Below are 461,373 nucleotides of genomic sequence, written 5' to 3'. Positions count from 1 at the left end.
TGTCCGGGTTGGGAGGATTCTACCATGGGTAATATTTTTGCTTCTTACGTTTTAAAAGGAGAATTAAAAGCAAGCACTGTAAAATCTGGAATTGAGTACATGACGTTTCTTGCAGATTGGTATACAAACAATTCTGAAAATGGAATTGGATTCTTTCAAATAGGAGGAGGGATTGCAGGAGATTTTCCTATTTGTGTGGTGCCAATGTTGTATCAAGACATGGAAAAACCAGAAACACCATTTTGGAGTTATTTCTGTCAGATTTCAGATTCTACAACAAGTTATGGTTCGTATTCTGGAGCAGTACCTAATGAGAAAATTACTTGGGGTAAGTTAGACATTGATACGCCAAAGTTTATTATAGAAAGTGATGCTACTATTGTAGCTCCATTAATTTTTGCTTATTTATTAGAAATGTAGCATTGCAGATGCTTTTTTTATAAAAGCTGAATTGCTAATTTTTAACTTATAATTAAAAAATTACAAAATAAGTGAAGTGTCATTCCGAAATGAGTCTTTTTTGACGATTGAGGAATCTCATACTAATTGAATAAATGATTATAAAATGAAAAGAGTAATCGTAGAATACGCAAAGTTAACTACAGACATATTAGATATGTTGGTAGAAAAGTATCCTGACGGATATGACTATGAAGACATTATTTCCTTTAAAAATGCAAAAGGAGAAACTGTAAAAGCGGTAGAAGTGAAGACAGAAGATACTATTTATCTTGTAAAAATCAGTTCTAAACTAGAGCAAACGATGGAAGATTATGCAGAGGATGAAGATTCTTTTGACGAGGATGAAGATTTAAATGTTGATGATTTAGAAGACGAGATATAAATAGTGGATTAAAAATAGCTTGAAAATTTTTCAAGCTATTTTTATTTTAGACTACTGTGTTTTTATTCTATTAGTTCTAAAGCTTTCAACGTAATTTCTTTTCTTAATTTAGGGAAGCCCTTAATATCTGTAGTTTCTTTTGGCGATATATTAGTTGCAAAAAAGAGTGTATTTTCTTCTGATTGAGCATACCCAACAAACCAACCATTTTGTTGCTTATTTCTAACAGATAACCCTGTTTTACCATATAAGGTGTACTTTTTGTTTTTTTCGATGAAAAGTATTTTTCTCATAATAGCTTCAGTTCTCTTTGATATTTTAAGTTCCGATTTGTAAAAACGTTTTAAGAAGTCTATTTGTTCAAATTGATTAATTTTAGAAGCACCTTCTAACCAGAACAGATCTAAGTTTTCAGAATTTACAACCATATTTAGATAGTTCAGTTTTTCTAAATAGGCATTCATTCTTTTTTTGCCTATTTTTCTAGCTATTTCCTGATAACACGGTACGCAAGAATATTTAAAAGCATCTTTTAAGATTAAATCTTGTTCCCAAACTTTATAAGCTCTTTTTTCACCATTCCATTTAAACAAAGTACTATCATTGTCTACTACTTTTGTTTCTAAGGCAATCATAGAATTCGGAATTTTAAAAGTAGAAGCAGGTAAGCGACCCGTTTTTGCCCATTTAAAATCATTAGCGTAAAAAAGGTCTTTGTTTAAGTCGTACATAAGAATAGCACCATGTACATTATGGGTGTCTATTATTGTTTGAAATGCGGGTTTTACTATTTCATTTTTTATTATTTCATTTTTTTGCTCCTTTGCCGTTTTCTTATCACAAGAATAGATAAGCGTTAGTATTAAAATAATGTTTACAATTTTCATTTATAATAATTTGGTTTGTTTAAAAGAGGTTTTAGCTTACCTATTGTGTGTTTTGATGAAATCCTGTCAATTCGAGTAAATTTTACGATTGTAATGAGTAGAATTTGTATCGAGAATACGAATTTTAAGTTATTAAATTGTTCTCGATACAATTTTTCGTACCTCAAAATCACTCGAACGGACATTTTGATTTTATTCTTCTATTGATTTTGTAAGATCAATAATTGTATTTATTGTTTTATTAGGATCGTTTTTTCGCCAATTGACAAATAAGTCTATTTTTTCATGTAGCTCAATAAATCGAACATTTTGAAACTCGGCATGTTTGTAAGAAAGCGGTAAAATAGAAATTCCCAATCCACGAGAAACTAGGTTTAAAATCATTCCTCCAAAATCAGATTCAATAATCGTTTTAGGTTCAAAACCATACGTATCAAAAAAGTTTCTTAAAAGTGAAGCAAAAAACGTTGTTTGATGTAAGCCAGCAATAATAAATTTCTCGTCTTTTAATTCTTTTAAATTATCTAAAGATTCTTTAGTTAGCCAATGATTTTTAGGAACGACCAAACAGATGGGTTCTGATGACAATTTATGTGAATTTATGTTGATGTTTTTGATGGAGTCTCTACTAAAAGCGATATCCGTGTCGTAATTTAATAATAGTTTTTCGTGTGTTTTGTCTGTAGGTTCTATCAATTCTAATTTTAAGTCAGGCAAACTAGCATTTAAAATTTCAAGAAAATTGGGTAGAAATTTAAAAGCAATAGAACCAGGATAACTGATAGAAACAAAACCAGCTGTTCCTTCATCAATTTTTTTTGCTTGTCTATGAACTTGATCAAGTTCTTTTATGGTTGCTGTCCATTTTTTTTGTAGAAATTTACCCGCATCTGTTAGCTTTACATTTCTTTTATCTCTTTCAAAAAGCTGAATTCCTAATTCGTTTTCTAAAGCTTGAATTTGTCTACTTAAAGAAGATTGAGAGATAAACATCTTTTCAGAAGTTTTCCAGAAATGAAGTTCATTTGATAACGTTAAAAAATACTTTATTTGTTGAATCGTCATAGTTTAATGCGTTTTTTGCATTAATCAATCAAAAATAAGTATTTTTAAGATACCAACATAATAGTTTCTTTGTACTCAGTTTTATTTCAATTATTTAAAACACGATAAAGATGGGAATTGAGAATTTTATTACTTTTATGTTCACGGCATTGGTTTTTGTAATGACTCCAGGAATTGACACCGTATTTGTGTTAAATAAATCTATTGTACAAGGAAGAAAATCTGGAGTGCAAGCAGCATTTGGTGTAAATACAGGTGTCTTAGCACATACTGTTTTTGCTGCTTTAGGTTTGTCTGTATTGTTGTCTAAATCTGATATTGCTTTTACAGCAATTAAATATATTGGGTTTGTTTACTTAATTTATTTAGGATATTTAAACCTTAAAAATAATAAAGAAGTTTTATCCATTAAGACAGATACACCTCAAAATAAAAAAGTAAAAAGCGATTTTTGGTCAGGTTTTTTAACCAACACCTTAAATCCCAAAGTAGCATTATTCTTTTTAGCGTTCTTTCCTCAGTTTATTGCACCAGATCAAATAGAAAATCCAGTTCCTTTTATATTATTAGGTATCACTTTTGCGCTTATTGGCACCGTTTGGTATGTAGGTTTAACCTTTTTTGCAACTACTTTTACAGAGAAAATTAAAAACAACCCTAATTTTAATAGATATTTAAATAAGATAAGCGGAATTGTTTTTATCTTAATGGGTATTAAAATAATATGGATTTAAAAGTATTGGTTGTTTGTTTTAAAAGGATCTATAAGAATACCAGGTCTTTTAAGTAATAAAAGACTTCTTTTTTTCTTGATTTTTTTAATCAAAGAGAAAAAGAAGTATAATCTAAATAATTTTATGCAATCGTTTAAAATTATTGACAATAAAATTAGCATTTTTTAAAGTCTGATCTTCTGCCATTGGGTTTTTAAAACCAAAAACAAAAATACCAGCATCATTGGCAGCTTTTACTCCGTTATCAGAATCTTCAATTACTACACAGTTTTCTTTTGGGGTAGCACCTAAAACAGCTGCTTTTTCAAAAATTTCTGGATGAGGTTTAGATTCTGTTAAATCTGCACCACTAATTTTAGCTGTAAAATATTCATTTAAATTAAATCGATTAAAAACTCTGTCGATGTTTACCATTGCAGAAGAAGAAGCTAAAATTAAGGTTAATCCTTTGTTGTAGCAATGTTTTATCAATTCTTCTACACCTTTTACCAAATGTAAAGTAGGATCGTTTTCAAAGAAATTTACGTAGCGTTTTCTTTTATCTAAAACCAATTCTTCTGGATCTAAATCTAAGTTAAAATGTGCCACCAATCTCTGAAATGCATTAATGGTAGAAGAACCAGTTAAGGTTTTGTATAAATCATCAGAAACAGAAACACCAATAGAAGTAAAGGTTTCGTAATAGGCTTTTTTATGGATTTCTTCAGAATCTATAATTACACCATCCATGTCAAAAATAACACATTTTATTTCTTTTGGTAAGTTCATGTTTTGTTAAGAATTTGATATTATTAAATAAGAGTATAGGGTTAAAAAAAATAAATTTATTAAGAAAGCAAAAATTATTTGAAACTTTCTAGGTTCTTTAATACTCTTTGTAGCTTTAATCAATCCAATAATTGATAAAATTAAAATTACATAAGAAAGCAAACCAACGATAGTTGATACAAAATAGGAATTACTTTCATTATTTTTTAATGATAAGATGGCAATCGCTATTGTTAATACAATGGAAAATAAAGAATATTTTATGGATAATAATGAGTTCATATTAATCTAAAAATTTCTCTTTTAATTCAGGTGTTGGTATCATGCAACTTTCTTTTTTGCCAAACCATTTGTATCTGTTTTTGGCAATATAATCATAGACGTAGTTTCTAAAACCTTCTGGTAACACTATAAAAATCTGACTTAAAGTCCAAATTCCGCCAAAAGCATACATAATTTTTAAAGCAGCCGTAGATTTTATATCATAAGAAACACCAGGTTCGTATAAAATTATAGAATCTATTTTAGAAATATCAATACCTAATTGTTTAATTATTTTTTTTCCATTTTCGGACTGTAAAGCTGTAAATAAAAAGACGTTTTTTGTATCGTATTTTATCACTTTTAAAACAGCATCGTTGCAAAGGTTACAAACTCCGTCAAATAAAATAATTTTTTTGTTTTTTGGTAAATCAATCATTTAGGTACTTCTAAATTTAAGTAAAACAAAGATACTTTAACTTTCTCTCTAATTAAAAAGAATTTACGATGGTTTATACAGAATTTTTTAAGAACTTTAAATTTTAATAGGCTTATTTTTTTTAAAAATAAAGTAGCTTTAAAAAAAAATATATTTTATTGTAACAATTAATTTAATTGCTCGTCTTATGTTTGTAATCAAATAAATTGGGTCTTTGTTTTAACAAAAAATTAATAAAGGCAATCAATAGCTTTCGATACTTTAGTTTAAAATTAACCAACCAATGATTAGAATAGAAAAACTACACAAATCTTACCCAATTGGTAAAGATTCTCTACACGTTTTAAAAGGTATAGATTTACATATAAAAGAAGGCGAATTTGTTTCTATTATGGGGTCTTCTGGGTCTGGTAAATCTACATTATTAAATATTGTTGGTTTATTAGACGAGCATGATGAAGGTGATTATTATTTAAATGGCCAATTAATAAAGAACTTAAATGAAAAAAAAGCGGCCATTCTAAGAAATAAATTTTTAGGATTTATTTTTCAATCCTTCAATCTTATTTCCTACAAAACGGCTTTAGAAAATGTAGCGCTGCCTTTGTATTATAAAGGTATCAATAGAAAAGATAGATTAAAGTTAGCTTTAGATTACTTAGATAAAGTAGGGTTAAAAGATTGGGCTAATCATTTACCAAATGAGCTTTCTGGAGGACAGAAACAGCGTGTAGCAATTGCAAGAGCTTTGGTTACAAAACCAAAAGTTGTTTTGGCAGATGAGCCAACAGGGGCTTTAGATTCTACAACAACAGATTCTGTTATGGATTTATTAAAGGATATTAATAATGAAGGAATGACGGTTTTTGTAATTACCCATGAAGAGGAAGTTGCAGAACAAACAAAAAGAATTGTGCGTTTAAAAGATGGTCTAATTATTAGTGATGAATATACTAATAATACAAAAGCTGTTTAATTATGTTTGATTTAGATCGTTGGAGAGAAATATTTCAAAGTATCAGTAAAAATAAGTTGCGTTCTGCCTTGTCTGGATTTACGGTTGCGTTTGCTATTTTGCTTTTTACCTTATTATTTGGTATTGGTAATGGATTGCAAAATACTTTTAAAAATGAGTTTGCTAAAGACGCCATGAACTCAATTTATATCTGGACAAACAATACTACAAAAGCATTTAAAGGAAATCAAATAGGAAGAAAGGTTCAATTTAAAAATGATGATTTTACCTACATTAAAGAAACTTTTGGAGATAAAATTCAAACGATAAGTCCGCGAATTCAAAGATCTGAAAATGTTGTTTATAAGGATGAAAAAGACAATTACTCGGTAAGAGGAGTATATCCAGAATATTATGTTTTAGAATCTGCAGAAGTTACCGAAGGACGATTCTTAAACTATAGAGATATTCATGAAAAAGCAAAAGTTGTTGTAATTGGTAGAATGGTTGAAAAGGATTTATTTGGTCAAATAAGTGCGTATGGTAAACAACTAAATATTGGAGGCATTATGTATCAGGTAATTGGTGTTTTCTCTGATCCAGGAGGAGATAGTGATGAAAGATATATTTACACACCTTTTACAACCATGCAAAAATTATATGGTAATAATGACCATATAGATGATTTTGGTATTACGTATAATCCAAATTTAAGTATCGATGAAGCAATTGCTTTTAGTAGTGAAATGCATAGAGAATTAAAGAAAAAACACAATGTTTCTCCTAATGATCAAAGAGGAATTGGGTTAGATAATTATGCTACAAATAACAAAGAAGTTTCTGGGATGATGTTTGGTTTAAGTATTTTAATTCTTGTAATTGGTTTTGGTACTTTAATAGCTGGTGTTGTTGGTATTAGCAATATTATGGTGTACATTGTAAAAGAAAGAACAAAAGAATTAGGAATAAGAAAGGCAGTTGGTGCTACACCAAAAATGATTGTTGGTATGATTATGCAAGAAGCTGTATTTATAACTGCAATTTCTGGTTATGTTGGATTGTTAATTGGAGTTGGAATTTTAAAACTTGCAGGTCCTAGTTTAGAAAAGTATTTTATTTTAAACCCTAGTGTTTCTCAGCCCGTAGTTATAGGAGCAACCTTAACACTTGTTTGTGCCGGTTTAATTGCAGGATATTTACCTGCCAAAAAAGCAGCAAGAATTAAACCCGTTGAAGCATTAAACGCAGATTAACTATGATATTTTTATTCGAAAAAGATACTTGGCAAGAAATTTATGGTAGTATTCGTAAGAATAAAACCAGAACTGCAATTACCATTTTTGGTGCATTTTGGGGAATCCTTTTATTGGTAGGTTTATTGGGTGCAGCTAAAGGAATTGAAAATAGTTTTAATAGCATGTTTGGCGATTTTGCTACCAACAGTGTTTTTATGTCTGGAAGTAGAACTTCTATGCCTTTTAAAGGTTTTCAAGAAGGAAGACAAATTAATTTAACATTGGGAGATGTAGATAAAATTAGAACAGAAGTAGATGGTATTCAGTTTGTAGTGCCAAGAAATGCAACTGGCGGACAAGTAATAAATGGATTAAAAACTGGTAATTTTACCGTTTTTGGAGATTTTCCTCTAATAGACAGAGTTCAAAAAAAGAACTTAATAGAAGGCAGGTTCATCAACCAAAGTGATATTGATGAGAACAAAAAAATATGTGTAATAAGTGAAGGTGTTTATAAGGAGTTGTATGATAAAAATGAAGAAGCTATAGATACTTATTTAAAAGTAAGTGGCATCAATTATAAAGTAGTTGGTGTGTATACTGCTGGTAGATTTGAAGGTAAAAATAACGTTCATATTCCTTTTAGTACTTTTAAAATAGTGTATAATAAAGGAGACAAATTCGAATGGATGGTGGTTACTGGTAAAAAAGAATTCGACATTGTTCAGGTAGAGGCAGATGTAAAACTATTATTAAAGAATTTACATAAAATTCATCCAGAAGACAACAGAGCTTTTAGAGGTTTTAATTTAGGAAAAGAAATCTCTAAAGTAACCGGATTTTTAACAGGAATGCAGTTTTTAACTTGGTTTGTGGGTATTGCAACTTTAATAGCAGGGGTTTTTGCTATTGGTAATATTTTATTGATTACAGTAAAAGAACGTACAAAAGAAATAGGAATAAGAAGAGCGTTAGGAGCAACACCTAATAAAGTAAGACAACAAATTATATTAGAATCATTGTTTTTAACATTATTAGCAGGTTCTTTAGGAATCATTGCTGGAGGACTCATTTTAATGGTTATAGATTATTTTGAGTTATTAGTAAACCCAACCGTTAACATACCTATTGTTTTAATTGCGTATGGAGTTTTAGTAGTTTTAGGAACGTTAATTGGCTTTATACCTGCTTATATGGCAACTGTAGTAAAACCAATAGACGCATTAAGAGAAGAATAAAAAATCAACTAACAAGAATAAATAGAATATAAATGAAAAAAGTAATCATTTTTGGAGGAATAGCTGTCGCACTAATAGCGGTATTAATTTGGTTTGGTAAAAAGAACAGTGCATCACCAATAGAGTACAAAACAGAAAAGCCTTTTAAAGCAACTATTGTTAAAAAAAGTGTGGCTACAGGTAAAGTTACTCCGTTAGAAGAAGTAGAAATAAAACCACAAATAGCAGGTATTATAGATAAAATTGTAGTTGAAGAAGGTGCGATTGTTAAGGCAGGAGATTTACTAGCAACAGTAAGAGTTGTGCCAAACGAGCAATCTTTAACAAGTGCAAAAGGACGTATTAATTCTGTTCAAATTCAATTAAATAACACAAAAATACAATACGACAGAAATAAGAAATTATTTGAGAAAGGAGTCATTTCTCGTCAAGAATTTGAAACACTAGAGCTTTCGTACAATCAAGCAAAAAACGATTTGCGTAATGCACAAAATGATTATCAAATAATTAAAAAAGGATCTGCAGGTTCTTCTGGGGCAAATACAAATATTAGAGCAACAACTTCTGGTATGGTAGTAGAAATCCCTGTTAAAAAAGGGTATCAAGTTGTAGAAACAAATGGTTTTAGTGCAGGTACAACAATTGCTACCATTGCAGATATGACTAAAATGATTTTTGAAGGTAAAGTTGATGAGTCTGAAGTTGGTAAATTAGTAAAAGGTACTGAAATAGAAATCTCTTTAGGTGCTATCGAAAACAAGAAATTCCCAGCAGTTTTAAACTTTATTGCACCAAAAGGAACAGAAGAAGCAGGAGCAGTTCAATTTAAAATAAAAGCAGATGTTTCTTTAGATGATGAGCATTTTATTAGAGCGGGTTATAGTGCCAATGCAGAAATTGTTTTAGAAAGAAAAGACAGTGTTTTATCTATTAAAGAATCTTTATTGCAATTTGATAGAAAAACAGAATTACCATTTGTAGAAATTAAAAATGCCGAAGGAAAATTTGATAAGAAAGATGTTAAATTAGGTACTTCAGACGGTGTAAATGTGGAGATTTTAGAAGGAGTTACCAAAGATGATGAAATTAAAATTTGGAATAAAACCTCTAAAGAGGATGAAGAAAAAGACAATAATTAAAAATTATTAATAGTATTTAAAAAAAAAGGAACTCAATTTGAGTTCCTTTTTTTTGTGCTTAAAAACCAATGTTTAAATAGTAAGATTGCTTTAAGTTTATTGCGTTCTAAGCAACATTAGATACTCTTTAATATATTAATAATTACTCCAGAATTCAAAGAACTTTCTAAAGCTCCATTGCAAAATCTATCATTTCTAAAAATAGCTGTTAAAAGCTTGCGTTTTGTTTCAATATCTATTGTAGAATAATCAAATTCTTTATTTCTTAGGATACTTCTTCCTTCATCCCAAGAACTCCAATTAAACCCAATCATCCAACCTTGTTGACGAAACAATTTTGTAAAATCACTTACTATTTTCTCATCAACTTTATATAAGTTAGGGAAAACACCATTTTCAATTTTAGTTATATCAATAGATTCAATCACATTAGAAAGGTTAACTATCATGCTTTTTTTCAATAAAGATAAAGCTAAAAACCAGTCGCTTATAAGAATTCAGTAAAAAAACAAAAAACTTTTTTATCCAAGGCAACCTTTTTAAAACATCTGTAGTCTATATATTTGTAAGGCAGTAAAAACAGAATAAAGAGGCTTGAAAATTATATCATTACATAACAAAGAAAAATCGTTAATTAAAAAAGCGATTGACAACAATAGAGAAGCGCAACAACAATTGTTCGAGCAATTTTCGCCTAAAATGTTGGGTGTTTGTAGGCAATATGTAAAAGATTTGCATCACGCAGAAGATTTAATGTTACAAGGGTTTCTAAAAGTTTTTACGAACTTAGATAAATTTAAACACGAAGGTAGTTTTGAAGGTTGGATTCGCAGAATTATGGTAAACACTTGTATTTCTTACCTCCGTAAAAAGAATTTAATCGATCTATCTGACGAAGAATATGTTTTTAACGACGCGGCTACAGAAAGTTTAGAAAACACTTCTGTAGAAGATATTCAGAAATTGATAGATCAATTACCAGAAGGTTACAAAATGGTGTTTAATTTATTCGCCATAGAAGGGTATAAACATTCAGAAATTGCAGAAAAATTAGGCATTTCTGAAAGTACATCTAAATCGCAATTATTTAAAGCACGTAAATTATTGCAAGAAAATTATTACAAAATGAATAAAAGAGTTCATGAAAACAAATAAGTTAGATAATAGTATAAAAGATAAGTTACAGCACAGAACGATTAATCCATCGGCTTCTGCTTGGGAACGTTTGTCATCACAATTAGATGAACAACCAAAACAAAAGAAAAAAGGTTGGTTTTTTTATATAGGTGTAGCAGCAAGTATTTTATTGCTAATTAGTGTCGGTTTTCTGTTTTTAAATAAAAATGAAGTTGTAAAACCATCAGAAATTATTGTTGAAAACCCAATTGATACGATTTCTATTGATACTAAAATAGATCAATTTATCAATGAGATTCCTACTGAAAAAGCAATTGTTAAAGTGGATGAAATTGAAGAGAAGCAAATTGTAAAGTCTAATAGCAGAGTTATTGCAAGCAAAGTGAAGCAATCTGTTTCTATTGATAAGATTACTTCGTCGAAAACTCCTCGTAATGACATTGTAATAGCTAAAGTAGAGGAGAAATCAGAAAATCATCCGACGAAGGAGAAAACAATTAAAAAAGAATTCTTAAAACAAGACCCAAATAGTAGCATAAAAATTAATAGTGATGATTTGTTATTCGCGGTAACACATTCGTCTGCAGAGGTAAAAGAATACTACGCAAAGTATGATATTACGAGGGAAGATGTTTTAAGAACCATTAAAGGAGAACTTAAAAAAGGGAACCTTAAAGTGAATCCGAATGCTATTTTGGCCGAAGTAGAACGCTCAATCGGAGAAGAAGATTTTCAAAATAACTTCTTAAAATCTTTAAAGAAAAGAGTAACAGATATTGCAACTGCTATTGCAAGTAGAAATGATTAAAAAGAAACACCTTAAGGAATAGTGAAATTAGAAGACGTTTTAATTGAAACTAGTTAACGATAAGGTTTTTATCAAAAAAAAATAATAAATTTTAAAAACATATAAGATGAAAAGAATACTACTAATATTAGTGTTGTTTAGCACAACTATTGCCGTATCTCAAGTAAAAACATTTGAAAAGGAAGTGAATAAAATTTCTAAAAGAATAGAACGAATTACAGAAAATCAGAAAGATTCTTTAAAGGTAAAAGTGATTGCTATAGATAAAAGATTAGAAAACGGAGAAATTACAAAATTAACTGCAAATACTTTAAAAAGCGAAGTTGCTTCGTATCATGCCAGAAGAATTGAAAAATTGGTGGGAGAGCAAGAGCGTCTGTTACAATTGTTGGTGCAAGATAAAACAAATGGAAAAATAGCAAGCTCTAACGAATTAGATGATAATGATGATGAAAATACATTTACTGTTGGCAATAGTACTTTTCGATTAAATATTAATAAAAGCGATGACGATGATGACGATGATGATGAAAGCAAAGAAAAAAGAAATAGAAGATTACAAAGAAGAACAACATCTCAGTTTGTTTTTGCAATGGGGGTAAATAATGTATTGAAAGATAATGAGTTTTCTTCTTTAAATGATACTGAATACAAGTTTTGGCAATCTCATTTTTATGAATTAGGATGGACCTGGAAAACCCGTTTTTCTAAAGAACCTTCTCAATTGTACTTTAAATATGGTGTTTCTTTCCTTTGGAATAACTTACGTTTAGATAATAATAGTGTACATGTAAAAAATGGAGATTTAACAGAAATACAAGTTTTTGATGATAAATTATCTGAAAGTAGATTACGTCATGTACAAATGAATTTTCCGATGCATGTTGAGTGGGATCTTTCTAAAAATAAAATTTATAAAGACGGAGTTAAAAGAGATAGAATACATAATTCTGTTCGATTAGGAGTTGGTGGTTTTGTTGGGTTTAAATTAGGTACAAGACAGTATTTAGAATATAAGGATGCAAGCGGGGTGGATCAAAAATTGGTTCAAAAAGATAATTTTAATATGAATACCATTAATTATGGGTTAAGTGCTTATGTAGGGTATAAATCTACCAGCCTTTATGTAAAATACGATTTGAATCCGTTGTTTAAAAACACCGAAACAAGAAACATTTCTATGGGAATTCGTTTAGATTTAAACTAAAACGTTAATGAATGTATTATTAGAATTGGTTTTTTGTGAGTTTTATTGAATATATGACAATTAAAGTAAATAGAAATTTGTATAAAATCATTTTAAATCAAAAAAAAATAGGGCATTAGTAAAAATAACAAATTTCGAATATTTTGTTAAATTATAAACAAAAAGACTGTAAATTTACTTGCTTAAAATATCTAAATTAAGCAATAATGAAAGTTGGAATTCCTAAAGAAATTAAGAACAACGAAAGTAGAGTTGGTATGACACCTGCAGGTGTTTTTGAGTTGACGAAAAAAAATCATACTGTTTTTGTACAATCTACAGCAGGTGAAGGAAGTGGTTTTTTTGACGCAGATTATATTAAGGTAGGAGCTACTATTTTACCTACCATAGAAGAGGTTTACAGTCAGAGTGAAATGATTGTAAAAGTAAAAGAACCTATTGCTTTAGAATACCCTTTAATAAAGGAAAATCAAATTATTTTTACGTATTTTCATTTTGCATCTTGCGAGCCTTTAACAAAGGCAATGATAGAAAGTAAATCTATTTGTATTGCTTACGAAACGGTAGAAGATAGCGACGGAACTTTACCATTATTAACACCTATGTCTGAAGTTGCAGGTAGAATGGCAATTCAGCAAGGAGCTAAATATTTAGAAAAGCCAATTAAAGGACGTGGTATTTTATTAGGAGGCGTACCCGGTGTTGCCCCAGGTAAGGTATTAATTTTAGGAGCAGGAGTTGTTGGTGTACAAGCAGCTAAAATGGCAGCAGGTTTAGGCGCTCATGTAACTATTATGGATATTAATATGAAACGTTTACGTTATGTAAATGATGTATTACCAAATCATGTTACAACAGCTTTTTCTAGTGAGTATAGCATTAGACAGTTAATTAAAACACACGATTTAATTATTGGTGGGGTTTTAGTAAAAGGAGGAAAGGCTCCAAAATTAATAACCAAAGACATGCTTAAAGACATGCGTCCAGGAACTGTTATTGTAGATGTAGCAGTAGACCAAGGAGGTTGTTTTGAAACAACAAAAGCAACTACACACGAGGATCCTACGTTTATTATAGATGATGTAGTACACTATTGTGTGGCAAATATGCCAGGAGCTGTACCTTACACATCTACCATTGCTTTAACAAATGTAACATTACCTTATATTATAAATTTAGCCAACAAGGGTTGGGAAGAAGCTTGTGCTACTGATGCGTCTTTAGAAAAAGGACTAAATATTATAAAAGGAAAAATTGTGTATAAAGAAATTAGCGAAGCTTTTCAATTAGAAGCTTTTGAAGTTTAATTTATTTTTTTTAAAATATTTTTGATAAGTCTCCAGTGTTGTTTTTGTGTTGCAACCTGGAGATTTAATTATTTCACTTAAATTACAGATGCTATTTTTAACCATAGCTATTGTGGTTGATGTATTACGGCCAGTACAGTAGAAAAAAATAGAAGTATTTGTATCTTTTACTATAAAATAGATTCCTTTTTATTTTATAAAGTAAGAATAACTGCTATATATAACTCTAATTATAAAAAAGTTATTATATTTGCAGCCTTAAAAATAAACAATAAATATTTAATTTATGAATCATTACGAAACTGTTTTCATTTTGAATCCCGTTTTATCTGATACTCAGATAAAGGAGACAGTACAAAAATTCGAAGATTATTTAGTTTCCAAAGGAGCTGAAATGATCTCAAAAGAGAATTGGGGCTTAAAGAAATTAGCCTACCCAATCCAAAAGAAAAAAAGTGGTTTTTATCACTTATTTGAGTTTAAAATTGCTGGAGAAGAAATCTCTGCTTATGAGTTAGAATTTAGAAGAGATGATAGCGTTATGCGTTACCTAACTGTTAAATTAGACAAACATGCAGCTGCTTGGGCAAAAATTAGAACTGAACGTGTTAAATCTACAAAAAAATAAGAAATGGCATCAATAGAACAACAAGCAAAAGGCGGTAAATCTGCTGACGTTAGATATTTAACGCCATTAGATATAGACACTAAAAAAGAAGCTAAATACTGTAGATTTAAAAAGAAAGATATCAAGTATATCGACTTTAAAGATGCAGACTTCTTAATGTATTTAGTAAACGAGCAAGGTAAAATTTTACCAAGACGTTTAACAGGAACATCATTAAAATATCAACGTAAAGTTGCGCAAGCAATTAAAAGAGCGCGTCATTTAGCGTTAATGCCTTACGTTGGAGATATGTTAAAATAATAAAGAGGTAGAACATGGAATTGATATTAAGACAAGACGTAGAGAATTTAGGATTTAAAGACGATATCGTAGAAGTGAAAAACGGATATGGTAGAAACTTTTTAATCCCTACAAGACAAGCAGTTTTAGCTACTTCATCTGCAAAGAAAGTTTTAGCAGAGAATTTAAAACAACGTGCTTACAAAGAAGCTAAATTAATTGAAGACGCTAACGTAATTGCTGAAACAGTTAAAGGATATGAAATTAAAATTACATCTAAAGTTGGTTCAGGAGACAAATTATTTGGTTCTGTAAACAACATAGATTTAGCTGCAGCTTTAGCTAAAGCAGGAACAGAATTAGACAAGAAATTTATTAAAGTTGTTGGTGGTTCTGTAAAAAGATTAGGTAAATACGAAGCTACTGTAAGATTACACAGAGCAGTAGTTGCTGATATTATTTTTGAAGTTGTTGCTGAATAAGTAACAATTGTTAAATAATTGTTAAGAAATAAAAGTCTACTTTAACGAGTAGGCTTTTTTTTTGCTTTATTTTTGTTGAAATCAAATTCAAAAATAATATGAAGCAAAAATTACTTTTTTTATGTTCATTCATTTTATTGTTTAGTTTAAGTGCTTATGCACAAACAACTACATCAAAAATAAAAGGAACAATTACGGAAATTAGCGGAGAGCCTTTGTATGGTGCAACCATTGTTGCTACCCATACACCTACAGGTACAGTCTCTGGTACAACAGCTCAAGATAATGGTAGGTATAGTTTATCTAATTTAAGAATTGGAGGGCCTTATACGATTACCATTAGTTATTTAGGTTTTATATCTAAAAAAGTAACAAATGTATTTTTAACATTGGGTAAAACAACCAATATTAATGCTGTTTTATCTGAAGATAGCAATACTTTAGATGAAGTTGTAATTAGCTCTGGTAAAAACAGTGTTTTTAATAATGATAGAACAGGAGCACAGACAAGTATTAGAACAAAAGATTTAAAAACATTACCAACAATATCTAGGTCAGCGTCAGATTTTACACGTTTAGATCCTTCTGCATCGGGTGGTTCTTTTGGTGGTAGAAATGACCAATTTAATAACTTTACCTTAGATGGTTCTATTTTTAACAATCCGTTTGGTTTAGATGCAGCAACTCCTGGTGGGCAAACTGCTTCTCAACCGGTATCTTTAGATGCCATAGAACAAATTTCTGTTTCTACAGCGCCTTATGATGTTACTTTATCTGGTTTTACAGGTGCGTCTGTAAACGCAGTAACAAAAAGTGGAACAAATACAGTAACCGGAACCGCTTACGGATATTATAGAAATCAAGATTTTACAGGTGGTAAAATAAAAGGAGAAAGTATTTTTGTACCAAAATTAACACAGTCTCAAATAGGGGCAAGTATTGGAGCGCCTATTATAAAAGACAAATTGTTTGTATTTATAAACTTCGAAAAAGATAATAGATCAGATTTAGGTCAGTCTTGGTTGCCAAATACAGGTTCTGGAGCTATTAATGAATCTAGAGTTTTAAAAGCAGATTTAGACGAAGTACAAAGTGCATTAGCAGGTATTGGTTACAAAACAGGTGCCTATGAAGGTTTTACACACGATTCTAATAGTACAAAAGGGTTGTTTAAATTAGATTGGAATGTTACTAAAGACAATCGTATTTCATTTGTGTACAACTTTTTAAATGCTTCTAGAGATTTACCAGCGCACCCAACGGCATTAGGTTTTAGAGGTCCAAGTTCTCAAATGTTACAGTTTGAAAATACAGGGTATCAAATTAATAATAATTTGAATTCTTTTTTATTGGAATTAAACTCTACAATTACAGACAATATTACAAACAAATTTCAAGCAGGATACACTCATTTCGATGATTTTAGAAAAGCTAAATCGGCACCTATGCCAGCATTTAGAATTCAAGATGGTAATGGAGGTAACTACATAATTGCAGGGCATGAGCCTTTTTCAATTAACAATACCTTAGATCAAAAAGTATATCAAATAACCAATAATTTAAACATTAGTAATGGAGACCATAATTATACTGTAGGTTTTTCTTTTGAAAAATTTGAATTTGACAATTCGTTTAATTTAGGAGCGTATGGCTTTGGAGATGCAAGAGGGTATGTTGGTGCTTTTGGAGGAGACTTTGCAAGTATGGATGCTTTTAGAACAGGGGTAACCAATGGTCTTTTAGCAGACGCAATGGCTGCAGCTCAAACCACTTTTAAAAACAATAATGACAATGATTCTTGGGCATTAGCAGAAACAAATGTGGGGCAATTTGCTTTTTATCTACAAGATGATTGGAATATCAACGATAATTTTAAATTGTCTTATGGTGTTCGTTTTGATAAACCTTTATTTTTCGATTCTGCAGATAAAGCACAAGACGTTATAGATAAAGGTGTGTATTTTCCGGATACCCCATATACAGATCCTTCAACAGGAGAAACAGTATTTTTTGATTCTACCAAAATGCCAAACAACAACTTCTTAATTTCTCCAAGAATTGGTTTTAATTGGGATGTTAATGGAGATAGTTCTTTACAATTACGTGGTGGTTCTGGATTATTTACAGGACGTTTCCCTTTTGTTTGGTTAGGCAATCAAATTGCAAATCCTAATGTATATTTCTATCAAGTAGTAGATCCCGATTTTAAATTTCCACAAGTATGGAGAACAAGTTTAGGTGCCGATGTAAAATTAAAAGATGGTACTATTTTAACAACAGATCTTTCCTATACAAAAGACATTAATGGTGCTCATGTACAAAACTGGGGATTAAAAAACCCAACAGGAACATTAAATGGTACAGGAGACAATAGACCTATTTATTTAGAAGGAGATAAAGGAAATAATGCCTATGTATTTACAAACTCTAATAAAGGAAGAACTTTAAACGCTTCTTTAAAAGCACAGAAAAACTTTGATAACGGTTTGTATTTAATGGCGGCTTATAATTTCTTAAACTCTAAGGATGTAAATTCTATTGAAGCAGAAATTACAGGAGATGCTTTTGATTTTAATCCGGTTTTATCTAATTCAAATGACGCTACTTTAGCGCACTCTAAATACGGAGATCCACATCGTTTTATTGGTGTTGCTTCTAAATCTTGGTCATATGGTACTAATGATAAATGGACAACAACCATTTCTTCTTTTTACGAATTGGCAAAAGGTGGTCGTTTTAACTATACCTATGCAGGAGATATTAATAATGATGGCTCCAACTTAAATGATTTAATTTACATCCCAACAGATAGCCAAATTGATGCAATGACATTTAAAGCACCAGTTAATCCGGGAGATTTATCTATTGCAGATCAAAAATCAGGATTAAAAAATTATATAAATCAAGACGATTATTTAAACGGAAGAAAAGGTGAATATGCAGAACGTTACGGAGCATTATCTCCTTGGAGAGGAAAAATGGATGTAAAATTTATTCAGAATTTAAAATTAGCAAACAATAATTCATTAGAATTTACCATAGATATTTTAAACTTTGGTAATTTATTAAATTCTAATTGGGGCTTAGTACAACAACCAGATGCCGTACAATTATTAGGGGTAACTGTAGACAGTGCAGGTTTACCAACCTATAGTTTTAATTCAGATTTAAAAGAAACATTTGTGTATAATTCTACATTATTATCTAGATGGCAAGCACAAGTTGGTTTAAGATATTCTTTCTAAATCAATAAAGAATTCAGATATTTGAACCGCCCATAATTGGGCGGTTTTTTTTACGATAAATTATGAAATACAGACAACTTACCAAAGAACAATTTGAAAGCTTACACGAAGATTTTGCACGTTTTTTAGCAACACAAAGTATCGATGCTAAAGAATGGAATCAAATTAAAAAAGAAACACCAAAAATAGCAGAAGAAGAAATGAATCTCTTTTCGGATGTTGTTTGGGATGATGTTTTAACAAAAACAAACTATGTAGAGCATTTTTCTAAAACGTCTGTAAATTTATTTAAATGCGAAGCAGAAGAAATGCATAGAATTGCCATTAAAGTAACTTGGGATATTAATTTATTAGAACAAAAAGGATTTGAGTGGTTAATGCAAAATCCTATGGATAATTCTGTAGAAATTTTTAAAGGTACCAAGCCCTATAATTCAGAAAGAAATCCAGAAATTTTCGATTTAATAGAAAAAGGAAGCTCAATTTCTAAAGGAGAAATTTTTGAGTATTTTAATCAACTTGTTTCTTAATTTTTTTAGAAGCTATTTCCTGCTTTCACTACTCGCTTTTTTTACTTCTGTTCTCGATACAAATTTTTCATTCTTCAAAATTCACTCGAACTGACAGTAAAAAAGAGCTCAAACAAACCGTTCAATCAGGGCTAGACTTGTTAGCCGTTAAAGTTGTAAAGAAAAGCAAGCAAAGAGCAACTTTGGCAATTCTTATAGAAACTATAAAACAACATCACCATTATTTTAAAGAAACAAAAGCTACAATCCGTTTTTGTTTTTTTACAACAACCTTCACCTAAAAATCTAAAAGCGTATTTCTGTTTAAGCCGTTTAAATATTCGTAAATTTGGAGTGTGTAATACACATTTTTAAAAAGAATCGAAAGATGAATTATAAACATTTATTAGAAGTAATAAAAGATAACACAAAGAAATTTACAACAAAAGAAGCTATTTTTTACAAAGATGAAGCTTCTAGTGGTTGGAAAGGAATTTCTTGGAATTCTTTTTACTACCAAATTCAACAGGTATCAAAGGCTTTACTTAATTTTGGAATAAAAGAACAAGATAATATTGGTGTTTTTGCCCAAAATATGACAGAATGGATAATTGCAGATCTTGGAATTATGGGAGTAAGAGCTGTTACAATTCCAATTTACGCAACCAACTCTCAAAAAGAAGTAGAATACGTTGTAAACGATGCAGAAATTAGTGTAATTTTTGTTGGTGATCAAGAAGAGTTTGATAAAGTAGAACAAATTACAGAAGAAAATAAATACTTAAAATTAATAGTTGCTTTAACCCCAACTGTTGATCTAAGAAATCATAAAAATGCCGTTTATTTTAGCGATTTTATAAATGCCGAATTCCCAAAAAGTATAGATACAGCATTAGAAAAACGTTATTTTGAATCTGAATTAACAGATTTAGCTAGTATTATTTATACTTCTGGAACTACGGGAGAGCCTAAAGGAGTAATGTTAGATCATAACAACTTTGCAGCTTCTTTAAAAGTACATGAAGCTGAGTTAGATGTAGATGAAAATGATGTTTCTTTAAGTTTTTTACCTTTAAGTCATATTTACGAACGTAGTTGGGTGTTTTTTTGCTTACAACAAGGAATACAAGTTTATTTTAACCAAGATCCTAAAAAAATAGCCGATACTTTAAAAGAGGTAAAGCCCACTTTAATGTGTACGGTTCCAAGAATTTTTGAGAAAATTTTTACAGCCATTCAAGAAAAAAGAAAAGAAGCTTCTCCTACTAAAATGAAATTAGCAAGTTGGGCTTTAGGGATTGGTAATAAATATCATAACAAATACCGTCGTTTTAATAAAAAAGTACCTTTACTAGTAAAGCTAAAATATAAAATTGCCGATAAATTAGTGTTAAGTAAATTACGTGATGTATTTGGTGGTAATATAAAATTTATGCCTTGTGGTGGTGCACCTTTAGGTCCAGATTTAGTTTCGTTTTTTCATTCATTTGCATTAAACATAAAATGTGGTTATGGTTTAACAGAAACCACGGCAACAGTTACGTTGTTTGGAGACCATTATTTCCAATTTAATTCTGCGGGAAAACCAATTATTGGCTCAGAGATTAAAATTGGTAATAATAACGAAGTTTTGGTAAAAGGACCAGGGGTTATGAAAGGGTATTATAAAAAACCAGAAGCAACCGCAGAAGTATTTGATGAAGATGGTTGGTTTAAAACAGGAGATGCTGGTAAAATTGATTCATATGGTAATTTAGTGATAACCGATAGAATTAAAGATTTAATGAAAACTTCTGGAGGAAAATATATTGCTCCTCAAAAGTTAGAAACAGCTTTAATTAGTGATTCTTTTATAGAGCAAATTGCGGTTATTGGAGATCAACAAAAATATGTAACGGCTTTAGCAGTGCCAAGTTTTGATAATATTAAAAAATATGCAGAAGAGCATAAAATTAGTTTTAAAGATATAGAAGATTTGATTAATAATAATCAAATTAAAACGATGTTCGAAAAACGTTTTGAAGAGTTACAAAAAGAATTTTCTAAGTTTGAAAAAATTAAGAAATTTACCTTATTACCAAAAGAATTTAGTATTGAAGCAGGAGAAATTACAGCCACTTTAAAACTAAAACGAAAAGTAATTCAAAAAAAATACAAAGAACTTATTGATAAAATGTATGCTGAATAAATATACATTTTGTCATTCCTTAGATTTATGGAATCTAATTGTGATGTATTGAAAAGATTTCTCAATCGTAAAAAAGCTCATTTCGAAATGACAGTTGAATGTTTATTGTAGTGGTTAAGTGAAAACAAATTTTTTCACGCCTAAGAATTTAGGATTCTCATTGTGTAAAATTTTAGTTTGATTTCTCAATCGCTAAAACGCTTATTTCGAAATGACAGTATTGGATTTATTATGGTAATTGTATGAAAGAACGTTTTGTCATTCCGAAGAATTGAGGAATCTCATTATGTGAAAATTTTAGTTTGATTTTTCAATCGCGCTAAAACGCTCATTTTGAAATGACAGTAGTTAGAAAACTCTAGCTACTGATAATTTTTATAACCAATTCTTTAGTCAATGGTTTTCCGTTGGCTATTCTTTTGATGTTTTCAAACGTAAAAACAAAATCGCAACCATTCTTGTAATTAGAACAACCATAAGCAGTTTTTCCTTTTAAAATACTACCTTTTTTACATTTTGGGCAAATAATTTTATCACTGTCATTACGAGGAGTTTTCGACGAAGTAATCTCATTATTATTAACAGATTGCTTCGTATCACTCGCAATGACGTTTTGTTTAGCCTCTAGTTTTAAAGCAAAATGATCATCAAAACGAATCAAACCTTCAACTTTACCAGCATCTGTTGTAAACCCTTTTAAGTTGGTGGTACAGCCTTTATCAATCAATCGTATCAATTGATTTTCAGAAATTTTCTTTCCGTAAATTTCAAACGGAATTTTTAAATCGCAATTATTTTTATATTCAGAACACCCAAAAGCAGAAGAACCTTTTAAAATAGTTCCTTTTTTACATTTAGGACATGTTTTTCCGGTAACTTGTTTTTTTGTTGTTGCTTTTTTAGGTTTTGGAATAGCAGATTGCTTGGTTCCATTAGCAGCGACAGTTGAGTTCGAAGAAATTCTTTTTTTAGAAGTGTTAGAACGTACTTCATACACCAATTCATCTACCATTTTCTTCATATTATTTATAAAGGTCCCGGCATTAAATTCTCCTCTTTCAATTTCTTTTAAACGTTTTTCCCAACGACCAGTTAACTCCGCAGACTTTAATAATTCATTGTCAATAATATTAATTAAATCGATTCCGGTTTGGGTTGGTAAAACTAATTTCTTTTTACGCTCAATATATTTTCTTCGAAACAAAGTTTCAATAATACTTGCCCTTGTAGATGGTCGTCCAATTCCGTTTTCTTTCATCAACTCACGCATTTCATCATCATCTACTTGTTTACCTGCGGTTTCCATGGCACGTAATAAACTAGCTTCTGTAAAATTTCTTGGTGGTTTGGTTTCCTTTTCTAAAAACGAAGGTTCGTGCGTACCTTTTTCTCCTTTTACAAAAGAAGGTAAGGTCATTTGCTCGTTTAATTCCTTTTTAATCTTGCTTTCTTCCGTTTCAAAAGCAACACGCCAACCTTTGGTTAAAATTTCTTTTCCGGTAGTTTTAAAAGGAACATCTGCAGCTTTACCAATTACTGAAGTATTAGAAACATCAGAATCTGGATAAAAAACCCCAATAAATCTTCGGGTAATAATATCATAGACTTGTTGTTGGTTGTATTGTAAATTTCCTTGAATTCCGGTAGGTATAATAGCGTGGTGATCGGTTACTTTTTTATCATCAAAAACACGTTTCGATTTCTTTATTTTACTTCCTAAAAGAGGCTGAGTTAATGCACTATAATTAGTTAATTTCGATAAAATTCCTCCAATTTTTGGATACACATCATTGGGTAGAAAAGTAGTATCAACCCTTGGATATGTAACTACTTTCATCTCATATAACTTCTGAACCATTTTTAGTGTTTCATCAGCAGAAAATCCGAATTTATTATTACAATATACCTGTAAACCTGTTAAATCAAACAATTTAGGCGCGTATTCTTTTCCTTTCTTTTTGGTAACAGAAACAATTTCAAAGTCAGATTCTTTTACCTTATTGGCTAAAAGTTCTCCGTCTTCTTGTTTTAAAAAACGACCATCCTCATAATTAAAAAGCGTATTTCTATATGTGGTTTGTAATTCCCAATAAGGTTGTGGCTTAAAATTCTGAATTTCAACAAAACGATTGACCAACATGGCTAGGGTAGGAGTTTGCACTCTACCAACTGATAAAACTTGTTTAAATCCGCCAAATTTTACGGTGTATAAACGGGTTGCGTTTAAACCTAATAACCAATCACCAATAGCTCTAGAATATCCTGCATAATACAAGTTATCATATTTTTCTGCAGGTTTTAAGTTTTTAAAACCTTCTTTAATGGCTTCTTCTGTTAAGGATGAAATCCATAAACGTTGTACTTCTCCTTTATAGCCACATTGGTTAATTACCCAACGCTGAATTAATTCTCCTTCCGTACCAGCATCCCCACAATTGATAACAACATCTGCTTTATCAAATAAGGATTTTACAATATTAAATTGTTTTCTAATTCCTGCGTCTCCTGTAACTTTGGTATCAAAACGATCTGGAAGCATTGGCAAATTATTCAAATCCCAACTTTTCCAATGCGGTTTGTAATCTTTAGGTTCTAAAAGTGTGCATAAATGTCCGAAAGTATAAGTTACCGCATAGCCATTTCCTTCGTAGTAACCATCACGTTTTGTGTTGGCTCCTAGAATATTAGCAATTTCTCTTGCTACACTTGGTTTCTCGGCAATACAGACTTTCATTTATGTTTTTTCTGAATTCGAAATTAAGAAAATAATTATTATTTGTTCAGTAATAATTAAGATTAAATAAATTTTCTATCAACATAACTCTTGTTTGTTTTTTGCAATACTTTTTATAAAGTCAGAAGTTTTTAAAAAGTAACTTGAATAGGACTTATTCTATGGAATGAGAATACTCTAAAACTTTTAGTTGTTTTTTTGATTTTTTCGAAGGTTGTATTCTGTATAAAATCATATAAACCACTATAGTCTGTTGTTCTATAGTGGTTTATAAATTATTTAAGGGGCTGCTTTATTTAGTCTAAAAATATTTTTTTGGTGATTTTTCCTTTATCAGTTTTAAGCATTACAAGGTAAACTCCTTTGGCTAAATAGGGTAGAGCAATGGTTTCTACGCCTGTAGTTTTAAAAGTGATATTCATTAATTGTTTACCAAGAAGATTAAATAATTTTAAATCGGTATCTCCCTGAGGCAAGCCCGTTATTTTTAGAGTAGCATTATCTGGTGTATAAACACTTACATTTAGATTGTCTATATAAGTTTCTGTGTTTAAGGTAGTTTCGGTTACATGAAGATAAAACCTTCCTATTCCATTTAAGGTTTCTGATAAGGTAGTTTTGTAAAAACTATTTTCTTCATCAATTCTCATAAACGTATTTGTTTTTCTATCTTCCAAAATTACTTTTAGGTTGGATGGAAAACTTGTTAGTTTTGCAGAAAAGTTTAATTCTTTACCAGAAATAGCTTTAACCCCAACCGGAATTACCATTGTATGATAATTGTCTATTGGTAACGTTTGTATTGCGAGGTTTTTACCTGTATTAGTGGTTACTAACTGAGTGAATACAGCAAAATCTGTATTAATACCATCAAACATAGAACTATCAAAACCATTATCAAATCCTGTGGTTTTATTATCTATATAATAGATTTCGGTATATTTTTGGTTAGTTCCATCTTTTAAGAATAAGGTGATTTTAGGTTTGATTTCATTTTTTAAAAAGGTGTTTCCACCACCATGAGTTTGAAAACTTTCAGCAAACTTAACGGTTCCGCTTGTGGCAACCTTTACAAAAAAACCTTGTCCCGGAGCCACTAAATAATTATTTATTTGGTTTTTTGAAATATATTCTCCTTTACCTCCATTTCCAGAAGAATCCCATAAGAAAACTGTGTTCTCTGCTAAAACACCTTCACTAATGTTGTCTAAAAAAGCACCACTGTTAATATAAGAAGTATAAGGATTACCAATAGCATTATATTGGTCTCCGTTATCATAAACAGAAAATAGAACTGAATCCGTATTTAAAAAACCATCAAAACTTAAAGTACCAGCGGATGTTTTTTTAATAGCATAGCCTTTACCTTGTTCAAAATAACCTGGATTTAAATTTTCAGTTGTGTAATAGGTCCATTTTGTATTTATAGGATTGATATTCATATAAGTAGCAATACCTCTTTTAGTACCATTTGTAACGACATCATTATAAAAATCATCTATATTTTTACCAATAACAGGAGCAGAAATTAGATACCAACCTTCTGCACTATTTGCAGAGCTAGAAACGTATCTGTCATAAACAACTTTTTCAGTTCCAAGATGAAGACCTTCTAAAATAAAAGATCCATTTGATGTTGCGTCAGATGCTATAGCAAGTGCTCCATTCTGTGTTAAATCTCCTTTAATGGTTAGAGCTCCTCCACCTTGTATTTGGAGAGAGGAAGCCGCATCTACTGTTAAATTATTAACAATAGCAGTAGTTCCTAGCCCTATAGAGGGTTTGTTAGTTACATTAGGAATAACAACATTGTTTGATGCAATTGGCACCGCAGAAGTACTCCAATTAGTGGAAGTAGACCAATTTGTACTTGTTGATCCAGTCCAATTAAAAACGACTATAATATCTTGTAGTCTTGTATTTAAAAGACTTTCTAAGTCGTGTCCGTCTCCGTTACTACCATTATATAATACCATTAAATTGGTATTTAAAAGAGTTGTATTTAAAATATTTTCTATATCATGACCATCTCCATTTCCTCCTTTAAATACCACAGAGAAATCGAAATTTTCTAAATTGGAATTCAAAAGACTAGCAATATCATGTCCGTCTCCATTACCACCAGTATACAATACCATTAAATTAGTATTTAAAAGAGTCGTATTTAAAATATTTTCTATATCATGACCATCTCCATTGCCTCCATTAAATACCATAGAAAAATCAAAATCCTCCAAATTTGTGTTCAAAAGACTAGCCATATCATGTCCGTCTCCATCACCACCTTTAAACATTACTAGTAAATTAGTATTTATTAAAGTAGTGTTTAATAAGTTTTTTACATCATGCCCATCACGATTGCCACCTTTATACAATACGGTTAGATTTAAACTTGAAAGTGTTGTATTAAAGTAGTTGTCAACATCTTGTCCATCACCAATACCGCCTTTAAATAGCACCATTAAATTAGTGTTTACTAAAGTAGTATTGTTGACGTTTTCTACATCATGACCATCTCCATTGCCGCCATCAAATTGTTGGGCATGTGTTATTTGGATGAGAAACAACAAAAACAGTCCTATGAATATCTTTTTTTTCATCCTTATCATTTTAAGGTGCTGTTCTTACTGCTCTAAATCCTATACGAGAACTTCCCTTATTTAATAAGCTAGCACCATCAGTTCTATCAGATATTCTTAGAAAATTAGGTGCGTTTATATAACTACCACCGCGGTAACTATATCCATCACCAGTGGTATCGTTTGGCCAAAAAGAAACGGTGCCATTTCCAGTAACTGAATTTACAATACCATTTCCATGAGTACCTGTATAAGACCTACCTTGAGCAGTACCTACAGTTACGCAGGTTTCATATACGTTGCCAGATAACTCCATAATGCCATAATAACTACCACCAGTTTCTTCTCTAGTTTTATTTGTGGCACTAGCTGCAAAAATGCCACACCTTCCAGGGCCATCTAAATTAGTGTTTGTTGAATTGTACATTGCATTTCCAATACCTATAGCTGGGTTGTTAATGATTTCATTAGTAGAACCATCATTTAAAATAGTATATGGGCTATTGTTTATACTTGCATTACCCCAAGCAAATTCATCTGCCTTTGGTGTTATTGGTCCTCTAGCAGCTTTTTCATATTCTAGTTCTGTCATCGGACGCATTGCAGCCCAATCCATATAAGCATTTATATCATCTGCATGTAAATAAGGAGTAGCTCTATCTGGTGAAGTACTAATAGCATCAGTAGCACCACCGGCCCAGGTTATGGTATTTCTTTTCACGGTAGCATTGCTCCCTTTGTGGTCTCCATCTGTAATATCATGATACCCTTTTTGCTGCTCTGTTAGCGTATTGAAAAAAGCCACCCATTGTGCTTCTGATGTTTCATATTTCATGCAATAAAAAGCGCCAAACCCTTTAGGGTAAGTAAGTGGTAAAACACCACTTTGGTCTCCTGAAGCAGAAGTATCGCTAGTGTAATATAAATTACCTACTGTATTAGCAATAGTAATAGTGTTTTCGCTGGTAACATGATAAGATGAAGTTGTGGAAACACCTCCACTATGAAATTTATTATTCTGATTACCAGTAGTACCTCCAACATAAAAACCGCCTTCTGGCACATGCACCATTTCGATAGCAAATACTTGTACGTCTATAATATCGCTTGTGTTTGTAGAACCATAGTTCCATTGTAACTGTATATTGGTAAAGTTTACATTCCCATCTCCATCGGCATTTCTGTAAACAAAAGCACCTTTGTAATCACTAGACACTTCGAGGGTGCTTCCTGTTGCTGCAACCGAATTTGTTTGATTTACTTGTGCATGTAACCAATTACCTCCATTAGTACGATATTTTACAAAGACCCATGCAGCATCCCAATTGGAGGGACCTGCACTTAAACGCCAAGAATTGTCCCAGGCTAAATCAAATTCAACATGTACCCAGCCACCACCTTCATTTAAATTTTCTAAGGAAATGTTTGAAACACGGATATTGTTCGTATACCCCGTAAAGTACATCATCATAATTGCTAAAAATGTGATTGTTTTTTTCATAATTGGTTAATTTTTTTAGTTGTTAAGATATTGTTATTTAGTGTTTTAGGGGGTGTATGGCAAAGGTCTATTAAAATAAAGTTTTAATGCACCATAAATATCCTGATTAATAGAGGGGAAAAGCACCCTTTTTTTATAGTTTGTAAAATAAAAATAAAAATAAGTGTAATGTGTTTAAAAACAGAATATTGATGTAGGGTAGCTTAATCAACTGAGTCTATCAAAATCGAGAACATTTATCTAAATGTTTCTAATTTGTCCATATGTTTTTATTAGAAAAATTTCAAATGTAGATTTTTCGATATATGATGATATTATTGAATAAAGATTAATTGAACTAGTACTTTTAACAAGACCACCTTAAGGTAAATCATTCATAATATTATGTGTATATGAAAATAGAAAGAAGCGTATTTTAGAAATGATTTTTAAATATTAAAATTTCTTTCTGATATATTATGTTAAAATTAAAATTGAATGAAGTTTTTGAGTTAAATGACTTCATAAAAGTACTAAGAGTTAAAAAAGGTGTTATTTATCTTTTTCTTGATAAGAATAAAGTAACAAACAGTTGCTTTGTTGATATGGAGGATAAGTTATTTATAGAGACTAAACCTATTAATAGAGTAGATCTTAGGTAAGTATTTTTAATAGAGAATATAGTTTTTTGTTAATTCTATATTCTCTATTATTTTATTTTTATAAATCTAAGTATAATTTATTAGGATTTTGTCTTGTGTCGAAGATTGAAATTATAACTATTCTTTTTGAATTAAATCGATACAATAAAGTTGTTTGTTTAGTTATTACAAATTTATGTAAACCTTTTTTCTTTTTTGATTCAGGAAAACTTTCTGGGCTTAATTGGATGATTTTTACGCTTCTATCTAATTTTTCAATAAAATTGGATTTAACTTTTGGATTCCAATTTTCAAGTAGATAATCAAATAATTTTTCAATTTTTATATTTGCAGTTTTAGAAATGGTTACAGTTCTCATTATTCTCTATGAGAAGACATAAAAGTTTCATAGTCTGTAGTTTCTTCGTTTAAAACTTCTAAATCAGCTTTTTCAATTTCTTCCTTTTGTAAAGAATTCAAATCATCCCAGAAATCTTTTTTCTCTTTTTTTAATAGGTTTACAATTTTTTCTATTAACTCAGGAGTTTCAATTTCTAAAATTTCTTTTATTAATTCTCTTTTTGTTGTTTGAATGTCCATTTTTAATTTTCCTTTTGATAAAGATAAGAATTTTATTTTTTAAGCAGGATTTTACTTCACCAAAGCCAATTGAATTCTTTTTCTAACAACGTCAACTTCTAATACTTTTACAAGTATTTGCTGGTTTAAAGAAACAATTGCATTGACGTCTTTTACAAAAGTATCTGATAAATTAGAAACGTGAATTAAACCACTTTCTTTAATTCCGATATCGACAAAACAACCAAAATTAGTAATGTTATTTACAATTCCGGGTAAAGTTTGTCCGCTTATTAAATCTGCAATTGTTTTAATATTTTGATCAAAAGAAAACATTTTTGCTTTTTCTCGTGGATCAACTCCAGGTTTTTCTAATTCCTTAATAATGTCTTCTAACGTAGGTAAACCAATGGTTTCAGAAATATAATTTTTTAAAGAAATCTGTTTAAGAACTTCTTTATTGCCAATAAAATCACTCACTTTCTTTTTGTGGTCTTTTGCCATTTTATCAACCAACGCATAACTTTCTGGATGCACGCCAGAATCATCTAATGGATTTTTTGCATTTTTAATTCGTAAAAAACCTGCAGCTTGTTCAAAGGCTTTTCCACCTAAACGAGGCACTTTTTTAATGGCAGTTCTAGACGTAAAAGAACCGTTTTCGTTTCTATAATTCACGATGTTTTCTGCTATTTTTGGTCCAATTCCAGATACGTAACTCAATAAAGATTCACTTGCCGTATTGATGTTTACACCAACTGTATTTACACAACTTTCTACAACCGTGTCTAAAGATTTTTTCAATTTAGTTTGATCTACATCATGCTGATATTGGCCAACTCCAATCGATTTTGCATCAATCTTTACCAATTCAGCCAAAGGATCTGCCAATCTTCTGCCTATAGAAACAGCACCACGCACAGTAACATCGTAATTCGGGAATTCATCTCGTGCAATTTTAGAAGCCGAATAAATAGAAGCACCCGCTTCACTCACCACAAAAATTTCAATATCGTTTTTAAACTGAATGTTCTTAACCAATTGCTCTGTTTCTCTTGATGCAGTTCCGTTTCCAATAGCAATGGCTTCAATTTTATAAGCATCGGCCAAAGAGCTAATTTTATGAATAGCTTCTATAGATTGATTTTGTGGTGCATGCGGATAAATGTTTTCATTATGCACTAAATCTCCTTGCTCATTTAAGCAAACCACTTTACACCCCGATCTAAAACCAGGATCGATAGCTAAAATTCGTTTTTCGCCTAAAGGAGCGCCTAATAATAATTGTTTTAAGTTTTTTGCAAAAACGGTAATTGCAGCTTCATCTGCTTTTTCTTTAGCAATAGACATTGCTTCGTTAGCTAAAGATGGAAATAACAAACGTTTATAAGCATCAGCAATTGCCAATTCAATTTGTGATGAACATTCGTTTTGTGAACGAATAATTCTCTCTTCCATTTTTTGAAGCATTCTTTCTTTGTCAATTTCTATTTTAACACGAATAAAACCTTCGTTTTCTGCTCTTAAAATAGCGAGTAATCTGTGTGATGGAATTCGCATTAAAGATTCGCTCCAATCAAAATAATCTTTAAATTTTTGCGCTTTTTCATCATCCGCTTTAGCTTTAATAATTTTAGATGAAATGGTAGAGTGACGCTCTAATTCTCTTCTAATATTATTTCTAATATCTGTACGTTCATTTATCCATTCTGCAATGATAAAACGCGCTCCTTCTAAAGCATCCTCAATAGTATCAACTTCGTTGGATGTGTATTTAGAAGCAGTATGTTCTAAATTATTAACACGCTGACTCATAATCATTTTTGCCAATGGTTCTAAACCTTGTATACGTGCTGTTTCTGCTTTTGTTTTACGCTTTTTCTTAAAAGGTAAATACAAATCTTCTAAAGCAATTAAGTTTCTAGAAGTAGTTACTTTTTGCTCTAATTCTGATGTTAAAACATTTTGTTCTTCTAAAGCTTTTAAAATGGCTTTTTTTCGTTTCTCTAGAGCCTCAAAGACTTCTTTAAACCTAACAATTTCTCCTATTTCTACTTCATCTAAATTACCAGTCATTTCCTTTCTATATCTAGATATAAAAGGAATTGTAGCATCTTCATTTAACAATGAAATAGTGTTTTCTACAGATTTAGAAGAGAGTTGTGTTTGTTGTGTTATATATGGAAGTAATTGCATTTTTTATTTGAATTTTATCAGAAAAAAGAAACCTCATAAAAATGAATTTATGAGGCTGTAAATATAGTTTTATTTTGTGTTTTGAGATGAAAAACTTCTCGATACAATTTTCTTCCTTTGTCAGAAAATCACTCGAAGTGACATTGCGTGATAATGTTTTAAGTTTGAGAATAAACAAACTGTCACTTTGAGTGAAATTCTTTTTTTAAGAATTTTGTATCGAGAAGTCTTTTTTAAAAAATCACTTTTTCAAAAGCCAATCTTTTTGCGTTGTAATTGGTGTAAATTATTCCACAATATTGATAACCTAATTTTTTGATTAAAGATTGCATTCCGATATTATCTTCATGCGTGTCAATCTTTAAACTTTTTACTTTTTGTTCTAATAGTTTTAAATGAAATTCATGAAACATAAAAGTAGCCAAACCAAATTTTCTAAATTCTTTTTTAATTGCCATTCTATGTATAACTCCGTAGGGGGGCGTTTCATCAACAATCCAATTTCCATCAATAATTTTATAAGTGGATTCTGGGTTTGTGGTAAACATAGCGGTTGCTATCACTTGGTTTTCATCATTAACAACTACATAACTTTCTTTGTTTATAATGTCTTGTTCTACTTGAGCTGCATTTGGATATCCGTTTTGCCATTGATCAATATGTAAGGATGCTAAAAGTTCTTTTGCATCATTAATAATGGTCATAATTTCTGAAACGTCATCAATTTTAGAAAGTCTAATTTTCATCAATATAAAACTATATCATTTTAAAATCTAATAGTAATTCTCCATTAACAGAACACTGTAATTGATCTCCTTTAAAAATTTCTCCTTTACCTAGTGCTGGTGTTCCTGTAAAAATTAAATCTCCAGGTTGTAAGGTCATATATTTTGATATAAAAACAATAATATCAGCAAAATCGTTAATCATATATGCGGTATTACTTTTTTGTTTTTCTAAACCATTTATTTTTAAATCGAAATCTATATCCCCTAAATTATAATCAGAAACGGGTTTAAAGCTAGAGATAGGTGCAGCACCATCAAAACCTTTGGCAAACTCCCAAGGATATTTACTTTCTCTTGCATCTTTTAAAATATCTGTTGCTGTATAGTCGATTCCTACAGCAATTTCAGAAATAAAAGAATTGGCATCTTCTTTGGCAATGTTTTTTCCTTCTTTACCAATCTTAACAACTAATTCTACTTCGTAAATTAATTCATTTGTAATGCTACTTGGGTATTCTACATCACAATTAATAGCTAAACTAGATTCTGGTTTCGAAAATATAAATTTTTTCCCTTTCTTTTTTTCTTCAATATCTTTTAAATCAGTAACGTAGTTACTTCCTATTCCTAGAATTTTCATGTTTAATTTTGTTTTTATTCGTGTAAGTAAATATAAAAAAAAAATCCACCAAAAAATATATTTTTTGGTGGATTTATCAGTTATAAAATACGTTTTTTAAGCGTCTACTTTTTGATCTTTAGTTGTTTTTTTAGCGCTTTTTTCTTTAGAAAAATCAATGATTTCTTGGTTGTGTAAGATATCCTGTATTGTTTGTCTTTTTCTAATTAAATAATCTTTTCCTTTATGCACCATAACTTCTGCAGGTAAATAGCGCGAGTTGTAGTTAGATGCCATAGAAAAACAGTATGCACCAGCATTGTGAAAACATAAAATATCTTCTTCTGAAATTTCTGAAATTCTTCGGTTAGAAGCAAAAGTATCTGTTTCGCAAATATAACCTACCACAGAGTAATAACGATCTCTTCCTGTTGGATTAGAAATATTGGTAATATGGTGATAAGAATCGTACATCATTGGTCTTACCAAATGATTAAAACCAGAATCTACATGCGCAAATACCGTAGAAGTTGTTTGTTTTACAACGTTTACTTTAGCTAAAAACACACCCGCTTCAGAAACTAGAAACTTACCAGGTTCAAACATTAGTGTAATGTCTTTACCGTATTCTTTACAAAAACCATTAAAACGTTCAGAAAGTTGTACGCCTAATTGCTCAATATCTGTAGAAATATCACCTTCTTTATAAGGTACTTTAAATCCACTTCCAAAATCGATAAAATCGATATTTTCGAATTGTTTAGCCACATCAAACAAAATGTCAGAGGCACGTAAAAAAGTATCGATATCTAAAATATCAGAACCTGTGTGCATGTGTATTCCGTTAATGTTCATTCCTGTATTTTCTACTACACGTTTAATGTGTGGTACTTGGTGAATTGAAATACCAAATTTAGAATCGATATGACCTACAGAAATTTTAGAATTTCCACCCGCCATAATATGCGGATTGATACGCACACAAACAGGAATGTTAGGGTGTTTTTGTCCGAATTGTTCTAAAATATTAAGGTTGTCAATATTAATTTGAACGCCTAATTTTGCTACCGCTTCTATTTCCGATAAAGAAACTCCATTAGGTGTATAAATAATATCATGTGGTTCTATACCAGTTGTTAAGCACAATTGAACTTCTTGAAAAGAAACCGTATCTAAACCAGAACCTAAATTTTTAAAGAACTTTAAAATATTAATGTTAGAAAGTGCTTTTACAGCATAATTTAACTTTAAATTTTTAACGCTACTAAAAGCATTTGTTAATCGGTTGTATTGCGATTCTATTTTGTCTGTATCGTAAACATATAAAGGACTTCCGTATTTATTTGCTAACGCTATCAATTGAGTATTTTCCACTTTGTTTCATTTTATATGAGGCTTCAAAAGTACTAAAATTGTTGGGTAAACAATTACTTGTTTAAAAATATAACATATTGTTTTTTTCTGTGATTTTTACATTAAAAAGCTCGTTGAAATCCTGTTGATAACTAATTAACTTAGGTATTTTATTTTAGCGAGTTTAATGTTATTTTAGCGAGGCTTCAAACCTAACAACAGTAAGACATTTCATGAGTCAAGAAACAAAATATACCGAAGATAATATCAGGTCTTTAGACTGGAAAGAGCATATAAGAATGCGTCCAGGAATGTACATTGGTAAATTGGGAGATGGTTCTTCTGCAGATGATGGAATCTATATTCTTGTAAAAGAAGTTTTAGACAATTCTATCGATGAATATGTAATGGGCGCAGGTAAAACCATTGAAATTGCTATTCACGGAAGTAAAGTAACCGTAAGAGATTACGGACGTGGAATTCCTTTAGGGAAAGTGGTAGACGTGGTTTCTAAAATGAATACGGGTGGTAAATACGACTCTAAAGCGTTTAAAAAATCCGTTGGTTTAAATGGTGTGGGTACAAAAGCAGTAAATGCACTTTCTTCTTTTTTTAGAGTAGAATCTTCTCGTGAAGGGAAGTCTGCTTCTGCAGAATTTAGCAAAGGAAACTTAGAAAATCAAGAGTTCTTAGAAGAATCATCTAGACGTAAAGGAACAAAAGTTTCATTTATTCCGGATGAAGAAATTTTTAAGAAATACAAATTCAGAAATGAATATGTAGCAAAAATGTTAAAGAATTATGTGTATTTAAACCCAGGTTTAACCATCATTTTTAACGGAGAAAAGTTTTTTTCTAAAAACGGATTAAAAGATTTATTGGAAGATAATAACAATATAGACGATATGTTGTATCCAATAATTCACCTAAAAGGCGATGATATAGAAGTTGCCATAACACATAGTAAAACGCAATATTCAGAAGAATATCATTCTTTTGTAAATGGGCAACATACCACACAAGGAGGTACGCATCAATCTGCTTTTAGAGAAGCAATTGTAAAAACAATTAGAGAGTTTTATGGTAAAGCTTTTGAAGCTTCAGACATTCGTAAATCTATTATTTCTGCCGTTGCAATTAAGGTGATGGAACCTGTTTTTGAGAGTCAAACAAAAACAAAATTAGGTTCTACAGATATGGGAGGAGACTTACCAACGGTAAGAACTTATATTAATGATTTCTTAAAAACAAAGCTAGACAATTACCTGCATAGAAATACCGATGTTGCAGATGCACTTCATAGAAAAATTGTTCAGGCAGAGAAAGAACGAAAAGAACTTTCGGGTATTCGAAAATTAGCAAAAGACAGAGCAAAAAAATCTAGTTTACACAATAAAAAATTACGCGATTGTAGAATTCATTTAGGCGACACAAAAAAAGAAGCATATTTAGAATCTACTTTATTTATTACAGAGGGAGACTCTGCTTCTGGTTCTATCACAAAATCTAGAAATGTTAATACACAAGCCGTTTTTAGTTTAAAAGGAAAGCCTTTAAATTCTTACGGATTAAGTAAAAAGATTGTGTACGAAAATGAAGAGTTTAACTTATTGCAAGCAGCTTTAAATATAGAAGATGGTTTAGAAGATTTGCGTTATAACAATATTGTAATTGCAACCGATGCCGATGTAGATGGTATGCACATTCGTTTATTGTTAATTACATTTTTTCTACAATTTTTTCCTGAGTTGATAAAAGAAGGGCATTTATATATTTTAGAAACCCCGTTATTTAGGGTTCGTAATAAAAAACAAACGTTTTATTGTTATTCTGATGATGAAAAACGAGAAGCAATTGATAAATTAAGAGGAAAACCAGAGATAACACGATTTAAAGGTTTGGGAGAGATTTCTCCCAACGAATTTGTGCATTTTATTGGAAATGACATTCGATTAGATCCGGTTATGTTAGATAAAGAAATGTCTATTGAACAAATGTTAGAGTTTTATATGGGTAAAAATACTCCAGATAGACAAAAGTTTATTATAGATAATTTAAAGGTTGAATTGGATTATGTAGAGGAAGATGAAATTTAGTAAAAAACAAATTAAGAACATTTTTACCGGAATTTTTGCGTTGCTTTTATTGTTTTGGTTGTTTCAAATAGATTGGAATAATATGTCTAGCAAATCTAATTCAGGAGCATTCTTTGGCGTTTTATCGGGTGCATTGTTTATAATTTCTATGCAAATTAAAGATAAAGAACACAAGGAGTAAGCATGAAAACAAGAGGAACCAATTTGGCACCTCAAGTTGTGGAGGAAATATATATTTATATGTAATCTTTACAGAACAAGGAGTTGCAATGTTATGGAGTGTTTTAAATAGTGATAGAGCGATTGCTGTAAATATTAAAATGATCTGGATTTTACCAAAAAGCGAGAATTATTAAGTAATAATTTAAGTTTACGATTGGAAATTGAGAAGATTAAAAAGAAAGTAACCAACAATAAAAGAGAATATATAGAATTAGTTTTTTCTTATTAAATGTCATTACGAGGAACGAAACAATTTCTTTAATAAAATTGAGATGGTCACAGAAAGTGAAAAACTTTTCTCAAAATGAAAAAACAGAAAGAACAAAAATTGGGTATCAAATAGATAAAGGTAAAAGCAAATAGTTTGCAAGTATGCCTGCGTTAGGGATTGAAGTGAAAATCCTTTTTTTTGTTTAAAGTATCATTGCGAGGAACGAAGCAATCTTTTTATTAAATTGAGATTGCCATAGGTAGTAAAAAAAAATCTTAACAATGACTGATACAAAAAAAAGATTGTAGCGTAAAGCCCGACCTTTTTAGGGAACGCCCAAAATATAGAAATACACAGTTAAACGATTAAACAATTAAACGTTTAAAAAGAATGAGTGAAGATATAAACGAACACGAACACGAAGAAGAATTAACGAATCAGCATGAAGAATTAGATTCGCCCCAAGAAGAAACCATTACCAAGGTTACAGGAATGTACAAGGAGTGGTTTTTAGATTATGCTTCGTATGTAATTTTAGAAAGAGCGGTTCCGTCGTTAGAAGACGGGTTAAAACCTGTGCAGCGTAGAATTATGCATTCTATGAAAGATTTAGATGATGGACGTTACAATAAGGTAGCGAATATTGTTGGTCATACTATGCAATATCACCCACATGGTGATGCTTCTATTGCAGATGCCATGGTGCAAATTGGTCAGAAAGAATTGCTGATTGATATGCAGGGTAACTGGGGGAATATTTTAACAGGAGATAGGGCAGCGGCTTCTCGTTATATAGAGGCTCGATTATCTAAATTTGCGTTGGATGTTGTTTTTAACCCGAAAACAACCGAGTGGAAAATGTCTTATGATGGACGTAGAAAAGAGCCGATAGATTTACCAGTAAAGTTTCCGTTATTGTTAGCGCAAGGTGCAGAAGGAATTGCGGTAGGTTTGTCTACTAAAATATTGCCACACAATTTTATAGAACTAATTGACGCTTCTATTAAATATTTAAAAGGGAGAAGTTTTAAGATTGTACCAGATTTTTTAACAGGTGGTATTGCAGATTTTACCCATTATAATGATGGTAAAAGAGGGGGTAAAGTTCGTGTACGTGCTAAAATTTCTCAGTTAGATAAAAAAACGTTGGTGATTAACGAAATTCCGTTTTCTACCACCACCACAACTTTAATAGATAGTATCTTAAAAGCCAATGATAAAGGTAAAATTAAGATAAAAAAGATAGAAGATAATACGGCAGCAGAAGTAGAAATTTTAGTGCATTTACCACCAAATGTTTCTCCAGATAAGTCTATTGATGCATTGTATGCGTTTACCAATTGTGAAACTTCTATTTCTCCTTTAGCATGTACAATAGAAGACAATAAACCGGTATTTGTTGGAGTTTCTGAAATGCTAAAACATTCTACAGATTTAACGGTAGAGTTGTTAAAGAAAGAACTAGAAATTCAGTTAAACGAATTAGAAGAACAGTGGCATTTTTCTTCTTTAGAACGTATTTTTATTGAAAATAGAATTTATCGTGATATTGAAGAAGAAGAAACTTGGGAAGGTGTAATAGAAGCTATTGATAAAGGTTTACAACCACACATAAAACATTTAAAACGTGCAATTACTGTAGATGATATTACGCGTTTAACAGAAATAAGAATTAAAAAAATATCTAAATTTGATATTGACAAAGCCAAACAATTTATAGAAAGTTTAGAAGATAAAATTGCAGTGGTTAAAGACCATTTAGCCAACTTAATAGACTTTGCAATAGATTATTTTAAACGCTTAAAAGATACTTACGGAAAAGGAAAAGAACGTAAAACAGAAATAAGAATTTTTGATGATATTGTAGCATCAAAAGTGGCCATGAACAATGCAAAACTTTATGTAAATAGAGAAGAAGGTTTTATTGGAACTTCTTTAAAAAGAGATGAATTTGTAACCGATTGTTCGGATATTGATGATGTTATTATCTTTAGAAAAGACGGAGGAATGATGGTGTCTAAAGTAGATGCAAAGACCTTTGTTGGTAAAGATATTATACACGTTGCAATCTTTAAAAAGAAAGATAAAAGAACAGTGTATAATTACATGTATAGAGATGGTGCTAGAGGACCATCTTACATGAAACGTTTTAATGTTACTGCTGTTACAAGAGATAAAGAATACGATTTAACAAACGGAAATAAAGGTTCTATTGTTCATTATTTTAGTGCAAATTTAAACGGAGAAGCAGAAGTTGTTACTATTAATTTGCGCTCTGTGGGGAGTGTAAAAAAACTAAAATGGGATATCGATTTTGCCGATTTAGCTGTAAAAGGAAGAGCGGTTAGAGGAAATAGAATTACAAAATATGCAATTAAAAGTGTCGATTTTAAATCTGAAGGAGTTTCTACGTTAAAGCCACGTAAAATTTGGTTTGATGATGCTGTACAACGTTTAAATGTTGATGAAAGAGGCGAGTTGTTAGGAGAATTTAGAGCAGAAGATAAATTATTGATTATTACACAAAGTGGAAAAGCAAAAGCGGTAAAACCAAATTTAGCGATGCATTTTGAAGATGATATGATTGTGTTAGAAAAATGGAAACCTAACAAACCCATTTCTGCTATATATTTTGATGGAGAAAAAGAACGTTATTATGTAAAACGCTTTTTAATAGAAACACCAGAAAAAGAAGAAGAATTTATTTCTGATCATGCTAAAAGTCAGTTAGAAATTGTTGCCACAGATTATAGACCTATAGCAGAAGTAGTTTATTCTAAACGAAGTTTAGAGAATGAAGAAGTTAATTTTGAAGAATTTATAGCGGTTAAAGGGATAAAAGCACAAGGAAATCAATTAACAACAGAGAAAATAAAACAAGTTAATTTATTAGAACCTTTACCTTTTGAAGAGCCAGAAGAAGAAACATCTGAAGAAATAGAGGTGGTAGATGAAGAAGTTATAGAAGATGAATTGCCAATTGAGGTGCCAGAAGCAGAAACTAAAAAACCTGTATTAGAAGAACTTTCTGCAGAAGAAAAAGCAAAAATTGCTTTGCAAAAATCGATAGCAAGAAAAAAAGCCGAACAGAAGAAAATAGATGATGAAAATCAAACGAAACTGTTTTAAAACTAAATTATGAAAAAAATAGGTTTAATTGGTGGTATAACACCTGAGTCGACTATTTTATATTACCGAATTTTAAATCAACTAAATGCTAATAATTTAGGGAAACCTCATTCTGCAAAAGTAATTATAAATTCTTTTGATTTTGGACAAATAGCTAAACTTCAAAAAGATGGAAGATGGGATTTGTTAGATGAATTAATGGCAGAAGCAGGAAAAAGTTTAGAAAAAGCTGGGGCAAGTTGTATTTTAATTTGTGCTAATACTATGCATTTGTGCATTGATGCCGTTAAAAAAGTAGTTACTATTCCGGTGATACATATTGCAGAAGCAACTTCTAAAAGGGTCCTAGAACAAAAGGTGAAAAAGGTGGCTTTATTAGGAACAAAATATACCATGGAAAAAGACTTTTTTATTGATGTTTTAAGTTCTTTTGGTATTGAAACTATGATTCCCGCTGAGGATGAAAGAGAAATAATTCATCAAGTAATTTATGACGAACTTTCTATTGGAAATATCAATCCTGTTTCAAAAAAAGCGTACCTGAAGATTATTAATAGATTGATAGAAAATGGGGCAGAAGGTATTATTTTAGGTTGTACAGAAATTCCATTGTTAATTGAGCAAGAAGATGTTTTGGTTCCTGTTTTTGATACAGCTACAATTCATGCCACAGCAGCTTTTAAACTATCTATTATAAATCAACAGCAACAGCAACAGCAACAGTAATTTTTTTATGATTGAAATAAAAGTAATCGCTTTACAAAAGGCTATTTAATGAGGTATATTTTATTTATTTTCATTTTGTGGTATCATATTAATGGATTTTCACAAAAGGATGTGTATTTCTATAAAGATGTGAATAATTCACTTACATTAAAAGAGGTAAAAGAGAAACCGTTTCAATTGTTAGAGAATCAAATAAGCGAAGGCTATACAAACGCTACTTATTGGTTTAAAATACCAACGCATAAAACTACTTCAAAATATGTTTTTAGACTTGCGTATGATAGATATAATGCTGCAAATATTTATCAAGAATTTAATAAAGCAGAAAAACTTTCTCATCAAAGATATTTAACGTACCGTTTTTCTAGGGATAACGATGTTTATATACAAATAATACCCAAACTTCATTCTTATTTTCCTATTGAGTTTGACACCGAAGAAGTTTCTTTTTTAAAACAAAAACATCAACTTATCTTAAATTGTTTTTATTATGGGGTTGTTTTTGTAATAATTTTTTATAATTTATTTTATTATATATTGTTTAAAGATGATGCTTTTTTGTATTATGCTTTGTTTTTAGGCTTTACGTGTTTAGGTATTTATACCATGGATGGTATGTTAAATTTTTACGACATTAATCAAAAACTCATTGACGTTATTGTTGTCTTAAATTATACGTGTTTAGCTTATTTTTCATCTAAATTTGTCAATAGTTATTTGTTTTTAGATAAATATTACCCTCATTTAAAAAAATATAGTTACGTAATTGGAGGTGTAATTATTACCAGTGCCATCCTTTATTATATTTTTAAAAGTTATTATTATTTTCTTACGCTTAATGCACTTGTATTTTTATTACTTCTATCTTATTGGATTGTTACCATTTTATTATTCAATAAAAATTTTTATAATAAAATATTAGCATTGGCTTATGTACTCATTCTTTTTTCAGGAATCGATTATTTTATTTTAAAACTTATTGGTTTTTCTATTTTTGATATTAATGCCATTAATATTAAAATTGGCGCTTTTTTAGAAATGACAATTCTTTCTTTTGCGGTATTATATAGAATGAAAGCATTAAAGAAAGAAAATGATTTTATGAGAGAAAGAATTATATCTTATTCTCTTGAACTTAAAAATTTATCTGAAGAGATTTCTGATGAAAAACAGTTGACTATAGAAAAATTAGAAACCGTTTTAAGTTTAAGAGAAGATGAAATTTTTCAATTAATTGTGGCAGGAAAATCGAATAAAGAAATTGGTGATTTATTAAATATATCAGTAAATACTGTAAAATTTCATGTAAAAAACATTTATGAAAAATTACAGATTAAAAGTAGAAAAGAAGCGCTAGTTATAGCAAAAAATCAGCATTTATAGGTGTTTTACAAAGGTAACTACCCATAAACTACCCAAATACTACCCGTTAAATTATTAAAATTAAATGATATTTATACTAATTTTGAAGTGTACTTATTATCCCCCAAAATAATACGATATAAGGCCTTCTATAGAAATATAGAAGGTTTTTTTATTTCCGTTTTTATTAAAAAGTTAATTAAATTATTAATAGCTTTTACTAATAAAAGGAGTTTCTTTAAAGCCTGTTATTTTATTGATTAGAATTGTGGCTGTAAAAAAATAGTTGCAAAGTAAATTCGCAAATTTGGGTAAAATATCTGCAACTTCTATTTTTTCTTTATTATGAATAATTACCATTAATCTAATTGCTCTTTTTGAAAGGGAAGAACATTGATTTAAAATCCCTACGGGAGATGTTCCTCCTGGTAAAACAAAACCAGAAATGTCATCTTTTACAATTATTTTCATATTTCTGTAATATGCTAACAATTGCTGATGATCGTTTTCTGTGATGGCCAATTTACCTCTTATAGAACCATTAAGATGATAGCAAAGTGGTAATAACCAATTAAGTTCCTGTGCTAAGTTTTCTAACTCTTTGTTATTGGAATACTCTAATTTTAATTTAGAAAGTTCATCAATAGCCCAAGCAACCATACGCGTAAGTTGGTCTGTTTCTATTTCGTAATCACAAAGTGATGATTCTTCGTACATAAAAGGGTAACAAAGTTCATCAATGTTAGATTTTGGTCGCAGTTTTTTCATGAAAAAATATTATTTTAATTTTCTATAAAAAGTAAATTGATACTCTTTAAGTACTTCTGGATGTACTATTTTAATTAAATCTTTTAATACTAAATCTGGTCTAGTAGGTGCCAATTCATAATAAATAATACCACCTGTTTTACCTTTTAAACTTGTTGGAGTATAGATTTTATCATTTTTAAAAGCATCGAATTCTGTATACAAAGAATTACTTTTTATCATTTGTTCTTTAGAGGTAAAATGAGCAGGAGCAATCCAAAATTCAGCATTTAGTCCTTTCTCAAAAACACTCTCAAAACTTAAAGATAAACTTCCTTTTCCTTTTGTGTTTTTCCAGAGATAATCTAAATTAGCATCTTTAAAAAAAGTAGCAACAAAGCTTTCTCCTGCAGGTAAGTTCCAAATATCTTTACTCATAATAGCACCAGAAAGAATAGTTGGTTTTTTATTAGATTTTAAAGCAATTTTTTTAGCATCTAAATAATTGCTTTCTATAACTTTAAAAATACTGTCTGCTTGTTTTTCTTTGTCAAATAGAACGCCAAAAAATTTAATCCATTCAGCTCTTCCTAAAGGAGATTCTTCTAGCCAATCTCCATTATAAATTACATTTATGCCTGCCTTTTTAATGGTTGTTAAACTTTTGTCTGCAGATGAAACACTATATCCCACCACTAATTCTGGTTGTTGATCTAATAAAATTTCTGTGTTTAAAGAGGTTTCTTTCCCTATTTCAGCTATTTTGCCAGCATCAATTAATTTTCTTGTTTTTTTTGATGAGATAAACTTTGCATACGGAAAACCTACAATGCTCGTTTCTTTATTTAACAACTCTACCATAGGTATATGAGTTGTTGAAGTCACCACAATTTTTTGAATAGGAGTGTAGATGGCATTCTTAGAGCTTACTTTTGGGTCACTTTTTTTTATTATGCGATATTCAGTAACTTCTTTAGAGTTTTGGTATGCAGACTTTATAATGAGCTTTTTAATACCATTATCCTCTACAATATCAAACCCTTTGGCATATTTAACAGGACTTTCAGCTGTTGTTTTTTCATCAACTTTTACAACTTCTTTTTTACAAGAAATAGCAATGAACAAGAAACATATGGCTGAAATTAATTTTAATTTTTTCATGAAGAATACACTTGGTTTTCTTGTTCTTGAACACGGATAAAAGTGGTTCTTTTGGTTAATTCTTTTAATCTGCTAGCACCAACATAGGTACATGTAGATCTTATTCCTCCTAAAATATCTATAATGGTTGCTGCTACATTTCCTCTATAAGGAACTTCAACAGTTTTACCTTCAGAAGCTCTATAATTTGCAACACCACCAACATGTTTATTCATGGCTGTGGTTGAGCTCATTCCGTAAAAAGCTTTAAATTTTTCTCCATTTTTTTCAATTAATTCACCACCACTTTCCTTATGACCTGCAAGCATACCTCCTAACATTACAAAATCTGCACTACCACCAAAAGCTTTAGAAAGGTCTCCAGGAATTTTACAACCTCCATCAGAAATAATTTGCCCACCCATACCATGAGCAGCATCTGCACATTCTATAATTGCAGATAATTGAGGATAACCAACACCTGTTTTTACACGAGTTGTGCAAACCGAACCAGGACCAATACCTACTTTTATAATATCTGCGCCAGCTAAAAGTAATTCTTCTACCATTTCACCTGTAACAACATTACCCGCAATAATTACTTTATTAGGATGGTTTTTGCGCATTTTTTGTACAAAGTTTACAAAGTGTTCAGAGTATCCGTTGGCAACATCTACACAAATAAAGTTTATTTGTGGAAATTTAGTTAAAATCTGTTTTACTTTTTCAGAATCTTCTTTTCCTGTACCAGTACTAACAGCTATGTTTTTTAATAGTTTAGCATCTGCATTGGTAGCAAAATCAGTCCATTCTTCTAATGAATAATGTTTATGAATTGCTGTAAAAAGTCCGTGTTTAGAGAGTGCTTTTGCCATTTCAAAAGTACCAACAGTATCCATATTAGCAGCCATAATTGGTATTCCTTTCCAAACAACATCACTATGTAAAAAAGTGAATTCTCTTTCTAAGCTTACTTGCGAACGCGATTTTAAGGTAGATCGTTTAGGGCGAATCATTACATCTTTAAAACCTAATTTTAATTCATTTTCTATTCTCATCTCTATCAAAATTATTAAGTGATAAAGGTATTAAATTTGAAAGTGAATTTATTAGATTCTTTATAAGAAAGAATGTGTAAAATTTATTGAACATCAAATTAAAAGGATATTTCTATGAACTTGTTGTGTATTTAGAGCTTTTTTAACTCTAAAATGTCAGTTCGAGTGATTTTAAGCTGCTAAAAAGTGTATCGAGAACAATTTAATAACTTAAAATAGGTATTCTTGGTACAAATTCTATGCATTGTAATCGTTAAATTTGCTAGAATTGACAGATTTTTATCGAAAGCACAACAATTTTTATGAACTTAAAAAGAATTAAGAAACCTTAATTGATGACGTTTATTTTTTTATTCCATTTTTTGAAAGAAAGTTAAACTATAGTTTGGTAACAAGTCTGAATTTGTAATTTTAATAATATCTTTTAAAACTAAATCTGGCCTTGTAGGTGCTTTTTCAAAGTAAATAAGTCCGCCAGTTGCTCCTTTATTATTTGCGTATGTGTAAATATTTCCCTTTTTAAAAGCAGAAAAAGAGTTGTATTTTTGGTTAGAAGTTAACATATCTGCTCTGTTTTCAAATAAACCACAACCTATCCAAAAATCGGCAGCTAGCCCTTTGTCTAAAACACTTTCTATACTTAAGGCTAAGCTACCTGTTCCTTTGGTGTTTTGCCATAAAAAGTTGGTGTTGGCATCTTTAAAATAGGTGGCAATAAAACTGTCTCCTGCAGGCATATACCAAAGGTCCTTAAATAAGCTGCCAGATATAATTGTTGGAATTTTCTTTGCTTTTAAAGCAATTTTTTTAACAGATAAATAATTTGTTTCAATAACGTTAAAAATACTATCGGCTTCTTTTTCTTTATTAAATAGTACACCAAAAAACTTTATCCACTCAGCACGTCCTAAAGGAGTTTCTTCTAGCCAATCTCCATTATAAATAACAGGTATGCCGTTTCTTTGAATTGTTTTATATGTTTTGTTATTGCCATTTAAACCAAAACCAATTACCAGCTCAGGAGCCAGTTCTATAAGTCGTTCTGTATTCATGGTTTGCTCACTTCCTAATTCTATTACATGACCAGCATCAATACGTTTTCTTGTTTTTATGGATGAAATAAATTTTGTTTGAGGAAACCCAATTAAAAAATTTTCGGCACCAATTTCTTCTAACATTGGTATGTGTGTAGTACTTGTTACCACAATATTTTTAACAGGTACTTTTAACTCGTTTGTACTAAGGTTGGTTTTGTTACCTAAAATATATGTAAACTGTGTTTTTGCGTTTTGATAGGGTTGCTTTATAATTAATTTCTTTTGATTGCCTGTTGTAATAATGTCGAATCCTTTGGCATATTTAATGTTGGTTTTTACTGGGGTTTTAACAAGTTTAATGGGTTTATTTTTCTGACAAGAAATAAAAAAAATACTAATTATTAAGAGAGGTAAAAGGTGTTTCATTTTAATAGTTTAGTTTTAAAACTTGTGCATACTGTAATTTTAAATCAAAAGACTTTTCTAAAGGTGTTTTATGAATAAAAGAATACAAGCTTCTCATAACTCCTGCATGGGTTACAATAACAACTTTTTTAAATTCTTTTTGTGCAATTTCTAATAAGAAATTGGTAGTTCTGGCATGTAAATCTAAATACGATTCACCATTTGTAACAGCAACTTTTACAAAGTCATTCATCCAGATATCTAAGGCTTCTTGGTTGATGTCGTTCCAGTTTTGTAATTCCCAATCTCCAAAATCTAATTCTTTTAAGCGATCATCAAAAAGAATAGTATTTGATAACTTTTCTGCCAATTTTTTACATCTTTTTAGCGGACTACTATAATATACAGTTTCTGCATCATTTATAGAAACATCTGTTAAAATAGGTTTTATTTCTTCTAAAAAAGTATCGGTAACATCAATATCTGATTGCCCGTAGCAAATTCCTTTGTCTATTTTGGGCGTGGTGTGTCTAATTAATATAATTTCCATAAAACAAGTATAAAAAGATAAAAAACAACTTCTGCCACTTGTTGCAAAGCACCCGCACAATCTCCTGTTTGACCTCCAATCCATTTTTTAAAAAAACGAGCTAAATACCAATAGGTTATTAATAGTGGAATAAGGCTTAGAAATACCCAATGATTTTTAAAAAAGAAAAGAGGTAAAACTCCAAAAATAAAAGAAATCACTAAAGATTTTGTACTCATTTGTGTGGTTGTTGGCTTTATTTTTGAGCTATCAATATCTCTAACATACGGATGTGTGTAGAGTAGGATAGTAGCTGTAAAACGACTAATAGCATGACCAGAAATAATAAGTAAAGGAATATTTATGTGTGCTACACAGAGTGTTTGTATTGCAGAAAACTTTAAAATAAGAATAGAAAACAATCCTATAACACCAAAAGTTCCTAATCTAGAATCTTTCATGATTAGTAATATTTTTTCTTTAGTCCAACCACCACCAAAACCATCGCAACTATCTGCAAAACCATCTTCATGAAAAGCTCCTGTAGTCCAAATAGAAGCAATCATACTTAGAATAATGGCAATTTCTGGGGTAAAAATAAAAGTAGCTAAGTAGTAAATAAGTGCAGCAATAGCGCCTACTAAAATACCCACTAAAGAAAAGTAACGGTTACTTTTATTTAGCATTTCAGACGAATGGCCCACCCATTTAGGGCATGGTATTCTTGTAAAAAATAAAATGGCAGTTAAAAAATAATGAAATTCTTTTTTCATAGGTTTAAGCTTCGCTTACATTGGCACTTTCAAAAGTTGCCATTTCGTTTAAAAATAGTGTTGCAGATTGTATAATTGGTAGTGCAACAGCAGCTCCAGTACCTTCTCCTAAGCGTAAACCTAAATTTAAAATAGGTTTTACCTTTAAAAAATCTAATATTTTTTGATGACCTTGTTCTCCAGATGAATGCGTAAAAATACAGTAGTCTAAAACATTTTTATCGATAGCATTTGCGGCTAATAATGCTGATGTTACAATAAAACCATCAATTAAAATTGTCATTTTTAAAGCGGCAGCTTCTAAAATAGCACCTGCCATCATTACAATTTCGAAACCACCAAAAGTAGCGAGTGCCTCTGTTGGCGAGTCTATATTTTTAATATGCTTTTGGTATACTTCTGTTAAAACATTCTTTTTTTGTTGCAATCCTTCATTGTCTAAACCAGTTCCTTTACCAACACAGTTTTCAATACCAATTTTTGTAAAATAACTCATTAAAAGTGCAGCAGAAGAAGTGTTACCAATGCCCATTTCTCCAAAACCAATGGTGTTGCATTTATTTTGAAATAAATTGTTTACAATTTCTTTTCCTTTTTCTAAAGCAGCTTTACATTGTAATGTTGTCATGGCTTTTTCTAAAGAAAAATCTTTGGTTCCTTTTGCAATTTTAGCAGAAATTAATTCTTTATTTTCATCGAAATTGGCATTTACACCAGCATCAACAATTTTTAGGTTGATTTTATTTTGTTTGCAAAAAACATTAATTGCTGCGCCTCCGTTTAAGAAATTAAACACCATTTGTTGTGTTACTTCTTGTGGATATGGACTTACTTTTTTTGATTTTGTTATTCCATGATCACCAGCAAAAACAACAATACTTGGTGCTGTAATTTTTGGTGTTAACGTGTTTTGAATACGACCTATTTTAATGGCAATATTTTCTAACATACCTAAAGAACCTATAGGTTTTGTTTTAAAGTCTATTTTTCTTTGAAGTGCTGTTTCAATCTCTTTAGAAAGTGCAGTTATTTTTGACATCTTGTTTTATTTTAGTTTTAAAGGCAGTCCAGAAACCATAAAAGTAGCCTTGTCAGCTTTTTTAGCAATAAATTGATTTACCCATCCTTGTAGTTCTGTAAATTTTCTTCCAGATTCTGTGGTAGCATGTAATCCCATACCAATCTCGTTAGAAATAATGATAATGTGAGCATCAATTTCTACCAGTTTTTCTATTTGTTGTTTGGCTAATTTTAAAGATTCTTTTACGTCGTATTTTGTGTCAACATAAAAATTTGTCAACCATAAAGTAACGCAGTCAATAACAACTGTAGATTTATCAGGGATAACGGCACTAATATTTTTTTCCTCTTCAATGGTTGTCCAACGTTCATCTCTATCAGAAATATGTTTGTCTACCCTTGCTTTAAAATCTTTATCCCAAATTCTAGAAGTTGCCAAATAAAAAGGGTTTTTAGAAATGTCTTCCGCTATTTTTTGAGCATAACTACTTTTACCAGATCTTTCTCCTCCTGAGATATAATGAATCATAATTTAAAAAATATAAACACAAAGGTTAGAAACATTTTTTAAAAAAGGAAAGAATATCTTTAATAGTATTCAAGTTTCTTTTTTTTTAAGAATGATTGTATTTTGTTTGATACCTGCTTTGGTAAATGGAATAAAATAGTTGTCTAAAAAATTACCTTTTATAGATTTTAAAATATCTAATGCATTAAACAAAAAAGTTTATAAAGTATAAGTATTGCAATACTTAAAAATAATTTACATTTGCTAAAAATTAAGGTTTTGTTCTTTCTGAGAACAAATTAAAAGGGAATTCGGTGAAAAACCGAAGCTGTTCCCGCAACTGTATGTTTGTTTCGAATCATTTTTTCGAAACCTCTTTTTAGAGCTGTTATTAATTCTTTACCACTGACATTTTTGTTGGGAAGGTCTATAACAGGTAACAAGCCAGGAGACCTGCCTAATTTATAAAAATAAATACAAGCTTTCGGGATAAAGGTCAGGTTGTTATGAAGAATTATATTTTATCTTTTTTGTTTTTACTTTGTTGTGCTAACACTGCGTTTGCTCAAAAGGATACGATTGCAAATAAGTTAAAAGAAATTGTTGTTATAGCAAAAAAAGAGCAAAAACATAAAATACTTGGACTAAAAAAACTAAAAATAGTTACTAGTCAAATTATTAAAAACCCAATAAACCTTACTAATTTATTAAGATACAATAGCCCTATTTCTTTAAGAGATTATGGTAATGGAGGTGTAAGTACTGCTCGTTTTAGAGGTACTTCTGCATCGAATACAGCAGTATTATGGAATGGAATTTCTATCAACGCAGTAGGAAGTGGTCAAACAGATTTTAACTCTTTGTCTGCAAGTATTTCTGATGAAATTATAGTTCATAGTGGTGGAGGAAGTATCGATTATGGTTCTGGTGCTATTGGTGGTACTGTGCATTTAAATGATAATTTATCATTTAAAAAACATAAAGATTTTTATTTGTTTTCTTCTTACGGAAGTTTTAATACGACTTCTAATTTTTTTAAAGCCAATGTTGGAACAGGAAAATGGGCTGTAAAATTTGCTGCAACATTAAATTATTCTGATAATGATTATACATTTATTGATACTCGATATAAAAATAGTGACGGTAGTTTGTTGAAAAACGAAAATGGAGTTTATAAAAATTATGGCGTAAACTTTAGTTTAGGATATCAGTTCTCTAGTAAAAACAAACTGTATTTTTATACAACAGGTTATTATGGAGATCGTTTATTTTCTGATGGATTACCAAATCCTGCTGCAGGCAGCGAAAGAAATGAGGATTTTAATCAAAGGAATTTATTAAAATGGAAATACTCTTTTTCTAATTTTACACAAACCTTAAACGTGGCTTACTTAACACAAGAGTATCGATATTATGATGATAAAAATGCTACAGATTATGTTTTTGGAAAATCAAAAAATTATAACATCAATTATAATTTAAAATATCGTTTTTCTAATTATTTAAAAATGGAAACATCGTTAATTTATGATGAAAACAGAGGTACTACTAATGAGGTTTTTTCAAAAAAAAGAACATTGTTTGCTGGTATAGCTAAAGTTACTTTTAAGCCAACAGAGAAATTAACAACGGCAATTAACTTTAGAAAAGAGTCTAATTCAGATTTTGAAGTTCCATTATTAGTATCCGTTGCTGCAGAGCAGGAAATTACAGATAATTTAGCCTTAAAGGCAAATGTATCTACAAATTACAGGATACCAACTTTTAATGAGTTGTATTGGCCAGTTGTTGGTAATTTAGATTTAATACCAGAAGAATCTGTACAAGGAGAAATTGGTGCTTCTTTTAAGAAAAAAAATATAGCAATTACTACATCACTTTTTTATATTCATTTAAAGCATAAAATTTTATGGTTACCTACTGCAGCATCTAATTTATGGAGACCAAGAAATGTAGGTGATGTTACGCATAGCGGAGCGGAAACAGCTGTTAAATTATCTAAAAAAATTAATGAACATTCTTTTAATTTTTCTACGAATTATACGTTTACGTTAGCAAAAAACAAGGAAACAGATACGTTTTTACCTTATGCACCTAAGCATTTATTAAACTTTAATTTAGATTATGAGTATAAGAAAATTTCTTTTTTTATGCAGCATTTATATCAAAGTAAAGTGTATACAAATGAAATTAATTTAGATTTTTACTCCTTAGAATCTTTAAATGTTACCAATTTTGGTGGCGATTTTAAGGTGTTTGAAAATAAAAAGAATAAAATAAAAATAGGTTTTAAAGTAAATAATATATTTAATAATGTGTATTATTTTTCAAACTTACGTCCTATGCCTGGTAGAAATTACAATATTAATATAAACTATAAATTTTAATACAAATGAAGATTACAAAATCAATTTTTAAACTATTCATAATTAGTTTAGTTTTTACATCATGTTCTAATAATGACGAAGAATTTCCAGAAATTACAGGTAATTATAAAGACGGAATTATTGTAAGTGCAGAAGGAGGATTTGGTAATAAAGATGGTTCTATTTCTTATGTAAATGAAAATTTAAATAGATTAGCAACTAATTTTATCTATACGGGTGTTAATAATGCACAATTGGGTGGTTTAATTCAGTCTATATCTTTTACAGATACAGAAGCTTATATTATTTTAAATGATGTGAATACAATTGTTGTTGCAGATAGATATACTTTTGAAAAAATAACAGAAATTAATACAGGTTTAAATAATCCTAGATACATGGCAACTGCTAATGGTAAAGGATATATAACTAACTGGGGAAATCCTTCTGATATCACTGACGACTATTTAGCAGTAATAGATTTAGCGACAAATACAATAGAAAGTACAACGATTTCTTTAGATAATGGTGTAGAGAGAATTCTTGCAAAAGACAATAAATTATATGTTTCTCATAAAGGTGCATGGTCTTCTAATAATATTATTTCAATTGTAGATTTAGCAGCTAATAATACTGTTGAGAAAATTATTGTAAAAGATAACCCAGATGAATTAATTTTTGATGTTTCAGGGAATTTAATTGTATTATCTGAAGGGAAACCTTTAACTTATGGAGGTGCGCCAGATTATGCAGTGTTAACAAATACAACTTCTTCAATTTCATTTATCAACCTTAGTAATAATACAATAACAAAGGAGATTGAATTTAGTGATAATGAAAGAGCATCACAAATGTCTTATGTAAATGGAGAAATTTACTATTACATGGGATCAGAGCAAAAAGTATTTACTATTAATGAAAACGATACAACACTTGCTACAGATGGTATTGCTACAGGTAATATTTATGGTATGTCAGTTAAAGATAATAAGTTATTTACTACTAGTTATAGTTTTACTGCGCTAAGTAAATTAATAGTGACAGATTTATCTACAAAAGAAGTAGTATATAGCTCGCCTGTAGGTTTAGGAGCTTCTAAAATATATTTTAATTAATAAAGATCTTTTGAAAAAGGAAATTTAGTTAAAAACTCCTCTTAGAATTTTCTAAGAGGAGTTTTTTTTATTTATAACAGTTTTTTAACTTCATTCTTAATAAAGCTAACAGCTGTATCTGTTGGAGGTAGTGTTTTAGAATAGTAAACAATAACATTTTCTCTTAATTCATTTGCAGATTTTGAGGTTTCTGCTACTTGCCTTAATTTATTAATAACAGTATTTTTAGCAGCTAATATGACGGTCCAAGTATCATCAGAAATATAAATTTGTTGCACTAGGTTGTGTTCAAACTCTTGTTCTACATTGGCAATTAATAACTGTAAATAATCTTGTGTGTTTTCTGAAATTGGTTTTACTCTAACTAAAATTTTAATAGGATTAATACGCTCGCAAAATAACAACATACGCTCATAAGCCTGTAATTTTATAGGCAAAGTATCTTTGCTTTTTTGAGCTAGAATTTCCATTCTACTTTTAGGCTTTTGTTGAGCTATAAGCTTGTTAAACATATAATAGCTAACCAAACCTGTTACTGCAGCAGGTAAAATATACACAATACTTGCTATTAATTTTTCTTCCATAAATTAAAGTAAATTTAATAGATACAAATATAGAACTCCTAAAAAGATAGCAAAGCCAAAACTTAATAAAGTACCAATTAAAATGTATTCTGTAAGTTTTCTGTCTTTTGATGAAGTTAAATCTCCAAATCTAAAAACAGATTTTGCAGCTAATAAAAAACCAATAGCTTCCCAGTGGTTACTAATTACAAACGTAAATACAAACAAACGTTCTAGCATACCAATATAACGGCCTGCTTTTGCTAAAGATTCATCATTTTCTTTTTCACTTTCAGGATTCCATTGGGTAATTATAATTTTAATAACTATTGCCGAAACAAAAACAACTAACAGTAAAAATATAATTAATAATAAGATTTTATCTGTGATAAAATTTTCTATTGGTAAAGAAAAATCAACATAAAAAGACGTAGCAAAACCTAATGTAATTAGATGTAATACTTGATCTATAAAAAACCAAATTCGTTGGGTGTTTTTTGTTTGAAGATACAGTTTTAATAGATCTATTAAACAATGTGTACCTATTATGAACAGAAATGCTAGCCAATATTCTTGTAAGTTAAATTGAAGTACAAGTAATAGTAATAAGGCATGAATACCAATATGAAAGTATAGTTTTATAGATTTTATTTTCTTTTCTTCTTTGTTTTTTACCCATTTTTCTGATTGAAAAACAAAATCGCCTAAAATATGTGCTAATAAAAATTTTAAAAATAAAAGCATTTTACAGTTGTGTTTTCTGATGAATTAATTTTCTAAAGCGTTTTTCTAGTTTCATAATGGCATCAAAACCAGAACGTTTTTGTCTTTCGCTGACTCGTCCTTGAGTGATTCCTAAGATAGACGCTATTTCTTTTTGAGTAATATTTTCAGACTCTAAAGACAGCTTAAAAACTTCTGCAGAATTTTTTGTCCAAGAATCCATAGTTAATAAAGCCAAATCAAAAGCAATATTTAATTCTTCATCAATTTCTTGCCAAGGTGTTTTTATAGCAATTGTTTGCTTTTTTAAATACGTATCAAATGCATAGCCAGAATTTATAAAAGCTTCGCCATTAGAGGCGGTAATTTCTGCCATATTAAATTCTTTTTTACCAATACCAATACCAATTCTTACATCAATATCTTCTGTAGATTTTAAGTGAGCTTTCAACTTTAAAGCAGCATAAAATGCGTCTTCGCAATTCTTTATTTCTACCTGAAAGCTATCGCCTCTATAAACTTGCCAATATTTAGGCGATTCGCCAAAAGTAGCCAGCGTTTCTTTTAAGGTTTTTAACCAAAAATGATCGTCTTGTTTTCTAGAATCGATAATATCACCTGTTAAAATACTTGTCATTATTATTCTAAATTTTTAGCTAAGATATCATTTATTATCCTAAACAGCAAAATTATCTGTCTATGAACAGATATTTTAAATTATCTGTCTATAAGCAGATATTTGTATTTATCTGCCTTTAAGCAGATATAATGATGATTCTAATAAATAATTTGTTGATAAAAAGGACGCTTCTTCTTTTTTAGAAACGAATAGTTTGGTTAATTTCACGTTTTTAAATTCTTTCAAAACAAACTATTGAGCACATATTTAGATTCTTTAAACGAAGCACAAAAACAAGCTGTCATTCAAAAAGATGGTCCCATGATTATTATTGCGGGTGCAGGTTCTGGTAAAACACGTGTATTAACCTACAGAATAGCGCATTTAATGCAGCAAGGTGTAGATTCTTTTAATATTTTATCACTTACATTTACCAATAAAGCGGCCAAAGAAATGAAGGCAAGAATTGCTGGAGTTGTTGGTAGTAGTGAAGCAAAAAACTTGTGGATGGGAACATTTCACTCCGTTTTTGCAAGAATTTTACGTACCGAAGCAGATAAGTTAGGTTTTCCAACCAATTTTACAATTTACGATTCGCAAGATTCTGTTCGTTTAATATCAGCAATTATTAAAGAGAAGAATTTAAATAAAGAACAATACAAACCAAAGCAAATTTTAGGAAGAATTTCTTCTTTTAAAAATAGTTTAATTACTGTTAAAGCCTATTTTAATAATGCCGATTTACAAGAGGCAGATTTACATGCAAGTAGGCCAGAGGTTGGTAATATTTATAGAGCATACGTAGATAGGTGTTTTAAAGCAGGTGCAATGGATTTTGATGATTTATTGTTAAGAACCAATGAATTATTGGCGCGTTTTCCAGAAACGTTGGCAAAATATCAAGATCGTTTTAGATATATTATGGTAGATGAGTATCAAGATACAAATCACTCTCAATATATCATTGTTAGAGCTTTGGCAGATAAATTTGGTAATATTTGTGTTGTTGGAGACGATTCTCAAAGTATTTATAGTTTTAGGGGCGCAAATATTCAGAATATCTTAAACTTTCAGAAAGATTATCCGGATGTAAAAACCTTTAAATTAGAACAAAATTACCGTTCTACAAGTAATATTGTAAACGCTGCGAACTCTGTAATCGAAAAAAATAAAACAAAATTAGACAAAGAAGTTTGGACCTCTAATGATCCTGGAGATGCCATAAATGTAATGCGCACAATTTCTGATGGAGAAGAAGGTCGTTTTGTGGCACAATCTATTTGGGAAAACCAAATGAATCATCAATTAACACCCGATGATTTTTGTGTTTTATATAGAACAAATTCGCAATCTAGAGCCATTGAAGATGCTTTGCGTAAAAAAGGAATTGACTATAAAATTTACGGTGGAATTTCTTTTTATCAAAGAAAAGAAATAAAAGATATTTTATCTTATTTACGTATTTTAATCAACCCAAATGATGAAGAAGCGTTAAAGAGGATTATTAATTATCCCGCTCGTGGAATTGGGGCAACCACTATAGATAGACTAACTATCGCTGCAAATCATTATAAAAAATCAATTTTTGATATTATAAAATATATTGATAAAATCGATTTAAAAATAAATGCCGGAACTAAAAATAAGCTTCGTAATTTTATGGATATGATGCAAAGTTTGCAAATAGAATCGCAAACAAAAAATGCATTTGAAATTGCAGAAACAGTTGTTAAAAAGACACAGTTAATTAAAGATTTAGAAAAAGACGGCACACCAGAAGCAGTTAGTAAAGTAGAAAATGTTCAAGAACTTTTAAACGGAATTAAAGATTTTATTACAGATAAAATTGAAGAAGGTGGAGACACTTCTTTAACTACTTTTTTAGAAGATGTGGCTTTGGCTACAGATTTTGATGCTAAAAAAGACGATGACAAACCATCGGTTTCCTTAATGACCATTCACCAATCTAAAGGATTAGAATATTTATACGTATATATTGTAGGCTTAGAAGAAAATTTATTTCCTTCTGCCATGAGTATGAATACACGAAGTGAGTTAGAAGAGGAGCGTAGGTTGTTTTATGTAGCAATAACAAGAGCCGAAAAAGTAGCCTATTTAAGTTATGCGCAAACTCGTTATAGATGGGGTAAATTGGTAGATGCAGAACCTAGTAGATTTTTAGAAGAAATAGATGATCAATATCTAAATTACATCACACCAAAAAGTACCAATCCAGCAATAAATAATTTTGTTGATAAGAGTATTTTTGATGATGCACCAAAAGGAATTCGTTTTCAAAAACCAATTCAGCGTAAAAAAATGGAGCGTGATTTGGTTAAAAAGAAAGAAATTATTATTCCTAAAAACTTAAAAAAAGTATCTCAAACAACTGCAAAAGCAAATTTATTTGATGGCAATATAGCCGTTGGTAATTTTGTAGAACACAATAGATTTGGTAGAGGGGAAGTAATTGCTTTAGAAGGAAATGGACCAAATAAGAAAGCAGAAATTAAATTTGGTACTGTTGGTAAGAAGAAATTATTATTACAATTTGCTAAATTAAAAGTGATTGGTTAAAAACATTCCTAAAACTAAAAATAAATTGTTATTTTGCAACATTAAATAACTACAAACTATAATTTTGTCAGTTCTAGTGTTTTCTTTTGATTAAAATGAAAAAGGAAAATGTATCGAGAACACTTCTCAAAAATAAATAAATGACATTCGATTTAGAGTACAATTCAGAAAGACCGTTAATGATAATACCAGAATACGGCAGACATATACAAAAATTAGTAGACCATTGCTTAGCATTAGAAACTAAAGAGGAACGCGATAAAATGGCAAGAGCTATTGTAGATGTTATGGGTAATTTACAACCACATTTACGTGATGTTCCAGATTTTAAACACAAACTTTGGGATCAGTTATATATTATGGCAGATTTTAAATTAGATGTAGAATCTCCATATCCACAACCATCAAAAGAAGAATTACAAGAAAAACCAGAAGGGTTGCCTTATCCAAAATCAGCATCTAGATATCGTTATTACGGTAACAATATTCAAACAATGATTGATATTGCTTTAAGTTGGGAAGAAGGAGAGAAAAAAGAAGCATTGGTGTTTACCATTGCAAATCACATGAAAAAGTGTTACCTAAACTGGAATAAAGATACCGTAGATGATGCTGTAATTTTTAAGCATCTATATGATTTATCTGATGGTAAATTAGATTTAAGAAATAGCGAAGAAGCACTTTCTGAAAGTAAAAACTTACTAAGAAAACCACGTACACAAGGGCAAGGTCAGAACAATTCTAAAACAGCTTACAAGAAGCCACAGCATAATAATCAGAATAAAAACAGAAAAAGATATTAGTATATGGCATCATTTAAAATTGAAGGCGGTCATAAATTAAGTGGAACCATTACTCCACAAGGAGCAAAAAACGAAGTGCTACAAATACTTTGTGCTGTTTTATTAACGCCAGAAAGAGTTGTAGTAAATAATGTTCCGGATATTATTGATGTCAATAAATTAATTTTTATTCTTGGAGAATTAGGCGTAAAGGTTGAGAAATTAAGTAGCAATTCTTATGCTTTTCAAGCGGATGAAATAAACTTAAAGTATTTAGAATCTGCAGACTTTAAAAGAGACGGAAGTTCTTTACGAGGGTCTATTATGATTGTTGGCCCACTTTTGGCTCGTTTTGGTAGAGGATATATACCAAGACCCGGAGGAGATAAAATTGGTCGTAGACGTTTAGATACACATTTTGAAGGTTTTATAAGATTAGGAGCAAAATTCCGTTATAATAAAGAAGAACATTTTTACGGAGTAGAAGCAGAAGAATTATTTGGTGTAGAAATGTTGTTAGATGAAGCTTCTGTTACCGGAACCGCTAATATTTTAATGGCGTCTGTTTTAGCAACAGGAACCACAAAAATATACAACGCTGCTTGCGAACCTTATATTCAACAATTATGTAAAATGTTGAACTCTATGGGAGCAAAAATCTCTGGAGTAGGTTCTAACTTACTAATTATAGAAGGAGTAGATGCACTTGGTGGTTGTGAGCACAGAGTTTTACCAGATATGATTGAAATTGGTTCTTGGATTGGTGTTGCAGTCATGACAAGATCTGAATTAACCATAAAAGATGTTAGTTGGGAAAACTTAGGACAAATACCTAATGTATTTAGAAAATTAGGAATACAATTAGAAAGAAAAGGAGATGATATTTATATTCCTGCTCAAGAATCATATGAAATTCATAACTTTATAGATGGTTCAGTTTTAACCGTTGCAGATGCACCATGGCCTGGATTTACTCCAGATTTGCTAAGCATTGTTTTAGTAATAGCAACACAAGCAAAAGGAACCGTTTTAATTCATCAAAAGATGTTTGAAAGCCGTTTGTTTTTTGTTGATAAATTGATTGATATGGGGGCAAAAGTAATTTTATGCGATCCTCATAGAGCAACCGTAATTGGTATGAATTTTGAAAGCTCATTAAAAGCAACCAAAATGACATCGCCAGATATTAGAGCGGGAATTTCTTTATTAATAGCAGCATTATCTGCTAAAGGAACGAGTATAATAAATAACATAGAACAAATAGATAGAGGCTACGAAAACATAGAAGCTCGTTTAAAATCTATTGGCGCAAAAATTGAAAGAATTGCTGATTAAGAAAAAGTATTTTATTCATTTAAAAATACTTTTATATTATGATAAGAAGTTTGTGGAAAGAGGAGTGGAAGGATGTTAAATTTGATGAAAAAATTTCTGATGTAAAAAAATTTAAGATTTCCAATCACGGAAGAGTTCTTTATATTAAAGACGATAAAGAATTTTTAAGAAAAAAGAGTTTTATTAATGGTTATGAAACCATTTCTGTAAAACAAGTTGTAAATAATAAGCATACAAGTAGGTATGTACATAAACTAGTTGCCCAACATTTTTTAGAAAAAGAAAGTGAGGAGCAAGTTTTTGTTTTGCATCTAAATTATGATAAAACAGATAATACAGTAGGAAACTTAAAATGGGCAACAAAAAGAGAAAAAGAATTACATCAATTTAAAAACCCTGTATTTATAGAATCTAAAAAAAACAAAAAAACCAATTATAAACTTACCGAAGGAAAAGTAAGAATTATAAAAAAGCAATTAAAAAATAAAAGAACTAGAATTACTATGATTGCTAAACGGTTTGGAGTTTCGGATATGCAAATTCACAGAATTAAAACAGGTGAAAATTGGGGTCATGTTAAAATTTAAAGAAATAAAAAATAGTGTCAGTTTGACACTATTTTTTTGTTGGCAACGTTTTTGCTTTTTATTTAAAGACATTTTAACGACTACAAAGATAATGAGTAAGAAAGATAACATTAAAGAAGAAGAACTAATAAATGAGCAAGAAACCGCTCAAGTTGAAGAAAATCAAGAAGTTGAGGCGGAAGTTGTAAAAGAAGAGCCTACAGCAGAAGAATTAATTCAGACTGAAAAAGACAAGTTTTTACGTCTATTTGCAGAGTTCGAAAACTATAAAAAAAGAACATCTAGAGAAAGAATAGAATTGTTTAAAACTGCTGGACAAGAATTAATGACATCTTTACTGCCAATTATTGACGATTTTGAGCGTGCACTGACACATATCGAAGAAGATAAAGAAGCGGAAGAATTAAGAAAAGGAGTGTTGTTAATTTATCAGAAATTCTATAATACTTTAGAGTTAAAAGGACTTTCTAAAGTAGAAACAAAAGCTGGTGATACTTTCGACGCAGAAATTCATGAAGCTATTACACAAATTCCTGCTCCATCAGAAGATTTAAAAGGTAAAGTAATTGATTGTGTAGAAAAAGGATACAAATTAGGAGATAAAATTATTCGTTATCCAAAAGTGGTAATCGGACAATAAATTACAATTAACAATGTACAATTACCATTGATCATTGATTACTGTTAATTGATAATTGAAATAAAAATGGCAAAACAAGATTTTTACGAAATATTAGGTCTTTCTAAATCTGCAACCCAAGCAGAAATTAAGAAAGGGTACAGAAAAATGGCAATTAAATATCATCCAGATAAAAACCCTGATGATAAAACTGCTGAAGAAAACTTTAAAAAAGCTGCAGAAGCTTATGAGGTTTTAAGCGACGAAAACAAAAAAGCACGTTATGATCAATATGGTCATGCCGCTTTTGACGGTCCTCAAGGTGGAGGCGGTGGTTTCGGCGGTGGCGGTATGAATATGGATGACATATTCAGTCAGTTCGGTGATATTTTTGGCGGCGGAGGCGGCGGCTTTGGTGGTGGTTTTGGAGGCTTTAATGGAGGTGGCCAAAGACAAGCTAGAGTTAAAGGTAGTAATATGCGAATTCGTGTAAAACTTACTTTAGAAGAAATAGCCAAAGGTGTTGAGAAGAAAGTAAAAGTTAGACGTAAAGTTCAGGCAGCAGGTGTTACCTATAAAACGTGTACTACTTGTAATGGTTCTGGTCAGCAAATGCGAGTTACCAATACTATTTTAGGACGAATGCAAACCGCTACTACTTGTAGTACTTGTGGTGGTGCAGGAGAAATTATGAATAGTAAACCAGCAGGTGCAGATGCACAGGGTTTAATCGTAAAAGAAGAAACGGTTTCTATCAATATTCCAGAAGGAGTTACAGAAGGTGTTCAATTAAAAGTAGGAGGAAAGGGTAATGAAGCTCCTGGTAAAAATTCTATTGCAGGAGATTTATTAGTTTTAATAGAAGAAATACCACACGAAACGTTAAAGAGAGAAGGTACTAATATACATTATGACTTGTATATTAATTTTTCTGAAGCTGTTTTAGGAACAAGTAAAGAGGTTGAAACTGTTACAGGTAAAGTAAAAATTAAAATTGATGCTGGTACACAATCTGGTAAAATTTTAAGATTAAAAGGAAAAGGTTTACCAAGTATAGAACGTTATGGTACGGGAGATTTCTTAATTCATATTAATGTTTGGACGCCACAAGAATTAAACAAAGAACAAAAACAGTTTTTTGATAAAATGTCTGAAAACGAGAACTTTAGACCAAGTCCTAACAAATCAGACAAGTCGTTTTTTGAGAAAGTAAAAGACATGTTTTCATAAAATAATGTTAATTTTTAATAAAAAATAACTATTTTTTATTAAAATAGTTTTTGGTATTATTATTTAATATATATTTGCAGTGTTGTTGATTTTATCAGCAACACTTTTTCTTTTTCATAGCAATTTTTCCCACTCATTTATGAGTGGGTTTTTTTATGATTATAGAAAAGTTTATAAAATAATATAGAAATTGCAGACTTATCTTATCGACTTGTGTTTACAAGTAGGAAAGTCCGGACACCAAAGAGTATCATAGCGGATAACATCCGTCCAGCGAGAGCTGAGGACCAGTGCAACAGAAAGAATGTACAGTTAGGCTGTAGTGAAACCAGGTAAACTCTATGAGGTGCAATGCCATGTATATTAGAGCTTGAGAGCTACTCGCTCGATTCTAAAGGGTAGGCAGATTGATTCTAAGAGTAATTTTAGAACTAGATAAATGATAAGAGCCTTTTTAAGGTACAGGATTCGGCTTATTAGTCTGCATTTTCTATATATTTATAAAATCTTCATAATTAATCAATAAAATCTTCTTTTTGTTGATTAAAAATCAGTGTTTTGGCTAATAATTTTTTTTTATTCATTAATTAGCGCAATCTATTATTTATCTTTTAATTTTAATTTAAAAAATGTAAGTTTGTCACACTAAAATTTACAAACAACTTTTACAGTATTCCTTTTAATATGAAGATGGTTAAAATGTGTACAGTAACTAAAGATTTCTTTCATGAGTATTTATAAAGATTACCTTAAGCAGATAGAAGAACGAAAAGAACAAGGACTTCATCCGCAGCCAATTGATGGTGCAGAATTATTAAGCAAAATCATTGAACAAATTAAAGATTTAGATAATGAATATAGAGAAGATTCTCTAAATTTTTTCATCTATAATGTTTTACCTGGAACAACCAGTGCTGCTGGTGTAAAGGCTAAATTTTTAAAGGAGATTATTTTAGGTCAATCAATCGTTAAAGAAATTACACCTTCTTTTGCTTTTGAACAATTAGCACATATGAAAGGTGGACCTTCTATAGAAGTACTATTAGACTTAGCTTTAGGTAATGATATTGCTATTGCAAAAGATGCTGCAGAAGTTTTAAAAACGCAAGTTTTCCTTTATGAGGCAGATATGGCTCGTTTAGAAAAAGCTTATAAGGCAGGTAGCGAAATTGCTAAAGATTTGTTAGAAAGTTATGCAAAAGCAGAATTTTTTACAAAGTTACCAGATATTGAAGAAGAAATTAAGATTGTAACTTTTGTAGCTGGTATCGGAGATATTTCTACAGATTTATTATCTCCAGGAGGAGATGCACATTCTCGTTCTGATAGAGAATTACATGGTCAATGTTTATTTGAGCATAACAAAGAAAAACAAAACGAGTTAAAAGCATTACAAGCACAACATCCAGATAAAAGAGTGATGTTAATTGCAGAAAAAGGGACAATGGGAGTTGGTTCTTCTAGAATGTCTGGTGTAAATAATGTGGCTTTATGGACCGGGATTAAATCTAGTCCTTATGTTCCTTTTATCAATATTGCACCAATTATTGCAGGTACAAACGGTATTTCGCCAATTTTCTTAACAACAGTTGGGGTAACTGGTGGTATTGGTATCGATCTTAAAAACTGGGTAAAAGTTAAAGATGCAGACGGAAATACAGTTAGAGATGAAGCAGGAGACCCTGTTTTAGAAGAAGCTTATTCTGTAGCAACGGGTACTGTACTTACTGTAAATACAAAAGAGAAAAAATTATACAATGGAGATGTAGAATTAATGGATATTTCTGCTTCATTAACACCTCAAAAAGCAGAGTTTATTAAAGCTAGAGGATCTTATGCTGTTGTATTTGGTAAAAAATTACAAACATTTGCATCTAAAGTATTAGGTATAGATGTAGTGCCTGTTTATGCACCATCAAAAGAAATTTCTATTGAAGGGCAAGGGTTAACTGCTGTAGAAAAAATATTTAATAAAAATGCCGTTGGTACTACGCCAGGAAAAACATTACATGCAGGTTCAGACGTTCGTGTAGAAGTTAACATTGTAGGTTCTCAAGACACTACAGGTTTAATGACTTCTCAAGAATTAGAAATGATGGCTGCAACCATTATTTCTCCAATTGTAGATGGTGCTTACCAATCTGGTTGTCATACAGCTTCTGTTTGGGATAATAAATCAAAAGCAAACATTCCTAGATTGATGAAATTTATGAATGACTTCGGATTAATTACCGCAAGAGATCCAGAAAACAAGTACAAGCCAATGACAGATGTAATTCATAAAGTTTTAAATGATATTACAATTGATGATTGGGCAATTATTATCGGTGGAGATTCTCATACAAGAATGTCTAAAGGTGTTGCTTTTGGTGCCGATTCTGGTACTGTAGCATTAGCACTTGCAACAGGAGAAGCTTCAATGCCAATTCCAGAGTCTGTAAAAGTTACTTTTAAAGGTAACATGGCAGAATATATGGATTTCCGTGATGTTGTGCATGCAACGCAACAACAAATGCTTACGCAGTTTGGTGGAGATAATGTTTTTCAAGGAAGAATCATTGAGGTGCATATTGGAACCTTAACAGCAGATCAAGCATTTACATTTACAGATTGGACTGCAGAGATGAAAGCAAAAGCTTCTATCTGTATTTCTGAAGACGCTACTTTAATAGAATCTTTAGAAATTGCAAAAGGTAGAATTCAGATAATGATTGATAAAGGAATGGACAATCACTTAAACGTTCTTCAAGGATTAATCGATATCGCTAATAAAAGAATTGCAGAAATTAAATCTGGTGAAAAACCAGCTTTAACACCAGATGCAAATGCAAAATATGCAGCAGAAGTTGTTATCGATTTAGATTTAATAGAAGAGCCAATGATTGCAGATCCAGATGTAAATAACGCAGATGTTTCTAAAAGATATACGCATGATATTATTAGACAATTGTCTTATTATGGAGGAACAAAACAAGTAGATTTAGGATTTGTTGGATCTTGTATGGTACACAAAGGCGATATGAAAATATTAGCTCAAATGCTTAAAAATGTAGAAGCAGAATATGGTAAAGTAGAATTTAAAGCACCTTTAGTAGTTGCGCCACCTACTTACAATATTGTAGATGAATTAAAAGAAGAAGGAGATTGGGATGTTTTAGTAAAATACTCAGGTTTCGAATTCGATGATAGCGCACCTAAAGCAGTTGCACGTACAGGATACGAAAACATGTTATATTTAGAGCGCCCTGGTTGTAACCTTTGTATGGGGAACCAAGAAAAAGCAGAACCAGGAGACACTGTAATGGCAACTTCTACACGTTTATTTCAAGGAAGAGTTGTAAAAGATTCTGGAGAGAAAAAAGGAGAATCTTTACTTTCATCAACACCAGTAGTAGTATTATCTACAATTTTAGGTAGAACACCTAATTTAGCAGAATACAAAGCTGCAGTAAAAGGAATTAACCTTACACAATTTACGCCTCCTCATAAATTATTAGTGAGAGCATAAATAATTAGTATATTATAATTTAAAAGCCTGAATCAATGATTCAGGCTTTTTTGATGCTCCATATTTTATTTTGGTAACTCATTTCCACATATTTTTCTTTTAGGGGGTTACCACGTCAAAAAAAGACGTGGTCGGGCTTTTTATTACAATCTTTTTGTTCATACTTCACAAAAAGGATTTCCATTTCAATCCCTAACCCAAAACAACTATTTACAATCAAAATTTTCTATTTCACTATCAGCATTAAAACTTCTCTAAGCGGTAAATCGATATTAAAACAATAAAATATTTTGTATCTTGTGATACACAAATTATAATAACAAAAAAAATATAAAAACTTATGGCTTTTGATATTGATATGATCAAAAAAGTATATTCAAACGTTGTAGAACGTGTTGATGCTGCTCGTAAACTAACCGGTAAACCTTTAACCTTAGCAGAAAAAATTCTGTACTCGCATTTATGGGATAAAACATCCAATAAAGCATTTGTAAGAGGTAAAGACTATGTAGATTTTGCTCCAGATAGAATTGCATTGCAAGATGCCACTGCGCAAATGGCATTACTACAATTTATGCAAGCAGGTAAAAGTAAAGTAGCTGTTCCTACAACTACGCACTGCGATCATTTAATTCAAGCTAAAAACGGAGCAAGTATGGATTTACAATCTGCTCTAAATACAAGTAATGAAGTTTTTAACTTTTTAGAATCCGTTTCTAATAAATACGGATTAGGTTTTTGGAAACCAGGAGCAGGAATTATTCACCAAGTAGTTTTAGAAAATTATGCATTTCCAGGAGGAATGATGATTGGTACAGATTCTCACACAGTAAATGCTGGTGGTTTAGGTATGGTTGCCATTGGTGTTGGTGGTGCAGATGCTGTAGACGTTATGGCGGGTATGGCTTGGGAATTAAAGTTTCCTAAATTAATAGGGGTAAAGTTAACCGGAAAACTTTCTGGTTGGACAGCTCCAAAAGATGTTATTTTAAAAGTAGCTGGTATTGTTTCTGCAAAAGGAGGTACAGGTGCAATTGTAGAATATTTTGGAGAAGGAGCAACTTCTATGTCTTGTACAGGTAAAGGTACAATTTGTAACATGGGAGCAGAAATAGGAGCAACTACTTCTACTTTTGGGTATGATGAATCTATGGAACGTTATTTACGTGCTACAGATAGAAGTGATGTTGCAGATGCTGCAAACCAAGTAAAAGACTATTTAACAGGCGATGCTGAAGTTTACGCGAACCCAGAGCAATATTTTGACCAAGTTATAGAAATTGATTTATCTAAATTAGGCCCTTTATTAAACGGACCTTTTACACCAGATTTATCTACAGAAGCAGGTGCAGATATGACTAAAGCTGCAAACACTAACGATTGGCCATTAAAAGTAGAATGGGGATTAATAGGTTCTTGTACAAACTCTTCTTACGAAGATTTATCGAGAGCTTCTTCAATTGCGCAACAAGCAATTGACAAAGGATTAAAAATGAAATCGGAATTAGGAATTAATCCTGGTTCGGAGAAAGTAAGATATACAGCAGATAGAGATGGTATTATTGGCATCTTCGAAAAGTTAGATGCAAAGATCTTTACAAACGCTTGTGGACCATGTATTGGGCAATGGGCGCGTTATGATGATCCAAAAAATGCACCAAAAAATAGTATTGTTCACTCTTTTAATAGAAACTTTGCAAAGCGTGCAGATGGTAACCCAAATACACATGCTTTTGTTGCTTCACCAGAATTAACAGCAGCCATTGCAATTGCAGGTCGTTTAGATTTTAATCCGATTACAGATAAATTAATCAACGAAAACGGAGAAGAAGTAATGTTTGATGAACCAACAGGATGGGAATTACCTCCAAAAGGTTTTGAAGTAAAAGATGATGGTTATTTAGCACCAGAAGAAGATGGAAGTCATGTACAAATTGCTGTAAAAGAAGATTCTGAAAGATTACAATTATTAGAGCCTTTTACACCTTTAGGTAACAATTTAACAGGCGTAAAATTATTAATAAAAGCTTTTGGCAAATGTACTACAGACCATATTTCTATGGCAGGACCATGGTTACGCTACAGAGGTCATTTAGATAATATATCTAACAACTGTTTAATTGGAGCTGTAAATGCTTTTGGTAAGAAAACCAATTTTGTTAAAAATCAATTAACGGGAGAATTTGGGGGAGTACCAGATACCGCAAGAGCTTATAAAGCTGCAGGTGTAAAATCTATTGTTGTTGGTGATCATAATTATGGTGAGGGTTCTTCTAGAGAACACGCTGCAATGGAGCCTAGACATTTAGGTGTTGCTGCTGTTTTAGTAAAATCTTTTGCTCGTATTCATGAAACAAACTTAAAGAAACAAGGAATGTTAGGTTTAACATTTAATAATGAAGCAGATTATGATTTAATTCAAGAAGATGATACTTTTAACTTTGTAGATTTAAATGAGTTTGCTCCTAATAAACCATTAACTATAGAAGTGGTGCATGCAGACGGTTCTAAAGATACAATCATTGCAAACCATACCTATAATCAAGGTCAGATAGATTGGTATAATGAAGGCTCTGCTTTAAATTTAATTAAAAAAGAGAACGCTAAATAAAGCGTTTAAACTATAATTTAAAAAAGCGTTAATTGAAAAATTAGCGCTTTTTACTTTTATTATTAAAGGTATGTACAAAAAGAAAGGCGTAGTTAAGAATATAGTTTTTGTTATAATAATTGGCTTGTTAATTATTCCAACAACAAGACAACAAATTCAAATAGGTTTACAAACAGTTATAGCAAAATTAAGTCCAAGTATTAACAAAGCAACTGAAGTAAAATTAGTTAGTAGTTATGATTGGAATTTAAAAGATTTAGAAGGTAATAGCTATCGTTTAAATGAAGCAAAAGGTAAAGTTTTATTGGTAAATATGTGGGCTACTTGGTGTCCACCTTGTATTGCAGAAATGCCGTCACTTCAAGCATTGTATAACGACTATGGAGATAAAATTGAATTTATTTTGGTGTCAAATGAATCACAAGAAGTGATTGCTTCTTTTTTAAAAAAGAAAAATTATAATTTTAAAGCTTATAGCCCCTTAACAGTGCCACCAACAACTTTTAAAGTAAAAAGTATTCCAAGAACTTTTTTAATAGATAAAGAAGGTAAAATTATTATAGATGAATCTGGTGCTGCAAACTGGAATAGTATAAAGGTTAGAGAAACTATTGATGAGTTGCTAAAATAACATGGTTACTTTTTGTTTAAACCAAATGATAAAGCAGCAATTCTTAAAATTATTTAAAAATTACTGAAATGTTTTTTTAATAATATTATAACCTTGCAGAAAATACCTAGATAAAATTATATAAATAAAAAACTTTTGATATCTTTTGATCGTTTTTTTTCCTTTTACTTATGAATACAGAAGTTTTTAACCAGTTTTTAAGTCAAATATCAAAAGAGTCTATATCCGTTATTGATGCAAGTATTTCTTCTGATAACTATTTTCCGATAGCTATTTCATCAAAAAATAAAGATTTATTGCATTTTGATATTTCTTCATCCATAGAATGGGAAATATATATTGATTCTTTTCTCAAAAAAAATAAAGCCAACGTTGCATTTGGTGGTTATTTAGAAAAAAGAAATATATATGACAGAAGTACTTATTTTAAGAATCAATCTAAAGAAAAACAGAGAAACATTCATTTAGGTATAGATTTATGGTGTGCTGAAAACACAAAAGTATTAGCAGCGTTAGATGGAGAAATTCATAGTTTTAAAAATAATGAGAATTATGGAGATTATGGCCCAACAATTATTTTAAAACATCAAATTAAAAAAGAAATATTCTATACTTTATACGGTCATTTATCTTTAAAATCCATAGAAAACATAAAAGTTGGAGATTCAATTTTACAAGGAGATACCATAGGATATTTAGGAAGTGCAGCGGTAAATGGAGATTATGCACCACATTTACATTTTCAAATTATTAGAGATTTAGAAGATAATTTTGGAGATTATCCTGGAGTTTCATCCGAAGAAAATATAGCATTTTATCAAAAAAATTGTCCAAACCCCAATTTATTGCTAAAATTAGTTATTTAAGTTCTGTGTTTTTGTAAGCTATTACTACATTTTTAGACTTATTAAAGAACCAAAACTAAATTGATTTTTTATGAATAACTTATGGTTTTTTGATAATGTAAACTTATTTAATCTACTTTGTCCACACAAATTTAAAGAATATAAAAAGTGTCATAATTTTGATGCTTATAAAAAAAGTGATTATATCTACTTTGAAGAAGACGCAGCAAGCAAGGTTTATTTAATAGAAAAAGGAAAAGTAAAAATTGGGTACTATAATGAAGATGGTACCGAAGTGGTAAAAGCAATTTTAACAAAAGGAGAATTGTTTGGAGAAAAAGCCATTTTAGGAGAAGAAACAAGAAATGAATTTGCCCAATCTGTAGATGCATCTACGTCAATTTGTCCAATAGGAGTAGACACTATGCATGATTTAATGCGTGATAACAAAACCTTTAGTTTAAAAATATATAAATTTTTAGGTTTTCGTTTTAAAAAATTAGAAAGAAGATTACAATTAATTTTATTTAAAGATTCTAAAACTAGATTTTTAGAATTTATGAAAGAATTGTGTGAGGAATATGGACATGATTGTGAAAAAACAGGAGATAAAATAATAGAACACCCTTATACTCAAAAAGATATTGCATCCTTAATTGGTACCTCTAGGTCTAATTTAAATGTGTTAATGAATGAGTTAAAAGAGGCAAATATTATCACATTTAATAGAAAAGAAATAAGATTACTTCAAAAAATTGCATAAGTGTTAGCTAGCTAACATTTCATGATTCATTAAGAATTTAACTTTGTCATCAACATTAACATAAATATTAATAAGATGAAAAAAATTTTAAATTTAGCAATCGCAATTGCAATCGCAACAACTTTTGTAGCTTGTAGTGATGATGACAACAACAACAATGTACAAACAACAGGAAGTTTAACAGTAGACTTTACAGGTTTAGAAGAATTAGGAGCTGATTTCGTTTACGAAGGATGGTTAATTGTAAATGGTAGCCCAGTAAGTACAGGAACTTTTACAAGTGTGTCTTTTCCGCAAACATATACCGTAGGAATTGATGACTTAGAAGCAGCAACAACATTTGTTTTATCTATTGAGCCAGCAGGTGAAACCGGAGCAGCAGCTTTAGAACCAGCAGCAACAAAAATTTTAGCCGGAGATTTTTCTGGAAATTCTGCAAGTGTTACTTCTACAACAATTGTAGGTGATTTTAGTGCTTCTTGGGGAAAATACATTTTAGCAACACCAACAGATGCTGATACTACGAATGAAGCAAGTGGAATTTGGTTTTTAGATAATTCTACTGGAACAGCAATTGCTGGTTTAGGTTTACCAACGTTAACAGCTGGATGGAAATATGAAGGATGGGTTGTTATAGACGGAACACCAGTAAGTACAGGTACATTTACTGCAGTTGATGCAGCAGATGATAACGCAGCAACTTCACCTTACAAAGGTTCTGTAGGTAACGGACCAGCTTTTCCAGGAGAAGATTATGTAACAGGATCTGCAGCAGGTGTAGATTTTCCTACAGATTTAAAAGGAAAAACAGTTGTAATTTCTGTAGAACCAAGTCCAGATAATAGTGCTGCGCCATTTACTTTAAAACCTTTAGCGCACGTAGTACCAGCAGCCGCAATGAATGGTACTGTAATAAACATGGGTACAGGGCCACAGGTAGAATTATCAGGAAGTGTAATAAGATAACAGAAAAAAATAATCTACTATTATGTTAATGGTTGATTTATTTGAAGGGCAATTATGTAAATAATTGCTCTTTTCTGTTTTTAATAAGTAAAGATTAATATATTTATTCGATTACTTGATCAATTGTTTTTAAAATAATTTGACATCCCTTAATAATCTCTTCATCAGAAATAGTAAGTGGAGGCGTTATTCTCATAGCACTTGGTTCAAAAAGTAGAAAAAATAGTATTAATTGGTTTTCTAAACATTTCAAAACCACTTTAGAATTTAGTTCTGGAGTTTCTAAAATAGCAGCTAACATTAAACCTTTTCCTCTAATTTCTTTAATTGATGGATGAATTAAGTGTTTTCTAATAAGTGCTTCTTTTCGTAAAGCTTCTTTTGTAAAGTTGTTCTCAGTAATTTCTTTTACAGTTGCTACTGCAGCAGCAGAAATAACAGGATGACCAGCAAATGTAGAAATATGCCCTAATTTAGGGTTGTCTTTTAATAGGCTCATCATTTCAAAGGATGAAATAAAAGCTCCAATTGGCATTCCGCCTCCTAAACCTTTTCCTGTAATTATAATATCCGGAATTACATTATAGTTTTCAAAACCCCAAAAAGTACCCGTTCTTCCAATTCCTGTTTGTATTTCATCTAAAATTAAAAGTGCACCAACTTCTAAACAACGTTGTTTTACTTTAGATAAAAACCCGTTTTTGGGTTCAATAAAACCTGCACCACCTTGTATGGTTTCTAGAATTACGGCAGCTGTTTTATTGGTGATTTTAACAAGATCAATTTCATTATTAAACTCAATAAAATTTGTACCGGGAATTAAAGGTCTAAATGCTTGTTTTTGCTGTTCTATACCAGAAACACTCATAGATCCCATGGTGTTACCATGATAAGATGTTTTTGCAGCAATTATTTCTGACCTATTTGTAACTCTTTTGGCTAATTTTATAGCACCTTCCGTTGCTTCTGTTCCAGAATTTGTAATGTATACGGCATTTAAATTATTTGGAGAGTTTTGTGCTAAAAGTTTACATAATGTTACTTGTGGTTGCTGTATAAACTCGCCATAAACCATTACATGAGCATAAGCATCTAATTGTTTTTTTATGGCATCTGTAACCTTGGGATGGTTATGGCCTAAGCTATTTGCAGAAACGCCTGCTACAAAATCTAAATATTTTTTTCCGGAAGTATCATAAATATAACTTCCTTTTGCTGTAGAAACTTCTATAGCCAATGGGTAAGGAGAAGTTTGTGCTTGGTATTTAAAAAAATCTGTTTTCAAGATTATTGTTTTTTAGGAAAACTATTAGGTTTTAGAGCTTTCGGCTTTAGAATTGTAGTAAGCTTCTTTTTTTTATTAAGAATTACAGGTGCTTTTTTCTCTTTTGTATCTTCTTTTAGAGGAATGTTTATTTTATCATCATGTATAAAAATATCTTCCATTTTTTTAGGTTGCTCTTCTTCACGCCAAATAAAACCTTGCAACTCTCTAACATCGTCCGGAAGTTTTGATGGAGGATAGGTATTACCATCAGATTTTTTTAAATATTTTATGGTTTCAATTTGCCCTTTATCTAAGGTAAACTCAATATTACTAGATATTTCTTTGGTAATGGTTTCTAAAACTTGGGTTTCTTCATTTCTATTAAAATAAACCGACTCTGCATTTCCTTTTACTAAAAGTAAACGAAGTTTATTTTCTTTAAATTTACCAAACATGTTTCTTCCTTTAATTTGGTTAAAATCTTTAATAGACATAGAATCTTTAGAAACGATAAAGGCATTGTTTAATACTTTTAACGAATCTAATTTTTCTGTTTCTACATTAGAGAGTAGGTGAATGGTATCTCCGGTAATTTGATTTTGATCTGACCAAATTACAGGTTTTTTAAACATTTTTGTTAAACCAGTTTCTTGGTTTGTATGAATAGAATCGCACTTTCCTTGTAAATCAGATTTAAAGATTTTTACATTATGAAAAATTCTTACATTTCTTTTTTCTGGTTTACCTGTAACTAAAATGGTATCTCCATGAATAAACATAGAATCTTTGTCTATAATAGAAATGGCAACTGCTTGTTTAATGATGTAAAGAGAATCTTTTAATTCGAAAATTTCGGCATAGTTTCCTTTGGTAATAAAGTTTTGTACCGTGTCTATTACCTGAATATTATTAGTGGCAGAGGCAAACCCTTTTTGCTTATCATAATACAAACTGTCACCTTCTACAGTTCTTTCTTTTAAATATAGTTTTGCATTTTTAACAAAGTGAGAAACATCTGTTTTTGTATTGTAAAAACCTTTTTCGCAATAAATTCTATTATCGTTTTTGGTATTTGTAATGGTTGATGGTCCGTATAAATAAGTAAGTCCGGAGTTTGTATAATAATCTAAATGATCAGATTCTAAATGGTGTTCTGGGTTTACAACGGTTACTCTAGTGGTGGCTGTAAATTTTTTATCTTCTAAATAGAAGTTACCATTTTTACTTTTTAAGGTATTTGTTTCGTCTTTAATGGTAGCGTAACTGTTATAATACAATTTTTGATTTAATCTATCAAAATGTAATGTATCTGTAGTTAAGGTCATTGTTGGGTCTTTTAAAACCACATTTCCCCAAGAAAGTGCTTGCTTAGAATTGGCATCGTAATCGGTATAATTACTTGTTTGTGTAATGGTGTCTCCTTGCTTAATAATAACATTACCAATAGCTTTAAAGAAATTTTTATCTTTATAGTATAATGCCTGTTGACTTGTTAAAATAATGCCATCATGAGTCATTTTAACATTACCTATTAATAATGTGGCACCTGGATATTTTTCTTCATCAGCTTCTTGTTGTTCTGCGTAATATTGAATTTTTTTCTTTTCTTGAGAGAAAGAATTTAGCGAAGAAAAAATAATAAATAAAAAAAGTATTCTTTTCAAATTGACGAATTTGAAGCAAAAATAATGAAAAGAAAATGGCTACCTATTAAAGAAAACTAAAAATTAGCTTATTTAAAGATCTAAAAGTAAAGATTTTTCTAATTTTTTTGCTTTCGGAAATAAGATGTTATTTTCTATGTGCATGTGGTTAGAAAGTAATTCCTCAAATTGTTGTAATTTTAAATAAAGTACTTTGTACGAAATACATGTGTTTTCTGGAATTTTGTAGTTGTTTGTTAATTTGCAAATCTTTTTAAATATTTTACTCACTTTTTCATGTTCATCTTCAATAGATTCTATGGGGCTATTTAAGGGAGAATTGCTAATGTTTACAACAATTTTTTTATTTTTTGCCTCTACAAGTTTCTTGATATACGGAAAAATAGTTCTTTCTTCATTTTTCATGTGTTCTAGAATAGTATCTGCATTTTTTTGTATTAATCGATTAACCTTTAAAAGTTCTTTATATTCTTTGCCATATATTTTAGCAACTTTTTCGCCATATTCTTTTAAAAATAAGATGTTTTCTTCTTTATATTCATGTTGAATATTTACTAAAAAATCAATTAAAAAATCTAGCTCCCAAGAATTATAATCTTTTAAATAATAAACTTTATTATTTACGGCCTTTAAATCATTAACAATATTTTTTATGTTGACCTTTTTTTTATCACATGCTTTAGTTAATAACATGTTGCCATGAACACTAAAATCTATTTTATATTTTTTAAAAACCGAGGCTGTATTAATGTTTTTTGTAACAATAGTAGCAACACTTTTATTCATTAGATCTTTCACAATAAGAGACTTTGAATTCATTACAAATTTGGTGTAGTTATTAGTGATAAAAAATGACTTTTGTCACTATTATAAATAATTGCAAATAAATAAGTTAAAACAATATGATTTTCGGAAAATAGGCCTTTAAAACATGCATAAATAATAGTTATATGCAAAATAAAAAAAAGTGATTATTTGAGGTATAATAGATTAAAATTCGAATAAAATTGATTTTTATCTTCTTTAGAAATTTAAGTTCATGTAATTTGCAAAAAAATTATAATTTCATGAAATCACCTTTTTATTTAACAAAAGAAGAAATGCAATCTTATGGCTACAAAATAGTAGACCTAATAGTAAATCATTATGATGAAGAGGAAAATAAAAAGCCTGTAAGTAAAGCTTCTAGAGAAGAAATGGATTCTATTTTTTTAAGAGAAGCGCCAGATAATGCAACGCCTGCAGATGAAGTGTTAGATTTTGTGGCTAAAAATGTATTGCCAAATACCAATATATCTACGCACCCTAAATCTTTTTCTTTTGTACCAGGTCCAAGTAATTTTATAAGTACCATGGCAGATTCTTTGGCAACAGGATTTAATATTTTTTCGGGTGGATGGATTGTTTCTCCTGCCGCTGCAGAACTAGAAATTGTTACTTTAAATTGGTTGTTAAAAATGTTCGACTTTCCGGTAACAAAAGGAGGTGGAATTTTTACAAGTGGTGGATCTATGGCAAATTTAACAGCTTTAACCACTGCTAGAAGAATAAAATGTGGCGATGATTTTTCCAATGCCGTTATTTATTTATCAGACCAAGCACATTCATCTAATATTAAAGCAATTAGAGTTTTAGGCTTTAAAAAAGAACAAGTAAAAATCATTCCAACAGATTTAGAATTTAAGTTTAGTATAAATAAACTTAAAAACGAAATCGCAAAAGACCAATTAGAAGGAAGAAAACCATTTTGTATTATTGCTTCTGCAGGTACTACCAATACTGGTACTGTAGACCCGTTAGATGCTTTGGCAGATATTTGCGAAAAAGAAAATCTTTGGTTTCATATTGATGGAGCATATGGAGGTGCCGCAATATTATCTAAAAAAGGAAGTAGAATTTTACGAGGTATAGAGCGTGCAGATTCTTTAACTGTAGATCCTCATAAATGGTTTTTTCAGCCTTATGAAATTGGTTGTTTATTAGTAAAAGACGCCTCTTGGTTAAGCAATACGTTTAGCGAAAAACCAGAATATTTAAGAGATATTGAAGGAAATGAATCTGAAATTAATTTTTATGATTACGGAATTCAATTAACAAGAAGGTTTAGAGCATTAAAATTTTATATGTCTATTAAAACCTACGGATTAAATGCTTTTAAAAAGGCAATAACGTACAATATAGATTTAGCAGATAAAACAGAAGATACACTTAGAAAAAGTAAAAACTGGGAAATTGTTTCTCCTGCAACTTTGGCTATTATTAATTTTAGGTACAATCCTTTAAATAAAGATTTAACAGAAGAAGAATTAGATAAATTAAATCAAGAAATATCGTCTAAAGTTGTAGATTCTAAAGAGGCACTTTTGGTTACCACTGTTTTACAAAATCAAGTAGTTATTAGAATGTGTTTAATAAACCCAAAAACTACTTTAAAGCATGTTACAGACACTTTAAATCAATGTGAAGTATTTGCTAAACAAGTTCTTTTGGAGTGGAATAAATAGTTTTTAAATTAGAAATAAAAATACCTAAAACACCTATAGGTAGTAGTGCTGAAACAAGTACTAAAATTACATAATAATTATTGATGATAGAAAGTTGCTGCCAATTACAAAAACCTTTGTAAAAAATAAATACTTCAGAAAGAATAAAACCAGTTAAATAAATTAGTATCCATTTTTTGGGAATGGATATTAATTTATTCTGATGTAAAAAAAACAAGATACTTAGACTAATAACACCTAAAAAAACCAAGTGTAAATATCCTATTACAAAATCTTTTATTTGGTAAGATAAGGTTGCAAAATACGGAATTGCAGTAATTGTTTGTATTATTATTTTTAAACAAAATAACACAAAAATTAAGCGGATTAATTTGAAGAAAAATCGACTTATTTTATCCTTTAAAAATGTTTTCTGTTCTTTAATTATCGAATAAAAAAAGAGTAAAGAAAAGATTTGAATAACACTTCCTAATACCGCTATTATATAGATAGTTATAGGTGGGTTTATCCATAAAAAAGATAAAGCCAAAGTAAAGATACAACTGGCAATCATCAACCTAAAAAAAGTAGAGATTTTTTTTGAAGAAATAACACGATTATTTTTTTCTAAAAAGTGGAAAAATAACCCAAGTAAACAAAAAATAAACCAACCGTTGTATTGAAAATGTAAGTAAAAATAAATTGCATTTTTATACCAATGAGAAGTGCTTCCTAAGGTGTTTATAATAATTCCTAAAGCCCAAGGGCCAACACTAGAAATAATCATAAATATAAGTGATGTATTTATAAATTTATAAGCAAAACTACCTTTGTTAAAATTGTTGTTTTTTCTAAAGAAAGCATAAAACCAATAAGAACATATAATAAATAGAGTAGAAAAAATAATAGAAAATAAAGCATATCCAGTTATTGGAAAGCTAACTAACATCCCTAAAATTGTAACCTGAGTGCTTAAAAATAATTTTGAATACTTTTTTTTAGCTTCTTCTTTTATAAATAGATGAAAAATTAAAGTTGTTAATCCTATATATACCCAGCCTAAAAGTGCCACGTGAGAATGCGTGTGAACAATAAATTTATAATTGGCATTTACATTTGTAGTAGGAAAAAGACGCAATAAAATACCTAAAGACGCAGCGATTAAAAAATAAAAAAGTGCTACAAAACTTTGTGTTTTAGCTTTAATCATATTAAAAACTATAAAGTATTAATAAGGTTATTGTCTTTAGCGTATTCTTTAGCCATTTCTAAGATTGTTTTATTTTTAAGTTTTTGTAGTAATTTATTTTTAAAAGGTACATATAAATGATGGATTACACAGGGTTTATCATCACTACATTCTGTTTGACCTAAATAACATTGATTAAATTTTTCTGCATCATCTACACAATCGATAATATTATACAGGGTATTTTTATCGTTTCTATCCGTTAGGTAAAAACCTCCATGAGGACCTTTAACAGAACTTATAATATCTTTTTTTGTTAATTCTTGTAATGTTTTGGCTAAAAACGGGGCAGGTATGTTTAATACTTTGGCTATTTTCTTAGAACCAATTTTATTGTCTTCGGATGAATTATTTGCTAAATAGAGAACTGCTCTAATGGCATATTTACTAGAATTGGTTAACATGTTTTTTTTACAAAAATATAAAGATATTTTTATCTTTTTATATGATAATTATCATTTTTACTTATTGCAAACTATAATATTTTTGTTGTAAATAATAAAAGACAAAACAATCTTTTATTTTAACCAACATTAAAACAAAGAAAAAATGAGACTTTTAAAAACAGTATGTTTATTATTCGCATCAGGCTTACTGCTAACGAGCTGTAAGAGTGAACCAAAAAAAGAAATGGCAGTGGTAGATAATTCTTCCATTTATATTAAAGGAACTATAGAGGCAGAATTAACTTCACCGCCTTTTGTACCTGCGCCAGTAGGTAATAGAACCGCAAAGAAATTATTGATAGACATGGAAATTCTTGAAAAAGAAGGAACCATGACAGATGGTGTACAATATGTGTATTGGACTTTTGGTGGTTCTGTACCTGGAAGTTTTATTAGAGCTAGAGTAGGAGACGAAATAGAATTTACGTTGTCTAATCACCCAGATAATAAATTACCACATAATATAGATATGCATGCGGTAACTGGTCCTGGAGGTGGAGCAACATCTTCTTTTGTAGCGCCTGGTCATAAAAAAACGTTTTCTTTTAAAGCATTAAACCCTGGTTTGTTTGTGTACCACTGTGCTACTGCACCTGTAGGAATGCATATTGCAAACGGAATGTATGGTTTAATTTTAATAGAACCAGAAGGTGGTTTGCCTAAAGTAGATAAAGAATATTACATTATGCAAGGAGATTTTTATACAAAAGGTGCCACTGATGAAAAAGGTTTACAAGCTTTTGATATGACAAAAGCAATTAAAGAAGATGCAGATTATGTAGTTTTTAATGGTAAAGTTGGTGCTTTAACTGGAGACAACGCTATTACTGCAAATGTGGGTGAAACAGTTCGTTTATTTGTAGGGAATGGCGGACCAAACTTAACATCGTCTTTTCATGTTATTGGAGAAATCTTTGATAAAGTACATATAGAAGGAGGATCTATGATTAATGAAAACGTGCAAACAACTTCAATTCCTTCTGGAGGAGCTGCTATTGTAGAATTTAAAGTAGAAGTTCCTGGTACATTTATTATTGTAGACCATGCTATTTTTAGAGCTTTTAATAAAGGGGCTTTAGGAATGTTAAAAGTAACCGGAGAAGAAAATAAAAAATTATATTCTGGTGTTAAGCAAGAAGGAATTTATCATCCAGAAGGAGGTACTATTCAAACAATGCCAAATAATGATAAGAAAAAAGTGGCTGTAAGTAACGTAGAAAAACCTTTAGCTAAAAAAATAGCTGATGGTAAACAAATTTATATGACTACTTGTTTTGCTTGTCACCAAGCAGAAGGACAAGGAATTCCGAATGCGTTTCCTCCTTTAGCAAAATCAGATTATTTAAATGCAGATGTTAAAAGAGCTGTAGGTATTGTTTTAAACGGAAAAACAGGAGAAATTACTGTAAACGGAAACAAATACAATAGTGTAATGACCAAACAAACACTTTCTGAAGAAGAAGTTGCAGATGTGCTTACTTATGTTTATAACTCTTGGGGAAATAATAAAACCAATGTAAGTGTAAACACTGTAAAAGAAGTAAAAAGCAGTCATTAAAAACCTTAATTAAAAAAAGATGAAAACTATTTTAAGATTGACAATTTGTTTATTCCTCCTAAATGCAACGTACACAAGTTGTCAATCTAAAATGGTACAAATTAAGGGAGGAGAGTATTTGCCTTTGTATGGTAGAGATTCTTTAAATGTTAAAATAAAGGATTTTTTAATAGACGTATATCCTGCAACAAATAGAGAATATGTAGACTTTGTAAAGAAATATCCAAAATGGCAAAAAAGTAAGGTGATAAAGTTATTTGCAGATGAAAGCTATTTACGCGCATGGAAATCGGATACTATTTTAGGTGAAAACCAAAAAGAAAAATCGCCAATTACTCAAGTATCATGGTTTGCAGCAAAAGAATATTGCGAATGTCAAGGAAAAAGATTGCCAACAGTAGATGAATGGGAATATGTAGCAATGGCAAATAAAACCATACCCGATGCAAGAAGAGAAGAGGCTTATAATCAGTTTATTTTAAGTTGGTATGAAAAGCCAAAAACGTTTAATCAAACCATAGGGTCTACATTTAAAAATTATTGGAATGTGTACGATTTACATGGTTTAGTTTGGGAGTGGACTATAGATTTTAATTCGGTATTGGTTTCTGGAGAGTCTAGAAAAGATGTAGATACAGATAATAATTTATTTTGTGGTAGTGCCGCTGTAAATGCAACAGATTTAATGAATTATGCTGCATTTATGAGATATGCCATTAGAGGAAGTTTAAAAGCAAAATACACCATGAAAAACCTTGGTTTTAGATGTGTAAAAGATATTAAAAAATAGAAAAATGAAAACACTTAAATATTTATTATTGTTGGTTGTAACCGCTACGTTATTAGTTTCTTGTGATAAAAAAACATCAAAAGAAACGGATAAAGTTGCATATCAATGTCCTATGAAATGTGAAGGGGACAAAGTCTATTCAGAAAAAGGAAATTGTCCTGTTTGTGAAATGAAATTAAGGCCAACATCAAAAGTAGCAACAAAAGTTCTGTCTAGTTTTATTTCTGAAGAATCTATTTTTAACCTAACAACAAAATGGAATACACAAGATGGTAAAGAAATTGAGTTGAAAGAGCTAAAAGGTAAAACTTTAGTAATGGTGATGATTTATACAACTTGTAAAGCTGCTTGCCCGAGGTTAACAGCAGATATGAGAAATATTGAAGACAAAATTCCTGCAGATTTAAAAAATGAGGTTGAATTTGTTTTAGTCAGTATAGATCCTGTTAATGATACTTCAGAAAAATTAAAAGCCTTTGCGAAAGAAAATTTTTTAGAAGGACCACAATGGACTTTGTTACAAGGTACAGAAAGTGGGGTTAGAGAATTTGCTAATGTTTTAGCGGTAAAATACAAACAGATTTCTCCTTTAGACTTTTCTCACTCTAACATTATAAGTGTTTTTAATCCAGGAGGAGAATTAGTGCATCAACAAGAAGGTTTAGGTGTTGATAATAAAGAAACAATTAAAAAAATTATAGAAACAATTAATACTCATTAAAATGAAAATTACAAAAGATAATACAGTGGCAGAAGTAGTTACCTATAATATTAAAACTGCAGATGTATTTAAAAAACACGGAATAGACTTTTGCTGTGGCGGAGGAATATCAATAGAAAAAGCATGTAAAAAACATAATGTTTCTTTTGAAGAAATGGAAAAAGAACTATTAAATATAAACAATCCAACGTCTAATGCTTATAATTATGATAGTTGGAAACTAGATTTTTTAGTAGATCATATTATAAATATTCATCATGCGTATGTTACAGAAAGTACGCCTATAATAATACAGTATGCTGCAAAAGTAGCAAAAGTTCATGGCCACCATTATACAGAAGTTGTAGAGATTAATAAATTGTTTATAGAGGTTGCAAATGAATTAGCTGCCCATCTAAAAAAAGAAGAAATGGTTTTGTTTCCTTTTATTAAGCAATTGGTAAAAGCAGAAAAAGAAGAAACAAAGGCACCTAAACAACATTTTGGTACGGTAAATAACCCTATTAGAATGATGGAAGAAGAGCATGAAAATGCAGGTGACATTTTAAAAGAAATAAAACGTCTTTCTAATAATTATACACCACCAGAAGGAGCTTGTAATACGTTTAAAGCCTTGTATGCAAAATTAGATGAGTTTGAACAAGATTTACATCAGCACATACATTTAGAAAATAATATTTTGTTTCCAAAAGCTATTCTTTTAGAAAAGAAAAATAACCAATAACATATTATACAATTTCCCCTAAAGTGTAAAAGCTGAGTGTTAACTTCTTAATGCTCAGTTTTTTTTATTTTATTTCTTAATTTTTTAATGACAATGGTCATGTTTTTTAGAAACAATTAAACATACATTGCAAGCTTAGTAAATTTAATTTAACATTTAAAATAAACAATGAAAAAGGCACATTCATTTCACATTCCTGTAATGGGAATTGGCTTTACAATAGACTCTCCTTTAAAAGTAGCACAATTTGGTATAGATTCTGTTATTTCTTTGGTAGATGATATTTTAGTAGAAAAAATGCGTAAAATTTACAGCGAAAAATTTGAAATACCTTATAAAGAAATTTCAGATAAAGTTGATGATTTTAGAGCAAAGAGAATTACCTCTTATTTAAATCTATTACACGATCAAACAGAAGAAAAATTTAATCAATTAAAAAATATTACTTCAGAAAAAAGTAAGGCTTTAAAAGATTATATTCATATGTTACCAGAATATTCTTCTTTAAAAAAAGAGTTTCATAAACTTACAGAAGAAGGTGTAGATTTTTCTAAGATAAAAGATTGGGCAAATAAAAATTTGTCTATGGGGAGTATCGATGTCAATATTATGACCAAAATTGATAAAGCAAATTATTTAGATAAAGAAATGTTACCTATAGAGTATAATGATGCGCATGCAGCTTTAAGAGGTTTTTCTGAAAGTAAATTAGCTTCATCATTAGTACTTTCTGCAGGTATGAATCCTAGATTATATGCTTATATGAGTAATTTTAAAGATTTTTTTCCTGATGAAAGCGGTTACATTAAAAAGAAAATTATTTTAAAGGTAAGCGATTATAGATCTGCTCTTATTCAAGGAAAATTTTTAGCTAAAAAAGGCTTATGGGTTTCAGAATATAGAATAGAATCTGGATTAAATTGTGGTGGACACGCCTTTGCAACAGATGGTTTTTTAATGGGACCTGTTTTAAAGGAGTTTAAAGAAAATAAAGAAACTCTAAAAAGTACAACATTATCATTATTAATGGAAGCTTTAAAAGATGCCGATAAAATTTTACCTGCTAAGGATTTAGAATTAAAGATTACCACTCAAGGTGGTGTTGGTACCGATGAAGAACATGCTTTTTTAATGGAAGAATATCAATTAGATTCAGTAGGGTGGGGAAGTCCGTTTTTATTGGTTCCAGAAGCTACAAGTGTAGATGCCAAAACGATGGAAAAATTGGCAAGCGCTAAAGAAGAAGACTTGTATTTAAGTAATACATCTCCATTAGGCGTTCCTTTTAATACGCTTAAAGGCAATACAAAAGATATTCAAAAACAACAACATATCGATAAAAATAGACCAGGTAGTGCTTGTCCTAATAAATTTATCGCTTTAAATTACGAATTTAAAGAAACAGGTTTGTGTACTGCATCAAGAGAATATCAGCATTTAAAATTAAAAGAATTAGATGCTTTAGAGTTATCCGCAGAAGATAAAGCACGCAAGTACAATGCAATTATTGAGAAATCTTGCATTTGTGTTGGTTTAAGTACTTCTACATTAATTTTAAATAATGTAAGTACCAAAAAAACGGGCGATGGTGTTTCTGTTTGTCCTGGACCTAATATGGCATATTATGATAAAGTAATGAGCTTACGTGGAATTACAGATCATATTTATGGTAGAAAAAACATGATATCTAGAATAGACAGACCTAATGTTTTTGTAAAAGAGTTATCGCTTTACGTTACGCATTTACAAAAAAAAGTGGCGGATATTAAAGCTACAATAGATAAAAAACAATTGCGTTATTTATTAAAGTTTAAAAAGAATTTAGAAGCCGGAATTGAGTATTATACAGAATTGTTTTTAGAGAAAAAAGATGCCTTTGTAGATCAAAAAGAAGCGCTTTTAAATGCACTTCAGTTTCAGCAACATAAATTAATATTAATTAGCGAAGAAATAGAAAAGTTAAAGTAATTTTTTAGAATTGAACATAAAAAAGCATCTTTCAAAATATTGAAAGATGCTTTTTAATTTTATAGTAAATTACTAATTATCTAGTAATTGTTTGTTTTCTATCTGGACCAACAGAAACGATAGATACAGGAACTCCTGTTTCTTTTTCAATAAAAGCAACATAGTCCATTAAATTCTTTGGTAATTGGTCTGCAGAAGTCATTTTTGTTAAATCATCTTCCCAACCTTTAAATTCTGTATAGTTAACAGAAACATTTTCTGGCTCTATATTGTATGGTAAGTGAGAAATCTCTTCACCTTTATAATTGTAAGAAGTACAAACTTTTAAGGTATCAAATCCAGATAAAACATCACCTTTCATCATCATTAATTGTGTTACACCGTTTACATCTACAGCATATTTTAATGCTACTAAATCTAACCAACCACAACGTCTTGGTCTACCTGTTGTTGCACCAAATTCATGACCAATTCTAGCCATATCTTCACCATCTTTATCAAATAATTCAGTAGGAAAAGGTCCAGAACCAACACGAGTAGTGTATGCTTTAAAGATACCAAAAACTTCACCAATTCTATTTGGAGCAACACCTAAACCAGTACAAGCACCTGCTGCAGTAGTGTTAGAAGAAGTTACAAAAGGATAAGTACCAAAGTCAATATCTAATAAAGATCCTTGTGCTCCTTCAGCTAATATTGTTTTTTTATCTTTTATAGCTTGGTTTAAAAACTCTTCACTATCAATAAAAGCTAAAGTTCTTAATTTATCAATTCCTCTACAAAATTCTGCTTCTAATTCTTTTAAATCATATTCTACTTGAACATCAAAGAATTCTAACATTTTAATATGTTTAGCTGTTAAAGCATCATATTTTTCTTTCCAATCTTCTAATTCTAAATCTCCAACTCTCATTCCGTTTCTACCGGTTTTGTCCATATAAGTTGGGCCAATTCCTTTTAATGTAGAACCAATTTTAGCTTTTCCTTTAGATGTTTCTGAAGCTGCATCTAATAATCTGTGTGTTGGTAAGATTAAGTGTGCTTTTCTAGAAATTAACAATTTAGACGTATAATCTATGTTGTGTTTGTCTAGATTTTCTAATTCTTTTTTAAAGATTACTGGGTCAATTACAACTCCATTACCAACTACATTTAAAGCTGTTTTATGGAATATTCCAGAAGGTATTGTGTGTAAGACATGTTTATGTCCGTCAAAAATTAAAGTATGTCCCGCATTTGGACCACCTTGAAAACGTGCAATGATATCATAGTTTCTTGTAAGTACGTCTACAATTTTACCTTTTCCTTCATCTCCCCATTGTAATCCTAGTAATAAATCTACAGCCATTATAGTTGTGTTAATTGTTGTTTATTGTTGTGTTGTTAATTAAGATTTGTTTTTTTTTGTTCCGTAAAAATAAAGTGAATGATTATGAATATCAATATCAAAAACGTCTTCTATTGTTTTCTTTATAATTTGTATTCTTGGATCACAAAATTCTTTAACTTCTCCAGAATCGGTAAAAATAACGTGATCGTGATTTTTATCGAAATAACTTTTTTCATAACGCGCCATCGATTGTCCATCAAATTGATGTTTTCTAACCAAACCGCAATCTAAAAGTAGGTCTATGGTATTATAAAGTGTAGCTCTACTAACCCTATAATTTTTGTTTTTCATTTTAATATAGAGAGATTCTATATCAAAATGCTCGTCGGCTACATATATTTCTTGAAGTATAGCATAGCGTTCTGGAGTTTTTCTATGCTTATTTTCTCCTAAATAGGTAGTGAAAACTTTTTTTACTATTTCTTGATTTTCAAGAGGATTACTCATTTATGAATGATTTTTTACAAAAAGCAAATTTACAGTTATTTCTTAATAAAATAAGACTTTTAATCAAATGATATTTACAAAGTATTAACACGTTCTACTTTTTTTACGCCTTCTATTTTAAGAAGGTTTTTTATTAGTTTATCTAATTGTGAGCTATTTTTAACACTAATAGAAATTTTTCCTTCAAAAACGCCCTCATCTCCTTTAATGTTTATACTGTTAATAAAAACACCCATATTGTTAGAAATGGTACGAGTTACATCGTTTGCCATTCCTTGATTGTCAACTCCTGATATTTCTAAAATTACTTTAAAATCTTGTTTGGTAGAATCAATCCATTTTGCAGGCATAATTCTATATGCGTAGTTCGATTGTAATGAAATAGCATTCGGACAGTTCATTTTATGAACTTTTATCCCCTCATTTATTGTTAAAAAGCCAAAAACTTTATCTCCAGGTATTGGATTACAACATTTAGAGAGTTTATAATCTAGTTTTTGTTCATCTTTTCCAAAAACTAAGGCATCAAATTTTTGAGTTACCGCATCGGTATCCGGATGTTCTTTTTCGGCCGTGTTTCTAGTTAATTTGGTTTTAAAGAAATTTAAAATTTTACTATTTCGTTGCGATACAAACGCTTTTAAAAGTGTATTGTCAATAGCACCATTTCCTATTCTATAAAATAAATCGAAACTGGTTCTTAATTTAAAATAGTTTACAAGCTCATTAACCGTTTTATCATTAAAAGTAATTTTTAAATGACGTAGTTTACGCATTAAGATGGCTTTTCCTTCTTCTGCAATTAACTTTTCTTCTTCATTTAAAGCAGCTCTAATTTTTGCTTTTGCTCTTGCGGTAATTACAAAATCTAACCATCTAGAATTGGGTTTGTTAGAGGCTGTAGTTATTACTTCTATTTGGTCACCACTTTTTAGTTGATGACTTAAAGGCATTAATTTTCCGTTAACTTTTGCGCCTCTACATTTTAAACCAACATCTGTATGTATAGAAAATGCAAAATCTAAAGCAGTAGCATTTTTTGGAAGCGATTTTAAATCACCTTTAGGAGTAAAAACGTAAATTTCTTTAGAATATAAATTCAGTTTAAAATTTTCTACAAAATCAACGGCATTTAAAGTCTGCGTTTCTAAAGTTTCTTTTAATTTATTTAACCAATCTTCTAATCCGTTATCTTTTGTTTCTCCTTGCTTGTATTTAAAGTGTGCTGCATAGCCTTTTTCTGCAATTTCATTCATTCTGCTAGAACGAATTTGCACTTCTACCCATTGAGAATCTGGCCCAACTACGGTAATGTGCAAGGCTTCATAACCGGTAGATTTAGGTTGCGAAATCCAATCTCTTAATCGAGTAGGGTTTGGCTTAAAATAATCGGTTACAATGGTATAAATTTTCCAAGCATCAAATTTATCATCATTAGAGTTGGGTTCATATATAATTCTAATAGCATATTTATCATAAACCTCATCAAAAGTTACATTTTGATTGATCATTTTTCTACGAATAGAATAAATAGATTTAAACCTACCTTTTATTTCGTATTCAAAATTTTCTTTATCTAAACCAGATTTTAAAGTATCCTCAAAGCGTTGTAAATAATTTTTCTGATCTTCTTTACTTTCTTTTATTTTACCTAAAATTCCGTAATAAGCCTCTGGTTCTGTATATTTTAAACCTAAATCTTCTAATTCTGTTTTTATATTATACAGCCCTAATCGATGTGCTAAAGGAGCATAAATGTATAATGTCTCAGATGCAATTTTTACCTGTTTGTGTGCAGGCATTGCATCCATGGTTTGCATATTGTGCAGTCTGTCTGCAATTTTTATCAAAATAACCCTTACATCATCATTTAATGTTAAAAGCATTTTTCTAAAATTCTCTGCTTGTATAGAAGCGTCTTGCTCTTTGTTTAAGCGAGAAATTTTGGTTAATCCGTTTACAATTTTGGCAATAGTTTCACCAAAAAGATGTTCCATATCTTCTATGGTATAATCTGTATCTTCTACCACATCGTGTAAAAGGGCAGAAGCAATAGAAACGGCATCTAAACCAATTTCATAGGCAACAATTTTGGCAACAGCAATTGGATGGTAAATATAAGGTTCGCCGGTTTTTCTACGTTGCTGAGAATGTGCATCTACAGCAATATCAAAGGCTTTTCTAATAAGTTCTTTATCTTCTTTAGATAAAATCTCATAAGTTCCTTTTAGCAAATCTTTGTATCGTTTTGCTATCTCTTTATTTTCTTCTTCTATGGTTACTGTGTATTCCAAAAACTGAATTTTAAAATTGGGGTTAACTTAAAGTGAAATTAGCAATAAGTATTTTAACATACAAGTATTTCGTTTTCTAAATGCAATTATTTGCTATTTTTGTCCTATGAAAAACATTGGTCTCGCTTTATTACTCTTATTTTTTAGTTTTAACATCTATTCTCAAGATAAAAAAACAAAAAATGCTCTTTTTGAACTTCAAAAAAAGAAAGTTTCTATAAATATTGATAAGGATATTTTTACAAATGTTTACCAAAACATGTACGTATCAAAAAAACCAGAAGCTTTAGTTTTGGCGGTAATTATTCCTATTTCCTATGATGCTCAAAAAGATAAGATAAACAACAAAGCAATAAATAAAGGGATTCCTTTTAAAGGAGAAAAAAAGTTAAATAAAGAAAATGTTTTGGTCTTTTCTGGTACTATAATTAAAAAAGGTATTGAATTTGCAAAACACATATATTACATTAAACAGCAACAAAATACTTGTATAGAATTAACCACAATGTTAGCTGTTAATGCACCTACTAAAGATAAAAATATGATAAAGGATATTGTTAACTCTGTTATCGAAAAAAATTAACTTTCTAAATTTTCTATTCTTTCCAACAAAGTTGGATGTGAGTAATGCGCAAAAACGTATGCAGGATGCGGAGTTAAATTACTTAAACTATTTTTAGATAATTTTTTTAGTGATGTTATAAGTGCTTTTCCTTCAAATGTTTCTTTAGCAAAATTATCTGCTTGATATTCAAATTTCCGCGACATATAATTCATAAATAATCCTGTTATTTCTGAAATTGGCGAATATAAAATTCCGAAAGCAATTAAACCAATATGAAAACTTGGTTTTGCAACCCCTAATGCTTCTGATAAAATAGGTGTATTAATAAATAGTGAAAGAATAAAAAGAGTAAACCCTGTTAAAAGAATTGATGAGATTAGATTAAAAATGATGTGTTTTCTTTTATAATGACCAACTTCGTGTGCTAAAACAGCTACAATTTCATCTGTATTTAAATCGTTAATTAAGGTATCATACAAAGTAATTCTTTTTTGAGAACCAAAACCAGAGAAATATGCATTTGCCTTTGTAGAACGTTTAGAGCCATCAATTACAAATATATTATTGATGGTAAAACCTACTTTTTTAGCATATTTTTCTATGGCAGCTTTTAATTCGCCATTCTCTAACGGACTTTGCTTATTGAATAAAGGAACAATCAGTTTTGCATAAAACATGTTCATAAACAAAGAGAATACTGCTACTAGAATCCAAGCGTAAATCCAGAAATTTTTACCTGTCAGTTGATAAAACCATATAATTAAAGCTAAAATTCCGCCACCTAATAAAGCACCCATTAACAAACCCTTTGCTTTATCTAACCAGAAAGTTTTTATAGTAGATTTGTTAAAACCAAACTTTTCTTCAATAACAAATGTGCTGTAATAGGAGAGCGGCGTGGTCATAATTTCTGAACCTAACATAATGATTCCAAAGAAAATTAAAGCCACCAAAATAGGGTTCTCTGTATATGTCCTTGCAAAAGAATCTACATATTTAAAACCGTCTACAAAAAAGAAAATTAAGGTTAATAGTGTAGAAAATAATGTGGTTATGTTAGAGAATTTTGCACTTGTTTTTTTATAAGCCTGTGATTTTTTATATTCTTCTTCATCATAAACATCTTTTAGTTTTTCAGGAATTTTATCATCAAAATGTTTTTCATTTAAAACATCTAAGATTTTATCAACAATAAAACTGATAATTATAATGGAAATAATAATGTAAAATAAAGTAGTTGGTTGCATAAATATTTTGAAAAATTTGACTTATAATTTGTGTGCCATTTTTTGATAATAGAAAGGATTACTTTTATTAAAAATGTAATTTCATACCTTCGTGCGTCCCTTTAAAACCTAAGTTTTCGTAAAATTGAATGGCTCTAGGTCTTTGTTTATCTGAAGTTAATTGCACTACATGTACTCCTTTTTCTTTGGCTCTTTGTATTGCCCATTCAAATACTTTTTTTCCGATTCCGAGTCCTCTTTGATCATTTCTTATAAAGACATTTTCTATTTGTGCTCTTGTACCGCCACAATAACTTAAATATTGAATATAGGTAATTTGTAAAGTTCCGATAACTTCAAGATTCTCGTTTTCTACAACAATTAATTCTTGATTTTTATCGGCATCAATTATTTGAAATGCTTTTAGATAAGAATCTGGTAGAGGGGTTTGAAAGTTTTCTCTTTTTTTACCAAGTTCATCATCTGCCATCATTTCTACGATTATAGAAATATCTTTTTGAGTTGCTTTTCTAAAAATCATTACTTTTTACACTTTAATAGAAATACCTATTTTATTTTTTATGTTCTTTACTCGCGTAAATTGCAGCTCCAATAATACCCGCATTGTTTTTATATTCCGCTACTTTAACCTTTACTTCGGTTTGTAAATGTTCTTTAAAACCGTCATATCTTTTGCTAATACCTCCACCTAAAACAATTAAACTAGGTGTGTAAACAATTCTAATATATTCTAATAAAGAATCGAATCTTATTGCCCAATCTTTTAATTTTAAGTTCTCTTTTTTTCTTACCGAATCTGCTGTATGAAATTCAATTATTTCACCATTTGTATGCAACATTTTACCTATTTCTAAATTAGGAATTAAGTTACCGTTAAAAAATAAACCAGAACCTATTCCGGTACCAATGGTAATCATAATAACAACACCTTTTTCTTTTTTAGCAGCTCCTAAACTTACCTCAGCTAAACCTGCCAAATCTGCATCGTTACTAACATAAAAAGGTAATTTACATTCTTTTCTAAATAATTTATCTACTTTTAGGTCTAACCATTTTTCACTTAAATTTCCTGGATGAATACATTTACCATTTACAATTGTGGTTGGAAAACTACAACCTACAGCCTTTTTCCAGTTAAAAAAAACGATCATTTGGTTTATAACCTTTGCAACAGCTTCTGGAGTTGCAGGTTTTGGAGTGTCTATTCTATGTCTTTCAGAAAGTAATTCTCCTGTTTTGGTGTTTACAATTGCGGCTTTAATTCCAGACCCACCTATATCAATTCCTAATACTTTCATTCTTTATAACTTAAAATTTCTTTGTCTTTTTGCTTCAAACAGAATAATTGCAGCAGAAACAGAAACATTCATAGAATCTATTTGTCCTTGCATGGGAATATTTATATTTTGAGAAGCAGCTTCTCTCCAAATTTCTGTTAAACCAGTAGCTTCTGTACCCACAACTATTGCAGTACTTTTTGTGTAATTTTCTTGATGATATTCATTAGAATTTTGCAAAGTAGCAGCATAAATATCAATATTTTTTTCTTGAAGAAACGCAATTATTTCTTCGGATGTGCCTACCGCAATTTGATTGGTAAAAACACAACCAACACTAGATCTTATAATATTGGCATTGTACAAATCGCTTTTAGGATTTGCTATAAAAACAGCATCAATATTTGCAGCATCGGCAGTTCTTAGTAAAGCACCAATATTTCCAGGTTTTTCAACACCTTCTGTAACTAAAATTAGTGGGTTTTTGGTTTTAAATTGAATATTTTTTAAGGAGAAGTCTTTTGCTTTTGTAACGGCTATAATGCCTTCTGTAGAATCTCTGTAAGCCAGTTTTTGATAGACTTCTTTAGAAATTAAAATTCTATTTACATTGGCGTTAAAAAGGTGTAAAATTTCATTCTCTGAAATTAAATCAGGATTAAAAAGAATGGTATCAAACTCATAATTAGCAGAAATTGCTAATGTAATTTCTCGTTTTCCTTCAATAATAAAGAGTTCCTGTTTTTTTCGTTCACGAGCTTTATCTTGCAGTTTTAGCAAGTTTTTTACGTACGGATTTTGGATACTAGTTATTTCTTTCATTAGTACAAATATACCTAATTATAGGTATTGACTAAGTAGTAAATTATAACAATATTTGTAGCTTAATAAACCAAATTATTAATTTTAGAGTATTAAATGTATTTTAATTAAATTTTCTATGAAAAGGAAAGATAAAAACAGGTTTATTATAAATTATTTTTGATAAAAAGGCTCGCTAATAGTGAGTCTTTTTTGTTTACTTATACGGAAATTTTGCTAACTATAACAAAATATACAAAACGTTTTATAATTAAAAAAAGGTTGTCTTTTTACAGACAACCTTTTACATAAAACCAAACTAAAACTAACTAATTATTTTAAACTTTCTAATAGTTTTTCTGCAACTAATTCTGATGAAGCAGGATTTTGACCTGTAATTAAATTACCATCTTGTACAGCATACGGAGCCCAGTTTTCTCCATTAGAATAAAAAGCACCACTTTCTATTAACATGTCTTCTAATAATAACGGTACAACTTCTGTTAAACCAACGGCAGCTTCTTCTTTATTAGAAAAACCAGTTATTTTTTTACCTTTTACCAATGCTTTTCCTTCTGCATTTTTTACATCTCTTAATACTGCAGGAGCATGACATACAAATGCAATAGGTTTTGCTTGAGTATTAAATTTTTCGATTAATGCAACAGACACTTTATCATTGGTTAAATCCCATAAAGGCCCATGACCACCAGGATAAAAAACAGCGTCAAAATCATCTGGATTCATATCTGCTAATACTTTTGTGTTGGCAATTTTAGATTTAGCATCAGCATCATTATTATAACGATCTGTAGCTGCTGTAGCTGCATCTGGTGCATCACTACTTGGGTCTATTGGTGCAGCACCACCTTTTGGTGTTGCAATAGTAATGTTGGCTCCTTTATCTAATAAAGTGTAATATGGAGTAGCAAATTCTTCTACCCAAAATCCTGTTTTTTTTCCGGTATCACCTAACTTATCGTGAGATGTTAATACAAATAATATATTCATTTTTTTATCTTTTTTAATTGTTGATTTTACTTCTAAAACTTTTTTAGAAGTTGTTTCTTTTTTTACATCCTTACAACCCGAGGCTGTAATAATAGTAAGTGTTAAAGCTATTATTTTTGTAATTTTCATACTTAAAATTAGTAAGACATTTTTACAATTTCTTTTACTTTATCTGGAGACAAGTTTTGGTGTTCACCTAAACCTAACCAACCACGATCTGTAAAACGTTTTGCTATTTCTTCTGCAGTTCCTTCATAATCATCTGTGTAATTAGATAATTTGGTGTCTATACCTAATTTATGAAAAAAGTCTACTGTTTTTTCTATAGCATCGTAAGCTTTATCGTCTTTACTTCCTTTTTTAATTTTCCAAACACGATCTGCATATCGAGCTAATTTTGCTTTTTTAGTATCAAAATTATACTTGTAATGACTAGGAGCAATAATTGCTAAAGTACGCGCGTGGTCTATACCAAATAAAGCGGTAAGTTCATGTCCCATTGCGTGAACAGCCCAATCTGTTGGTACCCCTTTTTGTATTAATCCATTTAAAGCCATTGTACAACTCCACATAAAATTAGCAGCAGCTTTATAATTTGTAGGGTCTTTTAAAACCTTAGGAGCAACTTTAATTAACGTTTGTAAAATACTTTCTGCAAAACGATCTTGTAACATAGCACCTACTGGGTAAGTCATGTATTGTTCTAAAACGTGCGTAAAAGCATCTGCAATTCCGTTTGCCAATTGACGTTTTGGAATAGAAGCAATAACTTGTGGGTCTAGAATAGAAAACTGAGGAAATAGACCTGGACCCCCCATTGCTAATTTTTCTTTAGTTTCTCTTCTTGTAATTACTGCACCAGAATTCATTTCAGATCCTGTAGCTGGTAATGTTAACACCGTACCAAATGGCATTCCTTTTTCTGTTCTAATATTTTTGGTTAAAATATCCCAAGGAGTTTCTCCATCAAACACAGCTGCTGCAGATAAAAATTTGGTTCCGTCTATTACAGAACCTCCACCTACGGCTAATAAATAGGTGATATTTTCTTCTTTAACCACTTTTAAAGCTTCCATTAAAGTTGCGTATTCTGGGTTTGCAGGGATTCCTCCAAACTCTACAAGTTCAATATTTGCTAAGGCTTTTTTTACCTGATCGTAAATTCCGTTTTTCTTGATACTTCCGCCACCATACAATAATAATACTTTGGCATTTTTAGGTATTTCTGTTTCTAATTGTTTAATTGTGTCCTTTCCAAAAATAATTTTGGTTGGGTTTTTAAATTCAAAATTGTTCATCTTCTTTTCTTTTTTAAATTTTAACGATCATTTTTCCTTTGTTTTTACCTTCAAATAAATCGATAAAAGCATTGGGTATATTATCAAAACCATCTACTATGGTTTCTGTATATGTTAATTTTCCTTCTAATAACCAGGTAGATAATTGTTTCATTGCTTCAGGAAATTTATCCGCATAATTAGAAACAATAAACCCTTGCATTAAAGCACTGTTTTTAACTAAAAAAGGTTGTACGCTTAAACTTGTAGGTAATTCTGTTTTGTTATAAACAGAGATTGCACCACAGATAATAATTCTAGCAAAACGGTTGATATTGAAAAATACGGCATCAGATATTGGTCCGCCAACATTATCAAAATAAATATCTACACCATTTGGCGCTAATTTTTTAATATCAGCATTAACGTCTTTACTTGTGTTGTAATTGATACCAGCATCAAAACCAAATTTAGTTTTAAGCATTGCAATTTTTTCATCAGTACCTGCAATACCAATTACATTAAGTCCCATTATTTTAGCTATTTGCCCAACAATAGAACCAACAGCACCAGCAGCACCAGAAACTACAATGGTTTCTCCCGCAACAGGTTTCCCTATTTGATTTAAACCTAAATAGGCTGTTAAACCAGTCATTCCTAAAACACCTAAATAAGTACTTAAAGGAGCTTTAGAACCATCAACTTTTAAAAGACCTTCGCCATTAGAAACTTGTTGTGTTTGCCAATTTAACATTCCAGAAACAAAATCACCTTCTTTAAAATTCTCGTTTTTAGAAGCAATAACTTTAGCAATAATACCAGATTGTACTGGTTTATTCAATTCAAAAGAAGGAACATACGATTTTGCAGCACTCATTCTTCCTCTTAAATAAGGATCAACAGAAACGTAAGCTGTTTCTAAAAGAATTTCTCCTTTCTTAATTTCGATTTCTGTATTGTCTGTTAAGAATTCAAAATTAGAAACAGTAGGTTTCCCTTCGGGTCTATTGTTTAATAATATTGTTTTATTCATATTATTTTTATTCTATAACGGTTACTAAATCTGTCATTGGTTTTCTAACTTTTACTAAGTTTACCAACCAATCTTTATCTTCTGCTCTATAACCAATTGGTAATAAAACTGCACTACGTAAACCTTTTTCACGCAGACCTAAAATTTCATCTACAGCGTTTGCATCAAAACCTTCTAATGGAGTTGCATCTACACCTTCATAAGCAGCAGCTGTAATAGCATTTGCAAAAGCAATATAGGCTTGTTTTGCAGCATGATTAAAGTTTTCTTCTGCATCTTTTTGAGGATACATGCCTAATAACATTTGGCGGTAAGCTTCCCAACCTTCGTTTTTAAAACCACGAATTTCGTTTGTTAAATCGAACATATAATTAATACGATCTTCCGTATAAGTATCCCAAGCAGCAAAAACAAGTAGGTGAGAACAGTCTGTTATTACAGATTGATTCCAAGCTACTGGTTTAATTTTTTCTTTAATATCTTGATTTTTAATGACAAAAATTTCAAACGGTTGTAAACCACTTGATGTTGGCGATAAACGTGCAGCTTCTAAGATACGTTCTATTTTATCTTCAGAAACTTTCTCTCCATTCATTGCTTTAGCAGCATATCTCCAGTTTAATTTATCTAATAATTCCATCTATTTAATTTTAATTGTTTATTGAAATTTGTTTTATATCGTTTGAGGGAATAATTACCTCGGTATTACTTTTATTGTTTGCTAAAAGGATCATTGCCTTTGCAATACTTTCAGCATTTATTATCTGATACTTTTTTAGTTTTCCTATAAATAATGGTTGAATGATTTTAAAAACCACTAAACCAATTTTTTCTAAGAACCGTTGCTCTTTTCGTTCTCCATCAATTAAAGAAGGTCTTAAAATAAAGGTGTTTTTAATGTTTTGCTGTAAAACACTTTGTTCCATTTCTCCTTTTGTTTTGTTATAAAAAACAGTACTATTTTTATTGGCTCCCATGGCAGAAATCACTATAAAAGTGGGGATGTTGTTATCTTTAGCTAATTTTGCTGCAGCTACAGGAATTCCATAATCTATCTTTTTATAAAGCGTTCTATCTGGTGTTTTTTTAGCAGTAGAGCCAATACAACAGTATACTTCGTCTGCTTTAAAATCGTCTTTAAATTGTTCTAAATTTAAAAGATCACCTGTAAATTGAATCACTTTTTTAGGTAGTCCTTCTATTTTAGAACGAGAAAACAGTTTTATGCTTTTGTATCGTTCATCTTCTATTAATTTTTGAAGAATATTGTTACCTGTTAAGCCGGTTGCACCTAGTATAATAGCCGTTTTTTTCATTCTATTTACTGACTTTTATACTGTTCCAAGCAGATTGATAGGCTTCTTCTAAATGCGTTTGATCTAACTTAAAAGAACCTCTTTTTTCTGCCATCATTAAAAAAGATAAAGGATTGATTGCATAAGCATACAATAAATATTCTGACATAGGTTTTATAATGCCCTCTTTTTTACCTTTAATCCAAAGGTCGAGTAGGGGTTGTAAATGTTTAATTCCCTCTTGTCTACTTGGTTCATCAATCATTGGTGTATTGTCACATTGAGCTAAAAACATAGCGTTTTCACACTCCTTTAATTTAAAGTTTGCAATGCGATTCCAAATTAATTTAAAGCCTTCTTCTATGGGCATATTAGCATCATAAGTTTCAAAAGCATAATCTGTATATCTTGCTTTTACTTCTATGTATGTTTTGTTTACCAAATCTTGTTTGTTTTCAAAATACAAGTAAATGGTTGCAGGAGAAACGTTAGCCATTTTAGCAATTTTACTCATAGGTGTTGCATGAAAACCGTTATTGTTTACCAACTCTATAGTTGCTTTTATTAAAGCGTTTCTTTTATCGATACTTTTTTGAAGTTTTGCCATTACTTATTTTTTTGAAATTTATAGGCCAAAGCAATTAATATAAACTGTATTGGTAATCTTATAACAGCCGCTTTATGGCTACCAATAGCTGGTGTATCTGTAAACACATCCCAAATATGAATCGGTAAAAACAGTAACATCAAAATTAAAATTCCGATTGCAGCTAACTTTGTATATTTTGGTATTATTAAAAATACCCCTAAAAGTATTTCTACAATTCCGGATGCATAAATTATAAAGCTTTTAAATGGTAAAAAATCAGGAACAAACACTGAAAAAAAATCAGGTTTTATAAAATGTTGACTCCCTGCATATATCATAAATAAAGCGAACACGATACGTAAAAGATTCCAAAAATGTTTCATTACTTTGTTTTAGACTACAAAGATATGAATAAAAATGAATGTTCATTCTTTTTTAACAAATCTTTATATTTATACTATTATAAGATTAAATGATACCACACGTTATTAACTAATTAAAAAGGGGAGAGGCAATAAATAAGATCATAAAATGATAAATAGGTATCTTTGATATCTAATTTATAGATTTTCTTAAGTGCAAACACCTTTTATTAAAAATTATACCATTAACGATATTGTTGATCTACTTGGAGACAAACCACAAAAAGATAGTGATTTGCACATTCATTTGTCTAAAAATAATTTTGATGAAACCCCTTTTATAGAACCCTTTAGAGCTGGTAATTATACTTTTTTATTGATACTTAAAGGTACTTTTAAAGTACAATTAAATTTAATTACACATATACTGCAAGCTGGTGAGATGATTACTATAAAACCTCAAACGGTTTTACAGATTGTTGAAACGAGTCATAATTTAGAAATTATAGGCGTTAGTTTTACCATAGATTTTATTTTTAAAATACTTTTAAATAAAAACGAATTTAAAGGTGTCGATTTTTTAACAGCTAATAGTTATCCTAAGTTAAAATTAACAAAAGAAGAAGAAGCTACTTCTGTACTGCTCTCTAAATTATTAGCAAAAAACAATGATGCAGATACTACTGATATGCCTTATAGAAATGAAATTATTATGCATTCTTTTGGTTTGTTGTTATATCATTACGGAGCAATTTTTAAAAGGGAACACCCTAATTTAGATGCACATTTATCTAGACAACAAGAAATAACACTTCGTTTTTTAAAAAAATTAAATGATCATTTTAAAAATGAGCGTTCTGTAAAATTTTATGCAGATAGTATGTTTTTAACACCAGGGCATTTATCTAAAGTATTAAAAGATGTTTCGGGTAAAACTGCTGGTCAATTAATAGATGATGCCGTTATTATGGAAGCTAAATTGCTTTTAAGTAACCCTTTATTAAGTATTTCTCAAATAGCAAATGAATTAAAGTTTAGCGATCAATCTTTTTTTGGTAAATATTTTAAGAAAAATACAGGATTATCACCCTCTAAATTTAGAAAAATTACTTCTTAACTTTTTAATAATTTAGATTTTTTTATTCAGAGAATACCAATATCAATAAGATAGCACTGTTTTTTATTATCATCGATTTAGACCAATATATCCTTTTTTTAGACTACTGTTTAGTGGGGTATATTTTTTACCTTTGATACAAACTAAAGATACTAAATTATGAGTATTATCGTAGCCACCAATTTTTCTAAGTTATCTGAAAATGCAGTTTTATATGCAGCGGCATTAGCCCAAGAATTTAATACTAAATTAGTGTTATTTAACACCTTTAGATTACCTGTGCATGTTGCAAACAGTAGATTGCCTGCATCTTCTGTAGATCATTTTTTTCAAATAAATAAAAACAAATTAAAAGAAAACGCTTTAAAAATAAGCAAAGAATTTAATATAGAAGTAGCCTATAAAAGCAGTTATACCAATTTAGAGGAAGAAGTAGATTCTTTAATGAAATTGTATGAGGCGCGTTTTATTGTTATTGGTATGTCTCCTAAATCTTTAGAACAAAATTTACTTGGCAATCCTACAACTACCTTAATTAGTATGAAAGAATTTCCGGTATTGGCAATTCCTCTTTGTGCTAAGTTTAAGGGGATTAAAAACATCCTTTTTGCCTGTGATTTACTAGAAGGTGTTCCGTTAAAAACGTTGGCAAAATTACGTCAGGTTTCTCTTAGTTTAAACGCAATTGTAACTGTTTTTTATGTTGATAAAAAAGTAGAAGAGTTGCAAACAGAAATTAATGCTAATTTAGATAAAGAATTAGAAGACGTTACTCTTTTGTATAAAAATGTAAAATCGAATTCGGTTATAGATGCCATAGAAGCAGAAGTAAAAAAGTCGAATTCAGATCTTTTAGTAATGATGCCCAAAAGGTATGGTTTCTGGGAATCTATCCTTCATAAAAGTAAAACAAGAATGATGGCTTCTGGCTTAAATATTCCTTTACTTTCAATACCTATTAAAAAATAAGTTTTTAAAATTAATCCGTTATTTAGACCAATATTAGTAAGTGTCTATATATTAATTTTACTATTTTTTTTGTTTAAAAGCTATCTTCTTGATAGCTTTTTTTGTGTGTATCAGAAATAGGTAAATGTATCCTTTTTATAATGGAATTATATTCTAAATAATAATAAAGGATAAATTTGTCCGTTATAAAAAATGTAATATATTTGCGTTATTAAATAAAATAATAATATGTTTTCAAAAACTTGTGAATACGGTCTTAGAGCAGTGCTTTTTATTGCAGAACAGAGTTCTGATAATAAGAAGGTGAGTATGAGTACTATATCACAAGAAATTAATTCGCCACAAGCTTTTACAGCTAAAATTTTACAACAACTTACAAGAAACAAGGTTGTAAAATCTGTTAAAGGTCCTTATGGAGGCTTTACCATTGAAGCAGAAAAAATGGATACTAAATTAAGTGAAATTGTTAGTATTTTAGATGGAGATGCTATTTATGTGGGCTGTGGTTTAGGACTTAAACAATGTGACGCAAATTCACCTTGTCCGCTACATTTTAAGTTTGTTGATATTAGAAATAATTTAAAAAACATGTTAGAAAACACTTCTATAAAATCTATTCTTAATGATATGACTTTAGAAGGATTTATTTTAAAACGCTAAAATTTATCACAATAAAAGATATAAAGGTCTTTTAGTTCTTTATACCTTAATTAAAACAAAAATTATGAAACCAGCATCTTTAACAGAAAATCTTATCTACGGAGAAGATAAACCAACAGTAACCGTATTACTAAAAACAGCAACCACAAAAGAAATAAGAATCCTTATGAAAAAAGGACAACAAATGAAAGAACACAAAGCTCCGTTTCCTATTGTTATAGAATTATTTGAAGGAAGTATAGATTTTGGAGTAACAGGAGAAAAACAAGTATTAAAAAGAGGAGATCTAATTGAGTTAGACGCAAATGTTCCGCATGATTTATACTGTAAAGAAGATTGTATTATTAGACTTACAGTTTCAGTTGCAGACAGTGTACAAAGAGTAAAAGACGTAGTATAATTTATAATAATAACAGAGAGATGAAAAAAGTTTGGATCGCATTTGCTAGTGTAGTAACCCTTTCCTTTATAGTACTTATATGGGTAGGTACAGAGGTATATCAAACACAACCACCTATACCAGAAACCGTTATCGTACAAGAAACCGGAGAAATATTTTTAACCAAAGCAGACATACAAATTGGTCAGAATGTTTGGGAATCTATTGGAGGAATGGAAGTAGGTTCTATTTGGGGACATGGTAGTTATGTTGCACCAGATTGGTCTGCAGATTGGATACATAAAGAAGCCGTATTTATGTTGAATGCCTGGGCAAAAAAAGATTTTAATTCAACCTATGAAGATTTAGGTGTAGAAAATAAAGCTGCTTTAAAAGCACGTTTAATTAAAAATATTAAAACAAATACTTACAATGCTAAAACAGGAAGCATCACTATTTCTAAAGATCGTTATGCTGCTATTTTAGAGAATTATAAGCATTATACAGATATTTTTTCTAACGGACATGAAAAGTATGCAATTCCTAAAGGAGCTTTAGAAGACACCACTAAATTAGCACAATTAAATGCTTTTTTATTCTGGACTTCTTGGGCAGCAAGTACTAACAGACCAGAAAAAGAGTATACCTATACTTCTAATTGGCCGTTTGAACCATTAATTGATAATACAATTACGCCAGATTCTCAAATATGGTCAGGATTTTCTATAATACTTTTATTATTGTTTATTGGAGGATTAACTTATTACTACATTCGTAATCACGAAAAAGGTGAAGCAGTAAAGCACCCAGATAAAGATCCTTTAGATACTTTAATCTTAACGAGATCTCAAAGAGCCGTTTTAAAATATTTTATTGTAATCTCATTATTAATAGCCTTACAAGTAGTTTTAGGAGCTTTAACAGTACACTATACGGTAGAAGGACAAGCATTTTTTGGTTTTGATTTATCTAGTTTTCTTCCATATTCAATTACAAGAACTTGGCACACACAATTGGCTGTATTTTGGATTGCAGCAACATGGTTAGCAACAGGATTATTTTTAGCACCAATGATTAGTGGTAAAGAAATGAAGTTTCAAATTTTCGGAATCAATTTTCTTTTTATCGCTTTATTAATTATTGTATTAGGTTCTATGATGGGCGAGTGGTTAGGTGTACATCAATTTTTAGATTTAACTACCAATTTCTTCTTTGGTCATCAAGGATATGAATACATGGATTTAGGTAGATTCTGGCAAATATTTTTAGGTATTGGTTTGGTTTTATGGGGTCTTATGGTGGGTAGACACGTGGTGTATGCAATTAAGAAAAATGATGATTCTAAACACTTATTAATCATATTATTGATTTCTGTAATTGCCATAGGTATGTTTTTCTTCTCAGGATTAATGTACGGAGAAAACAGTAGCTTACCTGTAATTAATTATTGGAGATGGTGGTTGGTACACCTTTGGGTAGAAGGTTTCTTTGAAGTTTTTGCAACCGTTATTATTGCATTTATTTTCTTAAGAATGAAAATTTTATCAGCAAAAACAGCTGGAAAAGCATCGATAGCTTCTGCAACGATCTTTTTAGCAGGTGGAATTATTGGAACTTTACACCACTTATATTATTCTGGTACACCTGTGCAAGCAATTGCTTTAGGGGCTACATTTAGTGCTTTAGAGGTTGTACCGTTAACTTTAATGGGATTTGAGATTCGTGAAAATTGGAATCTTTTAAAATCTAATGAATGGATGCAAAAATACAAATGGCCAATATTTTTCTTTATTGCTGTTGCATTTTGGAACATGGTAGGTGCAGGAGTATTTGGTTTCTTAATTAACCCACCAATTGCATTGTATTATATTCAAGGTTTAAATACCACAGCAGTACATGCGCATACCGCTTTATTTGGTGTGTACGGTTTATTAGGAATGGGCTTTATTATTATCTGTTTACGTTTTTATTCAGACAGGGTTTGGAGTTCTGTAAAACTAAAAAGAGCTTTTTGGTTGTTAAATATTGGTTTAGTTGCCATGGTGTTTTTAAGTATGTTACCTGTAGGTTTAATACAAGCGTATACATCAATTACAAAAGGATATTCTTTTGCTAGAGATGCCGAATTATTGTATTCTCCAACAGTACAAACGTTTAAATGGATGCGTATGATTGGTGATGTTATATTCTCTGGTGGTATCTTTTACTTCTGTTGGTTTACCGTACAAGAAACTATTTATTGCATCAAAAAGAAAAATTAAGTTTAAATGTATAAATAATCCGCACAAGCTGAATTTTGGTTTGTGCGGATTTAATATTTTATAAAATGAAAGAAATAGAAAATAGAGAAGATATTTACGTATTGGTTACTACTTTTTATGATGCTATTAGAAAAAATGACCTTTTAGGCCCTATTTTTAATCATCATTTAAGTAAAGAGCAATGGCCACCTCACTTAGAAAAATTAACTGATTTTTGGGTAACAGCCTTATTAGGTGATGTTTGTTTTAAAGGAAGCCCTAGCAAAGCGCATTTAAAAGTAGATAAGTTTCTAAATCATACTATGAGTCAAGTTCACTTTGGCAAATGGTTAGAAATTTGGTTTACTACCATAGATTCTTTATACGAAGGAGAGGTTGCTCAAAGAGCCAAAGATGCTTCTAGAAGAATGGCTACAGGGCAATATTTATATGTTTTTAAAAATAGAGAGTCTTAAAATAGTTTCTTATTGTAAAATTATTTTTTATTCTAAATAAGAATTGTATCCATAAAATGATTGTCTTCACTTTTTTAAGCAATTGTATATATTTAAAAAGTCGAATTAATAATTCTACAAAAAAGCGTAACGTGATAAATGTCAGTAAGTATTTTTTAGAGTTGCTTTAGTTTCGCGTTTAGAAATATATTTGTTGATTTCATATAAATGATCGTCAGTTAAACAAAACCCAATGATAAATACAAAACATCTTCTTGTTATTTTAATTTTTATATCAAGTTTTAGTCATGCGCAAAGTAATAAGCTAAAACTAAACTTAGATGAAACAGGTAAAACCTATATAAAAGCTTCTCTTAGAATGCAACTATGGGCTAGATATATGGATACCAATCCTGGTACAACCATAAATAATGAAGCTGCTAATAATGTTTTTGATGTTTCTCTAAGAAGAGTTAGAATGGGCCTTTCGGCACAATTAACGCCTAAATTATATGTATATTCTTTGTTTGGCGGAAATAATATGAATAGTAAATCTGAAAAAGATTTTAAGTTTGGTGTTTTAGATCTATATGCAGAATTCGAGTTTGCAAAGGTATTTGCTTTAGGTGTTGGAGAGTCTGGTTGGGAAGGTTTAAATAGATGGAATGTAAGAAGTAGTGTTACTTTAATGTCTGTTGATGCGCCTCTTTTTTCTTTATTAACGGTAAACAAAAATGATGATATTGCTCGTACTTTAGGTATTTGGGCCAAAGGGCAAATACATAAATTCGATTATGTTATAGCTTTAAAAGATCCTATTCAATATGGTGTAGCTGCAACGGAAGGCAAAGTAGATTATGCTAAAAATAAACCTAGAAAAAGAATTTCTGGTTATGTAAAATATGAGTTTTTAGATAATGAAAGTAACAAATCTGCTTATAGCGGAGGCGCAGGAACTTATTTAGGTACAAAGAATATTTTAAACTTAGGAGCTGGTTTTATGAATCAACCTAAAATGACTTCTCAGCTTGTAAATGGTATCGAAAAATATTACGATTTTAAAAATTGGGCAGTAGATGTATTTTATGATGCTCCTTTAAATAAAGAAAAAGGAACGGCAATTACCACGTATTTGGGCTATAATCATAATGATTTTGGTCCTAATTATATTAGAAACGTGGGTGCTAATGATATTACTTCTGGCGGAACTTCTTTTAATGGTAGTGGTAATGATTTTCCGATGATGGGTACCGGAAACACTACCTTTTTTCAATTAGGATATTTACTAGCAAAGGGTAAAAAAAGTTATCAATTACAACCTAATATTGCTATACAATATTCAGATTTTGAAGCGTTAGATGATGCCATGGTGGTGTATGATTTAGGAATAAATTGTTTCTTTAAAGGACACGGTAATAAATTAAGTTTAGGTTATCAAAACAGACCTGTTTATCAAAACATAAATAATCAAGTAAAAGTAGATGAACGCAAAGGAATGTTTGTGTTGCAATATCAAATAATAGTAAACTAAATACAGTAACAGTAACTTATTTATCAACCAAACTTTCTAGCGCATAAAATAACCGATTTGCAGCGTTTTCTTGCGACCCGAAAATAGAACGATATAATTCTCCTTTTTCAGTAATTAATAGCCACTGTGGCGTTCCTTCTGCTTTAAATTGATCGTAAACTTTGTGGTTTTTATCAATATAAATAGGAAAAGGATTCTCGCCACTCGTAAAAATACTTTTAATATTCTTTTTATTTCCTTCTCTGTTTATAAAATCGGCATGAATACCAGCCACTTGAATTGATGGATATTTCTGTTGAAAATCATAAGCCAACGGAATGGCACGTCCTGTACACCCCAAACAATCGTTGTTATAAATAATCAATAGTAAAACTTTATTTTTATAAGCAGTCATTAAATCTACCGGAACTTCATCTAAATCTAAAACAGGTATTGATTTTATAAAACTATGCATCTATATTTTTGGCTTTTAGAGTGATATACAAATTTAAGGTTTCGTTGTTTATTATTAACAAAATATTACCTTAAAAACGTACTGCTTTCTGTAATTTTGTTAGTGTAAAAAAGACTTTATATTTCTCATATAATTATTGATTAAAAGTATTATGAAAACTCAAAATACAGCGTATTCTATTTTAGATCTTGCCTTGGTTTCTAAATATCATACTTTAAAAGAAACCTTTAATAATGTATTAGAATTGGCACAAAATGCCGAAACATTTGGGTACACACGTTACTGGTTGGCAGAACATCATAATTCTACAAATATTGGTAGTATTGCTACTTCCATTTTAATTGGGTATGCTGCACAAGGCACTAAAACGCTTCGTATTGGTTCTGGAGGCGTTATGTTACCCAATCATTCTCCTTTAATTGTTGCAGAACAATTTGGTACATTAGGTACTTTGTATCCCAATAGAATAGATTTAGGTTTGGGTAGAGCACCCGGAACAGACAGAGAAACTGCGCAAGCCATACGATCGGACTTTATGGAAGCGGCACAATCTTTTCCGCAGGAAATAGAAAAGATTCAAACGTATTTTTCAGTAGAAAATAAAGATGCAAAAGTACGTGCTACCGTTGCAGAAGGAGTAGACGTGCCACTTTATATTTTAGGCTCTAGTACAGATAGTGCACATTTAGCGGCCAAAAAAGGATTGCCTTATGCATTTGCGAGTCATTTTGCAACCGCCCATTTGTGGGATGCTTTGGCTATTTATCGTAAAGAATTTAAACCTTCGGATGTTTTACAAAAACCGTACACCATTGTAGGTGTAAATATTATTATTGCAGATACTGATGAAGAGGCTGCTAATTTATCTACCTCATTAATTCGGATGATTGTTGGTTTATTTACGGGTAAACGAGATTTTGTGCAACCACCTACAGAAATGACGGAATATTATAAAGAGATATTACAAAATCCGCAGGTACATCAAATGCTTAAATATTCTTTTATAGGAAGTAAAGCAACCGTAAAAGCACAAGTAAAAGAGTTTTTAGAACAAACCGAAGCAGATGAATTGATTGCAGTAACTAATATTTATGATATAAAAGATAGAGTACATTCTTATGAGTTATTTGCAGAAATAATGAAAGAGTTAAATTAATTTTTTTGACTAATAATAGTTTTCGATTTTTTTAAGAAGTATATTTACCTGTGTTTTAGAGATTAAAAAAGAATCTAGTGCTTAAAAATAACAGTGCCAAACTTTATAAATTAAATGTAAAAACACCTGTAAATTTAGTTTTATCAGGCGGAGGCATTAAATGTGCCGCACATTTGGCATTGATAGAAAAGATAGAAGAATTGGGTTTAAAAATTAATGCAATTTCTGGGAGTAGTGGTGGCGCTTTGGTAGCCTCTTTATATGCTTCTGGGATTTCTACGCAAGAAATTTTAGAGATTTTTAAAAGAACGAGTCTTTTTAAGTTTTCTTTTTTAAGCATTACAAAAGCAGGGCTTTTTGACACTTTTTTATTTAAATCGATTATTGAAAACAAGATAAAAAATAAATTTAGCGATTTAGAAATTCCTATTTATGTAGCTGCTTCTAACATGCAAAGTGGTAAACCTCGTTACTTTAGTAAAGGTAAATTATTAAAACCAGTGTTGGCATCTTGTGCTATTCCTGGTATTTTTAGCCCTATCATCATCAATAAAACTTTGTATTCTGATGGAGGAATTTTAGATAATTTTCCAATGAAACCATTTCAAAAATCAGAATTTCCAATTATTGGTAGTTATGTAGGAGAACCTGATGTAAAAACACCCCAACAACTAAATACAACCTTAAAAGTAATTGCACATGCATCTTATTTAAAAGCACATGCAGCAGAAAATTTTAAGTTTGCAAATACAAAAGTTACTATTAGTTTTCCGTTGTCTGAGTATTCTGGATTGGATAATAAAGATTCAGAGAAAATTTACAACCTAGGAAAAGAGTATTTGAATACAACCTTGTAATGTTGTAATCTATAAAATTATGATAAAGGATGTATTAAAAAGGACTTTATTTTGTTCGTTTTATTTTTATAGGATTTTGACGAGTATCGAAAATGTCAGTTATTTTTATAAATCCATTTTCCTTGTCAACAGAATAAATTAGTTTGTAGTTTTTAAAAACTAAATATCGATATTCTATTTTTCGCTATTTTAAGTATTCTTCTACTTGTCCAATTTTCGGTGATTCTATTAACTTTTTGGATTCGTTAATAAGTTCTTTTAAAAGTTACCAGCTTTAGTTACATAATATTCATAGATTTCGTCAAGTTGCATTTCTGCAAATTCAGACCAAATAATTTTAAATTTCATTATTCGTATTTCTCTAAAAGTTCAGAACTGCTTTTAAATCGATTATTTTTAAAATCAGACTCTGATTGGTCAATTCGTTTATTAAGTTCTGCTTCAGACATTGGTTCAAATATTCTTTGTTCCGAATTATCTTTTTCTTTTCTTAACATTTTTTCGAGACGAGAAATAACATCTTCACTTTGAAGTTTTAAAAATTCTTGTACAAATTCTATTTTTCGAGCTTCTAAATTCATTTTATTGTACTTTTTATCAAAGGTACAAAATTTTCAATTTAATTTTTTCGTTTGTTGCTTAGATGATCTTTAAGGAAATGGTATTTGTAGTATCATAAAATCCCCATCCATAAAAAAACGGCTTTCGTATAGTCAATTCCCGCAAACGTCTATTTCATTCTTATAAGATTGTATATAATTTCACCTTTGAAGTGTTAATTTAAAACACTGATAAAAATGAAATTATATATACTCATAGCAGGCTTATTATTTGTGCAGTTTTCTTTTGCACAAGAGGCTGCTATTACCGCAACTCATAAAATATGGTCTTTACAAGACTGTATAGATTATGCGTTAGAAAATAATATTACGGTTAAGGACGCAGCGCTTACTAAAAATATTGCCAAAATAGACTATAACAAAGCTAAATCAGCCAGATTACCTAATGTTTTTGGAAGTGCTTCACAGAGTTTTTCTAGTGGTAATACCATAGACCCAATTACAAGTAATTATGTAACAGATCAAATACATAGTACTAATGTTGGTATAAATAGTTCTATGACGTTATTTCAAGGAAACCAATTGACCAATCAAATTAAACAAAATAAAATTTTATTTGATAAAAGTGTTTTTGAAGAGGAAGTAGAAAAAAATAACATTGTTTTAAATATTTTAGAAACCTATTTACAAACATTGTATAGCAAAGAAAGTATTGCCATTGCACAAAACAACTTATCTGCATCAGAACAAGAAGTTTTAAGAGCAAAGTCTCGTTTAGATGCTGGTACCATTGCTTTAAGCGATTATACCGAAGCTCAAAGTCAGGCTGCAACCAATAAATACAATGTTATTTCGGCTAAAAAAGATTATAACCAATACATCATTGCATTAAAACAGTTACTAGAATTATCACCAATAGAAGATTTAGAGATTGAAACTATTAATGAAAATATGGATTTGGTAAATCTAGAGTTAAACAAAGTTGATGTATATCAAAAAGCCTTAGGAATTTTACCAGAAATACAATCTAGTAATTTAAATATAGAAGCAAGTAAGAAAGAATTAGATATTGCAAAAGGAGGCTTTTTACCAACATTAGCCTTGTCTGGGAGTTTAGGTTCTGGGTATACGAGTATTAATGATAACACGTTTTCAGATCAGTTTGATGTGAATTTTAATCAAAAAATAGGCTTGTCTTTAAACATCCCCATATTTAATAGAAATCAAACCAAATTGGCAGTAAAAACGGCTTCTATCAATATAGAAAAAGCAGAAATACAAAAGTTAGCAACAGAAAAAGAAGTTTATAAAAAAGTTGAAACTGCCTATCAAAATGCAATTTCTGCACAAGAGCAAGTTATTGCCGCAGAAGCCTCTAAAATAGCGGCGGAACAATCTTATAAACTGGCACAAAAAAAATACGAATTAGGCGCTTTAAGTACTACAGATTTAGTAGTGAGTCAAAATACATATACCAATGCCCAACAAAACTATTTACAATCTAAATACTTAAATATTTTATACCATCAATTATTACAATTTTATCAAGGAAACGATATCAAACTTTAATTAAAAACATCATGAAAAAAAATAAAAACTTAATCATCATTAGCCTTGTAGTTATTGTACTAGCTATTGTAGGATACTCTTTTATCAATAGCGATGATGCTATTGTTATAGAAGCAAAAACAGTAGTCGCTAAAAAAGAAAATGTAACTACTATGGTTACTGCAACAGGTACTATAGAACCAATAACACAAGTAGAAGTAGGGACACAGGTATCTGGAGTTGTAGAAAAAATATATGTAGATTATAACAGCGTTGTTAAGGAAGGTCAGTTAATTGCAGAGTTGGACAAAACCAATTTAAATGCCTCTAAAACTCAAGCACAAGCAGCGTATGACAATGCGGTAAGTCAAAGAAATTACTTAAAAACGATATATGACAGACAAAAAAGTTTATACAATAATCAGGTAATTAGTAAAGCAGATTTTGACGAAGCAACTTACAATTATCAAACTGCAAAAGGAACAGTAACACAACGTTACTCTGATTTGCAACAAGCAAAAACCAATTTAGGATATGCAAATATATATTCGCCAATAGACGGCGTTGTATTGTCTAGAGCTATTGATGAAGGGCAAACTGTTGCAGCAAGTTTAAGTACACCAACGCTATTTACCATTGCACAAGATTTAAAAGAAATGCAAGTAGAAGCAGATGTAGATGAAGCAGATATTGGGCAAGTTAAAGAAGGGCAAAGAGTAGAATTTACTGTAGATGCTTACCTTGGAGAAACTTTTGAAGGTGTTGTAACACAAGTAAGACTAGACCCAACTGTTACTTCAAATGTAGTAACGTATACGGTTGTAATTAAAGCAGATAATCCAGATTTAAAACTAAAACCAGGTTTAACAGCAACCATTTCTATTTTTACTTTAGAGTTAAAAGATGTATTAACCGCAGAAGCAAAAGCCATTAACTTTAAACCAGAAAGAGAAATCTTAGCAACGTATAATTTACAACATCAATTAGAAGCAAATAACAATAAATTATCTAAATCGGAAACAACACTTTGGGTATTGGAAAATAACGGAGCCATTACTAAAAAAGTAGTAAGTCTCGGTGCAAGTGATGGCGTACATGTGCAATTATTAAGCGGAGTGTCTGAAGGAGATAAACTTGTGTATAGTTTAAGCGGAATTAGCAAAGCAGCATCAAAAAAAGAAGGAACTAACGAAAGTCCGTTTATGCCACAACGTCCCGGAGGGAAGAAAAAATAAAGAGCCATGAGTAAAGAAATCATTAAAATAGAAGATTTAAAACGTGAGTTTACCATGGGAACCGAAACAGTGCATGCACTTGGAGGAATCTCATTTACCATAAAAGAAGGCGAATTTGTTACAATTATGGGATCTAGTGGTTCTGGTAAAAGTACTATGTTAAATATCTTAGGGTGTTTAGACCAGCCAACTTCTGGTATTTATGAGATTGATGGGGTAAAAGTGAAAGATTTATCTAGAAACGAATTGGCAACCATTAGAAATGAAAAAATAGGTTTTATTTTTCAATCCTACAATTTATTGGCAAGAACATCTGCCATAGAAAACGTAGAGTTGCCGTTATTATACAATAGTAAAGTTTCTACAGAAGAACGAAGAGAGCGTGCTATAAAAGCTTTAGAAATGGTGGGGTTAGGAGATAGAATGGATCATACACCAGCGCAACTTTCTGGAGGACAACAACAGCGTGTTGCCATTGCTAGATCTTTGGTAAATAACCCAGTAATGATTCTTGCAGATGAAGCTACAGGAAACCTAGACACAAGAACTTCTTATGAAATTATGTCCTTATTTCAAGAGTTGAATAAACAAGGTATCACCATTACTTTTGTAACACATGAGCCAGATATTGCCACTTTTAGTAACAGAACTATTGTACTAAAAGACGGACATGTTATTAAAGATTATCAAAATGATAATATTCAATCTGCAGCAGTAGAATTAGCTAAATTACCTAAACAAGACGATTAATTATGAGACTATTAAATTTATTAAAAATCGCATTTAAAGCCATTGTTCTTAATAAAACAAGAACTTTATTAACCATGTTAGGTATTATCATTGGAGTTGCTTCGGTAATTACCATGTTGGCCATTGGAGAAGGCTCTAAAGAAAGTATTAGAACCACTATTTCTGCCATGGGATCTAACATGATTACCATTAAAGCAGGAGCAGATACAAGAGGTGGTGTTAGGCAAGCAGCAAGTGTTATGGAATCGCTAACTTTAAGTGATTATGAAGCGATAAAAAAACAATCTAGCTTGCTAAGTTATAGCACTCCAATGGTGAATGGTGGCGGACAAGTTATCAACGGATCTAACAACTGGCCAAGTACTATTTATGGTGTAAATCCTGAGTATTTAAAAATTAAAGTTGTTGGTTTACAAAGCGGAAGTATGTTTACAGATGCCGAAGTTAAAACAGCATCTAAAGTGGCTTTAATAGGACAAACTGTGGTAGATAACGTTTTTCCTGATGGTCAAGATCCTGTAGGGCAAATGATTCGTTTTAATAACATTCCGTTTAAAGTAATTGGTGTTTTAGAAGAAAAAGGAGAAAATACCTTTGGGCAAGACCAAGATGATGTAGTAATTGCGCCCTACACAACAGTACAAAAACGTATTTTGGCCATAGATCATTTAAATCAAATTATGGCTTCTGCCATTAGTGAAGAAGAAGCACCAAATGCCGTGATAGAAATTTCTGCAATTTTACGTACACAACACAAACTAACTGCTACAGAAGATGATGATTTTCATGTACGTTCTATGGAAGAATTGATTTCAACTTTTAGTTCTACAAGTGAAATGTTAACGCTGCTTTTAGTTGCTGTAGCTAGTATTTCTTTATTAATTGGAGGTATCGGAATTATGAATATTATGTATGTGTCTGTAAAAGAACGAACCAAAGAAATTGGTTTACGAATGGCAGTAGGAGCAAAGGGAGCAGATATTTTAATGCAGTTTTTAATTGAAGCTATTTTAATAAGTATTACAGGTGGATTGTTAGGAGTAATTTTAGGGCTTGCCGCCACAGTATTTATAGAAAAATTCTTAAATTGGCCTACAAGCGTTGCGTTATATTCTATTATTATTTCTTTTGCCGTTTGTGCTGTAACAGGTATTTTCTTTGGATGGTATCCTGCCAGAAAAGCATCGGCTTTAGATCCAATAACTGCTTTACGTTATGAGTAAAAATGGTTGCTGTAATTTATTATAGAATTATATTAATACCTTTTAAAGATATAAAAAGGATACATCCATTATATAAAATTATTACAAATCTTTTTTGCAAAATATATTAAAGATTTGTTTGATTCAATAATTTTAAAACAATTGGTGTTAATAGAGTATGCGGTTTTATAAATATTTTAGAAGCTACTTTATCAAAATAAAAAATGATGTACAAGAATAAAACAATAACAATCTTATCACATTTACTTGTTTGGTTAACACTAGTCTGTTTGCCTTATTTATTGTCTTACGGACAAGAACAAGAATTTAATAGAGTAATTGCACATTTTTGGATTCCGTTAGTGTTTTCTGCAATTATATTTTACACGAATTATTTTGTGTTGGTAGATCGTTTTTTGTTTCCTAAAAAAATGGTGTATTTTATTGTGATAAACACAGTAATGATTGTGTTTTTCTTATTTTTAAAAGAATATATTGAAGATAATTATATTCAGAATATTGCTAAAAAACGTATTGAAAACACCAATAGAGTACAGCCTCCGTTTAAAATGGCTATATACATACAAGTGCTGTCTTATCTTGCGCCATTATTCTTTTCTATAGCCTTAAAATCTACCAAAAGGTGGATTAAAACAGAAGCAGAACGCAAAGAAGCAATTAATTTTAAACTAAAATCAGAAATAGAACATTTGCGTTATCAACTGCAACCACATTTCTTTTTTAACTCCTTAAATAATATTTATGCTTTGGTTGATATTTCGCCAGATCAGGCTAAAAAATCGATACACAGTTTAAGTAAGTTAATGCGTTATATGTTGTACGAAACAAATGAAGAATCCATTTCTTTATCTAAAGAAATAGATTTTATGAAAAAATATATCGATTTAATGAAACTACGTGTTTCTGATAAAACTAAAGTAAATTATCATTTTCCTTCAGAAGAAACTGGGATAAAAATAGCCCCTTTATTATTTATATCATTAATAGAAAATGCTTTTAAACATGGGGTATCTGCAAGTAAACCCAGTACCATTGATATAAAAATGACTTGCAATAATAAAAAAGTAATGTTTGTGATAGAAAATGATAACTTCCCTAAAAAGATAGATGATAAGAGTGGCTCTGGCATTGGGATACCTAATATAGAAAAACGTTTAGAATTATTGTATCCAAATAAAAATAGTTTTAAAACGGCTGTAACTAACAATCGTTTTGTAGCGGAATTAGAAATTGAAACCAATTAAATGATGAGCAACTTAAAAATATCTTGTGTTATTGTAGATGATGAACCTATGGCACTTAATTTAGTGGAAAGTTATGTAGAAAAAACACCTTTTCTAGTGCTAAAAAAGAAGTGTAGTAGCGCCATTGAAGCCATGGAGTTTATTAAAAATGAGCCTGTAGATTTGTTGTTTTTAGACATTCAAATGCCCGATTTAACAGGTATTGAATTTTCTAAAATGTTACCTAAAGAAACTCGTGTTATTTTTACTACTGCTTTTGATCAATATGCATTAGAAGGTTTTAAAGTAGAAGCTTTAGATTACCTTTTAAAACCTTTTGATTATGCAGAGTTTTTAGCGGCAGCTAATAAAGCAAATACCTGGTTTGAGTTGGTTAAAGGTAAACAGCAAAAAGTGGTTTCTGAAGAAAAAGAGTTTCTATTTGTAAAGTCTGAATACAAACAATTGCGCATTAAATTGGCAGATGTCTTGTATTTTGAAGGCTTAAAAGATTATATAAAAATATGGGTAAAAGATAACCCAAAAGCTATTTTAACACTTATGAGTTTAAAGTCTTTAGAAGAAGAATTACCGGAAACTCATTTTATGCGAGTGCATCGTTCTTTTATTATTTCACTAAAAAATGTAGAGGTTATAGAGCGTAGTCAGATTATTATCAACAACCAACGTATTACGGTTTCTGAACAATACAAACCTAAGTTTTTGGAGTTTGTGAATAATAATTCTTTGTAATGAATTACCATACAATTGTGAGTGTTTATTTTTAACTCCGTGAATCTTTGTTTTTTCTCTGTGAAACTCTTTGTAATAACTTTCTTTTCATTTTTCCATTGATGAAAAACGAAACAAAAAATCTAGATTTATTTTAAATTTCTACAATGCTACGTTTTATTCCATTCACGTGTCCAGACCACTGCGTTCTTTGGACACTAGCCATTCCATAAAACTTGAATTGTAACGAAATTTAAAAGTAGGTCGGTTTTTAGATTCTGAATTATATCTTCCTATACTTTCCAATATCAGCATCCGTTAAAACCCGTAATTGTCATTGCGAGGAACGAAGCAATCTCATCACAACTTTGCTATTGTGAACTTTAAACTCACTGACTTTCTTTGAAAAATGCTATGTAATAACACGTTTTTTTATTCTTTTTATTTTTCCATTGATGAAAAACGAAACAAAAAATCTAGACTTATCTTAAATTTCTACAATGCTACGTTTTATTCCATTTATGTGTCCAGACCACTGCGTTCTTTGGACACTAGCCATTCCATAAAACTTGAATTGTAACGAAATTTAAAAGTAGGTCGGTTTTTAGATTCTGAATTATTTATTTCTATCCTTTCTAATATCAGCATCCGTTAAAACCCTTAATTGTCATTGCGAGGAACGAAGCAATCTTATTACAACTTTGCTATTGTAAGCTTTAAACTCACTGACTTTCTCTGAGAAATTCTATGTAATAACACGTTTTTTTATTCTTTTCATTTTTCCATTGATGAAAAACGAAACAAAAAATCTAGACTTATTTTAAATTTCTACAATGCTACGTTTTATTCCATTCACGTGTCCAGACCACTGCGTTCTTTGGACACTAGCCATTCCATAAAACTTGAATTGTAACGAAATTTAAAAGTAGGTCGGTTTTTAGATTCTGAATTATATCTTCCTATACTTTCCAATATCAGCATCTGTTAAAACCCGTACGTAATCGTCATTCCGAATAATTGAGGAATCACATCATCAAGGGAACACTTTATGCTTTTTATGAGATTCCTCCGTTGTCGGAATGACAAAGTTATGTGTGAAATCTAATAGTGTCATTTCAAACCACGCTTCGAAATGACAAGCTGTGTGTGAAATCTAATTATGTCATTCCAAACTACATCTTTCTATTAACATGCATTCGAATTTGAAAATATGAATCTTAATTTTTGAACACTTTAAGAATTCCTTTATTAAAATATAAGTATGAAACTATTTCGTAAAATAAGAGGAAATTTAAATGATTTAAGTGATATTCAAAAAAACAATATGCTTATTAAAATAAATAATGCTTAATTTTTCATCTATCAATTCACTTAATTAAGAGGTAAATGCGCTGTGTTTGTCTATTTCATTTTATCAACCTAAAGGTTAAAACTACATTTACGAAAACATAAAATAATAAACACAAAATCATGAAGAAAGTCGCATTATCATTACTTTTAGTAACTACAATGTTTAGTTGCAATAGTATTAAAAATATAGGGTCTGCATCAAACATTAAACAAGCTGCAACTTTACTTAGTTCTTTAAGTTCAAACTCTACAGTACAACAAATTTCTAGCCTTTTTGCATTATTAGATATTAATAAAGACCAAGCTATTAGTTCTACAGAAGCTATAGGCTCTGTAGCAGAAAACTTTAATGTTTTAGATACAGATAGTAATGCTAGTTTAAACCTTACTGAATTAACAGGTTTATTAGCATTATTGAAATAATAAAATAAATGTTAGTGGCTAAAAAGACATACTTTTAAAAGTATGTCTTTTTTTTTGCTATCAAATAAAGAGAAACTCTTTGTAAAACAAACCCCGTGTTGTCTATAAAATAATACTGTTTATAGATATAATAATGGCATTTGTCTATATGCTAAAGAAAAAATTAAACCCTAATGGTATTAGTTAGTCTTATTAGTATAGTAAACAAAGTTTAATTTAAAACACTAAAATTATGAAAGCATTTATAAAATCATTTGTATTACCATCGTTATTTATAGTTGCTGTTGCAACAAGTATTTCTGCTCAGACACGTAGAACTACAACAACCAAAAAAACACCGGTAAAAACAACCAGAACTACAACAATAACCAGAACCACAACAGCTAAAAAAGGTGCTTCAAGTAGACGAATTGCAAGTAAAAATGTAACGTATAAAAAACCTACCAAAAAAGTGGTTTCTGTAAGAAGCATTCCTAATAAAACTGTAGTAAAATATAAAAATCAAAATTATTACTATGCAAACAATAGATATTACACACAAGCTAGAGGTCGTTATATTGTGATAGCTCCAAAAATTGGCTTTAGAGTTAGAGTTTTACCAACAAACTATAAAAGAATTAGGTTTAACAATTACAACTATTATAATGTAAATGGTACTTTTTACATTCATGTAAATAATGAATACGAGGTAGTAGAGCCAGAAGTGGGTACAGTTGTATATGAGTTGCCAAAAGATTATGAAAAAGTAGTAATAGACGGACAAACGTATTATGAATACGCAAATATTTTATACGAAAAAGTACAAGTAGATGGCACAAGAGCTTATGAAGTGGTAGGTGTTATAGATATGGATTAATACCCGTAAATTGATTCGAAAAAAGGAGTATAATTTTTAATTATACTCCTTTTTTTATGTTCTTAAAATGATATACTCCATTAAAATAGATAAACTATTTTTTAGAATTGTTAAAATTAGAACTATTAGGCAATTCAAAAATTTCTAAATTAAAATAAGGAACAGAGGCAATTACATGATCAAAAATATCAGACATAATGTACTCGTAATTTTTCCAACGTTTGTCATTACTAAAAGCATAAATTTCTATAGGAATTCCTTGTGTTCCGGGAGCTAATTGACGTACCATAATCATCATGTCATTATTAGTACCAGAATGATTTTCTATATAAGTTTCTATATATTTTCTAAAAACACCAATATTGGTAAGGTTTCTACCATTTAAAAGCAATTCTTTATTAATGTTATTTTTTTGATTATACTCATCAATATTAGCCTGACGTGTTTCTAAATAAGTGGTAATAGACTGAATTTTTTTCAATTCATTTACCTCTTCAGGCGATAAATGATGAATACTATCCATATTAATATTTAGCGATCTTTTTATTCGTCTACCATCTGAGTCTGTCATTCCTCTCCAATTTTTAAAGGAATCAGAAATTAACGCATAAGTAGGGATTGTAGTAATTGTTTTATCAAAATTTTGAACCTTTACGGTTGATAAATTAATTTCGATAACATCTCCATCTGCACCGTATTTTTCAAAGGTTATCCAATCTCCAATTCGTACCATATCATTAATAGAAACCTGAATGCTGGCAACAAAACCTAAAATGGTATCCTTAAAAATTAAAAGAATAACTGCCGATGCAGCTCCAATAGTGGTAATAAATTTAATAAACTCGATACCAGTAATAATGGCAAAAGCAGATAAGATTCCGAAAATCCAAGAAAAAATCATAAACACCTGTATGTAGCTATCTATGGGCTTATCTTTTAAACGAGGTACGGTTTTTAAGTAATCTTTAAGGGCGTTTAAAACACTTCTTACAATCCAAAGTATTAAGACAATTGTAAAAACCTCTAGTCCTTTCTGAATGATGTTTTCTATATATTGAAAATCTATAAATACTAAAGGTGTAAATTCTAAAGCAAAGATTAAAGGAATGATATGCGCTATATTTCTTGGTACTTTGTTTTTTACTAATAAATCATCAAAATTAGTTTTACTCTTAATAGCAAACTGGGTAAACAATTGTACTAAGATTTTTTTAATGACAAAATCGATTATAAAAGTAATAATGAGTACGCCAATTAACAACGTAAACATATTAATATATGCAGCCCATGTTGTAGAAAAACCTTCTGTAACTAAATAATCGTATAATAAATGTTCAATTTTCATGCGTGTACAATTTTTAAAGAAAGTCTATTCTATTTAAAATAGTACCTTTTAATGATTAAAATGTATGACGTTGTTCGTCTATAGAAGAAGCTCTAAGTAATTGATTAAACAATTTAATGCTGTCAAAATTTTGTGTAATTGCAGTAGATACAGCAACACCAGAAATACCCGTTTCTAAAATAGCAGTAATATCATCTGTAGTAATTTCTCCTTCACCAATAATTGGCGTTTCGGTTTTTAAGGCATCTAAAATTACCGTAAAACCATCTATACCTAAAATGGTTGGTAAATTGTTTTTTTCTGATGAAATTCTAAACGGACTTAAAGTTATATAGTCTACTTTTTTACTAAGTAAGGTTTTGCAATCTTGCAAAGTGTTGGCGGTTGCACCCACAATTTGCCATGTATATAAATGCTCTAAAGCTGTAGTTGCACAAAAATCTATATTTTCTATATGCACACCATCTGCTTTTACTTCTTTTGCTATTTTATAATAATTGTTTAAAATTAACCTTGTTTGAAAGTGAGAGGTAATTTCTCTAGCTTCCTTGGCTAATTTTAAATATTTCTTTTCAGAAACACCTTTTACGCGTAATTGTACCAATTCTGCACCAGATGAACACGCTTTCTGAATGTTCTCTATATGTTCTTTTGGAGTGTTTCCTTGAGATATATAATGTAATTTAGGAATCATTGTGTGCGTTTTTATAATTAAGAATGATTAAAAAAAAGGTACTTGCTTAAGATTACTTAACAGATACTACTTTAGCAAATTGCATAAAATAATCTTCGAATCGTTTTAACATCGGATTCATTTTTTCTGAATACAATACATACTGGCATTTATGAATACTTTGTGTAATAGCCATTACTGCAGCATAGGCTGTTTTATCAACTAAAAACTCAGCATCATCAATATTAAAAATCTTTAATTGTGTGGTATTTAAACCTTCTAATAAAAGCAATTTATTTACGGTTTTTGGAGTAGCAATTAAAATATCTACACCTTCAAATATTTCAGATTTTAGCAAATCAATATGCTCTCTATCATCACAAGCATACACTCTTACAGCATCATATTTACTAAGTTTTATAAACTCGTCATGTAATGCTAATGCTTTTTCTGAGTTTTCTACTAAAACTAAGGCTCTTGGAGCAACACCCACTTGTTGGCATTTTAGTTTATGTAAAGTAGTTAATACAAGTGTGGTTGTTTTGCCACTATCTTTTGGCGCCGTACAATAAATATTTGCACCACTTTTTATAACAGGTATACTTTTACTCTGAAATGGAGTAGGTATTGTTATTTCTAAAGATTCTAAAATCTCTTTAATATCAGCATGTAATTTTTTAAAAGGCATATCTAGTAAAAAGGTAATTATTTATGATAAAAATGAAGGCAAAGATACAATTAAATTGATGTACTTATTTCTTTGTGTGCAGCATTTTAAAAGAGAATTTAAGCTAAAGTATATATTGTGTAAAATGGAATTAATATTTTATCTTTAAGTTTTAATTTTTAATATGACAATTACAGATTTTACAATACGTCTTCTTACGGCATTATTTGCAGGATTAATCATAGGTTTTGAGCGTCAATGGCATCAAAAATCAGCAGGTTTAAAAACCAATATGCTCGTGGCAACAGGTGCTTCTATTTTTGTTTTATTATCATTTATATTAAAAAATGATGATGCAACAATTGATGTTACAAGAATTATTGCACAAGTAATAACAGGTATTGGTTTTTTAGGTGCAGGTGTTATTTTTAGAGAAGGTGTAAATGTACATGGTTTGGGTTCTGCAGCCACCATTTGGTGTAGTGCTGCAATTGGTTGCATTGCTGCTACGGGTTTATATTTAGAAACCTTAATTTGTACTTTATTAGTGGTTCTTATCAACTCTTTTATTACACCTCTAGATAATTGGCTAAAAGACCGAAAAATGAAGTAAAAACAGTTTCATTTTTCCAGAATCTTCTTTTATAAATAGCATTTAGAATTCAATAAACAGGCAAATTGAATACTGACAATTTTACTGTCTTTTTTAGTATTGATAAAATAAAACTCGAATTTATGGGGGTAAATTTATCAGTAATATACCTTAAAGTAAAACCTTAATTTAAATGGTTTTACTACTTCATTAAAAAAAAAACTAATAGATTATTTATTCATAAACACCTTATTATAAGTCACGTTTTTATAACGGTCTTAAAAAAAGGGTATTTATACGTAAAATTTAATGACTCCTGTTTTATAGTTTTATTACTTTGAAAATCAATTGATTAAATATTTTTTTTTGATTTAACTATAAAACATAAGTACTATGACAAAATATGATGTTATTGTTATTGGTGGTGGACCAATGGGGTTGGCTACTGCAGCAGAACTTTCTAATTCTAATAAACAAACTTTATTAGTAGATAAATATGGTTTTATAAATCAGAATGGAAGTTCAGCGGGATTATCGAGACAATTTAGAGTGCAATATGCGCAAAAATATATGGCTCAATTAGCGCTAGATTCCATTCCGTATTGGAATAATTTACAAAAAACAACAAAAGATACACTTATAGATCATGTAGGTTCTTTGTGGTTTGGAGACCCAGCATTAAGTTCTCAAGAAGGAGGAATAGGAGCAGCAATGACAGTAATGGATGAATTAGATATTCCGTATGAAAAATTAAATGCCTCACAAATACAAAATCGATTTCCTTTTAAATCTATTCCAGAAATTTATCATGGATTTTTTCAGAAAGATGGTGGTATAATAGATTTAGCTGCAACACAAAAAGCACTACTAAATATATGTATATCGGCACCAAATGTAACATTATTAGAACATTCACCCGTAACTAATATCCAATCCTTAGAAAACGGAAATATCATTGTATCTATAGATGGAGTCGATTTTATTACAGAAAAATTAGTACTTACTCCTGGGGCTTATATTAATGAACTTTTAACGTTTTTAAGATTATCAATAGACATTGATATTTGGGAAATGTCATCTGCCTATTATAAAATAACCGAAGATATAAAATTACCTACTTGGTTTGTTTTTCAGAAGCCACAAGCAACAAGTTTGTTCTATGGTTTTCCAGAAGTAGATTGGGCACATCCTGGGTATGTGCGTGTGGCACCAGATATTCCGGATGCAATTCTTCAAGATCCATCACAGAGAAGCCGTATTCCTAGTCAAAAAAGTTTAGAATTAAATGAAGCTTGGGTAAGAGATCACATGGTTGGTCTTGCGCCAAAATCAGAATTTACGTCAACCTGCATAATTACTTTAGTTAAAAATAGTAAAGAAGAATTGTATTTAGACACACTTCCGCCTTCCATACCAAACAACAAAAACATCATTGTATACACAGGTGGTTGGGCTGCAAAATTTGTTCCTTTAATAGGAAAAATCCTTACAGACTTAGTTTTAACCGAAACAACATCTTATGATATTTCTAATTTTAAAATAACGTATAAAACTACTAACTAAACATAAAATATAATGAACTTAAAAAAACAAACATTTGAAACGAATGTACCCAGCAACACAGAAATAGAAGTTGCTATTATTGGTGCGGGAGTATCTGGTTTATATTCGGCATATCGACTAACAAATGATGAAAGTACTCCGTTACCCGCAAACCAAGTACAAATATTTGAAATGGGTGATCGTATTGGTGGAAGACTAGAATCTGTAGAATTACCCGGTATGAGTATTACAGGAGAACTTGGTGGTATGCGGTATATGACATCACAAGAAATTGTTACATCATTAATAGAAAATGTATTTAAAGATGAACTAAATAACATCCCATTTCCAATGGGAAATGCTTCGCAACATTTTGGCTATTTTAGAAAACAACGTTTAAAAATGAACGCTTGGGAAGAAGCTCAAAACCAGGGTAGTGTCTTAGAAACCAATTATATATTAAATAAAAATGATGAAGGCTACAGTGCCGATCAATTATTTAATAAAATTATTTATGATGTATTAATGGCAGATCCATGGTTTGTAAGTAACTATGGTAACCTTGTTGCTAACCCAAGTAAATATGAGTATACTTTTAAAATTACAAGAAGCCAGTGGAATAGTATTAAACCCCAATTAATCTACTATTTTATAGGGCCTTATAATGGGTTAAAAGTAAATGATATTGGGTTTTGGAACCTAATTAAAGATAGAGTATCTCAAGAAGGATATACTTTTTTGGCAGATGCAGGCGGTTATTTTTCTAATACAATAAATTGGAATGCTGCAGAAGCTTTTCCGTATATGGTTGGAGATTTTTCTAATGCAGGATCAGAATACAAAACAATAGATGGCGGTTACGATCTTATAGCATATGCAATTGCTAAAGGATATTTAAATAACCAAGGAGCCAATATTTGGATGGGAAATCGTTTGGTAACGTTTAAAAAGCAAACTTCGGGTACTTATAAATACGAGTTAGAGTTTTTTAACAAAGAAACACAAAGTAGTTGGACGCTTAAGGCGAATAAAATTATACTAGCCATGCCTCGTAGATCTTTAGAATTGTTAGATCAAAACAACTTCTTTTTTAACCAAGATTCGCAAAAAGTATTACAAAAAAACATGGCTTCGGTAATAAAAGAACCTTCTCTTAAAATATTAATGGGGTTTGAAAATCCGTGGTGGAGAACAGATTTTAATACCATGGCAGGTCATTCTATTACAGATTTACCTTTACGTCAGTGTTATTATTTTGGTAAAGATCCAAACGACAGTCATTCTTTATTTTTAGGCAGTTATAATGATATGCAAACGGTTACTTTTTGGCAAGCTTTAGCCAACTCTAAAAGAGAAGGCGGAATCTTTAGAAAATTATTTCAGCCAAAAGCAACCGATAAAGTTGCAGCAACAGCATTTAGCAAAAGACTTTTATCAAATCAGGCAACACAAGTTATGGTTTCTGAAGCGATGAATCAGATAAAGGAATTACATGGACGCAAAGAAATTCCGATGCCTTATGTAACTTGGTATAAAGACTGGAGTATGGATCCTTATGGTGGTGGTTATCATGCTTGGAAAGCAAATTATGATATTGCAAACACCATGAAATATATGAGAAACCCAATAGCAGAAGAATCAATTTATATCTGTGGTGAGGCATATTCTGATCAACAAGGTTGGGTAGAAGGTGCATTTTGTGTTGCAGAAAGAATGTTACAAAGCTATTTTGAACTGAAAAGACCAACATGGATTTCTAATAACTATTATTTAGGTTGGTAATCTACCTAAAAAAGAAATTTTAAAAGATTATTTATTTAACCAAATGAAGAATTTAAACTAAAATTATTACAGATGTCAAAACAGAAAGAATATTCTCCTGCCGTGTTAAAATTACCAGCAGATTATGGAGTATTAAAACAATTAGAAGGTACTTGGGTAAATCATAATCCAGATAACAATACTACGGGTTGGGGGTTGCATACTACTTGTATGCCTTCTCCAGGTACTAACTCAGAAACCATTCCCGGTAAATATCACTTTTTATGTGAAGATTATACAGAAGAACTTACATTTACTTTGGTAAAAGGTAGCGTACGTAATAGAGGAGGAGCAAACGAACAATTTGCAGGAGCAGTAGAATATAAAACAGCTATTAACGATTTAAACGGAAACCCGCTACATGCAGAAAATGGTATGTATTTGTGGTTGAGTGATATATACAATCATCCTGCGAGTGTAGAATCTGTAAAAACAGACATTGGCCAACCTGAATTAAAACCCGGTGATGGCGCTAACGGACCCAATTTTGTACCGTCTTATTCCGTTTCTAGAAGTGGTACAATTCCGCATGGTAGTACTATTTTACTATTTGGAAAAGATGAAGAAAAAGAAGGAAAACCAGTGTTTCCTTCAGGTACAAATGCTTGGGAACCTGGTTTTTTAGCCATTTCGCAAAGTATGGGTGGTGCAGACATACCGCCAGATGCGCCAATTAATTTAGATAAACCAGCACCTGCTTGGGTACATGATACTAGCATTCCAATAAAGCAACCAAGTTCTAACAAGGCATATACACAACGTATTTTAGCTCATAATTTATACCCATATTCTGTAAGACCAGATTTACGATTGCGTGATGCGCTTAAAAATCAGGAAGTAAAAAAACATGTTCTTATAGAAATGAATACAACAGAAACTGGTGGTCCACAAGGCGGCGTTTTAAACAATCCTTTTGTGTCTAGATTTGCTCCTGTACAAGAAATGAAAATGAGAATGTGGATTGAAACGATTGTAGAAAACGGAGAAGAAATTCTTCAATTGCAGTACGAACAGATTATGTTTTTTCAATTTCAATTTGGTACAGATGGTGGCGCAACACGTTGGCCACATATTCAAATAAATACACTACGTAAGAAAAAATAAGCTTATTGTCTTATAAAAAAGATAGTATCCAAAAGGTTGCTTTGGATACTATCTTTTATTTATTAAATCACTTATTGTAAGCGTATTGTTTGTAGGGGGTGATGTGTTTAACTAGCACAAGCACTGCGTTTTAAAAGCATGTATTCTCCATTTTTTTTAAACTCACGTATCGATACTCCTTCATAACGTTTAAAGGTTTTAGAAAGGTGACTTACATCTGTAAAACCTAAATTTTCTGCAATTTGAGTTAAGGTGAAATTAGAATTTAACAAACGAATTTCTACCAATTTAAGTTTCGCTTTTATAATGTATTCTCTTAAAGGCATGTTTACTTGTTTCTTAAAAAATTCGCTAACATAAGTAGGAGACATCATAAAAACATCCGCTAAATTTTCAACCTTTAAAAGTTCACTTTTGTCAATGTTTTTATTGATATAATTCAGCATATTGGTAATACGGTCATCAGAATGCTTAGGAAGTTCAAAAAAACGACCTTTATTAATATTTCTAATAAGTATTTCTAAAACACAGGTCATTAAGTTGATAATAAGATTGATAGAATCCTTACCGTAATTATGAGATTCCTGTAAAATCATGGTTAATAAACAATCTAAATGAGTTCTATCGATATCATTTTTAACAATATCTCCGGGTAGTTGATTGTAGTTCGATAAAACATAAGCCGCTTCTTTAAACCACTCATTTCTATCTATGGCTATTTGATTTGCATCTTTAAAAAAGGAATCTGTAAATTTTAAGAAAACAAATTTAGTAGGTTTTTCTATGGTAAAAGAATGGCATTTTAAAGGTGGTAATAAAAAAATACTTCCTTTACTATACTTGTATTCGTTATAGTTGATGCATTGAGTCCCTTCTCCTGATCTTACTAAAACCAATTCGAAAAAGTTATTTTTAACAGGGCGTTGTTTCCATGCTGTTAATTCTATCTCTTGTATTTCAAAAGGTTTATACGTTTCTAATATTTGCATTTTGTACTTTATTAATGATAATGTGATGTAAAATTAGGTAAAAAGTAGTTGTGTTTCATGTATAATTGACAAAAAACCTTTTAAAATACATTAATTTCCATTTTAAATACATTATAAACACTTGGTTGTACATGTATCTTTGCGGTGTAATTGATAAAAAGATATCATTCCTTTTCATTAAGGAAATTAAAAATAAATTTAAAAAAACAAAGATGAGCACACCAAACATTGCAAAAGAAGACATCCTTAATGCGTTTAACTTTAGACACGCAACAAAAGAATTTGATGCTACTAAAAAAGTTTCAGACCAGGACATAAAATTTATTTTAGAAACAGCACGTTTATCACCAAGTTCTTTTGGTTTTGAACCTTGGCACTTTGTTGTAGTACAAGACAAAGAATTACGTGAATTATTAAAACCTGTAGCTTGGGGAGCACCTTTAAAATTAGATACTGCAAGCCATTTTGTACTAGGTTTAAGTATGAAAGCACCCATGGTAAAACACGATGCTGATTACATTATGCACATGATGAAAGATGTAAAAAAATTACCACAAGAGGTTATTGAAATGTATTCTAAATTTTATAGAGAGTTTCAAGAACGTGATTTTGATTTAGATACGGATAAAAAATTATTCGATTGGGCTTCTAAACAAACTTACATTGCTTTGGGTAATATGATGACTGCCGCAGCTTTAATAGGAATTGATTCTTGCCCTATAGAAGGATTTCATCAAGAAAAAGCAGAAGCATTATTAAAAGAAAAATTTGGTATTGATACTGATAAATATGGTTTATCATTTATGACTGCTTTTGGATATAGAAAAACAGATCCAGAATTTGATAAATCAAGAAGAAATTTTGAAGATATTGTTACCTTTAAGTAAGATTTCAAAAGAATTTTAAAACATAAAAAAACCTATCAATATCATTTATATTGATAGGTTTTTTACGCTTTTTATAGAATCAATTTTATTGATTCATTGCCATTTCGTGATCATATTGGCAACAAGCAGGCAAACCTTTGTATGCATCTTCGCTTCCAGATTCTTTTTCTGTATCATAACCAGAAGCTGCAATAGCCTTATGAATGGCAGTAGCATCGGTTTTTGTATCATCAAAAGATACTTCTATTTTCTTTTTATCAATACTCCAATTAGCATTGGCAACACCTTCTACAGCATTGGCAGCTTTTTCAATGGTGCTTTTACACATTCCACAGTTTCCTCTAACTCCAAAAGTTAGCGTAGCGTTTGCTATTTCTTTAGAAACTTCTGTAGTATTTGTTTTTTGTTTGGTTTCATTTTTACAGCTTGTAAAACCGACTGTAGCTATAATAGCTAAACTTAAAATTACTTTTTTCATTGATTTAGATTTAATTATTAGTATTTAATTTTTTATTATTCTATTACTTGTTTTACTTCTCCACAGGTTAACATAGCACCTCCAAAATAAGGATTTACTACTTTTTCTTCTTTACTTAACCAATAAGCCCCTTTGTTATTATCAGACATTGGGCAGTACAAATGATATACTTTTTCATGGATACCAAACACTTCTAACGCAGTGGCCATATTTGATGATAAATTTTTAAAATAGGTTCTTTGAACTTTAATATCGTCTGTATTAGAAATTAAATTAGCAGTCGCTTTTAGTTCTTTTTCTAAAGGCATCCAATGCTGATGTGCATTTTTACTCTTTAATAACTTCATATCTACTTTCCCTAAATCAGTTAATAATTGTTTCGATTGCTTTTTAAGGTTCTGAGTATTGTCTATTGCCAAAGCATTCTTTAATTCAATATAAGTATTAAAAACCACATTTAATTGATCTTGAAACTCTTTAGAAACGGCTATTCTTTCATTTTTATTTAAAGGTTTCTTAGTGTCTGAAGTATTGGTTTTCATATCCATATGTCCTTCATGCCCCGTCATTACTTTACCACCTTTTTTATTCATCATCGATTTTTTACCTTGTAATTGGGCAGCAGCATCTACCGTAAAGGTTCCATTAGTTACAATTTCATCACCATTATTTAGCCCTTCTAAAACCTGATAATTTTCACCTATTTGTTTCCCTACAGTAATTTCACGCATTTCAAAAACAGGTTCATTTGGGTTTGTTTTTAAATAGACTACAGAACGTTTTCCGGTCCATAAAACAGCCGAAGCAGGTATGGATAAAACTTCCTTTTTAGTTGAAGAGTCAATTCCTTTAATTTTGCCTTCTACAAACATTCCTGGTTTAAAAAGGTCGTTTTTATTATTTAACACGACTCTTAATTTTACCGTTCTTGTTTTACTATCTAAGATAGGATCAATAAAATCGACTTTCCCTTTAAATTCTTTATCCGAATAAGCATTTGTTGTGATTACAATATCTTGCCCTTCTTTAAATTGACTAATTTGATTTTCATACACATCAAAATTTGCCCAAACAGTATTTAAATTAGATACTTTAAAAATGGGTTTCCCATCCATAATATGAGAACCTTCATTGATGGCAATTTCTGTAACCACACCAGATACATGTGAATAGATGGTAAAACTATTTTTTACGTGTCCTGTTTCTTCCACTTCCGTTAATTGCGCGCCATGAATCATCCAATTTTTGAACTTATTTTTAACAGCTTTGTATAATTGAGGTTGCGATTCTTTTAATGTATACGCAGTAATTAATTCTTGTTGCGCTGCAATTAATTCTGGAGAATAAATTTGTGCAACGGCTTGTCCTTTTTTAACACGTTCTCCCAAAGAATTTACAAATAATTTTTCTACTCTACCATTAAAGTGAGCTGGCATAGTGGCTGTTTCGTTTTCATTCTCTCTAATTTTTCCTGATAAAACAGTCCCAGAATCAACATTAGAAATATTTTCTCCAACGATGGATACTTGAATGTTCGCTAATGCCATGGCATTTTTAGAAAGCTTAAATTCATCTGCTAACAATCCTTCTTCACTGCTTGCTGCAGGAATTAAATCCATTCCACAAATAGGGCAGGAGCCTGCTTCTGGTTGCATAATTTGTGGATGCATGGAGCAAGTCCACATTTTATTTGTTTCTGTAGCCGCATCATGTTTGTGTGCTGTTTCTGTAGGTGCTGTGTTTCCTCCAAAAAGCAGCCAACCTAAAGAGAGACCTAGAGCTAAAAGAACGATGTAAATGATATATTTTTTCATAATTTAATTGATTAAATAATTGATGTTTGTGGTTTGAACATAGTAGTTTTTTACCGCTTCAATCTGATTCATTTGAAATTTTAATTGCAATTCTTGAATGTCTAAAACATCATTAAAATCAATCGTTCCGGTTTCATAACTTTTAATTAAAATGTCTTCTGCTGCCTTTGCTTGTTTTAAGTTTTTTACTTGTGTGTTATAACTAATTCTTGCGGAAATTCTATCGTTTATTGCTTTGTCTAAAAAGGTTTCTAAAGTGTTTAAACGTTCTTGTTTTTGTGCTTTAATTTCTTGTTGTTGCAACTCATTTTGCTTTGTTTTCGATTTGTACTTTTTATTAAAAATAGGGATTGATAATGACACTGTTGGCATCAAAATATCTTTTCCTTTTTCACTAAAAGTGATATCTTGACCTGCTTGAATATTAATATAATCGAATCCAAAACCAAAAGAAGGCTGACTTTCTTTTTGATTCATTAATTCTGATTTTGTTACCGATTGAAACAGTTTATCGTATTTTAATAATTCAGGGTGTAAGTCTAAATTATTAGTGTTGATGTCAAAATCTTTAGATGGCATTAACAAAGCATCTACAACATCAATTTTAATCCCTTTTTCTCTATTTAAAAGGCTGTTAAAAGTGGTTTGCTCCGTTAAAAACTGTTGTTCTAAAACCAACCTTAATTGCTCTAATTCATTCTGGCGCATTTGCAATCTAAAAAGATCTACTGCAGAAGCTTTACCAACCTCAATAGACATTAATGCTAAGGCTTCATAGGTTTTAAGCAGTTTACTATTTTCAACCAAAATAGCTTGTTTGACTTTGTTTACATGTAATTTATAATACGATTGAGACACGGAAACCATTAATTTTCGTTTCGCAATTACAATATCTTCATACTTTGTATCGGCCAAAGCACTTGCATAATTTTCACGAGATGTAATGGTACCAAACCAAGGCAACATTTGTTTTGCTGATACCTTAAAACGTTGTGTTCCTGTTCTTGTTTCTGGTTCTAAGACAAAATAACCTGCACTAAATTCTGTGTTTGGTAAGGTGTTGACTTCATTCACTTTTTCTGATGCAATCCGATACTGTAACTCAAATTTCTGAATTTCAGGATTGTTTTCTAAAGCGATGTTAATGTAGGTTTCTAGTTCTTGAGAATTTCCTTGTAGAACAAAGAATAAAGAACAAAGAAACAAGACTACTTTGTGTGTTATATGATTTTTATAGTTTTTCATTGTATATTTTTTTAGGTCTATTTTCTAAGCTCTTTTCTCTCTATTCTTTTTAAAAGAAACTCTTCTCTCCAACTATATAAAACCGGCACGATAAAGTAGGAGGTAATGTCAATAACCATTCCTCCAAAAATCGGTATTGCCATCGGAATCATAATATCACTTCCTTTTCCTGTGGATGTTAAAACGGGTAATAATGCCAAAATAGTAGTTACCGTTGTCATTAAACACGGACGGATACGTTTCTTAGCTGCTTCTAAAGCAGCAACTCTAATGCTCATTTTATCTGATGGTTTTTCACGATCAAAAGTCTGAGTTAAGTAAGTTGCCATGACAACGCCATCGTCTGTTGCAATTCCGAATAAGGCAATAAAACCAACCCAAACGGCAACACTTAAATTGATGGTTTTCATATTGAAAAGATCTCGCATATTCTCACCAAAGAAGCTAAAATTGAAGAACCAATCTTGTCCATACAACCAAATCATAATAAAACCACCTGCAAATGCCACGGCAATTCCCGTAAATACCATTAATGAGGTAGTAACAGATTTAAACTGAAAATACAGTATCAAGAAAATAATAGCCAATGCTAAAGGCACCACAACTGCTAATGTTTTTTCTGCTCTTAGTTGGTTCTCATAAGTACCCGTAAATTTATAACTGATCCCTTTTGGAACCGTTAATTCCCCTGAATCTATTTTTTGTTGAAATAAAGTTTGCGCATTTTCAACCACATCAACTTCTGCAAAACCGTCTATTTTATCAAACAAAACATACCCCACTAAAAAAGTATCTTCACTTTTTATCACTTGCGGACCTTGTTCATATTTAATAGTCGCTAATTCGCTTAAAGGCACAGGATTTCCCTTTTCTACAGGAATATAAATATCTTTAATGTCTTCTGGATTGCCGCGTAATTCTCTAGGGTAACGTACGCGAACTCCATAACGCTCTCTACCTTCAACCGTTTGAGTTAAAGACATACCACCAATGGCAACTTTTAGTACACTTTGAACATCCTCTATAGAAATGCCATAACGTGCTATTTTTTCTCTATCAATATCAATTAATAAATAAGGTTTCCCAACAATTCTATCCGCAAAAACGGCTTCTACTTTAACGCCTTCCGCTTGTTTTAAAAAGCGTTCTAACTCTAAACCAAAAGCTTCAATTTGTTTTAAATCTTGTCCTTTTACTTTAATTCCCATGGGTGCGCGCATACCTGTTTGTAGCATCACCAATCGGGTTTCTATAGGTTGTAGTTTTGGGGCAGAAGTAACACCTGGTAATTTGGTAACTTTAATAATTTCTTTCCAAATATCATCTGGACTTTTAATTTCTGGTCGCCAGTTTCTAAAGAATTCTCCGTCGTTGTCTTCTATTAACTGAGAGCTTTCAACAGAGGTTCCATCAGCAGTAAAATGTTTTGTTTTGTTGTTATTAGCAGGATTATGAGATTCCTCGTCGCTCGTTCCTTGCTCTGTCGGAATGACATTCGTTTTCGATTCTAATAAGTCATTAGCATTTATATTATTTGTCACATCGAGCGCAGTCGAGATGTTTCTCGCTTTATTCTTGATTTCGAAAGGAATGACATTTGTTTTTAACTCAAACAAACCATCCGCATTTACTTTATAGCGTTGTCTTTTTCCTTCGGAATTACGCATGTATTCCGGTTTATACTGAATCATGTTTTCGTACATCGATAAAGGTGCCGGATCTAAAGAAGATTCTGTTCTGCCCGCTTTTCCAACTACCGTTTCAATTTCTGGAATGGTAGCAACCGCCATATCTAATTGCTGTAACACACGTTTATTTTCTGCTACACCAGCATGTGGCAACGATGTTGGCATGAGTAGAAAAGAACCTTCATTTAAAGAAGGCATAAATTCTTTACCTGTATTTTTCATAATCCAAAACCCAGAGATAAGCACTGTTACCGGAATCATTAAAAACAACATTTTGTTTGCCAAAGCCCATTGTAAAATTTGTCCGTAATATTTTCTAAAAACTGAGAATACTCCTAAAATTCCGAAGCAAATAATAGCCACAAAAATTAAGTTTATAAAAATACTACGATTAAAACCTAAAGGTCTCCAATATTCTGCCAATAGAAATACAATGGCAATTGATGAAATAATGATATTAACTAGGTTGACTTTTTTAGCTTCTAGCTTTCCTAAAACACCTAATAAGGCAGAAATTCCGAAAGCGATTACTATAAGACCTAAATAATGTCCACTTATAACAATTACAATTCCAACAAGAATTAAAGCACCACTTACAATGTATTTAAACGAGTTTTTTAGCGTTGTTTTACGGAATAAAAAAGCAGCAAATGGCGGAATTATAAACAAAGCAATCACCAAGGATGCTGATAATGCCATTGTTTTTGTAAAAGCCAAAGGTCTAAACAATTTACCCTCGGCACCAATCATTGTAAATACAGGCACAAAACTGATAATAGTTGTTAAAACCGCAGTTAAAATAGCGCCAGAAACTTCTGCTGTAGCGTTGTAAATAACTTCGTTTATAGATAGTTTGTTGTTCTCAACTGGATTAAGACTATTTTGATGAGATTCCTCGTCACTCGTACCTCGTTCTGTCGGAATGACATTCTCCTGTTCATCGAGATGGCGAATCATATTTTCGGCGAGTATGACGCCAACATCAACCATGGTTCCAATAGCGATGGCAATACCAGATAATGCCACTATATTGGCATCCACATTAAAGAGTTTCATGGTAACAAACACCATTAAAATAGCCACAGGTAACAATCCAGAAATTAAAAGAGAAGCTCTTAGATTAAAAACCATCACAATAATTACCAAAATAGTAATTAAGATTTCTAAGGTTAAAGCTTCACTCAGCGTGTCTAAAGTTTCTGCAATTAATTCTGATCGATCATAAAAAGGAACGATTGTTAATTGAGATGTACGTCCGTCTGCTAAAACCTTAGAAGGTAAACCACCTTTTAATTCTTCTATTTGGGCTTTTACATTCGTAATTACTTCCATAGGGTTTGCACCATATCTTGCCACTACAACACCACCAACAACTTCTGCACCTTCTTTGTCTAATATCCCGCGTCTAGCGGCAGGACCTAAAGTTACTTTAGCAATATCTTTAATTTTAATAGCCGTAAAATCTTTAGAAGTAACGACTGCATTTTCTATATCTTCAATAGATTTTACATAACCTAAACCACGGACTAAATATTCAACTTTATTGATTTCTAAAGTCTGTGCACCAATATCTTTATTACTGTCCTTAACGGCTTTTACAACTTGGTTTAATCCAATATTGTATTGACGCATTAATTCTGGGTTCACATCAATTTGATATTCTTGTACATAACCACCAATAGAAGCCACTTCGGATACACCACTTGCAGCCGATAAACCGTATTTTACATAGTAATCTTGTATGCTGCGTAATTCTTGTAAATCCCAACCACCAGTTACGTTTCCTTCTTTATCTCTACCTTCTAAAGTATACCAATAAATCTGACCTAAACCTGTAGCATCTGGCCCTAAAGCAGGATTTATTCCTTCTGGTAATAAATTGCTAGGTAAGGAGTTTAGTTTTTCTAAAATTCGGCTTCTGCTCCAATAAAACTCAATGTCTTCTTCAAAAATGATGTAAATACTAGAGAACCCAAACATCGATGAACTACGAATGGTTTTAACTCCTGGAATTCCTAATAGGGAAGTGGTGAGCGGATAGGTAATTTGGTCTTCAATATCTTGAGGAGAACGACCATCCCACTTTGTGAATACAATTTGTTGGTTTTCGCCAATATCTGGTATTGCATCCACAGCTACGGGATTGCTTGGTAAAAAGCCAGTATCCCAATTAAAAGGAGCATTTACGGTTCCCCATCCTATAAAAAGGACCAATAATAAAACCGCTACGATTTTATTTTCTATTAAATATTTAATAATCTTATTTAGCATGACGCTTGATATTTAAAACAATTAGAAAGTGGTGTTAGAAAAACACCGAATACAAGAAATCATCCTAATGAAGTGAATCATTGGATAATACAGTCTATTGTTAAAAAAATCAGATTAAATACGTTTCGTCAAGCTTGAAGATTTGCTTGTTTATGAGTGGTGGTTGGTGTGCTACAAAAGAAGAATTAGAATTGTCTAAACCTTCAAAACTATTAATATAAGTATAAACAAATGATGCAATAAAAAGCTGTTGCTCAAAAGAAATAGTATCTACTTGTAGTTGTAGTTCATCTTGACCTTCCACAACCAATTGCTTATCATTACAGCAATTCTTTTTTGTAATTACACAATCTTCAGTGGCTAGTTTTTGCATTTCCATGCCGCAACCTTCCGCTTTATGAAACATAGCAGTTTCTACTAAAGTTTCGCCACAATAATGCATGTTCAAAGTGAAAGACATTGTAGAGAATAACACTACAATTGCCATAACAAAAGACATTATTTTATGGGATACTTGTTTCATAATTAAATACAAATTTAAGAATTATTTCTAAGAAGTATTTAAAATTGTGTTAAATAAACAAGGTTTTTCATTTTAAGATCTATAAACGGACTTAAAAGCAATCATTAAATTCATTTTATGAACTAAATAAAAATAAACTTTTTTATGAATCAAAAAAACATACTTTTGTTTTTTTAAATAATCGTGTAATAAGTGATATCAGATAATCTCTCTTTATGCAGCAATTATAATTACAGTTTAGTTAATTTTATAAACTATAATATACTTTGTATAATTAAAGCCCAGAATATTTATTCTGGGCTTTAATGTATAATTGTTTCTTTAAGCAGGTATTAGTAAATACTAATTTAAAAATTAGTGATATACAATGTATTTTGATCAATATTATTTGTTCCTGGTAATATTTTTTGATTTAACTTATCGGTTCCCGTTACAGCAAAATCATCATCATTTAAAATACCAATAGTATTATCATCAATAAGCCAAATACCTTCCATTTTTTCATGTGGATATTTACCTAAACGATTTATTACATCTACAGCTAGCGTTTTTTTAACAGGTGTAATATTTGCAGCTATTAATTCTTCCCAAGTATTTTGTTCGATCGTTTTATCATTAATCAACATGCCTTCCAATGCATTAAAATTGTTACCAGAAACATCTGTAGCATTAGAAATATCTATTTTGTATATATATTTTTGTGCATTAGCATCGTTTCCTTGAAATTTACCATCACGTTCTATCACCAAAAACTCAGTATTACTTAAGGCAGTAATTTCTGAATTAGAATTTTTAGCTTTGTCTTGTCTATATAGATATTGTTTGGTTTGGGCAGTAGCGATATCAAAAGTTACAATTCTTGTTATTGTAAAATCTACAACTTCTGCTTTAGAAGGGTTATATAGTGTAGATTGCATAATACCTACTAAAGTTTTTTCATCGGGCGTAATAGCAAGACCTTCCATACCTCTGTTTGCCCAACGACGTTCAAAAACTGCTGGTATTTTTCTAGTTCCTGTATCTACATTTACGGGACTGATGCGCTCTAACTCTATTCCGTTAGCGGTATAGTGTACAATATGTGGTCCATATTCATCAGAAACCCAAAAGGTACCGTCTTTTAAAGCAACCAAACCTTCACTATCTATGCCGTATCTGTCGAAATCTAAAACATTTTTATCTAAATCATAAGGGATTTCTCCCGTTGCTCCATATCCGTTAGGATTAGGGAGCCCACTAACAGGAGCACCTTGAGGGGTTTTTAGTAAAATTTCACCTATTTTTTCGATTTTATTATCTTCTAGTAATCTAAAATGACCAATTCTAGGAGTGTAATTTGATGTTGGAAAAATTTTACCACCTTCTGTACTTAAGTTTGCTCCTCTGTCTGTTAAAGCATAAAATTCACGATTATTTGTTGGATGCGCTGTTGCTGCAGAACCAAAGCCTCCGTTACGTATTTCAACATTGTTTTCTGTTTTTAAAACAGTATAAGGTAATTTAGAGCCATTGTTACTAATTAAACTTGTTGGCATATCTTCCGCATCATTACATGCTGTAAAAACAGATACAACAATACTTATGGATAGCAATTTTTTAATGATATTCTTCATCTTTATTTTATAAATTTTAGACATGCAATGTAGTAAGGTGGCGATTTTGTAATCGTTAAGTTTATATTATCTAAAAATTAATATAAGGATGGTTTTAATCTGAAATTTTTCAATAATTTAACATAGTTCTCTTGCTTTTTTAATGAATTAATAGAGAGTTGTTTTTTAATAAAACAAGTTTAGCATCGTTTTTGATTAACTACGATCAAAATAATAAGAATGAAAAAAATAATACTACTCGTTTTATTGTGTTTGGGAATTGTACATACTCACAATGGGCAAGAAACACCTTTAAAAAAGGTAGCCTCAAAGCATTTTAAAAACCTTTATAAGATTAATGATGGTTTGTACCGAGCAGAACAACCCAGTAAAAAAGGGTTTAAAGAAATAGAATTGATGGGAGTAAAGACGGTACTTAATTTAAGGCGTCTTAGAAATAATACAAAAAAAGCAGCAGATTTTAATTTTAATTTGGTGCATCATTCTATTAAAACAAAACAGTTAAATGAAGAAGATATTTTAAATGCACTACGTGTGATAAAAAACGCTAAAGAACCTGTTTTAGTACATTGTTGGCATGGATCTGATAGAACAGGAACAATTATTGCGGCTTACAGAATGGTGATGGATAACTGGTCTAAAGAACAAGCAATTAAAGAGTTTCTAATAGATGATTTAGGATATCATAAGCACCGATATCCCAATTTATTGGTGTTATTAAGAAATTTAGACATCCAAAAAATGAAAAAGAAGTTAGCAATTACTTAGCAAACAGCACTTATAACTGAGTCATCTGTTCTAAAAAAAACACCCAAGCATTATAACGAATTATAACACTTGGGTATTCTTAACTAGTAAAAAAATTATTTTTTAGATGTACTTTTAAACTTGTAAGTAATACCAAAGTTAATACCAAATGAAGAATAAGGTACTTTTTGTGATAGCTTTTTAGAGCCATCGTTTTCTCTATCATCATGTGATAATTCATCTACATAAGTAGTCTTTTTGAAATAACCTTCAGGTAAATTATCTAAAGATTTATATCCTGGTACTGCAACAGTACCATCAGGTAAAACAATATCAGTGTTAAATTCTTGAAATTCAGAGTCTTTACGTTTTAAACTGATGCCATAATATTCTGCTTCTACAAAAAGATTAAGATTCTCATTTAAGTTAAATTCATAACCTAAAGCAGCCACAACCCCTAAAGGAAAATGACCGTGGTAATCTTCTACATAATTGGTTTCAGTATAAGATCCGCTAGGTAAGTTAAAAAAAGCAGCTTCACCGTCTGAAAAAACATCTTTTTTATATACTACAGCTTCTGTTTTTCCACCAACTTTCACCAAAGCCCCCAAACGACCATAAAAGTTATCCGTAAATTTATACACCATAGAAAATGCCGCACCAAAAGCACGTGCTCTTGCAATGGCATTAATATCTACACTTGTATCTAAATTTTCATTATTATCAAATTCATAACCTTCAGAAATAGTTTTGTCTGCACCTCTTAAATACCCAAGAGCTAAATCTACCCCAAATTTATTGGTAAAAAAATAGGTTCCTCTTACTTGAAAATTTAAACCTTCACCATAACTTCCGTAGGTATTTTCGATTCCTGACGTATTAATTTTTTCTCCTAATTTCATTCCGGCACTGCTCATAGAATATCCAGTACTTGCAGAAATTTGAAACTGACCATAAGTAATTGTGCTAATTAAAATAGCTGCTAAAACTGTAATTAATTGTTTCATAATAAATTGTTTTTAAATGATTTGTATTATAAAAAAAATGAACGCTAAAAACATACTACTATTACATCCGTTTTGTTAAGGGGACAGCAGTATTTAGTAGTGCCACAAATTTAAATCGACGGCAAATATACTTTTTTTAATAAAGTTGGTTAGGTATATTAAAGATAAAGATTTTGAGGTTAATTAGGGCATTTATTTTTAAGAAAATCACTAGAAATATATTCTAATGTTAAGACACTTATAATCATGTAAATACCTTATGGTGTTGTACTTTGTTACCATAACAAAATTGTATGATTAATTTTCTTGTTTTTAATAGAAATAGAAATTATAAAAAGTACTGTTTTTAATAAGAACTTTATATCACTATTATCTTTGGATGTTTTTTATTTAAGTACCAGTTTTCCTAATTTGTTATTACCCGATAACCACGCAATATTTCTATCTACAAACTGAATGGAATAATAGGCTTCTTTGCTAACATCTACCCAAGTAAGGCCTCCATTATTAGAGTACGAAATTCCTGTTTTACCTACAGCAAACACTTCTTTTCCGTTTGTATTGGGTACATATTGTACACAACTTTTGTAATTAGGATTTTGGTTATCTGCAACTAAAGTCCAAGTAAGGCCACCATCTTTTGTAATTGCTTTGTTTGCCTTGTTCTCTAGCGGTTTTGAGTAATCTCCACCAATGGCTATTCCGTTTTTTTTATCAACAAAATCAATAGAATAGATTCCTTGTGGCCCAGAACCTTGCACAATTGGTGTCTCAATAACTTGCCAAGTATCCCCAAAATTATCAGATTTTAAAATACGAGATTTATTTCCTCCAGAAGCAATCCAAACCGAACTTCCTATAGTTTTAATATTGGTATTACTGGCGGCAAAAAAAGCTTCACCTTCATCAAAAACGGGTAATTTAGAACACGGAATTTTGTGCCAAGTATTTCCTCTATCTGAAGTTAAAAGAATAGAAGCACAATTCTCTGTTGGATCTCCCACTGCAATTCCGTGTAAATTGTCATCAAAAAACTGCAAGGCATCATAAAATACTTTTTCGTGATTTTCGGTATATTGTAAGGTAGCTTTTCCATCAAAAACTCTATATAATAAAGCCGGATTTGCAATACTTAAAGCAAAAACTGCTTTTCCGTTATAAGCGATACTTCTAAAATTTGGGCGAATAGAATCTTGATATTTAATATCTAAGACTATTGGTGTTCGTTTAGAAGATTCTGCATCCGAAAAGAAACCAATGGTACCGTTAGAACCAGCATACATTACTTCAAATTCATTTATAGCATAAATCGCACGAATGCTAACACTATCTATTGGATACTCTTTTACGTTAATTGTATTGATTTCTCTAGGTTGATAATCTTCTTTACAAGAGATTAAAAATAGGAAAGCAAAAATAAATATGATTATTCTCTTCATTTTTGATACTTTTATAGGACTAAATTAAACAAATCATTTTTAGATAATGAAAAAAGCGTTGGTAATTTCTGGAGGAGGGAGTAAAGGAGCATTTGCAGGTGGAGTTGCGCAATACTTAATGAAAAAAGAAAATAAAGATTATGATTTGTTTATAGGTACTTCTACAGGTAGTTTAATGGTGTCTCACTTGGCTTTAGGTAGGTTAGACGATTTAAAAGAATTATACACTAATGTAAATCAGAAAACTATTTTTAGTAATAATCCTTTTAAAATTAAAAAAGTAGCCGGAGAAAAAGTAATTAGCATTCGACATTTAAATACTTTTTGGAATTTTTTAAATGGAAGAAAAACATTTGGGGAAAGTAAAAATCTACGCTCATTAATTAAAAGAAAGGTTACCAAAGAAATGTATGAAGAAATTAGAGCAAACAACAAAGATGTTGTAGTTACGGTTTCTAATTTAACGGCAAATCAAATTGAGTATAAATCTATAAACGAATGTACGTACGATGATTTTTGCGATTGGATTTGGGGTTCTTGTAACTATGTACCATTTATGAGTTTGTTAGAAAAAAACAATTGTCAATATGCAGATGGTGGTTTTGGATCTTTAGTGCCAATTAGAGAAGCAATTTTAAGAGGAGCCACAGAAATTGATGCTATTATTTTAGAAACAGAAGTAACGCAGTTTAATAGATTACCAGCAACCAATCCTTTTTCTTTATTGTTTGATGTGTTCGATTTTATGTTAACCCATGTAGAAAGACACAATATTACTATTGGTAAATTGGCGGCAACCAATAAAGATATTAAACTAAACCTATATTATACACCCACTGTTTTAACGACTAATTCTTTAGTTTTTGATGAAAATTTAATGCGAAAGTGGTGGAAATCTGGTTATAAATATGCAAAATCTAAACAAGAAGAATTAATGAGTGAGTTTAGACCAGATGTTTTAACAGATCAAGAAATAGATGTAGAAGTTGATAAAAATTGATGAAAGAGCTCGATTTGAATTAGGTTACTATATGAGCACGAGCGAGACGCTCGCGCTAGCTGAAAAATAAACTTTAATCTTTGCTGGCGAGAGCGTCTCACACGAGCGAGACGCTTGCTTTAGCAGAGAAATAAACATAAACGAAATTAAGCTATGGCTAGCGCGAGCGTCTCGCTCGTGCAACATCAACATAAAAAATAGATGCAACAACATACAAATAAGCAAAAAATATAAATATGGAGAAAAACCTAGGGCATATTTGAATTAGATTGCGGCAAGAACACGAGCGAGATGCTTGCTTTAGCAGAGAAATAAGCATAAACGAAATTAAGCTATGGCTAGTGCGAGCGTCCCGCTTGTACAACATTAAAAAATAAAGTAAACAACATACAAATGAGCAGGAAATATAAATTTGGAGAAAAATCTGGAGCTTATTTTATTAGTTTTGCTACCATAAACTGGATAGATGTATTTACAAGAGACGCTTATTTTTGGTGTATTATAGAGTCTTTAGATTATTGTAGAAAGCATAAAGGAATGGAAATCTATGGTTATTGTATTATGCCAAGTCATATTCATTTAATTTTTCGTTCTGCATTAAATAATCCTTCGGGATTAATTCGAGATTTTAAAGGGTTTACTTCAAAAAAAATGTTGAAAGCAATTGAAGAGAATCCACAAGAAAGTAGAAAAAAATGGATGCTTTGGATGTTTGATCGAGCAGGAAAAAAGAATAGTAATATTACCCATAAACAGTTTTGGCAACAACATAATCATCCTATTGAGATTTGGTCACTAAAAGTATTTGAACAAAAACTAAAATACATACATCATAATCCTGTAGAAACCGGATTTGTAACTGATCCTATAGATTGGAAATATAGTAGTGCTAGAAATTATGGGAATGACGATTCAACAATCTTAGAGATAGATTTGAATTAGATTAGTGTGTGGGCACGAGCGTTCCGCTCGTGAAATATTCACATTAAAAAATAGCATAAACAAAAATACAAATGAGCAGAAAATATAAATTTGGAGAAAAATCTGTCGCTTATTTTATCGGTTTTATTATAATAAATTGATAGACGTATTAGACTGGAAATGAAATAGCGTAAGAAATTACGGTAATAACTATTCAACAATTTTAAAGATAGATTTAGATTTGATTAGGGTATGAACACGAGCGAGACGCTCGCGCTAACAGACGCGTTAGATTATAAAAAATAACAACTATAAAAATAAATTTAATAGCATAAAAAAATCCAGTTTAAAACTGGATTTTTTTATAAGTATCATTTTAATTACTTTAAATCTACATACATTTCGTTTGCAAAAGGTCTTTGTAATTTAGAATTTGTAATTTTATTTTTATTGAAAGTAGTTGTTGTTTTTCCTGTAGATCTAGATCCTGTGGTTATATACTGAATTGTTCTGGCTAATAAAGGCTCTGTTTTATCTCCTAAAACACCTAAATTAACATTACCCGAAATTTGACCAAAATCTTCTGCTAATTGAACTTCAGCGGTATATCCAGCTGGATTATTTTCTCCATCAGCATTTTTTATTTCTAATACAATAGGTTGCATTGCGTAGGTATGATTGGTGTTTAAATTAGCGCCATTTCTTTTATAGTCATCAGAATCATATAATGTAATAGAACCTACTTGTTTTCCAACTGTTTCTGTACCTACTAATTTTACATCAATATAAGCACTTAAAGCATTTATAACCAATTCAGATGCCGAAGCAGTATCTTCTGTAACAATAACATAAACGGTAGAAAGCCCCAAACTATTAATAGGTTCGTCTAAAATAATATTACCATTTTCATCGGTATTTCTTATTCTATCTGTAAAATAATTTAAAAAGTTACTAGGGTTATTGTTTTCCATTACTTTTTCATTCCATATTTGTTGAGAATAAATATCAGTATTAGGTTGAGTAGTAATCATACTACCTAAATAAGTAGCTGTTTGTACAGAACCACCACCATTGTAACGTAAATCTATAATTAATTCATTAATTGCTTCTGCTTTAAAAGTGGCAAAAGCAGCATTTAATTGTCCATCAAAAGAACTTGCAAATTGATTATATAATAAATAGCCAATTTTTTTTCCACCTTCATCAAACGTTTTTGTAATTGCTACAGGGTTTTCTTGTAATTGAGATTTACTTAAATTAATAGAAATTCCGTTTGATGTAGGATTTCCACCGTTAAAATCGGCTAAATTAATGGTGTAATCTGTATTTGCACCAAATAATAAATCTCTATAGTTGGTATTGGTTATTTGAGTACCATCTACAGCTTTAAAAACCATCCCTCTTAAAACGCCTTGTGTTGCAGCATCAGAACCAGGTATTACATATCTTACCACACCATAAGCATTGGTGGTGCTTCCATTTTCAAAAAATAATTCAAATTCCATTCCGTTACTCAACGTAATTCCTTGAAAAGCATTTTCTAAAGCGATATAATCATCTACAATCCAAGAAAAACGGTCATATCCCTTTTCATTTGCAGGATAACCATTCTCTTCTGTGTATAATAAATTATCAAATAAAATTTCTGGTGATGAAAATCCCTCTAAGTATGCATTTAATTGATTTTGATTACTAAAACTTAAATCAGATAAATCGGGTATAGAACTTTGCCATAAGTAATAAGCGTTTAAACCTCTCCATACAAAGTGTTGCACTTCTATATCTTCAGGAAAATTATTTTCGGTCTTATTACAATTATAAAAGAGTGTAGAAATTATAAAAATAATTAGTATTCTAGGGAGAAATGTTAACTTCATATATTTCTTATTTATAAAAGAGAACGCAAGATAAACAGAAATAGTATTATTATTAAAATATGTTGTAACAAAATATATGTTGCATCGTCTTAATTATGTAAACCCGATATTATAGATCTGTTTACAACCAAAATCAACCAAACCAAATGAAACAGTCAGACTTTTTAAAAGTTGTTTTACCGTTTAAAGACAAGGTCTTTCGTTTAGCAAAAAGACTTTTAGTTTCCACAGAAGAAGCTGAAGATGCTACGCAAGAATTGTTATTTAAATTGTGGAAAAGTAAAGAGAAGATTGCTGATTATAAAAATGTTGAAGCATTTGCAATGACCATGACTAAAAATTATTGTTATGATCGTTTAAAATCGAAGCAGGCAAGTAATTTAACATTAATACACAGTAATTATAAAGAAAAAGATACGTCTTTAGATAAACAAGTAGAACATCGAGACAGTGTAAACCAAGTGCACCAATTGATAGAAAACTTGCCAGAGCAACAAAAAATTATTATTCAGTTAAGAGATATTGAACAATATGATTTTGATGAAATCTGCAAAATGGTAGATATGAAACCTACAGCAGTAAGAGTGGCCTTATCTAGAGCAAGAAAAACAATAAGAGAACAATTAATTAAAAAACATAACTATGGAGTTAGCTAACATAGAAAAATTAGTAGAAAAATACGAAAACGCGGAAACGTCTTTGCAAGAAGAAACAACCTTAAGAAACTATTTTAAAGGAGGTAATGTTGCACCACACTTGCAAGAATATGAGTACATGTTTAATTATTTTGCTATTAGCAAAGATGAAACTTTTACAAAAACCATTCAGTTAGAACCTAAGAAATCTAAAAAGAGAAACTTAAAATGGTTATCTGTAGCAGCATCAGTAGTCTTATTATTTAGTGTATTTATTGGTAAAAATGAATACGATAGATACCAAGCAAAAAAACAATTCGATCAAATAAGTAAAGGGTTAAGACTTTTATCTGCAAACCTTAAAAAAGGAGAAAAAGCCGTTACAACCTTATATACTTATGAGAACACCGTAAACAAGATCTTAAAATAAACCAAGTAGATAATAGTAAAATTAAGTAAACACAGAAATTATGAAAAAAATAGCAATATTAATAGCGTTAGTAGTTGCACCAATGGTAACCAGCGCACAATCTTTTTTTGATTCTTTAGAAGATATGGACGGCATAGATATGGTAGTTGTTACCAAAGATGCTTTTGAGTTAATCTCTAAATTTAAAAATGTACAAGTAGATGATAATGAAGGTATGAAGGTCTTTCAGATGATTCAAGATTTAAAAGAATTTAAAATGTTTTCTACCAAAGATATTGGTATCGCAAACAAAATGGAAGTAATGGCAAATACAGCCATTAAAAAACAAAATTTAACACAATTAATGAGAATTAAAGATGATAGTTCTCGTGTAAAAATTTATGTAAAATCAACCAAAAATAAAGACTTTGTAAGTGAAGTTTTAATGTTTATTAAGGGGATTGATAAAAAAACAAAAGGAAATGCAGAAGCTGTTGTGGTTTCTTTAACGGGTAACATCGATATTAACAAAATGTCTGAATTGGCCGATACTTTTTCTAAAGGAAGCAACAAGTAAAGAGATGTCTGTTCGAGCGCAGTCGAGAACTTATGACTGCGCTCAAGGAGACGACAATTTAATTTTTATCACCCCAAACTATACTATTATGAAAAACATCACCAAAATACTTTCTCTTTTATTGCTTGTTTTAATGATAACATCGTGTAAAAACGAAAAATCATTACAAGGATACTTAGTAGAAAGTCAAGAAAAAACTGGTTTTATTACTGTTGATATTCCTACTAGTTTTTTACAATTAAAGTCAGAGGCTGTTTCTGAAGAGGTAAAAGAAACGCTAAAAAGTATTCGAAAAATAAACGTGGTTGCATTGCCAATTAAAGGAAATGAACCAACGTATGAAATTGAAAAAACAACATTAAAAAGTATTTTTAAAGACAACAAAGAGTATAAATCTTTAATGTCTATGAAAACAAAAGGAATGCATGTAAACTTGTATTATACCGGAAATACAGATTCTATAGACGAAGTGATTGCTTTTGGTTATGGAGACGAAGTTGGAGTAGGTGTTGCTCGTTTATTAGGCGACCACATGAATCCTACTAAGATTATAGCAATGATGAATAATATTAAATTTGATAAAGACAATTTAGATTTAGAAAAATTCAGCGCTATTTTTAAAGGAAAATAATTTTTTTAATAGTTAATTTTAAGCTGTAATCTCTTATGAGGTTACAGCTTTTTTTTTGCAATCTTAATAGAGTGTTTCGTTTTTAAATCATTAAAAAGCTTTTAAAAAAATGAATACTACTTGCCAATTGTTATTTCAATAAAAGGAGAAATCTCCGAATAAAGAAAACCAACGTATAGGTAAGTTTATGTGCTTTCTCTCTATGTTCTAAATGATAAAATTGCATATTTTCTATGTTGTATATTTATAATAAGCAGATATTCTTTTTTACTAAAAACGGCTATTGTAACTGTCAACTATTTTTAACTGCTCATTAACAGCTACATTGTTAATATTTCTTATTTTTGGAACTTATGAAAATGCAATATATGATGATTAAAAAAGTGCTGTTTTTTGTTTTCCTTTTGATGAGTTTGGTTAGTTTTTCTCAAACTTATGATACCTACAAACCCGAAAGAGAAAAAATTAACGATCTGGTTCACACAAAATTAAAAGTCGATTTTAATTTTAAGGAAAAACAATTAAACGGAGAAGCTTGGGTTACCTTAAAACCTCATTTTTATGCAACTAGCAAACTTACGTTAGATGCCAAAGCAATGCTAATACATCAGGTTTCTTTAAATAATCAGAAATTAGAGTATCATTACGATGATTTGCAAATGATAATCGATTTACCAAAAACCTATAAAAAAGACGAAGAATACACCATTTATATAAAATATACTGCTCGTCCGGAAAAAGTGCAACAAAAAGGAAGTGCTGCTATTACCGATGCAAAAGGCTTGTATTTTATAAATGCTGATGGTTTAGACAAAAATAAACCTACTCAAATCTGGACACAAGGAGAAACGGAAGCAAGTAGCTGTTGGTTTCCAACAATAGACAGTCCGAATCAGAAAACGACGCAAGAAATTTATATGACCGTTCCAGATAAGTTTGTAACACTTTCTAACGGAAAATTAGTAAGTCAGACTAAAAACGGAACCAATAGAACCGATTATTGGAAAATGGATCAAAAACATGCGCCCTATTTATTCTTTATGGGGGTAGGAGCATACGAAGTTATAAAAGATTCTTACAAAAATATTCCTGTAAACTATTATGTAGAAAAGGAATACGCACCATATGCTAAAGATATTTTTGGTTTAACACCAGAAATGATGGGGTTCTTTTCTGAGAAATTAGGGGTTGAATATCCTTGGAACAAGTATAGCCAGATTGTGGGTAGAGATTACGTTTCTGGGGCAATGGAAAACACAACTGCAGTAATTCATGGCGAACAAGCGTACCAAACACCAGGACAATTAATTGATGAAAATGCACAAGAAAACACCATTGCACACGAACTTTTTCATCATTGGTTTGGCGATTTAGTAACGTCTGAAAGTTGGTCTAATTTAACGCTAAACGAATCTTTTGCCAATTATAGCGAGTATTTATGGAGAGAATATAAATACGGTAAATTAGATGCAGATATGCATTTATTTGAAGATAGTCAGGCATATTTGGATGGGCAAAATAACGACAAACATTTGGTACGTTACAATTATGTCGATAAAGAAGATATGTTCGATTTAGTTAGCTATAACAAAGGTGGAGCTATTTTACACATGTTGCGAAAGTACCTAGGTGACGATGCTTTTTTCTTAGGCTTAAAAACCTATTTAACAGAAAATAAATACCAAGCTGCAGAGGTACATCAATTACGTTTAGTATTTGAAAAAATTACGGGTAAAGATTTAAATTGGTTTTTTAACCAATGGTATTTTGGAGCAGGACATCCAAGAATAGAAGTTTCTTATGATTATAACACCATTCAGAAAACGGTAACAATAAACTTACAACAACTAAATGCAAATGAGTTTAAGTTTCCTTTTGCCATTGATATTTTTGAAGGTGGTAAAAAAACAAGACACAACGTTTTTGTAGATAATAACGATGCTTCTTTTACCTTTCCGTACACCAAACAGCCAACGTTAATTCAGGTGAATGCAGACGGCGTTTTATTATGTGAAATTACCGAAACTAAAATATTGAGTGATTATATTTTTCAGTTAAAACATGCAGAAAACTATGCACATAGAAGAGAAGCATTGTTAGAAGTAGCCAAAAAACAAGAAGAAAAAGATGCCTTTAACGCTGTAGAAGCAGCAATGAGTGATGCTTCTTATAAAATTAGAATATTAGCTTTAGAAAAAATAGATTTAATTAATAAGTTTTCTAAAAAAGATGCCATTGCCAAAATAATGCAGATTGCTAATAATGATAAGAAAACATTGGTACAAGCAACGGCTATAGAAACGTTAGGTAAATTAACGGACCCAGCGTTAAAATCTATTTTTGTAAAAGGATTAGAAAGCAAATCATACTCTGTAATTGGTAAAGCTTTAGTAGCTATGTATTATGTAGATAAACCTTTGGCAATAACCAAATCTAGAGAGTTACCAGACGAAATTAGAAAAATTTTAGCAACGCCTTTAACACGAATTTACATAGAAGAAAACGACGAAAAAGAATTGCCTTTTATTGCAAAAAACGTGTTGTCTGGTATGTTTTTAACGGGTGATGATGCTACCAAAAGTTTGTATCAAAAAGCTTTTACAAGAATCTCAGAGAATAATAATTCTGAAGCAATACAGAATATTGTAGACGATATGGTGGTAAAAGGAAACCAATACAAATCGTTTAATTTTGATAAAGTAGTCATTAATTTAATGAGAAAAATGATACAAGATCAAGAAGCTAAAAACACTCCAAATAAAATTAGAAATACAGAAATCATTAAAGAAAGTATGGCTAAGTTATTGTAAGAACTTATAGTTTAAGTAACCTTAGTTAAAGAACAACACCCTAGTTTATTACAATACGTTGTGATAATCTAGGGTGTTCTGTTTTACAGCAATTATAATATCGGTTTTGTAGGTCTTTTTTTCTATTTATTTAATGTTTTTGTTTCGGCTTTAGGCAGTGTAAAATAAAAAGTAGTTCCTTTAGCAATCTCACTTTCTACCCAAACTTTTCCTTTATAAAAATGAATTACTTTCTTAACAATAGAAAGTCCAATTCCAGATTTTGTTTCACTGTCATCAATACTTTGAAAAAGCTCAAATATTTTTTTAAAGTACTTTTCTTCAATTCCTTTTCCGTTATCTTTTACATAAAATTCCCAAAATTCTAAGGTTTCTTTTACTCCGATTTCTATTTGTCCTGTTTCATTGATAATGCTTTTAATGGCATTCTGAATTAGGTTTTGAAACACTTGAAGAATTCGATGTTTATTTCCTTTGATAATAGGAAGGTTGGCATCTATTTTAATTTCGATAGATTTAGGTACTAGAATTAATTTTACAATTTCGTTGACTAAATCGTAGGTGTTAATGTCGTATTCAGCCATTTTATCATCGTCTATACTTGAGTAACTTAAAATTCCGGTAATTAAAGATTCCATTTTTTCTAGATTTTCTAGAATTAATTGGCAATACATTTTACTTTCATCAGTTAAAGAATTCTCTGGTTCTTCTTCAACCCAATTTAATAAGGTATAAATGCTTCGTAAAGGCGCTTTTAAATCGTGAGAAACAATATGTGCATAGTTGTTTAACTCACTATTTTTGTACTCTAAATTGGTTAAAAGTTCTTCTCTGGCTTTGTTGGCTTTTAAAATATCTTCCGATTGTTTTTCTATGTATTTTACTAAATTGATAGATTCATTAATTTCAGAAATATTTTCTACAGAATCAATTTTTAAAACTTTTGCAATATAATCGAGGCTTTTAATTACTTTTTTAAGATTTCTAGTTTCTCTTTGTGAGTCTTTACGTTCTGTAATATCACTAACAGCACCAATTACATTGATAATTTCATTTTCTTTATTCAATAATAAAGAAACATTTAAATCTCCCCAAATAACGGTTTTATCCTTGCGGATATATCTTTTTTCTATATTGTAAGAATCAATTTCTCTATGAATTAGTTTCTTAAACAGCGCCATATCATTTTCTAAATCATCTGGATGCGTAAAATCAGAAAAAGTCATGGTAGAAAGGTCTTTTTCTGAATATCCTAAAACATCCATCAATTTTTTGTTTGTAAATTCTGGTTTTCCCTTTAAATCTATCAACGTAATTCCAATACCTGCATTATTAAAAATTGAATAAAACTTTCTTTCCGTTAATTTTAATTCATCTAGTTTAATGGTTAAGGTTTCTTGTAGTTTATTTTTAAGACTTTCTAATTCTTCATTATTACCGCGCAATGTTTTATTTTGGAGATGTAATTTATGATTGAAATATTGAACACCTAATAAAACCAATAGAATTAAAAAAGCAATAATTATAAAAGAACCCCATTTGTATAAAACATAAATAAACTGAGATTCATTTACTTTTTTTAGATCTATTTTATCAATCAGAAGAAAAGTGGTTTTGTCTTTATAATAAGGGTTTTTAATACTCTTACTATCTATCTTTAATTTTTTATACAGGTAAATAACATCATCAGACACGTAATCTCCAGCAGGGGATTGCTCAATCTTGCTCCAAAGTTCTTTGTGAGTATTGTATAAAGCCAAACTATCAGAAGCAGACGTAATATGCTTAAAGTTGTTATGTACATCATCTGAAATTAAGCTAAAACCTTCTGCATTTCTTAGTTCAAAATTAGCATATTCTAGTTTGTTCTGCGTAGATAATTTATAAAAAAGATTGTCCATAAAATAATTGATAACAAGAACACCGTTCCACTTATCATTAGAAGTGTATACTTTTTTTGCAACCCTAAGCACTGGATTATAGGGAATTTCAATTTTCCCATATTCCATATTCAAATCAATATTGGAAAAATAAATATCTTCTTTTTCTAATTTTTTAGCATTTTTAAAATAATAACGATTGCTTTTGTCCTGAAGCTTATCAAATTCTGTAACCTTTGCCGCATTAATACTATCAAAATCAACTCTAATAATTTCATGTCCCAAAGTATCTATAAAGCGCACTTGATCGTATGTGGTTTGTAAATTAGATACATGAAGAAAAAAATCTTTCAGTTTCTCTTTATTTGGCTCAATATCTTTTGCAAAATCCTTTTGATATTCCCAATCAATAATATCAATGTCTTTTGCAAGATACCTATACATATCATTAATTAGAATTCCTTTAGAATTTAAATCATTAGCAGCTCCATTTTTTATAATTTCCAATTGATTTTTAGTAATAATCGTGTAATAATTATCAATAACTAAATACGTAATTACAGCTAATGGGATGAAAAAAAGGAGTAGCTTTTTAATATTTATAAATTTCATTCTTACTATTTTACGGAAATACAAACGTTTTGAGTTTTCTAAAAACCCGAATTTACTTTAAAAGAATGTGAATTCAGGTAAATTTATAAATTATTAAAATTTTAAATCAATTGTAAAAATATTAAAAAGTTATGTAATTATTAGCCGTTTTTGTTCATGTTTTTACTGTAAATAGCTAAATATAATATCTAAAATATCATTTTTAATTTTGATGTATAAAAACCTAAAACTATAGAATTCATTAGTTTAGAAATGCAGTAAAGGTTTTTGCTTTTAGAAATACAAAATTAATGAAAGTAGAAGTGGAGAAGTTGTTGTAATTTTCCGTTTTTAAAAAAGACAATGCTATATATAATCACCATTATTTTATTACTCTTTATTTTATACTTAAGTTTTAGGTCTAAGAAAAAAAGAAAAACAACATCACTAGAAAACGTTACAATTCCTACACATTGGCATGCAATACTTTTAGAAAATGTGTTGTTCTATAAAAATTTAACCACCAATGAGCAACAAGATTTTGGTGTTAAAATGTTCCGTTTTTTAGAAGTAACAAACATAGAAGCTGTTCATTTTAAGCTAGAAGAATTAGATTGTTTGTTAATTGCTGCAAGTGCCATAATACCTGTATTTCGATTTAAAAATTGGCAGTACACCAACTTAACTACTGTTTTAATTTATCCTGATTATTTTGATGAAGATTTACAATTTAGTGATAAAACTGCCGATAGAAATATAGGTGGTTTGGTAGGTACAGGAAGGTTCGAAAATCAAATGATTTTATCTAGAAAAGCCTTGCATCTTGGTTTTAGTAATAAAACGGACAAAGGAAACACTGCTATTCACGAGTTTATTCATCTTTTAGACAAAGCAGATGGAGTTATAGATGGCATTCCTGCTGTTTTGTTAGACAAACAATATACCATTCCGTTTTTACAATTGGTACATAAAGAAATGGAAGCGATAAATAATGATAAATCAGATATTAGAAATTATGGTGGTACTTCTGAAATTGAATTTTTAGCTGTGGCAGGAGAATATTTTTTTGAAAGACCAAAGTTGATGAAAAGAAAACATCCAGCATTGTATAAAATGCTGGATGCTTGTTTTATGAAATCCTAAGGTTGTAAAATAGGGGAGTTGCTCCTTTATTTTTTCATCACAAATTGATTTGTAATATTTTCTACATCGTTAGCCGTAACTTTTTTGGCAGATTTTTTTATCTTATTAATAAACACTTTTACTTCTTTTGGGGTTCCAGGACCGCCTAAATTCTGACCATTAGCATCATAAGAATTGGTAATTACCTTTAAATCGGCATCTAAAATCACCCAAAAAGGCAAACCTGCTGTATCTCCTTTATATTGTTTTAATAAGGCTGTAGAACCCGGGTTTTCTAAATGTTCTTTTCCTTTAGTTTCTTTTACAACAACGGGAACCATTACATAATTGTCTTCAAAAAACTTTTTAGTATTGGCCGCTTTCATGTCTTTGGTCATTTTACGACACCAACCACACCAAGAGGCTTCAAATTTTATAAAGATAGCTTTTCCTTCTTTTTTAGCGATTTCTTGTGCATTTTTTAATAAAACATCGGTACTTTCTTGTGCAGATGTTTGTAAACTAAAAGCGAATACTGTGGTGATAAAAAGTGTAATCAATTTAATTTTCATAAATAGTTTTTTAAGTGATTTTTAAATATATATAATTAAGACAGCTTTTTTAAGCTACTCTAATTTCTTCTGGTTCAGAACGTGTTCTGTAATCTTTAAATTATTCGTTTAAATCTGTAAATGTTAAGCTTGTTCTGTCTAACACTTCAACTTTAGAAATGGCTTCCATAAATGTAGTGTAATTTACAAGTACAGAACTCTTTTTAGGAAGCGATTTTAAGGGTTCTTTTAAAGCAAACAACGCAATGGTATACGTATGTTTTCCTGGACCACGAGAACAAGGCGAGGTGTAAGAAATTGCGGTTCCGTCTTTATTTGCACCCATTGCCCAATTTGGGTTGTTGGCCATTTTGTAAGGAATCGAAGTTACAGACGGATCAATGTTCCATAAAAGTAAATACGAGTTTACTTCTTCTTTATTATTTTTTTTAGGATAATGATACATTACAACCGCTAAAGATTTGGTGCCTTCTGGTACATTGGCCCAAGATAAAGGGATGGAATTTTCTACATCTTTTACTTTTTCTTCGCACTTGTAAGCGGCTAACAATTCGCCATTTACAATAGCTTTACTATTTAATGTAAAGTCTGCGTTTATGGTTTTAAAATCGTCGTAATTTTTATAGGAGGAAGTCTGTTTTTTACAAGATTGCATAGTAATAATGGCTATTGCAATTATAAATAGGATACTTTTTTTTGATGCCATTTTAATTTGTCTTATTAAAGTGATAAAATCCGTGAGGTACTATAAAACTGTGGTGCTAGCTAGTTGCCCGTAAGCATAAACGAATTTAAGGTTTTTCTGTTAAAAAAAGATAAGAATTCACAGTCTTAAGTAAGTTTTAACAAAGAAAAAATGGCGCAATCTATAAAAAGGTATAAATGCCGTAAAATGTTTATTCTTGTTCAAAAATAATGCGTCTTTCGGTCGTTTTTTTATACTGGTTTTTGGGAATAATAGGGGTATTTATCTTAGCTCCATCGTTTTTAGGATTCGTGTCTAGCGTATATTCTAGTTGATAGGCAATCATTTTTTCAAACGGAATTAAAAAGTCTTTGGTATCGCATTGTTCTAAGTCGGCTTTATTTAATAAATTTAAAACTGTATAAACCGACTCAATAGTACTTAAACAAAGAGGATCTGGCTGCTGCTTAATAATAAATTTTGATATGATCTTATTATCAAAACTCACTCTTTTTAAAGCTTGCAAGTTTTTGCTTAGTTTCAACATTTTTCGGGCACAAGGCCATGTGCCATCAAGAATAAAAATGTTTGCATTGTTCCCAATAACCGTTTGTATTTCAGTATTTTTTCTTGTCGATAAATTAAAACTGTCCTTGCCAGGATACAATAAGAAAGACGTACTATTTTCTTGAGTTAATAATTCATTGATACGCTCATTATTGGTAAAATCGACACCAACAATGATTTCTGAATTTTCAAGTTGAAGATTCGTCATGTAGCCCGTTCCTTTTTTTTCTTTTCGGTACTCCTTTGGATGCATTAAAATAATAAAACGCGTCTTCGTTTGCAAAGAACTAATGTATTTGCAAATACACGTGCTTGAAGATCGCATGCATTTGTAACATTTTATTCTGGGTTCTTTTATGGTTAATGGCAAGGTGTTGTCTTTTTTGTTTTTAAACTTGAGATAACGTTTATATATTTTCTTCTATAGAGTATTTTATATACCTAACCGACGAAATTAGAGTTAGGAACAAGTATAAAACTCGTTTTAAGCAACAATAATTTCAAATTATGATTCTTTTGTACAAGGAAATATTACTCTTAATAGATTTTTCATATTTGAAAAACTAAATTTATTTAAACAAAATCAACATTAGTAGTATTATTAACATATCTGTAAATTATTGAAAGAACATTTTTTTTAGAGGTAACTGTATATATATTTTAACTTTCGTAATCAATGTCTTTGTTTGTTATTTTATCTATCTGATTAAATAGTTCTATAAAATTTTTAAAAATCTTTGGGTCTTTAAGTGTTCTAATATATTTTGAAAAGCTATTTTTCTTTTTATCTTTTATTTTATAAATATTATTACTAAAAGGAGTTGGTTCTACAACACCCTGTTCTTTTAGAAATTCAATATCAAAATAATGTTCTATTTCAAAAGTATTGTATTCCTGCTCTTTAATTAAATAATAATCTAACTCACCAGGAATAGGAAGACATAATCCATATATATTATGGGAAATATGTTTTTTTACTGTATCTTTTATTAGAGTTGGAAATATATTTTCTTTTAATCCTCTAAACTCTTGCAATCCCGCTGCATCATGGTCAAAAACTCCTATGACAAAATTATTCTTATCTAAAATAGGTTTTATAGAGTATAATGATTTTGAAACCTCTCTAGCTCCTCCAGAAAGATTACCAGCACTTGAAATTCCCCAATAAGGTAGATTACCGTTTGTTAAGCAATAATATGCATGTTCTATAATTTCAGCATCAGTTTTTCCTTCAACAATTAATTTTACATTTCTATCTGCTTCGATAGAGTCTAGATTACTAAACCTAAGTTTTCCAGCAGGAAGCTTAATTAAAGTTTGAACAGGTTCACTAATTTTATGTAAATATTCTTTTTTTAATTCCTGTTTAATTGATTTATATTTTTCTTTGCCTAAAATATTTAAACTAAAATCTATTAAAACATATAAAGATGGTTGTTTAAGTATATTCTTATTATCTATTACTTCCGTGAGAGCTTCTGAGTAGTTTATCCTTTTTGAATCTAACGTCAACGCTAGTTTAATGGCTTTAAAAGCATCTACATTCTTTTTACTAGTATTATAATTATTTATGATTTCTTTAAAGGCTAAAATCAAAGGGTCTTTTACAGTCAAAGAATTAAAATTCTCAAAAAAGTAAAATAAATTCATTAATTGTAATATTGGTATATTATAATTTTTAAAAAGGGAAGAATTGTCAGAAGCAAGTTTAGTTGTTGTTTCATATGTATTAATACTCAAATCTAAGGCTTTTAAAACAACTTTTTTACGTAATATATTGTCCGTTTGATAAAGCGCCTGTAATAAATATCCTGCACCTAAGATTCCCATAAACGAATCCTGTAAAACTGTAGCTGAGTTTAATGTCTTTAAAACTTTTTCAAGAAAATTAGGTAAATCTTTTGATTTACCTGCATAAAAAATGGCGGCGTTTTGCCAATTATGCTTTAGAAAATTTTCAGCAAGTAAATTTTCTTTTTCTCTTTGATGTTTGAAAATTTCTAAAGCAGCATAATATTCTAAATATGAGTCATGACTGAAATTTATCCATTTATTTTCCTTTACAACCAAAATACCTGTATGTTCAATTAAATATTGTAGAACTTCTTCAAGTGAGCCTTTCTTTATAGGTAGGGTTTTTCCTTCAAAATATTTTATAAAGAATTGAATAAACTGATCTCTAGTTAATGGTTTGTTGTTTTCTACTTCAAGTAAATGTAAAGCGTATAATGAAAGTATTCTTTCTTTAAAAGAAATATCTATAAACTCAATCCCGCTTGTGACAGTTGCTCTACCTATAATAAGTGAATTAAAATTGTCGTAAATATCTGCTATGGTAGCAGGTATCTCTAAATTATTTTCTTCATACAAAATCGATATTAAAGATAATGTAAGTGGCGTAATTGGCATTCTTTCGATAATTCTATTTTCTTTTAATGCGTCAACGAGGTCTTCTGCTTTATTAGAATCAGATGTAAAGAATTTTGATACGAATTTTTTAATTTGATCATTATTGAATTTTTCTACTTGAAAAATTTTAATACAATTTCTTTCTATTAATGAAGATATTTTTTCTGAATTTCTAGTAGCAAGAATGAATTTTATTTTCTTTTCAGAAGATAAAATGGTTAGATCTTTAATTATCTTTTTTTGAATATTTCTTTCCAGCTCATCAATGCTATCAACAAGTAATGTGATTTTGTAATTTTCATAAAAATCTTCACTAATTTCGAAATAATTAGAAACTTTTTTTTCTAAAAGATTAACGATATTGTAATCGTTTTCAAAAACTTCAGTTGTGCTTAGAAAAACAGGTAAATTTCTATTTTCTTTATTAGTGTTATTTTGGATTAAGTTTTCGCCAATTTTTTTTATTAGAGTAGTTTTACCTGTTCCTGCATCACCTGAAATAATATTATTATTATTTGTATCATTTATTAAATAATTAATATCAATTTTTTTTCTTACAGGTGTATTTGTAGCCTTATCCTCATAGGTATAATAAATTCTTGGTTCGATAAAAATATCAAGCAATTTTTTATATTTATCATTAAAAATTTTTAATTTTTTAATTTCGGAGTCTTGTATAGTAGTTGAACAGAATAATTTTTCGTATTCGATTAAGCTTAAATCATTATGTTTCCAAAAATCCTCATAATTTTCATCAATTAAATCTATAAGTTTATCTCTATCAATAAAACTTAATGTTATATTCTTAATAATTCCATTAATTTTGGTTTTGAAACCGTTAGATATATTATTTTTTGATACTAAATAATAACTATTTGCTTTGTATATATTTTGAATCTTAGCTATTTCTGTAGAAATTTTTTGTTCATCTATATTTCCTGATAGTTTTTCATCAAATAAAATAAAAATATGTTCATCTTTTGTTAATGGACCGTTTAGTGTCGAATAAATATGATTATTATCAATTGCTTTAATCTCGGAATAACCAAGTCTAGATATTAAATTAGTTATACATTCATTTAATTCTATAGCTGAAAGTTCAATGACTTTATTTATTTTTTTACTCATTCTTTGTCGCAATTTTTTTTCAAAGATAAATGTAATGTTTATTATTATAAGTTCAATGTTGTACTATCTTTTTTACACTATATAGAATGTTAACATGTTTATTAAATACTTAAATGTTTCGTAAATTTAATTAAAAGATGTTAAAAAATCAACAGAGACCCTAGCAATCATAAACAGTACTTATCAACCAAAAAGCACCTTCCAAATCCCCATCAACAAAAACCAACAAAAGTTTTCTGTCCTTTTCCTAAATGAGGTAGTATCTTTGCACTTTATTTTATTTATGTCTATAAACACACTTTTAATAACACCACCATTTACACAGTTAAATACTGCGTATCCTGCAACCGCTTACATTAAAGGATTTTTAGATGCTAAAGAGGTACAAACAACACAGATGGATTTAAGTATCGAGTTGTTTACCGCAGTGTTTACCAAAGAATTTATAGATGCCATTTTTAAACAAGCAGAAATGCTGGGTGGTAAAGAATTGCCTTTGGTTTGGAATCAAAAGGAAGAGTACATCAATAAAGTAGACTCTGTAATGAATTATTTGCGTGTGCAAGAAGTTACGGCAGCGTATCAAATTGTACATAAAGATTATTTGCCACACGGACACCGACGCATAAAATTAGACAAAGATTTAAGTACCGAGTTTGGCAAATTAGGAATCTTAGACAAAGCCAAACATATTGCCACCTTGTTTGTAGAAGAATTGGGCGATTTTATCAACCAAAATGTAGACGAGTTTTTCTCATTTACGCGCTATGCAGAACAAATTGGTAGAGCAGCCTCTAGTTTCGATGAGTTAGACGAATGTTTACAGTTTGAAACGACGCTGATAGAAGATGAAATGCTGTATTTGTTAGACGAAAAATTACAAGAAGACAATTACGATTTAATCTGTTTTACAGTTCCTTTTCCTGGTAACTTATTTTCTGCGTTGCGATGCGCTCAGTTTATCAAAAAAAACTATCCAACCGTTAAAATCGGAATGGGTGGCGGTTATTGCAACACCGAATTAAGACGCTTGTCGGATCCTAGAATTTTCGATTTTGTAGATTTCATCACCTTAGATGATGGCGAAGGTCCGTTGTTAAGAATTACCGAATTTTTAGACGGAAAAATAGGCGAGGAGCAACTAGAAAGAACCTACATCTGTAGAAATAACGAGGTTGTGTATGCAGATAAATCACCCAACACTATTTTTCATCATAAAAACTTACCAGCACCAAGTTATATAGGTTTGCCAACGGAAAAATATTTATCTTTTTTAGATGTAATGAATCCGATGCACAGAATGTGGTCTGACGGAAAGTGGAATAAACTCACCATTTCTCACGGTTGTTATTGGAAACAATGCTCTTTTTGTGATGTTACGCTAGATTATATTAGCAATTACGAAAACACCACTGCCGATGATTTGGTAAATAAGATTGAGAAAATAATATCAGAAACCGGAATTACAGGTTTTCATTTTGTAGACGAAGCAGCGCCACCAAAAATGTTAAGAGCCTTGGCAAACAAGTTGCTAGAACGCAAAGTGTACATTACTTGGTGGACTAATATTCGTTTCGAAAAAACCTTTAATGCAGAATTGTGTGCATTATTATCTAAATCGGGTTGTATTGCCGTTACTGGCGGTTTAGAAGTAGCGTCTGACAGATTGTTAGAAAAAATGAAAAAAGGCGTAGATATTGGTCAGGTTGCCCGAGTTACCAAAGCTTTTGCTGACGAAAACATTATGGTGCATGCCTATTTAATGTTTGGTTTTCCTACAGAAACGGCACAAGAAACCATCGATTCTTTAGAAGTTGTACGTCAGTTATTTTACAACAATTGTATTCAGTCTGCTTTTTGGCATCAATTTTCGTGTACAAGCCATAGTCCAGTTGGTAAAAACCCAGACGAGTTTGAGATTAATATTATTGGTCCAGAATTTAAAGGATTTGCCGAGAACGATTTGTATCACGAAGATCCAACAGGAGCAGCCCATCACTTATATAGCCAAGGATTAAATACCGCTTTAAACAATTACTTAAATCACAAAGGCTTTGAAATTCCGTTGCACAAATATTTCGATTTTAAGGTTCCTAGAGTTACTGTTAATAGCACTATGATTGAAAAATGCTTGAAAGAGTAGTTTTATTAGAAGTTATTTCTTGATTTCCAATAAGTCTACTTGTCATTGCGAGGAACGAAGCAATCTGTTAATATGTAACTCAAAAAAAAAGATTACTTCGTCCTATCGTCCTCGTAATGACGGTAGGTTTGTCATTGCGAGGTAACGAAGCAATCTGTTAATTTGTAACACAGAATAAAAAGATTACTTCGTCCTATCGTCCTCGTAATGACAGTCCATTTGTCATTGAGAGGAACGAAGCAATCTGTTAATTTGTAACACAGAATAAAAAGATTACTTCGTCCCATCGTCCTCGTAATGACAGTCCATTTGTCATTGCGAGGAACGAAGCAATCTGTTAATATATAACTCTAAAAAAACAGATTACTTCGTCCCGTCGTCCTCGTAATGACAGTCCATTTGTCATTGCAAGAAACGAAGAAATCTCTTAATTTGTACTCAAAACAAACAGATTACTTCGTCCTATCATCCTCGTAATGACAGTCTGTTTGTCATTGCGAGGAACGAAGCAACCTCTTAATTGTAAACCAAAATAAACAGATTACTTCGTCCTATCATTCTCGTGATGACAGTCCATTTGTCATTGCGAGGAACGAAGCAATCTCTTAATGTGTATTCAAAATAAACAGGTTACTTCCTCGTAATGACAAAATTATTTATCTTAGAAGGAAAAAACTATGAAAAAGTACCACATTTACTTTTTAACCAATAAAAATAATACTGTTCTATATATTGGAGTCACTAGTAATTTATTAAAAAGAATTTATCAGCATAAAACGAAAGAGTATAAAGGTTTTACAGCAAAATACAATTGTGATAAATTAGTGTATTTTGAAGAATACGATGATATAAATTCTGCTATAGCAAGAGAAAAACAATTAAAAGCTGGAAATAGAAAACGTAAAAATGATATCGTAAATTTAGAAAATCCTAATTGGAATGATTTGTCTGATGGTTGGTTGTTTCAGTTTTAATTATCATTGTGAAGAAGAGAGCAATTTCATAATTTGTAACTCAAAACAAAAAGATTACTTCGTCCTATCGTCCTCGTAATGACGGTACATTTGTCATTGCGAGGAACGAAGCAATCTCCTTATCCAAACAAAGATTACTTCATTCGTACCTTATTCGTAATGACACTTGAAATAATCCCCAATTGTCATTTCGACGATAGGAGAAACCACATTACAAAAACACAACAACAGCATTACTTTATGTGATTTCTCCCGTTGGTCTAAATGACAAGATTGTGTGTATTATTTTAACTCAAAAAACAAACCTCCATTATGTCTAAGAACTAATTCTTATTTAAAATCCAATTTATTAAATTTTCTTTATCAACAATAGACCAACTATGTGGATGTCTGTCTCCATTTGATCTGTAGCCTTTATTTTCTGTAGTAATGTATGCAACGTTTTTAAAATTGTGTTTTTTTAAAGACTCAGACAGTTTTTGAATGTAATAAGCATTGGTTTGCTCAAAATTAGTTTTTCTATTTACTTTCCACCAGTTTACATCTAGCTCTGTGTACAATCTAATTTTTGTGTTTTTTAAATTACTAAGGTTTGCTGTGTAATTAGATGCTGATGTAAATACGGCATATTTTTCATAATTAGAAATTCCGTCCTTTGGGTTTCTTAATTCTTTATCAAATAAATTTTTAATCCAAGTACTTTCTTGAACAGAAACATCAGAAAAATTTCTTTCTATATTTATTAAGGAAGCCTCATATAATGCTAAAAGATCGATAGGCGAGTCTACAATAAAAACCCCTTTAGGTTGTATATGGAACTCTTTTAGACCTGTAATGTAATCACTAATTAATAAGCTTACAATTCCTCCACTAGAAAAACCACCAATATAAATGTCATTAGTACTTAAATTATGGTTCTTTAAAGTATTTTGTAAAAGCGTAGCTAGATTTTTTTTATCATTTTCTTCCAACCAAAGTTTATCGCTATAATTCATTAAAACCAAACTGATTTGGTTCTTTATGGCAATGTCTACAATTTGGAATTCCCTTTTTATATCCACAGGTTTTTCTCCAAAACCTCCAAATAAAATTAATACCGCTTTAGAATTTTCTTTAGGTTTTATAATTTCAAAAAGTTCAGTAACAATCGTTTCTGTTTTAGCTTCCTTCTGAATTTCTTTATGTACAGGATTTTTCTTTTCTGATTTACAAGAAATAAAAATAGTTAAGAGAAATAGTATAAGTAAACTGTTGTTCTTCATTTTTAGTGGTATAAACTTTACGCTGAATTATTCAACGTAAAGCAGCAAAGTTACTAGTTTTTTACTTCGCATAAGCACCAGAAGAATACGTTAACTCGTAACTATGCGTGTACACTTCAAAGACAATCCCGAAAGGATCTTCTACATAACACATTTTAAAAGGCTTGTCTTTTGGATAGTACTCTCTAATTGGCATTCTTTGTTTTCCTCCGTAAGCAACAATTTTATCGACCAATTCCTCAATATTTGGATCTTGAATACAAAAATGAATAAGACCTGTATTAAAAGGACTAAATTCTGGCGCTTCTTTAATTCCGTTTGGAAAACAAAACAACTCAACACCAATACCATCTGAAGTAGATAAATGTGCAATTTCAAATTCGGTCCAATCTTCACCAAAAACATCAATACACATTTTACCAATGGCAGTTTCTGTTTCTTTTTTAACAGTAGAAGGTTCCATTATAATGTACCACCCCATTACTTCCGAATAGAATTTTACAGCCTCTTTAATATTAGGAACGGTAAGACCAATATGCGAGAATGATTTTGGGTAACTTGTATTTTTAGTCATAATTTTTAATTTAGACTTCAAAATTAATTTATATTTGCCTTGTTGGCAATAACTTACCAAAAAGTGATATAGTTACCTAAACGAGTAAATTAATGATTATCAGTATTTTAAACTTAATATTTTGATAGATAAAATTACATGTCCGTTAAATTACACGATGAATTTAATAGGTACCAAGTGGAAACCTTTAATTTTATTCCATTTATTAGAAGGTGGTTTGCGTTCTGGAGTGTTGCAAAAACACATAATAGGTATTTCTAACAAAATGTTTACACAAACGGTAAGAGAGTTAGAAAAAGACGGGCTAATTTCTAGGAAAGTATATCCTGTTGTTCCGCCAAAAGTAGAGTATACCCTAACAGAAAGAGGGCAATCTTTAGAAACAATTCTAAGAAGCTTAGATGCTTGGGGATTAAAAGATATTGCAGAATAATTATAAGAGTTTTGTTTATTTATCTTAAAACTCAAAACAAAAATATCCCAATTGTCATTGCGAGGAACGAAGCAATCTGTTAATTTGTAACTCAAAAAAAAAAGATTACTTCGTCCTATCGTCCTCGTAATGACAGTCCATTTGTCATTGCGAGGAACGAAGTAATCTTCTTATCCGAACAAAGATTACTTCATTCGTACCTTATTCGTAATGACACTTGAAATAATCCCCAATTGTCATTTCGATGATAGGAGAAATCACATCACAATAAACACAGCAACGGCATCACTTTATGTGATTACTCCCAAAGGGCGAAAAAACAAAACCCCATTTGTCATTGCGAGGTTACGAAGCAATCTCTTTATCCAAACAAAGATTACTTCATTCGTACCTTATTCGTAATGATACTTGAAACAACCTCCAATTGTAAATTCGAGCGCAGTTTAGAACTAAATGCTTTTATAATTTAAAAATTCGATTTTACCACTGCTTACATACAATAGTAAAACCGAATTAAAAGTTAAGTTGCTTAACGTTTATTGAGTGTTAAATAAACAATAAAATAAGAGTTAGGACAATTCCACCAACAGCAAAATACATTCCTTTTTTAAAAACAGGCATTTTTGGGGTGTACATCCAAAAAGCAGAAAACACAAAAAATAACAATGCTACCCCAAAAAATACGTTTAAAAAATACAACGGAGTATTGGTGTTTGCTTTGTGCAGTTTTTCCATTTTATCTAACACAAATGGCAGTTGATTTCTTTTAATAATTGCTTCCCCAGTAGCTTTATTGTAAGTACCATTTCTTAAATACAAAACATCTCCTTTTTGATCTACTACTTTTGCTCCTTTTTTAAATATAGGCGCCAGGTCTCTAGGAGCTAGATTTGGTGCTAATTTTTTTTCAGTGATAACTTCTGTCTTTAGAAAATCTGTATCTCTAAAAACCATTAAAATTCCACTTAACGCGTACACAAACATAATTCCGGCTAAAAAAAAGCCTAAATATCTGTGAATAATTCTAATTTGAAATGAGAAAGGAGTCTTTCTTTTTGCCATGACGATATATAATTTAAATGTCTACAATACAGACATAAATTTACGATAAAGGTTTAACGTAAAAGTTACTTTTTTTTAAAAAATATGGCTTTTAGAAAATTGTTTTTAACTTAAATTATCTTGTTTTAGTACCAGATTTTATTATAAATAATTACACTATGTATAAAGTTATTGGTTTTTAATTAGTTAGGCTTTTGTTAGTTCGATTTCATATGAACATCCACTTGTGGAAAAGGAATGGAAATATTGTTTTCTATAAATTTACGACGCATTACCCTACGGATATCACTTTTCATTCTGTCAGAACCAAAAATAGTACTGCTATAAAATAACACCTGAAAATTTAAAGACGAATCGCCAAAGCTAACCAATCGTGCTTCTATGATTTTTTGATGATCTACTTCTGGATGTTCCTTGGCACTTTCTTCTAAAATTTTAATTACAAATTCTACATCGCTATCATAAGAAACACCAATATCAATTCTAAAACGATTTAAATGTGTTTGATGGCTCCAGTTAATTACTTTATTAGTGGTAATTAAAGAATTAGGAATAATAATAGAAATATCATCTGTATTTAATCCTTTAGAAGTACGCAGGCCAATTTCTTGTATTTTTACTATATCGCCATCTATTTCTAAAACATCAGAAATTCTAATAGATCTTTCAGAAAGTAAAATAATACCCGAAATAATATCGTTAAAAGTTTGTTGCAATCCCAAACCAACACCTACTAATAATGCTGCAGAACCAGCAATTAATATGGTTAATTTAATACCAAATGCTTCTAATATAAATCCAAAAGCAACTACCCAAACTACGTATTTTATAATCTGAAATAAGGAATAGATGTTTCCTTCATTAAATTCGTTAACACCTTTATTTCTAAATAAAGATTTTTTAAGCAACCATAAAATAACTTTAGTGATGATAAAAATAAGCAGTACCATAAATAAAGTACTTACCTTTAAGCTATAGTTAGCAACATTAAATAGCTCGAATTCTAATATTTTTTGTAATAAATCCATTTACTTTTTATTAAAATTTATAACACATACTTTTCAAAAATATCTTTTAATTCCTTTTCTGGCTCGTTACACAAACCAGGATGTGTTTTAGAACTCTGTATAATAGTACTTCTACAAGCTGCCAACCATCTAAAACGATCGGAAACTTCAAAAGCACCAATTTTACCACCAGATGCTTTTCCTTCGCAAATCAATTTCCAAGCGTTTAAATAGTTGTTTAAGACATCTAGTTCTAGCTCTGGTGCTAACGCTTTTAACTTATCTGGATTGATGTGATATTTAATGCCTAAGAATTTTTTACGCTTAGAAAATAGAATAACTCCTATATTAAAGAATTCTTCGCGTTCTACTTTTGGCACCAATCTAATAATGGCGTATTCAAAGGTAACTTTATCTTGCATCTTCCGCTTCTTTAACTAATTCATCAATCATTAAGAGTTTTGCATTCAAAAACTGAGTGTATGCTGCTCTTATTTCTTTTGGGGATAAAACTTCTCCTTCATTTACTAACCAATCTTCAGGAATATTAGCAATTATCTCATCTATAACAGTTGCATTTATCACTTTTTTAATTGCTGATGATGCTTCTTGTAAATGTGTTGCTTTAGGCAAAAGCACATGGTCTTTAATTAAAGGAAAGGTTCTTGTTAAATGATTTTCCCAAGTTGCCCAATTATGATGAAAATAGAAGCTAGCTCCGTTATCAATAATCCAAAGTTCATTATTCCAATTTAAAAGATTGGTGTTTTTTGCAGTCCTATCTATATTGCTGATTAAGCTATCTAAAATAACAACTTTAGAAGCTGTTAGTGCATCTGCTGTAGATACTAAAGGATCATAAGTAATGGCGCTCGATAAAAAATGCAAACCTAAATTTAAACCGACGCTAAATTTTAATAAATCCTGAATTTCTTCATCGGGCTCTGTTTTGCTAAAAGAGTCGTCTAGATTCATAAAAACCAATTCAGGTACATGCAAACCCATTGCTCTGGCAAGTTCGCCACCAATAAATTCAGAGATTAATGCTTTTTTACCTTGTCCTGCACCTCTAAACTTAAGTACATATAAAAAACCATCATCTGCTTTTACAATTGCAGGCAAAGAACCTCCTTCTCGTAAAGGTTGTAAATACTGAACAACATTTACAGTTCTAATATCAATTTTATTCATAAATACTAAATTATACTATTTATCTAAATTGAAGACAAAAATGAAAAATTTGTTTGAAGCCTTTTTTAAGGTTGTATCTATTTCTGATATTCTTCAAAAGTTCCATCAGAATAAAAAACAACAATACGCTGAATTTTTTTTCCAACAGTTTCAGTTGCAGTTTCATTAAAAAAAGTTGGAGTAGCTGCAACCTTCGTTTCTGCATTTTTAGGAAAACTTCCTTTTCCATTTAACAACCAATACATATCTACATCTTTAAATTCTGTAGTTACTTTTAAAATAAAATCTAAACTTGGTTTATTTCTACCAGAGAGAATATGAGAAATACTAGAACGTTGCACACCTACTTTATCTGCAAACATAGAGGCGGATAATTGATGAAAATCCATAACTTTTTTAAGGCGTGTTGTAAATTCAGATATGTTTACCATTGTAATATAGTTGTATTATACAAATGTAACCAAACTAAATACAGCAACAAAGTATATTGTTGTAAATAATAAACATCGTTGTTCTAATATTAAACAATAACTTTAAATAAATCGTATAAGAATCTAAATTATAGTATTTTATAAGATAATAATAAATGATTACTATCTAATTATTAGCGGTTTGTTAGAATATAGTCGTGGTTACAATTTACAATTCACAACAGTAACATCTGCGAGCAATTTACATTGTTACAATTGTAATTTTTAAATGATTTACAATTGTGAATGCTTTAATTCTAAAAATTATACAAGTTAAAAAAGACGAAAGAATTAGAAATAGTTGCCTGCTTAACAACCTTTATATTTTATTATAATAATTATATGCTTATATATAAATGGTTGATAGCTTTTAAAAATTATCTATTTTTGAAAAAAATTATCATCCGAATATGAATACGTTACCCATCAATTTTTTAGAAAATATTTACAACCAGCAAAAAGAAAATACGTTGCATGGAAAATGGATTACTTATAAAGACATTGAAAATTTATTTTCTAAATACGCTTCTAAATTTGAAGTTTCTCAAATTGGTACATCCGAAGAAAACCGACCTATACATCAATTAAAAATTGGGAATGGTTCTAAGAAGATATTATTATGGTCTCAAATGCATGGAAACGAAAGCACAGGTACAAGAGCTTTATTTGATCTTTTTAACTGTATTTTAAATAGTACAGACGCTATTTTTACTAAAATATTAGAAGAATGCACTTTGGTTTTTATACCAATGTTAAATCCTGATGGAGCACAAGCGTTCACCAGAGTAAATGCTAACAATGTAGATCTAAATAGAGATGCTGTAGACAGAGTTGCTACAGAAAGTAAGCTTTTACGCAGTATTTTAGAAGAATTTAATCCGCAGTTTTGTTTTAACCTGCACGATCAAAGAACTATTTTTAGTGTAGAAGGCACTAAAAACCCAGCTACAATTTCATTTTTAGCTCCTTCAGAGGAGATTACAAGAGGTCTTACAAAGGGTAGAATTGCTACCATGGATGTAATTGTTAGTATGAATACTATGTTGCAAAATACAATACCTAATTTTGTGGGTAGATATACGGATGAATTTTATCCGACGGCTACAGGAGATAATTTTCAAAAACTAGGTTACAACACTATTTTAATAGAATCCGGGCATTATCCTGATGACTACGATAGAGAAGAGACAAGAAAATATACTTTTTACTCGATATTACAAGGTGTTCATTATATTGCAAATACGGATAGTTTTATAAATTATGAACCGTATTTTGATATTCCTAATAATGATAAAATTTTCTATGATGTTATTCATAGATATGCAGACTCAAAAAAGGACGTTGCGTATCAATTTATAGATCAAATTGTGGACGGAAAATTTGTTTCAAAATTAAACAAAGTAGATGAAAATAGTTTAATTTCTAAAATTGGACATAACGAAATCGTTTTCGGAGGTGAAATTATTTAAGTATTTGTTAGTTTAATGATGATTTAATTAAATTAAATTCATAAATTTGCATAGGAATTTGAATAATACGTAAAAAATGAAAAAATTTATATTAGACGAAATTGATCATCAAATACTAGATGTGTTAATTGAAAATGCCAGAACACCATTTACTGACATTGCAAAACAATTATTAGTTTCTGCAGGTACAATTCACGTACGTGTTAAAAAGATGGAAGATGAAGGTATTATTCAAGGATCTACACTTACTTTAAACTACGAAAAAATGGGCTATTCTTTTATAGCACATGTGGGTATTTACTTAGAAAAAACTTCTATGACTCAAAACGTAATTACAGATCTAAGAAATATACCAAATGTAACTGTAGCTTATGTAACTGCAGGTAAATACAATATTTTCTGTAAAGTAAGAGCTAAAGGAACAAACGATGCTAAAGACATTATCTATAGAATAGATGATATTAATGGTGTTAACAGAACAGAAACAATGATTGCTTTAGAAGAAAGCATCAATGATAAAAAGAGAATGATGCACGAAATTTTTCAGCAGTTGTAATACTTCTTTTTTATAATATGTATAATCCTTATCAATAAAATGATAAGGATTTTTTTTGTAGATTATACACCTTTTACCACTATGTTAGTTTGTATAATTATGAAATCTGCAATTTATGTCTTCTAAAATTGATTTTAATAAAGATTCTTTCCGTAACGAAACGCTATTAAGCTTGTATAAAAGCATGCTAAAACCTCGCTTAATTGAAGAGAAAATGCTTATTCTCTTAAGACAGGGAAAAATATCGAAATGGTTTTCTGGTATTGGGCAAGAAGCAATTTCTGTAGGTGTTGCCGCTGCTTTAGACAAAGACGAATATATTTTACCTATGCATAGAAACTTAGGGGTTTTTACAACGAGAGCAATTCCGTTATATAAATTGTTTTCTCAATGGCAGGGTAAAATGAATGGTTTTACCAAAGGTAGAGACCGAAGCTTTCATTTTGGTACACAAGAACATCATATTGTAGGAATGATTTCTCATTTAGGTCCGCAATTAGGTGTAGCAGACGGCATTGCATTAGGCAATAAATTAAAAAAGAACAACCAGGTTTGCGCGGTTTTTACAGGTGAAGGTGGTACAAGTGAAGGTGATTTTCATGAAGCTCTAAACGTTGCGGCAGTTTGGAGTTTACCTGTGTTGTTTTGTGTAGAAAATAATGGTTATGGTTTATCTACACCCACTTCAGAGCAATTTAAATGTAAAAATATTGCAGATAAAGGCATTGGTTACGGTATTGAAAGCTATATTATTGATGGAAACAATATTCTAGAAGTTTACGCAAAGGTTAGTGAATTGGCAAAAAGTGTTCGTATAGAACCAAGACCTATTTTATTAGAGTTTAAAACCTTTAGAATGCGAGGTCATGAAGAGGCGAGTGGTGTAAAATATGTTCCGCAAGCGGATTTAGACTTTTGGGGAGCTAAAGATCCATTAGAAAATTATCAAGAATACCTTAAAAACAAAGGAATTTTATCCGAAGAAATAGAGGTTTCATATAAAGAAGCAATTATTCATGAAATAAATGAACATCTTCAAATAGCTTTTAAGGAAGAAAAAGTGATTCCTAATTTAGAAACCGAGTTAAAAGACGTTTATAAAAAACACCATTACAACGCAATAACACCTTCAAACAAGAAGAAAAACATTCGTTTTATAGATGCTATTTCTCAAGGATTAGAGCAATCTATGGAAAAATATGATGATTTAATTATCATGGGGCAAGATATTGCAGAATATGGAGGAGCGTTTAAAATAACAGATCAATTTGTAAAGAAATTTGGCAAAGAGCGCGTTAGAAATACACCTATTTGCGAATCTGCAATTGTTTCTACGGGTTATGGTTTGTCTTTAAACAATATAAAATCTGTCATAGAAATGCAATTTGCAGATTTTGTATCATCAGGTTTTAATCCGATTGTAAATTTATTAGCAAAATCTCATTATAGATGGGGGCAACATGCAGATATTGTGGTAAGAATGCCTTGTGGAGCGGGAGTTGGTGCAGGTCCTTTTCATAGCCAAACCAATGAAGCTTGGTTTACCAAAACACCTGGTTTAATTGTGGTATATCCTGCATTTTCTCAAGACGCAAAAGGTTTATTAATTGAAGCGATTAACAATCCAAATCCTGTGCTATTTTTCGAGCACAAAGCACTATATAGAGCTGTTTATCAGGAGGTTTCCGAAAATTACTTTACAACAGAAATAGGAAAAGCAGCGCTTTTAAAAGAAGGAAATCAACTTACAATAATTAGTTACGGAGGGGCAATTCATTGGGTTTTAGATATTTTAGTAAACTTAAAAAACATTTCAGTAGATCTTATAGATTTAAGAACTTTACAACCTTTAGATGTTGAGACCATTTATGCTTCGGTTAAAAAAACAGGTAAAGTGGTTATTGTGCAAGAAGATTCCTTATTTGGTGGTATTGCAAGTGATATATCCGCATTAATAAACGAGCATTGTTTTGAGTATTTAGACGCGCCTGTAAAGCGTATTGCAAGTTTAGAAACTCCAATTCCGTTCGACAAAGGTTTAGAAAATCAATATTTGGGTAAAAATAGACTAGAAAAACAAATTTTAGATTTGATTGATTATTAAAAAAATACTATTTTTAGAACTTAAAATGTTAGTAATGAACAACAAACAAATCACTCTAAAAAACCGTCCGAAAGGAGTGCCAGATAAAAATACTTGGCAATTTGAAGAAACCCCAATTCCTGAACTAGAAGAAGGAGAAATTTTAATTCAACAACATTATATTTCTCTAGATCCAGCAATGCGTGGTTGGATGAATGACACAAAATCTTACATTCCGCCAGTAGCTTTAGATAGTGTAATGCGTGCAGGTTCTGTTGGTAAGGTTATTAAAAATAACAACAATCCAAATTTTCAAATAGGAGACTGTGTTTCTGGTTGGGGTGGTGTGCAACAATATATTGTTTCCGACGGACAAGGTTGTTTTAAAGTTGATGAAAAAGTGGCGCCAATGCCTACTTTTTTAGGCACATTAGGTATGCCAGGTATGACCGCTTATTTTGGAATATTAGAAGTAGCCAAAATTAAAGAGGGAGATATTGTATTGGTTTCTGGTGCAGCAGGTGCTGTTGGTAGTATTGTAGGGCAGATTGCAAAAATTAAAGGTTGTAGAGTAATTGGTATTGCTGGCGGAGAAGAAAAATGCAATTATATTAAAAACGAATTAGGTTTTGATGCAGCCATCGATTATAAATCTGAAAACATTTATACAGCACTAAAAAGAAAATGCCCAAAAGGGGTTGATGTTTATTTTGATAATGTTGGAGGTGTTATTTTAGACGCAGCTTTAAGTAAGTTAAGAATGCATGCAACCGTTGTGCTTTGTGGTGCCATTTCTCAATACAACAACAAAACAAAAATAAATGGTCCTAGCAATTATCTATCTTTACTAGTAACACGTTCTACCATGAAAGGAATGGTAGTAATGGATTATGCCAAAGATTTTGGAAAAGCGGCCAAACAAATGGCTATCTGGATGAAAGAAGGAAAATTAAAATCTAGAGAAGATATTTATGAAGGTATCGAAAACTTTCAGGAAACCTATAATCGATTGTTTACTGGAGAAAAAAATGGAAAATTAATTTTAAAAGTAATCGAATAGTGGAGTTGGAGCATTTTTTTCAATGTCCACATTGTTGGGAAGATATTTCAATGATTTTAGATCAAAGTGTGCGCCAACAAACCTATATAGAAGATTGCGAGGTTTGTTGTAACCCTATAGAAATTACACCTTCTTTTGAGGATGGAGAGTTAATTGGTTTTAACGCACAGTCTATAGAGCAATAAGTTTTGAAACTTTTTTTTAGAAGCTATTTCCTGCTTTTAGCACTCGCTTTTTTTATTCCAAAAAAGAATAAAAAAGAGCTCAAACAATTGCTGCAATCAGGGCTACACTTGTTTGCTAACTATTTGTGATTATTATAAAATTCAGTTTTAACACATAAAAAAATAATGAAAAAACATATCTTTTACTTATTCATCATAATTATAACTGCTAGTTGTAAAAATAACGCAACAGTTTATAATGACCCTATTCCAAAACATGACAGTTTAAGGATAAACTCAAAATTCACAAATGAAGAACGAGTAATAAATATTTGGACGCCTCCAAACTACAATGCTTCTAAAGATAGCTTAACGGTAATATACATGCCTGATGGTGGCATAAAAGAAGATTTTCCGCATATAGCAAACACATTAGATACGTTAATTAAACAAAATAAAATTCCTAATGTAATATTGGTTGGTATTGAAAATACGGAAAGAGGAAGAGATTTAACAGGACCATCAAACATTGAATACGATTTAAAATTTATTCAAAACCCTGGAGGAGCAGATAATTTCAGAAAATTTATCAAAAGTGAATTATTTCCTGTAATAGATAGAAAATATAGAACATCAAACAAAAAGGTAATTATAGGCGAGTCTTTGGCTGGTTTATTCGTTATTGAAACATTCATTTTAGAACCAAATATGTTTGACTATTTTATAGCAATGGATCCTTCTTTGTGGTTTAATGAAAATTATTTGGTTAAAAATTACGAAAACTTAACCAAAGAAAATAATTATGAAAACAAAAGACTTTGGTATGCAGGTTCAAGTGTCACGGATATATCAACTTTTACAAAAAGATTAAACCTAAAATTAAAAAATACTAAAGGTGAATTAATCTGGAAATATGAAGATGAACCAAATGAAAAACATAATACTATTTTTAGAGCAACAAAAGACAAAGCTTTAACATGGATTTTTAGCGAAAATAAATAACGTTTTATTTACCCCTTACTTCTGCATATAATCTCAGAATTTTTCTACGAGTCAGGTTTAGAGGTAATAAAATTGTTTAAAGAATAAAAAATAGTGATTAAACTGCATAATTAAAACAAATGCGATCAAATACAATACCAATTGAATTAAGGAATTTAATAAGTCCTGAACAAACCGACTTTATCGTTAAAAGTTCTAGAAATTACCCTAAAAAGAATGGTTTATTTCTTTTGTTTTTCTCATTATTTTGGAATGCTTTTGTCAGTATTTTTGTAATTGCCTTTATAATACCAGTACTATCGGGAAAAGAAGTTCATTTTAAAGAGAATGATGTGCCAACATCTGGAAGCTTAGAAAATTGGGAGTCAATATTAGTACCAAGTTTGGTGATTGGCTTGTTTGTAGTTGTTGGTATTGGCTTATTTATTTGGGCATTCGTACAGCTTTTTCAAAAAGGAGGGTATTTTGTAGGGACAGAAACGAGGTTTATAAAATATAGAAATGGCAAAATAACCGTTAAAGATTGGGAGCAATTTTCTGGAAATATTAAAATGAGTAACAAATCTAGGGTTGGAGATTTAGAACTAGAATTAAGAACTGGAAAAATGAAAAGCCGCAATAAAGGCACTGACAGATTTGTACCTGATATTATTTATATATCTGGAATAAAAAATGTGTTTGAAATTGAAAAGAAAATTAGAAAAAGAATCAAAGAAAACGCCCCAACGCCTAAGATAACTACATAGGTTTTTATTTATAGTGATAAAAACCTATCAAAATTAATCCAAAGGGTTTTTCCAAGAAAAAGCTTTAAATAAAGAAATCCAATCTTCTGTAAAAGACGCTTTTAAAGTAAGTCCTTCTTCTGTAAAAGGATGTTTAAATTCTAATTTTCCAGCATGTAGAAACATGTTTTTCCAACCAAAATTTTCTTCAAACATTACATCATGATTCTTGTCTCCGTATTTTGTATCTCCAATTAAAGGGTGACTTATCTTATTAGAATGCACGCGTAATTGATGCATTCTACCTGTTTTTGGTGATAATTCCACCAAACTATAACGCGAAGAATCGTATGGTTTTACAGGAATGTCTAAAGTAACTTGTTCTAAGGTTCTTAAATGTGTTAAAGCTTCTTTGTGAACGTTTGCATCTCTTCCTTTTACAGGAGAATCAATAACTTTGCTCTCAGGAGAAAACCCACGAACAACTCCATAATACGTTTTCTGAATTTCGTTTGCAGTAAACAAATCTTGAAATTTAGAAACATACTGTGTTTCTTTGGCGAGTAATATAATTCCTGATGTTTTTCTATCTAATCGATGAATCGGATAAAATTTACCACCAATTTGTTCATCTAAAAGTTGCAAAAGAGATTTTTCATCAGCTACATTTCTAGAGTGTCGTGCATGATGCACTAATATATTGTTGGGTTTTGCTACACAAATGATAAACTCATCTTGATAAATGATAGGAATTTCCATAAAAATTATAATAATTTTTGAAGTTGATACTCTAATTCTGTAATTGAAATTTTTTCTTTAATAACGCCACCGTTTCCATCAATTAAAACCATATACGGTATGGTTCTAACACCGTGCATGGTAGAAATTCTGCCATAATCATCAAAAATATGGTACCAACTTAACATGCCGTCTTGCTCAATACCTTTTTTCCAATCTTCTTTGTTTTTGTCTTCCGAAACGGTAAGAATTGTAAATCCTTTGTTTTTGTATTTATGATAAAGTTGTTTAACTCTAGGTGTTACCAATCTACAAGGTCCACACCAACTTGCCCAAAAATCTATTAAAATTACCTTTTTACCTTTAATAATTGATTTTAAAGAGATTAATTCTCCTTTTAAACCGTCTCCACTAAACATAATGGCAGGTTTTCTATATACTTTTTTAGCAGCTGCAATTTTATTTTTTTCAACTAGTTCTGCATCAACAATTTTCTGTAAGTTAGAAATTTTATCATCTAAAAGACTTGCTAAAGTACTTGTTTTAACTACTTCCGTATTGTTTTTAATTTCTTTAAAATCCTCTAAATTAAAGTTTTGAATGGTAGGAAATAGGGTAGAAGATAATACATTATTTGCATTGGATATTAAAAAACTTTTAGCAATTTCTTTCTTCTCTAATTCAATTTCTTGAATAGCTTTTTGTAAGCTATCTAGCTTTATATCCTTTTTTATAAAAGCATTTAGTGACACTAACTTTTTAACGTCTAAGTCGTTCTGTAAAGTATTAAAATCGACTTGTTTATTATTTAGATTTCCACCAGAAATGGTTGCTTTATTATCATTTATAAGTATGGTATACTGACTATTTTCTAGAATAATAGTATGCTTTTTAGGTTGGTTTTTTAGTTGTAAATGATATTTTTTAGGTGTTGTTACAATCCCTTTAAAAATAAACGAATTATTAACAACAGTTGAAGAATCTATCTTTTTACCCTGTGTATTTACCAAATAAACAAGCGGAGAATTTGTAGTAGACAAAACACCTTTAATAGTATATCCTTTACGTATTTCTTCTTTTTTATTAACTGAATTACAAGAGGTTAAAAACAAAAAAAAACTGCAGATTAGGAGTATTAATTTACGCATAAAAACATATTTATTGTTCAAATAAATTTAAGAACCGTGCAAAATACTATAATTTTCACAGTTTTTATGTACTTTTTAAAGTAATAGCGTAGTTGAGTTAATTTTTTCTAAGTTTTAAAAGTATGATTAAAAGCAAAGAAATAGTACCACAAACAAAAAAACCAATAAATAAAGGTAAAGCTGTTTGATTGATGAAACTTCCAATATACGTTGCAATAGGTACCGCCATAATTGTAGAAACAAAACCATTAATAGCAGCTCCAACACCTGCAATATGACCTATAGACTCCATAGCCAATGCTCTTGTGTTTCCAAAAAGAAAACCTATAGAAAAGAATTGGATGGCAAAAAATGCAATAATTACATAGATACTTGGGTTACTTGCTCCAGAAAATAAAAACAAATAAATAAGCGGTACGATGGTAAAAAGCACGGTAAAGATGGAAACTAATTTAAACATACCGAATCTTACTACCAATTTACCGTTTAAAAACGTAGCCAAACCAATACTAATAGCAAGACCTGCAAAAATATAAGGAAACTCTTCTTTTAAGTGATATTGCTCTTCAAATATTCGTTGACTTGCACTTAGATACACCATAAAAGAACCCGTTATTAAACCCGAAAAAACAGTAAAAATTACAGCATATTTGTATTTAAAAAACTCTTTAGCACCTTCTACAAAGAGAGAAATTTTAAACTTTTTTCGATCTTCTATTTTTAAGGTTTCTGGTTGTCGTTTCCAAACCCAAAGCATGATAAAAAAACCAATAATTAATTGACCGTAAAAAATAGATTTCCAACCATATAAGTCTAAAACAAGTTTACCTACAGCAGGTGCAATTACTGGTACTAAAATAAAAATAACCACAATAAAAGACATCACCTTAGCCATGTAATTCCCGCTAAAACGATCTCTAACCATAGCAATACTTATGGTTCTTGGTGCAGAAAGTCCCATTCCTTGTAAAAGCCGACCAAAAATCATCATTTCTAAACTGTCTGCAAAAACACAAATAAGACTCGCAAGGGCAAATACAATAAAACCAACATAAATAACTGGTTTTCTACCAAAACTATCAGATAAAGGTCCGGATATAAGTTGCCCAAAACCCAAGCCTAAAAAAATCATAGTTATAAATAACTGATTGTCTTTTGGATCTACTATATGTATTGTTTTACTAATATCTGTAATTGCAGGCAATAATGCGTCTATTGCAAAAGCAACGAGTGACATTAAAGATGCCATTACAATGATAAATTCCGATTCTGATTTTTGTCTAATTTTCACTGCACAAAAGTAAGTTTATTTAAACGCTAAGAGAGTTTAAAACTCTTAAAAAAAACAAAAAAAGGTTGCCATATCAGCAACCTTTTAACTTATCTTTTAAATATTTTTTATTCTCTACCTATTTGATCAATAGTACTGTTGTTTCCAATTCCTTTAGGGTTCTCTCCCCATTTATTGGCACCGTTTTGTGAATCTGTACACAATACGACTAACAACCATATACCACCAATTAATGGAATTAATGCAATAAAAAAGAACCAACCACTTTTCCCTGTATCATGTAATCTTCTTACAAGAACAGCTAAACTTGGTACCAAAACAGCTAAACTATAAATATAACTTAAACTAGCCAATAATGGAGCTTCTATCGCTATGGCAACACCTGTAAAAACTACTGATATTGCAATAGAAAATATTGCATTGAATAAGGTAAACATCCAATATTCTTCTCTTCTTGCTCTTCCACTGAAATCTGCGTAATGTTCTTTTAATACTTTTAAATACCAATTCATTCTTTAAGTTTTATAGTTAGTTAAATTATTCTTGACCTATTTGATTAATTTCAGAGTTGTTTCCAATTCCTTTAGGGTTTTCTCCCCATTTGTTTTCACCATTTTCACTATCTATACAAAGTAAATATAAATTATAAAAAGGAATTAAAACAAACCATCCACTTTTTCCTGCATCATGTGTTCTTCTTACTGCAACAGCGATATAAGGAACTAACACGACTAAACTGTATAAAGTTTCAAGGTATCCATCTTCATTTAATTCACCATAGGTTGTGCCTAGAATTTTATCTAAAAACATTAAACCGATAGAAATAATAAGATTGATCAAAACAAACATCCAATATTCTTTACGTCTAGCTCGTCCTTTAAAATCCGAGTACTGTTTTAATACTTTTATGTACCAATTCATTTTATAATTGTTTGTTTAGTTTGATAAGCTCGCAAATATATGTTTTATTTAAAATAATCCTCTAGATTTTAACTCTAAATACTTATTGATCGTATCTCCTGTTAGGTTTTCTGGTTTTGTTAAAACAGACTGAATTCCGTATTTTCTGAGTTCTTTTACAATACTTTTCTTTTCGTACATAAATTTTTCAGCAATAATGCTGTCATACACACCCAAAACATCTTCACTTTTTGTTGTGGTTAAAGCTTCTAAGGCTGTGTTTTCGAAAAATACTACCAACACCAAATGGTTTTTTGCCAAGGCTCGTAAATAGGGAAGTTGCCTATTTAATCCGTCCATAGTTTCGAAATTTGTATATAAAATAAGCAAACTTCTTTGTGTAATTTTTCGCTTAACAACTGCGTATAACGTACTAAAATCCGATTCTGAAAAATCTGTTTTTATATTATGTAACGCTTCGGAAATTAAACTCATTTGCGAATTTCTTCTTTCTGCAACCACCCAATCTTCTAACTTTGTTGAAAAAGACAACATACCAGCTTTGTCTTGTTTTCTAAGAACAACATTGCTAATTGCCAATGTAGCGTTGATGGCATAATCTAATAAACTTAAATTATGAAAATGCATTTGCATAGCACGACCTTTATCAATAATTGAATACACCGGTTGCGATTTTTCTTCTACATATTGATTGATCATCAACTGACTTCTCTTTGCAGTCGCTTTCCAATTTAAAGAGCGAATATCATCACCAGAAACATATTCTTTAATTTGCTCGAATTCTAAGGAATGTCCAATTCTACGCACTTTTTTGGTTCCGTAAGAAATAGCATCGTTATTAAAAGCTCTAAAATCGAATTCTCTCAGTTTTAAAAAAGAAGGATAACATTTTAGTTCTTTTTCCTCACCTAAAACATATTTTTTAGTAGCCAATTGCAAAGGTGAACTCGCATATACATTGATGTTTCCAAATAAATAAACACCTCTTTCAGTTGGAGTTAAATCGTAATGAATTGTTTTTTCTTCTTTATTGGCTAAAATTAAAGGAAAGATAAAATCTCTTTTTTGAAACTGATACGGAATTTCCTCAATAATAGAGATATGCGCATCAAATCCGTATGCATTTTTTAATTGCATCGATATTTTATTGGCATCTCCGTTAGATAATCTTTCTGGTAAATACCTGTTTACTGTAATGGCGTCTTTTGTTTTATATAAAATAAAAATATCAACCAAAACCAAGACCACCACTATAAAAAGCAACACTTTAGAGACTTCAAAAAAGATAGGTAAAAAAAAGCCAACCACAAAAAGGAGGGCGATTCCTCCTAGAATGTAGAAAAATCGGTTGTTTAAGAATAAAGTGTTGTATAAATGTTTCAATGTTTTGTGTAATTGTTTATTTGTTTAATTGTTTAATTGTTTTTTTTCTTTTGCCATTCCTGTGAAAACAGGAGTTTATACTTAATGATTATGGATTCCTGCCTACGCAGGAATGACAAACTGTACTTATTTCATCTTACGCCTGTCATTCCGAATGCTACTGATTAGATTTCTCAATCGTTCCTCATTTCGAAATGATATAAAGATTAACTCGTAATCTCTACGTATTTAACTGTTTGTTCCCTTTGTCATTCCTGTGAAAACAGGAATCCAGACTTACTTGATTATGGATTCCTGCCTACGCAGGAATGACAAACTGTACTTATTTCATCTCACGCCTGTCATTCCGAATGCTACTGATTAGATTTCTCAATCGTTCCTCAATTCGAAATGACATAAAAATTAACTCGTAATCTCTACGTATTTAACTGTTTGTTCCCTTTGTCATTCCTGTGAAAACAGGAATCCATGCTTGCTTGGTTATGGATTCCTGCCTGCGCAGGAATGACAAACTGTACTTATTTCATCTCACGCCTGTCATTCCGAATGCTACTGATTAGATTTCTCAATCGTTTCTCAATTCGAAATGACATAAAAATTAACTCGTAATCTTTACATTATTAATACTTGTTTTCCTTTGTCATTCCTGTGAAAACAGGAATCCATGCTTGCTTGGTTATGGATTCCTGCCTGCGCAGGAATGACAAACTGTATTTATTTCATCTCACGCCTGTCATTCCGAATGCTACTGATTAGATTTCTCAATCGTTCCTAATTCGAAATGACATAAAGATTAACTCGTAATCTCTACGTATTTAACTGTTTGTTCCCTTTGTCATTGCGAGGAACGAAGCAATCTCTACTGAACAAAGAACTAAATAACAAACAGATTACTTCGTTCCTCGTAATGACGCGTGTTTTTTTCAATGTTAATCTGAGATTTATCGAAGACTTCCTACTTGTTTTACTGATAATTGATTGCTGGTCAACAAGAACTACCTCGGAATCTCCACCGCCTCAATAATTTGTTCTATAATTTGTTTACTCGTTAACCCTTCCATTTCTCTTTCTGGTGTAACAATTACTCTGTGTTCTAAAACCGGAATGGTAGCTCTTTTAATATCTTCTGGGGTTACAAAATCGCGACCTTCTATGGCAGCAAATGCTTTTGAAGCCCCTAAAATAGCAATACTTGCTCTTGGTGAAGCGCCTAAATATAAAAACGAGTTAGAACGCGTATTCACCACAATATTTGCAATGTATTTTAGTAAATTATCTTCAATTTTAATCTGATTGACTAAATTTCTAAACTCAACAATTTTTTTACCTGTAATTACCGTTTCTATTTTACTTGCTTTAGTAGTGTTTTCTAAAGCTTGCTCTTTCAACAAAATTTCTAATTCCTCATCAGCATTTGGGTATTCTACATTAATTTTAAATAAAAAACGATCTAATTGTGCTTCTGGTAATCTGTAAGTTCCTTCTTGTTCTATAGGGTTTTGCGTTGCTAACACCACAAAAGGCTCTTCCATTTTAAAGGTTTGTCCGTCTATAGTAATTTGCTTTTCTTCCATCACCTCAAACAAAGCAGCTTGTGTTTTTGCAGGCGCTCTATTAATTTCATCAATTAAAATCATGCTAGAAAAAATAGGCCCTTTTTTAAACTCAAATTCAGACGTTTTTACATTAAAAACAGAAGTTCCTAAAATATCCGAAGGCATTAAATCTGGTGTAAACTGAATTCTACTAAAACCAACATCAATAGTTCTTGCTAGCAATTTAGCGGTAATAGTTTTTGCTACTCCAGGAACCCCTTCTATTAAAACATGACCATCTGCAAGGAGGGAAACGATTAATAAATCCATCATGTCTTTTTGACCGACAATTACCTTTTGCAATTGCTTTTTAATCTTAAAAACACTCTCTTGTAATTCCGATAAATCTATTCTATTTTCGAATGATAAATTTTCTTGTACTTCCTCGTTATTTGGTACTTCCATATCTTATTTATTAAAGAAATTTTCAATCATTTTATGTAATACAACTAATTCTTCTTCAGAACATTCTATCTTCTTATTTAAAGCGATAATTGTATTTACTAAATATTTTGTTTTTTGCAATTCATTACCAGATTTAGATGCTAATTTCTCTATAAAATCGGCATTTAAATTAGCTGTACTTAGCAAGTATTTAGAACGGACTTTTTCTAAAAAGTAGGCTATTTTTTTATCAACCAAATTCTTATGATCTTGTTCTTTTAAATACAAATTGGCAATGGTTTGTGTAAATGCAACAGTAGAGTTTTTTAAAGGTTCTATAATAGGAATCGGACGTTGTTTTCTTCTAGCGTTAAAAAGCATAAACAATAATAACCCAATTAAAGAGACAAATAAAAACCAGGTTAAAGTTTTATGTGCTAAAAAAAATTTAAATACGTTGGTATTGTCTTCTTTTTCATCTTGATATTTACTCGATTTTATCTGTGGATCCCAAATAACAGGTGCATTTGGCAAATAAGAAAGCACATTTGCTGCATACGCTTCGTTTCCGTTTAATAAATTGTAATTGGTAAACGCAATAGGTTGTGTGTGTAGGTAAAAAGCCCCTTTACCATGATGAATTTTTATAAAATTGGGTACTTTTTCTCCATCAACTTCCATAGTTCCCAAAACACTGGTAGAATTTTTATTGTATTGTAAAAAATAATTTCTGCGGATGTTTCTATCAAACGTAAAAGAGGTTTTAGAAAATTGATCATTTTTCAACTGAAAAGTAGCTTTTAACTCTTTTAAGGCTTTTACTTTATAAACATCCTTATCTAAATTATTTGTGGTAAACTTTAAAGACGTTTTTAAAGTATCTCTAAAATTGTTAAAAGCCAAAAAGACATTATTTCCTTTGGCAACAAAGTTTAAAAGCTCTGTTGTGGTTCCGTTTGTATATTTATATCCACTGTGTTTTATAGATATATAATTTTTATTTTTTAAACTATCAACTACCGAATTAAACAATAAATAATCGTAAATGTTCTGTTTTAATAAGGTAACGAGGTCATTATTAAAAAGTGTTGAAGCTTCGTTATAAATGATGTAATTACCAAACGGACTTTTCTCTTTTTCTTTAAAATTTTCATTCCAATCTGTTTTATTACAGCCTGTTAATGCAAAAAAGAGGAGGAGCGGAGCGTATTTTTTCAACTGTTGAAGTAGCATCATTTTAAAGAGTTTTTAAAAGATTTGTACTTGTTTTCAGCCAATTTAAAGTTGGTTTCATCTATGGGGAAATCTCCATACCAAACATACGAATAGACATACGATAAATAAGAAAATTCGGTTCTGGTTTGTGTATTTTCAATTTCAAAAAGGTATTCTGAATTGGTTTTATCTTTATGATAATCAATCAGTTTCTTGTTGGATAAAACTTTTAAAACAGACAAATAGTAATACCGAACTGCCAATCTGTATTCTTTACTATGAATGGCTTTTTGTAACAAGCCATCAATATCTGTTTCATGAATATCTTCGTCTTCGTAAACTAATTTTTTAGCAACTTTCTTTTTTGTTTGTTTAAAGTTCCAGAAACTGGCATCTGTACCCAAGAATGTTTTAAGAATGATAAAAATGATAATTGCACCTAATAAAAAAGGAAAGATGTTACTAATAAAATAAAGGATAGCACCTACAATAGCAGCACCTGCAGCGGAATCTTCTTTTTTATCTTCCTTTTTCTCTGCTTCTTCTGTATATACAAACTCTTTATCGTTGTATTTTTCTTTTAAATTTTCGTTAAACGATCTTTTTTGAGAAAATTCAATGGTTTTTTCATAGTGTATTGTGTCTTTTTCTAAAAGAAGAAGACTATCATTTTTAATCTGCCCAAAACCAATGGTTGCAAAAAAAAGTAAGAAAAGAAATACTCTTTTTTTCATCAACGTAAATGGTGTTTATTAGCTACCTTAAAAGGTAAAATTAGGTAGTAATAACTGATAGTTGCCAAACTAAAACCAATAATAGCAAAACAAATTATAGTAGGCATTGTATTAGAATATCTTGTAATATACCCTTCTAAAAAAGCCGCCATTAAGGTAAACGGAATGGTGCTTATAAAGATATAAAAGCCAGCTTTCATGCCACGTTTAAAAGACTCAAAACGTTTGTAAGCTCCCGGAAATAAAATACTTGCGCCAACAATATAACCTGCTGCAGCTTCTATAATCATTCCAAAAATCTCATACGTTCCATGAATCCAAATTCCTTTTAAACTATCAAACAAACTGTTATTTTGATAGAAAAATGCTTGAAAAACCGCCACCATAATGGCATTATAAACTACATAAAAACCAGTGCCTATTCCAATAAATAATCCAGATAGAAACATATTTAGGCCTACACGTTGGTTATTATCGTAAATACCAATAAAACTCCCCCAATTACTACCGCCTTTGTAAATAGCCATGGCATCGCCACTTTCTATATTTTCTAACGTTTTGTCTATATAATTATCGCCTAAAATTTGACGTGCAAAAGAAGCATCATTTAAAGTAGATAATAAACCGATGAAAAAGCAGGCAAAAAAGACAATAAAAGATAAGTAAATATATTTTCTGTATTGGTAGGCGAGTAGTGGTACTTTATCAAAAAAGAAATATAAAAACACGTTTTTATCACGCCTTTTAGAGTGGTACACCTTGTCAAAGCTAGACTTTGCTAACTTATTTAAATACACGGTAACTTTACTTTTTGGGTAGTAAGTTTGGGCATATACCAAATCGTTCATGATTTTTATATGCAGGTTGGCAATGTCATCTGGACTTTTTTTCTCTTTATTTGAAAAACCTTGTTCAAATTCGAGCCATTTTTCTTTATTTTGCTTTATAAAAGCGACCTCTCTCATTACGAGCGAATTTAAACATTGCATGAAAAGACTCCAAATAAAAACAGCACAAAATGTAAACATCAATTTTACCCTTGCAAATGTGGGGCAAAGGCTCTTGGCGTTTGGTTTAGACAATGTAATTAAATTTGCATATCTCTATTTTGCAATCAAGTTTTTAGACTTTAAAATGTTTGATACCGCTGTAAACGGAGATTCTTGGTCTATACGTGCATTAGATGTAATGGTTTTTTTACCCATTACATTTTATTCTTTGTACACAGAAATATGGTTAGACGGACAAACAGTAGGCAAGAAATTACTACACTTAAAAGTGATAAATATTGATGGTTTTAAACCTTCTACCACAGATTTTATGATGCGTTGGTTTTTAAGAATGGTAGATTTTAACTTATTTACCTTGTTGTTTGTGTACGTTGCCTCATTAGGCTTAGATAGTGAAACAGCCTTATTGATGCTGCTTTTTTTCTTTGGAAAGATGATTGGTTTCTTTTTAATTTTATTTACCGATAATAACCAACGTTTTGGTGATATCATTGCCAATACTGTGGTTATTTACCTAAAGGATGATGTGAAATTTTCTGAAACCATTTTAGAAAATATTTCAAATACCTACGTGCCCACGTATCCGAATGTGATTAAATTGTCTGATAATGATGCACGTATTATTAAAAACACGTTTCGTTCTGCTAAGAAATTTAGTGACTATAAAACCTTAATAAAATTGCGTTCTAAAATTTTAGAAGTCACCGGAATTAAATCTGTTCATAAAAGTGATACCGAATTTATAGATGTGGTTTTAAAAGATTATAATTATTACACACAGAATATGTAATTTTTCATGTTCAGAATTAATAGTGGTTATTATAGATAAGGAGTGTTGTTAAAAAATCTATTTAACATAATATAAATTATAGTACATTTATATAGTGATTTCTGTATAGCCGTATTTCAGGCTATTTACACATAATATCAGATATAATGTCTTTAGACTTATATCGATAGATATTATGTTAAAAGAAATTACGGCTATCAAGTTCGAATTCTAATTGTGTAGCTATAATTCTCTATTATGTAAAATATCCCAGAAAGCTCTGAACATCCAATAAACATTAGTTTGGGGTTGTTTTAAAATTCGTCAACAAGTGTCAATTATATTTTCGTAGAATCTCGTATTTGGTATTATTAAATGATATTATTTAAATACTCTATTCTAATAAACATTCGAACTATAATAATTTGTAGCTATAATTCGCCATGGCGCCTGTGCTGAACTTGTTGAAGTATTAAATTGCCTCTTGCAAAAAAGGCTCGATTGCTTTTTAAAAATAATTATGCTACGCAGTAATTTTTTTAAACACAATTTTCCAACGCTTGCAGCCGCACAAAAGCTAACATTTTTAGTTTGTATGAAATTCTGTTATTCTACAATAATCCGTCAGTATTTTTTTCTAATATCATTTTCGTAAACTTCCCACAAGAGCATAAATTTTAAGAAAAATAAAATTCTATGCACTTGTTCTATTATGAACTATTATTGAAGTTTCTTTTGGTTAGTACTTTTAATATTATGTTAAATAGATATTATAATCCCTACTATTAATCATTTATTACTTTCTTTTTTTCCTTGATGAAAAAAGAAACAAAAAAATCAAGACTTACATATATTTTTGGAAACAATTACGGTTCGTTTCTCTATATTTTATGATAGATTCTAACTTTTAAGACTATTTTTAGAGGTATTATAAAATAGGTAAACTTAAGAATATGTATTGCTAACACCCTAAAATATTACGTTCCACTCTCCTATTGTTTTGCCAAAATTATATTATGTCAGTAGCAAATCAAAAATGCTTACTTCTATTATCTTTCCTAGCTCTATTAATTAATTTTAAGTCAGGGTTATTTGTTTTAAAGTAATGTTTTGCTCTACATTTATGCATTAGATTACCTAATATTCTTCTATCTTTAACTTCAGTAACATTGTAATTAAATTGTACTTTTAATGTTGTTGCAATATCTGATAAGAAAAAAGAGTTTTTATCTAGTTCGACTATATACTTATCAATTATAATGTTCCAATTTTTGGGTCTCTCATTTGCTATAAGTAGCATTAGTTCATGTTTTAAAAGTGAATTACTTTCATTTATAGCCTTACTACATATTAAAGGCCCCATTTTATTTGAAAACAAATCATTTTTAAAAAAACTAACAACATTTGTAGGTACAGACAGTAAAACTCTAAGTCGTTTCTCTTCTTTATTACTTATATTAAAATCATCATCATTTAATTCAAATCTTGCTCCTTCAAAAGCAGCATTTCCTTTATCTGCTAATATTGGAGTTAATATTATTAATAATTTAGAGACTTCATTCCAACCTCTTAAAATATCATCAAGAAATTCTTTTTTTAAGTTAGAATCTACAAAATCACTATTCCTTAGAACTCTTGAACTAGCAGTTATTTGTCGCATTAAAACTTTAAAAGAATAATCCTTCATAACAGAATTAATAACCTGATTATATGGTCTTACTTGATCATAATGTTTATCATTATATTTATCTTTTAGCTCATCTGGTAACCCTGAAGAAATTACATTTTTACTTATTTTCTCTTCTTCTTTTTCTAAACTTTCAACATTTGGTTCCCATGAAATAGAATTATAAGGATTTAAATTACCAGGTATTTTAACTTTATCTTTAACACTCTCTAATGTTTCTCTAATGTCATCTTTTAAGACCTTTAAAGCATCTTCTTTATTTCTATCAATACCTGAATAAAATTCCATTATTTCAGGAAAATCAATATATCTTTTCTCTTTATAAATATCTTCTTTAAACGTTAAATTAAGATTCATTCTATGAGCTATAAAATAAAATACCCAGTATACATTCTTAAAGAAATATAAATCAATTCTTTTCGCAAATATTGCATTATCAATTAGAACTTGAAATAAATAATCCAAATCTAAATCAATATAATTTTCTTCACAAAAATCTTGTAACTCTCTTTTAAAATAATCTTCTGAAAATTCAAAATCATTTCTTTTTAGAAGGAGTTCACAGAAAAAACCTAACACATATGTACAGTCTTTAATATCAGGTTTTTTACTCTTGTAAGTTGGTATATCATATTCTTCAAAAATTATAGATAAAATAGTATCTAATAATTTTGTCCTATTTACCGAAGAATGTTCTACTCCAATTTTTGAGGAAGCTTTTAATATAGCTAAACAATTTTTTGCTGTTCTGTGAATATTTAAGACTTCTAAATCATTTGTAACTTTGTCTAATAATATATCATTGTCTTCGTTAAAAGAGTTATTTATTATATATTGGTTTACAATTTTTCTTATTTCGCTTTGAGGTAATGATAGTAAATAATATGTCAAAAAACTCCTATTAATTTTCACATCATCTTCATCTTCATTAGTTGTCAAAAACAAATCGTTTCCTATTGTATTAAGTATAATTATAGGGATTTCTTTAAAGTTATCTGAAACATTTTTAATCATTTTTAAAGTACCAGATTCTTCAAAACATATAGAATCTATAATTATACAATCAATATTTTCTCTATTTTTTAAATAATCATTGGTAATAATCTGTTCTATATTTTTTACTATTTTATGTTTCTTGGTTAACTTTGAATCTATATAAACAAATGTTTTTCCAATTTTCCAAGCTTCTAGTTTTAGATAATGAGCTAATGATGTTAAACCAAATTCAGAAGGTGCTTTTATTATTAAGTTTTTTGTATTGTTTAAAATTTCAGAAAGATCAATATTATTTTCAATATTTTTAGTAGGGTTTTTTGATATGTTATTAGATTTACTAATTATAGGTTCAATCCATATTGGAGCATCTTCGTTAAATGATTTTAAAGACTTTTTTAAGTCATCATCTAGTTTAACTCTAATTCTATCAATTGTCTCAACAACTTCTTTAGATTGAAATTTAGTTGAAAGCCCTTTTATAAATAATTCTAAAACCCTTTCTAACTCTTTTTTAAATTCTATGACACCTTCATAATCTATATATAAACCATTTGTTCCTATCTTTTTTTTAAATTCTTGGACTTTATTATATTGTATAAAATCAAGTTCTTTTGGGTTTACATTTTCATTGTTAAAAAAGAAAACTATTTTAGGTAAAGAATTATTAGACTTTTTTTCTAAAGCTTTGATGTATTCATGTTCAGTTCCACTACCTGCAATTTTTGTAGGAGTTCCGAATCTATATCTCATTATACCTATAAAAATATCATAATTAGATTTTTCAACTGAATCATCTATTATTTCTTGTCCATTTTTACCCATATCAGGTAGAACATCGTTTTCCCATTTAAAAGTTTCAAAATTTATTTTTAAATGTTTAGCTATTCCTTTATTAAGTTTTCCAATTACTTTTTCTGTAATATTTCTTTCTTCCCCACAATCACCAGGTGATGAAATAAAACATTTATAAATTACTCTTTCTTCCATTTTCATTTTTTATGAATATAAATATAAGGGTTTAAATAGAAGTAATTGCCTAAAAAAATCATTAATTAAATACATTCCATACACATTTGACACATCACTCCTATTGTCATTAAGTAAAAGTAATAGCTTAACCACTTAAAATCATACTATTTAAATTTCATAAAATTTTAACGCTTTTAAAGACATAACTATCCATTTATACACTAATTTTGCGCTCTTAAATTAATTATCAAGAATCTCAAAAAAAAGGAGATAGCAACCTGCAATAACGAGCAAGGTGCTAAATAGATAAGCCAATAAATTGGAACCAATGTTAACTCATAATTCTACTTATAAGCAGCTATGTCCTTTTTAGAAAGAAAAAAGTAACATGGCAAATTCAAACACAATTACTCCAAAATTTAGCGCATTAATTCCCTTATTCGTATTTGTATGTACGTTTTTAGGTGTTGGTATCTATCAAAACGATTTTTATGCATTACCTGCTCCCATTGCTGTAATAGTTGGTATTATTGTAGCCTTTTTAATGTTTAGACAATCTATAAACTCTAAAATTAAAACGCTGTTACAAGGTTGTGGAGATGATAAAATATTAACCATGTGTTTAATCTATTTATTAGCAGGTGCCTTTGCTACCATTACAAAATCTACAGGTAGTGTAGATGCTATTGTAAGTCTTGGGTTAGATTATATTAACATACAATATATTTACTTTGGTATTTTTATAATTGCGGGTTTCTTATCGGTTTCTACAGGTACTTCGGTGGGTGCCATTGTTGCGTTAGCACCAATTGTTATTGGTATTGCAGATAAAAGTAGTATGGACTTACCCATACTTTGTGGCGCATTATTAGGCGGTAGCATGTTTGGTGATAATCTATCTGTAATTTCTGATACCACCATTGCTGCCACTCAGTCTTTAGGCTGTAAAATGAGTGATAAATTTAAACAAAATATTAAAATTGCCGTTCCTGCTGCGTTATTTACCATTGCAATCTTAATTATTCAAGGTTTAGGATTAAAAGAGGTAGCAACTGAAACTGTAACGTATAATTATTCTGTACTAAAAATAGTACCATATTTATTGGTGATTACCTTATCTATAGTAGGTGTTAATGTATTTATAACTTTATTATTAGGTGTTCTTTCTGGCATCTTTTTAGGTTTAATCTATGGAGATTTTACACTTATTGAAGCTACTAAAATAGCTTATACTGGTTTTACAAATATGACAGAAATTTTCTTATTATCCTTGCTTACAGGTGGATTAGCGGCTTTGGTGAAAAAAAATGGAGGGATTGATTTTATACTGCTAAAAATTAAGACACTTATAAAAAGTAAAAAATCAGCTCAATTTGGCATTGCAACTTTAGTAAGCACCATCAATATGGCAATTGCTAATAATACGGTTTCTATTATAATTTCTGGTCCCATTGCAAAAACAATTAACGATGAGTACGGTTTAGACAATAAAAAAACAGCATCTATATTAGATATATTTGCTTGTATTACACAAGGACTTTTACCTTATGGCGCACAGGTTTTAATGATCTTAAGTTTCGCTAACGGAAAAATAGATTACCTAGATTTAGTTTCTAATACCTGGTATTTGGCATTGTTATTTATATATACCTTATTATTTATCAGCTTTAAACCACTAAGATTTGGTTCTAATTAAAAATAAAAACAGCATCTCAATAATTGAGATGCTCTTTTTATTTGATACTATTCTAGGAAGTAAATTCCTTGTTTAGAATATTGCTTATTTAAATTATTTAGAAGCATTTGGATAATCTGTATATCCCTTTGCTCCTTGTGTATAAAACGTGTCTTGATCCCATGCTGCTAATTCTAAATTATTTTCAAAACGCGCTACTAAATCAGGATTAGAAATAAATGGTTTTCCGTAAGCGATTAAATCGGCATCGCCAGCTTCTAAGACTTTGTTTCCTTTTTCTTGATCAAACGCTGTGTTAATCATTAACGTACCCTTATATAAAGGTCTAAAGTGTTTTGCTATTTCTGTTACTGCAAAAGGAACTTTAGAAACATCTGTAAACGGTTCTGATAAATGTACGTAGGCTAAATTGTAATCGTTAAGTTTTTTTATAATGTATTCGAACGTCGGAATGGTATCTTTATCCATGGTTATTCCGAATAAACCATCTAAAGAGGGATTAAAACGCACTCCAATTTTTTCTTGCGGAATTACTTCTTTCATAGCGTCTAAAACCTCGAAGAAAAAACGAGCCCTGTTTTCAATACTTCCTCCATAAATATCTGTTCTTTTATTAGAGCTTCCATTAAAGAATTGTTGAAACAAATATCCATTTGAAGAATGAATTTCTACACCATCAAAACCTGCTTTTACTGCATTTGCTGCTGCATTTTTAAAATCTTCTACAGTTTGTTTAATATCAGAAATCGTCATTTCCCTTGGAGTAACGGTATCCTTAAAACCTTCTGGAGTAAATGATTTTGAATTAGGATTTAAGGCCGAAGCCGAAACTGGCAATTCTCCATTATGAAAATCTGGATGAGAGATACGTCCAACATGCCAAAGTTGAATAAATATTTTTCCGCCTTTATTGTGTACACGCTTGGTTACTTTTTTCCAACCTTCTACTTGCGCATCAGTATATATTCCGGGAGTATTAATGTACCCAACGGCTTGTTTAGATACTTGAGAACCTTCTGTAATAATTAAACCAGCCGAAGCACGTTGCTCATAATACAAGCCTTGTAACTCGTCGGTTGCTACTTTACCTTCGTTATCTGCACGACTACGCGTCATTGGTGCCATAACGATTCTGTTTTTTAAATTTAAATTCTTGTTATATGGAGTTAATAAGAGTTGTTTACTCATTTTATAATGTATTAATTGTTAATGAATCTGTTATGTATTTTAACTTTTTAAACGCTACAATGTCAGTTCGAGTGTTTTGAGGGACGAAAAATTGTATCGAGAACAATTTAATAACTTAAAATACCTATTCTTGATACAAATTTTACGCATTGCAATCGTAAAATTCACTCGAATAGACTGGAATTTCATCAAAATACACAACAGGTGTTAATGAGTACAAATTTACATTAAGTCTATATCTTATTTTAGGTTTTCTCTTTTTTTAAGAATAGTTTTAACAGTAATAGTAATTTCAAGATCCTTCATAATTTTAAATAGAATGTTCTAATTACTATTTAAGCATAAAACAAATGATAGTATATTTAAGCGGGTATCGTAAAAAATTAAAAGGAGTTTAGTTTTTATATCATTATGTAGGTAAATTGTGGGGAGAGCAGGATTCGAACCTGCGAAGACGTAGTCAACGGAGTTACAGTCCGTCCTCGTTGGCCGCTTGAGTATCTCCCCTATAATTTACTATTTTAATGAACATCAAAATTACTGGCGTAATTTATTATTTTTAAAGCCGCTAGTTGGCTTTATTTTTACTAGTTATAATTTAGAAGTAGTTATTTAATGTTATCGTTAAAGTGTAAATTGTGGGGAGAGCAGGATTCGAACCTGCGAAGACGTAGTCAACGGAGTTACAGTCCGTCCTCGTTGGCCGCTTGAGTATCTCCCCTGTAATTTACTATTTTAATGAACCTCTAAATTACTTTCGTAATTTGTTGTTTTTTAGAGCCGATGGAGGGACTCGAACCCACGACCTGCTGATTACAAATCAGCTGCTCTAGCCAGCTGAGCTACATCGGCTTTTTGTTGTAAAAAACAACCCATTATTTCTAATGGCTTGCGAATATACAAAGTTTTAATAAATCAACTTAAAAAATTATATTTTTTTTCAACTTTTTGTTTAGACTGTATATTGGGTAGAAGTTGGTTGTTTTTCAAACACTTGATTTTCAGTAATTTTAATGAAAATTGTAAAAAAACATATTTTACTAAAAACTCGTAAAACCTTATACACCAATTAGTGCATCTGTTATTTGTAATAAATGTTGTCTTTTTCGTGTATCATAAGCGTCTGGATGCGCTGGTGCAAAATAACCTTTTGGATCCCCTTTATCATTATCAAAATACTTACCTGAATCATTTTTATAGTCATCAGACAATGCTAAATCTAATAAGATATCCACTCCTTTTTCTGCAGGAGACCAATGTTGTCCATAAGCTTCATTAGCCATCTTCGTGTTTAATAATGAACCAGGATTAACTGCTATAACCGTAATTTTAGGCTCTTGTTTCGCTAAATGAAAGCTCCACATGGTTAATGCTAATTTACTTTGTGCATAGGTGCTATTTGCTGAATCTTGCTCCTTCCCTATTAAAACAGCTTCAGAAACTGGTGCTTGTGCCGCAGAACTTAAATTGATAATTCTGGGTGCTTCGGATTGTTTTATGTTTTCTAATATGGCATTCGTTAACACATAAGGTGCTAAGTAATTTACCACTATTCTAATGTCTAATCCGTTTTTATTCTGAACCTCTTTCGTTTTAAAAATTCCTGCATTATTGATTAGTATATCTATTTTAGGAATGTCCTTTTTAATCTGTGCTGCTAATTTTGAAACAGCTTCTAAATCCGAAAAATCTGCTACCAAACCATGAATGCTCTGATTGTTTGTTGTTGTTTTTATTTCTGAAACAACCGCGTCTACTTTTGCTTCATTTCTTCCGTGTACATAAACCATATGTCCTTTTTCTGCCAAGTTGAAAGCGGTTAACTTTCCAATACCGTCTGTACTTCCTGTTACTATTATTGTTTTACTCATACTATTTTATTTTTTTTATTCTGATATCACCTTGAGCACATTCGAAAGGTCTTTTTATCCTCAACGATACACAAGGTGACATCTTCTTGTTTTTTTGAATCCTACTATAAAATTCTGATACTAGTTTTGCCACTATTCTTAGATATAACACAGTTAAATAGAGTAAGATAAACGATTTTTAGTCTTTTTAAAAAGGTGCAAAGGTATCTTTGGGACTCTTAGGCACACTCCAACGCTCACGAGCACTAATGTTTTCTGATGTAACAACGTTAGATGCTGAGTTATCAACACTACCGTAGCTACTTGCTCCTCCTCTTGGAATTTGCATACGGTCTCCGTATAACCACACAACCAAATTACTTCGTTGCCCGCTTATAATTGGGTGCGTTGCATGTGCAACATCACCTCTGTGAATTATTGCTTTCCCTGATTCAAAAGTAGTTTGCACCGTTTTCCCTGTGGTTTTATCGTAAAAATCAACTTGCGAACCTGTAAATGCTTCTTCGGGTAAGTTCATGTTAATATTCAAGGTAGCAGCCGAGGCATCGGTATGGGCATGTAAATCCTTATCTTTATCTGGGTTGTACTGAATAGAAAAACCAAATGTTTGGTTGTCATAACCATAAGTACCCAATAACAAACGCGCAATCGGACGCATATAACGGTCCATAATATCGTTATAAAATGCCTGAAAATTCGGTGCTGCAAGATAACCTTCTGAGCGTGGATCAAGCATAATTCCATAACGATTCAATTGTATTCCGTATGGTGCTCGTTTAGGAATTTGTGAATTTACTACAGCTTCTAAATATTTACGAAAATCCGCTAAGCGTTCTGGGTTAAAAAACTGAGCAACATAAACACCAGGACTAATTTCTTCCCATAAATCAGCAACAACATTTTCTTTTTTTGGATTTTCCCAAGCATCTTTAATGGCCTTTTGTAACCGTGGATCAAGCAGTGATTCATTAGGAACTAGTAAATTGTCTTTGTTTTCAATTTCCCATTCTGCCCAAGCATCTTCCAATATTTTCTGGTTATTGTTCCAAAAGTGTGAAACTGAAGCTTCACGATTTAACGAGGCTTCACGAGAAGGTAAAGTAAGCGCACGAGCTTCTTCTAATATATTTTTATTTGTCATTGTTTTTATATTTTTTTACCAAAAACTGTCGCAATAGGATATTTTGGTTTTTATGTATTTCTGTTTATCTATTAATCAATCTGACTACAAAGGTAGTCTTAGATAGCACTATTTTTTTTGTAGTAAAAACGGTTGTTTAGGTATATTTCAAGGTTTTATTTTATTAAAATTATTTTACAAATCCGCCGTAACGACTCATAATACTAGTTGCGCCAGATACTGCGCTTTTTAATTCTGGAGTTACATTCCCATAAACTTTAAAGCTATCCATTGTTGCGCCTTCTAAAAACAGAGTTGCAAATTGAGACCATACTTTTAGATGTGCCAAAGCGGCATCTGCATCTTGGTAACGTTCATAAATATGAATGCTTTCTAAATCTTCTACTACATACCATTCGTGATTAAGCGAACCTCCTTCTTTAAATGTAGCTGCTGTTATTTTTTCCATGGCTTCCTTGTATTTGGTTTTGTTTATTATTTTGCCATCTACCGTCCAAGCTATGTTATTATTAAGTTTCATAATGTGATATTAAATTGAAAAAAATGCCTCTTGTATAGGAGGCATTCATACTAAATTTTATTAGTCTACAAATATTGATTTTACGTGTAATGTGTCCATGTATTCTTTTATTCTAAGGATCTTACCATCAGAAAATTGAAATAAAAAGTGATACGGATTATTATATTCTCTTCCATTGGTTAATTTTCCATAGGAAATGAATTCGGCAGCAACACGATCTCCCTCTGCGGTCCAACCCATTGGTGTTAATTCTAATCCTTTTGGAATAGCAGATTTTACCATTTTTATAAGTTCTCCAATTCCGTTTTTATCCATGGTTCCTGAAACTGGTAGATCTCCTTTAATTCCCATAGATTGCCATGTTGCATCTGTATCTAAATAAGTTAAAGCGCTTGCAGCATCACCTGCAGAAAAACGTTCGAAAAAATCAAGTATCGTTTGTTTATTTTGTGCTGTATTCATAATTTCTAGTTTTTAGTTTACACCTTGTAATCCCATTAATAAAGTCTCGAAGTTTCTTTGGTTTTCCATATCATTTTGAAATCCGGTATCATCAGCTAACGTAAAACGTTTGATTGCTGGCGACTTACTCGTTGCTTGGTGTAACCAGTATGCTTCTTCTTTTAAAGCGTCTTCTATTGGTAAATCAATAGATGCATAAACAGTACGTTTTGCAGCTTCGATAGCATCTGAATTAAATTGTGACATTCTATTTACTAAATCTTCCACAAAATCGCCAATTTTATCCGCATCTAAAGCTCTATTTATAAGTCCGTAGGCTTCTGCTTGGTCTGCATCAAAATCTTTTGCAGATAAAATCACTTCTAAAGCTCTACCTAAACCAATTTGACGTGCCATTCTAGATGATCCACCACCACAAGGCAAAATTCCCATACCAACTTCCATTTGCATAAATACTGCTTTACCTCTTGCTGCAAATCGCATATCTGTTGCTAAAGCAAATTCGTGCCCGCCACCTCTAGCAAAACCTTCTATTTTACTAACGGTAATTTGCGGTAATTTACTAATACGTTGTAATACTTTTTGTAAGTCTAATAACTCAATATCTTCTCTAGCTACAGCTGTTATAGACATCTCTTTTAAGAAATTAGTATCTGCATGCGCAATGAAAATTTCTGAATGAGCAGATTGAAAAACGACTACTTTAATACTTCTGTCCTCTTCTAAAGATGCTGCTAATTCATCCAACTCTTTGATCATTGGAATATCCTGAATATTTACTGGTGGGTTATCAAAAGTTACCCAAGCTTGTCCTTCTTTTGCTGCTACTTTAAATGTTTTAAATCCTGTTGTTTTCATGGTGTTATGTTTTTAATTATTAGTGTTGTGTTTTAATTACACTGCAAATTTACAGGAGGAACCAAGGTTTAATTTGGTATAAAACAAAGCACTATTAGTAAAAAACAAGGTTATTAGTAAAAACTTAGGCTAAAGCAGCCTTAAAAGCACCAATAGTAATGCCTTTATAGGCTAAAAAAGTTTTATTTAAATGTCTAGAATCTGTAAAACCGAGTTCGATTGCTATTTCTGAGAATTGTAAATCGGTATATTTAAGTCGTGTTTCTACTAACTTCAATTTATAATTAATGATATACTTTTTTAGGCTAATGTCTGTATGCTTTTTAAAATATTCGCTTATATAATTATCTGCCATATGAAATTCTTCAGCAAGACTTCTAGTAGATAACAAATCTGAATTATAAATATTTGTATGAATAAAATTTATGATTTGCTGAATTTTTGAAGACTCTACAACCTTGGCAGTCATATCGGTATTTAAAAACTGAATGTTTCTAGCAATCAAATGAAGAATAACGGATAATGAATTTTGAATGATAAACACATCATAGGATTGTTTTTTCAAATTTTCAGTAGAAACCATTTTAATTAAAGACACTAGGTGTAGTTTGTCTGATTCTGTTTCAAACTGCATTTCACGTAATTGGTGACTTTCGCTATTTAAAATACCTTCAATTTTACGAAACCAATCGTTAACAGGAAGTGTATCGTTTTGCGTATGCGTATTTCTGAAAAAACTTTTTAAAAACTTGATAGCAACAGTAGATGTGGGTGTTTCTGGATTAACAATGTAAATATCATCTGGAACGAACACAAAAACGCTATTTGCCGTATAGTTCACCATTTTTCCATTAATCTTTATGGTTCCTGTACCTTCTTCAAAATAAACAATTTCAAAAAAACGAATGGTAGTATACTTACAAAAGTCAAAAAAGGTTTGCTTTTTATATTCTGCGATAACTATATTTTCTATAATGGTTCTTGGCATAATTCGTTTTTTATAAAGTTAAACATTCTATGAATAGAAAAAGCCACTTTAAATTAGTGACTTCTTCTTGCTATTAATCAATAATAAATAGGGATATAACTATTAATCAACACTTAAATTATCTAAAAGAAACCCCTGTTGTAATAGGTTTAAATCTGAAAATGTAAAATGGTTTTGTAGACAAATCTTTACCATCATTAAATACAGCCCCTTTGTTTACTTGTGCTGCGGAAACGTACATATAACCATCTACATGATTGTAACTTACACCATCTGGCCAAACCATATTAGCATCTTTCACCATGGTTTTTACACTTCTATCTTTTGCTAAAACTACAGCGACACTATTGGTTTCTATAGCTGTTAAATAAATATTACCAGCGATATCAATACTCATTCCGCCATTGTTTGGTTTTTCGGAATAGGTTTCAATTTTATCATCTAATTCTGCTTCCGTAAAATCTTCATTTACTAAATCTAACGTTTTAATTCTGTAGATTTTTGTTCCGTTTAACGGACCATAATAAATGTATTCAAAGTTAATATCGACAGTAATTCCGTCATTTCCTACCAACAAATCTTTACCGTTAACCGCTAAATGTTTTCCGTTAATTACCGTCGGTGTATTTTCTGGTAATGTTGTGCGTGTACCTTCTAATAATCTGCGCGTTTTACCTGTTTTCATATCCACAATAATAAACGCTGCATTGGTCCCGTCTCCCCCATTTCCAATACCTTCATCTGCAATTATAAAATAACCGTTTTTAGTATCAACAACCATATCATTGGGTTGTGCATGCTTTGGTACTACCGATTTTGGTAAATAATAAATACGTTCTAACTGATTGGTTTTTGTGTTCCAACCCACTATTTTAGGCGTTACATGATCACGTTGCGCCATATCTAGCATCCAAACAATTCCGTTTTCATCGTTTCTAATACCTAACACATTACTTAGATAATTATCGTCGGTTGTTCTTGGTGTATTCCACGCTTTATTAGGAAACGGTTTGCTTTCTTTGGTTTTTGCATCCATAATCATGACTCTGTTTTCCGGTGAGAAAAAAGGATGATGACTATATACTAAATCGCCAGTATCTGTAAATGTAATATTACCAACTGCTTGATTTGTTGTTGTAAAGACTTCGGTTTCACCAATTGTATTTTGTGAATTTACAGTATAAATGGCAAACACTATTGTAAAACTGAAGGATGTAATTATAGATTTGAAATTCATGTTTTGTATTATTTATTTCTTGTCAGTTCGAGTGAAATTCTTTTTCAGAATTTTGTATCGAGAACTTTTAGAGTTAATAAACTTCTCGATACATTTTTATTTTCATTGCATTTCAATAAAAACACTCGAAGTGACAATCTTTTAAAATTTTATTTACTCTTTTTTAAATACTCTGGTAACTCTTTAGATAACCAATCTTCACGCACAGGAACATGTACATCTAAATCTACGGTTTCTTCTAAAGCCCAAAATTCATGCGGTACATTTTCTGGAAACACAATAACTTCTCCAGCTCCAACTTCTACAAACGTTTCTTTACCATCAATAATGGTTTTAATTTTTACTTTACCAGACATGATATAAGTAATCTGCTCGTTTGGATGGTGATGCCAAGGAAGATGCGCTCCTTTTTCTAAATTGAAAATGGTCATTTGTCCTTTTTCACCATGAAACCATTTACGTTGGATCCCTTCTCCAATAGTTTCTGATTCCAAATCGTCAAAATTGAAATGCTGCACTTTTGAAGTGGCAATAGAATCTTTGGTGGTGACTTGCGCATTTGCTGTATTATTGACAAATATTGCTGTTACTGCTAATGCGGCTATAATGGATTTGAAATTCATTTTTTTAGTGTTTATTTTTTGTCAGTTCGAGTGAAATTCTTTTTCAGAATTTTGTATCGAGAACTTTTGTTTTAGTTAAGCTTCTCGATATTAATTTCTCGTACCTCGAAATTCACTCGAAGTGACAATTGTTTTTATTTTGACTGTATTTCTATAAAAACACTCGAAGTGTCATTTTATTGATCATTCAATTTTATATAAGCTTTTCGATACAAATTTCTCGTGCCTCAAAATTCACTCGAAGTGACAATTCTATTTATGTTTTACTTCCTGAAAAGATTAAAACCCTTCTAAAACTATTTTGCCTTTTGCTTTTCCTGTTTCTAAGAAAGCATGTGCTTTACGAAGGTTTTCTGCATTGATAATTCCGAAGTTTTCACCTAAAGTGGTTTTAATGGTTCCGTTATCAATTAAACTAGAAACTTTGTTTAAAATATGGTGCTGCTCTATCATATCTTCGGTTTGAAACATAGATCGTGTGAACATAAATTCCCAATGTGTTGAAACCGATTTTAATTTAAACGGCATAATATTAAACGTTTTTGGATCGTCAATAAATCCGAATTTACCTTGTGGTTTAATTAGTTTAACGATCTCATCTGCGTGTTGCTCCGTTCCGTTTAAACTCACTACATAATCTGGCGCAGGAAGGTTGTCTTTTTCAAACTCTTCACTTAATTTGTTTCTGTGATTAATAACAGCATCTGCTCCTAAATCTTTTAACCATGCTGTAGTTTCTTCACGAGAAGCTGTACCAATAATATTCAGTTTTGTTAACTTTTTAGCTAATTGTACTAATATAGAACCAACACCACCAGCGGCACCAATAACTAGAATGGATTTGCTAGCATCGTCTTTTGAAACCTGTAATCTATCGAACAACATTTCGTAAGCCGTAAGTGAAGTTAACGGTAAAGCTGCAGCTTCCGCATACGACAAACTAGATGGTTTTTTACCAACAATACGTTCGTCTACAACTTGGTATTGTGCATAACTTCCTTGACGTGTAAAATCTCCTGCGTACCAAACTTCATCACCAACTTTAAACAAAGAAACATCGTCACCAACTTCTTTTACAACTCCTGTTGCGTCCCAACCAATAACTTTCCAATCATCCCCTTCTACTGGCATTCCTGCACGTACTTTGTAATCTGCAGGGTTTACAGAAATAATTGGCGCAGCAATATGCGGTTGTGCTAATAACCAAGCCAAAGCCACCGTTGCTGGTTTGCTACTATGTTTTGCTGATATAGTATCTAATGCGTTGATAATAGCCAACCCTTTTGTATTTAAATACTGTTTTGCTCCTTCACCTCGTACACTTTTACCTAAATCAGATTCTGACCTATATTTACCAGTTAAAAATCCGCTTGCTAAAGAATAATACGTCATTACACTTAATCCATATTTATCTACAATATCTGCATATTTAGATTCATAATTTTCACGTTCTACCAAATTATAATGAGGTTGTAAAGCTACATATTTAGGTAGGTTGTTTTCTTCGGAAACTTTAAAAGACTCTAATAAACGTTCTGGTGATAAATTTGAAGCAGCAATATGACGCACTTTTCCTGCTTTTATAACTTCGTCATAAGCAGATAAAGTTTCTTCAACAGGAGTTACGTTATCATCAAAATGCGTGTAATACAAATCAATATAATCAGTTTTAAGACGTTTTAAAGACTCGTCAACCGATTTTAAAATGTGTTTTTTACTAATATCAATTGGGTGTTCTTTGGTTTCTGAACCTACCTTTGTTGCAACAACCATTTGGTTTCTGTTACCACGTGCTTTCATCCATTTACCTATAATCTCTTCAGATTGTCCTCCAACACCATTTACCCACCAACTGTAAGTATCTGCTGTATCTATAAAATTGAATCCTGCTCCTGTAAAAGCATCTAAAATATCGAAAGATTGTTTTTCGTCTAAAGTCCAACCAAAAACATTACCACCAAAATTTATGCGAGATACTTCTAAATCTGTTTTTCCTATGTTTACTTTTTTCATGTTATTTTCTTTAATTTATAGTTACAAAGATCTTATAACATCATAAATAGTCCTTGGTATAAAAAAATACTATTTATGGTACATATTGTCCTTAATTAATTCATCTAATAACTTAATTAATTTGATCTAAGGTCCACCTATTTTCTTTTTTTTAAGATGCGTTTTTTATCTAATTGACTATTTCTGTCATTTCATTTAGAATGAACTCATCAACTTTACCTTCTGTTACTTTTAAATAATGAGCTAAATATTTATTACCCATATGTTTTTGCCACAACTCGCGGTTTATCCATTTTTCATGGAATAAAAATAAATTTGGATTTTCATTATCTTGATGTAAGTCATAACTAATATTACCTTCTTCAGCTCTTGTTACATCTAATAACTTTAATAATTCAGCTTTTACAAAGGCTCTATGCTCTTCTTTTACAACAATTCTTGCAATTATAGTCAAATATGATTTTTTCATAATAGTATATATTTTATTATTTTCTATGCAAAGTTACAGAGATAAGACAATCTTCTCTATGTATATAAAACGGATAATAATGTATATTTAAAGGTTAATCCGCAAAAAAAGCGGATGATAAATTACTTTTTATTCGATTTTCTATAAAATTATTATAAAACTAAAACACAACACTAATAAAGTAAGTCTTAAAACCTTTTTAAATACAAGTAAATATTTAAAGCTTTAGAAAAAGCGACGTGGTAAAAACATTTTTTAAATTGGTTTTAAATAAAGGTTTTAAAGGTAGATAATGTAGAAACACCACAAAGGCAGTAAATTTTTATTGGCTTCATAAGAGATTCATTTTTAACCATTACAATTACACTTTTATTAAAAATATATAAAGATCAATGCAGATATTATAAGCAATTCGTTTTATGTTAATTAATAAATCTCATCTAAAGAATTTATAATTAATATTGCATAAAAAAATAAATGTTTAGAAAAATTATTTTACTTCTTGTTATTAGCTTTTTTTCTTCCCAACTTTTTTCTCAAATGGATATTACCATTTCTGGAATTGTAAAAGAAAAAGAAACACAACAAACCATTCCTTATGCAAATATTCTGGTAAAGACTGTAAAAGGAAATGCTTTTATTACCGGTACTGCAACCAATGATCTAGGACGTTTTAGTATTGATAATATAAAACCCGGAAACTACATTTTAGAAGTGTCTATTATGGGGTTTAAAACCAAAGCACAAACTATTTATGTAGGTCGTCTTTCTAAATTTTTAGATATTAAAACCATTGAACTTTCGGAGGATAGTATTTCTCTTGATGAAATTGTGGTAACATCTTCACAAGATGAAATTAGCTCTAAAATGGATAAGAAAACCTATTCTTTAAAAGACAATATTAGTCAGAATGGAGGCTCTGTTTTACAAGCAATGCAAAATCTACCGAGTGTTACACTGCAAGAAGGAAAAGTACAATTAAGAGGTAATGATAAGGTAACCGTACTAATTGATGGCAAACAAACTGCCTTAACTGGTTTTGGAAATCAAACTGGGTTGGATAATATTCCTGCTTCGGCTATAGAAAAAATTGAAATTATTAACAATCCTTCAGCTAAATATGATGCCAATGGAAATGCTGGAATCATCAATATTATTTTCAAGAAAAATAAAGTACAAGGTTTTAATGGTAAAGTTGGTTTTACAGGAGGTCTAGGATCGTTATGGGAGCGTAAAGCAAATTTACCAGACATTAGACCACAGTACACGTTTACGCCAAAAATTAATCCGTCTTTATCGCTTAATTATAGAAAAAATAAGGTAAATCTATTTTTTCAAGGCGATTATTTGTACACAGAAACCTTGAATAAAAATGAATTTGTTAATCGGGTTTATGATGATGGCACAATTATTAACAGACAAACTAAAAGGAATAGAGATACTAAATTTACAACTCTAAAATCTGGTTTAGATTGGAGTATAAATGACCAGAATTCTTTAACAATTTCTGGGTTATTTGGAAGTGAAGTTATTATTGATAATGGCGATGAACCTTTTGTTGATAAAAACAATGAACGCTTGTATTTATGGAGGTTTTTAGAAGATGAAGTTAAAACAACCATTATGGCAACTGCCAGTTATCAGCATAAATTTGAAGAAGCAGGCCGTTTATTAAACATCGGTTTTAACTACACGTTTCATAGAGAAGATGAAAAATATTTTTTCGAAAACATACGTCCCACTTTTACAGGTTTAGACTCTTTTGTATTGCTTTCTGATGAACAAGTTTATGATTTTAATATTGATTATATAAAACCTCTAAAACATGGTAAGTTCGAAACCGGAATTAAACTAAGAAAACGAAACATACCTATTAATATGGATTTTTTTCAAGGACAAAACTCACCAATTGATGCAGGTGCTGGTGGTTGGGCAGAATACAAAGAATTAATTCCTGCTGTGTATGGAAATTATAGTTTTGAAAACGAAAAATATGAAGCAGAAATTGGCTTGCGTTTAGAATATGTCGATTTAAATTACCTTGTAAATCCAGATCACAACACATACTCTAGCGACGGATACAATTATACAGAACCTTTCCCAAATATGCGATTTGCCTATAAAATGAATGAAAACAATAAGGTTTCTTTGTTTTACAATCGTCGTGTAGACAGACCAAATGAAGTAGATATCCGTATTTTTCCGAAGTATGATGATGCAGAATTGATAAAAGTAGGAAACCCAGGATTGCGTCCGCAATTTACCAACCTTATTGAATTAGGTTATAAAACCAATTGGAAAAAAGGAAGCTTGTATACAGCCTTATATCATCGTTTTGCAGATGGTACTATTACTAGAATTTCTTCTACAGATGGTACAAGTAATATACTTTACGCCATTTTTCAAAATGCAGGGAAAAGTTATAACTCAGGCTTAGAAATGGTTTACGAACAAGATCTTACAGATTGGTACTCTATGAATATTAATGGAAACCTTTATCGAAATCAAATTAATGCTTTTTCAGTTGAAAATTTATACCCACAACCCAATACCTTTTTTGCCGCCCAACAAGCCATTGCTTCAGGGAGTTTAAAAATAAATAACACCCTACAACTTTCCAATAAAGTAAACGCACAATTAAGTGCAGTATATTTAGCAGCTGATATTATTCCGCAAGGAAAAATAAAGTCTCGATTTTCTTTAGATTTTGGTATTAAAAAGAACATACAAAAAGGCAAGGGAGAAATTTTCTTAAATGCAACCGATCTTTTAAATACTATGGTAGTAAAAACAGAAATTACTGGAGATGTATTTAGTTATACAAGTGCCAATTATTCAGAATCGCAAGTAATACGATTGGGATATAGCTATAAGTTTTAAAATATTAATTGCCTTAAAAAAACCATATCCTTTTGTAAGTATTGGCACAGTATTTGGACTATTATCAATATAAAAACAGATACAATGAAAACCAAAATTTTAACAGTCATCCTTATTACATTTGTTGGTTTTATAGGAATGGCACAACAATCAGAAGTGTTGGTAATGGATCAAAATCCAAACTATCAAACTAGTTTACATAAATATACTGCAGCAAACGAGGTAAATTCTAAAACCTTATTACAAGGTACTACGGTACAAGAAACGTACACCGCTATAGATCCTATGGAAGCAAAAAGGCAACGTAAAGAACTAAGAAAATATTTTAGATCTCAACGTCCGTTGTGGAGACATCAAGAACGTTTAGAACGTGCTAAAAACCCTGCTACATATTACCATAGTGGTTATAATGGTTTTTCTAATAATTACAGATATAACCGATTTAATAATGGTTATTTAAATAGCAATTCTTTATTAAATTTAGGGCTATTAGGGTATTTGATTTTTGATTAACTTTACATATTAAAAAAATATATTTTATAAAAAGATGAGAAAACAATTTGTTATTATAGGTTTAATTATAAGTGCATTAACCTTAGGTTCTTGTGCTAGAAAAGTAATTCGTGTAGATACTGATACACAAATAGATGTAAGTGGTAGATGGAATGATACCGATTCTAGATTGGCTGCAGAAGAGTTAACCGCAGAAATATTAAACGGCGATTGGCTAACCGATTTTATGCAAGCAAATGGTGGTAAAAAACCAGTTTTAATTGTTGGTTTGGTTAGAAATAAATCTCATGAGCATATAGAAGCAGAAACATTTACAAAAGATATTGAAAAAGCTTTTATAAAAAGACAAGTAGCTAGAATAGTTTCTGGTGGAGAAATGAGGGAAGAATTAAGAGCAGAACGTGCAGATCAACAAGACAATTCGTCTCTTTCTACCATGAAAAAATTTGGTTTAGAAACAGGTGCCGATTTTATGTTACAAGGTAATATCAACTCAATTGTAGATGCTCATAAAAGACAAAAAGTTACCTATTATCAAATAGATTTAGAGCTTACCAATATTCAAACAAACGAAAAAGTTTGGATTGGTGATAAGAAAATTAAAAAGTTTATTAAAAATTAAGACTGTTTAAATGGTTTTCCTAATTTTTTAGGAAAGCCATTTCTTATACGATAGCCGCTCATTTTTACATGAAAAAAGCATCTCTAAAAATTGCATATTGCACCTCTTTCTTTATCGTTTTCTTATTTTTTAGTAGTTGCGCTTCTTATAATACGAAGAGTCAAAAATTTCAAGCAGCGCTGCAACAAGGAAATATAGAAAAAGCGTTAAACGATATTGATAAAAATTCTTTCTTAAAAAAGAATAGAAATTCGCTGCTCTACTTTTTAGAAAAAGGAAAAATTGCTTACTTAAATGAGAACTACGAATTAAGTAATACCTTTTTAAATAAGGCCGATTTTTTTATAGAAGAAAACAAAAGAGCCGTTGGTAATGCTGTTTTAGGAGTCCTTTTAAATCCCGAGAAAGAAACGTATACAGGTGAAGATTTTGAAAAAATTGCGATTCATTATTACAAAGCATTAAATTATATTTTTCTACAAAAACCAGATGATGCACTGGTAGAAGCTAAAAGAATTAACCTGCAATTACAACAACTTAACGACAAATATCCCGAAGGGAAAAAAAACAGATACAATTCGGATGCTTTTGCCTTAAACTTACAAGGCTTTTTATATGAGGCTTCTGGTGATATAAATAATGCTTTTATTTCGTATCGAAATGCGGCAGATTTATATTTGGCAAATAAGGGTTCTTTTATGGGAACTCCCCTCCCCGAACAACTTAAAAAAGATGTATTACGTACTGCTGCTTCTTTGGGGTTTATAAATGAATTACACAGATATGAAAACATATTTGGTATTACTCACCAAATAAATAAAACAGCTACAGAAGGCGAATTAATTCTTTTTTGGGAAAACGGTTTGGTGCCTTTTAAAGAACAAAACTACTTTAGTTTTACCGTTTTACCTGGTAAAACAGATGGTATTGTTTCTATTTATAATAAAGAGCTAGATTTAAAATTACCAATTCCGATTAGTAACGATTATAATAAAAAACAATCTTTTTCTGATATCAATATTTTTAATGTTGCTTTTCCAAAATACATGGCAAGAACTCCTTATTTTTCTGGGGCAACTATTTTAAAAGATAGTACTAAAATTGGTAGCTTACAAATGGCACAAAATTATGAAGACATTGCTTTTAAAACTTTAAAGGATAGAACTTTAAGAGAAATTGGTAAAACTGCTATTCGATTAGGTACTAAAAAGTTATCTGAATCTCTTTTAAGAGATCAGAATAAAGATTTAGGTGCTGTATTAGGTATTTTTAATGCCTTGTCTGAACATGCAGATACACGTAATTGGCAGAGTTTACCCAATGCAATTTATTATGTCAGAATTCCATTAAAAAAAGGAGAAAACACCATTTCTGTTCTTTTAAAAACTACGGATGGAACTACCCAAGAAGAAAAAATTAAGGTTCAAGGAGGAAAAGGGATCCAATTTAAAAAAATCATCACGCTTCAGTCTTTCAGTCATTAAAAATAGACATTGACTTACTGCTATTTATCATCTATTCTTAGTTTATTTAACTCGGTACAGCATTGTTTGTATTTATCTATTCTAAGAAAATTATTAAAAATTAAATATAAAAAATTGATTGTCTTGGTATTGTAAAAAGGAAAAATAAAAAGAAAGAGAATTTTAAACTTTATCCTTATTTTTACAATATTCTTGTTAACTTGCAGTAAGAATATAAAGGCTATAAATTGACTTTTTAGTTCATTTAACAGTATTCTTAAAAAGCCCAACAGCAATAAGTAAGTAAAACTTAGTTTAAAAATGATCCTTTCAAACAAAAAAAGAAAATATCAAATAGACCGTTTCTACGCTACTAAAATAATACTCAAATAGTTTTATGAAGAATATTTTAGTCATTTTTACAGCTATATTTCTATTCTATTCTTGTTCACAGCAATCTGAAATCAGCAAGCGTTTTAATTGTAAACCAATTAATTATAAAAATTTAGAAGTAGTAAAAGATGTTAAAAACTTGTTTTCTATAGAAATACCAAAAACATGGAAAACAAATTTATATTATGATACACTACAGTCTTCTATTTACACCGCAGACACCACAAAACAATTAACAGAATCTCTGTTATTGGATGTCACTTATGTTCAGAAAAATATTGATTTTGATACCTCTTTTAAATTAAAACAAGAGCAAGAAAATTTATCAAAAAATCTTATTCAAGTAAAATCTGAAGAGACTTCTTTCTTAGAAAAACCTTCTTATTACACCATTTCTAAAGGAAAAAAGGGAGCTTTTGATTATCAGGTTTGCCTTTTATTTATCAAACTTAATAAACAAAATTTTATACTTGCCAAGGCAGAAGTTTACGGAGACTCTGTTGTAAACACAAGGTTGTGCAATGCATTTGCACTCATAGAAAAAATTAAAATAATTCAATAAAATGATTGAAAAAAAACATATTACAGACAGATTTATAAAATACGTTACCATAGATACAGAATCAGACCCAAATAATCCTGCTTTTCCGAGTACCGAAAAACAATGGGATTTAGCACATGTTTTAGTAGACGAACTAAAGCAAATAGGTATGAAAGATGTAGATTTAGATGACAATTGCTATATCATGGCAACATTGCCTAGTAATTTAGATTACGAAGTACCAACCATTGGTTTTGTTGCACATATAGATACGAGTCCAGATTTTACAGGAAAAAATGTAAAACCTCAAATTGTAGAAAATTATCAAGGAAATGTAATTGTTTTAAATGAAGAAAAAAACATTGTTTTATCTCCAGATTATTTTGATGATTTATTACAATACAAAGGGCAAACACTAATTACTACAGATGGTACGACCCTTTTAGGTGCCGATGACAAAGCAGGTGTTACAGAAATAGTAACGGCAATGGAATATCTTATTCAACACCCAGAAATTAAACACGGTAAAATTAGAATTTGCTTTACACCAGATGAAGAAGTTGGTAAAGGAGCCCATTTATTTGATGTTGCTAAATTTGGTGCAGAATGGGCTTATACTATGGATGGAAGTCAGATTGGTGAGTTAGAATATGAAAACTTTAATGCCGCAGGAGCAAAAGTAACCATTACAGGAAAAATTGTACATCCGGGTTATGCAAAAGGAAAAATGATCAATTCTATTTTAATTGCTAATGAGTATATGGCTGCACTTCCTGCAAATGAAGTTCCAGAAAAAACAGCAGGTTATCAAGGTTTCTTTCATTTACATGATATTAATGGTAATGTAGAAGAAACTGTTTTAGAATATATTGTTAGAGATCATGATTTAGATTTATTTGAAAAAAGAAAAAATTTAATGCATAAAATTGCTTTGGATTTTAATGAAAAATACAATCAAGAACTTATTAAAGTAACCATTAAAGACCAATACTTTAATATGAAAGAGAAAATAACTCCGGTAATGCATATTGTAGATATTGCAGAAGAAGTTATGAAAGATTTAGAAATTACACCTTTAATTAAAGCGATAAGAGGTGGTACAGATGGTTCTCAATTATCTTATAAAGGTTTGCCTTGTCCTAATATTTTTGCTGGCGGACATAATTTTCATGGTAGATATGAGTATGTACCTGTAGAATCTATGGTAAAAGCGACCGAAGTAATTATTGGTATTGCAGAAAAAGTTTCTAAAAAGTTTGCATAAAAAAAGAGTCTTCAGTAAACTGAAGACTCATCATATCATAGCATGATATTATTAATGCAAACTCATAACTAATAGAGCCCCTAATCTCGATTAGAAAATATTGCTTACGATTACAAAATTAAGCTTTTTTATTATGTTAACCTAATGGTTTAAAATAATTCAGGATTTTTTCCTTTAACACCTTCATAAAAAGAGTGAAACACCTTAAAATCAGCTTCTTTACTATCTGTTGTGTAATAAGGTTCAGAAATTTTTATTTTTTTATTTTTAAAGTCTAAGGTTGCCATAACAACGGGAACCTTAGCTCCTTTTGCTATATAATAGAAACCCGTTTTCCATTTATCAACTTTCTTTCTAGTTCCTTCAGGAGAAATACCCAATCTAAACTCTTCTTTTTCATTAAAAATGTCAATAACGGCATCTACCATATTATTACTTTTAGTTCTATCTACAGGTGTACCTCCTAAAACCCGAAAGAAAGAACCAAAAATCCCTTTAAAAAGGGATGCTTTTCCAATAAAATGAATCATTGTACCAGAAGTCATTCTAGACAATATAGCAATAGGAAAATCTAGCCAACTGGTATGAGGCGCAGCTATAACTACGTATTTTTTAGGTTGTTGAGGAAAATCGTTTTCTAATCTCCAACCTAAAAGTGTAAATAATATAAATTTTGCAATTGCTTTCATTCTATTCTTTCATCAAAGTACGAAATTAAGCATTAATTAGCTCTCTTGATAGAATTAAATAGACTTTAGACACAAAGAATCGTTAATTTTTAAATAAAAGAGGTGAACAAAAACACTTTAAAAAACGTTAAAAATACCCGTTTTCAAATGTTGATAAAGATTAAAGGGCTATAATATTTATTACATTTACAATATTAAAATTTAGAAGATGAACCAATTAATAATTTACGCTTTAATTGCACTAATATTTAGTGTGATAGGTTTTTTTATAGGAAAACTTTTAACCAAATTATATTTTGAAAAACAGAAAGGAAATATTGAAAAAGAAAAATCGAATCTAGAATTTGAAATTTCTAAACTACATGAATCAGTTAAAAATGCTGAAACTAAAATAGAAGATTTACAAAGGGAATTACGATTTATTCAAAAAGAAAAAGAAAATCTAATTTCTGATAAAACCCGTTTAGAAACCGAGTTTAAAAACGTAACAGAAAAGTTAGAAAACAATAAAAATGAAGTCGAAAAATTACAAGAAAAATTTACCAATAATTTTGAGGTTTTAGCCAATAAAATATTAGAAGAAAAATCAACAAAATTTACCCAACAAAACAAAGAAAGTTTAAAAATAATTTTAAATCCGCTTCAAGAAAAAATTAAAGTTTTTGAAGATAAAGTAGATAAAACTCACAAAGAAAGTATCGATTATCATGCCGCTTTACGTCAGCAAATTTTAGGTTTAAAAGAGATGAATTTGCAAATGAGTAAAGAAACCATCAACCTAACAAAAGCCTTAAAAGGTGATAATAAAACGCAAGGAAATTGGGGTGAATTAGTTTTGGAACGAGTTTTAGAAAAATCTGGTTTAGAGAAAGATAGAGAGTATTATGTGCAGCAAAGCTTTACTAATGATGATGGCAAGAGAATACTACCCGATGTTGTTATCCATTTGCCAGATAATAAGAAAATGATTGTAGATTCTAAAGTTTCATTAACTGCCTATGAGCAATTTGTAAATGAAGATGATGAAGTCTTAAAAGCACAATTTTTAAAAGAACATGTAGCATCGCTTAGAAGACATGTAGAACAATTAAGTGCTAAAAAATACGAAGATATTTATAAAATTGAATCACCCGATTTTGTCCTACTTTTTATACCCATAGAACCCGCTTTTGCAGTGGCAATTAATACAGATAATCACTTATACAATAAAGCTTTTGAAAAGAATATTGTTATTGTAACTCCTACTACCCTTTTGGCTACTTTAAGAACCATAGATTCTATGTGGAATAATGAAAAGCAACAAAGAAATGCCTTAGAAATAGCAAGACAAGCAGGTGCTTTGTATGACAAATTTAACGGCTTATTAAGCGATTTAGTAGGTATTGGAAAACGAATTGACGATAGTAAAAATGAATACACCAATGCTATGAATAAGCTTTTTGAAGGAAGAGGAAACTTAATTACTTCTGTAGAAAAGTTAAAGAAAATGGGCGCAAAAGCTAAAAAATCGATTCCAGAGAATATCATAAACCGTGCTATAGAAACAGATTAATTGCTAATGAGTTACTATTTAAAGGAATCTAGTTAAGCTAAAAGTGTGTTATATTTTAATTTTGAAGTAATTATTAAACTTTTAAAATATAAAAATATGTCAGATATAAAACATGAAAGAGGTTTACATCCTTTAAAAGGTACGGTTAAAACAGAAGACAAAAATTGTAAAAACCATAAGGATGGTAAAAACAAAGACAATCTAAAAAAACAAATACAAAGCTCTACTGATGAGGCAAGTGAAATTGCAGGAAAAATTAAAAGTTCAGAAAAAAAATAGTTTTTATCTATATGAGCTAAAATATTAATTGATACCATTAATATACAAACAACCATCTCTTTAAGTTTGTATTATTAACCAGTACTATTGTAAATACATAAATAAAATGAATATGAACTCGGATACAGCAAAAGGAAATTGGAAACAAATAAAGGGAGAATTTAAAGAAAAATTTGGTAGTATTACCAATGATAAAACTACAGATGCAGAAGGTACTTTTAATAAACTAGTAGGAGAAATTCAAGAAAAATATGGTGAAACTCGCGAAGCCATAGAAAAAGAAGTAAAAAGTTGGTAAACAACTATTGCTATAAATTTAAAAAGAAAAAAGCATCAAGATAATTCTTGATGCTTTTTATATTTCATATGTATTCGTAAGAGTGAATACTTAAAAACCACTGTGTGGTTTACATAACAAATAATCTTCTTGCACTCATCATATGAGCAACACGCTCACCAATTTTATGTAAAGCTTCTTCATTATCAGCATTTTGTATTGCTTCATCAATAAAGTTTACAACCGTTTTCATATCATCTTCTTCTAAACCACGTGTAGTAATTGCAGCTGTTCCAATACGGATTCCTGAAGTTACAAACGGGCTTTTATCATCAAAAGGAACCATGTTTTTGTTTACCGTAATATCTGCTTTACCAAGTGCAATTTCTGCATCTTTCCCAGAAATATCTTTATTACGTAAATCAATTAACATACAGTGGTTGTCTGTTCCACCAGAGATAATATCATATCCTTTAGCAACAAATTCTTTTGCCATTTCCGCAGCATTAGCTTTTACTTGTAATTGATATTCTAAAAACTCATCTGTTAAAGCTTCTCCAAAAGCAACAGCTTTAGCAGCAATAACGTGCTCTAAAGGTCCACCTTGGTTTCCAGGGAAAACAGAAGAATTAATTAATGTAGACATTTTTTTAGGTTTACCATTTTTTAACGTTTCTCCAAAAGGATTGTCAAAATCAGTACCAATCATAATCATACCACCTCTTGGTCCACGTAATGTTTTGTGAGTTGTAGTAGTTACAATATGACAATGAGGTATTGGGTCATTTAAAATTCCTTTAGCAATTAAACCTGCAGGATGAGAAATATCTGCCATTAAAATAGCACCAACACTATCTGCAACTTCTCTAAATTTCTTAAAATCAATATCTCTAGAATACGCAGAAGCACCTGCTATAATTAATTTAGGTTTATGTTCTTTAGCTTGTTGTGCTAAATGATCATAATCTATTCTTCCGGTAGCTTTATCTACACCATAAAAAACTGGGTTGTATAATTTACCAGAAAAATTTACAGGAGATCCATGAGTTAAATGACCTCCATGAGATAAATCAAATCCTAAAACGGTGTCTCCAGGTTTTAAACAAGCAGCATAAACCGCAGTATTTGCCTGAGAACCAGAGTGAGGTTGAACATTTACATATTCTGCACCAAATAATTCTTTAGCTCTATCTATAGCAATTTGCTCAATAACATCAACTACTTCACATCCTCCATAATATCTTTTACCAGGATATCCTTCAGCATATTTATTGGTTAAAATAGAACCTTGGGCTCTCATAACATCATCACTTACAAAGTTTTCTGAAGCGATTAATTCTAATCCATTTAACTGTCTTTCTTTTTCTTCCTGAATAAGGTCAAAAATTTGGTTGTCTAATTGCATTGTTGTTGTTGTTTTAAAAGAAGCAGTAAAAATAATAAAATCAAGTTTGTAAAAAACATCTTTTAACGATATTTTATCATTTTTTGTTATTATTATATATTTGAGAGCAAAGTACTGTTAAAAATACATTTTTCGTTGTTTTTTTATTTTCAAATGAAAAAAAATTATGTAGGTTTGATAAAAAATAAATCTCATTTAAAATGATCATAACAGCAAATAACCCTAATAGAAAATCTTGGTTAAAAGTAGATAAGAATTCAGACTTCCCTATTCAAAACATTCCTTTTGGAGTTTTTATCACCAGAGATGATATAATTACCATTGGAAGTAGAATTGGCGATTTTGCAATAGACTTAGGTGCTTTTCATCAATTAGGTTATTTTGATGGTATTCCATTAACAGATGATATTTTTCTACAAGATAACTTAAATGATTTTATTGCTGATGGTCGTAAAACATGGCGTTTGGTTAGAAATAGAATTGCAGAAGTTTTTGATGTTACCAATGGTGTTTTAAGAGATAATGCCAATCATAAAGATAAAATTATCTTTAGAATGGAAGAAGTAGAAATGTTGCTACCTGTTGCTGTTGGAGATTATACAGATTTCTATGCAAGTAAAGAACACGCTACAAATGTAGGCTCTTTATTTAGAGATCCAGAAAATGCTTTGTTACCTAATTGGTTACATGTACCAATTGGTTATCATGGTAGAAGCTCTTCTATTGTTCCTTCTGGTACAAAAATTAGAAGACCATACGGACAAACAAAACCTGCAGAAGGAACTTCAACTCCAGGATTTGGACCAACAAAATTATTAGATTTTGAGCTTGAAATGGCTTTTATTACAACTGATGCAAATGTTTTAGGAGATAGAATACCAATTGACGAAACAGAAGAATATATTTTTGGTTTGGTACAATTTAATGATTGGTCTGCACGAGACATACAAGCTTGGGAATATGTGCCTTTAGGTCCGTTTTTAGGGAAAAGTTTTGCTTCAACAATTTCTCCTTGGATAGTAACTTTAGATGCTTTAGAGCCTTTTAGAGTAGAAAGTCCTAAACAAGTTTACGAACCATTACCTTATTTAAAACAAAAAGGAAAAGGAAATTATGATATTCATTTACAAGTAGGAATTAAACCAGAAAACGGAGAAGAAACTGTGGTGGCCAATTCTAACTTTAAATATATGTATTGGACCATGGCACAACAATTAGCGCATCATACCGTAAATGGTTGTCCTGTAGAATCTGGAGATTTAATGGGATCGGGTACCATTTCTGGACCAACAAAAGATAGTTATGGTTCTATGTTAGAACTAACTTGGAGAGGGCAAAACCCTATTAAACTAAAAGATGGTACAGAGCGTAAATTTATTAATGATAATGATACCGTAATTATGCGTGCTCATTGTAAAAACGACAAAGTTCGCATTGGTTTTGGAGAATGTATAGGAAAAATATTACCTGCTAAATAATAAAACCATACATATAGTATTTTAAAGCCTCACTTTTTGTGAGGTTTTTTTGATTGAAAAAACACGAAAAAAGATAAATGCAATTTTCTTTAAAACTATGCAATCATTTTTTTCAAAAACATAAAAACATTTCGTTCTAAAATATCGACAGTACCATCTGCAAAAAATACATTTTTAATATCTTTTAAAAGCTGTTCTTTATCCATTGTAGAGTACTCGTTTTCTTTTAGATAACTTTTAATTTTTTCCATCGCTTGAAAATCATTATCATGTACTATTTCTGTATGAATACGATTAAATAAAGTTTCATTTACTTTAGATAAAATATAGTTACTTTCAGACTCCGTTTCTATATAATTACTTTGTGCTGCATACAATAATACATAAGTCTGAAATTCTTCTTTCGTCCAATTGATGTTCATAATGTTTATTTTTAAATTTCTATTGGTAAATTTTCTGTACTTCCCCACTCTGTCCAAGAACCATCATAAACAGCATATTTTTTATACCCTGCTATTTCTGCACCTAATGCCAATACGGAGGCTGTAATTCCTGTTCCACAAGAAAAAATGAAAGCTTTCTTTTTAGGATTAATTTGATTAAAAACTACTCTTAACTCTTCTTCCGATTTTAAATGTCCATTTTTTATGATTTTACTAAAAGGTAAACTCACAGAATTAGGAATATGGCCTCCTTTAACATCACTTCTTGGTTCTGGTTCTGTACAATTAAAACGACCTTTAGAACGAGCATCGGCAATTATAGTTTCTTTATCTTCAATTGCTTTTAGCACATCCTCTGTAAATTTAACCTTTTCAGGTTGATAATCAACTTTAAAATCACCTTTTGTAGGTGTGTTATTTTTCTGTTTTTCAGTAGGAAACCCATTTTCTAACCACATAGGAAAACCACCATCTAAAACAGCAATATTAGTAAACCCCATTAATTGAAACATCCACCAAACTCTAGGAGAAGAATAGATACCCAAATCATCATAACACACAATAATACTATCTTTATTGATTCCTAATACTTGTACTTTTTCTTCAAATTCTTTGGATGATAATATGGTATTAGGAAACGAAGCTGTAACATCAGAGAATGTATTTTTTATATCAAAAAAAATAGCTCCTTTTATTTGAAGTTTTTCACCAACATTAGAAGCACTCAATTTTTCTGTTACTTTAGGAATGGTACCGTCTAAAATAACTAATTTTTTATGATCTAAATTAGCTTGTAACCAAGCTAAAGAAACAATGGGCGTATTGATTATTAAAGACATTCTAAAAATTTTAAATAAGCGTTCTATTAAAATTAGAACGCTTAGATTTATATTTACTTACTAAAAACTATTTTACTTTTTTATAATTATCATCCCATTCTTTTGGTTTTGGTTCGTGTAATTTACCTAAAGATTTAGCTACTAACACAGATACCGTGGCATCACCAGTAACATTAACAACCGTTCTACACATATCTAATGGCCTATCTACTGCAAAAATAAGAGCAATTCCTAATGGTAACAATTCTGCAGGAAAACCAAGTGTTTCTAACACCACTACTAGCATAACAATACCTGCACTTGGTACTGCTGCACTACCAATAGAAGCCAAAACAGAGGTTCCAATAATTACCAATTGATTTGTAAACGTTAAGCCTTCTGGCCAAAGAACTTGCATAATAAATACAGCTGCAATACCTTGGTATAAACTAGTACCATCCATATTAACGGTTGCTCCTACTGGTAAAACAAAACCTGCAACTTCTGGGTCTACCCCCAAATGTTCTTCTACACGTTCCATAGTAACAGGTAAAGTGGCCGCACTACTACTAGTAGAAAATGCTAATAATTGTGCCGGACTTATTTGTTTTAAAAACCAAATAGGCGATTTTTTTGCGTAAATTTTAATAAGCAAAAGATAAAAACCAATTAATAAAACCAAGCCTCCAAATACACAAAACGCATACCAAAGTAGTTTCAGTAAGATTTCTGTATCATCAAAAGAAATAATAACGTTAGCTAATAAAGAAAAAACAGCATAAGGAGCAAAAAGCATTATTAAATCTACCATTTTCATGACAACTTCATTTAGCGAGTCGAAAAAATTGATTAATGGTTTTGCTTTCTCTTCATCTATTAATAACAAACAGATTCCTACAAATAATGCAAAGAAAATAACTTGTAACATAGAAGCATCTGTTAATGATTTAAAAATATTGCTCGGAAAAATATCGACCAAAGCTTGTAAGGGCCCCGCCTGTTTTTGACTACTTGCTTCATTCAATTTATCTATTACACTCGAATTGTTGCCGTATTTTAATTTAATTTTTTCTATGGTTTCTTGTGGCATACCATTTCCTGGTTTTACCGTATTTACAATACTTAAACCAATAACTACAGCAACTAAAGTGGTTATCATATAAAGACCTATGGTTCTAAGTCCCATCGATTTTATTTTAGAAATATCTTTTAAATCAGAAATTCCTTTAATTAAAGATGCTAAAATTAAGGGTACAGCAATTAGTTTTAATAAATTGATAAAGATAGTTCCAAATGGTTTTATCCAATCAGCAACAAATCCTTTACCTCCATCTATAGAATTCATTATAAAACCAAAGATGATTCCAAGAACCATACCTATTAAAATTTTCCAGTGTAATGCTAGTTTTTTCATTAAATAGTTTAAAAAATTAAGATTTTGAAAGGTAAAAAAAATATTAAAAGTATGTGTGACTTTATTCGTATATTGTGTCATAAAATTAGAAAACATTCAAATTAATTATTAAAAACATAAAAATGGCAGGTATATTAGATATATTAAATAGTGATTTAGGAAAACAAATTATTTCAGGAGTTTCTGGCTCTACAGGAAATGATTCTAGTAAAACAAGTAGTGTTTTAACAATGGCTTTGCCTGTTTTAATGAAAGCTATGGAAAGAAATGCTTCTACTCCAGAAGGTGCAGAGGGATTAATGGGGGCTTTAGCAAGCAAACATGATGGTAGTATTTTAGACAACCTTGGTGGTTTGTTTAATGGTGGAGTTGATGAATCTGTAAAACAAGATGGAGCAGGAATTTTAAGCCACATTTTAGGAAGTAAACAACAAGGTGTAGAACAAGTAATTGGTCAGAAATCTGGTTTAGATGCAGGTTCTGTAGCTAATATTTTAAAAGTTGCTGCTCCTTTATTAATGGGAGTTTTAGGAAAACAATCTCGTGAAAATAATGTTTCAGATTCTTCTGGTTTAGGGAGTTTATTAGGTGGAATGTTAGGGGGAAATGAAACTGCAAACGAACAAAGTTTCTTAGAAAAAATATTAGATGCTGATGGTGATGGAAGTGTTATTGATGATGTAGCAGGAATGTTATTAGGTGGTGACAAAAAAAGTTCTGGTGGAATTGGAGGTTTACTTGGTGGACTTTTTGGAAAATAGATTTTTTCTAATTACTAAACATAAAAAAAGCTCAAACCTACTAGTTTGAGCTTTTTTAGTTATAACGCTTTACTTTTATAACAAGATTTATAAATTTCTTCATAAACGGGTAATATATTTTCTAAAGAAAATCTTTTTGTATGCTCTCTCGCATTCCTTTTAAAGGTTTCTAAAGTTTTATCATCTTTTAAAATAGAAATGGCATTTTTTGCCATGTCTTTTACGTCTCCTAAATCACTTAAATAACCGGTTACACCATGTATGTTAACTTCTGGCAAACCTCCTGTATTTGTAGATATTACAGGTGTTTTTGCAGCCATAGCTTCTAAAGCTGCCAAACCAAAACTCTCTGTTTGAGAAGGCAGTAAAAAAACATCTGAATAACATAAAACCTTAGTTACTTCAGAACTATTTCCTAAGAAAAGTACATCTTCAGAAATTTTTAATTCATTTACTAAATTTTCAGCGTGTATTCTTTCTGGTCCTTCACCTACTAATAATAATTTTGAAGGTATTTCTTTCTGAACTTCGTAAAAAACTTTAATAACATCTTCTACCCTTTTTACAGGTCTAAAATTACTTATGTGAGTTAAAATGCGTTCATGTGGTTTTGCAATGGCAATTCGATTACATTCTGTATCATGGGCAGTATCATACTTTTCTACATCAATAAAATTATAAATAACCTTTATATCTTTAGTGATGTTAAATAGTGTATTTGTAGTTTCTTTTAAATTGTTAGAAACAGCAGTTACAACATCAGAATTATTAATACTAAACTCAACAGCTGTTTTATAGGTTGGATGACTCCCAACTAAAGTAATATCGGTTCCGTGCAATGTAGTTACTACTCTAACATCTAAACCTTTTTCTTTTAACATTTGCTTTGCCATGTAAGCTGCATAGGCATGTGGTATTGCATAATGTACATGCAAAACTTCTAAATCATGCTTTCTAACAACTTCAACCATTTTACTAGACAATGCTAATTCATAGGGTTGATATTCAAAAAGCGGATATTCTTCGATAACAACTTGATGAAAGTGTAAATTATGAGTTAAAAAGTCTAAACGAACTGGCTGGTTATAGGTAATAAAATGTACTTCATGACCTTTATCTGCTAACGCCATTCCTAATTCGGTTGCTACTACTCCACTTCCTCCAAATGTAGGATAACAAACAATTCCTATTTTCATTCTTTATTCAAAAATTTTATGATTATAAATATAAAAGATTGACATACCATCAACTTGTTAGTTGTAAAGATAAAGGTATTCTTACAGTCGAAATCAAAATAAAAACATAAAAAAAGCTTTTCAACATAATTGAAAAGCTTTTTTTATATTTTAAAATTAGATTTTAATAAAATCCGTTTTTAGTAATCTCCTAAAGTTGCTGGGTTTTGAGCCAATGCATTTTCTAACTGCTCATCACTTGGTGCTTTACCATGCCACGCATGTGTATGCATCATAAAGTCTACTCCATTACCCATTTCTGTATGTAATAAAATACAAACTGGTTTTCCTTTTCCTGTTAAAGCCTTTGCTTCTGCTAAACCAGCTAATATTGCATCAATATCATTTCCTTTTACAACATCTAAAACGTCCCATCCGAAAGCTTCAAATTTAGCTCTAATGCTTCCCATTGGTAAAACTTGGTCTGTAGAACCATCAATTTGCTTTCCGTTTAAATCTATCGTAGCAATTAAGTTATCCACTTTTTTTGCTGATGCATACATAATTGCTTCCCAGTTTTGACCTTCTTGCAATTCACCATCACCATGTAATGTGTATACGATTTTATCATCACCGTTTAATTTTTTTGCTTGTGCAGCACCTAAACCTACGGATAAACCTTGTCCTAAAGAACCAGAAGCGATTCTTACTCCAGGTAACCCTTCATGAGTTGTTGGGTGTCCTTGTAAACGAGAGTCTAACAATCTAAAAGTTGCTAATTCAGATACAGGGAAAAAACCACTGTGCGCCAAAACACTATAAAATACTGGAGAAATATGTCCGTTAGAAAGGAAAAACAAATCTTCATTTTTTCCATCCATTGTAAACTCTGTAGAATAGTCCATTACTTCTTGGTATAAGCAAGTAATAAATTCTGCACATCCTAAAGATCCTCCTGGGTGACCAGAATTTACTTTGTGTACCATACGTAATATATCTCTACGAACTTGTTGCGTAAAATCTTGTAATTGTTGTGTCTTTGGCATTTTGTTATTTTAATTTGGGCAAAAGTAATTTTTTTAATAGCAACTTACAAGATTATTTATAAGCAAAAACCAGCTTTATTAACAATTAAAAAAATATTTGAGTAAAATAGTAATTTTTAATGGTAAAAATCTACGTTTTTTGTTTCTTTTTCTTTGCCGCAGGAAACAAAACATTGTTTAAAATTAGTCGGTAACCTGGTGATGTTGGGTGTAAATCTAATTCTGTTTTTGGGTCTCCCACTCTGTGTGTGTAATCTTCAGGATCATGTCCTCCATAAAAAGTAAACATTCCTTTACCGATGGTACCATGAATATAGCGAGCTTCTCTATTCGTTTTGTTTTCTCCTAAAACCAATACATTAGATTTAACGGTATTTCTATCAAAAGAAGTGGTTTGTCCCATAAAACCTTTTACCAAAACAGTATGATTTTGTGTTAACATTGTTGGCACAGGATCCCATTTTGCAGAAAATTCTCCTAAAGAAAAATAATCAGATGTTTTAGGAATTTTACGCTTGCTAGTCATATCAATTGTAGAAAACTCATATGTTGTTGGGTTTTTAATCAGTTGAAAGTCTTTAAATGCAAATGTTTTATTATAATTAATTTTTGATTGATAATTAGGTTCAGAAGCATCTCCATCAAACATAGATTCTGCAATATCTACTCCTTCTGCAGCCAAAGCTATATCAAAACTATCTGTAGCAGAACACATGGCAAACATAAACCCACCACCAACTACATAATCTCTTATTTTTTTGGCTACTGCTAACTTTTCTTCCGATACTTTAGTAAACCCTAATTCTTTTGCTTGTTTTTCTGCTCTTTGCTTACCTTCTATATACCAAGGAGCGCTTCTAAATGCTCCATAAAACTTTCCATACTGTCCGGTAAAATCTTCGTGATGCAAATGTAACCATTCATACAAAAGCAGTTTGTCTGCTAAGACTTCTTCATCATAAATTACATCAAACGGAATTTCTGCATAGGTTAAAACCATGGTTACAGCGTCATCCCAAGGCATTTTGTCTTTTGGAGAATATACTGCTATTTTTGGAGCTTTTTCTAATGTAACTGCATCCTGATTAGAAGATGGTGATGATATTTCTTGCAAAATAAGCTGTGCTTTTGCATCAGAAATTACTTGATAAGAAACACCTCGTATTTTACATTCGTTCTCTACAATTTTATTGTTTTCAATTAAAAAAGCACCTCCATCATAATTTAAAAGCCATTTAGATTTTAAACCTGCTTCTAATGAAAAGTATACAATTCCGTAGGCTTTTAAATGATTTTTCTGATTCTCATAACTCATAGGTACATAAATAAAAGATGCCCAAATTGAGTTTGATAGTAGGAAAAAGCTTAAGATTGATAAGAGTTTTTTCATTTAAATTGATATAGATTTCACCTTTATACTTGTAGGGTTTGATAGGGAAACTTCTTCAATTTCTTTTTTGTAAGTTTTAAAAAATAATAATGTATCTTCTTTTACACGATCTATAAAATTTTCTAAATTTTTAGAAGAAACAATCGTAATTATATTAGAATCTCCTTCACTAAAAACTTTTGTGTTTAAAATTGAAGAATAATCAACTTCTATTAACTCTAAGTCATCCTTTTTATCTAGAAAAGATTCATATAATATTCCCTCAATAATTATTAAAGGAATATAAATATTACAAGATCTAGATTTACTTTCATTAAATTTTTCTGTAAGATATTTACAAGCTTTAAGCAAAGAAGTAGTTGAAGAGTAAGCTAAATCTTTAGTTTGACCTAATGAAGTTACTAAATTGAAACCTGCTTCAAATAAGTTTGGGAATAACAATTCAAACTTGTTTTCTTTTAAAACTTTAGTTTTATTTAATAATATCTCAGCATTTCTAGTTGTAAATGGTTTATATCTTTCTAATTGAGGATTGTGTAAATTATCATTTTTAAATACAACCCATGGTTTATCTGTTGATTTTTTACATTCAACAACAAAAGTAAAATTAAACCATACATTATTAATTACAGTATTAGAATATGAAATTATATCTAGCTCTCTTAATTTACTAGAGTCTTCATCTCTATAAAGAACAGATTGTGAAACTTTAAAATCTGCTTTTTTAAAAAAATTGGCAACCTTCATTTCGAAAGGGTAACCATTTTTAAGAATCCATTTTTTAACCTTATTTTCTAAATCATTCATTTCATAAAAATATGAAATTAAAACGGCATATCATCATCATCACTTCCAAAAGCATCTTTTGGATCAACTCCTCCTTGACCTGCAAAAGGATCTTCTGGAAAATCTGCATTCATCGATGATTGAAACTCACTACTAAAACCTTCTTCTAAATCTGAGAATTTTGCCAAATGCCCTGTAAATTTTAAACGAATATTATCTAAACCACCATTTCTGTGTTTTGCTACAATAAACTCTCCTTGTCCTTCACATGGTGTATGTTCATCATCATCCCATTCTGTCATTCCGTAATATTCTGGACGGAAAATAAAGGATACAATATCGGCATCTTGTTCAATTGCTCCAGATTCACGTAAATCAGATAATAAAGGTCTTTTAGAGCCTCCACGTGTTTCAACCGCACGAGATAATTGAGACAGTGCTATTACTGGTACCTCTAGTTCTTTTGCTAATGCTTTTAAGTTTCTAGAAATCATAGAGATTTCTTGTTCACGGTTTCCTCCTGCTTTACCTCCTGCTGTCATTAATTGTAAATAATCAATTACAAGAATTCTAACATTGTGTTGCGATACCAATCTTCGTGCTTTTGCACGTAAATCAAATACAGAAAGAGATGGTGTGTCATCTATAAAAATAGGAGCATCAGAAAGTCTTTTTACTTTTACATTTAACTGTTCCCACTCATGTGGTTCTAAGTTTCCTTTTCTTAATTTTTCTGAAGTTAAGCCTGTTTCCGAAGAAATCATACGCGTAATTAACTGTACAGAAGACATCTCTAATGAAAAAACGGCTACTCCATGACCAAAATCAATTGCCATATTTTTTGCCATAGAAATTACAAAGGCTGTTTTACCCATACCAGGACGTGCAGCAATAATTACTAAATCAGAAGGTTGCCAACCAGAAGTTAAGGCATCTAATTTAGTAAAACCTGTTGCCAAACCAGACATTCCTTCTTGATTACCTATTTCTTGAATCTTTTTTAAAGCTTGTTTTACAAGAGAACCTGCGTCTTCAGAACTCTTTTTTAAATTTCCTTGGGTAACTTCAAAAAGTTTTGCTTCTGCATCGTCTAATAAATCAAAAACATCGGTACTTTCATCATACGCATTTTCTATAATTTCACTAGATATTGAAATTAATTTACGCTGAATGTATTTTTGTAAGATAATTCTAGCGTGGAACTCAATATGTGCCGAAGAGGCTACTTTTTGAGTTAAACGAATTAAAAAGAAATCGCCACCAACAAATTCTAATTTCGACTTCTTTTTTAACAAGTTAGATACTGTTAAAAGGTCTATCGGTTCAGAATTTTGAAACAATTCATAAATTGCAGCATAAATTTCTTGATGTTTTTGATCGTAAAAAGCATCAGAACTTAAGACGTCAATTACGTCGTCTATTCCCTTTTTATCAATCATCATTGCCCCTAAGACAGCTTCTTCCAACTCTAATACTTGTGGAGGAATCTTGCCTTTTTCAAGATTTACTAATCTTGATTTATCTATCTTTTTTCCTGCAACAGGAGTCGTTTTTTCCATTGTGACAAAGATACTTTTTTAGGTTGAAAATATTTTCTAAAACTTTACTTTAATTTGTGAACATTAATTGTAAACAAAAATGTTATTATCTTGTTAATAACCAGTCAATTTTCAAAATGAAATCTTATTTTTACCAACAAAGTTGGATTTTAAAAAAATAATTTGACTTCTTTTTAAATAGTAAAAACGTAATTTATCACTAAATTATTTTCCTTGAAGATACCTAAAAGACATATTTTTTTAACTCTTTTTTTACCCATTCAAATTTTTTTGATAAAATGGGCTGCCACACACCCTGAATTAATAGAAAAGTATTATTCAAATGGCATCTACCCGCCTATTTCATCCTTTTTAAGAATTATTTTAGGTTGGATTCCTTTTTCTTTTGGAGATGTTTTATTGGCTTTCGGTGTCTTTATTTTTATTCGTTTTATTTTTAGGTTGATAAAAACTCGGTTCAAAAATTTTATTCCTAAAATTATTCATTTTACAGCAATACTATCTGTTATTTATTTTTGTTTTTATCTTTTCTGGGGTTTAAATTATTACAGAGAACCTTTGGCTAAAAACTTAAATTATCAACAACAAAAATATACCACAGAGCAACTTAAAAAAGTAACAAAACAAGTAATTAAAAATTTAAATTATTATCAACTTAAAATCACCAAAAACGATACTCTAAAAGTTAAAAACCCTTATTCTAAAAAGGAAATGTATGCCATGGCAATTTTAGGTTATCATCATTTATCTAAAGATTATCCGCAATTAAAATATCAACATAAATCAGTAAAAAGTTCTTTAATGAGTTTATTACAAACTTACAATGGAACGGCAGGCTATTTAAATCCTTTAACGGGAGAAGCGCAAGTTAATAATCGAATTCCTAAAACGGGTTACCCAACAACAACCTGCCATGAAATGGCACATCAAATTGGTTTTGCCGCAGAAAACGAAGCAAATTTTGTTGGTTTTTTGGCTGCAAATTATAATGAAGATTTGTATTTTAAATATGCCAGTTACAGAATGGCTTTTGGCTATTGTATTTCCGAATTAAGAAAACGAGATAAAACCCTCTCAAAAGAACTTTGGAAAACCGTAAACAAGGGAATTTCAAAAGATTTTAATGCAAGTTATACCTTTTGGCAACAATATAAAAACCCGTTTGAACCTCTTGTTAAAAAAGGATATAATGCGTATTTAAAAGCTAACAAACAAGACAAAGGTGTACAATCATATAACTATGTTGTAGATTTATTTATTTCTTATTTTGAATCTTTTAAAGACATCTAATTTTCTTAATTTTTTGTTAAAAGATTGTGAATTAACATTCTTCAAAAATCATATTAATAAATTTAACGCTCATCAATTAATTCAAACTACATGAAAAAACACTTTTTATTACTATTTTTCTTGTCCATTTCTTATGCAAATGCTCAAGATTATTTCCCTACGGATAGTGGCGTTAAAACAACAGAAGGTACCACTTTTGCTTTTATAAATGCAACCATTTTTGTTACACATAATGAAGTTATTAATAAAGGAACTTTACTCATTAAAGATGGTAAAGTTACTCGTATTGGTAAATCTGTTAAGATTCCTAAAGGCACAAAAACCATAGATTTAAATGGTAAAACAATGTATCCGTCTTTTATTGATATTTATTCAGATTTTGGACTTGCTAAACCTTCTAAACAACCAAGTAGATCTAGAACAAAACAATATGAAGCAACCCGAGAAGGCTATTATTGGAACGATCACATTAGACCAGAAACCAACCCAATTACAGCTTTTAAATTTGATGCTAAACAAGCAAAAGAATTATTAGAAGCAGGTTTTGGTGTAGTAAATACACATTATAACGACGGAATTGTTCAAGGAAATGGTTTGCTAATTGCTTTAAACCCTAATTCGTCTGATGCTTACCGAATTTTAGATACTAAATCTGCTCAATATTTATCTTTTAATAAAAGTGCAAAATCTAACCAAGCCTACCCAAGTTCTAGAATGGGCGCAATGGCCTTATTACGTCAGGTTTTTAATGATGCAGATTGGTATGCTAAAGGAAACATGAAAAATAAAGATTTATCTTTAGAAGCTTTTAATGCAAATAAAAGGCTATTGCAAATTTTTGAAACCAACACCGTTTTAGATGCATTAAGAGCAGATAAAGTTGGCGACGAGTTTGGCGTACAATACACTATTGTGGGTAGCGGAGAAGAATTTGAAAGAATAAATGATATTAAGGCAACTAATGCCAATTTTATTATTCCTATTAACTTTAGCAATGCTTATGATGTTTCAGACCCTTTACTAGCGCAACATATTACTTTAAGAGATATGCGAAAATGGAATCAAGAACCTTCTAATTTAAGTGTACTTTCTAAAAACGGAATTAACTTTGCGTTAACCACACACTCTTTAAAATCTTTAAGTTCTTTTCATAAAAATTTACAGAAAGCTATTAAATATGGTTTTGATAAAGAAAAAGCATTAGCGGCGTTAACAACCATACCTGCAACTATTATAGGTAAAAGTACAGTTGGTAATTTAAAAGAAGGAAGTTATGCAAACTTTATTATTACTTCTGGTGATATTTTTGATTCTAAAACAACCATTTATGAAAACTGGGTTCAAGGTGATAAGAACATAATTAACAACATGAATATCAAAGACATTACAGGTAATTATATGTTATATGTAAACAATACAAATTACAATTTAGCTATTACTGGTAAAGGCGCAAAACAAACGGCAACAATTACAAAAGGTGATAAAAAAATAAAATCTAGATTTTCTTATAAAGATGATTGGATTTCTATGACCTTAAATGATGATGGTCGTTTTACAAGATTATTAGGTAAAATTATAAACGCTTCTAATGTTATGCAAGGTGATGCTTTTGATACTCAGGGTAATAAAACAACTTGGGCTGCAAGTAAAAAGTTTAAAAAAGAAGCCAAGAAAAAATCAACAAATAAGAATAAAGAAGAAGCAATTATAGTTGTACCAGTAAGTTATCCTAATATTGGTTTCGGAAATTATGTTCAGCCAAAAGCAACAACAATTTTAGTAAAAAATGTTACTGTTTGGACAAGTGAAGATGAAGGTATTTTAGAAAATACAGATGTACTTTTAAAAGATGGAAAAATCACTAAAATAGGTAAAAACCTAAGAGCTAGTGGGGCAACAGAAATTGATGGAACTGGTAAATATTTAACAGCCGGTATTGTAGATGAGCATTCTCATATTGCCGCATCTTCTATAAATGAAGGTGCACAGAATTCTTCTGCAGAAGTTACTATAGAAGATGTTATTGACCCTAACGATATTAATATTTATAGAAACATTTCTGGAGGCACCACTACTTCTCAAATTTTACATGGTTCGGCAAATCCTATTGGTGGTCGTTCTGCAATTATCAAACTAAAATGGGGAGAAAATGCAGAAAACATGATTTACGATAATTCGCCTAAGTTTATAAAATTTGCTTTAGGAGAAAATGTAAAACAATCTCGTAGTACAAATGGTACTCGTTTTCCTCAAACAAGAATGGGTGTAGAACAAGTTTTTACAGATTATTTTACCAGAGCTCAAGAATACGATGCTTTAAAGAAAAGTGGAAAACCGTTTAGAAAAGATGCCGAAATGGAAACGTTAGTCGAAATTTTACACGGAGAACGTTTTATTTCTTGTCATTCTTACGTACAATCAGAAATTAATATGTTAATGAATGTTGCCGATAAAATGGGCTTTAAAATAAATACATTTACGCATATTTTAGAAGGATATAAAGTTGCTGATAAAATGAAAGTACGTGGTATTGGTGGTTCTACATTTTCTGACTGGTGGGCTTATAAATACGAAGTAAATGATGCAATACCTTACAATGCCGCAATTATGCACAATGCTGGTATTACAGTTGCTATTAATTCTGATGATAGAGAAATGTCTAGAAGATTGAATCAAGAAGCTGCAAAAACTGTTAAATATGGAGGAATGACAGAACTAGAAGCTTGGAAAATGGTTACAATTAATCCTGCTAAATTATTACATATTGACGACAAAGTAGGTAGTATAAAAGTGGGTAAAGATGCAGACGTTGTATTGTGGAGTCATCACCCAATGTCTATTTATGCGAAGGTTGAAAAAACAATTATTGACGGAAAAGTATTTTTTGATAGAATTGAAGATCTTAAAAAACGTGAAGCTATTAAACAAGAAAAAAGCAAGTTAATTAATATGATGTTGCAAGAAAAAATGAGTGGTGGAAAAACCCAAATTCCAACAAAAAGAAAAGATATTAATTTTCACTGCGATACAGAAATATAAAGCTACATAACGATGAAAAAAATAATATATAGTTTGCTATTTTTCTTCTTAGCAGGAAATAGTATAATTGCTCAACAAACACCTGCAAACAAACAAATTGCAGATTATTCGATACAAGGAGCAACCGCACACTTAGGCAATGGTAAGATTATAGAAAACTCTTTAATTATGTTTAGCAATGGTAAAATTGTTTTTGCGGGTAGTGCAAATGCAAAAATTGCAAGAAGAGGAACTGTAATTGATGCCAAAGGAAAACACGTATACCCTGGTTTTATTGCCGCTAATGCCACTTTAGGTTTGGTCGAAATTGATGCTGTAAAAGCCAGTGACGATGAAGACGAAATTGGTGCCAACAACCCACATATTAGAAGTTTAATTGCCTATAATGCAGAAAGCAAAGTTGTAGAGTCTATGCGCCCAAATGGTGTATTAATGGCACAAATTACACCAAGAGGTGGATTAATTTCTGGGACTTCTTCCGTGGTGCAATTAGATGCTTGGAACTGGGAAGATGCCGTTATTAAAACAGATGATGCAATTCACATGAATTGGCCAGGGAGTTTTACAAGTGGAAAATGGTGGTTAGGTGAAGATCCTGCTTTAAAACCAGACAAAAATTATGCTAAAAAAATAAGTGACATCAAATTATACTTTACAAATGCAAAAGCATATTTGACAAGTAAAAAGGATAAAAAACACTTACCTTACGAAGCTACAAAAGGATTGTTTAATGGTACTCAAAAACTTTTTGTTCATGTAAACGGACAAAGAGAAATAACCGATGCCATTTTAATGACCAAAGATATAGGTATAGAAAAAATTGTAATTGTGCATGGAAGTGAAGCCGATAAAGTTGCAGATTTGTTAGTAAAAAACAATATTCCTGTTGTTTTAGAAAGACCTCATAGAAACCCAGATAGCGAAGATTTTGCGTATGATTATACATATACCATTGCTAAAGTATTAACAGACAAAGGAGTTGTAGTAAGTCTTGGAATGGAAGGACAAATGGAACGTATGAATACGAGAAATTTACCTTTTTACGCAGGTACATTTGCTGCCTATGGTTTAGATAAAGAGGTAGCTTTACAATTATTAACCTCTAATACTGCTAAAATTTTAGGGATAGATGATATTGTAGGCACTTTAGAAGTTGGTAAAGACGCTACTTTGTTTGTTTCTGAAGGTGATGCTTTAGATATGAGAACCAATATTTTATCAGAAGCATTTATTCAAGGAAGAAAAATTAGCTTAGAAACTCATCAAACCAAACTTTGGAAACGATACTCTAATAAATATAAAACCAAATAGATTGTTTGATAACCGCAAAGGTTTAAGAACTTAAAAAGCACAAAAAAAGCCCATCAATTAATTGATGGGCTTTTTATAAAACTTGAAGTATATTTTTTAGATAACTTTTACGTTAACTGCATTTAATCCTTTGTTTCCTTCTTGTAAGTCAAATTCAACTTCGTCACCTTCTCTAATTTCATCAATTAAACCAGAAACGTGTACAAAATGATCTTTGTCTACTCCTTCTTCAGTAATAAAACCAAATCCTTTTGTTTCGTTGAAAAACTTTACTGTACCTTTACTCATAATAATGTTGTTAAATTTATAATACTAATTATATATGCAAAGATGGTTCCATTTTTCTGATATACAACCTTATAATTGTTTTCTTTTCAATTTATTATTATTTAACGCAAAGTAAAAGGAAAAAGACTCTTTAAAACAATCAACATTTATATTGCTGCTTTTTCAAAATAAAGAGTTAAAAAAGCATCAACTTTATCTTTAATACTATTTATAGAGTGTTTTAAATCTCTAAATATAGTTACGTTCTCCTCTACTCTATTTCTACTGATACTCTCTTGTACTTCTACAATTCGAACTCCATTAATGTTTTCTAACAATAATTTTAATTCTTGATCTAACGAAATGTCACTTAAATAAATTTTTAAGATTTGTTCTCTTGGTGAGTTTCTAATTTCTGTTCTAAAAGCTAACATAATTGTATAAATTTAAAAGGTTCATAAATAATGTTACTCTAAAGTAACTCCTCCTAAGTTACTGTTTTAGTTTCATTTATACAAAAAAAATCTTCTACCTGAATATAAAAAAAAGGAATGCTTTTGATTTATAACCATCAGCATTCCTTTTTTTCTGTAATAAAGCGATTAAAAAACTACCAATCGATAGGAAAATAATCTTTTAAGAATTTACCAGACCAATGTTTACCTGTATTTATTCCATCAATTAACGGATCCATAACTCTTGCGGCTCCATCCACAATATCTAAAGGTGGTTGAAAATCGTGAGTTTCTACCTTTTTCTTTGATAATTCTGCAGGATCTTCATCGGTAACCCAACCCGTATCTACCGCATTCATATAAATACCAGACTTAGCAAATGTAGAAGCAGATGTATGCGTTAACATATTTAAGGCAGCTTTAGCCATATTGGTATGCGGATGTCTGTCTACCTTTTTAAATCGATGAAACTTCCCTTCCATGGCAGTTACATTGATAATATGTTTTTTACCCGTATTTTCTTTCATCATTAAATTAGACAAACGATTACACAACACAAACGGAGCAACAGCATTTACCAACTGTACTTCTACCATTTCTGTTGTTTCTATTTCACCTAATTTTAAACGCCAACTATTTGTTTTTCTTAAATCTACTTGTTGTAAATCTGCATCTAATTCTCCTTCCGGAAAAACTTCTGCAGTTTGTAACGAGTTGTCAAAACTATACGGAATTTGAGATAATTCTGCCGAATTACGCAAACCAATTCCTGGTTCTGGACCGTGCCAAGTAACTGGTAACACGTTGTTTTTATCTGTTTTAGAAGTAGAAACACTTAGATCCGCTAATTCTTCTAAACAACTAGAATGATCTTTTAACAAAGTCTGCGCCAATTTAGGCAATTGATCTATTGGTTTCTTTTCATTTTCCATTAAATGGAAATAAAAACCAGAAGGTCTTCTTACGGTTTGCGCCGCATTATTGATTAAAATATCTAAGCGATCGTATTTTTGTTCTATATAGTTACAAAAAATTTCTACACTTGGTATGTGTCTTAAATCTAAGCCATGGATATGCAAACGATCAGACCAATCTTTATAATCTTCTTCTTTAGAAAAACGGATTGCAGAATCCGCAGGAAAACGTGTGGTTGCCACAACAGTTGCTCCAGAACGCAAGCACATTAAGGTTATGTGATATCCAATTTTTAATCGAGAACCCGTAATTACCGCTACTTGCCCTTTTAAATCTGTCGTTTGAAAACGTTTTGCATAATTTAAATCGCCACACTCTTTACACATCGTATCATAAAAATGATGCAATTTGGTAAATACTTTTTTACATACGTAACAGTTTCTTGGTGATTCTAATTCTGGAGTATCTTCATTTATAGCTGCTGCTCCTAATAATTTAGGAGCCACAAACAAGGATGCTTCACGAGCTGAACGTATTCCTGTTGATTTTCGGGCATGTTTATCACCTTCTATCATTTTACGCTTTGCCGCTTTTTTAGCGTCTTTTCTTCTTCGCTGAAATTCATCACGATTGGGTCTAGACAATTCGCCAGCAACTTTAAAAAGCGCTACTCTTTGTTCTTCTGGCAATTCAAAAAGCTGATTTGTATCCTCCAATAATTTTTGAAGGGTAACGATACACGAATTTACTTCGGCATTTAATTCTTTATTACTCATATTCTTACACTTCGTAAATACGTACTTTTTTCTTTTTTAAACGAGAATTATTTAATTTCTCTATTAATTCTGCTGTTAATGTTGATGGAACTGCCACAAAAGCACAATCTTGTTTTAACTCAATGGCCCCTAACTGTTCTTTAGTTAATTTTCCTTGTTTTATAAACAAACCAGCAATATCTCCTTTAGAAATTTTGTCTTTTCTACCACCAGAAATAAATAAAGTTTCCCAAAAAATAGGACTTCTTTCTGCTTGTTTAGAAATATCTTGTACATCAGCATTTTTAATAAAATCTGGTAAACGTTCGTCTTTCCACTTTAAAACAAATGCTGTTCCTTCTGCAGAAACTCTTGCCGTACGTCCGTTTCTATGTGTAAATTCTTCTATTGCTTGTGGTAATTCATAATGAATTATAAAACTCATTTCTGGCACATCGATACCTCTTGCCGCTAAATCTGTAGCAATTAATAATTGATTGGTACCATTTCTGAATTTAATTAAAGAACGTTCTCTATCCTTTTGCTCCATTCCACCACTAAAACAACCATGTTTTATATTCTTGCTTTCTAAAAAGGTACTTACATTATTTATAGAATCCTTTAAATTACAAAAAACAATCCCTTGTTTATTTCCTAAATGATTTAGTAAATGCAATAAGGTATTTAGCTTATTTTTAGCTGGAGAAACTACTGTTCTTATTTCTAATTTAGAAGTTACTGCTTTTAAATAATTAACCGTATTTGGCTTTCTTAAACCTACAAAATCAGGAATCTCAACTCCTTGTGTAGCAGAAGTTAATATGCGTTTATCTAAAGAAGATAATTGATTGATAATATTACGCATTTCATATTCAAAACCAACCTCTAGAGACTTATCAAACTCGTCTAAAATTAAGGTTTTAATATGATCTTTAGAAAAACGATCGTTTGCAAAATGGTCTGAAATTCTACCAGGTGTACCTATTAAAATTGCAGGAATATGTTTTAATTCTATTTTATCTTTAGACATTGGTCTACCTCCATAAACCGCATTTACTTTAAAACCAGATCCCATAGAACGAATTACTTGTTCTATTTGAATTGCCAATTCTCTAGAAGGCACTAAAATTAAAGCTTGTACTTCTTCTAAAGTTGGATCTAAAAATTCTAATAAAGGCAAAGAAAAAGCTAATGTTTTACCTGTACCTGTTGGCGAAAGTAATATTACATTGTCGTTTTTATGTATTGTAGCAATAGCTTCTTTTTGCATTTGATTTAATTCTTCAATCTGCAATTTTGCTAATATATCTTGTTGACTTTTAATGTTATTTGCCATCGTTATTTCTTTTTCTTCTTTTTAATTACCGCTGGTTTTGTCTTTGCACTAGCGGTTTGTGCTAAATAATTTGCTAAGATTTTATCTACCAATTCTTCTTTGGTTAAATGATGGAATATAGTTTTAATTTCTCCTTTTAAATCTTCTGAAATTGCTCTATTAGGTTTTGTTTTAAATATTTTTTTTGCCCAAAGAAGGGTGTTATTATTTTCAATACTTTGTGCATCTGCTTTTTTGTATTCTGTAAAAACCAATCCTAAATCTTCTTCAAATTCAGGGATTTCTTCTAATTCTTCTGGCTGTATTACGCTTAAAGAAAGTCCGGTTGCTCCTGCCCTAGCCGTACGTCCGCTTCTATGTACATACGTATCATATCTGTCTGGTAAATGATAATTTACAACATAAGAGATTTCTTTAACATCAATACCACGAGCAGCCAAATCTGTAGCCACTAAAATATCAATATTTCCTTCTCTAAATTGCCCCATAACTCTATCACGAATCCCTTGGGTTAAACTACCATGTAAAGCACCAGATGAAAACTTATTAATGGCTAAATTTTTAGCTAATTTATTAACAGCAGCCTTGGTTTTACAAAAAATAATTCCGCGTTCTCCTTCTTTGGTCGATAAAAAATGCATTAAAACATTCAATTTTTCTATCGGTTCTACTACTACATATTGATGATCAATTCCCTGATGCCCAACAGAATCCATATCTGTTTCTATATGCTCTACGTGTTTAGACATATAGTTTTGTATCAGTTGCTTTATCGTTCCTGGCATGGTAGCCGTAAACAACAACGTTCTTCTAACATTTGGAATTTCTTTTATAATCGCGTCTACTTCTTCCTTTAAAGCACTTACCATTTCATCTGCTTCATCTAAAACAAAATAGTTGATTTCTTTAATGTTGATAGCCTCACGTTTCATTAAATCTACCAAACGACCTGGAGTTGCAATTACAATACTTGGGTTCTTTTTGATAGCTTCAATCTGAGGTTTTATAGGGATTCCTCCACAAATAGATACTATTTTTTCTTTCTGCTCTTCAGAAGCAAAAGAAATGATATTGTCATAAATCTGATGTCCTAATTCTCTTGTAGGTGCTAAAATTAAAACTTGTATATGAGTTTCATCAGCTTTAATTTTTTGCAATAAAGGCAAACCAAAAGCAGCTGTTTTCCCTGTTCCAGTTTTTGCTAAAACCACCATATCTTTCTTTTTATGTAAGATAAACGGAATGGTTTTTTCTTGAACTGTTGTAGGAACTGTAATTTCTAATTTTGCTAAACGTGCTTCTAGTTCTTTATGAATTCCTAAAGATGAAAAAGTTTTTGACATTAAATATATTTTTTGCAAAGGTAGCAATATCGTTCTTGTTAATTAAATAAATTATGGTTCGTGAATTTAAAATGTTTTAATTAAAAAAAAGCATCATTATATATCTAAATAAACCACAAAATAGGCTTTCTGAATCCGTATATTTGCAACTCTAAATTAGTAGTAATAAAAGATTTGCAACAGATAAAAGCCTACTTAGAACAAATAGCCTCCATATCTCAAGAAGATTGGGACTTTTTTACGTCTAAACTGCAACCTCGCGTCATTAAAAAGAAAACAGTTTTCTTAAAATTAAATGAAATAGAAAATCATATTTCTTTTATAGAATCTGGCGTAGTGCGTTTGTATATTCCTAAAGAAAATCCTGAAAAAGAAATTACTTTTGGTTTTAGTTTTAAAGATCAATTTATTAGTGCTTATGATTCTTTTTTAACAAGAAAACCTTCTGCATATGAGTTACAAGCACTTACAGATACTACTATTTTAAGCATTTCTTATACAGATTTACAAGAAATTTATAGAACTACTCAAATTGGTAATTTAATTGGACGATTAACAGCAGAACGTCTTTTTTTAATCAAATCTAGTAGAGAACAAAACTTACTAAACCTAACTGCTGAAGAACGTTATCTAAAATTATTTAAAGAGCGCCCAGAACTTTTAAAAGCTATTCCTTTAAAATACATTAGCTCTTATATTGGTGTTACGGCACAGGCTTTAAGTAGAATTAGAAAACGGATTTAAAAACATCAGCACATTTTATAACACTTTTAAAATGTACTTTTTATCAAAAAGATTGCTCTTGTTTCTTAATTCTTAGTACTTAGTTCTTAATTCTTAATTCTTGGTTCTTAGTACTTAGTCCTTAGTTCTTAAAACACAGTGGTCATTTTCTTTTTTTATTGATTTGGGTTCATTGTTTCCCTTAAAATAGCAAACTACCTTTGTAAAAATTACAAATATGGCAGTCGTTATTTTTATTATAGTGCTTTGGTATGGAGGTTTGTTTTTTCAATCTTTCTTTTTACACCGTTATGCAGCACACCAAGTATTTAACATGTCTAAAACCATGGAAAAAATCACCTTTATTTTAACATGGATTTTTCAAGGTTCTAGTTATTTAAGTGCTTACGGATACGGAATTATGCACAGAATGCATCATGCGTATACAGATACAGAAAAAGACCCACACTCTCCTTCTTACGATGCAAATATGTTTGCAATGATGTGGAAAACAAAAACTATTTATCAAGATATAAATGAGCAACGTATTGCTATTGATGATCGTTTTACTAAAAATGTACCTCAATGGAAAACGTTTGATACTTTTGCTGGTTCTCGTTTTTCTCGTATCCTTTGGATTTCATTTTACATTTTATTCTTTGTTTTCTTTGTAACTTCTTGGTGGCAGTGGTTATTATTACCAATCGCTTTTTTAATGGCACCTATTCACGGAGTTATCATTAATTGGTTCGGACATATTTATGGCTATGTAAACTTCAAAATGAAAAATACCAGTAAAAACCTTTTTCATTTCGATTTTTTAATGATGGGAGAAGGTTATCATAATAATCATCATAAACATGCAAGTAACGCTAATTTTGGTGTAAAATGGCACGAAATAGACATCACGTATTTAATTATAAGGGTTTTAGACTTTTTCGGTTTTATTAAACTAAAAGCCATCAAAGTAAAAGAGTAATGCTTTGTAAAAAAAAGTTTGATTTCTATTCTTTATTGCCAAAGGTTGATAAAACCTAGTTCCAAGTAAATAAAAAGAAGTAACTCCAAATAAACGGAGTTACTTTTTTTTATACACGAAAACCATAAAATTACTGGTTCGTCACTAAATCATTTAAAAAAGTACTGTAATTATTCAATTCTAAAGGAACATCTGCATTTTTTTCCATATCGTGAAAATGATGTGTGCCTAACAATTCCATTCCTGTAAAAGCATTCATTCTGTGAAACCCAAACATAACACCTTCGTCCACACTTTTTTGATTAAAAAACTCATTTTCTAAGGTAAATGCTGTTTTAGGAGCATTCCAGCTTGTAGTAAGTATATATTTCTTTCCATGCATTAATCCGCCTGTTCCGTAGTTAATATCTGGATTTAATCGACTTCTTCCATCGCTTTTATAAATTCCGTTTTGATGACCTTCCGTAAAAACTTCATCAATATATTTTTTAAACCCAAACGGAATTTGAAACCACCAAATTGGTGTATGATAAATAACTAAATCTGCCCATTTAAATTTTTCAACCTCTTCTTTTGCATTATAGGTATCGCCTACTTGTGTACATTTTACTTCAAATTCCTCACGCGAATCAAAATATGAAACAGTAGTATTAAAAAGAGTTTCGTTAAATCTTCCACCAGAATGTGCAAATGGATGACTTCCGTTAATTATAAATATATTTTTCATTTATGTCTTGTTTTATTTGGGACAAAATTAAAACAACATTTACTATTGTAAAAATAATACAAATCATACCTTTGTATTAATAATATAATAGTTATGGTAAATTTAGAATGGTACAGAACATTTAAAGAAATATATGAAAACGGAACTTTAACCAAAGCATCGATTGCTTTATATGCCTCTCAACCAGGAGTTAGTGTGCACTTAAATGCTTTAGAAGCCTATGTTGGTAAAAAGTTATTTGAACGGACTTCAAGAAAAATGATTCCAACAGAAGATGGAAAATTTTTATATGAGTATATTATTGAATCTTTAAAAAAACTAGAAACAGCAGAACAGCATTTTAAAAGAACAACTCAAGAAAAAAATCCATCTTTAAATATAGGAATGTGTTCAGAAATGTTTCAACTTATTATTGAACCTGAAATTCCCAAACTAGACTTTGACTTAGTAGCTAGATTTGGAGCGCATACCGATTTAATAAAAGACCTTAACAACGGTATTTTAGATTTAGTAATAACACCTAAAAAACAGTATGAAAAAAAATCTTTAGTAGAATATACTCCGTTTTCAAAAGAAAGAATCATATTAATAGCTGGCAATAAAACAGATACAACCAAAATACAAGAACATCTAAAATCTAACAACTTAAAGAAATTAGAAGACGAACTACTTAAAAACACTTGGTATAGTTCATCTAACGAAATGGAACATTTTAGACGTTTTTGGTTTGAAAACTTCAATAAAAAACCCGCTTTTAAACCCAACTATATTTTACCAAACATTACTTCTATTATTAGGTGTTTACACAATGGCAACGGACTTGCAATCGTGCCAGATTTTTTATGTCAAGAACAAATTTTAAGAAACGAGATAAATTTAGTTTGGGAAGGGAAAGTAAAAACCGAGAACACTTTATCTTTTGCATCAAGAACAGATTTGAAATACAAAAAAGAATTAGATACAATTAAGAGAATATTTACATCGAAAATGAAATAAACAGAAATAATAACAACCTGTTTTATATTTAGATCTTTTTTAATTATAAAATGTCAGTTCGAGTGATTTTGAGGTACGAAAGATTGTATCTAGAATAACTTAAAACACCTATTCTATATACAAATTTTACGCATTGCAACCGTAAAACTCACTCGAATAGACAGAATTTCATCAATAGTAAAACCTCAATTCAATTTTAGACTAAACAACTATATTTTTTGCTGTCTTTTAATGAAAATCAACAACTATTTTACGTCATATAATTTGCAACCCTAACTAGAAAAATCACTTTAAAAAGCCCTTTAAATTCGTGTTATTTTTTTTCATTATTTGTATCTTTGTTATACCTGAAAGCTAACCAACAAATCTAGCTTTCTGTCTCTAAAATGAAAAACTATAAACCAAAAAAAAGATTACCTACACAAGCATATATAGATGGTATTTTAAGAGGAGATAGAGTTATTCTGTCTAGAGCAATTACAATCATTGAAAGTAATTTAGAAAGTGATAAAAAACTAGCAAAAGAAATTGTTCAAGAAATACTACCAAATTCGGGTAAATCAATTCGTATTGGTATTACAGGTGTTCCTGGTGTTGGTAAAAGTACCTTTATAGAAGTATTTGGCTTGTATTTAGTAAAACAAGGACATAAAGTAGCTATTTTATCTATAGATCCTAGTAGTCAGCGCTCTAAAGGAAGTATTTTAGGCGATAAAACTCGCATGGAAGAATTATCTGTTTTACAAGAAGCTTACATTAGACCGTCTGCCTCTGGCGATACTTTAGGAGGTGTTTCTAATAAAACTGGTGAAACCATGTTACTTTGTGAAGCTGCAGGTTACGATGTTATTTTAATAGAAACCGTTGGTGTTGGGCAATCGGAAACTGCTGTACACGGTATGACCGATTTCTTTTTATTATTGATGCTTGCTGGTGCTGGTGATGAGCTGCAAGGAATAAAAAAAGGAATTATGGAAATGGCAGATATGGTGGTTATTAATAAAGCCGATGGCGATAATATTACCATGAGTAATTTGGCTAAAAGACAATACCAAAATGCATTGCATATTTTTCCTGCATCAGAATCTGGTTGGACTCCCGTTGCAAGTACCGCTTCAGCCATAAAAAATATTGGAATTTCTAAAGTTTGGGACGAAATTTTAAAATTTAAAAAGCTAGTTGATGAAAATGGTTACTTTATAAAAAACAGAAATCATCAACAAATAAAATGGATGTATAATAATATTAATGAAGAATTGAAGCAGTTGTTTTATGGTTCTAATAATATTAAAAATGAACTTTCTACATTAGAAAAAGATATTGTTACCGCTAAAATATCACCTGTAAAAGCAGCGCAACAAATTATAGATCAATTCAAAAAATCTTTTTAAACAACTCTTATTCAATTCTTTTTAAAATGTGAAAAATGATTTTTGAAAATTATTTTGATAAACAGTTTGAATTAAGATATTTTGAAATGAATAAACTAGGACTAGCATCACCTACCACAATGTTGGCCTTATTAGAAGAAACTGCTGCAGAACATTCTCATGCTATAGGACATAGTTTATTTAATCTTTTAAATAAAAATGTTGGTTGGATTTTAGTTTCTGGGATGCTACAAATGGATCGTTATCCCAATTATAAAGAAAAAATAACCATTAGAACTTGGTTGTCTAGCTACTCCTCTATAAAAGGTTATAGAGAAAATATTATTTTTGATGCACAAAACAATATCATTGGCAGTGCAAAAGGCTTGTGGGTTTTCTTTGATATTGAAAAAAGAAGACCGATTCTGATTTTTAATGAAATTAAAGAACGATGGTCTTACTTTAGTAAAGAATCCATATACGGAGATATTAAGAAAAAAATAAATCCGGTTGATAGTGCAGATTATACCAACCACTTTAGAGTAAATCGCTATGATACCGATACAAATAAACATGTAAATAATATTAGGTACTTGCAGTGGGTCCTTGAATCTATACCAGAAGACATCTCTGAAAATTATTTTTTACATAAAATTGACGGACGCTTTATGGCAGAAGCTCAATTTGGAGATACCGTATTATCTTTAACAAAAGAACATAATACAAAAGAAGCCTTTACACACACTATAAAAGTTAAAGGCAGTAATAAAGTTTGTGCTACAGCTAAAACTCTTTGGAAGAAATACTAAACTAATTCTAAATTTTTCTGCGTCTATCAGTGTATGTAGCTAATTTGTCACAAAAACTGGTTGCAAATGAATCAGCGTTCATCAGCGAAATCAGCGGGGGAATAAATTCTTTATGCTTTTTCGTCCCCAAAGATTACACAGGTTAACATTGATTTTTTTTAGTTTACGTTGATTAAAAGCAATACCAAAAGAAAGAAAACATTACAGTATCTTGCTAATTTGTTACAAAACAGGTTTTAAATGAATCTGCGTTTATCAGCGAAATCAGCGGAAGAATAAATACTTTTTCGTCCCCACAGATTACACAGGTTAACATTGATTTTTTTAGTTTACGTTGATTAAAAGCAATACCAAAAGAAAGAAAACATTACAGTATCTTGCTAATTTGTTACAAAACAGGTTTTAAATGAATCTGCGTTTATCAGCGAAATCAGCGGAAGAATAAATTCTTTATACTTTTTCGTCCCCACAGATTACATAGGTTTATATTGATTTTTTTAGTTTACGTTGATTAAAAACAATATCAAAAGAAAGAAAAAATCACAATAAGTTGCTAATTTGCTACAAAACAGCTTTTAAATGAATCTGCGTTCATCAGTGAAATTAGGGAGAGAATTTATTCTTTATACTTCTTTTGCCCCGAAAATTACTCAGGTTATTGCTAATTTTTTAGCTACTTTGATTAAAAGCAATAACAAAAGAAAGAAAAAATTACAATATGTTGCTAATTTGTCACAAAAACTAGTTGTAAATGAATCAGCGTTTATCAGCGAAATCAGCGGGAGAATAAATTCTTTATACTTTTTTATCCCCACAGATTACACAGGTTTATATTGATTTTTTTAGTTTACGTTGACTTAAAGCAACACCAAAAGAAAGAAAACATTATAATATGTTGCTTATTTATTACAAAAACGATATCGATGAATGGATGAAATTAACTTTTTTCTCCTTCTCGATATTTTACTGTTTGTAAATGCTCACAATACAACACCAATTCTCCTGGTTGTTTATACACTTCATAACTCACTGTTATTAAACCCATTTTTTCGTATTTAGTTTTTTTATCTAAATGAGTACGAACAGTATATATGGTATCACCAATAAATACAGGTTTAATAAATCGTAATTTGTCGTATCCATAACTAAAAGTGTTGACATTATTATTAGCCATTAAGCCCAAACCTAGACTGAACACCATGGCTCCTGCAACTAATCTTTTTCCGAAAAGACCTTCGTTTTCCGCAAATACTTGATCACCAACATACGGGTGCATATCTAACACCAATCCATTAAACATCATCGCTTCTCCTTCGGATATTGTTCTACTTATTGATCGGTCTTTTTGACCTACTTTAAAATCTTCATACATCCATGTTTCTGTATTATATAAAGGAATGTCTTTATGTTGTGATAGTGGTGTGTTTTCTGGCATATCTATTAATTTTAAATGTTTTTTTTTTATAAATAAATTTTAGTTAGAATCATTAATTTATTCTAAAAACAAAGGCGTGTTCACATGGTTTTTTAACTGGTAATTGAATTTCCAATGCATTATCAGTTTGTATCCATTTCAATTTTGAATCATGACCAATTAATTCAATTTTTTCTATTTTACCATTGTAACTTGTAGAACTTAACGATCTAATAGGAAGAACTCCAGATTTAGGCCAACCTAATGCAATTGCGTATAATTGTCCATCACGAGTCGTAAAACGGATATCTTTATCACCAAAACCATTAAATTGCATATCGGCTAAATGCCCTGTTTTTGTTTCTGTTGGACCTTCACCGTAAATAAGCCAAGGGCGACTTTCGTAAATAGCCTCTCCATTCAGTTTTAACCATTTCCCCATTTCTCTTAAACGTTGCTTTTGATCTTCAGGAATAGTTCCGTTTGGATGTGGAGCAACATTTAGTAAAAGGTTACCGTTTTTACTAACAATATCTACCAAATCGTCAATCAAATTGTTGGCTGGATAGCATTTTAAATCCTTGTGCCAAATCCATAACTTTTTGGATATTGAATTGTCAGTTAACCAAGGTTCTGGATATATTTTTGGCATACGATTACGCTCCAAATCAACAGTACCTGTCCCAAGAGGAAAGTCAGGACGCTTAAACGTTAATACAAATTCTTGATTATTTTTTTCTGCATGGTTATATGCATAAGCCATCATCTCTTGACGTACTTTTTCCGATAGTATCTGTACTCGATTATCAAACCAAAGTAAGTCGGGTGAGTAACCGTCAACTACTTCTTTCACTTTTTCAAGCCAAACATGTTCAAATTTAGCACTTGGCATCGGGTTTACTTTGTAATAACCTTTTGTATCTTTTGTTCTCCAAGCAGATTCTTGTACTTTTTCACCATATAAAGAAGCATTACTTGGATCGGCACAATCGGTGCTTTCATCCCAAGTTGGAAACCATCCCCAAAGCCATGAATGATGCAAGCTAACAACATATTTTAATCCACGTTTACGAATTGCTTTTTCCATTTCTCCTACAACATCTCGTTTTGGCCCTTTGGCTACCGAGTTCCAAGGATTTATTTTAGAATCCCACATAGAAAAACCATCAGCGTGTTCTCCTGCTGGACCAGCAAAACGAGCTCCAGCTTCCACAAATAAATCAGCCCATTCATCAGCATTAAATTTAGGAGCAGTAAATAACGGCACCAAATCCTTATAACCAAACTTATCTTGATCTCCATAGATTTCTTTATGAAAAAGGTAGTTAGGATGTTCTTTATTGTACATATAATGTCCATACCAATCAGAAGGACATTCAGGAACAGAATAAACACCCCAGTGAGTGTATATTCCAAACTTAGCATCCTGAAACCACTCGGGGCATTCATATTGCGAAAGTGACTCCCAATTGGCCTCATATTTATCTTGTCCAAAAATAAATTGACAACTAAAAAATAAAGTAATTATAATTACAGCTTTCTTAAATAAATTCATGTTAAAAATTTTATTACACTCCTTTACAAAGGTAAATATTATAAGGAATACAAAATTGAACATATGCCTTCATTAATTTAACAAAACCGATATTGTTTTATATTTCACTTTTAACTATTTTTAGATATATTCGTATTATATATAATAAAAATGGATAACATTGGTCTTTTACAAAAACTATCATTTAGCCTATCTTTTGTTGAACATTGTCGACTTGGTAAAGAATGGAACTATTCTAATATTATAAGTCCATTTACAAGAATATATCTTATTACAAAAGGTGAGGCTTTCATTTATTTAATGGACAAAAAAATTACACTTAAACCAGGTTACCTCTATTTAATTCCAAGTTTTGTACAATGTAGCTATCAGTGCAGTAATTTTATGGAGCAGTATTACACTACATTCACTATGCAGCTTCCTAATAAACTAAGCATTTATCAATTGTACCACTTTAGCATTGAAGTGAAAGCTAATGATTTTCATTATAAATTATTTGAAAAATTATGCAAGGCAAACCCTAATATGAGTTTACCTTCGGGTGACCCATTGATTTATCAAAAGATGAATTTAAATGCACTTAAAAATAAGCAAAGAGGCGTAAAAGAAAATCTAACTTCAAGCGGAATTATAAGCTTATTGCTCTCCGAATTCATCAACTCAACCAAAATGGAATTGAAAACTGAGCCCATGAATAGAATCCCAGAATCCATTTTATTTATTCATCAAAATCTCAATAATTGCCTTACGGTATCTGATCTATCAGCAAAATACTCGATGTCATCAGATCATTTTACACGCAAATTTAAAGAGCTAACAAAGCAAAACCCCATCGACTATATCAATAGGCAACGAATTGAAAAAGCACTTTTATTACTGAATACAACATCCTATTCTTGCAAAGAAATTGGATATCAATGTGGTTTTAATAGTAACACTTATTTCTGTAAAATATTTAAGAAATATGTTAAGTTTGCACCCAATGATTACAGAATGAGTTTAGATAAATTATAACCATACCATAATATTACAAAAATGGACCTGTTTGTAATATTATAGAACTTTTGAATTAAATATATTAAAAGTATCACATAGGTTTAACCAATTTAAATTTCATTTTTTACAAACAACAAACGTGATTACTATATAACAACAAAAAAGCCCAACAGTTTAATGTTGGGCTTTTGATATAGTTGAAATTTGAAACTTATTCTTGCTCTAAATATTTTTCCATAATTGTAATCGCAGATTCAGAAATTACAGTACCAGGACCAAAAATGGCTGCTACTTTTCTTTCTAACAAATAATCATAATCTTGTGCAGGTATTACCCCACCAGCAAAAACCATAATATCTGGTCTTCCTAATTTTTCTAATTCTCCTATTAATTGAGGAATTAATGTTTTATGACCAGCTGCCAAACTAGATGCTCCAACAAAGTGCACATCATTTTCAATTGCCTGTTTAGCAACTTCTTCTGGTGTTTGGAATAAAGATCCCATATCTACATCAAAACCTAAATCAGCAAAACTAGAAGCCACCACTTTTGCACCTCTATCGTGCCCATCTTGACCCATTTTTGCAATCATAACCCTTGGTCTACGACCTTCTATTTCTGCAAATTTATCTGTTAATTTTTGCGCTCTGGCAAACGTATCATCACTTTTTACTTCTTTTCCGTACACCCCACTTATTAATTTAGTATCCGCTTTATGTCTTCCAAAATGAACTTCTAAAGCATCAGAAATTTCACCTAATGTAGCAAAATTTTCTGCAGCCTCTACAGCCAATTCTAATAAATTACCCTTACCTGTTCCTGCACAGTCTTCTAAAGCTTTTAATTTAGTAGCAACTAGCTCAGAGTTACGTTCTGCTTTCATTTTATTGATACGCGCAATTTGAGAATCTCTAACAACTGTATTATCAACTTCTAAAATTTCAATATTTGATTTTTCTGTAGTTTTAAACTTGTTTACCCCTACTAAAATATCTTGACCAGAATCTAAACGAGCTTGTTTACGAGCAGATGCTTCTTCGATACGTAATTTTGGCACTCCAGTTTCAATGGCTTTTGCCATACCACCAAGTTCTTCAACTTCTTCGATGAGTGCCCAGGCTTTCTTAGCTATTTCTTGCGTTAAATATTCTACATAATAAGAACCTGCCCAAGGATCTACCGATTTGGTCATTTGCGTTTCATCTTGAATAAAGATTTGCGTATTACGTGCAATTCTTGCTGAGAAATCTGTTGGTAACGCAATCGCTTCATCCAAGGCATTTGTATGTAAAGATTGCGTTCCTCCCAAAGTAGCAGCCATTGCTTCTACACAAGTTCTAGCAACATTATTAAAAGGATCTTGCTCACTTAAACTCCAACCAGAGGTTTGACTATGCGTACGCAAAGCCATTGATTTTGGATTCTTTGGATTGAACGTTTTTATAATTTTTGCCCAAAGCATACGTGCAGCACGCATTTTTGCAATTTCCATAAAATGATTCATACCAACAGCCCAGAAGAATGATAAACGAGGCGCAAATTCATCAATTTTTAAACCAGATTTTAATCCAGTTCTAATATACTCCATACCATCTGCTAATGTATAAGCCAATTCAATATCTGCAGTTGCACCAGCCTCTTGCATGTGGTAACCACTAATAGAAATTGAGTTGAATTTAGGCATGTTTTTAGTGGTATAATCAAAAATATCACCAATAATTCTCATAGAAGGTAATGGTGGATAAATATATGTGTTACGCACCATAAATTCTTTTAGAATGTCATTCTGAATGGTTCCAGAGAGTTGATCTAAAGGTACACCTTGCTTTCTTGCCGCTGCTATATAAAAAGCCATAATTGGCAATACAGCCCCATTCATGGTCATAGAAACAGACATTTTATCTAACGGAATTTGATCGAATAAAATTTCCATATCTAAAATAGAATCGATGGCAACACCTGCCTTACCAACATCACCAGTTACACGTGGGTGATCTGAATCATAACCCCGGTGGGTAGCTAAATCAAAAGCAACTGAAAGTCCTTTTTGACCTGCCGCTAAGTTTCTTCTGTAAAAAGCGTTTGACTCTTCTGCTGTAGAAAATCCTGCATATTGACGAATGGTCCAAGGACGCATTGCATACATGGCACTATATGGTCCTCTTAAAAAAGGAGGCACACCAGCCGCATAACCTAAATGTTCTGCTTTGGCAATATCTTCTTTTGTAAAATGTTTTTTTACGGGGATTCCTTCAGGAGTATTCCAAACATCTTGATTATCTGAAGTTGCAGCAGTTTGTTTTACTGCTGAGTTTATTTTAATATCTGAAAAATCTGGTTTCATGTGTTTATTTTTATTGTTTCTCAATCGTCACATGTAATCGTAAATACGATTTCATACTTCTAAGGTTTTTAAGATTTTTTGAACTTTTTTCTGAATCGCTGAAAGTGTTACCAATACATCTGATCTCATATTAACAACACCATCTAAACCAGCAGCTGTTAATTCGTCCATGTTTTTTGGTGCACCTGCCAACAACAATACTTTTTCTGTATTTATAGCTCTAAATGTTTTAACAAAGTCTAATGCTGTTTCATCGTAATCTTGATCTGAACTACAAATAACGACAACTTGCGCTTCTGATTTTGCACTTTCTGTAGCAGCCACTGTAGCGCTTGCAAAACTTTCTTCTTGATGAACATCAAAACCACTTACACCAATAAAATCATACGCAAAAGCTGCTCTTGCTTTACGCATGTTTAAATTACCATAACTTGCTAATTGTACAATTGGACGTACGTTTGTTTCTGCAACTAACTCTTCTGTTACTCTTCGCATTGCTTCTATTTCTAAAGAAGCTCTTCTTGGAGTTAATACTTTAGAGTTAGTGGTATCTTCTTTTTTAGAAAGTAAATCTTCAGCCACTTTTTCCATTAAGTTAGGATACTTATTAATACCAACCATAGGTGTTCTACGTTGACTTATTAATTTTAACTTTTTTAAACGAATTTCTGCAATTTGTTGTTGAATTGTTTCGTTTTCGAAAGCCGTATAAAAGCCACCATTTTTTTCTATTTCTTTAAATAATTCTAAAGCTTTTTCTGCTATTTTAGAACTAACTTCTTCGATATAATACGAACCATCAACCGGGTTTGAAACTTTACCAAAGTAAGATTCTTCTCTTAAAATAGTAGTAATATTACCAGCTATTCTACTTGAAAAATCAGAAGAACTTTTAAATTCTTTATCATAAGCATCTATTAAAACACCATCTACATTACCCAATATTGCCGCCATTGCTTCTGTTGTACAACGTAATAAATTGGTTTCTGCATCTGTAATAGACTTACTCCAAATAGACGTTTTTGCAGTTATTGTATTTTTAAACTCTGCAACAGCATATTTGGCAGCTACTTCTGCTAACAAATTATTAAATGCTCTAAATTTACCTATTTCAACAAAATACTCTAGTCCAATAGCCAGATTGAAATTTAAATTATCGAAAATAGCTTGAACAGAAACTCCTTTTTCTGTAAGTTTTTCTGTTAAAAACACTAATGAATTTAATGTATAAGCAATCTCTTGAACTTGGTTTGCTCCAGAATCTAAATATTCCGTTCCAGAAATTGTAAGTACTTTAAAGTTTGGAAAATCTGTTGTTAATTTTACCAACTCTGCAGTAACTTCTATAAGTTTTTCATTAAAAACACCAGTTGTTACATAACTAGAAATTAGGTCTGTATCAATATATCCTTTTAAGTTTTTACCCTTTGCAAAAGCTACTAATTCTTTAGTAAAAGTAATTGCATTGTTATATAATTTAAATGATACCGAAATTTTATCTAAATCTATACCATTTAAAAGTTCTTTTACAGACACATTTGTTATCATTTGAAAAATGATACCATTTATACCTTCTTCTATTGCTTTTAAAGCTAAATCGTTTCCTGATTTACCACAGCAAGCTGCAATACTTCTATAATTAACTAATGATTGAGAATTTTCTCCGGTATTTTTAAGTTGTGTAATTTCGTTTTCAAGATTGTAACAAGGTTGAAAATTAATACCTGTTAGATTTTTCCAAACTAGTTTTTTATCAAAATCAGCTCCCTTTAAATCTACATGCACTCTTTCCATCCACTGCTCAGTAGAAACTGGAGGGAAATCAGAAAAAAGTGGTTTATTTTTATTGCTCATTATATGTTATTTTTTTTATCAAAAAGATTACAATTCATAAAAGTACAATTTATAGAATTGTAATTCAAAATGTTTATTTTGTCATTAAACTACTTCCAAATCTATCAAAAATAGCTTTATCTAATTCTTCTCTATGATCTGGATGTGCAATATCTCTAAGAGCTTGTGCACGTTGTTTTAGGTTTCTACCAAACAATTCTGCAATACCATATTCTGTAGCTACAAACCTTGCATGCGCACGAGTTGTTACTACACCGGCACCTACTTTTAAAACGGGTGTAATTTTAGAAACACCTTTACCTGTTGTAGAAGTAATTGCACAAATAGGTTTTCCTCCTTCAGATAAAGCAGCTCCACGCATAAAATCCATTTGACCACCAACACCAGAAAACATTCTCTGTCCGATAGAATCGGCACAAATTTGCCCTGTTAAATCTACTTCAATAGCTGAGTTAATTGCAGTTACTTTTGGATTCTTACGAATGATAGAAGTATCATTAACATAAGCAATATCATTCATTTCAATTTCTGGATTATCATCCATAAAATCATATAAACGCCTTGTTCCCATTGCAAAACCAGAAACTATTTTATACGGATTTGTTTTCTTTTTAGAACCATTTACCACTCCGTTTTTAACTAAATCTACCACACCTTCAGAAAACATTTCTGTATGTACACCTAAATTTTTATGGTTATGTAAAAATGTTAAAACTGCATTTGGAATCCCTCCAATACCCATTTGAAGCGTAGCTCCATCATCAATAATTTCTGCAATATTTTTACCTATTGATTTTTCGATTTCTGATGGTTCTACAAAACTCATTTCGTAAATTTCTTCTTCTATTTCTACGCATGCATCAAAATGTTTTAAATGAATTTGAGCATCACCAAAAGTACGTGGCATACGAGAATTAATTTGAGCAATCACTTTTTTTCCTTGCTCAATACCAGAGATAACAATATCTACAGAAACCCCTAAAGAACAAAAACCGTGTTTATCTGGAGGAGAAACGTTTACCATTACCACATCTAAATTCATATAACCTTGACGAAACAAACTTGGTATTTCACTTAAGAATACAGGAATATAATCTACTGTATTACCCACCATTTTACGAATGTTTCCTCCAATAAAAAAAGCATTGGTATGAAAACTTTCTCTTAATTCTGGAGCAGTGTATCCACAAGCTCCTTCTGTATGTAAATGAACAAGTTCAACATTTCTTAATTCTGGTGCTCTTTTAACCATGGCATTAATTAATGCTTGTGGTGTTGCAGAACCTCCTTGTATTAAAACTCTATCGTTAGATTTGATTAATTTAACAGCCTCATCTGCTGTCATTTTATTTGGTATTTTCATTTTTATCAAAATTTAAAAATTGTTGTTTTGTTCATTTAAATACTTAAAAGAACCTCTGTTTAACCTAAGAAACTTAGTATAATCCCCGCAGCAATTGCAGACCCAATAACACCAGCTACATTTGGGGCCATAGCGTGCATTAATAAGTAATTACTGGAATCATATTTTAATCCTTCTGTATGTACAACTCTAGCACTATCTGGTACTGCAGATACTCCTGCTGCACCAATTAATGGGTTAATTTTATTATCGCCTTTTAAGAATCTATTCATAAATCTTGCAAATAATAAACCTCCGCAAGTGGCAATTACAAATGATATAGCACCTAAACCAAATATTAATAAAGAATCTTTTGTAATAAAGATATCTGCTTGTGTAGAAGCACCTACTGTTACCCCTAATAAAATAGTTACAATATCTATTAATTTAGTTCTTGCTGTATCTGCTAATCTTTCTGTTCTTCCAGACTCTTTAAGTAAATTACCAAAGAATAACATACCTAATAATGGTAATGCACTAGGAGAAATAAAAGTTGTTAAAATTAAAGCCACCACAGGAAAAATCATTTTTTCTTTTTGTGTAACAGCTCTTGGTGGTTTCATTTTAATTTTTCTATCCTCTTTAGAAATTAGCATTCTCATTAAAGGAGGTTGAATTACAGGCACCAATGCCATATAAGAATACGCTGCAATTGCAATAGGCCCAATTAGGTTTTTTACTGTTGTACCATCTGCTAATACGTTAACACCATTGGCTAATTTAGAAGAAAGGAAAATGGCTGTTGGTCCATCTGCACCACCAATAATACCAATTGCACCTGCTTCTGGCAAATTAAAACCTAAATAAAGTGCTCCTAAAAAAGTTGCAAAAACACCTATTTGAGCAGCAGCTCCTAAAAGCATTAATTTTGGATTTGCAATTAAAGATGAAAAATCTGTCATTGCTCCAATTCCTAAGAAGATTAAAGGCGGATAAACTCCTTTTACCACCCCAAAATAAAGGAAATTTAATACAGATCCTGTTTCATAAATACCTGTTTGATTTCCGGCTACAAAAGGAATATTTCCTATAATTACACCTGCACCAATAGGTATTAGTAATAAGGGTTCGTAATCATATTTAATACCTAAATAGATAAATATAATTCCGATGATAATCATTACTAAATTACCTGATGTTGCATTTGCAAAACCGGTATAGCCATAAAATGTTTTAATCCCTTTAAAAGCTCCTTCAAAAACACCATCTTGTTGCGATACCTGATCTACTTGTGTTGTAGCAACGGTATCGCCACTTAAGGTGTCTGTGGTCGAATTTGTGTCAAAACCTAATACTGGTCTAATAAAGATCAATAACGATAGAACACAAAATATTAAAATTACTTTTTTCATGTTTTGTATTTTATTCTAGTTCTATCATTAATTCATCATGCAATACTTGCTGACCAACACTAATTTTTATGGCTGTAATAGTACCTGCTTTTTCACAAACAATACTATTTTCCATTTTCATCGCTTCTAAAACAAGCATTCTATCCCCTACTTTAAGTGTATCGCCAACTTTAACATCGATAGATAATACAACTCCAGGAATTGGAGCTACAATTCTTGTTTTTTGAGATTTCGGATTTACTTTTAAAGGTTCTGCAGGTCTTTGAGATGCTGCACGAACTAAAGTAGGAGTTTTAGATTTTTTAACCTCCTCTTTCATTTTTACCTCATATAAAGTACCATTAACTTCTAAGTTAATAATATTGTCTTCATGCGATTTTATATTAACGGTATAACCGTTATCGTTTACTTTAAATTTATAGCTTTTCATTTGTTATAATCTATTTTGAATTCCGTAAATTTTAGAACTCCAAGGTGAATAAGTTTTTTTAACTTGCTTAATGGTTAAAATTGCGCTTTCATGATCATGCTGTTCACTTGTATACATATGAACGGCAGCCCCAATAACCGCAGAAATTTCTCCTGTGAAATTGCTATCTTTTTTAATTTTAATTTCACTAACCTTTTTGTCTTTACCTTTTGTAATTATTTTATACACATAAAGCATTACAGGCAATCCATAATTAAAAACAAGTGCTAGTGTTACTAACGCACTAAAAACAATGAATAATCCAGTAAATAAGATAACGTAACCTTCACTTATTGTGTCTGTATTTAATATTAAATATGTCATTATAATGGAATATTTGAGTGTTTTTTAGGAGGATTTACATCTTTTTTATTTTGAAGTAATTCTAAAGCTCTAATAATTCTGAAACGGGTGTTTCTTGGCTCAATTACATCATCAATAAACCCATATTTTGCTGCCATGTAAGGGTTGGCAAACTTTTCTGTATATTCATCTTCTTTTTTCTGAATGTACTCTAGTTTTTCTTCGGCATCTTCAATTTTTCTAATATTAGATCCCTCTAATACTTCCACAGCTCCCTTAGCTCCCATTACTGCAATTTCTGCAGTTGGCCATGCATAATTTACATCACCTCTTAATTGCTTACAACTCATAACATCGTGCGCACCACCATAAGATTTACGTAAAGTAATGGTTACTTTTGGCACAGTTGCCTCTCCATAAGCAAACAATAATTTTGCTCCGTGTAAGATAATTCCTCCATATTCTTGACCTGTACCGGGTAAGAACCCTGGAACATCTACAAGAGTTACAATGGCAATATTAAAAGCATCACAAAAACGTACAAAACGAGCCGCTTTTCTAGAAGCATCAATATCTAAAACACCTGCATAATATTTAGGTTGATTGGCAACAATACCAACCGGACGACCATTAAATCTAGCAAAACCTACACAAATATTTCTTGCATAATTTCTATGCACCTCTGTAAACTCTCCGTTATCTGCAAGTATTGATATAACATCAACAATATCATATGGTTGGTTAGGGTTTTCTGGAATTATTTCATTTAAAGCATCTTCTAATCGATCTATAGGATCACTACAAGGAAGTATTGGCGCTTCTTCTAAATTATTTGATGGTAAATAACTTAATAATTTACGTACTAATAATAAGTTTTCTTCATCACTGGTAGCTAAAAAGTGAGAAACACCAGATCTTGTAGAATGAATTTTAGCACCCCCAAGTTCTTCTGCAGTTACAATCTCTCCTGTAACCGATTTTACTACTTTAGGCCCAGTAACAAACATATAACTTGTTTCTTCTGTCATAATAGTAAAATCTGTTAATGCCGGAGAATAAACTGCCCCACCAGCACAAGGTCCTAAAATTGAAGAAATTTGAGGAATTACCCCAGATGCCATAATGTTTCTTTGAAAAATCTCTGCATAACCAGCTAAAGATCTTACCCCTTCCTGAATACGCGCTCCACCAGAATCATTTAATCCAATAACAGGTACTCCTATTTTCATAGCCATATCCATTACCTTACATATTTTTAAGGCATAGGTTTCAGACAAAGAACCACCAAATACGGTAAAATCTTGTGCAAAGACATAAACAATCCTTCCATCAATAGTACCATGTCCTGTAACAACACCATCAGAAAGATAAATTTGTTTATCCAACCCAAAAGATTTTGTTCTGTGAGTTACAAACATATCAAACTCCTCAAAACTATCTTCGTCTAAAAGAATATCAATACGTTCGCGCGCTGTTAATTTACCTTTGGCATGTTGAGAGTCGATTCGTTTTTCTCCTCCTCCCATTTTAGCCTCTGCTCTTTTTTCTATGAGCTCATTAATTTTATCTTGATTTGCCATTATTATATATGTGTTTTACTTATCAATTATTCTTTAGAACAAAGTTCTGTAAGTACTCCTAGTGTAGATTTTGGATGTAAGAAACCAATATTTAATCCTTCTGCTCCTTTTCTAGAAACTTTATCAATTAATCGCACACCTCGTTCTTCTGCAGTTTTTAACGCTTCTGTTGCATTGGGTACTGCAAAAGCAATATGATGAATACCGGGGCCTTTTTTTTCTATAAACTTACCTATAGGGCCATCTGGAGAGGTACTCTCTAATAGCTCTATTTTTGTATTACCTACCAAAAAAAAGGCTGTCTTAACCTTTTGGTCAGCAACCTCTTCTATAGAATAACATTTAAACCCTAAAACTTCTTCATAGTATTTTATTGATTCTTCTAAATTATCAACTGCAATACCTAAATGCTCAATATGTGAAATATTCATAACTTCAATGATTTAATTTCCTTCAAATTTAGAGCACATATCGATTTTATTCTATGATAGTTGTCATGTTATTAGACATTTAAAAGAAGTGGAATATTTTAAGGATATAAAAAGTATTGAAATTGATTTTTTAGCTATGTAATTGTATCTTACATATTTACAAATAAGCTAGAAAAGGTAAATTGTTTAAAAAAATAAAAGCGTATTATTTTTATTTTTTATTATAAAATTATAAATGAAAAAAGAAAGGCCTGTTATATTATACCTAAAATGAAGTGTGTTTTTAGGTATAACGGGCTTCAATTAAAAAACTATTTAATGTTTTTTAATTGTTAAAATCAGAATTTATTAAAAAAAATACCAACGAAATGTATTCTAAAATTAGTATTCTTAAAAGAAAAAGTAAATTATGCCATTTCTTTTTTACCTAAAGAACGTAACATTTTTGTATGGTCTTTAACGGCATGGAAAAAAGATTTTTTAACATGATAAGGCATCCCAAATTCTAAAGCGGTTTCTGATACAATTTTGGTTAAATCTTTATAATGTACATGGCAAACATCTGGTAATATATGATGTTCTATTTGATAATTTAAACCGCCAATCAACCAAAATAATAGTTTGCTTTTTGGAGAGAAATTAGTAGTGGTTGCAAATTGATGAGCATACCAATTATTATTCATATCTCCTTCTGAATCCGGTAAAGGAAATTCATTTGTTGGCATAATATGAGCAATTTGAAAAACAACACTTATCAATAGCCCTGTAATAAAATGCATACTTAAAAAAGCCACTAAAATAAGTCCCCAAGAAAAAGGCAACATTATCATAGGCAATACTAATGCATACAAATAATACAACAATTTCCAACCAGTCATACTTGCTAATGCATTGTTATATTCGTTTTTTTTATTTAAAAACCCTTTTCCTCTAAAGTGCTTTAAACGCACAAAATCTTTTGTAGTAATCCAAGATACGGTAGATAAACTATAAAAAAACCAGATATAAATATGCTGAAATTGATGTACCCAATAATGTTTTGCATGGGGACAAAATCTTAAAAAGAAAGGCGCATTTAAATCGTCATCTGCGTGCTCTATGTTTGTATAAGTGTGATGTAATATATTGTGTTGAATTTTCCAAACGGTATCATTGGCTCCTATCATATTTAAACTATATCCTAAAAGGGTATTGATAGTTTTGTTTTTAGAATAAGAACCATGTATAGCATCGTGCATTACACACATACCAATACCTGCCATTCCTAATCCGCTTAAAATATATAATAAAAAAAGTAACCAAACCGAATTTATAGATCCCGATGCGAGTGTTAACAATGGAATAAAAAATAAACTCATCATAAAAAAAGTTTTTAGCACCATGTTAGTATTGGCTTTTCTACTTTTTTTATGTGTTTTAAAATAAGTATTAACTCTTTTTCTTAGGGTTTTAGAAAAATCCGGATGAATGTCTCTTGAAAATTTTGGGTTTTTGATAGTGTGTGTTTTTTAATTTAAAATGATGAATCAGTATATCTTTAAACTCATAAAAACAAGTAAGTAATATTACTTACAAGCTATGTTATAATTTAAAATTATAATACGGACATTGTTTATTAAAAGATGGAGAAAACTTGAATTCTTTAAAATTCGAATAAATTAAAAAAGCTATCTAAATAATTAATACGGCTAATTTAAGTTAAATAAGTAGCAATTCATTATAAATACTTGTGTAACCCTTTTTTAAAACCAATTTTGCTAACTTTAAACTTTGAAGAAAACCAATTTAAAATAAAAATTCAGAAGACTTACCTGCCTAAATACCAACAAACTATTTTGAACAAAAAAGCAACTTTTACCTTTACATATTCTTAAATTAGTTGTTTTTGATAAAAGAGCTCTAAATAGTTAAATTACCATTTTATTATTTAATTAGTGAAAATATTATTATTTTGACAATTAAACTTCAAAATATATCATAATTAATGAAGGTTTTACGTAGTTTTATTATTAAATTTATAAAAAATAAAACACAAATAAAACGATACTAAAAATAGAATTATTATTTATAAAGAAGCCAGTTAAGACTCAATTTTATTAAAAAAGTTAAGCCGATTTGGAATAATAAATACTTAAATTTGTCCGCGTTTTTTTTCGCTTTATTTAAAAAAAGTTATCTAAAATTAACTCGCTAATTTGCACTCATAATATCTGTATATATGGCATTAAAAATCGTAATATCACACAAGACTACTTATAAGTATGATAGAAAAGTATCCTTATCTCCTCATATTTTTAGACTAAGACCTGCTCCACACTCTAGAACACCAATAGAATCTTACTCAATTAAGATTACGCCAGAAGAACAATTCTTTAACTGGCAACAAGACCCTTTTGGTAATTATGTTGCTCGTTTGGTTTTTCCTGAGAAAACGGATGAAATGTCTATTGATGTTGAAATTATAGCAGATTTAAAAACCATAAACCCTTTTGATTTCTTTATTGAAGAATATGCAGAAGAGTATCCTTTTGAATATACAGAAACTGTAAAAAAAGAATTACAGCCTTATTTAGAAATTACAGATAAAGGCAAATTATTAGAAGAATTTATAAAAACAATAGATTATACACCAAGAAAAACCATTTATTTTCTAATTGATATCAATCAGAAAATTTATGAATTTTTAAATTATAATATTAGAATGGATCCGGGTGTTCAGAGTTGTGAAGAAACTTTGAATCAGAAAAATGGGTCTTGTAGAGATTATGCATGGTTATTTGTGCAAACTTTACGACACTTAGGTTTTGGAGCACGTTTTGTTTCTGGATATTTAGTGCAATTAAAATCTGATGAAAAGTCGTTAGATGGTCCTTCTGGTCCTGAAGAAGATTTTACAGACTTACACGCTTGGGCAGAAGTTTATTTGCCAGGTGCTGGTTGGATTGGTTTTGACGCTACTTCTGGTCTTTTGGCTAGTGAAGGTCATATTCCGTTAGCCTGTACTCCTTCTTTTGAAAGTGCTGCGCCAGTTTCTGGAATGACTGATAAGTGTGAAACTGAATTCTTTTTTGAAAATAAAGTAACCCGAATTTTAGAATCTCCAAGAGTTACAAAGCCATATACAGATGAACAATGGAAAGCTGTAGACAAACTTGGTCATAAAGTAGAAAAGCAATTAGAAAAAGGGGACGTAAGATTAACAATGGGTGGCGAACCTACCTTTATTTCTATTGATGATTTAGAATCTGATGAGTGGAACACCACTGCAGACGGTCCAAACAAAAGAAAATTAGCAGGTGATTTAACAAAAGGATTGTACGACAAATTTGGGAATGGAGCCGTTTTACATCACGCACAAGGAAAATGGTATCCTGGAGAACCTTTACCAAGATGGCAAATAGAAATTTGTTGGCGTAAAGATGGAAGACCAATTTGGTATAACAAAAAATATTTATCTAGTTATGCAAGTAATCCTATTGTTCCAGAAAATTCTGATAAATTATTTTTAGAAACACTTACCAAATATTTACGTGTTTCTACAGAACATATTTTACCAGGTTACGAAGATCCTTTTTATCATTTATGGGAACAAGGAAATTTACCTGTAGACATAGATCCTGCAAAGGACAAAGACGGTTCTTTAGCACGTAAAAAATTACAAGAAATTTACGAAAAAGGAGCCTCTACACCGGTTGGGTATTTACTTCCTTTAAATAAAACAGAAGATAAATGGTTTACCAGTGCTTGGACTTTTAGAAGACAACATATCTTTTTAACTCCAGGGAATTCTCCTATGGGATTAAGATTGCCTTTAGATTCATTAATGGAAAAACCAGAACATGAGGTTTTTCCTATTTATGAACCCGATTTATTTTCTAAAAAGAAACGCTTACCGAGTTTTAAAAACATTGTTAAAAAAAGATACCAAGAGTTTTTAGACTTCGGATTAGAAACCAACCAACCAAACTATTTTGTACGTACTGCACTTTGTGCAGAAATTAGAGAAGGTAAATTGTATCTATTTTTACCGCCTCTAGAAACGGCAGAAATGTTTTTAGATTTAATTGCTGCTATAGAAATTACAGCAAGAGAATTAAATGTACCTGTTATTATGGAAGGTTACGAACCTCCAAAAGATAACAGATTAGAATCTCTAAAAATAACGCCAGATCCTGCTGTTATAGAAGTAAACGTACACCCTGTTACTAATTGGGAAGACTTATGTAAAAACACATTTACGTTTTACAACGAGGCTAAAAAAGCAAGATTAGGCACAGAAAAGTTTATGCTAGATGGTAAACATACAGGAACTGGTGGTGGAAATCACGTTACTTTAGGAGGTACAAGTCCTGCAGACAGTCCTTTATTACGTAAACCAAGTTTGTTACGTAGTTTGTTAACTTTTTGGCAACATCACCCGGGATTAACATATTTATTCTCTGGTTCTTTTGTAGGACCAACAAGTCAGGCGCCAAGAGTAGATGAAGCGCGTTTAGACAACTTATACGAATTAGAAATTGCGTTTAACCAAATACCGAAAGACGAAGAAGTTCCTTTTTGGTTAACCGATAGATTGTTTAGACATTTATTAACCGATTTAACGGGTAATACACATAGAGCAGAATTTTGTATTGATAAATTATACTCACCAGATTCTTCTTCCGGAAGATTAGGTATCTTAGAGTTGCGTGGTTTTGATATGCCTCCGCATCCAAAAATGAGTTTGGTACAAATGCTATTGGTTAGAACTTTAGTAGCTTGGTTCTGGAAAAAACCTTATGAACATAATTTAGTCCGCTGGGGAACAGAATTACATGATAAATTCTTAATAGAGCATTATGTAAGAGAAGATATTAAAGACATTGTAGACCAATTAAATAAAGCGGGTTACGACTTTAAAGAAGATTGGTTCGATCCGTTTTTTGAGTTTAGATTCCCACTTCATGGAATGGTAGATATTAATAATATTCATTTAGAATTAAGAGCTGGTATAGAACCTTGGAATGTTTTAGGAGAAGAAATGACCGGTGGAGGAACTGCAAGATATGTAGATTCATCACTAGAAAGATTACAAGTTAAAGTTTCTAATTTTAACGAAGATCGTTTTGTATTAAGTTGTAACGGAGTTAAAGTACAATTAAATAGTACAGGTGTTTATGGAGAATATGTTGCTGGTGTGCGTTATAAAGCTTGGGATCCGTTTTCTGCTTTGCACCCAACAATTCCTGTAGATACACCTCTTGTTTTTGATATTGTAGATACCTGGAACAAACGTTCTATTGGTGGTTGTACTTATTTTGTGGCACATCCAGGTGGTAGATCTTATGATGAATATCCAGTAAATAGTTACGAAGCAGAATCAAGAAGAATTAATCGCTTCTGGGAATTTGGACATACACAAGGTGAAATTGACCCTGTAGAAAGTATCAACCCAAATACTGAAAGCACAAGTAGAAGTGTAGAACCAAATAGCAGCTCTAAACGATTTAAGTTTAAAGAATTGCCAGTTAATTTTGAATTTCCTTATACCTTAGATTTAAGAAAAAAGTAAGGAAGTTTTTATAGGTAGTGTGAATTATGATGATAGAAGACAAGAAAGTTGAGAAGACAATTTTATATGATTATTTTTTAAATAAAACGAAATATGACGAATTATTAATCTCTAAGATGGACGAAAAATCGGATTGGAAAATTTTATTAGACAATTTACAAAAAATTGGTCCCAAAGAATTAGCTTCTAAACAAGCTGATATAGATTGGCTTTTAGCAGAAAACGGTGTTACTTACAATGTATATAATGATCCTAAAGGATTAAATAGACCTTGGAATTTAAATGTAGTACCGTTTATAATTCATCAAAAAGAATGGACAGAAGTTGAAAAAGGAATTCAACAAAGATCTGAGCTTTTAAACCTAATTTTAAAAGATTTATACGGAAAACGTGAATTGCTTAAAAATGGAATTATTCCGCCAGAAGTAATTTATGCACACAGAGGTTTTTTACGTTCTTGTGATCAAATAGAATATAAAACAGCAAAACAATTACTGGTACATGCCGTAGATTTAGCAAGAGGTCCAGATGGTAGAATGTGGGTTGTAAATGATAGAACACAAGCGCCTTCTGGTATGGGATATGCTTTAGAAAACAGATTTTCTACAAGTAAAATTATTCCTGAGATATTTAACAATATCAATGTAAAACAACCCTCTACTTTCTTTAATGATTTTAATAAATTATTGTTGAATGTTGCTCCGTCGAATAAAGAAAATCCAATGGTGGTTATTTTAACACCAGGGCCACATAATGAAACTTATTTTGAACATTCCTTTTTATCTTCATTTTTAGGGCATCCTTTGGTCAAAGGAAATGATTTAGTGGTAAGACACGGTAAAGTTTGGTTAAAATCTTTAAAAGGATTAAAACAAGTTGATGTTATTTTAAGACGTGTAGATGATAATTTTATGGATCCTTTAGAATTAAAGGAAGATTCTTATTTAGGAGTGGCAGGTTTATTAGAAGTAGTTCGTTTACAAAATGTTGCCATCGTAAACCCTATTGGAAGTGGTATTTTAGAAAACCCTGCCCTCATCCCATTTATGGAAAACATCTGTGAATTCTTCTTAAAAGAAAAATTGATTTTACCACAAATTGCTTCGTGGTGGTGCGGACAAGAAAAAGAACGAAAACATGTACTAGAAGACCTGCCTTCTTATGTGGTAAAAAGAATAGACAGATCGCATAGAGAACATATTTATTTCTGTGAATTTTTAAGTAAGGAAGAACTAAAAGATTTAAAAGCAGAGATTTTAGAAAATCCGAATAGATTTGTTGCTCAAGAAAAAATATCCTTTTCTACAGCTCCTAACTTTGTGGGAGAAAAATTAGAACCACGTAAAATTTTATGTAGAACTTTTTCTATTGCTAAACAAGATGGTTATAGCATAATGCCAGGTGGTTTGGTTAGAGTTGCTGCAGAACGAGAAGAACTATTTGTTTCTAACCAACGTGGAGGAACTAGTAAAGATTTTTGGATTGTTTCTGATAAAAAACAAAATTATCTGCAAAACTATTCTTGGAACAAAACAACCTCTAACCACACAGAAAGCATTAATGATGTGCCAAGTAATACCGCAGAAAACTTGTATTGGTCTGGTAGATATTTAGGTAGAACGTTGTTTACTGCAAGGTATTTAAGAATGGTTTTAAACCAAATGACACATGTACAATACAACAATGATCGAAAATCAGAATCAGAAAGTTTAAAAATATTATTTCAATCTATTACCAATATAACATCTACTTTTCCTGGTTTTACAGGAGAAAAAGCAGAAGAAGCTTTAAAAAATCCGCTAAAAGAAATTAAAGCACTTACTTTAGATAACCAAAGAATTGGTGGTTTTGCACAGTCTATGCAAAGCTTTAACAACTCTTATTATTCTTTAAGAAACTTGTGGTCTAAAGATATGTGGAGAGTTTTTGATGGAATTCAGAAACAATTGGTCAAATTAAAAGAAGAAGAAAGTTACTCTGCTAGTACTTTATCTAAATTCTTTGATAAAATTATTACCAGACTTATTGCTTTTATGGCTTTATCAGAAGAAAGTATTTTAGTAAGACAAGGACTCCTACTCTACTTTATCGGTTTGCAGATAGAGCAAGCTTCTATGACCATCGAAAAATTTAGATCTTTAATCATTGTAAATTATAATGAAGAATTAGAATACGAAATTTTAGAATCACTTTTAAATAGTCATGAGAGTTTAAATATTTACAGATACAGTTACAAATCTTATTTAAGTATAGAAAATGTACTAAAATTATTACTTTTAGATAAAGAGTATTCTAGATCTTTAATGTATCAAGTACATCGAATTAAAAAAGATATTGATAGATTACCAAAAGCAAATGCATCTTTAGAAATGACCGCTTGTCAGAAAAATATTGATACAGTAATTACTAAAATACAAAGCTTATCGCTAAAAGAAATTTTAGAAATTGATGAAACTTCTAATATGCGTAAAAATTTAGATGAATTATTATCTGATTTAAGCGATTTATTAAATACTACTTCGTTGTCCGTTTCAGACACTTACTTTAACCACTCTCAACAACAGAAACAGTTGGTAGATAGAAAAATTTCTAATTAATATGATTTTTGATCTTTGGCATAAAACAAAATATAGTTATGAAAACGGAGCTTCGTTTTGTCATAACATAACCACCTTAAAGCCCAAAACTTTTAAAGGACAAACTGTTTTAGAATACGCATTAGAAATAAGTCCAACTCCTACAGACATTTCAGAAAGACTAGACTTTTTTGGTAATACTGTTACAAGGTTTTCTATACAACAAAATCACGAAGAATTAGTTGTTATTGCACGTAGTAAAGTAATTAGAGATTATAACCTTCAGATAGAAGGAGAAAATTTGGTGGAAGGAAAAAAAGTAACTGTTGAAGAATCTTTAAAATTATTAAAAGGAATACAACCAGACATTATTGAAGCAAGACAATTTGTATTAGTCTCTCCTTTAATTTCTGATATGAGTACTGTAATTAAAGATTATGCATTGGTTTCTTTTAAACCAGAAAGATCTTTATACGAGGCTTCTTATGAATTAATGCAACGTATTTTTACTGATTTTGATTTTGTTGCTGGTTTTACAAACATAGCAACGCCTTTAAAAGAAGTAATGAAAGAGAAAAAAGGTGTTTGCCAAGATTTTGCGCAAATTGCCATTGCTTGTGTTAGGTCTATGGGCTTACCTGCAAGATATGTTAGTGGTTATATAGAAACAGTAGCTCCAGAAGGTAAAGAAAAATTGATTGGTACAGATGCTTCTCATGCTTGGTTTTCTGTATTTATACCTACTTTGGGTTGGGTAGATTTTGACCCAACCAACAATCAAATACCAAAAAATCAACACATTGTAGTTGCACATGGTAGAGATTATTATGATGTACCTCCATTAAAAGGTGTAATTTATAGTACAGGTAAAAGTACTATGGATGTTTCTGTAGATTTAAGACCAGCTAAAAACCATCAAAGTCAGCAACAATCTCAATTTTAAATTCTAAAAAAGCTCTTTTTGTTTCTTTTTAAAACCTATTAAAAGAAACAAAAAGAGCCAAAATTATTATTTCTGTTCTTGTGTTTGAGTTTTTGTTTCTTCTTCTCCCTTATTTTCTTGTTCTTTTACAAAACTAGGGTCTGTAATATTAAAGTAGTTCTCTTCTAATTTTGATGCTATTAAAATTAATTTCTTTATTAAATCTGCAATAAACTCTTCTAAATTATCATCAATATCTGCAAATAATTTATACTCAAACTCTGCTTTTATTTTACCAATTAAAAAGGCCGCAGAATCATCAGAAATTACCTTATTCCTAGAAATAATACAGATATATTTATAGATTTGAAACAAACAGTTTTTTATAGACCTAGGGCACTTTTTATTTAAAATAATAAACTCTAAGGATGTTTTTCTAGTCGGCGTTTTTTTATAGAAACGGCGCATCATATCGTGTGTAGAAACACATTTTAAAAGTGTAGACCATTGGTAATTACCCGCTAATTCTCCGTAAAGTTCTTTAGAAGCAGCAACATCACTTAGCTTAGAATTTATAATTCTTGATACTTGAATAGCTCTTTCTAAATAAACACCCAACATAATAATAGCATAAACTTCATCATGTAAAAGTGTACTTTTAATTTTACTTCTTGCATCTGATGCAGATTGCGTGATAATAGATGTAAAATCATACAACCCACTTTTTACAAACTGATCTATTGGATATGTTTTTATTCTATGATTTACAGTATTGATACATTCAAATAATTCTGTTGAAATTAAATCTCTAGAACTACGGGCATTTTCATGTGCATTTATAAACGTATTTACTATGGAATAAGGCTTTTCTAAATTTAACCCAACATTAAACAAAACCGCTTCTTCATCTAATATAATATCAGCATCTATAATTTCATCTGCAGACATATACATTACAGAACGCAATACAAATTGCCTAGATTGTGATAATTCATCTGGTGCATCTAAAGAAGAAAAGTAATTAACGTTTAAAAACCTCGCTAGGTGCTCTGAACGTTCAATATATCTCCCCATCCAAAAAAGGTTATTGGCTACTCTTGCTAACATATTTCTTTATTTTTTTAAAACCCAAGTGTCTTTAGAACCACCACCTTGAGATGAATTTACTATTAAATTTCCTTTTTTAAGCGCAACTCTAGATAAGCCTCCTTTTAATACAAAATCGATGTCTTTTCCTAATAACGTAAAAGTCCTTAAATCTACGTGCCTAGACTCAAAAGACTCATTATCATCAATATACGTTGGGTGTGTAGATAAAGACATAATAGGTTGTGCTATATATTTTCTAGGGTCTGCTAATATTGTTTTTTTAACCGTTTCTATTTCTTCTTTTGTTAATTTACTACCAATAGAAATTCCATATCCACCAGACTCATCAACAGGTTTCACAACCAACTTATCTATATTTTCTAGCACATACTTTAATTCGTCTTTTCTACTACAATGATAGGTGTGTACATTGTTTAATATTGGTTCTTCATCTAAATAATATTTAATAATTTGTGGCATATAGGTGTAAACAGCTTTATCATCTGCAACACCTGTACCAGGAGCGTTTACTAAAGTTACATTTCCTTTTAAATAGACAGAAAATAAACCAGGAACCCCCAACATAGAATCCTTTTTAAAAACCAAAGGATCTAAATACAAATCATCTATTCTTCTATAAATAACATCTACTTTTTCTGGTCCATAAATAGTTCTCATGTATACAAAACCATTTTCTACAAATAAGTCTCTACCTTCTACTAAAACAACCCCCATTTGTTTTGCCAAAAAGGAATGCTCATAATAAGCAGAGTTATAAACACCAGGCGTAATAATAACGCAAACAGGCGCATCTACTCCATTAGGTTTTACAGACTCCATTGTTTCTAATAACTTAGATCCATAATCTACCACTGTATGTGCTTTATATTGATTAAAAACACCAAACAACGCATGTTTTACAGCTGTTCTATTTCCTATAACATAACTTACTCCAGAAGGACATCTTATATTATCTTCTAAAACATAATAATTACCATCAGCATGCTTTATTAAATCGGTACCAGATATATGGTTGTAAATTCCTCCAGGAGGATCTAACCCTTTCATTTGAGGTAAAAAATTTACAGAAGAATCAATTAAATCTTTAGGTACAATACCTTGTTTTATAATTTTCTGATCATGATAAATATCCCAAAGAAAAAGATTTAATGCTTTGCTTCTTTGTAAAACACCTTTCTCTATGGTAGTCCATTCTTTATTATTAATAATTCTTGGAAATAAATCGAAAGGAAAAATTTTCTCTTTTACCTCCTTCTCACCATAAACCTGAAACGTAATTCCGAGATTAAAAAAAGAATCTTTTGCTTTTTTATTTAAACGATCAAATTCTGAAACAGAATAAGATCCAAATAAATTATACAAAGTTTTATAAACTTCTCTTATTTCATTATTCTTATTAAAGAGCTCATCATAAAATCTAGAATCTAATTCGTAAGTTGAAAATAGCGGTAGTGTTGTAGTTTTTTTCAAATCTTATAATTTTTTAGTAAATATAAATTAGTTTTATGAAAATGTCAATGATTTTTAAAATATGTTGCGATTATTGTAATAGTAATTTTATTTCATTTATTTTTTTACATTAATAACAATAAATTGATACCAAATCTTTAATAAATCAATAATAAGGATATAATTGATATGCATTTATTTGTTAAAAAGACGAAAACAATGGTGAAATCTATAAAAAACAACAATAAAAGAGCTTTTTTTAATTAAAAAACCTGCATTTAGGTACTTTCTTAAAATTCTTACAAAAGATAGCGTTTATTCTCCTAAAAGATTGAAAAAGTTTGTTATTAAAAAAATAACTTTTTAATAATAATCATTAAATAAAAAGTAAAATACTATCTCACAACAAGTTAACCAAAATTTTAATTGCTGTTTTTAATTTTAAATAAAATACTAATTATTAACTGTTTCATATTTTTTTGATTCTACTATCTTCGCGCGCATTATGTGGATGTACTTAGGACTTTTAGCTGCTTTATTTTTAGGATTACACAATTTATGTAAAAAACATGCCGTACAAGGTAATGAGGTTTTCCCTGTATTGTTGGGAACTATTTCTGCTGGTTTTTTATTGATACTTCCCTTCTATTTGGGATCTATTTGGAATCCAGATTATATGCAAAAGATAGGATTTTATATAACAAATATTCCTTGGACTACTCATGGGTTTATTTTTATAAAATCGATGATAATGGCAGCTTCTTGGGTTTTAGCATATCAAGCATTAAAACATTTACCAATTACTATTGTAACCCCAATTAGATCTGCAGGCCCTTTTTTCACCTTTATTGGTGCCATTTTTATTTATCAAGAAAAACCAAACTTTTTACAATGGATTGGTTTTTTCCTGATTATTCTCTCAGTACTTTTATATTCTAAAATTGGAAAAAAGGAAGGCATTAACTTTAAAAGAAATAAATGGATTTTTGCCATTATCGGTGCAACCTTTTTAGGAGCTTCTAGTGGATTGTATGATAAATTTTTAATTCAGAATTTAAGCTTAAACCCACAAACATTACAATTTTGGTTTTGCTTCTACACCATTCTAATTTTATTAATAATTTTATCTATTACTTGGTTTCCTTATGCTGATAAAAGAAAAGCCTTTAAATTTAGATGGTCTATACCCGCAGTGGGAATTTTATTGCAAACAGCAGACTACTTTTATTTTAAAGCTTTACAAGATCCTGATGCATTAATTATGTTATTATCGGCCATCAAAAGGAGTCAGATTTTAATTGCAGTTGTAGTTGGTGGATTGCTATTTAAAGAACAAAATAAACGTAAAAAATTGGTTCCTTTATTCGGTATTCTATTGGGGGTATTTTTAATATTATATTCTTAAACGAAAAAAGAGGCTGTCTAAAAAGATATTCTTTTTAGACAGCCTCTGCTAATACTAATTATGTACAACGTTGCTTTTAAACAGTCTTTTGTGCAATAAAGTTTAAAATATCACTTTCTTTAATTTCAGGATTTGCGCCTTCACTACTTGCAACAATGGCACCAACAGCACAAGCAAAATCTAACGCTTCTTGAGGATCAACCTCTTTTAATAATTTATTTATTAAAGAAGCTAAAAATGAATCTCCAGCACCTACTGTATCTATAACTTCTATTGAATAACCACTATTATAATAAAATTTGTCATTATAATAGAGTATTGCACCTGCACTACCTTTTGTAACACAAATAGATTTAGTGTCTGTAGCTTCTGCTATAAATTGAATATTCTTTTCTAATGAATTTGATGAAAAATTTAATCCTTTTGAAATTTCAAAAATTTCATCATCATTAAATTTAATAAAATTAGCTTCCTTCATTAAATAACTTAAACCATCTATATTATAATAAGGTGCTCTAAGATTAACATCAAAAATTTTATAGTTTGCTATTTTTAAAAGTTCATACAGTGTATTTCTAGAGACTTCATCTCTAGCCACCAAACTACCAAAAACAAAAGCATCTGAAACCTTAACTATTTTCTTTGCACTTTCTGTCAATTCAATTTGATCCCAAGCCCTAGGAAACATAATGTCATAAGAAGCACAACCTTTATCATCTAGTATTACTTTAACTTTTCCTGTTTTTAGATTTTCATCTACTTGTAAGGCTACTTTGTTAACGTTATTTTCCTTAATAAAATCCTTAATTTTTTGACCATTATCATCTGCTCCAACCCTAGTTATTATATATACATTATTATCTAAAGATTGTAATCTTACTGCAACGTTTAAAGGAGCTCCTCCTATTTTTTTGTGCGTTGGAAACACGTCCAAAAGCACTTCGCCAAAACATGTAATATTTGCCATCTAAATTTTATTTAAAACTGTACTATTTATATCTTTTACCGATTTTTCTATTCCATTTTTAACAATATTTTGATATGCATCGGTATAAGCTTCTAAAAATATCTTAGAGTTTTTAAGCTGCCCAAAAATAGATTCTATTTCTAAAAAAGCTGCAGGGTTATTTCTTGATAAAATTGCTTTTTCAGTTAAAATTGCTTCCATAGCGTCTTTTATCATTAATTGCGAACCATTCTCATTTACTCCAACACTATATATTGCAAAAGCAGCAATGATAAAAGCGGCATGGTTTATTGTTCTATTATTCTCTAATTGCGCATAAACCGTTGGTAAAATAAAAATTGGAATTTTAGCTGAACTCTCAGAACAAATTCTTTCAATTTGATCTTTTATGTAAGTGTTTCCAAATCTTTGGATTAATGAAAACTTATAATTTTTTAAGTTTACACCTTCTAAATCTCCTAAAGTTGGTGTTACTTCATTCCCCATATATATTCTTAAAAAAGAACTGATATCAGCGTCATTTGCTGCTTCATCAATAGTTGAATATCCATATAATGCGCCTAAAATTCCTAATACAGAATGACCTGCATTCAGTAAACTTAATTTCATTTTTTCATAGGGTACTACATCTTTTACAAACTGAGCTCCAACAGTTTCCCAAGCAGGTCTTCCTGCAGCAAAATTATCTTCTATAACCCATTGTTTAAAAGGTTCACAAACTACTGGCCAACCATCATCAATACCTGAAGTTTCTTTTAATTTTTCGATATCTAACGCTGATGTTGCTGGTGTAATTCTATCGACCATTGCATTCGGAAACGAAACGTTTTCATCAATCCAAGACACTAATGTTGGTTCAGCAACTTTTACATAACTCAACAACATTTTTTCTGCCATATGCCCATTTCCTTGAATATTATCACAAGATTGAATGGTAACACCTTTTAAACCTTTTTCTTTTCGTAATTTTAACGCTTGTGTTAAATATCCAAAAATAGTTTTAGGTGCACTTGGCGTTTCTAAATCATGTTGAATTAAAGGGTTTTCAAAATTGAATTCTCCTGTTGCTTCATTGTAATTATAGCCACCTTCTGTAATTGTTAAACTAATAATTTTAACATCCGGACTTGCCATTTTTTCAATGACTTTTATCGGGCTTTCAGGTGCATATAAAACTTCTACCATAGAACCGATAATTTGCTTTGTTAACGAACCATCTAATTCTTTTATAATCAACGTATATAAACCGTCTTGTTCTTTTAGTGTGTTGTAAATTTTAGTATCAAAATCTAGCAATGCAACACCACAGATCCCCCAATCTTTCTGCGCTTCATTTTCTAATAATAAGTCCGTATAAAAAGCTTCATGAGATCTGTGAAAGCCACCAATACCCACATGCACAATACCTGTTTTAATTTCACTTCTATTATAAGTAGGTGAAGTTATTTTAGTACTAATTTCTACTAAATTCTTTTGATTTAATTTAATTATATTTTCCATGATTTTTTATTTATTTAAAGAATTGCCTCTTCTAAGTGCCCAAATTGATGTTGCAAAATAAATTACAGTACATACAAATGCGTATGTATAAAATAGTTCTCTATTTTCTATATATATTTTCTCTGTTTCACTGCCAAATAACACAATACAAGCCAACACAAGCGTAATTGCTAATACAAGTAATGAAATAACTTTTAGCACCTTTGTAAATAGTGAATTATCGACTATGATAACAACTTCTTTTTCAGCCTTCTTTTCTTGAAATTTTTCTATGTTGATATTTCTTATTCTCTCTTTTTCTTCTTCTTCTGGATATTTATCTTTTGCACCATAACGTCCTGCTAAAAAGGTGTAAATAAGTATTGTAAAAATCCAAGTTGGTATAAATAAATAATAAAAAGACATTACATTTAACATATTTAAACCAAACCCAAATAACAATCCTAATGCCCAAGAAGCAATAGCCGGAGTACTAAATGTTAATTTACGGTATTGAGACCAATAACGTGTATATCCTATTTTAGGAAATATTTGATGTTCTGCAAAAACAATACTACCAACTGGCACCACTAACAAACCAGCATACGTTAATAGTGGAAGCATTTGAGAAAACACAAACGGAAAACAAGCTACTACCATGGTTACTAAACCAACAATTATAGTAGTCTTTTTTCTTGAACTTTTAGTAAAAATTGCTTGTGCAGCTAAACCTGCTCTGTAAAGATTAGCTACAGCGGTGGTCCAACCTGCTACAATTACAATTACAAAACCAGACCAACCTAACGCATAATAAGCAACATCTCCTGGATCTAATTCCACAATAGATTTACCGATAATAACGGCAGCACCAGCTCCCATTATTCCTGCAGAAATCCAAGCAACAAAATGACCAAACATCATTCCGGTACTGGTTGCTAAACCGTAAGACTTCTTTTTTGCAAAACGAAACAAAGCCATATCAATAAGTCCAAAATGAGTAATTGAATTTGCTGCCCAAGCAAAACCGATTACTTCTAGCAATCCAATACCTGGTTCCCCATCGCTATTAAGTCCGGTCCAAATAGATTGATCTCCTAAATTTATAAGTTCCGTCCATCCACTTGGTAACGTTTCTCCTAAAACATCTAAAGAAAGCGCAGGTAAAAGTATAAATGCACCACTAATAAACATCACAAATAACCAAGGTGCACAAATTGCAGAGAATTTAGATACTGCTGTAAAACCATATATAGCAATAGCAACCACTACAATACCAACAAGTAAAACGATTAAAACAAACCAAAGGTTTGTTGGATACCAATCTAATTGTGCCGGAATATCAAAAGCAAACCGAACAGCTGTAGAAGATACGGTTATCATTGCCGCAGAAATTACCGTAAAAATAACAACGTTTGCCCAATTATAGAGCTTTGTCATAGAATCTCCTGCTATTTTATTAAGATATGTATATAAACTCAATCTAGTATCTACAGCAATAGGAGATGCAATTAAAGTCCAACTTAAAACGGCTAATATATTACCAATCAATAAACCTAAAATAATATCTTTAGTAGTTGCACCTAAAGCTACAAAGGTTGCACCAATTACAAATTCTGTGGCAGCAACATGTTCTGCAGCATATAAACCAGCAAAATGCGTCCAATTATGAAGTTTGTTTTTAGCAATTGGTAATTGTTCTATTTCTAAGTTTTCGAACTGCTGGTATTGATTGGGTGTTTCCATGTAATGTTTTTTTTAAAGTTAGTTCTTTTTAATTTTAGTTACAATGCGCGGCATGGTAAACTGTAAATATTTAGAAATTATATTGATCTTAAAATAACGCTATATCAAGTTGAAGCACCATTTTTTCTTGTTCCGGATTCCACATCGCAGTAACACCAATTGGCAATTTGTAGGTGCCTATTTTTACATCTTTGTTTAATGTAGCTCCTACATTTATAATATTTCCTGCATTATTGGTATAAAAAGTTTTATCTGTAATAAAAGACCAAGCTCCACCAGCAAAAAGTGATAAACTAGCATCTCGTTTTTGCCATACTTTACTTTGAACTTCAAAATAATGTGTCCAAGAATTCTTTAAAGAACCATCTCTCTGAATTTCATAATCTCCAGAACCACCATTTACAATAGTAGCCAAATACAATAATGTGTTTAGTGTAACATTATAACCAAAACTAACATCTACAAAATTATAGCCTTGTGTTTTATCATAACTCCAAAATTGTAATTTATCTCCCCTTTCTTCCACTCCTGTGTAATTATTATGAGATACAGCTTCAATAAAAAAAGCATCAGAGAAGCGATATTTAGTATAAATTGAGACTTCTTTATAATAAGCACTTTCATTTTTACCTGTTGCATTGTTTTCTACATCTATTGTAGAAAAACTTGCACCACCCCAAAAACCAAAAGTAAATTTCTTGTTTTTAGAATTGTATTCTATACCCGTAGCAATCATTGCTCCTGGATGAACAACACTCCCGTGCCATAAGTGCATATTTTTTAAATGTCCACCAATTATAAATGCTTGGTAATCATCTTTTGAATTATTTTCCTGAGCATTCATCGTTTGAAGAGCCAATAGAAAAAGTGCAAAAACAAATAATGATTTCATATTTACTTTTGAAGTAAATATGTTTTTTTGTTTTAAATACTGAAATGTTAGTTTCATTCTTTTTAATTTATATAGTTAATTGAAAACCAACTTTTTCAAAAGCGTCAAAATGACGTTTGATAAGCAAATGTATATAAAAAAATAATACAAACTTAAAAAAAGAGTAGAAAAAATATTCTAAATTATCTTTATAGTACTCTAATTTAACACTACATTGCTTTAGGTAGTGAATTTATACAATTATAAAAAGAGCATAAATAAATTAATATTTATTCTTTATTGTGATAAAAGTTAAAATAGTTTGACTAATAATGTATATTTGACGTTTATTATTGATTTATAAAATATTAATGTAAATTTACATCCTAACTTATAATATGGAAATTAATAAAATCCCAAATTTATCGGTAGATTGTGTTGTTTTTGGTTACGATACAGAAACCAAATCATTAAATGTATTGTTGATAAAACGTTATTTAGAATCTGCATCTAAAGACAAAGTATTGGTAGATGATTACGTTTTAACAGGATATCATGTGTTTGAAAATGAAGCTTTAGACGATGCTGCATCTAGAGTATTAAAAGAGTTAACAGGATTAACAAACCTTTATAAAAAACAGTTTAAAGCATTTGGAAACCCTAACAGGTTAATGGGAAAAAAAGATTTACTTTGGATTGAAAATGAAAAATTTAACTTAAGAACAATTACTATTGCTTACTATTTTTTATTAAAAACGGAAGAAGTTTCCCTTACCGATAATAAATACCAAGCAAAATGGTTTTCTATTAATGATTTACCAGAACTAGGTTTCGATCATCAACAAATTATAGAAGAAGCTTATGAAGATTTAAAAATAAAATGTTTGCAAGAACCTATTATTTTTGAATTATTACCAGATAAGTTTACCATTAATGAGGTGCAAGACCTATACCAATCTATTTTGGCTATAGAAATTGATAATAGAAACTTTAGAAGAAAATTAATTAACAAAAAATATATTGTTCCTTTAGATGAGAAACAAGTTGGAGTATCAAAAAAACCAGCGCAATTATATATGTTTAGTAAAGATATTTATGATAAAATATTTCAGAAAAATTATTTAATCAATATTTAATAGGTGTAGCTAGTATTCTAAATACTTAGTAATTTTTTCCTGTTTTATATCCAGCTTTTTATATCATTATTCTAGAAATATTTTACTAGAAAATTAAAAAACTTACTTATGCAATGAGTATAAGATGTGTTATTTTATATATTAAAAAAAACAACGAACACCGCATTTACAGTGATTTAAGTTGTAAACCAAAAATTATACTCATAAGTAATTGAAAACAACTAACAACTTCAGCACATATTTTAATCGCTGCTGAATAATTATTTCTATAGTTACTTCTCCTTCTACCATTACTACAAAATATTTTAACTGAAATAGTAGTTATAACTACGACAAAAAAACACTTTGGATAGAAAAAAATCTTCATAATTTGTATCTTTGATTTTGAGTATTTTATTTCAATTAAGAATTACACTTATACTAAAAAAATGAAAACATTTCTAAAGGATGATTTTTTACTTCAAACTGATTTTGCTAAAAAATTATATCACAATTTTGCTAAAAAATTACCCATTATAGATTATCACAATCATTTACCTCCTAATGAAATAGCTGTAGATAAACAGTTTGAAAACATAGCACAAGTTTGGTTATCTGGAGATCATTATAAGTGGCGTGCAATGCGTGCTTTTGGGATTCATGAAAAATATATTACAGGGGACGCAACTGATAAAGAAAAGTTTTTAAAATGGGCAGAAGTTGTACCTTTTACAATTAGAAATCCGCTTTTTCATTGGACACATTTAGAACTAAAAGCATATTTTGGAATTAATGAAATTCTAACACCAGAAAATGCAGAAGAAATCTATGAAAAGACTGCAAAAATGTTGCAAGAAAAAACTCATTCTGCAAATGGTTTATTAAAATTGATGAATGTAGAATCTTTATGTACTACAGATGATCCTATAGATTCTTTAGAATATCATATTGCTATTCAAAAAGACAAGACAAAAGTAAAAACATTTCCAACTTTTAGACCTGATAAAGCATTTGCCGTAGAAAATGTAAAAACATATAATAAATATCTTTTAAAACTAGAAAAAGCAAGTAATTTATCTATTGATAATTTTAATGACCTATTGGCTGCTTTAGAAAATAGAATCGATTTTTTTAATAAAAATGGTTGTAAGTTATCAGATCATGGATTTGGACAATTGTATTATTTTGAAACGGATGTATATGATATTTCTTTACTTTTTAAGAAAATAAAAGCAAATAAGGACTTATCAAAAGAAGAAGTATCTTTCTTTAAAGCAAAAACAATGATTGCTTTGGGAAAAATGTATCATAAAAAAAGTTGGACTCAACAATTACATTTGGGTGTAATTAGAGATAATAATAAACGTTTATTAAAAACTTTAGGGCCCGATACTGGCTTTGATTCTATTGGAGATTTCTCTCAGGCCGAATCATTATGTGGCTATTTAAATACTTTAGATACCACAAATCAATTAACAAAAACAATAGTTTACAATTTAAACCCTTCAGACAACGAAGTGTTTGCAACCATGGTTGGTAATTTTAATGATGGTAATATAAAAGGAAAAGTTCAGTTTGGTGCTGCTTGGTGGTTTTTAGATCAAAAAGATGGTATGGAAAAACAGATTAATACACTTTCTAATCAAGGTTTATTAAGTTGTTTTGTTGGTATGCTAACAGATTCTAGAAGCTTTTTATCGTTTACAAGACACGAATATTTTAGACGAATTTTATGTAACATAATTGGTACTGATGTAGCAAACGGAGAATTGCCAGATGACGAAGAGTTTTTAGGTAAAATTGTAAGTGACATTTGTTATTATAATGCTAAAAGTTATTTCAATTTTAAATAATAAAACCCTCTTTTTATGGATACTATTAATTGGGGAATTATAGGTTGCGGAGATGTTGCAGAGGTAAAAAGTGGGCCTGCTTTTCAGAAAGTAAAAAACTCGAAACTTATTGCTGTAATGAGAAGAAACGCCATAAAAGCAAAAGATTTTGCAAAAAGACACCAAGTTCCTTATTGGTACACTTCTGTAGAGGAGTTATTAAATAACCCAGAAATAAATGCTGTTTATATAGCAACTCCGCCTTCTAGTCACTTAGAAATTGCTAAAAAATGTTTGACTGCACAAAAACGTGTGTATTTAGAAAAACCTATAACTTTAAATTTTTCTGAAGCACTAGAATTAAATAAGCTTATTAATACAAATGATCAATTAGTTGTTGCGCATTATAGACGAAAATTACCTGCATTTTTAAAAGTAAAACAGTTAATTGACAATAATGTAATTGGCAAAATATTATTCGCAGATCTTAAAATTCTACAATCTAAAAAAAATACAATCATTGTTAAAACAGCAACTAATTGGCGATTAGAACCAGAGATTTCTGGTGGTGGATATTTTCATGATATTGCACCTCATCAAATAGATTTAATGTATTATTATTTTGGTGAAATAAAAAAAGCAATAGGTTTTACTGATACAACAAACAAAAACAAAGCGGCTAATCTTGTAAACGGAATTATTGAGTTTGAAAACGGAATTCAATTTAGAGGTATTTGGAATTTTAATGCATCAGAAAATACTGTAAAAGATGAATGTAAAATCTATGGCGAAAATGGCACAATTACCTTTTCTTTTTATGGTGAAGAAATAACTGTATCTACTATTAAAAAGGAAGAAGTCTTCAGTTTTAAAAATCCGGTTCATATTCAACAACCAATGATAGAAAGTACTGTAAATTATTTCTTAGGTAAAGAGAAAAATCCTTGTTCTATAGAAAATGGAGTATCTGTTATGAAAATAATGGACTTGTTTACTTCATAAAAAAACATTTACAATTCTAGACTACAACAAATCAAATTGTCTTGGCAACCAAAGTGTTAATTCAGGAAAATATGTAATTAATAATAATACTGCTATCATCACCAAAAATAAAGGTAACAAGGGTTTTATTACTTGTTGAATTTTTAAATTTGCTACACTACAACCTACAAAGAGTACAGAACCCACTGGCGGAGTACATAACCCAATACAAAGATTCATAATCATAATAATTCCAAAATGAATTGGATTCATCCCTAATTCTGTAACAATTGGTAGAAAAATTGGTGTAAAGATTAATACAGCAGGAGTCATATCCATAAAAACCCCTACAAATAATAATATTAAATTGATAATAATTAAAATAACAATTGGATTATCACTAATTGATAATAACGTATTACTAATTTCTTGCGGAATGTTTTCGTAACTCATTACCCAAGACATAGCAATAGACGTTGCAATTAATAACAGTACAATTGCAGATGTTTTTACTGTTTCTAACAACAAAGGAGAAATATCTTTAACTGCAATTTCTTTATAAACAAAACCTAAAACTAATGTGTAAATTACAGCAATTGCAGATGCTTCTGTGGCTGTAAAAATACCAGCTACAATTCCTCCAATAACTACAACCAACAACATTAAACTAGGTAAAGCATCAATAAAACGTTTAAAAAACTCTCTAAAACTAACTAATTTATCTGTTGGATATTTTTTTATAATCGAATAAATTAAAGCCACAACCATTAAAGCTAAACCAATTAATAAACCTGGTACATAACCTGCAATAAATAAGGCCGCAATAGAAACACCACCACTTGCCAAAGAATAAACAATTAACACATTACTTGGCGGAATTATTAATCCTGTTGTTGCACTTGTTATATTTACGGCAGCACTAAAGGATTTATCATATCCATCTTTTTCCATCATTGGGTTCATAAAACCTCCAATAGCAGATGCTGCAGCCACTGCAGATCCAGAAATTGCACCAAAAAGCATACAAGAAATGATATTTACAAAAGCCAAACCTCCAGGAAGTGGCCCTACAATTGCCTTTGCAAAATTAATTAACCTAACTGCAATTCCACCTCTATTCATTATTTGACCTGCCAATATAAAAAATGGTATTGCAGATAACGTAAAACTATCCAACGAAGTTGCCATTCTTTGTGCTAATGTAGTTACAGAAGGTAAAAAAGGCATGGCACTTAACAAAGTAAATAAAGCAGCTAACCCAATAGCATAAGCAATTGGTACTCTTAATGATAAGAATATTAAAAAGCTGGTCACTAAAATTAAAACTTCAACTAAATTCATATCTTTTAAGCTTTATTTAATTTTCTCTTATAGATAAATGTATCTAAACTGTAATAACTAATTAAAATTCCAGAAATAGGCACCACTAAATAAATGAAACCTAAAGGGATTTCTAAAGTTGCTGATGTTTGACCAAATTGAAAACTTAGTTGACACAGTCTAACCCCACCAATAACCATAACTGTAAAAGCAAAAACAAAAGTTGATAGGTAAACAATTGCATCAAATAAATTTTGTTTTTTTTCTACTACTTTTTCAGGAATTAAATCTATTGCCAAATGCAAATGCTTACCTGTTGCGTAAGCCGCACCTAACAATCCTAACCAAATTAAAGAGAAACTAGAAATTTCATCTGTAATAGTACTTGGGTTTCGTAAAATAAATCTAGAAAACACTTGCCAAACAACACTTAATAACATTAAAGCTAGAATAAAAAGCACTAATTTTTCTAATATATTATCAATTTTAGCTCTCATTATTGTTGGTTTTTTATGGAAATAATTAATGATTTCATTTCTTCATTATCAGAAAACATCTCTAATATTCCTTTGGTTTGTTCTTCAAAAGGTTTTTTCTCTGGATAAAAAATTTGCACACCTGCCTTTTTAACTGCTGCCAAAGATGCTGTTTCTGATGCTGCCCATAATTTTCTTTGTGCTATGGTACTTTCTGCTACAGCCTCTTTTAACCACCCTCTTTCTTGTTCGTTTAAACGACTATAAGTATCTGTACCAATTAATAATACATCGGGTACAGAAGTATGTTCATCTAAAGAATAAAATTTACAAACTTCGTAATGTTTGGAGGTATAAAAACTGGGTGGATTATTTTCTGCTCCGTCTACAACTCCCTGCTGTAAGGCCGTATATAATTCTCCCCAAGAAATTGGTGTTGGAGCCCCACCTAAATCATTAATCATAGCAACTGCCATGTTACTTTTTTGCACTCTAATTTTTTTACCTGTTAAATCATTAGGAGTTTTAATAGGACTTTCTTTCATATAAAAACTTCTACTTCCTGCATCATAAAAAGTTAAACCACGTAATCTAAATTTTTCTCCTTTCAATAATAAATTTTCACCAATTTCACTATCAAAAACACTAAATGTATGTGCTTTGTCCCTAAACAAATAAGGCACACTAAACACTTTATACTCTGGAATAAAATTCTCTAAAACTGCCGCAGAAACCTTAGTAATATCTAAACTTCCTATTTGCAATAATTCTAAACACTCTCGTTCTCCCCCTAATTGTCTACTAGGATAAATAGTAACAATTAGTTTTCCTCCAGATTTTTCTTTCAGTTTTTCTCCTAAAACTACCATCGCTTTATGAACTGGGTGTTGCGTATCTAAACCATGAGCCAATTTTAAAACTTTAGTTGTTTGTTCTGTTTTACATCCAACTAAAAATAAAGAAAGAGTGATGAGTAAAACCGTAAAAAAAGTACTCCTATTTATCATTATATATTGATTTATAGTATTTTTATTATCAATGGATTATTAGTCTTTTTTTTAATTCTCTAAATAAGCCTCACTATCTGTTTGCTTTTTAAATTGATTACTTATCTCCAACCAAAACCTGCATAATAATAAAGTTTGAGACATCTTTTTTATCTTAAATCTGTTATTTTAGCGACATCCATATCGTTGTAATCTAAATTCTCTCCTGCCATTCCCCAAATAAATGTATAATTTGACGTTCCTGATCCTGAGTGAATTGACCAAGGAGGAGAAATTACTGCTTGGTGATTTTGCATCCAAATATGACGTGTTTCTTGTGGTTGTCCCATAAAATGACAAACTGATTGATTTTGAGGGATATCTAAATAATAATACACTTCCATTCTTCTATCATGCACATGTGCTGGCATTGTGTTCCAAACAGAACCTGTTTTTAACTCTGTCATACCTATTTGTAATTGACAAGTAGTTACAATACCTCCAATAATCATTTGGTTTACTGTTCTGTGATTTGCTGTTTCTAAACTTCCTAATTCTATTTTATTAGCAGCTTCTTTTGTAATATGTTTTGTTGGAAAGGCAGTATGTGCTGGTGCAGAATTGATATAAAATTTTGCAGGGTTATTAGCATCGTCACTAATAAAAACAATTTCTTTTGCACCTTTACCAATGTATAATGCATCTTTAGGATTCATTTTAAAAACCTCACCATCAACAGAAATACTTCCCCTATCTCCTACATTTATAATTCCCATTTCTCTTCTTTCTAGAAAAAAATCAGCTTTTAAAGGATCTATTGTTTCTAATTTTAAAGGTGCTATTGGCACAGCTCCACCAACAATATATCTATCATAATGAGTGTAGGTAAACTTTACTTTACCTATTTCCATTAAATCAGGAATTAGAAACTCATTTCTTAATTCTTGAGTGTCGTATTTTTTTACTGTTTGTGGACTTGAAGCGTATCTTATTTCGAAAGTTGTTGACATAATATATTTTTACATCATTAGCTTTTAAACTAATGAGGTGTAATTTTAATTCATTTTATAATGATCGTCTAATTCCTAATTCTAATCCACGTAATTCTGCCAAACCACGCAAGCGACCTATACCAGAATAACCCGGATTTGTTTTTTTCTTTAAATCGTCTAACATTTTATGACCATGATCGGGTCTAAATGGCATTCTTACATCTTGCCTACCAGCAGCAATTCTTTTTTGCTGTTCTAAAATCAACGCTTTCATTACAGCATACATATCTACATCACCATCTAAATGATTTGCTTCATGGAAATTCCCTTCTACATCTCTTTTCGTAGCACGTAAATGAATAAAGTGAATTCGATCTCCCAAACGTTCTACCATACCTTCTAAATCGTTATCAGATCTTACACCAAAAGATCCTGTACAGAAAGTTAACCCATTATGATGAGAAGGAACAGCTTTATAGATATCTACAATATCTTGTTCTGTAGACACCACTCTAGGCAAACCTAAAATAGGAAAAGGAGGATCATCTGGATGAATACACATTAACACCCCTGCTTGTTCTGCCGCTGGAATAATTTCTGATAAAAACGAAAACAAATTCGCCTTTAATTCCTTTGGACCAACATTTTTATAGGTTGCCAAAATAGTATTAAACTCTTCTAAAGAATAGCCTTCTTCTGCTCCAGGTAAACCTGCAATAATATTTCTGATTAATCTTTTTTGATCATCTACGGATGCATTCTTTAAAAATTCTGCTGCTTTTTGTTTCTGAGCATCAGAATATTCATTTTCTGCACCTGGTCTTTTTAACAAATACAATTCGAAAGCGGCAAAAGCGGCTGCTTCAAAACGTAATGCTGTAGAATTATCTGAAACTTCATAATCTAAATTTGTACGTGTCCAATCTAAAACTGGCATAAAATTGTAACAAACAATATCAATTCCGCATTTACCTAAATTTAAAAGTGTTTGCTTATAATTTTCAATATACAATTGATAATCTCCAGACTTCGTTTTAATATTTTCATGAATGGGTACAGATTCTACAACAGACCACGTTAACCCAACATTTTCTATAATATCTTTTCTTTTGATGATTTCTTCTACCGTCCAAACTTCACCATTTTTAATATGATGTAACGCAGAAACAATACCTGTTGCTCCAGATTGTTTTATATCTGATAAAGAAACAGGATCATCAGGTCCGTACCAACGCCAAGTTTGTTCTAAATTTTGTATCATTTATTTACTTATTTAAACTCCACTAAAAGCACCAAAACCACCATCAATAGAAATAACAGTTCCAGTAATAAATTTTGAAGCTTCACTACATAATAAATGTATTGCTCCATTTAACTCTTCTGCTTCACCAAAGCGTTTCATTGGTGTATTTTGTATAATCGTATTTCCTCTATCTGTTAAAGAACCATCTTTATTAGTTAGTAATTTTCTATTTTGATCTGCAATAAAAAAACCAGGGGCAATTGCATTTACTTTAATTGCATCACCAAATTTTAAAGCCATGTCTACGGCCATCCAACGGGTAAAGTTTTCCATAGCTGCTTTTGACGCAGAATAACCTACAACTCTTGTTAACGCTTGGGGTACCGCCATAGAACTCACATTAACAATAGACCCATTACCTTGGTGTGACATATGTTTTCCAAAAACGATTGAAGGTATTACGGTTCCCATTAAATTAAGGTCTGTTACTTTTTTAAAATCTGGAATAGAAATATCAAAAAGAGAATCTTCCGGAGCAATAGTAGCTCCTGCCATATTACCTCCTGCTGCATTAATTAAGACATCAATTTTTCCCCAAACATCAATAATTTCATCCTTAATTTTCTCTAAACCTTCTTTATCTAAAACATCTGCTTTAAAACCTAAAGCATGTGTACTCGATAAAGAATTAGCCAATTTATCTGCCTTTTCTTTATCTCTTCCTAAAATAGCCACTTTAGCACCAGATGCTATTAAATGCTTTGCTATGTTAGAACCTAAAACACCATAACCACCTGTGATTATGATTACTTTATCTTTAATATTAAATATTGTGTCCAAATATTTCTTTATTTTTAAATTAATTATTAATCTCTTCTAAACCATAATTCTGCGTCTAAAAACACTCCTATTTTTATCACCATAAATACTTTAACGAATAATATTTTTTATTTACGTGTACGCACACAAATATAACAATTAAAATTTTGTGTGCGTACACAAATTATAATATTTTTACTAAATTGCATCGAATTAAAATACCAGGAATCACTAATTTAAATATGATTACAATAAAAGATATTGCCAAAGAGGCAAAAGTTTCTGAAGGTACTGTAGATAGGGTGATACATAACAGAGGTGGTGTTTCTAAGAAAACAGAAGCTAAAGTTAAACAAATAATTGAGCACCATAATTTTAGTGTAAACCCTGTAGCAAGTGCACTTGCCTCTAAAAACAAACATCAAATTTCTGTATTGATACCAGAATATAATGATGATGACATCTTTTGGAAATTTCCTTATTTAGGTATTTTAAAAGCTGCAAATGATGTAATAAATCACGGAGTTCAAGTTAAAAGCTTTACTTACAATCAATACAACGTACTTTCTTATCTTAATAGATTTAAAGAATTATTAGAAACAAAACCTACTGCAGTTATAATGGTGCCTAATTTTTCTAAAGAGACACATCAAATTGTAGCTCAATTAGAAATATTAAATATTCCATACTTATTTTTAAATATTGATATTAAAGGATTTAAGAACATGGCCTATGTAGGTCAAGATTCTTATACAGCAGGTTATATAGCCGGTAAATTAATGCATTTTAGCATTCCTAATTCATCGGAACTTCTTATAATACAATCTAAACACAACATCACTAAAAACAACGCTGTTTCTAATAGAATTGAGGGCTTTAATGATTATTTTTTTAAAAATAAAATTGATTATAAAATACAAACTTTAAAGATTGACACTTTTAACAACTCCTCGGAAACCAAAGAACAAATAAACAATTATCTAAAAGCACATACTTCCATTAAAGGCATATTTGTACCCTCTAGTAGAATTTATATCGTTGTTGATTGTATAGAAGATAATCTATTAAAAGACCTTGAACTGGTTGGTTTTGATAATACACCACAAAACACAGAATGCTTATTAAATGATACTGTTTCTTTTTTAATATCTCAAAAACCTTTTGATCAAGGATATGAATCTGTAAGACTATTATCTGATTATCTAATTCATAATAAAATATCAAACACAAAACATCACCTTCCTATAGATATTCTTATAAAAGAAAACGTAAAGTATAACCTCTAAAAAATGATTTTAATTCAATTAAAAAAAATACTTTGATTTGTCCTTGTAATTTTAAAAACATTATAAATATTGTTCCTTCCCCCCCTTTTTCATGCAAAAAATCAGGAATTTTATAGATTTTTTTTGATAAAAAAGAATAAACTATAAGTCTTAAGGTTATGTTTTGTATAAATTTATCAAAAGATCTATCCTATATAAAATTTGTAACAACACAAAAAAGTACGGAGTATTCTAAAAAGCAAAAACTTTTGAGAATATCATTTACCAATTAAATAATTGCTCTTTTTCTAAAAATTATCTTATATATAAAACTCATTGCTTTCTTTTCATGTTTCTATACAATCCATGTTCTAAAATGAATTCCTTTTAGCACCAAACCTTCTAACAGGCCTTTATCTCCAAAAAAAAATCTAAATACCTTATCATCTAACTTTTTCTATTTAATTGGAAATTGATCATATGCACTGATAGTAGAAAAATTAATAACTTACCCTTTGTCATTGCAAAATAGATAAAGCTTAAATCCATAATTCTTAACTTTTTTCACAAAGTCTTTAAAGGAGCAGAAACAATAAAAGAGTATGTGAAATTTAAAATTAATAAATAAAAAAATCTCAGGTTAAAATTTAACCTGAGATTTTAAAACTTAGACAGTTTCTAAGAAACTGACCTTTCCTTTTTTGAACACTGTTTAATTTATATAAGAAGTATTTTCTTAATTCATTCCGCCATCTACAGACAATGTTTGCCCAGTTATATAAGAACTCATATCAGAAGCTAAAAACACACAAGCATTCGCAATATCTATTGGCTGTCCTCCTCTTTTTAAAGGAATTCCATCTCTCCAACTTTGCACAGTTGCTTCGTCTAATTTTTCTGTCATTTCTGTTTCTATAAAACCAGGAGCAACAACGTTACTTCTAATATTTCTAGAACCTAACTCTAAAGCAACTGATTTAGAAAACCCAACAATACCCGCTTTGGAAGCTGCATAATTAGTTTGACCAGCATTTCCTTTAATACCTACAACAGAACTCATATTTATAATAGAACCTTTACGTTGTTTCATCATCGGACGAATAACGGCTTTGGTTAAATTAAAAACTGACTTTAAATTTACTTCAATTACTTTATCAAAATCGTCTTCAGAAATACGCATTAACAAATTATCTTTTGTGATACCTGCATTGTTTACTAAAATATCAATAGCTCCAAATTCTTTTAAAACTTCTTTAGCTAATTCTTGAGCAGCATCAAAATCTGCCGCGTTAGATTGATATCCTTTTGCAGAAACGCCAAAAGCTTTTAATTCTTCTTCTAAAGCATTTGCAGCATCAACAGAAGAACTGTAAGTAAAAGCCACATTTGCACCTTGTTTGGCAAATTCAATAGCGATTCCACGACCAATTCCTCTTGTAGCACCAGTAATAATTGCTGATTTATTTTCTAATAATTTCATATTATTTAGTTGTTTTTAAGGCCGCAAAGATACTAAAAATAAAAAAACTCGTAAACCCAAATTGGGTCTACGAGTTTTTATTTATAAGAAATTTTGATATTAATTACATCAAGCTAAACGACTATTGTTTTACCTCCTTTTTATCTACATAATTGAATAAATAATCGATGTCTAATTCTTTTATTTTTCCTAGTTTTTGTAAAGATTGAACGTTTAAGTCTTTTTTATTACCAATAACCATAACATTATACGATTCTCCTTTAATGTTTTTATTAAAAAAGGCTTTTAAATCATCTATAGTCATCTCTTTTATAGCATTGTACATTGCTTCTCTATTGTCATTATCAATTCCTAATTTTTGCAATCTTTCATAAGACCAAAAAATATTAGATTTTGTAATTCTTTGAGCTGCTAATTTTTTTAAGGTTGCTTCTTTTGCTGCGTTAAATTGTTTTTCTGCTTCTGGCATATCATTCATCAATTCCATCATAGCATCTACAGCTTGCTCTAATTTATTAGCTTGTGTACCCACATAAGCCATCACATAATTGGCATCTCCTTTTTTAGATGCGTTGCTATAAGCGGCAAAAGCAGAATATGCTAAAGATTTTGATTCTCTTATTTCTTGAAATACGATTGATGATAATCCACTACCAAAATACGTATTAAACAACGTTGATGCTGCCATGTTTTCTGCTTTAAAAGGTTCGCCTTTTGCTAAAAACATCAATTCTGTTTGTACCATATCATAATCTGTAAAAAATACATTTCCACCTGTTTCAGTTTCTTTATATTCTTTAGCTACCGGATATTCTTTTAAATCTCCATAGATTTTATGATTTGTATTTAATGCAGCAACAGCTGCTTCTACATCTTTACCATAATAAAAAATACGTTGCTTGTAGTTTTTCATATCTTTTACAAGTGCCACTAATTCTTCTGGATCGATTGCTTTTAATTCATCAATTTGCATGATATCTCTTAGCGGAGAATTTTCTCCATATTTACCATAATTCATCAAACCATTCCAAAGAATATTTCCTTTTTGGGTTTTTCCATCCTGACGACCTTTGTAAATTTTTTCTACATATTTATTATAAGCATCTTTATCCGCTTTGGCGTTATCCCAAAGATGTTCTAATAACTCTAACCCTTTAGGTAAGTTTTCTTTTAAGCCATTTAAGCCAACATACGTTTTATCATTTGCAGTACTAACGTAATAAGAAATACCTAATTTGTAAAACTCTTTTTTAAGCGCTTCATTAGTATATTTATCTGTACCAATATATTCTAAATAACCTGCAGCTAGGGTTAATTTCTTATCATTATCACTACCCATATCAAAAATGATATTCATATCAAACAAATCATTTTTATCATTTAAAACATAAGAAACTTTAATTCCGTTTGCTGTTTTTGTTTCTTTAATTGCTGTTTTATAATCTACATATTTAGGTTGTAAAGGTTTCGACTCAACTTTATTAAAAGCTGTTAAATATGCAGAACTTTTATCTCTATTTAAATGTACTGGTGTAATACCAGGGTTTGCAACTTTTACAATATTTTTATCTTCTCCTTTTCTTTTATAGGTTACTACGTAATTATCTTGATAAAATTTCTTAGCAAATGCAGTTAATTGCTCTTTTGATATTTTCTTTAAATCATCTAAAAACTGAACTCTTTTAGACCAATCTTGTTGATAAATAAAAGCATTTACATAAGTATCTGCTAAAGCCGAATTATCTTCATATTGTTTTGTTTGACTTAATTTTAAGTCATTAACAACTGCTTCAATCATCCAATCTTCAAACTCACCATTTTTTAATTTTTCTATTTGAGCTAATAATAATTCTTTTACTTCATCTAAGGTTTGTCCTGTTTTAGGGGAACCTGTAAAAGAATGATATCCATAATCATTTAAAAAAGTAGGAGAACAACCTGCTCTTTGCACCAATTGTTTCTGATTTAAATTTAAATCGATAATACCTGCATTTCCATTAGACATAATCATATCGCACAGCGTTACCATTTTTTCTTCTTCTGTATTAATTCCTTCAGATCTAAATGCTATAGAAATAGATTCTGATGTTGGCCCGAAAACTTCATTTACAATTGGTGCTGTAATTTTAGTTTCTTTTGCTAAAGTTGGGTGCGTTAATTCTTTTCTTTCAAATTTACCAAAAGTGGCATTTATTTTTTTAATGGTTGGTTCAAATTCAAAATCTCCAACTAAAATTACAGCCATATTATTGGGCACATAATATTTATTAAAGTAGTTATGAATATCTACCATAGATGGATTTTTTAGATGCTCTGCTTTACCAATTGTTGTTTGTTGTCCGTATGGATGATTCGGAAACAAACCATCTAACATGGCAGCATAACGCTTTCTAAAATCATTATCTTGTCCACGATTAAACTCTTCAAAAACAGCTTCTAATTCTGTATGAAATAAACGCAACACTAAAGTACCAAAACGCTCAGCTTCTAAATCTACCCATTTATCTAATTCGTTGGCTGGTATTTTATTGGTGTACACCGTTTGCTCAAACCAAGTATATGCATTGGTACCTGTAGCCCCTAAAGAGGCAGTCATTTTATCATACTCGTTGGCAATTGAATAGTTAGAGGCTTCTAAAGAGACTCTATCAATTTCTTTATAGAGCGCTAATTTTTTGTCAGCGTCTTTTTCTACTCTATGTTGCTCGTACAAATTAGAAATTGTATCTAAAAACACTTTTTCTTTTTCCCAATCTGCAGTTCCTATTTTGTGTGTTCCTTTAAACACCATGTGCTCTAAGTAATGCGCTAAACCTGTAGATTCTTTAGGATCGTAATTAGAACCTGCTCTTACAGCAATGTAGGTTTGAATTTTAGGTTCATCAGAATTCTGACTTAAATACACTTTTAAACCATTTTCTAAAGTGTACAAGCGCAAACCTGTCGGATCATTTTTTACGGTTTCATAAGATAATCCGTTGGCATCTTTTTTTGAAGTTACCTCGTAACTCGTTTTTGTTTCTGTTTTACAGCTCGCGACTGCAACTAACAAAAAGCTAATACATAACAATTTAATCTTGTTCATAAATATAATTTTGGTTGAAATAAAAAACTCCGATGAATTTACGAATTCATCGGAGTTTATACTATTTTATTCTAAAATTTTAACAGTTTCTTAATGAAAATGGAATTACTTTAATACTTTTGCAATCATTTCACCAATTTTAGCTGGAGAACTCACAACGTGAATTCCGTTTTCTGCTAAAATTTTCATTTTTGCTTGTGCTGTATCATCAGCGCCACCAACAATAGCACCTGCATGCCCCATTGTTCTTCCTGCTGGTGCAGTTTGACCTGCGATAAAACCAACAACTGGTTTTCTGTTTCCATCCGCTTTAATCCATTGTGCAGCTTCAGCCTCTAAATTACCACCAATTTCACCAATCATAACAATTGCTTCTGTTTCTGGGTCATTCATTAACAACTCAACGGCTTCTTTAGTAGTCGTTCCAATAATTGGATCTCCACCAATACCAATTGCTGTAGTAATTCCGTAACCTTGTTTTACAACTTGGTCTGCTGCTTCATAAGTTAAGGTACCTGATTTAGATACAATACCTACTCTACCTTTTTTGAAAATAAAACCTGGCATAATACCAACTTTAGCTTCATCTGGAGTAATTACTCCTGGACAGTTAGGACCAACTAATCTACAATCTTTATTATCTATGTAAGCTTTTACCTTTACCATATCTGCTGTAGGAATTCCTTCTGTAATACAAATAATTACTTTAATTCCTGCATCTGCAGATTCCATAATTGCATCCGCAGCAAAAGCTGGTGGTACAAAAATAATTGATGTATCTGCACCTACTTTATCTACAGATTCTTTTACTGTGTTAAAAACAGGTTTTCCTAAATGTACTTGACCTCCTTTTCCTGGAGTTACACCTCCAACAACATTCGTTCCATAATCAATCATTTGACCAGCGTGAAAAGTACCTTCACTACCTGTAAAACCTTGAACAATAATTTTTGAATTCTTATTTACTAAAACACTCATTGGTTTGATATTTAATTTTGTTACGCAAAAATAGTTTATTGATTGTTTTTAAAAAAGGATTTTAAGAATTCTTTCTCTCTTTTAAAAATCGTTTTATTTCTGCCATTTCTTTTAACTTTTCTCTTGATTCTGAAACTGGTGTTCCAAAATAACTTTTTCCTCCTGCAACAGACTTTGTAACTCCTGTTTGCCCTAGAATTACAGCTCCTTTGCCTATTGTAATTCCGCTATTTGTACCTACTTGTCCCCAAATGGTTACTTCATCTTCAATAATTACACAACCAGCAATACCAGTTTGTGATGCTATTAAACATTTTTTTCCAATTTTGGTATCATGCCCAACATGAACCTGATTATCAATTTTGGTACCTTTTCCAATGGTTGTATCTCCGGTAACACCTTTATCTATTGTACAAGATGCACCTAAATCTACGTCGTCTTCTAAAACAACTCTTCCACCAGAAATTAATTTATCAAATCCTTCGGGTCTGTTTTTATAATAAAATGCATCTGCACCTAAAACTGTATTTGCATGAATAGTTACATTATTACCAATAACAGAATGATCATAAATAGTAACATTAGGATGAATTACACAATTTTGACCAATAGTTACATAGTTACCAACAAAAACATTTGGTTGAATTATTGTATTTTCTCCAATAACCGCAGAATCCGAAATACTAACTTTAGAAGCTATAAAAGGATTAAAATGCTTTGTTATTTTATTAAAATCACGAAATGGATCGTCTGAAATTAACAAGGCTTTTCCTTCTGGACACGCTACTTCTTTATTAATTAAAATAGTAGTTGCTGCAGAATTTAATGCTTTTTCATAATACTTTGGATGATCTACAAAAACGATATCTCCTTTGGTTACAACATGAATTTCATTGATCCCTGAAATTTCAAAATTTGCATCACCTATATAATTTACATTAATTAATGATGCAATTTCTTGTAGCGTTTGTGGTTTTTTGAATTTCATTTCTATATAATCTACAGTTTGCATTTTGCAATATTCAGTTTGCAAGTTTGAGTAAAAACTGCAAACTGAAGACTGTTTACTGCAAACTGAAATCTATTCTTTAATACGTTCTTGGTAAGTACCTTTAGTGGTTTCTATTTTAATTTTATCACCTTCATTAATAAACAATGGTACATTTACTATAGCTCCTGTTTCTACCGTTGCAGGTTTTGTAGCATTTGTTGCTGTATTTCCTTTAACACCAGGTTCTGCATGTGTAACTTCTAAAATAACACTTGCTGGTAAATCTACAGAAAGTGGCATATTATCTTCAGAATTGATAATAATAGTAACAATTTCTCCTTCTTTCATTAATCCAGGATTATCTAGAGCAGCTTCTAATAAACGAATCTGAGAATAATCTGCTTCGTTCATAAAATGATAAAACTCTCCATCATGATATAAAAACTGAAACTTGTGTGTTTCTACTCTTACATCATCTATTTTTCTTCCTGCAGGAAACGTATTATCTACTACCTTACCATTGGTAACACTTTTTAATTTTGTTCTTACAAATGCAGGACCTTTACCTGGTTTAACATGTAAAAATTCTACTATTTTGTATATATCGTTATTGTATTTAATACACAATCCATTTCTAATATCTGATGTTGTTGCCATTTCTGTTTTTTAATTAGCTTTATAATATCCTTTCATAATTCCTCTATGCGAATCTTTAATAAATTGAATGATTTCATCGCGTTCTGGAGTTGCTTCCATTTCTGCTTCTATGATATCGATTGCTTGGGAATTATTATAATTTTTTTGAAAAAGTATTCTGTAAATATCTTGAATCTCTCTTATTTTTTCTGTGGTAAACCCTCTTCTGCGTAATCCTACAGAGTTCATACCAACATAAGAAAGTGGTTCTCTTGCTGCTTTAACAAACGGAGGTACGTCTTTTCTAACCAAAGAACCTCCGGTTACAAAAGCATGATTACCTACAGATGCAAATTGATGTACAGCAACCATACCTGCCAACACAACGTTGTCTCCAATAGTTACATGACCTGCTAAAGTTGTATTGTTAGAAAAAATACAATTATCGCCAACAAGAGTATCGTGTGCAATATGGCAATAAGCCATAATTAAACAGTTGTCTCCTATTTTTGTTTTCATTCTATCTGCCGTACCTCTATTGATGGTAACACATTCTCTAATAGTAACATTGTTACCTATTTCTACGGTAGTTTCCTCGTCATTAAATTTTAAATCTTGAGGTATTGCAGAAATAACTGCCCCTGGAAAAATTCTACAATTTTCGCCAATTTTAGCGCCTTCCATTATAGTTACATTAGATCCTATCCAAGTACCAGAACCGATAGTTACATTATTATGAATAGTTGTAAATGGTTCTATAACTACATTTCTAGCTATTTTTGCTTGCGGATGTACATACGCTAGTGGTTGATTCATACTTTATTTTTTTCTAGCAATTTGTGCCATTAATTCTGCTTCTGCAACTAACTTTCCATTTGCATAAGCATACGCTTGCATGTGACAAATCCCTCTTCTAATAGGAGTTATTAACTCACATTTAAAGATGATAGTATCTCCGGGTAAAACTTTTTGTTTAAATTTTACATTATCCATCTTCATAAAGTACGTTAAGTAATTTTCTGGATCTGGAACTGTATTTAACACTAAAACTCCACCACACTGTGCCATGGCTTCTACTTGTAAAACTCCTGGCATTACTGGTGAACCTGGAAAATGACCTACAAAAAAGTTTTCGTTCATGGTTACATTCTTCATTCCAACAACATGTTTATCAGAAAGTTCTATAATTCTATCAATTAATAAGAACGGTGGTCTGTGAGGAAGAATGTCCATAATTTGATGAATGTCCAATAAAGGAGGTAAATTCAAATCATACGAAGGAACATTGTTTCTTTTTTCTAATTTAATAATTTTTGCTAATTTTTTAGCAAATTGAGTATTAATTAAGTGTCCTGGTTTATTGGCAATTACTTTTCCTTTAATACGAATACCAACTAAAGCTAAGTCTCCAATAACATCTAATAACTTATGTCTTGCAGCTTCATTTGCCCAATGTAAAGTTAGGTTGTCTAAAATACCATTTGGTTTAATAGCAATATCTTCTTTTTTAAATGCTTTTTTTAATTTTTCCATGGTTTCGGCAGACAATTCTTTGTCTACATAAACAATAGCATTATTTAAATCACCTCCTTTAATAAGGTCGTGCTCTAAAAGCATTTCAATTTCGTGTAAAAAACTAAACGTTCTTGCTGCAGCAATTTCTTCTTTAAAATCAGAAATCTTCTCTAAATTTGCATTTTGAGTTCCTAATATTTTGGTACCAAAATCTACCATAGCCGTAACTTGGTATTCATCAGATGGCATTAAAATAATTTCACTACCAGAAACTTCATCTTTAAAAGATATAATTTCTTTCACTACATACTCCTCAATATCAGCATCTTGTTCTTCGATTCCTGCTTTTTCTAAAGCTTCTACAAAGTATTTAGAAGAACCATCCATAATTGGAGGTTCAGAAGAATCTAGTTCTATTAAAAGGTTATCTATATCTAAACCTACAGCAGCTGCCAAAACATGCTCTGAAGTCTGAATTTGAACACCATTTTTTTCTAGATTTGTTCCTCTTTGGGTGTTTACAACATATTCTGCCTTTGCAGCTATAATTGGCGCCCCCTCTAAATCTACTCTACTAAAAGCAAAGCCATGATTTATTGGTGCAGGTTTTATAGTCATGTTTACTGTATTACCTGTGTGAATACCAACACCTGATAAACTTACTTCTTTCTGAATCGTTTTTTGTTTCTTACTCATTTATGATTGATTTTTGAGTCTTCAACTCTTTTTCTATATTATTAATTTTCGAGGCCATTTTAGGTAAATTTCTAAAATAGACAGAACTTTTATTAAAATCTTGTATTTTAAAGGCTGGCGATCCGTTTACAATCTCATTATCTTTTAAGTTTTTAGAGATACCTGCTTGGGCTAAAATTTTTACATTATTACCTACAGTAATATGACCAACAAAACCTACTTGTCCGCCAATCATACAGTTTTTACCAATTTTGGTAGAACCAGCAATTCCTGTTTGAGCAGCAATTACCGTATTTTTACCTATTTCTACATTATGAGCAACTTGTATTTGGTTATCTAACTTAACACCTTCTCGTATAATAGTAGATCCCATAGTGGCTCTATCTATTGTACAAGCAGATCCAATATCTACATTGTCTTCTATAATAACATTACCTATCTGAGGTATGGCTTTATATTCTCCGTTTTTATTTGGCGCAAAACCAAAACCATCTGCACCTATAATACTACCAGAATGTATTTTACAATTAGTACCTATTACTGTTTCAGAATAAATTTTCACTCCAGAAAATATAATACTATTGTTACCTATTACAGTATTATCACCAATGTAAGCATTCGGATAAATCTTTACATTTTCTCCAAGAACTACATTCTCGCCTATATATGCGAAAGCTCCAATATATTCATTCTCACCAATTTTTGCTGAATCTGAAATAAAATTGGGTACTTCTCTACCCAACTTATTATTTTTCACTTCATTATAAAATGCTAGTATTTGAGAAAATGCTTCATAAGCATTTTCTACTTTTATAAGTGTTGCATTAAAGTCCTTTTCTGGCAGAAAAGTCTTATTAACAATAACAACTGAAGCATTTGTTTTGTATAAAAAAGAATTGTATTTTGGATTAGAAAGAAAGGTTAATGCACCTTTTTCTCCTTCTTCTATTTTAGTTAATTTAGAAACTTCTACATTGGGATTTCCAATAATATCACCTTCTAAAATCTCTGCTATTTTTTGTGCTGTAAATTTCATTAGAGGCAAAAATATAAAAATTATAACGATTTGGCTAATATCCTTATTACTTTGGATAACAAATAAAATATTTTACGACTGGATTTGTAAGTGCTAAAAGATTTAATTGATCTGAAGCTTTTGCAATATCCATTAATTTTCCTTTTTTATTTAAGATATGTATCGGTTTATTTGTACTATAAGCTTGATTCGTTATCTTCTGTGAAAAAACAAAGTAATTACTGTCTTCTTTAGGAATATCAAACTTTTTAGAAACCTTATTTAATTTTTCATCAAGATAACCTTTTCTAAAAGAATCTTGCTGAATTTCTATACGCAACAATTTTCTATCTACAATCATATTAGACAATAGTGATAAAATTTTATCACTATGATTTGTCCATTCTTTTATTGCAGACATTACATCATAATCATCTAATTTAGAAAACATATCTAAAGTTTCTATGGTAAAATTTTCTTGCGATATTTTGTTGTATAAAAAATAACTTAAAGAAGTACTTGCATATAGCTCCACACCTTTTTCAGCTAATTCTTTTGCTCTTTTTAAAACATTTACCAACATATTTTCTGCAACCAAACCTGTTTTATGCAAATACACTTGCCAATACATTAAACGTCTGGCAATTAAAAAATTTTCTACAGAATAAATACCTTTCCCTTCTATAACTAACTCGTCATCTTTTACATTCATCATGGCAATTAACCTGTCTGAAGAAATATTACCTTCTGTAACACCTGTATAAAAACTGTCTCGTTTTAAGTAATCTAATCGATCGATATCTAACTGACTAGAAATTAATTTACAAAGAAATTTTCTATGATATTTTCCTTCAAAAATTTCTATAGCTAAATCTAATTTCCCATTAAATTCATCATTTAACTTTTGCATAAATTTTAATGATATTTCTTCATGAGAAATGCCATTTACAATACTATGTTCTAGCGCATGCGAAAAAGAACCATGCCCAATATCGTGTAATAAAATAGCGATGTAAACTGCATTTTCTTCCTCGTTAGAAATTTCTATTTCTTTAAAACGTAAAACCCTTACTGCTTTTTGCATTAAATGCATGCAACCAATTGCATGATGAAAACGAGTGTGGTTTGCACCTGGATACACTAAATTAGAAAAACCCATTTGTGCAATTCTTCTTAAACGCTGAAAATATGGGTGTTCTATTAAATCAAAAATTAAAGTATTAGGTATTTGTATAAACCCATAAATAGGATCATTTAATATCTTTAACTTATTATGTTTTTTTTTCTTCAAAAGGAGATTTTTTTATCAATCCATGGCAAATTACAAATTAATGCCACGAATTAACAAATTTATACTTTTAGATTTTTCTAAACGCAATTATTTTTATAAAAAAGAGGTATTTATAAAAATATGAAATTCAAATTTATTGGTTTCAAAAAAAATGAAATTACACCAATTAGAAGTGAAAACAAAATTGGCAATATTTTATCATTTTTAAAACCAAAAAGGTATAACAATTGGTTACTTTTATCGTTAAATGTTAAAATTATAAACGAAAAATGAGCAGTATACAGATTTTATGGGTTGATGATGAGATAGAATTATTAAAACCTCATATTCTTTTTTTAGAACGCAAAAATTACAACGTAACTACTTGTACAAATGGCGCAGATGCTATTGATTTAGTTGCAGAACAAAATTTTGATATTGTATTTTTAGATGAAAATATGCCTGGTTTAACAGGTTTAGACACACTTGCAGAAATTAAACAAAAACAAGCAAATTTGCCTGTTGTAATGATTACTAAAAGTGAGGAAGAATATATAATGGAAGAGGCAATTGGTTCTAAAATTGCAGATTATTTAATAAAACCAGTAAACCCAAGTCAGATATTATTAAGTTTAAAAAAGAACTTAGATAATTCTCGTCTGGTCTCTGAAAAAACAACATCTAGCTATCAACAAGAATTTAGAAAAATCTCTATGGATTTAGCTATGGTAAATTCTTATGAAGAATGGATAGACCTCTATAAAAAATTGGTGCATTGGGAACTAGAATTAGAAAACATTAGCGATCCTGGTATGTTAGGTATTTTAGAGAGTCAAAAACAAGAAGCCAACAGTCAGTTTTTTAAATTTATCAAAAAAAATTATGAAGATTATTTAACAGCTCATGACAAGCCAACTTTTTCTCATACTTTATTTAAAGACTATGTAGTGCCACAATTAAGTAAAGACCAAGGTGTTTTATGGGTTGTGATTGATAATTTACGTTACGATCAATACAGAATTTTAGAACCATTAATTAATAATTATTATAAAAAAGACGAAGAACATTCTTATTTTTCTATTCTACCAACAGCAACACAGTATGCTAGAAATGCCATTTTTTCTGGATTAATGCCATCAGAAATGGAAAAACGTCATCCAAATTTTTGGAAAAACGACACAGATGAGGGGGGGATGAATTTACACGAAAACGATTTTTTATCTGCACAAATAAAACGTTTAGGCTTAAAAATAACACACGAATATTATAAGATTACCAACCTAAAAAACGGTAAAGACCTCGCTGATAATTACAATGGCACTAAACAAAACGATTTAACGGCTGTGGTGTATAATTTTGTTGATATGCTATCACATTCTAAAACAGAAATGGAAGTAATAAAAGAATTGGCAGGAGATGACAAAGCTTACAGAAGTCTTACTTTAAGCTGGTTTAAAAACTCTCCTTTGTTCGAAATTATACAAAAAGCACAACAATTAGGTCAGAAATTAATTATTACCACAGATCACGGAACCATAAATTGCAAGCACCCTACAAAAGTAATTGGCGATAAAAACATTAGTGCAAACCTGCGCTACAAAACAGGTAAAAGCCTTACCTACGAAGACAAAGATGTATATGCTGTAAAAAATCCTAAAGACATATTTTTACCAACCATTGCAATGAATAGTTCTTTTGTTTTTGCAAAAGAAGACCTATTTTTTGCCTATCCAAATAACTTTAATCACTTTGTAAAATACTATAAAAACACCTATCAACACGGAGGCGTTTCTCTTGAAGAAATGATTATACCATGTGCGGTTTATAGCCCTAAGTAGACATAATTAGAAGCTATTTCCTGCTTTCACTACTCGCTTTTTTTATCCTAAAAAGGAATAAAAAAGAGCTCAAACAAGCCGTTCAATCAGGGCTAAACTAATTTGCTAGCGTAAATTCATCATAAAAAAATCTGACAGGTTTAAATAACTTGTCAGATTTCTTATTTTTGTACTATGAACAAAAACTATTCTTTAAAAAACTTATCTGAAGTTGCATCAGAACTTATTGCATCCGTAGAAAATAAAACACTGTTATTTTACGGACAAATGGGCGTTGGAAAAACAACATTAATTAAAGAAATTTGTAAACAACTTGGTGTTTTAGACACCATCTCTTCCCCTACTTTTTCGCTAGTAAATGAATATCAAACCTCAAAAAACGAAAGTGTTTTTCATTTTGATTTTTACAGAATTGAAGACGAAGAGGAAGCACTAGACATGGGAATTGAAGAATATTTTGATAATAATGCTTGGTGTTTGGTAGAATGGCCAGAAAATATAGAAAATTTATTACCTTTAGATGCTGTTCAAATTCATTTATCAATTTTAAATGATAACCAACGAAATATTCAACTAAAATAACCAAACTATGAGTTCATTTTCTCCTTTCAGTAAAGAAGAATTACTTCCGCAAGAAGAAATGCTAGAAATTAAACGACAAAAAGGAGAACTTTTTATAGGCTTACCCAAAGAAACTTATTTAGGGGAAAAGCGTGTTTGCTTAACGCCAGATGCCGTTTCTGCTTTATGTGCACACGGTCATAGAATTGTGGTGGAAACAGGTGCGGGAGATCATGCCAATTATGCAGATAGAGAATACTCTGAAGCAGGAGCAAAAATATCTTATGATATAGAAGAAGCTTTTAAATGCAATATTGTTTTAAAAGTAGCGCCACCTACAGAAAGAGAAATTGAATATATGAATCCACAGGCTATTCTTATTTCTTCTTTACAACTTAAAACTCAAAATAAAAAATACTTTGAATGTCTTGCAAAAAAACGAATTACAGCAGTGGCTTTCGATTATATAAAAGATGATCATAATACCTATCCTATTGTAAAATCTTTAAGTGAAATTGCAGGTACAGCTTCTGTATTAATTGCTGCAGAATTAATGAGCGGAATTAACAAAGGTAATGGATTGTTACTAGGTAATATTGGTGGTGTTCCGCCTTCTAGTGTTGTTATTTTTGGGGCAGGAACGGTTGGAGAATATGCCGCAAAAACAGCAATAGGATTAGGTGCAAGAGTAAAAGTTTTTGACAATTCTATTAGCAAATTACGCAAATTACAAAATTGCCTTAACGCACCTATTTACACATCTACCTTACAACCAAAATCTGTTGCAAAAGCATTAATGCGTGCCGATGTAGCCATTGGAGCTATTAGAGGTAAAAATAGATCGCCTATTTGTGCTACAGAAGAAATGATAGAAACCATGAAAGAAGGTGCCGTTATTATAGATGTTAGCATAGATAGAGGTGGCTGTTTCGAAACCTCTAATGTAACTACACATAAAACACCTACTTTTATAAAACATGGAGTTGTACATTATTGTGTACCCAATATTCCTGCTCGCTATGCAAGAACAGCTTCTTTATCTATTAGTAATATATTTACGCCATACTTGTTAAATATTGCTGAAGAAGGTGGTTTTGAAAATGCTGCTCGTTTTGATAAAAGTTTACGAAATGGAATGTATTTTTATCACGGAATTCTGACTAACAGAACTGTTGCCGATTGGTTCGATTTACCTTTTAGAGACATTAACTTATTAATTCTTTAGGTTCTTTTTTTGCTGTCTTGTTTTTATTGATTATTTTTAGATAATTATAATCCTCAAACAATTAGCTTAAATGAAATCCCCTCTAAATAGATTTTTTAAAATTTTCGTTTTTGTTACTTCTTTAATAATTACGACTTCTTTATTTTCTCAAACCGTAAGTATAGATGACACCTCTTATACAGAAGAACAACTTGCAAATCAGCTTATAGAGAATACTTGTATCTCAAAATCTAATTTTATTATTTCATCAAACAAATCTGTTGCTAATTTTAATAATAACGGCGGTAGTTTTCCTATAAGAAAAGGAATTATTATTAGAAATGGAATTGCTAAACAAACAGAAGGGTCTTTTACTGATACAAATTTAAGTAGTAAAATTTCTAGTAATGGAGATTCTGACCTACAAACAATCAATGAACAAGAAGGAGGTGTGTCCAACATTACCGATGTTGCTTTTTTAAAATTTAATTTTACCCCTATAAGTAAAATAATTAGTTTTAATTACATATTTGCTTCTAATGAATATGGAGAATTTCAATGTGAAAGTAGAGATTTATTTGCTATTATATTAACAAATGTAAGCACAGGAGAAACTGTTAATATTGCAACAATACCCGAATCTGATACAAGTATCTCTGTTAAAAACGTTAAAGATAATCAACATAATGGAATTTGTGCTTCAAGTAATGTTGATTTATTTGGATCCTATTACGTTAATAATAGAGACAATTCCACCATTAATATGAGGGGGTTTACAAAATTACTAAATGCCACTGCCACTGTAATTCCTAATAATGAATATCAAATAAAATTTGTTATTGGAGACTATGGTAATTCAGATTATGATTCTGCTGTTTTTATAGAACCAGGTAGTTTCAGCAACATTTTAGACCTAGGTATAGATAAAGAACTTTGTGATGGAGAAGAAATTACCCTAGACTCTGGATTTTCTAAAACAGATAATTATAAATTTGAATGGACAAAAAACGGGATTCCTTTAACAGAAACTGGAATAAAAATAATGGTTAATAGTCCTGGTACCTACAAATTAAAAATAACTTCTTTAACCGATTTTAGCTGCCAATTAAGTGATGAAATAGTTATCAGACCTATTAAAGCAACCAAACCCGATGATGTTAAAATTTGTACAGACAACACAACCATTAATATTCCAAATACTATAGATTCTAAAATACTAAATGAATTAGATCCTAAAAATTATAATATCAATTACTTTACCACAGAAGAAGATGCTAAAAATGATGACAACCCAATAACAAATTCAACAGATTACCCTATAACAAATAAAGCATTTACACTTTGGGCTAGATTATCTAATAAAAATAAGGTTTGTTTTGATGTTGTTGATTTTAATGTAGAAATTAGCGAAATACCTTTGGTTGATGATTTACCAGATGTGCAAGTTTGTGATGAATATACATTACCAACACTAACAAATGGTGAATATTTTACGGCTCCATCTGGAGGCGGAACAAAATTATCTGCTGGTGAAATAATTAAAAATGATAGCGATCGAATTATATATATATTCAATAAAAATTCAGCTACAGGATGTAGTGCACAATCATTTTTTAAAATTTCTTTTGCAACAAACTTTGACATTCCGTTAGAGCACTGTGGCTCATATAAAATTCCAAATACTTCTTTAGGAAAATTTTATAAAAAACAAAATGGTGTTGACGAAATTCCAGTTGGTACCATCTTAACAGAAAATACAACTGTATATTTTTATTCCGAATTAAATAGTACCGTTTGTCAAGACACTCCATTCAACCTAATTATTCATCCACTACCTTTAGTAGATACGATAGATGATATAATTACTTGCGGAACAACAACCTTAAAACCTTTAACGAATGGAAACTACTATACAGGTTCAAATGGTTCTGGAACCCCTTTAAATGCTGGAGATATCATTGACGCAACCAAAGATATCTACATTTACAATATCGATACAGACTCCGGTTGTTCTGATGAAAGTTCTTTTAAAATAACAATTATAGACCCTGCAGAATATACAGATATTACAGCTTGTGGCAACTATAGAGTACCTACTTTAGCTAACGGAAAATATTATACAGATAGTACTCGTGATACTGAAATACCAACAGGAACAAATATAACAAGCACACAAACCGTATATTATTACGCTGATGAAATAACAACCACGACTAATTGTACAGGATTTGAAATTACAATTACAATTAACCCGCTTCCCGAAGTAGATACAATAGACGATATTATAAGGTGTGAAGATGATTTACCTACACTACCTCCTTTAGTAAACGGTAGTTATTTTACTGGTAGATATGGCTCTGGTACTCCTTTATTCCAGGGTGACGAAATAAGTAAAACACAGAGAATTTACATCTACAATACCAATGAGTTTTGTGATGCCGAAACAAGTTTTATGGTAACAATTAAACCCATACCAACCATCCCTGATTTTTTTGATGTTAAAGTATGCGAACCATATATTTTACCAACATTAAGTTTTGGCGGAAAGTTTTTTACAGAAGCTAACGGAGCTGGTACAGAATTAAAACCTGGTGAAGCTATAGAAGAAACGCAAGATGTTTACATATTTAATCAAGATCCAGATATTGCAACCTGTGCCAATGAAAAAGTTTTTACTGTAAATATTTTAGACGTTAAAGTAGATGTTTTTGAAGATGTAAAAGCCTGTGAATCTTATGAGTTACCGCCACTAACAAAACCAGGTACTTATTATAAAAACAGTAATAAAACTGAACCCTTAAATGCAGGAGATATCATTGATTCAACCCAAACTATTTATATTATTGGAGATGATACAAGATTTACTCCTTGTCAAAATAGAAGTTCGTTCACAATAACGGTATTTGCTAAACCAGATTTAGGAACTTTAAAAGATATCGATAAATGTGGATCTGTTACACTACCAACAATAACAATTCCTAATATAATTGTAGAATATTATAGCGATTTCAATAAAACAGAATTAATTGATCCAACAGCATACACTATTAAAAATTTAAGTAAAGGAACCATTACACAAACTATTTACGTACATGCCTATCAAAAAGAACACCCAGCTTGTTTTATCGATGATGAATTTAACATTACAATATATCCATTATTAAATTTAAATGTACTTGGTGGCGCTATCTGTGTAGACCATAGTACTAACATAACAAACAATCCTTTTTTAATAGAAACAGGATTAGACCCAACCATTTATGACATAAAATGGTATTTAGCAGGAAATTTATTAAATACAAATTCTATTGCAGATTGGAACGCTACACAGGCAGGTACATATACTATTGAAGCTAAAAAAATAATCCCTTTAAGTAATTCCGATTGCGATTATCATCCAAAAGAAGTCATTATAGAAAGTTCTATTCCTAAGTTTGAAGTTGAGTTTTTAACTGATAATTTTTCTGATTTGTATGCCGTAGAAATAGCCACTATTAATCAAGGTCTAGGAAATTACGTGTATTCTTTAGAAAACGGACCTTTTCAAACTTCAAATAAATTTTTAAACATCAAACCAGGAACTTATACGGTTATTATAAAAGATCTTACGGGTATTTGCGAAGAGATAACACTTGACTTTGTTGCTTTAAATTATCCTAAATTTTTTAATCCTAATAATAACCAATGGAATATTTATGATTTAAAAGACGATTTAAAGGCAACCATTCATATTTACGATAGATATGGTAAACTCTTAAAAATAATAAAACCAAGTGAATCTGGATGGGATGGTTTTAATAATAATGGAAACAAAATGCCTAATACCGATTATTGGTTTGTATTAAAATATACAAAAGAAGGAAAAGAAGCAACTTTTAAATCTCACTTTTCTTTAATAAGTTCATAAGTTAAATTATTGATAACTGAATAAAAAAACTAAATTTGCATTTCAAAATTTTACAATGCTCATTAAAAGAATAGGTTATTATTTAGTAGGTTTATCATTAGGTTGTATTGGTGTGTATTTTTTCTGGCAAAAGAAACAAGCAACTTTTGATTACGGAATGGATGCAAGAACATTAAAAACAATTAGAATTAGAAAGCGTTTGTTTTCTGAAGATGCTAAAAATGCCATGCATAAATTTAATATAGATACTTTAAAAATAAACACCATTTTATATACTGGTGATGTTGATTTTGGAAAAAGTAACCCAAGACAAAAACCTTGTGCCGAATACTATATTACAGGAACAAAAGAGTTAGAAAAAGTAAGTTTATTGGTAAAACGTTGCGATTCTTCTGCAACTATACAAAAAGTAATTGTGGAGTAATATTCTTTAAAAGAATATTCTAAAAATATTTTGTTGTCATTCCTGCGAAAGCAGGAATCTATTTTAAGCAATGTTAATCTTTAAGAACCTTAGTTAAATAAAAAAAAGATTATTCTTCTTTTAAATTTTGGTGATAATATTTTTCAATTTTATCAACATTTTTAATTGTTTTTTTAACCCAATTAAAATACAAAACGTCTTTTTCTTCTTTGGTTAATTGCCAATCAACATCAGAATTTCTTAATTTTGTGGTTACATCTTGTAAAATAATGGCTGCAGCTACAGAAATATTTAAACTTTCTGTAAAACCAACCATTGGTATTTTTAAAAAACCATCTGCCTGTTCTTTTACATAATCAGAAACCCCCTCTGCTTCTACTCCAAATACAAATGCCGATTTTTTAGTGATATCAAAATCTTGTAACAAGCAAGAATCATTATGAGGCGTTGTTGCAATAATTTGATATCCTTGTTCTCGTAAATTATCTAAACAAATTTTAGTGTTATCTCCGTCCTTTTTATAACGTCTAGAGGTAATCCATTTTTGAGAACCTTTTGCAACGTGTCTAGAAACTTTATTGGTATACTTATTTTCTATAGCATGCACATCTTGTACACCAAAAATATCTGCAGTTCTAACTACTGCACTTGCATTATGAGGCTGAAAAATATCTTCTAAAACCACTGTAAAATGACGGGTTCTATCTTCTAAAACCTTTTTAAAAAGATCTTTTCTTTTATCTGTTAAATAGGTTTCAAAGTAATTTAATAGTTTTTCATCAATCATACTTACAAACTTAAAATTATTATTTTTATCTTCATTGTAGAATTTATAAAAATACAAAAATCGATACTCTCATGAAAAGATTAGTTGTTTTAACTGGAGCAGGAATTTCCGCAGAAAGCGGCATACAAACCTTTAGAGATGCAGATGGTTTATGGGAAGGTCATAATGTTATGGAGGTTGCTTCTCCAGAAGGTTTTGCTGCAAACCCAGAATTAGTTTTAAATTTTTACAACGAACGCAGAAAGCAATTGTTAAACGTTAATCCCAACAAAGGCCATGTTAATTTAATGGAATTAGAAAAAGATTTTAATGTAGAAATTATCACACAAAATGTAGATGATTTGCATGAACGTGCTGGCAGTAAAAATGTAACGCATTTACATGGCGAACTTTTAAAAGTAAGAAGTTCTGCTGATGAAACTATTATTTTAGATTGGAAAAAAGATTTAATTTTAGGTAATTTATGTCCTAAAAAAAGCCAATTAAGACCTCATATTGTTTGGTTCGGAGAAATGGTACCGATGTTAGATAAAGCTATAGAAATAACTAAAAAAGCAGATATCTTGGTTATTATTGGTACTTCTATGCAAGTCTATCCGGCAGCAGGTTTAGTAGATTATGTAAAACCCAATACACCTATTTATTTTATAGATCCAAAACCATCTGTTTCTAGTAGTCATTTTAATAATTTAACCATTATTAAAGAGCTAGCAAGTGTTGGAACTGATAAACTGATGCAACTATTGAAAGATTAAATTGCCTCATTTATTCTTTTTTCTCCTATATCATTTCGAAATGAGCTTTTTCGCTATTGAGAAATCTCATGATACTTCTAGATTCCTCTTCGTACTTCAATCGGAATAACATAGAGCCTCTTAATTTATAATAGCTAACAAACAAGTTTAGCCTTGATTGCAGTGGCATCCTTTTTATAGCCTTTATAAAAAAAGTTATTACGATTCTAAATAATAAATTATCGCCGCTAACAAAAAAACCCCTTCGTAATGACAACTATAAAAAGATATAACGAAAAGCAAGAAATAGCTTCTAAAAAAATTATTTAATCATGTTTTTTAAATAAAAACGCTCTACTTTTTCTCTTGCCCAGGGTGTAGTTCTTAAAAATTTTAAACTCGATTTATAAGTAGGATTGTTTTTAAATGCATTAATATTTAAAATATCTCCTAATTCTTCCCATCCATATTCTTTAAACAATTGCTCTAACATGGTAGCTAATTTTATACCGTGTAACGGATTATTGGGTTGTTCTGTGCTCATTATTTATCTAAATTTGGTAATACAAAATCGTCTAAAACGGACTTTTTTGCCATCATTTTTTCTATTTCTTTTACGGTTCTAGGTGCTTCTGCTGAAAGGTTTACAGGCCCATTTTTGGTTATTAAAATATCATCTTCTATTCGAATACCAATTCCCCAATATTTTTTATCACAATTACTACCTTCAGGAATGTAAATTCCAGGTTCTATGGTCGCAATCATATTTTCTTCAAAGTTATTATAATTTCCTGGATCGTGCACGTCTAAACCAATATGATGTATGGTTCCGTGTGGCAAATAATTATGTCTTTCATTTACAGATTTTATAATGCCTAGTTGAAACAATCCTTCGTTTACTATTTTTACTGCCGCTCTGTTTGGTGCCTGCATGCTACCGCCTACAACATATAATTTAATAGCTGCTTCTTGTGCTTTATAAACAATATTGTAAATTTCTTTTTGAGCTTTTGTAAATTTTCCGTTGGCAGGAATTGTACGTGTTACATCTGCTGTATAACCTCTGTACTCCGCACCTAAATCCATCAAAACTAAATCGTTGCCAATTTTTGTTTTATTATTTTCTATATAATGTAAAATACACCCATTATTTCCGGCACCTACAATAGACGGATAACCTTCGTATTCTGCTCCGTATTTTTTATATACAAACTCATGAATTCCCTGTAATTCGGTTTCAGACATGTGCGGTTTCATTGCTTTCATTACTTCTATTTGACCAATGGCAGAAATTCTGATTGCTTTGGTTAATAGTTTTATTTCTTCTTCTGTCTTCACTTCTCTTAACGTAGCTAAATTATTGGGTAAGAAAGAAAAATCGAAATTATTCTCTTTTTTAGCTTTTAGGTGCAGACTAATTTTTTGTTGATAATCCTTTAACTCATTATCATTTTTTGCACTTGCAAAATCCATGATTAACTTATCTTTTTTTAATTCTGGATATCGTCTAAGTTCTTGATTGATTTTTTTTGAAAGTTCAATTCTATTTTTTTCAGGAACATTTGCAATAGCTTGATGCACTTTTTCTACATGTTCTGGCAAAAATTGTATTTTATGAAACCCTGATACTTCTTTAAAGCTAGCAACTAAATCGTAAATTTCTGCTTTGTTTCTAGTTGAATTTCTATAATCGTCGTTAAACTTTTCTATAAACACTCGATTAAATTTCTTAAAATCAATTTGTGTTTTTATAAAATCTTCTCCAGTCATTACATCATTAAAACCCAATTCTTTTGCTGCTCCCACTGCTCCCAAACGTGTTCCGTACCACATTTCTGCTTGCGCATCTTTTTTCTGAACATATAATATTTCATTATAAGAAGCTCCGTCTGCATTTGTTTGGTTTTCCGAAAACAACACTAAAACCGCATTGGGTTCTCTATAACCGGTTAAATAATAAAAGTTTGGATCTTGATGAAACACATAATCTACATCATTGGCTCTATTTCTAATAGGATTAGCAAATACAACCGCTACAGAATTTTGTGGCATTTTAGAACGCAAAATTTCGCGCCTTTCTTTATGAAATTCTTTCGATAAAAAATCTGTAGGTACTTGTGCTACAGTATTTAGGCTAACTAGTAAAAAAACGGTACATAAAAATTTAAAAACTTTCATAAAAGTGATTTTATTTTTTGAGAAAATCAAATGTAACATTTATTATTTTCTATCTAAAAATATTAACAAACTATTAGTGATAGATAATTCCAATTTTTTCAATAATTTAGCTGAAATTTTAAGAAATCTATACATGAAAAATATTGCATTAAATAATATTCACGTTGCTTTAGGTGCTAAAATGGTTCCTTTTGCTGGTTACAATATGCCTGTACAATATGAAGGAGTTACAGCAGAACATTTAACCGTAAGAGAGTCTGTTGGTGTTTTTGACGTTAGCCACATGGGAGAATTTTTGGTTGAAGGAGAAAATGCTTTGGCTTTAATACAAAAAGTAACTTCTAATGATGCTTCTAAACTTGCCATTGGCGATGCTCAATACAGTTGTTTTCCTAATGAAGAAAACGGAATTGTAGATGATTTAATTTGTTATAAAATTAAAGAAAATACGTATTTATTAGTGGTAAACGCTTCTAATATAGATAAAGATTGGAATTGGATTTCTACATATAATAAAGAGTTTAATGCTGATTTAAAAAACTTATCTGAAGATTATTCTTTATTAGCTATTCAAGGACCAAAAGCTGTAGAAGCAATGCAAGATTTAACTTCTGTAGACTTAGCTAGCATCCCTTTTTATAAATTTAAAATAGGTGATTTTGCTGGTATCGAAAATGTAATTATTTCTGCAACAGGTTATACAGGTTCTGGAGGATTTGAAATTTACTGTAAAAATGAAGAAGTAGCACAAATTTGGAACAAAGTTTTTGAAGCTGGTGCTGATTTCGGAATTAAGCCAATTGGTTTAGCTGCAAGAGATACCTTACGTTTAGAAATGGGATATTGTTTATACGGCAACGATATTGACGATACAACATCACCAATTGAAGCAGGTTTAAGTTGGATTACTAAATTTACCAAAGACTTTGTAAATGCAGAAGCTTTAGCGAAAGAAAAAGAGCACAAGCCAGAAAGAAGATTGGTTGCTTTTGAACTAGATGAAAGAGGTGTACCAAGACATGGTTATGATATTGTAGACGGAAACGGAAACGTAATTGGTGTGGTAACTTCTGGTACTATGAGCCCTTGTTTAAATAAAGGAATTGGAATGGGATATGTACCAAGAATCTTGTCTAAAGCAGGTTCACAAATTCATATTCAGGTTCGTAAAAAAGCGATTCCGGCAACAATTGTAAAACTTCCCTTTTACAAAGGATAAAATAAAAACATTTTAGAAGTTCTCTAAAAAAATATTAGTATGTCCGTTCGAGCGCAGTCGAGAACTTTATAAGTTATAATAACTATACCTTTCTACTTCGCTCAAGCGGAAAAATAGTTGTCTGTTTTAAGACAACTATTTTTTTTATTAAATCACCTATTGAAATTTTATCAAAAAAAACATGAATTGTTTATTAACTGGAGGAACCGGAATTGTTGGGAGTCATATTATTTTTGAATGGTTACATAAAGCCATTGTAGATAAAACGGTACAGCATCTTTTTGTAGTAATAAGAGCCAATGAAAAAACAGCAGAACAACGTTTGTTAGCTGTCTTACAAGACGCGTCTCGTCCAGATTTTTTAAATGATTTTACTATTGAAGCTTGTTTAGAAAAAATCACTATAATTCCGAATGATTTAGCTACAATTAGCAAAGAGGTTTTAGATAAATATGATTTTGATACTGTAATTCATTGTGCAGGTTCTACCAATTTATCTAGTACAAGCGATTCTAAAAAAACAGTTCATTCTCAGAATTATTTGGTCACCAAACAACTTTTAGAGCAGTTACCAAAACGTGTAACTCGTTTTTTATACATTAGTACTGCGTATTCTTTTGGCATACAAAATGAAAAAGTAAATGACACTATCGGAAACCACACGGTAACCAATTTTAGAAACCCATATGAGCAATCTAAATACGAAAGTGAACGTTTTGTAAAAGAAACCTGTGCTTCTAAAAACATTGCTTCTCAGATTTTAAGACCCAGTATTATTTGTGGTCGTTTAATTCACAAACCTTTTTTTGAAACACCAAAATTTGATGTTTTTTATTCTTGGGCTATCTTTTTAGCAAAATATGCTACCAAATCTAAAGATGCTTTTAGAATTTGGATTGATAAAAAAAGTGGCTTAAATATTGTGCCGGTAGATTTTGTTTCTAAAGCCATTTTATACGCTTTTTTAAATCCGCAGATTAAAGAATTGAATATTGTAAACCCTACCCAAATCTTACATAAAGATTATGTAGGTGATGTTTTAGAATCTTTTAATGTAAAGTCTTACGAATACGTTACACAAAAGCCAGAGAACTTAAATTCTTTTGAGACGTTGTATTACAAAACTATAGGCGATATTTTTGAAAATTATATTTCTATTCCTGATTTACAGTTTAACTCTAACTTAATTTTAAAATTTATAGAAGAACTAAAACTAGACATTACTTTAGGAGTGCATGAAAACTTTATGAACTTGATTAATTTTTCTGTCGAAAAAAAGTTTAGAAAAAGTTACTAATCATTAAATACATTTTAAACATTGGATTCATTAACACAAATAGTTTTAGGTGCTGCAGTTGGTGAAGCTGTTTTAGGAAGAAAAATTGGTAATAAAGCCATGTTGTATGGTGCAATTGCAGGTACAATACCAGATTTAGATGTGCTTTCTGCTTTCTTTACAGATAAAGTTACCGCTTTAGAAATGCATAGAGGCTTTACGCATTCTATCTTTTTTTCGTTACTCTTCGCCCCTATTTTTGCTTTTATAGTTACACGATATGAGAAATACAAAAATCTTAAAGATTGGTCGTGGCTTTTCTTTTGGGCTTTTATAACACATCCTATTTTAGACGCACAAACTACTTGGGGCACACAGCTTTTTTGGCCTTTAGATATTCGATTGGCTTTCAAAAACGTTTTTGTAGTAGATCCATTATACACCATCCCTTTTTTGGTTCTTTTAGTCTTGGCAATGCGTCAGAAAAAGGAATCTAAAAAAAGACGTTTTTATAATAATTTAGGGCTCATTATCAGCAGTTCTTATTTAGTACTAACATTGGTTTTAAAAGGTATTTCTTACCAAACGTTTACCAAAGAATTAGCAACACAACATATTCTATACAAAGAAATAGAAACAAAACCAACGCCATTAAACACCATTTTATGGACTGCCAATGTAGAAACAGAAAATGCTTTTTTAATTGGTCATTCTTCTTTTTTTGATAAAAATTCTATTGAGTTTTCTAGTTATCCTAAAAATCATGAGTTGTTAGGTGATTTGATACATCAACCTAAAGTAAAACGTATGATTGCTATTTCTAAAGGTTGGTACACCATCAATAAAAAAGAAGGTGTTTTGTATTTTAATGATTTACGATTCGGAGCTTTAAGCATAAAACCAAATGCAGAGAATTTTGTTTTTAAATATAAAATTGAAATTGATGAAAACGGAGTTCCGTTTTTTATAGAAGAACCCAAAGAAAAAAGTGATGGTAAAAAGTTGTTATCAGAACTATGGGAAAGGATTAAAGGCAATTAAAAGCAGTCTTTTTTCAATTTGATAATTTAACTCAAAAAAGCTAATTTCGCTCACTTCTGATTAAAGGCATGAATTTTGAAGTTACGTCAAAATTAATATTTTAAGGAACTTGAACCAAGAACAATCTATCTTATGAAAAAACTACTGACAATTATTATCCTTATTTCTACATCAATTGTAAGCGGACAAAATAATAAAGACTCATTAAATGTAATTTATAAAAACTATTTTGAACTTTTAAAAACAAAAGAAAAATTAGATACCATTGTTCTTAAAGTAAATAATTTTGAAGAATTAATGAAGTCTAATAACAAAATTATTAAGGAGTTTTCTGATGCAGAGCTTTTTAGTTTAAAGAAACAATTAGAGCAACGAAGAAAAAAAATAATAAACACAACCGAATTTGTTTTTGCATCAAACGCTAGTTTAAACGCGATAAAACAATTGGATGCCACTAGCGATTATCTTACTCAAATTTCTAGTTTAAACAATCCTGAAAACTCAGATTTAGGTTTTTCTTTATCCGAAGAAATTGCCGAAATTTTAGAAAATGAAATTATAAAAGGGAATCGAAAAATTAATGGTGTCAAAAAATCTAAATTTCTTCTATTTATAGATAACATTATAAAATCTCCTTTAACTGAAGAATTAACCAGTGCAATACCCGTGGTAAGTTCTATAAAATCTGTGGTAGATTTGGTGATGGGCAATGCACTTAAAGGAAATGATGTTTCGATAGATGATGTTATCGATTTAAAAAAATCATTAAATGTGTATTTGGTTCATTATGAAGGATTAGCAAAGGCACAAACTGAATTTGAACAAAATCTTGGCAATTTAGACATTAGAAAAGAAGGTTTGGTTTTACTTCTAACCCAATATACCACAGAGCGTTCTAATACTTTAAACCCAAATGCCATTTCTGAGAAAGATAAAAAATTAACCTTAACAAACGTAATAAATAAGCACTACACCAAAGGCATTGTACAGCAAAGTGTAGATAAAATAATTAGTGCAAAACCTTTAGATTACAATAATCATTTAACCAATAAAAACTTAATGTATCCTACTTATGCATTAAATCAGGCTAAGTTTATACGAGATGAAGTAGAGTCATTAAGTAAGGAGTATATCTCAATTTTTAGCACTTACCAGTCTGCTTTAAAACAAGTTTTAGAAAAAAGTAAAGTAATTGGAGATAAAAATAAAATTGATAATAAAATTTCTGAATTAGAAACCAAACTGTTGGCTGTTCAGGTTGCATTTGATGATAATTTAAATATTTACAACTTAAATAGTAAGTTTAATGCATTAATGGAATATTAACTTTTTAACTACGACTTTTACGAATAAATTACACGAATAAAAAATCAATTCTATGACTAATAATGTAATAAAAACAGGGATTTTATCTTTTGGAATGTCTGGACAAATATTTCATGCTCCTTTTTTAGATGAACATCAAAATTTTGAATTAAGTGCTGTCGTAGAAAGGTCTAAAAAGAAAGCACATCTTATATATTCTGATATAAAAAGCTACGATACAATTGATGAAATTTTAGCAGATTCAGAAATTGAATTGATTATTGTGAATACACCAAATCCCACTCATTTTGAGTTTGCTTTAAAAGCACTGAAAGCAAAAAAGCATGTGTTATTAGAAAAACCTTTTACTGTAAATTCATCCGAAGCGAAACAATTATTTACAGCTGCTAAGAAATATAATTGTTCCGTATTGGCGTATCAAAATAGAAGATATGACAGTGATTTTTTATCCGTTAAAAACGTATTAGAATCTAATAAATTAGGAAAACTAGTAGAATTTCATCTTCGTTATGATCGCTATAAATATGTGATTGGTGAAAAAGTAACAAAAGAAACTCCCGTTCCTGGTAGTGGTTTATCTTATGATTTAGGTCCGCATTTGTTAGATGCAGCAATTTCTCTTTTTGGCACTCCGTTAGAATGGAAGAAAAGCTTAGGCAAATTTAGACCAAATACACAAGTAGATGATTATGCTCATTTTCATTTATTGTATCCAGAAGGCATGCAAGTTTTTATTACAACAAGTCTGTTAGTTTCCGAACCACAACCTGCATTTATTTTACACGGAACAAAAGGTTCTTACATAAAACAACGTGCAGACGTTCAGGAACAACAGTTACAGGAAGGCATGAAACCTTCCAACCCTTTATTTGGTATTGAAAGCACTAATACTCCAGGTATTTTGACATATTTTAATGATGAAGGAGTTAAAAAACATGAAAATATCACTTCTAAAAAATCTTCTTATAAGCAAGTATTTGATGATGTTTATGGAACTATTAGAGACGGGAAAACATATCCCGTAACAGAAAATCAAATTATACAACAATTAGAAATTTTAGAAAGTTAAAAAACAATTTCTTATAAATTTAAGATTGAAAAATAATACCTTTACAGCTCAATTCAATTATCCTTTTTAAAGATTATTGAATCGACATCAAACTAAAATTACTATAAAATCCTAAGAATGCAAACTACAAAACTGAGCACAAAAAGTATACTACCACTCACCTGCTCTCGCTCTGGAACTTGTTGTTTTGGAAAAGCTGTAATGTTAAATCCGTGGGAGTTATTTAGTTTTAGTAAAGAGAAAAAAGTAAGTCCGAGAGAATTTCGTGATTTATATACAGATTTTGGAGGTATCCGATTAACCTTTAACGGAAAACCAGATAAAAAAGGACAACTAGCGTGCAGTCAGTATGTAGATAATATGGGCTGTAGCGTACATCAAGGTCGCCCGTTAGCATGTCGTTTATATCCATTGGGACGACAAATACAATTTGAAAAAGCACATTATATTTTTGAAGGTGCACAATTTCCTTGCTTAACAGATTGCGCAGAAGTTTTAGAATTACCAAAATTAAGTGTTGGAGAGTATCTAAAAGGACAAGGTGCAGAACCTTTTGAAAAAGCACAAGATGAATACTTAAAGGTAATGCAAAACATTGCAGATATTGCTTTCGAATTATTGTTAGATACTGGGTTATCCGCCTCTGGCGACACAAAAACACTCTCTTTATGGAGAGAAATGGGCAGTGAATTTCCAGAAAAATTAGCAGAAAGAATCGGTAAAGATTGGATAGATGCATTAATGATTCCTGAAATAACAGAAGTTATTGAAGATCCTATCGATTTTGCACAAAAACACAACAATCTATTACAACTTAAAGCACAAGAAGAATTTGGAGCTTTACAAACCCTAGAAGAAGTGCATAAAGCAGCTGTTTTAATAATGGGTGTTGCTTTACATTTGTCTAGAGGTTTAGGCGCAGATACCAAAGGAATTGCTGAACTTTGGATAGAAACCGCAAAAAAACATGGTGCAAAAGAATAATATTTTAAATTTCTTACAAAAAAATGTAAGGTTGCTACTTTTTATCCGATTACAAGAAATCACAATCAATTAATATCTATTTAACCGAATTACATGAAAAAAACAATTATTACATTATTTGCAAGTTTATTACTTATTGTAAGTTGTAAGAAAACCCCTGAAGCAACAAAAAAAATTGAAGAAAAATCAAAAGTAGTTGTAGAAAAAACGTTTTCTCAAAAAATTGAAACAGCACATAATAAAGAAGCCTTTTTAAAAAACGAAGCAGTTGAATTTGATGCTGCAATTGAATTTGGAGGAAATGAAATTTTTAATGCAACAATTACCGTTTCTACTACTTCTGATATTGCCAGAATAACGTATAAAAATGGAGATGAAATATTTGTAAACAAAGAAAACATTTTTGTTTCTCCTAGTTTAGATAAAAATCCAGGAGTTCGTTTTCATGCATACACCTGGAGCTATTTCTTCTTGTTTCCTTATAAATTAAATGACAATGGAACAAAATGGAACGACGACTTTAAAACAAATGAAACAACAAATACTTTTGATGTTGCAAAGTTAACTTTTGGTGCTAATATTGGTGATGCTCCAGATGATTGGTATATTGTTTATGCTGATAAAAAATCACACCTTTTAGAGCATGCAGCCTACATTGTTACCTCTGGTAAAACAAAAGAAGCTGCAGAAGCAGATCCTCATGCTATTAAATATGAAGATTACAAAACTATTGATGGCATTCCATTTGCTACAAACTGGGGCTATTATGGTTGGAACATAGAAACAGGTTTATCTGATAAAATAGGAAGTGCAAAAATTACTAATATCCACTTTGTGGAAGGTTTTAGAAAAAGCTTTGCCATCCCAGAAAACTATATTAAAAAATAAGCATTCTATTTTTTACACATATAATCCCACTGAGAAATCAGTGGGATTATTGCTTTAATACTATTCTCTCATAAATCTAATAAAGGTGATAAATGTCAGATTTTAATACATATACCTATCGTAAATTTACGATAAGAATTATGGAAAAAAATTTAACTCCCTTAGCAACCAAAGAAAACACTGAAGCTCTAGCTAAATTAGCAAAAGCTTTGGCGCATCCTACACGTATTGCCATTTTAAAACATTTAGAAAACCAATCGTGTTGTTTTACGGGAGATTTGGTAGAAATTTTTCCGTTGGCACAATCTACCATTTCTCAGCATTTAAAAGAATTAAAAAATGCGGGACTTATACAAGGAGAATTAAAACCTCCAAAAATAAAGTATTGCATCAATCAAAAAAATTGGAGCATCGCTAAATCATTATTTCAACAATTTTTTGAATGATATTTTTATGTAACTACATCGCTTATTTGCGATAAACAAATATTAAAATTATGAGTAAAGTAATTAAAGTTTTAGGTACTGGCTGTCCAAAATGTCAATCGATGACAGCAGTTGTTAAAAACGTAGTTTCAGAAAACAACATCGATGCTACTATAGAAAAAGTAGAAGACATCATGGAAATTATGAAGTTTAACGTAATGACTACACCAGCATTAGTTGTTGATGATGTTATTACCATTAAAGGTAGAATTCCCTCTAAAGAGGAAGTACTTGCGCTACTAAAATAAATAAATTTTAGATTATGAATTATCAAATTAAAGCCTCTTCAATATCCTATGAAGATGCTGTTATTCATATAAAAGAATCTAACATAAAATTTGGCACTACTGTAAAAACCTCTAAAATATTGCCAAATCCGGCAGAACTTTTTTTAAGCTCTTTTGCGGCATGCATGCTTAAAAATGTAGAACGTTTTTCTACAATGATGAAATTTACGTATTCTAAAGCTACGCTTGATGTTTTTGCTACTCGATTAGAAAATCCGCCAAGGATGGATAATCTTCTTTATCAATTAACTATTTATAGCAACGATAAAAAGTTAAATATAGACTTGTTAAAAAAGAATATTGAAAAACACGGAACAATTTATAATACCGTAAAATTATCTTGTAACATTACGGGTACAATTAAAACAATAGAAAATGTTTGATTGGATACAAATTATTGCAGATTGGTTTGTGTATGATGTTTTAAACTTAAACAAAGAACAACATTTAGCAGAAGCCTTAAATTTCTTTATTTACGACACCACAAAAATTCTGATATTACTTTTTGTAATCATTTTTTTAATGGGAATTGTAAATAGCTATTTCCCGATAGACAAGGTTAAAAATTATTTATCAAGAAATAAATTATATGGTTTAGAGTACTTAATGGCAAGTCTTTTTGGAGTGGTAACCCCTTTTTGCTCTTGCTCATCAGTACCTTTATTTATTGGTTTTGTAAGAGGCGGAATTCCGTTAGGTGTTACTTTTGCTTTTCTTATTACATCGCCTTTGGTTAATGAAGTTGCTATTGGACTTTTTGTAGGTTTATTTGGAGTTAAAACTACTATTATCTACGTAGTTAGCGGTATTTTATTAGGAACTATTTCTGGAGTTATTCTTCAAAAATTAAAACTAGAAACCTATTTAACTCCTTGGGTAAAAGAAGTGTTAGCCAACGCACAAAAAGAACAAGACCTTTTTATAGCAGAAAAACAAACCTTACAACAACGTTTACCTATAATTTGGGCAGAAGTACTTACTATTTTAAAAGGTGTTATTCCGTATGTTATAGTGGGGATTGCTACTGGAGGTTTCATGCATGGTTATATCCCTGAAGGTTTTTTTGAACAATACATGGCCAAAGACAATCTTTTTGCGGTACCAATTGCTACTATTTTAGCAGTACCAATGTATTCTAATGCATCCGGAATACTACCAGTAGCGCAGGTTTTAGTTGCAAAAGGTATTCCTTTAGGAACCGCAATTGCTTTTATGATGGGAGTTGTTGGCTTATCCTTACCAGAAGCAATGCTTTTAAAGAAAGTAATGACGTTAAAATTAATTGCCATCTTTTTTGGAGTGGTAACACTCTGCATCATTATTTCTGGATACTTATTTAATATGATTTTATAAATTTTATAAAAAAAACAATGTCTCATTCTCATAATCACGCACCTCCATCATTAAAGTCACACGATATTAACCGCTCTTTTATAATAGGGATCTCCTTAAACGTGGTCTATGTTATAATAGAACTCTTTTATGGTTGGCAAATTGGTTCTACTGCCCTACTTTCTGATGCAGTGCACAATATTGGCGATATTTCTGGTTTACTATTGGCTTTTTTAGCTTTTCGTTTACTTAATTTTAAACCCAATACATTATTTACTTATGGTTTAAAAAAAGGATCTGTTGTTGCTTCTTTTATCAATTCTATATTACTAGCTTTTGCTATTGGTGCCATTGCTTGGGAAGGTTTTAGACACATTCTTCATCCGAATATCATTAACGGAAATGTTGTAATGATTGTTGCCGCTATAGGAATTGTTATTAATTTTTCTTCGGCTCTTTTATTTCATCATAGAAAAAAAGAAGATCTAAATATAAAAGCAGCCTATTGGCATTTAATGGCAGATGCTTTGGTTTCTTTGGGTGTGGTAATATCTGGATTGATTATTAAATATACGGGGTGGAATTTTGTAGACGGAATTGCGGCCATTTTAGTAGCTATTGTAATACTTGCTAGTACTTTGAATCTTTTTAAAGATAGCATTATTGCAATGATGGACGGAGTACCTGCAGCAATAAACACCAACGAAATTAGCGCACATATTAACGAGGTTAATGGTGTTACAGAGGTGCATCATATTCATATTTGGAGTATGAGTACCAATGAAAATGCATTAACTTCTCATATTGTTGTAGAAAACCTTAATGAAATTCCAAGAATTAAACTAGACATCAAAAAAGAATTAAAAGCACATCATATTACACACAGTACTTTAGAGTTTGAATTAAAAGAAGAAAAATGTACTGAAAAAAATAAACTGTAAATCAATTTCACATGAAAACAAATAAAATTTTAGCTTTTTTAACAATCGGATTTTTGTTAATAGCCTGCAATGAGCAAACAAAAAGTAAAAACAAAACTATAGAGCAGTCCATTTCTAAAATAGAGGTTTTAGACTTTCATTCTACCCATAGATGCATTACCTGTAAAGCTATTGAAGCTAATACAAAATATACCTTAGACACCTATTTTTCTAAAGAAATAAAAGCTAGTAAAATTACCTTTCAGGTAATTGATGTCGATAAAAAAGAAAACCAAACAATGTCCGAAAAATTTGAAGCTTCTGGTACTGCTTTAATTTTAAATGTGATAAAAAACGGAAAAGAAAAGAAGATAGATCTAACCAATTTTGCGTTTATGAAAGGAAATGATAAAGATGTATTTGCTAAAGAATTAAAAGAAAAAATAGACAAAGAACTAAAAACTCTATAAATGGATTTTTTGCAATCTCTTTTAGAGAGTTATAATTTTCCTGTTTTAACGGCACTTATACTTGGCCTCATGACCGCTATTAGCCCTTGCCCATTAGCTACCAACATAACGGCAACTGCCTTTATATCTAAAAATATTTCGAGTAAACGAAACGTTTTTTTAAGCGGATTGCTATACTCTTTGGGGCGTGGTTTTAGTTATACTACTATTGGTATGATATTATATTTTGGTGCAAGCAAGTTTCATATTTCTCGTTTTTTTAATCAGAATGGAGAAAAATACTTGGGACCTTTATTAATTATCATCGGTTTAATTATGTTAAATGTTTTAAAGCTCCATTTTTTAGGAAAATCTAATTTTCAGAATAAACTATCCGATAAATTTAAAGATAAAGGCTTGTTAGGTTCTTTTTTAATAGGTGTAGTATTTGCCTTAGCTTTTTGCCCTTACAGTGGTGCCTTATTTTTTGGCATGCTCATTCCCATTACCATTGCCTCTGCAGACGGATTATATTTACCTATAATTTTTGCAATAGGAACCGGATTACCAGTAATACTTTTCACCTATTTATTAGCCTTTACAGCAGGAAAAATTGGCGTATTCTATAATAAAATTACTAAAACAGAAAATGTAATGCGCAAAGTTGCCGGTGTTGTTTTTATTATAACAGGCTTGTATTATGTGTCTATTTTTATGGGAATATTATTAGCATAGTTTACACAGAGAATAAAGGATACTTTAAAAGTCTTTATTTAAACAAAACTTATAAATACCGAGTTTTTCTTCATTTAAAAAAGGTAACTGATAGTTAATGTGTTTTTAATTCAAAAAAACTAACTTCGCCGCTTTACAGTACTTTTTTTAGTAGTAAAAGAACGTTTGAACAGTTTACACATCAGGTGGTAGCTAAAAAAGACATCAAAAAACAAATGATTACATACGCAAGCATAGAAAACGGACAAATTATAGTGGAAACAGGAACTAATTTTTCTCCATCTAATATTCTTTGGATTGATCTTAAAAACCCCACTTTTGATGAGAAGAAAAAAGTAGAAGAAACTTTTGGTGTAGAGTTATTTACACCTCAAGAAAGAGAGGAAATTGAATCTAGTTCTAAGTTTGTAGAATCTGAAAGTGAAATTGGTATCAACCTTAATTTTTTAAGAGAAGAAAACGGAAATTACATTAATGAACCGATATCTTTTATTCTTAAAAACAACTTTTTAATTACACAAAGACAACATGATTATAGAACTTTTACAGATACATATCATAAAATTCGTTCTGTAAAAGCAAAAAACGGAATTGATGTTTTTTTAAATATTCTTGAAATACGTATCGATTTTGATGCCGATTTAATAGAAAATATTACTGAACAAATTACGACTATTAGTAAAGGGTTGGTTAAAAAAAATGATCTAGAAAGACAGTTGTTATTAAAAATTACTGCTTTTCAAGAATCTACCATCTCTATTCGAGAAAACATTGTAGAAAAACAACGAATTCTATCGGCTATTTTAAAAAGCAAGTTTTTTCCTAGAGAAAATTACGACACCCTTTGGGTGATGATTAAAGACATTGGTTCTTTACTAGACCATACTAGTTTTAATTTTGAAAGACTAGAATTTCTTCAAAATACCTTTTTAGGTTTGGTAGATATGGAGCAAAACAGAATTATTAAAATTTTTACGGTAGTAACGGTTATTTTTATGCCTCCAACTTTAATTGCCAGTATGTATGGTATGAATTTTAAATTTATGCCAGAATTACAACAATCTTGGGGATATCCATTAGCAATTTGTTTGATGATTACTTCATCAGCTGTAACACTTTTGTTTTTTAAGCGAAAAAGATGGTTATAAAAAACCTACAACTTAAATTTTAATTTGCTGTACAGTTACACGTTGCTCTAAAGAATGAGCCACAGGTCCAAATTGATTAAATATAGCAACATCTGCTGCATCTAAACCATAACCTACCGCTACGTAACCTCCTTTTGCTTCTGTTTGTGTAGCATCAAAAGTATACCAACGCCCACCAACATAAGCCTCAAACCATGCGTGCATATCCATGGGATGTAATTTGTGCAAATAACCAACTACCATGCGAGCAGGAATGCTTAAACTTCGGCACAATGCAATACCTAAATGAGACAAATCTCTACAAACACCAGAACGTTTGTAGTTTACTTCGGTAGCAGAAATAGGAAAATCGCTACTACCAGGAATGTAACTAATATTTGTACGTAACCATTCTTCTATAGCAAACACTTGTTCATATCCTACAGGTTTATCTGCGGTAATTGTATTTGCTAAGTCGTTAAATCGGTCAGACTCACAATACCTGCTAGGTAATAAATAACAAAGTACTTCATTAGGTAAATTCTGAATTTCTACAAAAGGAGCTTCAAAATTCACATCAACAAATTCAGACGTTTTTACATCTGAACTTGTAAAAATGGTAAACTTACCAATTGGTGCTACCAAACGTTGGCAAAGATTTCCATAATCATCTGTAAACTCTACAATAGGTACATTGGGATATATTTTAAACTCATCTCGCTCAATCCACTGTTCTGCACCACTTCTGGGACGCAGCATCAAAATAAAAGGAGTTGGTGTTTCAATATCAAAAGCCAAATTACAACTTACACGTAACCACATAAATAATTTTATTTAAAATTATAACACCAAAATTGGTACCTTTTAAAGGTAACTGATTCATCATAGAATACTGATGATTTATATGTATTAATTGCATCATAAATTTACTTAAACCGCAATTGTACGTTCAAAAATCGATAATTAAAGAACATTTTACAGGTATAAACAAAGAGGCATTACAACTAAAAATTATCAAAAAACAGAAAATAAAAGGCTCCTTTTACAAAGGATATTTAATAATTTAAGAACCTTAAAAGAATCTAAATACATATTGTTAAAATTTAAAATGTAAGGTAATGCGCGTTGATTTATCAATTCAAAAAAACTAACTTCGCTAACTTATTATTTACATCTAAAAATTAGATAGAAGCAAGCCAATGTGCTTTAAAACACTTCTAAAATAAAACCTAATTAATCTACAAAAGTGCTAATTATGGAAGACAATAAAACACTAAATTATATAAAAGTTGTATTAGAAAACTTACCAACAGATTGGTTAAATTTAACTACACATCGACTAGATATTTATAATGAAAACTTGGCTAAAACAGCGTTTTTAGATCAGTTTGATACTTTATATAACAACAATAATGCTACATCCGCCACGTTAAATGCATTGCCTACAGCTTATGATTATATACGTTTAGGGCATCCATTATCTTGTGTTTTAGAGTGGGCAATCGCAAAATTAAATGCTATTAAACCTGAAAACGTAATTAGCTTCTCTTCACAAACGATTCCTGTTTTAGCTGTGTTAAGAAAGAATTTATTATCTCAAAAAAAAACTAGAATTATTTATTTAGATAAACCACCACAATCATTTAACAATAAAGTAGTTAAAGAAATTTATAATTATAATTTTGAACTACAAAAAGCAACAAGTTTATCTGATATTTCTACTTTTAACGGAAGTACTATTTTTATATCACAAGAAGACCAAATTGGCACATTTAAGAAAAATAAAAACATTGATTTTGTTATCAATCTTTATGATTCTCTTGGTAGTATTTTAATGGTAAATGGAGAACAAAATGAACATTATATTTCCGACATACAGCATGTAAGAAGAAGAGAAACTATTGCCATGACTCCTTCTAATTCTCTTACAGCTCTAAATGCCTTAGTAACTAAATCTTCTTTTAAAAATAAAAAGGATAACAGCACAAATAAAACAAGTGTTTTAAATGCTATAAAAGAAGTTACGGGCTCTAACACAAAACCTTTAGTTGCCACTAGCGGACTCTCTATTCAATATGCCATTTTAATGGGATTAATTGAAGATGCTAAAGAGAATCATAAAGGAAAAGCAATTAAAATTATTGTTCCTCCTAATTGTTATGGTGGTACAAATGACCAAGCAAGACGTGTTGCAGCTTGTATTGATAATGTAGAAATTGTAGATTTATTAGTTGATGGCGATAATGATATGGTGCAAAGTATAGATAGCGTTTTAAACAATATTGCTAAACAAGACGCTGTCCCTTATATTATTGCAGAAATACCAACAAACCCAAGAGTTGAAGTTCCGAATTTAGTTCAATTAAAAGAAGCATTAAGCAAAAAACGTATAACTACAACGGGAGAAATAGCTATAGATCCTGTTTTTATTTTAGACCAAACATTCTGTCCTAATGTTCATTTTTTAGGTGATGGTGAAATACTATCTACCGTTAGAACCATTTCTTTTGCAAGTGGCTCTAAATTTCCTAGTGGAGGAAAATGTACAGCAGGCTACTGCGTAGGAAATAAAAAAACGGTAACCTTGATCGATAAAATTGAACAACATTTAACCCTTTGTGATAATGAAGCTACTGATTTTCAGTATGAAATATTAGCCAAACAGCTGCCTTCTATGAATCAAAGAATTAAAGATGCCTATACAAATACGCGTCAGTTTGTAAATTATATTCATGAAACTTTACCAGAAGCAAAAATAAATTTTGTGTCAGAAGAGTTAGCTGCACAAGGATTTACACCATCTGTTTTTTCATTAGACCTTCCTACAACAGGAAACTCAGAAGAAGAAAAAGAAGCTAACAAAAGAGCTTTAAATTTAAAGTTAATCAACTTAATGATTACAGAAATCCCTGATGAAAGTAAATTCTGTGTAAGTTACGGACAGTTAAAAGGCTGCTATTGGACGATACCTGCAACATCTACACAAGGAACAACCAAAGAAGGAGATAAAGACTATATTGTGCGCGCATCACTTTCTCCTACCATGAATTTAGAACTTCATAAAAAAGTATTTTTAAAATTTGTAGAGAGTATGTAAGCTAATATCTAATTAAATAACTATATTTTTAAACTCATAAATAAATCACATATAATGATAGAAAGCAATCTAAATACTACAAAAGATAGAATACAGCTACCATTTTATTTTGATGTTGATAAAATGCTCTCAGAAGCAAAAGCTTTAGCAAAAGATCAATTTGAGTATTATAACGTTATTCAACTTAGAGGACCAGCACATTTAATAGATACTACTCTCCCATTTCCTCCTCCTGCAGATGATTATGCCGATGGATCTTGGACAGATTGGCTAGATACAGGTTCGTTAAAAAAATCTCCTTATTTAAATAGCATAATAGAAACTTTTAAAAAAGAAACAACGGTAACTTTAGTACGTTTATTAAGACTTGCACCTAATTCTGTAGTAAAAGAACATACAGATCCTACCCTAGGTTTAGAAATAGAAAAATCTGTAATACGTTTAACAATACCTATATTAAATAATAAAGAGGTTATTTTTAACTTAAATAAAACTCCCGTTAACATGAAACCTGGTCAATGTTGGTATTTAAAATTGACAGATCCGCACGAAGTAATTAACAACGGAAATGAAGAACGCATCAATCTAACAATAGATATGATTCCGAATAAATGGATCAAAGATATTATAGAAAAATCGCAATAATAACTTATGCGATTTTAAGTAAATCATCCCTTTTATTTGAATGCAATCCTTAACCGTTAATTTTTAGAATACTTCCCTAATTTTTATTAAAAATGAATTCAAATTCTTGGAATACTTTTTTAACTAACTCTCATAAACTTACAAAACCTGCACAAGCAAAAAAGCTAATTTCTAATACTGATATTGATGAAGTAAAACTTCTGATAAACCATGTCTTAAGAGGTTTTTTAAATAAAATAGATATTCATATAGGTTTAAAAGTTTACATAAATAATGAATTAAGAAATGATTACACAGAAAAAATGGTGGCCAATCCACCAAAGGAGCATGAATCTTTAGAAGATTGGTCTTATAAAATCTTTGGAAACCAAAAATTTGGGATGGTTTTAATAGGTTTAGAAGAGTATAGCAACTCTTTTGCAGAGAAAGCAGCTACTATTGTTCATCCTTTATTAAAAACTGCTGGTTTACCACTTAATGGTTTATCATTCCTTTTTTTTATGGGAAATTATGGTTTTACTCCCTTTGGTATTCATAAAGAATCTACTGGAGAAGATGGAATTCTATTTCATTTAGGGCCAGAGAATAAACAGTTTTATACTTGGGATGATCCAAAATATAATGGAATTAAACATAATACAGAAGTTTTTCATGATGTAGAAGAAATGCTTCCAAAAGGGAAGGAATACAATTTAGAGCCCGGAGACGCAATGTTTATCCCTCATTATGTATATCATATTGCAAACACTTCTAAATTTTCTTTAAGCTTTGTTTTAGATTATATTAATCCACCAAAAGATAGACTCGAAAATGAGCTAATTAAAGAAACCGCCGAAGAGGCTTTAGAATTTAAAGATGAATATGCTACGCCTTTTCAATTAAATGCATCTCAATATAATTTAAAAGAAATAATCGATTTTCAATCCATTCAAAAAAAAATAGAAATAGCTTTTTATAGAAAAATAATCGGTCTAAAAAGCAATGGTGGTATTCAAAAAAAATCTAATAAGATACATGTTACAATACCTCAGGGAGAAAACGTATCATTTAAGGGTAAAAAAATATTTCCAATCTACTTAGTAGAACAAGACTCTAAAACCATCATTATTTTTGCTAGGGGACATCGAATAAAAGTTAGAAACCATCCTTTCTTAACTCAATTAATTGAGAACATAAATAATGGAGAGTCTATAACATTTGTTTCTTTAAGGCAACAAATGGAACCTCTATGGGATTTAATAGATATTTTTAGTTTTATACAAGAACTATTAAACACAGAAGCAATCGTAGTCAAATAGTGATATAAAAAAAATCCCAATGATTTCTCATTGGGATTTTTTTTATAATATTAGGTGTAACTAATTACACATTAAATCTAAAGTGCAATACATCACCATCTTTAACAATGTACTCCTTACCTTCTACCCTCATTTTACCCGCTTCTTTTACTTTTGCTTCAGAACCATAAGTTACAAAATCTTCATAAGCAATAGTTTCTGCTCTAATAAAACCTTTTTCAAAATCAGTATGAATTACTCCTGCAGCTTGTGGCGCAGTAGAACCAATAGGAATTGTCCAAGCTCTAACTTCCTTTACACCTGCAGTAAAATAGGTTTGTAAGTTTAATAATTTATATGCAGAACGAACCAATCTAGCTACACCTGCTTCTTCTAAGCCAATATCTGCTAAAAACATTTGTCTTTCTTCGTAATCATCTAATTCTGTAATATCTGCTTCTGTACCAACTGCCAAAACAATTACTTCTGCATTTTCGTCTTTAACAGCTTCTTTAATTTGGTCTACATACGCATTTCCAGAAACGGCAGAACCTTCATCAACATTACAAACATATAGTACTGGTTTTGATGTAATAAATTGTAAAGGTTTAACAAACTCCATTTCTTTCTCTGAAAAATCTAAAGTTCTAACAGAAACTCCTTTTAATAAAGTTTCTTCAATTTTTAATAAAACTACTAATTCTGCTTGCGCTTCTTTATTACCCGTTTTAGCAGTTCTTTTTACACGCTCTAAACGTTTTTGAACCGTTTCTAAATCTTTTAATTGCAATTCATAATCAATAGTTTCTTTATCTCTTACAGGATCTATAGAATTATCAACATGAATAATATTATCATTATCAAAACAACGCACTACATGTAAAATAGCGTCTGTTTCTCTAATGTTTGCTAAAAACTGATTTCCTAAACCTTCTCCTTTACTTGCTCCTTTTACCAAGCCAGCAATATCTACAATTTCTACAGTAGCAGTTTGAACTCTCTCTGGAACCACCAATTCTTCTAATTTTTTTAAACGAGAATCTGGCACATTTACAACCCCTAAATTGGGCTCAATGGTACAGAAAGGAAAGTTGGCACTTTGCGCTTTTGCATTAGATAAACAGTTAAATAAAGTTGATTTTCCTACGTTTGGTAATCCTACAATTCCGGCTTTCATGTAAATAAATTTTGCGAGTGCAAATATAATGCAAGTTTCATTAAAATATAATTAAATCAATAAAGAAAGCGTAGAATCATCAATTTTATTTATTTTTAAAAAAATATTTGTCACATTTACACTCTTAAATGAATAAAATAACAGATCAATTTATTTGGAAAGCCTTAAAGGAAGGAGATCTTAGAGCATTTTCTACACTCTTTGAAATCTATTATCCTATGCTACATAATTATGGCTTAAAAATTTCTAATGATGTTGCTCTTACAGAAGATTCTTTACAGGATTTCTTTTTATACGTTTATGAACATAGAGAAAATTTAAGCGATTTAGATACGATTGCCCCTTACCTATTTACATCCTATAAACGGTTTTTATTAAAAATGATGCAGAAAAATGCAAAATTAAAACATACTGATTTTTCTAATGAAACTTTTGTAGACTTACAGTTTACTGCTGAAGAAATAATGACACATCAAGAAACAGAAAGTTTTAAAAATAAAAACCTCTCTAGATTATTAAATAAATTACCCAAAAGACAAAAAGAAGCCATTTATTTAAAATACTACAGTGGTTTAAAAGCTACCGAAATATCAGAAATAATGGGTATTAATTATCAAAGTGTTATAAACTCTCTTCATAAAGCCATAAAAAGTTTAAAAGAAGAAATTTCTATTCTAAAATTATTTAATTGAGTTTAACATAAAATTAAGAGTATAAAAAAACAATATTTGCCTTATACAAGTACAATGACCTATTTATTGAAATGATTAAGAAAGAATACAATACCATAAATGACTTTTTAGATGATGATTCATTTAAAAATTGGGTGCTTCAAAACAACGGAACTGATGTAGGTTTTTGGGATTTTTGGATTGCCAACAATAAAGATAAAGAAGAATTAGTAAGTACTGCTAAAGACCTGGTTTTAGGTGTTGCTTTTAACCAACAAACTGTTGGTAAAGAAAAAGTTAGTTTAGAATGGCAAAAACTAGAAGCTAAAATTAAAGCTAAAAACCCAATTCCTAAGAAAAAAGTTAAATATCTTAAAACTTTTAGTGTAGCAGCTTCTATACTTCTACTAATTTCTATAGGTATTTATTTTTCTTTTAATAACACCAAAATGACCCATAAAACCAGTTATGGAGAAATTTTAAATATAAAATTGCTAGATGGTAGCCGTGTTACTTTAAATTCTAATTCTAGTTTATCCTACTACAAAAACGAAAGCAGAAAAGTTTGGTTGTCTGGTGAAGCCTTTTTTCAGGTGGATAAAAAAGTAACTACAAATGCAAAATTTTGGGTAATAACAGACGATTTATCTGTAGAAGTTTATGGTACCTCTTTTAATGTAAATACAAAAAAGCAAAAAACAGATGTGTTTTTAGAAGAAGGTAATATTTGGTTAAAACTAAATAACGGAATTGATAAAAAAATGATTCCAGGTAACTACATCTCCTATTCCGCAGAAAAAAATAAAATATTAGAAGACATAAATACTTTTGATTCTACTCTAAAAACTTCTTGGAAAAATGGTTCTTTATTGTTTGAAAACCTATCTTTGGAAAAAGCGATGGAAAAAATAGAAGAATCTTATGGCTATTCTATCATTTTTAACGACGATGCAAGTAAAAATACCTTAATAACAGGAGCGGTTCCTATTACTAATATTGACATCTGTTTAAAAGCCATCGAAAAATCTGCTGATGTAAATATTATCAAAAAAGATAGTAGTTTAATTATTAGTAAAAAGTAGGTATAACTTTAAATTAGTAAATTATTCAAAAATCTGTATACATAAAGCTGTTATTACTTGTTTTTGTAACTTTTACGTATCAAACAATAATTGCTCAAGAGCATAAAAAAGAAAGAATCCCCTTAGCTACTTTACTCGATAAAATTAGTAACAAGCATAAAATATTCTTTACTTACAATGCCAACTTATTAGACAATAAATACATTCAAAAAGAAGGTTTTGTAAACTTATCTTTAAAAGAATCTATTTCTTTGTTAGAAAAACTCACCCCTTTTCTTTTTGATGATTTAGGTAATAATTATTACGTTATTTATCTAAAAAACTTTGGCTCTAATAAAAAGCCGGTTTCTAAAGAGAGAACTACTGTTTCTAAAACAATAAATCGTACTTTTAAGAAAAACAAAACTGTTTTTAGAGGAATTATTTTAAGCTCAGATAATACACCTCTTAGTGGAGCAACGCTGCAAGAAGAAGGTTCTTTAGACGGCACAACTACCAATAAAGATGGTACTTTTGAAATTAAAATTCAACATAAAAATAACATTACCGTTAGTTTTATAGGTCATAATTCTAAAACAATACAACTAAAACCAAATGTATTTAATACCATTGTTTTATTTTCTGGTCAAGAATTAGAAGAAGTACAAGTTATAGGTTCTAGAAATAAAAATAGAGTTGCCAACGACACACCTGTTGCCATTGATTTTATAGACATCGAAGAAACCGCTACAAAAAGCAGTCAAGTAGAAATTAATCAGTTTTTACAATACGCTATTCCTTCATTTAACGCCACAAAACAATCTGGTGCAGACGGAGCAGACCATATAGATCCTGCCACAATTAGAGGTCTAGGACCAGATCAAACTTTAGTTTTAATCAACGGAAAAAGAAGACACCAAGCCTCTTTAATAAATTTATACGGAACAAGAGGAAGGGGTAATTCTGGTACCGATTTAAATGCAATTCCTATTTCTGCCATAAAAAGAATAGAGTTATTACGCGATGGTGCTTCTGCTCAATACGGTTCTGATGCTATTGCAGGTGTTTTAAATATTGTTTTAAAAGATACCGACAATGAGCTAAACATAAGTTCTACCTTAGGGTTTCACAATGCAAATAGCAATCGTTTTTTACCCAAAAAAGCTGATGGTTTTACTTATAAATTGGCTTTAAATTATGGTACAAAAATTAGCGAAGGCGGTTTTGTAAACTTTACAACAGAAGCTTTATCTGTAGACAACACACTAAGACCAAGTACATTTGCAAGAGAAAAATTTGGGCAAGCGGCAGTAAAAAATGTAAGTCTTTTTCTAAATTCTGAAATTCCTATTTATAAAAACACCAAATTATATATAAATGGCGGACTTAATTATAAGAATACAGAAGCCTACGCATTTACCAGAAGACCTGATACCGAAAGAAACGTATTAGAAGTTTATCAGAACGGGTTTAACCCTTTAATTACCTCTAATATTTTAGATAATTCTTTATCTTTTGGATTAACGACTTACTTTAAAGAATGGAATGTTGATGTAAACAATACTTTTGGTAGAAATAATTTTCATTATTTTATTAAAAACACTTTAAATGCAACACTTTTAGAAAATTCTCCTACAGAATTTGATGCTGGTGGTCATCAATTAATACAAAATACTACAAGCATTGATTTTTCTAAATATTTTGATACTACTACTTATGGTTTTAATATTGCCTTAGGTTTAGAGTACCGATTAGATAAATATAAAATTTTTGCAGGTGAAGAAGCCTCTTACGCTAGTTATGATGTAAACGGAAACACCATAACAAATCAAACGCCAATAGAAAATTATAAAACATACAATGGCAATATAAGACCCGGAGGCTCTCAAGGTTTCCCTGGTTATGCGCCAGAAAATGAAGTAGACAGAAACAGGTCTAACTTTAGTATTTATGCCGATACAGAAATAGATTTTTCTAAAAACCTTATGTTAGGTGCTGCCTTACGTTATGAGTATTATAGTGATTTTGGCAGTACATTAAATTACAAATTAGCTTCTAGATATAAAATAAATAAAAAATTTAACCTTCGTAGTTCTTTTAGTACAGGTTTTAGAGCCCCCTCTTTAGCGCAAATTTATTATAATTTAACTTTTACTAATTTTATTGGCAATACCCCTACAGAATCACTTTTAGTTGCAAATAATAGCTCAATTGCAAGAAGATTTAATATTGATAATCTTAAAGAAGAAAAAGCTAAAAACTTTAGTTTTGGGGTAACCTCTAAATTAAGCGCAAACTTTAAAGCTTCTATAGATACTTATATTGTTTACATTAAAGATCGAATAATTTTAAGCGGAAATTTTGATGCATCGCCACTTGGTTTTGATGTAAATAATGTACAATTTTTTGCAAACGGTGTAGACACAAAAACTACAGGTGTAGATTTAATTTTAAACTGGAAAAAAAGTATTGGTAAGAGTTTATTTTCTGTTGATTTATTGGGTAACATTAACCACATGAGTATTACCAACATTAAAAATAAAGAATTAGATAAAGAAACCTTTTTCGGTAAAAGAGATCAACAATTTTTATTAGCATCTGCACCAAAAAGCAAGTTTAACTTGGGTTTAAATTACGAGTATAAAAAAATAAAAACTTCTTTAAACTTTACTAGATTTAATAAAGTAGAATTAATCGATTGGCAAATAACCCAAGACTTGTCTAATTTTAATAATTCAGAATTAGAAAGGTTAAAAGCTTCTACAGACCTCTATCAATCAAAAATAACCACAGATTTACACTTTAGTTATCAACTAAATAAAATAACAAATTTACAATTTGGAGCGGATAATTTGTTTAACATCTACCCCACTAAACAAAATAACCATACAGATAGTGGTGGTTTATGGGACGCTACACAAATGGGAACAAACGGCTCATTTTACTACACCAAACTAAATATTAAGCTTTAAATATTATCATAATATTTGCTTTTTAGCATTTTCTTTAAAAAAAACTCATTTTAAAAGAGTATACTTTTTTCCTTTCTTCCTTATATAATAAATGAGGTCTTAATAACCACATAAAATTAAGAGACTCAACTAACAGATTTATGAACCAATAATTATATTTATGAAACAAAAGTATTTATTAAAATTTTGCACAATTACTTTTTTGTTTATGCTTCCTTTAGGATTGATGGCACAAACAGTTAAAGGTAAAGTAACGGATTCATCTGGTGAAGGTTTACCATATATGAATATTGTTGAAAGAGGGAATCATTCTAACGGTATCGTTTCTGATGATAATGGAGAATTCTCTATTACAGTAAAAAGTTTACCCGCCATATTAATTGTATCTTCTATGGGGTTTGAAACTAAAAACGTAAAGGTAAAAAACACTTCATTCTTAAAAATTGTTGTGAATGAAGATAATGCTTTAGATGAAGTGGTAATTACAGGGAATAGAACAAAACCTAGAACAATATTAGATTCTCCTGTACCTATTGACAATATTAACGTAGCAGAATTAACTAAAAGTGGAAAACCAACTTTAGATAGAATGCTAACTTTTAAAGTTCCTTCTTTTAACTCTCAAAATCAAGCCATTGCAGATGCAACTGCGCATTACGATCCGGCAGATTTACGTGGTTTAGGCCCAAGTAGAACTTTAGTTTTAATTAACGGAAAACGTAAAAACCAAAGTGCTCAAGTATATTTAAATAGAACTCCAGGTAAAGGAGAAGTTGGTGTAGATTTAAAAAGTATTCCTACAGCAGCTATAGAAAGAGTTGAAGTTTTAAGAGACGGTGCTTCTGCTATCTATGGTTCTGATGCAATTGCAGGTGTATTAAACATCATCTTAAAAAAGGATGTAAACTACTCTACTTTTACATCTAAAGCAGGAATAACTTCTGAGCAAGATGGATTTAACTTTTCATCAGACTTTAATACAGCATTTTCTTTTGGTGATGGTGGTTTTGTAAATGTAACTTTAGGCTACTACAAACAAGCAATTACCAACAGAGCTGGTGATGTTCCTGTTTCAGACATAGGTGCAAATCCTTCTGCTAGAGATCTTGCTTGGTTAGAGGCAAACCCACAAGCAGGTATGAATGTTGGTCAACCAGAAATGGAAAAGAAAGATCTTTTTGTAAATATGGAACACCCTATTGGAGAAAACTCAACACTATATTCTTTTCATGGGTTAACTACTAGAAACGGACAAAGTTTTGCATACTACAGAGCTCCTTATTGGAGAAATGACGTTGCAGATGCTAACTTTTTAACAAGAAACCCAGATGATTTTATTGGATATCAACCTACTTTTGAAACCACTATTAATGACCACATCAATGCACTTGGATTAAGATTTCCAATAGCAGAAGGTTGGGATGCAGATGCAAGTGTAACCTACGGTTCTAATGATGTAGATGTAACAATAAACAATTCTTTAAACAGAGATTATTTAGCAGATCATGGTACTTCTCCAAGATCTTTTAATCCTGGTGGATATGTTTTTACAAACATTGTAGGTAATTTTGATATTAACAGTCAATTATCTGATGCTGTTGGTTTAGCATTTGGGTTAGAATTTAAACAAGAAAGTTTTAAAGCAATTGAAGGAAACCCTTTATCTTATTATGGTGCTGGTTCTGATTCTTTTGCAGGTATTAAACCTGATGAAGCAGGAAAATGGACTAGAAACAATTTAGGATTATACTCTCAATTAGAATATGATGTTACAGATAAATTATTATTAGGTGCAGCAGGTAGATATGAAGATTATACAGATGCTGGTTCTAATTTTTCTTGGAAAGTAAATGGACGTTATAAATTAGGTAGTAACGGAGCTTTAAGAGGTTCTTATAGTACTGGTTTTAGAGCACCAACACTACACCAATCTCACATTACTTTAAGTCAGTATATTATTGTTGCCGGATCTTCAGAACCTTTATTACAAGGAACGTTAGCAAACGATAACCCTGCTGTACAAGCATTAGGAGTACCTAGTTTAACTCATGAAATTTCTAAAAATATTTCTGGTGGTTTAACATATAAATTTAATAGAAACTTTTCTGCCTCTGTAGATTTTTATCAAATTAAAGTTGATGATAGAGTTTTATTCTCTTCTCAAATTGGTTCTGATAGTGATGATACTACAACAAATCCTGTAGAACAAATTTTAGAAGATAACGGTGTGGTTGCAGTACAAGTTTTTATCAATGCAGGTGATACAAAAACAACAGGTACAGATATTGTTTTAAATTATAACAATATTGAAGTTGGTGAAAGCGGAAAATTAAACGCAAGTTTTGCAGCTAACTTTAACAAAACAACTATAGACGCAATTAATACACCAAAAACAATTGCCGATGCGGGTTATAATATTTTTGACAGACAAGAGCAAGGTTTAATTACAAACTCTAGACCAAAATCTAAAATGATTTTAGGATTAAACTTAATCACAGACAAATGGGATATTTCTTTTAACAACACTCGTTTTGGAGAAGTAATTATTACAGCACCACAATCTGGCGGTACAGATCAAACTTTGTCTTCTAAAATTTCTACCGATTTAGGTTTTGGATATAAATTAACAGATAGAATTACGTTTAATGCAAACATTAACAACATTTTTGATGTGTATCCAGATACAACCTTGGCTTCTACCAATACTGCACAAGCAGAATCTAGATTTAAATACTCTTCAGAAGTACAACAACTAGGTCAATTAGGTACTAATTTTAGTGTTGGAGTAAATGTTCAATTTTAACATCTACTTTATATAACCAAAGTAATTATTGAAACTACTCCTCAAAATAAAATATTTTTTTTGAGGAGTATGTTTCATTTATAATAAAAACAAAACATTCTTTTTAATTAAAAAAAACTTTTATGAAACAACTCTCATTATTAAAAATATGTACGATAACTTTTGTGTTTCTACTTCCAATAGGAATTCTAGCACAAACTATAAAAGGAAAACTAACAGATTCATCTGGCTTAGGTTTGCCATATATGAATGTTGTAGAAAAAGGAAACACTTCTAACGGATTGGTTTCTGACGATAATGGAAACTTTTCTATTACTGTAAAAAAATTACCAACAACCTTAGTGATATCTTCTATGGGGTTTGAAACAAAATCTATACAAGTTACAAACAACTCTTTTTTAACCATTGTAGTTAAAGAAGACAATGCTTTAGAAGAAGTTGTGGTAGTAGGTTCTAGAAACTCTAACAGAACCGTAGTAGATACACCTGTCCCTGTAGATATTATTGATGTACAAAAATTAGCGGCACAAAATGGTAAAGTAGAAATTAATGATATTTTACAATTTGCAGCACCTTCTTTTAACGCAACCAAACAATCTGGTTCAGACGGGGCAGATCATATTGTACCTGCTTCTTTAAGAGGTTTAGGTCCCGATCAAACTTTAGTTTTAATCAACGGAAAAAGAAGACATCAATCTTCTTTAGTCAATATTTTCGGTACAAGAGGTCGTGGAAATTCTGGTACAGATTTAAATGCAATACCTGCTTCTGCTATTAAAAGAATTGAGGTTTTAAGAGATGGTGCTTCTGCACAATATGGATCGGACGCTATTGCTGGTGTTATCAATATTGTTTTAAAAGACAATACAGATGGTATTACAGCAGGTATTACGTATGGTGCATATAGTACAAATGTAGGTTCTGGTTGGGCAGAAGAAACAGGTGAAACCCTGTGGAATGTGAATGGCAAAAATAGATTAGATGGTAAAAACAAACGTTTTGATGGAGAAACCGTAAAATTAGACCTAAATTTTGGTGCAAAAATTAATGACAAAGGTGGTTTTGTTAATTTTACAACAGAATTTTTATCAAAAAATAATAGCTTAAGACCTGGTTTTTCTTGGCGAAAAGGATACGGTAGTGCTGGTTTAGATGGCTTTAGTTTTATGGTAAATTCTATAATTCCTTTAAATGATAATACAGAAGTATATGCTTTTGGTGGTAGAAATTATAGAGATACAAACGCTTATGCATTTTCTAGAGATAGTTTTGATGAAGGTGATAATAGATCTGTACCTAGTATTTATCCAAATGGTTTTACACCAAGAATTACCTCTATAATTACAGATAGCTCGGTTTCTGCAGGTTTAAAACATACTTTAGATAACGGATGGAAAGTTGATTTTAACAATACTTACGGAATAAATAAATTTCATTATTTTATTAAAGATACCAACAATGCTTCTTTAGGAAGCGCATCACCAATAGACTTTGATGCAGGTGGACATAGTTTATCTCAAAATACTACTGGATTAGACTTTTCTAAATACTACGAAGAATATGCAAAAGGAATCAATTTTGCTTTTGGTTTGGAATACAGAACAGAAAACTTTCAGATTTTATCTGGCGAAGAAGCTTCTTATGGCTTGTATGATACCAACGGTGTAATTATTACAAATCCGGCAATACAAACTGTAGCAACAGATTCTAATGGAAACGAATTACCGGGTGGTTCTCAGGGCTTTCCTGGATACAGCCCAGATAACGTAGTAGATAGAAGTAGAACAAATATTGGACTTTACTTTGATACAGAAGTTAACATCACTGATAATTTTTTAATCAACGCAGCATTGCGTTATGAAGATTATAGCGATTTTGGTAATACATTTAACTACAAATTAGCTAGTAGATTTAAAGTAAACGACAATTTATCTTTTAGAGGTTCTGTATCTAGTGGTTTTAGAGCACCATCTTTAGCTCAAGTTTACTACAATTTAAAGTTTACAAATATTGTTGCAGGTAAATCGGTACCATCTTTATTATCTGCAAACAATAGTATTGTTACCAAAGCATTTGGTATTGGCGCTCTACAAGAAGAAAAAGCTTTAAATACAAGTATTGGCTTCACTTATAAGAAAAACGGATTTACAGCTACAATAGACGCCTACTCTATTGCTGTTGATGATAGAATTATTTTAACAGATAATTTTACAGATCAAACCATTTTAGAACCTTTAAACGTAGATGCTGCACAGTTTTTTGCCAATGGTGTAGATACTAAAACTACCGGAGTAGATATTGTTTTAAACTACGCTACAACAATTGGTGCAGATAACAAATTAAATATTGGTTTAATAGGTAACTTAAATAAATTAGAAATTAAAGAAGTCCATAACGGAAATTTAAATCCGTATACTTTTTTTAGTGGTTTTTCTCAAGCTTATTTAGAAGCCGCTGCTCCTGACTATAAATTTGGGTTAAATTTAGGTTACACCAGAAAAAAGTTTAATGCAAATGTAACTTTAACCAAATTTAGTGAGGTACAACTGCAAGATTTTCAGTGGGTAGATGCACCTCCAACAACAAAAGCAGAAGCAGATGCACTGTATTTAACAGCAACCGATACTTATAATTCTTTAATTACAACCGATTTAAGTTTAAGTTATAAATTTTCTGATAAAATTAGCTTAACTCTGGGTGCAAATAACCTATTTAATGTTTATCCAACACCTCAATTTGATGGTTGGACAGATCAAGGAGGGTTGGCAGATTCTGTACAAATGGGCTCTGACGGAGCTTATTATTTTACAAGAATTAGTTTTAATTTATAAACACAACAAACTAACAGAAGTTTCAAATAAAAAAGGTTGTTTAAAAAAGTATAAAACTTGTTGTACTAACTTTATTTTAGGTTGACAAAAAAAAACTTTTAAGACAGCCTCTTTTTATTGTAAAAAGTAATATCTATTATAGATTTAGTAATGATTAAAACCAAAAAATCCCGAATTTACTTCGGGATTTTTTATATCTAATTTTAAAAAATAGAATTTTATTTTTAAAAGTTTAGCATCTATTCATTATGCATAAAACGTTGTTTCTCTAACAGCTCTTCTTCTGTTTCTACAACGTCGTCATCTGGCACACAACAATCTACAGGACATACTGCAGCACATTGTGGCTCATCATGAAAACCTTTACACTCTGTACACTTATCTGGAACGATGTAATAAATTTCATCAGAAACAGGTTCTTGATCTTCATCGGCGTTTATTGTTTTACCATTTGGTAAAACCGCATTTCCTTTTAAATCTGTTCCATCAGAATATTTCCAATCGTCAGCTCCTTCGTAAATTGCAGTGTTAGGACATTCTGGTTCACATGCCCCACAATTTATACATTCATCTGTTATTATAATTGCCATAATTTTCTGTTCTGTTTTTGTACCTTTGCAGTTGCAAAAATAAAGCCAATATTATAGACAACCAAAATAAATGAAGAGTATTCAAAACAGAATTACTGCATTCGCAAAATTAGGCGACTTTTTACGACAGTTTTCTATCGATAATATAAAAAAAATCGATAGTATTGAACATAATGAAATATTTTTTGATGGCTTTTTACATCAAATTAAATTAGCGCAAGAAAATAACTCTTGGTTTACAAAAGAAAATATTCGACTTACTTTTGACTCTTGGAGTAAAGCGCTAACAGAAAGCAATTTAACACACTTTTCTAAAGATGTTAAACTAAACAACAATCCATCTAAAAAAGTTGCCATTATTATGGCGGGTAACGTTCCTTTGGTTGGGTTTCACGATTTTTTATCCGTATTAATTTCGGGACATGAGGTATTGGTAAAACAATCTTCTAACGACAAACATTTATTACCCTTTTTAGCCAAGTATTTAGAGTATGTTGATCCTAATTTTAAAGGTAAAATTACTTTTACAGAAGAAAAACTAACAGATTTTGATGCCGTAATTGCTACAGGAAGCGATAATACAGCGCGTTATTTTGAATATTATTTTAAAAATAAACCAAATATTATAAGAAAGAGCAGAAACTCTGTGGCTGTGATTACCGGAAAAGAAACAGAAGAAGATTTTATTAAATTATCTGATGATGTTTTTCATTATTTTGGATTAGGTTGTAGATCTGTTTCTAAATTATACGTACCAAAAGATTATAATTTTGATGCTTTCTTTACAGGAATGTATGCTAAGAAAGACATGATTAATAATGCCAAATACGCTAATAATTACGATTATAACAAAGCCGTATATTTAATGAGTTTGTTCGATTTATTAGAAAACGGTTTTCTAATGATTAAGGAAGATGAAAGCTACGCCTCCCCTATTGCAACCGTCTTTTACGAATATTATGATAACGAAATAGATTTAAAAATTAAATTACATCAAGATAGAGAAAAGATTCAGTGTATTGTTGCCAAAGACTTTATAGAAAATGAAGTTGCTTTTGGGCAAACACAACACCCTAAGTTAACAGATTATGCAGATGGCGTAAATACATTAGAATTTTTATCAACCATTTAACTCTCATAAAGAGATTTTAAAATTAACCGCGAAGACCCTAAGTTTTTCGCAAAGTTCGCAAAGTGTTACAACTTTGAATCTAAAATATTAAACATTGAACTTAAGAGTATGAAAAAACATAATTTTAGTGCAGGTCCTTGTATTTTACCACAAGAAGTGTTGCAAAAAGCATCAGAAGCAATTTTAAATTTTAATGATGATAATTTATCATTAATAGAAATTTCTCACAGAAGCAAACCTTTTGTAGAAGTAATAGAAAAAGCGCGTTCTTTAGCTTTAGAGTTGTTAGGATTAGAAAATAAAGGATATCAAGCCTTGTTTTTACAAGGTGGTGCAAGTTTAGAATTTTTAATGGTTGCTTATAATTTATTAAATAAAAAAGCAGCGTATTTAAATACGGGTACTTGGGCAGACAAAGCTATTAAAGAAGCAAAAGCTTTTGGTGAGGTTGTTGAAGTAGGTTCTTCTAAAGACAAAGGATATAATTATATACCTAAAGGATATATGATTCCTGAAGATGCAGATTATTTTCACTGTACAAGTAACAATACTGTTGCAGGAACACAGATAAAAGACTTTCCAGTAACAACGATTCCTTTGGTTTGTGATATGAGTTCAGATATTTTTTCTCGTCAATTAGATTTTGAAAAATTCGACTTAATTTATGCGGGTGCTCAAAAAAATATGGGTCCTGCCGGAGCAACTTTAGTTATTATTAAAGAAGATATTTTAGGCAAAGTAGAAAGACACATTCCTTCTATGCTAAACTATCAAATTCATATAGATAAAGACAGTATGTTTAATACACCTTCTGTATTTGCTGTGTATGTATCTATGTTAACATTACAATGGTTAAAAGATTTAGGTGGTGTTAAATTTATAGAAGAAGTAAATAATAAAAAAGCAGCTCTTTTATACAATGAAATAGATAGAAATCCTCTATTTAAAGGAGTTGTAGCCAAAGAAGATAGAAGTACAATGAATGCTACTTTTGTTTTAACGGATGAAACTTTAACCGAAAAGTTTAATGAAATGTGGGCAGCAGCAGGTATTAGTGGTATAAACGGACACAGAAGTGTTGGTGGTTATAGAGCTAGTATGTACAACGCTTTACCTTTATATAGTGTACAAGCTTTGGTTGATGTTATGCAAGCTCTAGAAAAAAAGGTTTAAAGTTTTAAATTTAATATTCAAAATTTTGAGTATTAATAAACTTTGAACTATAAATTTTAAATTTTGAACATATTTAAGAATGAAAATATTAGCAAACGATGGAATTTCTAAAAGCGGAATTGAAGCTTTAGAAAAAGCAGGTTTTGAAGTACTAGACATAAAAGTAGCTCAAAATCAATTAGAAAATTATATCAATGATAACAATATTGATGCAATTTTAGTAAGAAGTGCTACGCAAGTGAGACAAGAGTTAATGGAAGCTTGCCCAAGTTTAAAGTTAATTGGACGTGGTGGCGTTGGTTTAGACAATATAGATGTAGATTATGCAGAAGACAACGGTTTAATAGTAATTAATACACCAGCTGCTTCTTCTGAGTCTGTAGCCGAATTAGTTTTTGCTCACCTTTTCGGAATGGTACGTTTTTTACATTCATCTAACAGAGAAATGCCTTTAGAAGGAGATTCTCGTTTTAAAGAATTGAAAAAAGCCTATTCTGAAGGTATAGAGTTAAGAGGAAAAACAATTGGTATTATTGGTTTTGGACGCATTGGACAAGAAGTTGCCAAAATTGCTATTGGTATTGGTATGAATGTTTTGGCTACCGACGATAAGGTAACCAGCGCACCTATTACATTAGAGTTTTTTAACGGACAAAAAACTACTTTTAATATTGATACTGTAGATAAAGAAGAATTATTAAAAGAGTCTGACTTTATTACATTACATACACCAGATCAAGAAGACTATATTATTTCTGCATCGGAAATTGAAAAAATGAAAGATGGAGTTGGTATTATAAATACAGCAAGAGGTGGTATTTTACATGAAGTAGATTTAGTAAAAGCAATTGAAAGTGGTAAAATACACTTTGCAGGTTTAGATGTTTTTGAAACAGAACCAACACCAGCTGTTCAGTTATTAATGAATCCAGAAATTTCTTTAACGCCACATATTGGTGCTGCAACCAAAGAAGCACAAGATAGAATTGGCTTAGAGTTAGCCAGTCAGATTATTAATTTATTGAAAAATTAATTTTTTTAATTAAAAACATCTCGAGACAGGTTTACTAAAAAAGTAAAAACACTATAATTAGTGGCATTGCAGTTCTGGTAATTTTAAGGAACTAAAAAAAATAATCGAGAACAATCTTTAAATAACTGTTTAACACATGATTAAAGAGAACCTATTAGCAATAAAAAAATCAATTCCAGAAACGGTAACTTTAGTTGCCGTTTCTAAAACCAAACCTATAGAAGACCTACAAGAAGCTTATGCAGCTGGTCAACGCATTTTTGGGGAGAATAAAATTCAGGAAATGGTTGATAAATATAATGCTTTACCTAAAGACATACAATGGCACATGATTGGTCATTTACAAAGTAACAAGGTAAAGTACATGGCGCATTTTGTAGATTTAATTCATGGTGTAGATAAATTTTCGACATTAAAAGAAATAAATAAACAAGCAAAAAAACATAATAGAGTTATTAATTGCTTATTACAAGTAAAAATTGCCAAGGAAGAAACAAAATTTGGGCTTTCTTTAGAGGAAATAGAAGTTATTTTATCTTCTGAAGAATTTTCTACTTTAGAAAACATAAAAATTGTTGGTTTTATGGGAATGGCCACTTTTACAGACAACCAAAAACAATTACAAGAAGAGTTTTTATCTCTTAAAAAGTTCTTTGATATCAAGAAAACAGCAATTAGCACTAAAAATTGTGAGTTAAGAACACTTTCTATGGGAATGAGTGGAGATTATCTGTTAGCAATAGAAAATGGTAGTACTATGGTAAGAGTTGGTAGCTCTATATTTGGTCATAGAAATTATAATGCGTAATTTTATCCTCAAAGAAAAAGACTTTGTACGCAATTTTAGATATAGAAACTACAGGAGGTAAATTTAATGAAGAAGGCATCACAGAAATTGCCATTTATAAATTTGACGGCCACACTACAGTAGACCAATTCATTAGCCTTGTAAACCCAGAAAAACCCATTCAAGAATTTGTAGTAAAATTGACTGGGATTAATAATAAAATGCTTAAAAACGCACCCAAATTTTATGAGGTTGCAAAGCGGATTATAGAAATTACTTCAGATTGTATTTTGGTAGCTCACAATACCACTTTCGATTATAGAATTCTAAGCACAGAATTTGATCGATTAGGCTATGATTTTAATAGAAATACATTGTGTACGGTAGAATTAAGTCAGAAATTAATTTTAGACCAACCATCTTATAGTTTAGGAAAACTAATACGTTCTTTAGGAATACCAATGACAGATAGACACAGAGCTTCTGGTGATGCGTTGGCAACAGTACAATTGTTTAAATTACTTTTAGAAAAAGACACCAATAAAACAATTATAAAAAGCTCTATAAAATACTTTGATAGAAGAACACAGAAACAAAAATTAAGAACATTAATAGAAGAAATACCTGCAATGCAAGGTGTTTTTTATGTTCATGACAAAGAAGGCAAAGTTATCTATTTAGGAAAAGGAAAAAATATTAAGGCAGAAGTAAATAACCTCTTTTTAAAAGAAACAAGAAGAGCCATTAAAATACAAGAAAGGGCACAAACAATTTCTTTTGATAAAACAGGTAATGACTTATTTACACGCTTAAAACACTCTATACAGTTAGAAACATTAGTTCCTAAATTTAACTTTAGAAAGAAACTAAAAACAATAACTCAAGACTTTAATAATGATAATTTCCTTATTATAGAAAAAGGTAGAGAAGTAGAAGAAAATGCTATTATTTTAATAGAAAATAATGAAGTTTTTGGTTATGGTTATACAAATTTAAACTATCAAGAAAATCAAATAGATATTTTAAAAGCAATATTAACTCCTATAGAAAACAAAGTACAAGCTAAAATACTTGTTAAGAATTACATTAATAAGTTTAAAGTGCAAAAAATAATACGCTTGTAAATGATAACAAAAGTTTATTCCTTCTACTTTATCCCATATAAAACAGTTAAATACTGACAGTTATATTCAGGTTTATTTTAAAAAAATTAGATAACCTTTTTTCCTCATTCTAAGAATAATGATCAATGTGAAATTTGATATTTATTAAATGATAATAAATACTTACTTATCAATTTAATTTAATATTTTAGCCACAGATACATTTTATGGATTTAGAACAATTAATTTTACAATTTCAAAATAAGGACGTAAAGGCCTATGAAAAATTATACAATATGTATTGTGATAGTATTTCTGGAATTGTAAATAATATTGTTAAGAACGATGATATTGCACAAGAAATTACACAAGATGTATTTATAAAAGCTTGGAACAAAGCAGATACTTACTCTTCTAAAAAAGGCCGTTTTTTTACTTGGATACTTAATATAGCAAGAAATGCAGCTATAGATTACACACGTTCTAAAAATTATAAACAGTCTAAACAAAACCATAACGCAGATTTTTTCGTAGATATACTAGAAACTAGTGAAAGCTTAGATACTTCTACCAATACAATTGGTTTAAAAGATTTTGTTACAAAGTTAGGAGATAAGTGTAAAGCTGTAATTGAATTATTATATTTTAAAGGGTTTACACAAAAAGAAGCCTCGGAAGAATTAGAAATGCCAATTGGCACTATAAAAACAAGAAATAGAAACTGTATAGGCGAATTACGTACTATGCTCGGAGTTTAATTAATGAATATAAAAGAATACATATCATCTGGAATTTTAGAACTGTATGTTGCAGGCTCGCTTTCTGAAAAGGAAAATGAAGATGTGCACGCTAAAATTAAAGAATACCCAGAAGTATTAGCTGAAGTTGTATCTATAGAAAAAGCAATTACACAATTAACTGCTGCCGCTAAAAAAGATACCCCCTATTCTTTTTCTGATATTAAAAATAAATTAAAAATAGAAGAAACAAAAGTAATCTCTATTTCTAAACCAAAAGTAAACTGGATGCAATATGCTGGTTGGGCAGCTTCTGTATTAATAGGTAGTTTACTTGTTTGGACCATCACTCAAAACAAAGAACTTAAGAATCAGCTTGCTACAGAAAAACAGCAATTAGAACAACAAATAGAAAAAGCATCTAACAGTTTAACAGAAGCAGAAAAACTAATTACTATTTTTAGAGATAAAGATATTATTTCTGTGCCTTTGGCAGGACAAAAAGTTTCTCCAAATTCGTATGCGAAAGTTTATTGGGATAAAAAAACAAAAAGTATTTACTTAGATGCTAAAGGCTTACCAACACCTCCAAAAGGAAAAGTATACCAAGTTTGGTCTTTAAAATTAAGTCCTTTAACACCAACAAGTTTAGGTACAATAGATACTTTTACTGCAGATACAAACAAAATATTTACTATAGAAAATGCTAATGAATCTGAAGCATTTGGTATTACTTTAGAGCCTGCAGGTGGTAGTAAATCGCCTAATTTAGAACAACTATACACTCTAGGAGCCGTGGCTTCTTAATTAAAGAAAACTTATATTTATAGTAACACCTCACTTTTTGTGAGGTGTTTTGTTTTTATAAAATGATTTTTTCGTTTATGAATATTCTCATTCAAAAAAAGTAACTTTGCCAACTACTTTAAAATTCTGAATTTACTTCCTCCTAAAAGATCAGAATAAATAAAAAATAAATGTTTAGACATCAAGGTAAAAGCCGAACAAAAAAACACAACTTAAGAATAGCTACCATTCTATCTTTTGTAGCCGGCATTGTAAATGTTTCTGGCTACTTAGCTTTTAAACAATTAACCACCAATGTTACCGGTCATTTTGCGCTATTTATTTATGATCTTGCTAATTTTGATTTTTGGAAAGGTACCATCTATTTCCTTTATATTTTCTCATTTCTCGTTGGTTCCTTTTTATCTAGCTTTTTAATAGAATTTTTTAGAGAAACCAAAAGACTTAATGTTTTTGTATTGCCAACCGTTATAGAATGTCTTGTTTTAATATTGATAGGGCTTTTAAGTGATTTTATAAAAATGGAATCTATCAATTTATTAGTTTGTCTACTTCTTTTTGCAATGGGCTTACAAAACTCTTTTGTAACCAAAATATCTAATGCAGTAGTAAGAACAACCCATTTAACTGGGCTGTTTACAGATTTAGGGATCGATCTTTCTTTATTATGCTTTCCTAAATTAGAAGCAAAAAGAAAAGAATTAAAATCGAACATTAAACTTCGTGTTTTTATTATTTTATTCTTTTTTTCTGGTGGATTAATCGGCGGATTCTTGTATTCGAAATTAGATTTAAAGTTGAATGCATTAATTTTTGCAGCACTCATTTTAATTGTAAGCTTATTCTTTGATGATTTTAGATATCATATAATTAAAACACGACGAAAATACAATCAGAAGAAAACAAACCAAAAAGAAACTTTTTTACATTCTTAAGTCTATTTAAAAAGTATATTGGCTACTACTCTATTCTTTTGCTTACTTAGTTTGCCTCCTTTATTAACTGTAATTTAAAATCAATTTAAAATAATAATGATCAAAATAAAAAGAACAAACTCCGACAATACTGATTTTATAAAATTGGTAAAAGAATTAGATATAGATTTGGGTATCTATTATAAAGAAGAAGAATCTTTTTATGGAGAATTAAATAATATCGATAAAATAAAACACACTATTGTTGCTTATAATGACAATAATGAACCTATTGCCTGTGGTGGAATTAAAGAGTATTCTTTAAAAGAGATAGAAATTAAACGAATGTACGTGCAACCAACCTATAGAGGAAAAGGAATTGCATCCATTGTATTAAATGAATTAGAAAACTGGAGTAGTGAATTAAATTATGAAAAATGTATTTTAGAAACACTTAAAGAAAAACCTTACGCGATTGCTTTTTATGTGAAGAATGAATATAAAGAAATTCCTAATTTTGGCGAATATGTAAAAGCTAAAAACAGTGTTTGTTTTGAGAAGAAATTAAAATAAATTGATTTAAAAATCGTACTAATTATCAATAAATAAAAATGTCTACCACATTGCTGCAATAGACATTTCATCCAACTAAAACTAACCAAACTTATTTACTTAAATCGTATTTAAAACGTATATGTTATTGTTGCTTTTGCAAAAAACGGAGTTCCTGGTGTAAAGTGAATTTCCTCTACAGATTCCGTTTCATTTTGCAATCTACTTTCTGTTGCAAACTGAGTTTCATTCCATGCTACATCAAAAATATTTTCTAGAGCTATACCAAAAGTAATATCATTCATTTTATAGTTGATGTTAAAATCACTTACAAAATAACCATCTGCAACAATAGAATTGTCTTCATTTGCAGGTCTATCATCTATAAAACGATAACGTAAACCTCCAGAAAAGTTTCCAAGATTAGAGAATGATAATCCTCCAGACATTGTAAAATCTGGCGATAAAGGAATGTAGTCTTCCCCAGAAATATTTTCTAAACTTCTTGCTTTTGTAGCTGTTAAATCGGTATCTAAATACAACCAATCTGTAAATTGATATCTCAATCCAAAATCGAAACCAAATCTTTCTGATTTACCAGAAGGCTCTATCACACCTGCATCACCAACATAAACCAATTCTTCTTCAGATAACAAATACCAAACCGCCGTGTTTAATACTAAATTCTTAGTAGGTTTCCAGATATTACCAAAATCTGCTCCGTAAGCTCTTGGTAAAATTTTATCTGTTTCTTGTTGTAAAATTACTCTTGCATCGTTAGAATGAAATCCTATTCCTGATTTTAAATACCATTGTAAATTATCATTCTGAGTATATAAAAAATTCAATTTAGGGTTTACAATTGCTTCCGATTTTGATAATGTTTCATAAGCCGGATTTAAACGATCATTGTATAAAAACTTAAAATAATCTAAACGTACTGATGGCGATATTTTAAATTTACCAACTTCAAAATCAGCATTAAAAAAAGCGAACATATTGGTTTGTTTTACATCTCCTAACTGAATCTGGTTTAACGTTTCTGATCTGTTTTTTGTGTGAGATAATTCAATATCATTTATTAAATCGTAACGTAACCCTGCTCCTTTTGTATACGTAGCTTCTACGTTTCCATAATTTACAATATTAGATAACTGTACATTCATTCCAAAAATATCTCTATCTTCAAATTGTTTAATTTGATCTCCATTTACAGCATCCTCTAAAAAGAAAGTAAAGTTAGAATACAACTCAAAATTATAATGAGAGTAAAATGCATTTGCTTTTAATAAAGAAGCATCATCTAATGTTTTATTTAACTCTACGTTAAAATTTGTTCTAGAGGTAAAACCTCCTTCAGTATCATCTATAGCGCCAAATCTGGTAATATTTCCGTTTGCTATTTCTCTTTCTGGTACTTGCCCAGAAGCATCCCAACTACTTGTAAAATGAGACGCAGTTAAAGAAATTCTGTCGGTATCATTTATAAAAGCGTTGTATTTACCAAAAACATTAACTCTATTAAAGTTTTGTGGAGACTCAAAAGCGCCATCTGTTTCTATATATTCTACAGCAACATACGCATTTTGATCTTTCTTAGTATCTAACAAATTAAACATCCCTAAAGTTCTTAGCGAGTTAAAATCTCCAAAACCTACTGAAACCGTATTGTTATTTATCGCCTTTTTGGTAGAAAAATCTACATAACCAGCAGTATTAAAATCGCCTGTATTTGCATAATAAGGTCCTTTACCAAAATTAATTTTCTGAATCGTTTCTGGAATTACAAAATGCAAATCGCTATATCCTTGTCCGTGTGCATGAGAAACCATATTAATTGGCATTCCGTCTACAGAAAGTGAAATATCTGTACCATGATCTATATCGAAACCTCTTAAAAATATTTGTTCTGCTTTCCCTCCACCTGCATGTTGACCAATAATTAAACCTGGAACTTTTCTTAAAATTTCTTGAGAAGAATTTACCGGATTTAACTCTAAATCTACTTTTGCAATGGTTTCTATAGCATTCATTTCTTTACGTAAAACCAATTCATCTAACTGAAATATTTTAGAAACCAACGCTATTGTAATTCCGTTTTCGATATCATTTTTAGTGATAATCAATTCTCTTTTTTCAAAACCTAAAAGACCAACTTCTAAAACATCGTTAGCTACTGTTTTTTCTAAAATAAAACTTCCGTTTTCATTAGTGTGTGTGTGTGTATTTTTTATCGAATTGTAGATATAAACATTTTCTATAGGTTGTTTAAAATCATCTACAACACGTCCTTTTAATTGTTGCGCAAAAGATTGTAAACAAAGTGTAATTGCAAAAAGAAGTATTAATTTCTGTTTCATATTTATAATTTTTGCGCGAATTTAAATATTTTTTATCTCTTTTTCTGTTAAAGGACCTAATTCATATATAGCACCTAATAATTCAGTTTTTAACATTCTAGCTTCTTCTATTTCACCATTTCCTTTTAAAATATAAGCCGTATGTAATAAAGCTTCTGGTTCAAAAGTTTTACCAATTACATGGTTTCTAGAGATTTCTAGCGCTTTTTTTACATTTCCGTTTTTAAAGTGAGACCAAGCTAATAGATCGTAAGATTGTGCCGTAGCTCGTCCTTCAACTTCTTGTTCTGCAAGTGTTATTGCTTTTTCTGTTTTTGTAACATCATCTGCAAATAATAAAACGTCGTATTTATGATACATTACACCGTATTTTTTATTGGCAACTTTTGCTACATATTTTTTAATTTGATTTTCTTTTTCGGCAAGATTCCCCATGTATTCTGCAATTTCTGCTTTTAATAAATGGTAATCTGGTGCTGCATTTTCTTTAGTAACTGTTTCTAAAATACGTAATGCTTCTGCAGGGTTTCTTTCATAAGAAAAAACAATCCAAGCAATTCCTTTTTTAGCATAACTGTCATTTTTATCCAATGCTAAGGCACTTAAATACGCATTATAAGAATCTTTAATTCTACCAGCATGACCATAATAATCTGCTAAATTTGTATAATTCCATTGTATTAAATATGTATTGTTAGAAGATTTTGCAATTACTAATGCTTCTTCTAAATATTTAATTGCATTGTCTAAATTACCCATGTGATCATTGTATTTAGAAACTCTAATTAAATAATCGAAATCTTTAAAATTCTTTACTTTAGATAAGTACTCTTCTACTTTAGGTAAGTTTCCTAATTCTAAATACACATCAATTAACATATAATGTGATTGTTGTAAATTCTCGCCTATAGATTCTGCTTTTGTTACCAAAGCTAAAGCCTCTTTAAAACGGTGTTGAGAAATATAGTTTCTGGCCAAACTTCTTAAATAACCAGCGCTATTATAATTTGTACTTTCATTGGCAATTAGTAAGTTTTGTTCTGCTTTTTTTAGAGCGTCAATATTACCCGTTATTTTAAACATGGTAGTATTTGCTGCAGCTATTTTTGCATTATAAGGATATTGGTTTGGTGTTTTATCTAGTTTTGTTTTCCAGAAATTATATTCTGATGTTGAGTTCTCTAAAGCTATATTTTTAGTAGTTGTTAAATAACTATTATAGTCATTTACGTTTGTTATTTGCTTGGTTGGTTCTGTAGTGCAACTAGTTGCAATTGAAAAAGTTACAAACAATAAAATTAGTTGGATAGATTTCATAATTTATATTTTTTAGTTAGTTTGATAAAAAAAACTGGCGCTAGTCCCCCGATTTGCGCCAGTTAACAAAGCATTCTACCAAGGAGAAGCTAAATACGGAAAAGATGTTAAAAATTCTTTGTCGTTTCCATCTACGTGATCATTAGAAAAATCTGGGTTTTCAGTAAAATCTTCACCTCCAAAAATTAATAATAATTCAACAGTAATTACATCATCTGCTAACGCTCTACCAGAAAGTGTATTTGCTGCATTACCATCGTAAAATGTTGTTGTACCGTCTAAAGAAACATTTAAAACATCAGCTGCTAAAAAACCTGTAAAAGCTGCTGCATCTTGTCCTAACGCATTTTTATCTCCATCGTTTGCAAAAGCAGGACTTAAACCTTTTAAGTTTGTTTCAAACATAGATTGAAACATAGCTCCTTGTTTAGAAGGAATTGTAACATTAAAAGCATCTTTACTATCAGCAGAAACAAAAACAGTGTTTACGGCTGGTCTACCCATTTGATCTTTTTGAGCATAAGTTCCAGAAAAATCTGTACTTACTTCCATCATAGTATTGTCATCATCGTTATTATTACAGCTCATTACAAAAAGAGATAAGACTGCTATTGCTATGTATTTTATTTTATAAATTTTCATGGTATTATTTTTAAAAGTTGATTGTTAAAATTATTGTTTTGCATTAGATGTTACCCAAGTATTAATTGTACCAGAACCTCCTATTGAAGATTTAGGAACTTCTACTACGATAGAAAGCACATTAGATCCTGCAAAAGTATCTGTACCTGGATTGTTAAAACCTGTAGCTTCGCCAGCTATAATTGCACCATACTGAGCAAAATCCATAAAGAAAGGATCATCTCTTGGTCCTGCAAAAAATTTCATTCCGTTTGTATTTGCAATAATTGCAGAAGTACCATACTTAGAAATTTCAACTTCAGATTTTGTTGCCATTTCATTAACAGCACTATTTAATCCTGTAGCAGATGGAGAAAAAGGTCCGAAGAAATACATTTTACCATCTCTTGGAATTGCCTGAATTACTAAATCTTCTACCATATCATTATTGGTATCAATATTAAATTCTACCATAACGTCTTCTGCAAAAGAAGCTGTTGCAGATGCTGTAGGACTTAATAATCCTTGTACGTTAGCAACAAATACTAAATTGTTTGTGTCTTCTCCTTGAAACGCATAGAAGTCTGTAATGTCTGCTGTGGTGCCTTTAGATGCAGGAGCGTCTATATGATCTGCTGCAACTGTAACTAAACCGATAACCGCTGCGAAAACGGTTGCTACTAAAATTTTACTTTTTTTCATTGTGTGAGTTTTTAAGTTAATATTTAATTGAGTCTCACAGATACTTACGAGGAGAAAGTAGTTATGGTTTTTAAAAAGTTCGTTTTTTTTCATTATTTTTAAAATCCCTTGTAAACAAAGAGAAAAACAATAGAAATAAAATGCTATATCAGTAAATATTTGTAGTATTGTAAAAGAAATTTATATAAAAATTGAATACTAACGATAAAATGCCGGCTTGGAAACACAGAATTCATGAAATTATTTATGAAGCAGACACCAAAGCGGGTAAATTGTTTGATGTTGTCTTACTAATAGCTATTCTTGCTAGTATTTTATTAGTAATGCTAGAAAGTGTAGAAAGCTTTGATAAAAAATACCATAATTTTTTAAATATATGTGAGTGGATTATTACCATCCTTTTTTCTATAGAATACATTTTAAGAATCGTCTCTATAAAAAAGCCTCTTAAGTATATTTTTAGCTTTTATGGGGTTATAGATTTGCTATCTACCATCCCTAAATATCTTTCGTTATTTTTAATTGGCTCGCACCATCTTGCTGCTTTAAGAGCTTTACGTTTATTAAGAATCTTTAGAATTTTAAAATTAGCTAGGTATATTGGAGCCTCTAATAGATTGCTCGTTGCTTTACATGCAAGTAAGACTAAAATATCTGTATTTCTATATTTTGTAGTTATATTATGCGTAATTCTAGGTACAGTAATGTATATGGTAGAAGGTGCAGATAACGGCTTTACAAGCATACCAAGAAGTGTCTATTGGGCAATTGTTACACTAACAACAGTTGGTTACGGAGACATTGCACCGCATACGCCTTTTGGTCAATTTATTGCCAGTATAATTATGATTTTAGGATATGGTATTATTGCCATACCAACAGGAATTGTAAGCTCGGAAATGACAAGAAACATGGATAATAAAATACATACAAACACACAAGCTTGCCCAAATTGTGGAAAAGAAAACCATAAAGATGGTGCAGAATTCTGTTACAATTGTGGTAGTAAATTAAACTAAATGACTCCTAATAACTATTTAATTACTATTGTTGGGCCAACTGCAATTGGTAAAACGGCTTTAAGCATTCAATTAGCAAATCATTTTAAAAGTGATATTATTTCTTGTGATTCTAGACAGTTTTACAAAGAAATGACCATTGGTACTGCAGTACCAGATGCAGATGAATTGGCAGCAGCCAAACACCATTTTATACAAAATAGAAGTATTTTTGAAGACTATAATGTAGGTTCTTTTGAAAGGGATACACTTACTAAATTAAACGAACTTTTTAAAGAAAACCCAGTGCAAATAATGGTGGGTGGTTCTGGCTTGTATGTAGATGCAGTTTTAAAAGGATTGGATTATTTCCCCGAAGTAGACCCAAAAATAAGAGAAGACCTAACACTACAATTAGAAAAAGAAGGTGTAGAAGTACTGCAAGAACAATTAAAACTATTAGACTTAGAAACTTATAACATAATAGAGTTACAAAACCCAAAAAGAGTAATGAGAGCTTTAGAGGTTTGTATAGGTTCTGGCATTCCCTATTCTACTTTTAAGAACAAACCCAAAGCACCTAGAAATTTTACTTCTATTAAAATAGGATTAGATGCAGACAGAGCAATTATTTATAACAGAATAAATATGCGTGTAGATATAATGATAGACAACGGCTTACTAGAAGAAGCTAAAACATTATACCCTAATAAAACTTTAAACGCACTACAAACCGTAGGTTACAGAGAATTATTCTCTTATTTTGATGGTGATTTTACCAAAGAATTTGCCATTTCAGAAATTAAGAAAAATACCCGAAGGTTTGCAAAACGACAAGGTACCTGGTTTAAGAGAGATGAAAATACTTTATGGTTCGATTATAAAACAGACATAAACAGTATTATTACTAAAATTTCTGATAAAATTAACATCTCACAACGGTAAAAACTTTTGTAATTCACTCACTTTTATATCTTTGCTGCACAAAAAATCAAAAACATGAAATCAAAAATTATATTTATTGCTATTGCTTTACTAAGCACCATTTCTATTGCACAATCTAAAGTAGGTACTGTTGATAGTGAATATATTATAAACCTAATGCCAGAAACAAAAATTGTTTTAGAAAGATCTCAAAATTACGGTGCAAAATTAGATTCTTCCTTTACTATTAAAGTAAAAACCTACCAAACTAAAATTGAAGCTTTTAAAAACAATGAAAAAACACTTGGCGAACTTGCTAAACAAGCAGAATACAAAGAATTAGCAGAAATGGAAGCTGATATTAAAAAATATCAACAAAACGGAAATAAGCTTATGCAATTAAAACAAGACGAGTTAATGCGTCCTTTATATAAAAAATTAAGTGATGCTATTGCTACCGTTTCTAAAGCAGGTAATTACACTCAGATTTTAACAATTACTGGTAACGAATTTGCATACATAGACAACGATTTTGATATTACAAAATTAGTATTAAACAACTTAGGTATTGTAGTGCCTACTGAAACTGAAGAATAAGTTTTAATCAAATTATATTTTTAGAAGCCTCACATTTTGTGAGGCTTTTTTTTTTGTTAAAAGAAATAAATATTTCTATTACTCTATTAAATTTAAGAAGTACTGTGGTAAAAAACAAGTAAAAACTCATTAATTTTTCACTAAAACACTTCTATAATTATTATCATAAGTTAGTCAGGATTTAGCAATAGAAAAAGCTTGTTTTAGTAGCTTACAAAAGAAGTTTGGAACTAACATTAAAATTGTAACTGAAGATGAAATTAATTATAATTAAATAACTATATAATGTTTTCTTCTCATTTACTTTAGTTCTTGAATCATTATATTTAAAGTATAACGGCTAAAAACAAAAAAAGCAACTCAATGAGTTGCTTTTTTCAATATATAAAATGTATTCTTTAATGCTTATCAGTTTTCAACAACTCTGGAAACCTCTTTTTAAATTTATTTAATCTAGGCACAGAAACCGCTTTTACATACCCTTGGTTAGGGTTTCTACGTTCAAAATCTTGGTGGTATTCTTCTGCTTTGTAAAACTTTTTAAGTTTGGTAACTTCCGTTGCAATTTTACCATTGTATACTTCTGCATTTAACTTTGCAATCATTGTTTCTATAATTGCCTTTTCTGCAGCCGTTTCATAAAAAGCAATAGATCTATATTGTGAGCCATAATCTGGATGCTGTCCGTTTTTTGTTGTTGGATCTTGAGAACCAAAAAACACAGTTACCAAGGTTTTAAAAGAAACTTTTTCTGGATTGTAATATACCGCAACAGTTTCTGCATGCCCCGTTTTTCCGGTTCCAATACTTTTATAAGTTGGGTTTAATGTAGTACCGCCTGCATAACCAGAAACCGCTTCTTCTACTCCACTTACACTTTCAAAAACAGCTTCTACACACCAAAAACATCCACTAGCAAAATAAGCTACTTTAGTATTTTCTTTGGCAATATATGTAGCTTTAGGTTGTGTTTCTTTTTTAGGGGTAAAACCAAAACAGGAAATTAATAATAGTGAAAAACTTACAACAGTAATAGATTTTAAAATATTCATTTTACAAATAATTATATTGGTTAAAAGAAAATTGCACAGAAAATAGTGGGCCTATTTTTAGTACAATTTTCCGAACTTTAATTAAAAAATAATAACTACTTCTATAGTCGTTACAAATTTCAACTATTTACAAGATGTTTACAACTTTAATATTTTATTAACAAACCAACTTGTAAAAAAAGAAGTAGATACCTATTTTTGTTCCTTTATTTATATTCTATAAACCTTGTCATTTAGAGCCAAGTCGATAGGTTTATTTTTAGTTTTAGACTGGGTTCACATATACATTAACATTATATAATCTATTATACATGGAGCATTTTATAGTTTCTGCGCGTAAATACCGTCCTCAAAACTTTGCGGATGTTGTTGGGCAACAAGCCATTACAAACACGCTAGAAAAGGCTATAAAAAACAATCACTTAGCGCAAGCCTTGTTATTTACAGGTCCGCGTGGAGTTGGTAAAACTTCTTGTGCAAGAATATTGGCTAAAAACATCAATCAACAAGATGCAGAAGTTGCTGCTGACGAAGATTTTGCTTTTAATATTTTTGAATTAGATGCTGCTTCTAACAATTCTGTAGATGATATTAGAAGTTTAACAGAGCAAGTTCGTATTCCGCCACAAACAGGTAAATACAAAGTATATATTATAGATGAGGTACACATGTTATCTCAGGCAGCTTTTAATGCTTTCTTAAAAACGTTAGAAGAACCACCTGCACATGCTATTTTTATTTTAGCAACCACAGAAAAACATAAAATTATTCCGACGATTTTATCTCGTTGTCAAATTTTCGATTTCAAACGAATTGGTGTTTTAGACGCTAAAAATTACCTAAAAGTAATTTGCGAAAAAGAAAATATTACTGCAGAAGATGATGCGTTGCATATCATTGCTCAAAAAGCAGATGGAGCTATGCGTGATGCTTTGTCTATTTTTGATAGAGTTATTAGTTTTTCTGGAAGTAATTTAACAAGAGAAGCCGTTACCGAAAACCTGAATGTATTAGACTACGAAACGTATTTTAATATGACAGATTTAATGCTAACAAACAAAATACCACAAGTACTAAATGCATTTAATGTGGTGTTAAGTAAAGGTTTTGAGGGGCATCACTTTATAAACGGATTGGCAAGTCATTTTAGAGATTTATTAGTAGCCAAAGACAAAGCCACTTTAGAATTGTTAGAAGTTGGAGATGCTGCTAAAAAGAAATATTTAGAGCAAGCCACAAAAGCTAGTATTCCGTTTTTAATGCAATCTATAGAGAAAGCAAATCAATGCGATTTAAATTATAGAGCTAGTAAAAATCAGCGACTGCTGGTAGAATTAACCATTATGCAAATTGCCTCTATCACTTTTGATGGAGAAAAAAAAAAATCAGCTAACTACATAATTCCTGCTACATTTTTTCAGGCGCTTTCGCCTGCGGTAAAGGAGATTGCAAAACCGGTTGAGAAAAAACCCGTAGTTGTACAGGCAGCAAAAGTAGAAACACCTGCGCCAAAACCTAAACCAAGAATAAAACCGATATTAAAATCTGTTGGTAGACGTGCTTCTTCTTTATCTTTAAAAAGTATTCATGAAAAAAAGGTAGAAAAGAAAGTTGTTGAAGAAGAAAATTTTGACAATCATCCGAAAGAACCATTTACCCAAGAAACGTTACAAAATCTTTGGAAAGAATATGTTGCCTTATTAATAAAAAAAGGGGAAAGAAGTATGGCTTCTATTGTAGGTACAGATGTACCCAAATTAGGTAAAGACTTTAAAATTTCTTTTATGGTACCTAACAAATTAATGGAAGATCAATTTAAAAAAGGTAGATCTAAATTAGTAAATTTCTTAAGGGCAGGACTTAATAATTACGGTATTAGTCTTACCGTTACTTTAAATGAAACCATAGAGAAAAAGTTTGCTTACACACCACAAGAAAAGTATAAAAAAATGAGAGAAATAAACCCTCTTTTAGATAAGTTACGCCAAACATTTGAATTAGATATGTAACATTAAGAGTATTATTTCTACTTATAATTACATTAGATAATTATGAATTACTTTTTAACGATTTCTTTTATTGCTATTTTATGGTTTTTGATTAGCAACTTCCGTAAAAAGAAACGTTTAAAAAATTTAAACACGACATTTCATTATAATTGGGGAACTCCAAAAAAGAAAGAATATTATAATTTCTTTGTCATTGGTAAATACTTTTATAACAATAAGCATAAAGAAAAAGCGTATCATATTTTATCAGAAAAAAGTAAAGTTGATTTTGATATTGATGCCCTTTTTAAATTTATAGACAGAACTTCTTCTAAAATAGGACAACAATATTTATACTTTAAACTAAGAACAATTGGTTCTATTAAAGAACTCAAAAAATTTGATGAATTAACTACTTTATTTCAAAAGAACAAAGACTTAAGTGTTTCCTATCAAGTAGAACTTTCTAAATTAAACCACACAAATTCTTATTATTTAGAAGAATTAATTAACGATAACCAATTAGAAAAACCAAAGTATTTATGGATTGTTATAAGCTTAACAATTACTGCAATTTCTTCGATAATACTTTTATTTTTCTATCCAATAGTTAGTCTTTTATTAGTGCCTGTATTTTCTGCAAACCTATTTTTTCATTATAAAAATAAACATAACGTCTCTTATTATCTAAATGGTGTTAACCAATTATCTAGAGCATTAAAAGTGAGTCAAAAATTTGCTAAAAACCCAGAAATAGTTACTCATTTTAAAGATATCTCCTTTATAGGGAAAATAAAATCTATTAAATTTAAAACAGAATTTATTGCATTTGAAAAAAATGTTACAGACGAATATTTATTTATTTTTTGGTTTCTAGCAGAAAGTATAAAAATTCTTTTTAATGTAGAATATTTAATGTTTTATAGTTTTTTAGGATCGATTACTAAACAAAAAAAGAACATAGAACGTTTATTTACATTTATTGGAGAAATTGACGCTGCAATTTCTACAGCTTCTTTAAAATCAGGAAATTTAAAGATTTGCACACCTACTTTTAATGATGATAATGAGTTAAAAGTAAACGAAATTCATCATCCTTTAATTGATAATTGTATTACAAATGATACACATTTAATAGAAAAAAGTATGCTTTTAACAGGTTCTAATATGTCTGGTAAAACCACTTTTATAAGAACAATTGCTATTAATAGTATTTTAGCGCAAACATTAAATTTATGTTTTGCCCAATCTTATGCTGCACCTTTTTACAAAATACATTCCTCTATTAGAATTACTGACGACTTATTAGAAAACACAAGTTATTATTTACAAGAAGTGCTTACTATAAAGCAGTTAATAGAAGCTTCTAAAGACACAAGCCCTTGTTTGTTTGTATTGGATGAGATTTTTAAAGGAACCAATACTATCGAAAGAATTTCTGGTGGAAAAGCTATTTTATCCTATTTAAATAAGGAAAACCATACCGTTTTAGTTTCTACACACGATATCGAATTGACAGAATTGTTAGTAAAGGACAATTACGATTTGTATCACTTTAGTGAACAAATTAAAGAAAATAATCTCTTTTTTGATCACAAAATAAAACCAGGAAAACTAAAGACTAGAAACGCAGTTAAAATTTTAGATTTGTATAAATACCCTTCAGAAATAATTAAAGAAGCTAAAGAGATAGAGTCTGCCTATTTTTCTTAAAACTGAATGCTAAAAGCTTTTTTACTGCAATTCAAAAAACACTTGTCAGCCTGAGCCTGTCGAAGACTTTTATACATCAAAATATTATCCTTCGTCAAACTCAGCAAGACGTTTAAAATTTTAACTGTCCGCTATTTATGTGAAATTAAATTGTCTTGTACATTTTTACCTAAATACACCAGCGTACAATTGTCTTTAGTCAATTTTGCTTTTTCAAACTCTGATATTAAATATAATTTATGGTCTTTCTTTACAAATAATAGTACCGATTTTAGTTCATTAAATAATTTAGAAAGCATAGTATCGTATTCTTCTTCCGTTTTAATTTCTACTTCGTATATTTTAGGATTATCCCTAAAAGCCTCACTTAAATTGATATAATCATCTTTTGGTGTAAAGAAACTGCTTTGTTCTTCAATACTTACATCTGTTTTTAAAATCTCTTCTGAAGTAGCCAATCTATACGCTCCTTGCTCTCCAAAATCTTTGGCAAAACTATTTACAGCAAACTTATTTACATCTTCACTCCCCGTCATTGCAATTAAATAACCAACGTCATTTAGCTCAATATTATCAGACAGAACCTCATTATAAATATCAATTCTAAAAGCTTCTAAATCTGCTTTTAATGCTTTTTTAATATAATCTTTATTAGAATCTATTAAAATAACACGTTTCCCTTTATCCTTTAAATATTTAGCAATTAATCTTGCAGGACTCGATGCTCCAACAAATAAAATAGATTCAGAACTTTTAAGAAAAACTCCCACCATTTTTGCAAACAACCTTGCTGTTGTTGCATTAAATAACACGGTTCCTAAAACAATCATAAAAACCAAAGGAGTAATATACTCTGCTCCTTCTACTCCCTGTTTCATTAACTTACTACCAAATAATGAAGCAATACCTGCAGCTACAATTCCACGTGGTCCAACCCAACTTATAAATAACTTTTCATTAAACTTTAAATTAGAATTTCTAGTACTTGCAAAAACCGCTAAAGGTCTAATTACAAAAACTACAATAGCAAAAAGGGCTGCTGTTTTCCAGGTATACAATAAAAGTAAATCTTCTATATTGATGTTTGCCGCTAACAAAATAAACAAAATAGAAATTAACAAAACACTTAACGACTCTTTAAAATAAAGCAATTCTTTTAAGTTACTTAATTTACCATTTCCTAAAACCATTCCCATTACCACTACTGCTAATAACCCAGATTCATGTGCAAAAAGTTCTGACTCTACAAAAACCAATAAAACAGTAGACAACGAAACTACATTTAGTAAATAATGCGGAATTAATTTTTTATTAATTGCATACGCCAGCGCATGCGCAAACGTAAATCCAAAAGTAGTACCAAAAAGTAAAATTTTACCAAACTCCATTAAAGCCGTTTTTGTAAAACCACTACCTCCATCTACACTAATAAATTCGAAAACTAAAACGGCAACCAAAGCACCAATAGGATCTATTAAAATTCCTTCCCATTTTAAAACTGTAGAAATATCTTTTTTTAATGGAATGTTTCTTAAAATTGGAGTAATTACCGTTGGTCCTGTTACAATTATTAATCCAGAGAAAAGAAAACAAAGCTCCCATCCTAAATTAAAAATATAATGCGCAACAATACCAGCACCAAAAAAAGTAATAGCAGAACCAAGTGTAATTAATTTGGTTATTACAGGGCCTACATTTTTTATTTCATTTCTTTTTAAAGTCAATCCTCCTTCAAAAAGTATAATACTAATAGCTAAAGACACAAAATAGTACAAACTTTCTCCAGGAAAAAGTCCTTTTTCACCATTCCAAATAGGTTCTATCCATTTGGTACCATCTTCACTCAAAAATTCTGCAGCAATAGGTCCTACCAAAAGACCTATTAAAATTAAAGGTAAAATAGCAGGAATCTTAAATTTCCAAGCCACCCATTGTGCTAATATTCCTAAAATAATTATTCCGGCTAATTCTAACATATTTTAACGATTCTATTAAATGTAAATTTAAGAATGTTTAGGTATCATAAAAATAAAAATATAGTTTTTTTCTTTCTTATAAAGTTTACTATATTGTGCCTATAAGTAAACCTTTAAACATCTTTTTTGCAAAATATTCATAAAATTCTAATTGGTATTGCATTTTCCCCAAATTTAAAAGCAAATATATTTGAAGCCGTAAGACTAGCTAATATGTTTAATGCTGAATTAGTTGGGGTTCATGTAGGTGCAAAATCACAACAAAAAAAAACAGACTTAACAGCGCTTTTGTCTGCTGCAGATCCTTTAAAAAAATCCTTTAAAGCTATTTGGAAAGAAGGCAATCCGGTAGATATAATTATAGATACCTGTGCTACAGAGCAAATAAGCTTACTCATTTTAGGAGCATTGCAAAAAGAAAACCTCTTAAAATACTATGTAGGTTCTATTGCCAGAAAAATTACAAGAAAAGCTCCTTGCTCTGTTTTACTATTGATAAAACCCTCAATTACAAGAGTTCCATGCAATCATATTGTGGTAAATGGATTAAAAGATGACAGAACAGAAGAAACTATTAAAACAGCTTTCCTTTTTGCCAAACATATAAAGTGTAGTAAAATTACCATTGTAGAAGAAGTAAGTCAGAATGAACTAAAAGTAAAAGTAAGTGATGATAAAACATTAAGACAATCTACCATAAAAAAAGAAAGGTTAAAAACAAGAGAAGACCAACGTGTAAAAACCATCTTAAAAGACATCAATTGTAATGATATTACCATAAACACACAAAGTATTTTTGGTAAAAGAGGCTATTCTATAGGCCATTATGCAAAAGTAAAAAGAGCCGATTTACTAATTATGAACGCACCAAATAAACTTGGTTTTTTAGATAGAATTTTTCCTCATGATCTTGAGTATATTTTATCTCAGCTACCAACCGATGTTTTAATTGTTAAATAAATGCCGAAAAAAAATACTTTTAAAACGTTTCTTAGTGATATTCCTCAAAACCTTTTTTCTGGTTTTGTGGTTTCTTTAATTGCACTTCCTTTAGGTTTAGGATTGGCTTTAGCTTCTGGTGCTCCACCAATTTCTGGTGTTATTGCTGCCGTTATTGGTGGTATTGTAGTTTCTATAATTGGAGGCTCTAACGTAACTATTACAGGACCTGGAAATGGTTTGGTAGTTGTTATTTTAGGCGCCATTACTACTTTGGGTGAAGGAGACATGCATCAAGGTTTTTTATACACACTTGCGGCCGTTGTAATTTCTGGTGTTATTATGATTCTTCTTGGTTTTCTAAGAATGGGGTCTTTGGGTGATTTTTTTCCGGCCTCTGCCATACAAGGGATGTTGGCTGCCATTGGAATAGGAATTTTTGCAAAGCAAATTCATGTAATGCTTGGTAATTTAGATGCAAAAGGAAGCATTATAGAACTTTTAATTCAGGTACCAGAAGGTATTTTAAATTTGATAAAAACAGACAATTCGAGCATGTTTTATGCAGGATTGGTAGGTATTGGTAGCTTATTGATTATGATTTTTTATGGAAAAATAAGAAATAGGTACTTAAGACTAATTCCGGCACCTATGTGGATTGTAGTTTTAAGTGTAGGTATGTATTATTATTACGACCTAGTTTCTATAGCAGAATACCCAATTGATAAAAGTTTATTAATAGCATTGCCTAATGACATTTTATCTAATTTTGCCTTTCCAGATTTTGGTAAAATAACCCATGCAAGTTTTATAAATGTAGTGATATCCATTACGTTAATTGCCAGTATAGAAAGTTTACTAAGTATTAAAGCTGTTGATAAATTAGATCCATTAAAAAGACGATCTAATGTAAATAAAGACATACGTGCTTTGGGTTTAGCCACTGTTATTAGTGGTTTTTTAGGTGGATTAAATGTAGTTGCCGTTATTGCAAGAAGTTCTGTAAATGTAAATAATAAAGGAACAAATAGGTCTTCAAACTTTTTTCATGCTACCTTTTTAATTGCTTTTATTTTATTATTTGCTACCGAATTACGTAAAATTCCTTTACCTGCATTGGCTGCTATTTTAGTTTTTACAGGGTATAAACTAGCATCTCCAGACAATATAAAAAAGGTTTTTAGCATTGGTTCTGAACAGTTAATTATTTTTATAATCACCTTATTTACAACTATTTTAACAAGTTTAATTATAGGAATTGTTGTAGGTATTTTAAGCACTTTTGTTATTCATGTAATCATCAATAAAAATATCTTTTTATTCTTAAAAAATGTTTTAAAACCAAATGTTTTAATGTTTAAAGAAGATGATAAGTATTATGTAAGCGTAAAGAATTTTTCTAGCTTTTTAAATTATACAAAACTAAAAACCAAATTAGACCAAATTCCGGAATCTGAAGAAGCCATTATCGATTTTTCTTTGTGTGATTTTGTAGATCATTCTGTAATGGAAAACATGAGTAATTACACAGCATCCTTTCACAGAAAAGGTGGGCATTTTGAAGTAATTGGTTTAGACGATTCTAAATCTGGAAGCGAACATCCGTTTGCACTGCGAAAATCTTTACCTGCAAAAAGCAGCAATAAAATAAATGTTTTAACTAAAAGACAAAAAAACATACAGTTGATTAGTGAAACAATGCATTGGAAATATTATGCAAACTCACCATTAGAAATGCAAGAGTTACCAACTTTTGGATATTTTAAAACACGCCATATAGATAAAGTTTCTAATGTACTTTCTAATGAAGATTGTACCATTTTTGATGTTCATTTTACAGAAGGTGCAATGATTGCTAAACAAGTGATTAAAACAACCATGTTACATATTCATCCTTTAAAACAGGTACCTAACTTTACATTAGATAGAGAAGGTTTGTTTGAATATCTTTTAGAATTTGCAGGTTATAAGGATATTGACATTGATAACCATCCGGATTTTAGTAAACGTTTTTATTTAGCAGGAAAAAATGAAGAAAAAATTAGAACCTTTTTTACAGATGAATTAATTTTGTTCTTTGAAAGTAATAAACAATATCATATTTCTGCTACCGAAAAAGGACTTTTAATATTTGGTAACGAACGATTAGCGAGTGTTAAAGAAATTAAAGCCCTAGCTTATTTTGGTATGGGGTTACAAAAAACAATATAATTAATATGTTAGGATTACAGTTTGAAACAGCAACTTCTTGGGCAGAAATTGCCAAAGATAATTTACAACAAATACTTACAGATCATGCTTTTTTAGAACAAAAAGCAGCTTCTAATGCCGTTTCTATTATCATTAACTACTCAGAAGAAACAGAGTTGGTAAAAGAAATGAGCAATATTGCTATTGAAGAAATGCAACACTTTAAAATGGTACATTTATTAATGGTAAAACGCGGAATGGTATTGGGACGCGAGCAAAAGAATGATTATGCTATTCGTTTGCAAAAATTCTTTAACAAAACAAAAGACAGAACAGATGCTTTAATTCAGCGTTTGTTAATAGCTGCCTTAATTGAAGCTAGAAGTTGCGAGCGTTTTAAAGTGTTTTCTGAAAATATGGAAGATGAAGAATTGTCTAAATTCTACAACAATTTAATGATTTCTGAAGCAGGACATTATACTACTTTTTTAAAATTTGCTCGTGAATACCAAGACAAAGAAATTGTTGACAAAAAATGGAATGCATTATTAGCTTTTGAAGCAGAAATGATGAAAGAAAGAGGAAATACCGCAAAAATTCACGGATAAAATTAATGTACAATTAACACTTATCATTAAACTAATAACTGATAACTAAAAAAATGTTCTCTAAAGAAGAAGCTGCACAATTACGTAAAGAATTCTGGACTAGTTTTGGGAAATCTTTTCCAAGAAAATGGTTATTATACAACACCAAAATAAAAGGATTTTCTTTTAAGTTTGTTGCCGAAAGAAAAAAAGCAATGGTTTGTTTGGATATTGAAAATCCGGATGAATTGGTAAACCTACTCTACTACGACCAAATGCTGTCTTTAAAAACCTTGTTAGAAAACGAGTTACCAGAAGTTATTTATAATGATGAATACGAACTAGAAAGCGGAAAAAAAATTCATAGAATTTACGTTCCGTTTGATGGAAAATTTAGTGTTTATAATAAAAATTCTTGGAGAGATTGTTTTGAGTTTTACATGGAAACCATGCCTAAATTTGAGCTTTTCTTTTACGAATATGAAGATATTATTAAAAACATTTAACCTTTATATTTTAGAATTTAATTAAAATTTTTGCTTCTTTTTAAGTGATTAAAAGGGTATTTATCTCGATATAAGTATCCTTATAAAGGTAATGTTTTATCTAAAACATCGCTACTAACAACAAAAAAATACTTAAACTAAAACTTAACTAAAAAGTATTTAAAATATTGAATTTCAGTTAATTAAAATAAACACCTGAAAGAATAAAACACAGTATCAATTTTTCTTATAGTCGATAATTTGCCTGCGTTAAGGATTGAAACGGCATCCTTTTTGTTTTTCACAAAAAGATATAGTGGAAAGCCTGACCTGAAAGGTAACGCCCAAAATACCTACAGTATATTTTACTTAATTATTAAAAAAAAAGAATCGCCCAAATGAGCAATTCTTTATTTCTATATTACTTCTCTTTTTCTATTTTATAAATGTAATGCTAAAAGGATATTTTGGCGTTTCATTGTTACTTACTTTTATAGCATTTATAATAGGAAAAATGAGATAGAAAATTCCGATTACAATCATACCCACTACTCCTAACCCAAATAAAAATATTAACGGAATACAAAGCAAAAGGTAAATAAACATAGAGATTCTAAAATTTAGAATTGCTTTTCCATGTGCGTCCATTCCAAAAATTTCATCCTTTTTTGTTAACCATAAAACCAACGGAACAATAAAGCCGCCAATACCGGTTACAAAATCTAATAATTGACTTAAATGTGTAATTACCAATAACTGTTTGTCTTCTTTCATTTTTATATTTAAAGTTTTAATTGTGTACCTATTAGACGTTATTTAACTAATTATGTTACAAACACCTAAATATTAATATTTTGTTAAATAGGTATTTGAGTTAAGATGAACTCTATTTGAGCAAAAGCAACCTTAGCATTCGTTGTAGTTTTGTAGTGAACTTAAAAACATATTATATTATGAACTACTTAAATATAGACAAAGACAAAATATTACCTATTGTAACAGAATTAAATGTGCTTTTGGCAGATTACCAATTACATTACCAAAAATTAAGAAATTTTCATTGGAATATTCTAGGTAAAAACTTCTTTGATTTACACGTAAAATTTGAAGAAATGTACAACGATACCAAAATTAAAATTGATGAAGTTGCCGAAAGAATTATAACATTAAAACACCACCCAATTAGTAACTTGTCTGATTATTTAGATGTTGCTAGAATTAAAGAATCTTCTTCTTTATTAACCGATGAAGAGATGGTTGCAGAGTTAATGAACGACCATAAAATATTGCTAGAGCAGTTAAGCAAGGTTGTAGATAGAGCCAATAAAGGTAAAGATGAAGGTACTATAGATTTAATTGGGGCTTATATTAGAGAATTAGAAAAATCTTCTTGGATGTTAAATGCTTGGTCTAAAAACACCAAAGCAGAGTTAGATACTAGTTTTGTAAAATAGTAATTTTCTCATCATTAAAGATTACATAAATTTTACTAATTATTAAAGCAAAACATGGATAAGATAACAAACAAACTAGACACCTGGAAAGATATTTTTATAAAAAACATACCCAATATTGCTATTGCTTTGGTGGTAATATTTATTGCCTACTTTGCTTCTAGAGCTATAAACACTTTTATAAGTAAAACGTTTGGCAAAAAAATTAAACAAGAATCTGTTAGAAATTTAGTTTCTAGAGTAGCTTCTGCCTTTATATTTTTATTGGGTTTATACATTGCTATGACCGTATTAAAATTTGATGATACTTTAAAAGCTATCATTTCTGCGGCAGGTGTATCTGGTATTGTTATTGGTTTGGCGCTACAAGGTACGTTATCTAACACCATATCTGGAGTTGTTTTATCTTTTAGAGAAAACTTAAATATAGGTAACTGGATAGAAACAAATGGGTATTCTGGAGAAGTAATAGATATTAATTTAAATTACTTTGTTATTAGAGAAGCAGACAACAATACAGTGGTTATACCTAATAAAACTATTTTAGAAAATCCTTTTAAAAACTATTCTTTAACTACAAAAATGAGAGTTTCTTTAGAGTGTGGTGTAGAATATGGTGCCGATTTAGAGAAAGTAGAAACCTTAACCAAAGGGGTGATTAATTCTAATTTTAATCAAGAACAGTTGGGTAAAAATGTAGAATTTTATTTTACAGAATTTGGCGATAGTTCTATTAATTTTTTATGCCGATTTTGGATAGAGTCTGAAAATGCATTAGAACGATTAAAAGCGAAAAGTAATGCTATTATTAAAATTAAACAGGCTTTTGATAAAGAGAATATAAGTATCCCATTCCCAATGAGAACTTTAGAAATTCTACCAAACCAAAGCTTAGATATTCATAAACTTACAGAGAAAGAAGTTTCTTAAAACGTTTTTTATTTTTCCTCAATTACTTAAAAAGCTCATCACAATTTGTGTTGGGCTTTTTATTTTTCTGTAAAATCTTTATGTATTTTTGCAATATGATTAAAAACGATACTATTATTGCCTTAGCAACCCCTGCTGGTGTAGGTGCAATTTCTGTGATTAGACTTTCTGGTGAAAATGCCATTACTATTGTAGATGCCTTTTTTAAATCTGTTAGAAAAGGAAAATTACTGATAAATCAGAAATCGCATACCATTCATTTAGGGCATATTGTACAAAATGATATACTTTTAGATGAAGTTTTAGTATCCGTTTTTAAGAATCCGAATTCGTACACAGGAGAAAATGTAGTAGAAATTTCTTGCCATGGTTCTAGCTTTATTCAGCAAGAAATTATACAGTTATTTTTACAAAACGGTTGTAGAATGGCAGATAATGGTGAGTTTACCATGCGTGCTTTTTTAAATGGTAAGATGGATTTAAGTCAAGCAGAAGCTGTTGCCGATGTTATTGCTTCTAATTCTGCGGCGAGTCATCAAATGGCGATTCAGCAAATGCGTGGTGGAATTACCAATGAATTGAAAGATTTACGTGTTCAGTTATTAGATTTTGCGGCTTTAATAGAATTAGAACTCGATTTTTCTGGTGAAGATGTTGAGTTTGCAGACCGTACAAAGTTTAAAGAATTGGTCGCTAAAATTACCTTTGTTTTAAAACGTTTAATTGATAGTTTTTCTTTTGGAAATGCCATGAAAAATGGAATTCCGGTTGCTATAATTGGCGAACCAAATGTTGGGAAATCTACTTTATTAAACACCCTTTTAAACGAAGAAAAAGCCATTGTTTCTGATATTGCAGGTACTACCAGAGATGCCATTGAAGACGAAATGATTATTGATGGTGTTGCTTTTCGTTTTATTGATACTGCCGGAATTAGAGAAACGGAAGATGTTGTAGAAAGTATCGGGATTAAAAAAGCGTACGAAAAAGCAGAAAATGCACAGTTAATTATTTTCTTGATCGATTCGAATAAATATGCGTACGCTAGAGAAGAGTTTTTATCTGAAATTGAAACCATAAAAACTCGTTTCCCTAACAAACGTTTGTTGGTAATTGCCAATAAAATTGATACTCTTTCTTGCCATGATTCTGCTATATTACAATCTGAAATTGAGAATTTAATTCTTTTATCGGCAAAAAACAAAACGGGTATTGAAGCATTAAAAAACGAATTGACTTCCTTAGTTAATATTGGTGCTTTGAGCAATAATGAAACTATTGTTACCAATTCGCGACATTTTGAGGCTTTAAACAATGCTCTAATTGCTATTTCTTCAGTTCAAGAAGGAATAGATTTAGAAATTTCTACGGATTTATTTTCTATTGATATCAGAGAATGTTTGCGTCACCTTGGTAATATTACTGGCGAGTATGATGTTGACAAAGATATTTTGGGTCATATTTTTGGGAATTTTTGTATTGGGAAGTAAGCAATTAACGCCAAAAGATAGTTTAAAAAATAAATCTTCTAAAAAGAGAATTTAAAAACCACCTATCCTTGCAAGAAAAGGTATCATCCATTTTGCATTTTTATAAAATTCTGTCAATTCGAGTAAATTTTACAATTGTAATGCGTAAAATTTGTATCGAGAATACGTATTTTAAGTTATTAAATTGTTTGTTCTCTATACAATTTTTCGTACCTCAAAATCATTAGAACTGACACTTTAGAGTTAAATACACAACAAGTATATTTATATATAGTCTACAATAATAAACTATAGATTTCATAAAAACCTCTAACTCCACTCCTAGTCCATTAAAAATCTAAATAACACTACTTAATTTTAGTTAGTATTCTTCTTGTTCTTCTATATTTATACAGCAAGTAAATTTCTATAATTCTGATGCTATAGTATGAACATTTATAGCTTTTTTTTTGGGGAAAAATCAACAATAGATATAGATGATGTAATTTCTAAACAACGTAAACAAGAATTAGAATTATATAGATTGTACGCTAAAGATTCTACTGAATTATAATTCTGTTATTTTTATTTTATTATTCTGAAAATAAAGTTGATTTTGTAAAAAAACTTATTTTAAGTTAGAAAAAGCATCTAACATTTCTGCCAAATTATCCGTCAAAATAAAATTGACTCCAGCATCTAATAATTCTTTTACTTTAGCCTTTTTTTCTGCATGAAAATAATTTACTCGAACACCATTATTCTTTAGTTTTTTAAGATCATTTAACATATTTAAATTATCTCTACTATTTTTTATTTGCAAAAATGCATTATTTTTTTTGATGGTTTGGTTGATATAATTTTTACGAGAAGACAAGCGCTCCATATTACAAATTTTAATACTTCTACTAACCTCTCTTACTCCTTTGGCAGCTTTCTTTCGACAAGCAATTACAGATTGTTCAATTTTATTTACTGCAACAATAGCTTTTGCCGTTTCCTCGCCTACCTTTCTCCCTCCTTTTAAGTGAATATTTAACCAAATATTTGGCGGCATTATATTAAGAACTTCTTGCAGCGTTGGTACTTTTTCTCCTGTAAACTTTTCCGATTTCCAAGTACCAGCATCTAATTTCCTAATTTCTGCTAAACTTAATTGAGCTACTTTTCCAGTACCATTGGTTGTTCTATTTACAGTAGCATCATGCATGATAACTAGTTTATTATCTTTTGTTAATTGCACATCAAACTCAATCATGTGTGCCCCTAAACGTATTGCCTCTTTAAAAGCAGCAATTGTATTTTCTGGATGGGTTTTGTTAGCACCTCGATGCGCACAGATACCTTGTAATGGTAAAGCTGTAGATTGTGCAAAATTTGATAGGTTTAACAACAACAATGTGCAAAATAAAATACTTTTACTAAATGGTATACGTCTCTTCATTTTTTATAATTTCATTTTTTAATTGAAAAATTACTTTCTTTTATCTCATACAAATTAAGTTGAATAAAGAATATTAAACTGATGAAATCTTATTCACTTTATGTGATATTTAAACTTTTTTATGAATAATAATAGTTCATTTTAACGCTGTATTTAAATCCCAATTTTAGCTCTTTTTAACCATATAACATTGTATTAACCTTGTGTAAACTTTAAAATAATAAAGAAAAAAAAAGAGGCAAAATATGTGCTATAACTAACAATATACATTAAGTTTTAACAAGAATTTTAGAATACGTTTGTCCAAAATTAAGAAAACAAATCAAACATTTTATTAATTCATTCATAGTATGAAAAAAAGAAACTTAAGGCTTTTTACCTTCTTTTTAATATGCTTGTTATCTGCAAACATATATGCACAACAACAAGTTAGAGGAGTTATAAGCGACACTAATCAAATACTCTTACCTGGAGTATCTGTTGCTTTAAAAGGAACAACTACCGGGGTAACTTCCGATTTTGATGGTAATTATACTATTACTGTTCCTAACAACAATTCAATACTTGTATTTTCATATTTAGGTATGTTAACACAAGAAGTTAAAGTAGCTAATCAAAAAACCATCAACGTTACCTTAGAAGAATCTTCTGAAGCATTAGACGGAATTGTTGTAACCGCGCTTGGAATTTCTAGAGAGAAAAAATCATTAGGATATTCTGTTACCGAAATATCCGGAGACGAGATGACCAACGTAACACAAGAAAATGCTTTAAACGCATTAAATGGTAGAGTTGCGGGTGTACAAATTAACGCTACAGGAGGTACAGGTTCTACTGTAAGTGTTATTTTACGTGGAGCATCGTCATTAACTACAGATAATCAACCATTATATGTTGTAGATGGAGTACCTTTAAGTAGTGGTCTTACCAATATTGGTAGTATTGGTGGTGGTGTAGAAGTAGATTATGGTGGTGGTATCAGTGATATTAATCCAGATGATATTGCCAACGTATCTGTTTTAAAAGGTCCAAGTGCTGCCGCTTTATATGGTGCTAGAGGTGGTAATGGAGTTATTTTAATTACTACAAAATCTGGTAAAAAAAGTAAAGGTTTAGGCATTTCTTTTAGTTCTAGTAATGTGTACGAAATACCTTATAAATTTATCGAAAAATCTACACTTTTTGCCAATGGTAGTAGACCTAATCCTAATACAACTCAAATAGATGAGACTTCTTCTGGATGGGTAGGACCTGAATTAGATAAAGGTTTAACTGCTATACAATGGCCATATACAGACCAAGAAATAGCTAGTGGAGTTGGCATTGCAAAACCACTAATATCTAGAGGTAAAGACAATGCAAAAAACTTCTTTGAAAATGCATTTACATCTACAAACACTATTTCCATAGAAAATAGCACAGACAGAATGAATTATCGTATGTCTTATACCAATATGCAGCATGAAGGCTTTATTCCTAATTCTGATTTATACAGACATAATTTTGGTATTAATAGTAGTTTTGATGTTAATGATAAATTAAAAATTAACTCAAGTTTAAAATATACTATTTCTGGTGCAGATAATCGTCCTTCTACAACAGATAGAGGAGCTAATCCTTTACAAGCATTATATGACATCAATAGCCATATAGATATTCTAGACATGAAAAATTATTGGTTAGTAGAAGGAGTTAGCCAAAATGCACCATATAATTTTGGTGATGATCCTTCTAACTTCGAATTTAACAATCCTTATTTTTTAGCCAACGAAATAAATAATGGTTTTAAGCGAAAAAGATTAATGGGAAACATACAAGCCAATTATACTTTTACAGACAAACTTTCTTTAATGGCTCGTTTTGCTTATAATGATAGTCATGAAGTAAGAGAAACAAAAATATCAAGTGGTTTTAATGATGAACCTGATGGTGCTTATGGTTTATCTAACATAAATGGTGTAGAAACGAATGTAGATTTTTTACTTACTTATCAAGATAAATTAAACCAAGATTTTGATTACAGTTTATCTGTTGGTGGTAACTCCAGAAATTTAAACAATAATTCATCTTCTGCACAAACCAAAAATGGAGGTTCTGGCTTAGTGGTTCCTAACTTATTTACATTATCTAATATAGCCTCAGACAATATTAGCTATGGTAGTTCTACTTCTAAAAAACGTGTAAATAGTTTGTATGCTTTAGGTAATATTAGTTTTAAAAATACTGTATTTGTAGATGCGAGTGTTAGAAATGATTGGTCTAGTACTTTGCCAAAAGATAATAACAGCTTTTTGTACCCTTCAGTTTCATCAAGTATTTTATTAGATAAGATTTTTGATATGGGGAACGATGTCTCTTTATTTAAGCTACGTGTTGGTTGGGCACAAGCAGGTAATGATACAAGTGCTTATAATTTATATTCCGTTTTAAGCAATTCTGGAGACTGGGGAGCAGCTTCTCAATTATCTGTAAGTGCTGCTTTAAAAAATGATGAAATTAAACCAGAAATTAATACATCTACAGAATATGGTGTTGATCTATCACTTTTTAGAAATAAAATAACCATGGATTTCACTTATTATGAATCTGATAACAAAAACCAAATCTTTCAAAAATCTTTACCAATTTCTTCTGGTGCTACAAGCAAACTATTTAATGCTGGTAATTTAAACAGTAAAGGTTTTGAAGCTAGCTTAGGAAGTGTTTTAGTTAAAAAAGATGATTTACGTTGGAATATGAATTTAACTTTCACAACCAATAAAACCATTATTACAGAATTAGCACCAGGAACAGATTATGTTTCTTTTTGGTCTGAAGCAAGAAATGGTGCCTATACTTGGGTTGGTGAAGAAATTGGTCAGTTAGTAGATAGGGCATTTGTACGTGTAGAAGATGAAAATTCGCCTTACTACGGATGGCCATTATTAGATGATGAAGGATGGGATAGCGACAATAGAACTTTATCTGATGCAGACGGAAATAGAGTGGCTCCTGTTACAGGTAATTTTAATCCAGATTTTAAATTGGGATTACAAACTTCTATTACGTATAAAAACTGGAATTTGTCAATGAATTTTGATTGGAGAAAAGGTGGACAATTTGTTTCTCAAACCTATCGTTATTCAGAATCTGATGTACAAACTTCAAGATGGCTAGATAAAGTTCATGACTTAAGCAAAGTCAATGATATACCTGCTTACATTAGAGAAAATTCTGATATATTTTTATCACCAAACGGAGAATTCTATCCACTTGTTGGTGGACCTACTGCAGAGTATGGTGGTTTCCCTTATGATGGTTTAAATGATGGAGTATTTTTACCTGGAGTTATGGGCTATTATGATGATAACGGAAACTTTGTAGCTACTCAAGAAAACCTTGGTGGAAAAGGTACACAATACCATTCTTATGGAGATAATTACCCTTGGAGCTATTCTAAAGCAGCAACTTTTGATGCCGATTACTTAAAATTGAGACAAATTTCTGTTGGATACACCTTTCCTCGTGAGGTTGCTGAAAAAATGGGAATGAACAATTTATCGCTTTCATTATTTAGCCGTAATATCATTTTATGGACAAAAGCAGGAATCAATATAGATCCAGAAAGTGCTTTTCAAAGTTCAGGATCCGGAATGGCACAAGGTGTAGAACGTTACAATATTCAACCATGGTCAATCCCTGTTGGTTTTAAACTAAACGCTAGTTTTTAAATTAAAATATAAAAATCAAGAAGATGAAATTTATCAAAAATATAGTTATTCTTATACTAATGATTCCTACTTTCCTTGTTATTTCTTGCGATAGTAACTTGGTAGAAATAAACGAAAACCCAAATGGAATTGAACCTAATTTAGCAGATCCAAATTTATTAATGAGTACAGTAATGACGGGGTTGGCAACAAGTACAACTTCTAGAGGTTATGCTGGAGATACAGGAACTGCTGCACAATTTGTACAAAAAGATTCTTGGTCAGATAATAGATATGATTGGAGTACTGGTTCTATTTGGTCTACTAATTACAGTTTATTACGTACTAATAAAGTTGCAAATGAGCAAGCGGTAGCATTAGGTTTAGAATTTCATCAAGGAGTAACTTTAATTTTAAAGTCGATGTTATTTGGTAATCTTACCGATTATTATGGAGACATTCCGTATTCAGATGCTTTACACGGTAATAATTTAAACGGAGAAAAACCATCTTATGATGCACAAGAAGCTGTTTACAAAGGTATTATTGCAGATTTAGAAACAGCGGCTACACTTTTAGAAGGAAGTAATTTTGAAAATGTTGATGCATCTCAAGATGTTTTTTATGCCGGAGATGCTTCAAAATGGCAAAAATTAGCGAACTCCTTAGCACTACGTTATTATATGCGCTTATCAGAAAAATTACCAACTTTTTCTAAAGATGGTGTAACAAAAATGCTTACAAAACCTTTAATTAGTAGTGTAGATGACGAACTTTCTCTTAGTTATATTGGAGGAACATCTAACCAATCGTGGCCAGAAAGTGGACAATTTGGTTCTGCTTCAGAATTTTATAGAGTGAAGCCTTGCACTACGATTACAGACAAATTAAAAGAATTGAATGACCCTAGAATTGCTGTTTGGTTTGCTCCTGTTGCAACCCGTACTAAAGTTGTACCAGCAGATGAAATTCCTGGAGGTGGTGATATTGCAGAACAAGACGGTATCCGTTATATTAACGAAAATACCTTAGAAGAAAATGGTTATGCAATCTATTCGTCAAGCACGTATGCAGCAGATATAGAAGCAGGTAAAACACTTATTGATACAAGTAGCGTTTACGTAGGTTTACCTGTAGCAGTAAGTAACGCAGACCCTTATACATACAACCTAAATACTGAAGGTTCTAGAGGTGGCACAAATAGTTACGTATCTAGAATGAATGAAATATTTAATCAAAAAGAAGATGGCGGAAACCTATTAAAAGCAAGGTTGTTTTCCTATGCAGAACTAGCATTTTTAAAAGCAGAAGCGGCTGTAAGAGGCTGGGGAACAAATGCAGAAACTAATTATTTAGAAGGAATTAAAGCTTCTTTAGAAGCTTGGGGAATCTCTGATACTTATACTACATATATCTCCAATCCAAAAGTAGTTTTTGATGGTAGTTTAGAAATAATTATGCAACAAAAATGGATTGCAAATATGTTTAATGGAGATGAAGCTTATTTAGATTGGAGAAGAACAGGTTTTCCTACCTTGAATGCCGGACCATTAGCTAGAGAAAAAGTAATGCCATTAAGATTTGTGTATCCTAGTGATGAAATTAATAATAATACAGCAAATAATGCCGTTGGAGCTGCTTCATTAAAAGAAACACCGTATAGCAATACAGATTCTAATGATAGCCCCTATGCAAAACCTTGGATTGTACAAGATGTAACAAAACCTTGGTAATGTTAAAAAATAAGAATTTTAAAATGCCTGAGTTTTCTCAGGCATTTTTTTTATTTAAAAATAATAAGTTCTATTTATATAATTTAAAAACATTAACCTCTAAAATTCTTTCGATAATTTGATGGTGTTTTCCCCATTTTTGCTTTAAAATAAAGATTAAAATTGGCTAAATTATTATAACCACTTTCAAAACAGATTTCCGTTATTTGCTTATCTGTTTCTGCTAACAATCTAGCGGCAATACCTACTTTAACTTTTTTTACATATTCCATAAATGTAAGTCCCGTTTTCTTTTTAAAAAACCTACAAAAGGAACTTGGTGCCATATTTAAAACCGCAGAAGCCTCATCTAGATTAATGCCCTCTTTAATATTTAAAAATACATATTCATATACCTTGTCTATTTTGTCTACATTTTTAGAAAAAGTTGATGTGGTATGAATAGGATTAGATAATTGCTCTTTATCTTCAATTTTTATGAGAAAATCAAATAATTTCAATAATTTTATATAGTATTCTAAACCACTGGTTTCTAACATTTCTAATAAAATTTGATGAATTTCTACATCATCTTTAACCTTAAAACGAATACCATTTTTTGCTTCTTTTAATAATAACGCTACTTTTTTTAATTCTGACATTTTAAAAAAATCAGAATTATATATATTTTCAGAAAAATGAGTAACAATATAAGTTGGTGTTTTATTAGTTTCACTATCCTGTAAATCCCAACAATGAGGTAAATCAGATCCTATAAGTACAAGATCTCCTTTTTCAAAATCAGAAATATTATCCCCTATAATTCTTCGACCTTTGCCAGAAGTAACATAATTTATTTCAAAATTTTTATGAGAATGAATTTTCCTATTTGATGTTAATGGCAACTCTCTCGAGGTAAAGGTATTATTATTAGGAATAAATATTTTTTCAAGGACAAATTGCATATTTAAAGGAGGTAATTTAAGAAACCAATATTATGCAATTGTTTTAATTTTTAATCTAATTTAATGTAATCTCTAGTTTAATTATTTGTGAATTTTATAAACAAATACCCCTAAAATTGATAAATAATTAACGATTAGTTATTGAATTGAAATAGGTTTTTACGCAGTGATAAAATAATTTTGATTGATACATAAATATCAATAATGAAAATACAAAAAAATTTAATTGTTTTAATATTCACCTTTATATGTAGTAGTTTACTACAGGCGCAACACACACATAATAATGGTACAACACATACGCATTATTCTGCATATGATTCTATCGTTGCACATAAATTAATGTTTCCGTCTAGTACTCCAGATCGTGTTATCTCTAATCTTACTACAGATCCTGCACACAGTTTAGCTGTAAATTGGCGTACAGATCAACAGGTTTCTAATGGTGTTGTAGAAATAGCCTTGGCAACAGATGGCCCAGAGTTTTTAGTACGTAATGTTAAAAAAGTAAATGCAATATCTGAAAAATTTGAAAACCAAAATAGAAATGAGCCTCTTGTAAAAGCAACGTATCATTCTGCTATTGTTAATAATCTAAATCCAAATACTGTTTATGTATATCGCGTTGGAAACGGAAGTAAAGACAATGGATATTGGAGTGAGTGGTTTCAATATAAAACAGCAAATATTGGAAATAAAAAGCCTTTTAGCTTTATCTATTTTGGTGATGCTCAAAACAATGTTAAATCTTTATGGTCTAGAGTAATTCGTAATTCATATCGTCAATTTCCTCAGGTTAATTTTATGTTACATGCAGGAGATTTAATTAATGATAGAGATGCCAATTTAGAATGGGGAGAATGGTTTTATGCTGGTAGTTTTATCCATGCAACTGTACCAAGTATGATGACTCCTGGTAATCATGAATATAGAAATGGTGTTTTATCTTCTTTATGGAGGCCGCAATTTACCTTGCCAGAAAATGGTCCAACAGAAGCTTTAAAAGAAACTTGTTTTGCTATAGATTATCAAAATATGAAACTAATTTCTTTAGACAGCGAAGGTTTTGATGAAAGTAAAGAATCAAAAGAAGCTCAAATACAGTGGTTAGATTCTGTTCTTCAATCAAACAAAAAAAAATGGACAACAATAACAACCCACTACCCTATTTATTCTACTGCAAAAGGTCGCGATAACAAAGAGCTTAGAGAAGCTATAAAACCTTTAATTGATAAATACGGAGTTGATTTAGTTTTACAAGGTCATGATCATACCTATGCAAGAGGATTTCCGAAAAATGAAGGAAAAGGATTAACTGTAGTAGAAGATGCAGGTACCGTTTACGCTGTTTCTGTCAGTGGTCCAAAAATGTATGAATCTAAAGATCAAGAATGGATGGTAAGACGAGGTGAATACACGCAACTCTTTCAAATCATAACAGTATCTAAAGACACCATCAAATATGGAGCATACACACCTATTGGCACTCTTTATGACGCTTTTGAAATCATAAAAAAAGATGGCAAAAAAACATTGATTAATAAAGTTCCTGAAACACCTGTTAGATTAAAAAAAGATCTAGACAAAGGAGAATAACTCATCAACTAAAACAACGATAAAAATTGCAAAAAATGAAAATCACAAAACAACTAATTATTTTATTCGTCTTTTTTATAGGGTGGTCTTGTACAAAAGAAAATATACGTCAAAAAGAAACAACAGAAGTAACTGTAAAAGCTACAAATATAGCTACAACACTTAAAGAGTTTAAAAATGCAACATCAAAATCAATCTTGGTTACAGCACACAGAGGTGCACACATGGGAAATTTTGAAAACTCTATAGAATCTTCATTAAAAGCTATTGAATTGGGCGTAGATATTATAGAGGTTGATGTAAAAACAACAAAAGACGGACAGCTAGTTTTAATGCATGATAGCTCTATAGACCGCACAACTACAGGAACTGGTGAAGTTGAAAAATTAACTTTAGCAGAAATTAAATCGTTTAAACTAAAAGCACCTTATGGCAGAATAAGTAAAGAATCTGTACCAACTTTTCAAGAATTCTTAAAAGCTGTAAAAGGTAAAATAATGGTAGATGTAGATATGAAAACAGACAATGTAGAAGGATTGGTAAAAGCTGTAAATGAATTTGGAAATAAAGAAGAAGTATTCTATTTTGATAACGACTACAACCAATTAGATCGTATTAAAATTTTAGACAAATCTGCTCAGTTAATGCCTAGAGCATATTCTTTAAAAATGGCAGATTCTGCAGTGGTAAAATTTGCTCCAAAAGTAATTCACATAGATACTGATTTTAACACCAAAGAAACAGGCGATTTTCTAAAAGAAAACAATGCTAGAATTTGGATTAATACCTTAGGAGAAAAAGATGCGGAAATTAGATATGGAAGTGGGGAAAAAGTAATTGAAGAATTAATTAAAAATGGTGCTAATATTATTCAAACAGACGAACCAGAAATGTTACTAGAACTACTAAGAAGCAAAGGTTTACATCAATAATTAATTATAATTTTTAGAATAAAAATAAACCCAAATTATTAATGATATTAAAAAATATTTTATTTGTATTTGCCCTTATTTTTTTTCTTCTATTATGGAAACAAGAGTCTTTTTCTCAAAAAAAGAATATACCCGAAGTTTATTTAGAACCTATTTTTAAAGTGAATTATGGTGATGCTACCGCCGATAAACCTCAATCTAAATCCTGGACAACTGAATATGGACAATGGTTAGTAGTGGGTGATGAAGATGGTCCTAAATTATTAAAAAAAGAGGTTGCAGGTTGGACACCTCAATCAGAAATTAATGAAGTCTGGAGAAACTTACCAAGTAAAGCAGATGTTTTTAGTAAAGGTAATGATGTGCATATTGTTTTAGTTGAAGAATGTACTTTAAGCGTTGTTAAAATAACGTATTCGTTAGATCAAAAAAAATACGAATATCAAGAAAAAAAGACTCTATATATTCCTAATAATTGTTACTCTATAGAAACGGCAACCATTACTCAAGATTCAAAAAATGAATTTTGGATTTGTGCAGATATGAATGAAACAATAATGATTTGGCATTCTAAAAATGGAAAAGATTGGTCAGCTCCTTTTACCCTAGCCAAAAATATAAATAAAGATGATATTTCTTTAATTTCAAGATTAAAAAATCAAGTATCTGTAATTTGGTCTAATCAAAACACACAATCCGTTTACGAACGAATTCATTTTGATGGAAATAAACCAAATGAATGGTCAAAACCAATAATTATTCAGGAAGGAAATAATAACGCAGATGACCACCTAAACGCAACTGTTTTAGAAAGTGGTGAAATGATGGTGGCATCTAAAAATAGTGTGGATAAAATTAATCAACCTCAATTTGTGTTAAGAATAAGAGATAAAAAAGCACAGTGGACTAATATTCCTTACGAGAATCTTACCAAAGAAAGAAGTCCTAGCCGCCCCATTATTAATCACGTAGCATTTGGTAAAATATTTGAAGTACATTCTATAAAAAACAAAGCAAATAATAGGTATTATATTTCTGTAAACGAAATAATAAAAACAAAAAATACCTGGAAAGTTATAGAACTTATCCGATTAAAAACAAAAATTAATGGAAAAAATGGAGATGTTACCTCTAGTAAAAATCCTTTTTTATCCGATAAACCTAAATTTATATTTTTTTCTGATGATTTAGGAAATATTTATTCGTTTGATCTTGATACCTTATATGCTAATCATTCTGATTCTAAAGAGTGATAAATATTAAATAAAATGCTCAAATTTTTAGATTTGAGCATTTTTATAATACAAAAAACACCTTCTATTCATTCTTCATAAAAGGTTGTTCATCTAACATTTATTTTTATTTTCTTTTACTTGACGAAACCAAATAAAAAAATAAAAAAAATCACACCACAAATCCACTTAAACATAGTTACAATTAAAAGTTAATTTGCTTTAAAATTATAACTATGTTCTTACTTAATTTTTATAATTCAATTGTTACTAGTCTCATTAATTCATTTGCCAAATACTTAAAAAAGCATTTTTAAAAGCAACATCATTACTAGTCACTAAAGCATTTTCTATATAAGTATTTAAATAATTAATTCTATCAACTCCAGAAGGATGCGTGAATGTAGTAGTGCCTAACAAGTTTTGTAAAAAAGGAAAATTAGAGGTTAACAAATTAAACTCTTTACTAAGTTTAGTTTTAATTAAATGAATCGCTATTAAATCCGCTAAATATTCCGCTTTTTTATAATCGTTTGTTACAGTGCCTTTAGGGATACTTCCTTGTAAATCAAAAAGTCTAGCTTGTGCAATGGTTACAATGTGAGCAACTTCATGCGTTAAAGCAAATAATTGAATATCTTTTTTGGTTAAGTTTACCAAACCCTGACTCACTTCTACATAACCAAAAGCAGCTCCCGCATTGATCCCTAAATCGTTTTTATCAATTTTAAACTGTGTAGGTATCTCTGCACCTGAATATTCTTTAAATAAAGGTAAAACAGATTCGTTATATATTTTAATTATTTCTTCTTCTTTTGTTAATGGAACCTCTTTATTTTCAGGAAGTATTACTTCGCTTGTAGAATTAGAATTGCAAGCAAACATCAAAAAAGAAAAGAGTACTAAAAAAGATTTCTTCATTTTAAAATAAGTTTTATATAAACAAACACCCTTAAAATTAAGGGTGCCTGTGTAATAAATAAAAAAGGGGTATTAATTGATCTAATTAGTTAGCGTAATATGTAAATGTTCTAAGTACCGTTAAGCCAAATTCACTATTAGTATAAGAAGATTCTAAAGGATAATCATCTGTATTATATACATAAGAAACATTAGCATCTGCAGTATCACGAGTAAGAGGATTATTTGTATTTACACCATCAAAACCAACATTAATTGCAGCATATGCAGCTGGATAAATTCCTTTAAAAGGATTGTTTTTTGTGTCATAAGTTGCTTCAGAAGGATTTGTTTGAGCTGTTCCTCTGTTCGTTTTTATAACATTATCATTAGCGTCATATTCAAAAGTAGTAATATCATCTACAATAGCCTCAGTACCTTCGTGATTTGTTCTTTCTTCTTTAATTAAATTTCCAGAAGCATTATATGTATAGATATAAGTATAAACTAACACATCGTCTTCTTTGTATTCACCTTTTACAATTTGACCATTTTCATAAGAATAAACCGTACTTGTTGCGTCACTTGTTTTTTCAATAACTTGGTTTTTATCATCATAAACTAAAGTAAAAACAGAAGCTCCAAATCCTTCATCTATAGTGATTTTATTTACAAATCCAAAATTATCATCATACTCATAAGTAGTAGTTGTGCTTGCTGCAAAAAAAACATAATCTTCCGTAAAAACTGTTGTTTCTAATTGAGATCCACTACCAACTTCACCACGAACATTAACAGTTACAGAATAGTTTTTAGTAGTTACTTCATCTTCTGCAGTTACTACAAAAGTTTTAGCTTCTCCGTCTACAAAAGTAATTTCTGTACCTAAATTTGGAGAGATCGTTGCATTTTCTGAAACTGTAATAGTAGGTACAACTGCTGTTAAATTTGTTCCGAAAGGGACAGTTACAATAATATCAGTTCCTAAATCGTAAACAATATCATCAGCATTTACGCCATCAATAGCAATTGAAAAATCTGTAATGGTTGCCAAAGATGATAAAATTGGAGCATCATCATCACTAGAACATGAAACAGTAGTTATAGCTAAGGCTAAAAAAACACTAAGGATAGAAAAAATTTTCTTCATAATTTAAAATATTTAATTGGGTTGTTTTATCTTTTTGTTGAAATTGTAACCTATAAGATAACAACAGGTTACAACGGTTTATTATTTATAAATTAGGGTTATTAATAGTTGCATCATTAGGAAAAGGAATGACATATCTGTCGTCATTACTCTCTAATGTGTAGGTTACTCCGTTAAAAACTTTTGTTAATTTAGGTTGTGTAGTTCTTCTTAAATCATTCCACCTTTGCCCTTCAATTGCAAATTCTCTTCTACGTTCTTCTAAGATTTCTGCTTTTAGGTCGTTACTATTTAATGAATTTACACTTGCTTTATAAGCAGTAAAACCATCGGTTGTATATCTATTTTCTGCAAATGATATTAACTTCTCTTTTGCCAAAACGTCTTTATTTAACGCCGCTAAACATTCTGCAATGGTTAAATGTAATTCTGCTGTTCTATAAGAAACCTTAAATTTAGTTTCTGCACTTTTATTAGAACTAAAACTTCCGTCTGTATTTTCTTTAAAATAAAGCGAAAAACGTACATCTTCCGTTTGATTATAAGCATCAATTAAAGTCTTAGAAATAGTTGTATTGTTAACTAGATCAAAAGAAGCAACAGTTTCTAGTGCCAAAATAGATTCTACAGCGTTATATTCTGATGGCATTATAGAAGTGTCTATATTTAAATTTTGAATTTCTGCATTGATAGCCAAAGCTTCATTTGCAAAATCCATCGCTTTCTGCCATTCTTGTTGGTATAAATAAACTCTAGATTTAAAAGCTTTTACTGCGATCATAGAAAATCTATAGTTATAACCTACCTCCTGTTTTTGGATATTAATTAGAGATTCTGCCATAGTAAGATCACTTAAAATTAAGGCATACACATCTTCAACGGTTTGTACTAAAAATTCTTTTTCGGCATCATATTCTAAAGTAATTGGTACACCAGCATCTGTATTTGCTGTTGATTTATCGTAAGGTTTTGCATATAAATTAATCAACTCGAAGTATTGCATTGCTCTTAAAGCATACGCTTCTCCCACCAATTGCTCTTTATCTGATTGATTTCCTTCAATAGTTGCTTCACTATTAATTACATGATTTGCATAAAAAATAGTATTGTATAAACTCGCATACGGAAAAACACTTGTTAAAGGACTTGGGTTTACATCATTCCAGATAAAAAGATCCTCGTACTGTTCTACCCCCAACGCATCTGCACTTAAAGCCAATTCATCGGTTCTGTACGTTGTTAATACTTTAGATTCTTTTGTAATTGAATATGCAGAAGTTAAAAAACTTCTATATTCTTCTACAGATTTAGGGATTACTTGCCCTACTGGTTCTATATCTAAGTACTTATCACAAGAGATAAAACTTAAGGTTATAAAGATGCTGTATATTATTTTTTTCATAAACTCTTTTTTAAAAAGAAAGATTAAATCCTGCTGAAATAATTCTAGGAATAGGTTGTGCATACAAACTTCCATAGGTTTCTGGATCAAAGAATCCGTTGTAATCAGTACCGAAAACAAATAAATTACGTCCTTCTAAATTGAAATTTAAACTTGATATTTTTAACTTTTTTAATTTCTCTGTTGGTATGGCATAACTAAGTTTAATACTACTTACACGGATGTAAGAAATATCTTTAACCCAAATATCTAGATCATTATAAGTTTGCCCATCATCTGAAGAATTAAACCAAGTGTACACTAAATCTGTATCGAAACCAGGTGATGTTAATCCTATTAAAGCTGGATAATTACCTGTACCTGCTTTTAAAATATCTGTATTGTAATTATTTCCTGGTTGTGCTAAAGCAAGATTGTAACTTGGTGCTGCTTTTACGGTTTGCTTAATATTAAAATTAGTTAATACACGTAAATCAAACTGTTTGTATTTAAAACTATTTCTAAAACCTCCACTAAATTTAGGAGTTCCATCGCCCACATAAGAGTATAAGTTTCTATGTTCTTCTCTTGTTAATTGACTTCCATTTGTGCCTTCTTCTAAATTATAAAAATCTACTGCAGACACTTTTTTACCCTCTTTCCAAAACAAAGGCAATCCGTTGCTATCTAAACCTGCTGTTTTAATGGCAAAAATGGCATTTACACTATATCCTTTTAAGGAAGGTTTAAAATCTTCTTCTCTAATTTCTATATCATCAACAATACTTTTATTGTGAGAAATATTGAATCCACTTGTCCATTTAAAATTAGGTGTATCAATATTTGTGGTGTTGATAGAAAGTTCAAACCCTTTATTACTTACGGTTGCCCAATTGGTATTGATAAAATTATAGCCACTCTCTAAAGGCACAGATCTTAAACCAATTAAATCGGTACTTTTTCTTGCATAATAATCTCCAGATATATAGATTTTATTATTAAACAAACCTAAATCCAAACCAATGTTTGAGGATACTGTTTTTTCCCATCTTAAATCTGCATTAGGCGCATTTAAAGCTCTAATTGTTTCTTCACTAACACCAGGTAAAATCGAAGATGTATAATATTCTCCAACTACAAAAGGTGATGTTGTTTTGTCTATATTTCCTTGTACTCCGTACGATGCTCTTAGTTTTAAATCGCTTACAAAATCTAAATCATACATAAAGTCTTCTTTATACACATTCCAAGAACCTGCAAAAGACCAAATAGGTAAGTATCTATATTTAGGATTTACGCCAAATAAGTTAGAACCATCATATCTTAAACTCGTAAAAGCGGTATATTTTTGATCATACGTGTAAGAAGCTGTTCCGAAAAAAGAAGCATACGCATTTTCGCTAAATGTTTTTTGATAAGGATCAAACAACGAATTTGTTAATGAACGTTCATCTGTAATAGCAGTAGAAGTTAAAGTATTGCTATTATAACCAAAACCTTTGGTGTGAATTTGGGTTCTTTTATTTCTTCTAAATTCTGTACCCAACATAACATCTAATTCATGCACATCGTTAAAAGAAGTGTTGTAATTCGCTGTCGTTTTCCAGTTGTATTGAAAAACATCTGCATTCCAATTCTGAATAATTCCGCCTTTAGGCATATAATACGAAGTCCCGGTAGATGATGCATATTGAGATCTTTGCTCATATTTACGAGTATAGTAACTTTCTTCACCACTATACTTTTCCGTCTTATCAAAATCTAACTGTAACCCTAGTTGTGTGTTAAAATGAATCTCTTCATTTACTTTATAACTTGCATCAAAAATGGCTTTTAAAGAACTCGATACTAACTCATAATTGGTGTTTTCTCGTTCTTCTAAAATATTATAATTTAGATTTAAGTCTGATCTTTCTACCAAATCTGGATCATATACGTAATTACCACCTGCATCTTTTATTTCTAAATATGGATTGGCATTTCTAGAATAGTTAGACGGATTTGTATATGCATCTGCACCAGTAATGTAAGATGATGTTATTGTTTGACTACCAAACAACGCCACACCTACTTTTAATTTATCGTTTACATTAAAATTATCTTTTAACGTAATATTAAATCGTTTCTGACCAGTACCTTTAGTAGCTCCTGTTTCATCAAAAATTCCTGTAGAAAAATAGTAATCATTATTCTCTGTTCCTCCAGAAATACTGACACCATATTGTTGGTTTACTGCCATTTGATATAGCTCGTCTCCCCAATTAGTATTGATGTTTTTTAAATTATTGATATCATTTTGGGCAGCACTAGAAATACTAGCAAAACCATTATCTCTAAAATTATTATACTCGCCATAATTATTTAAAATTCTAGCAACTCCTCCTCTATCTTGTTGATATTTTAAATCTGGTCTGCTTGCCAATAGTAATTCGAAATCTACTTTTTCAGAAGAATTCATTAAATTCAACTTACTAAAATCTGGTTTTTGAGTTACAAATACATTTGCGTTTACATTGATACGCATTGCCCCTTTTTTACCATTTTTACTAGTGATAACAATTACCCCATTTGCCGCTCTAGCTCCATAAATAGAAGTTGCAGAAGCATCTTTTAAAACGGTAATACTTTCTATATCTTCTGGATTTAAACCTGCAATTGGATACGATTGTAAATTATCGATATTGTCTTTGTCTCTAAAATCTTGTGGAATGTCATTTCCGTCTAACGGAATACCATCTAACACCCATAATGGATCTGAAGAACCATTTAAAGTAGCAGCTCCTCTAATAGATATTTTTGATGGAGCACCTGGAGCACCACTAATAGGTTGAATGGCAACACCCGATAATTGACCTACCAACATTTGATCTACACTAGAAACACCTGCCTGATTAATATCTGTCATTTCTACTTTTGCGTAAGCAGATGTTATTTTACGTTTTTCAATTTTTTGATATCCCGTAACAATAATTTCATCTAAACTTTCTGCACTTTCCTTTAAAACAACTGTTAGACTTGAAGTAACCTTAGAAATATCTATTTTTTCTGTTTCGTATCCGATATAAGAAACCAAAATGTATTTAATGTCTGCACCTACTTTTAAAGAAAACTCACCATCAAAATTTGTGGTAGTACCTAACATGGTACCTTGAATAACTCCTTTGGTATTCGTTTCATTTCCTATAATTGCCGATGACGCATAAACAGATGCACCAACAATTGGCATTTGGAAGGCAGCATCAATAATTTTTCCGTTAATTACTTTTTCTTGCTGAGCAAAAAGTATACTCGGAATAAAAATTAATAAGTATATTAATTTATTCATGATTTAGTTTTTCAAATTATATTCAATTCTTGCTATTAAGTCACTATAATGTGCCTGAGTAGCTCTATCTCCTCTGTGTTCTTTTTTCTTTAAAAGCTTTAATATTTTTTCTAATGCAGCTCTTTTATTGGTACCTATATCTGCTACTCTTGGTAGGTAAGAAAAGTGTACATTTTTAAAGGTATTAACATCTTCTGAAATTGTTTTTTCTTTCGTTTTCTCTAATAATTTATTTCGATCTACAGTTAATACATCTACATAATTTTTCTGAGTAATTCTATCAAACATATCTAAAGACTTACTTTTTTCTGTTTTCTTAAAAATGGCTTCAAATAATTTATCAAATAAATATTGTTCTGTAAATACTTCTTCACTCTCTTTTGATAAAACTTCATTTTCGGTAATTCTCATCAATCTATCTGTTTTTATCAGCGCATAAATTGCATTGGTTTGATGAATGCGTAACATAGAAACAGGCGAATAAAAGCGTTCTCCATCTGGAGCATCTCTTACTGCAAAAACCTTATTGATAATTTTTGGCATAAATAACCATTTTTGAGGTAAAACAGCATTTTTTATGATATAACTCAATGCCTCTTTTTGCCTTTTAGCAGATACTGGTTCAAAAGTATTTTTTCCATCTCCATAAACCGTATTGTTTACATAAACGCCACCAATGTTTGCCATTACATGACCGTTATAGGTTCCCCATTGGTCTATTACTGCTTTGTATAATTTTGATGCTTTGTAGTAATCTTGCCCTTCTGCTGCTGTCCAATCTAAAATATTTGGCAATATTCTCTTTAAGTTCTTCAATCCGTACTCGCTAGCTTTTACAGCATTATCACCTAAATCTTCACTTTGAGATCTCGGATCAATCACTTGAGATTGTTGAGGACCATAAAAATATAAAGCATCATTTTCATGCTTACGAATCCATTGGTTTAATAGCGGAAGTTCTTCATGAGCAGATGTATTTTCAATCCAACGATATCCCCAATCAATTGCATATTTATCATACACACCAATTTTAGGAGTGATATCTGTAACTTCATCTTCTGGTTGCGCTACATAATTAAAACGGGCATAATCCATAATAGAAGGTGCTGTTCCGCCCATTTTAGAGGTAAACGTTTTAGATCTTAAAGAATCTACTGGGTAGCTAAATGATGCGCCCATATTATGTTTTAATCCGAAGGTATGACCAACTTCGTGTGATGAAACAAAACGAATTGCCTCTCCCATATGTTGTTCAGAAAATTTGTTTGGTCTTGCTTTTGGATCAATTGGTCCGGTTTGTACACGAATCCAAGAATGCAATCCTTTCATTAAATTATGCCACCAAATAATATCCGATTCTAATATTTGTCCACTTCTAGGATCTACTACAGAAGGTCCCATAGCATTTTGTTTTTCTGATGCTGCATAGGTAATTACAGAATAGCGAACATCATCTGCATCAAAATTCTTGTCCTCATCCGAAGGAAACTTCACTTTTAATACATTTTTAAATCCGGCAGCTTCAAAAGCTACATTCCAATCATACACACCTTGTTCTATAAAAGGTCTCCATTGTTTTGGTGTAGCAGGATCTAAATAATAAATAATTTGTTCTTTAGGCTCTACCAATTCTCCTCGTTTATATTTTTCAATATCTTCTTCTTTAGGCTCTAATCTCCATCTTGTAATCATTCCTCTAGATTCAACTTCTTGCTGATCATCAGAAAAATAATCCATTGGTTTATCAAAGTACCCAATACGTTTGTCTGAAAAACGAGGTTTCATTACATCTGTTGGCAATAAAACAATATTAGTAGTAACTCCAATTGTTAAAGGTAAAGCTGCACTTCCGCCCTCTTTAACAGAAGTAGTTAATAAAGATTTTACAACAATATTTTTAGGGAAAGATTTAATTGTTTCTAAAATTGATAAATTTGTTTTTAAACTACCGCCCAGCCCTATATTGGTTAACAAATCACTAAAACTCTGCTCTTTACCGTTAAATATCTTATTTACTTTAATAAATACGGATGTAGAATCTGTATTTTTTGTTTCTATTTTAAACTCTTCTATAATAGATTCTCCAAAATTATCTTTTACAGATAAAGTAATTGCATCATTTTCTGGAGATTGAACTCTTGGATTCAACGTTTTAACCCAAACCTTGTTTAGAATAGTATCTTTATAAAAGCGAATTAACTTGGTTTCAAAAGTCATTCCTTTATTTAAACCATGTCCGTTTAAAGCATAAGGAACACTAGATACCTTATTTACAATTAACAAATCTCTAGACAATAACGAATCTGGAATTTCGAAATAATAATCTTCTTTTATAGCGTATACATTAAATAATCCTTTTTTAACATTCCCTTCTTTTAAAAACTTCTGGTAAGTAAGTTTTTTATCATCAGTAGATTTAATAGAATCTTTTTTTTCATCTTTAACTGTTTCCTTTTTATCTTGAGAAAAACCAAATAAAGAGGTAAATATCAAAAGAGAAGTCATTAAAAACGGAACCAATAAAGTTCCTTTTAAAGAGGATGTTTTCATAAATAATATTGTTAAAACATCAAATTTGCATGATATCAACAACTTAGCAAAACAGAATAGAGTGAACGCTATAAAAAACGGAGTGAAATACTGTTTTTAGGTTATATAAGGCAATGTGCAGACAAATTTACCGTCTACAACACCTGTTTTAAAGGTAGCTATTTGATAAAATTGATAGGTATTTTCTAAATAATTCAATCCAATATGATGGCTATCTTTAGTTTTATGTTTTCTTGGTGTAAAATTATTTTTTACAGTAATAAAATCTTTATCAATAAGAATCTCAATGATTAAAGGTTTTATTTTAGTGATTTCATTATGCTTTATCGCATTTTCTACCAAGGTTTCTAAAGACAGAAACGGAATTTTTCTTCCCAAAATTTCAGCATCACAATTATTAACGATGGACACACTTAAACTTTTATTAAATCTAATTTCTTGCAAAAAAACATACTGCTCTAAAAAGGTAATTTCTTTTTTCAGAGAAATTAAATTTCCTTCTCGCTCTTCTAAAAGATATCGATATACATCTGCCAATTTTAATACAAATTGCTGAGATAAATCTGGGTTTAAATCAATTAAAACATGTAAAGAATTTAAACTATTGAATAAAAAATGTGGATTTATTTTTTTCTTAAGTTGATTTAATTGCAGAATAGCATTTTCCTTTTGATACTTTTCATTGCTGTTTATTAAATGTTCTTTTTCTTCTACAACCTTTATATTCTCTACATATTCTTTTTTTAACTGTAATCTAGAAACCAACAGGATTAACATAAATGTAGAAAAAGCTAAAAAACTAATCCAAGAAAAATACCCTTGTATATTTTCTGTGGTTTCTTTTAAATGAATATCTATAGGAAAACTAATGATTACTATTAAAGGCGAATTTCCTATTTTAATAGTATCATAATAACGTAACACTTCTAAACCTAGAAATTCTGAAATTGCTTTATCTTTAAGAGAGTTGATGTTATCAGGCACATAATATCCATTAATTTTAAGCGAACTTTTTAAAATTTGCTCAATAGAAATCGTGTTAAAATACATTCCTATTTTTTTTCCGATGTATTTTGTATCGGGATGCAGCATACAAATACCCTCTTTATTGGTAATTACGGTATAACCTCCATCTCCTTTATAGGTTTCAGAAAAATAACTCCAAAATGAGATTAAATCTATATCGTATCCCGTATAAACAGTCTTATTATTTAGCAGTTTTTTTGCATATATTTTTCTATTAATAACGTTACCATTCTTGGTTAGAATTGTATCAATTAAAACATCATTATTTATAAATTGAATCCCTTTTAGTATCGTGTTTATTTCTTTTTGATACAAAAAATCTTTCCTATTAGAAAAATAGTTTTCTTTTACATCATTAGAGGATATTATAGATACAAAACTATTATCAATACTTTGGTGTTCTAAAGCTAAATCTGATGTAAAGAGTAATTTTTCCTTTACAACCTCGAGAGAATTATTTTCTGAATCTTGTAAGATTTTTTGGGCATTTTTAATCGAGTTATTCAGTTGATTAAATTCGAAGGCAACAATATTCTCTTTAGATTTTAAATTCCCTTGAATTATATCTTGAATTAACTCTTCTGTTACTGATGTAATTTTAGGAGTGATTAATGAATTACCAACAAAAAAAATAGCAATCAACAACAAACTGATATACAAATATTGCTGATTCTTTTTTAATCGGGTACTAAATTTAGATGATCGCATATTAATTATTTAACCATTCTTTAAACTCCCGAACATTTTTAGAACTAATTAAAATAAAATCGTTGCCTTTAGAAAAAGGTTCTAATTCTATTTTTAATCGATTCTGACTGTATTTTATAATTGTTTTTATGGCACTATGTCTTACAATGAATTTTCTATTTATTTTAAAAAAATCCTTTTTAGATAATTTTAAATCTAAATTCAATATCGTATCGTCGTATAAATAACTTTCACCCTCAGTAGTAAATAAAAAAAGTGATTTATTTTCTGCCATAAAATAGGCAATCTCACGATCACTTATAGAAATTAATTTTTCTCCTCTAGAAACTAAAAATCTTTTTTGATTTGTTTCACTTTTTTTAGAAGTATTTAAATGAGATAACAAATTTTCTAAATCACTATAATCAGTAACTGGTTTTGCTGTATAGTTGGTGTATTTTTCTAAAGCAGTATTTAATTTGTCTTTATCGTAAGGTTTTAATAAATAATCGATGGCAAAAAATTGAAATGATTGTATTGCATATTGATTAAAGGCCGTTGTAAAAATAATAGGGATTTTAATTTTTAAATTTTCAAAAATCTCAAAACTTTCTCCATCTCCTAAATGAATATCACTTAAAATTAAATCGCAACTATTATTTTTAAACCATTCAATAGATTGCATAACACTTTCTAATCGTTTTTTAATACGTATCGGATAATTACTTTTTAATAATAACTTTTCTAAAGATGCTGCAGCCAAATCTTCATCTTCAATAATAACAATATCCATTCTAAATTAATTTATTTTTTGAGATTTAAAATTCGAGGCAACTTACTGAATATTATACATTTTTTAGGTACAGTTTACTAAATTGTTCTTTTTATTTTTTAATAATCAAAATATTCTAAACCTATTTTCTTAACAATACTATCCTATCATTTTTTATAAAACATACAACTATTAGAATATTATCAATATAGTTTATCCAATTCTTCTCAAAAATAAATATTAAAGTAGTATTTAAATTATTAAAATGATGATGATTCTAGTCTATTATACTAATTAGTACAAACAAGTAATCGATGTCTATTTTCTTACAAAATTGAATCAAAAAAAACAACCAACCTAAAGTTTAATTTTGGTCAGTTGCTAATATTACAAACCTACGCTAATTAAAAATCCCTCTAGTTATAAAACCAAAGGGATTAAAGCTAAATATTTTAATTAATAATATCTTATTCGGATACTGATTAATGACCTCCTTTAGGATCACTATCTGTTGTATATCTATATACTTTTGGTTTTTCATTTCCGCGAGCCATTGTAATTTCATTTTTCCAAACTTTTCTTAAAGCGTTTAATTTAGTTTGATGTTTACTCTTTGATGCTAAATTATAAAGCTCTTCTGGATCGTTTTTTAAATCATATAACTCTTCATAAACAGGCTCTTCTCCTTGTAAAGATGCATCAGATAAATCACGATAAAAAGCAATATCTGGATCATGAACCGCATACAGCATTTTGTTTACAGGAATCCCTAAATCTTTTGCAACCTTTATTTTCTTTGCTGCAGAAAAAGTTTTGTTTCTGTAATAACGAATATATTTCCATTGTTTATCTTGCACAGCCTCACAAACAGGGTTACCAAATTGTGTTGACCATAAGTTTTCTGTATACACGTAATCTCTAACTTCTGCAGATGTATCTACCAATAATTTAGAAATATCTTTTCCTTGAAATTCTGTAGGAATTGCAACTCCCCCCATAGAAAGCATTGTAGGAGCCATATCTATAGATTGAACTAATGCATCACTTTTTCTACCTCTATTTTTTCTTTTAAAAGAAGGATCCATAATAATCATTGGTACATGTGTTGTTTTCTCATAACACAATGCTTTTCCTCCTAAACCTTGTTCTCCCATAAACAAACCATGATCTGAAGTGAAAATAATAATGGTATTTTTGTCTAACTTTAATTCCTTTAACTTTAAACGTAAATTACCTACCAATCTATCGATACCTGTCATTGCCTGTAACTGTCTAGTATATCTTTCTCTAAACCCTTCTGGTGTATCTACATAATCATATCCTTTCTGGCGATCTTCTGCTCTTAATAAATTTGCAGGAAGCTTAGGCGTTTTAATATCCTTTTTAGCCACATAATTATCTGGCAAAGGAAGTGTTAAATCACGATATAAAGATTTATAAATTTCATCATCATCTTTTTTCATTTTCATAGTACTTGTACCTGCTCCATGAGGCAAATTAAAGTTTATGGATAATAAAAAAGGTTTATCTGTTGGTCTCGTATCTAAAAACTTTATCGCTCCTTTTAACTTTCTAGCATTAGGGTCTATAAAGTCATCTACACCTTCATTTATAACTTCTGGTTGCGTAAAAGCAATGGCATCATTAAATATTTTATGACGTTCTTTTGGATAAAAACCAATATGCCCATGACCAGCATACCAGTAATCAAAACTTTTTTCCATAACACCACTAATATAACCTCCCTTACCAACTGGAGCATGATTTTTACCAATCCAACCTGTATAATAACCTGCTTTACGCATAACCATTGGATATGCTTTTTCCCAAGCTTCATCAGAAACAGAGGTTCCTGAGTTAAAGTTTACAGCATGTTTTCTTTCATATTGACTTAACAGAATAGAAATTCTACTAGGTGTACAAATGGCACTTGTTACATGCGCATTAGTAAACAGCACACCTTCATCTGCTAATTTATCTAAGTTTGGTGTTTGTACAAATTCATTTCCAGTACACCCCATTAACCCATAAGATTGGTCATCCGTTAAAATAAAAACGATGTTGGGTTTTTGTTGTGCAAAAATATTCGACGCAATATTAGCAAAGAATACTAGCACAAATAATTTCTTTAAAAATAATGTATTCATGATTTTCATTTTTTCTTATTATTTAGTTTCTACAGTGATTTTAGTAGATTTTAAACGTTTAGACTTTGCTGTTAATTCTATTTTACCAGCGTTTTTTGAAGACTTTAAAATAGCTAAACACATACCACTAAATGCTTTTCTTTGCGGTGCTTGAAAAGATTCTAAACTAATTTGATTACCATTATCTACGGCAATCAATTCTCCAGCTCCTTTAACAGAAAACTTGACTAGATTATCTGCATTCGGACATAAGTTTCCGTTTTTGTCTTCTATTCTAACAGTTACATACGCTAAATCTGAGCCATCTGCTTGTATTTCACTTCGGTCTACAGACAATTTAACTTGGTAAGGTTTACCCGCGGTATTAATTTGTTCTACTAAAACTTGTTTTCCGTCTTTATAACCTACTACTTTTATGTTTCCGGCTTCATAAGGCACATCCCAAGACAACCTATATTTAGATTGAAAAGAATCTCCTTCGAATCTAGAGAATTTAACAATTAACTCTGTTAAATCTTTTCCTTTCACTTTTTTACCCATAGATTTTCCGTTGACAAAAAGTTCTGCGGCATCTAAATTTGTATAACAATAAACAGGAATATTCTTTCCTTCCATACCTTTCCAATTCCAATGAGGTAATAAATGAATCATTGGTTTTGTTGTCCAATGACTTTGATACAAAAAGAATCTGTCCTTTGGAAAACCAGCTAAATCTACCGCACCAAAATAAGATGAATGTGAAGGCCAATGTCCATTCCAATACCCATTTGTAGAGTTATCTTTTCCTCCATAAGGTGTTGGTTCTCCTAAATAATCAAAACCTGTCCACATAAACTCACCCATAATATTTGGGTTTTGTTCTTGATAATAAAATTCAACATCCGGTGGATACGCCCAAGGTGGGCCAATTATATCGTAACTAGTTACATGTAAAGACTCGTGCGTTGTATATTTTTCCATTGGTAAATGATAGATACCTCTACTACTTGTAATACTCGATGTCTCTGAACCATACAACGCTAACTGCGGATATGTTTCGTGAATATATTGATATTTTGTTGGCTTATAATTCACCCCTGCAATATCAGATTGAGCCGCAAAATTCATTTTATAAGGCGCTTCAAAATTATTCATTCCTAATGTTGTAGGACGTGTAGGATCTATTGCTTTACAATATTCATGTAACATTTTAGCTACTTTCCATCCATTCTTTTTATCGTGCTGCTCATGAATTTCATTACCAGTACTCCACATAATTATAGAAGGATGATTACGATCTCTTTTTACCATGTCTTTAATATCACGCTCTGCCCATTCTTCAAAGAAAACATTGTAACCATTTTCTACTTTTTCTTCTTTCCAAACATCAAAAGCTTCGTCTAAAACTAATAAACCTAATTCATCACATAATTCTAAAAATTCTCTTGATGGAGGATTATGACTTGTACGAATGGCATTTACCCCCATTTCTTTCATAATTTGCAACTTTCTTTCATCTGCTCTTCTATAAACGGCAGAACCTAAAGCCCCATTATCATGATGTAAACAAACACCGTTAAATCTTACTTTTTTTCCGTTTAAAAAGAAACCTTCTGTAGTAAATGAAATTGATCTAAATCCGAAAGTTGAATTATAAGTATCTATTACTTTTCCGTTTTGATAAACAGTAGTAACCGCTTTGTATAAATGCGGATTTTCAGTATCCCAAATTTTAGGATTGTTTACATTTACCCATGTTCCAGAAACTTCTTTCGAATTTGCCTTAACCACAATTTCATCATCAATTGAAGCCGCTAATTCTCCGTTTGGTGAAAAATATTCTTGCTTTACACTAACCTTTACATCTTTACTACTATTATTTTCAATAGTAGTTTCATTTTGTACAACTCCTAACTTTTCTGAAATTGTTGGTGTTGTAATATATGCTCCCCATTGTTCTACATGAACAGGATTATCTATCTTTAACCAAACAGAACGATAAATCCCTGCACCAGGATACCATCTAGAAGATAGATCTTTAGGTTCTAATCTTACAGAAATTACATTTTGTGAACCATCATATTTTAGTGCATCACTAATATCAAATTCAAAACCAATATAACCGTAAGGTCTATTCCCTACAAATTTCCCATTTACCCATACATGAGCATCATACATAGCTCCTTCAAAATCAATTCTCACCTTTTTTCCTTTGGTATTTTTTGGCATTACAAAATGTTTGCGATACCAACCTGTACCATGAAAAGGTAAACCTCCTGAACGTGCATTATATTTTACATCAAAAGGACCTTCTATTGCCCAATCATGTGGTAAATCTAATTTTCTCCAACTAGAATCATCAAAATTTGAATTTTCTGCCCCTTGAGCTACATCATTATAAAAAAGCCAAGAATCATTAAAATTTAAATCTTGTGCATTTAATTCTTGAAACGTAAAAAGAATCGAAAAAATAAATGCGTATACGGTAATTTTTTTTTCCATTTTATATTAAAATTAATTTGAGTACAAGTAACAAAAAAAGACTGTTTATTAATATGTTATATATACAAATACATATAACATATGGTCTTTTATTTTTTAATTATCTATTAAAAACACATCTTCAAAAAAACTATAAAAACACTAATAACAACCAGTTACCACTTTAGTATCTCTTGTTTCATTATAACTTTTAAATAATTTAAAAACTTTGTTTTGATATTTTGTATTATTAATTAAATTAAAACGTTCATCTTCTCTATCATTTGTATTTAAATCAAACAAAGCAATTGGAGTTCTTTTTTTATTCAATTTATCCTTTTTATCAACTTGAATAATTAATTTCCAACCATCTTCAATAATCATTACTTCTCTACCAACTCCACCTTGAATCATTAAGTGATTTCGTTTATGCTTTTTTTCTTTATTTTTAAAAATAGGTAGTAAATTATAGGAATCTAAAACCTCATTCTTAGCCATTTTATAATTACCTGCTGCTGCTATTGTTGCTAAAATATCCGATCCTAAAAGAGGTATATTTGATGATTGATTCGCTTTTATTTGATTTGGCCAAACGGCAATAAAAGGAACTCTATGACCACCTTCATAAGGATCATTTTTAGAACCTCTATAAATATCACTAGGTTCATGTCCTGAATTCCAAGTATCACTATCTACATGTAAACCTCCATTATCCGAAGTAAAAATAATTAACGTATTATTGTAAACCCCTTGTCTTTTAAGTTCATCAACCAACATACCTACCTGAACATCTAACTCTTTAATCATATCCATATGCTTAGAAGGTGTTGTACCCGCAACTTTAACTCCATTTAACTGATCTGCTGCCATATGTGGTGTATGTACTGCTTGAGAACAGTAATACATAAAGAAAGGCTTGTCTTTTTTTGCATTATTAGCAATGTATTTTACTGCTTTATCTGCCAAAAGAGGCCCAATTTTACTTGGTAACCAATTAGAATCTCCTAATCCCGTTTTTTTCTCCATTTCAGATCCGATAGATTGCATATAAACGTTATCTATAAGCGTAATTTCTGAATCCTTTTTTAAAGGCAACCAAATATCATTTTCGTAAACCGAATAAGGTTCATTTTGAATACCCGAAGGTAGCGTTACACTATAATCAAAACCTGTTTGATTAGGTCCAAAATCTTTAATTTTTGTGATATCAACATTTAAACTTGTCTTTTTTCTAGTTGCCACAAAAACTTTATTAGGATCACTTTTAGTGGAAAAACTCGTCCCTAAATGCCATTTTCCAAAAAAAGCAGTGTTATAATTTGCTTTTTTCATTGCTCTTCCCAAAGTTAACTGTTCTTTAGAAATAGCAGATTTTGCGTACCCAGACCAAACTCCCCAAGGAAAAGCACTTCTATAATTATTATTACCTGTCATTATAGAATATCTAGAAGTTGCACATAAAGCTGCTGGAGCATGTGCTTGTGTAAAATACATTCCTTGACTTGCTAGATTGTCTATATTTGGAGTTTCTAAAACTATTTTCCCCCTATGTAATCTTCTATAACAAGAAACATCTCCAACACCAACATCATCTGCCAAAACCACTATCACATTTGGTTTTTTTACCGTTTGTGCTTGCAATGAAAACAATACTCCCATAAAGAAGAAACTTAATACAAATAACTTAAACCTCATTTTATTTACTTTTTTTTATGATGTAAAACTAAAGATTAGTTGCAACTCCTAATAAAGCTATTCATGTAAACAACACAACAAATGTTCTAAATTGAATTAAATATTTGGGTTAATTATAATTACAATAGGTAAACAATTATTCAATAACTAAAGCATCTGCATTCTTAGATTTCTTTAACAAATCTTCATACAATTCTTTATACATATCCAAGCGTTTTTTTTGATAAGCTCCAGACTGTAAATAAATGTTATTTATATTTCCTTTGTTCCAATCATTCCAAAGTTTGGCCAATTCTTTTCTTAATTTTAGTGATTTAGAAATGATATTATAATCCTCATAAGGATCTGTTGCCATATTAAATAATTCTGGTACTGCTTCCTTTTTATTTCTTTTTAAAAATTTAGCATCCTTAGTTCTTACTCCCCAAGCAATACCGTCTTGCATTCTCCAAAACAATGCTTCGTGAGGTGAACCTTTAACTTTCCCCTTTAAATAAGGAATTAAATTTACACCTTCTAAGTTCTTACCAGACGTATCCCCTCCTCCCATTGCTACAGCTGTAGCCGCAATATCTAATGCAGAAACTAATCCATCAAACTCTTTCATTTTAAAATTTCCTTTAGGCCAATGTAAAATAAAGGGTACGTGGCAACCCCCTTCATACATACTTCCTTTTCCTTCTTTAAATTTACCATTACTCGCAAAAGTTTCTCCTTTTTTTCTTGGACCACCATTATCGGATAAAAAGAAAATTATGGTATTTTCAAATTTACCAGACTTTTTAAGCGCTTCTATAACCCTACCAACTCCTTGGTCTAACTCGTCTACCATAGCAGCATAAGTTCTTCTCTTTTTATCTTTAATAAAACTATATTTTTCAATAGTTTCTTTAGGCGCTTCTAATGGTAGATGTGGAGCATTATACGCTAAGTATAAACAAAATGGCTTCTCGCTATTACTCACAAACTTTGCAGCATCTTTGCTTAATGCAGTTGTTAAGTACTCATTAAATTCGCCTGCTTTATTGTTTCTAGTTAACGGCCAATAACTACCTTCGTTAGCACTATAATGTGGTGTATTATTTTTTGGATTGATTAATGCCATGTGCGTTTTTACGTTCTGTGGAAAATACGAATGTCCTCCTGATAAAAATCCATAAAAATAATCGAATCCACGATTGTTTGGGTGAAATGTATCTGATCCTCCTAAGTGCCACTTACCAATAACTCCAGTTTCATAACCCGATTTTTGCAAACGATTTGCAAATGTTTGTTCCGTTAATGGTAAACCACTATACATATCAAACATAGAATTTGTAAAATTAATTTCTACACCAAAACGTGCTTGATACCTCCCTGTAATTAAACCTGCCCTAGATGGGCCACAATATGGATGTGTAACATAACCATTATTTAAAACAACTCCGTTATTAGCTAGCTTATCTAAATTAGGTGTTTTTATATCTTTAGAACCCGTAAAACCAAGATCTCCATAACCCAAATCATCAGCAAGAATTACTAAAATATTTGGTTTTTCTTGCGCAAGAATAGTGGTATCTATGAAGATTACAAATAACGTTAGTAAGCTTCCTAAAAGGGTGAATTTAATTTTCATTTAATGTTTTTTCAGATTGATAGATGATACTACAGAAACTAATCCATTTATAAAAATGCTGTTTTACCTTTTAAATCCTTTTCTTTTTAGAAGAAAATAAAACTTCACCTTTATTTTGGGGATATGTAAATGTAATTACTCCATAAAACTGACCGCCTAACAAATAACCTTTTTTACAGATTATATGTTCTTTATCTAAATTTTTAAAAAATTTACAGATAAGAACATTCAAAATACTTAAAAAATAGAAATAGTATTAAGTTGCATTAGAAAAATTAATTGATCATAAAAAACATAATCACCATTTTAACATGTATTTTTAATACATTTTTAGGTTTTAAGTAAGCATGCATATAGATATCAAAAATTAATCACTCCAGAATTACCTATAATAAACTTAGCGGTTTATTCGTTTATTTTTTTTGATATGAGTTACTCATTCTAACTCAAACTTAAATACCGTAGCTAATTCATTCATTTCTACATTTGGCATGGTTAAATAAAAACTATCACTTGTTAACTGCCACTCAACCTTTGTATCAGATCCTAATAAACGTACATTTTTTATAGGTGATGGAGGAATATTACGATGATAACCTCCAATAGCCCTCATTTGAATTATTTTTCCTTGTTCAGGTTGCCCTAAAAAGAAAACATACATTGCTTTTTTATTTTTAGCAACGGTAAAGCGAACATCATCTGCCGTATATTCTACAGAAGAAGATTGACCTGCATTGTGTCCTTCTCCTGTAGCTGCATTTCCAAATCCAAAAATATTATGAGGTCGCGTTCCATAAACTGCTTCTCCATGAACTTTCATCCAATCGCCAATTTCTTTTAACACATCTCTTTGTTCTTGATTAATAATTCCATCGGCAGTAGGAGACACATTTAACAATACCACTCCGTTTTTACTCCAAATATCAATCATATTTCTCACAACTAAATCAGCAGTTTTATAAGGATGAACTTTTACATACATCCATCTATTTTTCCCCAAAGTCATATCTGTCATCCAAGGACTTGGCCAAGAATCTTTTCTACCACCTTGTTCGTAATCTAACACACTATACGCTAAAGGTAAATCTTGTTGCTTGTGAGCCAACATTACCTCTTTATGTTTTTTAATTCCATTATTAAAATGATGAGCTGCCATTTCATTTCGCTTATCTTCTGGAATTAAATTCAACCACGAGTCGTACCATAAAATATCTGGACTGTATTTATCTACGACTTCATTTACTTGATCTAGCCAATATTGATTAAATTCTTCTATTTTCTCAAAATTCCCAAACAACTTACGCAATTTAGGATCTGTTGTAGCAGTTGGTAAATCTGGATGATATACATAATGACTATCATACGCTGTTTTCCAATTTTCTGGTTTGTTTGCATTCCGTTGCCCATTACGAGCATGATGAAACGTTGCAATTGTTTTTAATCCTTTCTTTTCTAAAGATTTAAAAATACCTCCTAAAACATCTCGTTTAGGCCCCATATCAGCTGCGTTCCAAGGATTAACCTCTGAATCCCACATCGCAAAACCATCGTGATGTTCTGCTACGGGACCTGCAAATTTAGCTCCGGTCTGCTTAAATAATTCTGCCCAATCATCTGGATCAAAATGAGAAGCTTTAAACATTGGAATAAAATCTTCGTATCCAAACTCAAAAATACTTCCGTAAGTTTTTTCATGATGCTTACGGATTCCATTATTATCCTTATACATGTTATGTGGATACCAAGCACTCCCATACGCAGGAACACTATAAGGCCCCCAATGAAAATACATTCCTAGTTTAGCATCTGCAAACCATTCAGGAGCAGCTCCGTGTTGTTTCAACGATTCAAAAGTAGGCTTGTACACCTTTACCTCTTTTTCTTTTTTAGGCATACCTGTGCAACTAACCAAAACAACTGTTGCTATTCCTAAAATATATTTTAAACTAGTTTGCATTTTTAAGTTTTTGATTTTGTTTTTTAATTCTCTTTTTTTGTTTTTCACTTAATCCATGCTGCTTGTAATGAAACTCTGGACTGTAATTGTAATAATGACCTTTCATTCCCTGATCGTGTATTTCTGTACTTAGATCACAATCAAATCTTGTCAATATGGTATGATTCCAATTCCCATCAGCATTGATAAAATGTGAAATTCCCCAAGTAATTCCTTTTCCATCTTTGGTATCTGTGAACGCATCAGGCACATAAGGACCACCAGCCACAGGTAACAATTCTGTAATGGCCGTTATTTCAAAATTCACCCAATCTTTGGCATACTGAATGGTATTGTGCTCTTGTCCATCTCTTCGAACAATCGCAGCTACTCCTTCTTTAAAAGGAAACAATGTTGTTTCGTGCCCAGAGTTAATTACCGGATTTAAAGGGTGTTTTACAAAAGGCCCCAACGGATCTTCTGCAATTGCCAATCCTTGCATACGTATTTTTGAAGGTTTGAATTCTGATCTTTTATCAAAATCGCCTTTATAATACATATAAATTTTTCCATCATGTACCAGCGGATAAGGATCATGAATAGAATATTGATCCCAAGAACCTTCGGGTCCGTTGGGCAATACGACTTTGTTGGTATGAATCCATGGTCCATCAGGAGAATCTGCATAGGCTACAGAAACCGGACAAAAATCTCCACGTAATCCGCTAGCTTCCATAAAAGCTTGAAAGTATAAATAGTACTTTCCTTTAAATTTTAAAACATCTGTAGTTGTTACAGATCTCCATCCTGGTTGTGGTTTTGGTGGACGAGGAACTGCAATTCCTTGCTCTTCCCAAGTAAATCCATCTTTAGAAGTTGCGTACCAAATATCTGCCAAATCCCAATCTGCAGATGGAATTACATCTGTAGCTTCTTTGGCACGAGACATTCCAACAGGTCTTACAGGAGATTTTCTACCCGTATACCAAACGTAATATTTACCATTTTCAAAAATTACTTTGGAGGGATCTCTTCTTGTAACCGTTCCATCTCCTCCGTTGTAATCAAAACCTTTCAATTTGGTGTATTTAAATTGCGAATACAATTCTGTTTGTTCCGGACGAATATTTTCATAGGCATCATAATTACGCGCTACCGCAGCACTTAATTTACGGTTTGGTTTTTCTTTAGAAATAAAGAATGGAAATTCATCTTGTTTATTTTCTTCTTGCTTTTGTTGACATGATACTACTATGAATCCTACTATTATAACGTATAATATTCTTTTCATAATTTAAATTCGTTTTTAAGAATTATTCAATAATTCTCTCTCTGTTTTCTTTTTGAATGCGTTCTCGTTGGGCTTTACTCAATTTCAACTTATAGTAAATATCAGGACTCCATAAGTTATTAAATTTCTTCATTTCTGGATCGTGAACATCTAAACTCAAATCACAGTCAAACCTTGCTAATTCTGAATAATATTTTCCATCTGATCCTTTAACATTTCTAAAATGGCATACCCCCCAAGTAATTCCACGTCCATCTCCGTTATCAGCAAAAGCATCAGGAATAAAAGCATTAGGTCCTATAGGCATCATTTCGGTGATAGATTCTATTTCAAAATTCACCCAATCTTTGGCATACTGAATCGTAAAATGTTCATTCCCATCTCGTATTGTTAATGATGCTACTCCTTCTTTAAAAGGAAATAAACATATCTCATGACCTGAATTTTGAACTGGGTTCAAAGGATGTTTCTCAAAAGGGCCTAGTGGATTTTCTGAAATAGCTAAACCAATAGCACTCCATTTTCCATTATACCCCACACGATCACCTATTGGGCGATTAAAATCAACCTTATAATACATATAAACTTTATTATTATGAATTAAAGGAGTTGGTGCTTGAACAGTAAATTGATCCCATGAACCTTTTGGTCCGGTAGGCAAGACGACCTTATTATAATGAGTCCATGGTCCATCAGGTGAATCCGCATAAGAAACTGAAGCCACACAATCATCTCCTTTAAGCCCAGGTGTTTCACTAAAAGCCTGATAATAAAGATAAAATTTTCCTTTCCACTTAAGAATATCTGGAGTAGCAACCGATCTAAAACCAGGAATAGGCTTAGCCGGACGAGTTACCGCCACTCCTTGCTCCTCCCAAGTAAAACCATCTTCACTTGTTGCATACCATATTTCTGATAAATCCCAATCTGCTGAAGGTATCTGCTCGGTTGCATTTTTGGCATTACCTAAACCAATTGGTCTGACTATAGTAGCTCTTTTTGTATACCAAACATAATACTTTCCATTTTCAAGCAAAACCTTAGAAGGATCTCGTCTGGTAATGGTTCCATCCCCTCCATTGTAATCGAAACCTTTTAACTTTGTATATTTAAATTGGCTATACAATTCATTCTCGGCAAGTAATGGTGATGGATATTCATGAAAACTTCTTTTCATGGCAGCACTCATTGGACTATCTGCATCTACATCAGAAACCATATAAGGAAATACTGTTTGTGTTGTTACTTCTTTTTCTTTTGTTTGGCAAGAAGCAAACAATGTAATCGCAATTATTAAAATTATATAATTTTTCATCTTTAAATTTATTTGAAATTAAATGTTAATTCTATTACAATCGGTTCGTCATCATTTCCAAAATAATGTTCAGGATTTCCATGTGGCCCCATACTTTCTGGTTTTTGAAACTTGGTTCCAATTCCAGGGATATTTTTCACAAAAGAAATATCTCCTTTCGGAAACTCTGGAGATACACGTCCTTTTAGGTCATACTTTGGTTTTTGTGGCGTTAGCATTCGCAAATATGTATGTGGAGAATGACAAAAAACAGTAAAACCATTGTCATTATTTCCTTTTAATTTTGTCCAATAAACACTCGAGAAAAACCCTTTAAATTCCGGATATACAAACCCTGATTCACCCGTTACCGTGTTATTATAGTCATTTTCCCAAACCTGAAATTTTGTTCCTTTCATTCTATTTCTCCAAACTCTGTAAGGACCATCTCCTAACCATTTCATACCAGCAACCTCTTTTTCTGGAAATGAAAATGTAATTCCTCTAAAACCTTTTAAATTTCTAAAACCTTTAAATTCTACTTTTAAATCTAGCAAACCATTTGCATGTACCGTCCATTTTATAAAATCAGAACGTTTTTCTTTAATAGTAGACCAAGAAGGAGACCTACTTTTTTCTTCGAAAACAACTGTAATTTCTACGGTATTTTCTAATGATTTTACACTTACATTTTCAATTTTATCATTCTGATTTAAAATAACAGGACCATTATGTAACGGAATTACCTTGTTTCCTTTTTTAACTTGCGCTAACAAACCCGTTTTATCAGAAAATAAATACGTCATCTCATTTGCCACAACTTTTATTTGATTCTTCTGTGTCTCTATTTTAATATTTCCTGAAGTTGAATAACCAATTTTTGGTAGATTTACTTGCTTTGGTGTTTGCACAGGATAAGTCCAAGTAAAAATTTCTTTTCCTTGAGGATTTACCGCTGTTACATGCAAGGCATCTGCTGTTTCCCAATTTTTAGGTTTATCAATATTGAATTTCCCCTTAACTCCTGGAGATAAACGAGGCAATTGAACATTACTTTCTGAAATAATTGATGGCTTTGTAGTTCCTGTTGGTCCATCAAACTTTAACCATTTTGCCGTCATTTTGCAATCGCCTAAATTGGTATAATGAAATCTATTTTCTATACGAAAGACACCATTAAAATCGGCATTAATAAATCTATCTTCTATAAAAATTGGAGACCAAATTTCTTTAATCGTAAAATAACTTCCCTCTTTCTCGTCATAAGGTCCAACAATACCATCAGCAGCTTTGTTTCCTTGTAAATCAATTTCGTTATTCCTATCGGTTCTTTCTATGCCTTCATCAGCAAAATCCCATAAAAAACCACCTGCAGATTGCGGTAAACTCCACATTTTCTCCCAATAATCTTCTAATCCTGCGCCATGACCTCCATCATACAAACCGTGTAAAAACTCTGTTGGAAATAAAATTTTCTCTTTTGAATACGAATCATTTACCAAAGAATGATAATGGCTATAATGAATGGTATTTGTTTTTTTGTAAATACTCCAAGGATGAATTACTTCTCTATTCTGAATATCCCATTTTGCATAATCATCATCTACCTCAGGATTCCAACCTTGCTCATTTCCGTTTGCCCATAATAAAATGGAAGGATGATTTACATCACGTACAACGGTTTCTTTTACAATTTTACGCGCAACTTTGGTATCTAACATTGGGTTGTGCCACGTACAAATTTCATCAATCACAAAAAGCCCTATAGAATCACAGGCTTCTAAAAAATGTTTGTCTGGCGGATAATGAGCCATTCGTACAGCATTCATATTCATATCCTTCATCATTTTCACATGTTTAATACTCAATGCTTTTGACGTAGTTCTCCCTGAACTTGGATGAAAAGAATGACGATTTACACCCTTAAATTTAATACGTTCTCCATTTACATAAATACCATCACCTGCTAAAATCTCAACCGTTCTAAAACCAATTTTTTGAGTTACTTTATGAAGTACTTTCTTTTTATTATCTAACAAATTAACTTGTAACTTATATAAATTTGGTTGCTCAGCATTCCACGTCAAAATATTAGAAGCCTTCGTTTTTACGGTCCATTTTAATTTTTCTTTTTGAATACTTTCTACAGCTAAATCCTGAATTTTATTTCCATCTACATTCAAAAGAGATAAACTTATGGCTTGTGCCTTTTTAGCATTTAAAAATACATCTGCAATTATTTCTCCGTTAGCTTTTACATCCACTGCCAAACGATTCATATTTTCCTTTGGAGAAACTGTTAAATATACTGGTCTATAAATTCCTCCAAAAATCCAAAAATCGGCATTACGCTCTGCATGATTTATAGACTCATTAGATGAAACTTTATGAACTTTAACTTCTAGTAAATTTGATGTTCCGTATTTTAAAAGTTTAGAAATATTGTATTTAAATTCATAAAAAGAACCTTGATGAATTTCTCCTGCCAATTTTCCATTAATTTTTACTTCAGCATCGGTCATTACCCCCTCAAAAACAATGTTGATGTCTTTGTTTTTCCACTCTTTAGAAACCTCAAAAGTATGTTTGTACAAACCCACTTCTTTCGCTCTATTATTAACATCATCAGATCCATAATTATAAGCGCCAAATCCTTTTTGTTCCCAACAAGAAGGCACTCCTATTTTGGTCCATTTCCCACTATTTCTTCCTTCTGAACAGAAAAAATCCCAATCCACTAAATCATCACTTCCGGTACCAGACAAGTATTTAACTTCTGTTTTTACACTATTTTCTAAAGATGATTGATGCTGAGCTACACCCAATTGTGCTGTAAAAACAACAAGTGCAAGCACATACTTATTTAATTTTTTCATATACTATCTTTTAATCAAATTTGAAATGTTTTTTTGAATTGTAGTAGCAAATATCTTTTACCATACCGCTTAACAATTCTTTATCATGAGGTATCAATCCCTTTTCAATATCATTCCCCAATAAATTACATAGAATTCTTTTAAAATAATCATGATGTATGTTTAATATCTTAAGATATTCTAAACTGTTTCTGCCCATTTTTCAAACTTATTCCAATTACAATACTTTTCTGAAACGCCATTTTTTCTCATAGCTCTCCATTTATAATGGTCGCCATCTAACCACAAATGAGTTAAATTTCTAAAATTTTTATTTTCTGATATCACTTTCTGATCTAAATAAAACTGATAATCAACAATATGCCTTTTTCCCAGACCTTCATGTAACAAACTTTTAGCTACATTGGTTTCTAAAATAAAGTCTTGATTAATAAATAGTTTCATTTTTAGTTTGATTTACATATCACAGTTAGCATCTAGTACCCTAAAAACCTTCTCTTTTAAAAAACACAATTTCAAAGTTAGGCACACCAATTCATTTTTGTAACTTTAACGCTACTTTAACGGTAGTTATAACGGTTAAAGTTCTTAGAATTTAAGTGTAATACCTTTTTATATGAGTCTAAAAAAACCAATACTAACTAACGAACAAAAACAAGAAATTGTTTCTAAAATAAAAAAGAGTAAAACACTAAAAAATGCTCCAACAAGCAGTGCATTACTGCAATATTTACATGAAGCTACTTTAAAAAACACAACTTTAAAAGAAGGTGTTATAGATATTGATTTTTTTGGAAGTAAAGAGATAACAGATAAAAACAATCCGCGTGTTAGAGTAAACGTATACAATTTAAGAAAAAAACTAATCGCGTATTATGCCACAGAAGGCAAAGAGGATCTTTGGATATTACACATTAAAAAAGGACAGTACAAAGTAAGTTTTACAAAAACTGAAACACCACAAAAAACATTTCAGAAAATTAATTGGCAAATAATTATTCCGTATGCATTATTAATTGGTGTAATTGCCTTTTTTATCATCAATAACAGAGCTCCAAAACCCCCGAAATTGTGGGAAGAATTTTTCAAAAACAATTCACAAACAAATTTATTTATTGGTGATCATTTTGGAATTACAGGAAAAACAATTTCCAAAGGTTATGGATGGACACGAGATTTTAACATCAACACAAATGAAGAGTTTCATTCCTTAATTGATAAAAACCCAGAATTAAAAAACCTAATTAAACCTTCTAAATACAGTTACAGTACACGTATGGGCGCTTTGGCAACTCAGAACATACAGAAATTTTTTCAGCAATATGATAAAAATTTCGACATCCGATTTTCTACTCAAACCTCTATTCCGGAAATAAAAGAAAAGAATGTGATTTACGTAGGACCTACAAAAAATAAAAATCAATTTTTACCTTTTTTTAATGAAGGAAACCCTTTTTGTAAAATTTCTAATGAATTTATAACCATTAAAAATCACCCTAAAATAAAAGACCAAATTATTAATTTGAAAACTAAAACAGCATCTGAAGAATATGCCATTGTTTCTAAATATACCAGCTTAGGTAATAAACAACATTTTGTTTTCTTTTCTCATCATGACATTGGTGTAAGTGCCACTGTTGCTTATTTTACAAATATGGATAGTATTACAAAATTTGAAAGCACCTATTTAAAAGAGCAGCATCATTTTACAGCCATTTTTAAAGTAAAAGGTGTGAACAGAACCGACACCAATATTAAACTTTTACACGTGATTCCTTTTTAATACAAAAAATTTATAGTCATAAAAAAATCTCTAAGAAACGTCTTAGAGATTTTTTTTATAATTACAGCATACATGTAAACTAAAATCAATTTAAAATATATTTATTGTTCAAACAGCATTCAAATTAATCTATGGTTTGAAAACTTCCCCACCAATCATTTTTAGGATCAAAATCTGAAGATAAATATGACATTCTTTGTTTCTCTAAACTTTGTAACTTTTTAGTAGCCATTTTTTGTAAATGCGCCTCCTCTAAAGCGGCATTATATGTCGGATCTTTTTCAGGATAATTTGCACCTACTTCTTTCAAGTAATTAAAAAGTTCTGTTTTTAATGCGGATGCTATTTCTTGATTTTCTTTAGAAATTTCATGCATTTCTTCTTCATCATTTTTCAAATTGAACAACTCCCCTCTTTCATCTTCATAATAATGAATAAATTTCCAATCTCCTTTTCTAATAACTGATGACGGTTCTCCTCCTTGATTACCATAATGTGGATAATGCCAAATTAACGGGCGCTCTTTAATAGTTCCTCCTGTAAATAAAGGCAACAAACTAACACCATCTAAATGAGCTTCTGGCTTTAATTTTACACCTACCAAATCTAACAAAGTAGGATAAAAATCTGTCCCAGAAACGGGCGTATTGTTCTCTTTAATACTGTTTTTTAACCAAGGAACTTTTATAAAATAAGGTTCTTTAATTCCTCCCTCGTATTGGTATCCTTTACCGCCTCTTAATGGTAAATTAGAAGTTGAATAAGAATCTCCTGCCGAAACGCCTCCATTATCTGAAGTAAACACAACAATGGTATTTTCTGCCAATCCTAAATCTTCTAATCCTTTTAACACAGCGCCAACAGCATCATCCATAGATTCTACCAAACCACCATAAATAGGATTGTCTTGAGTTTCTCTCATTGGTAAAAATTTCTTCATTTTAAAAGAATGCTCAGCAATACCATTTTTCTCAGCTTTCTTGCGATATTTCTCCCATTTATCTTTTGACGTTTGAATTGGTCCATGAACCGCATAGAAAGATAAATAAGCAAAGAATCTTTTATCCTTATTATCCTTCATAAAGTTTACCGTTTCTTTTGCCAAACGCATACTTAAATTCTCACCATCTTTTCCATCTTTTAAATTATCATTTTTATATGGAGAAAAATAACCTCCTCGAGGTCCACCAGCATCCCAACCTGCTTTGTTAATATCAAAACCATGATCTTCTGGCCACGATCCTTTTTCTCCTAAATGCCATTTCCCTGCAAAAAAGGTAGCATATCCCGCGGCTTTTAAAGCCTCTGGCAACGTAACATCTTTATGAGACAAACTATGTTTGTACTTGGCTGGCATTAATTTAGAAAATCTTTTTTTCTCTCTCCATTTTTCACCTTCTCGCGCACCAATCCAATCTGTAATTCCGTGACGTGCAGGAAATTTACCATTCATAATACTTGCTCTAGAAGGGCTACAAACTTGACAAGTAGCATAACCATTGTTAAAAACAGTACCCTCTTTTGCAATACGATCTATATTTGGTGTTTCATAAAAACTATCGTTTCTATAACTTAAATCATTATAACCATAGTCATCTGCCAAGATAAATAGGATGTTTTTCTTTTCTGGTTCTTTAGTTTTTTTCTCAACTTTTTGATTTGTATTACAAGACATGAGTAATACAACTGCTACAGACAAAAGTATTGTTGCTTTTTTCATTATTTTTTATTTATCAACATTATTATATTCAATAGGAATTGCAATATTCCCGTTGACATTATTATCATAAACCGCCACATAAATCATAATTGGCTGCCCTTTTTCATTGGTTAACACAAAAGGACGCTCAACACGTTTTGGTTTCCAAATTGTTCCATCCGAAAGTACAAATTCTTTCTTCATAAAAACACTTCTTTCATTCTGTTGCCAATCAAAACCATTTTCTGAACTAAACAATGCTAAATCCTTTTTTCCCATTACATGGCAAACCATATAATGTTTGTTCATCACTTGATCAAACCACATACACGCATCTTCTGTTTGTGCTTCTGCATACACTGGTTTCTTTTTAAAATTAAAAGGACCTTCTGGTTTTGTAGAATTACCAACTAACTGAATTCTAAAAGGTTCATCATATTTTAAATCATCACCTTTCATAATCATTAAATACTCATTGTCTTTATAAATAACGGCAGGATTTACTGCTATTTTTTTAAACTTTTCATCATCTGGTCCTACCACAACATTTTTAGATCTTACAAAAGGACCCGCAGGATTATCTGCTACGGCAACACCAATACGTTGGCTATCTCTAATAGCTGTTCTATTTTTATTAAACCAATCTTCATTCGGATATTCAATAGCATCTTTTTCAAGCAATGCTTTGATATCATTGGCAATATAGTACAAACAAATTTTTCCTTCGGCAATAATTGCATACGGATTGTGAGAATTATTCAAATCCCATCCGGTTGTTTTTCTATCTTGTAAAACCACATTTACAAATTTAAATGGTCCCGCTGGATTGTCTGAAACGGCATGTGCAATTTCACAATTGGTCATCCAACCTTTGTGCTCATATTTCTTATTCCAACGAGAATAATAGGCGTGGTATTTTCCTTCCCATTTTACCACACTTAGTCCCCAAACGTAATTATCTGGCTCTACCAATACTTGTTTTATGGTCTCATTATTTTGAAAACTAGCTACCGTTTCTGGCGATAATGGTGTAAAACTTATATTTTTATAATCTCTTATTTCTTCTACTTTACTTTTGTCTTGTACGTTAGATTTACAAGAAAATAATGCAAAAAAACTGAATGCTATGAGTATATTTTTTTTAATCATCAATGTATATTTTTTTAATTTTGGTTTTAATTTTGAAAAACAGTTAAGTGTTTTCCTGTTGTTGTTAATTATAATAAAGATCTAAATATATTGTACTTTTTAAAATATTGAAGTATTCTTTATCACCTAATCTGCATTCTCCATATAAATAAGTTCTTTCTGATATTCACTCTCAAAAGAAGGTTGGTATTTGTATTGAATACCAGGAGTTTTAGAATTACGATTTTTATATTCTAAATTAAAAAACTTTAGATCTTTAACGTGTAAAAGGTAATTTTCTAACACCTCTTTAATACGATACGTTAAAGCAGTTTCATCCCAACGGTACCAATCTTTGAATTTACCCGATCCGTTTTGTTCTATTTTTTTCTCCACATCAAGTGCTTTTTTGGCATGTTCTAAAGCTGCATATGCCGCTAATTCACTTTTATGATACTCCTTATTTAAATACGCTTTTAACGATGTTGAAAAATCAGCCGCCATAGCTGTTAGATTTAACATTTTTTCTGTTGGAAGCGCCATATCTATTGTATAAAAATTTAGTCTACTTCCTTTTAATTCTCCTTTGGCTTCTAAGGTGTTTTGTACGGAAACAGCCCATTTTTCTTCTGCTGAAGTGTATATTTCTGAATACGCATCTAACACAAAATTCATTTTAGCATTAAAATCTTTCAAGTCCAAAAATGCTTTTTTTCCGTTTCCTGGAAACTCTTTCTTAAAAAAACTATCATCCATTTCTTTTTGATAGGCCATATTTAATAAACGTTCTACATAAAAAAAGTACCATTCATCTCCTGGTTTTCGTTCTGGATCACCAAGATCAAACTGATTGGTTAAAAAGTCTTTGTAACTCTGAACAACCGCAAGAGAACTGGAATTGAATTTGTTTTTGGCATACCAATTGAAATAATAATTGCCATTAGGTTCCTTTTTATAGGCATCAAAATTATTCATATAATTCACCATTTGCTGAACGCCAAATATTTTCTCTTTAAAATTCCCCACATTTAATACAATCATATCGGTTAATCCATGCGAAATTGCCTTATCCATTTCTCTGTGTAAAACATCTGGATGAATGGTATTAATACGCAAATGTGTTCTACGATTATGATAAGATACATGTTGATAAACGCCTTTACCTAACGTTGTATTCTCTGCAGATTGCCATGTGCCTTCCGGAAATTCACCATAGCCTTGATCTGAAAACAATATCATGGTGTTTTTTGGATATTTAATAAGACCTTCACGATACATACCACCAAGTTCTCCCCATAAATACCCACACACTAAAGGATCTTCTTCACCTCTAATTTCTTTAATAAGGTTGTACTGAGTTTCAATAACTTCGTTTACAATTTTTGCTTTCTCAGCGGCAGAACTTTTACGAGACATGCTTGGGTCATCATCCCAAAAAGCACGATCTAACAAGCCTCTAAAATTTAAAGTCCAAATTACATTCTTCCCTTTTTGTCTTTCAATGGCATCTCTCCAAAATTTAACAAAATATTCTTTGTGTGTAGACCAAGAATACGGAATGTTTTTTGGCCAATAAAGTGGCACACTTCCCACGGGTTCTGCATGATGTTGCGCAATATACAACCCCATATCTGAGGCTAATTTAAGATGAGCCTCATCTGCTAAAACCAACGTAGACGGAATTACACCCGTCATTTTAAGTCGTAACATGGTTTCATAAAATTTTTCCATAAATTCTAAGTTGAAACCATGTGTTAATTTTTCCATCTGAAAACCAACAATTAAATCTTCATCATTCACAAAAAATACTCGATGTTTATAGGTATACGGTTTTGACGTAATTTCTCCAGACTTAATTTTCAAAGAGTGTACCATTTTAGGTACTATATCTGTAAAATAGATAAACGGATCTATGCCTAAATAATCTTCGGAAAAAGCATAAATAGCATGAATTAAACCAAGTTCATCAGCTCCATTAAAGATGATTTTTTTATCAGAAATTTCAATTTTATAGCTATCAAAATCTTTACGATTTTTATCGATATTCAACTCAATATTTATAACTTTTTTTAATGATTTTGTGGTACCAAACTTTACATTAAAATCTTTTTTAAGTGCTTTTACAGCATACATTACCGCTTTAGAATTGCTATTATCTTTAATCGAAATATTGTTATATATTTCTATATTTTTTGCATTTAACACGGTTATTGACAAGAAGAAAAACAACAAGCCAAACGATTTTCTTAATTTTAAATTTACTTTATATTTCATATTAATTTGCTACTAATTTAGAATATCCTATTAATAATGCTCCCTTTGTAGTTTTACCTAATAACTTACCTACAAAATTCTTATCTGTAATTCCGTTTCCATCACCCTTAAAGGTTACAATAAGATCTTTACCTTTCTTTTTTGATTTCATCATTTTACAACCTTTCCCAAAATCTACTTCTTCAGACGCGCCAAATCGTAAAGAACTTAAATCAATATCTTTCTGAGCATCGAATCCTTCTTCAGAAATAATTCTAATTTTGATACTTTTTGTATGCTGATTTACCTTCTTTTTGTTTAACATTTTAATGCGTTTATGCTTCACCAAAGGCATTATTATGTTTTTTGAATTGTGCTTATCTTTTGCTAAATCATCTGCCTTAGGAACATCGATAACCGCTAAAGATAAATGTGTTGCTCTTCCATATTTATCTTGTAAAACATGGGGTCTTTCTAACTTATACCAATGCGTTTGTGTTCCGTCTTCATATGAAGTATTGTGTGGCGTATAGGCTGTACCTGGGTTAAATTTCCAATGGATTCCATCTGCAGAGCGCAAATAAATGGCTCTATAATCTAAAAATGCGTTAATCATCATATGAAACTGCACCTCATCTTTCCAAAGCACCGGATCTTCATAATTAGAATTACGGTATTTTTCTGGAATTATAGGATTGTGTCTAATTTCTTTGGATACAATTTTATATGGACCCAAAGGATTCTTGCTTTCACTAAGCATTATTCCTCCGGCTTTGGTTACAAATAAAAAACGTCCATCAGGTAAATGCAAACCCGATAAATTTCTATAAAACACATAACTTCGCTGTTCAGGAACATCAGAATTAGAAAGATCTACGTTGATAGTTCCCAAACGTTTCCAAGGACCTGCCATTGATTTTGAAGTAAACAATGTAGCTTCCCAATCTATTAAAGAATAGAGCATGTAAGTGCCATCATTCAATAGAATAATATCGGGATTATGACCAAGACCGTTATGAAAATCATAGGCCAACTCTTTTTTAACTTTGTAAGGTCCAATAGGATGCTCAGAAACCGCATAAGCGATTGTAGAAAAAGGCCATTCCCAATGACCTTTGGTTGCATTTGCTGGCCAACGCGTTACATTCATATGAAATTTACCATCTTTATCTTCTATTGGTCTTCCTCCCCAATAACTCCATTCTGGATCTTCAATTCCGTTATGTATATCACGAGGAATCACACCTTCTGCTCCCCAAACATCCGCTCTTAATTTATCTGTAATAGGCATTGGTAAAATTAAATCACTAAACGAAGTCCCCAAAACAGCCTTTACTTTTGCTTTTATTGGTTTTGAAGCGTTGCTTTTATTGCCACTAAAATCATAAGCAAAAATAAAATATGTATTTTCTACATCTTTAACAGGCGTAAAATCTACAAACTTATTGTTCTTAACATTGTAGGCAATCTGACGTAAATTATTTCCTTCGGAATCTCCTCTGTACACAGCATAACTTGCCACATCTTTATCAATGCTTTTTTTCCAATTAATTTGAACTTCAGTTTCAAAAACAGTTGCTTTTAAATCTGTTGCAGGAGCCGGAGCTACCGTATCCATTTTTGTGATGGTTGCCACTGGCGATTTTGAAGATTCTTGTACGCCAACTCTTGTAACCAAATAATGATATTCTTTACCATTTATTAAAGTATCATCTGTATAATTTAAAGTCTTTATATTACTAGCTAATTTTTGATAAGCAGTGCCAATTTTCTCTCCTCTATACACATTGTATTCAACGCCATCCTTAAATTTATGATCTATCCATTTCAATTTTATACCTTCGGAAACAACGTTGGCTTTCAATATCTCTGGCCCATTGGTTTCTGGGTTTTGAACGCTAATATTTACATAATTTAGAAAAACTTTCACACCTTGATTAGAATGCAAAACAGCTCTTACAAAAGGCATCTTATTCGCTGCGTCTTCTTTTGTTATGGTATAGGTTCCTTTAAATTCTTGAACCTTTAAATCTCCTCCTTTAATGGCTATATTTTCGGCTAAAATTCTTTCTTTATCACCAAAAACAAGACTGATTGTAATTGTAGCTCCACAATCATATTCAGAATCTGTTCCAAACCCCCAATTTAAAACATCACCTTCTTTAGGTTTGTTATATGCCGAAATATTGTCTAGCACTTTAGATTCTATAACTCCTTTAGCAACCGAACTATAAATTCTACCTTGAAACAATGCCATTTGGCTATCTCCTGTATGCTTATTATTACCATGACTACAAGTCCACATAGGAGATTGTAACCCTTTTCTCCATGAATAAGCTTTCACTAATTCAAAATTTCCATCATTTACATTTTTATGAGGAGAATTATCTCCTAACAATGTAATTTGAGCATTCGTAGGTAAGTGAAGCAACAAAACGAGAAAAAAAAGTGTCTGTACTTTTTTAAGCATGCAATAAATCATTTTTAAACTGTTCATAATTATATTATTTTATCTGAACAACATTCATACTACTTTTTAAACTTTTTTAACCTCAAACTCTTTAGCCTCAAAATTAGACTAAGTAGCTATTTTTAGAATACACATATGATTTTATTCAAATCATAAATGAGTTTTAATTAGGCTTTGGAAAATACCTCATAGAAGAATAACGCTTATAGCTATCAAAAACTTCTTTATTTGGTCCTACTACTCTAGCGTCTTTTGTTTTGATGAGTTCTTGTATTAACTCTTCTTTTAAAGCCTTTTCTATAGGTTCATATTCCTTTGTTCCAGATAAATTTGTTAAACAAGCCTTATCTTTTTCTAGATTATACAATTCAAACTCCGGACGTTTTTCAAAAGAAATATCAAAATAATAAACTACCTCATCAACATTTTTGTTTTTGATGATATAACTTTTTGAGGGAGAGCCATCAATATCTGCAAATACGTTATTAACCAGTTTTTTGTTTTCTTTAGACTTGTAACTAACAGGAGCGCCAGCAGGCCATCTTTCCGGAGTGATATTCCATATGTATAAAAAATCTTTTTTACGGATGCTACGTTGCGGAAACCCAAGGTTATTATATCTTGCAGAAGTATGTCTTTCTCTTCCAGAAAACACCGCATTATTAACATTTAATTTCTGGTCTCCTTTTAACACCTTTAAAAAACTATTTCCTGTTATAGATTGCATTTTAGTAGGTGTGGTTTGGGTTATTTCTAAAATAGTAGGAGCTAAATCTACGGCACCCAAAGGTGTTTTTATGATTTTATTTTGCTGAAATTCTTTCGGATAACTAACTGCAAAAGGTACGTGTACTCCATAATCGTAACAATTCGCTTTTGCTCTAGGAAAAGGCATTCCGTTGTCTGCGGTTACAATTACAATGGTATTTTCTAATTCTCCTTTGCTTTTTAAATAGGTTAGCATTCTTTGTAATTGAGCATCAAACCATTCAATTTCTACGGCATAATCCAATAAATCTCCTCTTACCACACCATTGTCTGGTAAAAAAGCGGGTACGGTTACATCTTTTAATTGTTTACTAGTTCTTTTCCAAGAATCTTTTTCGTAACCTCTATGTGCTTCATGTGCTCCGTACCAAAAAAAGAAAGGTTGATGTTCTTTTTTAGAATTCATAAAAGTTTTAAAATTCTCAAAGTAATTTTTAGAACTTATTTTAGTTGTAGTTCGTTCATCATGTACTTCATCATAATGAATTTTATTGTATTCAGGTCCTGCAGCATTCTCTGTTCTCCAAAGTGTTTCTTCTAATTTTTTTTTTGCATAACGGAAAGGAGAAACTCCTTTTCCTGTCATTCCTACCTTATATCCATTGGCTTGTAATTCATCTGCCAATGGCACATATTTTTTCATCCAAGAAGAACCGTGTTGTCCAGATTGTTCATTTTGCCAAGGATATCTCCCCGTAACAATAGAACCTCTGGAAGGTGCACAACCTGGAGATGCTACATAAAAATTAGAAAAATAAATTCCCTCTTTGGCTATTTTATCAAAAGTTGGCGTGTTTACAAAAGTACTCCCTTCAAAACTTGTGTGCTGGTAGGAAATATCGTCACAGATAGCAAACAAAATATTGGGTCTTTTACTAATTTCCTGAGCAGAAGTAAATTCTACTAGAATAAAACAGATTATTACGAAACCTTTAATTTTTTTCATCTTTTAATTTTAATAAGTTATCTACTCTTGTTCCCTTTGGTACTGCTTTTACATTTAATAATTCTCGTACTTTTAATACCTTATCTCCTGATGTTTTTTGCCAATCAAAAAGTACCTTTCGATAGGTTGAAGTCAGTTTTTCAAATTTATTTACCAAAGCTAAATTCTTCTCAGACTGCACATCTGTTTTCAAATCATACAATTCTTCTTTAGGCTTTTTCTCATAATATGCTTTTTGTAAATTATTCAATTTATCTTCCTTGTATAATTTTGTCATACTTTTAAAAGTCAACGCTTTTTTGGCATACCCGTTAGAATTATAAGGCAACTCGGGAAAAAAATGATGGATGTATTGATATTTCTTAGAAATCACCATTCTAGAACAATCAAAAACCCCATCCATACCATCTTTGGTTGCAAACAAATAATCTCTTTCTTTTGGAGCATTACTTAATAAATTTAACCCTTCCATGGTTTTTGGAATAGGTATATTTGCTGCAGATAAACAAGTAGGTGCTAGATCAATAATACTTGCTAATTCAGAATTTACAGTCCCTTTTTTAATGTTGTTTTCCCAACGCATTATCATAGGAACCTTTGTTCCTGTGGTCCATAATTGTTGTTTATGTCTTGGTAATGTAGCTCCGTGATCAGAAGCTAAAATAATTAACGTATTTTCTGACAAACCTTCTTGCTCTAAAGCAGTTAAAAACTTACCTACTTCTTCATCTAAATGTGAAACAGCATCCATACTAGCTGCCAAAATAGAACGGACTTCTTTTGTATCTGCATAGTATTTTGGAATTATTATTTTTGAAGAGTCTACAGCAATGCCTTTTTCTTTCGCCCATTTTCTACCTGGAATAAAACCATGCTTTTTCCCCGTTTCAATATTTGCATAGGCAAAAAAAGGTTGTTCCTTTTCTTTTTTATCCCATTGTCCGCCTTTGAAATAAGTAGCAATGTTTTTAGGGTTGATGATTTGAAGATGTTCAAAAACTTCCTTTCCACTTTCTCCATTATTTTCCGGTTTCCCTCTGTCAAAATTTAAATCTGTTTTGGCAGTTGCTCCGTAAATTTTATTGTACATAAGATCACCATCGCTCTTAAAATTGACTGTAAAATACCCGGCATTTTTCATCAATTCTGTTAATATATGATATCCTTCTGGTAATGTATCTATATAAGAACTTCTGTGGTGTGCTGCACCTATAGTAGAAGAATAACACCCTGTAAACAAACTAGTATGACTTGGGCTACAGACAGTTGCTGCAGCATAAGAACGTGTAAACTTCATTCCTTCTGAAGCTAATTTATCTATATGAGGTGTGTGTACTAATTGGTTACCATAACATTTGAAACTAGGATCTAAATCATCTAAAAATAAGACTAAAATATTTGGACGCTTTTCCTCCTTCTTCTCAGAAGTACATGAAAAAAAAGAGACAATACATAAAAAAAATAATAAGAATATATTTTTCTTCATTTTTTGATTCTAATTCTGTTATAAGTTTGGTAAATACCCTTTATTCATTTTTTTTAATAAAAGCATTAAATCTGCTACTATGTCTGCATTTGTTTTTGCAATATTTATGGTTTCGTTAGGATCTTTTTGATGATCAAACAACATCATTTCTTGTTTTTTTCCATCATTAAAAACAGCCAATCTATAACGATTTGTTCTCATACTAATTTGATCTCTCCAATAGCTAAGCACTGCTTTTCTTGTAGTTTTCTTTGGCTTTTTAAGTATTCCTACAAAACTTTTGCCGTCTAAATTTTCAGGTTTTTTGATGTTTGCTAAATCACAAAGTGTTGGATAAATATCTACAGAAGCAATTAAACTTTTTGTTTGTGTTCCTGCTTTTTTCATTTTAGGCGTTTTCACAATCATGGTACTTTTTAAGGCATTTTCAAACGTACTGTGCTTACCCCAAATAGTTTGATCTCCCAAATGCCAACCATGATCTCCCCAAACAACAACAATGGTATTCTTGTCTAATTTTAATTCTTTTAATTTATCTAATACTTTACCCACTTGCGCATCTACAAATGAAACCGAAGCAAAATTGGCATGAATTACTTGTCTTGCATACTCATCAGAAATACGTTTTCCAGCTCCTCCTTTTTCCGGAGAATAATATTGACCAAAAAACTCACTGTTATCATGTAAAAATTCTTCGGCTACTCCTTCTGGAGCATCAGGATTTGGAGATAACGGAATTGTAGCTCTATCATACAAATCCCAATATTTTTTTGGTGCTGAGAAAGGTAAATGAGGTCTTAAAAAACCAACAGCCATAAAAAATGGTTTTTCTAAATCGGCTCTTTTTTCTAATTCCTTAATTGCTAATTGCGCCACTCTACCGTCTGGATAAACGTCATCCTCCACATCTAACATTTCAAAAGGTGGTGTTGTTTTATTATTTCTTTTTTGTCCGTTGGCATACATTTGATACCCATCTTTATTATTTACAAAAGAATCCCAACTGTGTGGCAGTTCTAGTTTATTTTTTCTTCTCCCGCCAATGCTATGACTAATTTTCCCCATACCAATAGTGTAATAACCATTTCTTTTTAAATGATGAATAAACGTTTCTGGATGCTCAGTTTCGGGTTTTTCTGCCAACGAATTCCCTAAATAAGGATGAAAAATTTCTGCTTTAGATTTTAAATTTTTTCCTGTTAACATTACAGCTCTTGAAGCTCCACAAGTGGGAACTTGCGCAAAATGATTTGCAAACAATCTACCTTCAGAAGCCAACGCGTCTAAATTTGGCGTAATCATATGATTTAAACCGTAAGCATTTAATTGCGGACGTAAATCATCTATTGCTATGAATAAAATATTGGGTTGTTTTTGTTGTGCACTAAGTGCGCTAATAGTAATTAAAAACAACACAATTAATCCTTTCAATTTTTTCATTTTATCTTCTTTTTATTGAATTTACTCATCAATATTTCATTGTTTTTTAGCTTTACTATTAATGTTTTAATTGTCTATACGATGTTGCTCTTCATCTTATTTTTTGTGGATAGTTACGCAGCTTCATTACAACTTATGGAAACGTTATAATAAGTATAAGAATTCTTAATTTTTATCATTCCAACAACTCTAAACAATTTGTTTTTTGCTTTCTTCAAAACTATTTATTATTACTAAGTAATTTAAAAACAGATGTTTTTTTTTGAACAACATATTACAATTACAGCTTGTATTTAACGGATTAAACAAGCTCCTTTATAGATTTAGGACTATTTTTTATCAATACGTAAATTGTTTATTTTTTTATAATACTTGCTGTATTTTTTTTAAGTTAGTTTGATTTTAAATTAATGATTGAAGATTCCAATCCTTTTGAATTCACTGTAAGTTTTATTGAACCTGATTTATTGGTTGATTGTAAGATGACCAAACATTTGCCGTGAAAAGCGGTTCTTTTATTTGCTTTAAAAGGCTCTAACCCCATATTGTCTCCATTACCAACACCTGCTATTGTAGCAGCTCCTTCAATATCAAATTCTAATAAATTATTAGCCGTTGGCACTTCGTTTCCTTCTTTGTCTAAAATGGTACATTCAACATAAATTAAATCTTGCCTGTTAGCTTTCATTTCAGTTCTTCTGGTTTCGATTTTAATTTTTGAAGGTTTCCCTGCTGTACGCACAATTTTTTCGGCTATAATTTTGCCTTTTTTATACGAAACAGCTTTTAATTCTCCAGGACTATAAACAACATTCCAAGTTTGGTATTCAACTTTATTTATATCATTTTTTTGTTTACCTAACGATTTTCCATCTTGAAATAATTCTACTTCATCTCCATTGGTATACCCATAAACTTGTACATTTTCACCCTCCATTCCTTCTAAATTCCAATGTGGAAAAATATGTACCATAGGTTTGTCTGTCCACTGACTTTGATAGAAATAAAAACCATCTTTTGGAAATCCAGCTAAATCAATGGGTGCAAATGAAGATGAACGCGCAGGCCAACCAAAAGGAATTACCTCTCCTAAATAATCCCAACCTGTCCAAATAAACATCCCCATTAAAAATGGAGTTTCTTTAACCAATCTCCAGGCTTCCATACCGCTTTCTCCACGAATATCTCTTTTTTCCACCCAATTAAAAGCATCTTCTTTTTCATACTTAAGCTTATCCCACCAAGCTGTTTTTGCGCTATTATACAAATAGGTAGAACGTGGATAAAATGATTGTGCTGATTCGTGCTCAGTGATAACTGCCATAACATTCGGAAGCAATTCACGTTCTTCATCTAATCGAGCATGTTTGATATAATTAAACCCATAAATATCACTTGTTGCAGCAGCTTCTTGGTTAGGACGTTTAGGATCCCAGTAACCGTGTACTCCGTTTGTTGCAGGACGATAATCTAATTTATGAACAATATCAACCAATCGTTTTCCTATTGGTGCACCTTCTGGAGCACGCATTTGGTCAATTTCGTTACCAATACTCCACATAATTACTGAAGGATGATTTCGATCTCTCAACATAAAATCGGTTAAGTCTTTATCTGCCCATTTTTTAAATTGATGTGCATAATTATGAACGAGTAACTTTTTCTTTTCACCATTCTGAATCGTTGCCGGTTCTTTAGGTTTTTCCCATTCATCAAAAGCTTCATTCATTACTAAAAACCCCATTTCATCGCAAACATCCATAAATTCTTCAGAAAAAGGATTGTGTGCAGTTCGAACAGCATTACACCCCATTTCTCGTAATTTTTCTAATTGACGCTCAATAGTTCTTCTATAAACTGCTGCTCCTAATGGACCTCCATCGTGATGTAAGCAAACACCTTTTAATTTAACTACTTTGCCATTTAATTTGAAACCTTCAGTATTACTGTATTCCAATTTTCTAATACCTGTGCTATTCGTTTCGGTATACACAATTTCATTATTCAGAAGTAATTCTGTTTTTACTGCATACAAATATGGATTTTCTGTATTCCATAATTTCGGATTTTCAACTTTTAATGCAGTCTTATATAATTTTGAATGATTAGCTTCTAAACTTTGGTTTTCTTTTTTTGAAGCAACTACAACACCTTTATTATCTACAATTGAAGTAACAATTTCAAATTCTTTAGACTTCTTAAAATCATTGTTTATAGTCGTTTCAATTTGAAGTGTAGCTTCATTTTTTAAAACATTTATCGGAACTATATAATTACCCCAAATCGGAATATATAATTTATCAGTTGTAATTAATTTTACGTGGCGATAAATTCCTGTTCCTGTATACCAACGAGAACCAGGTTGATTAGAATTATCTAATTTTACGGTAATTATGTTTTCTTTTCCAAAGTTGATCTGTTTAGTCATATCATAATGAAACGAGATATAACCAAAAGGTCTTTTCCCTAATAAATGTCCATTTAAATAAACTTCTGAATTACGATAAGCGCCTTCAAAATAAATAAGTATTCGTTTATTTTTTTGATGCTTAGGCACTGTAAATGATTTTCTGTAAACTACTTTTCCGGTGGGCAACCAACCACCTCTAGAAAATGAAGGATTGGCTTTACTAAAGTTCCCTTCAATACTCCAATCGTGTGGTAAATTTACGGTTCTCCAGTCTGAATCATTAAAATCTGGATTTTCAGTGTTTGCTATTTCACCTGCATAAAACTTCCAGTCAAAATCAAAATTTTCTTTTTTATTTCCCTCTGTTGATTTACTGCACGCTGTAATTAGTACAACCATTAAAAACAGCAAAATATTTATAGTACTTCTCACTTTCTATTATTTAATTATTAATAATAATCCCAAAAATCTACAGGATAATTATTGTGTTCTTTATAATCATTCAATTCAATTGCTTTCTCTTTCATTTCTTTTCGCATAGAGGCTAACAATGTTTTGTATTCTGGTAAAAAGGACAAATTGGTGGTTTCCCAAGGATCTTTTTTAAAATTAAACAATAATGTTGTTTTGCTACCTGCTATAAAATCACCATTTTTATTATCAGAATCTGGAGCTCTTACAAATTCGATTAATTTATAATCTCCTTTTCTATAAGCTCTTTGATGTTGTCTGTAGGCATGATAGGTATAATCTCTAACTTGTTCTTTTTCTCCATTAATTACAGGCAATAAACTTTTTCCTGTTACAGATTTTGGAATTTTTACTTGAACAATATCACAAATAGTTGGGTAAATATCATGAATGTAACTAAAAGCATCTATTCTTCTTCCTTCTCCTTTTATCTTTCCTGAAATAATAAAAGGCACGTGGATTCCATCTTCGTCGTATACATTTTGTTTTCCCATTAAACCGTGATTTCCTACTGCCAATCCACTATCTCCAGACAATACAATAATGGTATTTTCATACTGACCTGTTTTTTTTAAACTCTCTATTACGCGTCCTATTTGAGCATCTAAATGTGTAATAATTGCATAATAATCTGATAATTCTTTACGAGCAACTTCTGGAGTTCTAGGCCATGGAGCTAAAGCTTCATCCCTAATAGCCATATGCCCATTATCAAATGGGTGCTGTGGCATGTAAGACGGTAACAGTTTCATTTTATTTTCAGGATACATTTTTTTATATTTCTTTGGGGCCTGACGAGGATCATGAGGAGCATGAAAAGCCAAATACATAAAAAATGGTTTATCTTTCTGATTCTTTTCTATAAAATCAACTGCATTGTTGGCATAAATTTCAGAAGTATGTGGCCCATCTTTTTCACTATTAATAGGTCCTTTAATTTCTCCTTTTTTAACACCTCTTTTTACAATTTTCCCTTTTTTATCATACACATATATTACGGCATCTTTCTTGGTATATTTTCCATCTGCTCTCCAATCCCATAATGGCATACGGTAATGATCTGTTAAATAAATACCTCTACTCATTATTGTTGCACCGCTGTTAAACATTCTTCCTAAAGACTGATTGTCTTGATGCCATTTACCAACTACATGAGAGTTGTAACCTGCATTTAAAAAAGCTTCGCCAATTGCAGTGTGTTCTTTAGGAATTGTATGTCCTATTCCTTCTAAATCAAACAATCTTCTCCCCGTAAGCAATTGAGCTCTACTAGGCATACAAGTAGCACCGCTATATGCCCCCATTAAATAAGTGTTTGTAAAAATAATACCCTCGTTAGCTAATTTATCTATGTTAGGCGTTTTTACATCTTGTCCGCCTAATGCATGCACTCCAGAGTACCTATGATCATCTGTATAAATTAATAATACATTGGGTTTACTTTGTTTTTTTTGCTGAGCTTGTATTTGTATCACAACAAATAATGCGCATAATACTGTTTTAACTATATTCATTTTTTTTTATCATTACAAGGATTACATATCTCCTCAAAAAAAATATCAACTTTATCATTTTTAGAGAAGAGCCATTATCCATTTTATTAAACATGACAAATAAACAACCAGACCGATTAAATGTTAGGTGAATAAAGAGGGTAAAAAAAGGGGTAAATTCTAGTTAAAGTAATTTATTTTACAAGAAAGCTACATTCTTCGAAGGATAAAGGAAATTTCTCATTTAACGTATCGCTGTAATAAGAAGCAAAAAAAGTATATTTATCTAAAGACAGTTGTTTTTTATTTAATTGTTGCAATGCTGATATTTGATATTTCAACGCAATTTCTGATAAAGGATCTACACTTAACCACATGTGGGATGCTTCTCTTAACTGAACCCAATTTTTAATTTCAAAAGCTGAAATACAAAGCGTTTTTATTTTTTCAACATTTTGATCATCAATTTGAAGAATCAGATTATCAAAATTACTCACCCTTAAAGCTTTACATAATTGTAGGTTCTTAAAGGAATAATTTACAATTTCATGCAACGAAAAATTGTAAAAGAAAACCATATCAATAAAAAAACCATCCTCTATATCAAAAACCCATTTACGGTTTTCATAATTTAATGAAATACCTTCAAAGCTCGATAAAATCTTACGCAAACGATGCACATTGGTACCTCTATTATTTTTTTGTTGAGAAATACTATCTGTTTCCCATAAAAAATCTGACAACTCAGTAGAACCAATATTTCTTTGCTTTACACGAGGGAACAAAAGTATTAAACTAAACAAACGAATTAATGTTGGGGTAAACGCTTGTGAAACATCCATTCCATTTTTATCAAAAGCTTTAAAATTATCGAATAAAAATATTGCGTTGCTTTTTGGAAATTCTTTCTTTTCTATTTCTTTAATAACTACCGTAGTATTTTCTTTTCTCTTTTTACGAATAAACCACAGCGTCAACAAACTGATTATCAATAAAAACATTGATCCAATTACATAAAAAGCGCTATTATTTGTCTTATTAAATAGTAATTTATCGGTCTCTAACTGTCCTTGATACACCGCTTTAATTTCATCATCAGAAAGCACTTTACTCCAAATAGCAAACTCACTCATTTTCCCTTTAAAAACATCTCCCCAAAAGCTATTCCCAATTTCTAAAAAAGTGTCTTTTCCTATATTGCCTCCTATAGCTTGCGTATCTACCAACGCTCCATTAATATAGAAATTAATTCTATCATTGTAATTTATAGTAACCGCCAAATGCACCCAATTCTCCGTATTTATTGCAGGTTGATGACTAACTGATTTAAACACATTAGGAACCGTAAACCATAAAATATTATCGATAGGCTTATATCTAAAAGCAAAGTCTTTGTTTCCACAAATGCCCATTAGTATTTTTTTCTTTTGCGGATTTAACCAAGTTGCTATTGAAATTTGATTTTCAATTTTCAAATCTCTAAACCTCAATAAAGAAGTATCCTTTTTAAAATTAGCAACAAGGCCTTTTTCTGCATCTTGAACAAATTCTACTCCAACTGATTTTTCCAACACCTTAGTTGTTAAAGAATGATCTTTAAAGTCTCCCTGAAGTGGTAAATATATTTGTAGTTTGTGATAGAGGTTTGTTTGACGTAAGCTTGTTTTGTAATCTTCTTTAAAATCGGCTTCAGATAATACTGAATCCCAAATTTTTAATTTATCAAAACTACCTTCTGGTTTTAGATCATAAGGGTCATTACCTACTATTAATTTGGTTCTTTTATGTTTCCACCAATCCGATGAAATATGATCTTTTAGCACGGGTTCTCCATTGTAATAAACAATCAAATTCCCTTCTTTAGAAAGCGTAAAACCTACATGTTGCCAAACATCATTACTTAATAAACTTGTGGTATTGATATTATCTTTTTTATAATGGTTGAATTGAATTTGTCGGTTAGACAAATACCTAAAATAGAACAGACCATCCTCTCCTAAAAGTGTTCCAGAATGCACTTCTAATTGTTTTGGCAAAAACCAAAAACTAGCAGACATTGCCGTTTTACTTTTATTGTCTACTGAAAACGTTTTATTAGAATCATTAAAAAAATCAGCAACTTTTCCTCTTACAGCATCGTTAGTATTGGGTTTTAAATTGATACTTGTTTGCTTACTTAAGTTGTATAAATCATCAGAAAAAAAAGGAATAGGCAACGAGTTTTGAGCAACTAAATTTATTGTTGATATGGCAATAAAAACAAATAATGTTACTAATCTCATTTTTATTTAATTTCTAATATCTAATGATTTTTATTATGGTTGAGGATCAATTTGAATTATTTTTTCTTACTATACCCTAGAAAATAGAATACTAGCTTAATGTATTATTCTATTTTATTTTAAAATAAAAAGGAAAAAGAAACAAATTTAATCATTCATTTCTATCTTACATTGGTATCATTTCCTTTTTCGATAAAAATACCATTTTTCATTGAATTCATTTCCCCATACATCATAAAAAAACTGATTTTTACAGACCTTTTAATTCAGCATCTATAAAAACCAGTGTACAATGTTATTTTATTGTTTTTAAATTAGTTTACCTGTATCCTAACAACTTCTTTTCTAGCATCTTTTTCACGAACAGTAAACGAAATATCTTTTGTTTCTAAATTTTCTATATGCCTTGCAAACAAACCATAAGCAGGTGTTGCTCCTAATTTTGTAAACTCAGGATATTCTTCTTCATTTTCTGGTACAACTCTTTTAGCATCTTCTTCCGATCCGCCACCTGGTAAATCTACTGTTACATTTTCAATAGAAATTTTCCCTAATTTATGATTTGGGGTTCCAGAAAAATAAAATCCGGTTGCAGGTTGAAGTCTTAACTCTTTTGCATCTGTTACTTTTGCTGTAATATTTCTTATCACTACATTATTAATGCTTCCTACAGGTTTTCTTGGCGCGTTTCTGTACACCAATCTACGTTCACATAAACGAATAAAAATAGGCATTTCTACATTTACCATTTCTATATTTTCGATTAAAACATTTTCTATATTGGCACCATCCGCACTTAAAATTTTAATTCCGCCACCTCTTGTATCATACACTAAACAATCTCTTACGGTAATGTTTTTCATATCTCCCATAGATTCTGTACCAAATTTAATTGCACCCCATTCGCTTTTAATTTTACAATCGTACACCTCAATATCTGTAGTTGGTTCCGGACTTGTAGATTTAAAACAAATGGCGTCATCACCAGAGTCTATAGTACAGTTTTTAATAACTCCGTTTGTACTAGAATCAATATCAATAGCATCATTATTTCTATTGGCGTGACTATAAATATCTATACCGTCTATTTCAAAATTATCGCATTGCAATAGGTGTAAAGTCCAAGCGGCTGGTTGTCTTAAATGAATATCCTTTAACTTAAAATTTTTAGCACGCACCATTCTTACTAAAAAAGGACGGTTTGATAAACGAATATTATTATTAACGTAATTATTTGTTTTAGTAATTAACCCTGTTAAATCTGGTTTTACATCTTCTAAACCTAACCTCTTTAAAGTCTTTTTAACATTCCCTGGAGATAACATCTTTCCATTACCATCAATAGTTCCTTTACCAGTAATAGCTGTATTTTCTACATCTATTGCAGCAATAAAACACTGACCTCTAAACTGGCCTGTTGCATCTATAAAAGGTTCAATTACTGGGTAATCATGCGGATTTATACTTCCTAACAAAGTAGTGTTTTCTGTAATATTTAAAGTAACATTACTTTTTAGGATTAAGGTTCCAGAGACAAAAACACCTCCATTAACAGTAACGGTTCCTCCTCCTTCTTTTGCACACGCATCTATTGCAGCTTGTATTGCTTTTGTATTAACCGTTTTGTTGTCATCTTTTGCTCCAAATTCTTTTACATTCCAAACGGTTTGTTTCTGACAAGAAAAAAATAGTATAGCAATAAAAATAATACTAAAAAATTTTAATGATTTCATAATTATTTATTTAAATATTTTAACCTTCTTAAAACTTGTGGCTCATCTAAAACGTTCCTTTTTAGCTTAGATTCATCAATATTAAACGCGTAATGTGCTTTGCAATCTTCCATTAAAACAATAGAATTTAAAATTAATAACGCTTCTGCCCCATCATTAGATTCATACAAAGCTTGCGTCATAACCTCTGTTGGGTTTTGTGCTTTTGTTAACCCTAAAAACTCTGCAGCTCTTACTTTGTTTATTAATTGTGAATCATTTTTAGAAATAGCCTTAATTAACGGTGAAAATTCTTTAGCCTCCGCACCAAAAGCACTACAAGAAATTAAACTCCAATATCGCATCCAAGGATCACTAGACTGTAATCCTTTTTGAAGTTTTGATTTTGCTTTATTAAAAGCTAACAACATTAAGTTTGAAGTTTTAATATACTTCTGAATCTCTTTTTTATGTTTTTGACCAAATGCAACAGGATTATCAAACGCATTATTTATCAAATAAAACTCTGGGTAAAAAGACAAATCTGGCATGTTACTAACACGTTTGTTTAAGTTCTTTCTTAACTTCTTTAAGGCCTTTTTATAGGCTGGTTTTGTAGCTAAATTATCTAATTCATAAGGATCTACTTCTACATTGTACAACTCTTCTGGTTGTTTAGGTTCAAAGAATTTAGATTGATTTTTATTTAATTTTCCTTCTTTGTAAAATTGAGCCCACTGTTGATATCCTAATTGTTGATAACGATAATTGTTCATTAAACCATCAAAATTAAATGGCTCGTAATTTCTTGCATACTTATATTCCCCCTTTCTAACAGCTCTCACCATGTCGTACTTTTCATCCATACGATTTGTGTAACTGAAAGTTTCGTCTCTTTTATCAAGGTCTTTTTCTGAAACTCCTTTTCCTAAAAATGGTTTTCCATCCATTCCTTTTGGCGTTTTAATTCCTGCTAAATTTAATACGGTAGCACCAAAATCAACAAAACTTACAAAAGCATCATTTCTAGAACCCGCTTTTACAGCAACTAAATCTTTATATTTTGATGGAATATGAACCACCAATGGCACATGTAATCCCATTTCATTAATATATCCTTTACTTCCTGGTAAAACACCTCCATGATCTCCATAGTAAAAAATAAAAGTATCGTCATACAAACCATCCTTTTTTAAGTCGGCAACCACTTTTCCTAATTGTCCATCCATTTCCTGGATTTTATCATGATAACGTGCAACAGAATATTTAAATAAATTGGTCTGTGGATGATTGGGTTGCACAAACATTTTTGATGGGTCTGTTTTTGTACCCGCTTTTACGTCTGCCGCTGTAAAATGCATTTGACCTTCATGCGTAGTACCAATATTATAAACATGAAAAAAAGGTTGATTTGGTTTTCGATCTCTCCAAGTTGCTTTTTTTGAAGAATTATCCCAAACAGCTTCACCTGTTATAATGTTATAATCTTCTTTTGCATTATTGGTAGTATAATAACCTGCTTTCTTTAAATACGCAGGAAACATCATTACCCCTTTTGGCATTGGTACTTTTTTCATCTTTCTATGATAATGAGTCCCTAATCTAGGTCCAAAAGAAGATGCAATTAAGGTAGACCTTGCAGCACTGCAAACGGGTGTATTTGAAAAAGCATGATTAAACACAACGCCTGTTTCTGCTAGTTTTTCAATATTTGGAGTTTCAGCTCCTGTTTTATCATATAATTTTAAGTAATGTTTTGAATTATCTTCAGAAACAATCCAAACAATATTTGGTCTTTTCGTATGTTGTGCATTTATTTTAGCACTATATGAAAATTGCATTAGTACAAGTACTAAAAGAAACTTAAATTTCATTTATAGGAATTTTTAATAGGTTATTTTATTCAAAAAAAACGTACTTTATAGAAGTAAGTTTTTTCTAACTTTAGTCTACATGAGCTTCTACGGCTCCACCAATTTGATTTTCTTTATAGCCTTCTAGTGTAATTTTATATGCATGTGCATATTTAGTAGGAAGCTTATTTGGAGCTTTAATAACAACGCCTCTTTCATCTCTTACCCAAGAAACTTTTTCTGTACTCCCCAACAATTCTATTTTTTCAATTTTAGAATTTAAAGCACCTAGATCTGTACTTAACGCTTTTAATACCGTTACTACGTTAGGAGCATCCATCACCGTGGCATACAAAAGTTTGTCTCCTTTTTTTACATAACGAATGTCTGTGTTTTTATATTCAATTTTAATTTTTTCAACTTTATGACCACCTTCTGGTAAACGTGTTGGGCCTTCACCAAAAACATTCCAAGGACGCGTACCATAAATAGATTCTCCGTTTACTTGTAACCAAGCGCCCATTTCTTCTAATAAATACGCCATTTCTTTAGGTATAGAACCATTAGGATTTGGAGGAACATTTAACAACATACAACCGTTTTTAGCAACAATATCAATCAAGATATCTACCAATTCATTTGGTGTTTTGTATTTAGCTCCTGGTCTAAAAAACCATTGTCCTGGAGAAGTATCTGTTAACCAAACATCTTTTGTAGGTTGGTTAGGACGACCTCTTTCGTAATCTTTAATTGCTGTTGAAGCAGGAAATGTAGTTTCTTTATAAGCAACCGCTACATCTTTACCCCATTTTTGTCCGGCATTATAATAATAGGCTAAGAATTTTTGACGAGATTCTTCCGTCATATTTTCTAGCCACCAGTCAAACCAAATTAAATCTGGTTGATAAACATCTATATATTCTTTTAATTTTGCCCACCATTCTTTGTAAAAACGTTTGTCTGGAGTTGCAGAATCTAAAGCGTGTGGACTTGTGTATAAATCATAATCTTTGGGGTTGATGTTTCCATGTGCATGTGCTGGCGCATAATATTGCCAAGTAAAGGCATGATGAAAAGAAGCCATAAATTTCATTCCGTTTGCTTCAATTTCTTTTTTTAATGCTGCTGATGGATCTATGCCTCCATAATTCATAGAATTCCAACGTGTAGACTTTGCATTCCACATGGCAAAATTGTCATGATGCATTGCAACAGGTCCTGCAAATTTTGCTCCGGATAATTTAAACAATCTTGCCCATTCTTTAGCATCAAAACCCGTAGGTTTAAATTCTTCAATAATTTCTATATATCCTTTTTCTTTAGGATCACCATATTTATTTTTATGATGAATATAATTAGAAACAGGTTTGCCGTCTTTTGTAGGAACAATTTTACCATCTGTATACATTTTCATACCATGCCAACCCGCATAACGTTTTTTAGGATCTGCTCCTACAAAAGCATTAGAAACAGGCCCCCAATGTGCATAAATTCCAAATTTAGCATCCTGAAACCATTCGGGTTCTTGATTCACCTTCTCTAATGATTTCCAATTTTCTTTAAATTTCTTTTTTTGTGCACGAACATCAAAATGCAATATAATTTGAAAAATTATAAAAAGAAGTACTAATTTTTGTTTTTTATTAAATCTCATATAGCCTATACTATTTTTTTATCCTTTTAACATACATGTAAAAGGCAGAAAAAGAAAGTTCTTTGTTATCTTTAAAATTTGCTTCAAAACGCTGTCTTCCACTATGCAAATGCGCATTAAAAACTACACTTTTTTTACTTCTATCTACATCTTTTTCTAAATGCAAACCCTCAATATCTAAAGTTGCTTTTTCTATATTTAAGTTGATGCTTTTTGGCATAATATCATACCAACCACTCTCTACACCTAATTGTTCTATAGATTCATTAAACGCTAAATTAGACTCTTTAGGCCATCTAGAAATTTCAATTTGATATTCTCCTTCTTCTTGTATATTTAACAACCAATAAGATTTTGTTAAACTTGGTTTTTTTCCAGAGTAAGGATCTCTAACATATTTCTGGTTCCAAGAAAGTGGTTCATCTGAATGTAAATCATGAGCTGTAACAACAGTTTCTTCATCTTCTGTGCTACCAACTTTATAAGTTTCAAAATAAGAAAAATCATCAGAAATATGTTTCCACCATTTTTCATAAACTAATTTCATCTCTGCAACTTTTTTAGGGTATTTAGCAGAAACATCTCTTTTTTGACCTACATCATTTGTAATATTGTATAATTCATTTCCGTTAACCAATCTCCACTCATCATCCATAACAGATGAACTTAAATATTTTGTTGGTTGTTGTTTTCTATTTGTATCTATAACACCATATCTATGTGCCCAAGACGATGTATTTTCTTCTAATAATGGTTTTAAACTTAAACCATCATAACTAGATTCTGAAGGATTTTTTAAATCACACAAATCTATTAATGTTGGTAACAAATCGTAATTCATTGCTAGTTTATCTATATCTAAACCTTTTTTAATATGACCATTTTTCCAACGAATAAAAAGAGGAACTCGATGCCCTCCATCATAAGGAGACGATTTTCCACCACGCATTCCTGCATTAAAACCTTGTACAACACCTTTATTAACTTTATAACCTACTTGAGTTCCATTATCCGTCATAAAAATTAAAATAGTATTATCTATAATACCTAGTTCTTTTAATGTTTTATCTAATTTTTTTATATTATCATCTATGTTTGTAATCATACCGTAATACGCTTTTTGAGTCTCATTTATACGCGTATCATTTTTATACATATCATAATATTTTTCAGGAACATTATAAGGTCCATGAGGAGCATTCATAGGTAGATATACAAAGAACGGTTTATCTTTATTTTTTTTGATATAACTAATAGCTTCATCAAAAAACACATCTGTACAATACCCTTTAAATTTCTCTGGCGTACCGTTTCTAAAATAAGTATCATCGAAATAATCATTTTCCCAATAATCTGGTGTTTGTCCTATACCGCCAGCACCATGATATACAGCTTCTTCAAAACCTCTGTTTTGAGGTAAATATGGATAAGCATCACCTAAATGCCACTTACCAAACATTGCCGTTTTGTAATTGTTTTGTCTAAAAACTTCTGGCATTGCTGTAAATTTTTCTCTTAAAATATTACAACCTCCTACTGTGTGCCAAACACCAGCTCTATTACCATCAACTCCTGCCATAATACCAGATCTACTAGGTGCACAAGTTGATCCTGTATGAAAATTTGTAAAGCGAGTGCTTTCTTTATAAAGTTTATCTAATTGAGGTGTTTTTATAACCTTATTACCATGGGCTGCAATGTCTCCATAACCTTGATCGTCCGTTAAAATAAAAATAACATTTGGTTTTGAGTTATTTTGAGCTTTTAAACCTACCGTTATAAAACTCAAGAATACTAATAAAAATAAATTATGCGTGTTTGTCATATGTTTAATTTTTTTGTTCACTTAATTTTCATTACAAAAAAAGTATAGGACTAAATAAATTTGTTGGCTACTTTAAATATTTTATCTAGATATTCCTTTACAATTGTAAAATTCAGAAAAAGTTAAATTATTTAAGGCTATAAACAATCTAAAGAATAGAATATATCACCTTTTTATTAGAAAACTAATCGTAGTACTAAAAGCTAAAAAACACTACATAACTACATATCAAACACTTAAAACAAACCTTATACTCTTATCAAAAAAAACTAAATTTATAATTGTTTAATCTAACTTAACTTAGGACTTTTTTTTTATTAGTTTTGTAAAGATCTTTTTTTGTAAAATATTGATATCTACTATTCTTTATAAAAATTAAGATTTTTAACTCATCAAAACTTGTGTAAGTATATGTTAAAATATTTAAACGTTAATAGTTTCAAATTCACTTTACTTCTTTTGGTTTCTCTGTGTTTTTTAAGCACTAAGATTACAGCTCAAAATGATATTTATTTCGAGCATATTACCACACAAGATGGTTTGTCTCAAAATGATGTTAATTCTATATACCAAGACAAACAAGGTTTTATGTGGTTTGGTACACACGATGGTTTAAATAAATATGATGGTTATAATTTTACTGTTTACAACCTTAATCAAAAAAAAACAAAAAGTATTAATAGTAATTTAATCTTTACGGTTACTGGAGATAATAAAAATAATTTATGGATAGGGACTTCTGGTAGTGGTCTTAACTTTTTTAACAGATCACTAGAAGAGTTCTCTCACTTTACACATAGTGAGAAAAACCCTAATAGCATAGCCAGTAATACTATTAGAACTATTTTTTTAGACTCAAAAAACAGGTTATGGATTGGTACTAGTGTTGGTTTAGACTTTGTTAATTTAAATTTAGTTAATAAAAACAGACCTATAGATTCTATTAAATTTAAGCACGCTTCTTTTGAAGGTCATACTCCTTCTATTAGAACAAAAAAATATAAAACACTTAGCATCTTTGAAGATAGTAAAAATAATATATGGGTTGGTAATGACGATGGATTGTATAAATTAATTGAAAATAAAAATGAAACAATTTATCATTTTGAAAAAATAAAATTTAAATTATCTTCTGTAAGAACTATTATTGAAGATAGAGGTAGATTATTTTTTGCTGCAAATAGTGGACTCTATTCTTTAAATCTAAAAAATAACAACCTTGAGCCAAAATTAATTTGGAGAAAAAACTTTCAACATTCTATAAACTACCTCTTAACTGTTAACAATCAATTATGGGCAGGAACCACAAGTGGATTAATTCAATTTGATAATTCTAGAACTCATAAAAACCCTAGATTTATGGGAATCATGACTTATAATTCTTCTAAAAAAAATGGTCTCAATAAAAATGCTATAACAGATCTTTTTAAAGATAAAACAGGTATTGTTTGGGTGGGTACAAACGGTGGTGGAATTAATAAATTTGATCCTCAAAGAAAACAATTTCAGCATATAAAAAACACTTCTAAACCGGGCAGTTTAGGTTACAATAAAATTAGATCTATTTACGAAGATAGTAATGGATATCTTTGGGTTGGTACAGAAGGTGGTAGTTTAAACATGTTACCAAAACAAAAGGATGAAAACAATTATTTAGGTTTTGTAAAATTTCCAAAAATTAATAATGTTTTTACTATTCAAGAAATTCAACGAGATGGTAAAAAAATTCTATTAGCAGGAAAAAGCAACAACAGCTCTAACATACAGCAATTAGATATTACAGATCCTAATAATATTAAAAAAGTAAAATTTGATGATTACAATATTTCTAAAGGAAGCATATTTACTATTCTAGAAGATAACAATAAAAACTTATGGGTTGGTAGTTATAATAATGGTGTAACCCGATCTTTATATAACAAAAAAACAAAAACTTATAAAAAAGATATACTTGCTTTCAACTATAAAGATTCTTTAAGTATTTCTAGTGATATTATAAGAAATATCCTTGAAGATAAAAAAGGAAATATATGGTTCGCTACAGGAAATGGACTATGTGTTTTACCTAAAGCCCAAATAAAAAAAGAAAAACCAAAATTTACAATCTACAAAAGTAATGCTAATAATAAAAATAGCATTAGTCACAACTACATATTAGAGCTTTTTGAAAGTAAAAATGGTGATTTATGGATTGGTACCTTTGGAGGAGGTTTAAATAAATATATACCAGCAACAGATAGTACAGAGGTTAAGTTTTTAACTTATAAAGAAAAAAATGGCTTACCCAACAATGTTGTAAAAGGAGTACTTGAAGATGATGACGCTAATCTTTGGATCTCTACAAACAAAGGATTATCGAAATTTAACCCGCAGACAGAATCTTTTATGAACTATGATATAAATGACGGATTACAAGATGACGAATTTCAAGAACTAGCTAGAGTAAAACGTAAAGACGGACAGTTATTATTTGGTGGTGTTAATGGGTTTAATGCATTTACCCCTAAAGAAATTAAAAATAATAGTTACGAGGCAGAAACCATCGTTACAAATTTTTCCATATCAAACAAGCCCATACAAATTGGAGAAGAAATTAATGGTAGAATTTTATTAAAAAAACCCTTAAATAACAAATCTGAAATAGCTTTAAATTATGATGAAAACAGCATTTCTTTTGAATTTACGGCACTACATTATGCCGCCCCAGAAAAAAATGAGTTTGCTTATAAATTAGAGGGTTTTGATAAAGATTGGGTCTACACAGATTCTAAAAGAAGATATGCAACTTATACAAACCTTTCTTCAGGAAATTACACTTTAAAAGTAAAGGCTTCTAATAATGATAAACTATGGGACTCTACTCCTTTTGAAATAAGTTTAAAAATAGCTCCTCCCTTTTGGTTAACAAAATTGGCTTACTTTTTGTACCTTTTATTAATTTTAGGAATACTTCTTTTATACAGAAGATATACCATAATAAGTACTTCAAAAAAACATAGCTTAGAACTTGAACATGTAGAAAAGGAAAAAACAGATGAACTACAACGTATAAAATTAGAATTTTTTACAAACATAACTCACGAATTTACAACGCCTCTAACCTTAATAAAAGGACCATTAAACTTTTTACAAAAACAAGGCAGAAAATTAGATGAAAACATTGTTCAAGAACAATATAAATTAATGCAAAAAAACACAGATTACCTACTTAGGCTTATATCTCAATTATTAGATTTTAGAAAAATGAATCAAGGTAAAATGAGGTTAGTACTAAGAAAAAGTAATATTGTTGAGTTTATTAAGGAAGTTAGCGAACCTTTTCAGTTTTTAGCACAAAAAAATCTAATTAACTTTACTATTGAAGCACCTGACAACTCCTTAAAAACTTGGTTTGATCACGATACAATAGAAAAAATAATAAATAATTTACTTTCAAATGCTTTTAAATTTACACCAGACAAAGGAGATATTAAAATTCGTATAACAAAAGAAAATGAAACGAATGTAATTTTTAAGAAACCTAATAAAGACTTTAATTTTGTTTACATACAAGTAAAAGATTCTGGAAAAGGAATGGACGAAACTAAAATTGAAAATATTTTTGAACGCTTTTTTTCAGAAAAAAATAAAGAAAAGAAAAACTCTAAAGGAATAGGAATTGGATTAGCTTTTGTAAAAGATATTGTAGAATTACATCAAGGAGAAATTAAGGTAATTAGCAAATATAATGAAGGTACTAATTTTATTTTTAGGCTTCCAATAGAACAAAAAGCATATCTTAATATTCCTGAAATTACTTGTAAAGAAACTTCAGAAAGCGATTTCCTTATTCGTTCTTCAGAATCAGATTCCCTTGCAATAAGTATTAATGACGAAATTGTAGATCAAACATTAAATGAGAAATCAAAGTCTGATTTACCTGTTTTGTTAGTTGTTGATGATAATGAGGATATAAGAGCCTTTATTAAACTATCCCTTAGAAACAAATATAATATATACACCGCAGAAAATGGACAAGAAGGGTTTGAATTGGCTAATAAATTAATTCCAAAAATTATAATATCTGATATTATGATGCCTATTATGGATGGAATTGAATTTTGTAATAAAATTAAAACAAAAAAAGAAACTAGCCATATACCAGTAATTCTGTTAACTGCTAAATTATCTAAAGAAAATGAGATATTAGGTTTAAAAACAGGTGCAGATGCTTATATAAGAAAGCCTTTTGACGTAGAAATTCTTGAGCTAAAATTAAATAATATTTTAAACTTTAGAGAAGAACTTAGAAATCGATTTAACTTAGAAATTACCCTGCAACCTAAAGAAATTACTGTTACTTCTGTAGACGAAAGATTTTTACAGCAAGCTATGGAAGTAGTAGAAGAACACATGACTAATACAGACTTTAATGTAGAAATGCTTATCAAAGAAATGGGCTATAGCCGAACAAATTTGTATACCAAGTTTAAAGAAATAACAGGCCTTTCTTCTAGTGAATTTATAAGAAGTATCAGGTTAAAAAGAGCTGTTCAACTTTTTGAACAAAGTGATTTATCGGTAAAAGAAATAATGTATATGACCGGTTTTAACACAGCCTCTTACTTTGCTAAATGTTTTAAAAAACAATTTGGAGTAATCCCTAGTGAATATGTTAAACAGAAAAAGAAGAATCTAGATAAAAATTAATTATACACATATAAGATCCTTTGGTTATATCATGAATTGGAAAAAATGGTAGAAATACTCTTCGTTCTCCTTCGGTCTCATTTCACTCTTTTTTAGAGCAAATAACTTTATCCATTTTACCATCAATATCAATAGCTACATTTGTTTTAGCGCTTTTAAAAATAATTGATTTTTCTTTTTCCTTTTTACACCTCATTATAACTATAAAAATCATTACAAATAGACACAAAAGAATAATATGTACTTTTAAGTTTTTCATAACTTATTATTTCCGGTTATATTTACATTACAATTAAAAATAAAAACTATATCCCTCTCTTTTATTACCTTAATTATACAAATTATGGTTCTATAAACTTTTATTTAGTGCTTTTTAAAGCTATTATTTTAGTTCTTATTAATTCTGTTAATTGATTTGCCATAACCATGTGCTCTTTAACACTTGGATGTTTTTTAGTTTTTTTATAAGGTACAAAACAAAAATAAACGTTTGCATCACCTAATTCATTTACAGCTTTTGTAACATAATTAGGCCATGGAGAATTTTCTTTAGTAATATCCATATTTCCTAACATGCAAATTATAGCTGCATTGGAATATCGTTTTCTAATTGTTTTTATAAAGTTTGAATACGCGTTTATGATAAATTTTTCTGAAGGTTTTTTATTTCCAAAACGTCTTTTATATTCCTCGTGTTTGGGTCTATTTAAAAGCCAACTATCATTTTGAAATAAATTAACAACAACTATATCTGGCTGTTTTACAGAAAAGTCCCAAATACTTTCTGGATCATTAGGGTTTAACCTGTAATACATTTCGGGCATAATCATGTTAAACCAACTAACAGTAACTCCAATACCACTTCTTGCAATACAAGAATAAGATGCGTTTAAATTACGAGCTGTAATTGCAGCATAAGAATTGTAATTATTTGTAACGTTTCCATCATTTCTATCTTTATCTGTTGCCACTTCTTCATTACCATGACCAACAGTAATAGAATCTCCATAGAATTCTATAAATAATTCTTTTGGAGTATCTGGTTTTAACACATTACCATTCAACTCAAACCCATAGAATAAAGTGGTTCCGTAAGTCCATTCATTTCGTTTGACAAGCTCAATAGAATGTTTTGTATTCTCTAAACCTTTAGCTAAAGTGTAAGTAAACAAACCTTTATGCAACTTTAAAACCTCAACAAGCTTTCCGTCTAAAATAACATTAAAATAATTCTCTCCATTATCATCATTTAAAATGACTTTAAGTGATGAGCCTTTAAAATTTAATTTAATTGACGTACCAGACCAATAAACTTCTTTTGCTTTATTCTCTATATTTTCTCCTACTCTACCTTCAAAAACAATACTGCTATCATTAAAAGATATCTTTTTAAATTCTGATGTATTTAAGGTTTTACAACCTAATAGTAAAAATAATAGAAATGTATATTTTAAAAACTTTATCATACGGATAAATTATTATTCTGATTTAAATGATATGGATGCTGTTTCTAAACCTTCTGAAGATGCAGAAAACTGAATAACACCTCCTGTTTTGGTTGTTTTTATTATTGCCAAACATTTTCCGTTAAACGCTTTTCTTTCTTTAGCTTGAAAAGAATCATGACTAAAATTATCTCCATTTCCAACCCCCATTAAAGTGGCTTCACCATCAATGTTAAATTTAATTAAATTATCTGCCTTAGGTACAACATTTCCATCTTTATCCAACACAGTACATTCTATATATGCCAAATCTTTATCATTAGCTTTTAAGTTTAACCTTCTAACAAAAAGTTCTATTTTAGCTGGTTTACCAGCAGTTTTTACTTCTTTGGTAGCTACTGCTTTACCATCTTTATAAGAGATTGCTTTTAAGGTACCTGGTTTATAAATTACATCCCAAGATTGGTATTCTACACCTTTAATATCATTTGTTTTCTTTCCAAGAGATTTTCCGTCTTGCAATAACTCTACAGCATCTCCGTTGGTAAACGCATAAACAGTTACTTTTTTTCCTTCTTGACCTTCTAAATTCCAATGCGGAAAAATATGCACCATTGGTTTATCTGTCCATTGAGATTGATAGAAATAATAACCATCTTTTGGAAAACCACATAAATCAATTGGCGCAAAAGATGATGAACGAGCTGGCCAACCATAAGGAATAACTTCTCCTAAATAATCCCAACCGGTCCAAATAAACTGTCCCATTATGTTATCTCTATTTTTGATATCTTTCCAAGCTTGAACTCCTCTAAAACCAATTAACACCCTAGTTTCAACCCAATCATAAGATTCTTTAGATGTATAATTTAATTTATCCCAATAAGCTATCTTTTCATCACCATACAAATAAGTTCCTCTTGGATAGTACGATTGTGCAGATGCACATTCTGTAACAATACCCATTGCATTTGGTGCAATTTCGTTTTCTCTTTCTAATCCGTTTTCTTTAATGTAATTGTATCCTCTAATATCACTTGTAGACGCTGCTGCCTCACTAGGCCATGCATCCCAACCGTAACCAATTAAACCATTTGTAACAGGTCTATCATCTAAAGTGTGAATAATATTTATTAAACGATTTGCAATTGGCACCCCTTCATCTGTTTTCATTTGATCAATCTCATTACCAATACTCCACATTACTACAGACGGATGATTTCTATCTCTTAAAACAAAATCAGTTAAATCTTTATCGGCCCATTCTTTAAATTTATCTGCATAATATTTTACAGGAATTCTCACCTTTTTTCCATCTTGTACTGTTGTTGGTTTTTTAACAACTTCCCACTCATCAAAAACTTCGTTCATTACCAAAAAGCCCATTTCATCACAAATTTCTAAAAACTCGGTAGAAAACGGATTGTGAGAAGTTCTAACTGCATTACAGCCCATTTCTCTTAAAACCTCTAGTTGACGCTCTATAGTTCTTCTATAAACTGCAGAGCCTAAAGGACCTCCTGCATGATGTAAGCAAACTCCTTTTAACTTTGTTTGTTTACCATTTATAGAGAAACCAGTATCTTTATCAAATCCTAATTTTCGAATACCGGTTCTTGTAGTTTCTTTACCAATTAAAATTCCTTTCTGAAATATTTCTACTTGTACCGTATATAGTTCTGGAGTTTCTGGCGCCCATAACTTTGGGTTTTTAACCTCTAAATTTACTTCTATGTCTTTTATAGATTTAGGTAATAAAGTCAATTTTTCTTCGGATGAGCTAACTACTAAACCCTCTTTTAGAACACTCGTTACAGCAACTACTTCTTGCTTAACAGCATATTCTGTTTCTAGGTTAAAAGTAGCATTAACTGTTGCTTTTTCTTTTGATATTTTGGGTGTAGTTACATACAAACTCCAATTAGGAATAAATGTTTTTTGTTTAATTTTTAAAGTTACATCTCTATACAAACCTGTACCTGTATACCATCTAGAACCTGGTTGTTCTGAATTGTCTAAAGTAACGGTTAGCACATTTTTCTTATCAAAATTAATGTGTTTTGTTAAGTCGTATTCAAAACCAATATACCCCATTGGTCTATACCCAACTTTTACGCCATTAATATATACGATAGAATTTCTATAAGCTCCATCAAAATAAATAAAAACTTTACCATCCTTCTTATTTGCATTTACGTTAAACGTTTTTCTGTATGTACTTTTACCGGTTGGTAACCAACCTCCTCTAGAAAAAGAAGGATTGTCTTTAGAAAAAGGTCCTTTAATACTCCAATCATGAGGTACTTTTATGGTTTCCCATGAAGAATCATTATAATTTGGATTTACCGCTGCTTGAACATTTTCTTGAATAAATTTCCAATCTTCATTAAAATTAATATGCACTGGTGCTGTTTTTTTTTCTGAACAAGAAATAAAAAAGGATAAAAATAAAAGTATAAAAGTTGATTTTATAAAATTTTCTCTTGCGATAGTTTTAAAACTTAAATTCATTTTATTTTTTTTAGGTTAGTTGAGATATTAATTCAAAAAACTAATAAATACTTATCGTTAGATTTTGATTAACTTTTGTAAAATTATTAATAATATCTCTATTATATAGGAACAAATGTCCTAGAAAGTAACACTAATAGTATCTCTGTGATATAAAACAATAAGTCTATGGAATAAAAATTAAATAGGTTTAATACTATATATAGTAAAAAGGAAAAAGCCAAAACAATTATTTATTTTGGCTTTTTCTCTTTTAAAATTATAAAACTCTGTATTTTATCTTAATTTCTTAAATCTTCTTTATAGATTTTAAAATCATCATAATAAACAGTATAATCTGTACCACCTGTTGGTACTGGCTGAATTCTTATTTTCTTATTTGTACCATCTTCAGTCATTAATTTTTTAGTCTCTACAAGAGTCCAAGTATCTAATGCTGGTGCTGTACCTGCAGGATAAAGTTCTCCATACCATCTAGGTGTAACGGCAGTTGACCCAACTGCTGCATCAAGCCATATTTTATCTCCGTGATCTAATTGATGAAAAGAATCATCTAAGGTTACAGAAGATGATAAGATATATCTTCTATAAGAAACTACATATGTTGCTCCTCCTTCATAATTTAATGTTGACCCTGATTCTAATCGAGGTTTTAAAGCTGTTAATTTAGCGCTCTGTGCTCCTTCAAAAGCTACATCTGCACTTAACGCTACAGTTGCTCCTGCTCCACTAGCTCCTTCTACCCAGAAATCTCCAAGCGTACCTTCAAAACCACCGTCTGTAATTAAATTCTTAAAATAAGGTTGTACAGTAATTGCTGTAAAACCTGCTATAGCACCATCACCAACAGATCTAATATCTCCAGTACCATCATGAGCTATCGTAATAACATCATCTTGATAAAGAGAAGCTCCAATACCAGATAATGTAATTTTTAACATTTTTGTATCATTTGCATCTACAGAAATAGAAGCAATATCGATAGATGATCCATTTAAAATAACATTAAAACCTACTGTAGGGTCTGCTGAATTTGAAATTGATACTGGGTCTATATTTTGATTAAAACGAATTAATATCTCATCATTTTCAGATTCTAATACTCCTCCAACTTTATTCATTGGAGTAGGTACAAATACTTCAATCGGTTCATCTGTAAAAGATTGTAATACACGATCATCTAAAGACATAATAGTACTACCTGTATAACTAACTGTAACCACTTTAGCTGCATCTGTAGGTACCAAAGGTGTTTCTAAAGAAAGATATACCAATCCTCCATTACCTCCATTATAAGATGCAATTGATACATTAGTTGTTGGCACAACTGTACCATCAACCTTTACTGTAAAATCGTTAAGAACATTACCCTCTATTGCTTTTAAACGAGAACTAATTGGTATTGATATTCTATTATCATCTAATTCTGCTACAGCTCTTACAGTAGTATCTAAAACTAAGTCTTCATCTAAAGGAACTACATTAAATATCATTGGTACATCATAAACATCACTACTAGCACCTAAGTCTTCATCTCTAAGTCTTGAAGCCGTTAATTCTAATTGGTATTCTCCAAGTCTAGAAAATTGTAACGTATCAATTATTCTTTTAGTAAAATCTCCTTCTCTATCAAAATTACTCACACTATAACCTGTTCTAGCTTCTTCATCTTCTTCTAATGTATGCATTCTAAATTTTGTTATTTGAGGACGTGCATTGTTATCAATAAGCTTAGCACTTAAATCTTCAATAATTATTTGATCTCCAAATTTTACAGTCATAGAAGCTGTATTTTTATGATCTATTATTGTTTCATCCAATCGTCTTAACTCTGGTGTAGCAACTACAGTATCATAAACATCTATTAAATAGGTATATTCTGCAATCCATTTATCTTCAATTTTTTTAGTTCTAATTGTATCTGGAATAAAAGCAGCAGTAAGATTATCATAAGAAACATTAAATTCAAATTCGGTGGAGTCTTTAAATACTCCATAATATTTAACTTTAGTTAAAGAATCTCCTTTTTTAAACATTACATGTACTGTTTGATCTTTGGAAACAGTATCGCCAGCATTTATAATATAATCATCATAATTTGGTAGTTTGTCTGGTAATGGTCCTTGTAAGAAAAAATCTCCTTCGTTAATAGTCCATTTACGTTCTAACGTACCCTGCGAAATGTCTGACAATGAAAAGAAGTTATTAACTTCTGTTCTCATAGTTACTGTATTAACACCCGCTGATGTTAATATATAAAGATCTGATATTTCTTCTGAGGGAATTTCATAATCGTTATTATTACATGATATTATCAGCAACAATAACGAGAATGCGTATAATAAGTTTTTTATTGTTTTCATATTTAATACATTTTGTTTTTTAAACTATTAGGAATAAAATTTAATAATTAAATTATTTATCCCAATTTAAATTGGCATTTCTTTCATCTTGAGGAACTGGAAAATAAGAATGAAGTTCTTCATTAAAATTTTGTGATCCTAAAAAGTTATCTCTTAACGTAGCTTCTTTTACTCTTCTATTTCCATTTGCTTGAGGATTTGCAGGAATTCTAAGTGTAAAAGTTGGTACATCTCCATTAAGCGTAATAAAGTTTCTCCATCTAACTGGGTGTTTCCCTGTTAGGTTTTGTCTGTAATTCCATGCATCATACTCAAATTGAGATAAATAAACTAATCGTTCTTTCCAAACACCCCATCTTCTTAAATCTACGGTTCTTTGCCCTTCTAAACATAATTCTAAAGGCTTTTCTACAAAACGTAAATGGTTTGTTAAGTTTTCTAAAGTTACTTGTTCTTCTCCATTACTATCATCTAAATCGATATCATCTAAATAAGTTGCTTGACCAACAAATTCTGCTCCAGCTTCAGTTTCTTTACCTAATAAATAAAGATGAGATCTTTTTCTAATTCTATTAATATAAACTAGTGCTTCAGATAAATTTGAGCTTTCTATCATACATTCTGCATATAATAAATAAATTTCTGCCAAACGTATTACTGGAATATTTAATTCTGATTTACCTCTAGTTTCTAAATCTTCTAGTTCTCCTTTACCTCCATTTGGAACATTCCAACTTGTAAATTTTTTCCAAATAGAAGTATTTACTTTAGAATGAGGAGCTGCATCTGGGTCTATTCCAAATTCAGCAGAAGAAACACCATACATAGGAGAATCTGGATCATCTACTATAGATATTGTACTTGCTGTACGCAAACTATATTTTCTAAGTACATTTAACTCTACACTAGCTAAATTTCCATTAGCCGGGTCGTAAATGTTTCTATCAACATAATTTGCTGGATCTGAAGGATCTGGTTTTTCTTTAGAAAACGCAAGAGTTAACCAAGATGACATAACATGGTCATTACTATTATGTAAACGAGATGAAATTTTTTGAGCTAAATTTTGTTCTTCTAACCCTAAAAGATTTGCTAAACTATAATTTACCTCAAAAATAGATTCTGAATTAAACTCCTCTATACCTGTTAAACACTTAGATAGATCATCTACTAAAGAGTAATTATAATTATCTATAACATTTTTTAAATACACTTCTGCCGTACTAAAATCATTATCGTTCATATAACTCTTAGCAATTAAAGCTTCACAAGCTCCTGCAGTAATACGTCCTAAATTTCCTGATCCTGCCACAGTTCTCCAATCATTATAATCTGCTGGTAAATTATCTAAACCGTATTGTAAATCTGCTCTAAAAAAAGTTTTAATTTCTTCTGATGTAGAAAACTTTTTCTGAAAATCATCAAAAGATACAGGTACAGTTGTAAATAAAGGTAAAGAACCTTTATTATAAGAACTATGTAATACGTAATAATAGTAACCTCTTAAAGCCCTTGCTTCTGCTTCTAATCGTAAACCTGCAGCAACACCTTCAACTCCGGTGTATGTAGATTTTAATTTTTCATAAGCATCTAAAACTTGATTTGCTCTAAATATCCCTAAATAACAAGCATCCCATTTATTTTGTACTTCATTTGTAGTTAAATCAAACGTTTGATCGTAAAGAGGAGTTCCAGTAGTATTCTGTCTAAAATTTCTAGGTGTTGCAATATCTGTACGAGTAGGTTCTGATAAAATACCTAGAATATTCTCATCTCTTAATGCCGCATACGTTGCATTTAAACCTGCATTTAAATCTCCTTTTGTTTTCCAAAAACTACCTGTTGTAAGTGCATTTGGGTTTAATTGATCTAATTCCTTAGAACATGCTTGAAATAGAAATACAAGCACCAATAGAGGAACTATTCTTTTTAAAAGTGTATTTTTCATATTTAAGTTTATTTTTATGTCTTTTATCTTTATTATCTTCATCTCTTATTTTTTAAAATTGTAGTTGAAGACCTAACTTGTATTGAGATGACACAGGATATCTACCTCTGTCAATACCACGAGTACTTAACCCGTTACCTCCTACTTCAGGATCAAAACCTGTATACTTAGTAATAGTAATAGGGTTTTGTGCTTGTAAATAAATTCTAAATTTACTAACACCAATTTGACTTAACATTTTTTTAGAAAAAGAATATCCTAAAGCTACGTTACGTAATCTTACAAAATCTCCATTTTCTAAAAAATAATCAGACCCTCCTCTATAAGAAGTACTGTTATTACCATTAAACCAAGGAATATCTGCGTTTGTATTCACTTCTGTCCAAGAATAAAATAAATCTCTATGCACACCTCTTTGATACGCATATGCTTTTGTTCCATTCATAACTTTACCACCAAATGCTCCATACCATTGCATAGAAAAATCAAAATTCTTATAATTAGCAGAGAAGTTTACTCCTCCCTCCCAATCTGGAGTACCACTACCTGAATATACTTTATCATTGTCATCAATTGTACCATCACCTGCATCTGCTATTCCATCTCCATCTGTGTCTACTGTTAATTGATCGATATACATAAGCTCTCCTAATTGTGCACTAGGGCTTATTTTTTTATACTCATTTAACTGTTCTTGAGTTTTTATAATACCGTCTGATTGACGTAAGAAAAATGCAGCTACTTCATAGCCTTCTCTAATTACACTTACTAACTCTCTAACACCAGCTGAAGAAATATAACTATTATCTAAATTTACTACTGGATTATTTGGGCTTGTTTTAGTTACAACATTATCATTACTAGTATAAGTTGCAGATAATGACCATTTAAAACCAGAATTAGCAGAGTGGTTATACTTTGCACCATACTCTATACCAGTATTTGTCATGTCTCCTACATTAAATACTGTACTACGATACTCTCCAGAAACACCAGAAGAAGGTGGATTTACTACTTGATATAATAAATCTTTAACCTCACTTCTATAAAAATCTGAACTAAAAGTTAATTTATTTTTAAATAACCCTAAATCATATCCAAAATTTTGCTCTACTTTAGTTTCCCATCTTAGTTTTGGATTACCATATTCTAATTGGGTTGTTCCCAAATTAATTTCATCACTAGAAGGGTTTGTAATGTTTGGAGAAGCATTATTGCTACCAAAAACATAATCTCTACCAATTTCTACTACAGATTGATTACTATAAGGTGTAAACCTATCATTACCAGTAGTTCCGTAACTTCCTCTAACCTTAAAAGAATTTACAATACCTTTCATAGAATCCCAAAATTTCTCATCAGAAACATTCCATCCAACAGACACAGATGGGAAAAACCCATATTTTTGTCCTTTACTAAATTGTGATGAACCATCATATCTACCACTTGCGCTAAATAAATATTTACCATCATAATTGTATTGTAATCTAGCTATGTTTCCTTGTAAAGTTCTAACATAATCTACCCCTCCAGATTCAATATCCCACAATAGCTCATAATTATCTAAAACAGTAATCTCTGGGTTAATATTATTTCTTACTTCTAAACGTACTCTTTCTTGAGTTGATTTCTCGTAAGAAGTACCTAATAAAAATTTAAAACTATGTTTACCAAATAGTTTATCATAATTAAGAAATTGCTCTGAAGTTATTTTAGAATTATCAACTACTGTAATTCTTTGAGAAGTAATTGCAAGAGGATTTGTAATTAAATCTCCATCTGTATTATAAATATCTAATCTTGGTATTTTTCTAGTTTCTTTTCTATTTGTATAAGTAGCTCCAAATCTAGACGTAAGTTTTAAAGATTTAGACAAGCGATATTCTAACTGTAAATTACCGGTAGTACTGTTAGTATTATGAATTTCTTCTGTTTTTAAAGCTCTAACACTATTTGCATGATTTCTTGCTGTATTTAATCGCCAATCAGAATCTGGATCGTCTGTACTAATATCTGATGCATTAAATATTTCATCATCATCTAAATTGATAACTGGTCTAAATACTTTATAATCAAAAATTCTACTTACCATATTACTTAATGGTACTAATTTTTGATCTCTCCTAAAATTTATTCCTGTAATAACTTTCCATTTACCTGTTGTAAATACAGTATTTGCACGAACATTAAACCTATCTAAATTAGAATTATAAACAATACCTTTTTGCCCAAAATAATTGACATTAAAATTATAAGTTAACCCCTCTTTACCTCCGGTTATGTTAACCGAGTGATTTTGCACTGGAGCATTGTTTTTTAATAAAACTTGTTTTATATCTGTATTATTTGTTAAATAAGATCTGTTTCTAGTAATCTCATACTCTACATTACCCTTTATTTTACCACTCTCTAAATATCCTCTTGTAAGATTAAGATAACTAATTTGCTCAGAAGACATGGTATTAAATTTCGAAGTAATATTTTGAACACCATACTCAGAGTTAACACGAACATTCATTTGCCCAACTTTACCTTGTTTTGTTGTTATTAAAATAACCCCACCAGCACCACGAGTTCCATATATAGAAGATGAAGCAGCATCTTTTAAAACATCTACAGATTCAATTTCACTTATACTTAATCCCGGGTCAGAATCAAAAGGAATACCATCTACAACAAACAAAGGTCCGTTTTGCCCATCCATTAAAGAACTAAATCCACGAATTAAAATATTAGATGATTCACCAGGAGCTCCAGAGCTCGCTGCAATATTTACACCTGCTATTTGTCCTTGTAAAGCAGTACCAATATCTGGAGTTGTGGTTCTTTCTAAATCTTCTGATTTAACTTGTACAACAGCTCCTGTTACCTCTTTCTTTTTCTGAGAACCATAACCAACAACAACAATTTCATCTAACGTTGCTGCATCTAATTCTAAAATAACATTGATTACCTTGTTATTACCAACCTTTATTTCTTTTGTTGAATAACCTAAGTAAGAAAAAACTAATGTTTGACCTTCTTTTACTTTAATATTATAATTTCCATCAAAATCTGCTGAGACACCTTTTTTGGTTCCCTTAATAACAATGCTTGCACCAAGCAAAGGAAATCCATCTCCAGAAATATTACCTTTTACATTTAATTTTTGTGCATGCAATGAACCAATGCTTAAAAATAATGTAAAAACTAAAATGACCGATTTAAATCGAAATTTCTTGAACTCTTTGTTTTCAAGTAAATTAATTTTCATGTTTTTTTTGTTTTTGGGTTTATACTAAACAAATATTAAATTAATGTTAAAATTACAAGGTCACAGATGTTCTATTTGTGGAAACATATCAACGGTATACTAAAAATACAAAAAAACACAAACCATTAATAAACAGTTCTTTAACTTATTTTTATTATAAAAAAAAAGAAAACATATAGACATATAGCATAAATAACGGTTAATATTCTATAGAAATAAATTGGGACTTCTTTTTTATATTAACCCTCATTTTCAAAATTAAAACAAAATAAATTCTGGTTAATAATGTATTATAATCACATAAAAAAACTCAGAATTTTAACAATTCTGAGTTTTTAAACTTACATATCTTGTAGTACTCTATTTTATTTTTTTTAAGTTCAAAACTTACTTTTTAGATAATTATAGTCATCTGCCCTACTAAAACTATTCCTTCACCACTAAAAATTGTCCTATTTGAAATTCTTTCCCTTTTGCTAACTTTAACAACTTAACAGTAGTAGTATGAGTTCCTGCTTTAATTTCATCTAAAAAGATATATTTATTTTGCGATTTACCACTTCTAGATTTTAAATCAAAAAGCTTTGGAGCACCTCCATCAGTTCTAACTTCTATCTGAATGGCTCCTTTGGCTTCTAACTTTGTTGTAAGTCCTAACAAGAATCCATTCCAATTCACGGTAAAAGATTCTCCTATAATAGTGGTTTTCTTCGCTTCTTCAAAAAGAGTTTTATCGCCTCCATTTTTATCTGTAAAATCATCATTAATATAAACAGCATTGTCATCAAAATTAACTTTTGTCCATTTTGATGAAAATCTAGCTTTAGAAATCGGCATTAATGCAGCATCAGAAAAAATATGTTTTTTAGAAGCAACAGGAATAACATTAGGTCCTGGAGTTCCATAATTCTCTATTTTCTTTAAAGATCGTACCAATACATCTTTATAAATATCATGTCCGGCTTCTAATGGATGTGTGCCATCATTCGTAAAAATTATTTTTCCTTTAGAAGCACTATCACCTTTCTGAAAAACAAGTTTATTTTCATTTAATAATTTTACAACTTCCAAACCAAATTCTATAGAAGTAATACCATAATGGTTTGCTACAGGTTCCATGCTTTTACCTGCGTTGGTTTGTTTTCCTTTCTTAATATCTGCAATCATCCCTTTTGCTATGGTGTACACAATACAAATTTCTGTATTTGGATTCTCTTTCCATATTTGAGGTATTAATCCTTCTAGAGCTCTTCCTTTATACACACCTCCATTATTTACTCGGTACTCTATAAAAACCATATCTGGTTTGTGTTGTAACAAATGATTGTATATTCTACAAGCTCCGTAATCTGGTCCTGTACCTCCAATGGCCGCATTTATTTGAGTAATAGTTGCTTTTGGATATTCATTTTTTAACCATTCTAAGGATTTTGTTCTCCATAAACCTCCATTGGTAATGCTTCCACCAATGTAACCTATCTTAACATCATCTCCTGCTTTTAATTTTTTAAAAAAATTAGGCAAACCGTCTCGCATTCTTAACTCTTCTGTTTTGTTTACATCAAAAGAATAAGGTTTGTTAGATACTTGTGCTAATATCGTATTAACACTTATAGCGGTAATTATAATAAATAAGGATATTATTGTTTTCATAATTAGTTATTTTTCTTAGAAAGTACTTATTAGCTTTAACAAACAGCATTTTACTAATCAGCTTATTTTTTCCTTTTAATAATTATTTTTTGTGATTTTATTTTTCTTTTCCCTACTTTTAATACAAATACATAAATACCTGGATTGAATTCTTTTAAATCGATCCTTTTATTAACAATATTATTAGATGAAATCTTTTTTATAAACTGACCTGATTGGGTTAGGATTACAACAGAGTAATTAGAATATTCTGTAGTAACTCTAATGTTGTTTTGTGCAGGATTCGGATAAAAAAATGTTTTTTCATTATTTTTAACATTCTTAGAAATTCCTAAATGTTTTTCAACCACAATTGGCTTCTGTAATCTAATGGGAGGTAAATCAAAACTTACATTTTGAATACTTAGATTGCTTTCCATTATATTCTGACCTGCTCTAATTAGTACATCTCCTGTTCCTTCATCATTTCCCCCAAATAAAATTTTCTTAGTATTTACATCTCCTCCAATAAAATCATTTAATAAAATATCTCCGCCTTTTTTAGTTCCTATTTGAATGTTTTCTCCTTCATTAATCAAAATATATTTCGATATTTTAGTAGATTCATTAAAAGTATTTCCAGCTATATAAATATTTCTTGCTCCATACGCATGTACATCTCTTTTACAATCTTTGTTTGTATTACCTTCTTTAGCACATTTTGTACTTGCTCTTCTTTCATTGCTCCCAAATACATTATAAGTCCAAGTAGAAAAAGTGTTAGATGGTTGTAACTGTGTAACCCTTTTATGTCCTTCTGTTCCGTTTATATGAATATAAGCATAAGCTTTAGGCACGCTATTAGACATTGAAAAAGTGTTATTATAAATCTCAATATTCTTAGTAAATTGCTCCATGTGTATTGCCTGACAACCTCCTCCAGCATCATCTGTCATTCCTTCAAAAATATTTTTTCGGATGATAACATCTTTGGTTTGCACCATTGCAATATGAAATTGTTTGCTTTTTTCAAACGTACAATTTTCAATAATTGTTCCGTTTAAACTTGTACTTTCTGTATACCTTCTTCCTGTACCATCACCACTGTTTTCTCTATCATTTCCATTGTCTGATGAAATAGCTGTTTGATATCCTTCTTTAAAAACACAACCATCAATTATAACCTTATCAACGTTTACAATTACTTCTCCTCCTCTTTGATTCGTATTTCTATTAAAAATCTGAAGCGGCATAAAATCTATATTCGAAAAAATACAATTTTTTAAAACTAAGCCATCGGTAGCGTAGGCATTGCTAGCCGTAATAGCATTTCTTAGAGAATTAATAAAGGTTACATTTTTAAATTGATGTCCCTTACTTTTATTAAAACGAAATATCGTATTTCCAAATGTTTTTTGATTATCTCCTCCATCAATTGTTAAGTTACTTATTCTAAAATTATTCCCTTTAGCATCAATAAATACATTTTTTAATGCTGTAAGTTTCATTGTAGTTTTATCCATACCACTGCCTTCTAAAACCAGGTTGTTATTTTCTAACGATACCGTTTTAGGAAATTCATACAAACCTTCTGGTAAGATTATTTTTTTTGTAACACCATCATTTCCCCAAGTAATAATTTGGTCTATATTATTAGGGTTGGCCGTTTCTGTTTGAGCTAACAAACTAAGAACATTGCTAAATATGATTAAGATTACTGTGGTAATTTTTATTTTATTTAATTGAAACATAGTGTTGTTTATTTAATTTTTTGTTCTAAAAAAATATCAAAACCTTTCATTTACTTAGTTAATTATGAAACCTTTATAAGACGTTTTATACATCGTTATTGTTTTAAGATATATCTTCTTTATGTTATATAATTGAGATTCTAATTCTTCTTTCGCTAGCTTTTTCTATCATGTTATTCTATAGCCATTAACCAAATATTTTCCGATATCGCTATCTAATTCCGTAAATTACAGTAGAATTTAAAGCATAGAAATACTTTTATTTTCTATGAAATATTACTGGTTTTCTATTTTAATGTGATTTTGTAAACAATAGCAGCTTCACCATATTCTGGCATTTTTTTAGGAGAAACAACAAGCAATCCTGCATTCGTTTTTTTCCATGTAATACGCTCCTTGCTACCTAGAACTTTAATTGATTTAATTTTTAAATCTTTTGCCTTTCCTGCAAAAGATTTAAGAGTAATTTCTTGTTTAGCTCCTGGCCAACCTAATTGAATGGCATACACATATTTTCCCTTTTTAGTATAACGAACATCTTTTGCATTTAAATTATTTAACCCCTCTTTTATTGCACCATAAGCGTTCCATTCATCTTCAGGATTTCTCTTTAAGATTGTTGGTCCCTGACCAAATTCTACAAAAGGACGTGTTTTGTAAATCGCTTCACCATAGAGTCCTAGCCAATGACCGATTCCCTTCATTGCCGCAACTTGTTCTTCGGGTATAATTCCTTCTGCCATAGGTGCTGCAGCTAAAATCATTACGCCATTTTTACTTACAACTTCTGCTAATATTCTAATTGCTTTTTGTGGGTTAATAGCAAAACGCTTGTCTTTATTGTATCCCCAAGAACTTCCTATTTGAAAATCTGTTACCCAAACATTTGGTGTAATATCTTCCATTGTTGCTCTTTCTAAATTTACAATAGCAACATCCGTTGGAAAAAAGGTTCCTTTCGTATTTACAACAACTTCTTTATTTAAAGCATCTGCTTTGTTAAAATAGTTCGCTAAAAATTGCTTGCGATAATCTTCACGTACATAGCCTTGAGCAAAATCCATCCAAATATAATCAGGACAATAGGTGTCAATAACTTCATTTAGTTTCCCTATCCAAATATCACATTCTTCTTTATAAGAAGTATTTCCGTATAAAATATCAAATTTATCTCCTTGAGGATATTCAATATTTTCATAAACAGCTAAATGTTGAGACACAGGTCTTAATATTGTGTTTTCTTTCTTAGGAAAAAACATCATGTGAAAACCGTGATGAAAAGTTGTCATAAATTTTAAATCACGTTTTTTAACCTCGTAAGCCATTTCTTTAACAATGTCTATTTTAGGTCCCATATCTTTAGAATTCCAAGGATTTACTTTACTTTCCCACAACGAAAATCCATCATGATGCTCTGCTATAGTTCCAATAAATTTAGCCCCCATGTTTTCAAACATATCTACCCATCTTTTTGCTGAGAATTGTTCTGCCTTCCACTCGGCTATAAAATCATGATATTGTTTATCTCTACCGTAGGTTTTAGTATGATAATCATAAATATCTTTGCCCCAATTCTTTCTACGATTTTTATCGTACATAAAACGACCATACCATTCATTACCATTGGCAGGTACATTGTACACACCAAAATGAAAATAAACACCCAACTTTGCATCAGCAAACCACTCTGGTGTTACTTTATGTTTTTTTAAACTCTCCCACTCTGGTTTAAATTTTTCCTGAGCATTTATTATTGAAACCGTGACTATAAAAGTTATAAGTATTGCAATTCTTTTAATTTTCATCTATGTGTGTTTTGTTGTTCTTATTAATTTTCTCTAAAGCCTATCGATATGTTACTTTTAACCAATCAAAAAAACGCATATTATTATTATTTTAATATCTCAAATGTTCTTAATAAGAACACAAACAACTTTTAAACATTTTATTTAAAGAATTTACTTTTAAAAAGTATTTAATTTCTACTATAAATTTTAAGTACTATTTTTAGTATTGAGTATTTAATAGAAAGGTACTTTTCCATTATTTTATGACATAAAACAATAAAAGCTCTTGAAAAAATCAAGAGCTTTTATTGATGAGTAGTTTTTTATTAATCTAAAACAGGGGTTCTTTTTTCGTCTACACGCTTCATTGCATTTACTTCGTAAATCCGTTTTAACTGCCACAAAGGTCTTTCTAATTCACCTTCCCATTCAAACAAATCTGTAAATAGTTCTTTAACTTTTTCTGGATATTTATATGCTAAGTTATTGTTTTCAGAAATGTCTTTTGATATATTATACAACTCTGCAGGTCTATCTGGAAAACGCAATAATTTCCAATCTCCTTTTCTTATAATCCCTCTATTTTCTTTTTTCCAATATAACATTTTATGAGGATCTGCATTATTTTTACCCGTTACATACGGCAATAAATCAACTCCATCAATATCTTTAATTTTAGAAGCATTTCCTCCTGCAACATTTACAAATGTTGGTAACATATCTAACATACTAATAGGTTTGCTATATTCTGAACCTGGTTTAATTACCGATGGATATTTCAGTACAAAAGGAACTCTTATACCTCCTTCTAAGTTATTAGACTTACATCCACTTAATGGAAAATTACAAGTATGTGTTCCGTCAGGTCCACCGTTATCATTAGAAAAAATAATCATAGTGTTCTTTTCTAAGCCTTCATCCTTTAATTTTTTTAAAATTTGTCCACATGCTTTATCTAAAGCAAGCGTCATGGCTGCTAAAATTTTACGTTTTCCTGTTAATCCTTTAATTTTAGCTAAGTCTTCTGGAGTAGCTTGCATAGGAGAATGTACTGCGTTGAAAGAAACATACATAAAAAATGGATTTTTCTTATTTCTATCGATAAAATCACACGCTTCATCCGCTAAATCATAAGTTAAATATTTAGACGGCTCTTTAAATACTTTGTATCCTTTTTCTAACCTATCTTCTTTTTTATTGATAGCTTGTTTTTGTGTTAAAGGAAAAAAGCTTCTTGCTCCTCCTCTAAAACCATAAAACTCATCAAAACCTCTGTATAAAGGATGATATCTGTCTGCATTTCCCATATGCCACTTGCCTAAAACAATAGATTTATATCCTAATTTACCTAAGTGATCGGCAATTGTTTTTTCCTTTAAAGGCAATCCCATATCATCTCCTAATAATTTAGAAGATTCACTCATATAACCTGGTACATTGTTTTCTTCAAATCCAAATCTTTGTTGATATCTACCTGTTAAAAATCCTGCTCTAGAAGGACCACAAACTGCTGCTGTAGTATATGCTTCTTTAAAAATCATCCCTTCAGAAGCTAACTTGTCTAAATTAGGGGTGCTAAATGTTTTACTTCCTTGAAAACCGAAATCAAAATACCCAGCATCATCTGCAAATAAAAAAACAATGTTTGTTTTCTTTTGGGCTGCTGTTTTTTGTTGTCCTAAAAACAAGATGGCAAAAACGAATAAACTAACTATTCTTTTCATTTTTTATTTTATTTTATTATTGAATTTATCTTAAAGTAATTGTAAGTTCTTGTGGTTTTGCGGCTCCTAACTTTACACTTTTATTTCCTGGTGATGAATTTCCAACCGTAATTTTATAATCTCCTTTTCTCCAAACTTTAGCTCCTTTAGTATCAATTACTTTTAACTCTTCTGTACTTAAAGTAAAAGAAACTGTTTTTATAGCTCCTTTAGCCAATGTAATTCTTTTAAAAGCTTTTAAACTTTGTAAAGGTAAATTGTCTTTATTTACTTTAGGGCTTACATATAATTGAACCACCTCATCAATATCATAATTTCCTACGTTAGCAACCTCCACACTTACTTCTAAACTTCCGTTTTTTCTAAGTTTTGTATTGCTCAATTTTAAGTTCTTAATTTCTGTTTTAGAATATGTTAATCCAAAACCAAAAGGATACATAGGTTCTTCTGTCATGTACTTATAAGTACGACCTTTCATAGAATAATCTTCATAAGAAGGTAATTGTTCTACATTTTTAGGAAATGTAATAGGCAAGTGACCCGATGGAGAAATATCTCCGAATAACACATCTGCAACAGCATTACCACCTTGTTCTCCAGGATACCACATTTGTATAATAGCATCACAATGCTCTTCTATTCCTTCTAAAGAAATAGGACTTCCACTTGCTATTACCAATACCAAAGGTCCTTTTTTCTTTTTTGCCATAGTTTGTACATAATCAATTTGATTTTGTGGCAATTTTAAATCAGTTTTATCTCCTACATTTTCAGCAGCAATTGCATCTACTTCTTCTCCTTCTCTATCTGCAGACAAACCAACTACACAAATAGTAACATCAGATTCTGCAGCTACATTAGGTGCCCAATTTTTAGGGTTGATATTTTTATGAAAAGGCAATGCTCCGCTTCTATAATTTAAAGAAGAACTTAAAGATACAGCATCTGCAATACCTGCTAATACAGTAACAATACCAGGACTAATTCCGTAATAACTCCCCATTAACACATCTGCAGAATTGGCAAAAGGTCCTGTTACATAAGGAACTTTTACATCTTTAGAAATAGGCAATGTATTGTTTTTGTTTTTTAACAATACAATTGATTTTTGAGCAGCTTCTCTAGCCAAAGCAATATGTTCTTTACTATGAATATGTTCTGGACCTACATTTAAATAAGGATTTGTATCTGACTTGTCAAACATCCCCAACCTAAAACGTGTTTTAAATAATTGTTTAGTTCTTTCGTGAATTAATTCTTCTGAAATCAAGCCTGTTTCCACAGCTTTTTTAAGAAATTTAAACGTATTTCCACAATTTAAATTCATTCCGGCTTCTAATGCTACAGAAGCTGCTTCTTCGGCAGATTTAACATATTTCATTTTATTAAAAATACCACTAACGGCACCACAATCTGATGTAATATAACCATCAAACTTCCATTTGTCTTTTAAAATATCTTGTATTAAAAATTTACTAGCACCAGATGGCACACCATAAACGGCATTATAAGCAGTCATAACACCTTCTACTTTTGCATCTACTACAAGAGCCTCAAAAGCAGGCATATATGTTTCGTATAAATCTTGTTGTGTTGGTTCTGCATTAAAATGATGTCTCATGCTTTCTGGTCCCGAATGTACAGCAAAGTGTTTTGCACAAGCCGCCGATTTTAAGTAATTAGGGTCATTCCCTTGTAAACCTTTTACAAAAGCTATACCTATTTTAGAGGTTAATAAAGGATCTTCTCCATAAGTTTCTTGTCCTCTTCCCCAACGTGGATCTCTAAAAATATTTACGTTTGGAGTCCAAAACGTTAACCCTGCATATTTACTATGGTTTCCATTTTTCTGAGAAATAATATATTTTGCTCTTGCTTCTGTAGAAATCGCAGAAGCTACTTTTTCTGCCAGCACAGGATCAAAAGTTGCCCCTATACCAATTCCTTGTGGAAAAATAGTAGCTTTTCCATTACGTGCCACACCATGTAATGCTTCATTCCACCAATCATAATCTGGCACATGTAAACGAGGTATCGCAGGTGCTCCGTTTCTTAATTGATCTATTTTTTCTTCTAATGTCATTTGAGAAACTAAAACCTCCACCCTTTTATCTATGGATAATTCTGTATTTTCAAACGAAAAATCTACATTTTGTGCATTCTCAATAGCAATAACTCCAAAAACTGCTAACACCACTAGTATTTTACTCTTAATAAATCGATTCATTTTAATTTTAATTATTTTAAATTACCTATATATTTAATGTACGTATAGTATACTCCATAGCTACTATCTCCTTGTATAAAATCATTTGTCAATAAAGTTTTTCCTTTTAATAAGTTTACTTTAAAACTAACAAATTCATCATTTTCTTTTATTACTTTTTCATGTATTTGATTTGCAATACTAATCCTTACTTTTTCTGGTGAAATTGTTTGATAATTGTATAAATTCTTTGGATTTTTCTCTGGAATTCCTAAAATAGGTCCCGGACATTCTTTTGGCCATCGTCTGCAAGAAATTTGATACAGACCCGATTTTTCTACTTTTAATGCATGCTTATTATTTGTGTTTTTCATTCCAGCAGCAACTTGTTCTGGTTTCCAAATTCCACCATCTTCACCAATTGCATGTTGTATGGTTAGTTTAATTTCATTCTGAGCTTTATTACCAGCAACACTGACCGGTAGTTCATAATACTCAGAATTTTCTTTTGCACGTTCTAAAAACTTAGCATTCTTTTTTAATAATTTAGATACTAATTTAGGATATTTAGTAGCCAAATTTGTGCGCTGTTTGGGGTCTTTTTCTATATCATAAAGTTCCTTGCCGTTAATCAACCTCCATTGATCTTGCATGATACATGTTTCTTCAACATCTTTTGGTTGCCTCCAATCTTGCCTATGATGAATAAAAGCTACTTTAGATTGTATTTTATTTTTTTCTCCCGTTAGTAAAGGCGAAAAATCTTGTCCGTCTAGTTGCATTTTTTCGGATACTGGCAAATTACATAAAGCGGCCAATGTTGGTAATAAATCAACATGTTCTACTAAATTATTGATGTCTTTTCCACCTTCAATTTTTCCATTGGGCCAACGAATAAAAAAGGGCACTCTATGACCTCCTTCTAATTTCGCACCTTTTTTCCCCCTAAATCCTTTGTTGTAACCTAATTTCCCGTCAACACTAACACCACTTCCTGAACCATTATCACTCATAAAAATCAAAATAGTATTGTCTAACATATTTTCATTTTTTAAGAATACTTTAAGTTTCCCAAAATTTTCATCAATATTAGCAATCATACCATAAAAATTAGCTTTTGGTATTTTTTTTCCTTCAAGTGCTTTGTATGGATCACTATATTTTTCATCTACAATTAATGGACTATGAGGCGCGTTTGTTGGTAGGTATAAAAAAAAAGGTTTCTTCTTATTTTTTTTGATAAATTTCATGCTTTCCTCAAACCAAACATCCGTACAATATCCTTTAAATTGTTTGGGTTTGTTGTTTACATAATAAATATCATCATAATAACTATTCCCCCAATAATCAGACAACTCTCCTACGCCACCAGCTAAATGATGTGTTGCGGTTTCGAAGCCTAAATCTGTAGGTCTTGTCGGGTAATTATCGCCCAAATGCCATTTGCCAAATAATGCCGTTTTATAACCATTTTGTTTAAAACATTCGCAATTGTTGTTGTATTTTCAGACAAAGCATCTCTACCTTTATAAGTAGCCCAAGCACCATTATTAATAGGATATTTACCCGTAATAATAGCAGCTCTTGTTGGCGTACAATATGGACTTACATGAAAATCTGTCATTCTTACAGATTCGTTGTAAAAAGCATCAATATTTGGTGTTTTTAACCACGGATTTCCTTGACATCCTAAATCTCCAATCCCTAAATCATCTGTTAAAATTAGAATAACATTTGGTCTTTTTTGTCCATAAATCTGTACTAAAAAACTAAAATATAATAGAATTATATACCCCGCTTTTTGTTTCATAATTAACTGTTTGTTTTTATTAATCTATATGCTATCTAAACTTATAGTGAATTTTATTTTTAGGATACATAAAACTAAAAGACTTAATTTGTATAAAAAGCAAATAATCATACGTAGTTTATATATCTATAAATATATTTCATTTGCGTCTTTATACAAAAGAAACAAAAATGACTTTAACTAGATTTTTACTTGACAATACCTAAAAAAACACCTATCTAACTACTATTTTCCCTTCTAAAAGTACCGGTGCTTGATTTTTAGATAAAATGGTTACCTTAACCTCTACAGCTGTATTTCTATTTCCAATCTTTTTCCCTAATAGAGTCAACATTATTTTTTCATAAGGTTGTAAAG

Annotated in this window: 370 protein-coding genes, 3 tRNA genes, 1 other RNA gene, 3 pseudogenes and 2 riboswitches (2 of these 379 only partly in view); of the genes and pseudogenes, 173 read left to right on the top strand and 204 right to left on the bottom strand. The window is 30.5% G+C overall.

Annotated elements, in window-relative coordinates; genetic code table 11:
* Together WHD07_RS02495 and WHD07_RS02490 are read left to right on the top strand one after the other, a co-directional pair.
* Nucleotides 1-420, top strand: partial view of a deoxyhypusine synthase family protein gene (locus WHD07_RS02495; protein WP_068452414.1) — the final stretch only. The gene continues 549 nt to the left of window position 1, outside the view; 420 of the gene's 969 nt are visible here — the last part of the coding sequence; its start codon lies beyond the left edge, outside the window; it ends in the stop codon at nucleotides 418-420.
* A gap of 145 nt (nucleotides 421-565) precedes the next feature.
* Nucleotides 566-844, top strand: coding sequence for a hypothetical protein (locus WHD07_RS02490; RefSeq protein WP_105048760.1), 279 nt, complete (start codon nucleotides 566-568; stop codon nucleotides 842-844).
* A gap of 62 nt (nucleotides 845-906) precedes the next feature.
* Here WHD07_RS02490 and blaOXA read toward each other — a convergent pair whose 3' ends face one another.
* The gene (blaOXA, locus tag WHD07_RS02485) at nucleotides 907-1,731 is read right to left on the bottom strand and encodes a class D beta-lactamase (RefSeq protein ID WP_343329915.1); all 825 of its coding nucleotides are present in this window, start codon (nucleotides 1,729-1,731) and stop codon (nucleotides 907-909) included.
* Between the two features lie 192 nt (nucleotides 1,732-1,923).
* The gene (locus tag WHD07_RS02480) at nucleotides 1,924-2,796 is read right to left on the bottom strand and encodes a LysR substrate-binding domain-containing protein (protein WP_343329914.1); all 873 of its coding nucleotides are present in this window, start codon (nucleotides 2,794-2,796) and stop codon (nucleotides 1,924-1,926) included.
* 110 nt (nucleotides 2,797-2,906) lie between these two features.
* On the opposite strand from WHD07_RS02480, the gene WHD07_RS02475 reads away from it, so the two are divergent.
* Entirely contained in the window at nucleotides 2,907-3,530 is a 624-nt protein-coding gene (locus tag WHD07_RS02475; RefSeq protein ID WP_343329913.1) for a LysE family translocator, read from the top strand.
* Between the two features lie 111 nt (nucleotides 3,531-3,641).
* On the opposite strand, the gene WHD07_RS02470 is transcribed toward WHD07_RS02475, so the two are convergent.
* On the bottom strand, nucleotides 3,642-4,298 hold the full coding sequence (locus tag WHD07_RS02470; protein WP_343329912.1) for an HAD family phosphatase: 657 nt from the start codon (nucleotides 4,296-4,298) through the stop codon (nucleotides 3,642-3,644).
* Between the two features lie 283 nt (nucleotides 4,299-4,581).
* Nucleotides 4,582-4,998 (bottom strand): thiol-disulfide oxidoreductase DCC family protein, encoded by a 417-nt coding sequence (locus WHD07_RS02465; protein ID WP_343329911.1) that lies wholly within the window; start codon nucleotides 4,996-4,998, stop codon nucleotides 4,582-4,584.
* Between the two features lie 283 nt (nucleotides 4,999-5,281).
* Between WHD07_RS02465 and WHD07_RS02460 the strand changes: the two genes are divergently transcribed.
* From WHD07_RS02460 to WHD07_RS02445, 4 genes are read left to right on the top strand one after another with little or no spacing between them, the layout of a single operon-like run.
* Nucleotides 5,282-5,974 carry an ABC transporter ATP-binding protein gene (locus WHD07_RS02460; protein WP_105048738.1) on the top strand — a complete coding sequence of 231 codons (693 nt, stop codon included), beginning with the start codon at nucleotides 5,282-5,284 and terminating at the stop codon, nucleotides 5,972-5,974.
* A gap of 2 nt (nucleotides 5,975-5,976) precedes the next feature.
* Complete coding sequence (locus tag WHD07_RS02455; protein WP_343329910.1) at nucleotides 5,977-7,206, top strand: ABC transporter permease; 1,230 nt, start codon at nucleotides 5,977-5,979, stop codon at nucleotides 7,204-7,206.
* Between the two features lie 2 nt (nucleotides 7,207-7,208).
* Nucleotides 7,209-8,426, top strand: coding sequence for an ABC transporter permease (locus tag WHD07_RS02450; protein ID WP_343329909.1), 1,218 nt, complete (start codon nucleotides 7,209-7,211; stop codon nucleotides 8,424-8,426).
* 32 nt (nucleotides 8,427-8,458) lie between these two features.
* Nucleotides 8,459-9,565: an efflux RND transporter periplasmic adaptor subunit gene (locus WHD07_RS02445; protein WP_105048735.1), complete on the top strand. Its 1,107-nt coding sequence runs from the start codon at nucleotides 8,459-8,461 to the stop codon at nucleotides 9,563-9,565.
* 116 nt (nucleotides 9,566-9,681) lie between these two features.
* Here the strand turns inward: WHD07_RS02445 and WHD07_RS02440 are convergent, their stop codons facing one another.
* Entirely contained in the window at nucleotides 9,682-10,014 is a 333-nt protein-coding gene (locus WHD07_RS02440) for a DUF6508 domain-containing protein (RefSeq protein ID WP_343329908.1), read from the bottom strand.
* Nucleotides 10,015-10,159: 145 nt separating this feature from the next.
* Here WHD07_RS02440 and WHD07_RS02435 point away from each other — a divergent pair, with 145 nt between their 5' ends.
* The 10 genes from WHD07_RS02435 to WHD07_RS02390 all read left to right on the top strand — a co-directional run bounded on the left by WHD07_RS02435 (nucleotide 10,160) and on the right by WHD07_RS02390 (nucleotide 21,355).
* A complete protein-coding gene (locus WHD07_RS02435; protein WP_343329907.1) occupies nucleotides 10,160-10,720 on the top strand; it encodes a sigma-70 family RNA polymerase sigma factor in 561 nt (186 codons plus the stop codon).
* Nucleotides 10,707-11,510 carry a hypothetical protein gene (locus tag WHD07_RS02430; RefSeq protein WP_105048732.1) on the top strand — a complete coding sequence of 268 codons (804 nt, stop codon included), beginning with the start codon at nucleotides 10,707-10,709 and terminating at the stop codon, nucleotides 11,508-11,510. The genes WHD07_RS02435 and WHD07_RS02430 overlap by 14 nt, the downstream gene beginning before the upstream one ends.
* A 106-nt stretch (nucleotides 11,511-11,616) precedes the next feature.
* A complete protein-coding gene (locus WHD07_RS02425) occupies nucleotides 11,617-12,717 on the top strand; it encodes a hypothetical protein (RefSeq protein WP_343329906.1) in 1,101 nt (366 codons plus the stop codon).
* Nucleotides 12,718-12,923: 206 nt separating this feature from the next.
* A complete protein-coding gene (gene ald, locus WHD07_RS02420; RefSeq protein ID WP_105048730.1) occupies nucleotides 12,924-14,024 on the top strand; it encodes an alanine dehydrogenase in 1,101 nt (366 codons plus the stop codon).
* A 286-nt stretch (nucleotides 14,025-14,310) separates the two neighbouring features.
* Nucleotides 14,311-14,652 (top strand): 30S ribosomal protein S6, encoded by a 342-nt coding sequence (gene rpsF / locus WHD07_RS02415; protein ID WP_105048729.1) that lies wholly within the window; start codon nucleotides 14,311-14,313, stop codon nucleotides 14,650-14,652.
* A 3-nt stretch (nucleotides 14,653-14,655) separates the two neighbouring features.
* The gene (gene rpsR / locus WHD07_RS02410) at nucleotides 14,656-14,952 is read left to right on the top strand and encodes a 30S ribosomal protein S18 (RefSeq protein WP_068452452.1); all 297 of its coding nucleotides are present in this window, start codon (nucleotides 14,656-14,658) and stop codon (nucleotides 14,950-14,952) included.
* Between the two features lie 14 nt (nucleotides 14,953-14,966).
* Nucleotides 14,967-15,413, top strand: a complete 447-nt coding sequence (rplI, locus tag WHD07_RS02405) for a 50S ribosomal protein L9 (RefSeq protein ID WP_105048728.1) — start codon at nucleotides 14,967-14,969, stop codon at nucleotides 15,411-15,413.
* Nucleotides 15,414-15,511: 98 nt separating this feature from the next.
* A complete protein-coding gene (locus WHD07_RS02400) occupies nucleotides 15,512-18,658 on the top strand; it encodes a TonB-dependent receptor (RefSeq protein ID WP_343329905.1) in 3,147 nt (1,048 codons plus the stop codon).
* Nucleotides 18,659-18,720: 62 nt separating this feature from the next.
* Nucleotides 18,721-19,188 (top strand): DUF6495 family protein, encoded by a 468-nt coding sequence (locus tag WHD07_RS02395; RefSeq protein ID WP_343329904.1) that lies wholly within the window; start codon nucleotides 18,721-18,723, stop codon nucleotides 19,186-19,188.
* Nucleotides 19,189-19,555: 367 nt separating this feature from the next.
* Nucleotides 19,556-21,355 (top strand): long-chain fatty acid--CoA ligase, encoded by a 1,800-nt coding sequence (locus WHD07_RS02390; RefSeq protein WP_343329903.1) that lies wholly within the window; start codon nucleotides 19,556-19,558, stop codon nucleotides 21,353-21,355.
* A 358-nt stretch (nucleotides 21,356-21,713) separates the two neighbouring features.
* On the opposite strand, the gene WHD07_RS02385 is transcribed toward WHD07_RS02390, so the two are convergent.
* From WHD07_RS02385 to lysA, 9 genes are all read right to left on the bottom strand, one after another.
* Complete coding sequence (locus WHD07_RS02385; protein WP_343329902.1) at nucleotides 21,714-24,089, bottom strand: DNA topoisomerase 3; 2,376 nt, start codon at nucleotides 24,087-24,089, stop codon at nucleotides 21,714-21,716.
* Nucleotides 24,090-24,385: 296 nt separating this feature from the next.
* Nucleotides 24,386-26,689 (bottom strand): T9SS type A sorting domain-containing protein, encoded by a 2,304-nt coding sequence (locus WHD07_RS02380; RefSeq protein ID WP_343329901.1) that lies wholly within the window; start codon nucleotides 26,687-26,689, stop codon nucleotides 24,386-24,388.
* A gap of 10 nt (nucleotides 26,690-26,699) precedes the next feature.
* Nucleotides 26,700-28,169 (bottom strand): formylglycine-generating enzyme family protein, encoded by a 1,470-nt coding sequence (locus WHD07_RS02375; protein ID WP_343329900.1) that lies wholly within the window; start codon nucleotides 28,167-28,169, stop codon nucleotides 26,700-26,702.
* 699 nt (nucleotides 28,170-28,868) lie between these two features.
* The gene (locus WHD07_RS02370; protein WP_343329899.1) at nucleotides 28,869-29,168 is read right to left on the bottom strand and encodes a type II toxin-antitoxin system RelE/ParE family toxin; all 300 of its coding nucleotides are present in this window, start codon (nucleotides 29,166-29,168) and stop codon (nucleotides 28,869-28,871) included.
* Nucleotides 29,168-29,389: a hypothetical protein gene (locus tag WHD07_RS02365; protein WP_343329898.1), complete on the bottom strand. Its 222-nt coding sequence runs from the start codon at nucleotides 29,387-29,389 to the stop codon at nucleotides 29,168-29,170. Before WHD07_RS02365 ends, WHD07_RS02370 begins: the two co-directional genes overlap by 1 nt.
* 51 nt (nucleotides 29,390-29,440) lie before the next feature.
* Nucleotides 29,441-31,564, bottom strand: coding sequence for a Tex family protein (locus WHD07_RS02360; RefSeq protein ID WP_343329897.1), 2,124 nt, complete (start codon nucleotides 31,562-31,564; stop codon nucleotides 29,441-29,443).
* Between the two features lie 233 nt (nucleotides 31,565-31,797).
* Nucleotides 31,798-32,310, bottom strand: coding sequence for a GNAT family N-acetyltransferase (locus tag WHD07_RS02355; RefSeq protein WP_343329896.1), 513 nt, complete (start codon nucleotides 32,308-32,310; stop codon nucleotides 31,798-31,800).
* A gap of 10 nt (nucleotides 32,311-32,320) precedes the next feature.
* Nucleotides 32,321-32,932 carry a fumarylacetoacetate hydrolase family protein gene (locus WHD07_RS02350; RefSeq protein WP_343329895.1) on the bottom strand — a complete coding sequence of 204 codons (612 nt, stop codon included), beginning with the start codon at nucleotides 32,930-32,932 and terminating at the stop codon, nucleotides 32,321-32,323.
* A 96-nt stretch (nucleotides 32,933-33,028) separates the two neighbouring features.
* Complete coding sequence (gene lysA / locus WHD07_RS02345) at nucleotides 33,029-34,285, bottom strand: diaminopimelate decarboxylase (protein WP_105048719.1); 1,257 nt, start codon at nucleotides 34,283-34,285, stop codon at nucleotides 33,029-33,031.
* 212 nt (nucleotides 34,286-34,497) lie between these two features.
* On the opposite strand from lysA, the gene WHD07_RS02340 reads away from it, so the two are divergent.
* The 5 genes from WHD07_RS02340 to WHD07_RS02320 all read left to right on the top strand — a co-directional run bounded on the left by WHD07_RS02340 (nucleotide 34,498) and on the right by WHD07_RS02320 (nucleotide 42,031).
* A complete protein-coding gene (locus WHD07_RS02340) occupies nucleotides 34,498-36,360 on the top strand; it encodes a DNA topoisomerase IV subunit B (RefSeq protein WP_105048718.1) in 1,863 nt (620 codons plus the stop codon).
* A complete protein-coding gene (locus WHD07_RS02335) occupies nucleotides 36,350-36,541 on the top strand; it encodes a hypothetical protein (protein WP_343329894.1) in 192 nt (63 codons plus the stop codon). The genes WHD07_RS02340 and WHD07_RS02335 overlap by 11 nt, the downstream gene beginning before the upstream one ends.
* Before the next feature lie 642 nt (nucleotides 36,542-37,183).
* Nucleotides 37,184-39,922, top strand: a complete 2,739-nt coding sequence (locus tag WHD07_RS02330) for a DNA gyrase/topoisomerase IV subunit A (RefSeq protein WP_343329893.1) — start codon at nucleotides 37,184-37,186, stop codon at nucleotides 39,920-39,922.
* Nucleotides 39,923-39,931: 9 nt separating this feature from the next.
* Nucleotides 39,932-40,648 carry an aspartate/glutamate racemase family protein gene (locus WHD07_RS02325; protein WP_343329892.1) on the top strand — a complete coding sequence of 239 codons (717 nt, stop codon included), beginning with the start codon at nucleotides 39,932-39,934 and terminating at the stop codon, nucleotides 40,646-40,648.
* A 48-nt stretch (nucleotides 40,649-40,696) separates the two neighbouring features.
* The gene (locus WHD07_RS02320; RefSeq protein ID WP_343329891.1) at nucleotides 40,697-42,031 is read left to right on the top strand and encodes a LuxR C-terminal-related transcriptional regulator; all 1,335 of its coding nucleotides are present in this window, start codon (nucleotides 40,697-40,699) and stop codon (nucleotides 42,029-42,031) included.
* A 186-nt stretch (nucleotides 42,032-42,217) separates the two neighbouring features.
* On the opposite strand, the gene WHD07_RS02315 is transcribed toward WHD07_RS02320, so the two are convergent.
* The 8 genes from WHD07_RS02315 to WHD07_RS02280 all read right to left on the bottom strand — a co-directional run bounded on the left by WHD07_RS02315 (nucleotide 42,218) and on the right by WHD07_RS02280 (nucleotide 49,248).
* The gene (locus WHD07_RS02315) at nucleotides 42,218-42,778 is read right to left on the bottom strand and encodes a hypothetical protein (protein WP_343329890.1); all 561 of its coding nucleotides are present in this window, start codon (nucleotides 42,776-42,778) and stop codon (nucleotides 42,218-42,220) included.
* 9 nt (nucleotides 42,779-42,787) lie between these two features.
* Nucleotides 42,788-43,918 (bottom strand): ABC transporter substrate-binding protein, encoded by a 1,131-nt coding sequence (locus WHD07_RS02310; protein WP_343329889.1) that lies wholly within the window; start codon nucleotides 43,916-43,918, stop codon nucleotides 42,788-42,790.
* A complete protein-coding gene (locus tag WHD07_RS02305; protein WP_343329888.1) occupies nucleotides 43,915-44,955 on the bottom strand; it encodes a GMP reductase in 1,041 nt (346 codons plus the stop codon). Before WHD07_RS02305 ends, WHD07_RS02310 begins: the two co-directional genes overlap by 4 nt.
* 350 nt (nucleotides 44,956-45,305) lie before the next feature.
* Nucleotides 45,306-46,418, bottom strand: coding sequence for an ABC transporter substrate-binding protein (locus tag WHD07_RS02300; RefSeq protein WP_343329887.1), 1,113 nt, complete (start codon nucleotides 46,416-46,418; stop codon nucleotides 45,306-45,308).
* Between the two features lies 1 nt (nucleotide 46,419).
* Nucleotides 46,420-46,947 (bottom strand): alpha-ribazole phosphatase, encoded by a 528-nt coding sequence (gene cobC / locus WHD07_RS02295; RefSeq protein WP_343329886.1) that lies wholly within the window; start codon nucleotides 46,945-46,947, stop codon nucleotides 46,420-46,422.
* Nucleotides 46,932-47,699 carry an adenosylcobinamide-GDP ribazoletransferase gene (locus WHD07_RS02290; RefSeq protein WP_343329885.1) on the bottom strand — a complete coding sequence of 256 codons (768 nt, stop codon included), beginning with the start codon at nucleotides 47,697-47,699 and terminating at the stop codon, nucleotides 46,932-46,934. The genes cobC and WHD07_RS02290 overlap by 16 nt, the downstream gene beginning before the upstream one ends.
* A 4-nt stretch (nucleotides 47,700-47,703) precedes the next feature.
* Entirely contained in the window at nucleotides 47,704-48,738 is a 1,035-nt protein-coding gene (gene cobT, locus WHD07_RS02285) for a nicotinate-nucleotide--dimethylbenzimidazole phosphoribosyltransferase (protein ID WP_105048706.1), read from the bottom strand.
* 6 nt (nucleotides 48,739-48,744) lie between these two features.
* Nucleotides 48,745-49,248 (bottom strand): bifunctional adenosylcobinamide kinase/adenosylcobinamide-phosphate guanylyltransferase, encoded by a 504-nt coding sequence (locus WHD07_RS02280; RefSeq protein WP_105048705.1) that lies wholly within the window; start codon nucleotides 49,246-49,248, stop codon nucleotides 48,745-48,747.
* A 236-nt stretch (nucleotides 49,249-49,484) separates the two neighbouring features.
* A riboswitch (cobalamin riboswitch) is annotated at nucleotides 49,485-49,702 on the top strand.
* Nucleotides 49,703-49,733: 31 nt separating this feature from the next.
* On the opposite strand from WHD07_RS02280, the gene WHD07_RS02275 reads away from it, so the two are divergent.
* Complete coding sequence (locus WHD07_RS02275; RefSeq protein ID WP_343329884.1) at nucleotides 49,734-51,614, top strand: TonB-dependent receptor plug domain-containing protein; 1,881 nt, start codon at nucleotides 49,734-49,736, stop codon at nucleotides 51,612-51,614.
* Between the two features lie 5 nt (nucleotides 51,615-51,619).
* On the top strand, nucleotides 51,620-52,708 hold the full coding sequence (locus WHD07_RS02270; RefSeq protein ID WP_343329883.1) for a cell surface protein: 1,089 nt from the start codon (nucleotides 51,620-51,622) through the stop codon (nucleotides 52,706-52,708).
* A gap of 71 nt (nucleotides 52,709-52,779) precedes the next feature.
* Here the strand turns inward: WHD07_RS02270 and WHD07_RS02265 are convergent, their stop codons facing one another.
* Genes WHD07_RS02265 through WHD07_RS02255 form a run of 3 tightly spaced genes read right to left on the bottom strand, consistent with a single transcriptional unit; the run spans nucleotide 52,780 to nucleotide 54,631 of the window.
* On the bottom strand, nucleotides 52,780-53,292 hold the full coding sequence (locus WHD07_RS02265; RefSeq protein ID WP_343329882.1) for a hypothetical protein: 513 nt from the start codon (nucleotides 53,290-53,292) through the stop codon (nucleotides 52,780-52,782).
* Between the two features lie 3 nt (nucleotides 53,293-53,295).
* The gene (locus tag WHD07_RS02260; protein ID WP_105048701.1) at nucleotides 53,296-54,015 is read right to left on the bottom strand and encodes a DUF3307 domain-containing protein; all 720 of its coding nucleotides are present in this window, start codon (nucleotides 54,013-54,015) and stop codon (nucleotides 53,296-53,298) included.
* Between the two features lies 1 nt (nucleotide 54,016).
* Nucleotides 54,017-54,631: a SatD family protein gene (locus tag WHD07_RS02255; RefSeq protein WP_105048700.1), complete on the bottom strand. Its 615-nt coding sequence runs from the start codon at nucleotides 54,629-54,631 to the stop codon at nucleotides 54,017-54,019.
* A 237-nt stretch (nucleotides 54,632-54,868) separates the two neighbouring features.
* On the opposite strand from WHD07_RS02255, the gene WHD07_RS02250 reads away from it, so the two are divergent.
* From WHD07_RS02250 to WHD07_RS02190, 13 genes are all read left to right on the top strand, one after another.
* Nucleotides 54,869-57,190 (top strand): ATP-dependent helicase, encoded by a 2,322-nt coding sequence (locus WHD07_RS02250; protein ID WP_105048699.1) that lies wholly within the window; start codon nucleotides 54,869-54,871, stop codon nucleotides 57,188-57,190.
* A gap of 140 nt (nucleotides 57,191-57,330) precedes the next feature.
* Nucleotides 57,331-57,993 (top strand): DUF4290 domain-containing protein, encoded by a 663-nt coding sequence (locus WHD07_RS02245; RefSeq protein WP_105048698.1) that lies wholly within the window; start codon nucleotides 57,331-57,333, stop codon nucleotides 57,991-57,993.
* A 3-nt stretch (nucleotides 57,994-57,996) separates the two neighbouring features.
* Nucleotides 57,997-59,307: a UDP-N-acetylglucosamine 1-carboxyvinyltransferase gene (gene murA, locus WHD07_RS02240; protein WP_343329881.1), complete on the top strand. Its 1,311-nt coding sequence runs from the start codon at nucleotides 57,997-57,999 to the stop codon at nucleotides 59,305-59,307.
* 38 nt (nucleotides 59,308-59,345) lie between these two features.
* Nucleotides 59,346-59,894: an HNH endonuclease gene (locus tag WHD07_RS02235; RefSeq protein WP_105048696.1), complete on the top strand. Its 549-nt coding sequence runs from the start codon at nucleotides 59,346-59,348 to the stop codon at nucleotides 59,892-59,894.
* A gap of 91 nt (nucleotides 59,895-59,985) precedes the next feature.
* Nucleotides 59,986-60,534, top strand: coding sequence for a nucleotide exchange factor GrpE (locus tag WHD07_RS02230; protein ID WP_105049373.1), 549 nt, complete (start codon nucleotides 59,986-59,988; stop codon nucleotides 60,532-60,534).
* A gap of 66 nt (nucleotides 60,535-60,600) precedes the next feature.
* Nucleotides 60,601-61,743 carry a molecular chaperone DnaJ gene (gene dnaJ / locus WHD07_RS02225; RefSeq protein ID WP_105048695.1) on the top strand — a complete coding sequence of 381 codons (1,143 nt, stop codon included), beginning with the start codon at nucleotides 60,601-60,603 and terminating at the stop codon, nucleotides 61,741-61,743.
* Nucleotides 61,744-61,932: 189 nt separating this feature from the next.
* Nucleotides 61,933-62,235: RNase P RNA component class A (rnpB, locus tag WHD07_RS02220), an RNA gene on the top strand.
* Nucleotides 62,236-62,470: 235 nt separating this feature from the next.
* Nucleotides 62,471-65,251: a bifunctional aconitate hydratase 2/2-methylisocitrate dehydratase gene (locus WHD07_RS02215; RefSeq protein WP_343329880.1), complete on the top strand. Its 2,781-nt coding sequence runs from the start codon at nucleotides 62,471-62,473 to the stop codon at nucleotides 65,249-65,251.
* A 340-nt stretch (nucleotides 65,252-65,591) separates the two neighbouring features.
* Entirely contained in the window at nucleotides 65,592-67,862 is a 2,271-nt protein-coding gene (locus tag WHD07_RS02210) for an aconitate hydratase (protein ID WP_343329879.1), read from the top strand.
* A 70-nt stretch (nucleotides 67,863-67,932) separates the two neighbouring features.
* The gene (locus tag WHD07_RS02205) at nucleotides 67,933-68,493 is read left to right on the top strand and encodes a TlpA disulfide reductase family protein (protein ID WP_343329878.1); all 561 of its coding nucleotides are present in this window, start codon (nucleotides 67,933-67,935) and stop codon (nucleotides 68,491-68,493) included.
* Nucleotides 68,494-68,663: 170 nt separating this feature from the next.
* Complete coding sequence (locus WHD07_RS02200) at nucleotides 68,664-69,359, top strand: peptidoglycan DD-metalloendopeptidase family protein (RefSeq protein ID WP_343329877.1); 696 nt, start codon at nucleotides 68,664-68,666, stop codon at nucleotides 69,357-69,359.
* A gap of 70 nt (nucleotides 69,360-69,429) precedes the next feature.
* On the top strand, nucleotides 69,430-70,101 hold the full coding sequence (locus tag WHD07_RS02195) for a Crp/Fnr family transcriptional regulator (protein ID WP_343329876.1): 672 nt from the start codon (nucleotides 69,430-69,432) through the stop codon (nucleotides 70,099-70,101).
* A gap of 75 nt (nucleotides 70,102-70,176) precedes the next feature.
* Nucleotides 70,177-71,067 (top strand): anti-sigma factor, encoded by an 891-nt coding sequence (locus WHD07_RS02190; protein WP_343329875.1) that lies wholly within the window; start codon nucleotides 70,177-70,179, stop codon nucleotides 71,065-71,067.
* A 103-nt stretch (nucleotides 71,068-71,170) separates the two neighbouring features.
* On the opposite strand, the gene WHD07_RS02185 is transcribed toward WHD07_RS02190, so the two are convergent.
* From WHD07_RS02185 to WHD07_RS02175, 3 genes are all read right to left on the bottom strand, one after another.
* Entirely contained in the window at nucleotides 71,171-72,352 is a 1,182-nt protein-coding gene (locus tag WHD07_RS02185; RefSeq protein WP_343329874.1) for an aspartate aminotransferase family protein, read from the bottom strand.
* A gap of 2 nt (nucleotides 72,353-72,354) precedes the next feature.
* Complete coding sequence (locus WHD07_RS02180) at nucleotides 72,355-73,998, bottom strand: OstA-like protein (RefSeq protein WP_343329873.1); 1,644 nt, start codon at nucleotides 73,996-73,998, stop codon at nucleotides 72,355-72,357.
* A gap of 72 nt (nucleotides 73,999-74,070) precedes the next feature.
* On the bottom strand, nucleotides 74,071-74,817 hold the full coding sequence (locus WHD07_RS02175; RefSeq protein ID WP_343329872.1) for a DUF542 domain-containing protein: 747 nt from the start codon (nucleotides 74,815-74,817) through the stop codon (nucleotides 74,071-74,073).
* Nucleotides 74,818-75,065: 248 nt separating this feature from the next.
* On the opposite strand from WHD07_RS02175, the gene WHD07_RS02170 reads away from it, so the two are divergent.
* Nucleotides 75,066-76,502 carry an aspartate aminotransferase family protein gene (locus WHD07_RS02170; RefSeq protein WP_343329871.1) on the top strand — a complete coding sequence of 479 codons (1,437 nt, stop codon included), beginning with the start codon at nucleotides 75,066-75,068 and terminating at the stop codon, nucleotides 76,500-76,502.
* On the opposite strand, the gene WHD07_RS02165 is transcribed toward WHD07_RS02170, so the two are convergent.
* Both WHD07_RS02165 and WHD07_RS02160 read right to left on the bottom strand, forming a co-directional pair.
* On the bottom strand, nucleotides 76,471-77,691 hold the full coding sequence (locus tag WHD07_RS02165) for a hypothetical protein (protein ID WP_343329870.1): 1,221 nt from the start codon (nucleotides 77,689-77,691) through the stop codon (nucleotides 76,471-76,473). The genes WHD07_RS02170 and WHD07_RS02165 overlap by 32 nt on opposite strands.
* 8 nt (nucleotides 77,692-77,699) lie before the next feature.
* Nucleotides 77,700-78,134, bottom strand: a complete 435-nt coding sequence (locus tag WHD07_RS02160; protein WP_343329869.1) for an Rrf2 family transcriptional regulator — start codon at nucleotides 78,132-78,134, stop codon at nucleotides 77,700-77,702.
* A gap of 145 nt (nucleotides 78,135-78,279) precedes the next feature.
* Here WHD07_RS02160 and nirK point away from each other — a divergent pair, with 145 nt between their 5' ends.
* From nirK to WHD07_RS02135, 5 genes are all read left to right on the top strand, one after another.
* Nucleotides 78,280-79,734, top strand: coding sequence for a copper-containing nitrite reductase (nirK, locus tag WHD07_RS02155; protein WP_343329868.1), 1,455 nt, complete (start codon nucleotides 78,280-78,282; stop codon nucleotides 79,732-79,734).
* 19 nt (nucleotides 79,735-79,753) lie between these two features.
* The gene (locus WHD07_RS02150; RefSeq protein ID WP_211296707.1) at nucleotides 79,754-80,524 is read left to right on the top strand and encodes a formylglycine-generating enzyme family protein; all 771 of its coding nucleotides are present in this window, start codon (nucleotides 79,754-79,756) and stop codon (nucleotides 80,522-80,524) included.
* Between the two features lie 4 nt (nucleotides 80,525-80,528).
* Nucleotides 80,529-81,245, top strand: a complete 717-nt coding sequence (locus WHD07_RS02145; protein ID WP_343329867.1) for an SCO family protein — start codon at nucleotides 80,529-80,531, stop codon at nucleotides 81,243-81,245.
* Between the two features lies 1 nt (nucleotide 81,246).
* Complete coding sequence (gene ric, locus WHD07_RS02140) at nucleotides 81,247-81,969, top strand: iron-sulfur cluster repair di-iron protein (RefSeq protein ID WP_343329866.1); 723 nt, start codon at nucleotides 81,247-81,249, stop codon at nucleotides 81,967-81,969.
* A gap of 168 nt (nucleotides 81,970-82,137) precedes the next feature.
* A complete protein-coding gene (locus WHD07_RS02135; RefSeq protein WP_343329865.1) occupies nucleotides 82,138-83,937 on the top strand; it encodes a hypothetical protein in 1,800 nt (599 codons plus the stop codon).
* Nucleotides 83,938-84,013: 76 nt separating this feature from the next.
* Here the strand turns inward: WHD07_RS02135 and WHD07_RS02130 are convergent, their stop codons facing one another.
* The 3 genes from WHD07_RS02130 to WHD07_RS02120 all read right to left on the bottom strand — a co-directional run bounded on the left by WHD07_RS02130 (nucleotide 84,014) and on the right by WHD07_RS02120 (nucleotide 88,068).
* Complete coding sequence (locus WHD07_RS02130; RefSeq protein WP_343329864.1) at nucleotides 84,014-85,285, bottom strand: adenylosuccinate synthase; 1,272 nt, start codon at nucleotides 85,283-85,285, stop codon at nucleotides 84,014-84,016.
* A 39-nt stretch (nucleotides 85,286-85,324) separates the two neighbouring features.
* Nucleotides 85,325-85,774, bottom strand: a complete 450-nt coding sequence (locus WHD07_RS02125) for a Fur family transcriptional regulator (protein WP_105048678.1) — start codon at nucleotides 85,772-85,774, stop codon at nucleotides 85,325-85,327.
* A 74-nt stretch (nucleotides 85,775-85,848) separates the two neighbouring features.
* Complete coding sequence (locus WHD07_RS02120) at nucleotides 85,849-88,068, bottom strand: RelA/SpoT family protein (protein ID WP_343329863.1); 2,220 nt, start codon at nucleotides 88,066-88,068, stop codon at nucleotides 85,849-85,851.
* Between the two features lie 106 nt (nucleotides 88,069-88,174).
* Here WHD07_RS02120 and WHD07_RS02115 point away from each other — a divergent pair, with 106 nt between their 5' ends.
* A complete protein-coding gene (locus WHD07_RS02115; RefSeq protein ID WP_343329862.1) occupies nucleotides 88,175-88,651 on the top strand; it encodes a hypothetical protein in 477 nt (158 codons plus the stop codon).
* Here WHD07_RS02115 and WHD07_RS02110 read toward each other — a convergent pair.
* From WHD07_RS02110 to WHD07_RS02060, 11 genes are all read right to left on the bottom strand, one after another.
* Complete coding sequence (locus tag WHD07_RS02110) at nucleotides 88,648-89,880, bottom strand: M48 family metallopeptidase (protein WP_343329861.1); 1,233 nt, start codon at nucleotides 89,878-89,880, stop codon at nucleotides 88,648-88,650. The genes WHD07_RS02115 and WHD07_RS02110 overlap by 4 nt on opposite strands.
* 67 nt (nucleotides 89,881-89,947) lie before the next feature.
* Nucleotides 89,948-90,400: a GNAT family N-acetyltransferase gene (locus tag WHD07_RS02105; RefSeq protein ID WP_343329860.1), complete on the bottom strand. Its 453-nt coding sequence runs from the start codon at nucleotides 90,398-90,400 to the stop codon at nucleotides 89,948-89,950.
* A gap of 31 nt (nucleotides 90,401-90,431) precedes the next feature.
* Complete coding sequence (gene ppgK / locus WHD07_RS02100; RefSeq protein WP_343329859.1) at nucleotides 90,432-91,178, bottom strand: polyphosphate--glucose phosphotransferase; 747 nt, start codon at nucleotides 91,176-91,178, stop codon at nucleotides 90,432-90,434.
* A gap of 3 nt (nucleotides 91,179-91,181) precedes the next feature.
* A complete protein-coding gene (locus tag WHD07_RS02095; RefSeq protein ID WP_343329858.1) occupies nucleotides 91,182-91,979 on the bottom strand; it encodes an RNA methyltransferase in 798 nt (265 codons plus the stop codon).
* Between the two features lie 312 nt (nucleotides 91,980-92,291).
* Nucleotides 92,292-93,098, bottom strand: a complete 807-nt coding sequence (locus WHD07_RS02090; protein WP_211296706.1) for a type 1 glutamine amidotransferase domain-containing protein — start codon at nucleotides 93,096-93,098, stop codon at nucleotides 92,292-92,294.
* An 8-nt stretch (nucleotides 93,099-93,106) separates the two neighbouring features.
* Nucleotides 93,107-94,267 carry an iron-containing alcohol dehydrogenase gene (locus WHD07_RS02085; protein WP_105048671.1) on the bottom strand — a complete coding sequence of 387 codons (1,161 nt, stop codon included), beginning with the start codon at nucleotides 94,265-94,267 and terminating at the stop codon, nucleotides 93,107-93,109.
* Between the two features lie 13 nt (nucleotides 94,268-94,280).
* On the bottom strand, nucleotides 94,281-95,279 hold the full coding sequence (locus WHD07_RS02080; RefSeq protein ID WP_343329857.1) for an NADP-dependent oxidoreductase: 999 nt from the start codon (nucleotides 95,277-95,279) through the stop codon (nucleotides 94,281-94,283).
* A gap of 7 nt (nucleotides 95,280-95,286) precedes the next feature.
* Nucleotides 95,287-95,919: a nitroreductase family protein gene (locus WHD07_RS02075; RefSeq protein ID WP_343329856.1), complete on the bottom strand. Its 633-nt coding sequence runs from the start codon at nucleotides 95,917-95,919 to the stop codon at nucleotides 95,287-95,289.
* 10 nt (nucleotides 95,920-95,929) lie between these two features.
* A complete protein-coding gene (locus tag WHD07_RS02070) occupies nucleotides 95,930-96,595 on the bottom strand; it encodes an NAD(P)H-binding protein (RefSeq protein ID WP_343329855.1) in 666 nt (221 codons plus the stop codon).
* A 1-nt stretch (nucleotide 96,596) separates the two neighbouring features.
* A complete protein-coding gene (locus tag WHD07_RS02065) occupies nucleotides 96,597-97,181 on the bottom strand; it encodes a TetR/AcrR family transcriptional regulator (RefSeq protein ID WP_343329854.1) in 585 nt (194 codons plus the stop codon).
* Nucleotides 97,181-97,546 carry a DoxX family protein gene (locus WHD07_RS02060; protein ID WP_343329853.1) on the bottom strand — a complete coding sequence of 122 codons (366 nt, stop codon included), beginning with the start codon at nucleotides 97,544-97,546 and terminating at the stop codon, nucleotides 97,181-97,183. Before WHD07_RS02060 ends, WHD07_RS02065 begins: the two co-directional genes overlap by 1 nt.
* A 193-nt stretch (nucleotides 97,547-97,739) precedes the next feature.
* Here WHD07_RS02060 and WHD07_RS02055 point away from each other — a divergent pair, with 193 nt between their 5' ends.
* The 7 genes from WHD07_RS02055 to WHD07_RS02025 all read left to right on the top strand — a co-directional run bounded on the left by WHD07_RS02055 (nucleotide 97,740) and on the right by WHD07_RS02025 (nucleotide 104,876).
* Nucleotides 97,740-98,642 (top strand): helix-turn-helix domain-containing protein, encoded by a 903-nt coding sequence (locus tag WHD07_RS02055; RefSeq protein WP_343329852.1) that lies wholly within the window; start codon nucleotides 97,740-97,742, stop codon nucleotides 98,640-98,642.
* Between the two features lie 159 nt (nucleotides 98,643-98,801).
* A complete protein-coding gene (locus WHD07_RS02050) occupies nucleotides 98,802-99,611 on the top strand; it encodes a universal stress protein (protein WP_343329851.1) in 810 nt (269 codons plus the stop codon).
* Nucleotides 99,612-99,839: 228 nt separating this feature from the next.
* Nucleotides 99,840-100,271 (top strand): RrF2 family transcriptional regulator, encoded by a 432-nt coding sequence (locus WHD07_RS02045; RefSeq protein ID WP_105048663.1) that lies wholly within the window; start codon nucleotides 99,840-99,842, stop codon nucleotides 100,269-100,271.
* 64 nt (nucleotides 100,272-100,335) lie between these two features.
* Entirely contained in the window at nucleotides 100,336-100,671 is a 336-nt protein-coding gene (locus WHD07_RS02040; protein ID WP_343329850.1) for a cupin domain-containing protein, read from the top strand.
* Nucleotides 100,672-100,691: 20 nt separating this feature from the next.
* The gene (locus WHD07_RS02035) at nucleotides 100,692-102,911 is read left to right on the top strand and encodes a nitric-oxide reductase large subunit (RefSeq protein ID WP_343329849.1); all 2,220 of its coding nucleotides are present in this window, start codon (nucleotides 100,692-100,694) and stop codon (nucleotides 102,909-102,911) included.
* A gap of 65 nt (nucleotides 102,912-102,976) precedes the next feature.
* Complete coding sequence (locus tag WHD07_RS02030; RefSeq protein ID WP_105048660.1) at nucleotides 102,977-103,366, top strand: group III truncated hemoglobin; 390 nt, start codon at nucleotides 102,977-102,979, stop codon at nucleotides 103,364-103,366.
* A 232-nt stretch (nucleotides 103,367-103,598) separates the two neighbouring features.
* Nucleotides 103,599-104,876 (top strand): porin, encoded by a 1,278-nt coding sequence (locus WHD07_RS02025; protein WP_343329848.1) that lies wholly within the window; start codon nucleotides 103,599-103,601, stop codon nucleotides 104,874-104,876.
* 16 nt (nucleotides 104,877-104,892) lie between these two features.
* On the opposite strand, the gene WHD07_RS02020 is transcribed toward WHD07_RS02025, so the two are convergent.
* Nucleotides 104,893-105,330 carry a TlpA family protein disulfide reductase gene (locus WHD07_RS02020; protein ID WP_343329847.1) on the bottom strand — a complete coding sequence of 146 codons (438 nt, stop codon included), beginning with the start codon at nucleotides 105,328-105,330 and terminating at the stop codon, nucleotides 104,893-104,895.
* Nucleotides 105,331-105,481: 151 nt separating this feature from the next.
* Between WHD07_RS02020 and WHD07_RS02015 the strand changes: the two genes are divergently transcribed.
* Both WHD07_RS02015 and WHD07_RS02010 read left to right on the top strand, forming a co-directional pair.
* A complete protein-coding gene (locus tag WHD07_RS02015; protein WP_343329846.1) occupies nucleotides 105,482-106,486 on the top strand; it encodes an LLM class flavin-dependent oxidoreductase in 1,005 nt (334 codons plus the stop codon).
* Nucleotides 106,487-106,563: 77 nt separating this feature from the next.
* Nucleotides 106,564-107,343 (top strand): patatin-like phospholipase family protein, encoded by a 780-nt coding sequence (locus WHD07_RS02010; protein WP_105048656.1) that lies wholly within the window; start codon nucleotides 106,564-106,566, stop codon nucleotides 107,341-107,343.
* A 347-nt stretch (nucleotides 107,344-107,690) separates the two neighbouring features.
* Here the strand turns inward: WHD07_RS02010 and WHD07_RS02005 are convergent, their stop codons facing one another.
* On the bottom strand, nucleotides 107,691-107,924 hold the full coding sequence (locus tag WHD07_RS02005) for a hypothetical protein (protein WP_343329845.1): 234 nt from the start codon (nucleotides 107,922-107,924) through the stop codon (nucleotides 107,691-107,693).
* Between the two features lie 216 nt (nucleotides 107,925-108,140).
* Between WHD07_RS02005 and WHD07_RS02000 the strand changes: the two genes are divergently transcribed.
* The 8 genes from WHD07_RS02000 (at nucleotide 108,141) to WHD07_RS01965 (ending at nucleotide 117,243) form a co-directional block, all read left to right on the top strand.
* Nucleotides 108,141-109,472 carry a TolC family protein gene (locus WHD07_RS02000; protein WP_343329844.1) on the top strand — a complete coding sequence of 444 codons (1,332 nt, stop codon included), beginning with the start codon at nucleotides 108,141-108,143 and terminating at the stop codon, nucleotides 109,470-109,472.
* Nucleotides 109,473-109,483: 11 nt separating this feature from the next.
* A complete protein-coding gene (locus WHD07_RS01995; protein WP_343329843.1) occupies nucleotides 109,484-110,686 on the top strand; it encodes an efflux RND transporter periplasmic adaptor subunit in 1,203 nt (400 codons plus the stop codon).
* A 6-nt stretch (nucleotides 110,687-110,692) separates the two neighbouring features.
* Nucleotides 110,693-111,436: an ABC transporter ATP-binding protein gene (locus WHD07_RS01990; RefSeq protein ID WP_343329842.1), complete on the top strand. Its 744-nt coding sequence runs from the start codon at nucleotides 110,693-110,695 to the stop codon at nucleotides 111,434-111,436.
* A gap of 2 nt (nucleotides 111,437-111,438) precedes the next feature.
* Nucleotides 111,439-112,659, top strand: coding sequence for an ABC transporter permease (locus WHD07_RS01985; RefSeq protein ID WP_343329841.1), 1,221 nt, complete (start codon nucleotides 111,439-111,441; stop codon nucleotides 112,657-112,659).
* 203 nt (nucleotides 112,660-112,862) lie between these two features.
* On the top strand, nucleotides 112,863-113,903 hold the full coding sequence (locus tag WHD07_RS01980; protein WP_343329840.1) for a sensor histidine kinase: 1,041 nt from the start codon (nucleotides 112,863-112,865) through the stop codon (nucleotides 113,901-113,903).
* Nucleotides 113,904-113,906: 3 nt separating this feature from the next.
* Nucleotides 113,907-114,635: a LytTR family DNA-binding domain-containing protein gene (locus tag WHD07_RS01975; protein ID WP_343330974.1), complete on the top strand. Its 729-nt coding sequence runs from the start codon at nucleotides 113,907-113,909 to the stop codon at nucleotides 114,633-114,635.
* A 1,449-nt stretch (nucleotides 114,636-116,084) separates the two neighbouring features.
* Nucleotides 116,085-116,387, top strand: a complete 303-nt coding sequence (locus WHD07_RS01970; RefSeq protein ID WP_343329839.1) for a hypothetical protein — start codon at nucleotides 116,085-116,087, stop codon at nucleotides 116,385-116,387.
* 232 nt (nucleotides 116,388-116,619) lie between these two features.
* The gene (locus tag WHD07_RS01965) at nucleotides 116,620-117,243 is read left to right on the top strand and encodes a DUF6515 family protein (protein WP_343329838.1); all 624 of its coding nucleotides are present in this window, start codon (nucleotides 116,620-116,622) and stop codon (nucleotides 117,241-117,243) included.
* A 94-nt stretch (nucleotides 117,244-117,337) separates the two neighbouring features.
* Here WHD07_RS01965 and WHD07_RS01960 read toward each other — a convergent pair whose 3' ends face one another.
* The 3 genes from WHD07_RS01960 to WHD07_RS01950 are packed head-to-tail and all read right to left on the bottom strand — an operon-like array spanning nucleotide 117,338 to nucleotide 119,949.
* Complete coding sequence (locus WHD07_RS01960; RefSeq protein WP_343329837.1) at nucleotides 117,338-118,588, bottom strand: mechanosensitive ion channel family protein; 1,251 nt, start codon at nucleotides 118,586-118,588, stop codon at nucleotides 117,338-117,340.
* Nucleotides 118,589-118,643: 55 nt separating this feature from the next.
* On the bottom strand, nucleotides 118,644-119,282 hold the full coding sequence (locus tag WHD07_RS01955; RefSeq protein WP_343329836.1) for a thiamine phosphate synthase: 639 nt from the start codon (nucleotides 119,280-119,282) through the stop codon (nucleotides 118,644-118,646).
* A gap of 52 nt (nucleotides 119,283-119,334) precedes the next feature.
* A complete protein-coding gene (locus tag WHD07_RS01950; protein ID WP_105048646.1) occupies nucleotides 119,335-119,949 on the bottom strand; it encodes a DEAD/DEAH box helicase in 615 nt (204 codons plus the stop codon).
* A gap of 163 nt (nucleotides 119,950-120,112) precedes the next feature.
* On the opposite strand from WHD07_RS01950, the gene WHD07_RS01945 reads away from it, so the two are divergent.
* The 4 genes from WHD07_RS01945 to WHD07_RS01930 all read left to right on the top strand — a co-directional run bounded on the left by WHD07_RS01945 (nucleotide 120,113) and on the right by WHD07_RS01930 (nucleotide 124,987).
* Nucleotides 120,113-120,541 carry an MgtC/SapB family protein gene (locus WHD07_RS01945; protein WP_105048645.1) on the top strand — a complete coding sequence of 143 codons (429 nt, stop codon included), beginning with the start codon at nucleotides 120,113-120,115 and terminating at the stop codon, nucleotides 120,539-120,541.
* Between the two features lie 372 nt (nucleotides 120,542-120,913).
* Nucleotides 120,914-122,083 (top strand): FAD-dependent oxidoreductase, encoded by a 1,170-nt coding sequence (locus WHD07_RS01940; protein WP_343329835.1) that lies wholly within the window; start codon nucleotides 120,914-120,916, stop codon nucleotides 122,081-122,083.
* Between the two features lie 12 nt (nucleotides 122,084-122,095).
* Nucleotides 122,096-123,844 (top strand): flavin monoamine oxidase family protein, encoded by a 1,749-nt coding sequence (locus WHD07_RS01935; protein ID WP_343329834.1) that lies wholly within the window; start codon nucleotides 122,096-122,098, stop codon nucleotides 123,842-123,844.
* Between the two features lie 72 nt (nucleotides 123,845-123,916).
* The gene (locus WHD07_RS01930) at nucleotides 123,917-124,987 is read left to right on the top strand and encodes a peroxidase, FMP-type (protein WP_343329833.1); all 1,071 of its coding nucleotides are present in this window, start codon (nucleotides 123,917-123,919) and stop codon (nucleotides 124,985-124,987) included.
* 107 nt (nucleotides 124,988-125,094) lie between these two features.
* On the opposite strand, the gene WHD07_RS01925 is transcribed toward WHD07_RS01930, so the two are convergent.
* The gene (locus WHD07_RS01925) at nucleotides 125,095-125,976 is read right to left on the bottom strand and encodes an AraC family transcriptional regulator (protein WP_343329832.1); all 882 of its coding nucleotides are present in this window, start codon (nucleotides 125,974-125,976) and stop codon (nucleotides 125,095-125,097) included.
* Between the two features lie 212 nt (nucleotides 125,977-126,188).
* Here WHD07_RS01925 and WHD07_RS01920 point away from each other — a divergent pair, with 212 nt between their 5' ends.
* Nucleotides 126,189-126,863 (top strand): NAD(P)H-dependent oxidoreductase, encoded by a 675-nt coding sequence (locus WHD07_RS01920; protein ID WP_343329831.1) that lies wholly within the window; start codon nucleotides 126,189-126,191, stop codon nucleotides 126,861-126,863.
* Between the two features lie 85 nt (nucleotides 126,864-126,948).
* Here WHD07_RS01920 and WHD07_RS01915 read toward each other — a convergent pair whose 3' ends face one another.
* From WHD07_RS01915 to WHD07_RS01890, 6 genes are all read right to left on the bottom strand, one after another.
* The gene (locus WHD07_RS01915) at nucleotides 126,949-127,341 is read right to left on the bottom strand and encodes a heavy-metal-associated domain-containing protein (protein WP_343329830.1); all 393 of its coding nucleotides are present in this window, start codon (nucleotides 127,339-127,341) and stop codon (nucleotides 126,949-126,951) included.
* 35 nt (nucleotides 127,342-127,376) lie between these two features.
* On the bottom strand, nucleotides 127,377-129,155 hold the full coding sequence (locus tag WHD07_RS01910) for an efflux RND transporter periplasmic adaptor subunit (RefSeq protein WP_343329829.1): 1,779 nt from the start codon (nucleotides 129,153-129,155) through the stop codon (nucleotides 127,377-127,379).
* A 3-nt stretch (nucleotides 129,156-129,158) separates the two neighbouring features.
* The gene (locus WHD07_RS01905) at nucleotides 129,159-130,400 is read right to left on the bottom strand and encodes a TolC family protein (protein WP_343329828.1); all 1,242 of its coding nucleotides are present in this window, start codon (nucleotides 130,398-130,400) and stop codon (nucleotides 129,159-129,161) included.
* Between the two features lie 17 nt (nucleotides 130,401-130,417).
* The gene (locus WHD07_RS01900) at nucleotides 130,418-134,359 is read right to left on the bottom strand and encodes an efflux RND transporter permease subunit (protein WP_343329827.1); all 3,942 of its coding nucleotides are present in this window, start codon (nucleotides 134,357-134,359) and stop codon (nucleotides 130,418-130,420) included.
* A 109-nt stretch (nucleotides 134,360-134,468) separates the two neighbouring features.
* Nucleotides 134,469-134,882, bottom strand: a complete 414-nt coding sequence (locus tag WHD07_RS01895; RefSeq protein WP_343329826.1) for an HYC_CC_PP family protein — start codon at nucleotides 134,880-134,882, stop codon at nucleotides 134,469-134,471.
* A gap of 347 nt (nucleotides 134,883-135,229) precedes the next feature.
* Nucleotides 135,230-136,495 (bottom strand): esterase-like activity of phytase family protein, encoded by a 1,266-nt coding sequence (locus WHD07_RS01890; protein WP_343329825.1) that lies wholly within the window; start codon nucleotides 136,493-136,495, stop codon nucleotides 135,230-135,232.
* Nucleotides 136,496-136,714: 219 nt separating this feature from the next.
* Here WHD07_RS01890 and WHD07_RS01885 point away from each other — a divergent pair, with 219 nt between their 5' ends.
* Nucleotides 136,715-137,263: a dual specificity protein phosphatase family protein gene (locus WHD07_RS01885; protein WP_343329824.1), complete on the top strand. Its 549-nt coding sequence runs from the start codon at nucleotides 136,715-136,717 to the stop codon at nucleotides 137,261-137,263.
* A 95-nt stretch (nucleotides 137,264-137,358) separates the two neighbouring features.
* Here WHD07_RS01885 and WHD07_RS01880 read toward each other — a convergent pair whose 3' ends face one another.
* Together WHD07_RS01880 and WHD07_RS01875 are read right to left on the bottom strand one after the other, a co-directional pair.
* On the bottom strand, nucleotides 137,359-138,249 hold the full coding sequence (locus WHD07_RS01880; protein WP_343329823.1) for an outer membrane beta-barrel protein: 891 nt from the start codon (nucleotides 138,247-138,249) through the stop codon (nucleotides 137,359-137,361).
* A gap of 386 nt (nucleotides 138,250-138,635) precedes the next feature.
* A complete protein-coding gene (locus WHD07_RS01875; protein WP_343329822.1) occupies nucleotides 138,636-139,688 on the bottom strand; it encodes an oxidoreductase in 1,053 nt (350 codons plus the stop codon).
* A 46-nt stretch (nucleotides 139,689-139,734) separates the two neighbouring features.
* On the opposite strand from WHD07_RS01875, the gene WHD07_RS01870 reads away from it, so the two are divergent.
* Entirely contained in the window at nucleotides 139,735-140,688 is a 954-nt protein-coding gene (locus WHD07_RS01870) for a patatin-like phospholipase family protein (RefSeq protein WP_343329821.1), read from the top strand.
* Nucleotides 140,689-141,081: 393 nt separating this feature from the next.
* The gene (locus WHD07_RS01865; RefSeq protein WP_343329820.1) at nucleotides 141,082-141,630 is read left to right on the top strand and encodes an REP-associated tyrosine transposase; all 549 of its coding nucleotides are present in this window, start codon (nucleotides 141,082-141,084) and stop codon (nucleotides 141,628-141,630) included.
* A 359-nt stretch (nucleotides 141,631-141,989) separates the two neighbouring features.
* Here WHD07_RS01865 and WHD07_RS01860 read toward each other — a convergent pair whose 3' ends face one another.
* Complete coding sequence (locus tag WHD07_RS01860) at nucleotides 141,990-143,486, bottom strand: S41 family peptidase (RefSeq protein WP_343329819.1); 1,497 nt, start codon at nucleotides 143,484-143,486, stop codon at nucleotides 141,990-141,992.
* Between the two features lie 146 nt (nucleotides 143,487-143,632).
* Here WHD07_RS01860 and WHD07_RS01855 point away from each other — a divergent pair, with 146 nt between their 5' ends.
* The 5 genes from WHD07_RS01855 (at nucleotide 143,633) to WHD07_RS01835 (ending at nucleotide 148,548) form a co-directional block, all read left to right on the top strand.
* The gene (locus tag WHD07_RS01855; protein ID WP_105048626.1) at nucleotides 143,633-144,142 is read left to right on the top strand and encodes an RNA polymerase sigma factor; all 510 of its coding nucleotides are present in this window, start codon (nucleotides 143,633-143,635) and stop codon (nucleotides 144,140-144,142) included.
* Nucleotides 144,129-144,551: a hypothetical protein gene (locus WHD07_RS01850; RefSeq protein ID WP_343329818.1), complete on the top strand. Its 423-nt coding sequence runs from the start codon at nucleotides 144,129-144,131 to the stop codon at nucleotides 144,549-144,551. The genes WHD07_RS01855 and WHD07_RS01850 overlap by 14 nt, the downstream gene beginning before the upstream one ends.
* 40 nt (nucleotides 144,552-144,591) lie before the next feature.
* Nucleotides 144,592-145,107 carry a DUF4252 domain-containing protein gene (locus tag WHD07_RS01845; protein WP_343329817.1) on the top strand — a complete coding sequence of 172 codons (516 nt, stop codon included), beginning with the start codon at nucleotides 144,592-144,594 and terminating at the stop codon, nucleotides 145,105-145,107.
* Nucleotides 145,108-145,195: 88 nt separating this feature from the next.
* Nucleotides 145,196-145,738 carry a DUF4252 domain-containing protein gene (locus WHD07_RS01840; RefSeq protein WP_343329816.1) on the top strand — a complete coding sequence of 181 codons (543 nt, stop codon included), beginning with the start codon at nucleotides 145,196-145,198 and terminating at the stop codon, nucleotides 145,736-145,738.
* Between the two features lie 368 nt (nucleotides 145,739-146,106).
* Complete coding sequence (locus tag WHD07_RS01835) at nucleotides 146,107-148,548, top strand: M1 family aminopeptidase (protein ID WP_343329815.1); 2,442 nt, start codon at nucleotides 146,107-146,109, stop codon at nucleotides 148,546-148,548.
* Nucleotides 148,549-148,670: 122 nt separating this feature from the next.
* Here WHD07_RS01835 and WHD07_RS01830 read toward each other — a convergent pair whose 3' ends face one another.
* Nucleotides 148,671-151,040 carry a sensor histidine kinase gene (locus WHD07_RS01830; protein WP_343329814.1) on the bottom strand — a complete coding sequence of 790 codons (2,370 nt, stop codon included), beginning with the start codon at nucleotides 151,038-151,040 and terminating at the stop codon, nucleotides 148,671-148,673.
* A 342-nt stretch (nucleotides 151,041-151,382) separates the two neighbouring features.
* Between WHD07_RS01830 and WHD07_RS01825 the strand changes: the two genes are divergently transcribed.
* Nucleotides 151,383-152,162, top strand: a complete 780-nt coding sequence (locus WHD07_RS01825; RefSeq protein ID WP_343329813.1) for a M90 family metallopeptidase — start codon at nucleotides 151,383-151,385, stop codon at nucleotides 152,160-152,162.
* A 26-nt stretch (nucleotides 152,163-152,188) separates the two neighbouring features.
* Here WHD07_RS01825 and WHD07_RS01820 read toward each other — a convergent pair whose 3' ends face one another.
* From WHD07_RS01820 to WHD07_RS01805, 4 genes are all read right to left on the bottom strand, one after another.
* Nucleotides 152,189-152,713, bottom strand: coding sequence for a thioredoxin family protein (locus tag WHD07_RS01820; RefSeq protein ID WP_343329812.1), 525 nt, complete (start codon nucleotides 152,711-152,713; stop codon nucleotides 152,189-152,191).
* Between the two features lie 100 nt (nucleotides 152,714-152,813).
* Nucleotides 152,814-153,419 carry a YbhB/YbcL family Raf kinase inhibitor-like protein gene (locus WHD07_RS01815; protein WP_343329811.1) on the bottom strand — a complete coding sequence of 202 codons (606 nt, stop codon included), beginning with the start codon at nucleotides 153,417-153,419 and terminating at the stop codon, nucleotides 152,814-152,816.
* Nucleotides 153,420-153,609: 190 nt separating this feature from the next.
* Nucleotides 153,610-154,335 carry a tRNA-uridine aminocarboxypropyltransferase gene (locus WHD07_RS01810; RefSeq protein WP_343329810.1) on the bottom strand — a complete coding sequence of 242 codons (726 nt, stop codon included), beginning with the start codon at nucleotides 154,333-154,335 and terminating at the stop codon, nucleotides 153,610-153,612.
* 290 nt (nucleotides 154,336-154,625) lie between these two features.
* The gene (locus tag WHD07_RS01805) at nucleotides 154,626-157,502 is read right to left on the bottom strand and encodes an NACHT domain-containing protein (protein ID WP_343329809.1); all 2,877 of its coding nucleotides are present in this window, start codon (nucleotides 157,500-157,502) and stop codon (nucleotides 154,626-154,628) included.
* 283 nt (nucleotides 157,503-157,785) lie between these two features.
* On the opposite strand from WHD07_RS01805, the gene WHD07_RS01800 reads away from it, so the two are divergent.
* Nucleotides 157,786-159,645, top strand: a complete 1,860-nt coding sequence (locus WHD07_RS01800) for a radical SAM protein (RefSeq protein WP_343329808.1) — start codon at nucleotides 157,786-157,788, stop codon at nucleotides 159,643-159,645.
* A 677-nt stretch (nucleotides 159,646-160,322) separates the two neighbouring features.
* Nucleotides 160,323-160,619 (top strand): GIY-YIG nuclease family protein, encoded by a 297-nt coding sequence (locus WHD07_RS01795; RefSeq protein ID WP_068453017.1) that lies wholly within the window; start codon nucleotides 160,323-160,325, stop codon nucleotides 160,617-160,619.
* Nucleotides 160,620-160,942: 323 nt separating this feature from the next.
* Here the strand turns inward: WHD07_RS01795 and WHD07_RS01790 are convergent, their stop codons facing one another.
* Both WHD07_RS01790 and WHD07_RS01785 read right to left on the bottom strand, forming a co-directional pair.
* Nucleotides 160,943-161,881, bottom strand: coding sequence for a hypothetical protein (locus WHD07_RS01790; RefSeq protein ID WP_343329807.1), 939 nt, complete (start codon nucleotides 161,879-161,881; stop codon nucleotides 160,943-160,945).
* Between the two features lie 61 nt (nucleotides 161,882-161,942).
* Nucleotides 161,943-162,455: a VOC family protein gene (locus tag WHD07_RS01785; protein WP_343329806.1), complete on the bottom strand. Its 513-nt coding sequence runs from the start codon at nucleotides 162,453-162,455 to the stop codon at nucleotides 161,943-161,945.
* A 157-nt stretch (nucleotides 162,456-162,612) separates the two neighbouring features.
* Between WHD07_RS01785 and WHD07_RS01780 the strand changes: the two genes are divergently transcribed.
* Nucleotides 162,613-162,888, top strand: a complete 276-nt coding sequence (locus tag WHD07_RS01780) for a helix-turn-helix domain-containing protein (RefSeq protein WP_343330973.1) — start codon at nucleotides 162,613-162,615, stop codon at nucleotides 162,886-162,888.
* 546 nt (nucleotides 162,889-163,434) lie between these two features.
* Here the strand turns inward: WHD07_RS01780 and WHD07_RS01775 are convergent.
* The 5 genes from WHD07_RS01775 to WHD07_RS01755 form a co-directional block, all read right to left on the bottom strand.
* The gene (locus WHD07_RS01775) at nucleotides 163,435-163,950 is read right to left on the bottom strand and encodes a PepSY domain-containing protein (RefSeq protein ID WP_343329805.1); all 516 of its coding nucleotides are present in this window, start codon (nucleotides 163,948-163,950) and stop codon (nucleotides 163,435-163,437) included.
* Nucleotides 163,951-164,147: 197 nt separating this feature from the next.
* Nucleotides 164,148-164,978, bottom strand: coding sequence for a mechanosensitive ion channel family protein (locus tag WHD07_RS01770; RefSeq protein WP_105048610.1), 831 nt, complete (start codon nucleotides 164,976-164,978; stop codon nucleotides 164,148-164,150).
* Between the two features lie 17 nt (nucleotides 164,979-164,995).
* Nucleotides 164,996-165,379: a DUF3037 domain-containing protein gene (locus WHD07_RS01765; RefSeq protein ID WP_105048609.1), complete on the bottom strand. Its 384-nt coding sequence runs from the start codon at nucleotides 165,377-165,379 to the stop codon at nucleotides 164,996-164,998.
* Nucleotides 165,369-166,148, bottom strand: coding sequence for a HipA family kinase (locus WHD07_RS01760; RefSeq protein WP_343329804.1), 780 nt, complete (start codon nucleotides 166,146-166,148; stop codon nucleotides 165,369-165,371). Before WHD07_RS01760 ends, WHD07_RS01765 begins: the two co-directional genes overlap by 11 nt.
* Nucleotides 166,149-166,225: 77 nt before the next feature.
* Complete coding sequence (locus WHD07_RS01755; RefSeq protein WP_343329803.1) at nucleotides 166,226-166,579, bottom strand: helix-turn-helix transcriptional regulator; 354 nt, start codon at nucleotides 166,577-166,579, stop codon at nucleotides 166,226-166,228.
* A gap of 449 nt (nucleotides 166,580-167,028) precedes the next feature.
* Between WHD07_RS01755 and WHD07_RS01750 the strand changes: the two genes are divergently transcribed.
* From WHD07_RS01750 to WHD07_RS01720, 7 genes are all read left to right on the top strand, one after another.
* Nucleotides 167,029-168,087: a M14 family zinc carboxypeptidase gene (locus WHD07_RS01750; protein ID WP_343329802.1), complete on the top strand. Its 1,059-nt coding sequence runs from the start codon at nucleotides 167,029-167,031 to the stop codon at nucleotides 168,085-168,087.
* A gap of 76 nt (nucleotides 168,088-168,163) precedes the next feature.
* The gene (locus WHD07_RS01745) at nucleotides 168,164-168,643 is read left to right on the top strand and encodes an Lrp/AsnC family transcriptional regulator (RefSeq protein WP_105048605.1); all 480 of its coding nucleotides are present in this window, start codon (nucleotides 168,164-168,166) and stop codon (nucleotides 168,641-168,643) included.
* 115 nt (nucleotides 168,644-168,758) lie between these two features.
* Nucleotides 168,759-170,747: an alpha-ketoacid dehydrogenase subunit alpha/beta gene (locus WHD07_RS01740; RefSeq protein WP_343329801.1), complete on the top strand. Its 1,989-nt coding sequence runs from the start codon at nucleotides 168,759-168,761 to the stop codon at nucleotides 170,745-170,747.
* Between the two features lie 34 nt (nucleotides 170,748-170,781).
* The gene (locus tag WHD07_RS01735; protein WP_343329800.1) at nucleotides 170,782-171,786 is read left to right on the top strand and encodes an NADP-dependent oxidoreductase; all 1,005 of its coding nucleotides are present in this window, start codon (nucleotides 170,782-170,784) and stop codon (nucleotides 171,784-171,786) included.
* 5 nt (nucleotides 171,787-171,791) lie between these two features.
* Complete coding sequence (locus WHD07_RS01730) at nucleotides 171,792-171,971, top strand: CPXCG motif-containing cysteine-rich protein (RefSeq protein WP_233269947.1); 180 nt, start codon at nucleotides 171,792-171,794, stop codon at nucleotides 171,969-171,971.
* Between the two features lie 165 nt (nucleotides 171,972-172,136).
* Nucleotides 172,137-172,952: an alpha/beta hydrolase gene (locus WHD07_RS01725; RefSeq protein ID WP_343329799.1), complete on the top strand. Its 816-nt coding sequence runs from the start codon at nucleotides 172,137-172,139 to the stop codon at nucleotides 172,950-172,952.
* Nucleotides 172,953-173,071: 119 nt separating this feature from the next.
* Nucleotides 173,072-173,698, top strand: coding sequence for a hypothetical protein (locus WHD07_RS01720; protein ID WP_343329798.1), 627 nt, complete (start codon nucleotides 173,072-173,074; stop codon nucleotides 173,696-173,698).
* Nucleotides 173,699-173,731: 33 nt separating this feature from the next.
* Here WHD07_RS01720 and WHD07_RS01715 read toward each other — a convergent pair whose 3' ends face one another.
* From WHD07_RS01715 to WHD07_RS01670, 10 genes are all read right to left on the bottom strand, one after another.
* The gene (locus tag WHD07_RS01715; protein WP_343329797.1) at nucleotides 173,732-174,436 is read right to left on the bottom strand and encodes a pseudouridine synthase; all 705 of its coding nucleotides are present in this window, start codon (nucleotides 174,434-174,436) and stop codon (nucleotides 173,732-173,734) included.
* A 5-nt stretch (nucleotides 174,437-174,441) separates the two neighbouring features.
* Entirely contained in the window at nucleotides 174,442-175,527 is a 1,086-nt protein-coding gene (locus tag WHD07_RS01710; protein WP_343329796.1) for a TlpA disulfide reductase family protein, read from the bottom strand.
* A 133-nt stretch (nucleotides 175,528-175,660) separates the two neighbouring features.
* Entirely contained in the window at nucleotides 175,661-176,854 is a 1,194-nt protein-coding gene (locus WHD07_RS01705; RefSeq protein ID WP_343329795.1) for a multidrug effflux MFS transporter, read from the bottom strand.
* A 107-nt stretch (nucleotides 176,855-176,961) separates the two neighbouring features.
* Nucleotides 176,962-177,366 carry a DUF805 domain-containing protein gene (locus WHD07_RS01700; RefSeq protein ID WP_343329794.1) on the bottom strand — a complete coding sequence of 135 codons (405 nt, stop codon included), beginning with the start codon at nucleotides 177,364-177,366 and terminating at the stop codon, nucleotides 176,962-176,964.
* Between the two features lie 25 nt (nucleotides 177,367-177,391).
* A complete protein-coding gene (locus WHD07_RS01695; protein ID WP_105048595.1) occupies nucleotides 177,392-177,775 on the bottom strand; it encodes a DUF805 domain-containing protein in 384 nt (127 codons plus the stop codon).
* Between the two features lie 48 nt (nucleotides 177,776-177,823).
* Nucleotides 177,824-179,158, bottom strand: coding sequence for a DUF58 domain-containing protein (locus tag WHD07_RS01690; RefSeq protein WP_343329793.1), 1,335 nt, complete (start codon nucleotides 179,156-179,158; stop codon nucleotides 177,824-177,826).
* A gap of 995 nt (nucleotides 179,159-180,153) precedes the next feature.
* Entirely contained in the window at nucleotides 180,154-181,158 is a 1,005-nt protein-coding gene (locus WHD07_RS01685) for an AAA family ATPase (RefSeq protein ID WP_105048593.1), read from the bottom strand.
* 3 nt (nucleotides 181,159-181,161) lie between these two features.
* Nucleotides 181,162-182,373, bottom strand: coding sequence for a DUF4350 domain-containing protein (locus tag WHD07_RS01680; RefSeq protein ID WP_343329792.1), 1,212 nt, complete (start codon nucleotides 182,371-182,373; stop codon nucleotides 181,162-181,164).
* Entirely contained in the window at nucleotides 182,370-183,086 is a 717-nt protein-coding gene (locus WHD07_RS01675) for a hypothetical protein (protein WP_343329791.1), read from the bottom strand. Before WHD07_RS01675 ends, WHD07_RS01680 begins: the two co-directional genes overlap by 4 nt.
* Complete coding sequence (locus tag WHD07_RS01670) at nucleotides 183,086-184,051, bottom strand: stage II sporulation protein M (RefSeq protein ID WP_105049365.1); 966 nt, start codon at nucleotides 184,049-184,051, stop codon at nucleotides 183,086-183,088. Before WHD07_RS01670 ends, WHD07_RS01675 begins: the two co-directional genes overlap by 1 nt.
* Nucleotides 184,052-184,073: 22 nt before the next feature.
* Here WHD07_RS01670 and WHD07_RS01665 point away from each other — a divergent pair, with 22 nt between their 5' ends.
* Complete coding sequence (locus WHD07_RS01665; protein ID WP_343329790.1) at nucleotides 184,074-184,886, top strand: RDD family protein; 813 nt, start codon at nucleotides 184,074-184,076, stop codon at nucleotides 184,884-184,886.
* Between the two features lie 1,009 nt (nucleotides 184,887-185,895).
* On the opposite strand, the gene WHD07_RS01660 is transcribed toward WHD07_RS01665, so the two are convergent.
* Nucleotides 185,896-188,535, bottom strand: coding sequence for a hypothetical protein (locus WHD07_RS01660; RefSeq protein ID WP_343329789.1), 2,640 nt, complete (start codon nucleotides 188,533-188,535; stop codon nucleotides 185,896-185,898).
* 221 nt (nucleotides 188,536-188,756) lie between these two features.
* Nucleotides 188,757-188,856: riboswitch (SAM-I-IV-variant riboswitch) on the top strand.
* A 49-nt stretch (nucleotides 188,857-188,905) separates the two neighbouring features.
* On the opposite strand from WHD07_RS01660, the gene WHD07_RS01655 reads away from it, so the two are divergent.
* On the top strand, nucleotides 188,906-190,213 hold the full coding sequence (locus tag WHD07_RS01655) for a Na+/H+ antiporter NhaC family protein (protein ID WP_343329788.1): 1,308 nt from the start codon (nucleotides 188,906-188,908) through the stop codon (nucleotides 190,211-190,213).
* 93 nt (nucleotides 190,214-190,306) lie between these two features.
* Here the strand turns inward: WHD07_RS01655 and WHD07_RS01650 are convergent, their stop codons facing one another.
* The 14 genes from WHD07_RS01650 to WHD07_RS01585 all read right to left on the bottom strand — a co-directional run bounded on the left by WHD07_RS01650 (nucleotide 190,307) and on the right by WHD07_RS01585 (nucleotide 201,583).
* Nucleotides 190,307-191,401, bottom strand: coding sequence for an alkene reductase (locus WHD07_RS01650; RefSeq protein WP_343329787.1), 1,095 nt, complete (start codon nucleotides 191,399-191,401; stop codon nucleotides 190,307-190,309).
* 425 nt (nucleotides 191,402-191,826) lie between these two features.
* A tRNA-Tyr gene (locus WHD07_RS01645) sits at nucleotides 191,827-191,908 on the bottom strand.
* A gap of 132 nt (nucleotides 191,909-192,040) precedes the next feature.
* Nucleotides 192,041-192,122: transfer RNA gene (locus WHD07_RS01640), tRNA-Tyr, on the bottom strand.
* A 57-nt stretch (nucleotides 192,123-192,179) separates the two neighbouring features.
* A tRNA-Thr gene (locus WHD07_RS01635) sits at nucleotides 192,180-192,253 on the bottom strand.
* Nucleotides 192,254-192,459: 206 nt separating this feature from the next.
* Nucleotides 192,460-193,272 (bottom strand): SDR family NAD(P)-dependent oxidoreductase, encoded by an 813-nt coding sequence (locus WHD07_RS01630; RefSeq protein WP_105048573.1) that lies wholly within the window; start codon nucleotides 193,270-193,272, stop codon nucleotides 192,460-192,462.
* 187 nt (nucleotides 193,273-193,459) lie between these two features.
* Nucleotides 193,460-194,413, bottom strand: a complete 954-nt coding sequence (locus WHD07_RS01625; RefSeq protein ID WP_343329786.1) for a 2OG-Fe(II) oxygenase — start codon at nucleotides 194,411-194,413, stop codon at nucleotides 193,460-193,462.
* Nucleotides 194,414-194,582: 169 nt separating this feature from the next.
* Entirely contained in the window at nucleotides 194,583-194,933 is a 351-nt protein-coding gene (locus WHD07_RS01620) for a hypothetical protein (RefSeq protein ID WP_343329785.1), read from the bottom strand.
* Nucleotides 194,934-194,993: 60 nt separating this feature from the next.
* The gene (locus WHD07_RS01615) at nucleotides 194,994-195,395 is read right to left on the bottom strand and encodes a nuclear transport factor 2 family protein (RefSeq protein WP_343329784.1); all 402 of its coding nucleotides are present in this window, start codon (nucleotides 195,393-195,395) and stop codon (nucleotides 194,994-194,996) included.
* A gap of 12 nt (nucleotides 195,396-195,407) precedes the next feature.
* Nucleotides 195,408-196,253, bottom strand: coding sequence for an enoyl-CoA hydratase/isomerase family protein (locus WHD07_RS01610; RefSeq protein ID WP_343329783.1), 846 nt, complete (start codon nucleotides 196,251-196,253; stop codon nucleotides 195,408-195,410).
* 124 nt (nucleotides 196,254-196,377) lie between these two features.
* The gene (locus tag WHD07_RS01605; RefSeq protein ID WP_343329782.1) at nucleotides 196,378-197,241 is read right to left on the bottom strand and encodes an AraC family transcriptional regulator; all 864 of its coding nucleotides are present in this window, start codon (nucleotides 197,239-197,241) and stop codon (nucleotides 196,378-196,380) included.
* Nucleotides 197,242-197,359: 118 nt separating this feature from the next.
* On the bottom strand, nucleotides 197,360-198,478 hold the full coding sequence (locus WHD07_RS01600) for an L-dopachrome tautomerase-related protein (protein ID WP_343329781.1): 1,119 nt from the start codon (nucleotides 198,476-198,478) through the stop codon (nucleotides 197,360-197,362).
* Nucleotides 198,479-198,627: 149 nt separating this feature from the next.
* The gene (locus tag WHD07_RS01595) at nucleotides 198,628-199,101 is read right to left on the bottom strand and encodes a cupin domain-containing protein (protein ID WP_343329780.1); all 474 of its coding nucleotides are present in this window, start codon (nucleotides 199,099-199,101) and stop codon (nucleotides 198,628-198,630) included.
* 279 nt (nucleotides 199,102-199,380) lie between these two features.
* The gene (locus tag WHD07_RS01590; RefSeq protein ID WP_343329779.1) at nucleotides 199,381-201,114 is read right to left on the bottom strand and encodes a zinc-binding alcohol dehydrogenase family protein; all 1,734 of its coding nucleotides are present in this window, start codon (nucleotides 201,112-201,114) and stop codon (nucleotides 199,381-199,383) included.
* Between the two features lie 169 nt (nucleotides 201,115-201,283).
* Nucleotides 201,284-201,583, bottom strand: a complete 300-nt coding sequence (locus WHD07_RS01585) for a putative quinol monooxygenase (RefSeq protein ID WP_105048566.1) — start codon at nucleotides 201,581-201,583, stop codon at nucleotides 201,284-201,286.
* A 540-nt stretch (nucleotides 201,584-202,123) separates the two neighbouring features.
* Here WHD07_RS01585 and WHD07_RS01580 point away from each other — a divergent pair.
* The 6 genes from WHD07_RS01580 to pepT all read left to right on the top strand — a co-directional run bounded on the left by WHD07_RS01580 (nucleotide 202,124) and on the right by pepT (nucleotide 209,259).
* Entirely contained in the window at nucleotides 202,124-204,463 is a 2,340-nt protein-coding gene (locus WHD07_RS01580; protein ID WP_343329778.1) for an outer membrane beta-barrel protein, read from the top strand.
* Nucleotides 204,464-204,547: 84 nt separating this feature from the next.
* A complete protein-coding gene (locus WHD07_RS01575) occupies nucleotides 204,548-204,976 on the top strand; it encodes a hypothetical protein (protein WP_343329777.1) in 429 nt (142 codons plus the stop codon).
* A gap of 34 nt (nucleotides 204,977-205,010) precedes the next feature.
* Nucleotides 205,011-205,598, top strand: a complete 588-nt coding sequence (locus tag WHD07_RS01570) for a penicillin-binding protein activator LpoB (protein WP_343329776.1) — start codon at nucleotides 205,011-205,013, stop codon at nucleotides 205,596-205,598.
* 68 nt (nucleotides 205,599-205,666) lie between these two features.
* The gene (locus tag WHD07_RS01565; RefSeq protein ID WP_343329775.1) at nucleotides 205,667-207,082 is read left to right on the top strand and encodes a hypothetical protein; all 1,416 of its coding nucleotides are present in this window, start codon (nucleotides 205,667-205,669) and stop codon (nucleotides 207,080-207,082) included.
* A gap of 376 nt (nucleotides 207,083-207,458) precedes the next feature.
* Complete coding sequence (locus tag WHD07_RS01560) at nucleotides 207,459-208,016, top strand: hypothetical protein (protein ID WP_343329774.1); 558 nt, start codon at nucleotides 207,459-207,461, stop codon at nucleotides 208,014-208,016.
* A 1-nt stretch (nucleotide 208,017) separates the two neighbouring features.
* Nucleotides 208,018-209,259 carry a peptidase T gene (gene pepT, locus WHD07_RS01555; RefSeq protein ID WP_343329773.1) on the top strand — a complete coding sequence of 414 codons (1,242 nt, stop codon included), beginning with the start codon at nucleotides 208,018-208,020 and terminating at the stop codon, nucleotides 209,257-209,259.
* Between the two features lie 149 nt (nucleotides 209,260-209,408).
* Here the strand turns inward: pepT and WHD07_RS01550 are convergent, their stop codons facing one another.
* The gene (locus WHD07_RS01550; RefSeq protein WP_343329772.1) at nucleotides 209,409-209,948 is read right to left on the bottom strand and encodes a 1-acyl-sn-glycerol-3-phosphate acyltransferase; all 540 of its coding nucleotides are present in this window, start codon (nucleotides 209,946-209,948) and stop codon (nucleotides 209,409-209,411) included.
* 208 nt (nucleotides 209,949-210,156) lie between these two features.
* Here WHD07_RS01550 and rmuC point away from each other — a divergent pair, with 208 nt between their 5' ends.
* From rmuC to WHD07_RS01535, 3 genes are all read left to right on the top strand, one after another.
* Nucleotides 210,157-211,500: a DNA recombination protein RmuC gene (rmuC, locus tag WHD07_RS01545; protein WP_343329771.1), complete on the top strand. Its 1,344-nt coding sequence runs from the start codon at nucleotides 210,157-210,159 to the stop codon at nucleotides 211,498-211,500.
* Between the two features lie 96 nt (nucleotides 211,501-211,596).
* Nucleotides 211,597-211,779 carry a hypothetical protein gene (locus tag WHD07_RS01540; RefSeq protein ID WP_343329770.1) on the top strand — a complete coding sequence of 61 codons (183 nt, stop codon included), beginning with the start codon at nucleotides 211,597-211,599 and terminating at the stop codon, nucleotides 211,777-211,779.
* A gap of 112 nt (nucleotides 211,780-211,891) precedes the next feature.
* The gene (locus WHD07_RS01535) at nucleotides 211,892-212,077 is read left to right on the top strand and encodes a CsbD family protein (protein ID WP_343329769.1); all 186 of its coding nucleotides are present in this window, start codon (nucleotides 211,892-211,894) and stop codon (nucleotides 212,075-212,077) included.
* 109 nt (nucleotides 212,078-212,186) lie between these two features.
* Here WHD07_RS01535 and glyA read toward each other — a convergent pair whose 3' ends face one another.
* Nucleotides 212,187-213,461, bottom strand: coding sequence for a serine hydroxymethyltransferase (glyA, locus tag WHD07_RS01530; RefSeq protein WP_105048555.1), 1,275 nt, complete (start codon nucleotides 213,459-213,461; stop codon nucleotides 212,187-212,189).
* 200 nt (nucleotides 213,462-213,661) lie between these two features.
* On the opposite strand from glyA, the gene fahA reads away from it, so the two are divergent.
* Nucleotides 213,662-214,939 (top strand): fumarylacetoacetase, encoded by a 1,278-nt coding sequence (fahA, locus tag WHD07_RS01525; RefSeq protein WP_343329768.1) that lies wholly within the window; start codon nucleotides 213,662-213,664, stop codon nucleotides 214,937-214,939.
* Nucleotides 214,940-215,034: 95 nt separating this feature from the next.
* Here fahA and WHD07_RS01520 read toward each other — a convergent pair whose 3' ends face one another.
* The 3 genes from WHD07_RS01520 to WHD07_RS01510 form a co-directional block, all read right to left on the bottom strand.
* A complete protein-coding gene (locus WHD07_RS01520) occupies nucleotides 215,035-215,361 on the bottom strand; it encodes a hypothetical protein (protein WP_343329767.1) in 327 nt (108 codons plus the stop codon).
* A gap of 11 nt (nucleotides 215,362-215,372) precedes the next feature.
* Nucleotides 215,373-216,221, bottom strand: coding sequence for a sulfurtransferase (locus WHD07_RS01515; RefSeq protein WP_343329766.1), 849 nt, complete (start codon nucleotides 216,219-216,221; stop codon nucleotides 215,373-215,375).
* A gap of 67 nt (nucleotides 216,222-216,288) precedes the next feature.
* Nucleotides 216,289-217,614, bottom strand: coding sequence for a dicarboxylate/amino acid:cation symporter (locus tag WHD07_RS01510; RefSeq protein WP_105049363.1), 1,326 nt, complete (start codon nucleotides 217,612-217,614; stop codon nucleotides 216,289-216,291).
* A gap of 122 nt (nucleotides 217,615-217,736) precedes the next feature.
* Between WHD07_RS01510 and WHD07_RS01505 the strand changes: the two genes are divergently transcribed.
* Nucleotides 217,737-218,375, top strand: coding sequence for a DUF937 domain-containing protein (locus WHD07_RS01505; RefSeq protein ID WP_343329765.1), 639 nt, complete (start codon nucleotides 217,737-217,739; stop codon nucleotides 218,373-218,375).
* 59 nt (nucleotides 218,376-218,434) lie between these two features.
* Here WHD07_RS01505 and bshA read toward each other — a convergent pair whose 3' ends face one another.
* From bshA to dnaB, 5 genes are all read right to left on the bottom strand, one after another.
* A complete protein-coding gene (bshA, locus tag WHD07_RS01500; protein ID WP_343329764.1) occupies nucleotides 218,435-219,571 on the bottom strand; it encodes an N-acetyl-alpha-D-glucosaminyl L-malate synthase BshA in 1,137 nt (378 codons plus the stop codon).
* A 179-nt stretch (nucleotides 219,572-219,750) separates the two neighbouring features.
* Nucleotides 219,751-220,596: a transketolase gene (locus WHD07_RS01495; protein WP_343329763.1), complete on the bottom strand. Its 846-nt coding sequence runs from the start codon at nucleotides 220,594-220,596 to the stop codon at nucleotides 219,751-219,753.
* Between the two features lie 130 nt (nucleotides 220,597-220,726).
* The gene (locus WHD07_RS01490; RefSeq protein ID WP_422897647.1) at nucleotides 220,727-221,986 is read right to left on the bottom strand and encodes an asparagine synthetase B; all 1,260 of its coding nucleotides are present in this window, start codon (nucleotides 221,984-221,986) and stop codon (nucleotides 220,727-220,729) included.
* Nucleotides 221,987-222,793 carry a hypothetical protein gene (locus WHD07_RS01485; protein WP_343329762.1) on the bottom strand — a complete coding sequence of 269 codons (807 nt, stop codon included), beginning with the start codon at nucleotides 222,791-222,793 and terminating at the stop codon, nucleotides 221,987-221,989. It abuts the gene before it with no gap.
* A 17-nt stretch (nucleotides 222,794-222,810) separates the two neighbouring features.
* A complete protein-coding gene (gene dnaB, locus WHD07_RS01480; RefSeq protein ID WP_343329761.1) occupies nucleotides 222,811-224,331 on the bottom strand; it encodes a replicative DNA helicase in 1,521 nt (506 codons plus the stop codon).
* Between the two features lie 213 nt (nucleotides 224,332-224,544).
* Between dnaB and WHD07_RS01475 the strand changes: the two genes are divergently transcribed.
* The 3 genes from WHD07_RS01475 (at nucleotide 224,545) to WHD07_RS01465 (ending at nucleotide 229,971) form a co-directional block, all read left to right on the top strand.
* Entirely contained in the window at nucleotides 224,545-225,621 is a 1,077-nt protein-coding gene (locus tag WHD07_RS01475) for a DUF3810 domain-containing protein (protein ID WP_343329760.1), read from the top strand.
* Nucleotides 225,622-225,711: 90 nt separating this feature from the next.
* Nucleotides 225,712-228,660: an amidohydrolase family protein gene (locus WHD07_RS01470; RefSeq protein ID WP_343329759.1), complete on the top strand. Its 2,949-nt coding sequence runs from the start codon at nucleotides 225,712-225,714 to the stop codon at nucleotides 228,658-228,660.
* Nucleotides 228,661-228,672: 12 nt separating this feature from the next.
* Nucleotides 228,673-229,971, top strand: coding sequence for an amidohydrolase family protein (locus tag WHD07_RS01465; protein ID WP_343329758.1), 1,299 nt, complete (start codon nucleotides 228,673-228,675; stop codon nucleotides 229,969-229,971).
* Nucleotides 229,972-230,067: 96 nt separating this feature from the next.
* Here WHD07_RS01465 and WHD07_RS01460 read toward each other — a convergent pair whose 3' ends face one another.
* The 5 genes from WHD07_RS01460 to WHD07_RS01440 all read right to left on the bottom strand — a co-directional run bounded on the left by WHD07_RS01460 (nucleotide 230,068) and on the right by WHD07_RS01440 (nucleotide 235,042).
* Nucleotides 230,068-230,259, bottom strand: a complete 192-nt coding sequence (locus tag WHD07_RS01460; RefSeq protein ID WP_105048543.1) for a cold-shock protein — start codon at nucleotides 230,257-230,259, stop codon at nucleotides 230,068-230,070.
* A gap of 146 nt (nucleotides 230,260-230,405) precedes the next feature.
* Nucleotides 230,406-230,672: a hypothetical protein gene (locus WHD07_RS01455; RefSeq protein ID WP_343329757.1), complete on the bottom strand. Its 267-nt coding sequence runs from the start codon at nucleotides 230,670-230,672 to the stop codon at nucleotides 230,406-230,408.
* A gap of 176 nt (nucleotides 230,673-230,848) precedes the next feature.
* Nucleotides 230,849-232,384, bottom strand: a complete 1,536-nt coding sequence (locus WHD07_RS01450; protein WP_343329756.1) for an SDR family oxidoreductase — start codon at nucleotides 232,382-232,384, stop codon at nucleotides 230,849-230,851.
* A gap of 4 nt (nucleotides 232,385-232,388) precedes the next feature.
* Nucleotides 232,389-233,699: a DEAD/DEAH box helicase gene (locus WHD07_RS01445; RefSeq protein WP_343329755.1), complete on the bottom strand. Its 1,311-nt coding sequence runs from the start codon at nucleotides 233,697-233,699 to the stop codon at nucleotides 232,389-232,391.
* A 2-nt stretch (nucleotides 233,700-233,701) separates the two neighbouring features.
* Entirely contained in the window at nucleotides 233,702-235,042 is a 1,341-nt protein-coding gene (locus WHD07_RS01440) for a DEAD/DEAH box helicase (RefSeq protein WP_343329754.1), read from the bottom strand.
* A 174-nt stretch (nucleotides 235,043-235,216) separates the two neighbouring features.
* On the opposite strand from WHD07_RS01440, the gene WHD07_RS01435 reads away from it, so the two are divergent.
* Both WHD07_RS01435 and WHD07_RS01430 read left to right on the top strand, forming a co-directional pair.
* Nucleotides 235,217-235,786, top strand: coding sequence for a Crp/Fnr family transcriptional regulator (locus tag WHD07_RS01435; protein WP_105048538.1), 570 nt, complete (start codon nucleotides 235,217-235,219; stop codon nucleotides 235,784-235,786).
* 217 nt (nucleotides 235,787-236,003) lie between these two features.
* Complete coding sequence (locus WHD07_RS01430) at nucleotides 236,004-236,744, top strand: acyl-CoA desaturase (protein ID WP_343329753.1); 741 nt, start codon at nucleotides 236,004-236,006, stop codon at nucleotides 236,742-236,744.
* A 130-nt stretch (nucleotides 236,745-236,874) separates the two neighbouring features.
* Here the strand turns inward: WHD07_RS01430 and WHD07_RS01425 are convergent, their stop codons facing one another.
* A complete protein-coding gene (locus WHD07_RS01425) occupies nucleotides 236,875-237,471 on the bottom strand; it encodes an NAD(P)H-dependent oxidoreductase (protein ID WP_343329752.1) in 597 nt (198 codons plus the stop codon).
* Between the two features lie 93 nt (nucleotides 237,472-237,564).
* On the opposite strand from WHD07_RS01425, the gene WHD07_RS01420 reads away from it, so the two are divergent.
* The 3 genes from WHD07_RS01420 (at nucleotide 237,565) to WHD07_RS01410 (ending at nucleotide 240,646) form a co-directional block, all read left to right on the top strand.
* Entirely contained in the window at nucleotides 237,565-238,467 is a 903-nt protein-coding gene (locus WHD07_RS01420) for a LysR family transcriptional regulator (RefSeq protein ID WP_343329751.1), read from the top strand.
* Between the two features lie 386 nt (nucleotides 238,468-238,853).
* A complete protein-coding gene (gene meaB, locus WHD07_RS01415; RefSeq protein WP_105048534.1) occupies nucleotides 238,854-239,858 on the top strand; it encodes a methylmalonyl Co-A mutase-associated GTPase MeaB in 1,005 nt (334 codons plus the stop codon).
* A 35-nt stretch (nucleotides 239,859-239,893) separates the two neighbouring features.
* Nucleotides 239,894-240,646 (top strand): acyl-[acyl-carrier-protein] thioesterase, encoded by a 753-nt coding sequence (locus tag WHD07_RS01410; RefSeq protein WP_343329750.1) that lies wholly within the window; start codon nucleotides 239,894-239,896, stop codon nucleotides 240,644-240,646.
* Nucleotides 240,647-241,583: 937 nt separating this feature from the next.
* On the opposite strand, the gene WHD07_RS01405 is transcribed toward WHD07_RS01410, so the two are convergent.
* On the bottom strand, nucleotides 241,584-242,081 hold the full coding sequence (locus tag WHD07_RS01405; protein ID WP_343329749.1) for a MaoC family dehydratase: 498 nt from the start codon (nucleotides 242,079-242,081) through the stop codon (nucleotides 241,584-241,586).
* A gap of 52 nt (nucleotides 242,082-242,133) precedes the next feature.
* On the bottom strand, nucleotides 242,134-243,615 hold the full coding sequence (locus WHD07_RS01400) for an alpha-L-fucosidase (protein ID WP_343329748.1): 1,482 nt from the start codon (nucleotides 243,613-243,615) through the stop codon (nucleotides 242,134-242,136).
* A 150-nt stretch (nucleotides 243,616-243,765) separates the two neighbouring features.
* On the opposite strand from WHD07_RS01400, the gene WHD07_RS01395 reads away from it, so the two are divergent.
* The gene (locus WHD07_RS01395; RefSeq protein ID WP_343329747.1) at nucleotides 243,766-244,629 is read left to right on the top strand and encodes an AraC family transcriptional regulator; all 864 of its coding nucleotides are present in this window, start codon (nucleotides 243,766-243,768) and stop codon (nucleotides 244,627-244,629) included.
* Nucleotides 244,630-244,822: 193 nt separating this feature from the next.
* Here WHD07_RS01395 and scpA read toward each other — a convergent pair whose 3' ends face one another.
* The 9 genes from scpA to WHD07_RS01350 form a co-directional block, all read right to left on the bottom strand.
* Nucleotides 244,823-246,955: a methylmalonyl-CoA mutase gene (scpA, locus tag WHD07_RS01390; protein ID WP_105048531.1), complete on the bottom strand. Its 2,133-nt coding sequence runs from the start codon at nucleotides 246,953-246,955 to the stop codon at nucleotides 244,823-244,825.
* 51 nt (nucleotides 246,956-247,006) lie between these two features.
* Entirely contained in the window at nucleotides 247,007-248,809 is a 1,803-nt protein-coding gene (locus tag WHD07_RS01385) for a methylmalonyl-CoA mutase family protein (protein WP_343329746.1), read from the bottom strand.
* Nucleotides 248,810-248,882: 73 nt separating this feature from the next.
* Nucleotides 248,883-250,172, bottom strand: coding sequence for an acetyl-CoA hydrolase/transferase family protein (locus WHD07_RS01380; protein WP_343329745.1), 1,290 nt, complete (start codon nucleotides 250,170-250,172; stop codon nucleotides 248,883-248,885).
* 59 nt (nucleotides 250,173-250,231) lie between these two features.
* Nucleotides 250,232-251,563, bottom strand: coding sequence for a sodium ion-translocating decarboxylase subunit beta (locus tag WHD07_RS01375; protein WP_105048528.1), 1,332 nt, complete (start codon nucleotides 251,561-251,563; stop codon nucleotides 250,232-250,234).
* A 10-nt stretch (nucleotides 251,564-251,573) separates the two neighbouring features.
* Nucleotides 251,574-251,993 (bottom strand): biotin/lipoyl-containing protein, encoded by a 420-nt coding sequence (locus tag WHD07_RS01370; protein WP_105048527.1) that lies wholly within the window; start codon nucleotides 251,991-251,993, stop codon nucleotides 251,574-251,576.
* A gap of 3 nt (nucleotides 251,994-251,996) precedes the next feature.
* Nucleotides 251,997-252,356, bottom strand: a complete 360-nt coding sequence (locus WHD07_RS01365; RefSeq protein WP_105048526.1) for an OadG family protein — start codon at nucleotides 252,354-252,356, stop codon at nucleotides 251,997-251,999.
* On the bottom strand, nucleotides 252,356-253,915 hold the full coding sequence (locus tag WHD07_RS01360; RefSeq protein WP_105048525.1) for an acyl-CoA carboxylase subunit beta: 1,560 nt from the start codon (nucleotides 253,913-253,915) through the stop codon (nucleotides 252,356-252,358). Before WHD07_RS01360 ends, WHD07_RS01365 begins: the two co-directional genes overlap by 1 nt.
* A 26-nt stretch (nucleotides 253,916-253,941) precedes the next feature.
* A complete protein-coding gene (gene mce, locus WHD07_RS01355) occupies nucleotides 253,942-254,346 on the bottom strand; it encodes a methylmalonyl-CoA epimerase (RefSeq protein WP_105048524.1) in 405 nt (134 codons plus the stop codon).
* A gap of 407 nt (nucleotides 254,347-254,753) precedes the next feature.
* On the bottom strand, nucleotides 254,754-255,707 hold the full coding sequence (locus WHD07_RS01350) for an acyl-CoA desaturase (RefSeq protein WP_343329744.1): 954 nt from the start codon (nucleotides 255,705-255,707) through the stop codon (nucleotides 254,754-254,756).
* 857 nt (nucleotides 255,708-256,564) lie between these two features.
* Here WHD07_RS01350 and WHD07_RS01345 point away from each other — a divergent pair.
* The 3 genes from WHD07_RS01345 to WHD07_RS01335 are packed head-to-tail and all read left to right on the top strand — an operon-like array spanning nucleotide 256,565 to nucleotide 263,416.
* The gene (locus tag WHD07_RS01345; RefSeq protein ID WP_343329743.1) at nucleotides 256,565-259,897 is read left to right on the top strand and encodes a transglutaminase family protein; all 3,333 of its coding nucleotides are present in this window, start codon (nucleotides 256,565-256,567) and stop codon (nucleotides 259,895-259,897) included.
* Nucleotides 259,898-259,923: 26 nt separating this feature from the next.
* Nucleotides 259,924-262,494, top strand: a complete 2,571-nt coding sequence (locus tag WHD07_RS01340) for a circularly permuted type 2 ATP-grasp protein (protein ID WP_343329742.1) — start codon at nucleotides 259,924-259,926, stop codon at nucleotides 262,492-262,494.
* Between the two features lies 1 nt (nucleotide 262,495).
* Complete coding sequence (locus WHD07_RS01335) at nucleotides 262,496-263,416, top strand: transglutaminase family protein (RefSeq protein ID WP_343329741.1); 921 nt, start codon at nucleotides 262,496-262,498, stop codon at nucleotides 263,414-263,416.
* Between the two features lie 66 nt (nucleotides 263,417-263,482).
* Here WHD07_RS01335 and WHD07_RS01330 read toward each other — a convergent pair whose 3' ends face one another.
* Both WHD07_RS01330 and WHD07_RS01325 read right to left on the bottom strand, forming a co-directional pair.
* Nucleotides 263,483-264,502 carry an alpha-E domain-containing protein gene (locus WHD07_RS01330; protein WP_105048520.1) on the bottom strand — a complete coding sequence of 340 codons (1,020 nt, stop codon included), beginning with the start codon at nucleotides 264,500-264,502 and terminating at the stop codon, nucleotides 263,483-263,485.
* A 6-nt stretch (nucleotides 264,503-264,508) separates the two neighbouring features.
* Nucleotides 264,509-265,975, bottom strand: coding sequence for a circularly permuted type 2 ATP-grasp protein (locus WHD07_RS01325; protein ID WP_343329740.1), 1,467 nt, complete (start codon nucleotides 265,973-265,975; stop codon nucleotides 264,509-264,511).
* A 484-nt stretch (nucleotides 265,976-266,459) separates the two neighbouring features.
* Here WHD07_RS01325 and WHD07_RS01320 point away from each other — a divergent pair, with 484 nt between their 5' ends.
* Nucleotides 266,460-267,359, top strand: coding sequence for an EamA family transporter (locus tag WHD07_RS01320; protein WP_343329739.1), 900 nt, complete (start codon nucleotides 266,460-266,462; stop codon nucleotides 267,357-267,359).
* A 76-nt stretch (nucleotides 267,360-267,435) separates the two neighbouring features.
* Here the strand turns inward: WHD07_RS01320 and WHD07_RS01315 are convergent, their stop codons facing one another.
* The 4 genes from WHD07_RS01315 to WHD07_RS01300 form a co-directional block, all read right to left on the bottom strand.
* On the bottom strand, nucleotides 267,436-268,326 hold the full coding sequence (locus tag WHD07_RS01315) for a carbohydrate kinase (protein ID WP_343329738.1): 891 nt from the start codon (nucleotides 268,324-268,326) through the stop codon (nucleotides 267,436-267,438).
* A complete protein-coding gene (locus tag WHD07_RS01310; RefSeq protein ID WP_343329737.1) occupies nucleotides 268,327-269,826 on the bottom strand; it encodes a mannitol dehydrogenase family protein in 1,500 nt (499 codons plus the stop codon).
* Between the two features lie 6 nt (nucleotides 269,827-269,832).
* Nucleotides 269,833-271,548 carry a hypothetical protein gene (locus tag WHD07_RS01305; RefSeq protein ID WP_343329736.1) on the bottom strand — a complete coding sequence of 572 codons (1,716 nt, stop codon included), beginning with the start codon at nucleotides 271,546-271,548 and terminating at the stop codon, nucleotides 269,833-269,835.
* Between the two features lie 88 nt (nucleotides 271,549-271,636).
* A complete protein-coding gene (locus WHD07_RS01300; RefSeq protein WP_343329735.1) occupies nucleotides 271,637-272,497 on the bottom strand; it encodes a hypothetical protein in 861 nt (286 codons plus the stop codon).
* A 320-nt stretch (nucleotides 272,498-272,817) separates the two neighbouring features.
* Between WHD07_RS01300 and WHD07_RS01295 the strand changes: the two genes are divergently transcribed.
* The 3 genes from WHD07_RS01295 (at nucleotide 272,818) to WHD07_RS01285 (ending at nucleotide 276,368) form a co-directional block, all read left to right on the top strand.
* Complete coding sequence (locus WHD07_RS01295; protein WP_343329734.1) at nucleotides 272,818-273,555, top strand: NUDIX hydrolase; 738 nt, start codon at nucleotides 272,818-272,820, stop codon at nucleotides 273,553-273,555.
* Nucleotides 273,556-273,983: 428 nt separating this feature from the next.
* Nucleotides 273,984-275,387, top strand: coding sequence for a glucuronate isomerase (uxaC, locus tag WHD07_RS01290; protein WP_343329733.1), 1,404 nt, complete (start codon nucleotides 273,984-273,986; stop codon nucleotides 275,385-275,387).
* A 15-nt stretch (nucleotides 275,388-275,402) separates the two neighbouring features.
* The gene (locus WHD07_RS01285) at nucleotides 275,403-276,368 is read left to right on the top strand and encodes a Gfo/Idh/MocA family oxidoreductase (protein ID WP_343329732.1); all 966 of its coding nucleotides are present in this window, start codon (nucleotides 275,403-275,405) and stop codon (nucleotides 276,366-276,368) included.
* Between the two features lie 21 nt (nucleotides 276,369-276,389).
* Here WHD07_RS01285 and WHD07_RS01280 read toward each other — a convergent pair whose 3' ends face one another.
* The 6 genes from WHD07_RS01280 to WHD07_RS01255 form a co-directional block, all read right to left on the bottom strand.
* On the bottom strand, nucleotides 276,390-277,688 hold the full coding sequence (locus tag WHD07_RS01280; RefSeq protein WP_343329731.1) for a TRAP transporter large permease: 1,299 nt from the start codon (nucleotides 277,686-277,688) through the stop codon (nucleotides 276,390-276,392).
* Between the two features lie 5 nt (nucleotides 277,689-277,693).
* Nucleotides 277,694-278,164: a TRAP transporter small permease gene (locus WHD07_RS01275; protein WP_343329730.1), complete on the bottom strand. Its 471-nt coding sequence runs from the start codon at nucleotides 278,162-278,164 to the stop codon at nucleotides 277,694-277,696.
* Nucleotides 278,164-279,150: a TRAP transporter substrate-binding protein gene (locus tag WHD07_RS01270; RefSeq protein WP_343329729.1), complete on the bottom strand. Its 987-nt coding sequence runs from the start codon at nucleotides 279,148-279,150 to the stop codon at nucleotides 278,164-278,166. Before WHD07_RS01270 ends, WHD07_RS01275 begins: the two co-directional genes overlap by 1 nt.
* A 149-nt stretch (nucleotides 279,151-279,299) precedes the next feature.
* On the bottom strand, nucleotides 279,300-280,139 hold the full coding sequence (gene kduI / locus WHD07_RS01265) for a 5-dehydro-4-deoxy-D-glucuronate isomerase (protein WP_343329728.1): 840 nt from the start codon (nucleotides 280,137-280,139) through the stop codon (nucleotides 279,300-279,302).
* A 55-nt stretch (nucleotides 280,140-280,194) separates the two neighbouring features.
* A complete protein-coding gene (uxuA, locus tag WHD07_RS01260; RefSeq protein WP_343329727.1) occupies nucleotides 280,195-281,382 on the bottom strand; it encodes a mannonate dehydratase in 1,188 nt (395 codons plus the stop codon).
* Between the two features lie 12 nt (nucleotides 281,383-281,394).
* Nucleotides 281,395-282,204 carry an SDR family oxidoreductase gene (locus tag WHD07_RS01255; protein WP_343329726.1) on the bottom strand — a complete coding sequence of 270 codons (810 nt, stop codon included), beginning with the start codon at nucleotides 282,202-282,204 and terminating at the stop codon, nucleotides 281,395-281,397.
* Nucleotides 282,205-282,425: 221 nt separating this feature from the next.
* Here WHD07_RS01255 and WHD07_RS01250 point away from each other — a divergent pair, with 221 nt between their 5' ends.
* Complete coding sequence (locus WHD07_RS01250) at nucleotides 282,426-283,469, top strand: substrate-binding domain-containing protein (RefSeq protein ID WP_343329725.1); 1,044 nt, start codon at nucleotides 282,426-282,428, stop codon at nucleotides 283,467-283,469.
* A gap of 715 nt (nucleotides 283,470-284,184) precedes the next feature.
* On the opposite strand, the gene fabG is transcribed toward WHD07_RS01250, so the two are convergent.
* The 9 genes from fabG to WHD07_RS01205 form a co-directional block, all read right to left on the bottom strand.
* On the bottom strand, nucleotides 284,185-284,928 hold the full coding sequence (gene fabG, locus WHD07_RS01245) for a 3-oxoacyl-[acyl-carrier-protein] reductase (RefSeq protein ID WP_105048512.1): 744 nt from the start codon (nucleotides 284,926-284,928) through the stop codon (nucleotides 284,185-284,187).
* A gap of 121 nt (nucleotides 284,929-285,049) precedes the next feature.
* The gene (locus tag WHD07_RS01240) at nucleotides 285,050-288,013 is read right to left on the bottom strand and encodes a M16 family metallopeptidase (RefSeq protein ID WP_343329724.1); all 2,964 of its coding nucleotides are present in this window, start codon (nucleotides 288,011-288,013) and stop codon (nucleotides 285,050-285,052) included.
* Between the two features lie 105 nt (nucleotides 288,014-288,118).
* Nucleotides 288,119-288,991, bottom strand: coding sequence for a succinate--CoA ligase subunit alpha (gene sucD, locus WHD07_RS01235; protein ID WP_105048510.1), 873 nt, complete (start codon nucleotides 288,989-288,991; stop codon nucleotides 288,119-288,121).
* A 61-nt stretch (nucleotides 288,992-289,052) separates the two neighbouring features.
* A complete protein-coding gene (locus WHD07_RS01230; RefSeq protein ID WP_343331034.1) occupies nucleotides 289,053-289,979 on the bottom strand; it encodes a UDP-3-O-(3-hydroxymyristoyl)glucosamine N-acyltransferase in 927 nt (308 codons plus the stop codon).
* A gap of 93 nt (nucleotides 289,980-290,072) precedes the next feature.
* Nucleotides 290,073-290,639, bottom strand: coding sequence for an elongation factor P (efp, locus tag WHD07_RS01225; RefSeq protein ID WP_105048508.1), 567 nt, complete (start codon nucleotides 290,637-290,639; stop codon nucleotides 290,073-290,075).
* 9 nt (nucleotides 290,640-290,648) lie between these two features.
* Nucleotides 290,649-291,434 carry an acyl-ACP--UDP-N-acetylglucosamine O-acyltransferase gene (gene lpxA, locus WHD07_RS01220; protein WP_343329723.1) on the bottom strand — a complete coding sequence of 262 codons (786 nt, stop codon included), beginning with the start codon at nucleotides 291,432-291,434 and terminating at the stop codon, nucleotides 290,649-290,651.
* A gap of 3 nt (nucleotides 291,435-291,437) precedes the next feature.
* On the bottom strand, nucleotides 291,438-292,829 hold the full coding sequence (locus tag WHD07_RS01215; protein ID WP_343329722.1) for a bifunctional UDP-3-O-[3-hydroxymyristoyl] N-acetylglucosamine deacetylase/3-hydroxyacyl-ACP dehydratase: 1,392 nt from the start codon (nucleotides 292,827-292,829) through the stop codon (nucleotides 291,438-291,440).
* The gene (gene lpxD / locus WHD07_RS01210; protein WP_343329721.1) at nucleotides 292,822-293,865 is read right to left on the bottom strand and encodes a UDP-3-O-(3-hydroxymyristoyl)glucosamine N-acyltransferase; all 1,044 of its coding nucleotides are present in this window, start codon (nucleotides 293,863-293,865) and stop codon (nucleotides 292,822-292,824) included. The genes WHD07_RS01215 and lpxD overlap by 8 nt, the downstream gene beginning before the upstream one ends.
* Before the next feature lie 46 nt (nucleotides 293,866-293,911).
* Nucleotides 293,912-295,135 (bottom strand): HD domain-containing protein, encoded by a 1,224-nt coding sequence (locus WHD07_RS01205; protein WP_343329720.1) that lies wholly within the window; start codon nucleotides 295,133-295,135, stop codon nucleotides 293,912-293,914.
* A 269-nt stretch (nucleotides 295,136-295,404) separates the two neighbouring features.
* On the opposite strand from WHD07_RS01205, the gene WHD07_RS01200 reads away from it, so the two are divergent.
* The 5 genes from WHD07_RS01200 (at nucleotide 295,405) to WHD07_RS01180 (ending at nucleotide 303,048) form a co-directional block, all read left to right on the top strand.
* Nucleotides 295,405-296,952, top strand: a complete 1,548-nt coding sequence (locus WHD07_RS01200; protein ID WP_343329719.1) for a bifunctional response regulator/alkaline phosphatase family protein — start codon at nucleotides 295,405-295,407, stop codon at nucleotides 296,950-296,952.
* A gap of 174 nt (nucleotides 296,953-297,126) precedes the next feature.
* The gene (gene tsaE, locus WHD07_RS01195; RefSeq protein ID WP_343329718.1) at nucleotides 297,127-297,534 is read left to right on the top strand and encodes a tRNA (adenosine(37)-N6)-threonylcarbamoyltransferase complex ATPase subunit type 1 TsaE; all 408 of its coding nucleotides are present in this window, start codon (nucleotides 297,127-297,129) and stop codon (nucleotides 297,532-297,534) included.
* Between the two features lie 7 nt (nucleotides 297,535-297,541).
* Nucleotides 297,542-298,738 (top strand): alanine dehydrogenase, encoded by a 1,197-nt coding sequence (locus WHD07_RS01190; protein ID WP_343329717.1) that lies wholly within the window; start codon nucleotides 297,542-297,544, stop codon nucleotides 298,736-298,738.
* A 70-nt stretch (nucleotides 298,739-298,808) separates the two neighbouring features.
* Entirely contained in the window at nucleotides 298,809-302,624 is a 3,816-nt protein-coding gene (locus tag WHD07_RS01185; protein WP_343329716.1) for a choice-of-anchor L domain-containing protein, read from the top strand.
* A gap of 55 nt (nucleotides 302,625-302,679) precedes the next feature.
* Nucleotides 302,680-303,048 carry a DUF4258 domain-containing protein gene (locus WHD07_RS01180; RefSeq protein WP_105048499.1) on the top strand — a complete coding sequence of 123 codons (369 nt, stop codon included), beginning with the start codon at nucleotides 302,680-302,682 and terminating at the stop codon, nucleotides 303,046-303,048.
* 109 nt (nucleotides 303,049-303,157) lie between these two features.
* Here the strand turns inward: WHD07_RS01180 and WHD07_RS01175 are convergent, their stop codons facing one another.
* Nucleotides 303,158-303,835, bottom strand: coding sequence for an RNA methyltransferase (locus WHD07_RS01175; RefSeq protein WP_343329715.1), 678 nt, complete (start codon nucleotides 303,833-303,835; stop codon nucleotides 303,158-303,160).
* A gap of 71 nt (nucleotides 303,836-303,906) precedes the next feature.
* Between WHD07_RS01175 and WHD07_RS01170 the strand changes: the two genes are divergently transcribed.
* The gene (locus WHD07_RS01170) at nucleotides 303,907-304,590 is read left to right on the top strand and encodes an NAD-dependent deacylase (protein ID WP_343329714.1); all 684 of its coding nucleotides are present in this window, start codon (nucleotides 303,907-303,909) and stop codon (nucleotides 304,588-304,590) included.
* Nucleotides 304,591-304,891: 301 nt separating this feature from the next.
* Here WHD07_RS01170 and WHD07_RS01165 read toward each other — a convergent pair whose 3' ends face one another.
* Both WHD07_RS01165 and WHD07_RS01160 read right to left on the bottom strand, forming a co-directional pair.
* Nucleotides 304,892-305,113: a VF530 family DNA-binding protein gene (locus WHD07_RS01165; RefSeq protein ID WP_068448094.1), complete on the bottom strand. Its 222-nt coding sequence runs from the start codon at nucleotides 305,111-305,113 to the stop codon at nucleotides 304,892-304,894.
* Nucleotides 305,113-306,747 carry an aminopeptidase P N-terminal domain-containing protein gene (locus WHD07_RS01160; RefSeq protein ID WP_343329713.1) on the bottom strand — a complete coding sequence of 545 codons (1,635 nt, stop codon included), beginning with the start codon at nucleotides 306,745-306,747 and terminating at the stop codon, nucleotides 305,113-305,115. The genes WHD07_RS01165 and WHD07_RS01160 overlap by 1 nt, the downstream gene beginning before the upstream one ends.
* Before the next feature lie 133 nt (nucleotides 306,748-306,880).
* Here WHD07_RS01160 and gcvT point away from each other — a divergent pair, with 133 nt between their 5' ends.
* The 15 genes from gcvT (at nucleotide 306,881) to corA (ending at nucleotide 319,906) form a co-directional block, all read left to right on the top strand.
* A complete protein-coding gene (gcvT, locus tag WHD07_RS01155) occupies nucleotides 306,881-307,966 on the top strand; it encodes a glycine cleavage system aminomethyltransferase GcvT (RefSeq protein WP_343329712.1) in 1,086 nt (361 codons plus the stop codon).
* 181 nt (nucleotides 307,967-308,147) lie between these two features.
* Nucleotides 308,148-309,263 carry an SDR family oxidoreductase gene (locus WHD07_RS01150; RefSeq protein ID WP_343329711.1) on the top strand — a complete coding sequence of 372 codons (1,116 nt, stop codon included), beginning with the start codon at nucleotides 308,148-308,150 and terminating at the stop codon, nucleotides 309,261-309,263.
* Between the two features lie 21 nt (nucleotides 309,264-309,284).
* A complete protein-coding gene (locus WHD07_RS01145; protein WP_343329710.1) occupies nucleotides 309,285-310,283 on the top strand; it encodes a metal-dependent hydrolase in 999 nt (332 codons plus the stop codon).
* A gap of 132 nt (nucleotides 310,284-310,415) precedes the next feature.
* A complete protein-coding gene (locus WHD07_RS01140; protein ID WP_343329709.1) occupies nucleotides 310,416-311,609 on the top strand; it encodes a hypothetical protein in 1,194 nt (397 codons plus the stop codon).
* A 52-nt stretch (nucleotides 311,610-311,661) separates the two neighbouring features.
* Nucleotides 311,662-312,678, top strand: a complete 1,017-nt coding sequence (locus WHD07_RS01135; RefSeq protein WP_343329708.1) for a Gfo/Idh/MocA family oxidoreductase — start codon at nucleotides 311,662-311,664, stop codon at nucleotides 312,676-312,678.
* Nucleotides 312,679-312,795: 117 nt separating this feature from the next.
* Nucleotides 312,796-313,662, top strand: a complete 867-nt coding sequence (locus WHD07_RS01130) for a YkgJ family cysteine cluster protein (protein ID WP_343329707.1) — start codon at nucleotides 312,796-312,798, stop codon at nucleotides 313,660-313,662.
* A 93-nt stretch (nucleotides 313,663-313,755) separates the two neighbouring features.
* The gene (locus tag WHD07_RS01125; protein ID WP_343329706.1) at nucleotides 313,756-314,550 is read left to right on the top strand and encodes a hypothetical protein; all 795 of its coding nucleotides are present in this window, start codon (nucleotides 313,756-313,758) and stop codon (nucleotides 314,548-314,550) included.
* A gap of 140 nt (nucleotides 314,551-314,690) precedes the next feature.
* Nucleotides 314,691-314,996 carry a metalloregulator ArsR/SmtB family transcription factor gene (locus tag WHD07_RS01120; protein ID WP_343329705.1) on the top strand — a complete coding sequence of 102 codons (306 nt, stop codon included), beginning with the start codon at nucleotides 314,691-314,693 and terminating at the stop codon, nucleotides 314,994-314,996.
* A 50-nt stretch (nucleotides 314,997-315,046) separates the two neighbouring features.
* Nucleotides 315,047-315,283 (top strand): thioredoxin family protein, encoded by a 237-nt coding sequence (locus tag WHD07_RS01115; protein ID WP_343329704.1) that lies wholly within the window; start codon nucleotides 315,047-315,049, stop codon nucleotides 315,281-315,283.
* 14 nt (nucleotides 315,284-315,297) lie between these two features.
* Nucleotides 315,298-315,705, top strand: a complete 408-nt coding sequence (locus WHD07_RS01110; protein ID WP_343329703.1) for an OsmC family protein — start codon at nucleotides 315,298-315,300, stop codon at nucleotides 315,703-315,705.
* The gene (locus WHD07_RS01105) at nucleotides 315,698-316,675 is read left to right on the top strand and encodes a permease (RefSeq protein ID WP_343329702.1); all 978 of its coding nucleotides are present in this window, start codon (nucleotides 315,698-315,700) and stop codon (nucleotides 316,673-316,675) included. Before WHD07_RS01110 ends, WHD07_RS01105 begins: the two co-directional genes overlap by 8 nt.
* Before the next feature lie 17 nt (nucleotides 316,676-316,692).
* Nucleotides 316,693-317,595: a cation diffusion facilitator family transporter gene (locus WHD07_RS01100; RefSeq protein WP_343329701.1), complete on the top strand. Its 903-nt coding sequence runs from the start codon at nucleotides 316,693-316,695 to the stop codon at nucleotides 317,593-317,595.
* 11 nt (nucleotides 317,596-317,606) lie between these two features.
* Entirely contained in the window at nucleotides 317,607-318,044 is a 438-nt protein-coding gene (locus tag WHD07_RS01095) for a nitrophenyl compound nitroreductase subunit ArsF family protein (RefSeq protein WP_343329700.1), read from the top strand.
* Nucleotides 318,045-318,758 carry an aromatic aminobenezylarsenical efflux permease ArsG family transporter gene (locus tag WHD07_RS01090; protein WP_343329699.1) on the top strand — a complete coding sequence of 238 codons (714 nt, stop codon included), beginning with the start codon at nucleotides 318,045-318,047 and terminating at the stop codon, nucleotides 318,756-318,758.
* A 215-nt stretch (nucleotides 318,759-318,973) separates the two neighbouring features.
* Nucleotides 318,974-319,906, top strand: a complete 933-nt coding sequence (gene corA, locus WHD07_RS01085) for a magnesium/cobalt transporter CorA (RefSeq protein ID WP_343329698.1) — start codon at nucleotides 318,974-318,976, stop codon at nucleotides 319,904-319,906.
* 12 nt (nucleotides 319,907-319,918) lie between these two features.
* Here the strand turns inward: corA and WHD07_RS01080 are convergent, their stop codons facing one another.
* On the bottom strand, nucleotides 319,919-320,707 hold the full coding sequence (locus WHD07_RS01080; protein WP_343329697.1) for a transglutaminase family protein: 789 nt from the start codon (nucleotides 320,705-320,707) through the stop codon (nucleotides 319,919-319,921).
* A gap of 433 nt (nucleotides 320,708-321,140) precedes the next feature.
* Here WHD07_RS01080 and WHD07_RS01075 point away from each other — a divergent pair, with 433 nt between their 5' ends.
* From WHD07_RS01075 to WHD07_RS01065, 3 genes are all read left to right on the top strand, one after another.
* Nucleotides 321,141-322,982 (top strand): cystathionine beta-synthase, encoded by a 1,842-nt coding sequence (locus tag WHD07_RS01075; RefSeq protein ID WP_343329696.1) that lies wholly within the window; start codon nucleotides 321,141-321,143, stop codon nucleotides 322,980-322,982.
* A gap of 54 nt (nucleotides 322,983-323,036) precedes the next feature.
* Nucleotides 323,037-323,627, top strand: a complete 591-nt coding sequence (locus WHD07_RS01070) for an aspartyl/asparaginyl beta-hydroxylase domain-containing protein (protein ID WP_343329695.1) — start codon at nucleotides 323,037-323,039, stop codon at nucleotides 323,625-323,627.
* Nucleotides 323,628-323,719: 92 nt separating this feature from the next.
* Nucleotides 323,720-324,925 carry an RNA methylase gene (locus WHD07_RS01065; RefSeq protein ID WP_343329694.1) on the top strand — a complete coding sequence of 402 codons (1,206 nt, stop codon included), beginning with the start codon at nucleotides 323,720-323,722 and terminating at the stop codon, nucleotides 324,923-324,925.
* Between the two features lie 64 nt (nucleotides 324,926-324,989).
* Here the strand turns inward: WHD07_RS01065 and ychF are convergent, their stop codons facing one another.
* On the bottom strand, nucleotides 324,990-326,081 hold the full coding sequence (ychF, locus tag WHD07_RS01060; protein WP_343329693.1) for a redox-regulated ATPase YchF: 1,092 nt from the start codon (nucleotides 326,079-326,081) through the stop codon (nucleotides 324,990-324,992).
* Between the two features lie 128 nt (nucleotides 326,082-326,209).
* On the opposite strand from ychF, the gene WHD07_RS01055 reads away from it, so the two are divergent.
* The 5 genes from WHD07_RS01055 to WHD07_RS01035 all read left to right on the top strand — a co-directional run bounded on the left by WHD07_RS01055 (nucleotide 326,210) and on the right by WHD07_RS01035 (nucleotide 336,419).
* Nucleotides 326,210-326,773 carry an RNA polymerase sigma factor gene (locus WHD07_RS01055; protein WP_105048478.1) on the top strand — a complete coding sequence of 188 codons (564 nt, stop codon included), beginning with the start codon at nucleotides 326,210-326,212 and terminating at the stop codon, nucleotides 326,771-326,773.
* A 71-nt stretch (nucleotides 326,774-326,844) separates the two neighbouring features.
* Nucleotides 326,845-327,834, top strand: a complete 990-nt coding sequence (locus tag WHD07_RS01050; protein ID WP_343329692.1) for a FecR family protein — start codon at nucleotides 326,845-326,847, stop codon at nucleotides 327,832-327,834.
* A 20-nt stretch (nucleotides 327,835-327,854) separates the two neighbouring features.
* Nucleotides 327,855-330,785 (top strand): TonB-dependent receptor, encoded by a 2,931-nt coding sequence (locus WHD07_RS01045; RefSeq protein WP_422897663.1) that lies wholly within the window; start codon nucleotides 327,855-327,857, stop codon nucleotides 330,783-330,785.
* 160 nt (nucleotides 330,786-330,945) lie between these two features.
* Nucleotides 330,946-333,588, top strand: a complete 2,643-nt coding sequence (locus WHD07_RS01040) for a TonB-dependent receptor (RefSeq protein ID WP_105048475.1) — start codon at nucleotides 330,946-330,948, stop codon at nucleotides 333,586-333,588.
* Between the two features lie 122 nt (nucleotides 333,589-333,710).
* Nucleotides 333,711-336,419: a TonB-dependent receptor gene (locus WHD07_RS01035; RefSeq protein WP_343329690.1), complete on the top strand. Its 2,709-nt coding sequence runs from the start codon at nucleotides 333,711-333,713 to the stop codon at nucleotides 336,417-336,419.
* Between the two features lie 239 nt (nucleotides 336,420-336,658).
* Here the strand turns inward: WHD07_RS01035 and WHD07_RS01030 are convergent, their stop codons facing one another.
* Complete coding sequence (locus WHD07_RS01030; RefSeq protein ID WP_105048473.1) at nucleotides 336,659-337,009, bottom strand: 4Fe-4S dicluster domain-containing protein; 351 nt, start codon at nucleotides 337,007-337,009, stop codon at nucleotides 336,659-336,661.
* A 70-nt stretch (nucleotides 337,010-337,079) separates the two neighbouring features.
* Here WHD07_RS01030 and WHD07_RS01025 point away from each other — a divergent pair, with 70 nt between their 5' ends.
* The 9 genes from WHD07_RS01025 (at nucleotide 337,080) to WHD07_RS00985 (ending at nucleotide 345,268) form a co-directional block, all read left to right on the top strand.
* Nucleotides 337,080-338,141 carry an acyl-CoA reductase gene (locus WHD07_RS01025; protein ID WP_343329689.1) on the top strand — a complete coding sequence of 354 codons (1,062 nt, stop codon included), beginning with the start codon at nucleotides 337,080-337,082 and terminating at the stop codon, nucleotides 338,139-338,141.
* Nucleotides 338,142-338,249: 108 nt separating this feature from the next.
* Nucleotides 338,250-339,314, top strand: a complete 1,065-nt coding sequence (serC, locus tag WHD07_RS01020; RefSeq protein WP_343329688.1) for a 3-phosphoserine/phosphohydroxythreonine transaminase — start codon at nucleotides 338,250-338,252, stop codon at nucleotides 339,312-339,314.
* 79 nt (nucleotides 339,315-339,393) lie between these two features.
* Nucleotides 339,394-340,347, top strand: coding sequence for a D-2-hydroxyacid dehydrogenase (locus WHD07_RS01015; protein ID WP_343329687.1), 954 nt, complete (start codon nucleotides 339,394-339,396; stop codon nucleotides 340,345-340,347).
* A gap of 136 nt (nucleotides 340,348-340,483) precedes the next feature.
* Nucleotides 340,484-341,155, top strand: coding sequence for a YggS family pyridoxal phosphate-dependent enzyme (locus WHD07_RS01010; protein WP_343329686.1), 672 nt, complete (start codon nucleotides 340,484-340,486; stop codon nucleotides 341,153-341,155).
* Between the two features lie 23 nt (nucleotides 341,156-341,178).
* A complete protein-coding gene (locus WHD07_RS01005; RefSeq protein WP_343329685.1) occupies nucleotides 341,179-342,258 on the top strand; it encodes an exonuclease domain-containing protein in 1,080 nt (359 codons plus the stop codon).
* Nucleotides 342,259-342,464: 206 nt separating this feature from the next.
* Nucleotides 342,465-342,995, top strand: a complete 531-nt coding sequence (locus WHD07_RS01000; RefSeq protein WP_343329684.1) for a sigma-70 family RNA polymerase sigma factor — start codon at nucleotides 342,465-342,467, stop codon at nucleotides 342,993-342,995.
* A 3-nt stretch (nucleotides 342,996-342,998) separates the two neighbouring features.
* Entirely contained in the window at nucleotides 342,999-343,781 is a 783-nt protein-coding gene (locus WHD07_RS00995) for an anti-sigma factor (RefSeq protein ID WP_343329683.1), read from the top strand.
* 170 nt (nucleotides 343,782-343,951) lie between these two features.
* A complete protein-coding gene (locus WHD07_RS00990) occupies nucleotides 343,952-344,716 on the top strand; it encodes a YoaK family protein (RefSeq protein ID WP_343329682.1) in 765 nt (254 codons plus the stop codon).
* A 96-nt stretch (nucleotides 344,717-344,812) separates the two neighbouring features.
* Nucleotides 344,813-345,268, top strand: coding sequence for a GNAT family N-acetyltransferase (locus tag WHD07_RS00985; protein WP_343329681.1), 456 nt, complete (start codon nucleotides 344,813-344,815; stop codon nucleotides 345,266-345,268).
* A 110-nt stretch (nucleotides 345,269-345,378) separates the two neighbouring features.
* On the opposite strand, the gene WHD07_RS00980 is transcribed toward WHD07_RS00985, so the two are convergent.
* The 4 genes and pseudogenes from WHD07_RS00980 to WHD07_RS18250 form a co-directional block, all read right to left on the bottom strand.
* Nucleotides 345,379-347,607, bottom strand: a complete 2,229-nt coding sequence (locus WHD07_RS00980; RefSeq protein ID WP_343329680.1) for a TonB-dependent receptor — start codon at nucleotides 347,605-347,607, stop codon at nucleotides 345,379-345,381.
* A 21-nt stretch (nucleotides 347,608-347,628) separates the two neighbouring features.
* Nucleotides 347,629-348,924 carry a cell surface protein gene (locus tag WHD07_RS00975; RefSeq protein WP_343329679.1) on the bottom strand — a complete coding sequence of 432 codons (1,296 nt, stop codon included), beginning with the start codon at nucleotides 348,922-348,924 and terminating at the stop codon, nucleotides 347,629-347,631.
* 75 nt (nucleotides 348,925-348,999) lie between these two features.
* A pseudogene (locus WHD07_RS00970) lies at nucleotides 349,000-349,881 on the bottom strand (DUF4331 family protein).
* 93 nt (nucleotides 349,882-349,974) lie between these two features.
* Nucleotides 349,975-350,247 (bottom strand): annotated as a pseudogene (locus WHD07_RS18250) (DUF4331 family protein); the annotation flags it as partial.
* 209 nt (nucleotides 350,248-350,456) lie between these two features.
* Here WHD07_RS18250 and WHD07_RS00965 point away from each other — a divergent pair.
* Genes WHD07_RS00965 through WHD07_RS00955 form a run of 3 tightly spaced genes read left to right on the top strand, consistent with a single transcriptional unit; the run spans nucleotide 350,457 to nucleotide 352,766 of the window.
* On the top strand, nucleotides 350,457-351,266 hold the full coding sequence (locus WHD07_RS00965) for an ion transporter (RefSeq protein WP_343331033.1): 810 nt from the start codon (nucleotides 350,457-350,459) through the stop codon (nucleotides 351,264-351,266).
* On the top strand, nucleotides 351,267-352,190 hold the full coding sequence (miaA, locus tag WHD07_RS00960) for a tRNA (adenosine(37)-N6)-dimethylallyltransferase MiaA (protein ID WP_343329678.1): 924 nt from the start codon (nucleotides 351,267-351,269) through the stop codon (nucleotides 352,188-352,190).
* Between the two features lie 54 nt (nucleotides 352,191-352,244).
* The gene (locus tag WHD07_RS00955; protein ID WP_343329677.1) at nucleotides 352,245-352,766 is read left to right on the top strand and encodes an OmpH family outer membrane protein; all 522 of its coding nucleotides are present in this window, start codon (nucleotides 352,245-352,247) and stop codon (nucleotides 352,764-352,766) included.
* Nucleotides 352,767-353,164: 398 nt separating this feature from the next.
* Here the strand turns inward: WHD07_RS00955 and msrA are convergent, their stop codons facing one another.
* Nucleotides 353,165-353,818, bottom strand: coding sequence for a peptide-methionine (S)-S-oxide reductase MsrA (gene msrA, locus WHD07_RS00950; RefSeq protein ID WP_343329676.1), 654 nt, complete (start codon nucleotides 353,816-353,818; stop codon nucleotides 353,165-353,167).
* Between the two features lie 311 nt (nucleotides 353,819-354,129).
* Between msrA and dnaX the strand changes: the two genes are divergently transcribed.
* Both dnaX and WHD07_RS00940 read left to right on the top strand, forming a co-directional pair.
* Nucleotides 354,130-355,827 (top strand): DNA polymerase III subunit gamma/tau, encoded by a 1,698-nt coding sequence (dnaX, locus tag WHD07_RS00945; RefSeq protein WP_343329675.1) that lies wholly within the window; start codon nucleotides 354,130-354,132, stop codon nucleotides 355,825-355,827.
* Nucleotides 355,828-355,869: 42 nt separating this feature from the next.
* Nucleotides 355,870-357,519, top strand: a complete 1,650-nt coding sequence (locus WHD07_RS00940) for a MutS-related protein (RefSeq protein WP_343329674.1) — start codon at nucleotides 355,870-355,872, stop codon at nucleotides 357,517-357,519.
* Nucleotides 357,520-357,650: 131 nt separating this feature from the next.
* Here WHD07_RS00940 and WHD07_RS00935 read toward each other — a convergent pair whose 3' ends face one another.
* Nucleotides 357,651-359,495: a cation:proton antiporter gene (locus WHD07_RS00935; protein ID WP_343329673.1), complete on the bottom strand. Its 1,845-nt coding sequence runs from the start codon at nucleotides 359,493-359,495 to the stop codon at nucleotides 357,651-357,653.
* Nucleotides 359,496-359,621: 126 nt separating this feature from the next.
* Between WHD07_RS00935 and WHD07_RS00930 the strand changes: the two genes are divergently transcribed.
* The 4 genes from WHD07_RS00930 to WHD07_RS00915 are packed head-to-tail and all read left to right on the top strand — an operon-like array spanning nucleotide 359,622 to nucleotide 363,717.
* Nucleotides 359,622-360,455, top strand: a complete 834-nt coding sequence (locus WHD07_RS00930) for a universal stress protein (protein ID WP_105048457.1) — start codon at nucleotides 359,622-359,624, stop codon at nucleotides 360,453-360,455.
* Entirely contained in the window at nucleotides 360,456-362,645 is a 2,190-nt protein-coding gene (locus WHD07_RS00925) for a SulP family inorganic anion transporter (protein ID WP_343329672.1), read from the top strand.
* Nucleotides 362,646-362,650: 5 nt separating this feature from the next.
* Nucleotides 362,651-363,232 (top strand): tRNA-(ms[2]io[6]A)-hydroxylase, encoded by a 582-nt coding sequence (locus WHD07_RS00920; RefSeq protein WP_343329671.1) that lies wholly within the window; start codon nucleotides 362,651-362,653, stop codon nucleotides 363,230-363,232.
* Between the two features lie 53 nt (nucleotides 363,233-363,285).
* Nucleotides 363,286-363,717, top strand: a complete 432-nt coding sequence (locus WHD07_RS00915; RefSeq protein WP_343329670.1) for a DUF4268 domain-containing protein — start codon at nucleotides 363,286-363,288, stop codon at nucleotides 363,715-363,717.
* A 414-nt stretch (nucleotides 363,718-364,131) separates the two neighbouring features.
* Here WHD07_RS00915 and WHD07_RS00910 read toward each other — a convergent pair whose 3' ends face one another.
* The gene (locus WHD07_RS00910; RefSeq protein WP_105048452.1) at nucleotides 364,132-364,470 is read right to left on the bottom strand and encodes a DUF4870 domain-containing protein; all 339 of its coding nucleotides are present in this window, start codon (nucleotides 364,468-364,470) and stop codon (nucleotides 364,132-364,134) included.
* A 179-nt stretch (nucleotides 364,471-364,649) separates the two neighbouring features.
* Here WHD07_RS00910 and WHD07_RS00905 point away from each other — a divergent pair, with 179 nt between their 5' ends.
* From WHD07_RS00905 to WHD07_RS00890, 4 genes are all read left to right on the top strand, one after another.
* Nucleotides 364,650-365,150, top strand: coding sequence for a DNA starvation/stationary phase protection protein (locus tag WHD07_RS00905; RefSeq protein ID WP_343329669.1), 501 nt, complete (start codon nucleotides 364,650-364,652; stop codon nucleotides 365,148-365,150).
* Nucleotides 365,151-365,204: 54 nt separating this feature from the next.
* A complete protein-coding gene (locus WHD07_RS00900) occupies nucleotides 365,205-366,080 on the top strand; it encodes a mechanosensitive ion channel family protein (RefSeq protein ID WP_343329668.1) in 876 nt (291 codons plus the stop codon).
* 95 nt (nucleotides 366,081-366,175) lie between these two features.
* On the top strand, nucleotides 366,176-367,570 hold the full coding sequence (gene mnmE, locus WHD07_RS00895; RefSeq protein WP_343329667.1) for a tRNA uridine-5-carboxymethylaminomethyl(34) synthesis GTPase MnmE: 1,395 nt from the start codon (nucleotides 366,176-366,178) through the stop codon (nucleotides 367,568-367,570).
* Nucleotides 367,571-367,997: 427 nt separating this feature from the next.
* The gene (locus WHD07_RS00890; RefSeq protein WP_343329666.1) at nucleotides 367,998-368,123 is read left to right on the top strand and encodes a hypothetical protein; all 126 of its coding nucleotides are present in this window, start codon (nucleotides 367,998-368,000) and stop codon (nucleotides 368,121-368,123) included.
* 54 nt (nucleotides 368,124-368,177) lie between these two features.
* On the opposite strand, the gene WHD07_RS00885 is transcribed toward WHD07_RS00890, so the two are convergent.
* Nucleotides 368,178-368,993 (bottom strand): glycerophosphodiester phosphodiesterase, encoded by an 816-nt coding sequence (locus tag WHD07_RS00885; protein WP_343329665.1) that lies wholly within the window; start codon nucleotides 368,991-368,993, stop codon nucleotides 368,178-368,180.
* A 350-nt stretch (nucleotides 368,994-369,343) separates the two neighbouring features.
* Between WHD07_RS00885 and WHD07_RS00880 the strand changes: the two genes are divergently transcribed.
* Nucleotides 369,344-372,703 (top strand): SusC/RagA family TonB-linked outer membrane protein, encoded by a 3,360-nt coding sequence (locus tag WHD07_RS00880; RefSeq protein ID WP_343329664.1) that lies wholly within the window; start codon nucleotides 369,344-369,346, stop codon nucleotides 372,701-372,703.
* Between the two features lie 23 nt (nucleotides 372,704-372,726).
* Nucleotides 372,727-374,415, top strand: a complete 1,689-nt coding sequence (locus tag WHD07_RS00875) for a SusD/RagB family nutrient-binding outer membrane lipoprotein (RefSeq protein WP_343329663.1) — start codon at nucleotides 372,727-372,729, stop codon at nucleotides 374,413-374,415.
* A gap of 92 nt (nucleotides 374,416-374,507) precedes the next feature.
* Here the strand turns inward: WHD07_RS00875 and WHD07_RS00870 are convergent, their stop codons facing one another.
* Nucleotides 374,508-375,359, bottom strand: coding sequence for an AraC family transcriptional regulator (locus WHD07_RS00870; protein ID WP_343329662.1), 852 nt, complete (start codon nucleotides 375,357-375,359; stop codon nucleotides 374,508-374,510).
* Between the two features lie 204 nt (nucleotides 375,360-375,563).
* Here WHD07_RS00870 and WHD07_RS00865 point away from each other — a divergent pair, with 204 nt between their 5' ends.
* The 3 genes from WHD07_RS00865 to WHD07_RS00855 are packed head-to-tail and all read left to right on the top strand — an operon-like array spanning nucleotide 375,564 to nucleotide 379,140.
* The gene (locus WHD07_RS00865; protein WP_343329661.1) at nucleotides 375,564-376,955 is read left to right on the top strand and encodes a metallophosphoesterase family protein; all 1,392 of its coding nucleotides are present in this window, start codon (nucleotides 375,564-375,566) and stop codon (nucleotides 376,953-376,955) included.
* Nucleotides 376,956-376,990: 35 nt separating this feature from the next.
* The gene (locus WHD07_RS00860) at nucleotides 376,991-377,887 is read left to right on the top strand and encodes a glycerophosphodiester phosphodiesterase family protein (protein ID WP_343329660.1); all 897 of its coding nucleotides are present in this window, start codon (nucleotides 376,991-376,993) and stop codon (nucleotides 377,885-377,887) included.
* 41 nt (nucleotides 377,888-377,928) lie between these two features.
* Nucleotides 377,929-379,140 carry a hypothetical protein gene (locus tag WHD07_RS00855; RefSeq protein ID WP_343329659.1) on the top strand — a complete coding sequence of 404 codons (1,212 nt, stop codon included), beginning with the start codon at nucleotides 377,929-377,931 and terminating at the stop codon, nucleotides 379,138-379,140.
* Nucleotides 379,141-379,398: 258 nt separating this feature from the next.
* On the opposite strand, the gene WHD07_RS00850 is transcribed toward WHD07_RS00855, so the two are convergent.
* The 17 genes from WHD07_RS00850 to WHD07_RS00775 form a co-directional block, all read right to left on the bottom strand.
* Complete coding sequence (locus WHD07_RS00850; protein ID WP_343329658.1) at nucleotides 379,399-380,040, bottom strand: hypothetical protein; 642 nt, start codon at nucleotides 380,038-380,040, stop codon at nucleotides 379,399-379,401.
* 85 nt (nucleotides 380,041-380,125) lie between these two features.
* A complete protein-coding gene (locus WHD07_RS00845; protein ID WP_343329657.1) occupies nucleotides 380,126-381,169 on the bottom strand; it encodes a hypothetical protein in 1,044 nt (347 codons plus the stop codon).
* Nucleotides 381,170-381,254: 85 nt separating this feature from the next.
* Nucleotides 381,255-382,571, bottom strand: a complete 1,317-nt coding sequence (locus WHD07_RS00840; RefSeq protein ID WP_343329656.1) for a RagB/SusD family nutrient uptake outer membrane protein — start codon at nucleotides 382,569-382,571, stop codon at nucleotides 381,255-381,257.
* Between the two features lie 10 nt (nucleotides 382,572-382,581).
* Nucleotides 382,582-385,875, bottom strand: a complete 3,294-nt coding sequence (locus WHD07_RS00835; protein ID WP_343329655.1) for a SusC/RagA family TonB-linked outer membrane protein — start codon at nucleotides 385,873-385,875, stop codon at nucleotides 382,582-382,584.
* Nucleotides 385,876-385,878: 3 nt separating this feature from the next.
* On the bottom strand, nucleotides 385,879-388,425 hold the full coding sequence (locus WHD07_RS00830) for a zinc-dependent metalloprotease (protein ID WP_343329654.1): 2,547 nt from the start codon (nucleotides 388,423-388,425) through the stop codon (nucleotides 385,879-385,881).
* A gap of 96 nt (nucleotides 388,426-388,521) precedes the next feature.
* On the bottom strand, nucleotides 388,522-390,159 hold the full coding sequence (locus WHD07_RS00825; protein ID WP_343329653.1) for a histidine kinase: 1,638 nt from the start codon (nucleotides 390,157-390,159) through the stop codon (nucleotides 388,522-388,524).
* A 1-nt stretch (nucleotide 390,160) separates the two neighbouring features.
* Complete coding sequence (locus WHD07_RS00820) at nucleotides 390,161-390,931, bottom strand: LytTR family DNA-binding domain-containing protein (protein ID WP_343329652.1); 771 nt, start codon at nucleotides 390,929-390,931, stop codon at nucleotides 390,161-390,163.
* Nucleotides 390,932-391,392: 461 nt separating this feature from the next.
* Nucleotides 391,393-393,057 carry a sulfatase-like hydrolase/transferase gene (locus WHD07_RS00815; RefSeq protein WP_343329651.1) on the bottom strand — a complete coding sequence of 555 codons (1,665 nt, stop codon included), beginning with the start codon at nucleotides 393,055-393,057 and terminating at the stop codon, nucleotides 391,393-391,395.
* A gap of 18 nt (nucleotides 393,058-393,075) precedes the next feature.
* The gene (gene galB, locus WHD07_RS00810; protein ID WP_343329650.1) at nucleotides 393,076-395,538 is read right to left on the bottom strand and encodes a beta-galactosidase GalB; all 2,463 of its coding nucleotides are present in this window, start codon (nucleotides 395,536-395,538) and stop codon (nucleotides 393,076-393,078) included.
* A gap of 141 nt (nucleotides 395,539-395,679) precedes the next feature.
* The gene (locus WHD07_RS00805; RefSeq protein ID WP_343329649.1) at nucleotides 395,680-397,212 is read right to left on the bottom strand and encodes an arylsulfatase; all 1,533 of its coding nucleotides are present in this window, start codon (nucleotides 397,210-397,212) and stop codon (nucleotides 395,680-395,682) included.
* Between the two features lie 136 nt (nucleotides 397,213-397,348).
* Nucleotides 397,349-398,827: a sulfatase family protein gene (locus WHD07_RS00800; RefSeq protein ID WP_343329648.1), complete on the bottom strand. Its 1,479-nt coding sequence runs from the start codon at nucleotides 398,825-398,827 to the stop codon at nucleotides 397,349-397,351.
* A gap of 436 nt (nucleotides 398,828-399,263) precedes the next feature.
* Complete coding sequence (locus tag WHD07_RS00795; RefSeq protein WP_343329647.1) at nucleotides 399,264-400,784, bottom strand: alpha-L-fucosidase; 1,521 nt, start codon at nucleotides 400,782-400,784, stop codon at nucleotides 399,264-399,266.
* Nucleotides 400,774-402,054 (bottom strand): glycoside hydrolase family 117 protein, encoded by a 1,281-nt coding sequence (locus WHD07_RS00790; protein ID WP_343329646.1) that lies wholly within the window; start codon nucleotides 402,052-402,054, stop codon nucleotides 400,774-400,776. Before WHD07_RS00790 ends, WHD07_RS00795 begins: the two co-directional genes overlap by 11 nt.
* 22 nt (nucleotides 402,055-402,076) lie before the next feature.
* Nucleotides 402,077-403,369, bottom strand: coding sequence for a glycoside hydrolase (locus tag WHD07_RS00785; protein ID WP_343329645.1), 1,293 nt, complete (start codon nucleotides 403,367-403,369; stop codon nucleotides 402,077-402,079).
* An 8-nt stretch (nucleotides 403,370-403,377) separates the two neighbouring features.
* Nucleotides 403,378-406,224, bottom strand: coding sequence for a glycoside hydrolase family 2 protein (locus WHD07_RS00780; RefSeq protein ID WP_343329644.1), 2,847 nt, complete (start codon nucleotides 406,222-406,224; stop codon nucleotides 403,378-403,380).
* 10 nt (nucleotides 406,225-406,234) lie between these two features.
* Nucleotides 406,235-406,423, bottom strand: a complete 189-nt coding sequence (locus tag WHD07_RS18245) for a glucuronate isomerase (protein WP_422897646.1) — start codon at nucleotides 406,421-406,423, stop codon at nucleotides 406,235-406,237.
* The gene (locus WHD07_RS00775) at nucleotides 406,405-406,668 is read right to left on the bottom strand and encodes a glucuronate isomerase (protein ID WP_343329643.1); all 264 of its coding nucleotides are present in this window, start codon (nucleotides 406,666-406,668) and stop codon (nucleotides 406,405-406,407) included. Before WHD07_RS00775 ends, WHD07_RS18245 begins: the two co-directional genes overlap by 19 nt.
* Nucleotides 406,669-406,840: 172 nt before the next feature.
* On the opposite strand from WHD07_RS00775, the gene WHD07_RS00770 reads away from it, so the two are divergent.
* Nucleotides 406,841-408,007, top strand: coding sequence for a hypothetical protein (locus WHD07_RS00770; RefSeq protein ID WP_343329642.1), 1,167 nt, complete (start codon nucleotides 406,841-406,843; stop codon nucleotides 408,005-408,007).
* Nucleotides 408,008-408,131: 124 nt separating this feature from the next.
* Here the strand turns inward: WHD07_RS00770 and WHD07_RS00765 are convergent, their stop codons facing one another.
* The 14 genes from WHD07_RS00765 to WHD07_RS00700 all read right to left on the bottom strand — a co-directional run bounded on the left by WHD07_RS00765 (nucleotide 408,132) and on the right by WHD07_RS00700 (nucleotide 433,897).
* The gene (locus WHD07_RS00765; RefSeq protein ID WP_343329641.1) at nucleotides 408,132-409,727 is read right to left on the bottom strand and encodes a sulfatase; all 1,596 of its coding nucleotides are present in this window, start codon (nucleotides 409,725-409,727) and stop codon (nucleotides 408,132-408,134) included.
* A 6-nt stretch (nucleotides 409,728-409,733) separates the two neighbouring features.
* Nucleotides 409,734-410,855: a glycoside hydrolase family protein gene (locus WHD07_RS00760; protein WP_343329640.1), complete on the bottom strand. Its 1,122-nt coding sequence runs from the start codon at nucleotides 410,853-410,855 to the stop codon at nucleotides 409,734-409,736.
* A gap of 126 nt (nucleotides 410,856-410,981) precedes the next feature.
* Nucleotides 410,982-413,108, bottom strand: a complete 2,127-nt coding sequence (locus tag WHD07_RS00755; RefSeq protein ID WP_343329639.1) for a glycosyl hydrolase 115 family protein — start codon at nucleotides 413,106-413,108, stop codon at nucleotides 410,982-410,984.
* Nucleotide 413,109: 1 nt separating this feature from the next.
* Entirely contained in the window at nucleotides 413,110-415,584 is a 2,475-nt protein-coding gene (locus WHD07_RS00750; protein ID WP_343329638.1) for a hypothetical protein, read from the bottom strand.
* Between the two features lie 136 nt (nucleotides 415,585-415,720).
* Complete coding sequence (locus WHD07_RS00745) at nucleotides 415,721-417,271, bottom strand: sulfatase (RefSeq protein ID WP_343329637.1); 1,551 nt, start codon at nucleotides 417,269-417,271, stop codon at nucleotides 415,721-415,723.
* Entirely contained in the window at nucleotides 417,258-418,757 is a 1,500-nt protein-coding gene (locus tag WHD07_RS00740; protein WP_343329636.1) for a sulfatase-like hydrolase/transferase, read from the bottom strand. The genes WHD07_RS00745 and WHD07_RS00740 overlap by 14 nt, the downstream gene beginning before the upstream one ends.
* Before the next feature lie 18 nt (nucleotides 418,758-418,775).
* Nucleotides 418,776-420,197, bottom strand: coding sequence for a sulfatase (locus WHD07_RS00735; protein ID WP_343329635.1), 1,422 nt, complete (start codon nucleotides 420,195-420,197; stop codon nucleotides 418,776-418,778).
* A 391-nt stretch (nucleotides 420,198-420,588) separates the two neighbouring features.
* Nucleotides 420,589-423,039: a glycoside hydrolase family 2 TIM barrel-domain containing protein gene (locus tag WHD07_RS00730; protein ID WP_343329634.1), complete on the bottom strand. Its 2,451-nt coding sequence runs from the start codon at nucleotides 423,037-423,039 to the stop codon at nucleotides 420,589-420,591.
* A gap of 17 nt (nucleotides 423,040-423,056) precedes the next feature.
* Nucleotides 423,057-424,592 (bottom strand): sulfatase-like hydrolase/transferase, encoded by a 1,536-nt coding sequence (locus WHD07_RS00725; RefSeq protein ID WP_343329633.1) that lies wholly within the window; start codon nucleotides 424,590-424,592, stop codon nucleotides 423,057-423,059.
* A gap of 173 nt (nucleotides 424,593-424,765) precedes the next feature.
* Nucleotides 424,766-426,853 (bottom strand): LamG domain-containing protein, encoded by a 2,088-nt coding sequence (locus WHD07_RS00720; protein WP_343329632.1) that lies wholly within the window; start codon nucleotides 426,851-426,853, stop codon nucleotides 424,766-424,768.
* Nucleotides 426,854-427,167: 314 nt separating this feature from the next.
* A complete protein-coding gene (locus tag WHD07_RS00715) occupies nucleotides 427,168-428,586 on the bottom strand; it encodes a glycoside hydrolase family 28 protein (protein ID WP_343329631.1) in 1,419 nt (472 codons plus the stop codon).
* Between the two features lie 2 nt (nucleotides 428,587-428,588).
* Complete coding sequence (locus WHD07_RS00710) at nucleotides 428,589-430,439, bottom strand: sulfatase (protein WP_343329630.1); 1,851 nt, start codon at nucleotides 430,437-430,439, stop codon at nucleotides 428,589-428,591.
* Nucleotides 430,440-430,509: 70 nt separating this feature from the next.
* On the bottom strand, nucleotides 430,510-432,072 hold the full coding sequence (locus WHD07_RS00705; RefSeq protein WP_343329629.1) for an alpha-L-fucosidase: 1,563 nt from the start codon (nucleotides 432,070-432,072) through the stop codon (nucleotides 430,510-430,512).
* Between the two features lie 10 nt (nucleotides 432,073-432,082).
* Nucleotides 432,083-433,897 carry an arylsulfatase gene (locus WHD07_RS00700; RefSeq protein WP_343329628.1) on the bottom strand — a complete coding sequence of 605 codons (1,815 nt, stop codon included), beginning with the start codon at nucleotides 433,895-433,897 and terminating at the stop codon, nucleotides 432,083-432,085.
* A gap of 411 nt (nucleotides 433,898-434,308) precedes the next feature.
* Between WHD07_RS00700 and WHD07_RS00695 the strand changes: the two genes are divergently transcribed.
* Entirely contained in the window at nucleotides 434,309-438,586 is a 4,278-nt protein-coding gene (locus WHD07_RS00695; RefSeq protein ID WP_343329627.1) for a hybrid sensor histidine kinase/response regulator transcription factor, read from the top strand.
* A gap of 82 nt (nucleotides 438,587-438,668) precedes the next feature.
* Here the strand turns inward: WHD07_RS00695 and WHD07_RS00690 are convergent, their stop codons facing one another.
* The 14 genes and pseudogenes from WHD07_RS00690 to WHD07_RS00625 all read right to left on the bottom strand — a co-directional run.
* The gene (locus WHD07_RS00690; protein ID WP_343329626.1) at nucleotides 438,669-438,845 is read right to left on the bottom strand and encodes a hypothetical protein; all 177 of its coding nucleotides are present in this window, start codon (nucleotides 438,843-438,845) and stop codon (nucleotides 438,669-438,671) included.
* 100 nt (nucleotides 438,846-438,945) lie between these two features.
* Entirely contained in the window at nucleotides 438,946-440,052 is a 1,107-nt protein-coding gene (locus WHD07_RS00685) for an SGNH/GDSL hydrolase family protein (RefSeq protein WP_343329625.1), read from the bottom strand.
* A 12-nt stretch (nucleotides 440,053-440,064) separates the two neighbouring features.
* Nucleotides 440,065-442,542 carry a glycoside hydrolase family 2 TIM barrel-domain containing protein gene (locus tag WHD07_RS00680; RefSeq protein WP_343329624.1) on the bottom strand — a complete coding sequence of 826 codons (2,478 nt, stop codon included), beginning with the start codon at nucleotides 442,540-442,542 and terminating at the stop codon, nucleotides 440,065-440,067.
* 281 nt (nucleotides 442,543-442,823) lie between these two features.
* On the bottom strand, nucleotides 442,824-444,905 hold the full coding sequence (locus tag WHD07_RS00675; RefSeq protein WP_343329623.1) for a hypothetical protein: 2,082 nt from the start codon (nucleotides 444,903-444,905) through the stop codon (nucleotides 442,824-442,826).
* A gap of 52 nt (nucleotides 444,906-444,957) precedes the next feature.
* Nucleotides 444,958-446,895, bottom strand: coding sequence for a RagB/SusD family nutrient uptake outer membrane protein (locus WHD07_RS00670; RefSeq protein ID WP_343329622.1), 1,938 nt, complete (start codon nucleotides 446,893-446,895; stop codon nucleotides 444,958-444,960).
* Nucleotides 446,896-446,905: 10 nt separating this feature from the next.
* The gene (locus tag WHD07_RS00665) at nucleotides 446,906-450,106 is read right to left on the bottom strand and encodes a TonB-dependent receptor (protein ID WP_343329621.1); all 3,201 of its coding nucleotides are present in this window, start codon (nucleotides 450,104-450,106) and stop codon (nucleotides 446,906-446,908) included.
* Between the two features lie 426 nt (nucleotides 450,107-450,532).
* Nucleotides 450,533-451,759, bottom strand: a complete 1,227-nt coding sequence (locus WHD07_RS00660; RefSeq protein ID WP_343329620.1) for an SGNH/GDSL hydrolase family protein — start codon at nucleotides 451,757-451,759, stop codon at nucleotides 450,533-450,535.
* Nucleotides 451,760-451,821: 62 nt separating this feature from the next.
* Nucleotides 451,822-453,489, bottom strand: coding sequence for a T9SS type A sorting domain-containing protein (locus tag WHD07_RS00655; protein WP_343329619.1), 1,668 nt, complete (start codon nucleotides 453,487-453,489; stop codon nucleotides 451,822-451,824).
* Nucleotides 453,490-453,776: 287 nt separating this feature from the next.
* Entirely contained in the window at nucleotides 453,777-455,294 is a 1,518-nt protein-coding gene (locus tag WHD07_RS00650; RefSeq protein WP_343329618.1) for an alpha-L-fucosidase, read from the bottom strand.
* Between the two features lie 308 nt (nucleotides 455,295-455,602).
* Nucleotides 455,603-457,000, bottom strand: a complete 1,398-nt coding sequence (locus WHD07_RS00645; protein ID WP_343329617.1) for a sulfatase-like hydrolase/transferase — start codon at nucleotides 456,998-457,000, stop codon at nucleotides 455,603-455,605.
* Between the two features lie 25 nt (nucleotides 457,001-457,025).
* Complete coding sequence (locus tag WHD07_RS00640; protein WP_343329616.1) at nucleotides 457,026-459,227, bottom strand: glycoside hydrolase family 3 C-terminal domain-containing protein; 2,202 nt, start codon at nucleotides 459,225-459,227, stop codon at nucleotides 457,026-457,028.
* Between the two features lie 11 nt (nucleotides 459,228-459,238).
* Nucleotides 459,239-460,081: a sulfatase/phosphatase domain-containing protein gene (locus tag WHD07_RS00635; RefSeq protein WP_343331032.1), complete on the bottom strand. Its 843-nt coding sequence runs from the start codon at nucleotides 460,079-460,081 to the stop codon at nucleotides 459,239-459,241.
* A pseudogene (locus WHD07_RS00630) lies at nucleotides 460,070-461,016 on the bottom strand (sulfatase-like hydrolase/transferase); the annotation flags it as partial. The gene WHD07_RS00635 and the pseudogene WHD07_RS00630, both read right to left, overlap by 12 nt.
* A 214-nt stretch (nucleotides 461,017-461,230) precedes the next feature.
* On the bottom strand, nucleotides 461,231-461,373 hold the end of the coding sequence (locus WHD07_RS00625; RefSeq protein ID WP_343329615.1) for a glycoside hydrolase family protein. It continues 1,519 nt past the right edge of the window; the window shows 143 of its 1,662 coding nt (coding positions 1,520-1,662); the start codon falls outside the window, past its right edge — the gene reads right to left on this strand; the stop codon is at nucleotides 461,231-461,233.

This window comes from Polaribacter staleyi, assembly GCF_038024045.1.
Taxonomy (GTDB): domain Bacteria; phylum Bacteroidota; class Bacteroidia; order Flavobacteriales; family Flavobacteriaceae; genus Polaribacter; species Polaribacter butkevichii.
This window is presented reverse-complemented; position numbering and strand designations above follow the sequence as displayed.

Bases quoted from the DNA above. Each gene is read 5' to 3' on its own strand.
- WHD07_RS02490 (WP_105048760.1), top strand. From the start codon at position 566: ATGAAAAGAGTAATCGTAGAATACGCAAAGTTAACTACAGACATATTA.
- blaOXA (WP_343329915.1), bottom strand. From the start codon at position 1,731: ATGAAAATTGTAAACATTATTTTAATACTAACGCTTATCTATTCTTGT.
- WHD07_RS02480 (WP_343329914.1), bottom strand. From the start codon at position 2,796: ATGACGATTCAACAAATAAAGTATTTTTTAACGTTATCAAATGAACTT.
- WHD07_RS02475 (WP_343329913.1), top strand. From the start codon at position 2,907: ATGGGAATTGAGAATTTTATTACTTTTATGTTCACGGCATTGGTTTTT.
- WHD07_RS02470 (WP_343329912.1), bottom strand. From the start codon at position 4,298: ATGAACTTACCAAAAGAAATAAAATGTGTTATTTTTGACATGGATGGT.
- WHD07_RS02465 (WP_343329911.1), bottom strand. From the start codon at position 4,998: ATGATTGATTTACCAAAAAACAAAAAAATTATTTTATTTGACGGAGTT.
- WHD07_RS02460 (WP_105048738.1), top strand. From the start codon at position 5,282: ATGATTAGAATAGAAAAACTACACAAATCTTACCCAATTGGTAAAGAT.
- WHD07_RS02455 (WP_343329910.1), top strand. From the start codon at position 5,977: ATGTTTGATTTAGATCGTTGGAGAGAAATATTTCAAAGTATCAGTAAA.
- WHD07_RS02450 (WP_343329909.1), top strand. From the start codon at position 7,209: ATGATATTTTTATTCGAAAAAGATACTTGGCAAGAAATTTATGGTAGT.
- WHD07_RS02445 (WP_105048735.1), top strand. From the start codon at position 8,459: ATGAAAAAAGTAATCATTTTTGGAGGAATAGCTGTCGCACTAATAGCG.
- WHD07_RS02440 (WP_343329908.1), bottom strand. From the start codon at position 10,014: ATGATAGTTAACCTTTCTAATGTGATTGAATCTATTGATATAACTAAA.
- WHD07_RS02430 (WP_105048732.1), top strand. From the start codon at position 10,707: ATGAAAACAAATAAGTTAGATAATAGTATAAAAGATAAGTTACAGCAC.
- WHD07_RS02425 (WP_343329906.1), top strand. From the start codon at position 11,617: ATGAAAAGAATACTACTAATATTAGTGTTGTTTAGCACAACTATTGCC.
- ald (WP_105048730.1), top strand. From the start codon at position 12,924: ATGAAAGTTGGAATTCCTAAAGAAATTAAGAACAACGAAAGTAGAGTT.
- rpsF (WP_105048729.1), top strand. From the start codon at position 14,311: ATGAATCATTACGAAACTGTTTTCATTTTGAATCCCGTTTTATCTGAT.
- rpsR (WP_068452452.1), top strand. From the start codon at position 14,656: ATGGCATCAATAGAACAACAAGCAAAAGGCGGTAAATCTGCTGACGTT.
- rplI (WP_105048728.1), top strand. From the start codon at position 14,967: ATGGAATTGATATTAAGACAAGACGTAGAGAATTTAGGATTTAAAGAC.
- WHD07_RS02400 (WP_343329905.1), top strand. From the start codon at position 15,512: ATGAAGCAAAAATTACTTTTTTTATGTTCATTCATTTTATTGTTTAGT.
- WHD07_RS02395 (WP_343329904.1), top strand. From the start codon at position 18,721: ATGAAATACAGACAACTTACCAAAGAACAATTTGAAAGCTTACACGAA.
- WHD07_RS02390 (WP_343329903.1), top strand. From the start codon at position 19,556: ATGAATTATAAACATTTATTAGAAGTAATAAAAGATAACACAAAGAAA.
- WHD07_RS02385 (WP_343329902.1), bottom strand. From the start codon at position 24,089: ATGAAAGTCTGTATTGCCGAGAAACCAAGTGTAGCAAGAGAAATTGCT.
- WHD07_RS02380 (WP_343329901.1), bottom strand. From the start codon at position 26,689: ATGAAAAAAAAGATATTCATAGGACTGTTTTTGTTGTTTCTCATCCAA.
- WHD07_RS02375 (WP_343329900.1), bottom strand. From the start codon at position 28,169: ATGAAAAAAACAATCACATTTTTAGCAATTATGATGATGTACTTTACG.
- WHD07_RS02370 (WP_343329899.1), bottom strand. From the start codon at position 29,168: ATGAGAACTGTAACCATTTCTAAAACTGCAAATATAAAAATTGAAAAA.
- WHD07_RS02365 (WP_343329898.1), bottom strand. From the start codon at position 29,389: ATGGACATTCAAACAACAAAAAGAGAATTAATAAAAGAAATTTTAGAA.
- WHD07_RS02360 (WP_343329897.1), bottom strand. From the start codon at position 31,564: ATGCAATTACTTCCATATATAACACAACAAACACAACTCTCTTCTAAA.
- WHD07_RS02355 (WP_343329896.1), bottom strand. From the start codon at position 32,310: ATGAAAATTAGACTTTCTAAAATTGATGACGTTTCAGAAATTATGACC.
- WHD07_RS02350 (WP_343329895.1), bottom strand. From the start codon at position 32,932: ATGAAAATTCTAGGAATAGGAAGTAACTACGTTACTGATTTAAAAGAT.
- WHD07_RS02340 (WP_105048718.1), top strand. From the start codon at position 34,498: ATGAGTCAAGAAACAAAATATACCGAAGATAATATCAGGTCTTTAGAC.
- WHD07_RS02335 (WP_343329894.1), top strand. From the start codon at position 36,350: ATGAAATTTAGTAAAAAACAAATTAAGAACATTTTTACCGGAATTTTT.
- WHD07_RS02330 (WP_343329893.1), top strand. From the start codon at position 37,184: ATGAGTGAAGATATAAACGAACACGAACACGAAGAAGAATTAACGAAT.
- WHD07_RS02325 (WP_343329892.1), top strand. From the start codon at position 39,932: ATGAAAAAAATAGGTTTAATTGGTGGTATAACACCTGAGTCGACTATT.
- WHD07_RS02320 (WP_343329891.1), top strand. From the start codon at position 40,697: ATGAGGTATATTTTATTTATTTTCATTTTGTGGTATCATATTAATGGA.
- WHD07_RS02315 (WP_343329890.1), bottom strand. From the start codon at position 42,778: ATGAAAAAACTGCGACCAAAATCTAACATTGATGAACTTTGTTACCCT.
- WHD07_RS02310 (WP_343329889.1), bottom strand. From the start codon at position 43,918: ATGAAAAAATTAAAATTAATTTCAGCCATATGTTTCTTGTTCATTGCT.
- WHD07_RS02305 (WP_343329888.1), bottom strand. From the start codon at position 44,955: ATGAGAATAGAAAATGAATTAAAATTAGGTTTTAAAGATGTAATGATT.
- WHD07_RS02300 (WP_343329887.1), bottom strand. From the start codon at position 46,418: ATGAAACACCTTTTACCTCTCTTAATAATTAGTATTTTTTTTATTTCT.
- cobC (WP_343329886.1), bottom strand. From the start codon at position 46,947: ATGGAAATTATATTAATTAGACACACCACGCCCAAAATAGACAAAGGA.
- WHD07_RS02290 (WP_343329885.1), bottom strand. From the start codon at position 47,699: ATGAAAAAAGAATTTCATTATTTTTTAACTGCCATTTTATTTTTTACA.
- cobT (WP_105048706.1), bottom strand. From the start codon at position 48,738: ATGTCAAAAATAACTGCACTTTCTAAAGAGATTGAAACAGCACTTCAA.
- WHD07_RS02280 (WP_105048705.1), bottom strand. From the start codon at position 49,248: ATGATTCATTATATCTCAGGAGGAGAAAGATCTGGTAAAAGTAGTTAT.
- WHD07_RS02275 (WP_343329884.1), top strand. From the start codon at position 49,734: ATGAAGAATTATATTTTATCTTTTTTGTTTTTACTTTGTTGTGCTAAC.
- WHD07_RS02270 (WP_343329883.1), top strand. From the start codon at position 51,620: ATGAAGATTACAAAATCAATTTTTAAACTATTCATAATTAGTTTAGTT.
- WHD07_RS02265 (WP_343329882.1), bottom strand. From the start codon at position 53,292: ATGGAAGAAAAATTAATAGCAAGTATTGTGTATATTTTACCTGCTGCA.
- WHD07_RS02260 (WP_105048701.1), bottom strand. From the start codon at position 54,015: ATGCTTTTATTTTTAAAATTTTTATTAGCACATATTTTAGGCGATTTT.
- WHD07_RS02255 (WP_105048700.1), bottom strand. From the start codon at position 54,631: ATGACAAGTATTTTAACAGGTGATATTATCGATTCTAGAAAACAAGAC.
- WHD07_RS02245 (WP_105048698.1), top strand. From the start codon at position 57,331: ATGACATTCGATTTAGAGTACAATTCAGAAAGACCGTTAATGATAATA.
- murA (WP_343329881.1), top strand. From the start codon at position 57,997: ATGGCATCATTTAAAATTGAAGGCGGTCATAAATTAAGTGGAACCATT.
- WHD07_RS02235 (WP_105048696.1), top strand. From the start codon at position 59,346: ATGATAAGAAGTTTGTGGAAAGAGGAGTGGAAGGATGTTAAATTTGAT.
- WHD07_RS02230 (WP_105049373.1), top strand. From the start codon at position 59,986: ATGAGTAAGAAAGATAACATTAAAGAAGAAGAACTAATAAATGAGCAA.
- dnaJ (WP_105048695.1), top strand. From the start codon at position 60,601: ATGGCAAAACAAGATTTTTACGAAATATTAGGTCTTTCTAAATCTGCA.
- WHD07_RS02215 (WP_343329880.1), top strand. From the start codon at position 62,471: ATGAGTATTTATAAAGATTACCTTAAGCAGATAGAAGAACGAAAAGAA.
- WHD07_RS02210 (WP_343329879.1), top strand. From the start codon at position 65,592: ATGGCTTTTGATATTGATATGATCAAAAAAGTATATTCAAACGTTGTA.
- WHD07_RS02205 (WP_343329878.1), top strand. From the start codon at position 67,933: ATGTACAAAAAGAAAGGCGTAGTTAAGAATATAGTTTTTGTTATAATA.
- WHD07_RS02200 (WP_343329877.1), top strand. From the start codon at position 68,664: ATGAATACAGAAGTTTTTAACCAGTTTTTAAGTCAAATATCAAAAGAG.
- WHD07_RS02195 (WP_343329876.1), top strand. From the start codon at position 69,430: ATGAATAACTTATGGTTTTTTGATAATGTAAACTTATTTAATCTACTT.
- WHD07_RS02190 (WP_343329875.1), top strand. From the start codon at position 70,177: ATGAAAAAAATTTTAAATTTAGCAATCGCAATTGCAATCGCAACAACT.
- WHD07_RS02175 (WP_343329872.1), bottom strand. From the start codon at position 74,817: ATGAATTCAAAGTCTCTTATTGTGAAAGATCTAATGAATAAAAGTGTT.
- WHD07_RS02170 (WP_343329871.1), top strand. From the start codon at position 75,066: ATGAAATCACCTTTTTATTTAACAAAAGAAGAAATGCAATCTTATGGC.
- WHD07_RS02165 (WP_343329870.1), bottom strand. From the start codon at position 77,691: ATGATTAAAGCTAAAACACAAAGTTTTGTAGCACTTTTTTATTTTTTA.
- WHD07_RS02160 (WP_343329869.1), bottom strand. From the start codon at position 78,134: ATGTTAACCAATTCTAGTAAATATGCCATTAGAGCAGTTCTCTATTTA.
- nirK (WP_343329868.1), top strand. From the start codon at position 78,280: ATGAGACTTTTAAAAACAGTATGTTTATTATTCGCATCAGGCTTACTG.
- WHD07_RS02150 (WP_211296707.1), top strand. From the start codon at position 79,754: ATGAAAACTATTTTAAGATTGACAATTTGTTTATTCCTCCTAAATGCA.
- WHD07_RS02145 (WP_343329867.1), top strand. From the start codon at position 80,529: ATGAAAACACTTAAATATTTATTATTGTTGGTTGTAACCGCTACGTTA.
- ric (WP_343329866.1), top strand. From the start codon at position 81,247: ATGAAAATTACAAAAGATAATACAGTGGCAGAAGTAGTTACCTATAAT.
- WHD07_RS02135 (WP_343329865.1), top strand. From the start codon at position 82,138: ATGAAAAAGGCACATTCATTTCACATTCCTGTAATGGGAATTGGCTTT.
- WHD07_RS02130 (WP_343329864.1), bottom strand. From the start codon at position 85,285: ATGGCTGTAGATTTATTACTAGGATTACAATGGGGAGATGAAGGAAAA.
- WHD07_RS02125 (WP_105048678.1), bottom strand. From the start codon at position 85,774: ATGAGTAATCCTCTTGAAAATCAAGAAATAGTAAAAAAAGTTTTCACT.
- WHD07_RS02115 (WP_343329862.1), top strand. From the start codon at position 88,175: ATGAAAAACATTGGTCTCGCTTTATTACTCTTATTTTTTAGTTTTAAC.
- WHD07_RS02110 (WP_343329861.1), bottom strand. From the start codon at position 89,880: ATGCAACCAACTACTTTATTTTACATTATTATTTCCATTATAATTATC.
- WHD07_RS02105 (WP_343329860.1), bottom strand. From the start codon at position 90,400: ATGATTTTTAGAAAAGCAACTCAAAAAGATATTTCTATAATCGTAGAA.
- ppgK (WP_343329859.1), bottom strand. From the start codon at position 91,178: ATGAAAGTATTAGGAATTGATATAGGTGGGTCTGGAATTAAAGCCGCA.
- WHD07_RS02095 (WP_343329858.1), bottom strand. From the start codon at position 91,979: ATGAAAGAAATAACTAGTATCCAAAATCCGTACGTAAAAAACTTGCTA.
- WHD07_RS02090 (WP_211296706.1), bottom strand. From the start codon at position 93,098: ATGAAAATTACAAAAATAATAGCTTTAACACTTACTATTATTACAGCC.
- WHD07_RS02085 (WP_105048671.1), bottom strand. From the start codon at position 94,267: ATGAACAATTTTGAATTTAAAAACCCAACCAAAATTATTTTTGGAAAG.
- WHD07_RS02080 (WP_343329857.1), bottom strand. From the start codon at position 95,279: ATGAATAAAACAATATTATTAAACAATAGACCCGAAGGGAAACCTACT.
- WHD07_RS02075 (WP_343329856.1), bottom strand. From the start codon at position 95,919: ATGGAATTATTAGATAAATTAAACTGGAGATATGCTGCTAAAGCAATG.
- WHD07_RS02070 (WP_343329855.1), bottom strand. From the start codon at position 96,595: ATGAAAAAAACGGCTATTATACTAGGTGCAACCGGCTTAACAGGTAAC.
- WHD07_RS02065 (WP_343329854.1), bottom strand. From the start codon at position 97,181: ATGGCAAAACTTCAAAAAAGTATCGATAAAAGAAACGCTTTAATAAAA.
- WHD07_RS02060 (WP_343329853.1), bottom strand. From the start codon at position 97,546: ATGAAACATTTTTGGAATCTTTTACGTATCGTGTTCGCTTTATTTATG.
- WHD07_RS02050 (WP_343329851.1), top strand. From the start codon at position 98,802: ATGAGTATTATCGTAGCCACCAATTTTTCTAAGTTATCTGAAAATGCA.
- WHD07_RS02045 (WP_105048663.1), top strand. From the start codon at position 99,840: ATGTTTTCAAAAACTTGTGAATACGGTCTTAGAGCAGTGCTTTTTATT.
- WHD07_RS02040 (WP_343329850.1), top strand. From the start codon at position 100,336: ATGAAACCAGCATCTTTAACAGAAAATCTTATCTACGGAGAAGATAAA.
- WHD07_RS02035 (WP_343329849.1), top strand. From the start codon at position 100,692: ATGAAAAAAGTTTGGATCGCATTTGCTAGTGTAGTAACCCTTTCCTTT.
- WHD07_RS02030 (WP_105048660.1), top strand. From the start codon at position 102,977: ATGAAAGAAATAGAAAATAGAGAAGATATTTACGTATTGGTTACTACT.
- WHD07_RS02025 (WP_343329848.1), top strand. From the start codon at position 103,599: ATGATAAATACAAAACATCTTCTTGTTATTTTAATTTTTATATCAAGT.
- WHD07_RS02020 (WP_343329847.1), bottom strand. From the start codon at position 105,330: ATGCATAGTTTTATAAAATCAATACCTGTTTTAGATTTAGATGAAGTT.
- WHD07_RS02015 (WP_343329846.1), top strand. From the start codon at position 105,482: ATGAAAACTCAAAATACAGCGTATTCTATTTTAGATCTTGCCTTGGTT.
- WHD07_RS02005 (WP_343329845.1), bottom strand. From the start codon at position 107,924: ATGAATTTAGAAGCTCGAAAAATAGAATTTGTACAAGAATTTTTAAAA.
- WHD07_RS02000 (WP_343329844.1), top strand. From the start codon at position 108,141: ATGAAATTATATATACTCATAGCAGGCTTATTATTTGTGCAGTTTTCT.
- WHD07_RS01995 (WP_343329843.1), top strand. From the start codon at position 109,484: ATGAAAAAAAATAAAAACTTAATCATCATTAGCCTTGTAGTTATTGTA.
- WHD07_RS01990 (WP_343329842.1), top strand. From the start codon at position 110,693: ATGAGTAAAGAAATCATTAAAATAGAAGATTTAAAACGTGAGTTTACC.
- WHD07_RS01985 (WP_343329841.1), top strand. From the start codon at position 111,439: ATGAGACTATTAAATTTATTAAAAATCGCATTTAAAGCCATTGTTCTT.
- WHD07_RS01980 (WP_343329840.1), top strand. From the start codon at position 112,863: ATGATGTACAAGAATAAAACAATAACAATCTTATCACATTTACTTGTT.
- WHD07_RS01975 (WP_343330974.1), top strand. From the start codon at position 113,907: ATGAGCAACTTAAAAATATCTTGTGTTATTGTAGATGATGAACCTATG.
- WHD07_RS01970 (WP_343329839.1), top strand. From the start codon at position 116,085: ATGAAGAAAGTCGCATTATCATTACTTTTAGTAACTACAATGTTTAGT.
- WHD07_RS01965 (WP_343329838.1), top strand. From the start codon at position 116,620: ATGAAAGCATTTATAAAATCATTTGTATTACCATCGTTATTTATAGTT.
- WHD07_RS01960 (WP_343329837.1), bottom strand. From the start codon at position 118,588: ATGAAAATTGAACATTTATTATACGATTATTTAGTTACAGAAGGTTTT.
- WHD07_RS01955 (WP_343329836.1), bottom strand. From the start codon at position 119,282: ATGATTCCTAAATTACATTATATATCTCAAGGAAACACTCCAAAAGAA.
- WHD07_RS01950 (WP_105048646.1), bottom strand. From the start codon at position 119,949: ATGCCTTTTAAAAAATTACATGCTGATATTAAAGAGATTTTAGAATCT.
- WHD07_RS01945 (WP_105048645.1), top strand. From the start codon at position 120,113: ATGACAATTACAGATTTTACAATACGTCTTCTTACGGCATTATTTGCA.
- WHD07_RS01940 (WP_343329835.1), top strand. From the start codon at position 120,914: ATGACAAAATATGATGTTATTGTTATTGGTGGTGGACCAATGGGGTTG.
- WHD07_RS01935 (WP_343329834.1), top strand. From the start codon at position 122,096: ATGAACTTAAAAAAACAAACATTTGAAACGAATGTACCCAGCAACACA.
- WHD07_RS01930 (WP_343329833.1), top strand. From the start codon at position 123,917: ATGTCAAAACAGAAAGAATATTCTCCTGCCGTGTTAAAATTACCAGCA.
- WHD07_RS01925 (WP_343329832.1), bottom strand. From the start codon at position 125,976: ATGCAAATATTAGAAACGTATAAACCTTTTGAAATACAAGAGATAGAA.
- WHD07_RS01920 (WP_343329831.1), top strand. From the start codon at position 126,189: ATGAGCACACCAAACATTGCAAAAGAAGACATCCTTAATGCGTTTAAC.
- WHD07_RS01915 (WP_343329830.1), bottom strand. From the start codon at position 127,341: ATGAAAAAAGTAATTTTAAGTTTAGCTATTATAGCTACAGTCGGTTTT.
- WHD07_RS01910 (WP_343329829.1), bottom strand. From the start codon at position 129,155: ATGAAAAAATATATCATTTACATCGTTCTTTTAGCTCTAGGTCTCTCT.
- WHD07_RS01905 (WP_343329828.1), bottom strand. From the start codon at position 130,400: ATGAAAAACTATAAAAATCATATAACACACAAAGTAGTCTTGTTTCTT.
- WHD07_RS01900 (WP_343329827.1), bottom strand. From the start codon at position 134,359: ATGCTAAATAAGATTATTAAATATTTAATAGAAAATAAAATCGTAGCG.
- WHD07_RS01895 (WP_343329826.1), bottom strand. From the start codon at position 134,882: ATGAAACAAGTATCCCATAAAATAATGTCTTTTGTTATGGCAATTGTA.
- WHD07_RS01890 (WP_343329825.1), bottom strand. From the start codon at position 136,495: ATGAAGAATATCATTAAAAAATTGCTATCCATAAGTATTGTTGTATCT.
- WHD07_RS01885 (WP_343329824.1), top strand. From the start codon at position 136,715: ATGAAAAAAATAATACTACTCGTTTTATTGTGTTTGGGAATTGTACAT.
- WHD07_RS01880 (WP_343329823.1), bottom strand. From the start codon at position 138,249: ATGAAACAATTAATTACAGTTTTAGCAGCTATTTTAATTAGCACAATT.
- WHD07_RS01875 (WP_343329822.1), bottom strand. From the start codon at position 139,688: ATGAAGAGAATAATCATATTTATTTTTGCTTTCCTATTTTTAATCTCT.
- WHD07_RS01870 (WP_343329821.1), top strand. From the start codon at position 139,735: ATGAAAAAAGCGTTGGTAATTTCTGGAGGAGGGAGTAAAGGAGCATTT.
- WHD07_RS01865 (WP_343329820.1), top strand. From the start codon at position 141,082: ATGAGCAGGAAATATAAATTTGGAGAAAAATCTGGAGCTTATTTTATT.
- WHD07_RS01860 (WP_343329819.1), bottom strand. From the start codon at position 143,486: ATGAAGTTAACATTTCTCCCTAGAATACTAATTATTTTTATAATTTCT.
- WHD07_RS01855 (WP_105048626.1), top strand. From the start codon at position 143,633: ATGAAACAGTCAGACTTTTTAAAAGTTGTTTTACCGTTTAAAGACAAG.
- WHD07_RS01850 (WP_343329818.1), top strand. From the start codon at position 144,129: ATGGAGTTAGCTAACATAGAAAAATTAGTAGAAAAATACGAAAACGCG.
- WHD07_RS01845 (WP_343329817.1), top strand. From the start codon at position 144,592: ATGAAAAAAATAGCAATATTAATAGCGTTAGTAGTTGCACCAATGGTA.
- WHD07_RS01840 (WP_343329816.1), top strand. From the start codon at position 145,196: ATGAAAAACATCACCAAAATACTTTCTCTTTTATTGCTTGTTTTAATG.
- WHD07_RS01835 (WP_343329815.1), top strand. From the start codon at position 146,107: ATGATGATTAAAAAAGTGCTGTTTTTTGTTTTCCTTTTGATGAGTTTG.
- WHD07_RS01830 (WP_343329814.1), bottom strand. From the start codon at position 151,040: ATGAAATTTATAAATATTAAAAAGCTACTCCTTTTTTTCATCCCATTA.
- WHD07_RS01825 (WP_343329813.1), top strand. From the start codon at position 151,383: ATGCTATATATAATCACCATTATTTTATTACTCTTTATTTTATACTTA.
- WHD07_RS01820 (WP_343329812.1), bottom strand. From the start codon at position 152,713: ATGAAAATTAAATTGATTACACTTTTTATCACCACAGTATTCGCTTTT.
- WHD07_RS01815 (WP_343329811.1), bottom strand. From the start codon at position 153,419: ATGGCATCAAAAAAAAGTATCCTATTTATAATTGCAATAGCCATTATT.
- WHD07_RS01805 (WP_343329809.1), bottom strand. From the start codon at position 157,502: ATGAGTAAAAAAATAAATAAAGTCATTGAACTTTCAGCTATAGAATTA.
- WHD07_RS01800 (WP_343329808.1), top strand. From the start codon at position 157,786: ATGTCTATAAACACACTTTTAATAACACCACCATTTACACAGTTAAAT.
- WHD07_RS01795 (WP_068453017.1), top strand. From the start codon at position 160,323: ATGAAAAAGTACCACATTTACTTTTTAACCAATAAAAATAATACTGTT.
- WHD07_RS01790 (WP_343329807.1), bottom strand. From the start codon at position 161,881: ATGAAGAACAACAGTTTACTTATACTATTTCTCTTAACTATTTTTATT.
- WHD07_RS01785 (WP_343329806.1), bottom strand. From the start codon at position 162,455: ATGACTAAAAATACAAGTTACCCAAAATCATTCTCGCATATTGGTCTT.
- WHD07_RS01780 (WP_343330973.1), top strand. From the start codon at position 162,613: ATGAATTTAATAGGTACCAAGTGGAAACCTTTAATTTTATTCCATTTA.
- WHD07_RS01775 (WP_343329805.1), bottom strand. From the start codon at position 163,950: ATGGCAAAAAGAAAGACTCCTTTCTCATTTCAAATTAGAATTATTCAC.
- WHD07_RS01770 (WP_105048610.1), bottom strand. From the start codon at position 164,978: ATGGATTTATTACAAAAAATATTAGAATTCGAGCTATTTAATGTTGCT.
- WHD07_RS01765 (WP_105048609.1), bottom strand. From the start codon at position 165,379: ATGCAAGATAAAGTTACCTTTGAATACGCCATTATTAGATTGGTGCCA.
- WHD07_RS01760 (WP_343329804.1), bottom strand. From the start codon at position 166,148: ATGAATAAAATTGATATTAGAACTGTAAATGTTGTTCAGTATTTACAA.
- WHD07_RS01755 (WP_343329803.1), bottom strand. From the start codon at position 166,579: ATGGTAAACATATCTGAATTTACAACACGCCTTAAAAAAGTTATGGAT.
- WHD07_RS01750 (WP_343329802.1), top strand. From the start codon at position 167,029: ATGAATACGTTACCCATCAATTTTTTAGAAAATATTTACAACCAGCAA.
- WHD07_RS01745 (WP_105048605.1), top strand. From the start codon at position 168,164: ATGAAAAAATTTATATTAGACGAAATTGATCATCAAATACTAGATGTG.
- WHD07_RS01740 (WP_343329801.1), top strand. From the start codon at position 168,759: ATGTCTTCTAAAATTGATTTTAATAAAGATTCTTTCCGTAACGAAACG.
- WHD07_RS01735 (WP_343329800.1), top strand. From the start codon at position 170,782: ATGAACAACAAACAAATCACTCTAAAAAACCGTCCGAAAGGAGTGCCA.
- WHD07_RS01725 (WP_343329799.1), top strand. From the start codon at position 172,137: ATGAAAAAACATATCTTTTACTTATTCATCATAATTATAACTGCTAGT.
- WHD07_RS01720 (WP_343329798.1), top strand. From the start codon at position 173,072: ATGCGATCAAATACAATACCAATTGAATTAAGGAATTTAATAAGTCCT.
- WHD07_RS01715 (WP_343329797.1), bottom strand. From the start codon at position 174,436: ATGGAAATTCCTATCATTTATCAAGATGAGTTTATCATTTGTGTAGCA.
- WHD07_RS01700 (WP_343329794.1), bottom strand. From the start codon at position 177,366: ATGAATTGGTATTTAAAAGTATTAAAAGAACATTACGCAGATTTCAGT.
- WHD07_RS01695 (WP_105048595.1), bottom strand. From the start codon at position 177,775: ATGAATTGGTACATAAAAGTATTAAAACAGTACTCGGATTTTAAAGGA.
- WHD07_RS01685 (WP_105048593.1), bottom strand. From the start codon at position 181,158: ATGGAAGTACCAAATAACGAGGAAGTACAAGAAAATTTATCATTCGAA.
- WHD07_RS01680 (WP_343329792.1), bottom strand. From the start codon at position 182,373: ATGATGCTACTTCAACAGTTGAAAAAATACGCTCCGCTCCTCCTCTTT.
- WHD07_RS01675 (WP_343329791.1), bottom strand. From the start codon at position 183,086: ATGAAAAAAAGAGTATTTCTTTTCTTACTTTTTTTTGCAACCATTGGT.
- WHD07_RS01670 (WP_105049365.1), bottom strand. From the start codon at position 184,051: ATGAGAGAGGTCGCTTTTATAAAGCAAAATAAAGAAAAATGGCTCGAA.
- WHD07_RS01665 (WP_343329790.1), top strand. From the start codon at position 184,074: ATGAAAAGACTCCAAATAAAAACAGCACAAAATGTAAACATCAATTTT.
- WHD07_RS01660 (WP_343329789.1), bottom strand. From the start codon at position 188,535: ATGGAAGAAAGAGTAATTTATAAATGTTTTATTTCATCACCTGGTGAT.
- WHD07_RS01655 (WP_343329788.1), top strand. From the start codon at position 188,906: ATGGCAAATTCAAACACAATTACTCCAAAATTTAGCGCATTAATTCCC.
- WHD07_RS01650 (WP_343329787.1), bottom strand. From the start codon at position 191,401: ATGAGTAAACAACTCTTATTAACTCCATATAACAAGAATTTAAATTTA.
- WHD07_RS01630 (WP_105048573.1), bottom strand. From the start codon at position 193,272: ATGAGTAAAACAATAATAGTAACAGGAAGTACAGACGGTATTGGAAAG.
- WHD07_RS01625 (WP_343329786.1), bottom strand. From the start codon at position 194,413: ATGACAAATAAAAATATATTAGAAGAAGCTCGTGCGCTTACTTTACCT.
- WHD07_RS01620 (WP_343329785.1), bottom strand. From the start codon at position 194,933: ATGAAACTTAATAATAACATAGCTTGGACGGTAGATGGCAAAATAATA.
- WHD07_RS01615 (WP_343329784.1), bottom strand. From the start codon at position 195,395: ATGAATACAGCACAAAATAAACAAACGATACTTGATTTTTTCGAACGT.
- WHD07_RS01610 (WP_343329783.1), bottom strand. From the start codon at position 196,253: ATGAAAACAACAGGATTTAAAACATTTAAAGTAGCAGCAAAAGAAGGA.
- WHD07_RS01605 (WP_343329782.1), bottom strand. From the start codon at position 197,241: ATGCCAAGAACCATTATAGAAAATATAGTTATCGCAGAATATAAAAAG.
- WHD07_RS01600 (WP_343329781.1), bottom strand. From the start codon at position 198,478: ATGAATTTCAAATCTATAATTACATCCTTCAGTTTTACAATAGTGTTT.
- WHD07_RS01595 (WP_343329780.1), bottom strand. From the start codon at position 199,101: ATGAATTTCAAATCCATTATAGCCGCATTAGCAGTAACAGCAATATTT.
- WHD07_RS01590 (WP_343329779.1), bottom strand. From the start codon at position 201,114: ATGAAAAAAGTAAACATAGGAAAAACAGATTTAGAAGTATCTCGCATA.
- WHD07_RS01585 (WP_105048566.1), bottom strand. From the start codon at position 201,583: ATGAAAAAATCATATTTGACTATAATTGCAAGAATTGTTGTAAAAGAA.
- WHD07_RS01580 (WP_343329778.1), top strand. From the start codon at position 202,124: ATGGATATTACCATTTCTGGAATTGTAAAAGAAAAAGAAACACAACAA.
- WHD07_RS01575 (WP_343329777.1), top strand. From the start codon at position 204,548: ATGAAAACCAAAATTTTAACAGTCATCCTTATTACATTTGTTGGTTTT.
- WHD07_RS01570 (WP_343329776.1), top strand. From the start codon at position 205,011: ATGAGAAAACAATTTGTTATTATAGGTTTAATTATAAGTGCATTAACC.
- WHD07_RS01565 (WP_343329775.1), top strand. From the start codon at position 205,667: ATGAAAAAAGCATCTCTAAAAATTGCATATTGCACCTCTTTCTTTATC.
- WHD07_RS01560 (WP_343329774.1), top strand. From the start codon at position 207,459: ATGAAGAATATTTTAGTCATTTTTACAGCTATATTTCTATTCTATTCT.
- pepT (WP_343329773.1), top strand. From the start codon at position 208,018: ATGATTGAAAAAAAACATATTACAGACAGATTTATAAAATACGTTACC.
- WHD07_RS01550 (WP_343329772.1), bottom strand. From the start codon at position 209,948: ATGAAAGCAATTGCAAAATTTATATTATTTACACTTTTAGGTTGGAGA.
- rmuC (WP_343329771.1), top strand. From the start codon at position 210,157: ATGAACCAATTAATAATTTACGCTTTAATTGCACTAATATTTAGTGTG.
- WHD07_RS01540 (WP_343329770.1), top strand. From the start codon at position 211,597: ATGTCAGATATAAAACATGAAAGAGGTTTACATCCTTTAAAAGGTACG.
- WHD07_RS01535 (WP_343329769.1), top strand. From the start codon at position 211,892: ATGAACTCGGATACAGCAAAAGGAAATTGGAAACAAATAAAGGGAGAA.
- glyA (WP_105048555.1), bottom strand. From the start codon at position 213,461: ATGCAATTAGACAACCAAATTTTTGACCTTATTCAGGAAGAAAAAGAA.
- fahA (WP_343329768.1), top strand. From the start codon at position 213,662: ATGATCATAACAGCAAATAACCCTAATAGAAAATCTTGGTTAAAAGTA.
- WHD07_RS01520 (WP_343329767.1), bottom strand. From the start codon at position 215,361: ATGAACATCAATTGGACGAAAGAAGAATTTCAGACTTATGTATTATTG.
- WHD07_RS01515 (WP_343329766.1), bottom strand. From the start codon at position 216,221: ATGTCTTTAATAATCAATACGCCCATTGTTTCTTTAGCTTGGTTACAA.
- WHD07_RS01510 (WP_105049363.1), bottom strand. From the start codon at position 217,614: ATGAAAAAACTAGCATTACACTGGAAAATTTTAATAGGTATGGTTCTT.
- WHD07_RS01505 (WP_343329765.1), top strand. From the start codon at position 217,737: ATGGCAGGTATATTAGATATATTAAATAGTGATTTAGGAAAACAAATT.
- bshA (WP_343329764.1), bottom strand. From the start codon at position 219,571: ATGAAAATAGGAATTGTTTGTTATCCTACATTTGGAGGAAGTGGAGTA.
- WHD07_RS01495 (WP_343329763.1), bottom strand. From the start codon at position 220,596: ATGCCAAAGACACAACAATTACAAGATTTTACGCAACAAGTTCGTAGA.
- WHD07_RS01490 (WP_422897647.1), bottom strand. From the start codon at position 221,986: ATGAAAAAACTCTTATCAATCTTAAGCTTTTTCCTACTATCAAACTCA.
- WHD07_RS01485 (WP_343329762.1), bottom strand. From the start codon at position 222,793: ATGAATGATTTAGAAAATAAGGTTAAAAAATGGATTCTTAAAAATGGT.
- dnaB (WP_343329761.1), bottom strand. From the start codon at position 224,331: ATGGAAAAAACGACTCCTGTTGCAGGAAAAAAGATAGATAAATCAAGA.
- WHD07_RS01470 (WP_343329759.1), top strand. From the start codon at position 225,712: ATGAAAAAACACTTTTTATTACTATTTTTCTTGTCCATTTCTTATGCA.
- WHD07_RS01465 (WP_343329758.1), top strand. From the start codon at position 228,673: ATGAAAAAAATAATATATAGTTTGCTATTTTTCTTCTTAGCAGGAAAT.
- WHD07_RS01460 (WP_105048543.1), bottom strand. From the start codon at position 230,259: ATGAGTAAAGGTACAGTAAAGTTTTTCAACGAAACAAAAGGATTTGGT.
- WHD07_RS01455 (WP_343329757.1), bottom strand. From the start codon at position 230,672: ATGTTAGCTTTTAGAACAGAAATTAGAAACTCACCAAGAGAACAAATC.
- WHD07_RS01450 (WP_343329756.1), bottom strand. From the start codon at position 232,384: ATGAGTAATAAAGAATTAAATGCCGAAGTAAATTCGTGTATCGTTACC.
- WHD07_RS01445 (WP_343329755.1), bottom strand. From the start codon at position 233,699: ATGGCAAATAACATTAAAAGTCAACAAGATATATTAGCAAAATTGCAG.
- WHD07_RS01440 (WP_343329754.1), bottom strand. From the start codon at position 235,042: ATGTCAAAAACTTTTTCATCTTTAGGAATTCATAAAGAACTAGAAGCA.
- WHD07_RS01430 (WP_343329753.1), top strand. From the start codon at position 236,004: ATGGCAGTCGTTATTTTTATTATAGTGCTTTGGTATGGAGGTTTGTTT.
- WHD07_RS01425 (WP_343329752.1), bottom strand. From the start codon at position 237,471: ATGAAAAATATATTTATAATTAACGGAAGTCATCCATTTGCACATTCT.
- WHD07_RS01420 (WP_343329751.1), top strand. From the start codon at position 237,565: ATGGTAAATTTAGAATGGTACAGAACATTTAAAGAAATATATGAAAAC.
- meaB (WP_105048534.1), top strand. From the start codon at position 238,854: ATGAAAAACTATAAACCAAAAAAAAGATTACCTACACAAGCATATATA.
- WHD07_RS01410 (WP_343329750.1), top strand. From the start codon at position 239,894: ATGATTTTTGAAAATTATTTTGATAAACAGTTTGAATTAAGATATTTT.
- WHD07_RS01405 (WP_343329749.1), bottom strand. From the start codon at position 242,081: ATGCCAGAAAACACACCACTATCACAACATAAAGACATTCCTTTATAT.
- WHD07_RS01400 (WP_343329748.1), bottom strand. From the start codon at position 243,615: ATGAATTTATTTAAGAAAGCTGTAATTATAATTACTTTATTTTTTAGT.
- WHD07_RS01395 (WP_343329747.1), top strand. From the start codon at position 243,766: ATGGATAACATTGGTCTTTTACAAAAACTATCATTTAGCCTATCTTTT.
- scpA (WP_105048531.1), bottom strand. From the start codon at position 246,955: ATGAAACCAGATTTTTCAGATATTAAAATAAACTCAGCAGTAAAACAA.
- WHD07_RS01385 (WP_343329746.1), bottom strand. From the start codon at position 248,809: ATGAGCAATAAAAATAAACCACTTTTTTCTGATTTCCCTCCAGTTTCT.
- WHD07_RS01380 (WP_343329745.1), bottom strand. From the start codon at position 250,172: ATGAAAATACCAAATAAAATGACAGCAGATGAGGCTGTTAAATTAATC.
- WHD07_RS01375 (WP_105048528.1), bottom strand. From the start codon at position 251,563: ATGAAAAAAGTAATTTTAATATTTTGTGTTCTATCGTTATTGATCTTT.
- WHD07_RS01370 (WP_105048527.1), bottom strand. From the start codon at position 251,993: ATGAAAAGCTATAAATTTAAAGTAAACGATAACGGTTATACCGTTAAT.
- WHD07_RS01365 (WP_105048526.1), bottom strand. From the start codon at position 252,356: ATGACATATTTAATATTAAATACAGACACAATAAGTGAAGGTTACGTT.
- WHD07_RS01360 (WP_105048525.1), bottom strand. From the start codon at position 253,915: ATGGCAAATCAAGATAAAATTAATGAGCTCATAGAAAAAAGAGCAGAG.
- mce (WP_105048524.1), bottom strand. From the start codon at position 254,346: ATGAATATTTCACATATTGAGCATTTAGGTATTGCAGTTGATAATTTA.
- WHD07_RS01350 (WP_343329744.1), bottom strand. From the start codon at position 255,707: ATGATGAGTTTATTTTTTATTCCATTGTTAACACTCGCATCGGGATCT.
- WHD07_RS01345 (WP_343329743.1), top strand. From the start codon at position 256,565: ATGGCATTAAAAATCGTAATATCACACAAGACTACTTATAAGTATGAT.
- WHD07_RS01340 (WP_343329742.1), top strand. From the start codon at position 259,924: ATGATGATAGAAGACAAGAAAGTTGAGAAGACAATTTTATATGATTAT.
- WHD07_RS01335 (WP_343329741.1), top strand. From the start codon at position 262,496: ATGATTTTTGATCTTTGGCATAAAACAAAATATAGTTATGAAAACGGA.
- WHD07_RS01330 (WP_105048520.1), bottom strand. From the start codon at position 264,502: ATGTTAGCAAGAGTAGCCAATAACCTTTTTTGGATGGGGAGATATATT.
- WHD07_RS01320 (WP_343329739.1), top strand. From the start codon at position 266,460: ATGTGGATGTACTTAGGACTTTTAGCTGCTTTATTTTTAGGATTACAC.
- WHD07_RS01315 (WP_343329738.1), bottom strand. From the start codon at position 268,326: ATGGCAAATATTACATGTTTTGGCGAAGTGCTTTTGGACGTGTTTCCA.
- WHD07_RS01310 (WP_343329737.1), bottom strand. From the start codon at position 269,826: ATGGAAAATATAATTAAATTAAATCAAAAGAATTTAGTAGAAATTAGT.
- WHD07_RS01305 (WP_343329736.1), bottom strand. From the start codon at position 271,548: ATGGAAACACCCAATCAATACCAGCAGTTCGAAAACTTAGAAATAGAA.
- WHD07_RS01300 (WP_343329735.1), bottom strand. From the start codon at position 272,497: ATGAAACTAACATTTCAGTATTTAAAACAAAAAAACATATTTACTTCA.
- WHD07_RS01295 (WP_343329734.1), top strand. From the start codon at position 272,818: ATGGAAATTAATAAAATCCCAAATTTATCGGTAGATTGTGTTGTTTTT.
- uxaC (WP_343329733.1), top strand. From the start codon at position 273,984: ATGAAAACATTTCTAAAGGATGATTTTTTACTTCAAACTGATTTTGCT.
- WHD07_RS01285 (WP_343329732.1), top strand. From the start codon at position 275,403: ATGGATACTATTAATTGGGGAATTATAGGTTGCGGAGATGTTGCAGAG.
- WHD07_RS01280 (WP_343329731.1), bottom strand. From the start codon at position 277,688: ATGAATTTAGTTGAAGTTTTAATTTTAGTGACCAGCTTTTTAATATTC.
- WHD07_RS01275 (WP_343329730.1), bottom strand. From the start codon at position 278,164: ATGAGAGCTAAAATTGATAATATATTAGAAAAATTAGTGCTTTTTATT.
- WHD07_RS01270 (WP_343329729.1), bottom strand. From the start codon at position 279,150: ATGATAAATAGGAGTACTTTTTTTACGGTTTTACTCATCACTCTTTCT.
- kduI (WP_343329728.1), bottom strand. From the start codon at position 280,139: ATGTCAACAACTTTCGAAATAAGATACGCTTCAAGTCCACAAACAGTA.
- uxuA (WP_343329727.1), bottom strand. From the start codon at position 281,382: ATGATACAAAATTTAGAACAAACTTGGCGTTGGTACGGACCTGATGAT.
- WHD07_RS01250 (WP_343329725.1), top strand. From the start codon at position 282,426: ATGATTACAATAAAAGATATTGCCAAAGAGGCAAAAGTTTCTGAAGGT.
- fabG (WP_105048512.1), bottom strand. From the start codon at position 284,928: ATGAAATTATTAGAAAATAAATCAGCAATTATTACTGGTGCTACAAGA.
- WHD07_RS01240 (WP_343329724.1), bottom strand. From the start codon at position 288,013: ATGAACAAGATTAAATTGTTATGTATTAGCTTTTTGTTAGTTGCAGTC.
- sucD (WP_105048510.1), bottom strand. From the start codon at position 288,991: ATGAGTGTTTTAGTAAATAAGAATTCAAAAATTATTGTTCAAGGTTTT.
- WHD07_RS01230 (WP_343331034.1), bottom strand. From the start codon at position 289,979: ATGAAATTCAAAAAACCACAAACGCTACAAGAAATTGCATCATTAATT.
- efp (WP_105048508.1), bottom strand. From the start codon at position 290,639: ATGGCAACAACATCAGATATTAGAAATGGATTGTGTATTAAATACAAT.
- lpxA (WP_343329723.1), bottom strand. From the start codon at position 291,434: ATGAATCAACCACTAGCGTATGTACATCCGCAAGCAAAAATAGCTAGA.
- WHD07_RS01215 (WP_343329722.1), bottom strand. From the start codon at position 292,829: ATGAGTAAGAAACAAAAAACGATTCAGAAAGAAGTAAGTTTATCAGGT.
- lpxD (WP_343329721.1), bottom strand. From the start codon at position 293,865: ATGAAATTTACAGCACAAAAAATAGCAGAGATTTTAGAAGGTGATATT.
- WHD07_RS01200 (WP_343329719.1), top strand. From the start codon at position 295,405: ATGAGCAGTATACAGATTTTATGGGTTGATGATGAGATAGAATTATTA.
- tsaE (WP_343329718.1), top strand. From the start codon at position 297,127: ATGAACAAAAACTATTCTTTAAAAAACTTATCTGAAGTTGCATCAGAA.
- WHD07_RS01190 (WP_343329717.1), top strand. From the start codon at position 297,542: ATGAGTTCATTTTCTCCTTTCAGTAAAGAAGAATTACTTCCGCAAGAA.
- WHD07_RS01185 (WP_343329716.1), top strand. From the start codon at position 298,809: ATGAAATCCCCTCTAAATAGATTTTTTAAAATTTTCGTTTTTGTTACT.
- WHD07_RS01180 (WP_105048499.1), top strand. From the start codon at position 302,680: ATGCTCATTAAAAGAATAGGTTATTATTTAGTAGGTTTATCATTAGGT.
- WHD07_RS01175 (WP_343329715.1), bottom strand. From the start codon at position 303,835: ATGATTGATGAAAAACTATTAAATTACTTTGAAACCTATTTAACAGAT.
- WHD07_RS01170 (WP_343329714.1), top strand. From the start codon at position 303,907: ATGAAAAGATTAGTTGTTTTAACTGGAGCAGGAATTTCCGCAGAAAGC.
- WHD07_RS01165 (WP_068448094.1), bottom strand. From the start codon at position 305,113: ATGAGCACAGAACAACCCAATAATCCGTTACACGGTATAAAATTAGCT.
- WHD07_RS01160 (WP_343329713.1), bottom strand. From the start codon at position 306,747: ATGAAAGTTTTTAAATTTTTATGTACCGTTTTTTTACTAGTTAGCCTA.
- gcvT (WP_343329712.1), top strand. From the start codon at position 306,881: ATGAAAAATATTGCATTAAATAATATTCACGTTGCTTTAGGTGCTAAA.
- WHD07_RS01150 (WP_343329711.1), top strand. From the start codon at position 308,148: ATGAATTGTTTATTAACTGGAGGAACCGGAATTGTTGGGAGTCATATT.
- WHD07_RS01140 (WP_343329709.1), top strand. From the start codon at position 310,416: ATGAAAAAACTACTGACAATTATTATCCTTATTTCTACATCAATTGTA.
- WHD07_RS01135 (WP_343329708.1), top strand. From the start codon at position 311,662: ATGACTAATAATGTAATAAAAACAGGGATTTTATCTTTTGGAATGTCT.
- WHD07_RS01130 (WP_343329707.1), top strand. From the start codon at position 312,796: ATGCAAACTACAAAACTGAGCACAAAAAGTATACTACCACTCACCTGC.
- WHD07_RS01125 (WP_343329706.1), top strand. From the start codon at position 313,756: ATGAAAAAAACAATTATTACATTATTTGCAAGTTTATTACTTATTGTA.
- WHD07_RS01120 (WP_343329705.1), top strand. From the start codon at position 314,691: ATGGAAAAAAATTTAACTCCCTTAGCAACCAAAGAAAACACTGAAGCT.
- WHD07_RS01115 (WP_343329704.1), top strand. From the start codon at position 315,047: ATGAGTAAAGTAATTAAAGTTTTAGGTACTGGCTGTCCAAAATGTCAA.
- WHD07_RS01110 (WP_343329703.1), top strand. From the start codon at position 315,298: ATGAATTATCAAATTAAAGCCTCTTCAATATCCTATGAAGATGCTGTT.
- WHD07_RS01105 (WP_343329702.1), top strand. From the start codon at position 315,698: ATGTTTGATTGGATACAAATTATTGCAGATTGGTTTGTGTATGATGTT.
- WHD07_RS01100 (WP_343329701.1), top strand. From the start codon at position 316,693: ATGTCTCATTCTCATAATCACGCACCTCCATCATTAAAGTCACACGAT.
- WHD07_RS01095 (WP_343329700.1), top strand. From the start codon at position 317,607: ATGAAAACAAATAAAATTTTAGCTTTTTTAACAATCGGATTTTTGTTA.
- WHD07_RS01090 (WP_343329699.1), top strand. From the start codon at position 318,045: ATGGATTTTTTGCAATCTCTTTTAGAGAGTTATAATTTTCCTGTTTTA.
- corA (WP_343329698.1), top strand. From the start codon at position 318,974: ATGATTACATACGCAAGCATAGAAAACGGACAAATTATAGTGGAAACA.
- WHD07_RS01080 (WP_343329697.1), bottom strand. From the start codon at position 320,707: ATGTGGTTACGTGTAAGTTGTAATTTGGCTTTTGATATTGAAACACCA.
- WHD07_RS01075 (WP_343329696.1), top strand. From the start codon at position 321,141: ATGGAAGACAATAAAACACTAAATTATATAAAAGTTGTATTAGAAAAC.
- WHD07_RS01070 (WP_343329695.1), top strand. From the start codon at position 323,037: ATGATAGAAAGCAATCTAAATACTACAAAAGATAGAATACAGCTACCA.
- WHD07_RS01065 (WP_343329694.1), top strand. From the start codon at position 323,720: ATGAATTCAAATTCTTGGAATACTTTTTTAACTAACTCTCATAAACTT.
- ychF (WP_343329693.1), bottom strand. From the start codon at position 326,081: ATGAAAGCCGGAATTGTAGGATTACCAAACGTAGGAAAATCAACTTTA.
- WHD07_RS01055 (WP_105048478.1), top strand. From the start codon at position 326,210: ATGAATAAAATAACAGATCAATTTATTTGGAAAGCCTTAAAGGAAGGA.
- WHD07_RS01050 (WP_343329692.1), top strand. From the start codon at position 326,845: ATGATTAAGAAAGAATACAATACCATAAATGACTTTTTAGATGATGAT.
- WHD07_RS01040 (WP_105048475.1), top strand. From the start codon at position 330,946: ATGAAACAAAAGTATTTATTAAAATTTTGCACAATTACTTTTTTGTTT.
- WHD07_RS01035 (WP_343329690.1), top strand. From the start codon at position 333,711: ATGAAACAACTCTCATTATTAAAAATATGTACGATAACTTTTGTGTTT.
- WHD07_RS01030 (WP_105048473.1), bottom strand. From the start codon at position 337,009: ATGGCAATTATAATAACAGATGAATGTATAAATTGTGGGGCATGTGAA.
- WHD07_RS01025 (WP_343329689.1), top strand. From the start codon at position 337,080: ATGAAGAGTATTCAAAACAGAATTACTGCATTCGCAAAATTAGGCGAC.
- serC (WP_343329688.1), top strand. From the start codon at position 338,250: ATGAAAAAACATAATTTTAGTGCAGGTCCTTGTATTTTACCACAAGAA.
- WHD07_RS01015 (WP_343329687.1), top strand. From the start codon at position 339,394: ATGAAAATATTAGCAAACGATGGAATTTCTAAAAGCGGAATTGAAGCT.
- WHD07_RS01010 (WP_343329686.1), top strand. From the start codon at position 340,484: ATGATTAAAGAGAACCTATTAGCAATAAAAAAATCAATTCCAGAAACG.
- WHD07_RS01000 (WP_343329684.1), top strand. From the start codon at position 342,465: ATGGATTTAGAACAATTAATTTTACAATTTCAAAATAAGGACGTAAAG.
- WHD07_RS00995 (WP_343329683.1), top strand. From the start codon at position 342,999: ATGAATATAAAAGAATACATATCATCTGGAATTTTAGAACTGTATGTT.
- WHD07_RS00990 (WP_343329682.1), top strand. From the start codon at position 343,952: ATGTTTAGACATCAAGGTAAAAGCCGAACAAAAAAACACAACTTAAGA.
- WHD07_RS00985 (WP_343329681.1), top strand. From the start codon at position 344,813: ATGATCAAAATAAAAAGAACAAACTCCGACAATACTGATTTTATAAAA.
- WHD07_RS00980 (WP_343329680.1), bottom strand. From the start codon at position 347,607: ATGAAACAGAAATTAATACTTCTTTTTGCAATTACACTTTGTTTACAA.
- WHD07_RS00975 (WP_343329679.1), bottom strand. From the start codon at position 348,924: ATGAAATCTATCCAACTAATTTTATTGTTTGTAACTTTTTCAATTGCA.
- WHD07_RS00965 (WP_343331033.1), top strand. From the start codon at position 350,457: ATGCCGGCTTGGAAACACAGAATTCATGAAATTATTTATGAAGCAGAC.
- miaA (WP_343329678.1), top strand. From the start codon at position 351,267: ATGACTCCTAATAACTATTTAATTACTATTGTTGGGCCAACTGCAATT.
- WHD07_RS00955 (WP_343329677.1), top strand. From the start codon at position 352,245: ATGAAATCAAAAATTATATTTATTGCTATTGCTTTACTAAGCACCATT.
- msrA (WP_343329676.1), bottom strand. From the start codon at position 353,818: ATGAATATTTTAAAATCTATTACTGTTGTAAGTTTTTCACTATTATTA.
- dnaX (WP_343329675.1), top strand. From the start codon at position 354,130: ATGGAGCATTTTATAGTTTCTGCGCGTAAATACCGTCCTCAAAACTTT.
- WHD07_RS00940 (WP_343329674.1), top strand. From the start codon at position 355,870: ATGAATTACTTTTTAACGATTTCTTTTATTGCTATTTTATGGTTTTTG.
- WHD07_RS00935 (WP_343329673.1), bottom strand. From the start codon at position 359,495: ATGTTAGAATTAGCCGGAATAATTATTTTAGGAATATTAGCACAATGG.
- WHD07_RS00925 (WP_343329672.1), top strand. From the start codon at position 360,456: ATGCCGAAAAAAAATACTTTTAAAACGTTTCTTAGTGATATTCCTCAA.
- WHD07_RS00920 (WP_343329671.1), top strand. From the start codon at position 362,651: ATGTTAGGATTACAGTTTGAAACAGCAACTTCTTGGGCAGAAATTGCC.
- WHD07_RS00915 (WP_343329670.1), top strand. From the start codon at position 363,286: ATGTTCTCTAAAGAAGAAGCTGCACAATTACGTAAAGAATTCTGGACT.
- WHD07_RS00910 (WP_105048452.1), bottom strand. From the start codon at position 364,470: ATGAAAGAAGACAAACAGTTATTGGTAATTACACATTTAAGTCAATTA.
- WHD07_RS00905 (WP_343329669.1), top strand. From the start codon at position 364,650: ATGAACTACTTAAATATAGACAAAGACAAAATATTACCTATTGTAACA.
- WHD07_RS00900 (WP_343329668.1), top strand. From the start codon at position 365,205: ATGGATAAGATAACAAACAAACTAGACACCTGGAAAGATATTTTTATA.
- mnmE (WP_343329667.1), top strand. From the start codon at position 366,176: ATGATTAAAAACGATACTATTATTGCCTTAGCAACCCCTGCTGGTGTA.
- WHD07_RS00890 (WP_343329666.1), top strand. From the start codon at position 367,998: ATGAACATTTATAGCTTTTTTTTTGGGGAAAAATCAACAATAGATATA.
- WHD07_RS00885 (WP_343329665.1), bottom strand. From the start codon at position 368,993: ATGAAGAGACGTATACCATTTAGTAAAAGTATTTTATTTTGCACATTG.
- WHD07_RS00880 (WP_343329664.1), top strand. From the start codon at position 369,344: ATGAAAAAAAGAAACTTAAGGCTTTTTACCTTCTTTTTAATATGCTTG.
- WHD07_RS00875 (WP_343329663.1), top strand. From the start codon at position 372,727: ATGAAATTTATCAAAAATATAGTTATTCTTATACTAATGATTCCTACT.
- WHD07_RS00870 (WP_343329662.1), bottom strand. From the start codon at position 375,359: ATGCAATTTGTCCTTGAAAAAATATTTATTCCTAATAATAATACCTTT.
- WHD07_RS00865 (WP_343329661.1), top strand. From the start codon at position 375,564: ATGAAAATACAAAAAAATTTAATTGTTTTAATATTCACCTTTATATGT.
- WHD07_RS00860 (WP_343329660.1), top strand. From the start codon at position 376,991: ATGAAAATCACAAAACAACTAATTATTTTATTCGTCTTTTTTATAGGG.
- WHD07_RS00855 (WP_343329659.1), top strand. From the start codon at position 377,929: ATGATATTAAAAAATATTTTATTTGTATTTGCCCTTATTTTTTTTCTT.
- WHD07_RS00850 (WP_343329658.1), bottom strand. From the start codon at position 380,040: ATGAAGAAATCTTTTTTAGTACTCTTTTCTTTTTTGATGTTTGCTTGC.
- WHD07_RS00845 (WP_343329657.1), bottom strand. From the start codon at position 381,169: ATGAAGAAAATTTTTTCTATCCTTAGTGTTTTTTTAGCCTTAGCTATA.
- WHD07_RS00840 (WP_343329656.1), bottom strand. From the start codon at position 382,571: ATGAAAAAAATAATATACAGCATCTTTATAACCTTAAGTTTTATCTCT.
- WHD07_RS00835 (WP_343329655.1), bottom strand. From the start codon at position 385,875: ATGAATAAATTAATATACTTATTAATTTTTATTCCGAGTATACTTTTT.
- WHD07_RS00830 (WP_343329654.1), bottom strand. From the start codon at position 388,425: ATGAAAACATCCTCTTTAAAAGGAACTTTATTGGTTCCGTTTTTAATG.
- WHD07_RS00825 (WP_343329653.1), bottom strand. From the start codon at position 390,159: ATGCGATCATCTAAATTTAGTACCCGATTAAAAAAGAATCAGCAATAT.
- WHD07_RS00820 (WP_343329652.1), bottom strand. From the start codon at position 390,931: ATGGATATTGTTATTATTGAAGATGAAGATTTGGCTGCAGCATCTTTA.
- WHD07_RS00815 (WP_343329651.1), bottom strand. From the start codon at position 393,057: ATGAATACATTATTTTTAAAGAAATTATTTGTGCTAGTATTCTTTGCT.
- galB (WP_343329650.1), bottom strand. From the start codon at position 395,538: ATGGAAAAAAAAATTACCGTATACGCATTTATTTTTTCGATTCTTTTT.
- WHD07_RS00805 (WP_343329649.1), bottom strand. From the start codon at position 397,212: ATGAGGTTTAAGTTATTTGTATTAAGTTTCTTCTTTATGGGAGTATTG.
- WHD07_RS00800 (WP_343329648.1), bottom strand. From the start codon at position 398,827: ATGAAAATTAAATTCACCCTTTTAGGAAGCTTACTAACGTTATTTGTA.
- WHD07_RS00795 (WP_343329647.1), bottom strand. From the start codon at position 400,784: ATGCAAACTAGTTTAAAATATATTTTAGGAATAGCAACAGTTGTTTTG.
- WHD07_RS00790 (WP_343329646.1), bottom strand. From the start codon at position 402,054: ATGAAAAGAATATTATACGTTATAATAGTAGGATTCATAGTAGTATCA.
- WHD07_RS00785 (WP_343329645.1), bottom strand. From the start codon at position 403,369: ATGAAAAATTATATAATTTTAATAATTGCGATTACATTGTTTGCTTCT.
- WHD07_RS00780 (WP_343329644.1), bottom strand. From the start codon at position 406,224: ATGAAAAAATTAAATAAGTATGTGCTTGCACTTGTTGTTTTTACAGCA.
- WHD07_RS18245 (WP_422897646.1), bottom strand. From the start codon at position 406,423: ATGGGCAGAAACAGTTTAGAATATCTTAAGATATTAAACATACATCAT.
- WHD07_RS00775 (WP_343329643.1), bottom strand. From the start codon at position 406,668: ATGAAACTATTTATTAATCAAGACTTTATTTTAGAAACCAATGTAGCT.
- WHD07_RS00770 (WP_343329642.1), top strand. From the start codon at position 406,841: ATGAGTCTAAAAAAACCAATACTAACTAACGAACAAAAACAAGAAATT.
- WHD07_RS00765 (WP_343329641.1), bottom strand. From the start codon at position 409,727: ATGAAAAAAGCAACAATACTTTTGTCTGTAGCAGTTGTATTACTCATG.
- WHD07_RS00760 (WP_343329640.1), bottom strand. From the start codon at position 410,855: ATGATTAAAAAAAATATACTCATAGCATTCAGTTTTTTTGCATTATTT.
- WHD07_RS00755 (WP_343329639.1), bottom strand. From the start codon at position 413,108: ATGAAATATAAAGTAAATTTAAAATTAAGAAAATCGTTTGGCTTGTTG.
- WHD07_RS00750 (WP_343329638.1), bottom strand. From the start codon at position 415,584: ATGAACAGTTTAAAAATGATTTATTGCATGCTTAAAAAAGTACAGACA.
- WHD07_RS00745 (WP_343329637.1), bottom strand. From the start codon at position 417,271: ATGAAAAAAATTAAAGGTTTCGTAATAATCTGTTTTATTCTAGTAGAA.
- WHD07_RS00740 (WP_343329636.1), bottom strand. From the start codon at position 418,757: ATGAAGAAAAATATATTCTTATTATTTTTTTTATGTATTGTCTCTTTT.
- WHD07_RS00735 (WP_343329635.1), bottom strand. From the start codon at position 420,197: ATGAAAAAATTGAAAGGATTAATTGTGTTGTTTTTAATTACTATTAGC.
- WHD07_RS00725 (WP_343329633.1), bottom strand. From the start codon at position 424,592: ATGAATATAGTTAAAACAGTATTATGCGCATTATTTGTTGTGATACAA.
- WHD07_RS00720 (WP_343329632.1), bottom strand. From the start codon at position 426,853: ATGAGATTAGTAACATTATTTGTTTTTATTGCCATATCAACAATAAAT.
- WHD07_RS00715 (WP_343329631.1), bottom strand. From the start codon at position 428,586: ATGAAATCATTAAAATTTTTTAGTATTATTTTTATTGCTATACTATTT.
- WHD07_RS00710 (WP_343329630.1), bottom strand. From the start codon at position 430,439: ATGAAATTTAAGTTTCTTTTAGTACTTGTACTAATGCAATTTTCATAT.
- WHD07_RS00705 (WP_343329629.1), bottom strand. From the start codon at position 432,072: ATGAGATTTAATAAAAAACAAAAATTAGTACTTCTTTTTATAATTTTT.
- WHD07_RS00700 (WP_343329628.1), bottom strand. From the start codon at position 433,897: ATGACAAACACGCATAATTTATTTTTATTAGTATTCTTGAGTTTTATA.
- WHD07_RS00695 (WP_343329627.1), top strand. From the start codon at position 434,309: ATGTTAAAATATTTAAACGTTAATAGTTTCAAATTCACTTTACTTCTT.
- WHD07_RS00690 (WP_343329626.1), bottom strand. From the start codon at position 438,845: ATGAAAAACTTAAAAGTACATATTATTCTTTTGTGTCTATTTGTAATG.
- WHD07_RS00685 (WP_343329625.1), bottom strand. From the start codon at position 440,052: ATGATAAAGTTTTTAAAATATACATTTCTATTATTTTTACTATTAGGT.
- WHD07_RS00680 (WP_343329624.1), bottom strand. From the start codon at position 442,542: ATGAATTTAAGTTTTAAAACTATCGCAAGAGAAAATTTTATAAAATCA.
- WHD07_RS00675 (WP_343329623.1), bottom strand. From the start codon at position 444,905: ATGAAAACAATAAAAAACTTATTATACGCATTCTCGTTATTGTTGCTG.
- WHD07_RS00670 (WP_343329622.1), bottom strand. From the start codon at position 446,895: ATGAAGATAATAAAGATAAAAGACATAAAAATAAACTTAAATATGAAA.
- WHD07_RS00665 (WP_343329621.1), bottom strand. From the start codon at position 450,106: ATGAAAATTAATTTACTTGAAAACAAAGAGTTCAAGAAATTTCGATTT.
- WHD07_RS00660 (WP_343329620.1), bottom strand. From the start codon at position 451,759: ATGAAAACAATAATATCCTTATTTATTATAATTACCGCTATAAGTGTT.
- WHD07_RS00655 (WP_343329619.1), bottom strand. From the start codon at position 453,489: ATGTTTCAATTAAATAAAATAAAAATTACCACAGTAATCTTAATCATA.
- WHD07_RS00650 (WP_343329618.1), bottom strand. From the start codon at position 455,294: ATGAAAATTAAAAGAATTGCAATACTTATAACTTTTATAGTCACGGTT.
- WHD07_RS00645 (WP_343329617.1), bottom strand. From the start codon at position 457,000: ATGAAAAGAATAGTTAGTTTATTCGTTTTTGCCATCTTGTTTTTAGGA.
- WHD07_RS00640 (WP_343329616.1), bottom strand. From the start codon at position 459,227: ATGAATCGATTTATTAAGAGTAAAATACTAGTGGTGTTAGCAGTTTTT.